Genomic DNA, 330,788 nt, shown 5'->3' with positions numbered 1-330,788 from the left:
CTCAAAAGCAAGAAGGTCAAGGTGTGAAGTATGTAAGTTAAGATACTAAGGGCATACGGTGGATGCCTTGGCGATATCTGCCGAAGAAGGACGCGACAAGCTGCGAAAAGCTACGGGTAGGCGCAAATAGCCGTTGAACCGTAGATATCCGAATGGAGAAATCCGGCGGTGGTAATGCACCGTCACCCATACCGACCGGTATGAGGAGGGAACTCGGTGAACTGAAACATCTAAGTAACCGGAGGAGAAGAAATCAAACGAGATACCCCAAGTAGCGGCGAGCGAACGGGGAAGAAGCCTAAACCGAATAAGGAAACTTAATCGGGGTTGAGGACCGACAAAATTGGAGGAAAAGTTAGCCAAATCTCTTGGGAAAGAGAGCCGAAGACAGTGAGAGCCTGGTAGGCGAAAACAAGAACTCTAAGGACGGAATCCAGAGTAGTGCGGGACACGAGAAATCCCGTATGAAGCAGGGGGGACCACCCTCCAAGGCAAAACACAGATATCGACCGATAGCGCATAGTACCATGAGGGAAAGGTGAAAAGCACCCCGGGAGGGGAATGAAATAGAACCTGAAACCGTATGTTTACAAACAGTCAGAGACCGTATATAAAACAGGTCGATGGCGTGCCTATTGAAGAATGAACCAGCGAGTTACGAGGGCCGGCAAGGTTAAGCAGGAAATGTGGAGCCGAAGCGAAAGCGAGTCTTAATAGGGCGAGAAGTCGGAAAGCGTAGACCCGAAACCACAGTGATCTACCCATGTCCAGGTTGAAGCACAGGTAAAAATGTGTGGAGGACCGAACCTATATCTGTTGAAAAAGGTTAGGATGAGGTGTGGGTAGGGGTGAAATTCCAATCGAACGTGGAGATAGCTGGTTCTCCCCGAAATAGCTTTAGGGCTAGCCTCAAGTGGTGATTACAGGCGGTAGAGCACTGATCAGGAGCGGGACCTACCCGGTTACCAAACCCAGTCAAACTCCGAATGGCTGTAATCAAACTTGGGAGTCAGACTACGACTTATAAGGGCCGTGGTCAAGAGGGAAACAGCCCAGATCATCAGCTAAGGTCCCAAATGCCGTGCTAAGTGGCGAAGGATGTGGCGTTTCATAAACAACCAGGATGTTGGCTTAGAAGCAGCCATCATTTAAAGAGTGCGTAATAGCCCACTGGTCGAGAGACGCTGCGCCGAAGATGTCCGGGGCTCAAGCACGGAACCGAAGCTATGGCAGACGCAAGCCGTCTGGGTAGGGGAGCGTTCTTATTGGGGAGAAGCGATACCGGAAGGAGTCGTGGACTGATAAGAAGTGAGAATGCTGGTATGAGTATCGAAAAGAAAGGTGAGAATCCTTTCCACCGAAAGCCCGAGGGTTCCTGAGCAACGATCGTCGTCTCAGGGTAAGTCGGGACCTAAGCCGAGGCAAGAAGCATAGGCGATGGACAACAGGTTGAAATTCCTGTACCGGAAGAGTCTGATTGAGTGAAGGAGTGACGCAGAAGGGCACACAAGCATGCGAGTGGAAGAGCATGTCTAAGTGCGTAGCCTGTATGATAGGAAAAACCGTCATACGAGAAGGGTGAGACATGAAGGGGAGTTAAAGGAGACTTTAATGAACTTGTGAATCCCATGCTGCCAAGAAAAGCTTCTAGCGAGGACTCGTCCGCCCGTACCGTAAACCGACACAGGTAGGCGGGGAGAGAATCCTAAGGTGCGCGGGAAAACCCTCGTTAAGGAACTCGGCAAATTGCATCCGTAACTTCGGAAGAAGGATGGCCCTTGGTAGGCGAAGAGTCAAGCACTTGGAACCGAGAAGGGTGGCAGAAAAGAGGCCCAAGCAACTGTTTACCAAAAACACAGGTGCCTGCGAAAGCGAAAGCTGAAGTATAGGTGCTGACGCCTGCCCGGTGCTGGAAGGTTAAGGAGAGAGGTCAGCTAAGGCGAAGCTTTGAACTGAAGCCCCAGTGAACGGCGGCCGTAACTATAACGGTCCTAAGGTAGCGAAATTCCTTGTCGGGTAAGTTCCGACCCGCATGAAAGGCGTAATGATTTGGGCACTGTCTCAACGAGGGGCCCGGTGAAATTGAAATACCTGTGAAGATGCAGGTTACCCGCGACTGGACAGAAAGACCCCATGGAGCTTTACTGCAGCTTGAGATGGAATCTCGGAAGTAGATGCACAGGATAGGTGGGAGACAAAGAAGTATGTACTTAGGTATGTATGGAGTCGATGTTGGGATACCACCCTTCTAGTTCTGGGATTCTAACGCCAGGAGTAACGACCCTGCGGACAATCTCAGGTAGGCAGTTTGACTGGGGCGGTCGCCTCCGAAAGAGTAACGGAGGCGCCCAAAGGTTCCCTCAGGTCGGACAGAAACCGACCGACGAGTGCAAAGGCAGAAGGGAGCTTGACTGCGAGACCAACAAGTCGAGCAGAGACGAAAGTCGGGCTTAGTGATCCGGTGGTACTGTGTGGAAAGGCCATCGCTCAACGGATAAAAGCTACCCTGGGGATAACAGGCTAATCTCTCCCAAGAGTTCATATCGACGGGGAGGTTTGGCACCTCGATGTCGGCTCATCACATCCTGGGGCTGGAGTAGGTCCCAAGGGTTGGGCTGTTCGCCCATTAAAGTGGTACGCGAGCTGGGTTCAAAACGTCGTGAGACAGTTTGGTTCATATCCATCGCGGGCGTAAGAAGTTTGAGGGGGGCTGCTCCTAGTACGAGAGGACCGGAGTGGACGAATCAATGGTGTACCAGTTGTCACGCCAGTGGCATGGCTGGAAAGCCACATTCGGAAGGGATAAACGCTGAAAGCATCTAAGCGTGAAGCCCACCCCAAGATGAGACTTCTCATCAGAAATGAGTAAGATCCCTTATAGACTATGAGGTAGATAGGCCGCAAGTGGAAGAGCAGTGATGTTTGGAGCGATGCGGTACTAATAGATCGAGGTCTTAACTTAGAGAGAATCACAAAGCGCAGACAGTCTTGGAAGAGACTTCAGTGGTACTTCTATATAGTTTTGAAGGAATATCTTCAAAGAGAAACAGTGGCGATAGCTGTGAGGATACACCTGTACCCATGCCGAACACAGAAGTTAAGCTCACAAACGCCGAAAGTACTTGGCTGGAAGCGGCCCGGGAGGATAGGAAGCTGCTGATTAAGAAAGAACACTCAATAGAGTGTTCTTTTTTATTGTCTATATACTTTTATATTGCACCTTTAAGAGCAGATTATTTTATTGTGGTAAATTATACGGATGATATATTACTATTTCATTTTGTCATGGATATATAGTTATACATAAAATTTCATAAAAATAAGTAATAATTATTTACTTTTATCTGAAAGTAAGATATTATTAAATTTAATATTAAAAATCATCATATGTGATATGATGTTGTTTCATGTTTAGGGAGGTGTGTAACTATGAGTGTTTTTAAAAATCTCATGGATAATAAAACAGTAGCACACCGATGGGCAAGTTATGGAATTACTGTAGCTCTCATTATAGCTGCTGCTTTGTTATCTCCAGGAAAAGAATTATTGGATAATAGTGTGGGAACTTTAGTGATTCTATTTATTCTATTTTATACATTACTGACCAGACGTATTTTGGAAACGCTTATTTTTTCCACTATTTTTGGCATTGCACTTTCTTCAGGAACTGATTTTGTAGAAGGTTTTAGAGTACAGTTATTTAAAACCATGGCAGGAGAAGACTTTATTTGGATTGTGTTGATGTGTTGTTTTTTAAATGTATTTAATAAGTTTTTAAATAAAACAGGTTCTTTACATGCTTTTTCAAGACTTATTAAGTCGCGGGTAAAGTCTAAGGGACAGCTTAATATAGCAACGTGGCTTTTACAGTTTCCTTTGTTCTTTGATGACTATATGACTATTGCTGTCGGGGGTAGCATTATGGCTCCTATGTATGATGAGTTGGATGTGCCTAGAGAAGAAGGTGCTTATTTAATTCATACATTAGCGGAACCCTTGCGTGCTATTTTTCCTATTACCTCTTGGGCCGCTTTCTTAGGAGGATGTTTTATTTCTACGGGTCTCGTTCCTGAGGGAGAAGGAATGATGGCATTCATAAAATCGATTCCATTTGCTTTTTATCCGATTATTGCTATTATAGGTACTTTCTTATTTGCTGTTGGAATATTGCCGAAATGGGGCTTTTCTAAAGCACCGGCAAAGGAGAATTACACGGAATTAGAAAATTTAGAGGAATCGAATGAGGGAAGAAAAGAAGGAAATTTATTTGATTTCTTTTTACCTATACTTCTTTTATTGGGGGCTGCGTATTATTTTGATTTTGATACGGTACCTGCGATGCTTATTGTATTACCGATTACAGCCGGTTATTACTTGATTCGTAATATTATGGAAGCACAGGATATTGAAGAATGTTTAGTATCCGGTTTTGCAGATTTTATGAGTATTATTATTCTGTTTTGTGCCTCATATATGTTAAATGATGTGTTAGTTGATTTAGGATATATTGATTATTTAGCAAATGTGGTTAAACAGTTTGTAAACCCGAATTTATTACCGTTTTTGGTATTTGTAATTTTCTGTATATCGGAATGTATTATGTCTTTGAATTGGGGGCTATTACTGATTACTTTCCCAATTTTACTGCCTGTAGCGGCTGCTATAGGTACGAATCCTTATTTAGTCGGTGCAGCGATTATTTCCGCAGGTTGTTTTGGTTGTAATATGTGTTACATTTGTGATTACACCATGCTTACTTCATCCGTGTTCGGCCTTAAACCGGGATATCATGCGTCCACTTGTGTAGCATATTCTGTTATTTTTGCAGTTATTTCTGCAGGAATGTATTTAATGGCAGGTTTTATTTTTTAAATAAAGGAGGATCTTCTATGTTAGAAATTAAAGAGTATATTTATGAATTTGCAAAAGATATGAAACCGGTAGCTAAAGCAAAGGATAATGAAGTCGTTAAATTTATTGTAGAAGATTGTTTTGCCGGTCAGATTAAAAGTGAAAAAGATATTGCGATGTCTGTAGATTGGAAACATACCAATCCGGCAGCCGGTCCTCTTTATGTAGAAGGGGCAGAACCGGGTGATGTATTATGCGTAGAAATTTTAGATATTAAAGTAGCAGATCAGGGAGCTGTTTGTTCTATTCCCGATTGTGGACCTTTTGCAGATAAGAGTGAATCACGTACCCATATTTTAAAGATTAAAGATGGAAAAGTCATTTGGAAAAAATACAATATGATTTGGCCGGTAGATACCATGATTGGTGTTATCGGTGTAGCGACAGATGAGAAAAATATTTCCACCGGCTTTGTAGGAAATCATGGTGGTAATATGGATAATCCCATGATTAAAAAAGGTGTTCGTATGTGGCTTCCTGTACGTGTAGAAGGAGGCTTGCTTGCTATGGGAGACTTGCATGCAACTATGGCAGATGGTGAAGTTTGCGGTACCGGTATTGAAATTGCAGGAGAAGTTATTGTACGAGTAAAAGTATTGAAAAACTTTGAACTTAATTGGGCATTGCTGGAAACCGAAGATGCTTATTATGTAAATACATGCGGACCGACTTGTGATGACGCTATTCGTGCAGGTTATCAAGAAATGCATCGTTTACTTTGTAATGCCTATGGCATGGATTATACTGATGCAGGAATGTATATGTCTATGCAAGGGTTTTTAGCAGCTAATCAAGCTTGTTTAGTCGCAGAAGCCGGCGGTGACTCTTTCCGTATCGGTACACCCAAAGTACTTAATAAGAAACCTTTGATTGGATTTTAATCATATGTAACAAGAAGACCTCATTCGAGTGTATCGTTTGGGGTCTTTTTGCTTGTTTTTCTATATATTCTGGGACAGACGGAATACATTTACATGTATTATAATTTTGCTATAATAGAGAAAATATTTACAATCAGTGGTTATTGCTAAGGAGTACCAAATGACTAATGAATATAATGAAGAGTTATTAGAACCTTTAGCCTATTATAGAAATACTTTAAAAGATTCTTTTAAAACGGTAACAGAAGAGTATTTTGAGGAGCTCGTAAAGCAATCACAATGTGATATAGCGAAGAATGCAGAATTAGTAAAAAAATATGAAGAAATATCTAAGGATGTACAAAAAACAAAGAGGAAATATAAAGGATATTCCTTTATAAAATGGTTACTTTGGATTGTCGGTATAGGTGCTGTTCTTTGGGGCGGTTTTCGTTTTTATAGGGAACAGCAGGATTTTTTTACTCTTACAATTTGTATTATTCTTGCTGTTTTATCTGCATGTTTATATTTTTTTATTGTTAAACCGGCAATAAAGAAAATCAAAGATTTATTAGCCAATTTAGATCAACATTTGGAATCATTACAAGCAGAAGGTTATGAAATGATGGCACCTTTAAATAAATTATTTCATAGTCAGATGACACCGGAATTGATAAAAAAAGCGATTCCTTTTATTCACTTAGATTTAAATTTTAATAAGAAACGCTATGAACAGCTTGTAAAAGAGTATGGTTTTTTAGAACAAATGGATGATAACTATTCTACGTTGGATATTGCTTCAGGGGATATTCTCGGAAATCCTTTTGTGTTTATAAAAAGATTGATTCATACTTTGGGGACTTATACTTATACGGGGAGTCGAACTGTATGCTATTCAGAAACCTATACAGATTCTGATGGGCATACTAAAACTCGTATGGTCACGGAAACTTTACACGCAGAATTGGAGAAACCGGGACCTTATTATTCCACAGTTGTTTCTTTAGTATATGGTAATGAAGCAGCTCCTAATTTAGTCTTTCATAGGAAACCGGTTGCGAAAGGTGTATTTGACGGGCTTTTAAAAAATTTAGGGTTACGAAATAAAATTGCAGCTATTAGAAATAAAACAGAGGATGCACTTAAGTCGGGCGGTAGTTTTCAAGGAATGGCAAATGAAGAGTTCGATGCAACTTTTCATGCGTTAGACCGAAATAATGAAACGGAGTTCCGTTTACTTTTCACACCCTTAGCACAGAAGAATTATAAAGACATCTTTGATAATTCTCCTTATGGTGATGATTTTAAGTTTAATAAAGAGAATAAAATCAATACGATAGAAACTATTAATTCACAAAAGTGGGATTTAGATACCGGTCCGGATAATTATTGGGATTTTTCTTTTGAAAAGATTAAAGAGAAATTTATAACATTTAATTGCTCTTATTTTGATCATATGTTTTTCTTTTTTTTACCGCTCTTGGCGATTCCTTTATATCAGCAGATGATGTCAACTGATTATATTTATAAAAAATCATATAAAAATAATTACAATTCCTATATTACGGAAATGATAGCTAATCATTTAGGACTTGAGTTATTTAGACCGCAAGATGCAGATACTAGAAGTAGTGTAAAAACAATTTTAAAAACGACTTATCATAGAAATGAAAATGATGCGGAAGTAGTACAAGTCGATGCACATTCTTATAGGACGGAAAAACATGTTTCTTATGTACCGGTTAGAGCAGGCGATGGACATGTTTATGATGTTCCTGTAGAATGGGAAGAGTATATTCCAGTACATCACAGAGAATATATGGAAGTGTCTGAAATTGATGCGATGGAAGATGATTTTAAGCAGATAAAAGAGTTAGATACTTATCAACGCTCAATAGCTAATGTAAATAAGGATTTTGCTTATGGTAGATACATGGTAGGTAAATTTTATAGAAAAAATGAAAGTTTAAAAGAATTGTTACAACAAGTATTTGAAAATGGATAGGAGTGAAATTATGGCTAATCAATTAGATGAAATGAATCCACAAATTATGGAAGAAGGTCGAGATGTACATGTTATTGCTAAAGTAGTTCCTGTAACTACCACTGCTACAGAACGTATGATACCGACAGTACTTATGCTGGTAGGTGCAGTATTAATGGCCGGTGGTGTATTTTATGAAAATTATATAGCAGCAGGGATAGGGGCGTTAATAGCGGTTTTTCCTTGGTGGCAAATGCAGAAAATCAGTTCTTCTTTCAATATGATGGAACAGAGAATACAAACCGCTGCTTCTGAAATTGATAATTATATGGAACAGCGTGTTGTAATTTTAGAAAATGTAGCCAAGTTGGTGGAAAAATCTATTTCTGTTGATAAGGATATTTTGGTGGATATTGCAAAGTACAGAAGTGGGAACTTTAGTGAAACATCAAGAAGTGAAGCGAATAGTGACTTAAACAAAGCAGCACGTGCTATTAATGTCGTATTGGAAAATTATCCGGATCTTAAGAGTCAGGACACCATTCGTGATGCTATGCAGCAAAATTCTTACTTACAGCGTGAAATTACAGCAGCACGTACTTTGTATAATGATGCTGTAAATACTTGGAATCGAGAAATTTTTGAATTTCCATTTAAGAAGATTGTGGCTGCTAAAGAAGGTAGAACCACTCGTATTCCATTTATTGCGGAAAAAGAAATTAAAGATAGATCAAAAGGTGTATTTTTCTAATAGATATTCATTATTGCATAATTAAATAAAAAAACTACATGAGTTAAAGAGAAGTCTTTAGCTCATGTAGTTTTTTATTGAGGAACTTTGTATATAAAGTATGATAACTGCATGTTTCGTATTTTGTCGAATTTACTTTTTCTTGCTATAATTAAAAATTATATAACATGTAGAAATGTATAGATTTCTAGGGGGCAGTGGAGTGGCACATTTTAATTTATTACAAGAAAAAATATTGAAGGATGGAGTTATTAAGTCAGGAAATGTTCTTAAAGTAGACAGCTTTTTGAATCATCAGATTGATGTTCCATTTATCAGTGAATTGGGGAAAGAATTTTATTCACTGTTTGCTGAAAAGAAAATTGACAAAGTATTGACGATTGAATCATCCGGCATTGGAATTGCGTGTTTAACGGCGATTCATTTTGGTGTACCTGTTGTATTTGCTAAAAAGTCGGCAGGAAGCAATATGGATAAAGAAATGTATATGACAGAAGTGATGTCTTATACTCATAATCGAATGAACCATGTAGTAGTTTCTAAGAAGTATATTAAACAGGGGGAACATATTCTTATTCTTGATGATTTTCTTGCAAATGGGTGTGCTATACGAGGGCTTATTGATTTAGTATTGCAAGCCGGCGGTATCGTAGAAGGTATTGGTATTTGTATAGAAAAGGGGTTTCAAGGCGGCGGAGATGCATTGCGGGAAGATGGATACCCGATAAAATCATTAGCTATTATTGAGAAAATGGATGCAGATACAGGAACTATTACATTTCGAGAAGGAGATAAATCGTGACAGTACAAAAAGATCCAATATATGAATTAAATGGAAAAATTTCTGTAAAGAAAGCAATTCCTTTCGGGTTGCAACATGTACTTGCAATGTTTGTTGCTAATATTGCCCCCATTTTAATTGTGACCGGTGTAGTAAAGATGCCTACCGAGCAGGTAGGTGCTTTAGTGCAAGTAGCTATGATTATGGCAGGAGTAGGTTCTCTTGTACAGATGTTTCCTATTAAACGTTTTGGAAGCGGTTTACCAATCATTATGGGTATAAGCTTTACTTTTGTGTCTATATTTTGCATGATTGGTGCTAAGTATGGATATGGAGCTATTTTAGGAGCTGCTCTAATCGGCGGTATTTTAGAGGGCTTTATCGGATTAGGTGCCGGTTCTTGGCGTAAGATAGTGCCTCCTATTGTATCGGCTACGGTAGTTACGGCTATTGGGTTTTCTTTACTTAGTATTGGCGCCAACTCTTTTGGCGGCGGATTTGGAAATCCTAACTTCGGTGATGCAAAATATTTAATTGTAGGAACCATTACCTTAGTATCCAGCTTGCTTTTTAATGTGGTGGCTAAGTCTTACTATAAACAATTATCCGTATTATTTGGACTGGTAGTAGGATACATAGCATCTTACTTTTTTGGAATGGTAGATTTATCACGTTTAGCGACAGTGTCACTTTTTTCGCTGCCGACTTTTATGCCCTATCCCTTAGAATTTCATGCGGATGCGATTTTTTCCGTATTTTTGATATTCCTTGTTTCTGCAACAGAAACATTGGGAGATACTTCCGCACTGACAACTATGGGTTTTAACCGAGATGCAACAAATAAAGAAATTTCCGGGTCTATTGCTGTCGATGGTTTTGTAAGCAGTTTTTCTTCTTTATTTGGCTGTATGCCGATTACTTCTTTCAGTCAAAATGTCGGGCTGATTGCGATGACGCATGTAGTGAATCGAAAAGCTATCGGATGTGGTGCTGTTATTATGATTTTAGCCGGATTATTTCCTGGATTGGGCGTAATTCTTGCTTCTCTTCCGGATGCCGTTCTTGGAGGATGTACCTTAATGATGTTCGGGTCTATCGTAGTAAGTGGTGTACGCATGATTAGTCAATGTGGTTATTCTCAAAGAAATATGAGCATTGCTGCACTGTCGTTAAGTATCGGTTTAGGATTTACACAAACACCGCAAATATTCCGTATTTTTCCTGATTTATTTAAGAGCGTATTTGCAGAAAACTGTGTGGCGGTTGTATTTATTGTGGCAATTATATTGAATCTCATATTTCCTAAAGAGGATGTAGAAAGATAAGGATACATTATGAATAAATACTATGCAGAAGAGAATGAAATCATGTATCATACCGGTTTATCGAAAGAACTTATACAGAATGCTTCTTACGCAGTAGTACCGGGAGATCCGGCTCGTGTAGAACCGTTAGCTAAATCGATTGGTCAAAATGCTGCATTTCTTACTTCGCATAGGGATTACACGACTTGGATTACTTATGTAAACAAACAGCCTGTTCTTGTGATGTCGACCGGTATGGGAGGACCTTGTGTTACTTTTGCTGTAGAAGAATTGGCTCGGTTAGGTATTACTCGTTTTATACGAGTAGGAACAACCGGTTCTATACAAGAAAATATAGAACTTGGTGATGTAGTGATTAATAACGCATCTGTTCGTATGGAAGGTGCTTCTAAATCCTATGCACCTGTAGAATATCCGGCGGTTGCAGATTTAATGTTGACTCATGGATTGATAGAGGCGGCTAAAGAGTTACAAATTCCATATCATGTAGGTATCTCCGTTACTACCGACAGTTTTTGGCCGGGACAGGAACGTTATGATAGTTTTGGTGGATATGTACGTAGAAAACTACAGGGTTCTTTACATGAGTTTCAGCAATTAGGTTGTACGAATTATGAAATGGAGAATGCGACTCTATTTACACTTACTTCGGTTTTGGGATTACAAGCAGCTTCGATTTGTGCTGTAGTCGCTAAACGTACAGAAAAGGAATCCATAGCGCCCTGTGAAGTCTATCAGCAGGCAGAACAGCGATTCCAACAGGTTGTAAAAACTTTCTTATGGAAAGAACTTTCTTGCGAAAAATAATAAAAAACTTCCTCGAATATAGGAAGTTTTTTATGTATGTTTAACGAATGAGAATATGGAAATACGGAACTTCACAAAAAACAAGATGGATTTTTTAGAGATACAATGATATATTAAAAATAAGGGAAATAAAAGCGAACATCCGCTCATCGGTCTTTCAAACTTCTTGTATTTATTTTGGAATACTATACATCCATTTTATATATGGAAGAAAAGTCAAAGCATTAATTTATCATATTTTCATCTCCTTTCTTAACTCTATAATTAAAATATGATAAGTTGAGATTCGGTGGGGAAACGTTCGCTCTTTTTGTTAATAGAATATGACTGAATAAAAGCCTATCTATACGCATCAAAGCAGTATAAACAGGCTTTTTCTTTGCTATGATTATTTAGTTAAAAGCAGTGCAAATTTAAAGTTATCTGTAGCATTTAATTTATGAGGGGCTCCTTTTTTCATAGCAAGGTTGTCACCTGCTTTTAATGTATAAGGTACTCCGTCTAATGTGAATACGGCCTCTCCTTCCAGTGCGAAAAGAAGAGCTTCGTTGGGAGCGGCATGCTCAGATAGTGCGGTACCTTTAGAAAGAGCAATAATAGCAAGTCTGGTATTATCTGTTACGATGAGGTCACGGTTTACAATTTTACCTTCTTGATAAGGGATGAGATTTTTCAGTTGAAATATACCTTTAATATCTATTGTAGTATTCATAAGATTCTCCTTTAATAATCCGATTTGTAAGAAAATACAATCTGAAGGGGCATGAATGGCATGTACTGTTCGGCTAGGTACGATGTACGCTTCTCCTCTTTGCAATGGATATATAGTAGACTCTTCCGTTTTATTAACAGTAAGAGATCCTTGCAGTACATAATATATATGTTGGAACGGATATTGTTCTTCGCTAATACTTGTATGCGTATCCATAGAAAACGCTAAGCAAAATAAATCATTGTTTTCACATAGTTTAGTGGAAACAGTGCAACCGGAAATAATAGTATTTTTGTCTATTATTGGGGAAATATTTTTTGTAACAGATGACATAAAACCTCCTTTATTAGGGTGTCATTATCATAGCATTTTTATTTTAAAAAGGATAGATAATAATCATTATCAATAAACTGAAAAGATGGTACAATATAAAAATCACTAATAAGGTGAATCTATAAGTAGAAACACAAGGAGGTGTTTTATGAGACATGAATTAGGACATACTTTATTAGCAAGATTAGGTAAAAAACGATTAAGACCGGGCGGTATTGAAGCAACTAATTGGTTGCTTTCACATATAAATTTTGAAACAAGTCCTAAGATATTAGAGGTAGCATGTAATATGGGGACGAATATGATAGAATTGGCTAAAAAATATGGTTGCCATATCATCGGACTCGATCAAAATGAACAAGCACTTGAAAAAGCAAAGGAAAATATACAGAAGAATCATTTAGAAGATGTATTATCTGTTATTTGTGGAAATGCATTGCATTTACCTTTTGCAGACAACTCTTTTGATATCATCATCAATGAAGCGATGCTTACTATGCTTCCTCCTCATGCTAAAGAACAGGCGTTATCGGAATATCAACGTGTATTAAAAAAAGGAGGCATGCTGTTAACACATGATGTGTGTTTATGTTTGGATGATAAGAATTTAAGAGCATCCTTGGTAGAAAAAATGAGACAGGTAATTCATACTCCGGTATATCCGTTGACTAAAGAAGAATGGAAATTGTGTATAGAGAAACCAGGATTTATAGTAGAACAAAAGTCCGGAGAGATGTCTTTATTAAATCCAACGGGGCTTATCCGTGATGAAGGTATACAAGGTGCTATGCAGATTATGGCAAATGGTCTCAAGAAAGAAAATCAAGAACATTTTTTAAAAATGTTTAATTTCTTTAGAGACTATCATGATAAATTAGGATATGTAGCACATTACAGCATAAAGGCATAATGAAACAGAACATACGAGTACAAAGGTAGGTTCTGTTTTGTTTAATTCATAGTATGATATGATTTTGACGTATTCTTTTGTTAAATGGTACAATGAGTCAGTATTTATACGGAAGATTACCATCTACCATTAGGATATTTAGAAGGGATTTCATATGACGTCAGGGAAAGAAGATTATTTAAAAGCCTTATATACATTAAGTGATTCTTATGAAATAATAACGAATAAACAACTCGCAGATACTCTGCAAGTATCACCTCCGTCAGTGAGCGAAATGATAGTTAAGCTGGAAAAACAAGGATATGTAGAATATACTGCCTACAAAGGAAGTCGGATGACTCTTAAGGGGAAATCAGCAGCAGCGAAGTTGATTCGGTTTCATTGTATATGGGAAGTGTTTTTAGTAGAAGTTCTTGGATTTTCTTGGCGTGAAGCCCATTTGGAAGCGGAGGGGTTAGAGCATGCTACTTCCGATGTATTGGCGGAACGTTTATATGAAAAATTAGGAAGACCTGCATTTGGTCCTGATGGTACAGCTATTCCTGATAAGCAAGGGAATAGACCGTTACAAGGGCATTTAGCTATATCAGAACTTGCAGAAGGCGATAGTGCCGTTATTTCTTGGTTTGAAGATGATATGGAATTAATGGATTATTTACAAGCTAAAGAAATAGCTGTTAATTTAGAAATATTGATTATGGAAAAAGAACCCTATGAAGGATCTATTTTATTACATACGAATAAGGGGGATATTACTATTTCACATAAAGCAGCTAAACAAGTCTATGTTCGTCGTTGTGAAGTAGAACCAGTATAATAAAAAAGACATGTACGTACATGTCTTTTTTATTTATTGATTTAAGTTTTCTAAATTTCCCATAATCGTTCTCATAATACGTTTTAAGAATTCCAAATCATTTTTATTCAAACTCTTATAACAAGCTTTTCCTGTTGCATGAGATTTTTCATGACTGGATTCAAACATTGTTTTTCCTTTAGGGGTGATATGAAGAATATGCTTTCTTCTGTCTAGCGGATCTTTTGTTTTGGAAACTAGACCTTTACTTAACATGGATTGTATAATTACAGTAACTGTAGGATTGGATAAATGCATACGATTTTCTAAAATTTTTTGAGTGACTTCTTCTTTAGGATGGTTATATAAATATGCCAACACTAGCAGCTGACGAGGTGTCAGATCGTATTCCTTTAGTATACGGGTTTGCACATCACAGATGCGCTGACAAATGAGTGCCATGTTAAAAGAAATAAGAAACGATTCATCCTCTAAAAAGTCAGATGGATTTAAGAAGGGTGTTGAATTCATACCTACCTCCCATAATAAAAAAGAAAAGTTACCCTTTAATTATATACCAAGATAAAGAAATATCCTAGAAAAAAATAAAAATATATAATAAAAAACTTGAATTTATTAAATATATAGTATAATATGAATCGAGAGTTTTAATTAACAGAGCCTGCCCGATGATGCAATTCAAAGGGCAGGCGGTGTAAATAGCTATATCAGGAATCCCCTAATTCCCCTTGATTATAGCTGTTTTCACCGGAAAGCGAGAGTCCCCTCTCTCGCACCCCTTACTCATATGTGAAAACATATGGATGAAAACCCCATAATGGGAAGTACTTTATGACTTCTTGTTATGGGGTTTTCATCTGTTAAAATAGAATAAAAGAAATTACTATAAGGGAGATGCTGTTTTGCAATCTATAATTATTAATGCTCATGCAAAAATTAATTTAACTTTATATGTAGGAAATGTACTTGAAAATGGATATCATAATATAGATACGGTGATGCATACCGTAGAGTTACATGATATAATTACTCTTTCTAAAGCTTCTCGTTTATCTTTGGCGGTAACCGAGGGGACGGCTCCATCAGGCGAGGATAACTTGATGTGGAGAGCTGCCGTTTTATTTGCCAAAGAGGCTCAAATAGATCCAAAATTTCATTTAGAGTTAAAGAAAAGAATTCCATCACAAGCCGGACTGGGGGGCGGTTCTTCGGATGCAGCTGCTGTATTAAAAGGTTTAAATCAAATGTTTGATTATCCGTTAGATATGGAAATATTACATCGTTTAGCCGCCTCTTTAGGGGCTGATGTTCCTTTTTTCTTATATGAGGGAGCGGCACGTTGTCGTGGTATAGGTACCGATGTAACGTTGATACAAGGTTGGAATGGAATTCCTGCAATTATTGTAAAACCGGATGAGCATATTTCTACAGCTATAGCTTATGCACAGATAGATATGTTAAAAGAAAAAAGAAATAATTTTTCTGACGAGATGGTATTGGCATTAAAGAGTAAAAATTTAAAACTACTCCAAAAATATCTTATGAATCATTTTGAAGAAGCATTATTTTCTAAACATAGCGTATTATTAGACACTTCTGTTTATTTACATCAATGGGGATATCCTTGTGGTATGTCCGGGTCCGGATCCGCTTTTTTTATTTTATTGAATAATAGTGCTAAGGCAGATGAAATAATCACTACTATTTCTATGGATAAACCTACGTGGTTTGTTGCTAAAACAGAAACTATTATATAGAGATTTGTAAAGTAAGTATCTTTATGGAGTTATTTTATAATATAAAGTGAATATATAAACTAAGAGAGGAATAAATCCTCTTTTTTTATTGTGGTAGATTATAATTAGTACCTTGTAATATTATATACCTTGTGATAATGTATATTGCAAGGACGGAATATATGAAAAACGATATATCAGGTTTTATGAAAGGAAAATGTATGAAAACACAGTTAAAGAAAGGAGTAATAGAGTTACTTGTATTAGCTCTATTAACACAAAAAGACCAATATGGTTATGAAATTGTGGAAACGATATCACGATATATAGAAATGTCAGAAGGATCTATATATCCATTGCTTAAACGATTACAAAAGGAAGAGTTTGTAGATACTTATTGGAAAGAATCAACGAGTGGTCCGCCACGCAAGTATTATAAGATTACAGAGGGTGGAAAAAGAACTTATGTAGAAATGTTAAGGCAATGGAAGGAGTTTTCTACAGCCGTTAACCGATTTTTGAAAGGGATTAATGAAAAGGACTAAAGAACAATATTTAGATTTATTGCGTTATTATTTTAGAAAAGCTAAAAGCGAAGATTTACAAGAAATACTTTCTGATTATGAAGAGCATTTCCTATCAGGATGTGAACAGGGGCTGTCTGATGAAGAAATTATCAAAGCATTAGGCGAACCGAAAGAGATTTATAATGAGTATCTTTCTGAAGGAATTGTAACCGAGAAGAAAGGGCTGTTAAAAGGTGATTTAAAAGAAATTATGGAACAGGCACAAGAAGAGTTTAATACGATAAAACCTCAAATTCCTACATTAATCCATCATGCATCTAAAGCCGTGTCCTTAACTAGCGGAGTTCTTGCTTATCTGTTAGCGGCAGTATGTTGGTTTATTACTCCTTTAGTTGGTTATTTACTATCCATTCAATGGCAACCTTTTGCTACGATAGCTCCCTTACCCGCTATTTCCATATTGACTCTTTTGGCTTTTATAGTAACGGGGCTCTTTGCCGGATTGATATTTTTCTTTATTGGTAAAGAATGGATGAATATATATCGAGTAAAAAAGGGGGAATAAGTATGAAACGCATTTTAATCACTGTTATATTAACTATCATTTGTTTTGGTATCGGTGTGACTTCCTTTGCTGTTAATGATTTATCCCATTTAACAACTTGGTATAGAGCGGAAGTAAAACCTGCTATTGAAAAGGTACATCATGATAAGAAACATGATAAAAAGGATAAAGAGCGAGAATCTGATAAAAAATCTCAGGAAAGTAAACTATCCGGTAAAAAAGAGGATGGGAAAGAAGAAAATATGAATCGTTCTCCGATGCCAATAGAAATGGGACCTAAGGAAGATATGACTTCAAAAGAATCAGTTTCACAAGTTTAATATAAATAAAAAGGATTATCACATTTGTGATAATCCTTTTTATTTATATTATTTATAGGGGCTATTACTTGAAGTAAGCTTGTGCTTCTAAATATAAAACATTATCCATCTTACGTCCGCCCATGTCTTTAGCACCAAATCCATATTCCGCTTTCAGTCTTACACCTCGCATTGGTATATATTCAAAACGTGCAATATTGAACTTTGCACCACCATATTTTCTTCCCGGATGATCCGTATTGGAAGCTACCGCATCCATCTTATCTGCGATGTAAGCCGGCATCTTGCCCATATTAACGCCATTGAATGTCCAATTTTTATATACATGTCCCATATACTGATCTGCTACATCACTGGAAGAACCACCGAAATAGGTGCCTGCTTCACTATATACATGGTCAAGGGTAAATGCATAAGAATGTGGTTCCATAATATTAGCCTTACCAATAGTGAAACCGAAGTTGAAGCTATGCGGTCTTTCGTTATTAAGAGGTAAGAGACGCATATTTTTTAAGTATTCGCCGTGAAGTTCTACATGGTTATTAACATTGAGAGAAACGGCACTGCCCCATGCTTTTACGATATTTCCAACAGGACCGTTGGCTTTAGCTCCATAAATATGGAATTCGTAATTCTTTGGATTTACATACTTATAGGAGATGAAGGTAAGAGGTACATCGACATCTTCACCGTCCGCCATATGTACACCTTGCTGCATCATCGGATAATAACGACCGTTAGACCAATCCAATCCTTTATCCAATGTTTTTAATCTTTCAGAGGTTTGAAATTGTGCAACTAAACTTTGTGCAACACCTTGTGCTCTTGTGTCGCCAATGTGAGGTTTCAATGCATTTGCAATGTTTTGCTGTAAATGAGCTTTATCAGTGGTATTGGCAATAGCTTTAGAAATTACTCCACCTAATGCTTTGGCTTGTGCCGGATTTTGTCCACTTTCTATGAACTTTTGTGCAGCTAAAGAACCTGCTAATGCGGCTGCTGATTGTTTCATGTGCTTAATACCGTGCATCATAGGTCCGGTATAGTCGTAGTTAATGTTGTTGGCACGACCGGTACCGATACGAAGTGCACCGCCGGTATAGTGGTCACCGAATATAACGCCGACACCGGTAAGTTCTCCGTTATAGGTATATCCTGTCATTCCGAGTTTCATCGGATAACGTCCGATAATAAGGTTATCATCGGTTGGGCCTGTATTCATGTAATACTTATCTTTCATATCTCCGAAATGATAAGAAACAAAGAAACGGCTGAGTTTAAATTTCGAGTCATCCGCATCTGTGGTATTGTCACCATTAAAAGCATTACCATTCATAGAGGCATGGGTTTCTAATTGCCCATACATCCAGAAGCGTTTTGTCATTTCTGTAAAGGAATTTACACGGAAACGAACACCTAAGGATGTTTCTTTATGTTCATCTTTGTTAAAAATATTATCATATATAGGCATGGTGCTTACACGCATATCGTAGAGGAAGAACGTATTATCAAATACTTTCTTTTCTAAAGCATTTACACGAACACCTAAATTTTTCAGTTCATCAGCATACTGCTCCTCTAACTTCTTTACAGTTACTTTCTGTTCTTCAGTTAAAGAGTCTTCATTTGCCATAAGACGACCAACGATTTGAGCCATTTCATAGCGAGTTATTTTCTTATCACCTTTGAAAGTGCCGTCCGGGTAGCCAACAACGACTCCGGCATCTGAGAGTTCACTGACTGCTTTATAAGACCAATGGTCTTGTGCTACGTCAGAAAATGCATTATCGGCCATAGCGGTATAAGTAGAGCCAAGCAATATGGCAGAGAGTGCTATACCGAGTGGAAAGCGTTTCATAATCAATTCCTTTCTTTGTGCAGAGGGCACAAATGAGATATAAACAATTTCAAAAAAATGATTAATTTTAGGTTAAATCAACGAGATAATTATATCTCTTGGTATGTGTAAAGTCAATTAAAAAGAAGAACATATAAGAGTTTATAAAAAGAATTTTTGTTAAATAAAAATAGCTTGTGTATTCTACTAATTGAGAATATACAGGCCTGTCTATCAATCAATGCAATAAAAAAAGCATATCTTTTAAAGGATATGCTTTATATTTATGTATTTATTATATTGCACAGACAGTGATAGGTTTATTTAAGGTTAACGACTAATTTTTTTAATTAGAATGCCTAGAATAAACCCGATAATGGAAAAGGAGATCCATGCTAAGTTGTATTGTGCTAATGGGAGTATGGACATAAGTGTATCAATGCATCCCATAGAAATTCCTGCTGTATTTAATCCTGTATACAAGGATGGGATAAAGGTAAATGCCATAGTACTTGCATATACTGCACGGCTTCCACCAAAGTAACGATCGGCAAACGCAAGAGTAATCAGTGCAATGGTCATTGGATAGAGTAACATAAGTACAGGTATAGCTGCCGAAATAATGGTAGTTAATCCGAATAATGCAACACCAAAAGAGATACAAGAAAATATAGTAGCCCAAAGTACATGATTAATTCGTGGAACTAACAAATGGAAATAGGCAGCACAAGAAGCAATTAAGCCTACACTGGTAGTTAAGCAAGCAAGGATTACAATAAATCCAAGAACAACAGAACCCGTAGAACCAAAGTAATGCATTGCCATTTTTACTAATACCGGGGCACCATTTTCTTGAATTCCGATAGTTGTAACGGAATTAGCTCCCAAATAGCTCAAAGAACCGTAAATGATTGCCATGATGACTGTAGAGAGTAAACCGGCACGAAAACAAGATAATGTTACTTCTTCATGGGATGTTTTTCCAAACATTTTAACAGATTGAACTACTACTACACCGAATACAAGAGAAGCTAATGCATCCATAGTATTGTATCCATCCAGAACGCCTTGAACTAAAGCGGTAACAGGAGTGGCATATAATGCAGTGGGAGCTTGCCATGAACCCATGGGATTGAAAATACCCGCACCAATTAAAATGGCAAGAAAAAACAATAACAAAGGGGTAATAATTTTTCCGATTCGATCTACCATTTTACCGGGCGTAATTGCAAGCCACCAAGATAAAGCAAAAAATGCAAATGCAAAAGCATAAAGTCCGATAGTCTGCGAAGCGGAAGATAATAAAGGTGCTACCGCAATTTCATAAGATACTGTCGCAGTACGAGGAATTGCGAAAAACGGTCCGATTGTCAAATTTAATGCAATAGCAAAAAGTAGTCCATACCAAGGGGATACACGAGATGCTAATGCTTCCAAATCCAATCCGGAATAACAAGTGGCCAATACACCTACAAAAGGAAGACCTACACCTGTAATGAGAAACCCAAGAGTTGCCCATACTACATTTACACCGGCATTTTGACCGATGGATACTGGGAAAATTAGGTTTCCTGCACCGAAGAACAGCGCGAATAACATGAGGCCGATTGCCACAAATTCATTTGATTTTTTCATAATAAGAATACTCCTTTCTTTTTATGCAACTGTCTTTGTGCAAATAATAATTATCTAAATCTAGCAGAAAAAATACGATAAGTCAATCAAATTCACTATATTTTTAGTATTTTGTAAATGATTTTATGTACATATAAAAAAAGAAAATTTTAAATGAGAAATATGGATATTATTTTGAAACATATATTGAATAATGTATTTTTTTATGAACTAAAAATGATAAAACCACCAAGATTATATTCTTGGTGGTTTTATATTACTTATAAAGAATTAATTTCTTCTTCAGTAATATGTAATTCGGGGAATGGAATAACATCGGGCATAACACCTTCTGAATGATCTCCTAATATTTTTTCTACCCATAAAGCATCGTACCAACGACCGAATTTATGGAAGACTTTATGAAACCTAGCCACTTGTTCAAATCCTATAGTGTGATGAAACCGTGCACTGTGGTTTACTAAATATTCATCTTCCGGATCCGCATAAGCGATACGAGCATAGAGATTTACAATATGCTGTTTTTTAGAGATATGAAACAAAGCTTTATATAACTTACTACCTGCTCCGGTACGACGACAATGTTGTCTGATATAAATGGAAGTTTCTGCCGCCCAATTATAAGCAGCACGTATATTAACGGGGCTTGTGTACATATATCCTATAAGTTCATTATCTTTTAACGCAATTAAATAGGGATATTTTTTGAGTGTATTATAGATACGATTTTGAAACTCTTCTATCGTAGGAATTTCGTATTCAGATGTGACAGCGGTATCTGTAACATAAGGGGCGTAAATAGAACGAATTTCTTCTGCATCATTTGGTGTGGCAAAACGAAGAGTAATGTTAGGTTTCATAATATCCTCCTTTCTTTTTGTGCATACAGCCGTTAAGAATAAGGTCATCGGGCTGTAGTTATAAGTATCTATGTAAGCATAAAATAGTATAAAATATGAAAAAATAAAATACAAGAAGAAAGATAAAATAACTCTCATGTTATAATTAAATTGTTCAGAATTTTTTAATAAAGAAATACTTTTCATGTAAGGTTGGGTGTGAATATGGCAGAATCAATTTATGGGCATTGGGAAACTACGCTTACTCGTATCATGGAAAAGATAGTAGGATATTTTGAGTCCTATAATAAACAGTGTAAAGAATCCTTGGGGGAGCCGGCATATGAACATCTTAATTTTCGCATAAAAAGTGAGAAAAGTATGCGTGATAAATGTAGGCGAAGAGGTTTGCCGGAAACCACGGAATCAGCACTTTGTGAGATTCAAGATGCGATTGGGATTCGCGTAGTGTGTTGTTTTTTAGATGATGTATATGATAATGTTCGTTTAATTAAAGAAGCGCCTAATTGCCGTATTGTAAGAGAAAAAGATTATATAAAAAATGCAAAAGAAAATGGATATAGAAGCTATCACTTAGTAGTAGAAGTGTTAGATGAGGAGCCGGATATCAGAGGAAATAGTCCCGGTCGTTATTATGTAGAGATTCAGCTTCGTACTATTGCAATGGACTCTTGGGCAAGTTTGGAACATCAGATGAAGTACAAGAGAGAAATTGCAAACGCAGGAATTATTAGTCGGGAATTAAAACGTTGTGCTGATGAATTGGCAGCTTGTGATATATCTATGCAAACCATTCGACAATTAATTCATGAATCCTAAATGTAAATAGGAAAGGTGTGTAGGAATGAAAATATTATTAGTCGAAGATGAAAGAGACATGTCTCGTGTAGTATCTGCGGTGCTTAGACATGAAGGTTATGATGTGGATGTAGCTCCGGATGGTGTAGTTGCAGTCGAACTGGTTAATAAAGAGTCTTATGATTGTATTGTTATGGATGTCATGATGCCGCGAAAAGATGGAATTACGGCACTTCGAGAAATTAGAGCATCCGGTGATATGACACCGATTATTATGCTTACTGCTAAAGCGGAAATTGAAGATAGAATTCAAGGGCTTGATTCGGGAGCGGATGACTATATAACAAAACCGTTCTCCATTAAAGAATTACTAGCACGTATTCGTAGCCAAACGAGGAGAAAGTCTTCTTTTATACCTACTAAACTTTCATTAGGGAATACTACTTTAGATGTGGAAGAACAAGAACTCTCTTCTCAGAATTCAATTAGACTGAATCATAAAGAAACAAAACTTCTCACATACTTTATTATGCATGCCGGTAAAGTACTCGATGAAGACACCATATTTAAACATGTTTGGGCAGACGAACCGGAAGTAGGATTGGAAGTTGTTTGGGTATATGTGAGCTATTTAAGGCAAAAACTGGCCTCTGTCAACTCGAATATATGTATTGAGGGAAACAAAGGGGAGTCCTTTGTTGTTTGTGTAAAATGAGATAATACTTATGGATATTATTAGAAAATTACGATATCGCTTTATTTTATTGGCAGCACTTTCTGTTTTTATCATAGTGACCGTAGCATTGTTTTTAATCAATGTGATGAGTGCACGTTCTATGCAGGAAACCTGTTTAAACACGATGGTATTTATTGCTGAAAATGGCGGTGTTATGCCTCGTACGGAACGCCCTCGTATTACGGAAGGATGGCTGTTTACTACCGATCGTGGAGAAGATACATTAGAATCGTATTACTATACACGTTATTTTAGTGTGGTTTTGGACAATCATAAACAAGCAACCAAAATTAATATTGATAGAATTGCAGCATTTTCTAAAGAGGATGCTGCGGATACTGCACAAAAAATTCAAGAACTTAACGAAACAAGCGGATTTTTTGATAAAGAGCGTTCTCATTACGGTTTTTTTGTTTCGCCTTTACCGGAAGGTGGAAATTTAGTTGTAGTGATGGATTGTTCACGTGAATTTAGTGCTATACAGTCCTTTATGGATTTCTCCGTTCGTTTTGGATTGGCTTGTGTAGCACTCTTCATTATTATTTTTGCCGCACTATCAAATCGGGCAGTGAAGCCTTTTATCCTTAATTTTGAAAATCAGAAACGATTTATTACGAATGCCAGTCATGAGCTTAAGACACCGATTGCGATTATTTCCGCAAATGCAGAAGCTTTGGAGATTATGAACGGTAAGAATGAGTGGACTAGTGGAATTTTAAAACAAGTCCATCGTGTTTCCAATTTAATAAATCACTTAATTTTGCTTTCAAAGATGAGTGAACACTCACAGTTTCAATTAAAGAAAGAACTTCTTAATGTAAGTGATATTGCGCAAAGTACGATCGACTCTTTTAGAATGTTGGCTGAAGAACAAAACAAAACATTAGATGTGGAAATTGAACCCAGTGTCATGATTACTACCGATGGGAAATGTTTTTTGGAACTTATTAATATTTTATTAGATAATGCGGTTAAATATTGTGATAATGGAGGAAATATACAAGCTTCTCTTCATCGAAAGAGGAATGAAAAGCAAGTGGTTCTTTCTGTAAGTAATGATTATGCAGAAGGCGAACATGTTGATTATACAAAGTTTTTTGAAAGATTTTATAGAAATGATCAGTCACATAATAGCGAAAAAGCAGGATATGGAATCGGACTCTCTATGGCAAAAGAAATCATTGAACTGCTTAAAGGAAAGTTACAAGTATCATGGAAAGAAGGCCGCATCATATTTACTGTCGATATAGAATCGTTGTAAAAGGGAATATAAAAATTCAGGATGATATTGATAAAAGATGATTTTTTAGAAAAAGAATTTTCTATATACATCGACACCTGTAGTCTGCTTTCAGATTATTCAGAGGCATTCTGGAACTACATACTTCCTTATCTGCGAAAATATGGACAAACAGTTATTGTTATTCCGGCTGTTCTTAATGAGTTAATAAAGCATAGTGAGAATGCAGAGAATAAGGAATTAGCAAGAAAATCACAACAGGTATTATGTTTATTGCAAAGTTTAGAAAAAGAGAGTTTGGCATGTATGGGAAATTGGTATGACCATACCTATGCCGATCAAGATTTTATAACGCTTTTCCGGTCTAAAAGTAAAAAGGAATTGGTTCTTCTTATTACACAAGATAAAGAGTTGGCAGCTAATGTATTAGCACTAAAGGAACCGAATCTGTCGGTTAGAAGAATTTTAGTGGATGGGAGTTTATCGGAAATAAAGTTAAAGGAAAAAGCTTCCTTTTGGTTTATGCTTTGTAACAAAATAGTGAATTTCCTTTTCCTTTCTGCAGAAGATCGATTATCAAAACAAGGTGTATGTAAACTTTGTAAAAAAAGGATGGATACAAGGTACATGAAAAAAGGGATATGTGCTACTTGTTTAAAGAAAGGAACTATACATCGTTGTAAGCGTTGTGGAAAAAAGATGCTATATACTCATTATCTTCGTTATGTAGAAAAAGCAAAGCCGTTTATTTATTGTGATTCTTGTTATTTATTTAGGAAACAGATTTATGAAACAAGAGTATGTGAATCCTGTGGTAATCGTTTCGCGATAACACAGGGGGGAAGTAGAATTTTATAAAAGTAAAAATTGGGTATTTCCTAAACGATGTAAAAATTGTAGAAAACAAAGAAAATAAGGTGATTAAAGAGAGGATATAATGAAAAATTTTATTAGTAGAATTTATGAACGTATCGGGGACAGTATCAAACGCTTTAATATGTCTTATATATGGAGTGTCATACTTTTTATTTTACTTTCTGTTGAAGTTTTTAATGATATGGCAATGGAAGGAGTGTTTTTAAAGAGTTTATACACTATTTTTAATACAATGATTATGGCAGCTGTTTGGCAGGTATGGCTGGAACAGATAGGTAAAACACAAAACTTGATGCTTCGATATAGTGCTTCCTTGGCATATGCTTTGCTTTTCATGGGACTTCTTTGTATGATGCAAGCACCTACTTATATCTTCATGGTATCTATCGGATTTTGTTTAAGTATAGTTTTGTGTGGAATGTATTTAGTAGCATCAAAAGGGGCGGGAAATACCTTATTTCTTCATTTATTGGTAGGTGGAGCACATGCTGTCGGAACAGCAGCTCTTGCCGCTTTAGCACTGAATACTTGTTTTTTTGCTATTCACGAATTACTTTATGAGTTTTCTTATGACTGGATGCTCGTCATCTTTTATTTTTCAAGTGTTATACTTGGGTGGAATTTATTTTTATCATGGATTCCTAAATCAGGAGATACAGGTGACCACTTTACTTCTTTATCTAAGATTATTAAAAGAGTATTAGTACCCATTTATCTATTTTTACTTTTAATTTTATATATGTATTTAGGTAAGTTGCTTGTAACTATGACAATGCCATCCGGGCAGATGAATTGGTTTGCGTCCTTATCTATGTTAGGCTATACATTTTTTTACTTTACTTTAGCTAAAGAGGAGGATTTTTATACAAAACGTTTTCTTCGTTGGGGCAGTATAGCACTTATTCCGATTGTAGCAGTGCAAATGTATGGAGTGTACATTCGGTTGGTCGCATACGGATTAACGGATCTTAGGTATCTATCATTATTCTGTAGCTTGTTTGGAATTATAACTATGGTTTATGGATACCAAAGATGGAAAGCTACCTCTTTATATGTAATAGGAATGGTGCTTGTTTTGATAGTCACCTTAACTCCTTTTAATGTGATAGATGTACCGGCACGAAATCAATTGAATAGAATCAAACAAGTTTTGCAAAATTCCAATATGTTGCAAGAAGGAAATGTTGTTTTAGGCGATTTATCGGAGGAAGAGAAAGAAGAAGTAATAGAATCTTTACGATATTTACAGGGAAGTGCTTATGCAGAAAAAGATGAAGAAACGGTAACACTTATTAATTCTCCTATTTTAAATAATATAGAACGTATGGAAGCGGAAGAATTATCTACTTATACCATCTTTACCTATACAGGAGGAATTCCTGTTTCCGGTTGGACAAGCATGTATTCGTTTGATGAATTCTTGGTAGATGGAAAGATTACGATTTCTATAGAAGGAGAAGAGCAAACTTTTGTAATTGGAAAGCAGTTAGAATCTTTACTTGAAGCAATGAACAAAAATGAACAACAGGAAGTAGATAAACCGATTATGTTCTCTTATGATGAGAATCATCAATTTTATTTCTATCGCTTAGCGATTCATAAAGAAACGGAAGAAAAGAGTTTTGATGTAAGGGGTGTTCTCTTAGTTAAATAAACAAAAAAGGAATCCGAGTGGATTCCTTTTTTTAGTTATTTATAAAAGATTCGAGTTATTCTTCTTTTTGCATAACTCCTGCTTTCATCGTGTAGTGGGTATCGGCATAAGGTAGCAGCTCTTTTTCATGGGTAACAATAAATACAGATTTCCCATTATTTGCTGCTTTTCTAAGCATTTGAATCACTATAGCTGTGTTTTCGTCATCTAAATCGGAAGTCGGTTCGTCAGCCAGAATGACTTCTGCTTCTTGAAATAGACCGCGAGCGATAGACATTCTACGTAATTCACCACCGGACATTTCAGACGGATAGGCATCCTTGAGATGATCAATTCCTAATTCCCGTAATAATTCCGGTAACGTATTTTGTGAAGAGGTTTCTTGTATTAAATGAGGCAGTTTTACATTTTCTTCTACTGTAAGACTATATATACCGGAGTCGCCTTGTGGGATTACCGATACATGTTTATTTCTGAATAAACTCAATTCTTTATCTTTCATATCATAGAGTGATATACCATTATAGGAAACAAGTCCTGATGTTGGTTTAAGAAGTCCTGCTAAGATATGAAGTAATGTTGATTTTCCGCTACCGGATTTACCGGTTAAAATAGCGAGTTCGCCCTCTTTTAAAGTAAGTGATGTCGGCGAAAGTGCATAATTGAATCGTGCTTTCTTCGGATTGGTTTGATATTGTTTTGTTACGTTCTCCGCTTCTAATATCATATTAGTTACCCTCCCTTAAAATAGTTGCCGGATCTACATGGCTTAATCGATAAGCTGCGTAACCGGAAGCAAGTGGTCCTGCAATACTAATCATAACTAAGGTTCCCAATACAATAAGTCCGATTTCTCCAATAGTAGGAATTAGGAAAGGGAGATGAAGACTCGTTTCAATAAGTTTTCCAAAGGGGATAATTAATAACAGCCCCATACCGGTACCGGTAATTCCTCCTGCAAGACTTAATAAGAAAGATTCTTGTAAGAGCAGCCCTGCTAAGCGTTTTCTGGATAATCCCATCATGCGAAGGAGTGCAAATTCTCTTTTTCTTTCACCGACAAGGATAGAGAATGAAATCGTTAAAATGATAAAAGCCATAATCCAAATAGCAATGATAAGCACACTGACAGTTTGAGAAATGCCTGATAAGCTGGAGCCTATTTCAGAGAACATTTCTTTCATTTGAATAGCTTTGACTTTGCGAACACGAAGATTGATATTATCAGTTACTTTTTTAATATCATACCCGTCTTTTACTTTAATATATACAGAAGAAATAATATCATTTACATCTCCTGTAAACATGGTGTTAAGTCCCATTTGTTGAGAAGAGTCAATCAAGGTACGAATAGTGTCTGCTTTAGTATAAACGGCAGTATCTAAGCTCGTACCTGTGTTTTCCAGTTTAGCAACAATACGACAATCTTTATTATAAAAACGGATGGTGTCACCCACATCTGCATTGACAGAAGAGCCGACGACTACATCTCCATGACCTAACTCCTGGTTATAGCTTTGACGAATCCATGGTTGAATAAGAAAATCCGTATCCGGATCAAATCCGATGATTTGTACGGGTACAGAACAACAGGAAGCGGAAAGAGATGCTAAGAAAATTTGTGGAGATACGGTATCCACACCCTCGATATGTTGAATGAGTGACATTTTTTCTTTGTCCATATAGAAATATCCCGGGGTACCGTTTAGCAACATCGTTTTAGGGTCTATTTTAGTCTTAGCAGAATTAGGAACCACTACAATATCAGCACCTAATCGGTCTTCTAACTTTCCAAGTCCATTTTGTAAGCTCATAATAACTAAGGAACCGGAAAAAATGACAAAAGATAAGAAGAAAGTAAGTAGCATCAGTGCTGTTGTGCGAAGTGGTTTATGTTTGAGCGTTTTTATAGGAAGATCTCGTAAAGTCATTATTCTCCTTCTTTCTTAAGGTTTTTTCTTTGCATAAAAAAATCAATACATGCTACAACAATCATAAGAATACCTGCTACTAACGTAAAAGGTTTCATGACAGTATGGCAGCACATGGTAGACATTTTGCAAAGCGGAATTAAATGTCCCGGTGTAGCAATCAGTAACATCGAATTGGCTATTATTCCGATATCTAATCCTTGCTTAAAGGCACGATTAGTACTGCAGATATGAAAAATAGACAATACAATAACTACAACTCCAACTCCTAAAATAGCTTGTCCTGCCCAATGGCATACCATATACATTCCGTTAGGTTTCATGGGACAAGGTCCGGCGAAAGATTGTTCACCGATTACTAAAAGTACGCTTAAAAGAAATAATAAAATACTACTGATTTTAGCACGCATATATGTAAACCTCCTTGAATTTCAAAAAGTGATAACCGTTTTCATTTAAACATAAGGGTATATAAAAGTCAATGAATGTAGGTTTCATGGAAATTAGTACATACAAAGCGTTTGCAGATTTCTAGTGAGATTGTTATTCTATGAATATACTTAAAACGTAGATAGGAGATTCGTATGATTCGTGTACTTTTTGTTTGTCATGGCAATATTTGTCGTTCGCCTATGGCGGAATTTATTATGAAAGATATAGTTAAAAAGGCGGGCTTGGATGAGAAGATAGAAATTTCTTCTGTAGCGGCTACTCGGGATGAAATAGGAAATGATATGTATCCTCCTGCCAAGAGAAAATTGGAAGAAATGGGAATTCCTTATACAAGACGTGTTGCTCGTTTATTTACCGGTGCAGATTATGAAAAATATGATGTAATTATCGGAATGGATGAAGAAAATAGAGAAGATTTATTGCATCTGACACAAGGAGATCCCAAGAAGAAATTAAAGCAGTTAATGGATTTTACCGATACGCCGAAGGAAGTGGCAGACCCTTGGTATACGGGTAATTTTAATGAAACTTATGAAGATATTCTAAGAGGGACTACCGGATTGTTACAGGCATTAAGAAAGCAAATGTAATAAATACGGGTTAAGAAAATGATAGGTAATAGAAAGAAGGATATACATGGCTAAGACATTGGTTATTTATTATTCTCGAAGAGGACAGAATTACGTAGAGGGAGAAATTAAAGAATTAGCCAAAGGGAATACAGAATTTGTAGTGGAGTATATAAGAGAAGCTGTGGATGCGGATGTGTTTGAAATACAAACGGTAAAAGCTTATGCAATAGATTATAAACAATGTGGAAAAGAAGCATATGCTGAATATAAAGAGAATGCCAGACCTCTATTAAAACAATATATAGATTCTGTAGCTGCTTATGACTGTATTGTAGTAGCCGGACCTTCTTGGTGTGGCACTTATCCGATGGCAGTCTTGACGCAATTAGAGCGATTAGATTTTACAGGAAAGAAAGTATTTCCGGTCATTACACATGAAGGATCCGGATTGTGCAATGCACCCAAAACATTAGAAAAGTGTTGTAAGGGAGCGACTTTGTGTGATGGATTGGCTATTCGTGGAATCTATGCAAAATCTTCTAAAGAAGAAATTATGAATTGGGCAATTAACCATTTATTAGAAGTATAAATAGGACAGCAATAAAAAAGGGAACACATTGTGTATTCCCTTTTTTATTGTTACGTTTCTTATAATAAAATCATCGTTCCCGATAAAAGAAGTAATCCGTAAGTGCTGCGTGTAAATAGTTTTTGATTAATAACATGGTGTATTTTATTACCTATATATACGGCTAAAAGCATGGGAACAATGGCGATAAGCATCAAGTGAAGTGCTTCTGCATTGAATAGTCCTCTTTCAAAATCCTTTACTATGAGTATCAAATTTAAGAAAGACCAGACTGCTGCCACATTGGCACGAAATGTATACTTGTTTTTAAAAGTAGCTGCCAAGTAAACGACGAGGAGTGCACCGCCGGATGCAAACATACCGTGAATAATACCTGCGCCAATAAGAATACAGGCGGAGATCCAGTTGGGCATAGGTTGGTCGGCAGGTTTTGTTAATATGTTTTTTAAGGCAGCCGCTACGATAATAGCACCATAAATCGGTGCAATAATATGAGCATCTACCATCGTGTAGAGCTTCACACCGATTGCCATTCCTAATAGCATGAAGCTGATAATAAACAAAATAATTTTTTTATCAAGATAATTTCTGTTTTTCCAAGCGAGTACAAGAGATACACCCCATACCAGTGCATTGACTACTGCAATCGCAGTATCCGGACCGAATAATAATATAGATGGGGGAATAGAGAGCATTACACCGGCAAATCCGGTGAGTGCTTGTACGATATTGGAAATGAAAATAGCTATGGCAAATAATAGGTATTTAATAGACATAGAAAGTGTCATAAGTCCTGACATAGTTCCTCCTATATATGTTTTAAGATACATAATTCTTTTATATTTAAATGCATTTTAATAAAATTTACATCTATAACCAAAATAGATTCATAAGCTGCATTATGCAATTAAATTATATCTAATAATATAGATATTTGCAACACTACTCATACTTTTTATAAATTATTTGAATAAGCATAAAAGAGGAGAACTCCTTTGAGTTCTCCTCTTTTTATTATTTATAGAATTTTTGCATATTCGCCCATTGTACCAGTTTACCCTTTGAAATATCAGCAGGAAGCCTGGCACCGGTTACAATTTTTCCTTTTGAGCAATGCTCGAGTAGTTTGGCACTGTCTCCAATATCACTGCTTCCCGAAGTGCAGAATGGAATGATAAATTTATTTTCCATATTGTAACTTTCTAAAAAGGTTTCGATAATGCGAGGGGCTGCATACCACCAGATAGGAAATCCGATAAAAATATTTTGATAGTTATCCATATTGGGTACTCGGGTTGCAATCTCCGGTCTTGCCGTTGTATCGTTACATTCTACAGAGCTGCGACTATTCAAATTATGCCAATCTAAATCTTCTTTTGTATATAATTTTTTAGGGACAATTTCAAATAAATCCGCTTGTGCAACTAAGGCTAATGTTTCAGCTATCTTCTTAGTAGTACCTGTAGCAGAGAAATAAGCAACCAGTGTATTGGATGTTGTCATGATAATCTCTCCTTATATGGTTTTATAGATGGGTGTTCTTATTTTTCGTATAAGTAACCGGATTTACATGCAAACTCTTCCACTTCAATTTTAGCGATACCGAGTCTTTCGACCATGGCATCTGTAAAGGTAAAAGATTTTCCTGCCTGTACCATCATAATGTTATTAATGATTCTCTTTTTTTCTTCTATGTCGGTAATAAGGGAAGCGGTTCCGCTACCGATAATACTTGCATAAGCATTACTGTAGTTGCAAGCTACTTCGCCACCGTCTACCAGTTCGAAGCCGGTATCAATTTCAAATCCGACGTTTGGATGCTTTTGCATAAGTTCCCATTTTAAACCTTGTGTAGCACCATGTGTATAAAAGGTAATATGGCCATTTTCATATGTATATCCATAGTTGGTGGGGACTACGTAGATTCGATTGGTATCTTGTAATCCGATATGAATAATTTTACATCTATCCAACACTTGTTTAATAATTGCAGGATCTTCAATAAAGCGACGAGTAGAAAATGGAGTAGCCATAATAAAATTCCTTCTTTCTTCTATAGATTATATTAGTCACTAATAATGACTTCCGGTCTTTCTTTATTTAAAATGAATCGTTGGTGTGTTCCTCCGACTTCTTGTGCAGCTAATGTTTCCAGTTTTTCTAATGCTTCTTCTAATGCGGGAATTCTTGTTTTGTCGATACATTCAATACACAGGACCGCATGGGTTGTATTTTCCGTTAGCATAGTACGGACGGATTCACGCCAGTTCCAACAGCGGCAAATAGCACCGCTATTGTCTTTGTAAATGACTTCTCCTTGTTTGGGCGGTTCGCTTTTATTGCTACCCAGTGTAATGAACGGTTCTGTACCATCGGCTATGGTAAGACGTATATCTCCGTCAAAGGTATCAATATCTTCACCTCCAACAGGAAGTGCATATGACAAAGAAATAGCGTTATAAATATCTACAAAGGGATTAATGGTCCCTATATGATTACCGTTGGCTACACGTTTCATGAGAGCATCAATGGAGGCACGAACGCCTTTTTTCTTTTTGAAACGAGTGAGAGCATCTCTCCAGATGGCAATAACCGGGTTGTCACCAAACTCTTCTTCAGTGAGGAATGTTTGTGATTTAATTTCAGCTTCTTGTAAGAGTGGAAGATATTTATTAGGAGCTTTTATACGATTATCGGCTCCTTTAAAGACGATAATTCCGATATGTACATCAGGAAATAAGCGGAATATCGGTTCTTCAATGATAAATTTTTTCATTATACGCGCTCCTATAGCATTACTTTATATAGTTTACTATTTAATTTAAGTGTAACACTAAGTCTTTTCTACTTCAATAAATAACCGTAATAAAAAGAAAAATCAATTATAACTTGACGAAAGCAAGTGTTAGGGGGTAATATAGTAGCAAATCAAAAGGCGTTGAAAGAGACGGTTTACATTGGATTTCATTACTAGAGAGCTCGGATAGGTGAAAGCGAGCATGAAAAGATGTAAATAGATCACTCTTGAGCTTTGGGGAAGAAAAGCCCCAACGGGACATCGTTAACTGTTCCAAGTGGCCATAAGGTCATGAGGGTGGTACCACGGGATATAATCTCGCCCCTTACGGGGGCGGGATTTTTATTTTTAGGAGGCATATTATGGATTACAGCAAGACTTTGCATTTGCCGGAAACAGAATTTCCCATGCGAGGCAATCTTCCACAGAAAGAACCCGGATTTGTGGAAATGTGGCAGCATATGAATTTACATCAAAAACGTTTAGATAAGAGAAGAAAAGAAGGAGCACCGTCTTTTGTACTTCATGACGGACCTCCTTATGCTAATGGTAAAATTCATATTGGGCATGCATTAAATAAAACCTTGAAAGATATTATCGTTCGTTATAAATATATGACCGGATATGCACCGCATTATGTGCCGGGATGGGATACACATGGGCTTCCTATTGAATATGCCGTTTTGAAAGAATCCGGTGAAGATAGAGCGAAAATGACTCCCTTAGAACTTAGACAAAAATGTCTTGCTTATGCGAAAAAATGGGTAGAGGTGCAGAAAAAAGATTTTATTCGTATGGGCGTTCTTGGTACTTGGGAACATCCTTATGTGACTTTTGATCCGCATTTAGAAGCCAAACAGATTGAAATTTTCGGAGAAATGGCAGAAAAAGGATATATTTATAAAGGTAAGAAGGCGGTATATTGGTGTCCTCATTGCGAAACGGCTTTAGCAGAAGCGGAAATTGAATATAAAGATAGAAAATCTCCTTCTATTTATGTAAAATTTCCTGCATTGGATATAGGCGATTTGGCACCACAAGGTGTATCCAAAGACAAATTATTTGCTGTGATTTGGACAACTACGCCTTGGACTATTCCTGCCAATCAACATATCAGTGTGAATCCGAAGTTTATCTATGTATGGGTACACAACATAGATGCAGATGAGTATTATTTGATGAACAAAGAATTGGCGCCTAAAGCTCTTGCCGATTGTAAGATTGAAAATTATGAATTTGTAGGGGCGGATATGCTTGGGCAAGATTGGGATATGAAGACCTTTACACATCCTTTATATCCGGAACGTGTCGTACATATTTTAGAAGGTAATCATGTTACTTTAGATGCCGGTACCGGTTGTGTTCATACCGCACCGGGACATGGTATCGAAGACTTTGAAGTACATAAGAAGTATGAAAATGAAGGGCGTATTCATCAAGATATTATTTGTCCTGTGGATAATAAAGGTCGCATGATGGAAGAAGTCGGATTGGGCTTAGTGGGGAAAACCGTTTGGGAAGCGGAAGGACCTATTATTTCTTTATTAGCTCATGCAGGTCGCTTACTTGGTAAGAAATCTATTCATCACTCTTATCCGCATTGTTGGCGTTGTAAGAATCCGGTTATTTATCGTGCAACGGAACAGTGGTTTGCATCCATTAATGATTTCCGGCAACAAGCATTAAAGGCGGTGGATGAAACGACATTCTATCCGTCTTGGGGACATGACCGTTTATATAATATGATTCGTGATCGTCAAGATTGGTGTATTTCTCGTCAGCGTTCTTGGGGTGTTCCGATTCCGGCATTCTTCTGTGAAGATACAGGAGAATATGTGATTACTAAGGAAACTACGGAATCTGTAAGAAAGATTATTGAAAAAGAAGGTAGTGGTGCATGGTGGAAGTATACAGCGGAAGAGCTTTTACCGGAAGGATTCGCTAAGGGACGTAAGTTTAGAAAAGAAATGGATATCATGGATGTATGGTTTGATTCCGGTTCTTCTTGGAATGGTGTTCTTAATCAACCGAAACCGGAATGGGAAGGGGCAAGCTACCCTTGCGATTTATACTTGGAAGGTTCCGATCAACATCGTGGATGGTTCCATAGTTCTCTTTTAACCTCTGTAGCGGTTAATGGTCATGCACCATATAAGGCGGTATTAACGCATGGATTTACTGTTGATGGCGAAGGCCGTAAGATGAGTAAGTCTGTAGGAAATGTCGTTGCACCACAAGATATTATCGATAAGTATGGTGCCGATGTTATGCGACTTTGGATTTCTTCCGTAGAATATCAGAATGATGTTCGTCTTTCTCCACAAATTATTAAGAGTATGAGCGATGTATATCGTAAGATTAGAAATACATTCCGCTATCTCTTGGGGAATTTAAATGATTTTGATCCTGTAAACGATGTAGTACCTTATGAAGAAATGGACGAACTCGATCGTTGGGCACTTCTTCGTTTGGAACAGATTAAGGAAGAAGTTACTCATGCTTGTGAACAATATCAGTTCCATGTAATGTATCATGCCGTTCATAATTTCTGTACGGTAGATTTATCAGCTATCTATTTAGATATTTTAAAAGACCGCCTTTACACAGAAAATGCTGACTCGGTACTTCGTCGTAGTGCACAAACTGCCATGTACGAAATTTTAAATACATTAGTTCGCATCATGGCTCCGTTTATTTGTTTTACGGCAGAAGAAGTATGGCAAGCTATGCCGCAAGTAGAAGGTAAAGAAGAGAGTGTTCATTTGGCAGATTGGCCGACCATGAAACCGGAACATGTAGATTCTTCTTTAGCGGCTAAATGGGAAAAGAGATTGCAGTTCCGTACCGATGTGATGAAAGCATTAGAAAATGCTCGTGCAACCAAGTTAATCGGGCATCCGTTGGATGCAGATTTGACTATCTATGCAGAGGGGGATGCTTATGAAACGTTGGCAGATATGGGAGATTTCTTAGCAGATTTCTTTATCGTATCTACTGCGACTTTGGTAGGAGATGTTTCTAAAGCACCGGATAATGCATTTATCAATGAAGACGGCGTACGTGTAGTGGTTACTCCAAGTACTCGAGAAAAATGTGAACGTTGTTGGAAACATGTTCCGTCCGTAGGTAGTGATGCGGAACATCCTCATGTATGTGCACGTTGTGCTCGTGTATTACATAAAAAATAAACTTACTTTTACAAAATAGGCATAAAAATAAACCGTGTTATCTATAGATAGCACGGTTTATTTTTATAATCAGTCGTTTTGGGGAATACCCTTTTTAATATATTGTTTTCCCTTAAACTCTATAATACCTGCCGGTTCTTCCTCCAGTAAAGTAAGCATCAGTTGTTGAGCGATAGTTAAATGTTTTTTATAAGAACGTCCTTCTTTAATGAGAGTTCGGATTTCTTTTTCTTTCTTTTCCGATACTTGTTTGCAAACTTTATTAATACAAAGTACTTGTATAGCGGCTTGGAACATATGGCGAAGCTCTTCTGTATATTCCAACTCATTTTTCTTTAAGATGGATACTGATAAGCGTAATACTTCCAGTGTAGCCAAATAATACCATAAAACATGATTGGCACTGTGTTTAACAGGTCTATTAGTTATAGGAAGTGTGGCAGAAGAAAAAAGAGCTGTGTAAGCAAAATCATTTTCATCAAACAATGTATGGGGAAGCATATCGTAGCAACGAAGCCAACTTCGAATTCCCTGCCAGTTATAATACTCTTTGTAGATAGCAAGTTGTTTATCTTGTTTAGCTAGCGTAAAAGCATGTAGCCATGCATCGAGTTCATGTACCATACGTTGCGGTTTATCCGTAAGTCCGATACGTTGTTCGTTATAATGATTGTTATTGTATAAAACTTGGTCAGTAGCAATTAACTTTTTAGCACGAAGAACCAGTTCGGTATTAATATGCAAGTCTTCATAATGTGATTCTTCAGAAAAACGAAGATTTTCCCATAACGATGCATGATATATTTTTCTCCAAACTTGAGGGTCCAATCCTAACAACAAACGATGACGAATCGTTTCTGATGATAAGTTTTTATCTTTAATATGCCATCCCAATAATCCGCCAAGTCCACTTGCTTTTTCGTCAAATACATTGCAAATGGCAAGATCCGCTTTTTCTTTTTCCATGGCACTGACCATAAGACGAATCATGTCTCCATACATATGATCATCGACATCAAAGAAACAAATATAGTCGCCTTTGGCATGGTCAAGTCCTACATTTCTGGCAGCGGCTACCCCCTGATGTGGAATATGGAACACTTGAATACGTGCATCAGAGGAAGCTATTTCGTCACAAAGTTCTCCACTCTTATCCGGGGAACCGTCATCAATCAGTAATAATTCAATATGCGGATAGGTTTGATTTAAAATACTTCGAACTGCTTCTTGTACATAATTTTCACCATGGTATATGGGGATAATAACTGATACCAACGGTAGAGAGCCTTGTGTCATCATAAGAAAATCCTTTACTTAAATAAGGGGTTGAGCCCTTGTTATTTATAAGCCTTTTCTGTATGTATTATATCGTAACTTACAGAATTGTATAAGGTTTTTTATTTTGTGATTCTCAACATTTATGATAAACTAATAATAGCAATAAGAAGAATACATTGCATTAAAATAGCTTTTTATTAATAGTTACATAGCATATAGGAGGGTATTATGAAAAAAATATTATTGATAGCAGCGGTAGCTGCTGCAGTATCCGGTACTACCTTTGCAGCAAATGTAGGAGTTGGTTTGGGAACTAAAGAATCTTTTGTAGAAGCTTCCGTTCTTCCAAAAACAACCGTTGGTTATGCACGTGTTTATAGAGATCAGTATGGACATCAGAATGATTTATATGCAAAATATGATGTAATGGGAGAAAATCTTCAAGTTCTCGGCGGTTGGCGTAATCATATGAAAGGACAGAATAATTCCTTCTATGGCGGTGCTCGTGTAGCAACAGACCACTTCTTAGGTTTTCAGCCCTATGTAAGTTACGTAGCAGGTTCTTCTTTCGGAGAAACGAATGTAGGTGTAAACTATGATATCGGATTTGGAATAGAACTCAATGTTAATTACCATAAATACAATCCAAAACATGGTAAAGATGAATCCGGAGTCGGTGTTGGAGCATCTTATCAGTTTTAATTACAAATAGAAAAGCATCCCTATGGATGCTTTTTTTATTTGCCAAAATTATTTTATAAAACTCATAATTAAAATAACAATAAGTTTATTTTTATTAACAAAAGAGATATAATTGAATAATAATAAGTAAATCACGCATAAATAATACAAATAAAAAAACTCCCGAAGGAGCTTTTCCCACACACTGTGGTGTCACTTGCGTGACGGTTTGAATAAATTTTTATTTGAACTCGTAATGTAATTCTCTAAATGATGGTTAAACATCTAGATGTTTATAGTGTACAGAAAATAAAGGAGTATGTCAAATGGATACGGCTAAGACGAACAAACAACCTTATTACATCGGTTTGGATATGGGAACCTCTTCTGTTGGTTGGGCGGTAACGGATGCCTCTTATAATGTTGTCAAAAAACATGGAAAGGCCTTATGGGGCGTTCGTCTTTTTGAGGAAGCACAGACGGCAGCAGATAGACGTCTTCATAGAACTGCACGTCGCAGAATACAGCGTCGTAAGCAGCGACTGGCTCTTTTACAAGAATTATTTGCAAAAGAAATTTGCAAAGTAGATCCCGGATTTTTTATAAGACTCCATGAAAGTCGATTATGGCAAGAAGATAAAAGTATAGACCAGCCGAATACTCTTTTTAATGATGAAGATTTTGATGATAAAGCATATCACAAGGCTTATCCTACAATTTATCATTTGCGTTATGCATTGATGACGGAAAATAAATCTTTTGACGTGCGTCTAGTGTATTTAGCTATTCATCATATTATTAAGCATCGTGGACACTTCCTGCTTGAAAATTATGATTTATCTAATCAAGAAACTTCCGGTTTTGATGAATCTTATATAGCTTTAACTAATGCGATTAAGGAATTATTACAAAAAGAAATTCCGGTCGGTCATGTAGAAAAAATTCAAATTATACTTAAAGATAAGAGTCTATCAAAGAGAGAAAAAACAGAGAAAATATTACAAGTTTGGGATGTAATAAAAGATAAACAACTTAAAGAAGTAGTTCAGTTAATATGTGGTGGAACCGCTAATTTAAGTACGTTATTTATGGATGAATCTTTGAAAGAAGCATTAAAAGTATTCGAAATTAAAGATAGTAAAATTAGTTTTAGTACTGCCGTTTATGAAGAAAAAGAATCGGACTTGCAAAGTGTACTGGAACAACGATTTGATTTAGTTTATGCAGCTAAAATGCTTTATGATTGGTCTTTGTTAGCCGAGCTCATGGGAGATAGAAAAACATTATCAGAAGCCAAGATTGCAATATATGAAACCCATAAAAAAGATTTAGAAGTATTAAAAAGGCTTACACGACAAGATAAATCTTTATATAGAAAGCTGTTTAGAGGAACTGATAAGGATAGTTACAGTGCTTATGTTGGTAGCTGTATGATTCATGGTGAAAAACTGGTTATTGAAAAACGTGGAAGTACGGAAGAATTTTATAAGTTTTTGAAAAAAGAAATAAGTAAACTTCCGGATTGTGAAGATAAAATATATGTATTATCAAAAATAGAAGCAGAAAATTTCTTACCGAAAGCAGTTTCCACTATTAACGGCATCATTCCGTATCAATTGCAGGAGCAGGAATTAGATATCATCTTAAAAAAAGCAGAACAGTATTTACCTTTCCTTATGGAAAAAGATGCTTATGGAACAATTAGTGAAAAAATCAAGCAATTACTTACTTTTAGAATTCCGTTCTATGTAGGACCTTTAAATAGACATTCCGATAAGAGTTGGGCAGTGCATACGGATAAGGAAGGTCGTATTTTACCGTGGAATTTTAACGAACGTATTAATGAAGAAAAAAGTGCAGAAAAATTTATTACTCGTATGACTAATAAATGTACCTATTTGCTTGGGAAAGATGTATTACCTAAGAACTCTTTGTTATATACGGAATATATGTTATTTAATGAATTAAATAATGTAAAAATTGGTAAAGCGGGTACGTATTTAACAGAAGAACAAAAAGAAAAATTATGGAAGGAACTGTTTCTTACAACGAAAAAAGTAACTCTTAGTAAATTCTCAAAGTTCTTAATTAAAGAGGGCATTGATAAAGAAGAAGCAGTAGAAATTAAAGGTTTAGATGGTGGGTTTAAGTCTTCGTTAGCACCTTGGATTGATTTAAAAAATATATTAGGAGAAGATTTTACCAGAGACAAAGCGGAAGAAATCATTAAAGCCATCACTCTTTTCAGCATGGATAAAAAGATACTTAAAAAGTATTTAATGCGTATAGTATCCGAACCTGTCGCCAAACAATTATCCAAACTTCGTTATACAGGATGGGGACGATTCTCTAAAGAATTTTTAACTGAAATTACACCTAGAGTAACCGATGATGTACAAGTGTTGGTAGATACATCTACCGGCGAAATTATGAACATTATTACTGCTTTAAAGAAGACTTCTTTAAATTTAATGGAAATTTTAAGTTCGACATATGGCTATAGCGCAGCGATTAGTGAAGCAAATAAAGAGTTAGTTGGAAATACTGTATTAAGTTATGAAACTGTAAAAGAATTGACCGTATCTCCTGCAGTAAAAAGGCCGATTTGGCAAACTTTAAAAATCATCAAAGAAATTACCCATATTATGGGAGCTGAGCCGGCTCGTATATTTATAGAAATGGCGAGAGATAAACAACCGGATAAAGGAAGGACGGACTCTAGAAAGAAGCAACTGATTGAACTATATAAGAAGTGTAAAGAGGATGTTCGTTCATGGAGCAATCGTGAGAGTAAAGACTGGGTTGAAGAAATTGAATCTAAGTCCGATTCACAACTTAGGAGCAATAAACTGTTTTTGTACTATACACAAATGGGTAAATGTATGTACACCGGAAAACCGATTGATTTAGGAGCGTTACTAAAAGGGCAGTTGTATGATAGAGACCATATTTATCCACAATCACAGACGAAAGATGACAGCTTGGATAATTTGGTTATTGTAGACAATAGGGAAAATAGAGATAAGAGTAATACCTATCCTTTAAGTAAAAATATTCGAGAAAGACAAATCGGCTTTTGGAAACTGTTACGTGATAAAGGATTTATCAGTAAAGAAAAGTACTTCCGATTAACTCGAAATACTCCTTTTAGTGATGCGGAAAAAGCAGAATTTATTGCACGTCAATTAGTGGAAACAAGACAAAGTACCAAAGCCGTAGCTGAAATATTAAAGAGAGTACTGCCGAAGAGTATTATCGTATACGTGAAAGCAGGGCTTACTTCCCGTTTCCGTCAGTATGGGGAATTTATTAAAGTAAGAGATTTGAACGATTATCATCATGCGAAAGATGCTTACTTGAATATAGTGACAGGGAATGTACACTACACCAAATTTACATCGAATCCGATACGTTTTGTAAAAGATTGTCAGATATATAGCTTAAATGAACATGCTCTTTATAAATATACGGTAGAAAGAAATGGAGTTGTAGCATGGGCACCCAATGAAGAAGGGATGATGCCAAGTGTTACGAGATGGATGAATAAAAATAATATCTTGGTAACGCGTATGTCCTATGTAGGACAAGGGGAATTGTTTGATCAATTGCCACTCAAAAAAGGGAAAGGACAAGTTTCCTTAAAGAAAGAAGGGGCTATATCAGACATCTCTAAATATGGAGGCTATAATAGTGCATCGACTGCTTACTTTATGTACGTAGAAGGAGAAGATAACAAAGGGAAGCCTGTGTATGTAATCGAAACGATGCCTCTTCACCTGGCAGCAAGACTGACTACGTTAGAAGAAAAACAAAAATATTGCGAAGAACTCTGGATGTCAACCGGTGGAAAACTCAAAAATCCTAAAGTACTTATTGAACAAATTCCAATACAATCTTTATTTAGTGTAGATGGATTTAGAGTGACTATAGCAGGAAAGACAGGAAAGCAATATGGTTGTAGATTAGCAGAAGAATTGGTTCTTAATAATGGGTATGCAATGACTTTAAAAGCGGTATTAAAATTTGTTAATCGCAGAAAGATGAATAAAGAGGCATTGATTACTTCTTATGACCATTTGGAAGAATCGCAATTACTTGCTTTATATGATGTATTCTTGGATAAATTAGAACATAGTTGTTTTAGCAAGCGGTTTTCTACACAAAGAGATGTATTAAAAAATGGTAGAGAATCTTATATAGCACTATCGTTAGAAGATAAATGTCAAATACTAAGTGAAATTTTACATTTATTCCAATGCAATGCTACATTATCTAATCTGAGTTTGCTTGGAAGTTCAAAACAATCTGGAAGATTATATATGAGTAAAAATTTATCGGACAAAGATTCTTGGTACATTATTCATCAGTCGGTAACAGGGTTCTATGAACAGCATATTCCGTTAGCCCCCTATAAGAAATCATGAGTTGGAGAACGGTGGTTGTAACACGGCGTGCCAAGGTGAGTTACAGTTTAGGATATATGGTGATTCGTGGAGAAGAAACTCATCGTATCTTTATGGATGAGATTCAAACGGTTTTGTTAGAGTCGACGGCTATATCCTTGACGACCTCTTGGTTGAATCAGTGTATGCAACGAAAAATTAAAATTATTTTTTGTGATGAAAAACGAAATCCTCGAGGAGAACTGATTTCTTATGCAGGAAGTTGTGATGCGAGTCGTTGTCTTCGAAAGCAAATTGCATGGAGTCCGGCACGGAAAGAACAGGTATGGCAGCGGATTGTAAGTGAGAAAATACGAAAGCAGGCAGAAGTACTTTTTCTTTATATAGAGAGATATAGAATCTGAAATTCTTAAAGGATATAGTCGGCAAGTAGAACTGGGAGATGCGACTAATCGAGAAGGACATGCCGCCAAAGTGTATTTTAGTGCTTTATGGGGGATGACTTTTTCACGTCGTGAAGAGTCGGTAGAAAATGGGGCTATGAATTATGGGTATGCCATCATTTTATCGGCTTGTAATCGAGAAATTGTAAGTTCCGGCTATTCTACACAGTTGGGGATTTTTCATGATAATACATACAATCCTTTTAATTTAGGCTGTGATTTGATGGAGCCTTTTCGTCCCTTGGTGGACTATAAAGTGTTGTCTATGAAACCTAAGCAAATAGGGAAAGAAGAAAAGTCTCAACTGGTTAATGTACTCAATGAAAAAGTAAGAATTGTAAATAGAAAAACGACGGTATCACAAGCCATCGGTATTTACTGTCGTAGTGTATTAACGGCATTAGAAGAAGGAAAACCGGAAAACATTCGGTGTTATGAGATGATGCATGAGGAATAGGTTTATGCGTGTGTTGGTATTATTTGATTTACCTGTAGAAACGTTGGCAGATAGGCGAGCGTATACGCAGTTTAGGAAATTTTTAATTCGAAACGGATTTATTATGATGCAAGAATCCGTATACAGTAAAATCGTACAAAATGTGCCTGCTGCACAAGCAGTCATGGGACATGTACGGATAGAAGCTCCTAAACACGGTCTTATTCAAATGATGATGATTACAGAAAAACAATATGCCAATATGGAATTAGTAACGGGTCATGTTCAAGAAGAAGTGGTAGATTCGGATGAACGGTTGGTGATTGTATGAAATTAGTACATCCGGAATGGGAGAAACAAATCGTATTTGATTTTAAGAGTGTTCCCATTGTATCGATAGAAAATCCTACTTACTACTATCAGGTAGTAGAGGAATTGTATCAACAAACGGAAGGCAAAGAAGGTTCTTTTGTATTATCTGATGATGGAGAAATTTTAGATTTTCGAAAACATGTACAACTTCTCTTAAGTCCTTGGACTATGGATTTTTCAACGGCAGTTGTGACTAAAAGACTGTGTAATCGTTTGAAAGAAGAAGCGAATAATGAACAACATTATATGAAAACAAAAGCGGTTATGCAGCATGTACTCAGTTATTTACAAGAGCTGGAACAAGAACTTCCCATACCACTTACCTATGACTGGAATCCGGATGTAGCTAATTTATTTAAAGCCGTACATGTACAAGTCGATACATCCGATTTAAATGTAATGGAAAAGATGATTGAATATATGAAACTTTGGACAGAGTTATTCGGGAAAACTTGTTTTATATTTAATCAATTCCGTATCTATTTACCCAAATCGATGCGAAAAGAGTTTTATACTTGTGCGATGGAAGAAGAAATTCCATTTTTGTTACTGGAGGGGGCATGTCATGATACAATAGAACAAGAAAGTTGTTTAATCATTGATGAAGATCTTTGTCAGATTTTCTAACAAGGAATTACGACATCCGGTGGGGTGTATCCACTTGTAGAGAATCTCGATTTGCGACTACTAGCGAATTGAGGTTTGAGAGTGATGTAATTCACGAATATGGTTAAACTTTGCCAGACAACCATATTGCTTTTTCATTAGTTTGAGAGTGATGTAATTCACGAATATGGTTAAACGATAGTCAACGCTCTTTATAAACGTGCTCTGTTTGAGAGTGATGTAATTCACGAATATGGTTAAACATTAAAAAAGGAAAAGAAATTTCGGACAAAGTTTGAGAGTGATGTAATTCACGAATATGGTTAAACTTTACTTTTGTTGCTCCACTCGTCTGGTCGGTTTGAGAGTGATGTAATTCACGAATATGGTTAAACATTAAAAAAGGAAAAGAAATTGCGGACAAAGTTTGAGAGTGATGTAATTCACGAATATGGTTAAACGCCAGTGGTAGCTCCTGTAATAGTTGCATTGTTTGAGAGTGATGTAATTCACGAATATGGTTAAACACGTACTCGCAAAAGCACGTCAGCGGCTAGGTTTGAGAGTGATGTAATTCACGAATATGGTTAAACTAATTTTTTGTGTTAGTTTAATATTTGATAGTTTGAGAGTGATGTAATTCACGAATATGGTTAAACTGATTTACTTTTAGGCGGTAGCCCTTGCCAGTTTGAGAGTGATGTAATTCACGAATATGGTTAAACTTTGGGAACTATAAAAGTATAAATTCCCTCGTTTGAGAGTGATGTAATTCACGAATATGGTTAAACGGGTTCCAATAACAGCAGTGTCTGATATTGGTTTGAGAGTGATGTAATTCACGAATATGGTTAAACGTGCTAAGGTATTGTTACGTGGTAAACGTCGTTTGAGAGTGATGTAATTCACGAATATGGTTAAACCTCTCAGACAGGTGCTACATGAAGATGCGAGTTTGAGAGTGATGTAATTCACGAATATGGTTAAACACACGGGACAGTAACAGGCATATCAATATAGTTTGAGAGTGATGTAATTCACGAATATGGTTAAACATGTGATTGTCGATGCTTGATGCCTCGTCAGTTTGAGAGTGATGTAATTCACGAATATGGTTAAACCTGAATCAACACCTATTGAGATGTATCCGGGTTTGAGAGTGATGTAATTCACGAATATGGTTAAACATTATAAGAAACGTTTAGCCTCTTAGCTATGTTTGAGAGTGATGTAATTCACGAATATGGTTAAACTAGAACCAACGAACAAGCCTTTAACTAATAGTTTGAGAGTGATGTAATTCACGAATATGGTTAAACGGAAGTTCTCGATAGCGTTCAGGCTGTAGCGTTTGAGAGTGATGTAATTCACGAATATGGTTAAACACACGCTATCGCAACTTTTTGGTTGTGGCAATAGCACAGGGGATTTAACGGACGGATTTATGATTGACGTTGATACCTTAAAAGATTCAGAGGAATTTGAAGTGTTGCTAGGATATATTAACACGCTTGAGAATAAACAATTGAAAGGGGATGAAGGAAGTGTCAAATAAGGTAACGTTTTATAAGAACAAGTCAACAGATTCCATTTATTGGGTGGATTTGCCAGAAAAGGTTGGAGTTAGAGAGTTTTCGTTCGATAAAATAAAAATTTTTAACCTGTTTGCTGACTATCCGCATAATTTAACGGCAGAGCAAAAAGAAATTTTTGATAAAGAGAATCCCTACTGGAAAAAGTTTTTTGCAGAACGAACGGCATAAAAGATTAAAGCGTTTTAAACAAGTAAACATGAATTTAAGCACTTAACAAGGTTTGCGAGTGATGTAATTGTCATGTGTAGAATGTTAAGGTAAAAAGTGGAAATAAATATTCAGTAAAGAATTTTATTTTATATACCCATAGAGGTAAACAAGTTTGAGAGTGATGTAATTTATAAAAATGGTTAAATATTTAATGGTTATTTATATTAAGAGCGGCTCTTTTGATAGGGAGCTGTTTTTTTATTGTACATTTATTATGCATATAAAAAATGGCTGCAGCGTATTTTTTGCAGTAAGGGAACAAAAGTTCAATTTACTTCGCATTTATTTGTTATTTTTAAATGAAAATAGCTGAAAAATGGAAGGAATTTCGACCATATCGAGCCTGTGAATAATTCGAATATTTGTTCATCGATTTTTTGTTTGGTGGCATTTTTTCTAATTAAAGTGGGAGTTATTCAACTTATTCACAGTGTTATTCACATTCATGGAGAGGCATGTGTATTTTCAATACGTATATATATTGAAAATACGATATTATCAGGATTATTCGAAGGTTGTACACTGGAGATGTACACAGGATGCTGTGAATAGTTGTGGATAACTTTATAAAAAACTTGAGGGAAAGAAGGACATATTGTGATTATCTTCGATAATTATTGAAAATTTTATGATAGTGAAAAAATGAATAACTTATGAACAGTTTGTGAAATACTTATATTTCATAAACCTATTGCGATTATTTTTTTACAGTCTTTTTAAAATAATCGGCTTTATATGGGGGATTTTACTTTTTGTGGGTATAAATATTATAAAAATGTCCATGTGGAATGCACATAAAAAATAAGAACCCTGCCCGGTTGATGAATGTGCTACAATACTAGTAGATTTATAATATTAAATATAAAATAAAATAGGGAATAGTAGTTGTTATAACTACGGTGAGGAGTAAGCATGGAATTTCATTCCTTTGATATAAAGGATAAAGACTACATTAATTCTTTTTTTGGGGAACATCATTATGAACAATGTGATTGTTCATTTAATACTTTGTTTTTATGGCAGCATGCATATAATACTGTTTGGGCTGTAGAGGATAATATTCTTTTCATCAGAGCCGGTCGAGGTGATATGGCATATTTTATGCCGCCGTTTGAGGGAGAAGGTGCTTCTTTTAAACATGGTCTTGAAGTGATAAAGCAGCATTTGGAATCGCAAGGTAAGCCATTCCGTCTGATGGGTGCATCTCCTTGGGTGGTAGAACAAATTAAGAATGTTTGTAAGCACACGTATACTTTTGAAGAGTTTAGAGATGATTTTGAATATATTTATAAGACGGAAGATTTAATTCGTCTTTCGGGTAAAAAATTTAGAATGAAAAAGAACCATTTAAATAGTTTTTTACGTGAATATCCGGATTATGTATATGAACCGATTACTCTTGAAAATATGGCAGAAGTGAAAGAAGCTTGTGCAGCTTGGTTTAAGCGACATGGTGATATTGAGGATGAAATGGTATCTATACAGCGTTGTTTTGACTATTGGGAAGAGTTAGGTGTCAAAGGTGCTGTTATTCGTATCTATGGACGAATAGAAGCCTTTTCCATTGGAGATAAGCTTAATGATAGAGTAGCTCATATTCATTTTGAAAAAGCAAATCCGGAAATTAGAGGATTATATCAAGTTATTAACAGAGATTTCATTATGCATGAATTTGCAGATACCTTATTTGTAAATCGAGAGGAAGATTTAGGTATTCCCGGACTTCGACAAGCAAAGATGGAATATCATCCGGATCATTTTGCAGAAAAATATAATGTAATGTTAGCAAGTAATGAATAAGCAGTTTGATGTTTGAGGGATTGTATATGCAATTTAGGAGAGCGAAAGAATCTGACAGTAAAGATATTAAGTCTTTATGGGCATATTGTTTTGAAAAGCCGGATGAAGCATTTTTTCAATGGTTTTTCTCAAAAATTTATGAACATGACAATGTCGTTGTTGCTGAAGAACAGGGAAATATTGCAGCTGCTGTGCATTTAAGACCTTATGAAATTTGTTTACGTGGAAATTCTCTATTGGTGGATTATGCAGTAGGGCTTGCTACACATCCAGCTGCACGTGGAAATGGTATTGGGAAAAAATTATTAAAAAATGCCTTTCGATTTTCTCGTTCTAATGGAAATTCCACTATGATTCTTATGCCTTCCGACGCATCTTTTTATCAACCGTTAGGATGTTCTTTCTATGTACACCAATGGAAGAGAGAAACGTCACCGGAGTGGTTGGGAAAGGTCGGATCAAAACCAAGTTGGGTGAAGACCCTTTCATCTCCTGACGAATGGGAGTTATTGGATGGCATATATCGTACTTTTATAAAGGGAAGAAATGGATTTTCAATTCGTGAGGAAAGTTCTTGGCGAAGATTAATTGAAGGACAATTAGAAGAAGGATATATTGCAGTGGTCGGAGATGAAACCGGAGCTGCCGGATATCTTTTCTATGGTGTAAATGATACACATCTTTTGGCAGGGGAAATGGCATATTCTTCGAATAAGGGACGAGAGGAACTTTACTTTTTCATGGCAGGTCATCGTGGATCTATTGCACGTTGCAGTTGGTTTGAACCTTTAGATGATCGTTCTTTTTATTATTGGCCTAATGGTGCAGAGCATATCTATATAGAAAACAAAACATTCCCATTTATGATGTGTCGTATTATAGACCCCGTTGCTGCTATGGACGGTATGCCTTGTGATAAAGACTTGGATGGTGAGTTTTCATTTCAATTGGTAGATTCCGTATTATCAGAAAATAATGGAATTTATATGCTCAATGCAGAAAATGGATATATTCATGCGTTACAAGATGATGTATTCTACAATTTACGAATTCATGTTGAAGATATGGCAGGTGTTGATTTAGATCATCATATACCGGAACCGGCTTTTTGTATGAATATTCCGGCATTAAATGAATTGGTTTTTGGTGCTTCGGATTTTAAAGAGCTTTTGCATCGAGATATGATTACTTGGCTTACGACCGATGAAAGTAAGAGAGAAAAAGTGACTCGGTTCATGATGAAAGTTTGGAATAAGCAAGCTAACTGGATTAATGAATGGTATTGAATAGTATAGTAACGTATTATAAAAGAGGAACACTATATAGTGTTCCTCTTTTTGTTATTGTTGTGTAACGATTAATTGTCCGTCAGGAGCATAGGAAGCCAGATAAGTTCTATGACCTAATTGCATAAGGAATGACATGACTTCTTTATCTCTTTTTCGTGTAATCGTATAATGCGGACTGGATTCTTTGAAAGACTCACTCCATATTTTTATACCGTTCTTTCGGATGATAATAGACATGGTCTGTCCATCAGTTTGTACTTCAAAAGAAAGCAGTGCTCCCGTTTCATCATTGAAGTACATGGTTGAAGAAGAGGTAGATGAAGTATGAGAGCCGTCTTTAAAGATTTCACTGGAACTATAACTGGTATAAGAAAGAATATGTGCCGTATTTTCCGGAACATTGGCTAATCCCCATATAGGGCTAAAAAACAATAAAGTGATTGAAAGGATAAAAGTTCGTAATGACATATGGCCTCCTTTACTTATTATCAATTTTCGGCGGAGACTGCATCTCTTCCATAGAAGGATTGGCTTCACAATTCATTTCATACTCCCAAATCTTTGTAGGGATTAAAGTTCCATCTTTGGCAATCGTGTAGCGTGAGGATTTTATAGGATGAGAGCCTGTATGTAATGGCTTGGTAAATCCTCGTCCAATAACATCCGTTGTGTTCATAATAAATAGGAATGCCGCCGGATCAATTTCATGAATAATGAGATGCAGTTTGGAAATTTGTAATAAATCAACAATTGCAAATATAATATGTTTTTTATCGCCACTGAATCCACCTTGTCCTTCAAGGAGTGTAGCACCATGACCTATTTCTCGTAAAATAGCATCTGTAATTTCTAGAGGTTTATCTGACACAATGAAAGCAGCTTTACGTTGTGCAAATCCGATAACTACACGGTTGGACATGGTAGCTGTTAAGTACATACCGATGAGTGTACATACCGCAGGCTCTAATGAGAATATGATAGCACTTACTCCCACGATGAGGAAATTTAGTGCAAACACAACATATCCGATGTCTAAATTATAATATTTTTTGAGGATAGCGCCAATCACATCCAAACCACCGCTATTGCTGTCGAAACGGTAAAGGATGCCATTACCTATACCGATAATAACGCCACCGGCAATAGCAGAAACGAGTGGGTTTTTAATTAAAATCGGAGCGGCAAGCCCGCTTGTTAAATCAATAAATACAGAGAGTGCAATAGTACTGATAATAGTAAGAATGGTATAAAATTTACCCATATAGCGAAGGGAAAGCCCCAATAAAGGGATATTTAATACTAAGTTGGTTATACCGATGGGAATTCCCGTTAAATAAAAGCTAATCATTGCAATTCCGGCCAGACCGCCGGCCAAAAATTGATGGGGAACGAAAAATAAATTTAACCCTACCGCATATAGGAAATTACCGATAAGAGTTATTAGCAATGTAATTAAACAATGGCGGATATATAATGGTTTAGATCCTGTTTGGTTTTTCATAAATACCTCATTTATATGTATTCGTTTATTAGTTTTAATTATTGTGTTTTTATTCGTAATATTCTACCATGAGTGGACGAAGTAAACAAGAAATGACTATGCATATTTTGCTATAAAAATGAGTTTCTGATACACTATATTCGCTAAGAAATTTGTATTATAAAGAGGGAGGATTTTATGATTACTGATGAACAGTTTATAAAAGAAGCTGAAAAAGTGATGGAAACCCACCCTGCTTATAGAAATGTAAGTTTTCCTTATTTTGGGAAAACTTATTGGATTAAAAGACGTTTATCAAACGGACGTAAACAGTTTGCTAAAAAATCGGTCAATCAACAGTTTTATGCTGAGATTGCAAGATCTTCCATTGCTTATGTACAAACAAAACTTTCACCTAAAATAGTTTATCTTTGTGCAGAATATATGATTACGGAAGGTGCCGGTTGTTCTGTCGGAGACTGGATAGAGTCTGATATTGAGGATGAAAAACGGTTACAAATTCTTTTTGATGCAGGAACGGCTTTGGGTAAATTGCATCATGCAGGTATTACGCATGGGAGACCTTCTTTACGTGATTTTTTATATGACGGGGAAAAGATTACTTTAATTGATTGGGAAAATACTCCTTTTTTTGAGAATTTGGATAATAGAAAAGCAGTGGATTATTTATTGATGTTACTTAGCTTATATCGAGAGCCTTATGATTATCCATCTTTTATTAAAGCTTTAGAAGATGGGTATTTATCCATAGTAGGGGTGGAAACTAAAGAACAGGCAAAACTTCTTTTAAAGAAATACAGTATGTTAGGAGTTATAGCTAAATCATTAGATTTTCTTCATATGAAGGATGTAGAAGCTTTCTCGAAATTATACCGATATTTAATAGAATAAAAAAACTGATGATTTTATTTCATCAGTTTTTATTTTTATGGAAGAGTGGTTTTAATCATTTCCAAGTAATTTTCATATTCTTCTAAAGATTCAAAATCTTTCATAGGGAAGCATTCACTGCTCCACCGAATAACTAGCCATACACATCCGGCAAATACAAGGATTTGCACAATGCGGTAAATAATTGAAATTTGAGAGCCTCGTTGGTTTTTCCATCGAGGATTTAAATGGTAAGCACTCGACCAAATCCAGCGGTGGTATATAATAAGGTATAATATAAAACTTAAAAATAAAAGGATACTTCCGACAAAACCGACTTTAGGGTATATAATAACAGAGAGCCAAGTAGTAGGCATATTAGTGGCGATATATAGTTCATGCGGTGTCATAACTAACCCGGTTAATAGCGTGTGTAGGAAGTAAATCATAGGAATGGCTGAAAAGTAAGCAACTAATCCTAATGTAATATAACTCATCATTTTCTTACCAAGAACGGCTTTGGAAATGATATTCATAACAAAGAAAAGTAATAAAAATATTCCCATACCGGTTAAAAAATAGGGACTTAGATGATTAAAGTCAGTAGGCGTTGTGTTGTTTATTGCATGTGTAAGGCAGTAAGGGAAGATTGTCATCCACAATGCAAATGGGAAATATCCAATACGCCAGAAGGGATGCAATATACTCTTGCCGGTCATTAATTGTGTTAAAAATAACAGAAAAAAGGATTCTACTATACAGCGTAAAAAACGATGCCATGAAGATAAGCCGGATATATGTATTTGCCTATAATACATAAAAATTAAAGTTAACAAAGTAATGGCGCTAAAAGTAAAGACGATAATTTCTTTTTTTGATATACCTTTCCACCAAAGACTGATTTTTTGTTTTTCTTTATACAAAAAATTCATATAGCACCTCCTTTGTAATTTGTTTTCAGTATAAAAGCCATAAAGGAGATTAGCAAGATAAAAATCATTATATAGAATCCGGTTTTGCCGATTTGTATGTATATATCAGGAGTTCATATGAGGAAGATCATTATTCATTCATTATTATATACGATAGCATTTGTTTTATTCCTTATGGGAATTCTTTCACAGGGCGTAGAATTTACCACATTAGATAGCTATTTAAAACCTCGACTTATTACGGCAGTTGCAGTTATTTTTATTACTGTATGGGGGATGCTTTCTATATTTAAAGAAGAATTTATAAGAAAGTTATTACCATATGCGGGAGTATTACCTGTATTATGGGCAGGGATTTTTACTTGGGCATATGGGTTTGTCGGATTGCCTGAAAAAAGACATTTAGGCGACTACTATATGTATGCTTCTTTACTATTTACGCTCCCTTATCTTTCTGTTACATGGGCCTCTCATTTACGCAAAGGACAATGGGTATGGAATTTTTTACAAGGATTGGCAGCATTTATTATCGCTGTTTGTCCCTTCGTTTATGTAGGATACTATATTGCCATGGGGGGCGAGATGGATATTTTTGCTTTAATAGCTATTATGGCAACTAATATCGAAGAAGTACAAGCATTTTTTGAAACGGTAGTTTCTCCAACCCGAACTATAGGTGTTATAGTTCTTACTTTATTCTTATTTTTCTTAACGATGAAAGGCTCTTTTTCTCTTATGAATACAGGGAAATATTGTGTAGATAAAACAAGGAGTCATTCACGTTCCGGAAAAATAGCTCTTATTTTTGTTACTATTTTATTTTTAGGTGGATTCATTCGCATGGCAATGCATGTGTTTCCTTTAAATATTTATCGCGCTATGCATAAACGTGATGGTGCGTACGCTCTTCTTGAACAAATGAATGGGAGTCTTGATAAAAACGCGGAGAATATTATTTTACAAAAGGGACAACAAGCACCTGACGGCACTTATATAGTGATTGTCGGCGAGAGTGCGAATCGAGATCACATGAAAGCTTTTACTCCTCATTATGCAGAAAATACTACTCCTTGGTTTTCTGAGATGGTGGGGACTGAGGATGTTGCACTTGGCTATAAAGCTTATTCTAATTTTCCCACAACTATTATGTCCTTAAGTTATGCGTTGACCAGTGCTAACCAATATGGGGATACTTCTCTAAAAAATGCAATAAGTCTTATGGATGCTTTAAGAGCAGCGGGATATGAGACTGATTGGATATCTTTTCAATCTAGAAGTTCGTTGGCAAGTGCAGCAGTCACTATGATTGCTGAACGTAGTGATAGAACATATTGGGAGCAAGATCCGGATGAAAAAATGTTGGATGTTATCCAAAAATTACCACCGGCAAAGAAAAGAGTTATATTTGTTCATATGAATGGTAGTCATTATAGTTATACATCTCGTGTACCTGAACATCGCTGGAATGATTTTGGTATTTCAACACAGGATCCGGATCATGACTATGATGTTACTTTAGCTTATAATGATTGGATTTTTAAAAATGTTTTTGAGTACGCTAGAGAACATATGCATTTACAAGCTATGATATATTTTTCGGACCATGGAGAAAATATGGTTCATTATCATGGTACATCTCCCTTCTTCTTTGATATGGTGCATATTCCATTTTTTGTTTATTTATCACCGGAGTATAGAGCTCTTTACCCTGAATTAATGGTACAGCTTAAAAAGCATGCACAAATCGTTTTTACGAATGATTTAATTTTTGATACCGTAGCAGGACTTTTTCAGGCAAAAACTAATTTTTATAATCCGGAGTATGATTTTTCATCACCACAATACTCTCTTACCAAAGAACAAGCATTAACTTTCCATGGTAAAGAGAAAATAAGTGATGATTTGGGTTTCCATATTAATGGCTAAATGAAATTATCTTAAAATTAAGATATAAAGTATATAGAAATCTTATTTTTGGGGAAAATAAAAACACGTACTATTTACACTCTGTGTGTAGCAGGTACGTGTTTTTGTCGGTTTAACTTTTTAGTCTTTTCTCTTTCCGAGGAAATGATCAAAGTGGTGAAGTGCTGCGGTATCTTCATGAGAAGCTGTAAATCCGGAGAGGACATCATGTGCATTAGCTTCTTCTTCTACCTGTTCAGTGATATACCACTGGAGGAATACTTCAGTTTCTAAATCTCCCTCAGCTCTTGCTTTTTTAAACAATGTACGGATGGAATCAGAAATATATTCTTCGTGTTTTAATGCAGCTTCCGCTACGACTACCGGACATTCAAAATGGGTAGTGATAGCATCAATAGCACCGAATTCAGTAGTTCCGTCACGATCTTCAATATAGTCAGAAAGTTTTAATGCATGTTCTCTTTCTTCGTTGTATTGTTTTGTGAGCCAAGCGGCATATCCCGGGAATCCTTCTCTTTTCATATCTTTTGCCATAGACAGATATAAATAAGCAGAATGGAACTCTTTTACTACCTGTTCATTGAGTGCTTTTTCCATAGAAGCAGTTAATTTCATAATACATTCCTCCTTACAACTCCTTGTGTTGTATAAATAGATGGCAATACGGTTTGCCTAGTTTTATTATAACTCTACTTATAAATTATTTATAGAGAGTTTGTATAAAACATGGAGAATTTCCTAGATTTCCTTATTATAGGTTAATAAGTTTTAAAATTTCTTCTTTTGGTTTGTAACCTAAAATTTCTTTTACTACTTTTCCGTCTTTAAATAAAATCATGGTAGGAATGCTCATAATATTAAATTGTGAAGCAAGTTCTTTTTGCTCATCTACATCCACTTTTCCTACTTTTAAAGATGTTATTTGTTCTTCTGCAATTTCAGCAATAACAGGTCCCAATAATCGACAGGGCGGGCACCAAGTTGCCCAAAAATCAACGAGAACCGGTTTTTCAGATTTAAGAACTTCTGTTTCAAAGTTATCTTTAGTAAGTATAATTTCCATGAGTTACCCCCTTATAATCAGTTTTTTCAAAAGAAGAAACTATATCTAAAAAAATCTATATATAGTATAACGCAAAGTAAAAAAATAGCAAGAGAAAATATAAATACACATAATAGGTTAATCCTGCTCTTTATTTGCTACTTGTTTACTTGTATAATAACTATCATGATTGAGTGTTTCCTCCCGACAGGAGGGGAAAGAAGGTTAAAAAATGTATTTGATTGATAGCTATGATGTCATTGTTGTTGGAGCAGGACATGCAGGCTGTGAAGCTGCTTTGGCAGCGGCTCGTATGGGATGCAAGACTTTACTTACGACAATTTCTTTAGATAATGTAGCTATGATGCCCTGCAATCCTGCTATTGGGGGACCGGGGAAAAGTCATTTGGTAAAAGAGCTGGATGCACTGGGCGGTGAAATGGGAATGGCTGCAGATGCAACCGCTATTCAAATGCGCATGTTAAATCGAAGCAAAGGTCCGGCTGTATATGCACTTCGTGCACAGTCTGATAAAGGTGCTTACCATCGTTATATGAAAAAGGTGGTAGAGAATACAGAACATCTGGATTTAAAACAGATGATGATTATAGATGTATTGGAAGAACACGGTCGCATTTGCGGTGTTATATCCGAGTTAGGGGAAGTATACCGTGCCAAAGCGGTTATTCTTTGTACGGGAACCTACTTGGAAAGTGCTATTATTACCGGTGACCATAAGTATAAAGGGGGACCGAGTGGTATGCGTCCCAGTACCGGATTTTCTGAAAATCTTCGTAAGCATGGAATTAAACTTCTGAGATTTAAAACGGGAACACCTTGTCGTGTAGATAAGCGTACTCTTACTTTAGAAAATATGTCATTGGAAGAAGGAGATCCGGATCATCATTCTTTTTCTTTTATGGATGAAGATGTCGATAGAAATCATGCTACTTGTTGGCTGACTTATACAAATGAGACTACGCATAGTATTATTCGTGCTAATTTATCCAGAGCGCCTATGTTTTCCGGGTTGATTGATGGTGTAGGTGCCAGATATTGTCCTTCTATTGAAGATAAAATTGTGCGTTTTGCTGATAAAAAGCAACATCAATTATTTGTTGAACCGGAAGGTATGGAAACAAATGAAATGTATGTACAAGGGATGTCGACCTCCCTTCCTATTGATGTGCAATATGCTTTTTTACGTACAATTCCCGGTCTTGAAAATGTACAAATTATGCGTGCTGCTTATGCGATTGAATATGATTTACTCGATCCGTTACAGTTATATCCGACTTTGGAATTAAAATCTCTTCCTGGGCTATATTCTGCAGGACAATCTAACGGTACTTCCGGTTATGAAGAGGCTGCAGCCCAAGGGCTTATGGCAGGTATTAATGCAGCATTAAAGATTCAAGGGAAAGAACCGTTTATTTTAGCTCGTCATGAAGCATATATCGGTTCTCTTATTGATGACTTGGTTACAAGAGGTACGAATGAACCTTATCGCATGATGACAAGTCGTAGTGAGTATCGATTGATTCTTCGTCAAGATAACGCAGATCTTAGGCTTACAGAAAAAGGATATCAAATTGGGTTGGTTACAGAAGAGAGATATCAACGTTTTTTGGAAAGACAGGCAAGACTGGAAGAAGCACTTACTTATATTCGTACAAAGCGATTTACCCCTACGCAAACAACTAATGACGCATTAAAGTCGGCTAATTCAGCACCTATTACGACAGGTATTGGCGCAGATCAAATATTAAAACGTCCGGAAATGACTTATGAAAAAATGGTTACATTTTTAGGTTGCACACCGTTTAGTTTAGATGCTACAGAAGAAATGGAAATTATTGTTAAGTATGAAGGGTATATTGCACGGCAAGAAAAAGCGATTACCAAAGCCGCACGTATGGAGAATGAAAAAATTCCGCGAGATATTGACTACTTACATATAGAAGGTATTACAATAGAAGCTAGACAAAAATTAGATAAAATACGTCCGTTATCTTTAGGGCAAGCAGCTCGTATATCCGGTGTATCACCGGCTGATATGACAGTACTTATGGTGTATTTAAAGCAACGTAAGGGAGTTTCTAAATGACAGCGCAAGATATAGTAAAGTCCTTTGCATTTATAAGTTTGGAAAGAGCAGAGTTACTTATAAAGTATAATGACTTAGTTATGGAAAAAAACAAGGTCATGAATCTTACCGGTATTAAAGATTTACAAGAAAGTATGATAAAAAATATATATGACTCTTTGACTGTATATGACAAAAAATATTTTCCCGAACAAGGGCGAATACTTGATTTAGGTACAGGAGCAGGATTTCCGGGTGTTGTTTTAGCGATTTTGCGACCGGATATGCAGGTCGTATTAATGGATGCGATTAGAAAAAAGCTTTCTTTTATACAAGAAGCGGTAGAGTTATTATGTCTTAGAAATGTAGAGGTTGTACATAGCCGTGCCGAAGATGCAGCTATACAGCCCGTTTATCGAGATGCATTTGATGTAGTTACTGCCAGAGCGGTAAAATCTTTACCCGTAATTTCTGAATGGGCATTGCCTTTTGTAAAAAAAGGCGGTTTTTTTGCAGCGATGAAAGGTCCGGGAGCAGAAACGGAATTGGGAGAGTCACAATCGATTTTACATTGTATGCATGCGTCTGTAGATGCTGTTAAAGAGTTAACATTACCATCCGGAGAGCAACGAGCTATTCTCTATATTAAGAAAAATGGGGTTACACCTACACGATTTCCTAGAAAAGCAGGGGAAGCGGAACGCCATCCTATCAAGTAAATAGTATAAAAGCTGTAATGAGAGAAATTTTTCATTGCAGCTTTTTATATCATGTATAATAAAAACAAATAATTTTATGGATGGAGAACATCATGAAAGTACAGCAGACTGTAGAAATACAACAACGATGCCAAGAATTATGGGAACATTTTTTGATTGCAAGTATATGCAATGATCTTTTGTTAGGAGCCGTTTCCGATCATCTTTATTTAGAGAATATGGAAACACTTGTAGAAAGTGTTGATAAGAAAGAAAAATTAGAATACTTAATTGATGCAATAACAGCTTGTGGGTTTGGCGAAGATATTCGTGAGGTAGCTTATCAGCTTTATGAGGGGGAAAATCCAATTGCACCTTATAATGAATTAACTTCTATATGGAACCCGGAAGATTTCATGGAGGAAGTTTTTGATAAAATTTCAAAACATATCCACTATTATTCTTATGAGTCTATTACCGATAATCCTTATTATAAAAATGTGAAATTAGATACAACAACTTGTGGGGCAATTACTCTTTCTACCAAAGATACCTTGCCGTATGAGTTTTTTCAGGCATACTACCAAACATATGATAAAAGCAATCCGTTCTTTTACGCAAAATTAGGTTTTTTTGATAGAAAGATATATTTTCCAGCTCTTTTAGAAAATGGGAATGTGTGGATGAGTGTAGTTGTGAGTGAAATTGAGTCCATGCAAAAGGATATAGACTTGGCACATGGTAAGGTGATTACATATGGATTGGGACTTGGCTATTATGCATTTATGGTAGCGGCAAAAGAAAATGTAGAAAGTGTCACCATTATCGAAAAAAATCCGGATGTAATTTCTTTATTTAAAGATAAAATATTAATTCAATTTCCACATAAAGATAAGATTCACATTATAGAAGCCGATGCATTGGAGTTCGTAAAGCAGCAGAAAGATGGCGAATATGATATTGCTTTTAGTGATTTTTGGGGCGGCTATTATGATGGGGTATCTTTATATATGCAATTTATGCCGTTAACAGCAAGATTTCATAAAACAATACATACTTATTGGATTGAGAGTTGTTTTATGGAATATTTCTTTAGACCGGTAGTTATGAAAGTATTAATGAAATTGATAGAAGGAAAAGAAGTAGAATTACCTGTTCGTCAATATGAGGTGGAACAAATACAAGTTGCTTTTGAAAAATATCTTTTAAAAGAGGAGATAATCATTCATTCTGCAGCAGATATAGATGCTCTTTTATCGCCGACAAACATGATTTTATTGATGCGTTCTTTTGCAATTTCTTATCAAAAACAATTCCAAAATTAAGTACTTAAAATAAGCTTATATTAAGGGACTATATGCTATAATTAGTGAAGTTAAGCATTTTAAACTTTCTTTTAAATAGAGGGTTTTTATAAGAATTTATGTTTTCTAGTCGATATGACTTAGGGGCTATTATGAAAAATTCAGAAATTCAATCTACACGAAATCGTTATCGGAGAGCGGTACGAGATAAAAAGCCTTTATGGAAAAAATTAATTACTGCACTTCTTATTATTTGTGTAATTTGTTTTACAGGTGCAGGTGCCGGATTTTTATTATCTGTAACAGGTACTTTACCGGATGTGAGTCAAAACTTCCGTCCGGAAATATCTTCACAAATTTTTGATTGTAATGGGAAATTAATTACTACAGTACATGCAGAACAGAATCGATTGCCGGTCAGTATTGATGAAATTCCTGAAAATCTGCAAAACGGATTTATTGCAGCAGAAGATGTGCGTTTTTATCAACATCATGGTATTGACCCGCGTGGGATTTTACGAGCGATATATAAGAATATCATATCCGGTAATTCAACAGGACAAGGCGGGTCAACTATTACACAGCAGTTAGCACGTAATGCATTCTTGTCACAAGATCAGACTATTAAGAGAAAACTTTTAGAAGCAGTTCTTGCTATAGAAATTGAAAATAAATATACGAAAAAAGAAATTCTTGAAATGTATATTAATCAAATTTATTTTGGACAAGGTGCTTATGGGGCACAAACTGCTTCACATATTTATTTTGGTAAAGATGTTAAAGATTTAAACTTAGCACAGTGTGCATTATTGGCGGGACTCCCTAATAGTCCTAATTACTATTCTCCGTTTAGAAGCTTGGAAGCGGCCAAATATAGACAAGGGTTAGTATTGGATCAAATGGCTAAATATGGATATATTACTCCTGAACAAGCTGAAGAAGCTAAGAATGCCGATTTAGGTTTGATGCAGCCAAACTCTAATGAAAGTAATAATTTTGCGTCTTATTTTGTTTCTTATGTTATTCAAACAATCAGTGATAAATATGATTCCGATGTTGTTTATAAAGAGGGGTTAAAGATTTATACGACATTGGACTTGGATATGCAAAAAGAAGCAGAAGCAGCGGTTAAACAGGGGCTTCCTGCAGGGGATAAAGACGCTAATGGATTAACACAACCTCAAGGGGCTTTAATTACTATTGAAGCTAAAACAGGTAATGTGAAAGCTATGGTTGGTGGACGTGGTGAAGATCAGTTTAATCGTGCGGTGCAAATGTATCGTCAACCGGGATCTGCATTTAAACCTTTTACTTATGTAACTGCATTGGAAGCGGGAATGAGTCCTTTATCTATGTTGGGGAATGAAAGAGTAACTTTTGGTGGTTGGTCCCCTAAGAACTATGCAGGGACTACAAGTGCTCCGGTAACAATGACAGAAGCATTGGTACACTCTTTAAATATTCCAACTGTCAATTTGGCAAATAAGGTGGGTATGTCAAATGTATTAGAAACCGCTAAAAAATGTGGAATTTCCAGTCTTGTAGAAAGTGGTCCTTATAATGATGGTAATTTAGCATCTGCACTTGGCGGTCTTACTAAAGGCGTTTCTTTATGGGATATGGCAAAAGCTTATAGTGTTTTTGCAAATAATGGAAAATTGGTACAACCACGAGTTATTCTTCGAGTAGAAGATCGCAATGGTAATGTATTGGAGGATCATAACGAAACACCCAAAGAGGAACGTGTATTAGAGGAGACAGCGGTACAACGTTTGAATGCTATGTTAGAGCAAGTAGTTCTTCGTGGAACCGGTGGCGGAGCTTATATTGGCACTGCTATGGCAGGTAAGACAGGAACTACCGATCAAGAGCATGATGCGTGGTTTGTCGGATATACACCGGAGTTGGTAACTGCAGTATGGATTGGTGATGATACGGGTACGGATGCCGGTTATACCGGAGGTACTATACCTGCTACTATTTGGAGAGATTTTATGGGGCAAGTTGTTTCCCGAATGGGGAGTGGTAATTTTGATATTCCACCATCTATCAGAAATGAAATAGGCAGGTCACAAGCTGAAACTGAGAAGGAAAATAAAGATAAAAAAGATAAGAGCAAAGAGAAGGATAATAAGAAAGACTCCTCTGAAGATAAGAATAAGAAAGAGTCTTTAGCAGATAAAGCGAATAACTCTGCTGAAAAAGTAGGGAAGACATTGTTGGATAAAGTGGCGGGACAGTCTGTTGAAGAATAGTAAAATGAGGCGTATCTGTTTATGATACGTCTCATTTTTATTTTGTGATAGTCAACTTATAAAAGATACCGATGGCATTCTATTTATCTTTTGGGAGTACACATAAAAAATATATAATAAGCATACTCTTTTTTAAAAATAAAACACGTAATATACAATAATTAATTGTATAAGTATTGTCATAATGAGTACAATCTTTTTAAAAGGTACTAAATAGATAAATAAATACCAGTTTCAATAATATAAATGCATAATATGATAACTAAAACAGATTTGACAGTCTAAATGCTGTGGTATACCATAATTAGTATAGAAAAGATAAACGTGTATACTTTATGCATGTACAATCGTCAGTAGTCATATGTTCTAGGAGGATTATGATGGACAAAAGAGAAAACGAATATGTATTGTGGTTTGATGAGTTGCGTAGAGCCGATGTAGGTTTAGTTGGAGGGAAATCTTCTTCTTTAGGTGAACTTACTAGTGAAACAAAAGTACCGGTTCCTTATGGATACGCTACCACCGCTAACGCATACCGTTATTTTATGGATGTGACAGGTCAAAATCATAAGATTCATGAGCTTCTTGAAGGACTTAATGACGTGGAAGACAGTGTGGAGTTGCATGATGTATGCACACGCATTCGTGAAAGTATCATGGGTGCAGAAATGCCAAAGGATTTAGCGGATGCTATTGCAGCTGCTTATGAAGAATTAGCAAAAAAAGTAGGAGAACACAATCCTTTTGTTGCAGTTCGTTCCAGTGCAACGGCTGAAGATCTTCCTGATGCATCTTTTGCAGGGCAGCAAGATACTTACTTAAATGTGCATGGAAAAGAAGAAGTAATTCGTAAGGTAAAAGAATGTTATGCATCTACCTTTACAGATCGTGCAGTTTATTATCGTGCAAAACAAGGTTATGACCATGAAAACGTAGCTTTATCAGCAGCTATTCAAATGATGGCGGACGCTAAAGCAGCAGGTGTTATGTTTACTGTAAACCTTGCAACCGGTGAGGATGATTGCATTATGGTAGAAGGTTCTTGGGGGTTAGGTGAATTTGTAGTACAGGGAACTGTTACACCGGATAATTTCGTTATCAACAAGAGTGACTTAAGCATTCGTTCCAAGCAAATTAATGATAAAGCAGTAGAATTAGTACGTCTTCCCAATGGTGGTGTAGAAGAGCGTAAAGTTTCTGACGAGCTAGCAAGAACGCAGGTTATTACTGATGAACAGTTGGCAGAATTAGCCGGATATGCTCGTGCTATTGAAAAGCACTATGGTTGCTATATGGATATGGAATGGGCTGTTGATCATAAAAACAGAATCTGGATTTTACAAGCACGTCCGGAAACTGTATGGTCCAGAAGAAATAAAGATACAAAGGAAGAAAAGAAAGTGAATATTACAACAGATCATAAGGTACTTGTTAAGGGACTTCCTGCCTCTCCCGGTTTAGTAGCAGGTAAAGTACATGTTATTACTAATCCGGAAGATATTGAAAAGTTTAAGAAGGGTGAAATTCTTGTAACTCCGATGACATCTCCGGACTGGGTTCCTGCAATGAAGAAAGCGGTAGCTATTATTACTGATGCAGGAGGAATGACTTGTCATGCATCTATTGTATCTCGTGAATTAGGAATTCCTTGCGTAGTAGGTACTAAGAGCCGCAGTGTGGAAGCTACATTAACTTTAAAAGATGGACAGGATGTAACCGTAGATGCACAAAACGGTATTATTTATGATGGTATCGTTGAAGATATGATTAAGAAAGAGGATACACAGGCTGCAGGACAGGCAGTAGTAGCAGAATATTTTGCACCAACCGGTACCGGAGTTATGATGAATTTAGGTGATCCGGATTTAGCTGCCAAGTATGCAAACCTTCCTTGCGACGGTATTGGATTAATGCGTGAAGAATTTATTTGGACTACTTTTATTCATGAACATCCACTGTATTTAATTGAAACAGGTCGTGCAGATAAAGTAATTGATATGTTGGCAGAAGGTATTTCTAAAGTTTGCCGTGCTATGAATCCAAGACCGGTAGTGCTTCGTTTCTCTGACTTCAAGTCCGGAGAATATAGAAATCTTAAAGGCGGGGATAAGTACGAACCTTTGGAAGAAGCGGATTTGCTTGGTTGGAGAGGTGCTTCTCGTTATTATGATCCAAAATATACCGAAGCTTTCCGTTTGGAATTAAAAGCAGTACGTAAAGTACGCGAAGAATTTGGGCTTAAGAATTTAAATTGTATGATTCCGTTCTGCCGTACTGTTAAGGAAGCGGAATTGGTTACAGATATTATGAGAGAAGAAGGATTGGAACGTGGTCCGGACTTCAAACTCTATTTGATGGCAGAACTTCCGGCAAATATTATTTTGGCAGATCAGTTTAATAAATTTGTCGATGGATACTCTATAGGTTCTAATGATTTGACCATGTTGATTCTTGGTTGTGATAGAAATAACGATACGGTTGCTAAGCTGTTTGATGAAAGAAATTTGGCAATTAAGAGAGCTGTTCGTCATTTAATTGAAACGGCACATAAAGATGGTAAGACTGTATCTATTTGTGGACAAGCTCCATCCGTATATCCGGAATTTACTGAATTTTTAATTAAGAGCGGCATTGATTATGTGTCTGTAAATCCGGATATGGTTAAGGTTACCAAGAGAAATGTGGCACGTTTTGAACAAAGACTTATGCTTGATGCTGCTACCGGTCGTGGAAAAGTGGAAGTAGAAGATTACAATTGGTAATAACATATATACTTACGAGGTAAGGATAAAGCGGAACTGTATCTACAGTTCCGGCTTTGTCGTAAATTAATAGCTCCTTATATGGGGCTACAGAAAGTGAGATGAGTAGTTTGAGGCTTACTGAGAGACAGAAGGAAATTACGGCTATTGTGCGTGAAAATGGCCCCATTACAGGAGAACAGATTGCAGAAAGACTTCATGTAACCAGAAGTGCACTTCGTGGAGACTTGGCAGTGTTATTATCCGGTGAAGTTATTGCGGCACGACGTCGTCTTGGGTATTATTATCTGGGCGGCGGAGAAGATCCGGCAGCTATGGAAATCAGAAAGTGTATTGTGGAAGACTGTATGTCAAGTCCTGCTATTGTTTCTGTAACAGCAAGTGCTTATGATGCAGCGGTACTTCTTTTTACACAAGATATAGGAACTGTCTTTGTTGGAACTAAAGAGGATGTATTAGGTGTAGTATCTCGTAAGGATCTTCTTAAGGCAGCTATGGGAAGAGAAAATTTACAGAGTATGCCTATTTCCATGGTGATGACATCCAAGTCGAAAATGATTTTTGCGGAACCTAAGGATAGCATGGTGGATGTTGCTAAGAAGTTAATTGATTATGAAATTGACTGTTTACCGGTTATTACCATAGAGGATGAAGGCGGTAGCAAGAAATATGTACTTCATGGACGCTTATCTAAGACAAATATTACCAGGTTGTTCTTGGAATTAGGTAAAGGTAAAGATAAATAATGAATGAGCCAAAAATGATCTATGTAGTATCCGATTCTTTAGGAGAAACAGCCGAAAGCGTAGCCAAAGCGACTATTAGTCAGTTTGATGAAAGTCATTTGGATATTATTAGAGTACCTTTTGTAAGGCATGTAGAGCAGATTCAGAATATTGTAAATGAAGCAGCAACTAATAACGGTGTAGTATGTCATACTTTGGTATCGGAAGAGCTTCGCGCGGAATTTGAAAGAGCAGCAACGGAAAAGCAAGTTAAATATGTAGATCTTTTAGGTCCTATGCTGGATATGTTATCTCAAGTAACACAAACTAAACCTAGGATGAAACCGGGCATTATTCATAAGTTGGATCAAGAATACTTTAAAAAGGTTGGAGCGATTGAGTTTGCCGTTAAATATGATGATGGAAAAAATCCGGTGGGATTTAAGCAGGCCGATATAGTTCTTATCGGGGTATCTCGCACTTCTAAGACTCCATTATCAATGTATTTAGCACATAAAGCTTACAAAGTGGCAAACTTACCTCTTGTTCCGGAACTACCTCTTCCTAAGGAAATTTTTGAAGTACCGCCTTACAAGTTAATAGGGCTTATTATCGATCCGTTTAAATTAAACTCTATTCGAACAGAAAGAATTAAGGCATTAGGGTTTAACGGGTCGGCTAATTATACGGATATTTCTCGTATTGAGGAAGAATTGTTATATGCTAAATCTGTAATGCGTCATTTACATTGTGCTGTGTTAGATGTATCTAATAAGGCGATTGAAGAAACGGCTTCTCGTATTATGGAAATTATGGAAAGAAATAAACAAATTTATGGGGAGCGTTATTAAAAAGAAAAGATAAGTTGATAGGAAATGCAATATATCATTAGGGGCAATAATGCAAGATATTATCGAAATATATTGACATTCTATTAATCTTTTTATATAATAAATTGAAAACTATCGATTTAAGAACGATTATCTAAAACAAAAGGGAGAATGGCGATGGCTGATACTTTATTTTATAAAGATTATGCGGTTATTTTTAAAGCATTATCTGATGAAACAAGATTATGTATTGTAGACATGTTATCTTGTAATGAAATGTCTGCAGGGGATATTCTTAGTAACTTTACTTTATCTCAATCTACTTTAAGTTATCATATGAAGATTTTAATTGAAGCTAAAGTTGTTAATGCACGTCGTGAAGGTTTATGGACAAAGTATTCTATTAATGAAGAAACATTTGAAGAGTTACTTGCCTTTATTCCTAAGCTTTATCGACTAAAAGATAAATGCATCTGTCGTTATGTAAAATATAGTAAAGATGAAAAAGCTAACGGCCAGGATGGAAAAGATATTTTTGGCAATTAAAAAACTGCGCCTGAGAGCGCAGTTTTTTTATCTATATAAATTTATGTAAAGATAACAATACTTTCGGGTATTGAGAAAGGAGAGTTATGAATATTCGTGAACGTTCAGAACAAGTAGAAAAACAATTATTAATAAAAGAAGCTGCACTTGCTTGCAATGCGAAAAGAGATTATCCGGAAGAGCCTTGTCCTATTCGTACTGCTTTCCAACGAGATAGAGATAGAATTTTACATAGTAATTCTTTTCGTAGAATGAAACATAAAACACAGGTATATATAGCGCCCAAGGGGGATCATTACCGAACAAGAATGACGCATACGTTAGAGGTTGCACAAATTGGAAGAACTATTGCAAGGGCTCTTTCTTTGAATGAAGATCTTACAGAAGCTATTGCATTTGGTCATGATATGGGGCACACACCTTTTGGTCATGTTGGCGAATCGGCACTTAATGATATTTGTGGGCATTTTAAACACAATGAACAAGGTGTACGTATTGTAGAACACTTAGAGAAAAATGGGCAAGGTCTTAATTTAACAAACGAAGTAAGAGATGGTATTTTGCATCATACAGGAAATATTCAGGCATATACTTGGGAAGGTCGCTTAATAAAATATGCAGATCGAATTGCTTATCTTTGTCATGATTTTGATGATGCAGAACGCTCTAATATATTAACAGCTAAAGATTTACCAGTAGAGGTTCGAGAGTTGTTCGGTATGACACATTCGGATATGATTACTGCCATGGTTATGGATTTAATTACGTATTCCTTAGATAAACACACCTTATCTATGTCGCCTACCGGAGAAAAAACTCTTTTACAGTTTAGAAAATTTATGTTTGAGAATGTGTATATTGCACCAATTATGGTTCCTGACAGAGAACGCGGATATCATGTAGTTACACAATTGTATTCTTATTTCATAAAACATTCAGAAAAACTTCCTGAGAAATTTCTTCGTTTAGCAAAGGATACAAGTCAAGCAGTTACCGATTATATTTCAGGATTAACGGATAATAGAGCTATTTCATTATATCAAGAGATTTATGTTCCTCGTTATTGGAATTTTTAGAAGAATGAATCATGATGAAAAAACAACGTTCTTGGATTATGCATGTTGATATGGATGCGTTTTATGCATCGGTAGAACAACGTGATAATCCTGATTATCGAGGAAAACCTGTAATCGTAGGGGGGAACACTAAACGGAGTGTGGTCGCAACGGCATCTTATGAAGCACGTAAGTTTGGTGTGCATTCAGCTATGTCTATCATGCTTGCCAGGCGTAAATGTCCAACAGGAATTTTTGTGACACCGAGATTTACAGTATATAAGAAAATATCCAAAGAAATTCATGAAATCATGTTACATTATGCAGAAACGATAGAACCTCTTTCTTTAGATGAAGCTTTTATGGATATTTCAGGAATGGGGAGTCAATATAAGACTTTAGATAATATAGGAACGGCTATTAAAAAAGAAATTAAAGAAAAAGTGGGATTGATAGCTTCTGTCGGTATTGCTCCTAATAAATTTTTGGCAAAGATGGCAAGCGATTTAGCTAAACCGGATGGACTGTATATTATTCCATATGGAAAAGAAGCTTCTACCTTAAAATTATTACCCGTAAGAAAATTATGGGGAGTAGGTCATATTACGGAGAAGAAATTATTGCAGTCCGGATTTAAAACGATTGGAGATATACAACAAGTCGATATTACAAAACTCGCTAAAATAGTTGGTAACCAGGCTAAGCGATTAAAAAACTTATCGCTGGGAATAGATCATCGTCCTATTGTACCCAAAAGAATTATTAAATCTATCAGTGACGAGTCTACTTATGAAACGGATTTAAATGATATTCATGAAATATCCAAACAAATTTCACTACATAGTGATATAGTGGCTAAACGATTAAGAGCGCATAACTTATCGGCAGCTACAATTACGTTGAAAATTAAATTTGCATCTTTTAAAAGCATTTCACGTTCCATGTCTTTGATAGATCCGACCTGTCTTGCATCTGAAATTGATATGGTAGCACAGAAATTATTACAACGAATGGCAATAAAAGAGGGCGTAAGGCTTATTGGTGTTACAGGAAGTCATTTAACGAAAACTATGGAAATGATGAACCTGTTTTCCGATCGTAAAGAACGCTATAATAAGGTGGCTTCTGTTGTGGATGAGATACAACACAAATATGGAGAGATGGCTATACGTAGAGGTATTTGGCTCGAGGATGAGAGCCACTCCAAGAAGAAAAAGAAAGAAGATTCATAAAGATATTCTTATAGGATTGTGTTATAGTGAATGATAAATGGTATGTGAGGAGGAATTTATCACTATGGAGAATAACGGACCCCTATGGCCCGAATTATTGATTTTATTTTTGCTTATTTTAGGGAATGCAGTATGTTCATTAGCTGAAATTTCTATTGTTGGTGCCAGAAAAACGAAGTTAACGGAAATGGCAGAAGAGGGCAATAAAAAAGCAGAATTGGCTCTTCATATGGCACAACATACAGAAGAGTTGTTTTCTACTATTCAAGTAGGAATTACTACGATCGGTATTTTAACAGGTATGTTTTCCGGTGCTTCCTTAGCAGGTCCCATGGCAAATGTACTTAGAAAGACTCCTTTGTTAGCTGACTATGCAGAGGGATTGTCTTTATTTATTGTTATGGCATTAGTTACCTATGTATCTTTGATTATAGGAGAATTGGTACCAAAGTGGATTGCTATTGCACAGCCGGAAAAAGTAGCTTGTTTAGTGGCAGGTCCTATGTTATGGACAGCTCGTATATTTAGACCGATTATATCTTTTTGTACTTGGTCTACTAAGCATGTAGTTTCTGCTATGGGAATTCATATGGAGCGTGAAAAGTCTGTATCGGAAGAAGAAATTATGGTTTTATTACAACAAGGTGCACGCCTTGGGACTTTTGATAAAGAAGAGCCGGAAATTATCGATCGTGTATTTCAGATGAATGATTTAACAGCAGCGGATTGTATGACTCCTCGCAGTGTGTTTTATTGGGTGGATATAGACGAATCTGATGAAGTGATTTGGAAAATGGTAGAGCAAAGTGAACATTACAGACTGCCTGTAGGCAAAGGCTCCTTAGATGAATTTTCCGGTCTTATCGGGACAACGGATGTATTACTTGATCAACATCAAACACAAGGTAGGCAAAGTATAAAGGAATCTATAAAAAAATGTTTATATACTCCGGTTTTAATTCCTGAGACACTTACTTTAGACAAAATCCTTTCTACTTTTAAAGAAAAAGGGACTCACGAAGCTATTGTCATTGATGAATATGGTATATTAACAGGAATGGTTACTCTTCATGACGTATTAGAACAACTTTTAGGAAATATGCCTGGGAATCAAGAAGATGTAGCAGAGGAGAAAAATAAAATCGTTCCCTATGCGGAAGATACTTGGCTAGTGGAAGGTCTTTGTACAATCGATGATTTTAGAAACTATTTTTCAATAGAAGAAGAGTTACCCGGAGAAGCAAAAGATTACTATAAAACTGTAGGAGGATTTGTAACATATCGTTTTGGATATATTCCTAAAGAAACAGAAAAAACAAGTTTTGGAGAGTTTATTTTTGAAGTAATAGATTGTGATAATCGTAGAATAGATAAGGTACTTGTTACAAGAAATAAAAGAGACGTTATATAACGTCTCTTTTTTGATATGGCAGTTTACAGTCGTAGTAAACTGAGGTTTGGTATAATAAAAAATAAATGAATTATCGATGAATATCTTTAATATATAAGTAATAACAGATGCTTATGCATAGGAGGCATTATGAAATTTATACATACCGCGGATTGGCATTTGGGAAAACTGTTTTATGGAGGATATCTTACTGAAGAACAAGAATGGATATTAAAAGAGCAATTTATCCCTCTTGTAGATGAAGAAAAACCGGATGTTATTTTATTAGCCGGGGATGTATATGATAGATCTGTTCCTCCTGCAGAAGCAGTAGATTTATTTAATGAAATAGTATATGAAATTTGTGATAAAAGAAAAATTCCAATGATTGTTATTTCCGGCAATCATGACAGTGCAGAACGCTTATCTTTTGCATCTCATCTTTTACGTAAACAGGGACTTTATATATGCGGAGAACTGGGAATAACTACGAGCCCTATTGTTTTAAAAGATACATGGGGAGATGTAATTTTTGTTCCACTTCCTTATGCGGAACCTAGTGTGATTCGTCATTATTTGCAATGTGATGCTATTCGAGATCATGATAGTGCGGAGCGGGCTTTATCAGAAAGTATATTAGCAACATTACCTCAGCATTCTCGTAAGATTGCTATTGCACATGAATACGTAGCAGGTGGATTGGCAAGTGATTCAGAAAGACCTTTAGATATCGGAGGTACGGAACAAATTCAAGCAGATATTTTTAAAGACTATAATTATACTGCATTGGGACATTTGCATGCTCCACAGAAAGCGGGGTCAGATGTTATTCGTTATAGTGGGAGTTTATTGAAATATTCTTTTAGTGAAGTAAAGCAGAAAAAAGGTATTATTGTTGGAGAAATTAATGGAGAAGGGCAGGTAACTACTCGTTTTATACCATTAAAACCAAGACATAATGTAAGAATTATTACCGGTACTTTTGCAGAATTAATGCAACAAGAAGATTTATATAATGATGATTTTATTCGTGCTGACTTGATGGATGAAAATCCTGTTATTGATGCGATGGCTCGATTGCGCACACGTTATCCACATATTATGGCATTAACCAGTAGAAGATTAACTAAAGAGGATAGTGGGGAGCGTCATCTTGATTTGCATAAAAAAGTTAGTGAACTGGATATGATAGAAATTTTTATGGAAGAGTTTAGAAATAGAAAATTAAATGATGAGGAAAAAAAGTATATTCAACATATATTAGAGGAAATTAAAGAAGAGGCGACCCCATGAGACCGATAAAATTAACTATGAGCGCTTTTGGTCCCTATGCTGATTTACAAGAGCTTGATTTTACTACGTTAGGAAATCATATGCTATTTTTGATTTGTGGACCTACAGGTGCAGGAAAATCCACTATTTTAGATGCTATGTGCTATGCCTTATATGGAAGAACGAGTGGTGAAATGCGAACTGGAGAAAGTATGCGTTCTTCCCATGCAACTCTTGAGCGAGAAACCTATGTAGAGTTTGATTTTTGTTTGGGGGATAAGTATTATCGTGTACATCGAAGCCCTACACAACAGGCAAAACGAAAACGTGGAGATACTGATAAACCGGTAGAAAAAGCTGGTAAAGCACTTTTTAATGAGATTGATAACAAAGGGAATGTTATTCGAAACATAACAACTAAGGGTGTAGAAAAAGCGGTGGAAGATTTATTGGGAATCGGATTTGACCAATTTCGACAAATTATTCTTTTACCGCAAGGAGATTTCAAAGATTTATTGTTGGCAGGTTCCAGTCAACGGCAAGAAATTATGCAGAAATTATTTGGAACTTACAGATATGGGTTAATTGAGCAAAAATTAAAAAGAATGGTCTTGGATTTAGAGCATGAAGTAACAGGAATGAGAGAACGAATTGCAACTCTTTTGACTACACAGGAATTTGCAAGTACAGAAGCGTTAAAACAATGTATTATCCAAGATGCGGCGTTAGAAAAAGAAAAAAGAAAAAAATGGAAAGAGTTGGAGCAAAAACAAAAGCTTTTCCAAGAGTCTTATAGTAAGGTGGTTGCACTTAATGATGCTTTTTCTCGATTATCTATAGCAAAAGAATCTTTGTCCGGATTGGAGTCAAAGCATAAAGAGATGCAGCAGAAAACCATTGAACTGGATAAAATTAAAGCTGCAGAACGGTTAGCACCTACTCGAAATGCTTTAGTAGAACTTTTTAAAAATCGATTGGATAAAAAGAAAGCTATAGAGAAGGGGATAAATCAATTTGAAATTATAGCAAAAAGAAAGGAAGAAGCAGAGCTTGCTTTTGATGCTATACAAAAAGATAAGGAAAAACAGGAAGAAATGGCAAAAAAACTTACCATTCTGACTACTTTAAAACCGGAAGTTGAAAAATTTGAGGAAATTACAGGAGCTTTAGCGAAGGCAAAACAAGAATGGGAACAAGCACAGTTAACTTATCAAAAATTAGATGATGTGTATAAAACGGCAGAAGAGAAAGTAAGGTTGACTCGAAATATTGCAGAAGCTTTAGCAGAAAAATTTACTCATAATCAAGCCTCTTTTTTGGCAAATACATTAGAAGATGGAAAACCTTGTCCGGTATGTGGTTCTTTAGTACATCCCAAACCGTCTGCTTATAGAGAAGAATCCATTACAAAAGAAGATGTAAAGCAAGCTAAAAAACAAGCGGTAGATGCGGAACAGATGGCAAAAGAAGCGAGAGGAAAGCATGAAGAGTACCGAAATAAAGAATTTCTTTTGAAAAAAGATACCTATGTGAGGACAGAAAGTCTCTGGGCTGAATTGCATAGAAAGATTCCGCAAGAATTTAAACAATTAAAAGTACTTAATAAAAAAATACAAGAGTTGGATTCTATCTGTAATTCTTATGAAAAACAACGACATCAAATAGAAACTTTGCTTAATGAATCTAAACAAGAGTTTGAGAAACAAAAAGCGTGTTTACAGATATTAAAAAATGATTTATCTGTACTTAATAATACCTATGAGAATTCTTATTCCGACTTTAAGAAAAAAATTAGGGAAGAAGGTTTTTCTGATGAAAAAGAACAGCAGAGATATAATCAGAGAATTCCTCAAATTAAAGAGTTAACAGAAGAGTTAACTGCTTATGAAGCGGATATAAAGTCTGCAAAACAAATTATTGAAAATGAGAGTAAAAGAATTGCCGGAGAGAAAAAGCCGGATATAGAGGCATGGAATAAACAAAGAGATACATTAGATGGTAAAACGAAAACGGTTTTATCAGAATTAACTAGATTGGAAGAACAATATAAGACACGTAAAAAGACTTTAGAAGAAATTGAAAAACTTGAAACATTAGGAGCGGAGAAAGAAAAGAAACATGCAGTTATAGGAGGTTTACATATGGTTATTCGAGGAACGGAGACTGGTGTAAATCTTGAAAGATTTGTTCTTGGTGCCTTGTTGGATGATGTAACTCGTAAAGCAGATGTAAGGCTTTCTGTCATGAGTGGAGGTCGTTACCAGCTGCAACGTGCTCGTGGTGAAAGAGTGGATGCCAGAAAAACGGGAGGATTGGATTTAGAAGTTATGGATAGTTATACCGGAAAGTCTAGAGTAGCTTCTACTCTTTCCGGAGGAGAAACTTTCTTAGCTTCTCTATCTTTGGCACTTGGATTGGCAGATGTAGTACAAGAGTACGCCGGTGGAGTCCATTTAGATTCTATGTTCATAGATGAAGGGTTTGGCAGTCTTGATCAAGAAACCTTAGATTTAGCCATGAAAACTTTAATTGCAATGCAAGGGCAAAACCGTATGATTGGGATTATTTCTCATGTATCAGAGTTAGAAGAAAGAATTACTACTCGTTTACGTATAGAAAAAACGCAGCGGGGAAGTATTGCAGCATTTGAAATAGATGGATAATAAAAAGGAAGCTATAGCTGTTTTTCTATAGCTTCCTTTTTAGATAAATAAATTATATTTCACTGGAGACTTTTAATAAGAAATAATTTTTCTTACCTTTTTTTACAATAATATGTTTTCCGTTTGTGTTAGGATGTGCGGTAATGGTTGCTTCAATATCTGTAATTTTTTCTCCATTGATGCGAATAGCTCCGTTAGAAACGTCTTCTCTTGCCTGACGTTTTGATTTAATAACTTTACCACTTACTAATGCTTCTACAATATTCATTGGAACACTGTGTAAAGTACCTCCCTTGGTATTGCGGAAAGCTCCTTCAATTTCTGCTGCACTTAATTCCTGTACATTGCCGCTAAAGAGTGCTTCTGTAACTCGAAGTGCTTCATTAAGTCCTTCTTGTCCATGAACGAAACGGGTTACTTCTTCAGCTAATTTCCTTTGTGCTTCACGTTTTTCCGGATGAGTATTTACTTCTTCTTCTAAGGCATTAATTTCTTCTTGAGAGAGGAAAGTAAAATATTTAAGATATTTTACTACATCACGGTCATCTTGGTTAAACCAGAATTGGTAGAATTCATAGGGGGATGTCTTTTGTGGATCCAGCCACACGGCACCGCCTGCTGTTTTACCGAACTTGGTTCCATCTGCCTTGAGCATTAATGGAATGGTAAGTCCATATACCGGAGCATCTGAACCGTCAATAGTATGAATCATATCAATACCGGCAGTAATATTTCCCCACTGATCTGCTCCTCCTATTTGGAGTTGCACCTTATAAGTGTTATATAAATGTTTAAAATCGATTGATTGAAGGATTTGATAGGAGAATTCTGTAAAAGAGATCCCTGTTTCTAAGCGGCTGGCTACGACTTCTTTTGCTAGCATTTTATTAATATTAAAATACTTGCCATAATCTCTAAGGAAGTCTAGTAAGTTAATTTCAGATAGCCAATCATAGTTATTAACAAAAGTAATATTTTCTTCTCCACCGAAAAGGTGTGTTAACTGTTTAGTTAAGTATTCTACATTATGTTGCACCTTATCCATCGTTTGAAGAACACGTTCTGTTTTGCGTCCGCTTGGATCACCAATACTTCCGGTACCTCCACCGATTAACATATAAGGGTGATGTCCTGCTAATTGAAAACGTTTTAAAATCATAAATGGAATCAAATGGCCGATATGCATACTGTCACCGGTAGGATCTACACCGCAATATAGAGCAATGGATTTATTTTTTACTAAATTATATAAACCGGTTTCATCTGTTTGTTGGTTAATCGCTCCACGCCATTTTAATTCATCAATGATATTCATATGAAGTAAGTCCCTTTCTGATAAATTTAGAATCTGCTTAATGAAGTATTTAAACAAAAAAGACGACCATAAACGATTGTAGGTCGCCACGCTATTCCGATAAGCAAGGCTATTTGATAAATATAGTGTATCATATTCAAAACTATATAGAAATATGAAAATTAAAAGCTATGTTATACTACAAACATATTTGAGATTTTTAAAAATAGAAATTATTTTAGGAGAACAATAATGGAGTTTTTATATGAAAGGACAGCACTTCTTATAGGGGAATCCGGTATAAAAAAATTACAAGAAGCAAAGGTGGCTGTGTTTGGTATTGGTGGGGTCGGCTCTTATGCAGCAGAAGCTTTAGCACGTGCCGGTGTGGGACATTTGGTTTTTATTGATGACGATATTGTTACAGAAACTAATATGAATAGACAGCTTGTTGCTGATTATACGACCATTGGTCAGTATAAAGTTGACGTAATGGAAGAACGTGTGAAAAGAGTAAACTCTTCTTGTGTTGTGCAAGCATTGGTCGCTAAATATACTCCATCAGCTATAGATTTTGTTTCTAATTTACAGGTTAATTATATTATTGATGCTATCGATGATATCTCGGCTAAAATAGCATTGGCAGTTTCTTGTCATGAACAAGGGATTGTTGAAATTGCTTCTATGGGTACAGGAAATCGATTGTATCCGGAGTTATTAAATATTACAGATATTTATAAAACAAGTTCTTGTGGATTGGCAAGAAAAATGAGAAAAGAGCTTAAGGAAACATGCGTAAAACGATTGCCTGTGGTTTGTTCAACAGAGACACCACTTAAATCGTTGGGGAATAATAAAATACCAGGATCCATTTCTTTTGTACCTCCTGTAGCGGGAATGATGATGGCAGGATATATTATTCGTACTATTTTAGGAGAAAGTATAGTCAGATAAAAGATGTGTTCTAATATGATAGAAAATAAGAATTACATATTTCTTATTTTTGTATTCATGCAATATGTAAAAGGTGAATCTTATGAAAATACATAAAATTTTAGTGCCGGTAGATGGTTCCGCAGCATCTTTTGCAGCTTTTCAATGGGCATGCGAATTAGCACAAACTTTTGGTGCACAATTACATATGGTATATATGGTACATGTGCGTTGGGAAAATTCAGGAATAGGTCGCATGCCTATCAGCGGAAGTACAGAAGAAAGTGATGCTCGCAAAGAGGGACTTCGTGTTATCAAGGAGTTTTCGGGGCATGCTCCTTCTGATATACAACCTATACAATTGATTGCTGTAGGGCCGCCGGCAGAAGGGATTGTTCATTTAGCTCATTCTATAGGTGTAGATTTAATTATTATGGGAAATCGAGGCTTGGGGATGGTAAAAGGATTAGCTTTTGGGTCGGTATCTTCTTATGTATTAAAGCATGCAAATTGTCCTGTATTAGTAACCAAAGAAAAAATACAAAAAGAGAATCCTGTTTGTTAGAAAATTAATGAGTGATTATATTGTTGACAGTATATGGGGTGCATGATACTATATTGTAAATTTATTTTTGTCGCCGGATAAGAATAAGAGCATTTTACGTGACCTGTAGGCTACATACGTTAATCGTTGAAAAGGCACGTAGAGTGCTTTTTTTGTTAATTAGCTGAAAGGAGAAGAAAACAAGATGTTTACTAAAAAGTCTTTATGCAAACAAAGGTATCGACGAAGATTTTATGTTTATAAATTATGTACTCTTGTTTTCTTTTAATGGGGGATATAAGAAATATGTTTATGTCAGTTTTTTCTTTACTATTAGTACTTTTTGCAGGTATCGGATATCATTTGGTAAGCCGTAAAATACCGGAAACGGGAAATCATTTTTTCGGTGTAGGAATGGCATATATTGTTGGTTTTTTTGTTTGTATGATATTGTTTTTATTTACTAAAGAAAGTTCTTTGAATACAGAACTTGGACAAATTTCTTGGCATTATTTTTTACTTGGAATTATGGTTCCCGGTATAGAAATCGGGTTCATTGCTATGTATCATAGTGGTTGGAAAGTCAGTAAAGCAGCATTAACTGCCGATGTATTAGTCACAAGCATTTTAGTTCTTGCCGGTGTACTCCTGTTTTCTGAACAGTTGAGTTGGATTAATATACTCGGTGTTCTGAGTTGTTTTTCCGGTGTTATTCTTTTAGAATCTTGAGGAGGGCATGATGAAAAATAAAGGTATATATTACGGCTCTCTATTATTAGTTGTAGTAGCTAATGTAGGATATCACTTGTCGAGTAGGAGTATTCCTGCTCAGGGAAATCAATTTTTAGGAGTAGGTCTTGCTTATATTATTGCTTTTCTTGTTTGTATGATTTGTGTCATTTTATTTAAGAAACCGACTTTAAAGGAAGATTTAAAACAGACTTCTAAAAGATATTTATTTTTTGGTCTATTTGTTCCCGGTTTGGAAGCAGGATTTATTCTCATGTATCATCATGGATGGCAAGTAAGTCAAGGAGCTTTAGTGGCAGATATATTGACTTCTGCCATACTGGCAACTATTGGTATTTTGTATTTTGGAGATAGGCTCGGAACTAGGAATATAGTTGGAATTATACTTTGCTTTATTGGGGTCATCTTAGCAGCTGTATAAATAGTAATTATAGAATGATTAAGATATGTATAGTTAAAAATGTATGCTATAATTGAAATACAGAAATGCTAGTAAGAATATATAATAAATAAAGCTTTATGTAAGAGATAATTTTTCAAAAGGAAGGATGGATGTATATGTTAAAATATAAAAAAATTATGGTACCATATGATGGCTCTGAACATGCAAAAAATGCATTGTTGCATGCTTGTGATTTAGCATCTGCCGCAGAGAATGCAACCATATACATCGCGTCTATTTGCAACATGGTGGCGGCTATGAGTAATTTTGATCAAGTATCTATTGCAGAGGGATGTCTTACTACGACATTGGCACAAGAGCTTGAAAATCAATGTAAGGCGGATTTAGAGGAAGCAACTGGACTTATTCCTAAAGGGATTGCATACGAAGAGTTATTTGAAATTGGATCTCCGGGACCGGCACTTTTAGAGTTGGCTGATGACAATCACATTGATCTCATTGTTATGGGAAGTCGTGGACTTGGACAAATTAAGGGGATTTTTATGGGCTCTGTTTCCAGTTATATGGTTAGTCGTGCAAAATGCCCTGTATTTATTATTAAATAAATTTTATAAGAAGAGCCGCCTATGGCGGTTCTTCTTTTTCATTATGGAGGAACTTTAATGAGTAATAAAAAATGGCTCAAGGGTGAAGTAAAAAAATGGGTCAAAGAGGATATTATTACCCAAGAAACAGGAAGTACCATATTATCTCGTTATCATGAAGAAGTACATTCTTATAAAGATGTATTTTTTATCATGGCAGCTATTGCTTTATTAGGCGGATTATTTGCAATAGGGGCCTCTGTATGGAGTCAATTATCCAGAGGCGAACAATTAATGGCAGCACTTACTCCCCTTGTTTTATCTGTGATTTTATTGATACTTGTAGTTTTATTTGATAAAAAAATCCCTTTATATCAACATTGGAATCAAATGGTTAAAGGGGAGAACCGTCTTGTTAAAGGTAATTTTACGGAAAAGGTACCGGGGCTTGAAGGAGAATCAGAGGAAGTTATAAGCTCTTATAAAATACCGTTTTATATACGTGAAATAATATGTGCATTTCATGGAGGTTCTTTGTTATTAGCTGTATATCTTATTCAAGATGCATTTTTTGTAGCAGGTACTTTACCTCTCTTATGTATACTTTGTGCTGTGGTATTACTCATTTTAATGTATCTTATGGAGTCAGTTTCTTTGGGGACTTTATGTGTAGTAGCAACGGTTGCTGCATCCCAATCTATAGATGCCGGCGGATGGATACATATGACGTCGTGGGTGCTTATGATAGCTTCCATTCCTTTTTTATTCAGTTTTATGAAAAGTGATAGGCAATATGGATTAATTATTCTTTCTTGGGTTTGGGCTATAGGTATATTATTTTTAATTTCCGGTATAACCAACATGGTTTGGAAAATGATGTTTTTTGTAGAGGCGGCTGCTTTTACTTGGCTTATTGGGTCCAGTATTCGTTCTCATATTATTGCAGGAAATGCTATTAGAGCATTAGGATCGGTTGGATTATTTTCCGTACTTCTTGTTAGTTCATGGGGAGAACTGTGGAATGATTCTGTTGAAGTAGCACAAGGGTGGATGTTATGGACATTTTTTATTGGACTTTTAATTTGTGAACTTTATTTTATTATTACTACATTAAAATTATCTGAATGGTTATCAGTGGTAGCGGGTGTTACACCTATTGCAATGTTGCTTGCAGCAGTTCTTTCTTTATGGGATGTATCCGGAGCTTCTTCTGCTATTGTGATTTCAAGTAGTGCAGGTATTTTAGCATGCAGTGTTATACTACGAGGGATACAGACAAGACGGAGTTGGCAGAGTATACTGGGGTTCATTGTTCTTTTTATGATAGGTGTTTTACGTATGGTGGATTCCACTTTATCGTTATCGCAGCGAGGAATTTATGCTATTATAATTGGTTTATTTATGATTCTAGTTTGTACTTTTCTCTATTGGCCTAAACGATTAATAAACCCGTTAAAACGAAAGAAAATATCTCCTAAAACAGTAGGAGGAAGCGAATCTAATGCACAATCTATATTGGAAAAGGAAGCGGAAGGAGGTCTGGGGCATGAGCAAAAAAAATAAAATTATTTGGATTGTTTTATTATTGATAATAGAAGTTGCTATCCTTTTTTGGATTCAAGGCAGATATCGCACTATTTTAGCAGAAGGTATAGCTTATCAAACACCTGCTTCTGTTGATATATATGAAGATTTTACCAATAAAAATTATCTGGATGTGAATATTCCTGTTACGAGTGCTGTATGGATGGGAAAACAATTACCGGAAATGGGTACTTTGATTTATTTGACACCGGATAAAGATGTTGAGGGAATGTTGTTTATAAAACAGGCAACAAAAGATAAACCGGACGGAGAATATATAGAAGCAAAAGTTTTAGGATATAAAGAAGGTCGGGTTCTTTTTGATTTTCCTACAGTTAGAGTATACTTAACTGAAAAACAATTTCAGAAGTTAGCTAAATTAGAGTTGACAGAACATATACAAGTTCGAGATGGAAAAGCAAAGAAAGTAACTACGGATGGAAAAGGAAAGATTCATGTCATAATAAGAATTCATGAGGGGAATGTAGCGATAGAAAGTCTTTTGTATAATGGAACTCCACTTGACTCAGCATATACTATGGTGGGAAATGATGACTATGTTATTCCTGCAGGTGAAAAATAATCTTATTTTAGGTGGTTGTAGTTGTATCTGATTTTTATGAGACATGGAGAAGTAGAAGAGTGCTCTAAGGCGGTAATAAATAAAGATTGTTCTTTGTCAACAGACGGTATATATTCTGTAGAACAAATCGCAAAATGGTCATCTCAAATTTTTAAAAATACGCCTGTTACTATTTGGGCGAGTCCTTATCTAAGAACCGTGAAAACCGCTATGATTATGAACTGATTCTTGTTGTATAAAGGGGTACAACTTACCGATACATTAATGCAAGATAGGTGGGGAGTTACTGCTTTAAGACTCATAAAGGAAGAAAGTCCTATCTTACCAGTTGGACATCAACCATATCTGCAATCGTATTTTATGACTATGGTATTTATTGCGATGAAAATTGTACCGGCAGGCATAGTTATACTAGAATATGATGTATCTTGGAAACAAGGAAAAGTGATAGGTTATATGACACAGAATTTTCTTGCTTGTCAATAATAGAGTATGAGTATTCGTAGGAGGAACTATGTTAAAAAAATGTTTAACCATTGCGGGATCTGACTGTTCCGGTGGTGCCGGTATACAGGCGGATTTAAAAACTTTTTCTGCATTAGGAACTTATGGGATGAGTTGTATTTGTGCACTTACTGCTCAAAATACAAAAGAAGTATCCATGGTAGAAAATATTTCACAGGTAATGATTACAGCACAACTTAGAGCTATCTATGATGATATTGTTCCTGATGCAGTAAAAACCGGAATGTTATCAACTGCAGAAACAGTCGATACCGTATCCACTTTTTTAGAAACTTTACATCCATCTAATTTAGTCGTAGATCCGGTTATGGTAGCTACCAGCGGTGCTAGGCTTCTTGATGAGGATGCTGTTCATCTTTATAGGACAAAATTGATTCCATTGGCTTCTGTAGTAACACCGAATGTTCCTGAAGCGGAAGTGCTTGCTGGAATGAAAGTTCAAACTAAAGAAGATATGAAACAGGCGGCGTTAAAAATAATGGAGATCGGACCTAAGGCTGTTCTCATTAAGGGCGGACATGCTGTACAAACAGCTACGGATGTTTTGTATAATGGTTATGAATTTATAGTATATGAAGAGAAAAAGATAGAAACTAAAAATACACATGGGACCGGATGTACATTGTCCAGTGCTATAGCAGCATTATTAGCGCAAAACTATTCTTTAGAAGAAGCTGTGCAACAGGCTAAATCTTATTTAACAGGTGCTATTAAAGCAGCAGCTCTACATAGTCCCGGACATGGTTATGGACCGGTATCTCATTTTTGGTTTTATAAAAATCCTTGGAGGAAATAAAAATGAATTCCTTTTTTGCATATTTTTCTCGATTAAAATTTATAAAACGTTGGGGATTGATGCGAAATGTATGGCCTGAAAATGATGCTGAGCATACATTACAAACAGTAGCTATTGCACATGGATTGGCTGTAATAAGAAAAGAAATTTTTCATGAACCATGTAATCCGGAGCACTGTGCTATGTTAGCGGTTTATCATGATGCCAGTGAAGTGTTTACCGGAGATTTACCTACGCCGGTTAAATATTTTAATGAGAGTCTTCATGAAGAATATGAAAAAATAGAAGATATGGCGAGAAAACGTTTATTGGAAACTTTACCTAAAGAAATGCAAAATTCTTATAAGCCATATGTAGTAGATATGGAAAAAGATGAGTTATGGCCTTTAGCTAAAGCAGCAGATATTATGTCTGCTTATCTAAAATGTGCAGAAGAACTGAATGCAGGAAATGTGGAATTTAAAAAGGCATATGATGAAACGAAAAAGAAGTTAAACGAATTAAATTTAAAAGAAGTAGACTGGTTTATAGAGCATTTCGCAGAAAGCTTTAAAGTAACATTGGATGAAATGGATTAAATAGATTTTTGTGTTAAAACTGTATGAAAATCCATAATCTAAAGAATATGAAGGAGTAGACGCGTGGCAGATATAAGGAGTTTATTAAATCGGTTCATGCATCGAGGAGATAAAAAAAGACGTGAAGACGATTATTTAAAGCAACAAGTAGAAACTATTTATAGAGTATATGTTAGTATTGTAGGACCGGAAAAGTTAATTTTAAATGCAAGTAAGTATGATGCATTAAAGTATATTCATGAAGAAGAAATAGGTAAGCGCCTTGTTGGATTACAGCGTTTAATTTTAGGAAGTAAAGATTTTTACAAAGAGCCTACATCAAAGGAATTTCCTTTGATTATGGATACACTTGAAAACAAGTTATCAGAGTTACTAGCACGTAAAACAGTAGAAGAACAACTCGAAAGGAAAATTGCTGAAAGATTAGAAGAAAAACATCAAGAGTATGTAGATGAAATCAAGAGAGAACTTTTAACTGAAGAAGACTCCTCTTGTGAAACTCCTCATAGTGCAAGGAAATTAAAAAAGTTATCGGCATTAGATAAAGTGAGTTTATCTAAGACAGCTTTTTCTTTAGTAAGACCTTCTAGGTTGATAGATATTATAGGACAAGAATCTGCAGTTAAAGCGGTTGCTTCACGTATAGCTTCTCCTTTTCCTCAACATATAATTCTTTATGGTCCTCCAGGTGTCGGAAAGACTACTACTGCCAGATTGGTATTGGAAGAAGCGAAAAAAATAGCTTATACTGCTTTTGGTGAAGAGGCTCCCTTTATAGAGTGTGATGGGACTACTTTACGGTGGGATAATCGAGATATGACGAATCCTTTGATAGGGTCTGTTCATGATCCTTTATATCAAGGAGCACAAAAGGATTTAGCCGAAGAAGGGATTCCGGAACCGAAACCGGGATTGGTAACACAAGCACATGGAGGAGTACTCTTTATTGATGAAATTGGGGAACTGGATCCTATTTTATTAAATAAATTGCTTAAAGTATTAGAAGATAAACGTGTGTTTTTTGAATCTGCTTATTATGATGAAGATAATGTAAGAATACCGGCTTATATTAAGAAACTTTTTTCTGAAGGGGCACCTGCTGATTTTATTCTCATAGGAGCTACTACACGTTTACCGGAAGAAATTAATCCGGCAATTCGTTCTCGTTGTGCTTCTGTTTTTTTTAATCCTTTGCAACCGGAAGGTGTAAAACATATTGTTAGAGATGCAGCTGAAAGACTGCATGTGGATTTAGAAGAGGGCGTAGAAGATGTAGTTAGTGAATATACTATGGAGGGGCGCAAAGCAGTTAATTTACTGGTAGATGCTTATAGTATGGCAGTATATGAACGAGGAGCAATCGATGATATACTGGTAACAAATGATATAATGAAACGTATTGCGCAATCCGGACATATGACTGCATGGAAACGTCGAATAGCATCAGATACGTTTAAGATAGGACATGTTTATGGACTGGGTGTATCCGGTTATTTAGGAAGTACTATTGAAATTGAGACGGTTGTTTATCCATCTGAAAAAGGTAAGGGGCGGATTCATTTTAATGATACGGCAGGGACTATGGCCAAGGATTCTGTTTCTAATGCAACAGCTGTAGTGAGAGCTCTTACAGGGAAAAGATTATCGGATTATGATTTATATATAAATATTGTCGGTGGTGGCAATATAGATGGGCCTTCTGCCGGTAGTGCTATTACTTGTGCTATTGTTTCCGCAATTGAAAAGAAACCTATTCATCAAAATATAGCTTTAACCGGTGAAATTTCTTTGTCAGGAGAGATTAAGCCGGTTGGCGGAGTGCAAGAAAAAGTATTGGGTGCTTATCAAGCAGGAATGAGTAAAATATTAATTCCAAAACTTAATGAATCGGATGTGGGAAGAACTTATATGGATATGCAGATTATTCCTGTAAGTACTATTCAAGAAGTGTTAACTCATATGTTGGCAGATAAGTAAAGGAGACGTTATGGCTCGTATAGAAGAGAAAAAGTGGGAAAAACGCGGAGGGAAATCTCTTACTGAAAATATGATAGTCAGTCGTATTCCTCCACAAAACTTAGAGGCGGAACAAGCTGTATTAGGGGCGATGCTTTTAGATAAGAGTGCTATTGTTACAGCGGAAGATATTTTACGTGCAGACGACTTTTACAGAGATGCGGATGGGATTATTTTTGAAGCTATTTTGAATTTAGCGAGAAATAATAAAGAAGCAGATATTGTAACTGTAACGGAAGAATTACGTCGCATGGGTAAGTTGGATGCTGTTGGCGGTGTTATTTATATTAATGGGTTAGCAGAAAAGGTTTTTTCAACTAAATCCGTTGGAGAACATGCTAAGATTGTGCAAGAAAAATCAAAATTACGCGGACTTATTGATGCGGCAGGGATTATTGCAAATAATGCATATAATGAACATGACGACGTACAAGAAATCGTTGATGATGCAGAAAGACGTATTTTAGAAGTTGCAAAAGACGATAGAAAGAGTGATTTTGTTCCTATTGGTGAAGCCGTACAGCATGCATTAGAAGATATTAATGAAAAGTTTCAAAATAAGGAAGGGGTTACAGGTCTTCCCTCCGGGTTTTCCAAGTTAGATGGGTTAACAAGCGGATTCCAAAAAGGTGATTTTATTATTACAGCAGCTCGTCCATCTATGGGAAAGACTGCGTTTATTTTAAATATCGCTAAAAATATGAGTTTGTCCAGTGACCATAAAACAGTAGCATTTTTCTCTTTAGAAATGTCAAGAGAACAGTTGGTACAACGTCTTCTTTGTTCTACAGCTTTAATTGACAGTCAGAAACTTAGAACAGGTCGTATTACCAGTCAAGAAGAATGGAGAAATTTAGCGGCGGCAGCGGGGCATCTTATTAATGCACCTTTATATATTGACGATACACCGGGGATTTCGGTATCAGAAGTACGATCTAAATCACGTAGACTGAAAGCGGAGCGTGGATTGGATATTATCATGATAGACTATTTACAGTTAATGAAAGGTTCTTCTAAGAATGCAAGTGATAACAGGCAACAAGAAATATCTGAAATATCTCGTTCTTTAAAGAGTTTAGCGCGTGAATTGAATGTACCGGTTATTGCTTTATCACAGTTATCACGAAGTGTAGAGTCCAGACAAGATCATCGTCCGATGTTATCAGATCTTCGTGAATCGGGATCATTAGAACAGGATGCGGATATGGTAGCATTTTTATATCGTGAAGCTTATTATAATAAGGAAATGCAGGATGACGATGAGAAGAATAATGTTACAGAAGTTATTTTAGCTAAAAATCGTAATGGACCTGTAGGTACCATTGAGATGTATTTTGCGGGACAATTTACTTTGTTCTATGAAATGACAAATCAAGAAGTTCCGGAAGATATGTAACTTGTTTATAGAAGGGATCTTTATGGATTTATGGGGAAATGAAGATGCATGGGATCGGCAGACTAAGCAAGAGGATACTCGAAAAAAGACATTAACATCATTGATGACATATGAAGAATTGGAAAACTGTTTCTATGAATGTAATGCATGTCATTTACGAACAGAAGGTGGACATGGTCCTGTATTATCTTCTGGGTCAGAGAAATCTCCGCTTATGATTGTTGGAGAAGGACCTGGCGGTGTGGAAGATGAAAAAGGACTTCCTTTGGTAGGTCCTTCAGGAAAACTTTTAGATAAAGCGTTATGGTCTATAGGTATTACGCGAGATCGAGTATATGTGACCAACATAGTAAAATGTCGTCCAAGAAATAATCGTACACCAACTATGCAAGAAGCCAATGTGTGTGCAGGACGTTGGTTAATACGTGAAATACAAATTATAAAACCAAAAGTAATTTTGGCACTGGGAAAACCTGCATTACGCTTTTTCTTGGGGAGAGATGTTGGGATTATTAGAAGTCGGGGGCAATGGATTTCTTGGAGAAATATTCCTATTATGCCGACCTTTCATCCTGCTTATCTACTTCGTTTAGAAGGGAAATCATTAGTAGACGCTAAGTGGCAAGTTTACTATGATATGAAAGCGGCAAAAGAATGTGCGATGAAAGCTGCTCCTGATTGGAATTGGAAAAGTATAGAACCAGTTGATTTGTTAGATACTTATGCAGATAGAATTGCAATGAGGAAAGAAAAAAATAAACTTATGTGTGACTAATATAAGCTTTATAAGTAGTTCAAAAAAATAATTTATTTATGGTATTATAAACAAGATAAATACATTTAAAGAATTTTGAAAGGGAACCGCTATGCAAGTAAAAATTATTGATCATCCACTGATTCAGCATAAAATTACAATTATGCGTAAAAAAGATACCAGCTCTGCAGATTTTAGAAAATTATTAGAAGAAATCACTATGCTTATGGGCTATGAAATTACTCGTGATCTTCCTTTAGAAGATGTGGAAATTGAAACTCCCATTCAAAAGACGATTAGTAAGAAACTAACCGGTAAAAAAATAGGTATAGTTCCTGTCTTACGTGCCGGTTTCGGTATGGTACAAGGTTTATTAGATTTAATTCCTTCTGCACGTATTGGTGTTATCGGATTATATCGTGATCCTAAAACATTAAAACCTGTCGAATATTATTGCAAACTTCCTAATACAGAAAACAGAAGTTTTGTGGTAGTAGATCCGATGTTAGCTACAGGTGGAAGCAGTGTGGCTGCCATTCAAATGTTAAAAGATAGAGGCGCAAAAGATATTCGATTAATGTGCCTTGTTGCAGCACCGGAAGGCGTAGCTTTAGTTAATAAAGAGCATCCGGATGTTAGAATTTATACGGCAGCGGTAGACGAATGTTTAAATGAACATGGGTATATTGTTCCTGGATTGGGTGATGCAGGAGATAGAATTTTTGGAACTAAATAAAAATATATAAAAAATAGGAGTAAACCATATTAGTTTACTCCTATTTTTTATATGGAAAAAAACCGTTTCGTATTTTCTCTTGCATGCATAAGCAAACTTTCTTCAGGAATATTCATATAAGCAGCCAATGATTTGGCTACATAGGTAATATTTTGAGGGATATTGGTTCGGGGAAGATTAAATCCTCTGGGGGTTAAGTAGGGAGCATCTGTTTCAATCATAATACGATTTAATGGAATGGCGGATACGGCTTTACGTAAATCATCACCTCTTCGTTCATCGCAAATCCATCCGGTAATACCGATATAAAATCCCATATCAATTAGTTTCAATGCCATTTCACGGTTACCCGTAAAACAATGCACAACAGCTTTTTTACATATGGCTTCATGGCCTTTAAAGCATGCGATAAAATCTTCCTCTGCATCTCGTTGATGAAGGAAAAGTGGTTTATTTAATTTCTCGGCTAGTTTAATAAGAGATTTGAACACAGAGATTTGAATCTCTTTTAGTGAAAACATACGATTATAATCTAAACCACATTCTCCAACAGCTACTATTTTAGGATTGTTTTTTACGATTTCTTCAATACGTAAAATATCAGCGGTGGTTGCCTGAGATGCAACATGAGGGTGAATTCCTGCTGTTCCGTATACATTTTGTGATTGGACGAATGTATTTACTCGTTCATTATCATCCGGTTGGGCTCCGGTTAGTATGCAACAAATATTAGCATTTTCGGCATCTTTTATAATTTGTTTAGGATTAGGGAAAGAAGGGGTAAATAAGTTCAATCCAATATCATAATACTTGTACATGAAAAATCCTCCTAAAAAATAAGAATATTTTTTATTGTAGTATGTTTTATGTATTTAGTATAGATAATATCGATATATGATAAATATTAAAAATGCTATGCTAAAAAGGCATAATACTTCATTTATTTTCTTGCAATGAGAATTATTCATTTAATATTTCGATGATATATATATTAAGGACTTTTTTGAGAATGATAAAAAGGAAAAATGACAAAAAGTAGATATTGAAAAAAGTAGAATAACATAGTATTATAATTCAGGCAGATACAATATATTGATGTTTAAGTATAATAACAAACAATATATTGTATCCAAGTTACACATAATATGCTAAATTAAATATATAATTATAAATGCATAAAGTTCTCATTGGAGGAATTGGTATGGAAGGGAATCATCGTACATCAGATGTTGTAAAAACTAGAGTTATTAAGAGGAATGGAACGGAAGTTTCTTTTGATATTGAAAAAATTATTAATGCAATTACTGCTGCTAATAATGAAGTGAAGCCAATTCATCGTATGAATGAATATCAAATTCGTGCGGTGGCGGATACTATTGCTAAGTCTGTTGGGCAGATGATTCATGCAGCACATGTAGAAGACATACAAGATATGGTAGAACGTGGCATTATGGAAATGCGTGCTTATGAAGTTGCACAGAAATATGTACGTTATAGATATAGACGTGAAATTTCTCGAAAGACAAATACTACCGATAACGGAATTCTTTCTTTAATTGATTTGTCTAATGAAGAAGTAAAACAAGAAAACTCTAATAAGAATCCGATTATTAATTCAACACAACGTGATTATATGGCTGGTGAGGTAAGTAAAGACTTAACAGAGAGACTACTTTTGCCGGAAGAAATTGTGAAAGCACATAAAGAAGGCATTATCCATTTCCATGATTCTGATTATTTTGCACAACGTGAACATAACTGTGATTTAATTAATTTGGAAGATATGTTGCAAAACGGAACTGTTATTAGTCAGACTATGATTGAAAAACCACATAGTTTTTTTACTGCTTGTAATGTAACTACACAGATTGTTGCCCAGGTAGCATCTAATCAATATGGTGGACAGTCATTTACTTTGTCACATTTAGCTCCTTTTGTAGATATCAGTCGCCAAAAGATTAGAAAACAGGTGATTGCAGAACGTACTGAATGCGGGGAAAGTTTAGATGAAATCGTTATAAATAAAATTGTTAAACGTCGTTTAGAAGAAGAAGTTAAAAGCGGAATTCAAACTATTCAATATCAGCTTATTACATTAATGACTTGTAATGGACAGGCACCTTTCGTAACCATATTCATGTATCTGGATGAGGTGCCGGAAGGACAAACTCGAGATGATTTAGCTCTTATTATTAAAGAAGTTCTTCGCCAGCGTATGCAAGGTGTTAAAAATGAAAAAGGGGTCTGGATTACTCCGGCATTCCCCAAGCTTATTTATGTATTAGATGAAGATAATATTCATGAAAACTCTCCTTATTATTATCTGACAGAGTTAGCTGCACAATGTACTGCTAAACGTCTTGTGCCGGATTATATTTCCGCTAAGATTATGAAAGAACTGAAGCGTGGAAATGTATACACTTGTATGGGATGCCGCTCTTTCTTGACAGTTGAAGATTCTCAGAGAAATTCGGATGGAAGTCATAAATTCTATGGACGCTTTAATCAAGGTGTAGTTACTATTAATTTGGTAGATGTGGCATGTGCTTCTGAAGGAGATATGGATTCCTTCTGGAAACTATTGGAAAAACGTTTAGAATTATGCCATCGAGCATTGCGTTGTCGTCATGAAAGATTATTGGGGACCGTATCTGATGTAGCACCTATTTTGTGGCAGTATGGTGCTTTAGCACGACTTAAAAAAGGAGAAACCATTGATAAATTACTATATAATGGATACTCGACAATTTCTTTGGGTTATGCAGGTCTTTATGAAATGTGCGTACGCATGCTTGGAAAATCGCATACTACTGATGAAGGTAGAGAATTTGCCATGAAAGTTATGCAGATGCTCAATGATAAATGTACAGAATGGAAAGAGGCAGAAAATATTAGCTATTCTGTATATGGAACACCTATGGAGTCTACTACTTATAAGTTTTCTAAATGCTTACAAAAACGCTATGGAATGATTCCCGGTGTAACAGACAAGAATTATATTACGAATAGCTATCATGTACATGTAGCAGAAGAAATTGATGCTTTCCATAAGTTGAAATTTGAATCTGATTTTCAAAGATTATCGCCCGGCGGTGCTATTAGTTATGTAGAAGTACCTAATATGCAGAATAATATTCCGGCAGTATTAACCGTTATGAAATATATTTACAATAATATTATGTATGCAGAACTTAACACCAAGAGTGATTATTGTATGAAATGCGGATATGAAGGGGAAATTTTGATTAAAGACGGTGATGATGGTAAGTTAGGTTGGGAATGTCCTCATTGTAAGAATACTGATCAGCACCAGATGTCTGTAGCACGACGCACTTGTGGATACATTGGTACGCAATTCTGGAATCAAGGTCGTACACAAGAAATTAAGGATCGTGTATTACATTTATAATGTATACAATAACGAAAATAAGCCGGTTGTTCCGGCTTATTTTATACATAAATAGGGAGGTTTATATTGAATTATTCAGGAATTAAAACATATGATATAGCTAATGGACCTGGAATTCGGTTATCCCTATTTGTATCCGGGTGTACGCATCATTGCAAAGGCTGTTTTAATGCTAAGACCTGGGATTTTGATTACGGAAATCCTTTTACTGAAGAAACAATAGATTATATTATTGAACAGTTGGGGCAAGACTGCTATCAAGGGATGACTTTATTAGGTGGAGAGCCTATGGAGCCTTCGAATCAGAAAGCTTTATTACCTTTAGTAAAAAGGTTTAAAGAAACATACCCGGAAAAAGATCTTTGGTGTTATAGCGGTTATTTATACGATAGAGATCTTGTAGGACGCTTTAGTAAAATGATTCCGGAAACAGAAGAGTTACTTAAACGAATTGATGTATTGGTAGATGGTCGATTTGTTTTAGAACTTAAAGATATTACTTTGCTTTTTAAAGGATCTTCCAATCAACGGACTATAGATGTACAACGAACTCGAAAAGAAGGAAAAATTGTTTTGTGGAAACCGGGAATGGTTTCTATATCAGCAATGACTCATTTATAAAATACAGTACTGCACAAAGTGATATATTATTGCTGCAGTGCTGTATTTTTAAGTATATACCAGGGGAAGGAATCACAAATTGCAAATTACAGTTACAGATGATTTTAATTTAGATAAAATTATTAAAAGCGGACAATGTTTTCGGGCTGAAAAGTTAGTGGATGGTAAATATCGGTTTATCACAGGAAAGCATATGGTACATATATTACCCATAGCTCCATTTTTATATGAGGTGGATTGCTCAAAAAATGAGTGGAATAGCATTTGGCATATGTATTTTGATTTAGATACAAATTATAAAAAAATTAGAGAATCTATTGATAATACAGATGTATATTTGCAAAAAGCCGGGGAATATAGCAAAGGGATTCGTATATTGCGTCAAGATTCTTTTGAGATGCTCATTACTTTTATTATTTCACAGAGAAAATCAATTCCGGCAATTCGTGATGCTATAAACAAATTGTGTATTTATGGCGGGGAGAAAATTTTTCATAAGAATGAAGAGTTTTTGGCTTTTCCTACAATAGAAACTTTACATCAAATGACAATAGAAGAACTTAAAAGTTGTTCATTGGGATATAGAGCTTCTTATATACAGAAAACCATTGATTTATTAATACAAAAACAAATACATATGAATCATTGGACGAATTTATCGGATGAAGATTTAGTTGAAAAACTGATGGAATTTCCGGGCGTTGGAATAAAAGTTGCCAACTGTGTAGCACTTTTTGGTTATTATAGAGTAAGTCGAGCACCCATTGACGTATGGATTGATCGAGTGATTCAGGAAGTATATGAAGGGAATAATCCTTTTACTTCTTACCCTGTTTATGCAGGGATTATGCAGCAATATATGTTCTATTATAGGAGAGAAATAGGAGTACAAAAGTAATAGTGAAATAAAAAAGAGTAATAGTAAGAACTATTACTCTTTTTTATTATTTTTTCCCGCCGGCAATACCCGGAGTAGTCATTTCAATTGGAGAAAGGATTTCGTCCATTCGTTCTTTTGTAAAAAGCTTTTCTCTCATTAAAATTTCTTTAATTGGAGTTCCTTCATTATAGGCTTCTTTAGCAATTGCAGAGCATTTATCATATCCAAGATGTGGAAGTAATGCAGTAATAATCCCTACACTGTTATCTACCCATTTTTGACATTGCTCTTTATTGGCTTCTAAATCTTTTAACAGTTTAGTAGTAAATGTATCAATAGCATTCGTGAGATAGCGGAAGGAGTTAAAGAGATTAAATGCAAGAACCGGTTCCATAACATTTAATTCTAATTGTCCATTTTCGACGGCTAATGTAATGGCCAAATCATTTCCAATAACATGATAGCAAGTTTGATCCATAACTTCTGCAATTACAGGATTAACTTTACCGGGCATGATAGAAGATCCCGGTTGACGTGCCGGTAATTTAATTTCATTAAATCCGCAACGTGGACCGGATGCCATTAAACGCATATCATTGGCAATCTTAATTAAAGAAAGTGCAGATACTTTTAATGCAGCAGAAACTTCAGCAAAACAATCGGTACTATTCGTGGTATCAATCAAATTCGGTGCTGACTCAAATTGGAATCCTACTAAGTCAGATAGAATACCGGGGAATTTTTTAATGTATTCTACTTCCGCATTTAATCCGGTTCCTACTGCGGTTCCTCCCATATTTATATTTTGGAGAGAACCTAAAGAACGTGTAATACGCCAAATACAACGACGAACGATAGAGCCATAGGAAATCATTTCCTGTCCTAATGTAATTGGAACTGCATCCTGTAAATGGGTACGTCCCATTTTGATTACATCTTTAAATTCTTCGCCTTTTCTTTCAAATTCTTCTGCCATACGAATAAGTGCTTCATTTAAAATGGCAGCCTTGCGCAAAATGCAAACCTTAATACTGGTTGGGAAAGCATCGTTGGTAGATTGTGCCATATTTGCATGGTTATTAGGGGAGATAATATCATAACGCCCTAATGGATAACCCAGTATTTCTAATGCACGGTTAGAAAGAACTTCATTCATGTTCATGTTAATAGAAGTACCGGCACCGCCTTGTATAGGATCCAAGGGAAACTGGTCTGCCATTTTTCCTTCAATAATTTCATCCGCTGCAGTAACCAGCGCATTGCCGATATCTTCCGGCATACGACCGGTTTCTATATTCGTTAAGCAAGCTGCTTTTTTTACAATCGCAATTGCTTTAATAAAATCAGGATCTAATTTTTCCCCGGTGATTTTAAAATTTTTGATAGCTCTTAATGTTTGAATACCATAATAAACATTATCTTCGACTTGCATTTCTCCTAAAAAATCGTGTTCAGTACGCATGGTAATCTCCTTTTCAGAATATTGATTTATTTAAATTCACTTCATTTGTAATGAGTTTTAGTTATAAGTGTACATTATAATTGTAAATCTTTACATATAATATCACACTATTGCATATTGAACAATATCAAAATAATAAAGAATACATCAAAGTGTGACAACTGAAGGGAATATAAATACAAGAAGTATGCTTATTTAAAATAGTCCTATACTAAGTTATATTAATGTTTTAAGAATTTATATTGACTTAAGTACCCCTCTGGGGTATAGTGCAGATAGAATGGAGTGAGAAATATGAAAAACCAAAATATGAAAACTATATGTCACACAACACAGCGGACGAAAGAAGAAAAGAAAAAGTTATTAATTCGTTTAAGAACTATCGAAGGACAAATTCGTGGGATTCAGAATATGGTAGAAGAGGAAAGTTATTGTCCGGACATTTTAATGCAAGTTTTAGCTGTTTCTAATGCACTAAATAGTTTTAATAAACTGCTATTGTCTTCTCATATTAGGAAATGTGTTACTGAGGATATTTTAACAGGAAATGATGGGAAAGTAGATGAACTTTGCAAAATGTTGCAACGACTTATGCAATAAAAAATATATTTGAATAAGGTGGTGAATCTTATGAAGAAATATATAGTTATAGGGATGACATGTGCTATGTGCCAAGCACATGTGGAGAAAGCGGTAGGTAAAGTAGAGGGTGTTTCTTCAGTGACAGTTTCCTTGCTTACTAATTCTATGGTAGTAGAAGGTATATATAGTGATGAAGCTATATTACATGCGGTGCAGCAAGCCGGGTATCAGGCAATACCTTTCACGGCAGAGGAAAGTAGTAGTAAAGAATCTTCTGTAGAAGTTTTGACAGATGCGTTATCCGATAAAGAAACTCCTCAGTTAAAAAAACGATTAAAAGTCTCTTTTATTTTTTTGTTTTTACTTATGTTTATTACCGTAGGGAATCATGTGTTTAAGTTACCGTTGCCTGATTTTTTTGTAGGAAATTATATTGGACTTGCGTTGATGCAGATGATTTTGACCATGATTATACTTGGTATTAATCATAAACTTTTTTATACAGGGGTGACTACTCTTTGGAAAGGAATGCCTACTATGGATACTTTGGTATCGCTAGGGTCAGGGGTTTCTTTTCTTTGGTCAATCAGCATTGTATTTAAAATGACATATATGATTACAACCGGAAACAGTGTAAGTGACTTAGAATCTATTTATTATGAACAACTTTATTTTGAATCGGCAGCAATGATTCCTACTTTTATTATTATAGGTAAAATATTGGAATCTATATCGAAAGGTCGTACAACTAATGCGTTAAAAAGTTTATTACAAATGAAACCTAAAACGGCTATGGTTGAGCGATCCGGTAAAGAGATAGTTTTACCTGTTGAAGAGATTGTGGTTGGAGATATCTTTATTGTAAAACCGGGAGAATCTGTTCCTGTAGACGGGGTTATTATAGAAGGTGCTACTTCTATTAATGAATCTGCTTTAACGGGAGAGTCTATTCCTGTTGATAAAGAGGTAGGCGATAAAATTAGTGCAGCTACTATTAACACGGTGGGGTTTATTCGTGCTAAAGCACTCTATGTAGGAGAAGATACTACTTTTTCACAAATTATAAAATTGATGTCGGAAGCTTCTGCTACTAAAGCTCCGATTGCAAGAGGTGCAGATAAAGTAGCAAGTATATTTGTTCCCTCCATTATGATGATATCTTTGTTTGTTTTTATCGGTTGGTTGCTATATGGTGCTTCTTTAGCACATGCATTGGAATATGCTATTAGTGTATTGGTTATTTCATGTCCTTGCACATTAGGGTTAGCAACACCGGTAGCTATTATGGTGGGAAGTACCATGGGGGCAAAAAACGGTATTTTATTTAAAACAGGAGAAGCTTTAGAAAATACAGGGAAAGTACGTATGGTTGCTCTTGATAAAACCGGAACTATTACAAAAGGGCAGCCTTATGTTACCGATGTAATTCCTGCTAGTGGTGTAACTTCTACAGAATTTCTTACCTTGGCATACTCTTTAGAAGTGAAATCAGAACATCCACTATCAAAAGCTATTGTTGATTTTGCAAAAGAGCAATCAATAGATGCAGTTAAAGTAGACTCTTTTAAAGTTTTTATTGGTAACGGAATTGAAGGATCTATCAATCATGCTTTGGTACATGCAGGTTCTTTACGTTTTATAAAACAATATATTTCATTGGATTTTACATTATTAACTTTATATGAAAAATTGACTTCTGAAGGGAAAACACCTATTCTTTTTGAAAAAAATAAAAAATATATGGGACTCATAGCTGTTTCCGACATAATAAAAGAAGACTCCGCTTTTGCAATTTCTAAATTACGTAAATTGGGTATCAAAACAATTATGATGACCGGTGATAATGAAAAAACTGCGCATGCGATAGGTATGAAAGCAGGGGTGGATCAAATCTTTGCAAATGTTTTGCCGGATGCAAAAGAAAAGAATATAACGCAATGGAAAGAACAAGGATTAGTGGCTATGGTAGGTGATGGCATTAATGATGCGCCTGCATTAGCAAGTGCAGATATAGGTATGGCAATTGGCGCCGGAACTGATGTGGCAATAGAATCTGCAGATGTTGTTTTAGTTAATTCCAGTTTGATGGATATTGTATCAGCTGTTCAGTTAAGTCGAGCAACTTTAAAAAATGTGTATCAAAATTTATTTTGGGGATTTGCTTACAACATGACTTTAATTCCTTTAGCAGCGGGGCTATATCCAAATATACATATTACACCTATGTGGGGGGCTGCTATTATGGCACTTTCCAGTGTAACTGTATGTTTAAATGCATTGAGATTAAATAATGTGAAGCTTACAAGGCCAACGGAAGGTTCTAGCATAATAGATCCGAAAGAAATAAATACATCTTTAAACGTAAAGGAGAATAAGGAAATGAAAGTAGCAATTACTATAGAAGGGATGATGTGTGGTCATTGTGAAATGATGGTAAAGAAAGCTTTTGAAGAAATGGATGCTGTAATAAGTGCAGAAGTTTCTCATGAAAAAGGGCAAGCTATACTCACTTTAAAGTCTGCGATTCAAGAAGCGGATATAAAAGCGATGCTGGAAAGTAAGGGGTATAAATTTAAACACTTTAAAAATTTAGATTAATATATTGATTATTCGTGGTATAATCAATTCATAAAACAATCATTAAGTTGTTAAATGTAGAAAGGATTTACTTACATGGATACAATGATTATTTTGGGTGTGATATTTATAGTGGCAGCAGTACGTTGCATCTGTATTGTTCCGCAAGCGAGTGAATGGATTGTAGAGTTTTTGGGTAAATATCAAGCTACTTGGACAGCCGGATTGCATTTTAAGATTCCTATTATTATGAATGTGGCTAAAAAAGTGTCTCTTAAAGAACAAGTAGCGGATTTTGAACCACAGCCGGTTATTACCAGTGATAATGTTACTATGATGGTTGACTCGGTAGTATATTTTAGAGTTAATAACACAAAATTATATACATATGGGGTAGAAAGACCTATTGCAGCTATTGAAAATTTAGCAGCTACTACATTAAGAAACTTAATTGGGGCTATGACTCTTGATGAAACATTAACTTCTAGAGAAACGGTTAATGCTAAAATGTTACAAACGATTGATGAAGCAACCGATCCCTGGGGGATTAAGATTACTCGTGTAGAATTAAAAAATATCAGTCCACCACCGGCTATTACGCAGTCTATGGAAAAGCAAATGAAAGCAGAACGTGATAAGAGAGCTGCTATTTTGACCGCAGAAGGTGAAAAGCAAGCCGCTATTACTAAAGCGGAAGGTGAAAAAGAATCTGCTATTCTTAAAGCGGAAGCGGTTAAAGAACGTTTAATTCGTGAAGCACAAGGGCAGGCAGAAGCTTTACTTGCAATACAAAATGCTAAAGCAGAAAGTATTCGTTTAATCAATTCTGCAAATCCAAGTACATCCTATCTACAACTTGAACAATATGAAACTGCTAAAAAGATGGCAAATGGACAAGCGACTAAAATTATAGTTCCGTCCAATATGACCAACTTGATTTCCGGTGCTACTTCTCTTGTGGAAGCTGTTAAAGGAAATAAAGAATAATATAATGAATGTAAAACACCTATTTCTATCTGAAATAGGTGTTTTTGATTAATTCGTATATAACTTACCGGTTAGATAATTATTATAATAACAAAGATTTCACATACAAGGTAAGGAATTGTGAGTAAGCGTATGCAGTATTTGTGATAAAGGGAGGCTGTAAATGATGGTATTATGCATATATAAGTTAAGAACATAACATGGTTTTAAAATTTCTTATAAAGAAACTGTATGGGGTGAGCCAGAACCACAATGGGTAGGGGAATCTAGGAGTCTCTTTTTAGAGAACATTCACATTCCTAATACCCTAAAAAGGGATACACTAGAAATAGTGAAATAGAAAAGCTCCGATAATATCAGGGCTTGAGGTGATATACATGAATAAAATTAAGGGACACAAAAAGGGACACAAGCTCTTTATTTTTACTAATTTATGTTAATGAATGAACAAATAAAAATAGCCATTTAGCTAGATGTTATCTAGCTAAATGGCTAAAAGGGTTGGAAACTTTGGAGCGGATGATGGGAATCGAACCCACCTCTCAAGCTTGGGAAGCTCGCATTCTACCAATGAACTACACCCGCATAAGATATATATTATTTTATCTAATTTTATTATATAAAGCAAGATAAAATAATATATGGTAGTAAGTGACATTATGATTGATAAAAGTTATAATGTTTTTATGTATTTATTGTGAATCAAATTAGTAAGGAGGATTCATATGAAAGAAACGTATAGCAGAACAAAAACAGTATGGCAACGTATGAATGAAGAAGAGCGTAAAGCCACTATGGCATATGGTGAAGATTATAAAGAGTTTTTAGATATAGCACGTACAGAACGTTTAGCAGTAACTGAAATTGTGAAACAGGCAGAAGCCGCCGGTTTTATACCGTTATATGATTGCAAGGAATTGAAAGCGGGAGATAAGGTATATTGGAATCAAAAAGGAAAGTCTGTAGTTATGGCTGTTATTGGGGAGAAACCTGTTCATGACGGCATTAAAATTGTAGGCTCTCATTTAGATACTCCACGTTTAGACTTAAAGGGGAATCCTGTAAGAGAAAGTGACGGAATTGTTTATTTCCGTACTCATTACTATGGAGGAATTAAAAAGTATCAATGGACTTGTGTGCCACTTGCTTTAATTGGTGTTATCTATACAAAGAGTGGCAAAAAAGTGGAAATTAATATAGGTATGAAGGATGAAGATCCTATATTCTATATTTCTGATTTGTTGATTCATATGGCTCAGGATCAAATGAAGAAAACTTTAGCACAAGGTATTACCGGTGAGCAGTTACAGGCTATTTGTGCAACGCATTCAGAAGAAAATATGCAAGCTAAAGAAGTGTTACTGAAGTTCTTTAAAGATACTTATGATATTGAAGATGAAGATTTTGCTACGGCAGAATTGGAATTAGTTCCGGCTATGAAAAGTCGTGATGTAGGATTTGATCGTTCTTTGATTGCTTCTTACGGGCAGGATGATCGTGTGTGTTCCTATGCTAATTTAAGGGCTATTTTAGAAGCTAAACCGGGTATGTATACACAGGCAGCACTTCTTACTGATAAGGAGGAAATCGGATCTTATGGGAACACAGGGATGGAATCTTCTTATTTTGTAAAAGTAATTATGAAGATGTTGGCTCTCCAGGGACATACCTCTTTGTTGGATTTTTATGAAGCTATGGAAAATAGTGAAATGCTTTCTGCTGATGTTAATAGTTGTTTAGATCCCATGTTTCCTGAAGTGACAGAAAAAGATAATTCTTCTCTACTCGGTCATGGAATTGCACTTACTAAATATACCGGTTCTCGTGGTAAATCAGGGAGTAATGATGCTAATGCAGAATTTATGAATAAAGTAAGAAATATTTTTAATAAAGCAGGCGTTGCATGGCAGATTGGTGAACTTGGAAAAGTTGATCAGGGCGGCGGTGGAACTATTGCATTTATGATGGCTAATTGGGGTTGTGAAGTTGTAGACTGCGGTACTTCGATGTTATCTATGCACTCTCCTTATGATCTTCTTTCAAAAGCAGATGCTTATCAAACTTTTTTAGCATATAAAGCTTTCTTTGAAAGTGAATAATTAAAACATATCCCGTAGCGGAATGTTGTGATTGTTCAAAGGAATAAAACTAATGGGAGGGCGTATGATTAGAAAATTTCAATCCAATCCTACCGGTTGGGATGGTGTTGAATCTCATGTTTATAAGGAAAATTCCGGTACATTTTCTAATGTAACAAAACAAATTCTTTTTGATAATCAGGGGGATTTACCTATACAATTTCGTTATTTCGAGGTGGAAAATGGCGGATATTCTTCTTTAGAGCATCATAAGCATATGCATATTGTTGTTATTTTTAAAGGGAAAGGACATGCTCTTTTAGGTGACTCGATACAAGAAGTGTCTGTAGGTGATTTTATTGTTATTGAGCCCTGGAAATTTCATCAATTTAGAGCAGATATGGGTGAAAAATTAGGTTTCTTTTGTATTGTGAATACAAAACGGGATACACCGGTATATCCTACACGTCAAGATATGGAGAATTTTTTAAAGAATTCCGGCATAGCTGCTTTTATGGGAAATAAATGAATTTGTAAGTAAAATAAAACGCTTATATGGATATTTTAAGAAAGAGAAATATTCCATATAAGCGTTTTATTTTATGAAAATATAGTACTGTTTAAGTCACATTTAACACATAAAATTCGTGCATTTATCGATAAGAATAAGTGTGCTATAATAAAGCGTAAGTATAGCTGTTGTTTTTATGGAAATGACTGCTTAAAAGATACTTATGTTAAATAATAAAATAATAGATAACGAGGCTTTACTTATGTCAGAAATAACTACAAGGTTAGAAGCGATTCAAAAGCGAATTGCATTAGCTAGAGAGCGTTCACCTTATCATCAAGATGTGACTTTAGTAGCAGTAACAAAATTTCATCCAATTTCTGAGATGAAAGAAGTCATTGCCCAAGGTATTACTCAAATTGGTGAAAATAGAGTTCAAGAAATGGAAGAAAAGTTTGAACTTTTAACAGAAAAAGTAACTTGGAATTTGCAAGGACATTTGCAGAGAAATAAGGTAAAAAAAGCAGTAGCAATGGCAGATCTTATTCAATCAGGAGACTCTATTGATATTCTTAAAGAAATAGATAAAAGAGCAGGACAGATTGATAAAGTGCAAGATATCCTGCTAGAATTTAACATATCGGGAGAGGAAACCAAAACAGGGATTTCTCCACATGATTTTGAAGAAGCAGTGGAGGTTGCCAAAACATTGCCTCATATTAAGGTAGTAGGACTTATGTGTATGGCACCTGAATTTGGAGATTTAGAACAGACTCGACCGGTATTTAAAGAAGGGCGTCAGTTGTTTGAAAAATTAAAACAACGATTCCCTGAAGGTCAGGTTTCCATTCTTTCAATGGGGATGAGTCATGATTTTGAAATCGCTATTGAAGAGGGGGCTACTATGGTTAGAGTAGGAACATCTATTTTTGGTGAAAGAGTTTATAGGTAAAGTATTGGGAGGATAAAAATATGGGTATGTTTAGCAAATTAAAGGAACAATTTATTGATCACGAAGAATATGAAGATGAAATGTATGAGGATGAAATGTTGGATGAAGATGAGGATTCATCGACAGTAAGAAGTGCAGCTTCTGTAGCACCTCGTTCTGTAGCAGCAAGAAATATTGGTCGTGGTGCAGTAACTACTCGTCAAGCTAAACCTTATACTATGGTTGTTGTAAACCCGAAAGTATTTAATGATTGTGAAAAGATTGCCGATCATCTTAAGCAGTCTCGTCCTGTTGTCATGAATATGGAACAGACTGATCAAGACATTGCACAAAGAGTTGTTGATTATGTGCAAGGTGTTATGTATGCATTGGATGGAAATATTGATCGTGTAAGTGAAAGTATATATCTTTGCGCGCCGAACAACATGAGCGTGTCACGTGAAAATTACGAAGAAGTTAAAGAAACGACAACTTCTACCGTAGATGAACCGCGTTGGCAAGCTCCGCCGCAGGCGTAAATGACTTTTCTTAAAGAAAAGTTAGAATGGTTTCGTAATCAATTCATTGATGAATCTGATGAATTTTATGATGAAACCATAGATGAGAAATTTCAAGAGAATAATCCTCGTTTACAGGTTGGCGCGCTTCCTGCCAGAACGATTCGACCTCATGAATTACTTATCGCTAAACCAAACTATTATTCAGATGCAAAAGCAATAGTTAATGCTTTGCATAATGGAATGGTAGTTATAGTTTTATTAAAAGATGTAGAAAAAGTTACTGCTGCTCGTATTGTTGATTTTATAGGTGGAGCAGTATATCTTTTAAATGCTTCTATGCAATTGCTAAATGAAGAAATTCTTTTAGTAACACCTCCGTCTGTAAGTCTTATTACTGATGATTTAAATCCGGATGATGGAATTTCTCGGTGGAGGAATACTTTATGAAACGAGTCCTTTTAGTTGGTGCAGGTTCTATGGGGAAAGCTATTTTATCCGGATGTATCAAAAATCAGATTTGGAATAAAGATGAAATAATAATTAAGGGGCGCAATGAAGAATCTTCTCGTATCATTGCGGAAGAGTTAGGAGTAGATTTTTCTCTTGATGGGCATGAAGCCGGTCAGGTGGATATGGTGCTTATTGCAGTTAAACCGAATGTGGTGGAGTCTGTGTTATCTATGATTGCACCTTATAAACCTAAGAGAGTTCTTTCGGTAGCGGCAGCTATTCCTATTTCATTCCTAGAAAGCTTACTTATGGAAGGGACAGAAGTTATTCGTGTTATGCCTAATACACCATGCTCTATAGGTGAAGGAATGACGGCTATTGCTCCGGGAAATACTAGTTCGGAAGCATTTATTCAACAAGCACAACTTATTTTTTCTTCTTTAGGGAAAGCCGTGGTTGTTACAGAAAAGCAATTGGATGCATTAGGTGCTTTGGCAGGTGCTGGACCCGGTTATGCATTTGTAATTATAGATGCTTTAGCAGATGCAGGGGTTATGGTAGGACTTCCCCGCGATTTAGCAATAATTGCTGCCGCTCAGACTTTATATGGTGCAGCTAAAATGGTACTCGATACAGGGGCACATCCTGCTATACTCCGTGACGGCGTTACTAGTCCGGGGGGAACTACTATTGCAGGAATTCATGCGATGGAACAAGGCGGTATTCGCGCATCTTTAATGGATGGTGTAAAAGCTTGCATGGCTAAGTCTGATGAAATGAGTAAGATTTATGAAAGATAGAGAAAAAATAATTAATTTCTTTAAGAGCTCCGGCGAAGAAGCGGAAGAAATTGCTGTTCGATTAGTGGATTTAGCAGAATCCATAGAAAAAGGTAAGCCTTTTTCTGTAGGAACGTTTATGTCACCTTATGCAGTGCAGATCGCAAGGACTATTTCTGCACATATGAAAACGGTTACTGCAAAAGCATGGGGCGGATATAATGAGGCGGAACGAGTAAAAATTACATTTATAGACGCAGCATTTCAAGGGAATGTAGATTTTAGTATTGCTTTACTTAAGGTTACTTGGGATGATCGATATCGACTTATAGGGCATCGGGATATTTTAGGTTCTCTCATGGGACTTGGTATCAAGCGAGAAGTTCTGGGCGATATACTTATGCAAGGTGCCTCTGCACAAGTTCTTGTTGAATCTAAAATGGTGGAATGGATAAAACAAAATTTTATAAAAGTAGCTATGGTACCGGTAACAGTAGAAGAAATTTCTTTTGAGGATCTTTCTTTACCGAAACAAACACCTAAAGAGATAAAAGCAACTGTAGCTTCTTTACGTTTAGATGCGGTAGGTGCGGCAGGTTTTGGCGTATCTCGTTCAAAAATGGTATCTGCTATTTCCGGAGATAAGGTACAAATTAATTGGGGACCGGTAAAAGGTCCGGCACAAACAGTGAATCCGGGAGACATAATTAGTTTCCGTGGAAGAGGTAGAATAGAGATTATAGAACTGACCGGTAAAAGTCGTAAAGGACGTACCGGAGTTTGTATTCATCGATATAGATAATAGATATACAGTTATATAAAGCTGATTTTAGTATTAAAGGAGAACATCATGATTACACCAATGGATATTCACAATAAAACATTTTCTAAAAAACTTCGCGGTTATGCAGATGATGAAGTAAATAGTTTTCTTGATGAAGTAGCAAGCGATTATGAAAGAATTTATCGTGAACATCGTGAAATGGAAGAACAGATGGACACTTTAAAGGCGAAATTAGCTAATTATGAAAAAATGGAAGCAACTATGTCTTCTACTTTAGTTATGGCACAGGAAACAGCTGAAAATGTGAAAACTACAGCTAAAAAAGAAGCGGAAGTAATTGTAAGAGAAGCACAGAATCGTGCAGCAAGAATTGTTTCAGATGCAGAAGTAGCGCGTCGCAAGATGAATGCTGATGTTGTGAAAACAGAAGGGGACATGAATCTTTACATTGAAAAACTTCTGGCAAACTTTAACTCTGCATTGAGTTTAATTCAAGCAGCAAAAGCAGCTAGAGCTCCACATGTTATTAATGATGAGGCAACATCGGTGCAAAGTATTTCTGAACCGGTACAAATCATTGCTGAAAATACTGTAGAAGATTCTGCTATAGATGTGGAAGAAGATTTGAATTCTATGGAAACTGAAGAAACAAATGACTGATAAAAAGATAATTACAGAATGGGGAAATCCGGATACAGGGCTTTCTCTTCGTGTAAATCATATTATTCATGAAGAACAAACGCCATTTCAGAATATTAAGATTGTAGATACATTACAGTATGGACGTATGATGATTTTAGATGATGTATTTCAAACTTCTGTTAAAGATGAATGGATGTATCATGAGATGATAGCACATATACCGTTAATGCTTCATCCTTGTCCGGAAAGAGTTCTCATTATTGGTGGCGGTGACGGCGGTTGTGCAAGGGAAGTATGTAAACATGATTGCGTGAAACAAGTAGACCTTTGTGATATCGATCAAAGAGTTTATGATTTATCAAAAGAATATTTTCCCTCTATTGCAGAAGTATTGTTACATCCACCACAAAAATTACATATTCATACGGGGGACGGCATTGCTTTTGCCGGCAAACATGCTGATTTTTATGATGTAATTATAATTGACTGCTCTGATCCTATTGGGCCTGGAGAAGGTTTATTTACAAAAGAATTTTACCAAAGTGCATTTAAAGCTCTTAGAAAAGATGGTGTATTAGTACAACAAAGTGAATCTCCTATTGTACAACAATCATTAGTGCATGAAATCTTTAATGCCATGAATACCGTATTTCCTATTGTGAGAATGTATTATTCTCATGTAGCTATTTATCCGGCATGTTTACATTCTTTCATGTTGGCATCTAAAAAATATGATCCTCTTACGGATGAAGCACGTGTAGAACTTCTACCGGATATGAAGTATTATAATAAAAAAATACAGAAGAGTGCTTTTGTATTACCAAACTTTATAAAAGCTTGTTTATATGAAGGAAAATATTCTTTTTGAAAAATGAAAAGAGCCTCTAAGGGCTCTTTTTCTTACTTTAAATTTCGAATAATTTGTAAAAGTTTATTAGTATCTTCTTCTGTTGTTGACCAAGAAGTACATAGGCGAATTAGAGATTCTGAATCACTCCATTTTTGCATAAAACCAAATTCTACTTGTTCTGCAAGATGAGCTAATAAATTATTTTCAATTACAAAAAAGATTTGATTAGTTGGAGAATCAAAAGGAACTGTAAATTGAGAATTAATTAAAGTTTCTTTTATCTGTTGTCCATATGAAACAGCATTTTGTCCAATAGTTTCATATAAATTATTGGTAAATAATGTATCAAATTGAATGCCTAATAAACGGCCTTTAGCAAGGAGTGCACCATGTTGTTTAATCATTGTGAAAAAATGAGGAATCATGTTTTTTTGAGTAAGAACTACCGCTTCTCCGAAAAGCGTGCCGCATTTAGTACCTCCAATATAAAATATATCAGCTAATTTAGACAAATCCGACAAGGTAATCTCATTATCCGGAGAGCCGAGCGCATAAGCTAATCTTGCACCATCTACATATAAAGGTAAGTGGTATTTATGGCAAACGGTACTTAATGATAGGAGTTCTTTTTTTGTATAGAGTGTACCGAACTCGGTCGGATGGGAAATATAAACCATTCCGGGCATGACTGTATGATTTTTATTTAAATCTGACTGATATTCTTGCATTATACTTTCAATATCAGTTGCGGAGATTTTTCCTTGTTGATGAGGAACGGATAATACTTTATGCCCACCGTACTCAATGGCTCCGGCTTCATGGGTTGCGATGTGACCGGTATTGGCGGCAATTACTCCTTGATAAGGTTTTAATATGCAATCTATAACGGTTGCATTGGTTTGTGTACCACCGACTAGAAATTTTACTTCTCCATTCGGACAGGTGCATGCTTTTAGAATTTTTTGTTCAGCAGAGGTTGTAAATTCGTCATCACCATAGCCTTGCGTTGCATACATATTGGTATCCATTAATTTTTGTATAATTCGAGGATGTGCTCCTGTCATATAATCGGATGTAAAGTGAAGTTTTTCTATCGGTGTAGTCATACATAATCCTTTCTGTAGATACTGTTTGTTATGATATTATAAAGGATAACATAAATAATTATATTTCTCTAATATTTTTATAATGTATATTCTGTACATTACAGAAACAAGTATATATTTCAAATGATGGAGGGGTGAGAAATGGAAACGGTAAAGTGTAAAGCTCTTCTTACAGCTATTGATTTGGGGAGTATGACAGCTGCAGCAGAATCTTTAGGATATACACAATCAGGAATTACACGAATGATATCTTCTTTGGAAGATGAGATTGGGTTCCAACTTCTTAGTAGAGGCAAAGCAGGTGTAAAATTAACTGCAAATGGACGTATTATGTTACCTGCTATTCGAAAATTGGTAAATGCAGCCGAATTAATCGAACAGTTAGGTGCTGAAGTTAGGCATGTATCGACCGGTGTTATTACTATAGGCAGCTACTTTAGTATTTCTGCTTTATGGATGCCTCGTATATTATCTGCATTTGAAAAACAATATCCGAAAGTTAGCATTCGAATTCAAGAAGGCGGAAATCAAGATATGGCTCGTTGGTTAAACGAGAAGTCAGTAGATTGCTGTTTTTGTGCTAAACCGGATAGAACGACTATTTGTGATTGGATTCCTATATTTAAGGATGAATTAGTTGTTTGGTTGCCATCCAACCATCCAAAAGCTGAAAACAAATCTTTTCCATTAACGGATTTAGAAAAAGAACCTTTTATCCAAACTTCACCTAACCAAGATACGGACTTAGATCGACTCATTAAAAGGAACCAGTTAAAGCCGAATACAAGATTTACTACTAGAGACGCTTTTTCTACTTATAATATGGTTTCAGCAGGATTGGGAATTAGTTTTAATCAACGGTTAATTTCTAAAGAATGGAATGGACATGTAAGTGAAATACCTTTCGATCCTCCACAGCATATTTCACTTGGAATAGCAGTTCCTTCTTTGTTGGAAGTATCTCCGGCAACGACACATTTCTTAGAATGTGTAAAAGAACTTATAGATAACAAAGAGATTATTGAAGTAGAATAAGTATTATATAACATATAAAAAGAATTTACATTGACAAGTAAAATAAAGTGTACCATAATGAGCACAGTTTATTTATGAGTTTATGAAGAATCGAATATAGGGAAAGTGAGCATAAGAATTATGTATTTCTTTATTGATACAGCAAAAATTGAAGATATAAAGAAAGCAAATGAGATGGGAATTATTTCAGGGGTAACAACGAATCCGTCTTTAATCGCAGCAGCAGGAGGAGATTTTCATGAAACGGTCAAAGAAATTGCTTCCGTTATAGAAGGACCTATTAGTGCAGAAGTGCTTGCTGATGATACAGAAGGTATGGTGCAACAAGGTATAGAATTGTCGAAAATAGCTCCTCAAGTAGTTATAAAAATACCTATTACTGCGGAAGGACTAAAAGCGGTTTCTATTCTTAAAGAAATGGGGATTCGTACTAATGTGACCTTAATTTTTTCTGCAACCCAAGCATTGATAGCAGCAAGGGCAGGAGCTTTTTTTGTGAGCCCTTTTGTGGGGAGAATTGAAGATGTTGGTGGGGATGGTATTGCACTGATTGACAATATTTCTACTATTTTCAAATTACATCATATTGAAACAAAAATTATTGCAGCATCCATTAGAAAAACGCAACATATTAGGCAATGTGCATTAGCAGGTGCTGATGTAGTGACAGTACCTTTTAAGGTGTTAATGGAATCTATTAATCATCCGCTCACTACGGCAGGGATTGCAAAATTTAAATCTGATTGGAAAAAAACACAGCATGAATAATTATAAAAGGCGCAGCTGCGCCTTTTTAGGTGGATAGAGGTTTAAAGAATGATGTTTTGTACGAAAAACAATGATTTTAATGAACTGCTTAAAACGATGATTCCTTTAGTACTATCTCAATTATCACTTATGGGAATGAATGTTATGGATGCTACGATGAGTGGACATGCCGGAGCTGTTGAATTAGCAGGGGTTTCTATGGGGACTAGTTTATTTATGCCTATAATTGCTTCGTTTACCGGAATATTAGCGGCAGCTACACCTATGATTGCACAATTGCTTGGAAGAAGACGTGAAGTATATATTCCTTATGTAGTCAGAACCGGATTAGTGTTAGGAATTATATTAACATTATTTTTTGCAATAGGTTATTTTTTAGGGATTAGTCCTATAATGATTTACTTGAATTTGGAACCTGGTGTAGAACATATTGCAAGAACGTATCTTTTGTTGATGATTATAAATTTACTTTTTCAAACATTATTATTCCCTCTTCGTGCTTTAATTGATACGGTGGGATCTACAGCAACATCGATGCGATTAGTTTTATTGGCATTACCAATTAACGGACTGTTAAATTATTTACTTATTTTTGGTAAGTGGGGAGTTCCTCGTTTGGGAGGAATTGGTGCAGGGGTTGCGACTGTATGTACCTCTTTATTTATGCTCTTGTTATTCTTATTTGTAGTTTTTAGGGATAAAAAATATAGAGCTTCTGAAATTTTTGAACGTTTTGAGATGCGAAAAACAGAATGGAGAGAATATATTTCCATTGGAGTTCCTAATGGTCTTTCCATACTGATGGAAGCAGGTGTATTTGGCTTTATAATTATTTTTATTGCTCCTTTTGGTACGGTTTCTATTGGCGCTCATCAATCAGCACTTAGTTTCTGTAATTTAATTTATGTATTGCCAATGAGTTGCTCTATGGCGATGACTATTTTAGTAGGCTATGAGGTAGGGGCGCAAAATTTTAATAGGGCAAAAATGTTAAGTCGTATGGGGATAAGATTAACGTTAACTTGTGCTATGATTACCGCTTTATCAACAGTGATGGGAAGATTTCTTATTGCAGGTCTTTATACAGAAAGTACAGAAGTATTATTATTAGCCGGACGATTTTTATTATATGGAGCAGGGTGGCAGTTGTTTGATGCGGTTGCTGCTCCTATTCAAGGAATTTTAAGAGGATATAAGGATACAACCATTCCTTTTATTATGATGTTAATTGCTTATTGGGGTGTGGCTTTGCCTGTAGGTTTATTTTTAGATCATGTCATGGGACAAGGAGCTATTTCTTATTGGCGAGGTTTGGATTGTGGAGTAGGAACATCTGCTATTTTATTATTAATACGCCTTTATATTATAGAAAAACGATATAAAATAATATGATTTTTTAAATAAAATTTATTATAGACAAATATTTTTTATATGATAAAATATATGTTTACTATAAGCGTATAAACTCAAAATATGCAAAAAAGACATTAAAATCATTAATTTCATAAAATCAATGATTATGAATTAAAAATTAAAAAATGTGTTTTTAATAACAAAAATGAATGATTTTTAATTCATAAAGGTAATTGACATATTTTGCGAATACGATTATACTAAAAACACAAACTATCAAAAGATAGTATCTTAAAAAGAAAGGAGCAGACACATGGCAGAACCACAGCGTACGTATGTAACACAAGAATTCTTAGAAAAGATGAAGAATGAACTTGCACAACTTAAGACTAAGAAGCGTGCAGAAGTAGCACAGAGACTTAAGGAAGCAATTGCAATGGGCGATCTTTCTGAAAACTCTGAATACGATGATGCTAAGAATGAACAATCATTTGTTGAAGGTAGAATTCTTGAATTAGAGACACAGATTCGTACTGCAGTAGTTATTCAAACTACTAAGAGTAATCATGTGGCTATGGCTTCTACTGTCCTTATTGCTAATAACAAGACGGGCGAAGAAGAAACCGTAACTATTGTAGGCAGTACAGAAGCAGATCCTTTTGAAGGAAAGATTTCCAATGATTCTCCCGTAGGGAGAGCATTACTCGGGACAAAGGCTGGAGATATAGTAGAAGTGGATACACCACAAGGCGTAATCAAGTATAAGGTACTTGAAATACGTGGTAGTGAAGATAAATGAGCCTTACGGCTCATAGATAAGTAATACCTCAGAAGAAAAATAAAAAGCTTCTTATAGAGGGGCTTTTGCTTATTATTATCCACACTATTATTGATTGAAAGCGAGAAGAATCATTATGACAACAGAACAAACAACTAGACAGCATACTAACGAACAAAGAGAAATTAGAATTAGCAAGTTGGATCAAATCCGTGCTCTTGGTTATGAACCCTTTGGAAATCGTTTTGAATGGGATCATACATCCGGACAGATTATTGAAAACGCAGATACACTGGAACAGTCGGAAGAGCACGTAAGATTAACAGGTCGTATCATGATTGTTCGTGATCACGGTAAGACTGCCTTTTTGACTATTCGTGATTCTGTAGGGGATATTCAGCTTTATATCCGTCAAGACACTGTAAGTGAAAAGGAATGGCAGTTGTTCCATTTGTTAGATAGAGGAGATATTCTCGGTGTTGAAGGCGTAGTATTCCGTACACACTCCGGAGAGGTAACTGTTCGTGTAGAAACATATACTATTCTTACAAAGGCATTGCGCCCCTTACCGGATAAGTGGCATGGACTTACTGATAAGGAACAGCGTTATCGAATGAGATACGTTGACCTTATTATGAATCCGGAAGTAAGAAAGGCATTCGTGACTCGTACTAAGATGCTTGCAGCTATCAGACAGTACTATACCGAACGAGGATTCCTTGAAGTAGAAACTCCGGTTCTTCAACCGTTGTATGGTGGTGCGAATGCACGTCCGTTTATCAGTCATTTAAATGCATTAGATATGACCATGTATTTACGTATTGCGCCAGAACTTTATTTAAAGAGATTGTTAGTTGGCGGTGTTGATCGTAACTTTGAAATTACCCGTAACTTTAGAAATGAAGGTATGGATGCTAAGCATAATCCGGAATTTACTGCAATGGAAAGTTATCAAGCATATGGTGATATTGAAGATGCTATCAAGCAGACTGAAGATGTAGTAGCTCTTTGTGCACAGATTGCACACGGCAGCACTCGTTTCATGTATGAAGGTATAGAATTAGATGTAACTCCTCCATGGCCACGTATGACTATGGCAGGTGCCGTACTCAAGTACACCGGAGAAGACTTTGGTGATTTGTCTGATATCACAAGAGCACGTGAAATTGCAGATCGACTTAATGTAGAATATGGTGAATTTGATGGGGCAGGTAAGATTCTTGCTAATGTATTTGATGAATATGTTGAAGATAAGCTTGTTCAACCATGTCATATTACTATGCATCCAATTGAAGTATCTCCATTGTCTAAGTTGAATGGAGAAAACCCACGTCTTACAGATAGATTTGAATCTTATATGTTTACTCGTGAATTAGCTAATGGGTTCTCTGAATTAAATGATCCTTTAGATCAGCGTAAGAGATTTGAATTACAGCAGGCTGAAAGAGATCATGGTGATGATGAAGCACATCCGGTAGATGAAGATTTCATGAAGGCATTGGAATATGGTATGCCACCAACAGCCGGATTAGGAATAGGTTTAGATAGATTGTTCATGTTTATGACAGGAGCACATTCTATTCGTGATATCATTCTATTCCCGATGATGAGACCGGCTCCGGAAGGTGAAGATGACTAATTCATAGTAAGTACATAATAAAAAGCATAATCCTAGTGATTATGCTTTTTTGTTTATAAAAAAAGCAAGCAGCATTATGCCGCTTGCTTTTTATGGATTTATATCATCAAAAAAATGAGGATTATTATTTAATTTTTCACAGACTTCACTTAAACAAACTAAACCGGATAATAATTGACGATGATCACATGCATAACTAATTCGAAAACTGTGAGGAACATTAAAGATATCTCCCGGTGTAATTAAAGTTCCCGTTGTATTATAGAGATAACTACATAACTTTTCAGATGGTACATCATAATCATAAAAAACTAATACAGTAGAGCCTGCTTTAGGATAGACATAGGAAAGGTGATTTTTATTTTGCCGTAACCATCCGTCAAGTGTAATAAGATTTACACGGAGAAGACTCATGTTTCTATCAATTAAAGCTTTTTTATATTTTAATGCTATAGCTGCAATATATTCTTTTATACCACCGACACTACTCATATCATAACCGATGTGATATTTGATATTTTGCATAGCTTGTTTATCTTTAGTAGCAATCCATCCCAATCTAATACCTGCCATGGAGCAAGCTTTTGACATAGAACCGACAGAAATGCCTTTTTCATAAAGGTCTGCAATAGAAGGGCATACTTGATCATCTTGCAACACATGACGATATACCTCATCACAAATGATATAAGTATTATATTTGCGAGCCACTTCAATAAGCTCTTTTAGTTCATGGAGGCTTAAGAGTGCTCCGGTCGGATTATTGGGGTTGGAAAGTGTAATTAATTTAGTATTGTTGTCACAAAGTGCATCTAATTCTTCTTTACAAATGGAATATCCTTTTTTAGGGTCTCTATGAAGAATACGTACTTCCGCACCGAAAGATTTTGGGAGAGAAATAAATTGTTGATAATCCGGATAAATCGCAATTACATTATCATTAGGTTCAATTAAGGACCAAATAAGATGGCTATTAGCAAAAGTAGCACCATGTGTTGCTAATATGTTTTCCGGCAATATTTCTGTATATAGCTCTGAAATTGCTTGTTTTAGTATGGGCGTTCCACCATCAATATTTCCATAATCCAATTTTACTTGACATAATTTTGACAGAAATTGTTTTTTATCGATTTTAGTGATTTGTATAAAGTCATCAAGTGTTACTGCATAAACGCAGTTTTCTGCTAAATTATATTTTGTATTAGATTCCCGTTTTTTTAACCATTCCTCAAGTTTAAAAGGTTCAATATGCATAACATTTCTCCTCTATTAAAACGCTTAGATATGTAGAAAGATAAAAGTCCATGTTATACAAAAATGTATAATTACAAGTTAATAAAATGGTAAATGAGTAACAAATTAAATTAACATATATACCTTTATTATATAGCAAAATGATAAAAAACAAAATATGTATATTAAATTATTTTAAATATGTATATATTCAAAATAAACAAAATATAAAATATTCGTAGTTAAATGTATGCAGCATAAACCGAGAGTTGCTTATTATAATAAATAAAATATTACAACTTTTGATAAAATAAATAAACTATAACTTAAATTATGATTTAATTACAGTACAAATATATAATACAAAAGTTATATAAAAAGATAAAATTTATTAAAATATAATCAATTTAGCTATATTTAACTAAATATACGGTTTTTATAATATATTATCATATAAATTGTTACATAAAATTTATTTTTGCGTTATAAAGTATTAGTCAAGGTTACTTGTGGGGTGGTAAAGTAGAGTTGTAAAGGCTAAAAGCTATTTTATGTGCGCACAGTTATATAAGCTTTGGCAATTTCATAATTGTTAATGGAGGTCATGTATGAAACAACTCAAGTTTGCTTATACCGAAAAAGCATTGGCTGCATTCGGTGCGATTGAAGGTCGTGAATTAGCTTGTCTTAAGAAAACAGATTACACTGACGTATCTGCAGTTATTATTACTGATGCAGAAGATGACATTAAATTCTTAGATGCTAATGAAGCTATTGCAGCTTTTGGTATTCCGGTATTTGCAGTTCTCGTTGAAAACGAAACTCTCCCGGATTGTCTCCAGGGCAAGATTAAAGGTGCAATTAACATTGGTGAATCTAAGCATGAAGTCTTCGTATATCAGATCGAAAAAGCTGCTAAGAATTATGAAGCTGGACTTATTCCGCCATTCTTCAAAGCATTATCTGATTATGCAGACAGCGGTCGTAACTCCTGGACAACACCAGGTCACCATGGCGGTGAATCTTTCTTACAGCACCCGGCAGGACGTCGGTTCTATGAATTCTTTGGAAAGAATATGTTCTTGTCTGACTGCTCTTGCTCTGATGCAGGTATGGGTGATTTACTTCTCCATGAAGGTGCTCCATTGGATGCAGAACGTCATGCAGCAGAAGTATTTGATGCAGACAAAGCTTATTTCGTATTGAACGGTACTTCTACAGCAAACAAGATGGTTCTCAATGCTGTTTTAGCTCCAGGTGATATTGTTCTTTATGATAGAAATAATCACAAGTCTATTTCTCAGGGGGCTTTGATTCAGGCAGGTGCTATTCCGGTATACATGGAAGATGCTCGTAACCCATTCGGATCCATCGGTGGTATTAAGAATCACTGTTTCACTGAAGAATATATTCGTAATGCAATTGCAGAACGTGATCCTGTAAGAGCTAAGGCTGAAAGACCGGTTCGTTTAGCAGTTATTCAGCTCGGTACTTATGACGGTTGTATCTACAGTGCACGTCAGGTAGTAGATAAGATTGGTCATCTTTGCGACTATATCTTGTTCGACTCTGCATGGGTTGGTTATGAACAGTTCATTCCAATGATGAAGGACTGCAGTCCATTGCTTCTCGACCTCAAGCCGGAAGATCCGGGTATCTTCGTAACTCAGTCTGTTCATAAACAGTTAGCTGGTTTCTCCCAGGCATCTCAGATTCTCAAGAAAGATAAACATGTTAAGGGACAGGCTCGTTATGTAAACCACAAGCGTTTGAACAACACATTCATGCTTCATGAATCTACATCTCCAATTTATTCCATCTTCGCATCTCTTGACGTAAACGCTAAGATGCAAGAAGGTAAAGCAGGTAGATATCTCTGGAAGCAGGTAGTTAAGGCTGGTATCGAATTACGTAAGGCAATTATCCGTAACTGCCATTACCTCCGTCCAATGCTTCCTGCAACTGTTCATGGCAAACCATGGGAAGATGGCGATACTGAAAAGATGGCTAATGACATGGCATACTGGACACTTACTCCAGGTGCTGAATGGCACGGGTTTGAAGGATACGGCGAAGGCCAGTTCTTATTGGATCCATGCAAACTTCAGTTAATGACACCAGGTATTGATTTGAAGACCGGTGAGTATACTGAATTCGGTATCCACGGTGCTATTTTGTCCAAGTATCTCCAGGCTAACAACCTCATTCCTGAAAAGAATGACTTGAATGCTATCTTGTTCTTGCTCACCCCGGGAACCGATATGACTAAGGTTGCTGACCTTGTTGCTAAGCTCTGCGAATTCGAAAGACTTGTAGATGAAAATGCTCCAATGTCTGAAGTACTTCCAGCTATTTATTATGCTAACGAAGATACTTATAAGGGCTTTACCATTAGAGATCTTGCTCAGAAGATGCAAGACTTCTACTCCGCTCGTAAGGTTAACCGTTTACAGCAGCGCTTGTTCATGAAGGACTTCTTGCCTGAATACTTCATGGCTCCACAGGATGCTAACTATGAACTCGTTCGTGGTCACTGTGAATTGGTAAAACTTTCTGAAGCTAGAGGTCGTGTAGGTCTTGAAGGTGCACTTCCATACCCACCAGGAATCTTGACCATGCAACCGGGTGAACGTTGGTCTGACACTTGCGTTGACTACTTCCTCGCATTAGAAGAAGGTATTAACCAGTTGCCAGGATTTACACCGGAAATTCAGGGTGTATACTTCCAGCCGGTTGAAGATGGATCTGTTCGTGCATTTGCATACTGTCTCGATAAAGAAACAGAAGAAAGATACATCAAGACTGCTGCAGAACGTAAAGCATTACGTGATGCTGATGCAAGATAATTTGCAAATACAAACAACAAGTTTGTGTTAATAAAAAGGCGAAGATTTTCTTCGCCTTTTTCATTTTATATAAACTTGAACTCCAAGAAAGAAGAATATGACTATCTAATTTATACATTGCGATTTATTATATGTATAATACTGTAGTTAATAAGTAGTAAAAATAATATAACATTAAGTTATTTATTTGTTTATAGACATAAATAAATAACTTAATAAACAAGAAGAATTTGGTATAAATAAACTATGGAGATTTTTGTAAAATTAGTGTATAATTTAGTTGCACGTGTGAGTACGTGTTTCATCTGATAGGGTCCATAGCGGAGCACTGAAAGGTTCATTTCAGTGTAGTTAAACAATCCATAATCTTTTTAAGGATTATTATTTGTTGGGTATATTGTTTTATACATATATCCAAAGGAGTGTTATAATGGAAAACTCTAAGAAGATGAGTGTGACACAGCTTATTATTATTACAGCTGTTAACATGATGGGTTCCGGCATCATCATGCTCCCTGCAAAGCTTGCTCAGGTAGGTGGACTTTCCATCGTATCTTGGTTAGTTACAGCAGTAGGCTCTATGCTCCTCGCTTATGCATTTGCTAAGTGTGGTATGTACAGCAAGAGACCGGGCGGCATGAGTGGTTATGCAGAATATCCATTCGGCAAGGGCGGAAACTTCCTTTGCGGCTATACCTATGGCGTATCTCTTGTTATTGCGAACGTTGCTATTGCTACCTCTGCTGTAGGTTATGGTGTGGTATTCTTTGATGCGGAACTTAGCCCAATTATGTCTTGTGCTGCAACTATTGCAGTATTGTGGATCACCACATTACCAAACTTCGGTGGCCCATCCATTACTGGTAAGATCGGTTCTGTAACAGTTTGGGGTGTAATTGCTCCAATTCTGATTATCTCTACCGCTGGTTGGTTCTTCTTCTCCGGTGATATGTACGCTGCAAACTGGAACGTACATGATATGCCATTCGGCGAAGCTGCAACCAATGCTATTACCATGACTTTGTGGTCCTTCCTCGGATTGGAATCTGCTTGTGCTAACGCTGACGCAGTTGAAAATCCGGAAGAAGCTGTTCCGAAGGCAGTATTGTTTGCTACCGCTCTTTGCGCAGTAGTATACATTGCTTCTACCAACGTAATGTTTGGTATGCTTTCTGCTGAAGAAATCGTACAGAGCTCTGCTCCATTCGGACTTGCATATGCTCATATGTTCGGACCGGCAGTAGGTAAGTTGGTAATGGGTCTCATGACCTTAGCTTGTCTCGGTTCCTTGTTGGGCTGGCAGTTTACTGTTCCGAATATCTTCAAGGCAATGGCTGATGAAGGATTTATTCCGGAAGTATTCGCTAAGGTTAATGGTAAGGGTGCTCCATACATGGGAATGCTTATTCTCGGCGGTATCCAGACATTACTTGGTCTTTCTGCAATTAGCCCAAGCTTGAACGAACAGTTCGAAGTATTGGTAAACCTTGCAACAATTACAAACCTCGTTCCATACATCCTCTGCATGGCTGCTGTTAAGATTATTATGATCTGCGGTGGCAAGGGTGATGAAACCGGTATGCCAATGATTGCAGCAACTCTTGGCACTGCATACAGCTTGTACGCATGCTACGCATGCGGAATGGATGCCTGCACCTACGGTGCATTGGTAACATTCGCTGGCTGGATGTTCTACGGCTATATTTCTCCACGTTACGACTACGAAAGAAATATGGAAGTTCACAAAGCTGCATAAGAAATTTAATTATATCCGCTAAGACCCAATCACTAAAAAAGACGAACAAAGCGTTCGTCTTTTTTTAGTCTCTATATTTTTTATAAAAGGAGTTTCTTAATAAATTAATTTATTTTGTGTTTTTTCTCTACATAAATTAATCGAAGAGTTACTAGAATTGCAGAGCAGGCAATTCCAAAATCTATACCTTGCCAGTAAGCAAAGGCGCCATTTCCTAATGTATGATCTAAGAATAAACAAGACGGGAAGCAAATACCCCAGTAAGCGATTAACATAAGGAAGAATGGTATTTGTGCATCTTTATATCCACGTAGGATTCCTTGTATTGGAGCAGCAATAGCATCAAACATTTGCCAAGCCGCTGCATAAATTAAAAAGTGTCCGGCTTCTTTTATAACAGTAAGGTCAGCAGAGTAAATGGAGGCAATTTCTTCTCTAAGTGTAATGGTTAAAATAAATGTAATAAAAGAACCTATAATAGATAAAAATAGTCCGGCAGAACGAAAAGTTCGTGCTTTGTCATAATTTTCTCCACCAACTGCTGTGCCTACCAGAATTGTTAATGCCATAGAACACGAGAGCGGAAACATATAAGCAAGTGTTGAAAAATTATTAGCAACTTGATAAGCAGCCAGTACTGTTGTTCCAAATTTTGCAATAAATATAATAATGAGTCCAAATAGAGAGGTTTCCATAAATATACCTAAGCCATTTGGCAAACCTAATGAAAGATACTCTTTCCAAATTTTTTTCGTAGTTGTAATCTGGGAAAATATTTTTTTCCCCATAAAACGAGAATCAGACCAGGTAATGTATAAAAACAATAAAAATAATATAATATAGGTAATCATGCTTGAGATTCCGGATCCGATTCCACCTAATTGGGGGAATCCAAAATTCCCATAAATTAAAAGATAATTAAACAAGGCATTGATTGGAAGAGCAATCAAGAATAGTTTCATAGATATGGAAGTATTTCCTATTGTATCAGTTAGAGCACGAAGTGGAATAACTAATGCTTCAAAGAATACAGAGCCCATCATAGCCAGTAAATATCCACGTGCAATTTTTTCTACCGGTGGAGTTAATTGCAAGGAATTCATGAGTGTATCAATAAACAGGAAATAAGAAGTTATAAAAATAACTCCTATAATTATAGCTAAAAATAGTCCTGTACGGACTACGATAGGAATATTTTTTTTATCTCGTCGTCCTTTTAATTGAGCTAGCATAGGTGTTCCTGCCATTAATAACCCTACAATGGATGCTAATGGAGGATAACAAAGACCCGCTCCAACAGATACACCGGCCAGATCATTTGGTCCTGCATGTCCACTCATCGCAGTGTTAATAAAGTTCATTCCTACAACAGAGATTTGTGCAATAAGTATAGGAATCATTACTGTCATGAGTTGTTTTATATGACGATGTATTTGAGTAAACATAATGTAATCACCTATAGAAATAAAAAAAGACGCCGGTAAGCGTCTATTCATTCTTATCTTATAAAAAGATATAGTAACCCTCTAAAAGCATATAGCTGTAGAGAAACTTTTTCAATATAAAAATAGAGACGCTTACAACAATGTAAATTAAAAATAGAACAGCAAATCCGCTGTTCACACTAATATATAAAAGCGCCTTGGATGGGAGGAATAACTCTTTTAGTTATAAGAGTGGATACACTGGATTCAATGTTATTAATCTTTGCTACAAAAGTAGTTCTGCTTATATACATTGCCATCCACCTCCTTATAATATTTATTTTACTTATTTGTGCTTGTAGTAAATTCATGTAATTGTTATGTATTAAAAGTACTTATATATATGATAACATAGTTTATTTTGTTTTGAAAGAAAAATACAATAACCGGTCTTTATTATGATAACGTGTACAGTTTTTATTACTTTTTTATTAATTGATAAAAAGGCAATAATATATATGAGAAATAATTAATTGTAATCAAATACTAATAAGTTTTGATTACATTGTTTTCTATGATATAATTGTTATATAATTAATGTCAGATGTATATATAAAGAGAGTTTGATACTAAACCACGCATCTTTTGTAAATGATTCAACTTCACGTGAGTTGAGGTGAGGAGATAAATATTATTAATAATATTTATCTTTTTTGTGGGAATTTTTGAAAGGGAGGCAGTATGAAGATTACATTTACTTCGTTATCATATTTTCAGAAGATTGCAGAATTGCAACATATGACTAGAGCAGCAGCGGCACTTCATGTTGCACAGCCGTCTTTAAGCCGAACTATCAAGTCCTTGGAAGAAGAATTAGATGTGCCGCTTTTTGATCATCGAGGAAGAAATATTGTATTAACTAAATATGGAGAAATATTACTTGCTCATGTTAATTTAATTATGAAAGAGATGGAAGCGGCAAAAAAAGAATTAAAAGAAGCAGAAGAAGCTGCACATAAAACTGTAAAATTATCTTTATATGCAGCATCTAAGTTAGTACCCTCTTTCCTTATGGAATTTAGAAAGAGACATCCCGATATTCGTTTAGAAATTTTATTGCAAGGATTGCAAACCGAGCATCATGTGGGCTATAAAGGATGTGACTTAGCACTTTGCTCAAATATTCATCCTTTAGATGATGGACATTCTGTTACTCTGTTTAAGGAAGAGATTATGTTGGCTGTTCCAGACACTGATCCACATGCTAATATGCCTTCTGTAAATTTAAGTGATTTTTCTGAATCCAGCTTTATTTGTCTTCATACAGGACAAAGTCTTCGTACTGTAACAGATTATTATTGCCGAGAGGCCGGGTTTATGCCTAAAGTGGCATTAGAAAGTGATAGTCCTGAAACGGTACAAGAATTTATAAGAACCGGGTTAGGAATTTCCTTTGTTCCTCAAATCACTTGGGGGGGTGTTGGTGGAGAAAATGTAGTTTTAGTGCCTATTGCATCTCCTCGGTGTTATCGTTACATTAGTTTAACTTGGGATAAAAATAGAGAATTGCCGGCTCCGGCCGCAGAATTAAAGAAATTTATTATTGATCATTTTGCTGATTTTGCTAAAAGTTATGCTGCAAAACGTTTTAGTCAATTTAATAAACATTAATTATAGAAGAGGGGATATATATCCCCTCTTCTATAATTAATGTTTATTACTGATATAAATAATTTATTATAATATGGAAAGGAGTTAATGTTGAAACTTACATTAATGGTTATGACTTACTTTCAGAAAGTAGCAGAACTTCAACATGTAACTAAAACTGCGGAAGCACTTCAGGTTGCACAACCGACTGTGAGTAGGGTGATTAATTCTATAGAAAAAGATTTTAATGTTCCTTTGTTCACAAGAAAAGGAAGAAATATTACGCTAACACCTTTTGGAGAAATATTACTTAAGCATACTAATCGTATTTTGGAAGAAGTAGAATTAACTAAACGAGAATTAGATACGGCTAAGCAACAAGAACAACAAACGGTACGTCTTTCTATATCAGCTGCTTCTAAGTTGTTACCTGTATTTCTTGCCGGATTTAAGAAAGAGTATCCGGAAGTAAATTTTGAATTATTATTACGAGGTGCTAATGAAAGACCTAGTAGTATTGGAGGATTGAATACTGATTTAGAGTTGACCAGTGATATTAAACCTATGACTAATGATCATTCGGTTACTTTATTTAGAGAAGAATTATTGATGGCATTACCGCAATCAGATCCTCGATCAAAAATGATTAGTGTAAATTTAAATGATTTTGCGGAAGACGGTTTTATTTGTTTACATAAAGGACAAAGTTTACGTAAAATTATTGAATACTATTGTAGAAAAGCAGGATTTACACCTCGTGTAGATTTAGAAAGTGATAGTTTACTTACGGTAAGAGAGTTTATCAGAGCGGGAATGGGGATATCTTTAGTACCGCAAATTACTTGGAGTGACATTTCCTGCGGGGAACAAGTCACTTTAATTCCTATTACATCTCCAAGGTGCTATAGGTATATTACTTTAACTTGGGATGGAAGCGTTCCTCTATCAAGACCTGCTGTTCTTTTAAAAGATTACATTATAAGATATTTTGCTGATTACGCAAAAACAAAAGCTGTTATTTATTAAATATACAAGTATAAAATGCTATATATTTTATATTGGAAAAGATGATAGTAAATAGTAAAGTTTTGCTGAGAAAAATAATAAAATAAATTTAATTATTATATAAACTGAATATAAACTAATGAATAAAATAAAAACACAAAAAAAGTATTAATAAAAAATATATAACTTACATGTAATCAAAAAATGTATATAAAATAGAAATAAAAAATATTTTACATACAGAAAAATGAAATTATAAACAAAAGATATAAATACAAATAACTTTTAAAATAATCAGTGTTTATCGCTGAAAAATCTCATATAAAAAAAAGAGTTTCTAAATTATTATAAAAAAAAAGAGCATAAAGAATATTTGTGATATATATATATTCTGATATAACAATAAGTAAAAGTAATTAATAATAATTATAGAGAATAATTAGTTTATTTAATTAAATGTGAGATATAAAATGAATTAGAATGCAAATGATATTGGTTTATGAGAGGTGATTGTACTAAAATAGGTATGTAAACGTGAAGTGATTTATGTAATCGCTGACACGAATAAAATGTTTTACAATCGGGTGCACACGGTTGTGAGATATGTCCACTAATTTAGTAGGAGGTCTTAATTAATGAAGCATTTTAAACTTGCTTATTCAGACAAAGCTTATTCCGTTCTTAATCCAATTACCGAACGTGAAATCGTTGGTCTTAATGACACCGATTTTACCGATGTAGCAGCTATTGTTATTACTGATGCTGATACTGCGATTTTGGACGAAGAAGCAAAGATCGCAGCATTTGGTATTCCGGTATTCTTAGTACTTGTAGAAGGAACCTCTGTTTGTGATGAAGTTCTCAAAAAAGTATTCCGCGTAATGGACTTGAGAGAAGTTAACCGTGGATTATATGAACGCCAGATTGAAAGTGCAGCAGCTAAATATGAAAGCGATATGTTGCCACCATTCTTCAAAGGATTAGCTACATATGTAGAACAGGGATATGCTCAGTTTGACTGCCCAGGTCATCAGGGTGGTGCGTACTTCGCTAAGCATCCGGCTGGTCGTGCATTCTATGATTTCTTCGGTGAAAATATTTTCAGAGCTGACCTTTGTAACGCTGACGTTGCATTGGGCGACTTGTTAATTCACCAGGGGCCTGCTTTAGCTGCTCAGCAACATGCTGCTAAGGTATACAATGCAGACAAGACTTACTTCGTATTGAATGGTACTTCTTCCTCTAATAAGGTTGTTCTTAATGCAGTTGTTGCTCCTGGAGATATTGTTCTCTATGACCGCAATAACCATAAGTCCAACGCACACGGTGCACTCGTTCAGCAGGGTGGTATTCCGGTTTACCTCGAAACATCCCGTAACTCTTACGGTTCCATCGGTGGTATCTTGGCACACTGTTTCGATGAAGACTACATTCGTAAATTGATTGCAGAACGTGATCCGGTTAAGGCTAAAGCTGAAAGACCAATTCGTTTGGCAGTTATTCAGCTCGGCACTTATGACGGCTGTATCTATAATGCACGTCAGGTAGTAGATAAGATTGGTCACCTTTGCGACTATATTTTCTTTGACTCTGCATGGGTTGGTTATGAACAGTTCATTCCAATGATGAAGGATTGCAGTCCATTACTCCTTGATCTTGGTCCAAATGATCCGGGAATTTTCGTAACCCAGTCTGTTCATAAGCAGCAAGCAGGCTTCTCTATGACATCTCAGGTTCATAAGAAGGATAAACATATTAAGGGACAGGATCGTTATGTACACCACAAGGTAGTTAATAACGCATTCATGATGCATGCATCTACATCTCCATTCTATCCACTCTTTGCAGCACTTGACGTAAACGCTAAGATGCAAGATGGTGAAGCTGGTCGTTATCTCTGGGCGCAGTGCGTTAAGGACTCTATTGAAGTACGTAAGAAAGTTATGCGTACTTGTCACTACCTCCGTCCACTCGTACCGCCGATGGTTCATGGCAAGAAGTGGGAAGATGGCGACACTGAAAAGATGGCTACAGATATGGCATACTGGGCATTTGAACCGGGTGCTAAGTGGCATGGATTCGAAGGCTATGCTGAAGGTCAGTACTTCGTTGACCCAATGAAGCTTCAGTTTGTAACCTGTGGAATTAAGGAAGACGGTACTTATGATGATTTCGGTATTCCGGGAACCATCTTGGCTAACTTCCTCCGTGGAAATGGTATTATTCCTGAAAAGTGCGACTTGAATGATATTCTCTTCCTCCCGACTCCGGCAGAAGATATGACCAAGTATGATGACTTGGTAGCTAAATTCATCAAGTTCGAAAAACTTGTTGATGAAGATGCTCCAATGTCTGAAGTTCTTCCAAATATTTACTATGCTAACGAAGATATTTATGCTGGTTGGACAATTCGTCAGTTGTGCCAATACATGCATGATTTCTACAAGGGACATGAAACTTCTACAATTATGAAGCGCTTGTTCTTAAGAGATTACTTGCCGGAATATGTAATGAATCCGCATGATGCTAATATGGAACTCATTGCTCGCCATTGTGAACTCGTTCCTCTCGATCAAATCGAAGGCAGAGTTGCTCTTGAAGGTGCACTTCCATATCCACCAGGACTTCTTTGTATCCAGCCAGGTGAACGTTGGGCTCCAACTGTAACCAAGTACTTCCAGATTTTGACCGATGGTATCAATAAGATGCCGGGATTCGAACCGGAAATTCAGGGTGTATACATTGAAGAAGGTGAAAACGGACTCAAACAGGCTTATGGCTATGTATTGAAGAAGGAATTTGATCCGGCATTTAAATAATAATTAACACTTGTGTTACTTATTACAGAATAAAGGATATCACCTTATAAAAAAGAGACTGTGGAAATCACAGTCTCTTTTTTGATGTTTTTAAAACCAATCATTGTAATATATTTTAGTCATCACTTATAATAAAGAAGATAATTTATATAGGTGGTGAAATAAAAATATGTTTGGGATTGATAGTAATTCGATTCAAATTGAAAGAGCAAAAAATTGGTGTAAAAACATTGAAGCAGCTAATGGAGTAGACATAGAAATAAAGAAAAAAATTTGTAATAAGATAGCTAAACAACTTATATGGATATTTATTTTTTCTATGATTTTTGAAATGGCTGCTTTGTTTCTTTTTATACCGGATACAACTTTTGAGGTTTTTAATAATATATCCAATTTGATTAATAATGTTGATAGGAGTAGACCCTCCGGAAATTATAAAGGGCTTGCTCTTTTGGGGATTATTTTATGGATGCCATTTGTTATAGTACCTATTGCCATAACATTTTTTTGGAGAAAGAAAATATTAAAAGAAGAATTTCAAAAATTAAAGAGTTCCATGGATTATATGCCTAATTATCTACTGGATTCTATTTTTTGGGATTTTAATCAAGAATTAGAATTAAATAGAGAAGTATTTAATAATCAAGTTTGGAATTATCAAGTCTATATAAAAAGATCATCCAAAGAGTGGAAACCACAAAAAATTGTATTGAATTCCACAGCTTTTTACTGTGTATATGAAGCTTTTATCTATGACTCAAAAAAATTATTTGCTAATGAAATGATAGTAGAAGTTATAGAAGATTATGGACAGGAAGGAATTCTTGTAGAAATTTGTGCATTTATAAAATCTGATAATGGAGAATGTTTTACAATGTCAGAAATATTAATGAAATTGCATCAGCAGGTACATGGTAAGGATTTGGGAGATTCTATATATTTTGAAGGGTTAGAAAAAGCAGACAGTATGAAAGATTTTCCTGTATATTATTTACGTTGTGGAAGTTAATTAAAAAATTGGAGAGGAACAGCAATTTCACATCCTAAATGAAATGACCAGATATATAAATCAGTTATTTTTTTCTGATATAATTTTTGAGCTGCATAAGCATATAAATTAAGTTGCGGTGTGTAGTGAGTTATTAACTGTTTTTTGTTCTTCACATGGTCCGTTTTGTAGTCAATAATAATAAGTTTAGAATTTTTTTCACATATGCAATCAATAACGCCTTGCATAAAAACCTTTTCTTCTTTTTCACATGCAGGATAAAAATAATAGGCAGGGAGTAAGATGGAAAATGCCAGTTCTTTTTCCACTTGAGCTGTTTTTATACTGTTACATAAAGGACTTTGTAAGAAAGTGAGAATATCATTTATAGGTGAATGCTGTTTAGCATTGTATAGAAGAGAATCATACTCTTCTTCTGTAAATACACCTTTGTCAGTTAGTATTTGTATGGCTTTTTGTACAGATTCTTTAGTAGTTGCTATTGTTTTAAAATCTAAAAATTGCATCACTTTATGCATCAGAGTTCCGTAAGAACTTCCTTCTTTTATAATATGCTTTTCTTGCAAAAAGAGCGGTTTTTCAGAAAAAATGGATGGAAGCGTATCTGGTTTTATTTCTTCTTTTAAAAGTACGGAAGGGTGTTCTTCTTCCTTTGTTTCTAATAGGAGTTTAGTGGCCATTGTTGCACTAATTTTTGATGGGGTACATACGGATCCCGGATAAGAATATGACCATAATAAGGTGTTTTCAATCCATGTAGGAGGCGTTTGGTAAGAATTAAGAAAAGAATCAATTGCAATAACAGGATTTTCTTCATGTACAGAAGAATCTTCTGTATTTATCGTACTAAAAAATGAGGATAGTAAATGGTTTCTTGCTATAACATGGAGTGAAAAAGAAGTGTCTTTCTCTATAGCATCTTCTTCATACATGGGAATGTCTGACGCTAAGTTCCAAAACTCTTGCATAGAACGACTGGTGGCAGCAGCAGGCATAATCCAATCAAGATAACATTTTGCATTTGTAACTGCGTGTACCGGTAATTGATGATATGCATTATTTTTTACAGGGATACGTCCAAATGATGTAATTGACCATGTTTTTATACTGGAAAGAGCATCATTTACAGTTCCTACAATAATTAACTTATCACGGGCTCTAGTCATTGCAACATACAAAAGTCGTGCTTCTTCTGCAAGCATTTCTTTTTGTAAAGTTTGCTGTACATTAAAACCATACAAAGTATTCCATCGCATTTTATTTTTGGTACTAAAGTAATCAAAACCTATGCCTTTAGTTTTATGAAATAATGCATTTTGACTCATCTCTTTAGTGTTAAACTGGCAAGCGGCATCAGCAATAAAAACAATTGGAAATTCTAATCCTTTACTCTTATGAATCGTCATAATACGTACTACATTATTTTCGGTAGATATAGTAGTTGTTGTTGTAAATTTTTGATTATTTTTTATTAGCTGATTAATAGTTGAAATAAATCCATATAAACCGGTAGTACGACCTTTATCCCATTCCAATGCTTTTTGATAAAAAGATTCTACATGTTGTTTTCTATAAGTGCCTTCCGGTAATGATGCTACATAAGATATAAATTGAGTATCATCTAATATAGTTCTAATTAATGCAGCAACTCCTTCTTTATATGCTAAAGACTTCCATTTTTTATAAAGGTTAAAGAAGAAATTTACCTTTTCTTTTTTCTTTGAATTAACAATAGAATGAGGTTGTAATAATGCATCATAAAGACAAGGAGATATACTATCGGTTAATTCTTTTTTTATCAAATATAGATGTGCTAACTCTTGCTCATCAAGACCTATCCAAGATGAGCGTAATATAGCCACTAAAGGAATATCTAATCGAGGATTATTAAGAATTTGCAGTAATGACCATAATTGACGTACTTCTATAGTTTCAAAAAAATCATCTTTTTGTTCACATATACAGGGGATACCTTCGGTTTGTAATGTATGTACGAGATAAGTTGCTTTAGTACTTATAGAACGCATAAGAATAGCAATATCATTATAGGTTACCGGTCTGGTACTTCCATCTTTAGTCAGTATGGTTTTTCCGGATGCTAAAATATCTTTAATACGATTAGCAATATGAATGCCTTCTACCTCTATACGTTTAATATCCTTTACTTCTTCCGGTAGTTCCTGTTCGGGTAAGATGTCTTTTTTATCAATAATATCTATATCAATTGCTCCTCCGATGTATTGCTTATCTGTACAAGTTGATTTACCGGGATATAAAGCTTCTGCTGCACCATAATCTAACTCCAGAGCTTTTTCACTCATAATTTGTTTAAAGATAAAATTGATTCCTGCGAGTATAGATGCATCACTTCTGAAATTTCGATTTAAGTCAATTCGCAGATTAAAAGGATTTTTTGGATTTGCATAGTGTTTATATTTTTCTTGAAAAATTGTTGGATCGGCCAATCGGAAACGATAGATACTCTGCTTAATATCTCCTACCATAAAACGATTATTATTTCTACTAAGTAATGCAGTTATCATTTCTTGTACATTATTAGTATCTTGATATTCATCAATCATTACTTCTTTATAAATTTTACGTAATTCAATAGCTGTATCAGAGGGATATTCCAGTGCGTTTTCTGTATTAAAATCAGGATTCTTTTTATCTAAAAGTAAATTTAATGCATAATGTTCCGTATCACTGAATTCCAGAATATTTTCTTTTTGTTTTCTTTCCATATAAGCGGAATGAAACTCATTTGTAATTTTTACTAATGTTTGAATTAATGGAACGGTTTCATTCATTTGCGTAATCCAATTAGTTTGAGGGATTTTAAAAAACTCGGAAAGTTTTTTAAAATCCTTCTTTACTTTGTCACGTAGTGTGGTTATTTGTTTTTTTACTTCATCTACATTTTCAGGATATAACGCTTTCTTTTTGCTGATAGCAGGTAATCTGGCAGCAAAAGGAAAGGTTACTGTATTTTGTTGCCACTCTTCCCATGTTTGTGAAGAAGCTATATTACAAAGCATGTCATATTCTGTAGATAAGCAATCATTATAAGAAGAAAAGTCTTCTTGATGTTTATTAAGAACATCTAAAATCACTTTGTAGGAATCAAGACATGATTTGATTTGCCGTTGTGAATTTTCAAGAATATCATTTACCCATGATAAAGAAGATAATGTTTTATCACTTTCTATTTTATAAGGTTCATGTAAAGCATTTAGCCACTTTTTTGGAAATGCCATGGACTGAGAAAATGCATGTAAAGACAAAATAGTATTTCTTAGATGACTATCTTGATATCGATTTGCCAACATATCTGACAATTTGATGAAATAAGAATCTTTTTTACTATACCAGTCAAGAAGTACCTCCGATAATACTTCTTGTTTTAACAGATATAATATGCTTTCGTCACTAACGATTTTATATTTAGGATCTAAAGGAATTCGATAAAAATACTGTTTGATTAAAGATTGACAAAAGGCATTAATTGTTGAGATATGTGCACTTTCTATTAGCGCTAATTGACGGTTGATATGTGCAGCTTGCAATGTGTTTTTTTCTTGTTCAGCATTTTCTAACAAACGTAGCAATTCAGAAGTAATGCGTGTACGCATTTCTGTTGCGGCTGCTTTTGTAAAGGTTAACACTAATAAATCGGTTATATCTATCGGTTGTGTAGTGTCTGTAATTAAAGTAAGTATACGTTGTACTAAGACGGCTGTTTTTCCACTTCCTGCAGCCGCAGATAACAATAAATTGGTATTACGATTCATAATGGCAGCAGTTTGTTCCTTGGTCCAGTTTGTATTACTCATTGCATTCACCTCCACTCTTATGATTGGTTAGTTCTTCTTTTATTTTTGCGTCTGTTTTATTAGGAATCCATTCCGGTTTATCTCCCAATTTTCTGTCAAATCGGCAAATACTACGATATATGCAATAATTACATGGATTTTTATGATTATAAATGGCAGGTTGGATGGGTATTTGTCCTTCGGAAATTTTATGATGAATTTTACCTAACACTTCTTTCACTTTAGTTATGAGAGCATTAAACTCTTCTTTAGACAATAATTTGTGTGATTTTTTTACACCGCCGGAGTTAAGTTTAGTTAATGGTAAATATGGAGTACTTATGTTGTCAGAGTTAAATGAATGATCTAGTTCTGCAAGCGTATTTACATCATGAAGAAAATAACCATTTATATATTGATTGTTGTTATTGGCAATATAGTCTTCATTAGGCGGAATGGATTTAGAAATAAGAGCATCACCGGATAAATAGATATATACTAATGCGGCTGGTAATAGATGTTCTTTATCTTTTTCAAGTGCTGCCATCAAATACACGATTAATTGCAAATGATAGCCTGTTAACATAGATTGTAAGTCTGCACTGACATTACCGGTTTTGTAATCTGCAATAACGATAGCATTTTCTGATTGGTCTATACGGTCGATTTTTCCTGTAAGTGCAAATAATTTACCGGACTCATCGACCAGATTCATGTAAAATTGTTGCTCTAATTGCACTGTATCAAAAGAACTATGCATACTCCAATTACGTAGTCGATATAGAGTTTGTTTAAAAGTCTCGTTTAATAAACGTTTTGTGTATTTTTGTGCAGCATCACTATGAAGAATTCCATATTTTATTCGAGGTGCAATTGTGTTAGAAATAGTAATAGATAAAGACTCAATATCTTCATCTGTTGCATCACGCCATTGTTTAATACTTTGAGAAAGTTCTTTTCCAAAATTATTAAGACCTGCATGTAAATAATTACCAAAATCTCTGGCATCTAATTCCGCTTGATCTACAGATTCTAAATGCAGCCCTCGTTGTAGAAAATATTGATAGGGACATTTTCTATAAGATTCGAATTGAGAAATAGAACCTATAAAATGACCTTTTGGCGCAAATAGTTTATTCGCAAGCTCAGAACCCAAAGGAACTGCTTGGTTGGAGTAAGAAAATGCACTCATATATGTATGTAGGCATTTTTTACGGTTATTATTGGACATAATCCAATCTCTAAAGGGAACCCAAATAGAATTTTCACTGGGTATTCCTTGTCTTAGTATAGAAGGGAATAATGAAAGTGCCTGGTTCGGATGTGCAAGATAGGATAAGTCAGTTGTATTAGGAGTGGGGGGAGTGGAGAACATTTCTTCTTGAATATAACCAAGTCTCTTAAGATTTCTTATTAAGAAAGACGGGGAAGACTCTTTTCCTTCTGTATTAAAAGAAGTATAAGAGAGAAATAAACATTCTTTAGCTCGTGTCATGGCTAAGTAAACATAGAATTGTTCTTGATAAATAAGATGCATTAAATCGGGTCCCAGTGAAGTTCCTGTTTTTTTACGAATTTGTTGCTTTTCTATATCGGTAATAAAACCGGAATCTTCTATTCGTGCAGGGAACTGCTCTTCATTAATACCTGGGATAAATACAACTTTTCCTTCCATAGAGTAACCACGTTCAATACTTGTAACCATAACATGATCCAATGTAGAAGGAATCATAGAATAAGACAAGGTAGAAAAAGCATCTTCTACTATTGTTAAAAAAGTTTCCGAAGGAATATTATCATTTTCACTGACATGAACTATCTCTTCGAGTACAGTAATTACTTTTTTCCAAACTTGTGCATGTGGACGTTGTTGTGTTTCTTGAAATTCTTTTTCATCCCAAGCGGCTAATTTTTTCGGGATTTGTTGTTTTATCAGCCAGTCATATAAAATAGAGCATTTCTGCTTAGAGGAAGTGCTTTTTTTCCAATGCATAGTAAGTGGAACGAGTGAAGTAAGTATTTTATTTCGAAATTCGTTCATTACGATTTGTTCTTTTAATTCTTCTTCAGTCAATTCATCAGTGTCTGTGTCTACAGAATGAGCTGTATGAAATTTCCATGGAGTATGCCATTGATTAGGACGAATACCATAACGTAATGTAAAAATCTCCAATATATTTATTTCCTGGGGGGGTAATAAAGAGAGCAAGTCATTTTTTAAAATACGAAAAATATTATTACGAGTCCAACCTTTATAAAGTCCATCGGTTTCAGCAGTAAGAAATCGTAGCAAACTGGATAATAAAATAATCAAAGGGTGATTATTCATAGGTTCTTTACGATCAAAAAATGCAGGTATATGGTAATGATTAAAACGTCGAGTTAATACATCTATATAATTTTCTGGGTGACGCAATAAAATTAAAATATCTCGATAACGATGAGATCCTTGTTTGACTAATGTTATAATTTGTCGTGCTATTTCATCTGTTTCTTGTTGAGAATCCGGTGCAGAAAATAGTTTTATACCATAAAAGGGGTGTTTTTTTGTTACACGAGATAAAGACGCGGATACAAAAGGGGTTGTAAAAAAATGATTTACCATTTCCGTGATATCCGGAGTTTTAAATCTATAATTATTGGACAGTATAGTTTGTGAAGAGTTTGGAAATTTCTTGTTTAATAGAGAAAATAAACGATAAGGACGGTTCCATACAGGTATATTTTGAGATGCATTTGGTGTATCCATTGTTAAAGAAATAGTTACTTCTTTGGCATGAGTAATTAAGGCATAAACAATTTCTACTTCCTGAGGTGTCATTCCGTTAAATCCGTCTATCCATATTTTTGAATCAGAAATAATTCCGGATTTGGGGATTTCCTGTAAAAGAAGATCATAAGTTGAACCATTGTATGCAAAATGGTCAGATAAATATTTCTGATATAATTTATATAATAGAAGCATATCCTGCAATTTTAATCCTAAAGGAGAGGACCTTTCTATATGAGTAATTTCTTCTAACTTTTCTTCTGTAATGAGATACGTATCCAATTCATGGAAAAAGGAGGTTATATTTTCAGAAAAATGTTTTTTTCCTGCAGCATGACCAATAACTTTAAACTCATCTTTATATTCGGATAAAAGGCGTGAGATTACTAATTGTTGTCCAATCGGAGGAAGAGCTTCGCTTGTTTTGGTATGAAGTTCTTGAAATATACGATAAGATAATCGAGAAAATCCAGATACTGTTGCATTTGTAAATCCTTTTTGAGGCATGATTGATGCAAGGGTTGATTCTGCTTTGTAGGTTCCTTGATCGGGGACTAAGAAGATAGCATGATTTTCTTTATTTTGTAAAAGATAATCGGCAATTTGTTGACAACAAGTAGTTGTTTTTCCACATCCTGCACGACCAAAAATAAAATGAAGTCCCATAGTATTCTCCTGCATTATAGATTCATAGGTAGTTATAAAATATAATTATATTCTTATTATACACGAGCATAATATATGGGAGGATAACTATCTATCAAAAAATGCTTTGCATAAATTTGGGCAGCAGAATAAAAAATGTTAATTTAGCTATTGTATAAGACTGTAATATGTATTAATATAATAATATAACCAGTAAAAAATAAGTTATTCATCATAATGATATAAATGAAGGGGGTAAAATAGTATGAGATATATATATCCTGCTATTTTTACTTATAAACGTAATCAAGGTGTGTATGTTGCTGATTTTCCGGATATAGCAGGATGTAGTGCTAATGGGAAATCCATGGAAGAGGCGATGAATAGTGCAAGATTGGCTTTATGTCGCATGCTTTTAGAGTTGGAAGAAAAAAGTGAATTTTTTCCACCACCTTCTGATTCTACGTTACTTCGATTAAAAAATCGCGGATGCACTATCTGTATGGTGGTGGCTGATACCGCAGTAACTCGTTTGGAAAGAGAACAAAGAATGAAAGAAGCTTCTTTATGGAATCAAACGAAAGAAAAAGCCGGATATAGCAAGAAATTATCAAGAGTTTTTGAATTTAAAATTTAATTTTTGATATAGGGATAACTTGCAGGTTTTATATAGGGATGCTATTATGACCATATAATAAGATTTACAGGACTGACGGATAAGGTGGAATAAACCACATGAACTGTAAATTAAGATGTCGACCGTCTGGGCAGAGAAAAGCTCAGGCGTTTTTTTACGCTCTTTTCTCTTTTTTATAGAGGAGGGATTGTTATGAAAAAATATCGAATATTAATTGCTATGGCTGCCGTAGGAATACATATTTGTATTGGCAGTGTATATGCTTGGAGTGTATTAGTTAAACCGGTTATGCAGTCTATGCACATTACTTTTAGCCAAACTACATTATCATTTTCTATTGCTATCTTTTTTTTGGGAATGTCTGCATGTATTCTTGGTCGTTTTGTAGAACAAATCGGTCCGGTAAAATCCGGAAGATTATCTGCTTATTGTTTTTCCTTGGGAATGATAGGAACGGCAGCAGCTATTTATTTTAAAAGCTTACTGTTACTCTATATTTTTTATGGATTTATTGGTGGAATTGGTCTAGGTGTTGGATACATTACTCCGGTATCCACTCTGATTAAATGGTTTCCTAATCATCGTGGTTTTGCTACGGGATTGGCGATTATGGGATTTGGATTTGCTTCTCTAATAGCAGGTCCCGTGATGCAATACTTAATTGAAATATATAGTTTAGAATCTATGTTTATGAGTATGGGAATTCTTTATTTCCTTATTATATATAGTTCATCATCCTGTTTACGAGCACCTCGTATTGCAGATGGTATTCCTACACTTACTACTGTAATTAAACAACCTAAAGAAGGGTTACCACTTTCGGCAGAAAGAAAGCAGATGACTAGAAAGGAAGCTATTCGGACTTGGCAATTTTATGCTTTATGGGGTATTTTTTTTATTAATATTACTTGTGGAATCGGTTTGTTAGCCGTAGTATCACCTATGGCACAAGAACTGGTAGGAATGTCACCTATGGAAGCGGCTTCCTTGGTAGGGGTTATTGGATTAGTTAATGGAGGAGGACGTATTGGTTGGTCTAGCATTTCAGACTGGATAGGAAGAAGTCGAACTTATATATGTTTCTTTTTACTTCAGATTATAGCTTTTATTCTTCTATCATTTACTCGTAACATATTCCTTTTTCAGAGTTTGGTTTTTATTATTATTAGCTGTTATGGTGGAGGATTTTCTTGTATGCCGGCTTTCATTTCTGATATTTTTGGAGTAAAGCAGTTATCTTCCATTCATGGAAGTATTTTAACTGCATGGGGAATAGCAGGGATTGTAGGTCCTGTAATATTAACTTTTATGAAAGAAATTACAGGAAGTTATATGTATACATTGCAATTATTTGCAGGAATGTTATTTATTGCTTTTTTAACTTCACTTATATTACATAGAGAAATAGTAGATGAATAACAAAAAAAGAGAACTTATCTTTATAAGCTCTCTTTTTTTTAGTTATTCATTAAGTTTTTTATTTGTTTTCTAAAGAATTTGGTACTTTGTGTAAGATTATTACTATGTGTAAGAAGTGCTCCTCCTACAAGGAAAATTACATCAGCTCCATATACTTGATACATGGAGGAAAATAATTCCGATTTCATTCCACCTGCGGGAACAGGAAACATGGGAGAAATATTATGTAGAGGTTCTGTGGCCGCTTTGGAAATAGATAAACAGGTTTCTTTAGTATAAGAGAAACGTCCATTAAAACTTGTAAAGATAGAAGCGTCACATCCTGCTAAACGAGTTAGTTGTCCAAAATAGCAATAGGGGCTTATCCCGGATTGCTCTGTTGTTGTCAATGGTCCCGCAAAACTTGGGTGTGCAAAGATTGGTAAATTAAAATTAGGATCTTGCGATAATTGGTGTATAGCACCGAATCCAACAAGTCCAGGGGAAATCATAATACCGTCTGCTCCCAGTTTTTTAGCTTCATAAGCTCTATTATATACTTCCGTTCCATCTCCATTGCAGTTTGCAATATAAAGAGCTTTGTATCCTGTTTCTTCATAGGCGGCTTGTATAGCATTTACACATGCTTGTACTCTGGACGTAAACGGTGCATAAGATTGATTCATAAGGTTATGATCGTCTTTGATGATAGAGCAACCGCCACTGGCCAGTTCATACACCATAGAAGCTAATTTTTCTACAGAGGTTCCTAGTGGTTTAATTGCAGACATTAGAATAGGCTCTTTATTTACTTGTACAAGATTTCTTAACTTATTTATGCCTAGACGGGGACCTTTAAATTGATTAGACATACGTTTAGGAATAGAAAAAGCAAGAAGACGAATTCCATAGGAAAGGCTGCTATTTCCGAATAAGGTATTTACAAAAGCGGTAAATTCGTTACCGATAGCCTGTGTATCATAAGAAATACATACCACGTAATGTGTAGGATCCATTTTTGTGACAGTTTCAATTTTACCTACAATAGTTTCAGCAATAAATGTATTTTCTACTAAAGAATAGGGGCACTCAATAGTTTGTTCAATAGCAATAGATTTTGCACGCTCAAGAGCTTCTTTATAATCTGAAGTGTAAATTTGATAAATAACTTGAAAACGATCAGATGTTTTATATTTTGAAAGTATACCAAGATATGGATTTATATCAGCTGTAGCAGTATTCATGAAAGGACCTTTCTTTAATAAAAAAGAGCCCTTAAGGCCCTTTTGGGGGGAGTGATTTTTTTCTACTATCTAGTGAATCAGATGATATAGCAGAGTCATGTGATAGCCAATATAAAGGACGATTTCGTGACTCCTCTAAGATTTTTCCTATATATTCACCGATAACACCTAGCCCCATGAGATTGACGCTGCCAAAAATAGAAATTAAAATAGTCATGGTTGCCCAACCGGGTGCTGCAGAACCTGTTAGATAACAGTAAAGTACATGGAATATTAATAAGACACCGGCTAGAGCGGCAATTAACCCGATATAGAGAGAAAGTCTAAGTGGAATTGTTGAATTAGTGATAATTCCGTCCAGTGCAAAATGAAGCATTTTTCTTAGAGAAAATTTTGAGCTTCCTGCATGACGTCTGGGTGCAGCAAATTTTATAGTAGTTTGTTTAAAGCCTAATCCGCCTACAATGCCTCGAATAAAGCGACTATGCTCTTTAAACTGCTTAAATACTTCCAATGCTTTTCTGTCCATTAAACGAAAATCAGATCCACCGGGTACAATATGAGTATTGGAAATAGAGTTAATAAAAGCATAGTACCCTGCCGATGTAGATTTTTTAAGGAAACCTGAATCTTCTGTGGATGTACGAATTGTTTGTACAATGTTATATCCGTCATACCATTTTTCTAAAAGAAGAGGAATCAGTTCCGGTGGATGTTGCATATCTCCGTCCATTGTAATAATAGCATCACCACGTGCAAAATCCATACCACAGGTAATAGCTATTTGATGCCCAAAATTACGAGCAAATGTTAATGCACGAACATGAGAATCCTTTTTTGCTAATTCATTAATTAGTATTTCTGTATTATCGGTAGAACCGTCATTTACATAAATGAGCTCATATTCGTCATCTATTTTTTCCATGACCTTAGTTACGGCGGCATGAAAGAATGTTATGTTTTCTTCTTCGTTATAAACGGGGGTAACAATTGATATCATAAAAATAACCTTCCTCTATTTATTATTCTTTAGTATAACACTAAACTAATAGAGAAAGAATATTATTTTAAATGTTAAATTATAATAAATGGTATTGACTCATATTCTGTGTATACATATACTGAGGATATCGTAAGCAATGGTAGATAATTTATTTAAATAGGAGGAATTGTATGAATAAGAAATTAATAGCTGTACTTCTTTCCGGACTCATAGCCGGTTCGTTTATGACGGTATCAGCAAACGCAGAAGAGCATACTATTTCGGTAACAGGAAATGCACGTATTTTAATCCCTGCAGATACAGCTACTTTTTATGCAACAGTAGAAACATACTCTCCGGACGCTAAAGTTGCTTCTCGTGAAAATGCTGTGATTATGAATAAAGTGAAGAAGGCTGTTATCTTGGCAGGTGCTATAGAATCTAAATTGGAAACAGACAGTTATTCTGTAAGTCCGGAATACACTTATGATAAAAACGGAAAGAGAGTTTTTAAAGAATACGAAGCTACTAATTCTTTAAAAATTGTAGTAGATAATGTAAAGATAGTAGGAAAAGTTATGGATGCAGCTGTAGAAGCAGGTGCAATGAATGTACATTCTGTTAACTTTGGCGTAAAGGATAGATCTCAATATAGTGATAGAGTACTTAGACTTGCCACGCAGAATGCTTTGCATAAAGCAGAAATTATGGCGGAAACAGTAGGTAGTAAAGTGATAGGAACTGTATCGCTTAGTCAATCCTCCCGAAGTGTATATGCACCTGTTTTTGAAGCAGAGATGGATTTGAAGGCAGTAGGTATGAGAGAAACTACACCGGTAGAAGCAACTAAAGAAGAAATGGAAACTACAGTGAATGCTGTGTTCCAAATTCAGTAAAACAAAACTGCATAATAATAAAAGCTCCTTTTAGGAGCTTTTATTATTTCCACAGCAAAATATCTGATTCTAGTCTTTTAGGGACATAATAGTTTTTATTTTCATCTATAGTATATGCAATATTTTGGTTTTTAGGGATATTTATTATATGACTCTGGTGTGCCGGATATCCTAATGCGAGGGCTAAAGTCGGTTTCCATGAAGTATAAATCTCACCTATAGTAGACATGACTTTATTAAACTCTACATTTCCCAATATACAGCTTCCTATCTGTTTTTCCCATGCACCTAATTGTAATGTTCGTACTGCAATTCCTATATCTATAGCACTATTGGATAAACTTTCATTTTCAATACAAATAAGGATAAATGCAGTGGGCTGCTCTCCTTGTTTGGGTTGCCCAAGTTCAGGTGGTAATGCTGCAGCAAAGTGAAAAAATGCTTGAACTTTTTCTACTATAATAGGATTATGTATAATAATATATCGGAGTGGTTGTTTGTTACGTGCAGAGGGAATACCTCGCATGTTTTTTACAATGTCATATAAAATTTCTTTAGAAATTGGTATTTGTTTAAATCTGCGGAAAGTACGGCATGTATTACATAAATCAGAGAAACTTATCATAACTTTTTCTGTAAGTAAAATAAATTATTTAGCAGCAATTACTTCAATTTCACATAAGCCGTTAGCAGGAAGTGATTTTACAGCAAAACAGCTTCTTGCCGGCTTGCTTACAAAATGTTTTGCATACACTTCGTTAAATGCTTTAAAATCATTAATATCAGCTAAAAAACAAGTGGTTTTTATTACATTCATCATAGAAAGTCCGGAAGCAGCTAAAATAGCTGCAATGTTTTTACAAGCCTGTTCTGTTTGTTCAGTTATGGTTTCCGGCATTTTTCCGGTAGAAGGGTTAATTCCTAATTGACCGGAAGTGAATATAAATCCATTAGCTTCATATGCTTGTGAATAAGGTCCAATGGCAGCGGGTGCTTGTTCAGAGTGAATAATTTTCATAGAATCCTCCTTGTAAATTATTTTTATATATCTTTTATTATATACTGTAAAATAGTGATAACTCAATAAAAAAGAGTCCAGAAATTCTGAACTCTTTTTTGTTTATTCTGAATCATCAGGTGTGTATTGTGTTTTAAAAATATGACGGATGAAGTAAAGAATGGTACCAATAAAGCATGCACTGCCAATTAAATCGGCTATGGTTTGGAAATCTGCATTTACAAGTGCTAGTGGATTTTCGCTTCCACCGGAAGTCACAGATATAACAATAAGCAATGCAATTAATACGCCCATAAGACTTTCACCGACAATAAGTCCGGACGCAAATAAAACTCCTCGTTGGTTGCATGATTCAAAATCTTGTTCTTCATGTCCGGGACTTCTAGTCGCAGCTCTTGCTTTTAATTTTTTATGAATAAAGTAACCCATTATAGAGCCGACTACTAAAGGAAGCTCTAGTGTGGGCGGTAAATAAATTCCCATTCCTACAGCAAGTGGAGGAAGGGACAGTTTACCTTTGGAGAAATGTTTAAGTAGTCTATCGGTGATAATAGCAATAATACCTACAACAATTCCAATAAGGATATAGTTCCAGTCCAAAGTAGAGCTAAAAATTCCTTGGGCAATTGTGGTCATTAAAGTAGCTTGTGGAGCACCAAGTGCTTGTGATGGGTCCATACCGGCACGAGGTAATGCACCTGTAAAACCGTATGCTTGATATAAAAGATTTAATACCGGAGCAATAGCAAATGCACCAACAATAGATCCAATAATTAATGCGACCTGTTGTTTCCATGGTGTGGCACCTACTAATTGTCCTGTTTTCAAGAAGTGATAAATCAAATCCACTTACAAAAGAATAAAATGCAATAAATAGTCCTACAATAATTGTAAGTAATACAAGAATAACAGACTTAGGACTCATATCAATATCTGTATGGTGAAGAATTTTATCTTTAGCAGAGTTGTTATTCTTTACCGCAGCAATAGACATTTTTATTCCGTCAATAACCGGTTTCGTAAGAGTAATAAGTGTCCAAACTGCTGCAGTACCAATACAACCTGCACCGATAAATCGAACTTTAGAAGCCCATACTGATTGTGCAAAAGCAGCAATAGTTTGTCCTTGCTCCGGTGGTAAAATACTTGTCAGATATGGAACTAGCACGCCCCAAGACAAAAGTGTTCCTATAAAGATAGACATACCACTGGCAATACCTATCAGATATCCGGCACCTAACAAAGCCATGGAGAAACCCATTGGAAGCTGTGTTGCAGCTGTGCGACCGAGGCTAATCCAATGACTTACTTCTGCAGAAGCCACATGAAATCCATTAGATAATAAAGAAAATATACCGGATATAAGAATACCGTTGATAATATCTTTCATCCCACTGGATTTTTTTTTTTTTCATTAGAAGGAGATTCTTTTTCTTTACGAAGCTGACTGCCTACTTTTAATATTTCGGCAGCTGCACGACCTTCCGGATAAGGAAGATCACTGTTAACCACCATGGCACGGCGAAGCGGAATGGTAAATAAAACACCCATTGATCCGCCACAAGCACAGAGTAACAGTGTTTCCCAGAAGGGGAATCCTTGCCAGTATCCAAGCATAAGCAATCCCGGCAAAATAAAGATAATAGCAGAAAGAGTTCCTGCAGCAGAAGCTTGTGTTTGAACCATATTATTTTCTAAAATATTAGAATTTTTGCAGAATCGCAGTATAGCCATGGAAATAATAGCAGCAGGGATAGATGAAGAAAAAGTTAACCCTACTTTTAATCCTAAATATACATTGGACGCTGTAAAAATAATGGTAATGAGCATACCCAAGAACATACCTCTAAATGTAAGTTCCGGTAGAGTTGGATAACTTACATTTTCTGCAGATAAGTCTTTTTTTTCAGTCATATAGGTTTCCTCCTACAAAAATATAATAGAATTAAAAATAAAAGAATATATACTCTTTTATTATATATCATTTAACGTAGTTATGCTGATTATGTTATATAAATATGAAGGAATATATAGATATTATAAAATAAGTTAATATGTTTATTGTGCTATAATGAAAATAAATATCATTGTAGCTCAAAATTTATTTTAACATGATGTATCGTGCATGGCCTTTATTAGGAATAATTTAATAATTAAGGAGGATTTATGGTACAAGATAAGGAACTTATTGAATTAGTCATGGAAGAATTTAAAGGATTTGCTAAACATCCTAGACCGTCTCATCATGAAAAAGCAATTAGTGATTATTTGGTTAATCGACTTCAGGCATTAGGTGTTACAGAAGTTGTACAAGATGAAGCTTATAACATTATTGCTGAAGTTCCTGCGACTACAGGTTATGAAAAGGCACCTCTTACTATATTACAAGGACATATGGATATGGTTTGTGTAGCAAAACCGGGATATCCTTTTGATCCTCTAACTAGTGAAATAAAATTAATTAGAGAAGGAAATATTTTACGTGCAGATAGAACTAGTTTAGGGGCGGATGACGGGGCCGGTTTAGCAAGTATATTAATCTTGTTGAAACTCGGTGTAGATCATGGGCCGCTTCGTATTATTTTTACCACAGATGAAGAAACAGGAATGACCGGAGCAGCACGTCTAAACCCAAAATATATTTGTGATGCTCAAAATATTATTAATTGTGACTCTGAAAATTTGGATGTTATTTGCACAGGTTCTGCCGGAAGTTGTCACACGCACTTTACAAGACATATACAGTGGGAAAATACGATTCATGATTATGCAGTTTGCATTAAAACGCATGAGTTTATTGGGGGACATTCCGGAGAAACAATTAGTCATGGAAAGAGTAATGCAATACAAGCGTTGGCTGAAACCTTATTGGCTATACGAAAAAAAGGAATAGATTATAGGTTAGCTGCTATTGATGGTGGTGACGCAGCTAATGCAATTCCTGCTAATAGCTCGGCTGTTGTTGTATGCAATAAAAAAGATATAGATGCCATTAATTCTACAATTACATCTGTTAAAGAAGCATTCTATCGAATCTATAAAGGCATTGAAGATAAAGCCAAATGGGATGTGGAAGAAGTTGCTGTTCCTGTTCATACATTTTCATTAAAAGACACTGAAATGTTAATTAATCTCTTATGTATATTGCATTGTGGTACTTTTGTTATGAATCAGTCTTTGCCAAGATTACCGGAACTATCTTCTAATATTGGTACTATTAAAACAACAGATGATATAGTTACTTTTGAATATTTCCCACGAGCCGGAGCAGATGATAGGTTATCCAATTTATTACAAAAGTTACCTTTATTTGCGGAACTTACCGGGTTTTCTTATGAGCAGGGAAAACAGGAACCGGCTTGGACTGTTAATGCTGTTAGTCGGTTAGCACCTTTATATGAAAAGGCTTTTGAAAAAGTTACGGGACGTAAAGTTCGTAAAGAGGCTGTTCATGGGGGGTTGGAGACGGGACATTTTTACCATTTAAACTCTTCAGCGGACATTATTTCAATAGGACCGAATACGCATAATATTCATAGTGCTGATGAATCTGTAGAATTAGATAGTATTGCAACTATGATTCGTGTGTTGGCAGAAACGTTAGCTAATATTAGATGACATCCTTAATATTTAAGATAATTATAAAAGACGTAACTTACAAATTACGTCTTTTATAATATGTGAATATATAGGTATTGTTTAATATACAAAAACATAGCAAAGAGATTAAGGTTAAATATGTATATACTATATGTAGTAAAAATGAATTAAAATGAGAATCTAATTGATAATAATTATTGACTTCAATAAAGAAAACAAGTATACTATTAGCAACTTAAAGATATAATAAAATCAGGAAAATTCTATATTATTGGTTAACAAGGTTTTGTTTTACTTATGAAAAATAATCAATTACAACCATATATGGTGGCATTATGGGGACTTTTTTAAAAGTTACACAATATGGTAAACCTCATAAAAAGGTAGCAGATAAAGTTTCTGATTATTTCCAAAAGATAGAACATGTATGTAGCCGATTTCTTGAGAATAGTGAGATTTCTTGCATAAACCGAAATGCAGGAGTTGGTCCTGTTTCTGTATCGCCTTTATGTGAGGAAATTTGTTTAGAAGCTTGGAAAGAAACAAAATTTACGGAAGGGGCATTTAATCCGACTATAGGGGTACTAAGTTCACTGTGGAATATAGGTCAAGATAATGCCGGTTTTCCTGGTGAAGAAGCAATTAAAGCAGCTACGAAGTTGGTGGATATAGAAGCATTAGAAATTAAGAATCATTCTGTTTTTTTAAAGAAAAAAGGAATGTCTATTGATTTAGGAGGAATAGCAAAAGAGTTTGCACTTTTTCAATCTGCTTGTTTGGCAGAGGAAAAGTACCACGAAGGAATGCTGATTGATGCGGGGGGAGATATAGCTACTGTTGGTAATAAATCAGATGGCAGCCCATGGTGTATAGGAATCCAACATCCGCGAAAAAGAAATACCTTGCTTGCAACTATTATGCTTGATAATTGGGATATGATTCAAACTTCAGGTGATTATCGAAGGTTTATTAAGCATAAAGATACTTTTTATAGTCATATTTTTCATACTGTAAAAGATGAAATACCGTTAATTAGTGCCACTTTGATTTTTAAACGTAATAAAATAATAGCGCCTTTTGGTGGAGCTGCTTGTCTCGCCAGTGGATTAAATAAAGTAAAGCAGTGGCTTGTAAAAGTTCCTGAAATAGAGGCAGTATTAATAACTTATGATGGGAGAGCTTTTATAACAAAAGGAGTACAAAATTACATACATTTTTTAGATGACACTATAGAATTACAAATGTTATAAAAATTATTAGATTAATCAAATATAAAGGAGTTTATGATGGGAATTATTGAGACATTTAAAGCCGGCGGTTCGGTTATGTATATCTTACTGATTTGTTCTATTTGTGTTGCTTCTATCATGATTGAACGTATTATGTTTTATAAACGTGCCGGTAAAAATATAGATGCATTTGTCTCTAAATTGCCTGAAATAATGCAAGGTAAAGATTTTAATGATCTTTTATTAGAAGTAAAAGAAGAAAACAATATAGCAGCTATGATTGTAGAAGAAGGGATACAGGCAGCTATAAAAGGGCAAAATACGACAGTAGCTATTGATACTGCTTATAGTGTGGGTGCAGAAAGCTTACGTGCCCGTTTGTCTTATTTGTCAATGATTGTTACTTTAGCTCCATTGCTTGGTTTATTAGGAACTATTGCAGGTATGATAAGTTCTTTTAATGTTTTTTCGTTACAAGCAGGACAACCGTTAGCGATTACCGGAGGTATCGGTGAAGCACTTATTGCAACGGCAACAGGTCTTTGCGTAGCTATTTTTGCGTTAGTTGTGCATACATGGTTTGCTGCACAAGTAGATCATTTGTTAACCGTAATGGAAAGGGCTTGTTCCCATGTGGAAGCTGAAATTAAACAGAGGGGGCTTTAATGAGAGGAAAACGTAATTTTCATATATTAAAGCAACCAAGTGTCATCATTATTCCCATGATTGATATTATGCTTTTTTTACTAGTATTCTTTATGATAAGCACAATTTATATGGTACAAGTCAATACTATGCAGATTACTCTTCCTTCTGTAGTGAATGCTAAGACGGAAACTAAATCTAATATTATTTCTGTAACTATAGATAAAGATGGTCATGTTTTTTATGATATGGAAAAACAACCCACTATAGAAATTATAGGCGCGGTAAAAAAGACTATTGCAGAAAATCCTGATTCCATTTTTATAATTCGGGCTGATCGAAATGTTAATTATTTTTATGTAACAGACACTATTGATTCTATTAAATCGGCAGGAGGAGCACATATTTCTTTAGCTGCAGAATCGAGGCGACAATGAAAAAGCTATATAAACCTAATTGGACATTTATTGTTATGATGGCGCTTGCTTTTCATGGTTTACTTTTTATCGGAGCTTCGGTTTTTAATGATTTAATTGATAAAACTGCTCCACAAACAGTTTCAGGTGGATTAATTGATTTAGAAGATGAATCGGGAATAGGCGAAATCGGATATAAAGAAGGGGCAGAAGATGGTTCTTTATTAGGTCTTGCAGAGATAGGACAAGGTGTAACCGCTATTAGTGATAAAGATATTAGTACAGATACTAATGCTTCAGCTCCCGAAACAGATATTACTGATGAAATAGATGAATTGCCGTTGACACAAGAAGAGGCTTTATTGACAGAGGAGGTTTTAGATGATGAATCTCCCATTGTGGCAACTAATATGGAAGAAGCTATTCAGCAGTATAAAGAGCGTGTGAAAGAAGCAAAACATAATAAAATTTCTAATAAAAATGTAGTAAAAAGAAAAGGTGGAGGCGGGCATCAGATGGGACAGCCGCCTAAAGTATTGGAAACTTTTTATCCGACAGAAGGTATTGGAAACTTCCATGGTGTTATTAAAGTTAATGTTCTCATTGGGACTGATGGTAAAGTTACTGCTGCCGCAGTAGTGGTTACTTCAGGTAAACGCTCTGTAGATGAACTGGCAATGTCTGCTTGCCGAAGATGGACTTTTAAACCGGCTTTGGACTCTCATGGAGAACCTATGGAATGTTATAAAATTATTGGGATTCCATTTAATGTTTCTCCAAGACTTTCACAAATTTATAGAGAAAAGAATTTGGGCATTTAATATATATTGAACCATTGATACTTAAAATAATTGGGAGATGTACTTATGAGAAAAAAGATGATGCATATGATTGTAACGATTATTTTATTGATAACAGGTGTTATGACTCCTGCGTATGCGGCACAAGAATGGAACCAAGTATATCTTCACATTGAAAAAATGGTTAATCAAGGTGTAGAACAATATAATAATGGCGACCAAATGGCAGCCAAGAAAACAATTAATGATTCTTATTATGGGGTATATGAGAAAGATGGGCTAGAAAAAGCAATACGAACGACCATTGCTTCTAAGGATGCTAATCTTACAGAATATCAATATAGCAAATTAAAAAAAGCTATCCGTGAAGATTATGGGAAAGAAGCTGTACGTAATGAAGCAGATGAGCTACTTGCTATGATTCGAGAGGATGTACAGAAGCTTGAAAATAAAGGAGGAACCGGTGGTAAATGGGCATCTTTTATTCCTGCGCTTTTAATTATGCTTCGAGAAGGTTTGGAAGCTATTTTAGTTGTAGTTGCTATTATGGCTTATTTAATTAAGTCTAATAATCAAAAATATCTTTCTTCTGTTTACAACTATGCAGTATCAGCTATTGCTGCCAGTTTTGTCACCGCTTACATTTTTAGTGAAGTATTAGATACTTTTGCAGCAGGTGCCAATCAAGAATTAATTGAAGGAATTACTGCTCTTATTGCAGTTGTAGTTCTTTTATCTATTAGTTTTTGGATGGGTGGAAAATCTAATGAAAAGAACTGGAAAAAGTATATTGAAGATATGGTACAGTCCAGTATGACCACCGGACGAGCTAAGGCCTTAGGGTTGGCAGTATTTTTGGCTGTATATAGAGAAGGGGCGGAAGTGATTCTGTTTTATCAAGCGCTCTTTAATAGTGCAACGGGTGATACCCATATGATTTGGGCAGGGTTTGGTGCTGCGTGCATAATACTTGCGATTCTTTTTGCTATTATTCAAAAGGGGCTTATTCGAATTCCTTTACGTCAATTTTTTGTAGTAACCAGTACTTTTATGTATTTATTGGCAGTCAGCTTTGCGGGGAGTGGAGTGAGTGAACTACAAGAAGCACAAGTCATTTCACAGACTGTAATTCCTTGGAGTTGGTTACCTAATATTGATTGGTTAGGCTTATATCCTACTTATGAAACTATAGGAATACAACTTCTTCTTCTTGCCTTTGCTGCTATTATTTGGATTTATAAAAGAAAGAATCACAAGGTTAGTTTGTAATATTGGCAGTTGCAGGATTTGCTGCTGCCAATATTGATATAGTCAATAAGAGTACTCTTATTGATTAAGATAAAAAGCATATAAGCTATTTTATCTCACTTTATATTATTTATTTATTTTTTATAGGAGAGTGCTGAGATGAATAAGTTCTCAAAGAAGTTGCTTTTGGGAGCAACAACACTTGCAGTTTTAGCAGGAGGTTTTACCGCATCTGCTGCCGGGTTCCAAGAATATCCAATTGGTGATGAACAAGAAGATCTTGAAAATCACTTTAAAGTTGCATTGGTGTATTTCCAACCTGTACAAATGGAACCGGAAGGATCTATGCTTGCTGCTGATAAGGCTGATATTCACATGGAAACCGATATTCATGCAACAGAAGGTAATGAATGCGGTTTTGGTGTCGGTGAATGGATTCCTTATTTGACAGTTCATTATAAAATGACAAAACAGCAGACCGGCGAAACTTTAGAAGGTGTATTTATGCCTATGAGTGCTGATGATGGTCCACATTATGGTGCTAACTTGAAGTTATTCGGTGCAGGTACCTATGACTGTGAATTCTCTATTGACAGCCCGGCTCGTCAGAACTACAGCCTTCATGTAGATAAAGAAACCGGTGTAACCGGACATTTCTGGGAAGAACCTGTAGTTATGAAATGGACCTTTGATTACGTTCCGCGTAATTGGTGATAAGGTGATATAAAATAATAAGAAGAATAGATTCTTCTTTGATGAGTGCTACATTATAGATTTTTGAATAATAAGATGAGCGGATTATATAAGTGTATAGTTCGGTCAATATAGAGTCGTGATTATTCTTTATAATACGCTCATCTTGTATATTTCTGTCTATAATGTAGTCTTTTCATTTTGAAAGGAATTCTCCATGCAGATGCAACTTTATTTACAACAGCTTATTCCTGCAATGGAATTTGGGATTGCATTAATGATGCCTTTATCGGTATTGTTTGCGATTTTAACTGAATATGATAATGGAAGATACCGTAGCCTTTTTAGAAAAACAGCTTATTGGGGATTCTGGCTTTCTTTATTTTTTATTGCAGTAAAGCAAGGTACAAAAAATGCAATAAGTCGTGAAGGCTTTGAAGGGATAATGGCATTTTTTGCTATTATTAGTGAAATTGTTTTAGCAAGTATGTTAATTGGTAATCAAAATAAAATAGAACAACGAAGTTCTTGGTTTAAACGTGGTGTTATCCTTAATATTATTTCACTTTCATTGTATTATGGAATGGAAATTTGGTTAGTTCCTGTTACAACCATGTTGAATGTTAACGAAATGTTTTCTATAACCATGATAGTAAGAATGCTGGGCTTTATTTCAGGTGGATTTCTTGCTTTTGTTGGCAGTTGGCTAATTTATCATGCAGCAAGATCTTTGAATGATAAAAGACTTACAGTTGTATATTTAATTCAATTAACCGCACTTTTTTTGCAACAACTGGTGTATATTATTCAAATTTTGATGGCAAGACATATTTTACCAACCAGACAATTACTTGTTATTATGGGGCCTATTATTGATCATCAGCGGTGGGTCGTGTTTGTTGTGTTTTTAGTATTATTTACAGTACCGTTAGCATTATTTTCACAAAAATGTCCTGTACGTCATGTAGAACAGAATCCGGCACAATATAGGAAAGTAGTTGCAAAAGATATGCATAAAAAACGTTGGGGGAAAGCATCGGTTGGGATTTTGGTGGTTATGATTCTTTTCTCAACTTTCGGATATACTTATGCAACTAAGGAAGAAGAATTGATTCCCGCCATTGCAGTTACTGCTGAAAATAATAAAGTATCTTTGGAGATAGAAAAAGTAGATGATGGACATTTGCATCGTTTTTCGTATAGGACTAAAAATGGAACTTCTATCCGCTTTATTATTGTAAGAAAAGGCGGATCGGCATATGGAGTAGGGCTTGATTGTTGTGAGATTTGTGGACCTACAGGATATATAGAAAGAGATGATCAAGTAGTTTGTAAATTATGTGATGTAGTTATGAATAAGCAAACCATAGGAATGCCTGGGGGATGTAATCCCATTCCTTTATCTTATGGAGTTGCTGATGGAAAACTTCATATTGAGCAAGAGGATTTAGAAGCAGCAGAAAAATATTTTAGATAACAAAAAGGAGGGATATACGTGTTTTGGCAAATGATAAAAGGTACAATATTTCGTCAGGGGCGTCAGCTTCTTTTTGTGGCACTTGTAGTAGCACTTGGAATATCATTAGCGGCAGCTATGCTTAATGTAATGTTTGATGTTGGTGATAAGGTCAATAAGGAACTTAAAGCTTTTGGTGCAAACATTACAGTTACTTCAAAAAATGCATCTATATTAAAAGATATTTATGGAGTTAGTGATGCAGATACGCCTAAAGAGTATTTAAATGAATCAGATTTAGGTAAAATTAAAACTATTTTTTGGACAAATAATATAGTAGCTTTATCTCCCCATCTTGAAGGGAAAATTACATTGGATAATGGTTATGTTATTCCTTTAGAGGGGACTTGGTTTGATCATGAAATTGAGTTACCTACCGGAGATATTTTTTCGACGGGAGAAACTTATATGAAGTCTTGGTGGCAAATTGATGGAGCATGGCCCAAAGATAATGAACAAAGTTATGCATTGGTTGGAACAGCACTAGCGAATAGATTACAGATTCATAAAGGCGATTCTTTAACTTTTAAAGATAAAGATAATCAAGAACAATCACTATATGTAGCAGGTATTTTATCCAGTGGTGGAGAAGAAGATAATAAAGTAATTACACAATTATCCACTGCACAAGATATTTTAGGATTACAGGGAAAAATAGATAATATTACAGTCAGTGCCATTACAACACCCGAAAATGAATTGGCACGTCGTGCATCAAAAAATCCGAAAAGTCTTTCAATGAAAGAGTACGAAGTTTGGTATTGTACTGCTTATGTAAGTTCTATTGCATATCAAATTGAAGAAGTTGTACAAGGATCTGTAGCAAGACCTGTTCGTCAAATTGCAGAATCAGAAGGAAAGATTTTAGATAAGACACAAATGCTTATGGTTTTAATTACAGCACTGTCTCTCTTATCCGCAACTATGGGAGTATCTAATCTTGTCAGTGCTAATGTTATGGAACGGAGCAAAGAGCTGGGATTATTAAAAGCTCTGGGCGCGACAGACTTATCGGTAGTTATGTTAGTACTTACTGAAATTTTTATAGCAGGCATTATCGGTGGCATTGTCGGATATATAGCTGGAATCGGATTTGCACAATTTATTGGGCAAGCCGTTTTCGGTTCAGCAATTGCTATTAACTGGATGGTTGTTCCACTTCTTGTGGTTTTACTTGTTTTTATGCTTCTTATAGGCAGTTTACCGGCAATTAAATCGTTATTAAAACTGAGACCCGGCATTGTACTTCATGGTAGGTGATGATTATGAATATGAAAAAAGTTCGCATGTACTTCACTATGGTTGTCAATGCATTGCTTAGAAGAAAATTTAGGATGTTTATAGCACTTCTAGCTGTAGCTATTGGTGCAACTATTATTTCAGGGATGATTACTGTTTATAAAGAAGTTCCTGAACAAATGGGACGAGAATTTCGTGCCTATGGTGCTAACTTATTGTTGATTCCGGCAGAGGGGAATACAATACTATCAGAGAATAGTATTACTCCTGTATATAGCTTACTTGATTCTCATGAAGTTGTAGGGAAAGCTCCTTTTTTATATGAAAGATTAAAAATTAATGAATCTCCTGTTTTAGTAGGAGGTACAGACTTTGATGAAGTAAAAAAAGTTGCACCATATTGGCAAATTGAAGGGCATATGCCTAAAAAGGGTTCTAAAGAAATTCTTATTGGGCATGAACTTGTTGATAAATATCAAGCAAGTATAGGCTCACAAGTCGTAGTGGTGTCTAGCGATGGGGCTAAAGAAGATTTCTACACCGTGTCGGGGATTGTACGTACTGGTGGAAAAGAAGAACAATTGGCGTATATAGATTTAGTGCAAATGCAAGAATTCATTGATAAACCCGGTCAGATTAGTATGGTACAAGTAAGTGTAGTAGCAGATTCAAAAGAGCTTACTGTTTTAGAAAAAGAAATGAAAAACAAGACACCTCATGTTAGACCACAAACTGTAAATCAGATTGTGAAATCAGAACAAGCAGTACTGGGGAAATTACAAGCTTTGGTTCTTTTAGTAACGATAGTAGTACTTTTGCTTACACTTATTTGTGTAGGAACTACTATGACAGAAGTTGTACAAGAGCGTAGGAAAGAAATAGGACTAAAGAAAGCTTTAGGGGCTACCAATATTAATATTGCAGGAGAGTTCTTTGGAGAAAGCTGTATGTTAGGCTTTATTGGAGGCTTAATAGGTATCGGAGGCGGATATGTTTTTGCTTATACTGTAGGTGTACATGTATTTGGTCGAATGATAGGGGTTCCATTCTTTGTTGGAGCAATTACAGTTATCTTATCTATTGTAGTAACGGCACTGGCTACAATGCTTCCTGTAAAAACAGCTGTAAAGATAGAACCGGCAGTTGTTTTACGTGGTGAATAAGGAGAATGTTATGAGTTTATTACAATTAAAAGATGTAGGTATGCTTTATGGTGGCCGTGTTCCTGCATTACAAGGGATTAATTTGACTGTAGATAAAGGTGATTGGTTGGCAATTATGGGACCATCCGGATCCGGAAAGACCACATTGATGAATATTATCGGTTGTATGGATAATCATACTTCCGGAGAAGTGATTTTAGACGGTATTAATTTAAATAATGTATCAAAAGAAGAATTAACACAAATCCGAAGAGATAAAGTGGGAATGGTTTTTCAACAATTCCATTTAATTCCTTATTTAACTGCAGTAGAAAATATTATGGTTGCACAATTTTACCATAGTATTCCTGATAGAAAAGAGGCAATGGAAGCCTTGGATCGTGTGGGACTTGCTGATAGAGCCGAACACCTTCCTAGAGAACTTTCAGGCGGAGAACAGCAACGTGTTTGTATTGCTCGTGCATTAATAAACTATCCGGTTCTTATTTTGGCAGACGAACCTACGGGAAATTTAGATGAAAAGAATGAACGCTTAGTTATGGATATTTTTAGACAGCTTAATAAAGAAGGACATACTATTATTACTGTTACGCATTCCGGTTTAGTTGGTGCTGCTGCCAAAAGAATTATTATTATTAACCATGGGCATATAGAAAAAACAAAGGAGCAGGAACATGGAGCAAAATAAAATGACAAAATACGGTGTATTAGTAGCAGCAGGAGTAGCTTCTGTACTTATAGGGGGATGTGGTACAGAGAGTTCTGTAACTACTCCGGCAGATAAAAAAGTATCTAATGAAATGGAATATATGCCGCCGCAAATTAATACGAAAGAATTGCTTGCTAAAGCTAAGGATGGTACTTTTTCAGGAATAAGCGACCCTGATGACAGAGGGGCTTATGGGAAAATTTCTATTACTATTAAAGACCATCAAATTATAGCAAGTACTTTTGAAGGATATAAGAAAGACGGAACACTTAAAGACGAAAGCTATGGGAAGACAAATGGAGAAATTGAAAATAAAATTTATTATAATAAAGCACAATTAGCAGTAAGTGCTATTAAATCCTATGGGGAAGCACTTTTACAGACACAAGAGTTAAATAAAGTAGATGGAATTTCCGGTGCGACAGTATCTTATAAACAGTTTTTCGAAGCGGCACAACGTGCATTAGAACAAGCGTCCTTATAATAATAAAAAATAAAGCAGTCATTTGACCGCTTTATTTTTTTGTAATCTCTACAACAATAGCATGAATAAACTGAATCAGTGCTTGTGGAGAAATAAGTACTTGCATCCCTCTTTGACCGGCACTGATACTGATTAATGTATGGTTTTTGCAATGGGAATCGATATAAGTTGGAAATTCTTTTTTCATACCGATAGGAGAGCATCCTCCTCTTACATAACCTGTTAATGTAAGGAGATTTTTTACAGGAATCATTTCCACCTTTTTATTACCACTTACTTTAGCAGCTGTTTTTAAATTCAATTCATAGCAAGATGGTAAGCAAAACACAATCGGACCGGTTTTATCTCCTTGTGTAACAATAGTTTTAAAAACCATATTGGGACTATATCCTAGTATATTGGCTGTATGTATACCTGAGAGATCTTCTTCTGTATATTCACAAGACTTTGTTTCATAAGGAATGTGCGCTTGGTCTAACATTCTCATTACATTTGTTTTTTTGTGTTTTTTCATTAAGTATGCCCTCCATCGTATGGCTGTTTTTATTATATTACTTTTTCTGAAAATTCGAAAAATTTAATGATTATATATGTGGTAAAATAAATAAGCAATCATATTAGAAAGGAGAGATGGATGTGCAATCACCGGAATCATTATTAAAAAAGTATTTTGGATATGATAATTTCCGCAAAGGACAACGAGAAGTTGTACAAGCTCTTTTAGAGAAGAAAGATATATTAGCTATTATGCCTACCGGAGCGGGAAAATCTATTTGTTTTCAAATACCTTCTTTACTAATGCCTTATGGAGTTGTTGTCATTTCTCCTTTAATTTCACTTATGAAAGATCAAGTGGAAGCATTAAAAGAACAAGGGATTGAGGCTGCATATGTGAATAGCACCATATCTTTTGATGAGTCTATTGAGTGCTTACGAGATGTGTATAGAGGTAAAATTAAAATATTATATATGGCTCCTGAAAAATTGGAACCTTCTTACTTTACTGATTGCTTAAGTCAAGTTCCTTTATCTATGGTTGTTATTGATGAAGCTCATTGTGTATCTCAATGGGGACATGATTTTCGTCCCAGCTATAGAAAAATTAGAGAGTTTATAGATTCTCTTACTGTTAAACCTATAGTGTCAGCCTTTACTGCTACGGCAACACCCTTAGTAGAAGCTGATATAAAAAAAAGTTTAGGTCTTGAGCAGGCTATGCTTTTACGTATTGGCTTAGATCGTCCGAATTTATCTTTTCGTGTTTTTCGTGGATTACCTAAAGAGAAGCAGAATCAATTGCTTTTGAAGTATGTGAAAATGCATAGTAGAGAGAGCGGTATTATTTATTGCGCTACACGAAAAGCTGTAGATTCTATATATGAATTATTAAAACAACAAGGTGTATCTGTCGGGAAATATCATGCAGGGCTTGCTGATGAAGAACGATATAATTCACAAGATGATTTCTCTTATGAGAGAAAAATGGTTATGGTTGCTACTAATGCTTTTGGTATGGGCATAGATAAAAGTAATGTTCGTTATGTAATTCATTATCAAATGCCTAAAAGTTTAGAAGCCTATTATCAAGAAGCAGGACGTGCAGGGCGAGACGGGGCTAAGGCAGAATGTATTTTATTTTATAATGCTAAAGATGTAGGCATACACAAGTATTTATTATCACAATCTGACTTGTCGGAAGAGCAGAAACAAATAGAGTATCGTCGGTTACATAAAATGATTGCTTATTGTGGTACAACTTCTTGTTTACGTAATACAATTTTAACTTATTTTGGAGAGAAACCTACTCAAGTATGTAATCATTGTTCTTCTTGTGAAACTATGCATAGCGAGCGAGATATTACTGATTTGGCAACATTAATATTTCGTACCATACGAAATGTTGGGGAAAGGTTTGGCAGTTCTGTGATTGCTGATATATTAAAAGGAAGTCGGTCTCAATATATTCTTTCTCACCAACTAAATAAACAATTGACTTATGGAAAACTTTCTTTTGAAAAAACAAATTCCATTCGAAGTATATTACATACGTTAATTGCAGATGGATATCTACAGCAAGTCGGTGAGCCTTACCCTATAGTACAACTGACAAATAAAGCTGAACATGTATTGTTGGGGAAAGCGAAAGTTAAGGGGTTAGCACCTGGAGTGGATGCTATGATTGCTAAGCAAACTGTTACCGATTTTTATAAACCATTATCACATGATAGATTGTATGAGAAATTATTACAATTGCGTAGTACTATAGCACAACGAGAGCATGTACCTCCTTTTGTTATATTTTCGGATGCGACTTTAGAAGAAATGGCAACAGAAGTGCCTACTAGTTTTCAGCAGTTAGGAAAAATTAATGGTGTAGGAGATTTTAAACTACAAAAATATGGACGTCCCTTTTTGAAGGTACTTAAAGAAGATTTTGCTTTAAAGAAATTAGAGAAACTAAATCAGAAGCAAGAAAATAAAAAGCAAGAAGTTCAAAAAGAGTGGATTTATAAATATTTGTCTTCTATTCGGCTTTCTTGTTCAAGACAACAAGGGATTGAACCATTTAGAGTGTTTTCGAATAGAACACTGGAAGAAATGGCAGAATATATACCTAAGAATAAAACCGAGATGATGAATATATATGGAGTGGGACCGGTCAAATGGGAAAAGTATGGAAATATATTTTTATCAGCTATTCAAGATGTTTTGCATAAGATAAAAATACCGAGAACATGAGTATGTAAAAAATTAATAATATTTTTGAAGAAGATTCAGATATAAAGGAGATTATAATGAGTTGTGCCGATATACAATATTTGAATATCGTTGAGAATATTCTAAAACAAGGAACTTTCGGTCAGAATCGCACCGGTATGCCTGCATATAAATTACCGCATCAAATTATGCAGTTTGATTTAGCGAGAGAATTTCCTATTTTGACAACCAAATTTGTGGCGTTTAAAACAGCTATTAAAGAAATTTTATGGATTTGGCAAAAACAATCTAATGATGTACGTTTATTACAAGAGTGGAATTGCCATATTTGGGATGAGTGGATGAAAGAGGATGGTACTATTGGTAAAGCGTATGGTTATCAATTAGGTAAATACCATCAAGTAGACACGTTGCTTGCTACATTAAGAGAAAACCCACAGAGTCGCAGAATGGTAGTATCTATGTGGAATGTAGAAGATTTACCGGAGATGGCATTGCAACCATGTGCTTTTTTGACTATGTGGGATGTATCATCGGATGGACGATTGAATTGTATGTTAGTACAACGAAGCGGTGATATGGGATTAGGTATTCCTTTTAATATGGCCCAATATGCTGCATTAACTTGTATGGTTGCAAAAGTTTCTGATCTTCGTCCCGGTTTATTTACACATGTGATAAACAATGCACATATTTATGAAAACCATGTAGAACCGTTAAAACTTCAACTGGATAGGAGAGAACAAGCATTAGCGGCGCCTCATTTACTTATTAATCCGGAAATTAAGAATTTCTATGAATTTAAGCCGGAAGATATAATTTTAGAAAACTATCAGCATTTAGGGAAAATTTCTATGAAGGTGTCAGTATGAGTTTATCAATTATAGTTGCAGTAGCTTCCAATGGAGTGATTGGTGGCGATAATAAATTGTTATGGCATTTACCTGATGATTTACAGTGGTTTAAAAAGTGCACAATGGGACGTCCTATTATAATGGGAAGAAAAACCTTTGAAAGTTTACCTAAAGTTTTACCGGGGAGAATACATTTTGTTTTATCAAAAAATACCGGTTATAAAGTTCCGGAAGGTGTTAAATTATTTTCAGATGTAGATATATTATTGCAAAGTTTACCTGAAGGGGAAAACTTTATTATTGGTGGAGCTAATATATACAAGTTACTCTTTGATTATGCAGATAAAATGTATATAACTAAATTGGGGATATCTTATGATGGAGATGCTTATTTTCCTACATTTGATGAAAAACAATGGACTTTAGTAGAGTCAACTAAAGGTATTGGAGATATTCCACATCAATTTATGGTTTATCATAAAAATAAAATAGAAGATATTTGAATTCAAATAAAAAACAGGTGCTTTATAAACACCTGTTTTTTATTATTTTTATCGTTCACGTGTACGACAAAGTCCACGATCAGAATTTCTTAAGAAAGCCAAAAGATGTTCGATTTCCGGAGTAGAAGATAATTCTTGTTCCATCTCATGAATAGCATCATCTAGTTTTAATCCTGAACGGAATATTAATTTAAAAGCACGTTTTAGCTCTTTCTTTACTTCAGCTGTGATATGGTTTCTAGCAAGTCCCACACTATTTAATCCGATAACACGAGCCGGATTTCCGTCTACAATTACAAAAGGACAAACATCTTGAACAATTTTAGATACACCGCCTACCATAGAACCGGCACCAATTTTAACAAATTGGTGAATTCCGGACATTCCACCAATGACAGCACGGTCTTCTATTGTGACATGACCCGCTAAACCTGAAAAACTGGAAATAACAATATGATCTCCTAGGTTACAGTTATGAGCTATATGTACATAGGCTTGAAACATATTATAAGAACCGATACGTGTTTCTTGATTTTCTCCGGTTGCACGATGAATAGTACAATATTCACGAATACTATTAAAGTCTCCAATTACTACTGTACTGAATTCTCCCTGAAATTTTAAATCCTGCGGTTCTTCTCCAATAACGGCATGAGGGAAAATATGGTTGTTTTTACCCATTCTAGTATGAGCAGCAATAACCGCATGTGCATCTATGATAGAACCTTCTCCTATTTCGCAGTTAGGTCCAATCACAGCATATGGTCCAACAATAACATTTTTGTGAAGAACGGCGGTAGGATCTACAATGGCAGAGGGGTGAATCTCCGGATTCACTCTTTTTATAACTTTAAGCTCCATAATCCTATTGCCTCCGTAATAAAATAGCAATCTTATTCTTATAATATAATCTGCATTTCTTTTTATTTATAAACAGTTAAAATCAGTTAAAAAAAGTTATTTTAACTGATTTTCTGTTAATATCTTTCTTTTTCTATGCTTTTTTACTTATTTAAGTGAATTTTTATTTTTTTGAACTGTCTGTAGTACTTTCCGCTAAATAGAAGAGGAAATCTGCTTCTGCAGCAATAGCACCGTTTACTGTGCCTTCGCAATGTACCTTACCCATGCGTCCCACTGTTTTTAATATAGTAGCTTTAGTAGTCAGCACATCTCCTGGACGTACGGGCGTACGGAAGCGGACCTTATCCATGCCGGTAAACATTGGAATTAAATTACGATTTTCTTCAGGGTACATTAAAGCGACTCCACCGACTTGTGCCATGGCTTCACAAATTAGAACTCCAGGCATAACCGGATGTTTAGGGAAATGCCCTTGAAAAAAAGGTTCATTCATGGATACACATTTAGTTCCTATAGCGTATTTCATGGGAACCAACTCAATAATTTTATCAACAAGAAGCATGGGATAACGATGTGGTAAAATTTCACAAATTTGATCGATATTTAATTGCATGAGAATCCTCCTCTATTTACACTCATATTCATTTCGAAGTTGAATGAGTTTTGCTGATAAATCGGCGTTTAATTTATGGCTTCCAAGTACTGCAATGATATGAGCGTTAAATGGTCCTACGAGAGATACATCACCTAAAATATCAAGAATTTTATGACGTACCAATTCATCACTCCATCGTGGTTTTGAAAGGCAATCCTTTTCCGAATACACTACTGCATTTTCTAGTGTTCCACCTAAACCAAGACCCATCTTGTGCATGGTTTCAATTTCTTTGGTAAAACCAATAGTACGAGCACTTGAAATTTCTTTTATATAGGAGTTAGAGGTTATTTCTAAATCCATTACTTGAGTTCCTAATAAAGGATGTGGGTTTACAGAAGTAAAAGTTACACGTAATCCTTTATAAGGGAGTGCAGCAATAAATTTATCCTCCTCATATACCGAAACACTGTGGGGAAGTTCAAATACTTCTATCTCTTCCTTTTGTGTTTCAATACCGGCTTCTAATATTAAATCTACAAATACCTTAGAACTTCCGTCTCCTACCGGAGGTTCCGGAGAGTCCATTTCGATAATACAATTATCAATCTGCAATGCATAAAGTCCGGATAGAATATGTTCTACCGTAAACACTTTAGCGAGGTTGCGTTCCAGGGTGGTTGCTCTAAGTGTATTCGTTACATAATTTATATGTGCAGGTACTTCCGGCTGATTAGGTAAATCGATTCGTCGAAATATAATTCCTGTGCCGGGAGCTGCAGGGTGCATAGTAAGTGTTACAGGAATTCCGGAATGAAGCCCATTTCCTTTATATACAACGGTTTTTTTTATTGAATGCTGTAAGCGTTTCACAAGAAACTCCCTTTCTTAATGGAATTTATAAAACATATCATATTATTTTACAATTTTTAAGTCATGGGTGCAAATTTAACTTTACCAAAAAGATATAAAGCTAAAAGAATAGCATATTTTGTTATATGCTATTTTTTAGTAAGTAAAAAGCTTTTTTTAGTAAGTAAAAAGCTTTTTTTGAATTTGTTTAATTACTATAGTTAACAAAAGTGTTCCTGTTGCTATAAGAGCTGTAATTCCGCCGGGAGCAGCTCCCGCATAATAAGAGATAATTAGTCCGGAAAGAATATCCAAAAAGCTATAAGCAATAGAAGTGAATAATGTAGCACGGAATCCTTTATTAAGTTGCAAAGCAGATGCTACCGGCAATGCCACCATAGAAGATATTACTAATATTCCTACAGAACGGATGGATACAGAAATGGCAGCAGCCACTAAAATTGCAAAGATATAATTAATTGTTTTCACCTTTACATTTACAACTTTAGCTGCTGTTTCATCATATGCTAAATATAGTAGTTGGTGATAAAAAGTAATTAAGGTAGCTACCGCTATTATACTTAGCAATGCAGTAACTATTAAATCAGTTTTACTTACGGTGAGCATGCTTCCAAACAAATACATATTAGCATTCGCATGCAAAACTCCTGATGTAATCAGTGTAATAGCAATTCCTACAGACATAGACAAAATAATAGCTAAAATAAGATCAGTATATTTTCGAAAATATTGTCTTAAAAATTCTATTGCGAGTCCGCCAAAAGAGGTAAATAAGAATGCGGAGATAATAGGACTTTTGTTAAAGAAAAGTCCTAAGGTAACACCCGCAAGAGATGCATGTGCCAATGTATCACCAATCATTGAATAACGTTTTAATACTAAAAAGATACCTATACATGGGCATAATATAGCAATGCATATGGAAATAAGCAATGCATTTTGCATAAAAGTATAACTAAGCATGAGGGAATCCCTCCTTTGCTATATACTCTTTCAAATAGTTTTGTGGGGTACAAAGATGTCCTTTGCCATCGGATAGATGATAAATCATGGATGAACTTTCTGTTGCTGCATATAAGTTATGCTCTACAGAAAGAATAGTAAGTTTTTTGTTTTTATTTAATTCACGTAATATTTTATAAATTTCTTTTTGGCTGGATATATCTACTCCGGTAGATGGTTCATCTAATACTAATAAATCCGGGGTGCCCATAAGTGCTCTTGCAATCAGCATACGTTGATATTGACCTCCGGATAAATCTCCTACTAATTGATTTTTAAAGTCTTGCATTTGAGTAATAGATAATATTTCGCATACATTAATATTTTTCATATGAAGCAATTTTCCATAAGAATAAATTACTTCTTGTACTGTAATAGGAAAAGCACTGTTAAACTCTTGTCTTTGGGGTACATATCCGATTTTATTAGTTTTTATTTGAATAGTACCTGTTGTGGGAGAAAGGAAGCCTAAAATAAGTTTTAAAAGTGTGGATTTTCCACAGCCGTTATTTCCCACTATTGAAATATAAGAATCTTTAGGGACTAGCAAATTAACACCTGAAAGAGTATAAGGTGTTTGCCCAGTATATTTAAAAAATAAATTTTCTATAATAATCATAAAATAACCTCATTTTTGTATCATCATAGCATAGAATATCTTGTTTTTAATAATAAAATAAAAATAACTTGACGTTTTTCATATTTTAAGAGATCATATAAATATAAGAATCATTCTTAAATTTATGTTTTTATTATACCTATGTATAAGGTAATTGTGAACTGATATTTATCAGTTGGAGGGAAAGTAAATGAAGAAAGTATTTACTAGAAGTGTAGCAGCTCTTGCTTTAGGCGCATCTATTGCATTAGCTTTTTCAGGTTGTGGGAGTCAAACCCCGGCAAAACAAGATACTACAGAAAAGATTAAAGTAGTAGCTTCTTTTGATGCTATGAAAGAAATTACACAAGCTATCGGTGGCAATAAGGTGGATGTGACCACCATTATTCCGGAAGGCATTGAACCACATGATTATGAATTAAAAACTAGCGATGTACAAAAATTACAGGAAGCTAAATTATTTGTATATAATGGTTTAGGAATGGAAGCATGGGCTGATAAAGCAATACAGACAGCTAGTGCAGATAATCTCATGTCTGTTGCATTAGCAGAACATGTACAGCCTATCGAATTAACCGATCCGGAAGAAATTGAAGAACATGGTGCGTATGATCCTCATGCTTGGTTAGGACTTACTTCTGCTAAGGAAGAAGCTTCTGCAGTAAAAGATGCATTGATTAAGATTTCTCCGGAAGACAAAGAATATTTTGAAAAAAATTATATGGCGTTTGCTGATGAAATCGATAAGATGCAAGAAGAATATATGAAGAAAGTTGCTAATGCAACTCGCAAGGAAATTGTAACCGGACATGCAGCATTTGGGTATCTTTGTCGTGATTTAGGAATTTCTCAAGAAAGTGTAGAAGATGTATTTGCATCAGGAGAACCTTCTGCACAGAAATTGGCGGAATTGACTGACTTCTGTAAGGCACATAATGTTAAAGTTATTTTTACAGAAGATTTAGTAAGTCCTGCTGTGTCTGAAACTTTAGCAAAGGAAGCTGGTGCTAAAGCAGAAGCTATTCATACTATAGAATCAGCTGAAGATGGAATGACTTATCTTGCACGTATGAAAGATAACCTTAATAAGATTGCAGAAGCATTAATGTAATCAACATGAGGAAAGAGTGATGTACTATGTTTTGTAGACAGCACTCTTTTTTTGAATAAATAGTCAACTTAAATAAAATAAAAAGTTGACTTATTTTTAGAGGATAAGTATTCTTGAAGTATAAGAAATTTAATTATACAGATGAATAGGGAGGAAACATATAAGATGGAGGTAGGTTATCATCAAATTATAGAATTGGCAGAAAAAGTGATTGATGGATATACCATTAGCCGGAAAGAAGCCATCGATTTAATAAATACTTCGGATAAAGATACTATGCTTTTGCTAGCTATGGCGGATAAAATCAGACAAAAATTTAGTGGAGAAGGGGTTGATTTTTGTGCCATTATTAATGCGAGAAGTGGACATTGTCCTGAAGATTGTAAATTTTGTGCACAGTCCGGGTGGTGGAAGACCGGTGCTAATGTATATAAACTTTTACCGGAAAATGAAATTATAGCTGCTGCATATAAATCCAAACAGGCAGGAGCTGTTAGATTTTCTATTGTTACAAGTGGGAGAAATCAAGATAATCAAAATGAATTTGAAGAAATTATACGAGTTGTCAAACGTATTAAAGAGGAAGTAAAAATAGAAGTATGCTGCTCTTTAGGGTTAATTACAAAAACACAAGCTATTCGATTAAAAGAGGTGGGGATTACACGTGTACATTGTAATATAGAAACAGCCCCCTCTTATTTTCCTTCTATTTGTACGACTCATACCATGGAAGATAAAGAACACATTATACGTACTGCACAAAGAGCCGGGATTCGGGTATGTTCCGGTGGCATATTGGGGTTAGGTGAATCTAAAGAACAGCGGGTAGAAATGGCTTTTAAATTAAAAGAACTGCACATTGATTCTATACCTCTTAATATATTAAATCCGATTAAGGGAACCCCTTTTAGTCAAAATAAATCATTATCACCATTAGAAATTTTACGTACTTTTGCTGTTTTTAGATTTATTCTTCCGAAAGCATTAATTCGTACAGCCGGAGGACGTGAAGTTAATTTAAGGAGTTTACAAGCCTTAGCAATAAATGGTGGACTTAATGGTATTATGGTTGGTGGGTATTTAACGACGGGGGGAAGAAATCCGGTATTAGATAAGCAGATGATTGCGGATTTAGGTAGAACATTTACTACTCCTAAAATAAATTTCTAAATATAAAAAGAATGGAACTTATAGGAACCATTCTTTTTATATTTAGAATGGTATTATAAATATAGAGTATTATTAAAACATATGGAGGAAATCTTGAGTATTTGTAATATTTGCCCTCGTGCATGTAACATTCATAGAAAAAACTCAATGCAATTAAAAGGGGACGTAGGGTATTGCCATGTGGGAATGCTGCCTATTGTAGCTCGTGCGACACTTCATCATTGGGAAGAACCTTGTATTAGTGGTGAAAGGGGAGCCGGTACGGTATTTTTTTGTGGTTGTAATTTATCTTGCGTATATTGTCAAAATTATGAAATTTCAGAATTATTAAATGGAAGAGAGATTAGCATAGAACGTTTAAAAGAAATTTATTGGGAATTAATAAAAAAAGGTGCACATAATATTGATTTGGTAACACCAACACATTTTACACATGCAATCTATCAAAGTTTAGAGGAAGAGATTCCTGTACCTGTTATTTATAACTGTGGTGGTTATGAAAGTGTACATACTGTAGCATTTCTTAAAAATAAAATTCAATGCTGGATGCCGGATTTAAAATATAGTTTAGAAAAGCCGGCAAAAAAATATAGTAACGCAATTAACTATTTTGAAAAAGCAACAGCAGCTATTGAGCAAATGTATCGACAGACAGGAAATTATAAAATAGGTGCTGACGGTATCTTACAGAGTGGCGTTTTAATACGACATCTTATTTTGCCGGGACAATTGGAAAATACAAAAGGTGTTTTGCGATATATTGCAGAAACATTTAAACCGGGTCAAGTATTATTTTCTTTAATGAGACAATATATTCCGTGGGGACGTGCCAAGGAATTTTCTGAAATAAATCGACGTATTACTGACGAGGAGTATGCGGAGGCAGTATCTGAAATGGAGTGTTTGGGAATTGTTGATGGGTATGTACAAGAAAAGGATTCTTCTGATGAAATATTTATTCCTTCCTTTAATGGGGATGGCGTATTAACTACAGCAACAGAAGACTTTTAGAATCTTTAACATTTCACTTGCATCTAGGAGCTATGATATAATAAATTGTCGTTTGTTTTAAATTTTTAGAATATTTATTTCTAAAATACACCTTGAGGTGCATGGTTTTACAAAGGAATAAAATTATGAACGAAAAAGATAATAAAAACTCATTATCTGACTTGATTGTTGGATCAGATACCAAAGATGATTTGTCCGTTAATAATCAAAATAAGAAACATAAGCGTTCTAGAAAAGAAGAAACTGAAGAAGAAAAGGCTTTACGTGAAGAAAGAAAAAGACGTAAGTTTGAAAGAAAGATGGAATTAAGACGTCAGGCAGAAAAAGCAAATAAGCAAGCAAAATATGAAGAGGCTAGACAAAAGTATATGGAGTCAAGGCGTCGTGGAAATAAAATTACTTTATGGATTGGTTATGTCATGATTGTTGTGACTATATTCATGTTGTTTATTTGGATAGGACAGTATTTTTATCAGATACAGAAACCGGATGTTGATGGAACTGTTGTTATTGAAATTCCGGCTAATGCTACCGGTGCAGAAATTGGTGAAATATTAGCTGAAAATAAAGTTATCACCAGTCCCTTTGTATTTCGTGCGGCTTTGGCGGTTAAGGGGGAAAGTAATAATCTTCAAACTGGGCATTATAGATTCAAGCAAGGAATTACCGTAAAAGAAGCTATTATAGAGCTTCATAAAGGAGCTAATGATTTTGTGACCGTTACTATTCCTGAAGGTTATACGGTGGCACAAATTTCGCAAGTATTAAAACAGGCCGGAATTCAAGGTGCCAAGAATTTTGAACAGGAAGCAGCTTCTTATGGACCGCTTCCTTACATGTACGGTGCAGAAACCGCAGAAATAAAAGGTGAAGGATTTTTATTTGCAGATACTTATGATATCCCGAAAGAGTATACGGCGAAACAATTATGTGATTTAATGTATGAGAGAACTGATGAAATGCTTTCTCCTGAAATAAGAAAAAAGGCAGCAGAAAAAAATATCAGTATTCATGATTTAATGACCATTGCATCGATGGTAGAACGTGAAGCAAAATTTAAGGAAGACCAAGTATTAATTTCTTCTGTAATTTTAAAGAGGTTAGCACTTGATATGCCTTTACAAATTGATGCAACTATTCAATATATATTAGGAAAAACTAAAGCAGAGTTATCTATTGCAGATACTAAGATTGAATCTTCTTATAATACTTATTTACGACATGGACTACCGCCAGGTCCTATTGGTGCACCGGGTATTAGTGCAATTAAGGCTGTATTGGACGCGTCTCCGGGAGATTATTTATATTATGTAGCAAAACCGGATGGGCATCATATTTTTACTAAAACTTTGCAAGAGCATGAGGCGGCTATAGCACAAGTTTCATAGGAGAAAAAGTGAAAGATATAAAAATTGTTCTGCAAGAATTAGAAAATGAAGCATTACGTGATAACATACCTATTATTCGTGCGGAGGAAAGGGAGCGGTTTATTTCTGCTATTAAAACTTTAAATCCGAGACGAATTTTAGAAATAGGAACGGCTATAGGATATTCTTCCCTTTTATTACTTTCAAAATTTCCTTCGGCAGTAATTGATACCGTTGAATTGAATAAAACTCGTTATGTAAGAGCACGTCGAGCTGCTTGTGAAGCAGGGGTAGCTTCTCGTTGGAATGGCTATTGTGGAGATGCATCGGACATATTACCGATACTTTCAAACTCTTATGATGTCGTGTTTCTTGATGGACCGAAAGGACAGTATTTAAGACAATTAAAAATGATTGAGCCGTTATTAGCTACACAGGCGATAGTTATAGCGGATAATGTGTTATTTAGAGGATTGGTTACAAGTGATAAACCTATTGCACATAAATATAGAACGATAGTTATGCGACTCCGTGAATATATTAATTATGTTAAAACATATTATGATACGGTTATCGAGGAATCCGGAGACGGTTTATGTATTTCTCGAAAAAAGTGAATTATAAATAATGGATGTATAGATTGCTGGTATATACAGCAGTCTGTTTTTATCTCATAAAGGAAGATTTATGAAAAAAGTTGAACTTTTGGCACCTGCCGGTAATATGGAAAAAATGAAAATGGCTATTTTATATGGTGCAGATGCTGTTTATTTAGCAGGAAAAGGCTTTGGGCTTCGTGCTTATGGTGGCAACTTCACGAATGAAGAATTACAAGAAGCGGTTATTTTTGCACATGACCGAAATCGAAAAGTATATGTAACTGTTAATATTATTCCTCGCAATGAAGATTTAAATGGGTTAGGAGAATACTTACAGTTTTTAGAATCAATTCATGTAGATGCAGCATTGATATCTGATTTAGGAGTGTTTCAATTAGCACGAGAGGTAGCACCTCAACTACCTATTCACATTAGTACACAAGCGAGTTCAGCTAATTGGCGTACGGTAAAAGCTTGGAAAGATATGGGAGCAGAACGTGTAGTTATGGCACGTGAAGTTTCAGTAAGAGAGTTATCTGATATTCATAAACATGTAGATGTGGAATTAGAAGTTTTTGCACATGGAGCAATGTGTATATCTTGGTCAGGACGTTGTCTTTTATCTAATTTTTTCACTAAAGGACGTCGTCAATCCAATAAAGGAGAATGTATTCAAGCTTGTCGTTTTAAATATTCCGTAGTTGAAGAATCGCGACCAGGACAGTATTGGCCTGTAGAAGAAGATGAACATGGCACTTATATATTCAATAGTAAAGATTTATGTATGATTGACCATGTAAAGGAATTAATTGAGGCAGGCGCTTCCAGTCTTAAATTAGAAGGTCGTATGAAAAGTGTATACTATGTAGCGGCTGTAGTAGCTGCTTATAGAAAAGCTATTGATGCTTATTATGAGAATCCTGCGGATTATCAAGTTCACCGGGAATGGCGTGCAGAATTGGAGAAAGTGTCTCATCGTCCATATACTACTGCATTTGCTTTCCAAAAAACGGATTATACTGCACAGGAATATGATGAATCACAACCTACACAGTCTTATGACTTTGTGGGGTTAATTTTAGGATATAATTCTGATAAAAAAGAAGCAATTGTTCAACAACGTAATCATTTTAGAGTAGGTGAAGTTGTGGAGTGTCTATCTCCTAAAGGCGATGTATTTACAATAACTATTGGTAAACTTCATAATAAAGAAGGATTAGAAATAGAGAAAGCACCTCATCCATTAGAAGAGTTAATTATGCACTCTGAAGTAGATTTAATTCCTTATACTATTTTAAGGAGACCGGCACATGTATGATGAGTTATACATAGAAGTACCACCACATATGGTGAATTATATTAATCGCATTATAGAAGGATATGAATATCTTGGGGTATTAACTACTATTAATGCTAAAAGAGCTACTTGTGTAGTTCATACGACTAAAGATACTAAAGAAATAGCCATTGCAGTTTTAAAAAGTTTAACAGAAATACCTATTGCTATTTTGAAAAATAAGGAAGACGCTAAATAATAAAACAGAGCTTTTTACAAGTTCTGTTTTATTATTTTAAGGTTAAAATGAATTTACAAACATAATGAGAGAAAGTTATTTCAATGATATACTAAAACTACACAGATATGTGAATTAGGAGAGGAGCTAGCAAATGTCATCAACCAGCTTAGTAACTGATTTTTATCAAATTTCTATGGCACATGCTTTATTTAGATTAGGGAAACATGAAAATCGTGTTGTGTTTGATCGGTTTTATAGAAAGAATCCATTTTGTGGAGGATATAGTGTTGTTGCAGGATTAGTTCATGTAGTAGAGTTTATAAAAAAGTTTAAGTTTACAGAAGAAGATATTCAATATTTACGTAGTTTAGGAATGTTTGAAGAATCTTTTCTTTCTTATCTAATGTCTTTCCGGTTTACCGGAGATATTTATGCTATGCCGGAAGGAACCATTGCTTTTCCCGGTGAAGTATTATTACGTTTTCATGGAACTACAATGGAAGCTATGCTTATAGAAACAGGGCTTTCTATGATAATGAATCATGAAAGTCTTATTGCAACTAAAGCCAGACGTATTAGAACAGTTGCACCATATGATACATTAATGGAATTCGGACTTCGTCGTGCACAAGGGTATTCTGCAGGTTTGTGGGGGGCACGATCTGCTATGATTGGCGGATTTAATGGTACTAGCAATGTAGAGGCGGGAAAGACATTTCACATACCTGTTTTAGGAACTATGGCACATAGTTGGGTAATGAGTTTTGATCATCAAATTGATGCTTTTCGTAAGTATGTAGAATGTTATCATGAGAACTTAATTCTTTTAGCAGATACTTATAATGTTCTCCAAATGGGAGTACCTGATGCAATTACCGTTTTTAAAGAACTTAAAAAAGCTGATAAACTGCCGAAAGTATATGGAATTCGTATTGATAGCGGAGATTTAGCATATTTATCTAAAGAGGCAAAGAGAATGTTTGTTGAAGCAGGATTCCCTGATGCAATTATCAGTGGCTCTAATGATTTGGATGAATATTTGATTCAGTCGCTTAAACAGCAAAAGGCGGAAATTACTTCTTGGGGGGTTGGAACAAAATGCATAACGGCAGATGGATCATCTGCTCTGGGAGGAGTATTTAAAATGTGTGCACGCTTTGATCAAGGAAAATTATGTCCTATGATGAAAATCTCAGAGGATGTGGAAAAAATTACTAATCCGGGAATTAAACAAGTCTTACGTTTTTATAGAAAAGACAATGGTAAAATGATTACAGATTTAATGTGCTTGGATGAAGAACAAATTAATCCTACGCAAGATATTACCTTAATTACCGAATCAGCTCCTTGGAGGAAAAAGACTCTTAAAGCAGGTACATTTATTGTACATAATATGTTGAAACCGCTTATTATTGATGGAGAGACTTGCGAGTTACCTAGTCTTAATGAAACTATTGTTTATGCCGAACAACAAATAGGGATTTTGTGGCCGGAATACACTCGGTTAGTAAATCCGGATATTATGGAAATTAATCTTTCTTGTTCTTTACAAAAACTGAAGAAAGAGATTATTGGAAAAGAATTAGCCAGTAAGAAACATTTAACTTGAGTTGGAAGTAGGTAGACTGAAATTAAAACTTCTTATTTTGTAGTAGGAACTTTGGTGCTTCTATCTCAGTTATGATAATATAAAATATGTTAGATTTAATTATGTAAGATATTCTGAGTTTCTAGTTCTATTTCTTTTTGCATTAGGTACTAAAGGAGTGTTCCCTTTGTCAACAATTAGACGTCTTTATGTAAGAAAAAAAGAAGGATTTCGTCAAGTAGAAAAAAGTTTATGTAATGATTTAAAAGAAATTCTCGGGGATAAAATTGATAGTGTAGCAATATACCATCGATATGATGTACAAGGAATAAATGATGCCGATTATGAACAGGCGAAGGTTACGGTCTTTTCGGAACCTCCGGTAGATACGATTACTGGTGATTTACCTACCGGTGATATTGTTATTGCTGTAGAGTTTTTACCGGGACAGTATGATCAACGTGCAGATTCTGCAGAACAATGTTTGGCTATTCTTACAGGGAATGATGGAATTCGAGTAAGATGTGCGTTACATTATGTATTTTTCGGGAACTTTGAAGTAGGAGATCGTAAGTGTATTTTAAAATTTTTGGTAAATCCGGTGGAATCTAGAGAAGCTTCTGTTGAAGAAGTACAAACTCTAGCACTTTCTATTGAACAACCTTCTGCTGTTCCTGTTGTAAAGGGAGTTATTTCTTCTGATGAAGAAGGTCTTTCCTCTATTATTTCTCATATGGGGCTGGCTATGAGTAATGAGGATATGACATTAATTAGAGATTACTTTAGAGATACAGAACACAGAGACCCAACAGAAACAGAAATTCGTGTATTAGATACTTATTGGTCTGATCATTGTCGTCATACCACGTTTTCAACGGATTTAGAAGAAGTAACCTGTGATGACGGACACTATATGAAACCTATTGAAGAAGCTCTTTCTTCTTATCTAAACACAAGAAATTTTATATATGGAGAAAATACAGCACGTCCAGTTACACTAATGGATATGGCAACAGCGGCCGTTAAAGAATTGCGTAAATCCGGTAAGCTTCAGGAAATGGATGAATCTGATGAAATTAATGCTTGTACTATAAAAATTAAAGTAGGAACAGAGCAAGGCGAAGAAGATTGGTTGCTTTTATTTAAGAATGAAACACATAACCATCCAACGGAAATTGAGCCTTTTGGTGGTGCAGCTACGTGTCTTGGCGGTTGTATAAGGGATCCATTGTCCGGTAGAGCTTATGTATATCAAGCTATGCGAGTAACCGGTGCAGGGAATCCTTGTACTCCGCTTTCGGAAACTTTGATAGGAAAACTTCCACAAAAGAAGATTGTATTGGAAGCGGCTAAAGGGTATAGTTCTTATGGGAACCAAATTGGACTTGCAACAGGAGAAGTTAAGGAGTACTATCATCCCGGATTTGTGGCAAAACGTATGGAAATAGGCGCAGTAGTTGCAGCTGCACCGGCAAAACATGTTATTCGTGAAAAGCCGATACCTGGTGATAAGATTATTTTGGTTGGTGGACGTACCGGCAGAGATGGTATGGGGGGAGCTACCGGATCCTCTAAACAATTAAATGTAGAGTCTATTGAAACTTGTGGAGCAGAAGTTCAAAAGGGAAATCCTATTACGGAGAGAAAAATTCAATGTCTTTTCCGTCGAGGAGAGGTTACTCGTTTAATTAAGCGTTCCAATGATTTTGGTGCAGGTGGAGTTTCTGTTGCTGTTGGTGAACTAACCGATGGAGTAGAAATTAATTTAGATTGTGTACCGAAAAAATATGAAGGTTTAGGAGGAACTGAACTTGCAATTGCAGAATCACAAGAGCGTATGGCCGTTGTTGTAGCCTCTGAAAATGTAGAAAAATTTATTGCTTATGCAGCAGAAGAAAATTTAGAAGCGACTGTAATTGCTAAAGTTACTGAAAATCCACGTTTAGTTATGAAGTGGAAGGGTGACACTATTGTTGATATTAGTAGAGAATTTTTAAATACTAATGGTGCAAGACAAACACGAAAAGTACATATTACAGCTCCTGCAGATGAAAGTTTTTTATCATCGACTGCTATTCTCACTGTAAAAGAAACTTGGTTGCAAAGATTGAGCGAATTAAATAACGCATCAGAACAAGGGCTGGCAGAACGTTTTGATAGTACTATTGGTGCCGGAACAGTACTTATGCCTTATGGTGGGATTTATCAAAAAACACCGACTGACGGCATGGTAGCTAAGATTCCGGTAAGAAAAGGTGAAACGGATACAGCTAGTTTTATGGCACATGGATTTGATCCCGAGCTTGCAGAATGGAGCCCGTTCCATGGTGCTGTATATGCAATTTTATTATCCATGACTCGTTTGGTAGCTATGGGAGCGGATTGGACTAAAACCTATCTTACTTTGCAAGAGTATTTTGAAAAGTTAACAGATGCTTCCAGTTGGGGAAAACCGGTTGCTGCTTTATTAGGGGCCTTTTATATGCAAAAAGAGCTGGGGATAGGTGCTATTGGGGGTAAAGACTCCATGAGCGGTACTTTTAATGATATGAATGTACCACCTACCTTAGTATCTTTTGCTATTGCACCGGGGAAAGCGTCAGAAGCTGTGAGTCAAGAATGGAAACAAGAAGGAAGTACTTTAGTTCTTTTTGGAATGCCCAAGAATGAATTTGGAATGCCTGATTTGGATGTTTTTAAAGAACATGCCACATTCCTTTATAATGAAGTCAAAAAAGGAAATATACGTTCTATGAAAGCAGTAGGTCATGGAGGTCTTGCTGTTACTGTAGCAGAGGCTGCTTTTGGTAATAAGATTGGGGCTATTTTTAATAGAAATATTCCAATACATAAATTTTTTGATAATTTCTATGGTGCTATTCTTGTTGAAACTGATGAATCTATAGCATTGGAATGGGCTAAGGAAGCTTGTGTAAAAATTATTGGAACAACGGGCGGAACGGAATTTGTTCTTTATGATGAGCATGTTTCTATTGAAGAGTTATTACAGGCATCGGAATCGACTTTAACATCTATTTTCCCAATTAGAGCAGATAGCTCTAGTGAAAGTATTCCAACCCTTCCTTACTATAGTCAATCTTCTGTCTCCTATAGCGGAAGAACTATTACTAAGCCAAAAGTATTTATTCCGGTAGTACCTGGAAATAATTGTGAAATTGATAGCGCACGTGCTTTTGAAAGAGCAGGAGCTGAAACGGATATTTATATTATTCGGAATAGGGATCAGGCAGAACTTACAGAATCTGTTGATGAAATGGTAAAGCGAATTAATGAAGCACAGATTGTTATGTTCCCGGGAGGATTTTCTGCCGGAGATGAACCGGATGGTTCTGGCAAGTTTATTGCTGCTTTATTTAGAAATCAAAAGCTGGAAAATGCTTTAGAAAAATTACTTTATACAAGAGATGGATTAGTTTTAGGGATATGTAACGGGTTCCAAGCTTTAATTAAGTTAGGGTTAGTTCCTTATGGTGAATTTAAGCCTCTTACTTCAGATGCACCAACGCTAACATTTAATACTATCGGAAGACATTTATCGCAATATGTAACAACTAAAGTGATTTCCGTTAAATCTCCTTGGTTTGCTACTATGAAACCGGGAGATCAACATAGTATTGCTATTAGCCATGGAGAAGGGCGATTTATTGCTTCTCCTGAACAAATTGAACAATGGGCAGCTAATGGTCAAATTGCTACACAATACACTAACTATGAGGGGTTGTCTTCTTATGACAGTCGATATAATCCGAATCAATCCGTATGGGCTATTGAAGGGATTACCAGTCCGGATGGTCGTGTATTAGGTAAGATGGGACATTCTGAACGTTATGGTAAGAATGTGGCAAAGAATATTTATGGGAATAAATACCAGCCTTTGTTTAAATCCGGAGTTACATATTTTACCGGTAAATAGCTTACAAGATAAAAACTCTTGGGATGATAGTCGTACCCAAGAGTTTTTATATGCTGGTTGATTATCTTGAAAATATTAGATATCTTATATTTAATACCGTGTATTCTAATATGGAGAATAAAATATGTTGAAATTAAAAGATTTTTTACTGGTTTTAGTAGTTGGTTACTCTGTATATCAAGTATATTGGGGTACGGGTTGGAATGAACAGAATTTATTCTTACTCATTTGTTCATTAATTGCGTTTGGTTATTCTGTTTTGCAAAAAATGGGAGTTTTTGCTAAATTAAAACAAAGACAAGAAGAGATTCTCGCACAGAAAAAGCAGGAGAACGAAGAGTAAATAAAAGCAGATTTCTATAAAGGAATCTGCTTTTATATTGTTGATAGGTCGTTTTGTCAAAGAATATTAACTATGCTAAAATTACAATAAATAAAAATACTGATAAATAGCATGTTTTAATAGTGTGGAGAATACTATGAAGTCCGAGTTAAGAATAGTGACAAAATGCAATAAAATAGCGGAAAGATATAGGGTCATACATTCTTTTCTTTCTATATTTACTCAAGTTGGACATATATTATTCATAATTTACGGTATTTGGTTATGGATTTACTCCGCAAATCAAGGTAACAAGTATCAGAAGAGAAAAAGTGCATTAGTGATACTTCTATCAGTTTTATTTTGTTCTTCTTTTTCGTTTATTATAGGAAAGATTTGGAAACGAAAAAGACCTTTTGCTAAGGATGACAAAATAAGTAACTTTACCGGACATAAATCCAATGCTTCCTTTCCAAGTAATCATACAATGAATAGTTTTGCTGTTATTTTCCAATTATATAAAGATAAAATACCGGGGCGTTTTTTTATGACGGTTTTAGCAATATTACTTGCATTTTCCCGTGTGTTTACAGGACTTCATTATCCTACCGATTTAATCGGAGGTATAGCTATAGCGGGGAGTATGCATATGTTTATAAATCGTAGTCCTATAATGAACTTTGTACAGCAATTGACAGTATGGAGTTCTTTACTTACTGATAGTGTATTGTATTTTATAAAAAAAGCATGGTGATTATATGAAGAGTCATATGCAAGAAGAAAAAGGAAAGAAAATTTCTATTTTATATATTCTTCAAATTTTAAAAGAATATTCTGATGAACATCATGCACTTTCACAACAACAAATTATTGATTTATTACAAAAACATTATGGGCAATCTATAAATAGAAAATCTGTAAAACGTGATTTAGAAAGATTAAAAGATGCAGGGTTTCCTATCGCATCTAAAGAAATATCTCGGGAAATACAGGGGAAAAATAATGCTTTAACTAGAGATTGGCAATGGTTACCACTCTTTAGTGAAGATGAAATTTTATTATTAATTGATACTCTTTATTTTTCACATATGAATTTGGGAATTATAAAAAAGTTATCGGATAAATTAAGAAAATTAAGAAATCATTTATCAGAAGATAGTCGGACCTATATACGTAATGTACCTTTTTCAGAGCCTATTGTAAAAAAAGCTGATATGCAACAGACCCTTATTATTTTATCAGAAGCACTGAAAGCAAAAAGTAAAATTAAATTTCAATATATGTATTATAAGGCTGATTTAAAACGATATCCTCATCTTGATAAAGATGGAAACATTAAAGAGTACAGTGTAAGTCCTTATATTATCTATGCATCTGACCAACGATATTTTTTGTTATGTAATGTAGATGGTGATAGAGGTATAAAAGTATTTAATCTTAGCCTTATAGAAAAAATTTCGATGATAGAGGGGGAAATTATACCGCTTAAGTCTTTGCCCGAAGCAGAACATTTTAGAAGTGTTAAATATATTAAACCCATGTTGCCTATATATACGGAAGGGGCGGTTACATGTAAGTTTAGAGCAGACAATAGTTTGATTACGAATATTTTGGAACAATTTGGTAAAGCGGCTACTATTATTTCCGCCTCTCAAAATGAAGTAGAAGTAGAGGTATTGGCACCTACTTCTTGTGTCGAAATTTGGGCATTTTCTTATGCACCGTTAGTTCGTGTTACAGGTCCGGAAGAATTAGTGAAAAAAATTCGAGACAAAGTAGCTTCTTTGCAAAGGATGTATGAGCGATGAGTATAGCAGTCGGAATAGTACTAGTCATAATTATCATATTATGTTGCCCTATTCGATACAAAGTGGATTTAGATAAAAGTGGAGCAACATTTTTAATACATGTATTTTTATTTTTGTCTTGGTCAAGAAAAATTGCATTTATAAGGGAAGAAGATGGTGTTTCATCTAAAGATTTAATAGATAACAAATCAGATTCTATAATGGAAGGTAAAAGGATAGAAGAAAACATTGAGGATGAGAATGACTTCTATGATAAAAATGAAATTCCTGCTACAATAAAAATAGAAAAGAAAGAAGCGAATAAACCGTCTATATGGGAGCAAATTCAGTTTGCATGGAAATGCAGATTTATACATAGATCTTTACAAGATATAAAAAACATACTCATACATAGTAAACCGGGCTATTTAAACATAAATGGTCAATTTGGAACAGGTGATCCTATGTTAACGGGTATAGTAGAAGGGGTAGTCAAGTCTGTGATTCCTAAGTCTACGGAAAATGTAGAATATTGCTATATAGAGAAAATTATTGCACTTAATATAGTTTTTAAAGGATGTATCTTACCTTGCGTAATAATATGGATATTATTCAAATGGTTTATTTCAAAAGAAACTCGAATGTTTTTTAAATTCCGGGAGGGGAAATTTTATGAATGATGCAGTAAGAAGTAAAATCTTTGAAGAGTTTAAAGATATGATTACTACGGAATCAGTAGTTGGAGAACCTATTTATCTTGGTGATGCAACTATTGTACCTTTTGTAGATATCAGTTTCGGATTTGGAACCGGACAGAGTAAAGACTGTCATGAAGGCGGTGCAGGCGGTGGCAAAATAACACCTACAGCGGTTCTTATTATGAAAGGAGAACGTATTGAATTATTCTCCATAAAGAATGCAACTGCTAATAATACGATTGATAAAATGCTTAATTTGATGCCGGAAATCATATCTCATTTTAGAAAAGGTAAAAAAGATAAAACTCTTTTAGAAGAGCAAGTTAAAACAGATGCTGATATTGATATAAAGGAATAAATAAAAAGAATCCCATTAAAGAAGTCTCGTATTTATAAAACTTTTTTAATGGGAGCTTGTTTACTGTTTTTTATACAGAATTTAATAATCTATATGTGCGTTATTAATAGGGGTGTGTTATAATATATAAACATCGAAATATGAATAATTAATAAATTTTGATGTTTATATGGGGAATGATTATGAGTACTAGATACTCCATTATTTTGTAGTATGTAGGAGGATTTTATTATGAAAATGAATAAAAAAATAACAGCGGCTGTTGCAGCTGCTATGATGGCATGTTCTGCGTTTAGTGTTTCTGCAGCGGGTATTGGTGTTGTTAATACTAATGCATTGTTTGCAGCACATCCAAAAATGGAAAAGGCACAGCTTAATTTAAAACAAGCTTACCAGAAAGCACAGGATCAATTCCAAAAAGAATCTAGCAATAAAACAGATGCACAAAAACAGCAATTAGCAAATAACTTACAGCGTGAATTTGCACAGAAAGAAAGAAGTGAAATGGCTCCCATTATGAATGACATTATGAAAGCTATTGAGCAGGTTCGCAAGGATCAAGGTCTTGATGTGGTTCTTGAATCCGGTAATGTAGTAAGCGGCGGAATGGATATTACTTCTGCGGTAGCGGCTAAGATTGTTAAGTAATCAATAATAAAAGGGATGCATTTAGGTGCATTCCTTTTTACTTTTGTGAGGGAATTATGAATGATACTTCGTTAATATATCCTATTAATGAGAATGGGGAGATTTTATTAGGAAAGAAAAAGCGTGGTATGGGCGTGCAAAAATGGAATGGCTTTGGTGGGAAAGTAAAAGAAGGGGAGACCATGCGTCAGTGTGCAGTACGGGAATTGTATGAAGAATGTGGACTTCTTGCCAATAAAGATGATTTGGAGATCGTAGCAGATTTATATTTTAGGAATATAGAAGGTATGGAGTGGTCACATGCAGGAATTGTTTATATTGTAAGAAAATGGAAAGGAACCCCTCTTTGTTCCGATGAAATGGAACCGCAATGGTTTTCTGCAGATACACTTCCATTTGAATCCATGTGGGAAGCGGATATTCATTGGTTGCCAATGATTTTAAATGGACAAAAAATACGTGGAATTATTACTTTTGATGGGGATGGGGAAACGGTTATTAATTATGACTTTTTGGAGATTAAATGAATATATCAAAAAGTATAAAAAGTAAAGAGAATTGGGTAGAATTATTATTAGCATGGTCTTCTTGTTTAGATAGAGAATTGCCTTGGCGTGAGAGATATCCTAGAAATCCCTATTATGTGTGGGTTTCAGAAATTATGTTACAACAAACACGAACAGAAGCAGTAAAACCCTATTTTAATACATGGATACATAAATTTCCTACAGTGCATGATTTAGCATATGCGGAAGAATCGGAAGTGCTTCATACATGGCAAGGTCTAGGCTATTATAATAGAGCCAGGAATCTTCAGCGGGCTGCACAAGAAGTAGAATCTAAATATGGTGGTAATTTACCGGAAACCCGGTCGGAATTAGAATCTTTACCCGGTATAGGCTCTTATACAGCAGGTGCTATTTTATCCATTGCTTATGGACAAAGGGAAGTGGCTGTTGATGGTAATATTCTTCGGATTTATTCTAGGCTCTATAATATAGAGGAGGATATTATGAAATCAAAAGGGAAAAGAAAAATTACTCAACTGGTAGAAGAAACATTGCCTATCCCTGCCGGCATATTTAATGAAGCATTAATGGACTTAGGACAAGAAATTTGTATTCCTAAGTATCCTAAATGTGGAGAATGCCCAATTTCTATGGCTTGTGATGCCTATGCGTTAGGTAAAGAAAAAACTTTACCGATAAAGACAAAAAAGAAAGCACCTAAAGAATACTATGTAGCATGTGCTCTCATTATGAAAGATAATAAGTTTTTAATGCATAAACGTGCAGATAAAGGGATGCTTGCTTCTATGTGGGAATTCCCTATGATTATAGATGAAAGTGCTGATAAAGCAGTACATGATTTATTTATTTTATGGGGAGAAGAATCAAATGTAGATTCGATATGGACTTATAGCCATACATTTTCTCATCAAATATGGCATATGTCAGCATATCTGATAAAGCAAAAGAATCAAATAGTATTAGATAAAAACTTAAAATGGTTTTCATCGGAAGAATATATGCATATACCTTTAGCAGGGCCGCATGCTAGGTTAGCTGCCTGGGCTAAAAAGATATTAAAATAAAAAGACAGTGAATTTATTTCACTGTCTTTTTATTTTGAGTAAAGTCCCTTTTGAATAAGAGAATCTTTTAAGCCTTCACGGAATAACGTAGCACCGCCATTTGCAGGATGGCGTAATCCTGTTACTTTAAATCCTGCATTTTGCAATGTGTGCTCACTTTTCTTACCTACCGCATAGATGGGTAAAGGACCTGTTAATTTTAACAATTTACGTGTATACTCTAATCCTATTTCAAGTTCTTTATCACTAGGTGTTCGGTTACTCAGCATTTTATTTTTTTTATAGGGATGAAAGGGGAAAATATTCCATAAAATAAAGTCAGTTGGTGAAAGGCCACAATTAAGTATAGAATTCCATACAATAGTATCGGTAGGTTCATTAAATCCTTTTTCTCTTTGTATCTCTTTGGGGATAAAAGGACTATTTTGGCGGCTGGTTCGTTTTCCCTTTTTTCCTAAAATCATTTTTGAAGTGATTGTTGGATGGAAATTTAAAATCATACGTTCACAAGTCATTGCGATGCCTGTAAAATGCCCTCCTTGATACCCACATGCTTCTGCAATAACTAAAATACGTGCACTTTCTAGCCTTTGTATCAGATATTGACTTAATTGATTGCGGCGTATTGTTCGTGAAGCAGATATATCATAGTCGGGGTCAAAGTCTCCCCATGGATTGAAAACATTTTTACTGTGATAGGAAGAAAGATCTTCAATAAATAATTTTATTTTATGCATCTCGCGAAAGTAATTCATTGGTATTCACCCACTTAAAAATAGAACCGGTAGGAAATGTATATATTTCTTCAAATTGGGATCGTAAAGACCAAGCATTAAATGAGTTTTTATTATTTTTAGACACATACAGGTATACAGGGGTGTCTTTTCTATACATAGTCAGTTCTGTATCTGTGATGGATGGCATTGTATATTTATTATCCCAAAGAGGGTTTCTTCCTTCCTTTGTTGTTTCTTTGGTTGTTGGGACGAGACGGATGGCAGTTTCACCGGTATAGTACGTAAAGGAAGTACTATAGGAGTTAAAAAACATATGATCACCGGGTAAATTATGAAAGGTAGATGCCATAAGAATTCCTGAACGTGTAGATAAATAAGGGGGAAGTCCTATCGTTATGATACATAAATATAAGCAGGCTATACCGGTTATAGCACTATAAAGTAACTCTTTTGTAAAATTCTTGGTAAAGCAGTAGGTCATAGATAAAATAGTACATGCAGCAATTATATAAAATGGAGTCCAATTTATATTTTTTAACCAGAATGTACCGGCGGTAAGTATAAAAATAAAAAATAGAGAGGTTGTTAAAAAATTGATTTTAAGTGATGGTTTATGTTCTAACAATGGAGGAATCGCTTCTGCTGCTAATAAAATAGCAGGGATGATTGCAATATATGTATAAGTTGGGTATTTAGTTGCTATTAATGTATAAAAAAGCAGTGTACCTCCGAACCAAACCAACAAGAATTTATAAAAGGGGGTATTGCTAGAGGAACGATGATGAGCGAATATTCTATCGAAAGTAAGCCCCGTCCAAGGAAGTAGTGAAAGGGGAAGAAGGACTAAATAATAATACCAGTGGTTATCTTGTGGATGCTCAGAAGACGTTGCACGAATTATATTATGTAAACCAAGGAATTGATTAACAAATTCAGTGCCGTGTATGTATATCATACTTCCATACCATGGCATTGCCACTAAAATAAAACAAAGAATTCCTTGCCAGGGAAAACAACGTTTAAAAAATTCTTTGGAGCGCATGAATAGACACCAAGTTAATAGCAATAATCCCGGAAGAACAATTCCAACAGGGCCTTTAGTCAAACATGCTAAACCGGCTGCAATATAAGCAATTATAAGATGTTTGATATTATTTTCAGTTAATCCTATGTAAGCTGATAACATGGTCGGAATAGTAAATAATAAGAGTAGTTGATCGGTAATAATTGCATGAGATACTATCCAGAATTGCAAAGATGTCATTAAGAACAATCCGGAAAATATTGCAATCTGATTATTTTTATATAGCCGTAATGCATAAAATACTAATAAGCTTATAGATAAAGATCCTGCTAAAATAGATGGTAAGCGTGAGGCTAAATCAGTAAAACCGAATATTTTATAAGATAATGCAGTTACCCAATATATCATAATCGGTTTATCAAACCAGTAATGCCCATAGATTGTAGGTGAAATCCAGTTGTTAGACAATACCATTTCTTTCGCAGGTAATGCGTAATTAGATTCTACCGGATCTGTGACTGGGATTCCTTGTACACCACAAAGGAGAAACAGAAAAGATATAAAAAATAAAAGTAATAGTATTTTTTTATTTTCTAAGAATGTTTTCACAATTAGACTCCTTTTTTAATGAGGAAATAAGCAGTATCCAGTTCCCAAAGAATAGAGAAGTTCTTTTTTTCTGATTCTGGATATTTATTATAAGTCTTTTTTTGAACTAGGAAATAAGAATTTTGGGGAATAGTAATTTCTTTTGAAGAACTTGGGAGATAAATATTTTGTGTATTATGGGGGCTTACTGTAATTGCAGCATTTGCATTAGGAAGAGGTTTTCCATATATGTTTTGGTAAAAAGCAATTCCAGGTCTGTAAAAAGAATCAATATAAAGTGTATTGGTAGAGATATAAGGTGTAGCGCTTAATTTATCTCCAATATTTTTTGATGCAAAGTTTTCTGAAATAGATGTAGCAAATAATATCCATACAGATAAAATTACGAATAGAGATATAATCCCTTGTGTAAGGAAAAAATACGAAAACAGTTTTTTCTTCATGGTATAGGCACTTATTCCGCCTAAAATAAATAAACTAATGAAAATCAAAAGTTTTGTTAGTATTCCCCCTATAGGCAGTATAGGGGATAAAGCTAATGCAATTGCTACAACTAGAATGAAAATAAAATGCATTGTTGGAATGTAAATAGAAACCTTTGATTTTTCTTCAAGCTTGGTTATAGCGTATCCACTTAACAAAGCTAATGGAGGATACATTGGTAAAATGTAGGAAAAAAGTTGTGTAGATGATAAAGAGAAAAAAACAAAAATAAAAGATGCCCAGACAATAAAATACATTAGTACCTTATTTTGCTTCCAATGTTTTACATAAGAGAAAATAAGAGGAATTGTTCCTGTCCATGGGAAAAATCCTGCCGTAAGTACTAGAAAGTACATCCAAATATGATTTTGCCCTTCGTGTTCAGGTGTAATAAAACGAGTGATATTGTGATAACCTAAAAATGTATCAGTAAATGTAGAACCATGATATATACTCATGTAAATAAACCATGGAAGACCTATAAGACATGCTAATGGAATGCCCCAAATCCATCGTAGTTTCATTATGTTAGTCAGATTTAGTTGCTTTGTAAGAAGTAACCATAAACCAACAATTAATGCGGGAAATCCAAATCCGATAGGTCCTTTGGCTAAAAGTGCTACTCCACAAGCAGTGTAAGCAGAAATATATTTTTTTCGAGCAAAGGACATCATGGCAACGGTAAGTGCTAATAGTAAGGTAGTATCCGTAACTGCACTACGTGCTAAGATAATGATTTCCAGTGAGGTTGCAAAAATAAAAGCACCTCTTCTTGCAGCTTTTTCACCGATTAATGGACATGCAGATAAGAAGAGATAGATAGAAGTAATTATAGCACCTATTACGGAAGGTAACCGTGCTGACCAGGTAGATATGCCAAAACAGGAAAAGCTGATAGCTTCTAACCAATAAAATAGAGGTGGTTTATCATACCAAAACTCTCCATATATACGAGGAGAAAGCCAATCACCTGTAATAAGCATTTCTTTTGCCGTTTGACCATAGACAGGTTCATCCGGATCAAGTAGTGGAATGAATCCTAGATAAAGTCCATATAGAACCATGCCTAAAAGCAATAATAGTAAACAAGTTCGTTTTTGCGATGTGGTCATAATTATTTTTTCTTAAATAGGTAAAATACTATAAATATAAATAAAACTAATAATATAGAAGCAATTAAAATTTCCAATTTCCAGTTTAAGAGAATATGCCAGTTTTCACCTAGCATTACACCCAAATATACGAGAAATAATGTCCAGGGAATAGTCCCAAATAAAGAAAGTATAATAAATTTTGAGAGATCATAACGTGCAATTCCTGCCGGTAATGATATAAATGTTCGAATTCCAGGAAGTAATCTGCCCGTAAATACTGCAATACCGCCATATTTTTGAAACCAAGAATTAGCAGCTACTAATTTTTTCGTAGTTAAATTTTGTGTTGTACTATATTTTAAAAGAATAGCTCTGCCTCCTTTATAACCTAGCCAATAAGATAAGAGAGAGCCGACTATACCTGCAATTGTTCCGATAATTATTGTTGGTATAAAAGAAAAAATTTGCTTATATACAAGGAATCCGGCAAAACCAAGAATAATTTCACTGGGAATAGGAATATTCATATTTTCCAGTGCCATTAATATAAAGAGTGCAAGATATCCCCATTCGGTTAAAAATAAAGTAATAAGTTCCATAACTGCCTTTCTGGTTAAGTATAGGAATACAGATAAATTTGTACTATACATTACTATACAATGATTTTTTATAAAATGCTATGTTACAAGTTACAACTTTTATAGAAAATATACTTATTAAGAATAAAAATATAATTATTAATAAATATAAGTATTTTTAAATAAATATTCAAAAAATGCTTGACATATGATAATGAGTTTGATAGTATTTCAATAACCTTAATACTTAGAGGGAGATATTCTAATAGTTAGTAATAAATGGAGATGATTTATTATGCAAATGGGTAAAAAATGTAAACTGGCTTTAGCAGTCGGTATGATTGCTGCCGTTGTAACCGGTGTAGTAGGTTGTGGGAGTTCGAATTCCAATAATGATAAAGTCATTCGTGTAGGGGCAGAAACGACATTCCCTCCATTTGAATTTGTTGAAAATGAAAAATATGTCGGATTTGATTTAGATTTAGCAGATGCTGTTATTAAACAAATGGGTGGAAAAATGGAGTTTAAGAGCATGGGTTTTGATGCTTTGATTCCTGCTATTCAAAGTAATCAAATTGACTTGATAGCTTCAGGTATGGATGCAACTCCGGAACGTGCAAAAAAAGTGTTATTCAGTGAACCTTATTTTGAACAAAATGGCTATGTTATCGTAGTGAAAAAAGATAATGACAATATTAAAAATTGGACAGATCTTTCCGGCAAGGTTGTCGGTGCACAAGTAGGGACTGAACAAGTTGGTCTTGCAAAAGAGCAAGGAGCTTCCGATGTAAAACAGTTGGATTCTATTTCACAAGCTTTTATGGAATTAAAAGCAGGGACTGTTGATGCAGTAGTTTTAGATCATCCGGTAAGTATGTATTATTTGAAACAAGGGGCAGATCAGGATGCTAAGATTGTAGGCGAAGCAAAGCAAGGGGCTCCATTAGTATTTGCAATGAATAAGAATAATGAACAGCTTCAACAAGATGTTAATAAGGCAATGAAAGAACTTAAGGAAAATGGTACTTATGATAAAATTTACCAGAAGTGGTTCGGGTCATCTGAGGTTAAATAATAAACAAAATAAAAATGCTACTAACAGTAGCATTTTTATTTTGTTTATTATTTAGGAATAAAAATCGAAAAATAGTTTAACCACAAAATTAGTAGATAGAAGTATATAAAAAAAGTATAGCTAGTTCGAAATATCTAAAAATACCAATATATACTGATTTTTTAGATTGGATAAGGAATAAAATCAATAGGGGAGCGGTTTTCTAAGGGGATAGATGTTTTACTTATCTTTCAAAATCATATAAAATAATACAGTAACATTCATTACTGATTTGATATTGAGGTGATTATATGAGTGAATTACTTCGTATAGAAAATTTACATATAAATATAGGAGAAAAAGAAATTCTCCGAGGAATAAATCTTACTGTTAATACTGGGGAAGTTCATGCAATTATGGGTGTGAATGGGGCAGGTAAGTCTACTTTGCTACATGCTATTATGGGTAATCCTAATTATGAGGTGACTGAAGGTCGTATTTTCTTTAAGGGAGAAGATATCACAGATGTTTCTGTTGATAAGCGTGCTAAAATGGGATTATTTTTATCTTTTCAAACTCCTATTGCAATTGCAGGAATTACAACAGAGAATTTTATTCGTGCAGCTAAGACAACTATTAGTGGTAAGCAACAGCGCTTATTTCCTTTTAAAAGATTAATAAAGCAATGTATGACGGATTTAGATATGGATGAATCTTATGCCGGTAGATATTTAAATGATGGATTTTCAGGAGGAGAACGAAAAAAAAATGAAATTCTTCAAATGAGAATTCTTAATCCGATACTTACTATGCTTGATGAAACAGACTCAGGTCTTGATGTTGATGCAGTACATACTGTTTCTGAAAATATTAAAGCATATCATACGGAAGAAAATGCATTAATTCTTATTACACATCTCAATCAATTATTGAAGTTTATTCCACCGGATGTGGTACATGTGCTTATTGACGGACGTATTGTAAAAGAAGGCGGTTCTGACTTAGTTGATGTAATCGAAATGAATGGTTTTGATGCATTTAGAACTGAGGTGTAAATATGGTAGGCAAAAGGAAGAAAAGTGAAATTGATGATATTAGCCGAAGTATTTATGATATTAAAGATGAAGTTTCGTTCTCCTTTAAGACAGAGGCAGGTCTTACATCTGAAATCATAAGAGAAATTTCCGCCAAGAAGAATGAACCCGTTTGGATGTTAAAAAAACGTTTAGATGCATTAGCGGTTTATCACAAGTTGGATATTCCGCCGTGGATGCCTGATATTTCTGATTTAGATATGAATCAGATTGATACTTATGTTCGACCTAAAACAGATATTAAAGCTCGGTGGGAGGATCTTCCTCAATATATTAGAGATACTTTTGATCGCTTAGGAATTCCGGAGGCGGAAAAAAAATCTTTAGCTGGTGTTGGCGCACAGTATGATTCGGAAGTTGTTTATCATAATGTACAAAAAGAATTAGAAGAACAAGGTGTTATTTATGTTGATTTTGAAACAGCAGTTACAAAATATGAAGATATTATCCAAGCTTATTTTGGTACCCTAATTACACCTTATTATCATAAATTTGCGGCACTTCATTATGCGGTATGGTCCGGAGGATCTTTTGTATATGTCCCTAAAGGGGTAGATGTAAAAATGCCGTTACAAAGTTATTTTAGGTTAAATGCTCCCGGTGCAGGTCAGTTTGAACATACTTTAATTATTGTAGAAGAGGGAGCTTCTTGTCACTTTATAGAAGGGTGTTCAGCTCCTCGATATAATATTGCCAATTTACATGCAGGTGCAGTAGAACTTTTTGTTAAAAAGGATGCTATTTTACGATACTCAACTATAGAGAACTGGTCTAAAAATATGTATAATTTGAATACTAAGAAATCTATAGTTGAAGAAAACGGACATATGATATGGGTGAGCGGGTCTTTTGGATCTCATGTATCATGCTTGTATCCGGATACAGTATTACGTGGGGATAACTCTACTTGTGAGTTTACCGGTATTACATTTGCAGGAAAAGGACAGTGTTTAGATACGGGAACTAAAGTAGAAGCTTATGGAAAAAACACAAGTATTAACATTAATTCTAAATCCATCTCTAAAGCCGGTGGAGAAGCTATTTATCGCAGCGTGGTTCACATTGGAGCAAATGCACAAGGAGCTAAAGGCACGATTAGCTGTGAGTCTTTAATGTTGGACAATGAGTCTAGATCAGATACAATTCCGGATATTATTATTGAAAATGATGATATTGATTTAGGGCATGAAGCTAAAATCGGTCGTATTGCAGATGAAAGTATTTATTATTTGATGAGTCGAGGATTTTCGGAAGAAGAAGCAAAAGCTATGGTTGTTCGAGGGTTTGCTGAGCCTATTTCAAAGGAATTACCGCTAGAGTATGCAGTAGAAATGAATAGACTTATTACTTTGGAGTTCGAAGGGGCGATTGGGTAAGGAGGGCCGCTATGGTAAAAATGAAAATCAATGAATTGCCACGGTTAACTTATCGATATGTAAAAACAAATGATACTTCTGTTGAAATAAAAGAAGCGCCTCGTTGTAGTAAAGCTATCTTTTCTGATATGACATATGTATCTACAGGTGGAGAATTACCCTCTACTTTTAAAGGAGCATCCGATTCTTTACTGGCGTTATCACAAAAAAATGGTATAACCACTATTTGTATTCCGGATGGTATATCAGCTTCTTTACAAATAATGGTACAAACTACAGAAGGTTATCCGGACTTCAGAAGTGCATTTTCTATATATGTAGGAGAAAAAGCATCTCTTTCTTTAGTCTGGGTATGGGATGGAAATGTAGATAATAGCGAAATTATATCTGCAACATACTATGAAGTAAAAAAACAAGGGACTTTGAAAGTATCTATTTTAGAAAGAAACTTATCTAATGCACTTTGGTTGGAACAACGTTATACACTTCTTTACGCAGAAGCTAATGCAGAGTTTGCTTCTGCTATGTTGGGTGGAGAAAAAATAATTGTTCATAGTATAGGTGATTTACATGGACAAAAATCTAATATGACAGAAACTGCTGTATATGCATTGAAAGGAACTCAACATCAAGATCTTTTTTATCATATAAATCATATGGGAAAAGAATCGACCAGTTGCATAGATGTTAAAGGTTCTTTATCTGGCAATGCAAAAAAAGTATTTAGAGGTACATTAGATTTTAAGCGTGGATGTAGCGGTTCTGTAGGTGAAGAATGTGATTATGTTATTCAATTAGATTCAACAACTAAAAATATTTCTCTTCCACTTTTATTGTGTACAGAAGATGATGTAATGGGAAATCATGCCTCCAGTGCAGGCCAGCTTGATGCAAATATTATTTACTATTTAATGACACGTGGATTTACATGGCAGGAAGCAAGACGCATCATGGTAGAATCTTTGATTTGTCCACTAATTGATAAAATGGATGAGGGATTAAGAGCTGAAGTGTTAGAGTCGATTCGATATAATTTAGAGGCAAGGGAGGATGCATGATTTGTAATAAAATCAGAAAGGAGTTTCCTATATTAAATAAAAAAATAGGAAATCATTCTCTTGTGTATTTTGATAATGCAGCAACTACACATAAACCAATATCTGTGTTGCAAGCTACTTTTGATTATGCAACTACACATAATGGAAATCCGCATCGAGGTGCACACATATTGTCGATAGCAGCATCAGAAGCTTATGAGAACTCAAAACAAGTTGTTAAGGAATTTATTAATGCTAAGGATACAGATGAGATTATCTATACTCGAAATGCAACGGAAAGCTTAAATTTAATAGCGACTTCTTATGCTGAACATACTTTAAAAAAAGGTGATCGTATTTTAATTACGATTGCAGAGCATCACTCTAATTTAGTTATTTGGCAGCGAGTAGCGGAAAAAACGGGTGCTATTTTAGATTATATTTATGTGGATAAAGAGACTGGAAAATTTTATGAGGCCGATTTAGCTAAATTGGATGATCCGCGTGTAAAGATATTTTCTTTTGCACAAGTAAGTAATGTGTTGGGGCTTCATTTTGATTCTCGAACTTTAATTCAACGTGCCCACGCACATGGAGCTGTTGTTATCGTTGATGGTGCACAAAGTATTCCTCATAAATTAACAGATGTACAAGATTTAAATTGTGATTTTTATGTTTTTTCCGGGCATAAAATGTGTGCTTCTACAGGGATAGGAGTTCTTTATGCTAAAAGAGAACTTTTGGAAAAAATGCCGCCATTTTTATTGGGCGGGGATATGATTGAACAAGTAGAAGAACAAAAAACAACTTTTGCATCTTTACCGGCAAAGTTTGAAGCAGGTACTCCTAATGTGGAGGGGGCTGTTTCGTTAGCAGCAGCTATTCACTTTTTAAACGGTATAGGATATGATTTTATTCAAAAACAAGAAAAACAATTAACTCATCGTTGTTTAAGCGGTATGAAAAAAATTCCTTTTGTTCATATCGTAGGTTCAACAGATATAGAATTAAAAGAAGGTTTAATTGCATTTACTGTAGAAGGGGTTCATCCGGAGGATGTAGCACAAATTCTTTCTTCTGATGGGATTTGTATTCGTACCGGTCATCATTGTGCAGAGCCGTTACACTTATATTTACAGATTCCTTCAACATGTAGAGTTAGTTTTTATTTGTATAATACGGAACTGGAAGTTGACTATTTCTTGGAAAAATTATCACAAGTTCGTAAAATTATGGGGTATAACGATTAATGGATATTAAACAGTTATATACAGATATTATTTTAGAATATAATCAAGATTTAACTAATAAAAGAGAACTTGTTTCTCCTACAATAAAGGAACATGGGCATAATCCTAATTGTGGAGATGATATTGATGTTGCTATTAAAGTTCGTGAAGGAATGGTGGAAGATATAGCTTATACCGGGAATGGATGTGCTATTAGTCAAGCATCTACTGCTATGATGGCAGAGCTGATTAAAGGAAAAAGCTTAATGGAAAGTAGACGGTTGGTTCAGCTATTTCTTGCTATGATTCGTGGGCAAGTTACCGATGTGAATATATTGGAAGAATTAGAAGCCGCCTATACCTTAAAAGATATTGCTAAAATGCCGGTTCGTGTGAAATGTGCAGTATTAGGGTGGCATACATTAGAGCTGATTCTTAATCAATTATCGGATGAAGATAAAAGAGATTTATAATAAATAAACCCCATCCTGATTAGGGTGGGGTTTATTTAAAGTATTCATTTGATAAAGAGGTATTTCATGAAAGAATATACAGTAGGAAAAAAAGATGCTAATTTAAGAGTGGATCGATTTTTAATGAATAAGATGCCGGAACACTCAAAACTTTTTATATTAAAATCTATTAAAAATAAAAAAATCAGAGTTAATCAAAAACATCCGAAAAAGGATGACAGATTGGTAGTTGGAGATCGTGTAGTATCCTATATTCTTGAAAAAGCAGATAAGAGTGTTTCTATAACAAATATAAAAAAGAAATTTTCTGTCGTGTATGAAGATAAAAATATTCTTATAGTAAATAAAGAAGCGGGAATTCTTTCAGGAGATGCAACCGGTAAAAATAACACTACATTAGAAGAACAAGTAAACGAGTATCTTAAAGTTAAAGCGGAACGAGCAACATTATGCCATCGAATTGATTTTAATACGAGCGGATTAGTTATTCTTGCGAAGAATAGGAAAAGTTTAGAAATATTAAATGAACTGTTTAAAGAAAGAGAAGTAAATAAATATTATTTGTGTATTGCTGTGGGGAATTTTAATCAAAGACAAGGAATACTTAAGCATTATTTGATTAAAGATGCAGTACAAAGTAAGGTTTGGGTTTCCGTATCTCCTAAAATAGGAGCTAAAAAGGCTATTATGGAGTATAGAGTGCTTTTAGAGGCAAAAAAATTATCTTTGGTAGAGTGCAGATTGGAAACCGGAAGAACACATCAAATAAGGTGTCAAATGGCATATATAGGGCATCCTTTGTTGGGCGATAACAAATATGGGAAAAAAGCAATTAATAAAGAATATGGAGAATCTCAACAATTATTATGTGCTTATAAAATTTCTTTTAATAGAACCGATAAGCTAAAAGAGCTGGGCTATTTGGCCGGGAAAACTTTTAAACTTCCCGATGTTGCTTTTGTAAAGCAATACTTTAATCAATAGTTTAATGAAGTTATCAGTAATTTAAGGGGGATTTATGATATGGATTGCAGTAATTGATAATGAAAGAGGTATTTTATTTAATAGAAGGAGACAGAGTCAGGATAAATTACTTAGAGAAAGAATTTTAAAAGTAACTGCAGATTCTATTTTATGGATTAGTCCTTATACTGCAATACAATTTGGAGAAAAACTTCCGAAGCATGTACGTATAGCTGAAAATATACCTATAAAAAATTCTAAAGAAGAATATGTTTTTTTTGAAGAGGAAACCCCATTCGCTTATATGGAATATATAGACAAAATAGTATTGTATCATTGGAATAGAAATTACCCGGCTGATACTTACTTTAATATCGATTTATCTTTGTGGAAATGTTCTAATGTATATGAATTCGCAGGAACATCTCACGAGAACATAACAGAGGAGATATATGTTAAATGAGAAAAATATACACGTTAGTACTTTTTACAGTATTACTTGTATTTACTATATTTAATAATGCCGGATTTATAAATAAAAAGCTATCTAATAGAAGGAATGTAGAATCCTATTCTAATCAAATAGTAACGACTCTTTCGGAAGTTCCTGCATTTAATGGAAAGCCTTACATTGTTATTAATGGAAATATTCCTTTCTTTAAAGAGTCTGATCTTACATTAACACCGTTAGAATTTTATGGAGAACTGGATTATTTGGGGCGTTGTACAAGTGCTAAAGCTCTTGTTGGGAAGGAAACGATGCCTACTGAAAAAAGAGGGAGTATTGGTTCTGTTAAACCTACTGGATGGCAAGTAAGTAAATATAACTTTATAGAAGGTAAATATTTATATAATCGTTGTCATCTTTTGGGGTATCAATTGACTGCAGAAAATGCAAATCCTAAAAACTTAATTACAGGAACTCGGTATTTAAATACTGTTGGAATGCTTCCATTTGAAAATATGATAGCTGATTATATTAAAGAAACAGGAAATCATGTTTTATATCGGGTAATCCCTATTTTTCATGGGGAAGAATTAGTGGCTCGAGGAGTATTGATGGAAGCAAGATCTATCGAAGATTATGGAGATGGAATCTTATTTAATGTGTACTGTTATAATAACCAACCCAAGGTGGATATTAATTATATGACAGGGGAAAATTTTTTAACTAAAATTTGATGTTTAAAATATGTAATCGTACATATGTTTTATATGTAACTTATAGGATATGCTATAAGTTCATGTAAGCTATAGGAGGTATTGTGAAGAAAAACACAAAATTATTCATGATTGTATTTTTAGGAATAATGACAGCTATTGCTCCCATTGCTACTGATATGTATGTACCTGCACTTCCTTTGTTAGGCCCTTATTTTGATGTAAACACTTCTATGATTCAACTGACGTTAACCATGACTATGTTAGGGATGGCGTTAGGGCAAGTTATAGGAGGACCTATAAGTGATAAAATGGGAAGAAAAGTACCCTTATTAATAGGGTTAATTTTCTTTAGCGCAGCTTCATTGGCTTGCGTAGTTTCAAAGACTATTTATTCTTTTTTGTTTTTCCGATTTTTGCAGGGGCTGTCCGGTGCTTTTGGATTGGTAATTAGTCGTGCAATTGCAAGAGATTATTGTAAAGGGGAAACCTTGGTACAATTTTATGGATTACTTATGATGGTTAACGGATTGGCACCGGTATTATCTCCTATTGTAGGAGCTCAAATTCTTAGATTTATGGATTGGAAAGGTGTATTTATTGCTTTATCAATGGTTGGGATTTTAATGATTATAGCAACGATACAATATAGAGAAACGTTACCGATTCACCAGAGAGTATCTGATTTTAGTGTTGCCATTAAAAATTTTAAGGTGTTAGTAAAGGATTCTTATTTTTTAGGACATTGCCTTATTCAAAGTTTTATTTATGGTGGATTTTTTACCTATATTGGAGGAACTTCTTTTTTGTTTCAAGAGCTATATCAAGTATCTTCTCAAGCATTTAGTTTCATTTTTGGAAGCATTGGTATAGGATTACTACTATCAGGAATGATTCCTGCCAAGTTGGCTAGAACTGTAAAAGGCGTAAATATGTTGGCCTATGCGCTAGGTGTGCATTTGATGGGTGCTCTTTTGTTTTTGGTAGGAGTTTTATTGCATGCATCTATGTGGTGGAGTGTGCTGTCGTTATCAATTGCTGTAATTCCTTTATCTGTTATGGGGGCGACTTCTACATCGATGGCATTGACAAAACGTAATAATAATATTGGAGGTGCATCTGCCTTATTGGGATTTTCTGCCATGGCACTTGGTGGGATTTTAATGCCATTTGCAGGGATTGCCGGTAGCAAGAATGCATTGCCTATGGCAATACTTATGTGTTTAGCTTTCTTATTAGGGAACTTGGTTTTTTATAAATATGTGAAACCTTGTCATATTTCAGAATAAATATAGAGATTTTTATTAAATACAGAAGGATTACATGTGAATTATGAAATACTTTGCAATAGATTTTGAAACAGCATCTAGAGAGCCTGCAAGTGCTTGCTCTTTAGGAATAGTATCCGGTGGGGTGGAAGCCGGTAGTAAGCAAGAATGGTATGAGTTAATTCGTCCACCACAAATGAAATTTGATGATAATTGCATTCGTGTTAATCAAATACGTCCTGAAGATGTCCAAAATAAACCGGAATTTCCGGATTTTTGGAAGGAAATTTATCAATTATTGGAAGGGCAAATTGTATTTGCACATAATGCACCTTTTGATATGGGAGTTTTAGCAGCCACTTTAGATTATTATGACTTACCGGATATCCATTTTTATTGGGGAGATACAGTCACTTTATCTCGTTTATTATGGAAGGATATGCCGAATCATAAGTTGAATACAGTAGCGGGGGTTTTAGGTTTTCAGTTTCAACATCATCAAGCATTATCTGATGCAAGGGCATGTAGTTTTATTGTAAAAAAAGCACTGGAAAAAACAGCTACTTTTCATGTAAAGGATATGATGAAAGCCGTAGGACTTACTTTTCATCCTTTTGAAATTAAACGTACACATAAGCCAATGTCCCTTTTTTAGAGAGGTGGGTATGAAAAAATCTTGTGTTATACAAGTTCCTTGTGGGAAACTTAAAATTACCGCAACTGGTACGCATATTATACGTTGTGACTGGGTGGATGATATAGTCGTATCACCTTCCACTTTACTTCTTAAAAAAGCAGTTTATCAAATAAATGAATACTTCAATAGAGAAAGAAAAATTTTTGAATTACCATTAGAAATGAAAGGGTCGGCTTTTGAAGAAAGTGTGTGGAATATTATTGCTTCTATTCCATACGGAAAAACTGTTTCATATTCTGAAATTGCAAGAAAAATAGGTAATCCTAATGCGGTGAGAGCGGTTGGTAATGCATGTGGACATAACCCCATCAGTATTATAGTTCCTTGCCATCGTGTAACAGCAAAAAATAACAATGGAGGTTATACCGGTGGAATTCATTTAAAATATGCATTATGGAATATAGAACAGATAAAAGGCAAAGGGAGATAGGAGATTATTGATAGGAAGGGAAACGGTATGATAGATTTTCATGAAGTGTTGTCAAAGATGAATCCTCATCAACGAATCAATTATGATAAAGTTTTTAAGGAGATGGCAACACATTGGATAGTAGAAGGGATTAAACCACAAATACTTCTACACTCTTGCTGTGGACCATGTAGTTCAGCAGTATTGGAACGATTAGCACAGGTTGCGGATGTGACTGTTTACTATATGAATCCCAATGTACATCCGGAGTCTGAATACAAAAGAAGGGAGTATATTCAGCGTAAATTAATTTATAAATTTAATCAACAAACAGGAAATCATATTCATTTTCTTGCAGCACCTTATGATTCTCATTCTTATTTTGAAGCAATTAAAGGACAAGAGAATGAACCTGAGGGAGGGGCACGTTGTAAAACCTGTTTTGAATTACGCATGTTAGCTACCGCACAGAAAATGAAAGAATTAGGGTTTGATTATTTTGCTACTACTTTAACGGTAAGTTCTTATAAAAACTCGCAAACGGTTAATTCTGTGGGGATAAATATAGCAGAATCAATGAATATTCCATATCTTCCAAGTGACTTTAAGAAGAATAACGGATATTTACGTTCTACTGAACTATCGGAAGAATATGAATTGTATCGCCAACACTACTGTGGATGTATTTTTGGGGCAAGAGACCAAGAGATAGATTTAGCAGAAGTAGAGAAAGAAGCTAAAGAATTTATGAAGAATCGTAACGGAGAAAAAGATTTTCCCGGGATTGATTTATAAAGTACAACAAAAAAGACCAGTGGAACTGGTCTTTTTAATCTTTTTTACAAGGCATATCAAGAAGAAGTTCAATATAACGTTTTAGAATGTTGGGATCAGCATATTGAGTTACAAAAGAATCTGTTTTATTTGCTTCTAAAATAATTGGAAATTCAATAGCAGAGAAAAGCTGCATACTTTTGAGTTCTAAATCGAGACTATCTTTTATATTTGTCAACTCAGAAATATTTCGTTTAATTTTATTCCAACATTGATTATGAAGAAGGGTAAGATAAATAAAATAGGTGTCTTTGCTTTCTTCTGTAGATGGGTGAGAAATGGAATGAAATAGAGCCGGATGTTTCCTTGCCAGTTCAAAGTATGCAAGAATATATTTAGTTAATCTTTCTTTGGGAGAAAGCCTTGGATCATCTAAATAGGCTACAATGTTTTCAAAATTTCCCATCATATAATCCAGTGATTGACCTATTAAGTCTTCTTTGGAACCGAAATAATATTTTATAGAAGCAATATTTACATTAGACGCTTTAGCAATAGCTCTAACTGTAGCTGATTTAAAACCTTGCTCACGAAGAATTTTAGCAGTGGTTTCAATCATTTTTTGTCGAATTTTTTCCCCTTTTCCTGTTAGTTTTTTACTCATAGTGAAATCCTTTCCGTGCATGGATGTTACAATAGAAACTTTAGATAACTACTATTATATAATTTTTACTTGATATATCAATGTATTAAACAGAGTATTATTCATAAAATAGGGCCATTTTTAAATATTTATGCATTGTTCATCATGTGTATCATATAATAGTTGTCTAAAATTGAAAAAATATTTGTCATAGAAGAACAAAAATGGATATTATCCCAATCTTTTTTTGTTATAAAACCTGATTGAGCTAGAGAATCTAATAGCGTTTTTAATGGGTCAAATAGTCCGGATACATTGGCTATAATTATAGGCTTTTGTATAGATTCGTAAATATGAACCCAATCTGCTGTGTCGACAAATTCTTCAAGTGTCCCTATTCCCCCCGGGAGAATGACAAAAGCATCTCCTATCTCGATTAATTTTTTCTTTCGACTAAACATATCTTCTACGATTTCCAATCTATTTACCCCATAATGTGCTTGTTCAGTTTCTACGAATACTTTTGGGATAATGCCTGTTACATGAGCTCCGGCATCTAAGGCTGCATTAGCTATTATCCCCATAAGTCCCAGCTGACCACCACCATAAGCAACACGATATCCGGATTTTCCTAATTGAGTTCCGAAATTTTGGGCAAAAGAGGTATAAGTAGGAGATAATCCTTTATGAGAACCACAGTATACAGTAACTGTCATATTTTTTTTGTTCATAAAACCTCCATACAAATGGTAATTTATACACTCAACTATTTTTACTATACCATACTAAAATATTTAATGTATGAATGTAGTAAGAGTTGTCTGGAAAATAATTAAATTAATGCTATGATAAGAATATCTTTAGGTGGTCGTACAGATTAGGGAGTTATATATGAAAAAAGTTGTTTTTGATGTAGATGGAGTGTTGCTTAGCGAAGAACAATACTTTAATGCATCAGCATTAACTGTATGGGAAATTTTATACAGCAGAGATTATATGGGATTGCCTTCAGAACAAAATGATTTTGACAGTTCTATGATTTCGGAAGGTCAAATAGCATATATTAGAGAACGTGTGTGGGGTAAGGATATTATTTTAAGATGGCTGTATAAGCATAATATTGAGTCAACTTGGGATATGTCACATATTTGTTTATTAGGTATATTTTGGTATATGGCTCGTGTTTATAAAGAAAAAACCAAAGGAATGGATACTTTATCATTTGTAATAGAAAGTGTATGTGATTTAAAAAAAGTTGGGCAATTATTGATGGGGCTTCCTATTCCTACTGCTGAAAAAGTATTAGAGTTGCTTGATGCAGAAGTATCACAAGCTATGAGCGGAAAGGAATTGCTGACACGTATTAAGCAATTAATGAAATACGATATACAAGGAGATTTAAGTTTTGTAGAAAAATTTTCAGTTTTCTATAATTTACAAATCGATGCTTTTGAAAATTGGTACTTCGGAGATACCTATTATGTAAAGCAAAAACGAAAACTACCTTATAGTGAAGGAAAAACAGGACTGTTAATTAAAGAAAACTCTTTGGTGCCTGCTAATGAAATTCTCACATTGTTTCGAGTTTTAAAAGAGTCGGGTTATCAACTGGGGATAGCGACCGGGCGTAATTATTTAGAAGTCGAAGTGCCTTTTAAACAATTAGGATGGAAGAATGAAATCGACTGGGCTTATGTAGCTACTTCTACAGATTCAAAAAATGCAGAGGAATATTTTGATAAAAGCTCTTTAGGGAAACCGCATCCATTCTTATTTTCTTGTGCTATTTGGGGAAAATCCATACAATTACAACAACAATATATAGAGGAATCAGTAATATTGTCTGAAGAAGATGAGGTTTGGATTGTTGGGGATTCGGATGTTGATTTTTATGGATCACAGGCACTTGGTACAAAGTTTATTGGCGTGAGAAATATAGTGGATGAACATGATGGATCTGCCAGAGTATTTGAAAAAAATCAAATACCTTGTGTCGAAAAAGTTACAGATATTCTATCTATTATAAAAATGCCACCCAATTATAAGTAGTAAAAATATTTTATAGATTTCTCGGATATTTTCTAATTTTTGTTGCACTTTATATATTCTCTTGATAAACTATACATAGTATTTTATTCATGCGAGGAAGAAAACAAGTACATGTAAAAAGCGATTCAGGGAGAGTGGGAGCCTGGAAGGCATGGAAGGCATTTTGGAGTAATGAATAAAGAGCAAAAATAAGGTGGGTCAACGACCAATAAGGGTGGAACCGCGGGTTAAACTCGTCCCTGTAACTATTATAGTTACAGGGTTTTTTGTTTTTGATAAAAGAAAATTATAAATCTAAATATTAATAATTCATAGGAGGGTAAGAATTTATGACATTACAACAAATTATTTTGACGCTCCAAAATTTCTGGTCGTCACGTGGTTGCGTTTTGGAACAACCTTATGATGTGGAGAAAGGTGCAGGGACAATGAACCCTGCTACGTTCTTGCGGACTATTGGACCGGAACCTTGGAATGTGGCTTATGTAGAACCGTCTCGTCGCCCTGATGATGGAAGGTATGGAGATAATCCTAATCGTTTATATCAACACCATCAGTTTCAAGTTATTATGAAACCGTCACCTAATGATATTCAAGAAACTTATTTAGAAAGTCTTAAAGAATTAGGGATTAATCCGGAAGAACATGACATTCGTTTTGTTGAAGATAATTGGGAATCTCCTACATTAGGTGCTTGGGGGATTGGTTGGGAAGTTTGGCTTGATGGAATGGAAATAACACAATTTACGTATTTCCAACAAATTGGTGGTATTGATGCGAACCCTATTTCTGTAGAAATTACTTATGGATTGGAACGTCTGGCCATGTATATTCAAGGAAAAGATAATGTATATGATTTATCTTGGACGGAAGGTGTATCTTATGGAGATATCTGGCATCAAAATGAATATGAACAATCTAAATATAGCTATGAGTTATCCGATCATGATATGTTATTCCGTTTATTTGATATGTATGAAGCGGAAGCTACACGTATCATTAACTTAGGATATGTTCTTCCTGCGTACGATTATGTCTTAAAGGCTTCTCATGTTTTTAATTTATTAGATGCTGCAGGTGCTATTTCACTTTCTGAGCGTACAGAGTATATTGCACGTGTAAGAGCTTTGTCCAGATTATGTGCTAAAGCTTATTTAAATATGAGAAAAGAATTAGGTTTTCCTATGTTAAAAGGAAAGGAGAGTAAATAATGAAGGATTTATTATTGGAGATAGGAACAGAGGAGATGCCGGCCAATATTATGCCTTCTTTGGTGAATCAGTTTAAAGATTTGGCTGAAGAAAAATTAAAAGAAGCTCGCCTTTCTTTTACCGACGTAAAAATTTATGCAACACCACGTCGTTTGACAGCATATGTCCAGGGGACGGCAGATCGGCAGTTAGATGAAGAAATAGATAAAAGAGGACCTTCTGTACAGGCGGCTTACGATAAAGAAGGAAATCCTTCAAAAGCATTAATGGGATTTATTCGTGGACAGAAAATTAATTTAGAGGATATTGAAATACGAGATGATTATGTGTATGCACACATAACTAATAAAGGAAAACCTGCTATTGATGTATTGCCGGAAGTATTTGCGGCGATGATAAATGGATTAGCTTATCCAAGAGCTATGCGTTGGGGATGTGAGGAATTTAAGTTTCTGAGACCTATTCGATGGCTAGTAGCTCTTTTAGAGAATGAAATTGTTCCTTTAGAAATAGCACATGTGAAGAGTAGCAATATCTCCAGGGGACATCGCTTTTTATGTCAGGGGGATGTATGTATTAAGAGTGCCGGAGCATATGTGCAAACTATGCGAGAAGCGTTTGTCATCGTTGATATTGATGAACGTCGTAACATGATTAAAGAACAATTATATGCATTAGCAGGAAAAATGAATGGTAAAATTTTAGATAATCCGGGACTATTGGAAGAAATTAATTTTATTGTTGAATATCCAACTGCACTTTGTGGAGAGCTTGATAAAGAGTTTTTGAAACTTCCTGTTCCTGCGGTGGTAACACCTATGCGTGATCATCAACGCTACTATCCATTACATAAGAAGGATGGGCGTTTAGAACCTTATTTTTTGACCGTTAGAAACGGGGGAACTAAGGGAATAGAAAATGTAAAACTTGGGAATGAACGTGTTTTACGTGCACGATTGGAAGATGCTAAATTTTTCTTTACTAATGATAGAAAAAAGACATTGGAAGAGCATAGAAAAGATTTAACTCGCATTAATTATCAAGAAGGATTAGGTACTATGCTTGATAAATCGGAACGTTTAGTTATATTGACTTCTTTTTTAGCTAAGGAATGGGGATTTAGTCACGAAGAAGTCGATAATGTAACTCGCGCTGCATACTTATCTAAATCCGATCTTTCTACAGAGTTGGTTAAAGAATTTACAGAACTTCAAGGAGAAATGGGCCGTGAATATGCAATGCTTGATGGAGAAAAACAAGCAGTTGCAGATGCCATATTTGAGCAATATATGCCACGTTTTTCCGGTGATATTTTGCCTAAGACTCACGCAGGACGTGCTTTATCCATTGCGGATAAACTAGATAATCTGGTAGCCGCTTTTTTACGTGGGCTGATTCCAACCGGATCACAAGATCCCTTTGCGTTACGTAGGCAGACTATTGGGATTATTCATATCTTGGTGGAAGGAAAACTTCATTGGAATATACAGACAGGTATTGCAAAAGCGTTGGAATTGTTGCCCGGAAAGCAAGAAGAAAAAAATCAGGTTTCAATAGCTATTCTGGAATTCTTCCAAGATCGAATTCGGCAGATTTTACTTTCAGAAAATATTGATTATGATGTCATTGATGCGGTATTGGAAGCAGAACTTGTCGATATTTATGATGTATTCTTAAAAGCACATAGTATGGTTACCGGTCACATCAAAGAACAGGTAGAACTTCGACAAGCAGTAACAAGACTTCATAATATTACTAAAAATGCTGATATGGGAGTTATCAGTGAAGATTTATTTAAAGTTTCTGAAGAACAAATTTTATGGGAGGCTTATAATAAAATTGTTTCTTCTGTAGAAAGTCTTTTTGCAGATTCCCGTTATGCCGACTCTATCATATTGTTAAATACGCTGACGAAACCTATCAATGATTATCTGGATAATGTAATGGTTATGGATAAGGAGGAAGCAGTTAAACAAAATCGTTTAGCCTTATTGCTTAAAGTTCTTTCTTTATTTAAAAAGTGGGGAGATTTTAGCAAATTGGTTTAATGTAAAATATAACTTGCGTATTTTATTTTTACATGATAGAATCTATTCGTATGTCTGGACAGTCCTCTGCCATATACGGTCGGCATGAATGTCTTGTGAGAAGGAGGAAAAGATCGTGAATATTATTGAAACATTAGAAAGAGAACAACTTCGTAACGATATTCCTGAGTTCCGTAGTGGTGACACTGTACGTGTACATGTTAAGGTTATCGAAGGAAAGACTGAAAGAATTCAGGTTTTTGAAGGCGTTGTTATTGCTAGAAGAAATCATGGACTGAGAGAAACTTTCACTGTTCGCCGTATTTCTTATGGTGTTGGCGTTGAAAGAACTTTCTTGTTGCATTCTCCACGTCTTGCTAAGATTGAAGTCAAGAGTCACGGTATTGTTCGTCGTGCTAAACTTTTCTACTTACGCAATCTTCAAGGTAAGGCTGCAAGAATTAGAGAAAAGAGATAAGTATAAAAAAGAAACCTGTTGTCAGGTTTCTTTTTTTATGCTGAATAAGTTTTCTTGAGAAATGATGGGGTAGTCGTTTATAATAACAGATAAAGTTCTTATTCTTTTGTTAGGAAGGAGCTTATTATGAAAAAAATATGGATATTGTTGTGCATGTTTTTGCTATGTTCGACAAAAATGATTACCGCAAACTATATCAAAAGTGTAATTCCGGTTGATTTTCTTCATGTAGAAGTAGTTATGGCTGAACCGCTTTCTAAGGAAGAGCTGGATACAAGTATAGATTTGAATAAAGAGCCACTATTTTTGTTTAATAACGGAATTATTATGATTGGGAAACCAATTTTACAAAATATACGAGGATATGAGAATACGTATCGCATTCCTGTTAACGGGTTGGATGAAAATACGATATACTCGATTTCTTATGGTAAAAATAAACCTAAAACATTTAAAACTTATACTACTGAAAAAGAGATTACAGATAAATATCGTAATCGATATGGAGACTATTTTTAGATAGAACGGACTATGCATATTTTATTATTAGAGCCGGAAATTCCGGGAAATACAGGGAATATCGCTCGATTTTGTGCGGCAGAAAATGTGAAACTGCATTTGGTAAAACCTTTAGGTTTTTCTTTAGAAGATAGGTATTTAAAAAGAGCCGGCCTTGATTACTGGAATTTATTAGATGTACAGATTCATGAAGATTATCAAGAAGCTTGTAAACATTTAGCAGGACATCATTTTTATTTTAATACTACGAAAGCAAATAAAGTTTATACGGAGGTATCTTTTACTAATGATGATGTGCTTGTATTTGGCAAAGAGTCTGTCGGATTACCGGAAGAATTATTAATGGCACATGAGGCGGATTGTATTCGAATTCCTATGATTATGGAAGCAAGATCATTAAATCTATCCAATGCAGTGGCTATTGTTACTATGGAAGCATTACGTCAGATAGGCTTTCCTAAGTTAGCAGAAAAAGATTACCGTTTATTTAAAGGAGGAAATAAAACTATATGAATATTTATGATGAAGCACATACTTTAGCAAAATCTTTAAAAGAAAGTGATGAACTTAATAGACTTAAACAGGCAGAAGAAGTTCTAAAAAAAGATGAAGAAGCAAAAAAGATAGCTGTTGATTATTTGTTGGAACAAGAAAAAATTCAGTATATGACCGCTATGGGAGAAAAAACGGAAGATTCTTATAAAAAATTACAGGAAATGGCAGTGCTGGTAAGTAATAACTCTATCGCACAAGAGTATGTACAAGCTTTTATTCGTTGGAATCAACTTATTTCTGATGTCCATAAAATAGTCATGGAAGCTATGACCGGTGAAGGGATGGAGCTTTTAAAAGAAGCGGTTGGGAGAAAATAAATGAAAGATTGGAAGAGTGTATTTGAGGGAGTTTTAACAGACAGACAAATTAAAGTAAATGAATCCATGAAACTTCATACTACTTATGGTATTGGTGGTTTAGCAGATGTATTTGTTTTACCTCAAAGTATCGAAGAGTTAAAACAAGTATTACAAAAAGCGGCAGCTATGAATATACCCGTAACAGTTATAGGTGGAGGTACTAATACTTTAGTAAGTGATAAAGGTATTCGAGGAATTACTATTTGTACTACTAGAATTAAGAATTCGGTGGTACGTAAGGGTAATACTATTATTGTTACCGGTGGAGCCGGTACCGGAATGGTTTCACGTTTTGCACAAAAACAAGGACTATCCGGACTTGAATTTGCTGCCGGAATACCCGGGACTCTATTAGGCGCTGTCTTTATGAATGCTAATGGATATGGAGGTTGTTTTGCAGATGTAGTTACCTCTGTTAGGACGATTACTCGTAATGGGCTGGAAGAACATATTTGGAATCTCACTGATATTGCTTATGGGAATAGTGATTCTATATTTATGAAAAATGGAGAAATTCTTATTGAAGTCACTATGTCTCTTAAAGAAGGCGATGTGGAAGCAATTAAAAAAACTATGGATGAATATCAATTATCCAGAAGAACTAAACAACCATTAGAAAAGAGAAGTGCAGGAACCATGTTTTTGCGACCACCCGGAAAATATGTAGGACCTATGGTTAAGGCTTGTAACCTTATGGGATTTTCTGTTGGCGATGCACAAGTATCTACTAAGCATCCGGGATTTGTTGTAAATAATGGTAGTGCAAGTGCAAAAGAAATTATGGATGTTTTACATGAAGTACAACGTCGCGTAAAAGAAAAATATCAAGTACATCTTCCTTTAGATGTAAGAATGCTTGGGGAAGATTTTCCCCAAGAGTAAAAAAAAGACTCGTTTATAAACGAGTCTTTTTTACTCTTTCTCTGAGATTTATTAAGTTTTACTCTTGCAATTGTTGTAAAAAATGATATCATAGAAATATAAGTTAGCACTCAAAGTAAAAGAGTGCTAATAATTATGTAAATAGTATAGAGGAGGCATAGAAATGTTAAAACCATTAGCAGATCGTGTTCTGGTTAAAGTAGAAGAAGAAGAAACCAAAACTAAAGGGGGAATTTTACTTCCTGATACAGCACAAAAGAAGTCTCAAAAAGGGATTGTTGCAGCTGTTGGTAACGGTAAGATTATCGATGCAGGACAGCGTATTCCTATGGAAGTAAAAGTTGGGGATGAAGTATTATTTGCTAAATATTCCGGTACAGATGTAGAAGATAATGGTGAAAAATATTTACTTTTATCTGAAAGAGATATTTTAGCAGTTCTTTAATATAATGATAGTAAAATAATTAAGAGAGGGTATGTAATTATGGCAAAAAAAGTTCTTTATAATGAAGAAGCTCGCTCCGCTCTTTTAAGAGGAGTCGATCAGCTTGCAAATGCAGTTAAAATTACTCTTGGACCTAAAGGTCGTAATGTAGTATTAGACAAGAAATACGGTGCTCCAAATATCGTTAACGATGGGGTATCTATCGCTCGTGAAATCGAATTAAAAGATCCTTTTGAAAACATGGGGGCTCAGTTAGTTAAAGAAGTAGCAACTAAAACTAATGACGTTGCCGGTGATGGTACGACTACAGCTACTTTGTTGGCGCAGTCTATGATTCATGAAGGAATGAGAAATGTAGCAGCAGGTGCAAATCCGATGGTATTAAAGAAAGGGATTGAACAGGCTGTTACTGCTTTAGTAGAAGAAATTAAAAAGAAATCTGTTCCGGTACAGACTAAGGAAGCAATTGCACAAGTTGCAGCTATTTCTGCTGCGGATAAGACCGTAGGAGATCTTATTGCAGATGCTATGGAAAAAGTTGGAACTGATGGAGTTATTACTGTAGAAGATTCCAAGGGAATGGGAACCAGTCTTCGTGTAGTAGAAGGCATGCAGTTCGATCGCGGATACATTAGTCCATATATGATTTCTGATGCAGATAAGATGGAATGCATTATGGATGATCCAATGATTCTTATTACTGATAAGAAAATTAATGTGCTTCAAGATATTTTGCAGCTATTAGAAAAAGTTGTTCAGTCCGGAAAAGAATTATTGATTATTGCTGAAGATGTTGAAGGAGAAGCACTGGCAACCTTGGTAGTTAATAGACTTCGTGGTGCTTTGAAGTGTGCAGCTGTTAAAGCTCCCGGTTTTGGAGATCGTCGTAAAGCAATGCTTCAGGATATTGCTTGTCTTACCGGTGCAACGGTTATTAGTGAAGACATGGGACGTAAGCTTAGCAGTGCAACCCCTGCTGACCTCGGAAGTGCACATCAAGTTCGCATTACCAAAGATAATACCGTTATTGTAGGTGGTGCAGGAGATAAGGAAGCTATTAAACAAAGAACTGCGCAAATTCGTGAACAGATTGCGGTTTCTACTTCACAATTTGATAAAGATAAGCTCCAAGAACGTTTAGCTAAGCTTTCCGGCGGTGTAGCTGTTATTGAAGTGGGTGCTGCTACAGAAGTAGAAATGAAGGATAAGAAGCTTCGTTTAGAAGATGCACTTAATGCAACAAGAGCAGCTGTTGAAGAAGGTATTGTTGCAGGTGGCGGTACTACATTTATCAATATTCAGAAGAAATTAGATAGTATTGTTGCTGAAGGCGATGTAAAGACCGGTATCAATTTGGTGCGTAATGCTATTGAAGCTCCTGTTCGTCAAATTGCAAATAATGCAGGTGTTGAAGGAGCTATTGTAGTAGAAAGAATTAAGGAAGCTGAAGAAGGTATTGGATACAATGCGGCAGAAGATAAGTATGAAAATATGCTTGAAGCCGGTATTGTAGATCCGGCTAAGGTAGCACGTAGTGCCCTTCAGAATGCAGCCAGCATTGCAGCTCTTGTTTTAACAACCGAAGCTGTAGTTGGAGATATTCCGGAAGAAAAACCGGCAGCTCCGGCTATGCCGGCAGGTATGGGCGGCATGGGTGGCATGGGCGGTATGATGTAATAAATACTGTCATTCCTGTATAAATTAGAAAAAAGAACAGTTGTAGCAATACAATTGTTCTTTTTTCTTTTTGAAATAATAGAATTCAAATTATTTTATATCCTGTATAATAAGTGATAGGCTTAATATTTTATATAATGGAGATAATTATGGGAGTAATAAAAGTTATTACAATTAGCAAGCGAGCAGAGTTGGCAGTAAAAGGTGGACATCCTTGGGGTTATGGAACAGAAGTGGAAGCATGTCCTGCTGATATCAAGCAGGGAGATATTGTACGAGTTCTTTCTAAAAAAGGAAAATTTATAGGAAGTGGATTTTATAATCCACAATCAAAAATAACGGTTCGTATTATTTCAACAAATGCGAATGATGTATTTGATGATAGTTTCTGGAAACGTCGTGTCGCTTATGCTATTGATTATCGCTTACAGGTGATGAGACCTTGCGATTTCAATAATATGAGATTGATTTTTGGAGAAGCAGACCAACTTCCCGGGCTTACGGTTGATCGATTTGAAGATATTTTGTCGGTACAAATACTTTCTTTAGGAATGGAACTAAGAAAGAAAAGCATTATAAATAGTCTTATTGAGGTATTAAGAGAACGAAAATTGTCTGTTTCCTGCGTATACGAAAGAAATGATGTGAAAATTCGTGAATTGGAAGGAATTTCACTATACAAGGGATTTTTTAAATCTCCTTTGTTAAAGGAAAAAGAACAGAAAACAATAGCTCATATTGTTGAAAATGGTATAACTTATAATGTGGATGTGGAAAATGGTCAAAAGACAGGTTTTTTTCTGGATCAAAAATTTAACCGATTGGCAGTAGGACAAATTGCAAAAGGAAAGCATGTATTAGATTGTTTTACGCATACAGGTGCTTTTGCTTTAAATGCAGCCAAAGGTGGGGCAGCTTCTGTTACAGCGGTGGATATATCTGAGGAAGCGGTTACAATGACTCAACATAATGCAGTGCAAAATACTTATAAGATTGATGTTGTTAAAGCAGATGTTTTCGATTATTTGGTAACATTGGACAAAACACATAATCATTTTTTTGATTATATTATTTTGGATCCTCCTGCTTTTAGTAAATCCCGTCAAACTATACATGAAGCTTTTCGGGGGTATAAAGAAATTAATTATAGAGCAATGAAAGTATTACCTAGGGGTGGATATTTGGCTACTTGTTCTTGTTCGCATTTTATGAGCGAAGAATTATTTATAAAGATGCTTAAAGAAGCTGCACGAGATGCAGGTGTTACATTAAAACAAATAGCAGCAAGGCAACAGGCACCGGATCATCCTATTATAATGACTATACCGGAAACTTATTATCTTAAATTCTTTTTATTTCAAATTGTATAAAAACTTCGTGCTTATAGCACGAAGTTTTTCATTTATCATTTATTAGAAATATTATTCTGTATACTCTTTTATGAGTAGAGTTTTTCTTTCGATAATATATTCTTTTAAGTTTAAAATTCTTACTACACACCAAGTACCATTGACATCTTTTTCCATTTTTACTTTCCAATTAAAATCATGATTTAAATTTTTATCATGCAGTTTAATTGTAAGTATAGCATATTCATCTTGCTCTTCAACGGAAATGAAATTTGTTATTGATAAAGTGGTCAGACCAATATAAGATGTCAGCGTGTTAATTGGTTGTTCAAATAAAGCATTCGTTTTTTTATTATGGTAAAAATAAGATTCTGTTTGTTTTGTTAACTCTTTTACTAAAGGTTTTTTTAGTTGTTTTATAATATTGATAATTGCTTTGTTATCAGGGGTATCCTCTGATAATAAAACTTCTATAGAATCATCAAGAGCTGCTGTATACACTTTTTCTAAATCTACATGTTTAAGGAGCAGTTCATAATCATTAGTTTGTATTGCACGTTGAATTTCACCGGCAGCATACATTGGTGTGTTTATCCAATAGAAATAGTAGCCGGATGAAATAAATATAAATATACTTATAATGGCAATGCTCCATCTTTTTTTTATAGACATATAATTTCCTTATTGTTAAATACTATTTAGGGAAGGAATATTTACTATATTGTACAAGTGAATTCTAACTCATTCAAATAGATAGCGATGCTTATGTTATAATAAACATGCTAAATTTATAAGAAATAAAGGTAGGATATTATGCGATTACTTGATGTAACATTACAGCGTATTACAGAATCATATCAAATTATAGAAGATGATGTACATAGTCGATGGAAAAATTTGTATTTAGGTATGAGCGAATTAGGAAGCCTAGAATCCTTAGTTGTTAAATATGCTAGAGCAATAGGTGAGCCATACCCGCTTCTCCCGAAAAAAGTGTTATTTATTTTGTCCACAGCGCATGGTGTAGTTAATAAGTTGGATAATGATGAAACTTACGAAATAAAAAATAGGAGGGAGTTTTACTCTTATGTGAAAAGACTGGGATTATCATCACAAACTACGATAGAGTTGATAAAAAATTCTGACGTAAAGATATGCCCGGAAGAATTTCAATTAGGAGTGACAGCGGACTTTACAGAGGGGGCAGCTATGAATGAAGAAACTGCTGTTAGTGCAATCGAATTTGGAATAAAAATAGCAGAGTCTTGGATAGATAAAGGCTATCAATTGCTTCTTTTGGGAAATATAAGTAAGGGGGCAACTTTTGTTGCCACTACATTTTTAGCAGGATTATATCAAATACCGGCTACTGCTATATATGATATAAAAAGGAATCATCATTGTATGGGGATATACCAAAATATAGATCTTATACAACAAGCTTTAGATGTTAATCAAGTAACTATGCATAATGGAATAGATGCACTTTGTAAAGTAGGAGGTAAAGATATTGGTATTCTTGCAGGTATTATTTTAGGGGCGGCTTCTCGTCATGCAGCTGTTATTGTTGATGGCATTAGTGGCATCGCAGCGACTGCATTGGCAAAATCCCTTTCCTCCAATTCTATTCAATCTGTGTTTGCGTCTGCACCATTGGATATAAAACAGGAAGATTCTATTTTAGGAGAATTATGTCTTCATACACCTATTGTGCTTAATACAAGATTAGAGATAGGAGAATCTGCTTTGATGCAAGCAAAAATACTTGAAATAGGACTTCAAATTTATCAGGAATGTGCTACGAAAGAAGAGATGGGGAGGAAAGGTTGATGCAAGGGATGAAGTTATCTCGTTTCTTTTTGGGAAATAACAGCTCGGAAGGGCTTATTTCAGTATCCGAACAATTGTCAAAACTTTTCAAAGGGAAAAATGCTAATGAATTAAGAAAGGCAGTCGTTATATTTTGTGGTGACACCGCAGTAGATGGGGTTAATCAAACACAGGGGAAACTAAGTTATAAAGAAGCGGTGGTAGTATCTCAAGGATATGCGCCGATTAATGCAGTAGCAAGGCATATAAATGCACCTGTATATATTATTGATGTAGGGTTGCAACAGGATGTACAAACTGTTTCTGGGATATTAAGTCAGAAAGTTATTCATGGAACACATCAAGGATATCCGGCTATGGATAAAGAAGTTACCGGTCATGCGATTGCGGTAGGGGTATCTGTTGGTCGTTCTTTAGTAAAGGATGGGGTACAAGCTGTTGGATTAGGACATATAGGAGAGAGAGCTATGTTATCGGCACTTTCAGTAACGATGACGATTCTTCATGAGGAATTAGAACAAGCATCCAAACAAAATGGATATCAGCTACAGCTTAAGGATGTTGGTGATTTCCGTGTAGATCCTATAGGGGTATTAGCGGCTGTCGGGTCATCAGAAATTGCGGCCCTTTTTGGGTTAATTACTGAATTAGCAAGAAATAAGGTTGCCATAGTTTTTGATGATGCAGTTACCGGTAGTGCTGTTTTATCAGCAGTGAATGTATACCCGAACGTGCGAGAATGTGTTTTTCCATCTCTTAATTACGAGGAACCGATTCATAAGATGCAAATGAAAGCATTACATATGGAGCCTTGTTTACATTATCCTATCACCGGTGGAGCAGGTATTGGAGCAGCGATTGGGCTTATTTTATTAGAACAGGCGATGCTTCTTATCGATAAAGAGGAAGTTGAAAAATGAAATCATTAATTGTTAAATGTAATAATCATCTTACTTTAAATATGATACTTGGAGGCTTAGTAAACATAGGAGTACCGAAAGTATATTTAGAATCAGAAATTGCTAAGACTCCATGGCCGGTCAAACTTCTGGTAAAATCAAACTCTAAAGTGCAAATAGGGACGCATTATTTTGATATAGAACCTATTGGATGGAATGAAATTATTACTTTTTCTTCTATGCGAGAATTTTGGAATAGATTATGTAAATCTACACATCCTGAGTTTTTGAAAATGGGTCTGGAAGTTATCAAAACTCTCGAGAATGGATATGTATCTGTAGTAAAAAATAATGAAACATTGGAGTCTTTACACATAACTATAGAAAGTTTAATTTCTTTGTATTTATTGTTTTTGAGTATGCAATACTTAGAAATTGAAGTTGTATTTACCAGTCCTGTAGATATAGATAAGGGGAAGAGTTTAATAGGAAAACTTACTTCTTACATTTTAAAAAGACAGGGGTCTACTGTTGGAATTCCTATTTCTCCGGAGGAGATACATCCTTTTGCAGCTGCTGTTCTGGAAAGTTTATCTAAAGATTTTGTCCCAGTAGATGGACGATTTATTATTGATGCAACTGCATATGGTAGTGATAGTATTGAAAATCCGACAGGTGAAAATACAGTCACATTATATATGGGATATTATACAGATAAAACTTCTTCTGTTTTCCAAAAATATGTACAAATTTTTAGATTATAATAGCAGACAGTCTTTATGAATAAAATTTTATAGAGACTGTCTATTTAATAAGTTGTATTATTGTTTATCTATATTGACAGAAGATATAAGCTATGATAAAGTATTGAACATGACGCTGTAAGCAAGCAATAAAAAAAGCGCTTGACAAACAGTGATGTAATGGTATAATAATATCGTTGCTAACATGCGGAAGTAGCTCAGTGGTAGAGCACGACCTTGCCAAGGTCGGGGTCGCGGGTTCAACCCCCGTCTTCCGCTCCAATAGTAATCAATTTTAAAAATTGATTACGTTCCTGAATAGCTCAGTGGTAGAGCAATCGGCTGTTAACCGATCGGTCGTAGGTTCGAGCCCTACTTCAGGAGCCATAGGGGTATCGCCAAGCGGTAAGGCAACGGACTCTGACTCCGTCATGCGTAGGTTCGATTCCTACTACCCCTGCCAGATGATCCAATAGCTCAGTCGGTAGAGCACCTGACTTTTAATCAGGGTGTCCCTAGTTCGAGTCTAGGTTGGATCACCACAATGGCCCGTTCGTCAAGTGGTTAAGACACCGCCCTTTCACGGCGGGTTCACGAGTTCGAATCTCGTACGGGTCACCATGTGGGCGATTAGCTCAGCTGGGAGAGCGCTTGCCTTACAAGCAAGATGTCAGCAGTTCGAACCTGTTATCGCCCACCAAGTAAGGCCCGGTGGTGTAGTGGTCTAACATGTCGCCCTGTCACGGCGAAGATCGTCAGTTCAAATCTGATCCGGGTCGCCACTTTTGCCTCGGTAGCTCAGTTGGTAGAGCAAAGGACTGAAAATCCTTGTGTCAGCGGTTCGATTCCGCTCTGAGGCACCACTTTTTTGCGGCTGTGGCGGAATGGCAGACGCGCTACTTTGAGGGGGTAGTGATCGTAGATCGTGTGAGTTCAAGTCTCACCAGCCGCACCATTCATTTACATGTACAAAAATCGCGTAATTTAATAAGCGGTTGTGGCGGAATTGGCAGACGCGCTATCTTCAGGCGGTAGTGGATTTATCCGTGAGAGTTCAAGTCTCTCCAACCGCACCAATCCTAAATAAATTAAACTATAAAAGCTCTATCTTTTGATAGGGCTTTTTTGATGTGAAATCATGGTATAATGTATGAGTATTTAGAATTTATTTTTAGGAGGAAATATGTCCTTTTTTAAATGGGATGCCTCCCCTGCAAGAATTATTGCATTGGGGTTTGCATTAGTGATTTTTCTAGGCTCCTTATTGTTTTCATCACCTTTTTGTTTAAGAGAAGGTGTGCATCTATCATATATTGACTCTTTGTATATGGCAACAAGTGCTGTTTGCGTAACCGGTTTAGTTACTGTGGATCCCGGTAGTACTTTTTCTCCTTTTGGAGAATTAATATTAGCATTACTTATTCAAATTGGAGGATTAGGTGTAGCAGCAGTCGGTACCGGTGTTATTGTTGTATTAGGAGAAAAATTAAATTTTAAAGGGCGTTCATTAATAAAAAACAGTTTCAACTTAAACTCTTTAGGGGGGATGATTCGTTTTTTACGTTCTTTATTTGTAGCTACTTTTATTATTGAATCTATTGGTGCAGCCTTAAGTTTTCCTGTTTTTATACAACAGTATACTTGGTGGGATGCTTTGGGGATTAGTTGTTTCCATTCTATTGCGGCTTTTAATAATTCCGGATTTGATATTTTAGGTACAGGGGAAAGTCTTGCGGCTTACACACATCATATATGGCTTAATGTTGTGACGATCAGTTTAATTTTCTTGGGAGGAATTGGATTCTTAGTTATTTATGAAGTATGGAATGAAAAGTGGTTTTGGAGAACATGGTCACTCAATACTTGTACTTCTATTTTTATGGGCACGACTATTTTGATTATCGGTGCGATATTATTAAAATTTACAGAATCTTTTTCATGGTTAAATGCATTCTTTTATAGTATGTCTGCACGCACAGCCGGTTTTGCAACTATACCGCTTAGTAGTTTTGCGCCGGTAACTATGATGACAATGTTGATACTTATGTTTATTGGCGCTGCACCGGGTTCAACCGGTGGAGGGATTAAGACGACTACTCTTTTTGTTTTACTTATGAGAATTAGAAAAGCGGTAACGAATAAACCGGAAGAAATGTTTCATTACTCCATTCCTAATAGTGCATTTAGAAAAGCATCCATTGTGTTCTTTATGGGACTCTTTGTAGTATATGTGAGTACATATCTTGTTTTAATGACAAATCCGCATATTTCTTTTTTAGATGCCTTAACTGAGATGACAAGTGCTTATGCAACAGTTGGTTTGTCTACAGGTATTACAAGTTCTCTTAACAGTATAGGCAAATTGATTTCTATTGCAGTTATGTATATCGGGCGTTTAGGTCCTATTACCATAGCTACACTTTGGTATTATGAAGATGATTCGCAAGCTAGATACCCATCTGATTATATTTCTATTGGTTAATTCAGTATGATAGAGGAGTATAGATATGTTTGAATTAAAACATAAGAAGCAAGCTATTGCATATGGAATTATTGGTACAGATCGTTTTGGTTATATTTTGGCTAAAGAATTGGCAGCGGGAGGTATTGATTTATTAGTTGCAGGGAAAAATGGTACCGACATCCGTGAATTAAGAGAAATCACCATTAATGCTATGGTTATTAGAGATTATGGCAAAAAAGCTCTTGCAGATGCAGGGTTTAATAATTGTGATGTAGTTATTGTATGTTTAGCAGATATGACAGATTCTATTTTAACTACTTTAAATTTAGGTAATATGGGAATAAAAAAAATCATATCAATTGCAACTTCAGCGGAACATGGGGAAATTTTACAAAAATTAGGCGCAGAAGTTATTTATCCGGAAGAAGATATGGCAATACGTTTAGCGAGTCGATTTAAATCTGCTATTATTTTAGATTTTGTACAACTTAATGAAGTAATTAATATATTTAAGAGTAAAGTACCGCATGGATTGGACGGAAAAACCGTTGTTGAAGCAAATTTAAGACAAAATTTTGATTTAAATATTATAGCGATGAGTCGCCATGGACAAGTTATGGAAGTTATTAGACCTGATTTGGTATTTGCAGAGGGGGATATTCTTTTCTTAGCGGGAAGGAAAGAAGATTTTTCTCGATTTAATGAATGGTCTGAACAAAATAACGATAAATAGGATTTATTTAGTAATCAATAAGAATTTATATTATGAAATGGGGTAACGTATGGATAAGAAATTAATTATTATTGATGGAAGTAGTTTACTTTATCGTGCATTTTATGCGTTACCTCTTTTATCTTATAATGGAATATATACAAATGCTGTATATGGATTTTTAAGGATGCTTCTCAAAATTTATAATTCCATGAATCCTACTTATATAGCAGTATCTTTTGATAAGAGCAGAGAATCCTTTAGAAATACTATATATAAAGACTATAAGGCAACAAGAAAACCGGCTCCGGATGAATTAGTACCTCAATTTACCCTTATTAAAGAAGTGTTACGCGTTATGGGTGTAGCTATTTATGAACCGGAAGGGTATGAAGGAGATGATGTTCTTGGTACTTTAGCTGAAAAGTATAAAGATATATTGTCTGTTTGTATTCTTACAGGAGATAGAGACGCACTGCAATTAGTAGATGATAAAGTTACTGTATTTTTAACACAAAAAGGCATATCAAATATGTCTGAAATGACTCCGAAACTGGTAAAAGAAAAATATGGAATAACTCCTAAACAGGTTATTGATATGAAATCACTGATGGGAGATTCTTCGGATAATATTCCCGGAGTACATGGTATTGGAGAAAAGACTGCCTTAAAGTTGGTGGCTGCATATGGAGATTTAGAAGGAATTTATAAACATATAGGAGATATAAAAGGTGCAGTTCGTAAAAAATTAGATGCTGATAAGGAATCTGCTTATTTGTCACATCAGTTAGCAACTATTCGTAGAGATATTCCATTAAAATCGACTTTGGAAGAAATGAGACAACCTATTCATGTAGAGGAAATGCAGTCCTTGTTTTTACGATTGGGATTGCAGTCTTTATTGTTGGATTTTAGTAATTTGTCTCATTTTCAAGAATTGTCCAAATTAAAAAAAGAAGAAGTGAAAAGAAATACTTTATCTATAAAAACGTTTTCTGAGGAAGCTGACTTTCAAGGTAAAACGGTAGCATTAACAGCTTCTTTTCTTGGTAAAACTCCTTTTTATAAAGTAGAATCTTTAGTGATTTGCTCTGAAAATGAGGTATGGAATGTTCCGAAATCTTGTTTTAATGCAGCGATACATGCGCTTTCTTTTGCAACACATATTGTAGTAGAAGATAGCAAAAAGTTTTGGGAATCTGATTTCCCTGTGGAAGGTTTATCATTAGATGATGTTACAATTTTAGCTTACTTGTTAGAACCTGGACGTATAGATTATTCGTTGAGCTATTTAGCGAGTGTATGTAATATTAAACCCATATATCCGGAGCAATTAGAAAATTCTGTAGAAGCATGTGCAGTAAAAGGGCGATTTATTTTATCTGCATTTGATCATTTGTATGACCAGTTAAAGAAACATAAAGCAGATAATTTATATAAACAAATTGAAATACCGCTTGTGGAAGTGCTTGCATCTATGGAAAAAATAGGGATTGCAACGGATCAAAAGAAATGGAAATTGGTGTTAAGAGATATGCAATCTCGTGAAGAAATCCTATTACAATCCATTTATAAAGAGGCGGGGGAAACTTTTAATGTAAACTCACCGAAACAATTGGGACATATTCTATTTGAAAAAATGCAACTTCCTGCTGAGAAAAAAACAAAAACAGGATATTCTACAGCAGCGCCTGTATTAGAGGCGTTAGCAGACTCTTATACTTTTGTGAAAAATATTTTACAATATCGTACTTTATCCAAACTGATTTCGACATATCTCACTGCATTGCCACAGCTTATCGTTAATGACACAGGAAGAATTCATACCTCTTTTAATCAAACCGTAACAGCAACCGGACGCTTATCAAGCTCAGATCCTAATTTGCAAAATATACCTGTTAGAACAGAAGAGGGGAGAAAAATAAGATCACTTTTTGTGCCTGGAGAAGGGTATGATTGTTTTATATCCTCAGACTATTCACAAGTAGAGTTACGAATTTTAGCACATATGTCCGGTGATCCCGGATTAATTGCTGCTTTTGCCAATAAAGAAGATATTCATCGTAGAACTGCAGCAGAAATTATGGGGGTACCGTTTGAGTCTGTAACAGCAGAACAACGTTCACATGCTAAGGCGATTAATTTTGGTATTATTTATGGAATTAGTGATTATGGCTTGGCTCGTCAACTAGGTATAAGCAGAGCCGCTGCTTCTTCCTATATGAAGAATTATTTTGAGCGTTATCCATATATCCATAAATACATGGAATCTATGATTGAAGAAGCAAGACATACAGGGGGAGCAGTGACTATGTTTGGTAGATTTAGAAAACTACCGGATATTAATAACAAAAACTTTAATCGTCGGTCTTTTGCTGAACGTACAGCTATGAATACCCCTATCCAAGGTACTGCTGCTGATATCATGAAAATTGCAATGTGTAAAGTTTACAAGAAAATAAAAGAAAAAAATTATAAAAGTCGATTAATTTTGCAGGTTCATGATGAATTAATTGTAGAAGCTGTAAATTCAGAAGTAGAAGAACTTAAACAATTATTAAAACGAACTATGGAAGAGGTAGTTGCATTGCAGGTACCTTTAATTGCTGATGTACATGTAGGGATTAATTGGGCAGATACTAAATAAGAAACAGAGGTCATTATGTTTATCATTGGACTCACCGGTGGCATCGGTACAGGGAAAAGTATAGTATCCAATTATATGCAAACACTTCAAATACCGGTTATTGATGCAGATAAAATTACACGAGAGATTCAAGAGCAGGACCGTTCTTTGTTATGCCAGCTGAGCCAGATATTTGGAAAATGTATTTTAAACGAGAAAGGAACTCTTAATCGGGCTATTTTATCAGAAATAGTGTTTTCTGATGAGAATAAGTTAGCACAATTGAATCGGGTGATGCATCCGGCTATTTGGCGACAAATAGAAAAATTATTAAAAAAATATATGGAACAGGAAGTACCACTTGTCGTGTTAGATATACCACTTCTTATTGAAGTTGGATGGCATCATTATGTGGATTCCGTATGGGTTGTTTCTATTCCTTTACAATTACAAATTGCCCGAGTTGTAGAACGAGATCGTATTGATAAAGAACAAGCACTTCTTCGCATTAAACAACAAATGTCTACAAGAGAAAAACAATTATATGCAGATGTAGTAATAGACAACTCACAAACTATGGAAAAGACACAACAACAAGTTGATGAAGAATTAGAGAAAATACCGGGGTTTACATGGGGAAAGTAGTTAAAAATACAGATAACAATGTAAAAAATATATATAAGATAAATAATAGATATATATCACCTTATGGGAAAAAGAGTATTAAGGTTTTTACTTTTTTTCTTGCTTTACTGTGTTTGCTGTTTTTAATTATTTTTAAAACAAACCATTATCAACCAAGTAAAGAAGTAAAACAATTAATCATGATTAATTCAGAGAAATACAAATTACAACCGGAGTTTTTACAAGCAGTAATTGCGGTTGAAAGTAAGTATAATGAACGGGCAGTTTCTCATATAGGAGCTATTGGGGTTATGCAGCTTGTGCCGGAAACAGCTAAATGGATTTCAGAAGAAAGTGGAATTCCTTATGGAGATTTAAAGAAACCGGAGATTAATATTCCATTGGGAGCATGGTATTTACGATATTTATTAGATAAATATGACGGAAACTTAGAACTGGCATTGGCTGCATATAATGCCGGTAGAGGCAATGTGGATGAGTGGATAGAAACGAAACAGTGGCCACGAGACTTTAATGATATTCAACAAATTCCGTTTCCTGAAACACGTGAGTTTGTGAAGTTAGTGATACAAACGAAAGAAGAATTAAAAGAAGAAATAAGAGAAAATTTAAACAATAGTGATTAGAGTGGAGAATATATTTTTATGGCTGTGTTGACAGATAAACAACAAGATCGACGCCAATTATTTTTGAGTTGGGATATAGAAACAGAATTACCATTAGAAATAGAAACATTTCATCTTGAACGAATGGATTTACAAGAGGAACGAATTTATTATGCATTTGCTTATAAAGATAGTGTAACCGGATGGGAAGTTCGAATTCTGTTTGATGAAGAAACACAAGATTATATGGTAAAACTTTATTTTCGATTGTTTACTATTACAGAAATAGAACTTATTAATAGTAACTATGAGAGATTTAAAGAAGATGTTGTACAATTGTTACCTTCTATTATAAAAAATAGATTTTTTGACAGAAGTAAAGTTTCTGTATTGATTGGACAGAATTCTTTTATTTCTTGGGATTATTGTAAAGTTATGCCTTTAGAGATTGATGAATATAAACTGAAAATATCTCCGGATAAGCCTATTTTAGGATTAAATGGTTCTTATGTAATTGCTGCTTATGAATGTATAGAAAAAAACACAGGAATTCTTTTCTTTTATAATATGTATAGAAACGAATACTATGCAGAGTTAATTAGTCATGGAATTCCGGGCATTGTACATCAGTATGATTCTCGTACAATTAATGAATTAGAAAAAAATATACAAATATATATATATGATGATTTAGAAAAATTAAAGACGACAATGATAGAAGTTTAATGAGAAATTAGGATTGTAGTTGTCGATTATGCATGTTTTATGTTATACTAACAGCGACATGGTTTGTCTATTTATATATTTTCCGGTAGAGTGAGCTTTCAGCTCACTTTTTCTTATATTAAAAGAGATATATGGATGATATCTCGGGAACAGGAGTAACTATGGCGCGAAAAGAAATTGAGAAGGCTGTGGAAACTTTATTGGAAAACAGTCTTGCGGAGCAAAATGTGGAGCTTGTAGATGTTGAATATGTGAGAGAAAGAGATTGGATTTTACGTATTTTTATTGATAAAGATGGTGGTGTAGATCTTAATGATTGCCAACGGATTAGTGAATTGGCAGGGACTATTTTAGATAAAAAAGATTTTATATCCGGAAATTATTTGTTAGAAGTATCTTCACCGGGGATTGATCGTGTACTTAAAAAAGATAAAGACTTTATCAAGTATGCCGGTAGTGAAGTGGATGTAAAGTGCTATTCACCATTAGACGATCGTAAAGAGTTAAAAGCTTTTACTGCCGAATTAAGAGGGCTTACTGAAGATGGTAAAATAAAGCTTATTTATAACGAAGAAGAACTTATAGTAGACAAAGATAAGATATCTCAAATGAGATTACACTTTTCTTTTTAATCAGGAGGAATAAACGTGGTACAGGAAAAACACAATGATGAACTTTTGCAAGCGGTTAATGCATTGGTTAAGTTAAAAAAAGTTCCGGAAAATATAGTATTTGATGCATTAGAAATGGTGTTATTGACTGCTTATAAAAAAGAACAGGGAAATGGTGTAAAAGCTTCTATTTCTTTAGATAGAGAAACGGGGAAATATAAAATTTATGCGGATAAGTTTGTAGTAGCAGACATTAATCCGGAAGATGAAGATGCAATTAACAAAATTACGGTAGAAGAGGCAAAGAAGATTAATCCTGAGTATGAAGAAGGAGCATATATTCGTATAGATGTAACTCCTAAAGACTTTGGACGTACAGCGGCACAGACTGCAAAGCAAGTTTTAATTCAAAAGCTTCGTGAAGCGGAACGAGGTTCCATTTTTGATGAATTTTCCAGAAGAGAGGGAGATATCATTACCGGAACCGTAAAATGGAGTGAGTCAAAAACTATCTTTGTTGATTTAGGTAGAATTGAAGGAATTCTTCCTTCTACAGAACAAATTGAAGGGGAGTTTTTTGAAGCCAATCAAAAGATTAAGTGCTATATTTTAGAAGTCAGAAAAACAACTAAAGGTCCTGAAATTATACTCTCTCGTACACATCCCGGTTTGTTAAAGAGACTATTTGAACTGGAAGTTCCTGAAATTTATAGTGGTACTGTGGAAATTAAATCAGTAGTACGTGAAGCAGGATCGCGCTCTAAAATTGCTGTTTGTGCTATGGATCCAACTATAGACTCTGTGGGGGCATGTGTAGGACCTAAAGGACAGCGTGTTCAGAATATTGTTAATGAATTGCATGATGAAAAAATTGATATTGTACGTTGGGATGAAGATCCTGCCATTTATATTGCAAATGCATTGTCACCATCAAAAGTGGTTTCTGTATCGGTCTGGGAAGAAGATAAATCTTCTTATGTGATTGTGCCGGATTACCAGTTATCTTTAGCTATTGGTAAAGCAGGACAAAATGCTCGATTAGCAGCAAAACTGACTAATTGGAAGATTGATATTAAGAGTGAAACGCAGGCTTTGGAGGAAGGGCGTATTAGTGAGTCTATATCTGATGAGAATACGGGAATTCTTTCTGATATTGAAACTATAGAGTCTTTTGAGGGGAATGTATAATGAAGGTAAAGAAAATTCCAATGAGAAAGTGCGTTGGTAGTGGTGTTTTAAAACCGAAGAATGAACTTCTTCGAATTGTTGCACTTCCTTCCGGCGAAATAGAGTTGGATATAACAGGGAAAAAACCTGGACGCGGTGTATATATTTGTAATGATATTGAATGCTTTAAGAAGGCTTATGAATCCCATGCTCTTGAAAAAGCATTAAAAAGACCGGTGCCTAGAGAAGTATATGAGGACATACGAGTAGCAATAGAAAATGGATAATAAAATATATGGATTGATTGGAATTTGTATGAAAGCCGGCAAAGTATTATCTGGTAGTGAGCAGGTAGAATCAGGAATAAAAAAACAAAAGGCATTTTTGTTAATTCTGGCTACGGATAGTTCAGAAAAGACTCTAAAAAGATATATCGAAGCGGCAGAAAAATATCATCTTCCATATCGAATCTGGGGAACAAAAATAGAATTGGGGCAATCCTTAGGAAAAAGTATAAGGACAGCTGTTCTTATTACTGACAAAGGATTAGCAAGTGCTCTTTTGAAGAAATTAGAACCGGTCTTATAGGACGGAGGAAATCTATGCAGAAATATAGAGTGTATGAGTTAGCCAAAATGTTGGGTAAAACTAATGAAGAAATTATTACCACATTACAAAAAAATAATATTAATGTAAAAACAAATTTTAACAGTGTAGGAGAAAAAGAAAAAGAACTTCTTGAGAATGTGTTTAAACCACAGGATTCAAAGAAACCTGCGCAAAAAACAGTTCGTACAGTTCGCTTTGATCAACAAGGTAAACCTACAGGGAAAAAACGTGATACAACACGTCACAGCTCCTATTCTTCTTACAAAGTAGAAGAACCCAAAGAACAAAAGAAAGAGAGCCGTAAGGACATTGTGAGAAATGAAGATAAACGCATGGTTTCGACAAGAGAAGCAAGAAATATAGATAGATCATCGATGCGTAGGGATAACCAACACCGCCATATGGAACGTAAAACAGGTGAAGGGAAAAATGTAAGATATAATAATTCTCGTGATAATGATTCTCGTCGGGATTTTAGAGATAAAAACCGTACAGAAAAAGATAATCGAGATAGTTTTAAGAGTAAAGCGAAGGGCGGATTCTCTGATAGAAAACGTAGTTCAGCTCCTATAGAAATGCGAGCTCCTGAGCCGGTAGATGTACCAAGAAGAGCAAGGGGCGGAAAAAAGAAAACCAAGAAAGATTATGAAAAGAGTCGTAGAGAGAGAGAGGGCGGTTCTTTGATGGCACGCTCTTTAAATCAGGCACATCAAAAGAAACGTATCCAGGAAAAGAAGACTGTAGTTTATCCTACAGAAGTTAGTGTTCCTCTTATTGTGACTGTTAAAGAGTTAGCAGATCTTTTTAAACGAGAAGTAGGAGAAGTTATAAAAAAACTGATGGCTGGCGGTGTTATGGCTACCATTAATCAGAATTTGGATAGAGATACAGTTGAGATTCTAGCAGAAGAATTTGGGGTTACTTTATTAGAGCCTCAACAGGAAGCGGATTTAACTGCATATACGCCGGAAGCAGATGATCCCCATTTCTTAAAACCACGACCACCGGTAGTAACCATTATGGGACACGTTGATCATGGTAAGACTACTTTGTTGGATGCTCTTCGCTCTACCGATGTAGCTTTACATGAAGCCGGCGGGATTACACAAGGTATTGGCGCTTATCAAATACGTTATCAAAATCATAAGATTACGTTCCTTGACACACCGGGGCATGAGGCTTTTACCGCTATGCGTACTCGTGGTGCTCAAGTTACAGATATTGCCGTAATTATTGTAGCCGCAGATGATGGTGTTATGCCACAAACTGTAGAAGCTATTCATCATGCTAAAGCCGCTAAAGTACCGATTATGGTAGCTATTAACAAAATTGATAAACCGGGGGCAAATCCGGACCATATTAAGGAAGAACTTTCTAGAGAAGGTTTAATTTCTGAAGAATGGGGCGGAGATGTAATTATGGTTCCGATTTCTGCTAAGAAAAAGATAGGATTGGAAGAACTTCTCGAAAATATTCTTTTAGTAGCAGAAATGGAAGAGTTAAAAGCAAACCCGAATCGTGAAGCTTATGGTGTAGTAGTGGAAGCACAGTTGGATAAAGGTAGAGGTCCTGTAATGAATGTATTAGTTAATAACGGTACACTCCGAGTAGGAGATAGCATTCTTGCAGGTAAGTGTTGGGGACGTGTTCGTGCGATGACTAATGAAAAAGGTCGACGTATGAAAAATGCAGAACCTTCTATGCCTGTAGAAATTTTGGGGATGAATAGCGTACCACAAGCAGGCGATCATTTTTATGTTATGGACGAAAAGCAAGCAAGATCTATTGCTGAACTTCGTACAACTCGTGCTAAGGAAGAAGAACAAGCACAATTCCAAAAGGTCACCTTGGATAATATTTTTGAAAAGATTAAAGAAGGCGAAATGAAAGAATTAGCTGTTATTATAAAAGCAGATGTACAGGGGTCTGTAGAAGCACTGTCTCAATCCTTATTAGGAATTAAGAGTGAAGAAGTTAGAATTTCGATTGTTCATGCGGCAGCGGGGGCCATCAGTGAGTCTGATATTATGTTGGCAGAAGCTTCTAATGCATTGATTATAGGATTTAATGTTCGCCCCGATGCAAATGCACGTAAGTTGGCAGAACAAGATAATGTTGATATTCGTTTATATCGTGTTATTTATGATGCGATTGATGATGTTAAAGATGCAATGACCGGTATGCTCACACCTAAAGTGAGAGAAGTGGTACTTGGACATGGTGAAATTAGACAAGTTATTCATACACCGAAAATTATTGTTGCAGGTGTATATGTAACGGAAGGTAAGATAACCAATAATTGCCAGATTCGTTTGGTAAGAGATGGAATTGTTATTCATGAAGGAAAGATAGGGTCTCTTCGTAGATTCAAAGATGATGTAAAAGAAGTTACCGAAGGATTTGAATGCGGACTTTCATTAGCGGATTATCGTGATGTAAAAGAGGGCGATCATGTAGAATCTTTCATCATGGAGGAAACTGCAGCAGAGTTGAAATAAGGTGGCAATATGTCAGAACTTAGAATACGTAAAATGCAAGAATTTATAAAACAAGAAGTGAGTTCTATGCTTCTTCGAGAAGTTAAAGATCCACGACTTGGTTTTGTAACAGTTACGGGTGTTCATTTAACAGGTGATCTTAGAGAGGCTACCGTATATGTAAGTTTATTCGGTAGCGAAAAAGAAAAGAAAGAGTCAATGACAGCTCTCGAAATGGCTACCGGATTTATTCGTAGAGAATTAGGTAAGAGACTTAAGATTTATTACACGCCTCAAATATCTTTTGAACAAGATACTTCTCTCGATTATGGTATGCATATTGAAGGGTTGATTAAGCAAATTCATAAAGATGATGAGGCAAAAAAGTATGATACACACAGAGAACAAGGCGAAGAGGATTGATAAGAAAGAAACTTTTGCATTTTTAAAAAAACATCAAAAATTTCTTCTTATTGGGCATATTCATCCAGATGGAGATGATGTAGGATCTATGTGTGCGTTGCATAATGTACTTATCTCCATGGGAAAAGAAGCGGATATGGTATTAGATGACCCTATACCGGAAAGATTTCAGTTTATTGAAACTTCAAAACGTATCTTACATGCAGTGCCCGAAGAACAATCTTATGATGCAGTAATTTTTACTGATTTGGCTAATTTTGAAAGAGCAGGGAATTTAGCTATACCTTTAGATATTCCCAGTTTATGTATTGATCATCACATTTCTAATGAAGGATATACAGACTATTTGTATCTTCGTGCAGATTATGCAGCAACAGCAGAGCTTCTAGCAGAAATATTTTTTGATGAAAATATTTTGCTCGATAAAGATACCTGTAATGCATTATATTTAGCATTAGGTACAGATAGCGGATTCTTTAAATTTAGTTGTACTACTTCTCATACTTTGCTTATGGCCAGTCGTTTAGTGGAATGTGGGGCAGATCCTGCTTATATTTCTAACCATTTAGATATTACAACTGAAAATGGGATGAAAACTTATAAGCGGGTACTTGATACCTTGCATTTTGCCGTGGCAGGAAAAATCGGAATTGCTTATATGGATAAAGAATCTATGGCACTTGATGGGATTAATTCAGACTTTTATGTAAGTATCCCGAGAAAAGTAGAGGGAGTTGAAGTGGCGCTACTATTAAAATATCAAGAAGAAAATGTAACTCGTATTTCTTTGCGTTCCAGAGAATATGTTAATGTATCTCAGGTGGCACAACATTTTGGTGGTGGTGGACACATAAGAGCTTCCGGATGTACGATAAATTTATCGATTAAAGAAGCAGAATCTGAATTGTTGAAAGAAGTGGTGAAATATTTATAATGGACGGTATTCTTAATGTTCTAAAGCCCGCAGGCATGACATCTTTTGATGTAATTTCTTTTTTAAGACGGACTTATAAACAGAAGAAAATCGGTCATGGTGGCACTCTTGACCCGATGGCGGCAGGAGTGCTTCCTGTCTTTATGGGGAAAGCCACTCGATTGATTGAATATGCACCCATACATACGAAAACCTATATAGCAGAATTTATTATGGGTTTTTCTACAGATACTGAGGATGTTATGGGAAACATTATTTCCTCCGGAAAACCGATTGAAAATATAAAGGTTTGGGAAAATGCCTGTGAATCATTTAAGGGAGATATTTTACAAGTTCCATCCCTATATTCAGCTATAAAAGTAAGAGGTCAAAGAGCTTATGATTTAGCTCGAAGTGGTGAGTTTATAGAATTAAAACCTAGACCTATACATATTTATGATATTAGTTTATTAGAAGTAAAGGTACCATTTATTCGATTACAAGTTACTTGTTCTTCGGGGACTTATATCCGTGCATTAGGACGAGATATTGGTCGATATACCGGATGTCCTTTATCTATGTCATTCTTACTTAGAACAAATATGGGAACTTTTTCTATTAATGAAGCAAAAACATTAGAAGAGATTGAACAAAGTCCTGAAAAATCTTTAAATAAAAATTTAAAAGAGATATTTTCTGATATGAAAACAATATCTTTATCTGCAACGATGGGAAAAGGTTTTTTAACAGGGAAGAGACTTGTAATAAGAAAACCTGATGAATCGGTCATTGCTGTATATAATAACAGTACGTTTTTAGGGATTGGAGAGATAAAGAAAGGTATTCTGCATCCTAGGAAAGTATTTGGTGAGTTATGATGAAATTGTATCCCTCTTTAGAAGTAGCACCTAAGCGGGAACCCGTTGTAGTTGCACTGGGTTTTTTTGATGGGTTACATATAGGGCATCAACGTGTTATTGAAGAAGCAAAAAATATAGCTAGAGAAGTATCTGCTAAAGTTTGCGTTATTACGTTCTATCCACATCCCCGAACGGTATTGATGCCATCAGAACATATATATTTATTGGGGAATAGAGAAGAAAAAATTGAATTATTACAAAATTTAAAAGTGGATTTTGGAGTATTATTGACACCTACTGTGAGTTTTTTACAGATGTCTCCTGATTCTTTTTTGCGACTCTTAGATAAGAATTTAGAGCTTGTCGGAATCGTATCCGGGGAGAACTTTACTTTCGGGAGAGAAGCTTCAGGAACTGTTAAGAATATTAAAGAGTATTTTAAAAATAGAAAAATTAAAATTTCAACTATTCCTTTAACCTCTAGTGCAGCTATTAATGGAGATATCATATCAAGTACTATTATTAGAAAACTACTTTTGCAAGGCCAAGTTAAGAATGCAAATAAGTTATTAGGACATGCATATAGTCTGAGAGGTAAGGTGGTGCACGGGATTCGACGTGGACATGATATCACCGGTTATCCTACGGTAAATCTACAAACGGATTCTGTTCAATTAATACCGAAAGATGGGGTATATGTTACTTATGTAGATTTACAAAATAAGAGATATCTTTCTGTAACAAATATTGGAAAGAATCCTACTTTTGAGAATAAAGAATGTACCATAGAAACTTTTATTATGGACTTTCAAGGGGATTTATACGAACAGGATATACGATTAACTTTTATAGAAAGATTACGTGGAGAAATTAAGTTTTTATCAGTAGGTGAATTAATAAGACAAATTCAATTGGATATAGAACAAGCAAATAAATATAAATAAAAAAGCAGAATATTTCTGCTTTTTTATTTTACAAGTAAAGCCAAAAACTCTGTTATAATGGAATTAAATAGAACAGTAGGAGATACTATATGTCATATCGAAAAAAACGAAGAATTTCTTTAAGAAAAAAGAGGAAAGGGAATTTTCTAAAGCTATTTATTTTTTTAACAGCTATTCTGTTATCTGTCTATTATTTTTGGGGAACAGATTCCGGTGTTATACCTCAGGTAAAAGATGTGGTTCAAAGTATGGATAAAAACATGGAAGGATCTCCGATGGACTCTTTAGTTGAACCACAGCTCGTTAATCAACAAGAAGTAGTAGAGAAGGCTCGTGTGCCGATAGAAGAAAATGATAATAATAAAAAAAGGATAAACAAGACTCCTGTTAAATTATCAGGAGTTAAAATGGCTATTTGTATTGATGATGCAGGACGAGATTTGGAAACACAATCTGCTTATGAAGAGTTAGGAGTTCCTATTACATTAGCTGTTATGCCTAATGAATCCTATACAAGAGAAGCAGCAGCTTCTTGGCATGCAAAAGGTCTTCCTGTTATTATTCATCAACCTATGGAAAGTATAAGTGGAGTAGGAATGGAACCCATTGTGCTTTTAACGCAAATGGATGAAAATTCTATTCGAAAAATGATACGAGAATCTATTCGACAAATACCGGAAGCAAGGGGTATGAATAATCATCAAGGATCTAAAGCCACTGCTGATTTTAGAGTGATGGATATTGTTATGAGTGAAATGGCTTCACAAAATATGTTTTTCTTTGACAGTGCAACTAATTCTGTTACAGAGGTTGCACATGCAGCAGATATGCACGGAGTTCTTCATGCAAGAAATAATTTATTTGTAGATAACTCTTCTGATGTGGATGATATTTGTCAAATGATTCGGGAGGCTGCCGATAGGGCTAAAAAGAACGGACAAATTATTATTATTGGGCATTGCCGTCCGAATACTGTAACAGCATTTCAAAAAATGATACCACAGTTGCAAGAAGAAGGTATTGAATTCGTTTCTTTGTCAGACCTAGTGCAATAGAGAAAGTATTTGTTATGTTAACTACTTATAAGCGAACCGATAAATTTATTAAAGGAAAATTTATATACAAAAAACAATTTGAATCCAAATATAGAAATAGAACCTGATGATATTGAAACGAGTGATACGGCAATTTTTGTTTGGGAGATTAAAAATTCCGGCATATAATTTATAAACTTGGCAAATTGATATATAAAAGTGATTTAGAAAAGGATATGATGACTACCACCAAAAGAGCGCGTTGTTTAGTTGGTAGAAACATATTAGGTAATAGAAAATTTATGGTAAAAGAACAGATCGAAAAAAGAGGCTATGTTATCATTACCGGAGGAACATCCGGGATTGGACTCGCAGCAGCACAATGTTTACAGGCAATAGGTTATCAATCTATTTTATTGGGACGAGATAAAATACGTGGTCTGGAAGCCGTAAAAAAAGTAATAGGGAGTACCTATCTTTTTTGTGACGTAACGGATACATTATCAATAAAAAAAGCAATTAATGAAGCTTCTCAATTGGGGAATATTACCGGTGTAGTTGTAGCAGCAGGGCAATATAAAGAAGGACTAATTGAAAATATTACGGATGAAGATATGGAAGCTTTATTTAAAGTCAATACTTTTGGTGTAATAGCTACTATTAGAGAGAGTATTCCCTATCTTCGTCACTTAGGCGGAAGTATTGTTGTTGTATCTTCTGATGCGGCAGTGCAGGGGAATATTCAGGGCAGTTTATATGGTGCAACAAAAGGTGCGATTAATGCTTTTGTAAAATCAGCAGCTTTAGAATTAGCTGTGGATAATATCAGGGTAAATAGCGTTTGTTTAGGGGATATTAAGACACCTTTACTTGAGAAACAATTTAAGGTATATGGTGGCAATGAAGAAGAAACTGCATCTATTTATCCTATGATGCGAATAGGTAAACCGGAAGAAGCCGGAGAAGTTATTGCTTTTCTCATATCGGGTAAAGCTTCTTTCATGACCGGGAGCATAGTAATGGTAGATGGAGGACTTACTTCTTGGTAAAAAATTGATAATCATCATATGAATGGAACTTATAATATATTTCATATATAATGTAATCAATATAAAAATAGAGTACTAAGGAGGTATTACTATGGAAGATCAAAAAATGGAAATCTCGGTAGAAACAACTCCAATAGTTAAATCAACAGAAGATGCGGCATTGACGGATGTTTTGGCTAATGAAGATAAAAGATCGGAATCTTTAGCAGTCGATTCTTTAGATGTCTCTCTTCCGGAAGTCGAAGTAGAAGTTATTGATAACAGAGATAAGGACGCAGAAGCTCTAATAAAATGGGGAGCTGCTCGTGCAGGCGTTATTGTAATAACTCCCTTTTTAGGGACGGTAGCATTAATTGCTAATGAAGTATATATGATATCTAAGATTGCAGATATTTATGGGGAGAAAATTGCACGTAAATCAGTGTTGGCATTTTTAGGTGCTCTAGGAGGAACCGTTTTTGGTAATTTAGTCGCAACTTTATTACCACTGCCTTTTGTACAGATGCCAATTGCTATTTCTGTAACTTATGGAGTGGGAAAAGCTGCACAGCGTTGGATTAAAGATGGTCAACCTGATAATTTGAAACCTTATATTGCCGTATTTGAAGTGCAGAAAGAAGAAGGGCAAGAGGTTATTAATGAAATACAAGATAATCCTAATAAAGATATTCCGTTAGGTGATGAAAAAAAGGATTTTATTGAGGAATTTAAGCAGTCAATTGAAAGTTTTTATCCTGTAAAAGCGCATCAACTCTTTAATGAATTCACTGAGAATTTAGTACAAGCAATCACTCACGTAAGGGAAGAAACTGTAGAAACAGCAAAAAAAGTAGGTGTAACCGAAGAGCAAATTAATACGGCTAGGTTTCGTGCTATAGCTGCTAGAGAGGTGGCAGAAGAAACTGCACAAAAAGCGACAGAAGAGTTTAAAATAGCAGCTAAAAAGAATGTAAAAAAACTTTCTGAAGAAGCTATTATGCAGGCTAAGTTCATAAAAGAACAAGCTTCACTTAATTTAGAGTTAATGAAGGCAAAAGCAGCAGCATTAAAAGCGGAAGCTAAAGTAAAAGAAACAGAGGCTCGATTACGCTCTGAGAAAGCTAAACATATAGCATTAGAGCAAATACAGTTAGCAAAACAGCAGGCAGAATCTGTTCGTCAAGATGTATGTAAAAAATCGGAAGAAGTAGCTGCTAAAGCTGCGGAAGTTTCTGATAAGATTAAGAACAAAGCGACTATGGCAGGAGAGACTTTAAAGCAAACCGTAGAAGACTTTTGTGATAAGGTGGAAGAAAGAGCTGATTTATATCAAGAAATAGACAGTAAAAAAACTAAGAGTCAATTAAAAAGTAGCGCTTCTAAAACAGATAAATAAAGTTTTTATAATACTAAAAGGAACTCTATCTATAGTTCCTTTTAGTATTATTTTTTTGAACATTTAAATTGCCTGTAGTAAAATAAATAGGACATGGAGGGAAAAGTATGTATACATTAAAAAGACGTGTTCCTTTTTATGAAACAGATGGAATGAAAGTGGTGCACCATGCCAATTATCTTCGTTGGATGGAAGAAGCACGTATTGAATATTTAAGAGCCGGTGGGATTTTATTAAATGATTTAATGGATAATGGAATCGTATTTCCGATTCTTGATTTGCAAATTAAGTATATAAAGTCGGCTTATAATGACGATTTGATTCGTATAGATATTTACTTACGTAAAATTGATAGAGTAAAAATGATTTTTGAATATAAAATTTATAATGATATTACAGATGAATTATTGAGTGAAGCACGTACCGTTGGAGCAAATTCTAGCATTGAAACAGGAAAACTTATTAGACTTTCTGAGGCGAAAATACAAAAATTGAAGGAGATTTCCAAAGGGGATCGAGAATAATGGACAATCGATTCATTGGAATTATGGACTCAGGTGTTGGAGGGCTTACTGTAGCTAAATATATTAAGGAAAACTATCCCTTGGAAGGAATTATATTTATTGGAGATACTTTACATAATCCTTATGGAAGCCTTTCACCGGAAAATATTGCTTTATATGCAGAACGTTTAAAGCAATTTTTATTACAACAAAATATAAAAATGCTTATTATAGGATGTAATACGATTTCATTTAATACACCATCCTCTTTTTATGAGGAAGATATACCTGTTATACCGATGAGTTTAAAAATCCCTTGTTTAGAGGAGATGGAAGAAGTAACAGTTTTAGCAACACCTGCAACTATTAACACACATAAACATAAATATATAATTGAAAAACAATATCCGAATATAATAATTCATGAAATCGGTTTACCTACATTGGCACATGCAATAGAAATGGGAGCATCCGAAAGAGAAGTAGATGCCATAATAAAAAAAGAAGTGTCAAAGCATCAGGCACAAAATACAGAAATGGCTTTTTTAGCATGTACTCATTATCCACTGGTTTTATCATCATTAAAGAAATATTTGCCAAAGGCAAAGTTTTGGGATCCTGCACAAGCGACGGTAGAATATGGAATGCAAGCTTTATTAAAAAAAGAAGCCCATGCTTCTTCTACCGGACAGAAAAAATTTTATTTTACATCGGATGTCAGCATAGCTGAGCCGTTAGTTAAAAATTTATTTGGAACAGATGCGAATATAGAAGAAATTAATCTGTAAGAAGAGGAGATATAAGAATGGGAATTGTTTTAGAACTGGCAGCAGCTTTAATTTTTATAATTTGCATGTGTTTTTTGTTGTATTGGGGGTTGTGTTGGAAGCAAGGGGATTGTGCTTTTCGTATATATACAGGAAAAATGACTCCTCTAACTGTAGAACAGATGGAACTTGGAACGGTCGTGTTTTCAACAACTGTTCCTATTCGAAATATAGGGAAACAGAATGGTACTTTGATGGATGTTTTTTCACGTGTTTATCTTCCTTGTGAGCAATATAATAAAGTAGATACACATATATTGACTATGGATATTAATTCTCCTCGTGAAGATAATTATTGGGAAGCGGTAATAGTTCCTAAAAAAGAAACTATTACCTTACAAATTAAATTATTTATTACAGGAAAATCCGGCAATATTTTACGAGATCTTGATGGGATACCCGATATACCTGTAGATGTTATTTATCAAGCGGTAGGTCGAAGTGACTGGTATTATGCTAAAGAACGCATTTATTTAACAAGTGATGAAATGAGAATGGCACTGTATAACTTCACCGCAGGAGGAAGACCATAATGGCAGACTTAGAATTAGTACCGGTACGTACACGTATACTTACTCATAATGATGATATTGTTGATGTAATAAAGGAATATTCCGGTCAAATTACAGATAGAGATATTATATGTACTGCGGAATCTGTAGTGGCTATTACACAAAATCGATATGTTCGGCCTGAAGAATTAAAACCTTCTTGGCAAGCACGTTTAATGAATCGTTTTGTGCCGGGGGCAGGGTCTATGGCGAGTATATATGGGATGCAAGCCGCCATGGAAGAAGAAGGTGAATGGCGCATGCTTTTTTGGTTTATTGCGGGTTTCTTTTGTAAACTTGCAGGTAAGAATGGAGTGTTTTATGCACATTGCAGGCAAGCATCGCTTTGTGATGATGTAACCGGAACTATGCCTCCTTATGATAAGGCTATTGTTTATGGACCGGCAGATACAAATGAACTTTGTGAAGAAATTACTAGAGAGACAGGTGCATATGGAGCAGTTATTGCTGATGTTAATGATTTAAAAAGAGCGGCTATTTTAGGCCATAGTAAAGGGATTAATCCAAAAAAGATTTCAAAGATTTTAATTCATAATCCTTTTGGCAATGCCAGTGAGAAAACTCCTATCGTTATTATCAAAAATTTTGCAGATAAATTATAAAAAGACTTTCTTCAAGAAAGTCTTTTTTTTCAATAAAAAAACCGACAATTGTCGGTTTTTATTATAAAGTTCTGTCAACTTTTCCGGAACGGATGCAACGGGTGCAAACATTCAGTCTCTTGATTTCACCATCAACTTTAGCACGAATCTTGTGGATATTTGGGTGCCAAGTTCTCTTGGTTTTTACGTGAGAGTGAGAAATATTCATTCCTGTAGAAGTACCTTTCCCACAGACTTCACAATAACTAGACATATCGAATACCTCCTTGTAGATCTTGTATATCCTCTGTTGTTTCTCGATTGCAATAACCATAATATAGCATAAAATATGAGTAGTAGCAAGCATTTGTCTTTAGATAATTAGTCGAATTATAATAATAGAAAGCATAAATAAAAAAATAATGGGGATAAATTTGATATATATAAGTAAAATCGTGTAGATTCGATAGGAGTTTATATGAAAATCTCAGATAAGGTTACAGTCGTGAAAGGTATTGGAAAAAGAATGGAAGAAAAACTTCAGCGACTAGGTATTAATACTGTTGAAGATTTAATTTCATTTTATCCCAGAAAATATCAGGATTGGACACGTATTACGCCTATGGATGCATTGGAAGTCGATAAAGAAGTAGTTGTATATGGAAAAATTATTGATATCAGAGAAACAAAACTTAGATCTAGATTGTCTTTAATAACGATTGTTATAAGTGACGGTCAGGGGGCTATTAATTTAAATTATTTTAATCAGCCGTGGAAAAAACAATCTTTTGAAAAATCACAGTGGGTATTAGCATACGGTAAAGTAGAATATCAATATACCAAATATCAGATTAGCAATGCAGAAGTGGAAATGGTATCGCCAAGAGAAATAAAATCTTTTCAAAAACTAGTACCCGTATATCCACTTACAGAAGGAATTCGATTAGTTCAGATGCAAAAATTTATTGTGAATGCATTAGAAAATGTTTCGGGACTTGTTGAAAACTTACCGGAGCAAGTCCTTATTAAATATCATTTAATGGGAAGAAAACAAGCAATAAAATCTATGCATTTTCCTAAGGATTGGGGGCTGTATAGACAGGCGAGATATAGACTTGCTTTTGAAGAGTTATTTTTTATGCAAGTAGGTATATGGTTGCTTAGAAAAAAAAGAGAAAGTTATGGCATAGGAATTAAATGTGAGCCGAGTAAAGAGCTCGTAAGAAAAATTATTCGCTCTTTGCCGTTTACGCTTACTCAAGATCAGAAAAAAGCTTTTATGGACATAGAGAATGATATGGAAGCATTAGTGCCTATGCACAGATTAATTCAAGGGGATGTAGGAAGTGGAAAAACTATAGTTGCAGCTTTAGCGTTAGCTAAGATTATAGAGAATGGATATCAAGGAGCACTTATGGCACCTACTGAAATATTGGCACAGCAACATTTTCAAACTTTTTCTTTCTTATTTAAAAATTCGGGCATACAAATAGAACTTTTAACAGGGCAAACAAAGGCGGCAGAGAAGAAAAAAATTTTAGAAAATGTTGTAAATGGTGATACTGATATTTTATTGGGGACACATGCATTACTTCAAGAACAGGTTGTTTTTTCAAACTTAGGTCTTGTAGTAACGGATGAACAACATCGTTTTGGGGTTAAGCAACGACAACGTTTAGAAACTAAAGGAGTATCACCGCATATTTTAGTAATGACTGCAACTCCTATTCCTAGAACTATGGCACTTTCCGTTTATGGTGATTTAGATGTATCTTCTATTCGTGAATTACCGAAAGGAAGAGAATCTGTATCTACTTATGCGATTGCAAATGATATGTTGCAGCGAGTATATAACTTCATGAAGAAAGAAATGCAGGTGGGGCATCAAGTGTATATTGTATGTCCTTTGGTCGAAGAAAGTGAGAAAGCAGATCTTGCGGCTGCAGTATCCGTTTATGAGGAATTAAAAAGTCATCAATTTTCCTCCTTTCGATTAGGTCTTGTGCATGGGCGAATGAAGAGTCAAGATAAAGAGTGCATTATGCAGGATTTTGTGAATGGAAAAATTCAACTGTTAGTTGCAACTAGTGTTATTGAGGTGGGAATTAATGTACCCAATGCTACGATTATGTTTGTTTATGGGGCAGAAAGATTTGGGCTGTCTCAGTTACATCAGCTGAGAGGACGTGTTGGTCGTGGTCATAGCAAATCTTATTGCATTCTTTATACAAATAATAATAACGATATAGTACAATTTAGGATGAAGTTAATGACAAGTATACAAGATGGCTTTACTCTTGCAGAAAAAGATTTATTACTTCGTGGGAGTGGGGAATTTTTTGGAACTCGTCAGCATGGGATACCTGATTTTAAAGTAGCAAATGTCGTTAAAGATTTGCCTATTTTAGAAAAAGCACGAGAAGCAGCCCGTTATTCGGTAGAAGCAGGAGAAGATTTTAGACAAGAGTTAAAAAATAGATATAAAACTTTATTTACTGAAATTTATCATTAGTTCTGTCAATAGAATATACTTGTTGATTGCTTTGTTAAATTGTTGATATGCTTTCAATTTTGATTTAGAATGAATGGTAAAGCTATTTTTATCATATTTAGATTTATAATATAGATAAAACTCTTATGTTTATACCAATTTACATTTAGAAAAATATATAACTCTGATTAGAATTCCCTGAAAATTTATTTGTAGGTGAGGGAGTAGGCATGTTTTTTATAAAGTAATCATGTCTATAATCACACCTTATCATTATTAATGAATATGTTATCTTATAAAACACATGAAATTATGAATATACCGGTAGCTGCTATATCTATGACTCAAGCAGTAGCTATTTGTAAAAGTTATATAGAGAAATCTGGGAGCTATATAATTGCAACAGCTAATGCTGAAATGATTATGCGAGCACAGGAAGATAAAGACTTAAAAAAGGTCTTATGTAATGCTGATTTAGTAGTTGCTGATGGTGCAGGAGTTCTTTGGGCAGGAGAAGTATTCGGTACTCCTTTTCCGGAACGTGTTACCGGAGCAGATTTGATGCAGGAATTAATGGTACAGGCGGTTGAGTATGATTGGCCTATATATTTTTTAGGCGGTGCACCTGGTGTTGCTGCAAAAGCGGCTGCTTGTTTTGAAGCGAAGTATAAGAAAAATCCGGTTGTTGGTATCCATGATGGCTTTTTTGATGAGGAAGAAGAAAGTGCTATCATTCAAGAAATAAGAAATAGTCAGGCAAAATTATTATTTGTAGGAATGGGTGTTCCTAAGCAAGAAAAATGGATATATGAGCATAAACAAGAATTAGGGAATTTGATTGCTATTGGAGTCGGTGGTGTTTTTGATGTAATGGCAGGTCATTTAAAGCGTGCACCGTTATGGATGCAAAAACATCGTTTAGAATGGGCATATCGATTGTTTTTGCAACCGAGCCGTATTACTCGAATGGTTGCATTACCTAAATTTATGTTAGCTGTAAAAAAATGGAAAAAGGATTCAAAGAGGTCATAATGTTAAAGAAACCATTAATAGTACAAGAAGGATACCCTTTTATTTTAGGTGCATTTTTAATTGCATTGTTTGTTGCTTGGATGGGATATTATTATATAGCAGTATTCCCTTTTGTATTTAGCATTTATTTTGCATTTTTCTTTAGATGCCCAAATCGTAACTCTAAAATTCCTGTAGGAGAAGAATTATTGGTATCTCCGGCAGATGGGACTGTTATGGAGATTGAAGAAAATGTGCAGGAAGATACTTTTTTAGGGCAAAAATGTCATAAAATTACAATTTTTTTATCAGTATTTAACGTACATGTAAATAGAGCACCTATGGAAGGAACTATACAATACCAGTCTTATACACAAGGTAAATTTCTGCCGGCCTATAAAGATTCAGTTGGATTTGAAAATGAAAGAGGCGCTATAGGAATTGTTGGTAAGCATCGATCTATTTTAGTTATATTAATTGCAGGAATATTGGCACGTCGAGTTGTCTCGTGGAAAAATTTAGGAGATCAAGTAAAAAAAGGCGAGCTATATGGTATGATTAAATTTGGTTCTTGCACAGAAATATATATCCCTGGTGATGTTGAACTTTGTATCAAAAAGGGAGATTCTATTAAAGGTGGTTTGACAGTAATAGGGAGGCTGAAGTAAGTGAAGAAATCTTGGATAGCCAATGGAGTGACTGCACTTAATGGACTTCTAGGTGGATTAAGTATTATGTTCTCTTTTAATGGAGAATTTAATTTGGCAGCTATTTGTATTTTATTAGCAGTAGTAGCAGATGCAGCCGATGGGAGAACCGCAAGGGCACTTGGCACGTCCAGTCCCTTAGGAGTAGAGTTAGATTCTCTTTGTGATGATATTTCTTTTGGTATTGGTGCCGGTGTGCTTATGTATTCCTATCAATTACATGATTTAGGAATTATCGGTATGATTATTTGTGCTTTGTTAGGAACTTTATGTGCATTTCGCTTAGCTCGTTTTAATGTAAAAAGTGATGTTGTACATGGTTACTTTGAAGGGCTTCCTTGTCCAACAACAGGGATGATTGTTGCTACTTATGTATTGTCCGGAGTTAGAATTTGGGACTGGCTTGCATTAGTATTCGTATTTTTGTTGGGAATATTAATGGTGAGTGAAGTTCATTATCCGGATAATAAAGGTGCAAGTGCAGATAGATTGCATTTAAAAGCATTATTGATTAGTTTAGCTGTTATGGTTGTTTGTATAATATTAGCTTGGACTACTTGGGCAGCAGCTATTTGTGCCGGATATATATTATTTGGAATGATTAACACTTATATGAATCGTAAAAGAAAATCACGTCGAATTATTAGACGTAGAAAACGTAGTATAGAGGTTCATGAAGAGGAGTAAAAATGACTCACTATTTAGACTTAGTCATGATTCCGGCTCAACTAATAATTGCGTTTTTTACCGTGTATTATTTTATTGTTGCTCTTTTTGGGATGTGGCATAAGAAGGAAAAGAATTTAGCAGAACCTCAAAATAAGTTTGCTTTAGTGATTCCGGCACATAATGAAAGTATGGTCATCGGTGATTTACTTGAAAACCTTAAGATGTTGAAGTATCCTAAAGAATTATATGATATATATGTTATAGCAGATAATTGTACAGACGACACAGCTGCTATAGCAAGAAAACATGATGCTACCGCATTGGTTCGCTTCAATAAAAAAGACATTGGTAAAGGATATGCAATGGATTGGGCATTTCCTCAAATTGAATCTTTCAATAAAGGGTATGACGCTTTCTGTGTTTTTGATGCAGATAATTTAGTTCACTTAGATTTTTTATCTGTAATGAATAATAGATTATTGCAAGGGCAAAAGATTATGCAAGGATATCTTTCGGCGAAAAATCCAACAGATACTTGGGTGTCCGGAACTTTTGCGATAGCTTTCTGGACGATTAATCATTTATGGCATCTAGGAAAATATAATTTAGGTTTATCTACTGCTTTGGGTGGCACTGGTATGTGTATATCCGCTGATGTTATCAAAAAATATGGTTGGGGTTGTGATTGCTTAACGGAAGATATGGAGTTTTCAGTTAAATGTTTGACTTATGGTATACGCACTTGTTGGGCACATGATGCTATTGTTTATGATGAAAAACCTTTAAGCTTTATTGCATCTTGGAAACAACGTAAACGTTGGGCACAAGGACAGTTTGATTGTGCAGAACGCTATATTCCAAAGTTGTTTCACTCCGCAATAAAACATAAAAGTTTTATGATTCTTGATGGTATTATGCAGTTGTTGCAAAATCATTTCTTATTGTTTTCTACAGCTGTGGCGATTATGACGTACATCAATATGTTTTATCCTTGTTTTACAGTTATTTTGTATAATGATGTGTTAGTTCCTCGTCAATTTTGGGCTATTCTTGGAACCATTCAATATATATTACCTCTTATTGTTTTAATGCAAATTGTAGTACCTCTAAAGATTTGGGCATATTGGATTGTCTATCCTGTTTTTATGTACTCTTGGATTCCTGTTACTTTTTTAGGATATCTTGATCGCCATAAAAAAGGATGGGTACATACAATCCATACCCGTAGTATGCAGTTTGATCAAGCTTCACTTACACGAAAGAAGGAGTTAGACCGGTAATGAGAAAAATGCATGTTTTGATGACAAATGATGATGGTTATGAAGCACCGGGAATCAAAGCATTGGCATCTGCAATTTCTGAATTTGCTAGAATAACTGTAGTAGCACCCGATAGAGAACGTAGTTCTTGCTCGGGTGCTTTGACACTTAGAGAGTATATTTCATTAAAAAAGCAACCAAGTTATGGAACGAACATACAAGTATTTTCTTGTGGAGGAATGACAGCAGATTGTTGCAAAATAGCTCTTGAAGGATTGTTAGTAAATGATAAGCCTGACTTAATTCTTTCCGGCGCTAACAGAGGGTATAATATAGGAACCGATTGTCTATATAGTGGTACCGTAGCCGGTGCTATGGAAGGCTGTGTATTTGGTATTCCATCTATGGCCGTTTCTTTGGAGAGAATAAATCCTGAACATTTTTTATTACGTGCTTGTAAATTCACTGTTGAACTTGTTAAAGAAATTTTTGTAAAAAACCAATATAAAGGAACTTTGAATTTAAATATACCGTATATGGAGCAATTAACATTAAATAAACTGAAACTAGTAGATTTAGGTCTTCATCGGTATAAAAATGCCATAAAAGTGATTACGGATACAGATGGTAATCAGGGATATTGGATAGGGGGAGAACCTGAAATAGAAATAGAGCCTAAAAATACAGACATATATTGGATTCATAGAAATAAAGTTACACTTACTCCTTTAGGGTGGGATATGACTGCTTATAATGAGCAAAAAATAATACATAATATTGTTAAAAATCATGTTGACGAGTTTTAACGGCGTGTGATAGAATATGTTTTGTCAACACATGCCGGGGTGGCGGAATTGGCAGACGCAGCAGACTCAAAATCTGCCGGTAGTAATATCGTGTGGGTTCAAGTCCCACCCCCGGCACCAATGGAAAAAAGCCAGATGTAAAATTTCATCTGGCTTTTTATTTATGAATATAATTATATGTTAAATATATTCGGAATCGAGTATACTTTGGGTATGAGTTATTTATTTTGAACATGAATATAATATGATAGAAACGGAGGTTTTAGAGATGGGTTCATTTGCAACATTAGGAATTACCGATAATTTGATAGATATATTAAAAAAACAAGGAGTTATAGTACCAACACCTATTCAAACACAAGCAATTCCGGAGATTTTTAAAGGACGGGATATAATTGGTAAATCACAAACCGGTACAGGGAAAACATTGGCATATTTATTACCGGTTCTACAAAGGATTCATATAGCAAAAACAAACGTAGAGGTGTTAATATTAACACCTACCAGGGAGCTTTCAAAGCAAGTTTTTGATGTATTAAAGCCTTTCGCTGAAATGCAAGGTATAGATGCTGCTGACGTTATTGGTGGGAGAACTATAGAAAATCAAATACAAAAATTAAAGAGAAATCCTCATGTTATTATTGGTACACCGGGACGTTTACTTGATCATGTTCGCCGTCGTACTTTAGATTTGTCACATGTGAAATTTGTAATTCTTGATGAAGCCGATCAAATGTTAGCAGCAGGATTTAGAGAAGATATTGAAACTTTAATCGATGAAACGCCAAAACGCAGGCAATTACTTTTGTTTTCTGCAACCATGTCAGAGGAGGCAATACGCTTAGGACGTAAGTATATGACAAATCCTTACAAAATAGATGTAGCAGAAAAAGAAACTGCATCTACCGTTGAACAAAGAATTTATGAAACAACACGGGAACATAAATTACCTCTTTTAATTCGACACATAAAAGAAATGCAGCCTTTTATGAGTATTGTTTTTTGTAATACAAAAGAAGAAACGCAAAAACTTGCTACACGTTTGGCAGAAGAAGGAGATTTTATTGTAGCAGAGTTGCATGGTGATTTAAGTCAGGGACAAAGAAATCAAATTATAAAAAGATTTGAAAAAATGGAAATACAAGTATTAGTAGCCTCCGATATCGCTGCTCGCGGGTTGGACGTTGACGGAGTTACTCATGTATTTAACTTTGGGATTCCTAATAATATTGAATATTATGTGCATCGAATTGGCAGAACGGGAAGAGCCGGAACTACTGGAATTTCTATTACTTACGCTACACCGGAAGATGGCAATCTTTTACGTAAATTAGAAAAGTCTATACATGAAACAATTACACGTTATGATGAAAAAGGACGTATTCGTAGAGTTCGTGCAGGTAGAACTAAGAAGAAGGTAGTTACACCGGGTATGTATAAACCTACTAAGAAGAAAGAACATAAAGCATTAGGGCATAAAGGAAGTGATATGCGTAAGAAAAAGAAAAAAGAAACAAACTCGAACATCGGACGACATAAAAAAAGATAGAAGGTTGAAATTATGAATAATAGGATGCAATTGCTAAAATTAATAATGCTTTTTTTAGGGGGAATAATGCCTATTCCTGTAGTGGGATATATTTTACATACCCCAAAGACTTTGATAATAGCATTCTTCAGTTTTTTATTTATTGGACTGTTAATGCCTTTCTTTTGGTATTTAGTACAAAAAGAAGAGTATGATGGTTTATCTAAGAAGTTAAAAGCTATAGTGCATATTGTCCTTTGGCTGGGGTTCATGCCTGTTATCAGTGCATATATTTGGTATTATTTGCCATGGATTAGTTTGGGTGGAACATTTTTAACAATTGGTATTGTTTTAGGAATGGCACTACATATTATATTTATTACATGGTTGGTTCATTTAATATCCAGATGGTATCAATGGATTCGTGATACACAATCTCCTTTTATAAAATTATGGAGTAGTTGTTGCTTTCTGATTGGATTTATTCCCGGAATGGCAATTATTAGCTTATTTAGTTTATATATTATGGGAGGAACTCATTTAGATCCGTTGACCGGTGCTTATATTTTAATGGTAAATATGTGGTATGTGTTGTATATAAAAATTTTTATTGCAATGATTACTATAGCAGTATATGTATTTTTTGCTTTAACTGGAACCAAAGGATATAGAGCAATCCGAGTTATTTTTACAGCTTTATTTTGGTTAACTTTCATGTTTATTCCTATGGTTGTTTCTATAAGGATTCCATGGGAGGGGGGCTGGAGAACTTATTTTGATCCATCTTATTTAGCTATGTTCCCTTTTCTTTCTGATTTATGGGTAAATGCTTTATCTTTATGGGGAAGTAAAAAGGTAACTAATTGGATTTTTTCAATAACATAAATTATTGCAGTTTTATTAAGGAATACAGACATGTTATAATACATAAGTCATTATTAGTAGATAACTCTGTGTTTTTTAATCTGCCGGTATCTCACAGAGCCGGACTATAAAAATAAAGTGTTATCTAGGTTTCGACCTGCATCCTTTTAGGAGCGGGAGCGGAGGATATTATGGAAAAAAATGTTGTTTTAAAACCACAAGGATTAATGGATGCCAGACAATTGGTTATTGCGGGGCTCTTAGTGGGAATTACAGTTTTTTTAGGATTATCCGGATATGGATTTATTCCTTTATTTACAATTAATGCCACGATTTTACATGTTCCTACTATTATTGGCGCTATTGTAGCAGGACCTAAAGTTGGATGTATGATTGGGTTCTTTTTTGGGTTATTTTCTTTTATACAGAGCTTTAGATCTCCTGCGATTATGTTACAGTTTGCACAGCAGTATAATGTATTGTATGGGTTTTTAATTTGTATTGTTCCAAGAGTAACTATTGGATTTATTGCTTGGTGGATATATAAGCATATACCGGGACGCATTTTAATTAGAGCAACTGTTACTTCTGTATTAACAACTCTTTTGCATACCGGGTTATTCTTATCCTTTTTTTATATGTTAGTCGGGGCACCGTTTGCTACACATCAAGGAATGTCTTTAGATGCTTTTCGTATGATGTTGGAAGGTGTTGCTGTTACTAATGGTTTACCGGAGGCAGCATTAGCAGGTGTTATCGTAGCCCCTATTGTAATAGCTTTAACACATGCTCATATTATTCAGTAATGCAAAAAGGTCTTTGAATATCTATTCAAAGACCTTTTATGTTTGGGAATCACAGACTATAATTATATCTCAGATACTCCACGAAGCTTATCATCACAAGCATTAATTACATCGTTTACATTTACATTGGCTTTATTACATATGGCACCTAAGGGGGTTTGCATATCTGCAGGCATTTCTAAATGAAAAGATTGAAGAATTCCTAATAATTGGGGATATAAAGTTATAATATCTTCCATAGGGGTTTCCTTAGATATTACTTTTTTATTGTATTTATCGGCGATATATTCATTCATTTCTCCTAGAATTTCAAAGACATCGAGACCATGACTTTGTGCTCCTTGCCAAAGATTTTCTTCATAGGATATGAAACAACCTACACAGGACATTCCGTATTCCATTAAAAATGGGGCCATATCCGGATATACATCGATAATCTGCATAATATTATGCTCAGGACGAACAAAGTCACCTTCTTTTAAATTAAATGCAGGATTATCTATATGCATGGATTGTGCATTGGTAGATGGATTTATATTTCCTAATATGGTATCTCTAAATGAATCAAATCCGATTTGGGCAACAAATTCTTGAAAAGATTGATTCTCCGTATTGTTTATATAATATAAGCAAGCTTCCTCCATAATCTGTAAAGCATCGGCAGGAAATTGAGCGAAAGCAAAGAAGTTTTTGTTCCCTATGTAAATATCCCATCCATCAGACATTCCTATACTATAAACGGTGTGATTAGATTGTATTGTGCAAGTTAAAATACAAGATGGCCATGTACCGAAAGCAGATAGGTCTAAAGTGGGAAGTATTTTTAATAAATTGGCTGAAGTTATTTTTTCAATGGTTGGACGGTCTTTAGCATCAAAAGAAAAAGGACTTTGATAAAGAGTTGCTGTTTCTTTCATTTTTTCTATAAATGATTGGCGCCCATCTTGCATGTCAGGTATAAAATCTACAGATAAAGAAAAGAATAATGTGGGGTTCATTGAGACCTCCTTATAAGTTGATAATTAGTTATCGTGTATATTTTGTTCATTTATTATAACAAATTGAAATAAATCAAAAAAGATGAATATAGAATTTATAAAATGGTTGTAAATACATTTGTTGACCAATTGTTAGAGGGTTTGTATGATAAGTAAAAGATTGATTAAGTAGAAAATGGGACTATAAAAAAGGACTTTATAATGAAGAAAGTTATTGTGTATATCAGTGGTGTTGTTTTCTTTTTATCTATATGCTTAGGGATTGCTGTTTATGTAACACCACCGCCTCCGACTCCACCGGATATTATAAAACCACCACCGATACAGGGCGCTTCAGCGGCCTTATTGTGGACAAATAAAAATAAAATTATTGCAGAAAAAAACGGAGATAGTGCTATTTATCCGGCAAGCACAACAAAGATACTAACTTGTATTATTGCGTTAGAAGAGGGGCATACTTTATTAAAAAAAGAAGCTAATATTAGCTCTTTTTCTATAAAACAAGATGGTACATTATTGGGGATTTCACCTGACAATCCAATAATATTAGAACAATTGTTGTATGGAATGATGCTTGTTTCAGGTAATGATGCGGCTTCTGCCGTAGCAGAAACAGTCGGGGGAGAGTATCATCGATTTATACAAATGATGAATGAAAAAGCGAATATTATAGGTTGTACGAATTCTCACTTTAGCAATGCTAGCGGATTAACAGATCCCACGCACTATTCAACGGCTGTTGATATGACAAAAATTGCTGCTTATGCAATGAATAATCAAATGTTTAGAGACATTGTTTCTAAAAAAATATATAATATGACATATGTAGATGGCACTGTGCAGCTTATAAAGAATAGAAATGAATTTTTAGATAGCAAATATTATGGTGCTAATGGAATAAAAACAGGTATGACAGAAGCGGCAGGAGAATGTTTAGTTGCCTCTGCGGAGCGAAATGGACAGTTGCTTATTATGAGTGTATATAATGATGAGGCACGTTGGCAAGATGTACAAAAATGGCTTAATTATGGTTTTTCTATAATAGAGCAAGAAGAAAAGTATCAAAAAGAATTAGCAGAAGAACCTCGCATTTATAAATGGATTAATCAATTATTAGGTAAGGAATTATATGAAGAAAAAACATCAACGTTATAAAAAGAGAAAGTACTCTGCTTATAAAGTGGCCATTGCTATTGTTTTAACTCTGTTTTTATTGTTGATAGGGAATAAAGCTTATGAGCTTTATGTATTACATCAAGAAATTGTTAATGCAGAACAAATTAAACAACAATTAATAGAAGAAAAAAATATGTTAGAACAGAAAAAAATGGATTTAAATGACCCTAAAGTTATAGAGGATAAAGCACGACATGAATTGGGATTGGTGAAGCCCGGAGAAGTACCTTATGTACCATAAAATATAAATGATTATTTGGAAAATTTAAATGTGTTGTTTGCGAATACCTTTGAATTTGCGTATAATTGATGTAAATATTTTATATTCCTAAAAGGGAGGATTTTCTTTTTTCATGGCGGTAGAAGTTGGAAGTACTTTAGAAGGGCAAATTACAGGTATTGTTAAATTTGGGGCATTTGTAAAATTATCTGAAAATATGGCAGGATTGGTTCATATATCTGAGATTGCAAATGAATATGTAAGTGATATCAATGATTTTCTGAAAGTAGGCGACAAAGTACAGGTTAAAGTTATTTCTATAGATGAGCATGGAAAAGTAGCACTTTCTATTAAGCAGGCAATATCGACAACCGCGCATCATGAAAAAAAGAAATCGATTGGTTTGGTAAGAGAAAGTTTATCAATGGACAAATCTCATTTTTCTAATAAAGAGAGAAATGGATCAAACTTTAGAAGGAATCAACATAGGAATGATAGTGGATCTTTTGAGGATAAACTTAATCGATTTTTAAAAGATAGTGGAGAACGATTGTTAGATTTGAAACGTAATGTGGAGTCTAAACGCGGGGGTCGTGGATCTCGTTGGTCGGATTGATATAGAAGGGGCATCTTGTATGCCCCTTCTTTCTATAGAGTATGTTAATTTTTTATAGTAAGGTGATTTCATGAGAAGAGCAATTATTGATATTGGAACAAATTCAGTTCGATTATTAATCGCTGAAAAACTTGAAAATGGAGAATGGAATATATTAAGTAAGAAACTAAACTCGACTCGATTAGGAGAAGGAATGTCCCAACAGAAAAATTTATCAGCTGCGGCAAAGGAACGTACCTTGCGAGCCGTAGCAGATTTTGTAAATGATGCAAAAGAGGTCGGTATAGATGACTTGTATGCATATGGAACAGCTATTTTTAGAGATTCACCGGATGGGGCTTCTTTTGCAAAAGAAGTTGAAGAAAAAACACAGATACCATTACATATTCTTAGCGGGACAGAAGAAGCTTTTTACAGTTATGTAGGAGCAGCTGGAAGTCCCGGAGCATTAACGGCAGTTGTTGATATTGGCGGCGGATCTACGGAAATTTGTATGGGTTTTGGAAATGATATTGGATTTAGAACCAGCTTACCATTGGGATGTGTACGTTGTACCGGACAGTTTGATATGGTTGGAGCAAGAGGTATAGGGGAGTTAAAAAAACATTGTTTTGAATTATTTTCCCGGGCAGATGAAGTAGCTGCTGTAAAGAGATGGGTATTTGTAGGCGGTACGGCAACTTCTGTAGCATCTATGTTACAAGAAATGGAAGAGTATGATGCGAAGAAGATTCAAGGATTTGAGGTTAATCCGGAAGATGTTACTGATTTGCTGAAAAAATTATTTAATATTTCTTATGAAGAACGTTGTCATTTAAAAGGGCTTCGTCCTGAACGCGCAGATATTATTGTGGCAGGTGTTACAATTTTAGATGCTCTTATGGAGTATTTTGCGGTAGAAAAGGCGATAGTAAGTGATAGAGATTTGCAGGAAGGACTTCTGGAGGCAGATGTAATCTCGCCGGTATGAATACTATGAAAAGAGAAGATTTTATACAAGCTACACTTGATTGTGCACATGTACATAATTTATGGAAAGAAGGAGACCGTATCTTAACAGCTGTTTCAGGCGGACCGGATTCTTTAGGATTACTTCTTTTTTTTATTGAAGTGGCAAAATTGGAAAAATTAACAATCGGTTGTTGTTGTGTCAACCATCATATGCGGGAAGAGGCAGAATCGGAAACAGTATTTGTAAGTGATGTATGTAAAGAACATGGAATCGAATGTTATATTCGACAGGCAGAAGTACCGAAAATTGCGGCACAAACCGGAGAATCGCTTGAAACGGTTGGACGCAATTTGCGTTATAAAGCACTATACGAAATTGTTGACACGAGAGAATATCAATGGATTGCGACCGCACATCATGCAGATGATCAAGCAGAGACGATTCTTTATCATCTGCTTCGGGGGAGCGGAATGTTGGGGCTTACCGGTATACATCCTAAAAGAGAACAGATTATCCGCCCCTTTTTATGGGCTACTAAGTCACAAATTCAAGAATTCGTAGATACTTTCCCTTATAAACCCTGTCATGATATAACTAATGATATGGCAATTACAACAAGAAATCATATTCGATTGGAACTTCTGCCGGAATTAAAAAAATATAATGTCGGTATTGTGAAAACATTGAATCAAACAGCAGAAATTATAAGAGAAGAAGAGCGAATATTGACATTGGAAACGGATAAGTTAGTACAACAATGTGTAAATAAACAGCCCCGAAAAATATTGATGGATATTAAGGCTTTCAACAGAATTCCTCTTGCTTTTAAAAGACGTATTCTTCGACGAGTGATGCAGAGTGTGATTGTTGAAAATCAGCTGAAAGGTAAAACTATCAGTTTTGATGGTATTGAAGTTGTACGTGATTTAATAGAGCATGGAAGTATGGGACAAATAACTTCACATGCAGGAGTTATGGTTTATCTTGCTTGTGGAAAAGCTGAATTTTTTTGTGGGAATACACATGATGGGATAAAGGAAATGGTTTTTGATGATAGTTATGAATTACATATAGAGGAATTTTCAAAACATCCTACAATAATTGGTAAAAATCAATTTATTCTTGATGCAGATAAAGTAGGACATATTGAATTGCGTCAAGGGAGAAATGATGATATATTTTTTCCTAAAGGGATGTCAGGTAGAAAACAACTTTTTAAATGTATGAAAGATTTAAAAATTCCGGCAGAAAAAAGAAAAAATTGGCCTATTATAGCTGATGAAAATTATGTGTATTGGATTGGGTTCTTGCGAGGAAGTAGGTATGGATTGCCCGATCAACAGACCAAAAGGTATCTCGTATTAACTTTGAGGAGCAAGTAAATGGCAACATTGATGAACGACATAAAAAATATTCTTATAACAAAAGATGCATTAGCAGAACGTATTGCTGCATTAGGAAAACAAATAACAAGAGATTATCAAGGTAAGGAAGTTGTACTTGTGGGAATTCTCAAGGGGGCTATGCCTTTTTTATGTGATTTAATGCGTCATATTGATTTACCGCTTGTTATAGATACTATGGTTCTTTCCAGTTATGGAGATTGTACTACATCATCAGGAAAGGTGTGTATTAAGAAAGATTTAGATAAGGATATCAAAGATAAACATGTTATTGTTGTAGAAGATATTATTGATACAGGGATTACCATGGATTTCTTATGCCCGCTTTTAAAAAGTAGAGGAGCACTTTCTGTAGAATTGGCAATTTGCCTCAATAAAAAAGAACGTAGAGAAAAAGATGTTTTTGTAAAATATATAGGATTCGATATTCCGGATGAATTTATTGTTGGATATGGTTGTGATTATGCGGAACATTATAGGAATTTTCCTGCAGTAGCTGTGCTGAAATCAGAAGTATATAATAAAGAATAAATAGTTCAAAATAAAAAGGCATAGTCTGATATGACATGGCCTTTTTAAATTTTTCGATAAAGTTTGATTGAGATATTTCTATATGATAAAATAATGATTAACTTCTATAAGAAAGACCTTGTAAGTATAGAGTAACTTGTTAAAATATTAGAATAGAATAATTTCTTAAATAAGCTTTCTGCTTATACGGCAGAGAAGGAGGAAATGACTTGAGAAAATTTATTAAGAACGTAGCACTCTATGTTCTGGTGATTACTATTGTTATAACGGTGTTTAATACTTTTGTGAATCCGCAAAGCAAACGTTCAGAAATCACTTACAGCAGTTTCGTTACACAGGTTAACAATAAAAATGTAGAATCTGTAATTATGACAGAGGAATCTGTTGTTGGTAAATTAAAAGACGGAACTGAATTTGCGACTTATTTGCCGAATGATACCGGTACATTGCTTAATAAATTGACGGATAATGGTGTATCAGTTACTGTGCGTCCACCGGAACAGCCATCTTGGTGGATGGGATTATTATCATCCGTTCTACCCATACTCATTCTTGTGGGGGTATGGTTCTGGATTATGAATCAAACGCAAGGTGGTGGAGGACGTGTTATGAATTTTGGCAAGTCCAAAGCTAAAATGACGGATGAAGGTCGTGTTAAAGTCACTTTTAAAGATGTGGCAGGTGAGGATGAAGCAAAAGCTGAACTTTCAGAAGTAGTTGATTTCCTTAAAAATCCAAGCCGTTATACTGCACTTGGGGCTAAGATTCCTAAAGGTACATTGTTAGTCGGACCACCCGGGACGGGTAAAACTTTATTAGCTAAAGCGGTAGCAGGAGAAGCTAAGGTTCCGTTTTTCTCCATTTCAGGCTCTGATTTCGTAGAAATGTTTGTCGGAGTAGGTGCTTCTCGTGTGCGTGATTTATTTGTACAGGCAAAGAAAAATGCACCTTGTATCGTATTTATTGACGAAATTGATGCAGTAGGGCGTCAACGTGGTTCCGGACTTGGCGGCGGACATGATGAACGTGAGCAAACTTTGAATCAATTGTTGGTTGAGATGGATGGATTTAGTGCTAATGAAGGAATTATTACTTTAGCAGCAACAAATCGTCCGGATATTCTTGATCCTGCTTTATTACGTCCGGGACGTTTTGATCGTCGGGTAGTGGTAGGACGTCCGGATCTGGCAGGACGTATTGCAATTCTTAAAGTGCATGCTAAAAACAAACCTATAGATCCTGAAGTGGATTTTAATACCATTGCCAAAAAAGTTCCCGGTTTTACCGGTGCAGATCTTGCAAATCTTCTAAATGAAGCTGCTTTATTGGCGGCTCGTGCTAATAGAAAAGTAATTACTATGGTGGATTTAGAAGAAGCAAGTGAAAAAGTGGCATATGGACCGGAACGAAAGAGTCATAAAGTAAGTGAACAAGAAAAGAAACTTACTGCATATCATGAGTCCGGACATGCAATTATGGCAACTGTACTTGAACATGCGGATAATGTACATAAGGTTACTATTATTCCTCGCGGGCAAGCAGGTGGGTATACGATGATGTTGCCTCATGAGGAAGTAAACTTTATTACAAAGTCTCATTTATTGGCACAAATTCGTGTAGCACTTGGTGGTCGCTGTGCAGAAGAAATTATTTTCAATGAAATATCCAGTGGGGCATCAAATGATCTTCAACAGGTAACTAATATTCTGAGAAAAATGATTATGGAATGGGGTATGAGTAACAGATTAGGGCCTATGGTATTTGGGGAACATCAGGAACAGATTTTCTTGGGTAAGCAATTAGGTTCTGAAAGAAATTATGGTGAAGCAGTTGCTACCATGATTGATGAAGAATTCCATAAGTATTTGGATGAAGCATATCAAGATACTATTAGAATTTTGAATGAAAATATCGAAGTTCTTCATGCTATGGCTAAGGCATTAATGGAAGTAGAAACTATAAATAGTGAACAGGTTATGAATTTGTTCAAATATCACTCTATTCATGCACCGGAAAAGGTCGTTGTTGAAAATATGTCGGAAGAAGAATTATTAGAGCAAGAATAAATATAAAAAGCGGATGTATATCCGCTTTTTATAAATAGTAAAGAATAATAAACCCACTGTTTTCTTGACAAGAATTAGAATAAATTATATAATACCCCTTGTGAGATTTATCCGGAAACCACTAGCCCCGGAGGAAGGATAAACTTGCGGTCAGTATTAAAGGAGGATTCATAGAATGAGAACCACATTTATGGCCAATTCAGGTAACATTACCCGAAAATGGTATATCGTTGATGCTGAAGGTAAGACGCTTGGCCGTCTGGCTGCAGGAGTTGCAGAAATCCTTCGGGGAAAGAATAAAGTAACATTTACACCACATGTTGATACCGGTGATTATGTAGTGATTATCAATGCAGATAAGATTGTTCTTACAGGAAATAAAGAGCAGACTAAAGTATATTTCCACTATACCGGTTATCCAGGTGGAGATAGATATATGAAGGCTGGTGATGCACTTAAGCAGAAGCCGGTTTGGATGGTAGAACGTGCCATTCGTGGAATGCTTCCGAAAAATAAGCTTGGTGAACAAATGTATCGTAAGCTTAAAGTGTATGCAGGTGCAGAACATCCGCATGCTGCACAGCAACCGGAAGAAATTAAGTTTGATATTCGCTAATAGCTGATACCAGAAGGGAAGGAATAATAAGATGGCAGAAGCAACATACTACGGCACAGGCCGCAGAAAAACATCCGTAGCCAGAGTCCGTCTGGTACCGGGACAAGGCAAGGTTATAGTTAATGGTCGTGAACTTAAGGATTACTTTGCACTTAAGACCATGGAATTAATCATCAAACAGCCATTGGAATTGACTGGAACAACCAATGCATATGATGTTCTTGCTAATGTTCAAGGTGGTGGTAGCACAGGACAAGCCGGTGCTATTCGTCATGGCATTAGTCGCGCACTTCTTGAAGTGGATGGAGACTATAGAAAAGTTCTTAAGAGTGCAGGGCTTCTTACTCGTGACCCACGTATGGTTGAACGTAAGAAAGCTGGTCTTAAGAAAGCTAGAAAAGCAAGCCAGTTCTCCAAGCGTTAATATTATATTTAGAAGTAAAAGCATACATGAATATTCATGTATGCTTTTTATATCGTTTAAGTATATACAATAAATTGCACAAAAACATAAAGAGTGAAGTTTTTAAAAGTTTGATGTATAATTAAAGAGACTCTTATAAAGGAGGTGTGTTATGAAAGTCGTGTTGGCAACACATAACCAAGGCAAAATACGCGAATTCCAAAAAATTCTTTCAGAAATCGGATGGGATATAATTTCGGTATCAGAGTTAGGTGATATACAAGAGCCCGAAGAAACCGGAAGAACTTTTGAAGAAAATGCATTACAAAAAGCTCGTTATTATGCAAATATCACACAGTTTCCCGTATTAGCAGATGATTCGGGAATTATCGCCGATATATTGCAAAATAAACCCGGTATTTATTCAGCACGATATGCAGGAAAACATGGTGATGATAAAGCAAATAATGAAAAGCTGATAAAAGACTTATCCACCTTTCATGGAGAAGATAGGCGTGGTCATTATGTGTGTGTAATTGCATTGGTTTGGCCTAATGGAAAAGAGTTAACTGTAAGAGGAACTTGTGAAGGTATTATACGTGATTTTTATCAAGGAACTAATGGTTTCGGCTATGATCCCTTGTTTTACATTCCTTCTTTAGAAAAAACAATGGCAGAATTATCTATAGAAGAAAAGAATAAAATTAGTCACCGGGGACATGCATTACAATTATTGTTAAATAAATTAAAAACAATGGTATTTGATTAGAGTTTACTCATCGTCTATAATTAAAATTTAGGAAAGTTATAGCGTGAGGAAGAATAAGAATGAAAATACGTAAACTGAAACTACATGGTTTTAATAACCTGACTAAAACTTTAAGCTTCAATATATATGATATTTGTTATGCAAGGGAAGAAGAGGAACGTAAAAAGTATTTACAATATATTGATGAGAAGTATAGTGCAGAAGGTTTAACTCAAATATTACAAAAAGTGGCGGATATGATTGGAGCCAAAATTCTTAATGTGGCACAGCAAGATTATGAGCCTCAAGGTGCGAGTGTAACTATACTTATTGCAGAAGAACAAATACAAAATGAACGGCAGGATGTCGTAGCTCATATGGATAAGAGCCATATTACGGTGCATACCTATCCTGAAATGCATCCACAAGATGGGATTTGTACTTTTAGAGCAGATATTGATGTGTCTACATGTGGAGAAATTTCTCCTTTAAAAGCATTGAATTTTTTATTACAGTGCTTTGAAGCGGAGATTGTTATTTTAGACTATAGGGTACGTGGATTTACTCGAGATGTAAATGGTAAAAAAATATTTATTGATCATCGTATAAACTCTATTCAGAATTATATTGATCCGGTTATTCGGAATAAATATAATATGATAGATGTAAACGTATATCAAGAAAATATTTTTCACACCAAGATGGTTATAAAAGAAGAAGTATCTGATTTAGCCAAATATTTATTTGGAGGAATCAATAAACAAATTATGACTCGTGAACAAAAGAAAATAAGACATCTTCTTAGACAAGAAATTTATGAGATATTTAATGGTAGAAATTTACCGGCTATTAAAGATTAGTTTATGGTACTGCAGGAGGAGACATAATGAATACCGAACAACTTAAAAAGGAAGCAATGAAACTTAGAGAAAGTAAACATCAGATAATTAAAACGGTTTTAAATGCAGATATGAAAGATAGTCATGATCTTGCGACTGTGTATACACCGGGGGTTTCTGCACCTTGTTTAGCCATTAAAGAAGATGAAGATTTATCTTTGACATTAACTTGGCGTGGTAATGTTGTTGCAGTTATTTCAGATGGGACACGTGTTCTTGGATTAGGAGACATAGGTCCTGCAGCATCTATTCCTGTTATGGAAGGAAAGTCTGCTTTATACAAGAGATTCGGCAATATTGATGCGATTCCGATTGTTATCGATACTAAAGATAAAGATGAATTTATTCGGACTGTACAACTTTTAGAAAAGTCTTTTGCAGGTATTAATTTAGAAGATATTTCATCTCCCAAGTGTTATGATATTGAAGATGAATTGAAGAAAACAATGAATATTCCGGTATTCCATGATGATCAGCATGGAACTGCTATTGCTGCATTAGCTGCACTTTTAGGAGCACTTAAAGTGGCAGAAAAGAAATTGGAAGATGTAAAAATTGTTGTAAATGGAGCCGGTGCGGCAGGTACAGCTATTGCACGTCTTATTCTTGAAGCAGGAGCTAATCCGAAAAATATGACTGTACTTAACTCAAAGGGGATTTTATATGATAATGGAAAACGAGATCGTGTACAGTGTGAACTTTTAACTAAGGTGAATCCGGATAATAAACAAGGGACTTTAGAAGATGCTATTTGTGGAGCTGATGTTTTAATCGGATGTTCTGCGCCGGGTGTTTTCAATTGCGAGGCACTAAGAACTATGGCAGATAAGAGTATTGTATTTGCGATGGCAAACCCCGTTCCTGAAATTATGTATGATGAAGCTAAGGACAAAGGCGTATTTATTTATGGATCAGGAAGAAGTGATATGCCAAATCAGGTAAATAACTCTTCTGTATTCCCCGGACTTTTCCGTGGAGCTTTGGATGTACGTGCTAGACAAATTAATGAAGAAATGAAGTTGGCAGCAGCTTATGCATTGGCTGATTTTGCAACATCTGAAAATAGTGACCCAAATCACATTGTGGTTGATGTATTTGACCCACGAGTACCGATGGCGGTAGCAAAGGCAGTTGCGAAAGCTGCTATTGAAAGTGGAGTAGCTAGGACTACAGAGTTGCCTGAACAATATAAATAAACGGGAAAAACTGCATTTATCGATAAGAGATAAATGCAGTTTTTTACTATTTGCCCCCTTTTCATAAATGATTTATTATAGAAAATAAATATTAAAAATAGATGATGAAGTCGAAAAATTTGGGGATGTATGAATGGTAGACAGAAATGTGAATATATCAAATACAGTTAAAATAGATACAATTGATACGGGTGCAAGGCAAATTATGTATACATTGGAATATCACGGTTATCCAACGTATATTGTAGGAGGGTGCGTACGTGATTTGCTTCTGGGGAAAACACCTCATGACTGGGATATTACTACGAAAGCAAAACCACAGGAAGTAGCAGATATTGCTATTAAGTCTGGATGGAAAGTGATTCAGAACGTAGGAAATAGTTTTGGTGTAATGATTGTTAGTCTTGCGGGGCAATCTTATGAAGTGGCTACATTTAGAAGTGAGTGTTATGGTGAAGATAGTCATAGACCATCTCAAGTTGCATATTCAGAAAAGTTAGAAGATGATGTAAGTCGAAGAGACTTTACAGTTAATGCAATGGCAATAGACAAAGATGGTACTTTATATGATTTTTTTAATGGAAAAGAAGATTTAAAAAATAAAACACTTCGTACAGTAGGTTCTGCTATATCACGGTTTAATGAAGATGCTTTACGATTATTTCGTGCTTGCCGATTCTTGGCACAACTGGGTTTTACCGCAGATCAATCTTTAATAGCTGGGATTTCAAGTGCTTTATGCCGTGTATCAGGATTATCTTTAGAACGAGTTCGAATAGAAGTCAATAAGATACTAGTTGCTCCTTATGCATCGCGTGGACTTGATTTATTAGTGAGAAGTGGTTTAGGAAATAACTCTTGTAGAGTGAAAGAGAATGGAAAATACATAAAGATACCTATTTTGCCTGAATTGTCGCATTTAGTAGAACTTCCGCAAATGAAGCAATTTCATAAGTATGATGTTTGGAATCATACGTTAGTTGCCGTAGATGCGGCACCACGAAATTTAATTACACGGTGGGCAACTTTGCTTCATGATGTGGGGAAAGGTTTGCCTGGTATACGTGAAATTAATGGAAATCGTATTACAGATCATGGTCATGATTTAAAAGGTTCTTGTATAGCAAAAGAAATACTTACCAGATGGCGTATGCCTAAACAGTTGATTCATCATGTAACTTGGATTGTAAAAGAACATATGAGATTTCATTATTTTGCACATCACAAAGAGGCTAATGTAAAGAAATGGATACGTCAGATGGCACAAAATAAACTCTTTTTTTCATCGAAAGAAATGATAGAAGCTATTAGAGAGCTAACTGATGTATGTAAGGCAGATATTGTTGGATGTGGATATGATACGATAGATCTTATTGGACATGAACAGTTTGGGCAATATATGATAAGTTTAGCTAAAAGAATGCCAATTACAACCAGAGAACTTCATTATGGAGCGGATGTGCCTCAAATATTATCTCCTTACGTAGCAGAAGGGATGCAACGCATTCTTCAGAGGGTACAAAACGGACAATTGAAAAATGAAGAAGTATTTATAAAAGAAGCTGCAATAAGATTTAGGAGGAGAAAAGAGCATGCGTAAACCTATATCGAATCAATTGTTAATGAAATATAGGCAACGTGCTGGTAGGATAATTCGTTCTCGTGTATTTTCACTTATGGGAATATTTTTTATTTTAGGAATAGGATTAGCCTTTCGTTTAATTTATGTACAAGCTTTTCAACATAATAGGTATTTGAACATGGGGAAAGCACAAACGGAAGATACCCAAAAATTATATTCACCAAGAGGAACTATTTACGATAGGAATGGAAAGAAATTAGCATTTTCTGTACAAGTAAAGTCATTTTATGCAGATCCAAAAATGATGGAAATTTCTGCCAAGGAAGCAGCTAGTTTATTTGCTCCTATACTACATGTACCTGAATTGGAGTTAGAAAATAAATTGACAAGTGATACTCATTTTGTGTGGCTTGCGCGTCTTATGGATCCCGAAGTTTCTGATGCAGTACAACAAGTGATAAAAGAAAAGCAATTAAAAGGTTTTGCATTTGTAGATGAAAACAAACGATACTATCCGAATGATTCTTTGCTTGCTAATGTTTTAGGTTTTGTCGGAATTGATGATAAGGGTTTGGATGGATTGGAAATGTCTCTTGATGAGCTGATTCGTGGTGGGGTAAACTTACAGGTTCTTACTACAGATAGCAGAGGTATTCCTATTTTGCACTCTGCATCAGCACCTTATTTGGCTGAAAGAGAAAAATCGGTATATTTAACTATTGATGAAAATATACAATTTTTTGCAGAACGTGCACTAGATAGAGCTATGGCAAAAACACATGCTAACGGAGGGATTATTATTGTTATGGATCCACAAACCGGAGCCATATTCGCAATGGCTAATCGACCCACCTACGATTTGAATCATTTCTCTAATGCAACAGAAGCTCAATTTAGAAATAAAGCAGTGGTTGATATTTATGAGCCGGGATCTACTTTTAAACCAATTATTGCGGCAGCTGCTTTGGCTGCAGGTACTTATGATACGGAACGCATATGGCATGACCCCGGTGAAGTATGGGCATCCGGACATGCTATTCGTAATTGGGATGATGAAGCGTATGGCGATATTAAATTAGTTGATATATTAAAGTTTTCTATTAATACCGGATTTGCACATATTGGATTGCTTACCGGTGGAGAAACATTGACTGATTATGCGAAAAAGTTTGGATTTGGGAAACCGACCGGTATTGAATTGCCCGGTGAAGGGGCAGGAATTTTATTTAATCCTAAAGATATGGTACCTATTGATGTGGCTACTATGTCAATTGGACAAGGAATTGCAGTTACTCCTTTACAAATGGTACAAGCATATAGTGCATTGGCTAATGGTGGAAAAATGGTACAACCGCATTTGATTGCTTCTATAAAAAATCCGGATGGATCAGACTATTCCGTAACAAAAACCAAAGTGGTCGCAAATCCGATTGATAAAAAAGTAGCGGATGCAGTTAAGGACATGATGGAAAAAGAAGTATCTGAAGGCGGTGGAATTAATGCTCGTGTACCTGGGTATCATATGGGAGGAAAGACAGGAACGGCACAAAAGTTAGATACTGTTAATGGCGGATATCTTGAGAATCAATATATTGCTTCCTTTTGTGGGTTTGGACCGACAGAAGATCCTAAAGCGATTTGTCTTGTTGTTTTAGATAATCCACGTGGAGTTTATTATGGTGGACAAGTAGCAGCTCCCGTATTTGCAGAAGCTATGAGTCAAATTATGAGATACTTAGGAATACCGACTTATGATGAGAAAAATGTTCATGCAAGTCCTATACAAATAACCAAACCGTCATCGATGGAATTGCCGTCTGCTAATGATAAGATGGTTATATTACCTGATTTTACAGGTTGGTCCATTCGTGATACGGCAGATTGGCTAAATAAAGCAGGATTAGGGTTTAAACCGTCAGGTTCGGGCTTTGCATCTTCACAGTATCCAATGGGAGGTAGTACACTAGAACGAGGCGATATTGTTGAAGTTTTATTTACACAGTAGTTTTTAATACTATGTAAAATAACTATGAATATTAAAAAATTATTAAAATCAGATGAACAATGTAAATGGGAGGATTCTAATGTTAACAGATATTGAAATTGCACGCCGTACGAAATTGGAACCTATTAAAAATATTGCAGAACAACTGGGGATTGGATCAGAAGATTTAGAATCATATGGGCATTATAAAGCTAAGGTATCTTTAAAACTTACACAGAAAGTAAAAGAAAAAACTAAAGGGAAGCTAATCCTTGTTACCGCTATTTCTCCAACTCCTGCCGGTGAGGGGAAAACGACTACCACGGTAGGCTTAGGACAGGCTTTATCTCAATTAAACAAGAAAGTTATGATTTGTTTGCGTGAACCCTCTTTAGGTCCTTGTATGGGGATTAAAGGCGGTGCTGCAGGTGGCGGCTACTCACAGGTTGTCCCTATGGAGGATATAAATCTACACTTTACAGGTGATTTTCATGCAATTACCAGTGCACATAATTTATTGGCTGCTATGGTAGATAATCATATTCAGCAGGGGAATCGTTTACATATCGATCCACGTAAAGTAGTGTGGAATCATGTTATGGATATGAATGATCGTACTTTACGTCATATCGTAGTAGGGTTAGGTGGGAAAGCTAATGGAATTCCACGTGAAAGTAGTTTTGATATAACGGTTGCTTCAGAAATTATGGCTATTTTTTGTTTGGCAACAAGTATTTCCGACTTAAAAGAACGGTTAGGACGTATTATTGTAGCATATACTTTTGATGGGAAAGCGGTAACCGCAGCCGATATTCATGCACAAGGAGCAATGACTGCTTTGTTGAAAGATGCTATTAAACCTAATTTAGTCCAAACATTAGAACATGTACCTGCTTTTATACATGGGGGACCATTTGCTAATATTGCACATGGATGTAATAGTGTACTTGCAACTACTACAGCACTTCACTTATCTGATTATGTAGTAACAGAAGCCGGATTTGGCGCTGACTTAGGGGCAGAAAAGTTTTTGGACTTAAAGTGTAGATTTGCTGATTTACATCCTTCTGCTGTAGTATTAGTTGCTACTATTCGTGCACTTAAGATGAATGGCGGAAAAGGAAAACAGGAACTTACTGATTCTGATCCGGAAGCGGTAAGAAAAGGATTGCCGAATCTAGAACGTCATATTTCAAATTTGAAAAAGTTCGGATTACCGATTGTTGTTGCATTAAATTTATTTCCAACGGATACTTTGGAAGAGAAACAAGTAGTTTATGATGCATGTGCTCGTGCAGGGGTAGATGTTGCGGATTCTGATGTATTTATGCAAGGTGGCAAAGGCGGATTAACACTTGCTTCTAAGGTTATACACGCTACAGAACAAGCGAACACATATGCACCTTTATATGATTTAGAGTTACCCATTAAAGAAAAAATTGAAATTATAGCTAAAAAAATATATAGAGCTGCAGGGGTTCAGTATGACATGGCTGCTGAAAAAGCCTTGGCGGAAATTAAGGCACTTGGATTTGAAAAGTTCCCGGTTTGCATAGCTAAAACCCCGGTTTCTTTTAGTGATGATCCTACACAATTAGGTGCACCTAGTGGATTTACACTTCATGTAAGAGATATGAGAATATCAGCAGGGGCAGGATTTATTGTGGTATTAACCGGTAAAGTTATGACTATGCCTGGACTTCCTAAATTACCGGCAGCAGAACGTATCGATGTTGATGAAGAGGGAAATATTACGGGGTTATTTTAAAATGAAGATTTTAGACGGAAAAGTAGTTGCGCATCATTGGAAAAAAAAGTTGCAGCAACAATTATTACAATGGAAAGATAAAGGGATAACTCCTACTTTGGCAATTATTTTAGCCGGAGAGGATAAGCCCTCTGTAATGTATACACACTTTATGAAGAAAGTGGCTATAGAGTATGGGTTTAATCTTAATGTGTATAAAGAAGAAAATATTACAGAAAAGCAACTCATTACTCTTATTCATACGTTGAATGAAACAAAAGAAATTACAGGAATTTTGATGATGATGCCATTACCGAAGTCTATTGATGCACAAAAGGTTATACAACATATTAATCCTGATAAGGATATTGACGGATTAACTACTGTTAATTTAGGAAGGTTACTTAATAAAGAAGTGGGGCATATTCCTTGCACTCCTCGAGCTGTAATGGCCATATTATCTTTCTATGATATAGAACTAACAGGTAAAAATGTGGTTGTTTTAGGGCGTAGTACAGTAGTGGGTAAACCTATTTCTATCCTTTTAGAAGAAAAAAATGCAACGGTAACAGTTTGTCATTCTCATACGAAAAATCTTCCGGAAATTACATGTCAAGCAGATATTTTAGTATCAGCTATCGGGAAACCTCATTTAGTAAATCGAGATATGGTAAAGCCCGGTGCTATAGTTATTGATGTAGGAATTAACCAATTAAGAGGGAAAACGGTAGGCGATGTTGATTTTGAGGATGTCTCTTCCGTTGTAAGTGCGATTACACCGGTGCCGGGAGGTGTTGGCTCTGTTACTACTACTATGGTTGTGGATGGCATTGTAAAAGCAATAGCTATGCAAACTACTTAGTAGAGAGTGAAGGGGCAATCAATACAGGAGGATGTAGATATGGTTATTGAAGCAGCCAATGCAGTAGGACAAACAGTAACGGATCAAGTATCGTTAACTGAAAAGTTTTTAAATAATTTTAGAACTTTTGCAGAAACGCGTGGAATTGATATTGCTGAAGCCATTATTGTTTTTATTATTGGTTATATAATTTGTAGAGAAATTAAGAAATGGGTTAAACATCTTTTAGGAAAAAGCAATATAGATCCAACGGCTATAGGATTTATTACAGAAATGATTTATTTTATTTCTTTAGTAATAGTGCTTGTTATTTCACTAGGGGTTGCAGGCTTATCTACGTCTTCTTTAGTGGCAGCATTGGGAGGTATGGGAATTGCTATTGGGTTGGCACTACAAGACAATTTTAGCAATGTAGCATCAGGTATATTTATTTTGTTATTTAGGCCTTTTAATGTCGGAGATTATATATCTGCCGTAAATATTGAAGGTACAGTTGTAGAAATCTCTATTATGTATACAAGGTTACAAACATTAGGAAATCAGATGATAGTAATTCCTAATAAGACAATAACCGGTAACATTATAAAAAATTACTCTCATTTTAATTTAAGAAATTTAGAACTGACAGTTGATGTAAGTTATGATACGCCTTTACCACAATGTTTAGAACTATTAAAGAAAGTATTAGCTGAAAATCCATATGTACAAAATAAAGAGAACGTTACGTTGCATATATCTGAAATGGCAGATTATTCAATTCGCATTTATACTCGGTGCGAAGTAAATACCTCAGAGTATTTTGCGGCACGTACCGATATATTTATTAAAATTAAAGAGGCATTTGATAGAGTTGGTATTGAAATGCCTTATCCACAAGTTGTGGTTCATCATACAAAAGAATAATATAATGAGAAAGGAACTCGTACAAAAATAGGTACGAGTTCCTTTTTTATAAAATTAATGATTAAAAATATATCAAATATTACATAAATGATATAATAACTGTATAATCTTAGATATAAGTGAGGGCTATGTATGACGAATCGAATTAAGAAAGAAGGGAAATGGGCACTTTTACCTTTCCTTATTTTCATCCTAATTTATTTGGGAGCAGGTATTTATTTCCAATTACAGGGCGTAGAGATGGCATTTTATCAATTTCCGTCTGTAACGGCTATGTTTGTTGCTGTTTTGGCAACGTTTTGTTTGGGGAAAGAATCCATAACTGAAAAGTTTAAAATTTTTGCACGAGGAGCCGGTAATGAAAATGTACTTACTATGCTTATAATTTATATTTTGGCAGGGGCATTTTCTATGGTTGTTGCTGCTATGGGCGGTCGCGACTCTGTTGTAAATCTAGGGATAAGTCTTGTTCCGGTAGAATATTTAGTGGTAGGAATTTTTATTATTTCTGCTTTTATGGGGACGGCAACAGGTACATCCATGGGAACCATTGCGTCTATTGTACCTATTGCAGCAGGGATTGCTGTTAAAAGTGGGGTCTCGGAAGCTTTTATGGTAGCAGCTTGTGTAGGTGGGGCGATGTTTGGAGATAACTTATCTATGATTTCAGACACGACTATAGCGGCAACTAAAACACAAGGGTGTGAACTGAGAGATAAGTTTAAAGTGAATTTTAAAATTGCATTACCGGCAGCTATTATTACTATATTATTGCTATTCTTTTTCGGTCAGCCGGAAGCTACTGTAACTATAGGAAATTTAGATTATAATTTAATAACAATTATTCCATATATTGCCGTTTTTGGACTAGCACTTTTAGGAGTCAATGTATTTCTGGTACTTGTTTCAGGAATTGCTTTGGCAGGGGCTATCGGAATTATAGGATTTGATATGACTATCATTTCTTTTGCACAGAATATTTGGGATGGATTTACAGCAATGAATGAAGCTTTCTTTTTAGCACTTTTCTGTGGCGGAATTTCTGAAATGATTGCTTATTATGGCGGTATTCAATGGTTGATTACGAAATTAAATCATATGATAAAAGGAACTAAATCTGCTCAGTTATGTATTGCCTTTTTAGTTTCCTTAGTAGACTGTGCAACAGCTAATAATACCGTAGCAATTATTATTAGCGGGGGAGTTGTGAAAGATATCAGCAATGCTTATGATATAGATTCTAGAGTAACAGCATCTTTACTTGATGTATTTTCTTGTGTTTTACAAGGGATTATTCCTTATGGTGCACAACTTTTGACCGCATCGGCATTAGCAACAAAAAATGGAATATTATTGAGCTCTATCGAAATTATCCCTTATATGTGGTATTGTTGGTTATTAGGAATATTTGGTATACTTTCTATTTTTATACCTTTTGCTAAATTACCGATTAAAAAGAATTAAGATAGAAAAGAAGAGTGAGGAAGTCTTAATTTTATTCTTGACAGTTAGTTGATTTCATAGTATTCTTTTATAAGTCAGCTAACATATGGAGCGGTACTCAAGAGGCTGAAGAGGACGGTTTGCTAAATCGTTAGACGGGCTTATACCCGTGCAAGGGTTCGAATCCCTTTCGCTCCGCCAAATAAAAAAACACCGATTATCGGTGTTTTTTTATTTGCATTAATTCGTAGATTTGTTAGTAAATCCATATAGAGTCCAACCGAACATGGTAAGCAAAGAGCCATATGTCATTGCTTCTAACCCTGAACTGTAACAAGCATAGAAACAATAAATAGAAGCAATGAAGCCAATCATGTTAGCTGTTCGAGTTTCTGCGTAATTACGGTTAGCCTGTTCCATGATGGTAGGAATGGTAGGAAGAGAAGCTAAGGCTAAAAAGAAAGGAACCAGGTTTGTTACTACAGTAAGATTTAAAAGTAACATAAACTGTTCACTTAATTTAGGAGACATAGTCATAAGTCCAAGCAATGTTTGAATTATAGTAACGGCAATAATACCTTTTACCGGAACATCTTTTGTGTTGGTTTCACCTAATAGTTTAGGGAAGTACCCGTTTATAGCAGAATCTTTATTTACATTTCCCATAGTAAATTGCCATCCGATAAGGGATCCTAAACAAGCAATAATAAACATGGCATTTACAATTTGACCAATCATAGGGTTAAGCATTTTGGTAAAAACCAGTCCGAAAGGGGCTGTACTTGCTGCTAATTCTGCGTTGGGGACAATACCAAAAATTAAATTAGTAGAAAGAATATATATAATGGCAGCAAGTGTAGTTCCACCTAATACCGCTAAAGGAACATTTTTCTCGGGATTTTCTACAGCATCTACATTAGCACAAGCGGACTCCATACCTAATAAACCCCAAATGGTAACTGCAATAGATTGTGTAATGGCAGAACCGGTAGATAGATCATTTACATTCCAGTTTTCTACATATAATGGGAATGAAAAATAGAATCTACCAATAAGAAGTAAGGATGCAATAGGAATTAAAATACCCCATACGGCATTTCCTGCGATAATTCCGGTAAGTTTAGCTCCTCCTAAGCTTCCTAAATCTGCAAGCCATAAAATGGCGATGGTTGCACAAGCCATCATAAGTGGTGTTAATTGAATGTGTAGAAATTCTGCTGCATATCCAACAACGGAAAGAGAAATAGCTACATCAGATATTAAAATAGAAAAGCTATAAGTAAAGTTAGTAAGAAAACCTCCTGCTTTTCCAAAGGTATACTCTGCATATCCTCCGAGTCCTCCTGATTTCTTACTGTACATACTGCATTTTGCAAATGCATAAGCTAAGGCAACGGCACCTATGGTTGAAATAATCCATGCAAAAATAGAAATAGAGCCTACTTTAGCTAGTTCTGCAGGAAGCATAATAATGCCTGCTCCTATCATATTTACTGCAGTAATCATCGTAAGTTGAAGTACGCTCATTTTGGTTTCATTCATGATAACCTCCATGTAATATATGTTATAAAATAACATAGAAATAAATGATACCGATATTGATGTCACGGCGACATACCGATCTTAACTACCACGGCGGCAGAAGCATCATTTAGTCCTTGTACATGAGGCATTAAATGATCTTATTAAGTTGTGGAAATGTAGAATTTCCGATTTTTGTTAGGAACAAAAACTAAATATAGTATAAATTTTGAGTGTTTACCTGTCAATAAGTAGTATTATATGATAATTATGAAAATAAAAACAGGAATCTATAATTGTTATAGTTCCTGTTTACTGTTACATTATAATAAATCTTTTATCAACTCTTCCTTGGAGACCGGACTTAAATAAGAAGGCGCGATATCAAATATAGTTTTACAACCTGTAACCCCTTCTTTGTTGAGTTTCATAAGTGCTCGTGCATAAGCGATAGCTACATGAGCGGTGAATTCCGGATTGGAATCAAGAGTTAATTGTAACTCCATAATTTGATGATGTTGCTTGTTGATTCCAGTTGTGCCGGTACGGAAAACAAATCCTCCATGAGCTAAGCCTTGATGGTTTTTATTAAATTCTTCTTGAGAAATAAAATGTACAGTTGTTTCGTATTCATCAAAGTAATTGGGCATATTCTTTATTTGTTTTTCAATTTGTGCTGCATCTGCATTTTCTTTCAGGACAACAAAACATTCTCTGGTATGTTTTTCGCGAGTGGTAAGTACTGGAGATTCGCCATTTCTTACTGATTCTAAAGCCTTTTGTATTGGACAGGTATATTGTTTTGCATCTTTTACGCCCGGAATCCGTCTAATAGCATCTGAGTGTCCCTGCGATACACCTTTCCCCCAAAATGTATAATCATTCCCTTTAGGAAGGAATACATTTCCTAGAAGTCTAAAGAGAGAAAATACACCCGGATCCCAGCCGATAGAAATGATAGCGAGATGATGATTCTCTTTTGCAATTTTATCAACTGTAGTTAAGTGCATAGGGATATTTTTATGTGTATCAAAAGTATCAATTACATTAAAATGTTCGGCATATGTTGGTGTTTGAAACGGAAGATCAGTAGCAGAACCGCCTGCCAGAACCAGGACATCTATTTTATCTTTCCATTCCAGAACAGTCGATGCACTAACTACAGGAATGGTAGGGGTTAGTAATTGGATTGAATTAGGATTTCTTCTCGTAAAAACAGCAACAAGTTTCATATCTTTATTATTAGCAATTGCAGTTTCTATACCACGTCCTAAATTTCCGTATCCCATGATTCCTATTCGGATGGTCATAAATTCCTCCTAAAACTAAATTATATTTCTTATTGTTTAATGAGAGTATACAACTAATATAAAAAGACGTCTACCATAGGGTTATACTATAATTATGATAATCATAAAATTTGTTTTAGGAGGAAGTACATATGGAGGACTTACGTTTAGAAAAAAGAATAGAAGAAAAGGTAAAACAAATGCTTAAAGATCCATTAACAATAAAAGAACTGACACAATTGAGGAATCAGGGGTGTTCTGAAATGTATATTCAGCATTGGTTAAGAGAAATGGCAAAAATTACTCTTAAATAAGGAGTTATAAAAATATTTAGTAGCTCTTATTATTGGTTCTTTAATAAATGAATGTTAAAATAGAGTAGAAATCAAAACGACTTATTTGGGTGCCGGTTCGATACGTTATACAGGTTATCGGTAGAAGGGATGTTCTTATGGCAGTAGAAGTAAGATTGATGCGTGAATCAGATATTGACCAGACTTGGCCACTTATGCGTGATTTAGCTATTTTTGAGGATTATATTGATAGTTTTGCAATTACGCCGGAAATAGTTAGAGAGCGAGGAATAAAAAAAGATCCGCCGGATTTCTACTGTTTAGTAGCAGATGTGGATGGAAAGATTGCCGGTATGCTGGTTTATTATTTTATGAAATACACTGCACAAAATAAGCCATCTATATTTATGAAAGAGTTATATGTAGAGGAAGAGTATCGTAATCAAAAGATAGGAGAACAACTAATGAAGAAGTTGTATTCTATTGCAAAAGAAAATGGTTGTGGTCTCATCAAATGGACTGTAGCAGATTGGAATCATGACGGACAACGTTTTTATAAACGTTTAGGGGCAGAAGAAGATAGAGTCTGGTTAAATTACTCTTGGAGCATTAAGTAAAAGAAAAGGAGTGTTTGCTAAGCAAGCACTCTTTTTTGTATGAAATAAATTATGGAAAAATATATACAACCATATATAAGGATAAAAAGAAGTATTAAAAGATATAAGATATATGGTGGAAAATAAAGAAAGAAGAAAAAACGGGAATAAAAAAGAGAGAAGTGAGATAAAGGAGAAGGGAGAAAGAGAGAAAAATAAAAGAGAAAGAGGATAAAAATAGAGTTGACGTAAGAAATAGGGATATGATAGGATAGGATACGTCGCCAAAAGGGCGAATAAGTAGAGAAAAAACTTCTGTTTTACTTAAAAAGTTACTTGACAAAAGAAAATTTGTAAGGTAACATAATGAAGTCGCTTACGGGCGATTGGTTCTTTGAAAACTGAACAGTATGACAAACAAAAGCCGATGTGCGGATTGGAAACAATCCCGCAATAATTTGAGAAAAAAAGGCAAGAAAATAATCGAGCCAAACAAACAATCTATCATGGAGAGTTTGATCCTGGCTCAGGACGAACGCTGGCGGCGTGCTTAACACATGCAAGTCGAACGGAAAGAGATGAAAGAGCTTGCTCTTTTATTAATTTCAGTGGCAAACGGGTGAGTAACACGTAAACAACCTGCCTTAAGGATGGGGATAACAGACGGAAACGACTGCTAATACCGAATACGTTCTAAGCATCGCATGATGCATAGAAGAAAGGGTGGCCTCTACAAGAAAGCTATCGCCTTAAGAGGGGTTTGCGACTGATTAGGTAGTTGGTGAGGTAACGGCTCACCAAGCCGACGATCAGTAGCCGGTCTGAGAGGATGAACGGCCACACTGGAACTGAGACACGGTCCAGACTCCTACGGGAGGCAGCAGTGGGGAATCTTCCGCAATGGACGAAAGTCTGACGGAGCAACGCCGCGTGAACGAAGAAGGTCTTCGGATTGTAAAGTTCTGTGATTCGGGACGAAAGGGTTTGTGGTGAATAATCATAGACATTGACGGTACCGAAAAAGCAAGCCACGGCTAACTACGTGCCAGCAGCCGCGGTAATACGTAGGTGGCAAGCGTTGTCCGGAATTATTGGGCGTAAAGCGCGCGCAGGCGGTTTCTTAAGTCCATCTTAAAAGCGTGGGGCTCAACCCCATGAGGGGATGGAAACTGGGAAGCTGGAGTATCGGAGAGGAAAGTGGAATTCCTAGTGTAGCGGTGAAATGCGTAGAGATTAGGAAGAACACCGGTGGCGAAGGCGACTTTCTAGACGAAAACTGACGCTGAGGCGCGAAAGCGTGGGGAGCAAACAGGATTAGATACCCTGGTAGTCCACGCCGTAAACGATGGATACTAGGTGTAGGAGGTATCGACCCCTCCTGTGCCGGAGTTAACGCAATAAGTATCCCGCCTGGGAAGTACGATCGCAAGATTAAAACTCAAAGGAATTGACGGGGGCCCGCACAAGCGGTGGAGTATGTGGTTTAATTCGACGCAACGCGAAGAACCTTACCAAGCCTTGACATTGATCGCAATCCATAGAAATATGGAGTTCTTCTTCGGAAGACGAGAAAACAGGTGGTGCACGGCTGTCGTCAGCTCGTGTCGTGAGATGTTGGGTTAAGTCCCGCAACGAGCGCAACCCCTATTTCCTGTTACCAGCACGTAAAGGTGGGGACTCAGGAGAGACCGCCGCGGACAACGCGGAGGAAGGCGGGGATGACGTCAAGTCATCATGCCCCTTATGGCTTGGGCTACACACGTACTACAATGGGTGCCAACAAAGAGAAGCGAAATCGCGAGATGGAGCGGACCTCATAAACGCACCCCCAGTTCAGATTGCAGGCTGCAACTCGCCTGCATGAAGTAGGAATCGCTAGTAATCGCGGGTCAGCATACCGCGGTGAATACGTTCCCGGGCCTTGTACACACCGCCCGTCACACTATGAGAGTTAGAGACACCCGAAGCCGGTGAGGTAACCGCAAGGGACCAGCCGTCTAAGGTGGAGCTGATGATTGGAGTGAAGTCGTAACAAGGTAGCCGTATCGGAAGGTGCGGCTGGATCACCTCCTTTCTAAGGAGACAGCTTTATAGAAATATAAAGACTGTAGGTCGGACATCGGAAGAGAGTTATACTGTTCAGTTTTGAGAGAACCAAAAGTTCTCTTAAAAAAGGAAAAGAAGATGTTCTTTGAAAACTATATAGAAGTAAAAGACGTAAGAAAGATTTCATAGAAAATCAATCTTGCGCACTGAAGGAAACTCAAAAGCAAGAAGGTCAAGGTGTGAAGTATGTAAGTTAAGATACTAAGGGCATACGGTGGATGCCTTGGCGATATCTGCCGAAGAAGGACGCGACAAGCTGCGAAAAGCTACGGGTAGGCGCAAATAGCCGTTGAACCGTAGATATCCGAATGGAGAAATCCGGCGGTGGTAATGCACCGTCACCCATACCGACCGGTATGAGGAGGGAACTCGGTGAACTGAAACATCTAAGTAACCGGAGGAGAAGAAATCAAACGAGATACCCCAAGTAGCGGCGAGCGAACGGGGAAGAAGCCTAAACCGAATAAGGAAACTTAATCGGGGTTGAGGACCGACAAAATTGGAGGAAAAGTTAGCCAAATCTCTTGGGAAAGAGAGCCGAAGACAGTGAGAGCCTGGTAGGCGAAAACAAGAACTCTAAGGACGGAATCCAGAGTAGTGCGGGACACGAGAAATCCCGTATGAAGCAGGGGGGACCACCCTCCAAGGCAAAACACAGATATCGACCGATAGCGCATAGTACCATGAGGGAAAGGTGAAAAGCACCCCGGGAGGGGAATGAAATAGAACCTGAAACCGTATGTTTACAAACAGTCAGAGACCGTATATAAAACAGGTCGATGGCGTGCCTATTGAAGAATGAACCAGCGAGTTACGAGGGCCGGCAAGGTTAAGCAGGAAATGTGGAGCCGAAGCGAAAGCGAGTCTTAATAGGGCGAGAAGTCGGAAAGCGTAGACCCGAAACCACAGTGATCTACCCATGTCCAGGTTGAAGCACAGGTAAAAATGTGTGGAGGACCGAACCTATATCTGTTGAAAAAGGTTAGGATGAGGTGTGGGTAGGGGTGAAATTCCAATCGAACGTGGAGATAGCTGGTTCTCCCCGAAATAGCTTTAGGGCTAGCCTCAAGTGGTGATTACAGGCGGTAGAGCACTGATCAGGAGCGGGACCTACCCGGTTACCAAACCCAGTCAAACTCCGAATGGCTGTAATCAAACTTGGGAGTCAGACTACGACTTATAAGGGCCGTGGTCAAGAGGGAAACAGCCCAGATCATCAGCTAAGGTCCCAAATGCCGTGCTAAGTGGCGAAGGATGTGGCGTTTCATAAACAACCAGGATGTTGGCTTAGAAGCAGCCATCATTTAAAGAGTGCGTAATAGCCCACTGGTCGAGAGACGCTGCGCCGAAGATGTCCGGGGCTCAAGCACGGAACCGAAGCTATGGCAGACGCAAGCCGTCTGGGTAGGGGAGCGTTCTTATTGGGGAGAAGCGATACCGGAAGGAGTCGTGGACTGATAAGAAGTGAGAATGCTGGTATGAGTATCGAAAAGAAAGGTGAGAATCCTTTCCACCGAAAGCCCGAGGGTTCCTGAGCAACGATCGTCGTCTCAGGGTAAGTCGGGACCTAAGCCGAGGCAAGAAGCATAGGCGATGGACAACAGGTTGAAATTCCTGTACCGGAAGAGTCTGATTGAGTGAAGGAGTGACGCAGAAGGGCACACAAGCATGCGAGTGGAAGAGCATGTCTAAGTGCGTAGCCTGTATGATAGGAAAAACCGTCATACGAGAAGGGTGAGACATGAAGGGGAGTTAAAGGAGACTTTAATGAACTTGTGAATCCCATGCTGCCAAGAAAAGCTTCTAGCGAGGACTCGTCCGCCCGTACCGTAAACCGACACAGGTAGGCGGGGAGAGAATCCTAAGGTGCGCGGGAAAACCCTCGTTAAGGAACTCGGCAAATTGCATCCGTAACTTCGGAAGAAGGATGGCCCTTGGTAGGCGAAGAGTCAAGCACTTGGAACCGAGAAGGGTGGCAGAAAAGAGGCCCAAGCAACTGTTTACCAAAAACACAGGTGCCTGCGAAAGCGAAAGCTGAAGTATAGGTGCTGACGCCTGCCCGGTGCTGGAAGGTTAAGGAGAGAGGTCAGCTAAGGCGAAGCTTTGAACTGAAGCCCCAGTGAACGGCGGCCGTAACTATAACGGTCCTAAGGTAGCGAAATTCCTTGTCGGGTAAGTTCCGACCCGCATGAAAGGCGTAATGATTTGGGCACTGTCTCAACGAGGGGCCCGGTGAAATTGAAATACCTGTGAAGATGCAGGTTACCCGCGACTGGACAGAAAGACCCCATGGAGCTTTACTGCAGCTTGAGATGGAATCTCGGAAGTAGATGCACAGGATAGGTGGGAGACAAAGAAGTATGTACTTAGGTATGTATGGAGTCGATGTTGGGATACCACCCTTCTAGTTCTGGGATTCTAACGCCAGGAGTAACGACCCTGCGGACAATCTCAGGTAGGCAGTTTGACTGGGGCGGTCGCCTCCGAAAGAGTAACGGAGGCGCCCAAAGGTTCCCTCAGGTCGGACAGAAACCGACCGACGAGTGCAAAGGCAGAAGGGAGCTTGACTGCGAGACCAACAAGTCGAGCAGAGACGAAAGTCGGGCTTAGTGATCCGGTGGTACTGTGTGGAAAGGCCATCGCTCAACGGATAAAAGCTACCCTGGGGATAACAGGCTAATCTCTCCCAAGAGTTCATATCGACGGGGAGGTTTGGCACCTCGATGTCGGCTCATCACATCCTGGGGCTGGAGTAGGTCCCAAGGGTTGGGCTGTTCGCCCATTAAAGTGGTACGCGAGCTGGGTTCAAAACGTCGTGAGACAGTTTGGTTCATATCCATCGCGGGCGTAAGAAGTTTGAGGGGGGCTGCTCCTAGTACGAGAGGACCGGAGTGGACGAATCAATGGTGTACCAGTTGTCACGCCAGTGGCATGGCTGGAAAGCCACATTCGGAAGGGATAAACGCTGAAAGCATCTAAGCGTGAAGCCCACCCCAAGATGAGACTTCTCATCAGAAATGAGTAAGATCCCTTATAGACTATGAGGTAGATAGGCCGCAAGTGGAAGAGCAGTGATGTTTGGAGCGATGCGGTACTAATAGATCGAGGTCTTAACTTAGAGAGAATCACAAAGCGCAGACAGTCTTGGAAGAGACTTCAGTGGTACTTCTATATAGTTTTGAAGGAATATCTTCAAAGAGAAACAGTGGCGATAGCTGTGAGGATACACCTGTACCCATGCCGAACACAGAAGTTAAGCTCACAAACGCCGAAAGTACTTGGCTGGAAGCGGCCCGGGAGGATAGGAAGCTGCTGATTAAGAAAGAACACTCATAGGAGTGTTCTTTTTTATTATATACATGTGGTTATTACTTTAAACTTGCATTTAAAGGATAAATATGATAACATAATCACGTTGTGATATGGTCCAATAGCTCAGCTGGATAGAGCACTTGACTACGAATCAAGGTGTCGGGAGTTCGAATCTCTCTTGGGTCACCAAAAAAGAACATCCATATGGGTGTTCTTTTTTATTTATGGACAAGTATAAATTTTATATAAAATCATACTTATATTGACATTCTTTGTTATGAGTGCTATTCTTGTTATGTAAGTTAGCACTCAAATGTTGAGAGTGCTAATAAACAGGTGATGATTATGGATAAAAATAGAAATAATGCAGAACAAAAATATGTACTCGATGAAAGAAAGCAAAAAATTCTGTTGGCTATTATCCAAGATTATGCATTAACAGCAGAACCGGTCGGTTCTCGTACGATTGCACGTAAGTATAATTTAGGTGTAAGCAGTGCTACTATCCGAAATGAAATGCAAGATTTAGAAGATGAAGGATACTTAGCGCAGCCTCATACATCGGCAGGTCGTATCCCTTCTATAAAAGGATATAGGTTTTATGTAGATCAATTAATGAAGCCAATGCCTGTTAGCAATAAGGAAAAAAGTCTTATTGTTGATACTATACAAACACATTCTACGAGAATAGATGAAGTTTTTAGACAAATTACAAAAGTGGTAGCTTCATTAACGCATTCACTCTTGGTAACAACTGCAGATTCACATCGACGAGTTAAACTTAATTATATTCGCTTTTTACCATTGGATGAAAAGCGAGTTATTTTACTTGCAGTTACTGATGAGGGAGCTGTAACGAATGCAGTTGTTCCTATTCCTGAAAACATTACTATAGAGGAACTACAATTTTTAGCAGATAAATTAAACTATTTTTTGCATAGTAAAGAAATTGATAAGTTAGATAAAAATTTATTATTGACATTCCAAAAAGCAGTACAATATGATATTTCTTCATTTTCAAATATTTTTACCGAACTGAACAAAGTGTTAGTTCCCAAACAAAATGTTTATTCCGGCGGTATTGCAGAATTAATAGAACAACCGGAATTTCAGAATGTAGAAAGAATGCAAGATATATTAAGTTTGTTGGAAGAACGAGATACTTTGCGTAAAATTTTATCTCAAAATATGGAAGAACCTATAGCTATCCATATTGGTGCTGGAAACCTATCTAAATCTTTATCAGATATATCTATCGTTAGAGCACAATTTTTTGCAGATAATGATGTTATTGGTTCTATTGCAGTTATGGGACCTACCAGAATGCAATATGGAAAGATTATTGGAGTTATCTACTTCTTACAGCATCAATTGAATGAATTATTAAAGAATAGGAGTGGCAATAATGAGTGATAAAGAACGTATTTCTGAAGAAGAGTTAAAAAGAGAAGTGAAACAAGAAACAAAACAAGATTCAAAGAATCACGTTGGAGAAATCAATCCGGAAGATTTAATAAAAAAATTGGCAGAGACGGCAGAAGTGATAGAAACTATGAATGCCAAATTAGAGTCTGCATCGAATCAATACGCACGATTGCAGGCAGACTTTGATAATTATAGACGTAGAACTAAAGAAGAGCAGGCTCGATTATCTAAAACGGTTACGGCAAGTATTATCAAAAAATTTTTGCCGGTTTTAGATAATCTGGATCGAGCACTTGCTCATATGTCTAAAGATGAGAATGCAGGACCATATTTAGAAGGGTTTCAACTTATGGAAAAAGTATTTAATAAGGTAATGCAAGAGTTTGGTTTAGTGGAAATAGATGCACAAGGCAAACCTTTTGATCCTTATTATCACGAAGCTCTTATGGAAATACAGTCTGATGATGTAGAAGAAGATACTGTCGCAGCTGTATTACAAAAAGGTTATATGATTGGAGAAGAAGTTCTTCGTCCGTCAAAAGTGCAAGTAGCACATAAATAATAGTTATTCAGCTTTTTAGGAAAATCCTTAAGCCGATATAAAAAATTCAAGGAGGCAACTTATTATGTCTAAAGTTATTGGTATTGATTTGGGTACAACAAACTCTGTAGTAGCCGTTATGGAAGGCGGAGAACCTGTAGTTATTTCTAATGCAGAAGGTTCAAGATTAACACCATCCGTAGTAGGCTTTTCTAAAACAGGAGAAATTTTAGTAGGACAGTTAGCAAAGCGTCAGGCTGTATCCAATCCCAAACGTACGATTGTTTCTATTAAGCGTCATATGGGTACCGACTACAAGGTATCTATTGATGATAAAGAATATACTCCACAGGAAATTTCTGCGATGATTTTGCAAAAATTAAAAGCAGATGCAGAAGCATATCTTGGTGAGAAAGTAACAGAAGCGGTTATTACTTGTCCTGCATATTTTACTGATAGCCAGCGTCAAGCAACTAAGGATGCAGGTCGCATTGCCGGATTAAATGTACTTCGTATTATTAATGAACCGACAGCTTCTGCACTTTCTTATGGTCTTGATAAGATGGGGGCAGGAGAACATCGCGTATTGGTATATGACCTCGGTGGGGGTACATTTGATGTTTCTATTCTTAACCTGGCAGACGGCGTATTTGAAGTAGAAGCATCTAATGGTAATGGACACTTGGGTGGTGATGATTTCGATGCTCGTATCATGGATTGGATTGCAGATACTTTCAAGAAACAGAATGGTTTTGCGTTAAATAGAGATTCTAGAACTGACCAGCGTTTGAAGGAAGCAGCTGAAAAAGCTAAGATTGAATTGTCCGGCGTTCTTTCTACTGATATTAATTTACCATTTATTACAGCAGATGCAGATGGTGCCCCGGTACATTTTGATGCAAGTCTTTCTCGTGCAGAATTTGACCGCATTACAGCAGATCTTGTGCAGGCGACAGTAGATCCTATTGATATAGCTATGCGTGATGCCGGTGTAACGAATGCAGATATTGAAAAGATTTTATTAGTTGGTGGCTCTTCTCGTATTCCTGCCGTACAAACATTAATCAAAAACAAGTTTGGTAAAGAACCGAACAAGGGAATCAATCCTGATGAATCTGTTGCTGTAGGTGCAGCAGTTCAAGCCGGTGTATTAAAAGGAGAAGTAAAAGATGTTCTTCTGCTTGATGTAACACCATTGTCTTTGGGAATTGAAACTTTAGGTGGAGTATTTACTACTATGATTAAGAGAAATACTACCATACCAACTTCTAAATCTCAGATTTTCTCTACTGCCAGTGATAATCAACCGTCTGTAGATATTCATGTTCTTCAAGGGGAACGTTCTATGGCAGCGGATAATAAAACATTAGGAAGATTTGAATTATCAGATATTCCTCCGGCACCAAGAGGTGTTCCACAGATTCAAGTTACTTTTGATATAGATGCTAATGGTATTGTTCATGTTTCTGCTAAAGACTTAGGAACCGGTAAAGAGCAGAAGATTGACATTAAATCTTCTTCCGGACTTACTGATGAAGAAATTAAACGTATGCAGGATGATGCTAAGGCACATGAAGAAGAAGATAAGAAGCGTAAAGAAGCTATTACTGCACGTAATAATGCAGAAGCATTAATTTATCAAGCAGAAAAAACAATCAAAGACTTAGGTGATAAGGCAGATGCGGCTAAAGTTAAAGAAGTTAATGATGCTATCACTACATTGAAAGAAACTATGAAGTCGGATGATACAGAAAAGATTAAAGCAGATGCAGAAGCTTTAACAAAACCTCTTCATGAATTGACTGAACAGTTATATAAACAAGCACAGCAGGCTCAACAAGGACAATCGGCACAAGGTGATGCACAATCTGCACAGGCAGAAAAGAAAGAAGATGTTGTAGACGCTGACTACAAAGTTGTTAATGAAGATGAAAACAAGTAATCATAAGTAAAATTAGGATAAATTCTTTATGAGTAATCAGGATTATTATCAAATATTAGGCGTAGATAGAAGCGCCTCTGAAGCAGAAATAAAGAGGGCTTATCGTAAAAAAGCTCGTCAATATCATCCGGATCTTAACAAGGATGATCCTAAAGCTGCCGAAGAAAAGTTTAAAGATGTAAATGAAGCATATCAAACCTTATCGGATGCTGATAAAAGAGCTCAGTATGATCAGTTAGGACATGATGCTTATCAGCAGGCCTCCAAAGGTGGTGCCGGTTCTGGAGCCGGTGGATTTAGTGGTTTTGGTGGATTTGGTCAAGGTGGATTTGGCGGCTTTAGTGGTGGATTTGAAGACATATTTGATATGTTTACTGGTGGAGGACGTCAGCGTCGTAATGGATCTCAACAAGGTGCTGACCTTCGCTATGACATGGAAATCACTTTGAGGGAAGCTGCTAAAGGTATTACTAAGAAATTTAGTGTAACTAAGAAAGATACTTGTGACCATTGTCATGGTAATGGAGCAGAACCCGGCTCTCAAGTAGATACATGTCCTGATTGTCATGGTACTGGTCAGCAACGTGTAGTTAGAAATAGTCCTTTTGGGCAGATGGTTAATGTTATTCCTTGTCAACGCTGTAGCGGTAAAGGAAAGATTATTAACAATCATTGTCATGCGTGTCATGGTAGCGGTATCATCAGACGTAATAAAACTATTGAAATCAATATTCCTGCAGGAGCAGATACCGGTGTTAGAATGCGTGTGGCCGGTGAAGGTGAACCTGGAATTAATGGGGGGCCTAAAGGAGATCTTTACGTATATATTTTTGTTAAGAATGATTCCGAGTTTGAACGTGATGGAGACGATTTATACCGACGTGTAGATATATCTTTTGCTACCGCAGCACTTGGCAGCGTAATTAAAGTAAATACATTAGAAGGACAAGTAGAACTTAAGATTCCGGCAGGAACACAAAATGGTACTAAATTCCGTATTCGTGGAGAAGGTATACCACATATTCAAAGTAGCCGAAAAGGTGATTTATATGTAGTAACACATGTAGTGGTTCCTAAAAAGTTAAATAAAGAAGAGAAAGAAGCTTTAGTAAAATTCGCGGATGTATCAGGTGAGAATATTCAACAATATAAAGGGAAAGAATCCTTTTTAGATAAATTAATTGATAAGTTAAAAGGATAATTAAGTAGTATAAAATAAAAAGACAGGAGTTTCCTGTCTTTTTATTTTATGTTTTTACAATAAAAAAGCCTTGATCAAGGCTTTTTTAGAATAAAGAATGTGCGATGGCAAGAATAATTGTGCCCGGGATTCCGGCTAGTGCAACTATAATACCATCCATGGCTGACCAATTCATTTTACAAATATGAAACCAGTCAAGGAATAAATATAATACACCACCTAATACAATATTAGTGATAATTCCTTTTACAAATCGACCGAATAACCAAAAGCCGATAATAGCAACAAGAATTCCTGTAATACCAAATCCCATAACTGAATTAAAAATAGAGTGTATCATCATTTTCTCCATAAACTATATTTCTCTACGATTTTCTACAGCGCCTGCTAATGTTATTCCATCAGCATAACCAATATCACCACCGGCAGGAAGCCCTCGAGCAATACGAGTAACTTTTATTCCGGTAGGTTTTATTAGTTGGGATAAATAATAAGCTGTTGCTTCGCCCTCAGTATCAGGATCCGTGGCAACAATAATTTCTTTAACTGTAGAATTTTCTAATCGATGAAGTAATTCTTTGATTTTTAATTGTTCAGGACCAATACCGTCAAGAGGTGAAAGAGCACCGTGAAGAATATGATAAAGCCCATGATACTCTTGACTTCGCTCCAATGCTTGTACATCTTGTGGTTGTTCTACCACACAAATAGTAGTGAGATCACGAGAGACATCATTGCAAATTGGACAAGGATCAGACATGGATAAGTTACCGCAAATAGAACAGTAGCAACTATTGGTACGAGCATATTGAATGGTGGTAATAAATGAATCCACTTCTTCTTGCGGAAGTTCCAATAGGAAATAAGCAAGACGTCGAGCACTTTTTACCCCAATACCCGGAAATCGACGAAATTGTTCCGCAATAATTTCTATAGCGTCTTTCATTAAAATAAGCCGCCTGGAAGTCCAAGACCACCGGTAACTTTGCTCATATTTTCAGAGACCATATCATCTACTTTACGGGAAGCTTCATTAACAGCTGTAGCGATAAGATCTTCTAACATTTCAGCATCATTGGGGTCAATAGCATCTTTTGAGATTGTGAGAGATGTAATCTGTTTATCACCATTCATAATAACAGATACTGCACCGCCACCAACTGTTACATCTACTGTTTTTTGCTTTATTTCATCTTGTAATTTTTTCATCTCTTCTTGCATTTTTCGTGCTTTTTTCATCATGCTTTGCATTTGGGCTCTATTACCAAACATAATATCCTCCTTATTGATGATAAGTTATTAATTTATTTATTATTCAATCTTTTCATATATATCACAGTCAGGCATTAATTTCAAGGCTTCTGCCAGGACATCGGCATTCCTATCTTTTTCAGGGATATCACTTATTTCAATTTTTTTATAAGAATCTTGTGAGGATTCTTTTATTTCTTCTGTCATAGAATCCGAGTCAGCTTTATTTAATAGAGATAAAACCTCGTCTTCTTCAGTAGTACCTGCTAAAACTGTTTTAGGAGTGTAAGCAGTTCCTGTTACCTTTTGGAAAGCATCAGAAATAACTTTTTGGTAAGATTTATTATTGCCTGCTAACACAAGAAATTTTTGAGGGACAGAAATAACAGCACGAGCTCCTCCGACATAAATTAATTTACCTTTTTGAAAACATGTAAATACATCAATTCTTGGTATGCTCATAATACAAGATAAAATATCTTTCCACATTTTATCGTAAGAGGTAGGCGGAAGAATGGTTTTGTCTTGTGATGGGGTCGTTGATATGGATGCAGGTGTAGATTCTTTTTCTTTTGTTTTAATACTTGCTGTATGTAGAGCTTTATTTGATGGAAGTTTTTTTTCTATACGTTTTTTCTTTGTTGTATTTAAAGAAATATCTATGGATACTTTAGGGGGGATACTACTTACAGGTGCCTTTTTATTAGAAATAAAAGAGTCGTTTCCGGAAATAAGTTTATTTTCCAGATCGCTAATTCTTTTTTCCAGTTGTTGTATTGTTAAATTCGCATCATATCTACTTAAGCGAAGTAGTCCAATTTCTAACGTAATTCTAGTAGATGCAGAATTTTTTACTTCTACGTAAATATGTTCAAGTTCATTAAAAAGCCAGTCTAAATAGGCATCATCTAAGTCAGTAGCCGTTTTTATGATGGTAGGAAGTGATTTCCCATAAGCAATGAGTGTTTCTGACTCAGGATTTATTTTACAAATCATAAGATCTCTGAAATAAGAAAGTAGTCCTGATAAAATAGATAACGAATCTTTCCCTTCATCAAGTAATTTATAAAAAGTTGTCAATACTTTTCCTTTTTCGTGAGAAAAAATATGATTAGCCATAGTAATTAAGGCATCTTTTTGTGTAAGTCCTAAGATGTTGTAAATAAAATCAGATGAGATGCTTTTTTTATTTGTGGAGCTTATACATTTGTCTAAAATGGAAAGCGCATCACGCAATCCACCTTCTGCTTTTACCGCAATTAAATTAGCGGCTTCCTTATCCAGATTAAATCCTGTCTCTTTAGCAACATATAAAAGATGATTGCTGATGTCTTTTATGGAAATACGATGGAATTCATAACTTTGGCAACGAGAAAGAATGGTCGTAGGAATTTTTTGAGGATCTGTTGTTGCCAGTATAAACACTACATGAGCAGGTGGTTCTTCCAATGTTTTTAATAAAGCGTTAAATGCTTCTTTAGATAACATATGTACTTCGTCAATAATATATACCTTATATTTAGAAGTGGAAGGTAGAGCCATTACTGATTCACGAAGTGATCGTATATCATCAATGCCTCGATTAGATGCAGCATCAATTTCATATACATCTAGACTTGAGCCGTGATTAATACTTTCACAGTTTTGACAGTGATTGCAAGGATTTACTCTATCCGGTTCTAAACAATTTACTGCTTTGGCGAGGATTCGTGCCATACTTGTTTTACCTGTACCACGAGGACCTGAAAATAAATATGCATGAGCCAAGCGATTTTCGGAAAGAGCACGTTCTAAAGGAATAGCAATATGTTTTTGTCCAATAACTTCCGTAAATGTAGATGGACGCCATTTACGATATAGAGCTAAATAAGCCATGTTGCCTCCAATAAAAATTGCAATTCTGATTTATGACAGCCTTCAGGATATACTATGGCACATAAAACGTACCACTTACTGATGCTTCCTCTCGGACCTGACAGGATTCATGGGGCCTTATTGCATAGGTCCCGAAGACTGCCATAAATCAAAATTGCAAAATGATGTAAAAGTATTATAACATACTTAAAATAAAATAGGTAGAATAGATAGAGGAATGCAAAGTTTTTATTTACATATATCATAGCATGAATAGTGAACTTATCGGAAGTAGTCTATTCACGCAAACATCATAACGTGTTAGAATAAAAATATATTTTATCGATTTAACTTGTTGTTAAAGGAGTGGCATTCATGGAATTTAGAAAAGAATTTGATGCTTTGGGTGAAGTTTTAGTTCCTGCAGAACATAAATGGGGAGCTCAAACAGAAAGATCTTATCAGAACTTTAAGATTGGGGAAAGAATGCCCAAAGAAATTATTTATGCAATGGCAGTACTTAAAAAATGTGCCGCAAAAGTTAATTTTGATATGGGGAAAATAGATCGCTTTAAAAAAGATGCGATTATGGAAACTTGTGATGAAATTATCAAAGGACAATGGGATGATGAATTTCCGTTAGTGATTTATCAAACTGGATCCGGAACACAAACAAACATGAATGTTAATGAAGTTGTTGCTCATATTGCTACTGAAAAATTACAAGCAGCAGGCAGTGATAAAGTAGTGCATCCTAATGATGATGTAAACTGCTCGCAATCTTCCAATGATACCTTTCCAACAGCTATGCATATAGCGGCCGTTAGAGCTTTGCATGATTATTTATATAATCCGTTAGATGAGTTAATTACTACATTCCAGCTTAGAAGTGAAAAATACATGCATGTTGTAAAGATTGGTCGTACTCATTTGCAAGATGCAGTTCCCTTGACTCTTGGTCAGGAAATGTCCGGATGGATGAGTATGCTTAGACATTGTAAGCATATGATTAAAGCTGCTGAACAGCATTTATTAGGACTTGCTATTGGCGGGACTGCTGTAGGTACAGGATTGAATGCACCTAAAGGATTTGGAGAAGCTGTTTCTTCAGAAATTTCTATACAAATGGGATTACCGTTTTATTCAGAGGAAAATAAATTTTATGCACTTACCGGTCGTGATGCGATGGTATTTGCACATGGTGCTTTAGAAGCTTTAGCAATGAATGCTATGAAGATTGCTAATGATGTTAGAATGTTAGCTAGTGGACCTAAGGCAGGTTTGGGAGAAATTTCTATACCGGCTAATGAACCGGGATCTTCCATTATGCCGGGGAAAGTAAATCCGACACAATGTGAAGCGGTAACTATGGTTACCTGTCGTGTTCATGGTAACCAATCGGTTATTTCTATGGGGGCATCACAAGGAAATTTTGAGCTTAATGTTTTTGCTCCTGTTATGGCGGACGCATTTATTGAGTCTGTAAAACTTTTGGGACAGTCCTTATATTCTTTCAATAAACATTGTGCTCGTGGAATTAAACCTATTGAAGAGAAAATGAACGAGTTGGTACAGCGTTCATTGATGTTGGTTACTGCATTATCTCCTGTTATTGGACATGACAGGGCGGCGGATATTGCTAATAAAGCTTTTGATGAGAATTTAACTCTTAAAGAAGCAGCTATAGCTTTGGGATATTTGACTGCTGAAGAATATGATGAACATGTAAATCCTAGAGCGATGACAATGGTAGAAGAATAATATTATTATGTATGAAGGTCTTATAATGAAAATGTCACTTATGGAGGTGGCATTTTTATTATGTTTTATACTTTATACGTTAAGCTATATTTTATATGTATGCATAAATGTAGACAAATTAACTGAAAATGATTTATCATTAGAAGTTGGATAGAGTACATTTTTATGGAGGGTACTATGCATATTGCAGTTATTGGTAGTTGTAATGTAGATATTACTGTAGAAGCTTCACGTAGACCTCATGCAGGAGAAACTATCATTGGAAATAAGCTGTTAGTATCTCCCGGTGGCAAAGGTGCTAATCAAGCAGTTGCTGCAGCTCGGTTAGGCGCTAAAGTGTATATGGTGGGATGTGTTGGTGATGATGCTTATGGTCAGATGATGATAGAGAGTTTGCATGAAAATCGTGTTGACACTACCTATGTAATTACCAAGAAAGGTGTATCTACAGGAACTGCACATATTACACTGGCAGAAGGAGATAATAGTATTATTGTTCTTAAAGGTGCTAATGATTTGGTAGGCATTGAAGAAATTGATAGAGCATGGTCAATAATTTCAACTGCTGAAATAGTACTACTTCAATATGAAATACCGATGGATACTATTGCATATGTTATTAAAAAATGTAAAGAACAAGGGATTAAAGTGCTTTTAAATCCGGCTCCTTTTACAGAAACTCCTCGTGAATGGATGCAGTCTGTTGCATATATTACACCTAATGAGCATGAAGCAAAACTTTTGTTTGAAGGACAGACTAGAGATGAAATTTTGGCTATGTATCCGGATAAAATGATTATGACAATAGGGGCAGAAGGTGTAGCTTATAATCAGCAAGGAAATCATACAGTAATTATTCCAGGAATAAAAGTGCCGGTAGTAGATACTACGGGCGCAGGGGATACTTTTAATGGTGCTTTTGCTGTTAGTATAACAGAGGGGTTACCTATTAAAGAGGCGATTGCATTTGCCAATGCAGCAGCGGCCTATTCGGTTCAAAAAATTGGAGCACAAGGTGGTATGCCTTTGCGAGAGGAATTGGAGGACATGTTATTATGCAAAAAATAGGGATTCTAAATAGCCATATAGCTAAAGTGTTATCTGATTTAGGGCATACCGATCAAATTACTATTGGGGATTGTGGATTACCGGTACCTGATAATGTGCTGAAAATAGATTTAGCTCTCACTTTAGGAAAACCTGAGTTTATTGAAGTCGTTAAAGAAGTAGCCAAGTATATGCAAGTGGAAAGAATTTATGTAGCAAAGGAAATGGAAATACAGAATCCTACACAGTGGAAAGCATTACACTCTGTATTTCCGGTAACTGAAGTAGAGTGGGTAGTTCTCTCCGAGCATGAAGAATTTAAAAAAATGACAAAGCAGTCAAAAGCTATAATTCGTACTGGAGAAATTACTCCGTTTTCTAATGTTATTTTTGAATCCGGAGTAATCTTCTAATAAGAAGGAAGAGGTAGTAGATAATGGATATTATTCTGAAAGAAATAACCAAGTCTTTCGGACAGAATAAAGTTTTATGTGGAGTAAATTTTCATCTTCGAACCGGAGAAATTCATGCTTTAATGGGTGAGAACGGTGCCGGAAAATCTACGATGATGAACATCTTAACCGGCTTGCTTAAGGCAGATACAGGTTCTATTCTTGTAGACGGGAAAGAGATGGTTTTTAAAAATAATTTAGAAGCAGAAAAGCATGGTATTGCTTTTATACATCAAGAACTCAATATATGGCAAAATTTATCAGTTTTAGAGAATCTTTTTATGATGAATCAACCCAAAACTGCATTAGGATTTGTTGATTTTAAGAAGATGAAAGAGATAGCTCTTAATAAATGTAATGAAGTGGGGATTAGTCTGCCTCTTGATGAAATTGCCGGGAATTGTTCGGTAGGACAGCAACAGATGGTGGAGATTATTCGTGCTCTCTTATCGGATGCAAAAGTGGTTATTATGGATGAACCTACCGCGGCCTTAACAGAAAGAGAAACTGATTGCTTATTTGAGGTGATGGGAAAACTTAAAAAGCAAGGTGTTTCTATTATTTATATCTCACATCGTATGGAAGAAGTATTTGCTAATTGTGATATGATAACCGTTATGCGTGATGGGCAAACAATTAGCACTCGACCGACACAGGAAACTACCATGGAACAAATTGTAATGGATATGGTGGGGCGTACGATGTCTGAATTTTACCCTAAGAGAACAGCTGTACCCGGAGAAGAAATTTTTAGAGTGGAGAATTTTACTCGAGAAGGGGTATTTAACGATATATCATTTTCTTTGAGAAAAGGTGAAATTCTCGGTGTGGCAGGATTAATGGGTGCCGGACGTACAGAAATTATGCGTTCTATTTTCGGTGTAGATGAACATCAATCCGGTAAAATTTTCTGGATGGATAAAGAAATTCAAATAAAAAAACCAAAGGATGCTATTGCTTATGGATTTGGCTTTGTAACAGAAAACAGAAAAACAGAAGGGTTGATTCTTGATTTTTCTATTGCAAAAAATATTGCATTGTCAAGTGATAGTAGGTTGGCATCCAGAGGGTGGATTGATGATAAAAAAGAATTCGAATTCTCCAGCAGACTTTCTAAAGCTCTTGGTGTAAAAGCACAAGATATTCGTCTTCCTGCCGGAACACTTTCCGGCGGTAATCAGCAGAAAGTGGTTATTGCGAAATGGCTTGGAATGAAACCGAGATTAGTCATTTTAGATGAGCCGACTCGAGGAATTGATGTCGGAGCAAAGAAAGATATTTATGATTTAATGAACCGACTGACAGAGCAAGGTGTGAGTATCATTATGGTATCTTCTGAATTGCCTGAAATTATAGGTATGAGTGATAGAATTATGGTTATTCATGAAGGTTCAGTTGCAGGCATTATAGATGGTCAGGATGCTACACAAGAACGTGTTATTACACTGGCTACAGGAGGAATGTAAAATGAGTTCTGAAAAATTTAAAAATTTAGCCAGAGAAATGGGGCCGTTCATAGGTTTAGTTATTCTTTTTATTGTGTTGGCAGTACTCAATAATGATTTTATTAATCCGGCAAATATCAAAAATTTACTTCGGCAAGTATCTATTAATGCTTTGATTGCATTTGGGATGACTTTTGTTATTCTTACCGGTGGAATTGACTTATCCGTAGGAAGTATTTTGGCTTTATCCAGTGTATTTATGGCCAGTGCCATTACAAACGGAATGAATCCGGAAGTAGCGGTTTTATTATCGGTTGTTGCTGGTGTTGGTTTAGGGCTGGTTAATGGTATTATTATTGCATATGGGAAGGTAGTTCCTTTTATTGCAACATTAGCGACTATGACGGTCTACCGAGGTGCTACTCTTGTATTTACTAATGGGAATCCGATTAGCGGTTTAACTACAGATGCTGTTTTTAAAGCCATTGGTCAAGGGTATCTTTTAGATATACCGGTACCGGCAATTATAATGCTCTTTACTTTCGGTATCTTATATTTAGTTCTTGGAAAAACACCTTTAGGACGCCAAACCTATGCTGTGGGAGGAAATGAAAAAGTTTCTTTTATTTCCGGCATAAAAATAAATCGTGTAAAAATTTTTGCATATGCTTTATCCGGTTGCTTATGTGCATTGGCAGGAGTTATTTTAACTTCTCGTTTAAATTCTGCACAGCCGACAGCAGGTGTTGGTTATGAATTAGATGCTATTGCAGCTGTAGTTTTAGGTGGAACTAGTATGTCCGGTGGTAAAGGGAGTGTTTCCGGTACATTGATAGGTGCATTAATTATAGCAACACTTAATAATGGGCTTAATATATTAAATGTTTCCAGTTTTTATCAACAAGTTGTCAAAGGGATTGTTATTCTTCTTGCAGTACTTATGGATCGCAAGAAATCGTAAGGAGGTACATTTTGGTGTTAAAAAAAGTAGTATTGTCTTGCATGATTGGTGCAGCACTTCTTTCTGTTGCTGGCTGTGGCTCTTCTGATGATAAAGCCGCTTCTTCTGATAAAAAAGTAATTATTGGTTTCTCCGTATCTACACAAAATAATCCATTCTTTGTTAAGATGGCGGATAGTGTAAAAGCAGAAGCTGCAAAACAGGGAGTGGAAGTCAAAATTGTTGATGCACAAAATGATCCCGCAAAACAGGCTAATGATATTTCTGATTTAATTCAGCAACATGTCGATGTTCTTATAGTAAATCCTGTAGACTCTGCAGCAGTAGGTAATTCCGTTATTTCTGCTAATGAAGCAAAAATACCTGTAATTACAGTAGATCGTTCTTCTGATTCCGGTGACGTAGCAACTCATATTGCCTCCAATAATATCAAGGGTGGTGAAATGGCTGCAGACTTCTTGGTTCAAAAATTAGGAGAAGGTGCTGAAGTAGCAGAGTTAGAAGGTATTCCGGGAGCTTCTGCTACACGTGAACGTGGAGAAGGTTTCCATAACATTGCTGACAATAAATTAAAAGTATTGGCAAAACAGAGTGCTGATTTTGATAGAAGCAAAGGTTTAACAGTAGCTGAAAATATGATTCAAGCTAATGCCGGAATTAAAGCTATTTTTGCTCACAATGATGAAATGGCTTTAGGAGCAATCAGTGCAGCAAAGAGTGCTAACAAGAATATTATGATTGTTGGTTTTGATGGCACAGAAGATGGAATGAAGGCTGTTGAAGATGGCGATTTAGTGGCTACTATTGCACAACAACCTGATAAGATGGGTGAAATGGGTGTAGATGCTGCTGTTAAATTAGCTAAAGGCGAAAGCGTTGAAAAGAATATTGCTATCGATCTTAAGCTCGTACAGAAACAGTAAAATAGAATTCAAAATCTATACAATCCTACAGACAACTTGATATAAATTGTAATACCCAAAGAACCGGTAATACCGGTTCTTTTTTATAATCATAAAGCAACGAATATAGGAAAATAGACATTATTTAGATGAGTAGATATAATATAAATTATATAAATTACTAATATAAGCAAATATAATGAAAAGAGAAATATATGAATTTTAATCTTTTTAAGAATATTTTAAATACAAATCAAATTAAATTATCAGAACCCATGAGTCGACACACTACTTTGGGGATTGGTGGGCCTGCTGATTGTTTAGTGTTACCAAATACACGTGAAGAGCTTTCACAAGTTGTACATATATTATCAAAAGAAAAAATTCCTTTTATAGTTATTGGTGGCGGTGCTAATTTACTGGTGAGGGATAAAGGTATTCGTGGAGTTGTATTGGTTACTTCACGAATGCAACAAGTGAATAAGGTGGATAATACTCTTATTGTAGAAGCCGGTGTCAGTACTATTCGTACAGCTGCTATTGCGTTGCAATATGGACTTTCAGGCTTGGAGTTTGCAAGTGGAATTCCGGGAACTATTGGTGGAGCTGCTTATATGAATGCAGGTGCTTATGGAGGCGAAATGTCACAGGTCGTTACCGGTATAACTTCTTGTGATAGAGAAGGGATATTTCATCGATATGAAGGAGATGAAATACGTTATGCTTATAGGCATAGTGCATTCATGGATAATCATGAAATTATTATAGAGGTATCGATTTCTTTACAGCCCGCAACCACTACTTCTATTAAAATGAAAATGGATGATTTTAATACTCGTCGCAGAAATAAGCAACCTTTAGATGCTAAAAGTGCCGGTTCAACATTTAAAAGACCGGAAGGGCATTATGTAGGACATATGATTGAAAGTTTGGGTTTAAAAGGATTTTCTGTAGGAGATGCTTCTGTTAGCACTAAACATGCAGGATTTTTAATTAATAAAGGGAAAGCGTCTTGCAAGGATATGTTGCATCTTATTGAAGAAATTCAGTATCGAGTGAAAGAACGATATAATGTAGATATTGAAACAGAAGTTCGTATTATTGGTGAGCAATAATTTAAGATTTATTATATTTTTGTATAGAGTATCCATAAAGCTGGAGGATAAAAAATGGAAGTAGTTGCACTGATTGGTCCACCAGGAACAGGGAAAAGTGATCGAGCACTTGTAGTTGCTTATGAAAATCATGCATCCTGTATTATTGATGATGGAATTCTCATTTATCGTAATCGTTTGGTAGCAGGGGCTTCTGCTAAAAAGGAAGCAAGCAAAGTGGCAGCGGTTCGACGTGCTATTTTTCAAGATCCCAAACAAGTACAAGATGTAAAAACTGCATTAGCGAGAATTCGACCTGAAAGAATATTAGTTCTTGGGACATCAGATCGTATGGTTATACGTATTACTGCAGCTTTAGATCTTCCGGAACCTACAAAGTATGTACATATTGAAGATATTGCAAGACCGGATGAAATAAAAAAAGCAAATGAGGCCAGATTTAAAGAAGGAAAACATGTTATTCCGGTTCCTACTATGGAGCTGAAACCTCATTTTAAGGGGTATTTGATAGATTCCTTAAAGTTGCTTCGATATCGTAAAAAAGGAAAATTATCTAAACGTATAACTAATGCAGAAAAATCTGTGGTACGGCCTGTATTTAGTTATTATGGAAAACTTGTTTTTGCAGATAAAGTGTTTGAAGAATTAGTAAAATATGCTCTTCGAAACTTAAAAGATACAGTTCATGTTACCGCTGTATCCGGAGATAAAAGCAACACACAAAATAATGGGTTGGTTTTAAACTTAGAATTAGAAGTTCATGGAGAAAAAAAGCCGGAAGAAATAAAAAAAATTGTAAATCAAATGAGGAGACTTATACAAAAGGAAGTAGAATATACAACCGGGATGTTTGTAGAAACGATTCGAATATCTTTAGTGACAAGTATATCTGAGTAAGAATTGGAAAATTAAAACTCCGGATTTTATTAATAAATCCGGAGTTTTAATTTTCCAATTCTTATAAGATTAGTTTTAAATTTTTAATATAGATTCTAGACTTGATACACGCTTATTGGTTTGAACTAAAGGTGCATACATTTGGGAATACTTTATTTTAAAATCATAAAAATCATAACAATTGACCAGCCAATAAATATTATCCAGTTAATGGTCTTTTTTCATGAAATAACCAAAATAAACTAAACAACCAACATACAATATTCAGACCCATATCCAATGTCATTTTTTATTGCCTCTTTTCTTGATTTTTTATGTTTTCTCTGAAGAATAGCGTATCAAAGTGGCGTATTATAATCAAGAGTAGAAATATTATCAAATAAAACTCAGGGATAAATAAAAAATCTTACATTAGGTTATGAATTGTAAAAAGGTGATACATCGAGGGGATATTATTTTGTTTTATAATTGGATTCCAACTTTAGACCATGTTACGTTAAAGAATGTAGTGTTCATAGTGTTTTTTGAGTAAATTTATGGTGAAGTTTATTTATATAAAAATTATAAAAAATAACGGAAATTTCTTTGAGAAGATTTCTTATCATGCTATTATAAAAGTAGTCTTTATTTTTATAATAAATTTTATGAATAATTAGTATTTATAGAAAATAAATACAATAGATGGGGATAGAAAATGGATCAGCAAGGCAATAAAAAATATTTTACAATTACTTATGGATGTCAAATGAATGAATCCGATTCTGAAAAAATTAATGGACAATTAGAGGAATTGGGGTATCTTCCTGCAGAACAGATGGAAGAGGCGGATATTGTAATTTTAAATACATGCAGCATAAGACAGAATGCAGAAGAAAAAGTATATGGGAAAATAGGGGAAGTTAAACAGTTAAAAGATAAAAATCCGCATGTGCTTTTGGGGATTGCAGGATGCATGGCACAAGAAAATCGGAGAAAATTAGTACAAAGAATGCCTATTATTGACTTTGTAATTGGTCCATATAATATACATAATTTACATGAAATTGTAACAGATAAAGAGGCTGTGGGTTCTCATGTGGTTTTAACGCAAATGAAACCGCAACGAGTAAGAGATTATTCCTTATTAAAAGCCTCTCGCAAAAGTAAAATTTTTGCTTGGGTACCCATTATGCAAGGTTGCAATAAATTTTGCACTTATTGCATTGTACCTTATGTACGTGGTAGAGAAACCAGTAGAACAATAGAAGATATTAAAGCTGAAGTTATATCACTTGCGCAAGACGGTTATAAAGAAATTACCTTATTAGGGCAAAATGTAAACTCCTATGGGTTGGATTTTAAAAATAACACCGATTTTTCTGATTTAATTCGGGCATTGGATACCGTAGAGGGGATTAAGCGTATTCGTTATATGACTTCACATCCAAGAGATATGACTAAAGAAATGGTGGATGTGATGGCAGCTTCTTCAAAAGTGGTACGTCATATGCATTTACCTGTGCAACATGGATCCAATGAAATGCTTAAACGTATGAATCGTGGGTATACGGTAGAACATTTCTATGAAATGGTGGATTATATTCGAGAAAGAATGCCTGACGTAGGTTTTACCACGGATTTAATTACAGGATTTCCCGGAGAAACAGAAGAAATGCATCAGGCAACTATAGCGTTACTTAAAAAAGTACGCTTTGATTCTGCTTATACATTTATTTATTCTCCTCGTAGAGGAACACCGGCTGCCAGTATGACAAATCAGATTTCTGATGAGATTAAACATAGACGATTAAATGAAATTATGGAAGTACAGAACCAAATCAGTTTAGAAATTAATAAAGAGTTAGAAGGACAAGATATAGAAATTTTAGTAGAAGGACCTACTAAACAAGATGAAAATCATTGGTTTGGTCGTACCTCTACAAATAAGATGATTGTCTTTCCTAAAGTAGAGGGAATTAAAATTGGAGATATTGTATTGGCACATGTCAATATAGCGCAAACTTGGATTTTAAAGGGCATAGTAAAGGATTAATATATGGCAAAGAAAACACCTTTGATGGAACAGTATAAAGTTATAAAAGCACAATATCAAGATGCAATTCTGTTTTTCCGACTTGGTGATTTTTATGAAATGTTTTATGAAGATGCTATTACCACATCTCGGGAATTGGAATTAACCTTAACCGGTAAGAATGCAGGTGATGGAGAAAAAGCTCCTATGTGTGGAGTTCCTTTTCATGCTGCAGAAATCTATGTATATCGTTTAATTCAAAAAGGATATAAAGTTGCTATTTGTGAACAACTTGAAGATCCGAAAGTATCAAAAGGTTTAGTTAAGCGTGGTGTAGTTCGTATCATTACACCGGGAACTATACTTTATGAAAATTCTATTGCAGATAAGTCCAATAATTACTTAATTTATGTATATGAATCTTCCAGAAATTTAGCAGTTACTATGGCAGATGTGTCAACAGGAGAATGTTGGTGGGGGCTTTGGGATAAGAAAAAGGAAAGAAGTGATTTCTTTGACATGATATCCGTATACTCTCCTTCGGAAGCCATTTTAGAAGTATCTGATGACTTTTATAATGTATTGGAAAACTTTACCGGAACTTCCTTAGGTGGATGTTTATTATCTCGTTATGCAGATATTGATAATACGATTTCAATTCCGAATGAAATTATGGAGTTAGACTGTGTAGAAGTTGTACATGCTTATCAAGGTTTATCCGGATACTTAAAAGAGGTTATGAAAACGGCGGTTAGCTCTTTTTATACAATTATGCCCTTACGACAAGATTGCACACTCACTTTAAGTGAAGAGTGCCTTCGTAATTTAGAAATTACGAGAAATATGCGTGATGGAGGAAGAAAAGGAACTTTACTGGATGTGTTGGATTATACACATACGGCCATGGGTGCACGCTTATTAAAACGTTGGTTGGAACGTCCTTTAACGGATGTTAATCAAATTATACTTCGTCAGGACGGTATACAAGAACTGGTTTCTCATACTACAGAAATGACAGTATTAGAAGAATTACTTTCTCAAATTTTTGATTTTGAACGTATTTTGACGCGTATTGAAACGAATACGACCTCACCTAAAGATTTACTGGCATTAAAAGCTTCTTTAAAAATTTTACCGACTATAAAAGAACGATTACAAGGAGCAAGTTCTATTATTTTAAAAAATGTAAATAAAAATATTCATGTACATGGAACTATTTATGAGTTATTAGATCGTTCAATGAACGAAAATGGTACAGGGAATATTAAAGATGGAAGATATATTAAAGAAGGCTATAATGCAGAACTTGATGAATTACGTTCTGTAAAGAAAAATAGTCAACAATGGATTGCCAATATGGAGCTTTCCGAGAAAGAAAAAACAGGAATTACAAAACTTAAGATTGGTTTCAATAATGTGTTTGGTTATTACTTTGAAATTCCGCATTCCAATAAAATTCCGATTCCAGACTACTATATTAGAAGACAAACTTTAGTTAATGCAGAACGTTATGTAACACCGGAACTTAAGGAATTCGAAATAAAAGCATTAAGTGCCAAAGAAAAAACAGAGGCATTAGAACTAAAAATTTATCAAGAAATTAAAGCACAAATCCGACCGGATATTCCGGCTATGCAAAGAACGGCCAGAGCATTAGCTTCCTTAGACTGTTTAGTAAGTCTTGCTCGTGCAGCTGCTACAGATAGATATGTTCGTCCTTCGATTATAGGAGGGCAATATGGAACAATTTCTATTAAGGATGGAAGACATCCCATGGTGGAAAAGGCAAATAAAAGCAGAATATTTGTACCGAATGATACAGAACTTAATCATATATCACAGGAATTGTTAATTATTACAGGTCCTAATATGGCAGGGAAATCGACTTATATGAGACAAGTTGCCGTGTTGGTGATTATGGCACAAATCGGTTCATTTATTCCTGCTGGAGAAGCCGTATTTTCTCCCGTAGACAAAATTTTTACTCGTGTGGGAGCCACAGATGATATTGCGACCGGTCAAAGCACTTTTATGGTAGAAATGAATGAAGTATCCAGAATTCTTCGTGGAGCCACAAAAAACAGTCTTATTCTTTTGGATGAAATTGGAAGAGGTACCAGCACTTATGACGGTATGAGCATTGCAAGAGCTGTTGTTGAATATATTGATAAACACATTCATGCATATACTTTATTTGCAACTCATTACCATGAGTTATCTACAATGGCTTTACATAGTGAATCTATTAAAAACTATACGGTGAGCGTTAAGGAAAAAGGAAAAGATATCATTTTCTTGAGAAGAATTGTACCGGGAAGTGCAGACAGGAGTTATGGTATACATGTAGCCCGATTAGCCGGATTACCTGCCGATTTGCTTGTGCGAGCAGAGCAAATATTAGAAGGCCTTGAAGCAAATGACGGGAAAAATGCTAAAGACGGAGCTATACCGATACAAGAGGATACGCCTATGAATTTGTTCAACTCTTCTATCATTACAGAATTAGCGAATGTTGATGTCATGAGCATGACACCTATAGAAGCTATGGATATGTTATTCAGATTGAGCAAAGAAGCAAAGGAGGGACGATAATGGCTTTAATTCATATATTAGATGAATTGACATCCAACCAAATTGCAGCAGGAGAAGTAGTAGAGCGGCCTGTAAATGCGGTAAAAGAATTGATAGAAAATGCTATTGATGCGTCCGCTTCCGAAATTGAAGTAGAAATTGCAGAGGGCGGAATTTCATATATTCGAGTAACTGATAATGGCTGCGGTATGACCGATGAAGATGCTAAATTATCTATTATTCGTCATGCTACCAGTAAAATCCGAACATTAGAAAATATTTATCATATAGCCTCTTTGGGGTTTAGGGGAGAAGCTTTGCCAAGTATTATGTCCGTATCCAAAGGACGTATTACTACTCGACGTAAAGAGGATGAAATTGGAATTACATTAGAATTGGAAGCCGGAAAAATTACTTTAGAGGAGGCTTGCGGTGCTCCTATAGGAACTACGGCAGAAGTAAGAGATTTATTTTTTAATGTGCCTGCACGTAAAAAGTTTATGAAGTCGGAAAGAACGGAAAGTAGCCGTATTAATGCAATGGTTGGAAAAATGGCACTTGCTAATCCGGGAATTGCTTTTCGTTTAATAAATAATGGAAGAACTGTATTGGAAACAACCGGAAATGGTCGTTTATTGGATGTAATCTCTTCTCTTTATGGTTTACAAACTGCAGGAGAAATGCTTCCTGTATCCGGAGAAAGTGAACATATTATTTTGGAGGGGATGATTTCTAAACCTTCATTACTAAAGAGTAACCGTCAATATCAGACTATTATTGTTAATGGTCGTATTGTGGATAATGCTGCTATTACTAAGGCGGTAGATAATGCGTACCATTCCCTTTTACCTAAAAACGGACATCCTATTATTACTTTGTCATTGACAGTTCCTTCTGAAAGTATTGATGTGAATGTTCATCCACAGAAACGAGAAATTAAGTTTTCTCAAGAGCAGGATATATTCCGCTTAACTTATCATGCAGTATTAAATGCACTTACTTCCGTTACGGAAGCGGAAGATATTTCTACTGAAATGATAAAAAATCCGGGACGAGATATCATGGTCGATGGAACTGTAGAACGAATTAAGGCGGATTCTGTAATCAAAGAAATACCGACTACATATTCATGGAGAACGGATAGCCGGAATTTTAATGAGGGGATGTATTCGGAAAAACAAAGCAGTAGTATTCCGTTAACTTCTTATGAAAATAATACAAAAAAATCGTATGTACCTAGCAATAATAAGCCTGTATTTACTAATCCGAAAGAAATTATGAATACTCATTTTATTGTAGATAATGAGGAAGTAAAAGATACAACACTTTTTGATGTATCGCAAATATCTCCAAAAGATGATTTAGTCATTCCTTTAGGGCAAGTAGCCAAATGTTTTATTGTTTGTTGCAGAGGGCAAGATTTATATATTATTGATCAACATGCAGCACATGAACGTATTCGTTATGATATGTTGGCAGAACGGGCAGAAGGCATTCCTATGCAAGAATTATTAGTTCCTGTATTAATGCATGTAGATGAACATGACATGGCTGTATTAGAAGAACATAAAGAAGATATGACCGTATTAGGGATTTGTTTTGAACAAGCAGGTCCGGATGTTATTCGTGTTACGAGCGCTCCCAGTGATTTGCCGGGGGAAGACGTGGAACAAGTTATTAAAGATATACTGATTGCTTATCATGATAAAAGTAAGCCTTCTGCAGAAACTCTCCGTCATCGTGTAATGGCATTTGCTGCTTGCCGAGGTGCAATTAAATGTGGTGATGTGCTAAATATTCGGCAAATGAAAGAATTAATAGCAGAATTATTTGAAACGTCAAGACCTTTTGTTTGTCCGCATGGTAGACCTACTATTGTGAGATTTACACCGGATGAATTAGGTCGATTATTTCATAGACCATGAATCATCATATCGGAGTAACCATATCGCTCGATGCATCTGAGGAAGTCCGTCAGAAAGCAATGATGGCAGCAAACATACTTCATTTGCCATGGAAAGAACGAAAAGCCACATTAGGAGAGACTTGCGCGTCCGATTGTGACTGTTTGTTAATTTATACAAAACAACTTCCTGAAATTTGGACAAAAGATAGCATCTATCGATTTCATTTAGGAACGGCGGAATTACGTATTAAGCAGATGAAACGTGGTGTGCAAGATCGATTACTTGCGCTTTTACCACCTCGAAAAGATATAGTTATTGTAGATGCTACTTTTGGTGCCGGAAGAGATGCTACCGTATTTTCTTGGTACGTAGGAAATGCAGGAAAGGTTATATCTCTGGAAAAAAGTGCTGCACTTTGGGCAATAGGGAAGGAAGGTCTTGCTCAGTTTTCTGATTCTGACAAGGATGTCATAGAAGCATTACGTAGAATTGAGCTATATCATTATGATTTTATATCATGGCTATTGAAAGCACAGAGTAAGAGTGTAGATGTGATATATTTTGATACAATGTTTAAACATCCTGTGAAACGTAATGCTAATCATATAGAAGCTTTCAGAAAATCGGCTTGTTATGATACGCTACAAGAATCTATATTATTAGAAGCTTGTCGTGTAGCAAGAGAATGTATTATTGTCAAAGAGCGGTCGTTTTCGCCCCTATTTAAAAATGAACTGTTTACAAAAATAGATTCCAAACGTGGGCAATCAACGGCATATGGAGTTATTACATGCAAAAACAGAAAGTAATTACTATTCTTGGTCCTACCGCTTCCGGAAAGTCGGCTCTTGGAGTTTATTTAGCAAAAAAAATGGGTAGTTCTATTATTTCAGGGGATGCTTTTCAGGTGTATCAAGGTATGGATATAGGCACTGCAAAAGTGAGTCGGTCTGAAATGGAAGGCGTTCCTCATTATCTTGTAGATTGTTTTCATCCTACAGAATCATACTCTGCAGCTATATTTGCAGAAAAAGCTTCTCATTATATAGAAATCGAAAATAATAGTGGAAGAATTCCTTTTATTGTAGGGGGAACCGGATTATATATTGAAGGATTACTTGCCGGGTTTGAATTTAGAGATAAAGGAAGTACACGACAACATTGGATGGACTTGTATGAAAAAGAAGGGATAGCAGGACTTATTGCTGCTGCTAAGAATATTCCTACTATTAAAGAAATTCCACAAGACAAACAACGACTTATTCGTAGCTTGGAACTGGCAACTGATAACAAATCACAGCAAGCGGGACGTGCTGCTGATTTAGTATATAAGGGGCCGGTTATAGGAATATCCATGGATAGGGAAAAATTATATGAGCGCATTAATCTTCGTGTAGAGCATATGTTTGAGCAAGGATTGGAACAAGAAGTTAGAGCGTTATTAGCAAGTGGTATTCCTGCAGATGCACAAGCCTTTAAAGGGATTGGGTATAAAGAGATGCTTGCTTACATTCGAGGTGAGTTATCGTTGCATGGTGCTAAGGAGCTTATCAAGAAAAATACGCGTCATTTTGCTAAAAGACAGTTAACTTGGTTTCGACATATGCCGTATATTCAGTGGATAGAACGTTCTGATACGGAAGACAACTCTTGGTATGAGCAAGCAGAACAACTTATTTACACTTATTATTCAATGTGAGATAGATAAAGATTATAAAAAGGATTTCTATAATATTTATAGAAATCCTTTTTGCAAATAATTAATGAGAAGTCTATTATATAGGTATTGTAATTTATCTATTGTTTTATTAAAGGATGAGAATATAATGAATCCAGACATTTTGAATATTGATAAAAGAGCATTGGAAATTTGCGAACCTATATTTGAAAAAATGAAAGAAATTTCTTTATATAATACGAAAAAAATATTGGAGTCATTTAGAAGAAATCAACTTTCTTTTTTTCATTTTGCAGCAAGTAATGGATATGGATATGATGATGCCGGTAGAGAAAAACTGGAAACTATTTGGGCAGATGTATTTCAAGCAGAAGCTGCTTTAGTAAGACCGCAATTTGTATCCGGAACACATGCATTAGCAACCGTATTATTAGCATTACTTTCTGCCGGGGATACTTTAGTATCTGCTGTTGGAACTCCTTATGATACGATGCAGAGCGTTATTGGTATATCCGGGAATGCTCCTCATAATTTAAAACAAAGAGGTATTCATTATAAAGAAGTACCTTTAACGGATGGGCATTATGATTTAAATGCTATAAAGAATACTGTGACTGCAGATACAAAAGTAGTGCTTATACAACGTTCTCGTGGGTATATGGATAGAGAATCTCTTTTTCCTGAAGATATAGCAGCTATTATAAGAGCTGTAAAAGAAATTAACTCGAACATTATTTGTTTTGTAGATAATTGTTATGGTGAATTTACCTCAAAAGAAGAGCCCATTGAATTAGGGGCCGATATTACTGCCGGTTCATTAATTAAAAATGCAGGTGGCGGGTTAGCCCCTACCGGTGGGTATATTGTTGGACGAGCTGACTTAGTGGAACTTTGCGGACAAGAACTTACTGCACCGGGCTTAGGGGCGGAAATGGGATCCTATGCAGCCGGGTATAGATTTTTCTTTGAAGGTCTGTTTATGGCTCCTCACATTACTTGTCAAGCTGTTATGGCTGCTGAATATGCAGGCGCCGTATTTCAATCATTAGGATTTCATGTTTCGCCCGAAGCAGGAAATCTTCGCACAGACTTAATTACAGCTATTGAATTAGGATCAGAAGAAAATATGAGACTTTTTGGAGAAGCTATTCAAAGTTGGTCTCCTGTAGATTCTTATGTACAACCGGTTCCCGGAGATATGCCCGGATATACAGATCGTATATTAATGGCGGCAGGAACTTTTGTACAGGGATCTACTATTGAATTATCTGCTGATGGACCGGTGCGTCCGCCCTATACTATGTACCTACAAGGGGCATTAACATTTGAACATGGTAGGTTGGCTGTTCTTGGTGCAGCAGAAAATATTTTAAATGCAAAAAAGAGTAAATAATATAAAAAGACATAGTGTATTGCTATGTCTTTTTATATTATTTATGGCAAGTTCTCTCTAATAGAGAAGGTGCTTATGTTATAATAAAAATAAAATAATTATAAAAAAAGTATATACAATATTTAGAATAGATGATAAGATATAAAAAATATTTATCGTATAGAAAGGAGGCGCTATGCTACCGGCAAGATTCAAGGTAAGGAATTATTGTTCCATTGCTTGGAACGAGCCCCTTCCCGGCGGTAAGATTGCTTCGGGTGCATCTGTAGTTAGAGTACGTAGTTCACAAATCGTAGAAAAAGCCACATTTTCTTTTACTAAAAATGTGGAAGACGAATTAATGAAATTGCGAAAATTTTTAGATGTTGATATGCTCCTTGTATATGATGGAGAAAAAGAAGTAGAAGATCTTAATAATTTTTGTTTTAGACAAGGAATCGGTCTTTTAGCAAATACCGTTTTAAATTTAAGTGAATTGATAGAAGAAGTAAAAGAGTGTGATTTTGGAACCGGAGATAGAAATCTTATTTTATGTAAGGAAACGGAATTACAATCTTTAGATAATATTAATAATAAAGCAGAGCTTATGAGTGAGTTGTATCAGCTATCTGCCAGTTATTTATTTGATTATGAAGAACCTTATCCACTTTGGGTAAAATACCTGAATAAAGAAGAAGAACGGTATATGGCGCAAAAATCAGTCGGTAATGAAAAAAACATTATCATGGCATATGTGTTATTACTTTTTGGCTTTCATTATGCCTATTTAAAACGCCCTTGGCTTACTGTTCTTTATATTGGAACCATAGGTGGATGCTTCCTCTGGTTTTTGTTAGACATATTTAGAATGCCTTATTTGATAGATATGTATTATAGCAGGATTGCTAATAGTGCCTACCGGAATGTATCGAAATAATATTATGGAGTTCTATTTAGCGGTTATTATAAAATAAAAACTTCTTTCTCTTTGTGAGAAGAAGTTTTTTACTATTTGCATTAAAATTTTATTTACGTGATATACTGTAATGAAATGTAGTGCTCGTAACGTAGAATATAAGAAAGGAATCCTATGAATATTCGTTTTATAGTTCAGTATGATGGAACTCGATATAAAGGTTGGCAAAAACAAGTTCGAACAACGGAAACTATCCAAGGGAAATTAGAGCAAGCGATTACAAAAGTGGTTGGCGAAACCGTACAAGTTCTGGGGGCAGGAAGAACCGATGCAGGGGTGCATTCCATGGGGCAAATAGCTAATGTTCGATTGACCAGTAATGTTATAGTTTCCGATTGGGAAAAGCAAGTGAATGATGCACTTCCATCCGATATAGTCATTATATCCAGTCAAGAAGTTTCTAATAATTTTCATAGTCGTTTTAATGCTAAAGCTAAAACTTATGTATATCGAATGCGTATAGGAAGTCAAAAAGATGTGTTTCATAGACGCTTTATTTGGCAATATGGACAAGTATTAGATATAGAAAAGATGAAAGAGGCTGCTACTTTATTGATAGGTACTCACGACTTCAAAGGATTTACTTCCAATAAAAAAAGCAAAATGAGTACTGTACGTACTATTTCTGCAATCCAAATTGAAAAAGCTAAAGATATCCTTACTTTTTCAGTTACCGGTGATGGATTTTTAACAAATATGGTGAGAATCATAGTAGGAACACTAGTTGAAGTTGGAGAGGGAAAGAAACAGACTGATTCTATTATGCAAGTACTAAAGTCTAAGGAACGTTTTTATGCCGGATTTACTGCACCACCCGAAGGACTTACCTTGAAAAAAGTATATTATTAAGCAGAGTAAGTTATCAATACACTTATCTTTCAGATGTTACTTAAGCATCTCGGACATTTCTATCAACGATATTTTGAAGTGGATTAAAAGTGGAGATATAAAACAAACAGCTAAAGGAGAGTTCACGGAAGCCATTGCTTCTAAATCATGTTAAATTATGTTATAATCAAACCTGATTTATGGGGCTATAGCTCAGTTGGTTAGAGCGTTACGTTGACATCGTAAAGGTCTCTGGTTCGAATCCGGATAGCCCCACCACTCTATTTTAGTTATAAGGTTCTGTTGGAGCATGTTTCAACAGAACCTTATTTACATATTTTTAGTATAAATAATAGTGTAGAATACATGATAAAATATAATCAAAAATATATAAGAGAGTAGGAGGAACTATGTTTAAAGCAACTACTATATTGGCTGTACAAAAAAATGGACATGTCGCTATAGCCGGAGATGGGCAAGTTACTATGGGAAATAGTGTCGTTATGAAAAATACAGCAAAAAAAGTACGTCGTTTGTATCAAGGAAAAATTCTGGTTGGATTTGCGGGTTCTGTGGCAGATGCCTTTGCACTCTTTGATAAGATTGAGTTAAAGTTAGCAGACTATAAAGGCAATTTAGTTCGTGCAGTAGTAGAATTTGCAAAGGAATGGAGAAGTGATAAAATTCTCCAAAAATTGGAAGCATTGCTCATTGTTACGGATGGAGAGCATTTATATTTAGTATCAGGGAATGGAGAAGTTATAGAGCCGGATGACGGTATTTTAGCTATTGGTAGTGGAGGCAATTATGCATTGGCGGCAGCACGAGCACTAATTGCGAATACAGATTTATCTGCACGGGAAATTGCAGAGAATTCATTGCATATTGCAGCAGATATATGTGTTTTTACTAATCATAATGTCATTGTGGAGGAATTATGAGAGCAGATCTTACACCTCATAAAATTGTTGACTATTTAAATCAATATGTCATTGGGCAGCAAGATGCTAAAAAATCGGTAGCAGTAGCACTTCGTAATCGGTGGAGAAGTAGACAATTGGCTCTTGATATTGCGAAAGAAATCAGCCCTAAAAATATATTGCTTATTGGACCGACCGGAGTAGGGAAAACAGAAATTGCCAGACGTATAGCCGCATTAACAGATGCTCCTTTTGTAAAAGTAGAAGCTACTAAGTATACGGAAATAGGTTATGTAGGTAGAGATGTGGAGTCCATGGTTCGAGATCTGGTAGAAGAATCGGTACGCATGATAAAGAAACAAGAGTCATTGGCACATGGTGAAAAAGCGGATGAACAGGCGGTATTAAAGATAGCAGATATTTTATGGCCGACAAAAAAAGAAGAAACAAGAAGCCCTATGGACATTATTTTCGGAGAGAAGAAAGAAGAAAAACCTAAAAGTCCGGAAGAAGAAACACAAAGAGCAGCTTTTATTGAAAAGATTCGTGCAGGAGAAATGGATGACCGTATTATAGAAATTGATGTGGCAGTAAAAAATAATATGGGCGAAAATGGAGATAATGAAAATATTATACAAATTCGACAAGTATTTGCGTCCATGATGCCGAAGAAAACAAAAAAGAAGACAGTTACAGTTCGTATGGCACGAGAACTGCTTAGAGAAGAAGTAACTGATGAACTTTTAGATATGGATACCATTGCAGATAAGGCTATTCATATTGCTGAAGAAAACGGTATTATATTTATTGATGAAATTGATAAGATTGCAAGTAAAGAGGGGAGCGGTGGTCGAGGAGAAGTATCACGAGAAGGTGTGCAGAGAGATATTCTTCCGATCGTTGAAGGCGCAACTGTAAAAACAAAGTATGGATCTATCAAGACCGACCATATTTTATTTATTGCAGCAGGGGCTTTTCATGTTTCTAAGCCAAGTAATTTAATTCCTGAATTGCAAGGTCGTTTTCCCATTCGAGTGGAATTACATAGTTTATCAGTAGATGATTTAAGAAAAATCCTTACGGAACCGAGGCAAGCATTAATTCGGCAATATACGGCTTTATTGGAAGCGGATGGTGTACAAGTAACTTTTTCTGAAGATGCATTAGTTGCTATTGCTGAAATTGCAAATGAAGTAAATAGTGAAACGGAAGATATTGGTGCACGAAGATTATATACTATATTGGAACGTGTTCTTGAACAACTATCTTATGATGTACCTGAGTTACCTATTTCATCGGTAGTTATTGATGAAGCTTATGTAAGAAAAAAATTAGGGCGTATTACTGAAAATATGGATATATCCAACTACATTTTATAAATTAATAGGAAACACCATAATAAAAGCATTCGATACAGAATGCTTTTTATTATGTATAAAGTTTATTTTAAACATAGAAAATACTTAGATATTGACTGATTGTAAACCTTATTACTATAATAAAGAAAAATTAATTGGGAGGGATGCACATGAGAAATACCATATTAGATTATTTTCGAAAGGCTAATGGGCAATTTATTTCCGGAGAGCAAATTTCAGATGATTTGCATGTGTCTCGTACCGCTGTTTGGAAACATATCAAAATATTAAAAGAGCGTGGGTATATTTTTGAATCCAGTACACGTAAAGGATATCGTCTTATTTATGCACCTGATTTATTAACGCCGCTTGAAATAGCAAGTGTTCTTCGTACTCATTCATTGGGGCAAAATGTAGTATATTTAGAAACGACAAATTCTACCAATGAGATCGCGAAAGAATATGCAAGAAATGGTGCGGAAGAAGGAACCATTATTGTTGCGGAAGAACAAAAAATGGGGCGTGGACGTTTTTCCCGTTCTTTTTATTCTCCTTTCGCTAAAGGAATTTGGTTCTCTTTAATATTAAGACCGACATTTTTTCCTCTAGAAGCATCTAAGTCAACTCTACTTGCTGCTGTTGCAGTTTGTAGAGCTCTTCGTAGTGTGGGACTCCCACAAGCAGCGATTAAATGGCCTAATGATATATTGGTTGATGGACGTAAACTCGTTGGAATTTTAACGGAATTGTCGGCTTCTATGGAAAGAATTGACTACATTGTTATGGGTATTGGGATTAATACCGGTATAGAACGTATTGAGTTTCCTGAAGATTTTAGAGATAAAACGACTTCATTTTTGGCGGAAGGAATAGCTGTATCGAGAAAACAGCTATTAGCTGCTGTATTAGCTGAATTGGAAAAATTGTACATGGTAGCGGAAACAGAAGGTTTTGATAAAATATTGGAAGATTGGAAGACTCTTTCTTGTACTATTGGGAATGAAGTACAAGTTATTTCTGAAGATAAAACATTTATAGGAAAAGCCGTAGATCTTGATAACAATGGTTGCTTATTGGTAGATACCGGTACAAAGATAGAACGTGTTATTGCCGGAGATGTGTCTATTCGTCCGGTCAAGCAATAAAAGATAAAAAGCTAAAAATGTAAGAACAACAGTTAGGAGAAGAGAATGCTTCTGGTATTTGATGTAGGAAATACGAATATTGTATTAGGTTTTTATGATAAAGATAAACTGATTTATCATTGGAGAGCCGCTACTAATGCACTTAAAACTGCAGATGAATATGCTGCTTCCTTAGGAATGATGTTTCAATTGGATGGATTTAGTTTTGAGGATGTAGATGCTATTATTATTTCTACTGTTGTACCGCCTATTAATCCTATTTTAGAAACACTATGTAGAAGATACTTTAAAGTAGAACCCTTGATGGTTGGTCCCGGAATTAAGACCGGACTCAATGTGTTATATGATAATCCGAAAGAACTTGGGGCAGATCGTATTGTAAATGCAGTTGCAGGAGCGACCATTTATGGTGGACCGATTATTATTATTGATTTAGGAACAGCCACCACTTTTTGTGCTATTGATGATAAAAAAAGGTATCTTGGAGGGGCTGTTGCACCGGGAATTGGAATATCTATGGAGGCATTATTTCAACGCGCATCTAAATTACCTCGTATAGAAATGGTTAAAACTTCTTCACTAATTTGTAAAACAACGGTAGCTGCTATGCAATCAGGCATTTATTATGGAGCAGTAGGTCAGATTGATGGTATTGTCAATCGAATGAAAGAAGAAATGGGATATGAAAATATTAAAGTAATTGCAACAGGTGGTATGGCAAAACTTATTGCAGAAGAATCTATAACTATTGATGTGTTAGATCCTTTATTAACTTTAAAAGGACTGCATATTCTGTATAAGAAAAATACAGGAAAGTAACAATCTATAATAAAAATGAAGAAATAAAAAGCACTCAATAAAGAGTGATTTTTATTTCAGGGATACTATTCATTTTCTGAAAGAAGCTGGGATAAATCGGTAATTAAAGAATTAAAATTCGCTTTTACATTATTTATATCTGTTTTTAGACCGGATAATTCATCAGCGGATGTGGAAACATTATTTTCAACTTTATTTACTCTCTCATTTAAAGAGGTTAGTTTACTTTCAAGCTCATTTATTTTTTTGGACACATCTTTGGTAGAGTTTTCATTTGGTGTAGTAGACATTGAAGTTAATTGAGTTTCAATCATTTGGATTTTTTTGCTCTGTATAAAAGTTATACCGGTTAAAATAGTAATTGTCATTATACAGATTATAATAAGAATGTATAATATTTTTTCTTTTTTCATAAGTTTTCCTCTAATAAATCTAATAAAAACCAATTATTAAATAATATATACTGTAACATATAATGTTTTTATAAGCGAATTATTGATTTTTATATTCATTGTTATGTGAGTGTTACTATATATTTTTATAATAAAGAGTTGGATATTACTTGTTATTTAAAAAATGGGAGAGTATAATAAGCTCATCATGGCCGGTTAGTCAAGCGGTTAAGACGCTGCGTTCTCAGCGCAGAGAGCATGGGTTCGAATCCCATACCGGTCACCAATGGTTGTAAGAGTTTTAGTTCTTGCAACCTTTTTTAGTTAATTCAGGTGTAGAAACATAATGATATAATAAATGTATAATCTGTATAGTTATCTATGATATAGGAGGGAATTGTGATTCACTCGAAAAGAAAATGGGTAGTTGCAGCAGCAATTATTTTATTAATAGTAGCAGTAATAGTTGGTACGGAAGCTATGGGAAGTGGTAAGTCACTACCCAAAGTAAGGAATGGTTATGTAGCAGTTATACGTATTGATGGAGAGATTTATGGAGGACCGCCGACAGGAAATGTATTCTCTTCTAATGGAACTTCTAGTGAGCAGGTCATGTCAGAACTTGAGTCTGCAAGAAAAGATGTCAATGCAAAAGCGATTTTATTGCGAATTAATAGCCCGGGTGGGTCTACAGGGGCTACACAAGAAATTTCTGAAGAATTGGATAAAATTAAGAACTCGGGAAAACCAATTGTAGTGTCTATGGGAGATGCTTGTGCTTCTGCCGGATATTGGATTGCAAGTAAAGGCGATTACATCTTTGCTAATCCGGCTACTTTAACAGGCAGTATCGGTGTATATATTGATTATACAAATGTAGAAGGATTGGCAGAAAAATTAGGTGTGAAAGAAGAAAAAATAAAGAGTGGACTTTATAAAGATATGTTGTCCATGTTTCGCCCTATGACGCCTGAAGAACGCACGATGATACAGGGGATGGTAGATGATATTTACGGTCAATTTGTAACCACTGTTGCTGAAGGTCGCCATATGGACATTAATAAAGTGAAAGCTATAGCAGATGGACGAGTTATTACTGGCCGGCAAGCACAAGCTTTAGGCTTGGTAGATGCTATGGGAAATTATTACGATGCACTTGGTTATGCAGGTGGATTGGTAGGTATGAATGAAGATGTTCCTACACATTCTTACGAGGAAAAACTGTATTTACGAAATTTACTTTCAGCAAATGCGGAAAGCTTTGCAAAAATTATTGGAAAGAACATGGCGACTGAAATGAAATCTATTACTTCATTGGATCAGCAGCCGGTTGTTAAATAAGGAGGTACTATGAATTATTTTCTGGATTTAGTGTACAGCCTTATGGTGCACCCCCGTGTTGCATTGCGTGCTATCACAAGAGGTGAACAGTGGATTGTTGCAGGATTGATATACCTTTTTACGATTCTTATTATGTCTTTATCATCCTTAGTGGAAGGTCCCGGTGTAGTTTTGAGTTTTTTGCTTTGTCTTTTTATAGAGATGACTTTACTTTTGCTGCATAGTGCAAGTATTCATTATGTTGCCGGCTGGTTAGGTGGACGTGGTAGTGCTAAAGGAATCACTTCAGGTTTTATGGCAACCGTTTGTCCTTTGTCTATCCTCGTGTTTTCGGCCCTTGCGGATTCTTTCAGTTTAGATGTGATAGCCGGTATCATTAGTTGTGTTGCTATCGTATGGCACTTTATTCTTAACATAATTGCTGTTAGTGAGAATTATGGGTTCACTTGGGGGAAATCGGCTCTGGTTTTGCTTACTCCTATAGCAGTAGCGGCTTTTATCAGTATCAGTATTATGGGAATAGGTACGATTATAGGTGTTTCTGCTTTAATGAATATGGGTATATAAATAGAATAAAAAACGGAATAGGATTTAAAAGAAATACAGATTTATTGTTGATTATGGTATAATCAATGAGTATGTATTTCTTTTTATAGCATGAAATTTTAAATTAGAACAAAATAGATTATGCAAATAATACGAATAGGAAACTATTCTATTTATTTGAAGGAGGATATGATATGTGCGGTATTGTTGGCTATGTGGGAGACAAAGAAGCATCAGAATTTTTAGTTGATGGACTTCGTCGCCTTGAATACAGAGGCTATGATTCTGCAGGTATTGCTGTTTTTGATAACAATAAAATAAATATTGTTAAGAAGAAAGGCGGCTTAGCAAATTTAGAAGCTGCATTAAAAGCAACGCCATTGATAGGGACTATGGGTATTGGACATACTCGTTGGGCGACACATGGGCAACCATCTGATGTGAATTCACATCCACATGGTGATTCTCGTAATCATTTTGTGATTGTTCATAATGGAATTATTGAAAACTACTTGACTTTAAAAAAGCAATTAATAGAAAAAGGGCATGTATTTAAATCGGAAACAGATTCTGAAGTAGTTGCTCATTTAGCAGAAGAACTCGATGATGGAGACTTTTTTTCTACTGTTCGTAAAGTAGTAAAAGAAATTACCGGTACTTATACCTTATTGTTTATGAATAGTGATTATCCGGATACTATTATTTGCACAAAGAGTGAGAATCCGTTAATCATTGGACTTGGTAAAGGTGAGAACTTTATTGCATCGGATATTCCTGCCGTTATTAATAAAACAAGACGTATTTTTGTCATCAATGATAAAGAACTTGTCATTGTCAAGAAAGATAAAGTTTCCGTATTTGATGGTGATGGGTTACCTATTTCCAAGAAAGTACAAGAAGTAAACTGGTCGGCGGAAGCGGCAGAGAAAAATGGATATCCACATTTTATGCTCAAGGAAATTTATGAACAGCCGAAAGCTATTCATGATACGGTAGCTATGCATGTAGCTAAAGATGGAAGCGTTTGTTTTGATAATTTAAACTGGATTAAAGCAGATTTAGAAAATATTGATAATATTTTAATTACCGCTTGTGGAACCGCTTATCATGCAGGGTTGGTAGCTAAACATTATATCGAACGTTTTGTTAAGATTCCTGTAGAAGTGGATATTGCATCCGAATACCGTTATCGTCAACCTTTGACTACAGCAAGAACTCTGTGCATTGTAGTGAGCCAATCCGGGGAAACGCTGGATACCCAAGCTGCACTTAAAGAAGCAAAAAGATTAGGTGCACGCAGCATTGCTATTACCAACTCTATCGGTTCTTCTATTGCAAGGGAAGCGGATTATACTATATATACATTGGCAGGTCCGGAAATTGCAGTAGCATCTACCAAAGCATATACAACACAGTTAGTGGCTTTATTGTTATTAGCTTTGTATATGGGGCAAGTAAAGGAAACGGTAGCACCGTCTGTAGTTAAAACGATTACGGATTCTTTATTAATCTTGCCGGAAAAAATTACAGAAGTTCTAAAAGAAAAAGATCATATGGAAAAATTAGCGGATTCTTTTATTCATGCTAAAGATATATTCTATCTTGGTCGTTCTATTGACTATGCAATTGCTATGGAAGGCGCCTTAAAACTTAAGGAAATTTCTTACATCCATGCAGAAGCTTATGCTGCAGGTGAATTAAAGCATGGGACGTTGGCATTAATTACTAAAGATACTCCCGTTATTGCTGTAGTATCACAGTCGCATGTGGATTCTAAGATGTACAGTAATATCCAAGAAGTACGTGCAAGAGAAGCAGAAGTAATCAGCATCGGATATGAGGATGATGATAATTTAGAAAAATATGCTACAGATGTAGTTCGCATTCCAAGAGTAGATGAATTTATCGCACCGATTCTTTCGGTAGTGCCTATGCAGCTGTTAGCATACTTTACAGGAATTAAACGTGGCAATGATGTAGATAAGCCAAGAAACTTGGCTAAGTCTGTTACAGTAGAATAGATAATAAAAGGATGTTCTTGATGAACATCCTTTTTTCATGCAAAAAGAGTTAATAAAAAAGACACTGTTAAAACAGTGTCTTTTTTATTAGAATAGTGATTTTATAGAATCAAGGCTAAACATAAAAGTACTATTCATTAAATTATCAAAAGCATTATCAAAGCCTGTTAGTTTAGGATCAACTAAGAGTACACAGATAACAGCAAGAATTGTAAAAGCTAATGCTATTATACTCATCTTTCCACGTCCCGAAACCATATAGAACCCAAATAAACGAATGCATAAGGTACCGAATAATACTAAAACCATTCCTGATAACGGGAATATATTAAACAGTAAGTTAGAAGCTAACATAGCAATAAAGAATGCAGGAATCATAATGAGCGGAAGGTTTTCTGTTAAGCGATTCTTTGTTGGTTCTGCTCGATGCAAATCCAGGACCCAATCAGAAAATTCAAATCCGAATAATCCACTGAAGAAGAAGCTGGAAATTACTAAATAATCCCAAATATTTTGGAATCGTTTACGATCATTGCCTACCCACCAAAAGAATCCACATGAGAGCAGTGCTGCACTGATACCCAGATACTTATATGTTTCAGCAGGTATGTATTGCGTTAGAGTAACGCCCAGAACCATCAGTGCAGATGCAATAGCAATATAAAGGATTCGGGTATTAAGTGGAATGCGGAGTTGTTCCGGTACGTAGTAACCTAGCCGGATAGTGAGTTCTAAAAGGAACATAAGCAAAAATAAAGTGAGTGCACCAAACGGATATATGAAGAGTGCTGCGAAGGTTACTGCTAAAGATGCCCAAAGAATCCAACCACGGAATATTTGAAAGTTCTTAAATGTAAGTTGGCGACCTTGTGTGAATAATGCTAACTTTATTAATACAAGGTAAGAAACCATAATACCGGCTATTTGAAAGGGTGTTGCACCTACAATTAATAATCCGCAAAAAATAAGTATAGAAGCATTAGCTCCTGTTAATCTTGCTACCAGATGAGATAAAAATCCGATATTAAATAAAGTAAAAAGTGAAGTTAAAAAGTCCAATAGTATGCATCTCCTTTATAATGATTATATTTGTTATATTAACATAAATAATAATAAAACTTAATAAAAAGGGGTGGAATTTGTTTTCTCGCAATCGCTTTGGTTTTAATTGATTAGTTTTACTCATAAATAACAGTTTTCTAAAAAATCTTTAAAATACAAGTATTATGGCTAAATTTGACTATAATATAGTTGTGCAGATTTAGTAAAAACTGTTACAATAAAAATAATTTACTATAAGAAAAATTATTGGTTTTATACGGTAAGGAGACGACTATGGATCATCTTATCATTGTAGATTGTCAGTATGATTTTATTGATGGCTCTTTGGCTTGTGCACATAGTCATGAAGCGGTTTCCAATCTTGTAAATTATATAAATACACATGAGGTAGATGTAATTTACACTTCCGATTGGCATGGTGAGACAAATCAATCTTTTTTAGTAAATGGAGGCATATGGCCTGTGCATTGTGTAGCCGGTACAAAAGGGGCTGCTTTAAGTGCTGTTTTTGAACAGATACACAGAGAATCGGAAAGACCTAATAAAAAGAATATTTTTTTAAAAGGAAAGAGTGATGAAATAGAAGAATATTCTGCTTATTTAGCTATGAATGAAGATGGAACTGTACTGAAAGACATCGTATCATCACATGTAATTGTTGGTGGTATTGCATCTGAATACTGTGTCCGTGAAACGATTCTATCTTTGTTGAAAGCAGGACATACAGTATCTTTGTTGTCCGATTGTGTAGGATATGTATCACTTGAAGAACACAAAAAGAATATAGAAGACTTAAAGAAACGAGGAGTTGAGATTCTTTGACAAAGAAACAAACGATAAAAGACCTCGGAGAATTTAAATCTATAGAAAAAATTACCCGGGATTTTATTTATCGTCCCGAGTTGGTAAAAGTCGGAATTGGCGATGATGGTGCTGTAGTTTATACAAGACCTGAGATGGATGAAATTATTTCTACAGATACGATGGTAGAAGGAGTACACTTTACTCATCAAACGATGTCTGCTTTTGATGTCGGGTTTAAATTGTGTGCATCCAATGTGAGTGATATCGCAGCTATGGGTGGACAACCTACAGGCTTAGTTGTGTCTGTAACCGTACCTTCTGATTTACCCGCCGAATGGTTAGAAAATTGTTATGAAGGCATTCGTGCTGCTTGTAAATATTATCGAATGAATTTATTGGGTGGAGATATGACTGGTTCGCCACATGGGATTGTTCTTACCGGCACGGTTATCGGAGAAGTACCTTTGAATACCGCCGTTACTCGTCGACAGGCACAAGTGGGGGATGTGGTATGTGTGACAGGTACGGTAGGTGATGCAGGGGCAGGTTTAGAGGCTATTTATCGTAAATGGGAATCTTTGTTTCCTCATATCGTACAAAAGCATCAAAGACCGCTTCCTTCACCGAATTTGGCAATGAAAATCAGAGAGTGTGGAGCATCTTCTATGAATGATATCTCAGATGGGCTTTCTAGTGAGCTGTATGAAATTGCACAAGCAAGCCAAGTAAATATGAGCATTGTAGGAGAACAAATTCCTTTATCACAAGAAACTATAAAATTATCTGAAAAAGTGGGGGTAAGTCCTATTCATTATGCTTTAGTTGGTGGAGAGGACTATGAGTTGGTATTTACTATTAAGGAAGCTAAATTATCATTATTGACACAAGAACCTATATATGTGATCGGGCGGGTGGAGTCTGCCGGAGAAGGTGTAGTATCACTGACATATCAAGGTGAGAAAAAAGTGTTAGAGGTTAAAGGGTTTTGTCATTTTAAATCGTAGTGGAGGTATTCGATGTATACATTGGTGGTTATTCGTCATGGACAAAGTCAATGGAATAAGAAAAATTTGTTTTGTGGTTGGACAGATGTTGACCTGACCGAACAGGGATATGAAGAAGCGAAACAAGCCGGGCAACTTTTAAAGCAAGAAGGATATACTTTTGATGTTTGTTATACTTCCGTTTTAAAGCGTGCTATCCATACCGCCTATACGGTTTTAGATCAAATGGATTTGCATTGGATTCCCGTAATTAAAGACTATCGGCTAAATGAACGTCACTATGGTGCTTTGCAGGGGAAAAATAAGACAGAAACTGCAGATGCCTACGGAGAAGAACAAGTTCTTTTGTGGAGACGTTCTTATGATGTAAGACCACCTGCTTTAGAGGTGGGAGATGCACGTTGTCCGGAAAATCAATCGGTATATGATGAAATTAAGAAAGAAATTGTACTTCCACATGCAGAATGTTTAAAGGATACCGTGGCTCGAGTAGCACCGTATTTTGAGAATGTGATTAAGCCGCAGATTGTTAATGGGAAAAACATATTGATTGCTGCTCACGGAAATTCTATTCGTGCATTAATGAAATATATAGAAGGTATTTCCGATGAAGAAATTGTGGGAATTAATGTTCCTACCGGTATCCCCTTGGTATATCATTTAAACGAAGATTTTTCTGTTATCGACAGAAAATTTTTAGGAGATCAAGAAGCTATTCGTGCCAAAATGGAAGCCGTAAAGAATCAATCTGCAAAATCTATTAAGTAATATTAGAAAGAAGGCATTATTGTGGTAGAGAGTAAAGAAATCAATAAGCCAAGTGGCACTCTTATTTTAGAAGGCGGTGCTATGCGAGGTATCTTTACAGCTGGAGTATTAGATGCTTTTATGGATAGAGGATATTATTTTCCTCAGATAGTAGCTATTTCAGCCGGTACTTTACAAGCTCTCTGCTATTTATCTCGTCAAAAGGAGAGAAATAAACGCGTTAATCTAAGATATGCAAATGATCGCCGATATATGGGGATAAGACATTTGATTCGAGGAGGAGATTATTTTAACTTTTCATTTATATTTGGAGAGTTGGCAGAAAATTTAATGCCTTTTGACAAAGATACATTTATGACAGCATCGGAACGTATGCTGGCATTAGTGACTAGTTGTGATACGGGGAAAATTACGTATATTTCCAATAAAGGATGTACCTGGGATGAATATAAACAGGCTTGTGAGGCCAGTTGCTCTATTCCATTATTCTCAAAACCTGTGCAATTAGGGAACAAATTATATGTAGATGGTGGCGTAGGGATGCCTTTAGCACCGCTGCCGGAAGAACTTCCTTTTGTTACAAAAAAGCCGGTATATATTCTTACTCGAGATAAGAATTATAGGAAAAAGCATATTCATAAAATAGAAAGAGCATTACTTTCTATGATGTTGGGAGGAAGTTATCCTAAGATCAATGAATTAATGGCAACCATTCCTGAACGATATAATGAAAAAGTAGAAGAACTGCTGCAACGGGAAAAGGAAGGACGTGCCTTTATTATTCGTCCTGAGCATAGTGTTCATGTAAGCAGGACAGAAAGAAATATTCATAAACTACGTAATTTATATGAAGAAGGTCGACGTATCGGTGAATCTCGTTTTGATGAAATGTTGAGGTGGTTATGTAATGCATGAACTCATTTTCTATACACACATGACCGAAGAAACACAAAACTTTGGACAACGGATTGGGAAACATGCGGAAGAAGATTTATTTATTGCTTTAACAGGTGATTTGGGCGCAGGCAAGACGCATTTAGTGCAAGGCATTGCCAAAGGTATCGGTATTCTTGATAACATAACCAGTCCTACATTTAACATTATGAATATATATGAAGGAAAATTACCTTTTAAACACTTTGATTTCTATCGACTGGATAGAGAAGAAGAACTATATAACATCGGATGGGGTGAATATAGTGTGGGAGGGGTAACCGTTGTTGAATGGGCTAATCTTTTTCCCGATTTAATACCGGAAGAGGCTTTATGCATTACCATTCAAGTTCTTTCTGAAACAGAAAGAAAGTTTATCATTACATGGACAGATAAAACTCCATCGACCTTGATAAAGGAGCTTAAGCAGTATGTTACTAGCCATTGATACTTCTTCCTTGATTTTGAGCTGTGCATTAGCAAAGGAAGATACTCTTATATCGGAATGGACCGTACAAAGAAAGTTGACACATTCTGAACAGTTAATCCCTCATATAGATGAAATGATGAAAGATGCAGGTGTATTAAGAGAAGACATTACTGCCGTGGCATGTTCTATCGGACCGGGATCTTTTACCGGTTTGCGTATTGGGTTAACCAGTGCCAAAATGATGTCATATCTTTGGAAAGTACCTCTTATTGGAGTAGATACCTTAGAAGCTTTAGCGTGGAATCTATGTGGCGGATATGTGTATGCTCTTCCTCTTATGGATGCACAGCGTGGTCATGTATATGCAGCCTTATACAATACTTCTCATATGCGTGTAATACAAGAAGAAGCGGAAGGTGTATTTCTGATAGAAGAAGTGATTGAAAAAGTAAAAGGAAGTTTACTTCCCGTGGTGGCTATGGGGGAAGCGGCGGAAAAGTATGCAGACAAATTAAAAGAAGCCGGTATTTTATTGGCACCGCAAACTATGCGTTGTTGTCGTGCAGGCAGTGTTGCGATGGCAGCTTGGCAGAAATTAAAGAAAAATGAAAGTTCTAATCCATTGACTATGGTTCCGAACTATATTCGTAGAAGTGAGGCGGAAGTGCAGTGGGAGAAACGACACGGGAAAGTGTAATTATTCGTCCTGCTACAAGAGCAGATGTAAATTTCATTTACCATATTGGAACTCATTGTTTTACAGATGCATGGAAGAAAGAAACTGTGATACATGATTTAGAACAACCTTTGAGTCACTATTGGGTAGCGGAATCTGATCAACAAGTGATTGCTTTTGCGTGTTTTTGGTTTGTTGTTGATGAATTACAACTTGTTAATATTGCAGTGGAAGAGCCTTTTAGACGACAAGGTATTGCAAAGAAACTCTTGGATGCAGGTATAAAAGAAGCAAAAGAATATGAAATAAAAACCATGTTTTTAGAAGTGCGTGTAAGTAATGAACCGGCACAAATTTTTTACAAAAAACAAGGACTTTCTATTGTAGCCTTACGTAAAGATGTGTATCAGCTTCCTAAAGAAGACGGTTATATTATGACAAAAGTATTATAGGAGTAGTTATGAAAATTTTGGCCTTTGAAACAAGTTGTGATGAAACATCTTGTGCAGTTATTGAAAATGGTCGTAAAATTTTATCAAACATTATTTCTACACAAGTAGATATTCATAGGAAATTTGGTGGAGTAGTACCTGAAATTGCTTCAAGACATCATATTGAAGATATATTGCCGGTGGCTATCGAAGCATTAGAACAAGCACAAGTGGATTGGAAAGATATCGATGCTATAGCTGTTACAGAAGGTCCGGGATTGGTAGGTGCTTTATTGGTGGGAGTGGCAGCAGCAAAAGCTTGTGCTTGGGCATTAAATAAACCTCTTATTGCTGTGAATCATATGGAAGGTCATATTTTTGCCAATTTACTTCAATATCCCGACTTAGAACCCCCTTTCTTATCATTGGTTGTTTCCGGGGGCCACACTATGCTTGTTGTGGTGGAAGACTATAATACCTTTAAGTTATTGGGAGAAACAAGAGACGATGCAGCCGGTGAAGCTTTTGATAAAATTGCACGTGTAATGGGATATCCTTATCCGGGGGGACCTCATATTGATACATTAGCGGCACAAGGAAATCCGGATGCTATCCCATTTCCGATACCGCTACAAAGAGAACATGATACTTTTGATTTTTCTTTTAGCGGACTTAAATCGGCGGTTATCAATTATCTACATACGGCAGAAATGAAAAAACAGGAAATTTCTAAAGAAGATGTAGCAGCTTCTTTCCAAAAAACGGTAGTAAATACAGTCGTAGATAAAACGATGGCGGCTTTAAAGAAAACAGGATTTAAAACATTAACTTTAGCAGGTGGTGTGGCGGCTAATCATGGACTTCGACAAGCATTATCTTTAGCTTGTGAAAAGCAAGGTATCCGTCTATGCTGTCCGGATCCTGTTTTATGTACAGATAACGGTGCGATGATTGGCTGTCGAGCTTACTACATGGCACAGGCAGGTATGTATGCTCCACTTACGATGAATGCTAATCCCCGATTGCCTTTTTTGGCAGAAAAGATAAACAATGACTGAGCAATTATATTCCTTGATAAGAGAATATACGAATTTAACAGAAGTGCAGGCTCGCATATTGACCTATTTACCGGCTGCACTTAATTTTGCTGCCGATATATCACGAAACCAAGTGTATATATGTGCCAAAGGAAAGAATAAAGATATGATGGTTATTCTTTCAGCATCCAAACCTTCTTTTGATACCGGAAAAACACATCTCATGGAAGGGGATACTTTTTTATCAGAAGAAGTCGCTATTGCAACATCTGTACTTCGCAGTGGAGAAAAAGTTGTAGGGCGAAAAGAATTGGAAATAGGACGTATCGTTGGAGTGACCGCTTATCCTATTTTAGACAATGCAGGAGTTCCCTTTGCTGTTGTCGGATTTATGGCTAATCATTTAGAGCAACAGCAAATATTGACAGATACCGCTTATCAGATTTTACAACTTCCTCTTTCACAGGAAGAATACCGGCAAGTGCGTCCTCAAGACGGCATCCTTATTTTAGATGCAGTAGGACGTATTTTGTATGCCAATGATACTGCTTCCGGACTTTATTTGGTTATGGATAGAGACGGGAGTAACAAAGAATCGGTTGCAGGTAAGATTTTATCTCGCTTACCTTTAATTCAAAAAGTAAGAGAAACAGGAAGACCGGACTGTCAAGAAGAACGGATTGGAGATGTAACCTTGTTTATTTGGGCATTTCCCTTGCTCAAAGATGGACGAGTAATACGTACGATTCTCATTGTTTCCGATGTAACCGTTGTAAGAGAAAAAGAACGGCAAATTTTGGTAAAAGAGTCCGTGATTAAAGAAATTCATCATCGAGTAAAAAATAGCTTAAATACAGTAGCCGGATTGCTTCGTATGCAAATGCGTCGCTCGGGAGATGAAGACACAAAACAAGCACTAAAAAAAGCAGTAGATCGAATTTTAAGTATTTCACAAGTACATGATGTATTAGCACATCAAAGTGGAGAAGATATTGATTGGAATATGCTGTTAAATAAACTCTGTGATTTATCTGTTAAGAGTTTAGGAAATCGCAGTTGGGAACTGTTACGAGAAGAATTACAAACTTCGATTATTCTGAATTCAGAAAAAGCGGTACATTTATCGATTGCCGTTAACGAACTCATTCAGAATGCCATTCGACATGGTGTATCAAACCAAGTCGGCGGAATACTGGTTGTAAAAGATTGGATGGATACGGATGGGTTACATATTGTTATAAAAAATAATGGAAAACAATTACCGGATAATTTTAATAGCCATTCATATGGGCTGGGGTTGCAGATTGTCAAAACATTAGTTGAACTGGAACTTCGGGGAGAATTTTTATTTAGAAACGAAGAAGATATGGTCGTTGCTGAAATTATTTGTCCGATAGGAGAGATGGGATAATGGAACAGTATCGGATTGTTATTGCTGATGATGAAGTGCTAAGCTCTATGGATTTAAGAGAAATGTTGGAAGAAGCAGGGCATGAGGTCGTCGGGGTAGGCGTAGATGGCGTGGAAGCTTTAGAACTGGTTGAAAAATGGAAACCGGATGTGGCTGTTCTCGATGTTAAAATGCCTCGATTGGATGGATTGCAAGCAGCTAAAATCATAGCACATAACCAATGGGCACCGGTTGTACTTCTTACCGCCTTTGGAGATGAAAACATTATAAAAAAAGCAGGAGAGTCTATGGTGTTCGGTTATGTCATGAAACCCGTAGAAGAAAAAAACTTATTTCCTGCACTTACCATTGCAGTAAGCCAATTTAAAAAACGAGTAGAAATGGTAGAACGTGTGCGACAGATGGAAGCCGATATTGCAGAGAAAAAAATAATGAGTCGTGCGAAAGGACTTCTTATGGATTGCTATGGCATCACGGAAAATGAAGCACATCGGCGAATACAAGTCATTAGCATGAAGCGAAGTATGACACTTTCTGAAGTTTCACAACAAATCATCAAAGAAATTATGGCAAGAAAAAATAAATCACAATAGAAGCTATATAAGGAGAACGCAATAATGAAATATAAATTTAAATATATTTATCATGGGCATTCTTGTTTTGAATTAAAAACACAAAAAATAACGATGTTATTTGATCCTTTTTTTACAGGAAATACCAAAGCGGATATTACAGAAAAAGAAGTTTTTTGTAATATGATTTTGTTAACACATGCACATGATGACCACTTTGGAGATGCTATTTCTATTGCACAACGAACAGAATCTGTTGTTATAGCTATTCCGGAAGTATTGGCTTTGTTTCCTGAAAAAGGGATTCATAGTCACGGAATGAACTTAGGCGGTACAGTAGAAACTCCTTATGGACATATTACGATGGTGCCTGCTATGCATAGCTCCGGTGTAGCCGGCGGTATAGCTTGTGGATATGTGATTTCATTTACGGATGGACCGACTGTTTATTATGCAGGGGATACCGCTCTTTTTGGTGATATGAAACTCATTGGAGAATCGTTCCATATTGATTATGCAATACTCCCCATTGGAGACAACTATACTATGGGACCGTCAGATGCCATTCGTGCGGCACAAATGCTTCAAGCTAAAACCGTGATACCGATTCACTATGACACTTGGCCGATTATTGAACAAGATGTTAAACAGTTTAAAAAGGAAGCGGAAGAACAAGGACTTGATGTAGCTATTGTTATTCCGGGGCAAGCATTTGTGCTTGATTTAGATATTAGAAAAGCAAAGAAAGAAGGTAAGTTATAATCCTTTTCAGTTTAGTGATTATGCTATAATACATACGGCATATAATTTTAAAATAAGAAAGAGAGGCATCCGCTATGAAAATAAAACATCTTTTTTGCACCTCTTGCCTGGTTATATCCTTGGCAATAGGTGGATATATGCATACAGATGCGATTTCTTATTTTAATAATGATATCAATTATCCAATGCTTAGTACGGGAAATCGTAAATCCGGAACCCATTTGTTTATGGATGTGCATTCTACAGTTGTTACCAATGTAACAAAAAATGACATTCAAGTAGCAGCCAATCTTCTTCATATTAGAAATGATTTGATTGTTGATACCAATACCACTTATTTTAAATTAGCTGTTGATGGGAAAAATTATGTGTTGGATGCTACGGATAAGTGGCACCTTCTTCCTAAAAACACCGCAAATCCGTTAACGCTAGCTGCTGTTTTAATTCGAGAAGACATGGCAAATAGTGTACATCGTGAAAAATATGAAAAAGAAATTAGTGAACTTATCTATAATAAGCAACAACAGAAAGCAAAACAGAGTAAGAAAAATGTAATTACTACATCTGAGAAGAAAGAATATACGGATAAAAAAGTAATGGTAGATAAAAAACAAGTGGCAGAAAAGAAAAACGAATCTAAGAAAAAAGAAGTAAAAAAGACATTACCAAAAGACAAGATCGCAAATACAAAGCTGCAGAAACCGGAAGAGGACACGATTCAAATCAAGATAGAGTCCGTACCTGTTGTGCATATTACGACTAGAGAATGAAATATACACAACTTTTGTGTTTATTTATAAAAATACTTATTAGGAGAGAAATAAAAAGTGGCAAACCGATTTTATGAAATGCAAGTGGCAGGTTGTAAAAGAAAACTTCCTATTATTAATTTGAATGAAGAAATAGCAATTGCAGGATTTATTATTCTTGGGGATATAGAGCTTACAGAAAAAGCGGCAGAAGCTTTGGTTGCTAAAGTACCTCAAGATGTAGAAGTGATTTTGACGGCAGAAACTAAAGGAATTCCTTTAGCCGAAGCAATGGCTCGTAAAATGGGATTGCAACATTATGTAGTAGCTAGAAAATCTGTTAAAGCCTATATGGAAAATCCGCTTATTGTAGAAGATGAATCTATTACTACACAAGGAAAACAAATTCTCTGTCTTATGGACGATGATATTGCACGTATTCGTGGGCATAAAGTTCTTTTAGTCGATGATGTAATTAGTACAGGCGGTTCATTGAAAGCTCTTGAAAACTTGGCGGAGCAAGCAGGTGGGCAGATTGTAGGGAAATGTGCCGTATTGGCAGAAGGCGATGCTATCAATCGTGGAGATATTATCTACTTGGAAGAACTTCCATTTTTTGATGCAGAATAGCAAGAAAATAGAATTCTTATGATATAATAACTTCCATAATATATTTGAATTAACAGGAGGAATCCATGGAGCATCAGGAAATCGTTATTATTGTCGATTTTGGTGGTCAGTATGCACAACTTATTGCTCGTCGTGTACGTGAATGCGGTGTATATTGCGAAATTTTACCTTATGTCAAATCTGCTGATGAAATATTAGCTAAAAATCCTAAAGCAATTATTTTATCCGGTGGACCATCCAGTGTGAATGCACCGGACGCACCGAAAATTGATAATAAAATTTTTGAAGCAGGTATCCCTGTATTAGGAATTTGCTACGGTATGCAGCTCATTTGTAATGAATTAGGCGGTAAAGTAGCTCGTCCGGCTAAGAGAGAATATGGACATGCTATGTTCTATTTAGACGGAGAAAACTCTCTATTTGATGGACTTTCTAAAGAATCGGCTGTATGGATGAGTCATGGAGATTCCGTTGTGGAAATGCCTAAAGGATTCAGCTTGGCAGGACATACCGATTTGACTCCGACCGCAGCTGTTGCTAATGAAGAACGCAAAATGTATGCGGTGCAATTCCATCCGGAAGTAGTACATACAGAAGAAGGTACAGCTCTTTTAAAGAATTTCCTTTTCAAGATTGCTCGTTGTGACGGCGGTTGGTCTATGGAAAATTACGTAGATATTGCCGGACAGAATATTCGTGAACAAGTAGGTAGCGATAATGTCATTTGTGCATTATCCGGTGGGGTAGACTCTTCTGTGGCAGCGGTGCTCGTACACAAAGCTATTGGGGATCAGCTGACCTGTGTATTTGTTGATCATGGATTCTTGCGTCTTGGAGAAGCAGAACAAGTCGTAGATACTTTTACCAATAAATTTAATATGAAACTGGTTCATGTAGATGCATCTAAACACTTTATGGATTTGTTATCCGGTGTTACTGAACCTGAAAAGAAACGTAAAACCATTGGTGCAGAATTTATTAATACATTCCAACGTGAAGCAAATAAGCTTTCCAATGTAAAATTCCTCGTACAAGGCACTCTATATCCCGACGTTGTAGAAAGCGGTACAGCTACCGCTGCTACCATTAAGTCTCATCATAATGTAGGTGGACTTCCTAAGGATATGAAGTTTAAGTTAATTGAACCGCTTCGTGAATTGTTTAAAGATGAAGTAAGACAATTAGGCCGTGAATTGGGACTTCCGGAAGAAGTTATTAATCGCCAACCCTTCCCTGGACCGGGTCTTGCCATTCGTATCATTGGTGATATCACTCCTGAAAGATTGGATATTTTACGTAAAGCAGACTTCATTGTTCGTGATGTTATTAAACAGCATGGACTTTATAATGACATCTGGCAATCCTTTGCCGTATTGCCGGCAGCTATTCGTAGCGTTGGCGTACAAGGCGATGAAAGAACCTATGACTATACCGTAGGCATTCGTGCCGTAACCAGCTCTGACGGAATGACCGCCGATTACTTCCGTTTCCCATGGGAAGTTCTCGATGAAATGAGCCGTCGTATCTGTAACGAAGTAAAAGGTGTTAATAGAGTAGTGTACGATATCACCTCTAAACCACCGTCCACCATTGAGTGGGAATAGTTAAAAATAGACTGTAAAGCCTTATAAATAGCGGTTTTGCAAGTGTTGTGCTTGCAAAATGCTTGCAGATTTTAGAAATGGGTCACCTAAAGAGTAATTCTTTGGGTGATTTTTTTGTATTTAAAAATGCTACAGGGAGTTCCCATAGCATTTCTTTTTATAGCAAATTATTTTCTTTCAAATACTCAATTCTCTTCTTTAAAATCTCATCACGGCTCAGTTCTTCAAATTCTTTCTGTGTTAGTGGTAGAGAATAATACTCTGCGGATTTATTTTTCATAGAATCAAACTGTTCCTTTGTAATAGAGTAGGATTCCAAGTCAAACAGATTATCAGACAACTCTTTTAGGATATTGCATACGTCAGCATTAAAAGCGTGTTCTTTATCATTACCATAGAACACAAGCTTAACATTCCATTTATTTTCATCGGTTTCAATGTCATTATTTGGGAATTTATCTTCCACAATTATTTCAAATCCAATTTCTTTTTTCATTGCCAGTTCATACATAAATAATACAAAATCTCTCATGCTTGAAAGACCGAAAGTATAGTCACTTCTTCCGGCAATCCAGTCTAAAGATACATTGCATTTATCGGCAATATCTATCAGAACATCTATTGTAGGATTATTTTTTCCATTTTCGTATGCAGACATGGACGGTTGAGGGATTCCTAAAAATTCTGCAAACTCCTTTTGTGTTTTTTATTTATAGAATGAAGAAGATATGAAAGAGCTTAACCGAAGATTTGCATTGACCAATTTTAAGAGCAAAAGAGAGTTTTATAGAGACAGTATTTTCAAGAATAGAATTATTAGCATTGATTTATCCGGTGAGTTTAGAAAAGAACTGCGAGAACTTTCTTCCCTTGGCAGTCGTAACTCAGTGAACCTGAATCAGATTGCAAAGGAAGTAAACAGTACAGGAGCTATTTATAAAGATGATATTGAAAGTATCAAGAAAGCCTTGCAGGGAGAACTACTTTTTTTATCAGGATTTAGAGAAAAAGTTTCAGACTATATTATCAATGAGGTAATCGGGTGATGGCTGTTACAAAGATACATCCGATCAAAACAACACTTAAAAAGGCGATAGACTATATCTGTAATGGCTATAAAACCGATGATGAAATCTATGTTACGACGCACCTGTGTAGTAGAGAAAATGCCCACAAGGAATTTGAACTTACAAAGAAACAGTTTAACTCAAAAACAAAGACTTTGGCTCATTATCTAATTCAATCTTTTGTTCCAGAAGAAGTGAGTTTTGAAGAAGCACATCAAGTTGGAATTGAACTTTGCGAAAAGATTTTAGAGGGAAAATATGAATATGTCTTAGCAACGCATATCGACAAAGACCATATCCATAATCACATAATTTTTAATTCCATTGATGTCGAAGAAGGTAAGATATATCATTCCTATTACGGTTCCTATATGAATATCCGAAATCAAAGCGATAAGCTTTGTAAGGAGCATAATTTATCTGTACTTGACCAAGAAACAGAAAAAGAAATCAACGAGATTAAGCGAAGAAAATTTGTGAATTGGTATGACTGGAATGAAGATAAAAAAGGTAAAAGTTATAAGTCAAGACTTCAATTTGATATGGATAGAGTAATTCAAAAAGCAATAAACTGGGAACATTTTCTTAAAATAATGGAACAATATGGATATGAAATTAAGTTTGGAAAGTATATTGCTTTCAAACAGAAAAATCAGCAGAGATTTACAAGAGCGAAAACCATAGGGGATAACTACACAGAAGAAAAAATCAAAGAAAGAATCCGAAATAAAGACAAAGATCTGGGCAATATCATAGACATTAAGAACAACGATAAAGCAAATTCCAGCAAAGGATATGAGCATTGGGCGACAAAGCACAATCTTCAAACAGCAGCTTCAACGCTTGTTGAAATCAGAAACAAAGGCTTTAACTCAATGGAAGAATTGGAGCGTGGCATCAGCCGGATCTCTATTGAAATGAATGACTTGAAACGAGAATTTGATAAGATGTCATTGGAACAAAATAGGATAAAGGAAGTAGTAAAGCATATTCAAGTCTGTATCAACAAGCGAGAACATTACGAGGGTTATCGTAAAAATCCGAATGATAAAATCTACATGATGATGAACAGAAAAGATGTGGAAGCCTATCAGAAATCCTATGAGGAAATAGATATTTTCCTTAAGCAATTTCCTCATTTGAGACATGTAGTGTTGGGAGAGTTAAAAGCAAAATCTGGTAAAAATCTTTTCAAGAAATTAAATGAGCGTTCCAAAGAATTACAAGTTAAGCAAGAGGAGATTGCTAAGAAACATAATTCATTAGCAGCACAATATGAGGAGTTGGAACATCTGAAAGTTAATATGAATGATTATCTTGGCAGAAATAAAACGGAGGATAAAAAGGAATCAGTTATTGGCGCAATTAAGAGGCATCAGGCTGACGATAAGGAAAAGCCTAAAGAAAAGCCTAAAGAAAAGAAAGAAGCTTCCAAAGAAGCTGAGAGATAAACTTATGGTTGGTGTGGTCTTATGACGGCGCCGACTTCATATATTTTATGAGTTCACATATTTATGTTGATAAAATATAGAAATTTATAAAATCTAAAATAAAAATGGAGAGAACGCTATATTTTTTGTGTTGGGAAATGATATAATATTATAAATTAGGTTTAGGGACTCATAGAAAGTGAGGAAATTTAATGAAAGCTAATTATAAAAGATTGTGGCATATTTTATTAGATAGAGATATGAAAAAGAAAGAGTTAGCTCAAATAGCCGGAGTTAGTACATATACTATCAACAAGCTCAACAAGAATGACAATGTAACAGTTGAAGTTTTAGGTAAGATTTGCAAAGCTTTGGATTGTACATTAGACGATATTATGGAATTTGAAGAGGATGGTGAATAAAGAATGGCTGGAAAAAATAATGCAAATATAGGTTTTGAAAAACAAATTTGGGACGCAGCTTGTGTTCTTTGGGGACATATTCCTGCTGCTGAATATAGAAAAGTAATTGTTGGACTTATTTTTCTTCGTTATATATCCAGTGCCTTTGAAAAACGCTATGAGGAACTTCTAAAAGAAGGTGATGGTTTTGAAAACGATAGGGATGCATATGCAGAAGAAAATATTTTCTTTGTACCGGAAGAAGCTCGTTGGAGCAAGATTTCTTCTGTTGCACACACACCTGAAATTGGTACAGTAATTGATGAAGCAATGAGGGCAATCGAAAAAGAAAATGCGAGTTTAAAAAATGTTTTGCCTAAGAACTATGCCAGCCCTGATTTGGATAAAAGAGTATTGGGGGAAGTCGTTGACTTATTTACTAACGAAGTAAAAATGGATGGAACTGAGGCAAGTAAAGATTTACTTGGAAGAACTTATGAATATTGTATCGCTCAGTTTGCAGCCTATGAGGGAACTAAAGGTGGTGAATTTTATACACCATCAAGTATTGTTAAGACTATTGTTGCTATTTTAAAGCCGTTTAATAATTGCCGTGTATATGATCCTTGCTGCGGCAGTGGTGGCATGTTTGTGCAGAGTGAAAAGTTTGTACAGGCTCATAGTGACAATAGAGGTAATATTTCTGTTTATGGACAGGAATCTAATGCAGATACATGGAAGATGGCGAAAATGAATATGGCTATAAGAGGAATTGATGCCAATTTCGGCTCTTACCATGCCGATACATTTTTTAATGACATCCATAAAACATTAAAATCGGATTTCATTATGGCAAATCCACCATTTAACCTTTCAAATTGGGGAGCGGATAAATTAAAAGATGATGTAAGGTGGAAATATGGAACTCCGCCATCGGGAAATGCAAACTATGCGTGGATACAACATATGATTCACCACTTAGCACCTAATGGGAAAATAGGTTTAGTACTTGCTAATGGAGCATTATCATCCCAATCTTCCGGAGAAGGAGAAATAAGGAAAAAGATTATAGAAGATGATCTCGTTGAAGGAATTGTAGCTTTGCCGACACAGCTGTTTTATAGTGTAACTATTCCTGTTACCTTGTGGTTCATCACTAAAAATAAAAAACAAAAAGGGAAGACTCTATTTATTGACGCCAGAAAAATGGGATATATGGTTGATAGAAAACATAGAGATTTTACGGAAGGAATACAAGAAGATGGAAGTCTTGGAGATATTGATTTATTAGCGAAAGCCTTTGAAGATTTTCAAAATGGAGAATTAGAGGAGAAAAAGGGATTTTCTGCCATAGTGTCAATAGAAGATATAGCAAAACAGGACTATATCTTAACTCCCGGTCGATATGTAGGTATTGAGGAGCAAGAAGATGACGGAGAGCCTTTTGAGGAAAAGATGAAAAGGCTGACCTCAGAGCTTTCGGGTATGTTTGAGAAATCTCATGAACTGGAAGAGGAAATCAGAAAGAAACTGGGGGCGATTGGGTATGAAGTTTAAGCTTTCTGAGGTAATGGAGTTGATTGGTGGCGGTACTCCCAAAACTGGCAAACCTGAATATTGGAATGGAAATATTCCATGGCTATCTGTTAAAGATTTTAACAATGGTCTTCGATATGTTTATGAGACGGAAAAATCAATAACGCAATTAGGGTTGGAAAAATCATCAACTAAGCTCTTACAAAGGGGTGATGTGATTATCTCCGCAAGAGGAACGGTTGGCGAGATAGCAACAGTCCCGTTACCTATGGCATTTAATCAGTCCTGTTACGGACTTAGAGCAAGAACAGAAATAGTAACAAGTGATTATCTGTATTATCTAATAAAGCACAATATTTCAGTAATAAAAAAGAATACTCATGGTTCAGTGTTTGATACCATAACACGAAACACTTTTGATAATATCGAAGTTGAAATTCCAAGTATTGAAATACAAGAAAAGATAGCTTCAATATTAGGCGATTATGATGAAAAAATCGAGTTGAACAATGCGATAAACAATAATTTAGCGGCTTAGAGTTCGATGTTGGAAACATCTAGTTCGCCAGACATAAGTTTAGGTAACAGAGCATCTCGGAGTACAGCAAGATGTTCATTTTGCTTGCCATTGGCAAAAATCTGATTGAAAATCGATTTGCAATAATCATCAAATGCCATAACTTTATCTACTGGTGGAATTAAAATAGTTTCCGTTTCGATAAAGCCTGAGAAGTCAAGGTTCTTAATACCTGTTGTGCCGTTTTCATAAGAGAAAAAAATGCCTTTACCATACAGGTATTGCCAATAATAGTAGATGAACAAACTGTATCCTTCTTTGGGTTTCATTGCTTTACAGAAATTTGTGCAAACCATACCGCTATCATAACGGTCGAGTAATGATTGAGTTATAGCTGTACATCTACCGGTTGATTGAGTAGGACTACCTCCTGAAATTTCAACAACAATGTCACCGGCTGTAAGTTGTTTTGTGGAAAAGTTTTTAGGAAGAATATATCTTGTGGGCATTTTGCCTTTGTTGCCTGCTTTGACTTCGGGAATATCTGCACCTCTAATGCAGTAAACCTTTTCGGTATTATTGCCTGTTGGTGCTTCTTTTCCCCAATCACCATTTAAGGTTGATTTAATAAGCTCAGAGAATGTTCCCGTTGACCATTCATTGTTTTCAGGATTGTCTATAAACCATTCTTTGAATATAGCCTGAGCTTGCTGCTCTAAATTATTGTTTAGCATATAACATACCCATAACTTCTGTGGGTGGCAGAAGTTAATATCGGGGGACTTCCGCCCCATAGTCGTTCTCTAAGAATAAAGGAGGATTGACTGTGAAACAAGATTTAATCAAAGATGTTGTTCAAGGAATGTTACCGTACTTGAACAATGCACAAAGCGAAAGGTTGCAAGAGGTGTTACAATACACCCTCGTAAGGTACGAGGTAACAGAAAACAAGCAACAAGAAAAAATTTCGGAGCAGAACTTTGTAGAACTGTTCTTATCGGCAAAGCGAATAGAGGGCTGTTCTGAAAAATCTCTTAAGTACTACAAAGCTACTATTGAAGCTATGCTTAATGAACTCCAAAAAGATGTCAAACATATAGTTACAGATGATATAAGAGGATACCTGACAGAGTATCAGGAAAAGAAAAAGTCAAGTAAAGTTACAATAGACAATATACGCCGTATTCTTTCAAGTTTCTTCTCGTGGTTGGAAGATGAGGACTATATACTGAAAAGTCCTGTCAGGCGAATACATAAGGTCAAAACAGGCACGAACATTAAAGAAACATACTCTGACGAAGCATTGGAACTTATGAGAGATAACTGTACCGAGCCGAGGGACTTGGCAATGATAGATATGCTTGCTTCTACTGGTATGCGTGTAGGAGAAATGGTGCTACTTAACCGCAATGATATTGATTTCAATGAGAGAGAATGTATTGTTTTCGGTAAGGGCAGTAAAGAAAGGGTTGTTTACTTTGATGCAAGAACAAAGATACATTTGCAGAATTACTTAGGAAGCAGAACGGACGATAATCCGGCTCTGTTTGTGTCGTTGAAATCGCCACACGAAAGGCTGAAAATTGGTGGAGTTGAGGTTCGTTTGCGTGAATTTGGAAAGCAATTAGGGTTACAAAAAGTGCATCCGCATAAGTTCAGGCGTACGCTTGCAACAATAGCAATAGATAAAGGAATGCCTATTGAGCAATTGCAACAGCTCTTGGGGCATAGGAAAATAGATACGACCTTGCAGTACGCAATGGTCAAACAGAGCAATGTTAAGATTGCTCATCGAAAATATATTGGATAGAGAGGGAAAACTATGACTGAATGGCAGACATTTAGACTTGGTAAAATGGTTTTAACAAATCAAAGCACTTATTCTCAAAAAGAGGATTGGCAATTTGTAAACTATTTGGATACCGGAAATATTACAATGAACCGAATTGATGAAATACAGTATATCAACACTTCAACGGATAAGTTGCCGAGTAGAGCAAGAAGAAAGGTAAAATTGAATAGTATTATTTACTCAACCGTAAGACCGAATCAGTTGCACTATGGAATTATTAAAGAACAGCCTGAGAATTTTTTAGTATCAACAGGATTTGCGGTAATTGATGTTGATTTTGAGAAAGCAGTTCCTGATTACATTTATTATGTTTTGACGCAACAGGAAATTACAGAACATTTACAAGCCATCGCGGAACAGAGTGTGTCAGCGTATCCTTCGATAAAACCTTCAGATATAGAGAATTTGGAACTTATGATTCCGGATATAAAAACTCAAGAAAGAATTGTATCTATATTGAGTTCGATAGATGAAAAAATAAAGAAAAATAATGCGATAAACAATAATTTAGAGCAGCAAGCTCAGGCTATCTTTGATAATATGTTTCCCAATACTTCATCAGGCGATAAATTTATTGGTGATTTCATAACACCCAAACGAGGAAAGAATTTATTGTCCAAAAATGCTATATTGGGCGATGTTCCTGTTGTTGCAGGTGGATTAGAACCATCAACTTATCATAATGTATCAAATACACAAGCTCCTGTTCTCGCAATTTCTGCATCGGGAGCAAATGCTGGATATGTTAGCTTATGGAACACCCCAATTTGGTCATCAGATTCATCTTATATAGATAGTTCTATGACTAATGATGTTTATTTTTGGTATGTCTTATTAAAGAAAAGACAAACAGAAATATTTGATACTCAAACTGGTTCGGCACAACCCCACATTTATCCTCAACATATTGCTACTATGCCAATAACAAATATAAGTAACGATGATATTTCTACATTCACAAATACGGTTACACCTATATTTGAAAGAATAGGTCATAATAAGGCTGAAAATATTCGGTTATCTGCTTTGCGAGACACTCTTTTACCAAAACTTATGTCCGGCGAACTTGATGTGTCTGACATAGACCTCTAAGCCACTAAATTATTGTTTATATTACAGAAGGAGTCGTAAATATGGAAGAAATAATATTTAATAAAGATGAAATGGAAAACTATGGAATAGAGATAACTTCTGTAAGTTCTTTTATTGATGAAGTAAATAAGATAAAAGATGATTTGTATGGGAGCAATGAGGAATTATTTTTCAGAGGACAAAAAACTGATTTCTGGGATGTTATTCCAAGCATTTTTAGAGGTAATTTTTTAAGTGTAGAACATACATTAATGCAAGTTCCTCTATTAAAAGCACCTTATGAATTTATTTCTATAAATCATGATTTTGAAATCATGACGAAATACCAGCATTATGGAATGTGCACAAGATTGTTGGATTTAACTACGAATCCGTTAGTTGCCTTATACTTTGCTTGTGAAGAATATGGTGATGTATGTTATAAAGAAATTGAAAATGAAGAAGACACTAAAATACAAGAAGCGAATGGTGTAATATTTTTTAATAAAAAATACTCTGTATCTACAAATGAGATAAATATAAAAGTCATATCCTCTTTATCTCAGATAGATTTATCAAATGATAATACCCTTGAATCCATATTGAGAAAACTTACAGAACGGCAAGCTATATCAAAAGAGTTAGAAGAAAGATGGAAATCTAAAGAACATTACGAAGAATTTATAAATATTATTCAGAATAATTATATTGTTATTCCACCATACAACAATGAAAGATTATCAAGACAATGCGGAATGTTTTTATT

The 330,788-nt window shown here is 35.5% G+C and carries 301 protein-coding genes, 16 tRNA genes, 5 rRNA genes, 1 other RNA gene, 3 pseudogenes, 1 CRISPR repeat array and 1 riboswitch (1 of these 328 cut by a window edge); of the genes and pseudogenes, 268 read left to right on the top strand and 58 right to left on the bottom strand.

The annotated features are described in order from the left end of the window. Positions 1-35 precede the first annotated feature (35 nt). The 9 genes from BCB69_RS05560 (at position 36) to udp (ending at position 11,419) form a co-directional block, all read left to right on the top strand. Positions 36-2,962 (top strand): 23S ribosomal RNA (locus BCB69_RS05560). A gap of 83 nt (positions 2,963-3,045) precedes the next feature. Further along, positions 3,046-3,162 (top strand): 5S ribosomal RNA (gene rrf / locus BCB69_RS05555). A 267-nt stretch (positions 3,163-3,429) separates the two neighbouring features. Beyond that, complete coding sequence (locus BCB69_RS05550) at positions 3,430-4,872, top strand: Na+/H+ antiporter NhaC family protein (protein WP_069177255.1); 1,443 nt, start codon at positions 3,430-3,432, stop codon at positions 4,870-4,872. Between the two features lie 17 nt (positions 4,873-4,889). Then, a complete protein-coding gene (locus tag BCB69_RS05545; protein WP_069177254.1) occupies positions 4,890-5,792 on the top strand; it encodes an acetamidase/formamidase family protein in 903 nt (300 codons plus the stop codon). A 160-nt stretch (positions 5,793-5,952) separates the two neighbouring features. Further along, positions 5,953-7,776, top strand: a complete 1,824-nt coding sequence (locus BCB69_RS05540) for an MAG1210 family protein (protein WP_069177253.1) — start codon at positions 5,953-5,955, stop codon at positions 7,774-7,776. Between the two features lie 10 nt (positions 7,777-7,786). After that, positions 7,787-8,506 carry a LemA family protein gene (locus BCB69_RS05535; RefSeq protein WP_069177252.1) on the top strand — a complete coding sequence of 240 codons (720 nt, stop codon included), beginning with the start codon at positions 7,787-7,789 and terminating at the stop codon, positions 8,504-8,506. 175 nt (positions 8,507-8,681) lie between these two features. Next, positions 8,682-9,308: a xanthine phosphoribosyltransferase gene (locus tag BCB69_RS05530; protein WP_069177251.1), complete on the top strand. Its 627-nt coding sequence runs from the start codon at positions 8,682-8,684 to the stop codon at positions 9,306-9,308. Further along, positions 9,305-10,612 carry a uracil-xanthine permease family protein gene (locus BCB69_RS05525; RefSeq protein ID WP_069177250.1) on the top strand — a complete coding sequence of 436 codons (1,308 nt, stop codon included), beginning with the start codon at positions 9,305-9,307 and terminating at the stop codon, positions 10,610-10,612. Before BCB69_RS05530 ends, BCB69_RS05525 begins: the two co-directional genes overlap by 4 nt. A gap of 9 nt (positions 10,613-10,621) precedes the next feature. After that, a complete protein-coding gene (udp, locus tag BCB69_RS05520; protein ID WP_069177249.1) occupies positions 10,622-11,419 on the top strand; it encodes a uridine phosphorylase in 798 nt (265 codons plus the stop codon). 388 nt (positions 11,420-11,807) lie between these two features. Here udp and BCB69_RS05515 read toward each other — a convergent pair whose 3' ends face one another. After that, entirely contained in the window at positions 11,808-12,464 is a 657-nt protein-coding gene (locus BCB69_RS05515; RefSeq protein ID WP_069177248.1) for a cupin domain-containing protein, read from the bottom strand. A gap of 148 nt (positions 12,465-12,612) precedes the next feature. Between BCB69_RS05515 and BCB69_RS05510 the strand changes: the two genes are divergently transcribed. Both BCB69_RS05510 and BCB69_RS05505 read left to right on the top strand, forming a co-directional pair. After that, entirely contained in the window at positions 12,613-13,374 is a 762-nt protein-coding gene (locus BCB69_RS05510) for a class I SAM-dependent methyltransferase (protein ID WP_022513116.1), read from the top strand. Between the two features lie 154 nt (positions 13,375-13,528). Then, on the top strand, positions 13,529-14,191 hold the full coding sequence (locus BCB69_RS05505; protein ID WP_022513117.1) for a metal-dependent transcriptional regulator: 663 nt from the start codon (positions 13,529-13,531) through the stop codon (positions 14,189-14,191). 33 nt (positions 14,192-14,224) lie between these two features. On the opposite strand, the gene BCB69_RS05500 is transcribed toward BCB69_RS05505, so the two are convergent. Beyond that, entirely contained in the window at positions 14,225-14,701 is a 477-nt protein-coding gene (locus BCB69_RS05500; RefSeq protein ID WP_069177247.1) for a MarR family winged helix-turn-helix transcriptional regulator, read from the bottom strand. A 392-nt stretch (positions 14,702-15,093) separates the two neighbouring features. On the opposite strand from BCB69_RS05500, the gene ispE reads away from it, so the two are divergent. The 4 genes from ispE to BCB69_RS05480 all read left to right on the top strand — a co-directional run bounded on the left by ispE (position 15,094) and on the right by BCB69_RS05480 (position 17,339). Next, complete coding sequence (gene ispE / locus BCB69_RS05495; RefSeq protein WP_069177246.1) at positions 15,094-15,948, top strand: 4-(cytidine 5'-diphospho)-2-C-methyl-D-erythritol kinase; 855 nt, start codon at positions 15,094-15,096, stop codon at positions 15,946-15,948. 200 nt (positions 15,949-16,148) lie between these two features. Next, positions 16,149-16,472, top strand: coding sequence for a PadR family transcriptional regulator (locus tag BCB69_RS05490; RefSeq protein WP_069177434.1), 324 nt, complete (start codon positions 16,149-16,151; stop codon positions 16,470-16,472). Next, a complete protein-coding gene (locus tag BCB69_RS05485; protein WP_069177245.1) occupies positions 16,459-17,019 on the top strand; it encodes a DUF1700 domain-containing protein in 561 nt (186 codons plus the stop codon). Before BCB69_RS05490 ends, BCB69_RS05485 begins: the two co-directional genes overlap by 14 nt. Positions 17,020-17,021: 2 nt before the next feature. Continuing rightward, complete coding sequence (locus BCB69_RS05480; protein WP_069177244.1) at positions 17,022-17,339, top strand: hypothetical protein; 318 nt, start codon at positions 17,022-17,024, stop codon at positions 17,337-17,339. Between the two features lie 64 nt (positions 17,340-17,403). On the opposite strand, the gene BCB69_RS05475 is transcribed toward BCB69_RS05480, so the two are convergent. The 3 genes from BCB69_RS05475 to BCB69_RS05465 form a co-directional block, all read right to left on the bottom strand. Further along, positions 17,404-19,197 (bottom strand): S-layer homology domain-containing protein, encoded by a 1,794-nt coding sequence (locus tag BCB69_RS05475; protein ID WP_069177243.1) that lies wholly within the window; start codon positions 19,195-19,197, stop codon positions 17,404-17,406. A 309-nt stretch (positions 19,198-19,506) separates the two neighbouring features. Next, a complete protein-coding gene (gene brnQ / locus BCB69_RS05470; protein WP_022513124.1) occupies positions 19,507-20,811 on the bottom strand; it encodes a branched-chain amino acid transport system II carrier protein in 1,305 nt (434 codons plus the stop codon). A 260-nt stretch (positions 20,812-21,071) separates the two neighbouring features. Further along, positions 21,072-21,671: a GNAT family N-acetyltransferase gene (locus tag BCB69_RS05465; protein ID WP_069177242.1), complete on the bottom strand. Its 600-nt coding sequence runs from the start codon at positions 21,669-21,671 to the stop codon at positions 21,072-21,074. Between the two features lie 204 nt (positions 21,672-21,875). Between BCB69_RS05465 and BCB69_RS05460 the strand changes: the two genes are divergently transcribed. From BCB69_RS05460 to BCB69_RS05440, 5 genes are all read left to right on the top strand, one after another. Continuing rightward, a complete protein-coding gene (locus BCB69_RS05460; protein ID WP_022513126.1) occupies positions 21,876-22,490 on the top strand; it encodes a GTP pyrophosphokinase in 615 nt (204 codons plus the stop codon). 25 nt (positions 22,491-22,515) lie between these two features. Further along, entirely contained in the window at positions 22,516-23,184 is a 669-nt protein-coding gene (locus BCB69_RS05455; protein ID WP_022513127.1) for a response regulator transcription factor, read from the top strand. Positions 23,185-23,194: 10 nt separating this feature from the next. Then, entirely contained in the window at positions 23,195-24,466 is a 1,272-nt protein-coding gene (locus tag BCB69_RS05450; protein ID WP_022513128.1) for a sensor histidine kinase, read from the top strand. A 21-nt stretch (positions 24,467-24,487) separates the two neighbouring features. Then, complete coding sequence (locus BCB69_RS05445) at positions 24,488-25,303, top strand: PIN domain-containing protein (protein ID WP_159049976.1); 816 nt, start codon at positions 24,488-24,490, stop codon at positions 25,301-25,303. A 79-nt stretch (positions 25,304-25,382) separates the two neighbouring features. Continuing rightward, the gene (locus tag BCB69_RS05440; RefSeq protein ID WP_069177240.1) at positions 25,383-26,975 is read left to right on the top strand and encodes a DUF4153 domain-containing protein; all 1,593 of its coding nucleotides are present in this window, start codon (positions 25,383-25,385) and stop codon (positions 26,973-26,975) included. Between the two features lie 55 nt (positions 26,976-27,030). Here the strand turns inward: BCB69_RS05440 and BCB69_RS05435 are convergent, their stop codons facing one another. Genes BCB69_RS05435 through BCB69_RS05425 form a run of 3 tightly spaced genes read right to left on the bottom strand, consistent with a single transcriptional unit; the run spans position 27,031 to position 29,316 of the window. Beyond that, the gene (locus BCB69_RS05435) at positions 27,031-27,702 is read right to left on the bottom strand and encodes an ABC transporter ATP-binding protein (RefSeq protein WP_069177239.1); all 672 of its coding nucleotides are present in this window, start codon (positions 27,700-27,702) and stop codon (positions 27,031-27,033) included. A 1-nt stretch (position 27,703) separates the two neighbouring features. Then, positions 27,704-28,906 (bottom strand): ABC transporter permease, encoded by a 1,203-nt coding sequence (locus tag BCB69_RS05430; RefSeq protein ID WP_069177238.1) that lies wholly within the window; start codon positions 28,904-28,906, stop codon positions 27,704-27,706. Continuing rightward, positions 28,906-29,316: a DUF4418 family protein gene (locus BCB69_RS05425; protein WP_069177237.1), complete on the bottom strand. Its 411-nt coding sequence runs from the start codon at positions 29,314-29,316 to the stop codon at positions 28,906-28,908. Before BCB69_RS05425 ends, BCB69_RS05430 begins: the two co-directional genes overlap by 1 nt. Before the next feature lie 174 nt (positions 29,317-29,490). Here BCB69_RS05425 and BCB69_RS05420 point away from each other — a divergent pair, with 174 nt between their 5' ends. Next, positions 29,491-29,949 (top strand): low molecular weight protein-tyrosine-phosphatase, encoded by a 459-nt coding sequence (locus tag BCB69_RS05420; RefSeq protein ID WP_069177236.1) that lies wholly within the window; start codon positions 29,491-29,493, stop codon positions 29,947-29,949. Between the two features lie 46 nt (positions 29,950-29,995). Then, positions 29,996-30,520 carry a flavodoxin gene (locus BCB69_RS05415; protein WP_069177235.1) on the top strand — a complete coding sequence of 175 codons (525 nt, stop codon included), beginning with the start codon at positions 29,996-29,998 and terminating at the stop codon, positions 30,518-30,520. Positions 30,521-30,579: 59 nt separating this feature from the next. Here BCB69_RS05415 and BCB69_RS05410 read toward each other — a convergent pair whose 3' ends face one another. From BCB69_RS05410 to BCB69_RS05395, 4 genes are all read right to left on the bottom strand, one after another. Then, on the bottom strand, positions 30,580-31,320 hold the full coding sequence (locus BCB69_RS05410; protein WP_236887183.1) for a sulfite exporter TauE/SafE family protein: 741 nt from the start codon (positions 31,318-31,320) through the stop codon (positions 30,580-30,582). Between the two features lie 214 nt (positions 31,321-31,534). After that, on the bottom strand, positions 31,535-32,023 hold the full coding sequence (locus BCB69_RS05405) for a flavodoxin (RefSeq protein WP_022513137.1): 489 nt from the start codon (positions 32,021-32,023) through the stop codon (positions 31,535-31,537). Positions 32,024-32,061: 38 nt separating this feature from the next. Beyond that, the gene (locus tag BCB69_RS05400) at positions 32,062-32,553 is read right to left on the bottom strand and encodes a pyridoxamine 5'-phosphate oxidase family protein (protein ID WP_022513138.1); all 492 of its coding nucleotides are present in this window, start codon (positions 32,551-32,553) and stop codon (positions 32,062-32,064) included. A gap of 32 nt (positions 32,554-32,585) precedes the next feature. Then, on the bottom strand, positions 32,586-33,296 hold the full coding sequence (locus tag BCB69_RS05395; RefSeq protein WP_069177234.1) for a B3/B4 domain-containing protein: 711 nt from the start codon (positions 33,294-33,296) through the stop codon (positions 32,586-32,588). A gap of 383 nt (positions 33,297-33,679) precedes the next feature. Between BCB69_RS05395 and ileS the strand changes: the two genes are divergently transcribed. Continuing rightward, complete coding sequence (ileS, locus tag BCB69_RS05390) at positions 33,680-36,505, top strand: isoleucine--tRNA ligase (RefSeq protein WP_069177233.1); 2,826 nt, start codon at positions 33,680-33,682, stop codon at positions 36,503-36,505. A 69-nt stretch (positions 36,506-36,574) separates the two neighbouring features. On the opposite strand, the gene BCB69_RS05385 is transcribed toward ileS, so the two are convergent. Then, on the bottom strand, positions 36,575-37,804 hold the full coding sequence (locus tag BCB69_RS05385; protein ID WP_083990025.1) for a glycosyltransferase family 2 protein: 1,230 nt from the start codon (positions 37,802-37,804) through the stop codon (positions 36,575-36,577). Positions 37,805-38,011: 207 nt separating this feature from the next. Between BCB69_RS05385 and BCB69_RS05380 the strand changes: the two genes are divergently transcribed. From BCB69_RS05380 to BCB69_RS05340, 9 genes are all read left to right on the top strand, one after another. Further along, positions 38,012-38,485, top strand: coding sequence for a hypothetical protein (locus BCB69_RS05380; protein WP_022513281.1), 474 nt, complete (start codon positions 38,012-38,014; stop codon positions 38,483-38,485). Positions 38,486-38,790: 305 nt separating this feature from the next. Then, on the top strand, positions 38,791-42,888 hold the full coding sequence (gene cas9, locus BCB69_RS05375; protein ID WP_069177230.1) for a type II CRISPR RNA-guided endonuclease Cas9: 4,098 nt from the start codon (positions 38,791-38,793) through the stop codon (positions 42,886-42,888). After that, positions 42,885-43,271, top strand: a complete 387-nt coding sequence (locus BCB69_RS06540) for a CRISPR-associated endonuclease Cas1 (protein WP_069177229.1) — start codon at positions 42,885-42,887, stop codon at positions 43,269-43,271. Before cas9 ends, BCB69_RS06540 begins: the two co-directional genes overlap by 4 nt. Next, complete coding sequence (gene cas1, locus BCB69_RS06535; protein WP_216821569.1) at positions 43,261-43,767, top strand: type II CRISPR-associated endonuclease Cas1; 507 nt, start codon at positions 43,261-43,263, stop codon at positions 43,765-43,767. Before BCB69_RS06540 ends, cas1 begins: the two co-directional genes overlap by 11 nt. A gap of 4 nt (positions 43,768-43,771) precedes the next feature. Continuing rightward, complete coding sequence (gene cas2 / locus BCB69_RS05360; RefSeq protein ID WP_069177227.1) at positions 43,772-44,077, top strand: CRISPR-associated endonuclease Cas2; 306 nt, start codon at positions 43,772-43,774, stop codon at positions 44,075-44,077. Further along, positions 44,074-44,745: a type II-A CRISPR-associated protein Csn2 gene (gene csn2, locus BCB69_RS05355; RefSeq protein WP_069177226.1), complete on the top strand. Its 672-nt coding sequence runs from the start codon at positions 44,074-44,076 to the stop codon at positions 44,743-44,745. The genes cas2 and csn2 overlap by 4 nt, the downstream gene beginning before the upstream one ends. Before the next feature lie 73 nt (positions 44,746-44,818). After that, positions 44,819-46,109: a CRISPR direct-repeat array (repeat unit 36 nt; unit sequence GTTTGAGAGTGATGTAATTCACGAATATGGTTAAAC). 159 nt (positions 46,110-46,268) lie between these two features. Further along, positions 46,269-46,487 (top strand): DUF7675 family protein, encoded by a 219-nt coding sequence (locus BCB69_RS05350; protein ID WP_022514055.1) that lies wholly within the window; start codon positions 46,269-46,271, stop codon positions 46,485-46,487. A gap of 954 nt (positions 46,488-47,441) precedes the next feature. Then, positions 47,442-48,329: a DUF2156 domain-containing protein gene (locus BCB69_RS05345; RefSeq protein WP_022514056.1), complete on the top strand. Its 888-nt coding sequence runs from the start codon at positions 47,442-47,444 to the stop codon at positions 48,327-48,329. A 26-nt stretch (positions 48,330-48,355) separates the two neighbouring features. After that, entirely contained in the window at positions 48,356-49,615 is a 1,260-nt protein-coding gene (locus BCB69_RS05340; protein ID WP_069177224.1) for a GNAT family N-acetyltransferase, read from the top strand. A gap of 54 nt (positions 49,616-49,669) precedes the next feature. On the opposite strand, the gene BCB69_RS05335 is transcribed toward BCB69_RS05340, so the two are convergent. Both BCB69_RS05335 and BCB69_RS05330 read right to left on the bottom strand, forming a co-directional pair. Continuing rightward, complete coding sequence (locus BCB69_RS05335) at positions 49,670-50,086, bottom strand: hypothetical protein (RefSeq protein WP_069177223.1); 417 nt, start codon at positions 50,084-50,086, stop codon at positions 49,670-49,672. 10 nt (positions 50,087-50,096) lie between these two features. Beyond that, positions 50,097-51,119, bottom strand: a complete 1,023-nt coding sequence (locus tag BCB69_RS05330; protein ID WP_083990024.1) for a YitT family protein — start codon at positions 51,117-51,119, stop codon at positions 50,097-50,099. Between the two features lie 177 nt (positions 51,120-51,296). On the opposite strand from BCB69_RS05330, the gene BCB69_RS05325 reads away from it, so the two are divergent. Next, complete coding sequence (locus tag BCB69_RS05325) at positions 51,297-52,010, top strand: BUD32 family EKC/KEOPS complex subunit (protein WP_069177222.1); 714 nt, start codon at positions 51,297-51,299, stop codon at positions 52,008-52,010. A gap of 35 nt (positions 52,011-52,045) precedes the next feature. Here the strand turns inward: BCB69_RS05325 and BCB69_RS05320 are convergent, their stop codons facing one another. After that, the gene (locus tag BCB69_RS05320; RefSeq protein WP_069177221.1) at positions 52,046-52,921 is read right to left on the bottom strand and encodes a hypothetical protein; all 876 of its coding nucleotides are present in this window, start codon (positions 52,919-52,921) and stop codon (positions 52,046-52,048) included. Positions 52,922-53,038: 117 nt separating this feature from the next. Here BCB69_RS05320 and BCB69_RS05315 point away from each other — a divergent pair, with 117 nt between their 5' ends. Further along, the gene (locus BCB69_RS05315; protein WP_069177220.1) at positions 53,039-54,847 is read left to right on the top strand and encodes a phosphoethanolamine transferase; all 1,809 of its coding nucleotides are present in this window, start codon (positions 53,039-53,041) and stop codon (positions 54,845-54,847) included. Positions 54,848-54,967: 120 nt separating this feature from the next. On the opposite strand, the gene BCB69_RS05310 is transcribed toward BCB69_RS05315, so the two are convergent. Both BCB69_RS05310 and trxA read right to left on the bottom strand, forming a co-directional pair. Beyond that, positions 54,968-55,462 carry a ferritin gene (locus tag BCB69_RS05310; protein ID WP_022513265.1) on the bottom strand — a complete coding sequence of 165 codons (495 nt, stop codon included), beginning with the start codon at positions 55,460-55,462 and terminating at the stop codon, positions 54,968-54,970. Positions 55,463-55,598: 136 nt separating this feature from the next. Next, positions 55,599-55,910 (bottom strand): thioredoxin, encoded by a 312-nt coding sequence (gene trxA / locus BCB69_RS05305; protein ID WP_069177219.1) that lies wholly within the window; start codon positions 55,908-55,910, stop codon positions 55,599-55,601. Between the two features lie 211 nt (positions 55,911-56,121). Here trxA and mnmG point away from each other — a divergent pair, with 211 nt between their 5' ends. From mnmG to BCB69_RS05240, 13 genes are all read left to right on the top strand, one after another. Beyond that, the gene (gene mnmG, locus BCB69_RS05300; RefSeq protein ID WP_069177218.1) at positions 56,122-57,996 is read left to right on the top strand and encodes a tRNA uridine-5-carboxymethylaminomethyl(34) synthesis enzyme MnmG; all 1,875 of its coding nucleotides are present in this window, start codon (positions 56,122-56,124) and stop codon (positions 57,994-57,996) included. Continuing rightward, a complete protein-coding gene (rsmG, locus tag BCB69_RS05295; protein ID WP_022513262.1) occupies positions 57,993-58,694 on the top strand; it encodes a 16S rRNA (guanine(527)-N(7))-methyltransferase RsmG in 702 nt (233 codons plus the stop codon). Before mnmG ends, rsmG begins: the two co-directional genes overlap by 4 nt. Before the next feature lie 92 nt (positions 58,695-58,786). Next, positions 58,787-59,998, top strand: coding sequence for a class I SAM-dependent methyltransferase (locus BCB69_RS05290; RefSeq protein ID WP_069177217.1), 1,212 nt, complete (start codon positions 58,787-58,789; stop codon positions 59,996-59,998). Between the two features lie 131 nt (positions 59,999-60,129). Then, the gene (locus BCB69_RS05285; protein ID WP_069177431.1) at positions 60,130-62,232 is read left to right on the top strand and encodes a transglycosylase domain-containing protein; all 2,103 of its coding nucleotides are present in this window, start codon (positions 60,130-60,132) and stop codon (positions 62,230-62,232) included. Positions 62,233-62,609: 377 nt separating this feature from the next. Further along, positions 62,610-64,994: a phosphoenolpyruvate synthase gene (gene ppsA / locus BCB69_RS05280; protein WP_418235865.1), complete on the top strand. Its 2,385-nt coding sequence runs from the start codon at positions 62,610-62,612 to the stop codon at positions 64,992-64,994. 110 nt (positions 64,995-65,104) lie between these two features. Further along, positions 65,105-65,740 (top strand): helix-turn-helix transcriptional regulator, encoded by a 636-nt coding sequence (locus BCB69_RS05275; RefSeq protein ID WP_173644823.1) that lies wholly within the window; start codon positions 65,105-65,107, stop codon positions 65,738-65,740. Next, on the top strand, positions 65,740-66,570 hold the full coding sequence (locus tag BCB69_RS05270) for a pyruvate, water dikinase regulatory protein (protein ID WP_069177216.1): 831 nt from the start codon (positions 65,740-65,742) through the stop codon (positions 66,568-66,570). The genes BCB69_RS05275 and BCB69_RS05270 overlap by 1 nt, the downstream gene beginning before the upstream one ends. A gap of 156 nt (positions 66,571-66,726) precedes the next feature. After that, positions 66,727-67,095, top strand: a complete 369-nt coding sequence (locus BCB69_RS05265; protein ID WP_022513256.1) for an ArsR/SmtB family transcription factor — start codon at positions 66,727-66,729, stop codon at positions 67,093-67,095. A gap of 86 nt (positions 67,096-67,181) precedes the next feature. Next, positions 67,182-68,171 carry a deoxyguanosinetriphosphate triphosphohydrolase gene (locus tag BCB69_RS05260; RefSeq protein WP_069177215.1) on the top strand — a complete coding sequence of 330 codons (990 nt, stop codon included), beginning with the start codon at positions 67,182-67,184 and terminating at the stop codon, positions 68,169-68,171. 11 nt (positions 68,172-68,182) lie between these two features. Beyond that, positions 68,183-69,382, top strand: coding sequence for a DNA polymerase IV (locus tag BCB69_RS05255; RefSeq protein WP_236887182.1), 1,200 nt, complete (start codon positions 68,183-68,185; stop codon positions 69,380-69,382). A gap of 64 nt (positions 69,383-69,446) precedes the next feature. Continuing rightward, the gene (locus BCB69_RS05250) at positions 69,447-70,793 is read left to right on the top strand and encodes a hemolysin family protein (protein WP_069177214.1); all 1,347 of its coding nucleotides are present in this window, start codon (positions 69,447-69,449) and stop codon (positions 70,791-70,793) included. A 129-nt stretch (positions 70,794-70,922) separates the two neighbouring features. Then, positions 70,923-72,065 (top strand): exonuclease SbcCD subunit D, encoded by a 1,143-nt coding sequence (locus BCB69_RS05245; RefSeq protein ID WP_069177213.1) that lies wholly within the window; start codon positions 70,923-70,925, stop codon positions 72,063-72,065. Next, entirely contained in the window at positions 72,062-74,707 is a 2,646-nt protein-coding gene (locus tag BCB69_RS05240) for an AAA family ATPase (RefSeq protein WP_069177212.1), read from the top strand. The genes BCB69_RS05245 and BCB69_RS05240 overlap by 4 nt, the downstream gene beginning before the upstream one ends. A 52-nt stretch (positions 74,708-74,759) precedes the next feature. On the opposite strand, the gene tyrS is transcribed toward BCB69_RS05240, so the two are convergent. Further along, positions 74,760-76,022, bottom strand: a complete 1,263-nt coding sequence (tyrS, locus tag BCB69_RS05235) for a tyrosine--tRNA ligase (protein ID WP_069177211.1) — start codon at positions 76,020-76,022, stop codon at positions 74,760-74,762. Positions 76,023-76,253: 231 nt separating this feature from the next. On the opposite strand from tyrS, the gene BCB69_RS05230 reads away from it, so the two are divergent. The 15 genes from BCB69_RS05230 (at position 76,254) to upp (ending at position 88,183) form a co-directional block, all read left to right on the top strand. Further along, the gene (locus tag BCB69_RS05230; protein WP_107528616.1) at positions 76,254-76,955 is read left to right on the top strand and encodes a tRNA threonylcarbamoyladenosine dehydratase; all 702 of its coding nucleotides are present in this window, start codon (positions 76,254-76,256) and stop codon (positions 76,953-76,955) included. 82 nt (positions 76,956-77,037) lie between these two features. After that, positions 77,038-77,499: a universal stress protein gene (locus tag BCB69_RS05225; RefSeq protein ID WP_069177209.1), complete on the top strand. Its 462-nt coding sequence runs from the start codon at positions 77,038-77,040 to the stop codon at positions 77,497-77,499. 285 nt (positions 77,500-77,784) lie between these two features. Then, the gene (locus BCB69_RS05220; RefSeq protein WP_069177208.1) at positions 77,785-78,207 is read left to right on the top strand and encodes an EamA family transporter; all 423 of its coding nucleotides are present in this window, start codon (positions 77,785-77,787) and stop codon (positions 78,205-78,207) included. 7 nt (positions 78,208-78,214) lie between these two features. Beyond that, on the top strand, positions 78,215-78,649 hold the full coding sequence (locus BCB69_RS05215) for an EamA family transporter (protein ID WP_107528614.1): 435 nt from the start codon (positions 78,215-78,217) through the stop codon (positions 78,647-78,649). Between the two features lie 137 nt (positions 78,650-78,786). After that, positions 78,787-79,236 carry a universal stress protein gene (locus BCB69_RS05210; RefSeq protein WP_069177429.1) on the top strand — a complete coding sequence of 150 codons (450 nt, stop codon included), beginning with the start codon at positions 78,787-78,789 and terminating at the stop codon, positions 79,234-79,236. 57 nt (positions 79,237-79,293) lie between these two features. Then, positions 79,294-80,778, top strand: a complete 1,485-nt coding sequence (locus BCB69_RS05205; protein ID WP_159049975.1) for a DUF2157 domain-containing protein — start codon at positions 79,294-79,296, stop codon at positions 80,776-80,778. Next, positions 80,762-81,382, top strand: a complete 621-nt coding sequence (locus tag BCB69_RS05200; RefSeq protein WP_069177206.1) for a hypothetical protein — start codon at positions 80,762-80,764, stop codon at positions 81,380-81,382. The genes BCB69_RS05205 and BCB69_RS05200 overlap by 17 nt, the downstream gene beginning before the upstream one ends. Positions 81,383-81,403: 21 nt before the next feature. Continuing rightward, the gene (locus tag BCB69_RS05195; RefSeq protein ID WP_069177205.1) at positions 81,404-81,607 is read left to right on the top strand and encodes a phosphoglycerate mutase family protein; all 204 of its coding nucleotides are present in this window, start codon (positions 81,404-81,406) and stop codon (positions 81,605-81,607) included. Between the two features lie 6 nt (positions 81,608-81,613). Beyond that, a complete protein-coding gene (locus BCB69_RS05190) occupies positions 81,614-81,868 on the top strand; it encodes a hypothetical protein (RefSeq protein WP_159049974.1) in 255 nt (84 codons plus the stop codon). A gap of 28 nt (positions 81,869-81,896) precedes the next feature. Beyond that, positions 81,897-82,703 carry a bifunctional hydroxymethylpyrimidine kinase/phosphomethylpyrimidine kinase gene (gene thiD, locus BCB69_RS05185; RefSeq protein WP_022513239.1) on the top strand — a complete coding sequence of 269 codons (807 nt, stop codon included), beginning with the start codon at positions 81,897-81,899 and terminating at the stop codon, positions 82,701-82,703. Between the two features lie 2 nt (positions 82,704-82,705). Continuing rightward, positions 82,706-83,281: a 5'-deoxynucleotidase gene (gene yfbR / locus BCB69_RS05180; protein ID WP_022513238.1), complete on the top strand. Its 576-nt coding sequence runs from the start codon at positions 82,706-82,708 to the stop codon at positions 83,279-83,281. Between the two features lie 63 nt (positions 83,282-83,344). Beyond that, entirely contained in the window at positions 83,345-85,258 is a 1,914-nt protein-coding gene (lonC, locus tag BCB69_RS05175; RefSeq protein WP_335582818.1) for a Lon family ATP-dependent protease, read from the top strand. Between the two features lie 10 nt (positions 85,259-85,268). Then, entirely contained in the window at positions 85,269-86,693 is a 1,425-nt protein-coding gene (dnaB, locus tag BCB69_RS05170; protein ID WP_083990021.1) for a replicative DNA helicase, read from the top strand. 22 nt (positions 86,694-86,715) lie between these two features. Then, complete coding sequence (locus tag BCB69_RS05165) at positions 86,716-87,468, top strand: uracil-DNA glycosylase (RefSeq protein WP_022513235.1); 753 nt, start codon at positions 86,716-86,718, stop codon at positions 87,466-87,468. A 91-nt stretch (positions 87,469-87,559) separates the two neighbouring features. After that, complete coding sequence (gene upp, locus BCB69_RS05160) at positions 87,560-88,183, top strand: uracil phosphoribosyltransferase (protein WP_022513234.1); 624 nt, start codon at positions 87,560-87,562, stop codon at positions 88,181-88,183. A 47-nt stretch (positions 88,184-88,230) separates the two neighbouring features. Here the strand turns inward: upp and BCB69_RS05155 are convergent, their stop codons facing one another. After that, on the bottom strand, positions 88,231-89,001 hold the full coding sequence (locus BCB69_RS05155; protein ID WP_022513233.1) for a TatD family hydrolase: 771 nt from the start codon (positions 88,999-89,001) through the stop codon (positions 88,231-88,233). A gap of 383 nt (positions 89,002-89,384) precedes the next feature. Between BCB69_RS05155 and nrdD the strand changes: the two genes are divergently transcribed. The 3 genes from nrdD (at position 89,385) to BCB69_RS05140 (ending at position 93,111) form a co-directional block, all read left to right on the top strand. Next, positions 89,385-91,592: an anaerobic ribonucleoside-triphosphate reductase gene (gene nrdD / locus BCB69_RS05150; RefSeq protein ID WP_022513232.1), complete on the top strand. Its 2,208-nt coding sequence runs from the start codon at positions 89,385-89,387 to the stop codon at positions 91,590-91,592. Positions 91,593-91,658: 66 nt separating this feature from the next. Further along, complete coding sequence (nrdG, locus tag BCB69_RS05145; protein ID WP_069177203.1) at positions 91,659-92,213, top strand: anaerobic ribonucleoside-triphosphate reductase activating protein; 555 nt, start codon at positions 91,659-91,661, stop codon at positions 92,211-92,213. A 79-nt stretch (positions 92,214-92,292) separates the two neighbouring features. Beyond that, positions 92,293-93,111 (top strand): DNA-3-methyladenine glycosylase family protein, encoded by an 819-nt coding sequence (locus tag BCB69_RS05140; protein ID WP_069177202.1) that lies wholly within the window; start codon positions 92,293-92,295, stop codon positions 93,109-93,111. A 46-nt stretch (positions 93,112-93,157) separates the two neighbouring features. Here BCB69_RS05140 and BCB69_RS05135 read toward each other — a convergent pair whose 3' ends face one another. Beyond that, complete coding sequence (locus BCB69_RS05135; RefSeq protein WP_069177201.1) at positions 93,158-94,555, bottom strand: aspartate ammonia-lyase; 1,398 nt, start codon at positions 94,553-94,555, stop codon at positions 93,158-93,160. 294 nt (positions 94,556-94,849) lie between these two features. Between BCB69_RS05135 and BCB69_RS05130 the strand changes: the two genes are divergently transcribed. From BCB69_RS05130 to BCB69_RS05120, 3 genes are all read left to right on the top strand, one after another. Further along, positions 94,850-95,155: a metal-sensing transcriptional repressor gene (locus BCB69_RS05130; protein ID WP_069177200.1), complete on the top strand. Its 306-nt coding sequence runs from the start codon at positions 94,850-94,852 to the stop codon at positions 95,153-95,155. 30 nt (positions 95,156-95,185) lie between these two features. Then, positions 95,186-97,735, top strand: coding sequence for a heavy metal translocating P-type ATPase (locus tag BCB69_RS05125; RefSeq protein WP_069177199.1), 2,550 nt, complete (start codon positions 95,186-95,188; stop codon positions 97,733-97,735). A gap of 75 nt (positions 97,736-97,810) precedes the next feature. Beyond that, entirely contained in the window at positions 97,811-98,701 is an 891-nt protein-coding gene (locus tag BCB69_RS05120; protein ID WP_022513226.1) for an SPFH domain-containing protein, read from the top strand. A 511-nt stretch (positions 98,702-99,212) separates the two neighbouring features. Here BCB69_RS05120 and BCB69_RS05115 read toward each other — a convergent pair. Beyond that, a tRNA-Gly gene (locus tag BCB69_RS05115) sits at positions 99,213-99,286 on the bottom strand. A 140-nt stretch (positions 99,287-99,426) separates the two neighbouring features. On the opposite strand from BCB69_RS05115, the gene BCB69_RS05110 reads away from it, so the two are divergent. The 9 genes from BCB69_RS05110 to speE all read left to right on the top strand — a co-directional run bounded on the left by BCB69_RS05110 (position 99,427) and on the right by speE (position 106,265). Beyond that, entirely contained in the window at positions 99,427-100,800 is a 1,374-nt protein-coding gene (locus BCB69_RS05110; RefSeq protein ID WP_069177198.1) for an aminopeptidase, read from the top strand. 64 nt (positions 100,801-100,864) lie between these two features. Next, positions 100,865-101,308: a cupin domain-containing protein gene (locus tag BCB69_RS05105; RefSeq protein WP_069177197.1), complete on the top strand. Its 444-nt coding sequence runs from the start codon at positions 100,865-100,867 to the stop codon at positions 101,306-101,308. Between the two features lie 244 nt (positions 101,309-101,552). After that, on the top strand, positions 101,553-102,242 hold the full coding sequence (locus tag BCB69_RS05100; protein WP_022513223.1) for a YggS family pyridoxal phosphate-dependent enzyme: 690 nt from the start codon (positions 101,553-101,555) through the stop codon (positions 102,240-102,242). Positions 102,243-102,262: 20 nt separating this feature from the next. After that, positions 102,263-102,760 (top strand): cell division protein SepF, encoded by a 498-nt coding sequence (locus BCB69_RS05095; RefSeq protein ID WP_022513222.1) that lies wholly within the window; start codon positions 102,263-102,265, stop codon positions 102,758-102,760. Continuing rightward, complete coding sequence (sepF, locus tag BCB69_RS05090) at positions 102,761-103,189, top strand: cell division protein SepF (RefSeq protein WP_022513221.1); 429 nt, start codon at positions 102,761-102,763, stop codon at positions 103,187-103,189. It abuts the gene before it with no gap. Next, positions 103,186-103,992 (top strand): pyrroline-5-carboxylate reductase, encoded by an 807-nt coding sequence (gene proC / locus BCB69_RS05085; protein ID WP_022513220.1) that lies wholly within the window; start codon positions 103,186-103,188, stop codon positions 103,990-103,992. Before sepF ends, proC begins: the two co-directional genes overlap by 4 nt. Then, positions 103,982-104,773 carry a YlmH family RNA-binding protein gene (locus tag BCB69_RS05080; protein ID WP_069177196.1) on the top strand — a complete coding sequence of 264 codons (792 nt, stop codon included), beginning with the start codon at positions 103,982-103,984 and terminating at the stop codon, positions 104,771-104,773. Before proC ends, BCB69_RS05080 begins: the two co-directional genes overlap by 11 nt. 48 nt (positions 104,774-104,821) lie before the next feature. Further along, entirely contained in the window at positions 104,822-105,415 is a 594-nt protein-coding gene (locus BCB69_RS05075; RefSeq protein WP_022513218.1) for a DivIVA domain-containing protein, read from the top strand. Beyond that, positions 105,408-106,265: a polyamine aminopropyltransferase gene (gene speE, locus BCB69_RS05070; protein WP_022513217.1), complete on the top strand. Its 858-nt coding sequence runs from the start codon at positions 105,408-105,410 to the stop codon at positions 106,263-106,265. The genes BCB69_RS05075 and speE overlap by 8 nt, the downstream gene beginning before the upstream one ends. Positions 106,266-106,297: 32 nt before the next feature. Here the strand turns inward: speE and BCB69_RS05065 are convergent, their stop codons facing one another. Continuing rightward, on the bottom strand, positions 106,298-107,353 hold the full coding sequence (locus tag BCB69_RS05065) for a threonine aldolase family protein (protein ID WP_069177195.1): 1,056 nt from the start codon (positions 107,351-107,353) through the stop codon (positions 106,298-106,300). A 141-nt stretch (positions 107,354-107,494) separates the two neighbouring features. Here BCB69_RS05065 and BCB69_RS05060 point away from each other — a divergent pair, with 141 nt between their 5' ends. The 5 genes from BCB69_RS05060 (at position 107,495) to lysS (ending at position 112,926) form a co-directional block, all read left to right on the top strand. After that, positions 107,495-108,388: a LysR family transcriptional regulator gene (locus BCB69_RS05060; protein WP_069177194.1), complete on the top strand. Its 894-nt coding sequence runs from the start codon at positions 107,495-107,497 to the stop codon at positions 108,386-108,388. A 120-nt stretch (positions 108,389-108,508) separates the two neighbouring features. Next, complete coding sequence (gene fsa, locus BCB69_RS05055; RefSeq protein ID WP_022513215.1) at positions 108,509-109,156, top strand: fructose-6-phosphate aldolase; 648 nt, start codon at positions 108,509-108,511, stop codon at positions 109,154-109,156. Positions 109,157-109,204: 48 nt separating this feature from the next. Next, positions 109,205-110,548: an MATE family efflux transporter gene (locus BCB69_RS05050; RefSeq protein WP_022513214.1), complete on the top strand. Its 1,344-nt coding sequence runs from the start codon at positions 109,205-109,207 to the stop codon at positions 110,546-110,548. A gap of 274 nt (positions 110,549-110,822) precedes the next feature. Continuing rightward, on the top strand, positions 110,823-111,308 hold the full coding sequence (gene greA / locus BCB69_RS05045) for a transcription elongation factor GreA (RefSeq protein ID WP_069177193.1): 486 nt from the start codon (positions 110,823-110,825) through the stop codon (positions 111,306-111,308). Positions 111,309-111,423: 115 nt separating this feature from the next. After that, positions 111,424-112,926: a lysine--tRNA ligase gene (gene lysS / locus BCB69_RS05040; RefSeq protein ID WP_069177192.1), complete on the top strand. Its 1,503-nt coding sequence runs from the start codon at positions 111,424-111,426 to the stop codon at positions 112,924-112,926. Positions 112,927-113,016: 90 nt separating this feature from the next. Here lysS and BCB69_RS05035 read toward each other — a convergent pair whose 3' ends face one another. Beyond that, positions 113,017-114,180 (bottom strand): aminotransferase class I/II-fold pyridoxal phosphate-dependent enzyme, encoded by a 1,164-nt coding sequence (locus tag BCB69_RS05035; RefSeq protein WP_069177191.1) that lies wholly within the window; start codon positions 114,178-114,180, stop codon positions 113,017-113,019. Positions 114,181-114,767: 587 nt separating this feature from the next. Between BCB69_RS05035 and speC (BCB69_RS05030) the strand changes: the two genes are divergently transcribed. Together speC (BCB69_RS05030) and potE (BCB69_RS05025) are read left to right on the top strand one after the other, a co-directional pair. Next, positions 114,768-117,005, top strand: coding sequence for an ornithine decarboxylase (speC, locus tag BCB69_RS05030; protein ID WP_022513531.1), 2,238 nt, complete (start codon positions 114,768-114,770; stop codon positions 117,003-117,005). Between the two features lie 430 nt (positions 117,006-117,435). Then, positions 117,436-118,761, top strand: a complete 1,326-nt coding sequence (gene potE / locus BCB69_RS05025) for a putrescine-ornithine antiporter (protein WP_022513532.1) — start codon at positions 117,436-117,438, stop codon at positions 118,759-118,761. A gap of 104 nt (positions 118,762-118,865) precedes the next feature. On the opposite strand, the gene BCB69_RS05020 is transcribed toward potE (BCB69_RS05025), so the two are convergent. Further along, positions 118,866-120,206, bottom strand: a complete 1,341-nt coding sequence (locus BCB69_RS05020; RefSeq protein ID WP_069177424.1) for an MATE family efflux transporter — start codon at positions 120,204-120,206, stop codon at positions 118,866-118,868. Between the two features lie 720 nt (positions 120,207-120,926). Between BCB69_RS05020 and BCB69_RS05015 the strand changes: the two genes are divergently transcribed. The 4 genes from BCB69_RS05015 to BCB69_RS05000 all read left to right on the top strand — a co-directional run bounded on the left by BCB69_RS05015 (position 120,927) and on the right by BCB69_RS05000 (position 126,668). Continuing rightward, on the top strand, positions 120,927-121,856 hold the full coding sequence (locus BCB69_RS05015) for a LysR family transcriptional regulator (RefSeq protein ID WP_022513535.1): 930 nt from the start codon (positions 120,927-120,929) through the stop codon (positions 121,854-121,856). Between the two features lie 87 nt (positions 121,857-121,943). Further along, positions 121,944-122,861 (top strand): LysR family transcriptional regulator, encoded by a 918-nt coding sequence (locus BCB69_RS05010; protein WP_236887181.1) that lies wholly within the window; start codon positions 121,944-121,946, stop codon positions 122,859-122,861. Between the two features lie 614 nt (positions 122,862-123,475). After that, entirely contained in the window at positions 123,476-125,659 is a 2,184-nt protein-coding gene (gene speC / locus BCB69_RS05005; RefSeq protein ID WP_069177190.1) for an ornithine decarboxylase, read from the top strand. 169 nt (positions 125,660-125,828) lie between these two features. Next, positions 125,829-126,668, top strand: a complete 840-nt coding sequence (locus tag BCB69_RS05000) for a hypothetical protein (RefSeq protein ID WP_069177189.1) — start codon at positions 125,829-125,831, stop codon at positions 126,666-126,668. Here the strand turns inward: BCB69_RS05000 and addA are convergent. Together addA and BCB69_RS04990 are read right to left on the bottom strand one after the other, a co-directional pair. Next, positions 126,665-130,501, bottom strand: coding sequence for a helicase-exonuclease AddAB subunit AddA (gene addA, locus BCB69_RS04995; RefSeq protein WP_069177188.1), 3,837 nt, complete (start codon positions 130,499-130,501; stop codon positions 126,665-126,667). The two genes, BCB69_RS05000 and addA, sit on opposite strands and share 4 nt — an antisense overlap. After that, a complete protein-coding gene (locus BCB69_RS04990) occupies positions 130,494-133,916 on the bottom strand; it encodes a PD-(D/E)XK nuclease family protein (protein ID WP_069177187.1) in 3,423 nt (1,140 codons plus the stop codon). The genes addA and BCB69_RS04990 overlap by 8 nt, the downstream gene beginning before the upstream one ends. A gap of 244 nt (positions 133,917-134,160) precedes the next feature. On the opposite strand from BCB69_RS04990, the gene BCB69_RS04985 reads away from it, so the two are divergent. Further along, a complete protein-coding gene (locus tag BCB69_RS04985) occupies positions 134,161-134,532 on the top strand; it encodes a type II toxin-antitoxin system HicB family antitoxin (RefSeq protein ID WP_022513269.1) in 372 nt (123 codons plus the stop codon). Positions 134,533-134,590: 58 nt separating this feature from the next. Then, a riboswitch (ZMP/ZTP riboswitch) is annotated at positions 134,591-134,671 on the top strand. 53 nt (positions 134,672-134,724) lie between these two features. Further along, the gene (locus tag BCB69_RS04980) at positions 134,725-135,951 is read left to right on the top strand and encodes an L-lactate MFS transporter (protein ID WP_069177186.1); all 1,227 of its coding nucleotides are present in this window, start codon (positions 134,725-134,727) and stop codon (positions 135,949-135,951) included. A 38-nt stretch (positions 135,952-135,989) separates the two neighbouring features. Here BCB69_RS04980 and BCB69_RS04975 read toward each other — a convergent pair whose 3' ends face one another. Continuing rightward, positions 135,990-137,174: a RuBisCO large subunit C-terminal-like domain-containing protein gene (locus BCB69_RS04975; RefSeq protein WP_069177185.1), complete on the bottom strand. Its 1,185-nt coding sequence runs from the start codon at positions 137,172-137,174 to the stop codon at positions 135,990-135,992. A 31-nt stretch (positions 137,175-137,205) separates the two neighbouring features. Continuing rightward, positions 137,206-138,174, bottom strand: coding sequence for a glycosyltransferase family 2 protein (locus tag BCB69_RS04970; RefSeq protein ID WP_069177184.1), 969 nt, complete (start codon positions 138,172-138,174; stop codon positions 137,206-137,208). A 173-nt stretch (positions 138,175-138,347) separates the two neighbouring features. Here BCB69_RS04970 and BCB69_RS04965 point away from each other — a divergent pair, with 173 nt between their 5' ends. Further along, the gene (locus BCB69_RS04965; RefSeq protein ID WP_069177183.1) at positions 138,348-139,052 is read left to right on the top strand and encodes an SIMPL domain-containing protein; all 705 of its coding nucleotides are present in this window, start codon (positions 138,348-138,350) and stop codon (positions 139,050-139,052) included. A gap of 43 nt (positions 139,053-139,095) precedes the next feature. Here the strand turns inward: BCB69_RS04965 and BCB69_RS04960 are convergent, their stop codons facing one another. The 3 genes and pseudogenes from BCB69_RS04960 to BCB69_RS04950 all read right to left on the bottom strand — a co-directional run bounded on the left by BCB69_RS04960 (position 139,096) and on the right by BCB69_RS04950 (position 141,984). Beyond that, entirely contained in the window at positions 139,096-139,677 is a 582-nt protein-coding gene (locus BCB69_RS04960) for a nitroreductase family protein (protein WP_236887180.1), read from the bottom strand. 24 nt (positions 139,678-139,701) lie between these two features. Then, positions 139,702-140,070, bottom strand: a complete 369-nt coding sequence (locus tag BCB69_RS04955; RefSeq protein ID WP_022513153.1) for a RidA family protein — start codon at positions 140,068-140,070, stop codon at positions 139,702-139,704. A 102-nt stretch (positions 140,071-140,172) separates the two neighbouring features. Beyond that, positions 140,173-141,984: pseudogene (locus BCB69_RS04950) on the bottom strand (OPT family oligopeptide transporter). A 252-nt stretch (positions 141,985-142,236) separates the two neighbouring features. Here BCB69_RS04950 and pepD point away from each other — a divergent pair. The 12 genes from pepD (at position 142,237) to BCB69_RS04890 (ending at position 153,812) form a co-directional block, all read left to right on the top strand. Beyond that, a complete protein-coding gene (gene pepD, locus BCB69_RS04945) occupies positions 142,237-143,688 on the top strand; it encodes a beta-Ala-His dipeptidase (protein ID WP_069177182.1) in 1,452 nt (483 codons plus the stop codon). Between the two features lie 317 nt (positions 143,689-144,005). Then, on the top strand, positions 144,006-144,920 hold the full coding sequence (locus BCB69_RS04940) for an FAD:protein FMN transferase (protein ID WP_069177181.1): 915 nt from the start codon (positions 144,006-144,008) through the stop codon (positions 144,918-144,920). Between the two features lie 33 nt (positions 144,921-144,953). Continuing rightward, positions 144,954-145,565 (top strand): MotA/TolQ/ExbB proton channel family protein, encoded by a 612-nt coding sequence (locus tag BCB69_RS04935; protein WP_069177180.1) that lies wholly within the window; start codon positions 144,954-144,956, stop codon positions 145,563-145,565. Next, positions 145,565-145,981, top strand: coding sequence for an ExbD/TolR family protein (locus tag BCB69_RS04930; RefSeq protein ID WP_022513591.1), 417 nt, complete (start codon positions 145,565-145,567; stop codon positions 145,979-145,981). The genes BCB69_RS04935 and BCB69_RS04930 overlap by 1 nt, the downstream gene beginning before the upstream one ends. Then, the gene (locus tag BCB69_RS04925; RefSeq protein ID WP_069177179.1) at positions 145,978-146,781 is read left to right on the top strand and encodes an energy transducer TonB; all 804 of its coding nucleotides are present in this window, start codon (positions 145,978-145,980) and stop codon (positions 146,779-146,781) included. The genes BCB69_RS04930 and BCB69_RS04925 overlap by 4 nt, the downstream gene beginning before the upstream one ends. 45 nt (positions 146,782-146,826) lie before the next feature. Further along, positions 146,827-148,029, top strand: a complete 1,203-nt coding sequence (locus BCB69_RS04920; RefSeq protein WP_069177178.1) for an FTR1 family iron permease — start codon at positions 146,827-146,829, stop codon at positions 148,027-148,029. Positions 148,030-148,167: 138 nt separating this feature from the next. Then, positions 148,168-148,722 carry an iron transporter gene (locus tag BCB69_RS04915; RefSeq protein ID WP_022513594.1) on the top strand — a complete coding sequence of 185 codons (555 nt, stop codon included), beginning with the start codon at positions 148,168-148,170 and terminating at the stop codon, positions 148,720-148,722. A 196-nt stretch (positions 148,723-148,918) separates the two neighbouring features. Then, on the top strand, positions 148,919-150,178 hold the full coding sequence (locus BCB69_RS04910; protein ID WP_022513595.1) for a DUF2318 domain-containing protein: 1,260 nt from the start codon (positions 148,919-148,921) through the stop codon (positions 150,176-150,178). Between the two features lie 18 nt (positions 150,179-150,196). Further along, positions 150,197-151,477 (top strand): ABC transporter permease, encoded by a 1,281-nt coding sequence (locus BCB69_RS04905; RefSeq protein ID WP_022513596.1) that lies wholly within the window; start codon positions 150,197-150,199, stop codon positions 151,475-151,477. Between the two features lie 5 nt (positions 151,478-151,482). After that, positions 151,483-152,619, top strand: coding sequence for an ABC transporter permease (locus tag BCB69_RS04900; protein ID WP_216821531.1), 1,137 nt, complete (start codon positions 151,483-151,485; stop codon positions 152,617-152,619). Between the two features lie 10 nt (positions 152,620-152,629). Continuing rightward, a complete protein-coding gene (locus BCB69_RS04895; RefSeq protein ID WP_022513598.1) occupies positions 152,630-153,307 on the top strand; it encodes an ABC transporter ATP-binding protein in 678 nt (225 codons plus the stop codon). Then, a complete protein-coding gene (locus BCB69_RS04890) occupies positions 153,294-153,812 on the top strand; it encodes an FMN-binding protein (RefSeq protein ID WP_236887179.1) in 519 nt (172 codons plus the stop codon). The genes BCB69_RS04895 and BCB69_RS04890 overlap by 14 nt, the downstream gene beginning before the upstream one ends. 31 nt (positions 153,813-153,843) lie before the next feature. On the opposite strand, the gene ybaK is transcribed toward BCB69_RS04890, so the two are convergent. After that, entirely contained in the window at positions 153,844-154,326 is a 483-nt protein-coding gene (gene ybaK, locus BCB69_RS04885) for a Cys-tRNA(Pro) deacylase (RefSeq protein ID WP_022513600.1), read from the bottom strand. Between the two features lie 116 nt (positions 154,327-154,442). On the opposite strand from ybaK, the gene recQ reads away from it, so the two are divergent. Genes recQ through BCB69_RS04870 form a run of 3 tightly spaced genes read left to right on the top strand, consistent with a single transcriptional unit; the run spans position 154,443 to position 157,887 of the window. Continuing rightward, entirely contained in the window at positions 154,443-156,551 is a 2,109-nt protein-coding gene (recQ, locus tag BCB69_RS04880) for a DNA helicase RecQ (protein ID WP_069177177.1), read from the top strand. 56 nt (positions 156,552-156,607) lie between these two features. Further along, a complete protein-coding gene (locus BCB69_RS04875) occupies positions 156,608-157,402 on the top strand; it encodes a thymidylate synthase (RefSeq protein ID WP_069177176.1) in 795 nt (264 codons plus the stop codon). After that, positions 157,399-157,887 carry a dihydrofolate reductase gene (locus BCB69_RS04870; RefSeq protein WP_022513603.1) on the top strand — a complete coding sequence of 163 codons (489 nt, stop codon included), beginning with the start codon at positions 157,399-157,401 and terminating at the stop codon, positions 157,885-157,887. The genes BCB69_RS04875 and BCB69_RS04870 overlap by 4 nt, the downstream gene beginning before the upstream one ends. Positions 157,888-157,935: 48 nt before the next feature. Here BCB69_RS04870 and lpxA read toward each other — a convergent pair whose 3' ends face one another. From lpxA to BCB69_RS04845, 5 genes are all read right to left on the bottom strand, one after another. Continuing rightward, positions 157,936-158,748 carry an acyl-ACP--UDP-N-acetylglucosamine O-acyltransferase gene (gene lpxA / locus BCB69_RS04865; RefSeq protein WP_022513604.1) on the bottom strand — a complete coding sequence of 271 codons (813 nt, stop codon included), beginning with the start codon at positions 158,746-158,748 and terminating at the stop codon, positions 157,936-157,938. Between the two features lie 163 nt (positions 158,749-158,911). Next, positions 158,912-159,364 carry a 3-hydroxyacyl-ACP dehydratase FabZ gene (fabZ, locus tag BCB69_RS04860; RefSeq protein WP_022513605.1) on the bottom strand — a complete coding sequence of 151 codons (453 nt, stop codon included), beginning with the start codon at positions 159,362-159,364 and terminating at the stop codon, positions 158,912-158,914. A 12-nt stretch (positions 159,365-159,376) separates the two neighbouring features. Continuing rightward, positions 159,377-160,219: a UDP-3-O-acyl-N-acetylglucosamine deacetylase gene (gene lpxC / locus BCB69_RS04855; RefSeq protein ID WP_069177175.1), complete on the bottom strand. Its 843-nt coding sequence runs from the start codon at positions 160,217-160,219 to the stop codon at positions 159,377-159,379. 156 nt (positions 160,220-160,375) lie between these two features. Continuing rightward, positions 160,376-161,182 carry a metal ABC transporter permease gene (locus BCB69_RS04850; protein WP_069177174.1) on the bottom strand — a complete coding sequence of 269 codons (807 nt, stop codon included), beginning with the start codon at positions 161,180-161,182 and terminating at the stop codon, positions 160,376-160,378. After that, positions 161,175-161,840: a metal ABC transporter ATP-binding protein gene (locus BCB69_RS04845; protein ID WP_022513608.1), complete on the bottom strand. Its 666-nt coding sequence runs from the start codon at positions 161,838-161,840 to the stop codon at positions 161,175-161,177. The genes BCB69_RS04850 and BCB69_RS04845 overlap by 8 nt, the downstream gene beginning before the upstream one ends. Before the next feature lie 190 nt (positions 161,841-162,030). Here BCB69_RS04845 and BCB69_RS04840 point away from each other — a divergent pair, with 190 nt between their 5' ends. The 17 genes from BCB69_RS04840 (at position 162,031) to mutY (ending at position 179,544) form a co-directional block, all read left to right on the top strand. Next, positions 162,031-162,951, top strand: a complete 921-nt coding sequence (locus tag BCB69_RS04840) for a metal ABC transporter solute-binding protein, Zn/Mn family (protein WP_069177173.1) — start codon at positions 162,031-162,033, stop codon at positions 162,949-162,951. Positions 162,952-163,116: 165 nt separating this feature from the next. Continuing rightward, positions 163,117-164,121 (top strand): biotin synthase BioB, encoded by a 1,005-nt coding sequence (bioB, locus tag BCB69_RS04835; RefSeq protein ID WP_083990019.1) that lies wholly within the window; start codon positions 163,117-163,119, stop codon positions 164,119-164,121. 93 nt (positions 164,122-164,214) lie between these two features. After that, the gene (locus tag BCB69_RS04830; RefSeq protein WP_083990018.1) at positions 164,215-165,132 is read left to right on the top strand and encodes a radical SAM protein; all 918 of its coding nucleotides are present in this window, start codon (positions 164,215-164,217) and stop codon (positions 165,130-165,132) included. A gap of 125 nt (positions 165,133-165,257) precedes the next feature. Then, positions 165,258-166,520, top strand: coding sequence for an endolytic transglycosylase MltG (mltG, locus tag BCB69_RS04825; protein WP_236887178.1), 1,263 nt, complete (start codon positions 165,258-165,260; stop codon positions 166,518-166,520). 8 nt (positions 166,521-166,528) lie between these two features. Beyond that, positions 166,529-167,116 (top strand): O-methyltransferase, encoded by a 588-nt coding sequence (locus BCB69_RS04820; protein ID WP_069177170.1) that lies wholly within the window; start codon positions 166,529-166,531, stop codon positions 167,114-167,116. 70 nt (positions 167,117-167,186) lie between these two features. Then, positions 167,187-168,416, top strand: a complete 1,230-nt coding sequence (locus BCB69_RS04815) for a peptidase U32 family protein (protein WP_069177169.1) — start codon at positions 167,187-167,189, stop codon at positions 168,414-168,416. Continuing rightward, positions 168,409-168,633 (top strand): DUF4911 domain-containing protein, encoded by a 225-nt coding sequence (locus BCB69_RS04810; RefSeq protein WP_022513616.1) that lies wholly within the window; start codon positions 168,409-168,411, stop codon positions 168,631-168,633. Before BCB69_RS04815 ends, BCB69_RS04810 begins: the two co-directional genes overlap by 8 nt. Positions 168,634-168,766: 133 nt before the next feature. Then, positions 168,767-170,224 (top strand): nicotinate phosphoribosyltransferase, encoded by a 1,458-nt coding sequence (locus BCB69_RS04805; RefSeq protein WP_069177168.1) that lies wholly within the window; start codon positions 168,767-168,769, stop codon positions 170,222-170,224. A gap of 166 nt (positions 170,225-170,390) precedes the next feature. Further along, positions 170,391-174,137, top strand: a complete 3,747-nt coding sequence (locus BCB69_RS04800) for a phosphoribosylformylglycinamidine synthase (RefSeq protein WP_069177167.1) — start codon at positions 170,391-170,393, stop codon at positions 174,135-174,137. Between the two features lie 124 nt (positions 174,138-174,261). Further along, entirely contained in the window at positions 174,262-174,480 is a 219-nt protein-coding gene (locus tag BCB69_RS04795; RefSeq protein ID WP_022513619.1) for a hypothetical protein, read from the top strand. A 136-nt stretch (positions 174,481-174,616) separates the two neighbouring features. Further along, on the top strand, positions 174,617-175,213 hold the full coding sequence (locus tag BCB69_RS04790) for a phosphatase PAP2 family protein (RefSeq protein WP_022513620.1): 597 nt from the start codon (positions 174,617-174,619) through the stop codon (positions 175,211-175,213). 4 nt (positions 175,214-175,217) lie between these two features. Then, positions 175,218-176,267 (top strand): helix-turn-helix transcriptional regulator, encoded by a 1,050-nt coding sequence (locus BCB69_RS04785; RefSeq protein WP_022513621.1) that lies wholly within the window; start codon positions 175,218-175,220, stop codon positions 176,265-176,267. Beyond that, positions 176,264-176,926 (top strand): hypothetical protein, encoded by a 663-nt coding sequence (locus BCB69_RS04780; RefSeq protein WP_069177165.1) that lies wholly within the window; start codon positions 176,264-176,266, stop codon positions 176,924-176,926. Before BCB69_RS04785 ends, BCB69_RS04780 begins: the two co-directional genes overlap by 4 nt. Beyond that, entirely contained in the window at positions 176,919-177,302 is a 384-nt protein-coding gene (locus BCB69_RS04775; protein ID WP_069177164.1) for a GerW family sporulation protein, read from the top strand. Before BCB69_RS04780 ends, BCB69_RS04775 begins: the two co-directional genes overlap by 8 nt. 231 nt (positions 177,303-177,533) lie before the next feature. Continuing rightward, positions 177,534-177,950, top strand: coding sequence for an OmpH/Skp family outer membrane protein (locus BCB69_RS04770; RefSeq protein ID WP_022513624.1), 417 nt, complete (start codon positions 177,534-177,536; stop codon positions 177,948-177,950). 56 nt (positions 177,951-178,006) lie between these two features. Continuing rightward, a complete protein-coding gene (locus BCB69_RS04765) occupies positions 178,007-178,477 on the top strand; it encodes an 8-oxo-dGTP diphosphatase (RefSeq protein WP_069177163.1) in 471 nt (156 codons plus the stop codon). Then, positions 178,474-179,544, top strand: a complete 1,071-nt coding sequence (mutY, locus tag BCB69_RS04760) for an A/G-specific adenine glycosylase (protein ID WP_022513626.1) — start codon at positions 178,474-178,476, stop codon at positions 179,542-179,544. The genes BCB69_RS04765 and mutY overlap by 4 nt, the downstream gene beginning before the upstream one ends. A gap of 29 nt (positions 179,545-179,573) precedes the next feature. Here the strand turns inward: mutY and BCB69_RS04755 are convergent, their stop codons facing one another. From BCB69_RS04755 to BCB69_RS04740, 4 genes are read right to left on the bottom strand one after another with little or no spacing between them, the layout of a single operon-like run. After that, positions 179,574-180,281, bottom strand: a complete 708-nt coding sequence (locus tag BCB69_RS04755) for a uracil-DNA glycosylase (protein ID WP_236887177.1) — start codon at positions 180,279-180,281, stop codon at positions 179,574-179,576. Beyond that, entirely contained in the window at positions 180,274-181,914 is a 1,641-nt protein-coding gene (locus BCB69_RS04750) for an ArnT family glycosyltransferase (protein WP_022513628.1), read from the bottom strand. Before BCB69_RS04750 ends, BCB69_RS04755 begins: the two co-directional genes overlap by 8 nt. A 2-nt stretch (positions 181,915-181,916) precedes the next feature. After that, complete coding sequence (locus BCB69_RS04745) at positions 181,917-183,509, bottom strand: ArnT family glycosyltransferase (protein ID WP_069177160.1); 1,593 nt, start codon at positions 183,507-183,509, stop codon at positions 181,917-181,919. Between the two features lie 2 nt (positions 183,510-183,511). Beyond that, positions 183,512-184,141 carry a DedA family protein gene (locus tag BCB69_RS04740; protein WP_418235863.1) on the bottom strand — a complete coding sequence of 210 codons (630 nt, stop codon included), beginning with the start codon at positions 184,139-184,141 and terminating at the stop codon, positions 183,512-183,514. A gap of 223 nt (positions 184,142-184,364) precedes the next feature. On the opposite strand from BCB69_RS04740, the gene BCB69_RS04735 reads away from it, so the two are divergent. The 13 genes from BCB69_RS04735 (at position 184,365) to BCB69_RS04675 (ending at position 195,625) form a co-directional block, all read left to right on the top strand. Next, on the top strand, positions 184,365-185,144 hold the full coding sequence (locus BCB69_RS04735; RefSeq protein WP_418235861.1) for a basic amino acid ABC transporter substrate-binding protein: 780 nt from the start codon (positions 184,365-184,367) through the stop codon (positions 185,142-185,144). Between the two features lie 290 nt (positions 185,145-185,434). Continuing rightward, positions 185,435-186,178, top strand: coding sequence for a Fe-S cluster assembly ATPase SufC (gene sufC / locus BCB69_RS04730; protein WP_069177158.1), 744 nt, complete (start codon positions 185,435-185,437; stop codon positions 186,176-186,178). Between the two features lie 2 nt (positions 186,179-186,180). After that, positions 186,181-187,593, top strand: a complete 1,413-nt coding sequence (sufB, locus tag BCB69_RS04725) for a Fe-S cluster assembly protein SufB (RefSeq protein WP_069177157.1) — start codon at positions 186,181-186,183, stop codon at positions 187,591-187,593. Between the two features lie 11 nt (positions 187,594-187,604). Next, positions 187,605-188,651 carry a SufB/SufD family protein gene (locus tag BCB69_RS04720; protein ID WP_069177156.1) on the top strand — a complete coding sequence of 349 codons (1,047 nt, stop codon included), beginning with the start codon at positions 187,605-187,607 and terminating at the stop codon, positions 188,649-188,651. After that, complete coding sequence (locus BCB69_RS04715; RefSeq protein WP_069177155.1) at positions 188,648-189,880, top strand: aminotransferase class V-fold PLP-dependent enzyme; 1,233 nt, start codon at positions 188,648-188,650, stop codon at positions 189,878-189,880. The genes BCB69_RS04720 and BCB69_RS04715 overlap by 4 nt, the downstream gene beginning before the upstream one ends. Continuing rightward, positions 189,880-190,332, top strand: a complete 453-nt coding sequence (sufU, locus tag BCB69_RS04710) for a Fe-S cluster assembly sulfur transfer protein SufU (RefSeq protein ID WP_069177154.1) — start codon at positions 189,880-189,882, stop codon at positions 190,330-190,332. The genes BCB69_RS04715 and sufU overlap by 1 nt, the downstream gene beginning before the upstream one ends. A gap of 66 nt (positions 190,333-190,398) precedes the next feature. Continuing rightward, positions 190,399-191,316 carry an RluA family pseudouridine synthase gene (locus BCB69_RS04705; protein WP_022513288.1) on the top strand — a complete coding sequence of 306 codons (918 nt, stop codon included), beginning with the start codon at positions 190,399-190,401 and terminating at the stop codon, positions 191,314-191,316. 34 nt (positions 191,317-191,350) lie between these two features. Then, the gene (locus BCB69_RS04700) at positions 191,351-191,758 is read left to right on the top strand and encodes a hypothetical protein (protein WP_069177153.1); all 408 of its coding nucleotides are present in this window, start codon (positions 191,351-191,353) and stop codon (positions 191,756-191,758) included. Further along, positions 191,755-192,477: a DNA/RNA non-specific endonuclease gene (locus tag BCB69_RS04695; protein WP_069177152.1), complete on the top strand. Its 723-nt coding sequence runs from the start codon at positions 191,755-191,757 to the stop codon at positions 192,475-192,477. Before BCB69_RS04700 ends, BCB69_RS04695 begins: the two co-directional genes overlap by 4 nt. Positions 192,478-192,560: 83 nt before the next feature. Further along, positions 192,561-193,745, top strand: a complete 1,185-nt coding sequence (locus BCB69_RS04690) for a multidrug effflux MFS transporter (RefSeq protein ID WP_022513291.1) — start codon at positions 192,561-192,563, stop codon at positions 193,743-193,745. A 43-nt stretch (positions 193,746-193,788) separates the two neighbouring features. Beyond that, positions 193,789-194,379 carry a 3'-5' exonuclease gene (locus BCB69_RS04685; RefSeq protein WP_083990017.1) on the top strand — a complete coding sequence of 197 codons (591 nt, stop codon included), beginning with the start codon at positions 193,789-193,791 and terminating at the stop codon, positions 194,377-194,379. Positions 194,380-194,389: 10 nt separating this feature from the next. After that, positions 194,390-194,851: a methylated-DNA--[protein]-cysteine S-methyltransferase gene (locus BCB69_RS04680; protein WP_069177149.1), complete on the top strand. Its 462-nt coding sequence runs from the start codon at positions 194,390-194,392 to the stop codon at positions 194,849-194,851. A gap of 27 nt (positions 194,852-194,878) precedes the next feature. Further along, on the top strand, positions 194,879-195,625 hold the full coding sequence (locus BCB69_RS04675; protein WP_069177148.1) for an epoxyqueuosine reductase QueH: 747 nt from the start codon (positions 194,879-194,881) through the stop codon (positions 195,623-195,625). A 34-nt stretch (positions 195,626-195,659) separates the two neighbouring features. On the opposite strand, the gene BCB69_RS04670 is transcribed toward BCB69_RS04675, so the two are convergent. Together BCB69_RS04670 and BCB69_RS04665 are read right to left on the bottom strand one after the other, a co-directional pair. Further along, a complete protein-coding gene (locus BCB69_RS04670) occupies positions 195,660-196,268 on the bottom strand; it encodes a TetR/AcrR family transcriptional regulator (RefSeq protein ID WP_022513295.1) in 609 nt (202 codons plus the stop codon). 128 nt (positions 196,269-196,396) lie between these two features. Next, the gene (locus BCB69_RS04665; protein ID WP_069177146.1) at positions 196,397-196,978 is read right to left on the bottom strand and encodes an LOG family protein; all 582 of its coding nucleotides are present in this window, start codon (positions 196,976-196,978) and stop codon (positions 196,397-196,399) included. A gap of 160 nt (positions 196,979-197,138) precedes the next feature. Between BCB69_RS04665 and BCB69_RS04660 the strand changes: the two genes are divergently transcribed. From BCB69_RS04660 to BCB69_RS04610, 11 genes are all read left to right on the top strand, one after another. After that, positions 197,139-198,296 carry an HAD family hydrolase gene (locus tag BCB69_RS04660; protein WP_069177145.1) on the top strand — a complete coding sequence of 386 codons (1,158 nt, stop codon included), beginning with the start codon at positions 197,139-197,141 and terminating at the stop codon, positions 198,294-198,296. A 329-nt stretch (positions 198,297-198,625) separates the two neighbouring features. Continuing rightward, positions 198,626-199,507 carry a glycine--tRNA ligase subunit alpha gene (gene glyQ, locus BCB69_RS04655; RefSeq protein ID WP_022513298.1) on the top strand — a complete coding sequence of 294 codons (882 nt, stop codon included), beginning with the start codon at positions 198,626-198,628 and terminating at the stop codon, positions 199,505-199,507. Further along, positions 199,507-201,555, top strand: a complete 2,049-nt coding sequence (glyS, locus tag BCB69_RS04650) for a glycine--tRNA ligase subunit beta (protein WP_236887176.1) — start codon at positions 199,507-199,509, stop codon at positions 201,553-201,555. Before glyQ ends, glyS begins: the two co-directional genes overlap by 1 nt. A gap of 115 nt (positions 201,556-201,670) precedes the next feature. Further along, positions 201,671-202,012 carry a 50S ribosomal protein L19 gene (rplS, locus tag BCB69_RS04645; RefSeq protein WP_022513300.1) on the top strand — a complete coding sequence of 114 codons (342 nt, stop codon included), beginning with the start codon at positions 201,671-201,673 and terminating at the stop codon, positions 202,010-202,012. 126 nt (positions 202,013-202,138) lie between these two features. After that, the gene (locus BCB69_RS04640; RefSeq protein WP_069177143.1) at positions 202,139-202,531 is read left to right on the top strand and encodes a hypothetical protein; all 393 of its coding nucleotides are present in this window, start codon (positions 202,139-202,141) and stop codon (positions 202,529-202,531) included. A 12-nt stretch (positions 202,532-202,543) separates the two neighbouring features. Then, positions 202,544-203,044 (top strand): tRNA (cytidine(34)-2'-O)-methyltransferase, encoded by a 501-nt coding sequence (locus BCB69_RS04635; RefSeq protein WP_022513302.1) that lies wholly within the window; start codon positions 202,544-202,546, stop codon positions 203,042-203,044. Further along, positions 203,041-203,403, top strand: coding sequence for a YlbF/YmcA family competence regulator (locus BCB69_RS04630; protein ID WP_069177142.1), 363 nt, complete (start codon positions 203,041-203,043; stop codon positions 203,401-203,403). Before BCB69_RS04635 ends, BCB69_RS04630 begins: the two co-directional genes overlap by 4 nt. Continuing rightward, entirely contained in the window at positions 203,404-204,327 is a 924-nt protein-coding gene (gene murB / locus BCB69_RS04625) for a UDP-N-acetylmuramate dehydrogenase (protein WP_022513304.1), read from the top strand. A 163-nt stretch (positions 204,328-204,490) separates the two neighbouring features. Continuing rightward, entirely contained in the window at positions 204,491-204,772 is a 282-nt protein-coding gene (gene groES / locus BCB69_RS04620) for a co-chaperone GroES (protein ID WP_069177141.1), read from the top strand. 39 nt (positions 204,773-204,811) lie between these two features. Further along, the gene (gene groL, locus BCB69_RS04615; protein ID WP_069177140.1) at positions 204,812-206,449 is read left to right on the top strand and encodes a chaperonin GroEL; all 1,638 of its coding nucleotides are present in this window, start codon (positions 204,812-204,814) and stop codon (positions 206,447-206,449) included. Positions 206,450-206,598: 149 nt separating this feature from the next. Further along, on the top strand, positions 206,599-207,819 hold the full coding sequence (locus BCB69_RS04610; RefSeq protein WP_069177139.1) for a class I SAM-dependent rRNA methyltransferase: 1,221 nt from the start codon (positions 206,599-206,601) through the stop codon (positions 207,817-207,819). Positions 207,820-207,870: 51 nt separating this feature from the next. On the opposite strand, the gene BCB69_RS04605 is transcribed toward BCB69_RS04610, so the two are convergent. Then, on the bottom strand, positions 207,871-208,470 hold the full coding sequence (locus BCB69_RS04605) for a DUF2939 domain-containing protein (RefSeq protein ID WP_083990016.1): 600 nt from the start codon (positions 208,468-208,470) through the stop codon (positions 207,871-207,873). A gap of 141 nt (positions 208,471-208,611) precedes the next feature. Between BCB69_RS04605 and BCB69_RS04600 the strand changes: the two genes are divergently transcribed. The 35 genes from BCB69_RS04600 (at position 208,612) to BCB69_RS04430 (ending at position 233,014) form a co-directional block, all read left to right on the top strand. Next, entirely contained in the window at positions 208,612-209,628 is a 1,017-nt protein-coding gene (locus BCB69_RS04600; protein ID WP_022513309.1) for a nicotinate-nucleotide--dimethylbenzimidazole phosphoribosyltransferase, read from the top strand. Further along, positions 209,628-210,548 (top strand): nicotinate-nucleotide--dimethylbenzimidazole phosphoribosyltransferase, encoded by a 921-nt coding sequence (locus tag BCB69_RS04595; RefSeq protein ID WP_069177138.1) that lies wholly within the window; start codon positions 209,628-209,630, stop codon positions 210,546-210,548. Before BCB69_RS04600 ends, BCB69_RS04595 begins: the two co-directional genes overlap by 1 nt. Then, positions 210,545-211,291, top strand: a complete 747-nt coding sequence (larC, locus tag BCB69_RS04590; protein ID WP_069177137.1) for a nickel insertion protein — start codon at positions 210,545-210,547, stop codon at positions 211,289-211,291. Before BCB69_RS04595 ends, larC begins: the two co-directional genes overlap by 4 nt. A gap of 186 nt (positions 211,292-211,477) precedes the next feature. After that, positions 211,478-211,552: transfer RNA gene (locus tag BCB69_RS04585), tRNA-Gly, on the top strand. A gap of 30 nt (positions 211,553-211,582) precedes the next feature. After that, positions 211,583-211,657: transfer RNA gene (locus BCB69_RS04580), tRNA-Asn, on the top strand. Position 211,658: 1 nt separating this feature from the next. After that, a tRNA-Gln gene (locus BCB69_RS04575) sits at positions 211,659-211,733 on the top strand. 3 nt (positions 211,734-211,736) lie between these two features. Continuing rightward, positions 211,737-211,812: transfer RNA gene (locus BCB69_RS04570), tRNA-Lys, on the top strand. A 4-nt stretch (positions 211,813-211,816) separates the two neighbouring features. Continuing rightward, positions 211,817-211,891, top strand: a tRNA-Glu gene (locus BCB69_RS04565). 3 nt (positions 211,892-211,894) lie between these two features. Further along, a tRNA-Val gene (locus BCB69_RS04560) sits at positions 211,895-211,970 on the top strand. Positions 211,971-211,975: 5 nt separating this feature from the next. After that, positions 211,976-212,052, top strand: a tRNA-Asp gene (locus tag BCB69_RS04555). Positions 212,053-212,057: 5 nt separating this feature from the next. Beyond that, a tRNA-Phe gene (locus tag BCB69_RS04550) sits at positions 212,058-212,133 on the top strand. A gap of 7 nt (positions 212,134-212,140) precedes the next feature. Then, a tRNA-Leu gene (locus BCB69_RS04545) sits at positions 212,141-212,225 on the top strand. A 36-nt stretch (positions 212,226-212,261) separates the two neighbouring features. Next, a tRNA-Leu gene (locus BCB69_RS04540) sits at positions 212,262-212,346 on the top strand. A 107-nt stretch (positions 212,347-212,453) separates the two neighbouring features. Then, positions 212,454-213,752, top strand: a complete 1,299-nt coding sequence (locus BCB69_RS04535) for a TrkH family potassium uptake protein (protein WP_069177136.1) — start codon at positions 212,454-212,456, stop codon at positions 213,750-213,752. A gap of 25 nt (positions 213,753-213,777) precedes the next feature. Continuing rightward, the gene (locus tag BCB69_RS04530; RefSeq protein ID WP_022513345.1) at positions 213,778-214,467 is read left to right on the top strand and encodes a potassium channel family protein; all 690 of its coding nucleotides are present in this window, start codon (positions 213,778-213,780) and stop codon (positions 214,465-214,467) included. A gap of 49 nt (positions 214,468-214,516) precedes the next feature. Beyond that, positions 214,517-217,093, top strand: a complete 2,577-nt coding sequence (gene polA, locus BCB69_RS04525) for a DNA polymerase I (protein ID WP_069177135.1) — start codon at positions 214,517-214,519, stop codon at positions 217,091-217,093. A gap of 15 nt (positions 217,094-217,108) precedes the next feature. Continuing rightward, a complete protein-coding gene (coaE, locus tag BCB69_RS04520) occupies positions 217,109-217,717 on the top strand; it encodes a dephospho-CoA kinase (protein WP_069177134.1) in 609 nt (202 codons plus the stop codon). After that, entirely contained in the window at positions 217,705-218,343 is a 639-nt protein-coding gene (locus BCB69_RS04515; protein WP_107528613.1) for a lytic transglycosylase domain-containing protein, read from the top strand. Before coaE ends, BCB69_RS04515 begins: the two co-directional genes overlap by 13 nt. An 18-nt stretch (positions 218,344-218,361) precedes the next feature. Continuing rightward, complete coding sequence (locus tag BCB69_RS04510) at positions 218,362-219,048, top strand: hypothetical protein (protein WP_069177133.1); 687 nt, start codon at positions 218,362-218,364, stop codon at positions 219,046-219,048. Between the two features lie 161 nt (positions 219,049-219,209). Then, entirely contained in the window at positions 219,210-219,680 is a 471-nt protein-coding gene (locus BCB69_RS04505) for a ribosome maturation factor RimP (protein ID WP_069177413.1), read from the top strand. 15 nt (positions 219,681-219,695) lie between these two features. Beyond that, complete coding sequence (gene nusA / locus BCB69_RS04500; RefSeq protein ID WP_069177132.1) at positions 219,696-220,847, top strand: transcription termination factor NusA; 1,152 nt, start codon at positions 219,696-219,698, stop codon at positions 220,845-220,847. Beyond that, entirely contained in the window at positions 220,847-221,113 is a 267-nt protein-coding gene (gene rnpM / locus BCB69_RS04495) for an RNase P modulator RnpM (protein ID WP_022513682.1), read from the top strand. The genes nusA and rnpM overlap by 1 nt, the downstream gene beginning before the upstream one ends. Further along, the gene (locus tag BCB69_RS04490; protein ID WP_069177131.1) at positions 221,106-221,414 is read left to right on the top strand and encodes a L7Ae/L30e/S12e/Gadd45 family ribosomal protein; all 309 of its coding nucleotides are present in this window, start codon (positions 221,106-221,108) and stop codon (positions 221,412-221,414) included. Before rnpM ends, BCB69_RS04490 begins: the two co-directional genes overlap by 8 nt. Positions 221,415-221,428: 14 nt before the next feature. After that, positions 221,429-223,933, top strand: coding sequence for a translation initiation factor IF-2 (gene infB, locus BCB69_RS04485; protein ID WP_022513684.1), 2,505 nt, complete (start codon positions 221,429-221,431; stop codon positions 223,931-223,933). Between the two features lie 9 nt (positions 223,934-223,942). After that, positions 223,943-224,335 (top strand): 30S ribosome-binding factor RbfA, encoded by a 393-nt coding sequence (gene rbfA / locus BCB69_RS04480; RefSeq protein WP_069177130.1) that lies wholly within the window; start codon positions 223,943-223,945, stop codon positions 224,333-224,335. Further along, positions 224,301-225,269, top strand: a complete 969-nt coding sequence (locus BCB69_RS04475) for a DHH family phosphoesterase (protein WP_069177129.1) — start codon at positions 224,301-224,303, stop codon at positions 225,267-225,269. Before rbfA ends, BCB69_RS04475 begins: the two co-directional genes overlap by 35 nt. Next, positions 225,269-226,126: a tRNA pseudouridine(55) synthase TruB gene (gene truB, locus BCB69_RS04470; protein WP_022513687.1), complete on the top strand. Its 858-nt coding sequence runs from the start codon at positions 225,269-225,271 to the stop codon at positions 226,124-226,126. The genes BCB69_RS04475 and truB overlap by 1 nt, the downstream gene beginning before the upstream one ends. After that, entirely contained in the window at positions 226,123-227,052 is a 930-nt protein-coding gene (locus BCB69_RS04465) for a bifunctional riboflavin kinase/FAD synthetase (RefSeq protein WP_022513688.1), read from the top strand. The genes truB and BCB69_RS04465 overlap by 4 nt, the downstream gene beginning before the upstream one ends. An 89-nt stretch (positions 227,053-227,141) precedes the next feature. Next, positions 227,142-228,107: a divergent polysaccharide deacetylase family protein gene (locus tag BCB69_RS04460; RefSeq protein WP_022513689.1), complete on the top strand. Its 966-nt coding sequence runs from the start codon at positions 227,142-227,144 to the stop codon at positions 228,105-228,107. 185 nt (positions 228,108-228,292) lie between these two features. Then, positions 228,293-229,135 (top strand): SDR family NAD(P)-dependent oxidoreductase, encoded by an 843-nt coding sequence (locus BCB69_RS04455; protein ID WP_236887174.1) that lies wholly within the window; start codon positions 228,293-228,295, stop codon positions 229,133-229,135. Between the two features lie 91 nt (positions 229,136-229,226). Then, on the top strand, positions 229,227-230,510 hold the full coding sequence (locus BCB69_RS04450; RefSeq protein WP_022513691.1) for a hypothetical protein: 1,284 nt from the start codon (positions 229,227-229,229) through the stop codon (positions 230,508-230,510). 107 nt (positions 230,511-230,617) lie between these two features. Beyond that, the gene (locus BCB69_RS04445) at positions 230,618-231,034 is read left to right on the top strand and encodes an acyl-CoA thioesterase (protein WP_022513692.1); all 417 of its coding nucleotides are present in this window, start codon (positions 230,618-230,620) and stop codon (positions 231,032-231,034) included. Continuing rightward, positions 231,034-231,801 (top strand): glutamate racemase, encoded by a 768-nt coding sequence (locus tag BCB69_RS04440; protein WP_069177127.1) that lies wholly within the window; start codon positions 231,034-231,036, stop codon positions 231,799-231,801. The genes BCB69_RS04445 and BCB69_RS04440 overlap by 1 nt, the downstream gene beginning before the upstream one ends. Before the next feature lie 17 nt (positions 231,802-231,818). Then, entirely contained in the window at positions 231,819-232,373 is a 555-nt protein-coding gene (locus tag BCB69_RS04435) for a hypothetical protein (protein WP_022513693.1), read from the top strand. After that, on the top strand, positions 232,373-233,014 hold the full coding sequence (locus BCB69_RS04430) for a coenzyme F420-0:L-glutamate ligase (protein WP_022513694.1): 642 nt from the start codon (positions 232,373-232,375) through the stop codon (positions 233,012-233,014). Before BCB69_RS04435 ends, BCB69_RS04430 begins: the two co-directional genes overlap by 1 nt. Before the next feature lie 61 nt (positions 233,015-233,075). Here the strand turns inward: BCB69_RS04430 and rpmB are convergent, their stop codons facing one another. Beyond that, positions 233,076-233,267, bottom strand: coding sequence for a 50S ribosomal protein L28 (rpmB, locus tag BCB69_RS06300; RefSeq protein ID WP_083990014.1), 192 nt, complete (start codon positions 233,265-233,267; stop codon positions 233,076-233,078). Between the two features lie 204 nt (positions 233,268-233,471). On the opposite strand from rpmB, the gene recG reads away from it, so the two are divergent. The 10 genes from recG to BCB69_RS04380 all read left to right on the top strand — a co-directional run bounded on the left by recG (position 233,472) and on the right by BCB69_RS04380 (position 243,134). Continuing rightward, positions 233,472-235,505 carry an ATP-dependent DNA helicase RecG gene (gene recG, locus BCB69_RS04425; protein ID WP_022513696.1) on the top strand — a complete coding sequence of 678 codons (2,034 nt, stop codon included), beginning with the start codon at positions 233,472-233,474 and terminating at the stop codon, positions 235,503-235,505. 258 nt (positions 235,506-235,763) lie between these two features. Next, positions 235,764-236,516 (top strand): WecB/TagA/CpsF family glycosyltransferase, encoded by a 753-nt coding sequence (locus BCB69_RS04420; RefSeq protein WP_069177126.1) that lies wholly within the window; start codon positions 235,764-235,766, stop codon positions 236,514-236,516. Next, positions 236,516-237,163, top strand: a complete 648-nt coding sequence (locus BCB69_RS04415) for a phosphatidylserine decarboxylase family protein (protein ID WP_022513697.1) — start codon at positions 236,516-236,518, stop codon at positions 237,161-237,163. Before BCB69_RS04420 ends, BCB69_RS04415 begins: the two co-directional genes overlap by 1 nt. Beyond that, positions 237,164-237,889 carry a CDP-diacylglycerol--serine O-phosphatidyltransferase gene (gene pssA / locus BCB69_RS04410; protein WP_022513698.1) on the top strand — a complete coding sequence of 242 codons (726 nt, stop codon included), beginning with the start codon at positions 237,164-237,166 and terminating at the stop codon, positions 237,887-237,889. Between the two features lie 2 nt (positions 237,890-237,891). Continuing rightward, positions 237,892-239,151: a glycosyltransferase family 2 protein gene (locus BCB69_RS04405; RefSeq protein WP_022513699.1), complete on the top strand. Its 1,260-nt coding sequence runs from the start codon at positions 237,892-237,894 to the stop codon at positions 239,149-239,151. Beyond that, the gene (surE, locus tag BCB69_RS04400; RefSeq protein ID WP_236887173.1) at positions 239,151-239,936 is read left to right on the top strand and encodes a 5'/3'-nucleotidase SurE; all 786 of its coding nucleotides are present in this window, start codon (positions 239,151-239,153) and stop codon (positions 239,934-239,936) included. The genes BCB69_RS04405 and surE overlap by 1 nt, the downstream gene beginning before the upstream one ends. A gap of 33 nt (positions 239,937-239,969) precedes the next feature. Then, positions 239,970-240,056: transfer RNA gene (locus BCB69_RS04395), tRNA-Leu, on the top strand. Between the two features lie 148 nt (positions 240,057-240,204). Further along, positions 240,205-241,485, top strand: coding sequence for a DEAD/DEAH box helicase (locus tag BCB69_RS04390; RefSeq protein WP_069177125.1), 1,281 nt, complete (start codon positions 240,205-240,207; stop codon positions 241,483-241,485). A gap of 12 nt (positions 241,486-241,497) precedes the next feature. After that, positions 241,498-242,349, top strand: a complete 852-nt coding sequence (locus BCB69_RS04385) for a hypothetical protein (protein WP_022513702.1) — start codon at positions 241,498-241,500, stop codon at positions 242,347-242,349. 170 nt (positions 242,350-242,519) lie between these two features. Then, positions 242,520-243,134, top strand: a complete 615-nt coding sequence (locus BCB69_RS04380; RefSeq protein WP_069177123.1) for an ECF transporter S component — start codon at positions 242,520-242,522, stop codon at positions 243,132-243,134. Positions 243,135-243,196: 62 nt separating this feature from the next. Here BCB69_RS04380 and BCB69_RS04375 read toward each other — a convergent pair whose 3' ends face one another. Next, positions 243,197-244,132 carry a DUF1858 domain-containing protein gene (locus BCB69_RS04375; protein ID WP_022513704.1) on the bottom strand — a complete coding sequence of 312 codons (936 nt, stop codon included), beginning with the start codon at positions 244,130-244,132 and terminating at the stop codon, positions 243,197-243,199. Between the two features lie 201 nt (positions 244,133-244,333). On the opposite strand from BCB69_RS04375, the gene BCB69_RS04370 reads away from it, so the two are divergent. From BCB69_RS04370 to BCB69_RS04280, 19 genes are all read left to right on the top strand, one after another. Then, complete coding sequence (locus BCB69_RS04370) at positions 244,334-245,287, top strand: D-alanyl-D-alanine carboxypeptidase family protein (protein ID WP_069177122.1); 954 nt, start codon at positions 244,334-244,336, stop codon at positions 245,285-245,287. Then, the gene (locus BCB69_RS04365; RefSeq protein ID WP_069177121.1) at positions 245,262-245,549 is read left to right on the top strand and encodes an FtsB family cell division protein; all 288 of its coding nucleotides are present in this window, start codon (positions 245,262-245,264) and stop codon (positions 245,547-245,549) included. Before BCB69_RS04370 ends, BCB69_RS04365 begins: the two co-directional genes overlap by 26 nt. A 112-nt stretch (positions 245,550-245,661) precedes the next feature. Then, the gene (locus BCB69_RS04360; protein WP_069177120.1) at positions 245,662-246,144 is read left to right on the top strand and encodes a S1 RNA-binding domain-containing protein; all 483 of its coding nucleotides are present in this window, start codon (positions 245,662-245,664) and stop codon (positions 246,142-246,144) included. 70 nt (positions 246,145-246,214) lie between these two features. Next, positions 246,215-247,114 carry a Ppx/GppA phosphatase family protein gene (locus BCB69_RS04355; RefSeq protein ID WP_069177119.1) on the top strand — a complete coding sequence of 300 codons (900 nt, stop codon included), beginning with the start codon at positions 246,215-246,217 and terminating at the stop codon, positions 247,112-247,114. Further along, positions 247,111-248,478 (top strand): tRNA lysidine(34) synthetase TilS, encoded by a 1,368-nt coding sequence (tilS, locus tag BCB69_RS04350; RefSeq protein ID WP_069177118.1) that lies wholly within the window; start codon positions 247,111-247,113, stop codon positions 248,476-248,478. Before BCB69_RS04355 ends, tilS begins: the two co-directional genes overlap by 4 nt. Further along, positions 248,479-249,030: a hypoxanthine phosphoribosyltransferase gene (gene hpt, locus BCB69_RS04345; protein WP_069177117.1), complete on the top strand. Its 552-nt coding sequence runs from the start codon at positions 248,479-248,481 to the stop codon at positions 249,028-249,030. A 209-nt stretch (positions 249,031-249,239) separates the two neighbouring features. Next, complete coding sequence (gene ftsH / locus BCB69_RS04340; protein ID WP_069177116.1) at positions 249,240-251,096, top strand: ATP-dependent zinc metalloprotease FtsH; 1,857 nt, start codon at positions 249,240-249,242, stop codon at positions 251,094-251,096. A 175-nt stretch (positions 251,097-251,271) separates the two neighbouring features. Next, positions 251,272-251,712 (top strand): 50S ribosomal protein L13, encoded by a 441-nt coding sequence (gene rplM / locus BCB69_RS04335; RefSeq protein ID WP_022513083.1) that lies wholly within the window; start codon positions 251,272-251,274, stop codon positions 251,710-251,712. 31 nt (positions 251,713-251,743) lie between these two features. Continuing rightward, positions 251,744-252,136 (top strand): 30S ribosomal protein S9, encoded by a 393-nt coding sequence (rpsI, locus tag BCB69_RS04330; RefSeq protein ID WP_069177115.1) that lies wholly within the window; start codon positions 251,744-251,746, stop codon positions 252,134-252,136. Between the two features lie 151 nt (positions 252,137-252,287). Continuing rightward, positions 252,288-252,884, top strand: a complete 597-nt coding sequence (locus BCB69_RS04325) for an XTP/dITP diphosphatase (protein ID WP_022513085.1) — start codon at positions 252,288-252,290, stop codon at positions 252,882-252,884. Between the two features lie 59 nt (positions 252,885-252,943). Continuing rightward, a complete protein-coding gene (gene speD, locus BCB69_RS04320; protein WP_022513086.1) occupies positions 252,944-253,723 on the top strand; it encodes an adenosylmethionine decarboxylase in 780 nt (259 codons plus the stop codon). 26 nt (positions 253,724-253,749) lie between these two features. After that, positions 253,750-254,958 (top strand): NAD(P)-dependent malic enzyme, encoded by a 1,209-nt coding sequence (locus tag BCB69_RS04315; RefSeq protein ID WP_069177114.1) that lies wholly within the window; start codon positions 253,750-253,752, stop codon positions 254,956-254,958. Positions 254,959-255,091: 133 nt separating this feature from the next. Further along, positions 255,092-256,558, top strand: a complete 1,467-nt coding sequence (locus BCB69_RS04310) for a CCA tRNA nucleotidyltransferase (protein ID WP_083990013.1) — start codon at positions 255,092-255,094, stop codon at positions 256,556-256,558. A 22-nt stretch (positions 256,559-256,580) separates the two neighbouring features. Next, positions 256,581-258,545 (top strand): penicillin-binding protein, encoded by a 1,965-nt coding sequence (locus BCB69_RS04305; RefSeq protein ID WP_069177409.1) that lies wholly within the window; start codon positions 256,581-256,583, stop codon positions 258,543-258,545. A gap of 79 nt (positions 258,546-258,624) precedes the next feature. Beyond that, positions 258,625-260,292 carry a formate--tetrahydrofolate ligase gene (locus BCB69_RS04300; RefSeq protein ID WP_069177113.1) on the top strand — a complete coding sequence of 556 codons (1,668 nt, stop codon included), beginning with the start codon at positions 258,625-258,627 and terminating at the stop codon, positions 260,290-260,292. Position 260,293: 1 nt separating this feature from the next. Then, positions 260,294-261,133, top strand: a complete 840-nt coding sequence (locus BCB69_RS04295; protein ID WP_069177112.1) for a bifunctional 5,10-methylenetetrahydrofolate dehydrogenase/5,10-methenyltetrahydrofolate cyclohydrolase — start codon at positions 260,294-260,296, stop codon at positions 261,131-261,133. Between the two features lie 39 nt (positions 261,134-261,172). Next, positions 261,173-262,036, top strand: a complete 864-nt coding sequence (locus BCB69_RS04290) for a mechanosensitive ion channel family protein (RefSeq protein ID WP_069177111.1) — start codon at positions 261,173-261,175, stop codon at positions 262,034-262,036. A gap of 132 nt (positions 262,037-262,168) precedes the next feature. Next, positions 262,169-263,500: a Na+/H+ antiporter NhaC family protein gene (locus BCB69_RS04285; RefSeq protein ID WP_069177110.1), complete on the top strand. Its 1,332-nt coding sequence runs from the start codon at positions 262,169-262,171 to the stop codon at positions 263,498-263,500. An 87-nt stretch (positions 263,501-263,587) separates the two neighbouring features. Continuing rightward, positions 263,588-263,680: transfer RNA gene (locus tag BCB69_RS04280), tRNA-Ser, on the top strand. A 39-nt stretch (positions 263,681-263,719) separates the two neighbouring features. Here the strand turns inward: BCB69_RS04280 and potE (BCB69_RS04275) are convergent. Both potE (BCB69_RS04275) and BCB69_RS04270 read right to left on the bottom strand, forming a co-directional pair. Continuing rightward, on the bottom strand, positions 263,720-265,021 hold the full coding sequence (gene potE / locus BCB69_RS04275) for a putrescine-ornithine antiporter (protein WP_069177109.1): 1,302 nt from the start codon (positions 265,019-265,021) through the stop codon (positions 263,720-263,722). A gap of 302 nt (positions 265,022-265,323) precedes the next feature. Continuing rightward, positions 265,324-266,310 (bottom strand): diaminopimelate dehydrogenase, encoded by a 987-nt coding sequence (locus BCB69_RS04270; protein ID WP_022513095.1) that lies wholly within the window; start codon positions 266,308-266,310, stop codon positions 265,324-265,326. A gap of 131 nt (positions 266,311-266,441) precedes the next feature. Here BCB69_RS04270 and BCB69_RS06405 point away from each other — a divergent pair, with 131 nt between their 5' ends. The 10 genes from BCB69_RS06405 (at position 266,442) to dnaJ (ending at position 277,705) form a co-directional block, all read left to right on the top strand. Then, the gene (locus tag BCB69_RS06405; RefSeq protein WP_159049973.1) at positions 266,442-266,603 is read left to right on the top strand and encodes a hypothetical protein; all 162 of its coding nucleotides are present in this window, start codon (positions 266,442-266,444) and stop codon (positions 266,601-266,603) included. A gap of 137 nt (positions 266,604-266,740) precedes the next feature. After that, the gene (locus tag BCB69_RS04265) at positions 266,741-267,199 is read left to right on the top strand and encodes a GNAT family N-acetyltransferase (RefSeq protein WP_022513097.1); all 459 of its coding nucleotides are present in this window, start codon (positions 266,741-266,743) and stop codon (positions 267,197-267,199) included. Positions 267,200-267,681: 482 nt separating this feature from the next. Next, a 16S ribosomal RNA gene (locus tag BCB69_RS04260) occupies positions 267,682-269,252 on the top strand. A gap of 223 nt (positions 269,253-269,475) precedes the next feature. Then, positions 269,476-272,402, top strand: a 23S ribosomal RNA gene (locus BCB69_RS04255). Positions 272,403-272,485: 83 nt separating this feature from the next. After that, positions 272,486-272,602: ribosomal RNA gene (rrf, locus tag BCB69_RS04250) — 5S ribosomal RNA — on the top strand. Together the 16S, 23S and 5S rRNA genes with 1 tRNA gene alongside form the textbook arrangement of a ribosomal RNA operon. 106 nt (positions 272,603-272,708) lie before the next feature. Beyond that, positions 272,709-272,785, top strand: a tRNA-Arg gene (locus tag BCB69_RS04245). A gap of 156 nt (positions 272,786-272,941) precedes the next feature. Next, a complete protein-coding gene (gene hrcA / locus BCB69_RS04240; protein WP_069177108.1) occupies positions 272,942-274,009 on the top strand; it encodes a heat-inducible transcriptional repressor HrcA in 1,068 nt (355 codons plus the stop codon). Next, positions 274,002-274,583, top strand: coding sequence for a nucleotide exchange factor GrpE (gene grpE / locus BCB69_RS04235; RefSeq protein ID WP_022513864.1), 582 nt, complete (start codon positions 274,002-274,004; stop codon positions 274,581-274,583). Before hrcA ends, grpE begins: the two co-directional genes overlap by 8 nt. Before the next feature lie 64 nt (positions 274,584-274,647). Continuing rightward, positions 274,648-276,504, top strand: a complete 1,857-nt coding sequence (gene dnaK / locus BCB69_RS04230; RefSeq protein WP_022513863.1) for a molecular chaperone DnaK — start codon at positions 274,648-274,650, stop codon at positions 276,502-276,504. Between the two features lie 28 nt (positions 276,505-276,532). After that, positions 276,533-277,705, top strand: coding sequence for a molecular chaperone DnaJ (gene dnaJ / locus BCB69_RS04225; protein ID WP_069177107.1), 1,173 nt, complete (start codon positions 276,533-276,535; stop codon positions 277,703-277,705). Positions 277,706-277,790: 85 nt separating this feature from the next. Here the strand turns inward: dnaJ and BCB69_RS04220 are convergent, their stop codons facing one another. From BCB69_RS04220 to ffs, 5 genes are all read right to left on the bottom strand, one after another. Beyond that, positions 277,791-278,057: an ABC transporter permease gene (locus tag BCB69_RS04220; RefSeq protein ID WP_159049972.1), complete on the bottom strand. Its 267-nt coding sequence runs from the start codon at positions 278,055-278,057 to the stop codon at positions 277,791-277,793. Between the two features lie 3 nt (positions 278,058-278,060). Next, complete coding sequence (gene recR / locus BCB69_RS04215) at positions 278,061-278,651, bottom strand: recombination mediator RecR (protein WP_069177105.1); 591 nt, start codon at positions 278,649-278,651, stop codon at positions 278,061-278,063. Then, on the bottom strand, positions 278,651-278,977 hold the full coding sequence (locus BCB69_RS04210; protein ID WP_022513859.1) for a YbaB/EbfC family nucleoid-associated protein: 327 nt from the start codon (positions 278,975-278,977) through the stop codon (positions 278,651-278,653). Before BCB69_RS04210 ends, recR begins: the two co-directional genes overlap by 1 nt. A gap of 39 nt (positions 278,978-279,016) precedes the next feature. After that, a complete protein-coding gene (gene dnaX / locus BCB69_RS04205) occupies positions 279,017-280,831 on the bottom strand; it encodes a DNA polymerase III subunit gamma/tau (RefSeq protein WP_069177104.1) in 1,815 nt (604 codons plus the stop codon). 10 nt (positions 280,832-280,841) lie between these two features. Beyond that, positions 280,842-281,022: signal recognition particle sRNA large type (gene ffs / locus BCB69_RS04200), an RNA gene on the bottom strand. Between the two features lie 163 nt (positions 281,023-281,185). Here ffs and fumC point away from each other — a divergent pair. The 21 genes from fumC to BCB69_RS04095 all read left to right on the top strand — a co-directional run bounded on the left by fumC (position 281,186) and on the right by BCB69_RS04095 (position 304,975). Further along, positions 281,186-282,571, top strand: a complete 1,386-nt coding sequence (gene fumC / locus BCB69_RS04195) for a class II fumarate hydratase (RefSeq protein ID WP_022513857.1) — start codon at positions 281,186-281,188, stop codon at positions 282,569-282,571. Positions 282,572-282,748: 177 nt separating this feature from the next. Further along, positions 282,749-283,639 (top strand): ribokinase, encoded by an 891-nt coding sequence (gene rbsK, locus BCB69_RS04190; protein ID WP_022513855.1) that lies wholly within the window; start codon positions 282,749-282,751, stop codon positions 283,637-283,639. Further along, a complete protein-coding gene (rbsD, locus tag BCB69_RS04185) occupies positions 283,627-284,031 on the top strand; it encodes a D-ribose pyranase (protein WP_022513854.1) in 405 nt (134 codons plus the stop codon). The genes rbsK and rbsD overlap by 13 nt, the downstream gene beginning before the upstream one ends. Positions 284,032-284,054: 23 nt before the next feature. Next, complete coding sequence (locus BCB69_RS04180) at positions 284,055-285,536, top strand: sugar ABC transporter ATP-binding protein (protein ID WP_069177103.1); 1,482 nt, start codon at positions 284,055-284,057, stop codon at positions 285,534-285,536. 1 nt (position 285,537) lies between these two features. Further along, positions 285,538-286,476, top strand: a complete 939-nt coding sequence (locus BCB69_RS04175; RefSeq protein ID WP_069177102.1) for an ABC transporter permease — start codon at positions 285,538-285,540, stop codon at positions 286,474-286,476. 41 nt (positions 286,477-286,517) lie between these two features. Continuing rightward, positions 286,518-287,399, top strand: coding sequence for a ribose ABC transporter substrate-binding protein RbsB (rbsB, locus tag BCB69_RS04170; RefSeq protein ID WP_069177408.1), 882 nt, complete (start codon positions 286,518-286,520; stop codon positions 287,397-287,399). 194 nt (positions 287,400-287,593) lie between these two features. Beyond that, the gene (gene murB / locus BCB69_RS04165; RefSeq protein ID WP_069177101.1) at positions 287,594-288,493 is read left to right on the top strand and encodes a UDP-N-acetylmuramate dehydrogenase; all 900 of its coding nucleotides are present in this window, start codon (positions 287,594-287,596) and stop codon (positions 288,491-288,493) included. Positions 288,494-288,547: 54 nt separating this feature from the next. Further along, a complete protein-coding gene (locus tag BCB69_RS04160; RefSeq protein WP_022513849.1) occupies positions 288,548-289,390 on the top strand; it encodes a P-loop NTPase family protein in 843 nt (280 codons plus the stop codon). Positions 289,391-290,084: 694 nt separating this feature from the next. Next, positions 290,085-291,422 (top strand): tRNA (N6-isopentenyl adenosine(37)-C2)-methylthiotransferase MiaB, encoded by a 1,338-nt coding sequence (miaB, locus tag BCB69_RS04155; RefSeq protein WP_022513847.1) that lies wholly within the window; start codon positions 290,085-290,087, stop codon positions 291,420-291,422. A gap of 3 nt (positions 291,423-291,425) precedes the next feature. Next, positions 291,426-293,993, top strand: a complete 2,568-nt coding sequence (gene mutS / locus BCB69_RS04150) for a DNA mismatch repair protein MutS (RefSeq protein ID WP_069177100.1) — start codon at positions 291,426-291,428, stop codon at positions 293,991-293,993. Continuing rightward, complete coding sequence (gene mutL / locus BCB69_RS04145) at positions 293,993-295,897, top strand: DNA mismatch repair endonuclease MutL (protein ID WP_069177099.1); 1,905 nt, start codon at positions 293,993-293,995, stop codon at positions 295,895-295,897. The genes mutS and mutL overlap by 1 nt, the downstream gene beginning before the upstream one ends. Then, complete coding sequence (locus tag BCB69_RS04140) at positions 295,894-296,688, top strand: class I SAM-dependent methyltransferase (protein WP_069177098.1); 795 nt, start codon at positions 295,894-295,896, stop codon at positions 296,686-296,688. The genes mutL and BCB69_RS04140 overlap by 4 nt, the downstream gene beginning before the upstream one ends. Next, complete coding sequence (miaA, locus tag BCB69_RS04135) at positions 296,670-297,578, top strand: tRNA (adenosine(37)-N6)-dimethylallyltransferase MiaA (protein WP_069177097.1); 909 nt, start codon at positions 296,670-296,672, stop codon at positions 297,576-297,578. The genes BCB69_RS04140 and miaA overlap by 19 nt, the downstream gene beginning before the upstream one ends. Positions 297,579-297,705: 127 nt before the next feature. Beyond that, on the top strand, positions 297,706-298,950 hold the full coding sequence (locus tag BCB69_RS04130) for a methionine gamma-lyase family protein (protein ID WP_069177096.1): 1,245 nt from the start codon (positions 297,706-297,708) through the stop codon (positions 298,948-298,950). A 175-nt stretch (positions 298,951-299,125) separates the two neighbouring features. Continuing rightward, on the top strand, positions 299,126-299,866 hold the full coding sequence (locus BCB69_RS04125; protein ID WP_069177095.1) for a TM2 domain-containing protein: 741 nt from the start codon (positions 299,126-299,128) through the stop codon (positions 299,864-299,866). 153 nt (positions 299,867-300,019) lie between these two features. Next, the gene (gene truA / locus BCB69_RS04120) at positions 300,020-300,754 is read left to right on the top strand and encodes a tRNA pseudouridine(38-40) synthase TruA (protein ID WP_069177094.1); all 735 of its coding nucleotides are present in this window, start codon (positions 300,020-300,022) and stop codon (positions 300,752-300,754) included. Between the two features lie 181 nt (positions 300,755-300,935). Further along, a tRNA-Val gene (locus BCB69_RS04115) sits at positions 300,936-301,012 on the top strand. Between the two features lie 131 nt (positions 301,013-301,143). Then, positions 301,144-301,674: an ATP-dependent protease subunit HslV gene (hslV, locus tag BCB69_RS04110; protein WP_022513839.1), complete on the top strand. Its 531-nt coding sequence runs from the start codon at positions 301,144-301,146 to the stop codon at positions 301,672-301,674. After that, positions 301,671-303,032 (top strand): ATP-dependent protease ATPase subunit HslU, encoded by a 1,362-nt coding sequence (gene hslU, locus BCB69_RS04105; RefSeq protein ID WP_069177093.1) that lies wholly within the window; start codon positions 301,671-301,673, stop codon positions 303,030-303,032. Before hslV ends, hslU begins: the two co-directional genes overlap by 4 nt. Before the next feature lie 149 nt (positions 303,033-303,181). After that, positions 303,182-304,156 (top strand): biotin--[acetyl-CoA-carboxylase] ligase, encoded by a 975-nt coding sequence (locus BCB69_RS04100; protein ID WP_069177092.1) that lies wholly within the window; start codon positions 303,182-303,184, stop codon positions 304,154-304,156. Between the two features lie 45 nt (positions 304,157-304,201). Then, positions 304,202-304,975, top strand: coding sequence for a type III pantothenate kinase (locus BCB69_RS04095; RefSeq protein WP_022513836.1), 774 nt, complete (start codon positions 304,202-304,204; stop codon positions 304,973-304,975). A gap of 65 nt (positions 304,976-305,040) precedes the next feature. Here BCB69_RS04095 and BCB69_RS04090 read toward each other — a convergent pair whose 3' ends face one another. Further along, a complete protein-coding gene (locus BCB69_RS04090; protein WP_069177091.1) occupies positions 305,041-305,388 on the bottom strand; it encodes a hypothetical protein in 348 nt (115 codons plus the stop codon). 189 nt (positions 305,389-305,577) lie between these two features. On the opposite strand from BCB69_RS04090, the gene BCB69_RS04085 reads away from it, so the two are divergent. The 4 genes from BCB69_RS04085 to glmS all read left to right on the top strand — a co-directional run bounded on the left by BCB69_RS04085 (position 305,578) and on the right by glmS (position 309,275). Continuing rightward, a tRNA-Glu gene (locus BCB69_RS04085) sits at positions 305,578-305,653 on the top strand. Between the two features lie 113 nt (positions 305,654-305,766). Then, the gene (sppA, locus tag BCB69_RS04080) at positions 305,767-306,708 is read left to right on the top strand and encodes a signal peptide peptidase SppA (RefSeq protein WP_236887171.1); all 942 of its coding nucleotides are present in this window, start codon (positions 305,767-305,769) and stop codon (positions 306,706-306,708) included. Between the two features lie 9 nt (positions 306,709-306,717). Then, complete coding sequence (locus BCB69_RS04075) at positions 306,718-307,275, top strand: YIP1 family protein (protein WP_022513833.1); 558 nt, start codon at positions 306,718-306,720, stop codon at positions 307,273-307,275. 173 nt (positions 307,276-307,448) lie between these two features. After that, positions 307,449-309,275 (top strand): glutamine--fructose-6-phosphate transaminase (isomerizing), encoded by a 1,827-nt coding sequence (glmS, locus tag BCB69_RS04070; protein WP_022513832.1) that lies wholly within the window; start codon positions 307,449-307,451, stop codon positions 309,273-309,275. 87 nt (positions 309,276-309,362) lie between these two features. Here the strand turns inward: glmS and BCB69_RS04065 are convergent, their stop codons facing one another. Then, the gene (locus BCB69_RS04065) at positions 309,363-310,334 is read right to left on the bottom strand and encodes a hypothetical protein (protein WP_022513831.1); all 972 of its coding nucleotides are present in this window, start codon (positions 310,332-310,334) and stop codon (positions 309,363-309,365) included. 276 nt (positions 310,335-310,610) lie between these two features. Here BCB69_RS04065 and BCB69_RS04060 point away from each other — a divergent pair, with 276 nt between their 5' ends. The 14 genes from BCB69_RS04060 to guaA all read left to right on the top strand — a co-directional run bounded on the left by BCB69_RS04060 (position 310,611) and on the right by guaA (position 322,148). Next, positions 310,611-311,159: an isochorismatase family protein gene (locus BCB69_RS04060; RefSeq protein WP_069177089.1), complete on the top strand. Its 549-nt coding sequence runs from the start codon at positions 310,611-310,613 to the stop codon at positions 311,157-311,159. After that, positions 311,156-312,145 (top strand): thiamine-phosphate kinase, encoded by a 990-nt coding sequence (gene thiL, locus BCB69_RS04055; RefSeq protein WP_083990012.1) that lies wholly within the window; start codon positions 311,156-311,158, stop codon positions 312,143-312,145. The genes BCB69_RS04060 and thiL overlap by 4 nt, the downstream gene beginning before the upstream one ends. Positions 312,146-312,157: 12 nt before the next feature. Next, on the top strand, positions 312,158-312,913 hold the full coding sequence (gene gpmA / locus BCB69_RS04050; protein WP_069177088.1) for a 2,3-diphosphoglycerate-dependent phosphoglycerate mutase: 756 nt from the start codon (positions 312,158-312,160) through the stop codon (positions 312,911-312,913). A 21-nt stretch (positions 312,914-312,934) separates the two neighbouring features. Further along, positions 312,935-313,828 carry a patatin-like phospholipase family protein gene (locus BCB69_RS04045; protein WP_022513453.1) on the top strand — a complete coding sequence of 298 codons (894 nt, stop codon included), beginning with the start codon at positions 312,935-312,937 and terminating at the stop codon, positions 313,826-313,828. Next, entirely contained in the window at positions 313,821-314,294 is a 474-nt protein-coding gene (gene tsaE / locus BCB69_RS04040; protein ID WP_069177086.1) for a tRNA (adenosine(37)-N6)-threonylcarbamoyltransferase complex ATPase subunit type 1 TsaE, read from the top strand. The genes BCB69_RS04045 and tsaE overlap by 8 nt, the downstream gene beginning before the upstream one ends. Then, the gene (tsaB, locus tag BCB69_RS04035) at positions 314,278-314,973 is read left to right on the top strand and encodes a tRNA (adenosine(37)-N6)-threonylcarbamoyltransferase complex dimerization subunit type 1 TsaB (protein WP_069177085.1); all 696 of its coding nucleotides are present in this window, start codon (positions 314,278-314,280) and stop codon (positions 314,971-314,973) included. The genes tsaE and tsaB overlap by 17 nt, the downstream gene beginning before the upstream one ends. Continuing rightward, positions 314,946-315,404 carry a ribosomal protein S18-alanine N-acetyltransferase gene (gene rimI, locus BCB69_RS04030; protein WP_069177084.1) on the top strand — a complete coding sequence of 153 codons (459 nt, stop codon included), beginning with the start codon at positions 314,946-314,948 and terminating at the stop codon, positions 315,402-315,404. The genes tsaB and rimI overlap by 28 nt, the downstream gene beginning before the upstream one ends. 8 nt (positions 315,405-315,412) lie before the next feature. Beyond that, positions 315,413-316,441 carry a tRNA (adenosine(37)-N6)-threonylcarbamoyltransferase complex transferase subunit TsaD gene (tsaD, locus tag BCB69_RS04025; protein WP_069177083.1) on the top strand — a complete coding sequence of 343 codons (1,029 nt, stop codon included), beginning with the start codon at positions 315,413-315,415 and terminating at the stop codon, positions 316,439-316,441. Beyond that, the gene (locus BCB69_RS04020; RefSeq protein ID WP_069177082.1) at positions 316,434-317,831 is read left to right on the top strand and encodes a sensor histidine kinase; all 1,398 of its coding nucleotides are present in this window, start codon (positions 316,434-316,436) and stop codon (positions 317,829-317,831) included. Before tsaD ends, BCB69_RS04020 begins: the two co-directional genes overlap by 8 nt. Next, a complete protein-coding gene (locus BCB69_RS04015; protein WP_069177081.1) occupies positions 317,831-318,424 on the top strand; it encodes an ANTAR domain-containing response regulator in 594 nt (197 codons plus the stop codon). Before BCB69_RS04020 ends, BCB69_RS04015 begins: the two co-directional genes overlap by 1 nt. Before the next feature lie 24 nt (positions 318,425-318,448). Beyond that, positions 318,449-319,165 carry a metal-dependent hydrolase gene (locus tag BCB69_RS04010; RefSeq protein WP_069177080.1) on the top strand — a complete coding sequence of 239 codons (717 nt, stop codon included), beginning with the start codon at positions 318,449-318,451 and terminating at the stop codon, positions 319,163-319,165. 74 nt (positions 319,166-319,239) lie between these two features. Then, positions 319,240-319,935, top strand: a complete 696-nt coding sequence (locus BCB69_RS04005; RefSeq protein ID WP_159049971.1) for a hypothetical protein — start codon at positions 319,240-319,242, stop codon at positions 319,933-319,935. Between the two features lie 57 nt (positions 319,936-319,992). Beyond that, positions 319,993-320,544: a phosphoribosyltransferase family protein gene (locus tag BCB69_RS04000; RefSeq protein ID WP_069177078.1), complete on the top strand. Its 552-nt coding sequence runs from the start codon at positions 319,993-319,995 to the stop codon at positions 320,542-320,544. Positions 320,545-320,609: 65 nt separating this feature from the next. Beyond that, positions 320,610-322,148, top strand: coding sequence for a glutamine-hydrolyzing GMP synthase (gene guaA, locus BCB69_RS03995; protein WP_069177077.1), 1,539 nt, complete (start codon positions 320,610-320,612; stop codon positions 322,146-322,148). 157 nt (positions 322,149-322,305) lie between these two features. Here the strand turns inward: guaA and BCB69_RS03990 are convergent. Then, a pseudogene (locus tag BCB69_RS03990) lies at positions 322,306-322,842 on the bottom strand (helix-turn-helix domain-containing protein); the annotation flags it as partial. A gap of 34 nt (positions 322,843-322,876) precedes the next feature. Here BCB69_RS03990 and BCB69_RS06560 point away from each other — a divergent pair. From BCB69_RS06560 to BCB69_RS03965, 5 genes and pseudogenes are all read left to right on the top strand, one after another. After that, the gene (locus BCB69_RS06560) at positions 322,877-323,194 is read left to right on the top strand and encodes a plasmid mobilization relaxosome protein MobC (RefSeq protein ID WP_069177076.1); all 318 of its coding nucleotides are present in this window, start codon (positions 322,877-322,879) and stop codon (positions 323,192-323,194) included. Continuing rightward, positions 323,194-323,574 (top strand): annotated as a pseudogene (locus tag BCB69_RS06585) (relaxase/mobilization nuclease domain-containing protein); the annotation flags it as partial. The gene BCB69_RS06560 and the pseudogene BCB69_RS06585, both read left to right, overlap by 1 nt. Before the next feature lie 1,283 nt (positions 323,575-324,857). Continuing rightward, positions 324,858-325,067, top strand: a complete 210-nt coding sequence (locus tag BCB69_RS03975) for a helix-turn-helix domain-containing protein (RefSeq protein ID WP_069177074.1) — start codon at positions 324,858-324,860, stop codon at positions 325,065-325,067. Between the two features lie 3 nt (positions 325,068-325,070). Continuing rightward, positions 325,071-326,603 (top strand): type I restriction-modification system subunit M, encoded by a 1,533-nt coding sequence (locus BCB69_RS03970; RefSeq protein WP_069177073.1) that lies wholly within the window; start codon positions 325,071-325,073, stop codon positions 326,601-326,603. Then, positions 326,593-327,120 (top strand): restriction endonuclease subunit S, encoded by a 528-nt coding sequence (locus tag BCB69_RS03965; protein WP_216821528.1) that lies wholly within the window; start codon positions 326,593-326,595, stop codon positions 327,118-327,120. Before BCB69_RS03970 ends, BCB69_RS03965 begins: the two co-directional genes overlap by 11 nt. Here BCB69_RS03965 and BCB69_RS03960 read toward each other — a convergent pair. Next, positions 327,117-327,833 (bottom strand): restriction endonuclease subunit S, encoded by a 717-nt coding sequence (locus tag BCB69_RS03960; RefSeq protein ID WP_159049970.1) that lies wholly within the window; start codon positions 327,831-327,833, stop codon positions 327,117-327,119. The two genes, BCB69_RS03965 and BCB69_RS03960, sit on opposite strands and share 4 nt — an antisense overlap. A gap of 92 nt (positions 327,834-327,925) precedes the next feature. Here BCB69_RS03960 and xerA point away from each other — a divergent pair, with 92 nt between their 5' ends. The 3 genes in view from xerA to BCB69_RS06475 are tightly spaced (at most 41 nt apart) and all read left to right on the top strand, a layout consistent with a single transcriptional unit that may run on beyond the window. Then, the gene (gene xerA / locus BCB69_RS03955) at positions 327,926-328,909 is read left to right on the top strand and encodes a site-specific tyrosine recombinase/integron integrase (RefSeq protein ID WP_069177072.1); all 984 of its coding nucleotides are present in this window, start codon (positions 327,926-327,928) and stop codon (positions 328,907-328,909) included. A gap of 12 nt (positions 328,910-328,921) precedes the next feature. Beyond that, a complete protein-coding gene (locus BCB69_RS06295; RefSeq protein ID WP_083990010.1) occupies positions 328,922-330,043 on the top strand; it encodes a restriction endonuclease subunit S in 1,122 nt (373 codons plus the stop codon). 41 nt (positions 330,044-330,084) lie between these two features. Further along, positions 330,085-330,788, top strand: the 5' portion of a protein-coding gene (locus tag BCB69_RS06475; RefSeq protein ID WP_216821527.1) for an FRG domain-containing protein. 67 nt of this gene lie beyond the right edge of the window; the window shows 704 of its 771 coding nt (coding positions 1-704); its start codon is at positions 330,085-330,087; its stop codon lies off the right edge, out of view.

This window comes from Dialister pneumosintes (genome assembly GCF_001717505.1).
In the GTDB taxonomy this organism is placed as follows: Bacteria; Bacillota; Negativicutes; order Veillonellales; family Dialisteraceae; genus Allisonella; species Allisonella pneumosinta.
The sequence above is the reverse complement of the archived record's forward strand: the minus strand, read 5'-3'. Positions and strand labels throughout refer to the sequence as shown.

What these genes read in the sequence shown, in the direction of transcription:
- BCB69_RS04370 (WP_069177122.1), top strand. Translation starts at nt 244,334, where the DNA reads ATGAAGAAAGTTATTGTGTATATCAGTGGTGTTGTTTTCTTTTTATCT.
- BCB69_RS05325 (WP_069177222.1), top strand. Translation starts at nt 51,297, where the DNA reads ATGATTACTGATGAACAGTTTATAAAAGAAGCTGAAAAAGTGATGGAA.
- murB (WP_069177101.1), top strand. Translation starts at nt 287,594, where the DNA reads ATGAATTTTAATCTTTTTAAGAATATTTTAAATACAAATCAAATTAAA.
- dnaK (WP_022513863.1), top strand. Translation starts at nt 274,648, where the DNA reads ATGTCTAAAGTTATTGGTATTGATTTGGGTACAACAAACTCTGTAGTA.
- miaA (WP_069177097.1), top strand. Translation starts at nt 296,670, where the DNA reads ATGCAAAAACAGAAAGTAATTACTATTCTTGGTCCTACCGCTTCCGGA.
- BCB69_RS04740 (WP_418235863.1), bottom strand. Translation starts at nt 184,141, where the DNA reads ATGTATAGTACAAATTTATCTGTATTCCTATACTTAACCAGAAAGGCA.
- rnpM (WP_022513682.1), top strand. Translation starts at nt 220,847, where the DNA reads ATGAAGGTAAAGAAAATTCCAATGAGAAAGTGCGTTGGTAGTGGTGTT.
- BCB69_RS05530 (WP_069177251.1), top strand. Translation starts at nt 8,682, where the DNA reads ATGTATAGATTTCTAGGGGGCAGTGGAGTGGCACATTTTAATTTATTA.
- BCB69_RS05465 (WP_069177242.1), bottom strand. Translation starts at nt 21,671, where the DNA reads ATGAAACCTAACATTACTCTTCGTTTTGCCACACCAAATGATGCAGAA.
- BCB69_RS04180 (WP_069177103.1), top strand. Translation starts at nt 284,055, where the DNA reads ATGGATATTATTCTGAAAGAAATAACCAAGTCTTTCGGACAGAATAAA.
- BCB69_RS04510 (WP_069177133.1), top strand. Translation starts at nt 218,362, where the DNA reads ATGGCTGTGTTGACAGATAAACAACAAGATCGACGCCAATTATTTTTG.
- BCB69_RS04795 (WP_022513619.1), top strand. Translation starts at nt 174,262, where the DNA reads ATGTTGAAATTAAAAGATTTTTTACTGGTTTTAGTAGTTGGTTACTCT.
- infB (WP_022513684.1), top strand. Translation starts at nt 221,429, where the DNA reads ATGCAGAAATATAGAGTGTATGAGTTAGCCAAAATGTTGGGTAAAACT.
- BCB69_RS04020 (WP_069177082.1), top strand. Translation starts at nt 316,434, where the DNA reads ATGACTGAGCAATTATATTCCTTGATAAGAGAATATACGAATTTAACA.
- upp (WP_022513234.1), top strand. Translation starts at nt 87,560, where the DNA reads ATGCAAGTAAAAATTATTGATCATCCACTGATTCAGCATAAAATTACA.
- BCB69_RS05440 (WP_069177240.1), top strand. Translation starts at nt 25,383, where the DNA reads ATGAAAAATTTTATTAGTAGAATTTATGAACGTATCGGGGACAGTATC.
- BCB69_RS05505 (WP_022513117.1), top strand. Translation starts at nt 13,529, where the DNA reads ATGACGTCAGGGAAAGAAGATTATTTAAAAGCCTTATATACATTAAGT.
- BCB69_RS04630 (WP_069177142.1), top strand. Translation starts at nt 203,041, where the DNA reads ATGAATATTTATGATGAAGCACATACTTTAGCAAAATCTTTAAAAGAA.
- BCB69_RS04680 (WP_069177149.1), top strand. Translation starts at nt 194,390, where the DNA reads ATGAAAAAATCTTGTGTTATACAAGTTCCTTGTGGGAAACTTAAAATT.
- truB (WP_022513687.1), top strand. Translation starts at nt 225,269, where the DNA reads ATGGACGGTATTCTTAATGTTCTAAAGCCCGCAGGCATGACATCTTTT.
- BCB69_RS04430 (WP_022513694.1), top strand. Translation starts at nt 232,373, where the DNA reads ATGGCAGACTTAGAATTAGTACCGGTACGTACACGTATACTTACTCAT.
- tilS (WP_069177118.1), top strand. Translation starts at nt 247,111, where the DNA reads ATGAATACTATGAAAAGAGAAGATTTTATACAAGCTACACTTGATTGT.
- BCB69_RS04305 (WP_069177409.1), top strand. Translation starts at nt 256,581, where the DNA reads ATGAAATATAGGCAACGTGCTGGTAGGATAATTCGTTCTCGTGTATTT.
- BCB69_RS04380 (WP_069177123.1), top strand. Translation starts at nt 242,520, where the DNA reads ATGGAAAAAAATGTTGTTTTAAAACCACAAGGATTAATGGATGCCAGA.
- BCB69_RS05220 (WP_069177208.1), top strand. Translation starts at nt 77,785, where the DNA reads ATGTTTATGTCAGTTTTTTCTTTACTATTAGTACTTTTTGCAGGTATC.
- BCB69_RS04935 (WP_069177180.1), top strand. Translation starts at nt 144,954, where the DNA reads ATGATGGGAATTATTGAGACATTTAAAGCCGGCGGTTCGGTTATGTAT.
- BCB69_RS05240 (WP_069177212.1), top strand. Translation starts at nt 72,062, where the DNA reads ATGAGACCGATAAAATTAACTATGAGCGCTTTTGGTCCCTATGCTGAT.
- thiD (WP_022513239.1), top strand. Translation starts at nt 81,897, where the DNA reads ATGTTAAAAAAATGTTTAACCATTGCGGGATCTGACTGTTCCGGTGGT.
- BCB69_RS04290 (WP_069177111.1), top strand. Translation starts at nt 261,173, where the DNA reads ATGGTTATTGAAGCAGCCAATGCAGTAGGACAAACAGTAACGGATCAA.
- BCB69_RS05400 (WP_022513138.1), bottom strand. Translation starts at nt 32,553, where the DNA reads ATGGCTACTCCATTTTCTACTCGTCGCTTTATTGAAGATCCTGCAATT.
- BCB69_RS05210 (WP_069177429.1), top strand. Translation starts at nt 78,787, where the DNA reads ATGTTAAAATATAAAAAAATTATGGTACCATATGATGGCTCTGAACAT.
- BCB69_RS04770 (WP_022513624.1), top strand. Translation starts at nt 177,534, where the DNA reads ATGAAAATGAATAAAAAAATAACAGCGGCTGTTGCAGCTGCTATGATG.
- BCB69_RS04310 (WP_083990013.1), top strand. Translation starts at nt 255,092, where the DNA reads ATGGTAGACAGAAATGTGAATATATCAAATACAGTTAAAATAGATACA.
- proC (WP_022513220.1), top strand. Translation starts at nt 103,186, where the DNA reads ATGAAACGAGTCCTTTTAGTTGGTGCAGGTTCTATGGGGAAAGCTATT.
- cas2 (WP_069177227.1), top strand. Translation starts at nt 43,772, where the DNA reads ATGCGTGTGTTGGTATTATTTGATTTACCTGTAGAAACGTTGGCAGAT.
- BCB69_RS04720 (WP_069177156.1), top strand. Translation starts at nt 187,605, where the DNA reads ATGGTAAAAATGAAAATCAATGAATTGCCACGGTTAACTTATCGATAT.
- speC (WP_022513531.1), top strand. Translation starts at nt 114,768, where the DNA reads ATGAAACAACTCAAGTTTGCTTATACCGAAAAAGCATTGGCTGCATTC.
- BCB69_RS04660 (WP_069177145.1), top strand. Translation starts at nt 197,139, where the DNA reads ATGAAAAAAGTTGTTTTTGATGTAGATGGAGTGTTGCTTAGCGAAGAA.
- BCB69_RS04450 (WP_022513691.1), top strand. Translation starts at nt 229,227, where the DNA reads ATGGAAGATCAAAAAATGGAAATCTCGGTAGAAACAACTCCAATAGTT.
- BCB69_RS04295 (WP_069177112.1), top strand. Translation starts at nt 260,294, where the DNA reads ATGAAGATTTTAGACGGAAAAGTAGTTGCGCATCATTGGAAAAAAAAG.
- fabZ (WP_022513605.1), bottom strand. Translation starts at nt 159,364, where the DNA reads ATGCAATTAAATATCGATCAAATTTGTGAAATTTTACCACATCGTTAT.
- recG (WP_022513696.1), top strand. Translation starts at nt 233,472, where the DNA reads ATGAAAATCTCAGATAAGGTTACAGTCGTGAAAGGTATTGGAAAAAGA.
- surE (WP_236887173.1), top strand. Translation starts at nt 239,151, where the DNA reads ATGAGAAAAATGCATGTTTTGATGACAAATGATGATGGTTATGAAGCA.
- BCB69_RS05165 (WP_022513235.1), top strand. Translation starts at nt 86,716, where the DNA reads ATGGATTTATGGGGAAATGAAGATGCATGGGATCGGCAGACTAAGCAA.
- BCB69_RS04160 (WP_022513849.1), top strand. Translation starts at nt 288,548, where the DNA reads ATGGAAGTAGTTGCACTGATTGGTCCACCAGGAACAGGGAAAAGTGAT.
- BCB69_RS04490 (WP_069177131.1), top strand. Translation starts at nt 221,106, where the DNA reads ATGGATAATAAAATATATGGATTGATTGGAATTTGTATGAAAGCCGGC.
- tsaB (WP_069177085.1), top strand. Translation starts at nt 314,278, where the DNA reads ATGTTACTAGCCATTGATACTTCTTCCTTGATTTTGAGCTGTGCATTA.
- BCB69_RS04015 (WP_069177081.1), top strand. Translation starts at nt 317,831, where the DNA reads ATGGAACAGTATCGGATTGTTATTGCTGATGATGAAGTGCTAAGCTCT.
- BCB69_RS04440 (WP_069177127.1), top strand. Translation starts at nt 231,034, where the DNA reads ATGGACAATCGATTCATTGGAATTATGGACTCAGGTGTTGGAGGGCTT.
- BCB69_RS03975 (WP_069177074.1), top strand. Translation starts at nt 324,858, where the DNA reads ATGAAAGCTAATTATAAAAGATTGTGGCATATTTTATTAGATAGAGAT.
- BCB69_RS04515 (WP_107528613.1), top strand. Translation starts at nt 217,705, where the DNA reads ATGGGGAAAGTAGTTAAAAATACAGATAACAATGTAAAAAATATATAT.
- grpE (WP_022513864.1), top strand. Translation starts at nt 274,002, where the DNA reads ATGAGTGATAAAGAACGTATTTCTGAAGAAGAGTTAAAAAGAGAAGTG.
- BCB69_RS04405 (WP_022513699.1), top strand. Translation starts at nt 237,892, where the DNA reads ATGACTCACTATTTAGACTTAGTCATGATTCCGGCTCAACTAATAATT.
- BCB69_RS04840 (WP_069177173.1), top strand. Translation starts at nt 162,031, where the DNA reads ATGAAGAAAGTATTTACTAGAAGTGTAGCAGCTCTTGCTTTAGGCGCA.
- BCB69_RS05385 (WP_083990025.1), bottom strand. Translation starts at nt 37,804, where the DNA reads ATGATGACACAAGGCTCTCTACCGTTGGTATCAGTTATTATCCCCATA.
- udp (WP_069177249.1), top strand. Translation starts at nt 10,622, where the DNA reads ATGAATAAATACTATGCAGAAGAGAATGAAATCATGTATCATACCGGT.
- BCB69_RS04900 (WP_216821531.1), top strand. Translation starts at nt 151,483, where the DNA reads ATGAATATGAAAAAAGTTCGCATGTACTTCACTATGGTTGTCAATGCA.
- BCB69_RS04640 (WP_069177143.1), top strand. Translation starts at nt 202,139, where the DNA reads ATGAAAAAAATATGGATATTGTTGTGCATGTTTTTGCTATGTTCGACA.
- BCB69_RS04910 (WP_022513595.1), top strand. Translation starts at nt 148,919, where the DNA reads ATGCAGATGCAACTTTATTTACAACAGCTTATTCCTGCAATGGAATTT.
- addA (WP_069177188.1), bottom strand. Translation starts at nt 130,501, where the DNA reads ATGAGTAATACAAACTGGACCAAGGAACAAACTGCTGCCATTATGAAT.
- BCB69_RS05450 (WP_022513128.1), top strand. Translation starts at nt 23,195, where the DNA reads ATGGATATTATTAGAAAATTACGATATCGCTTTATTTTATTGGCAGCA.
- BCB69_RS04940 (WP_069177181.1), top strand. Translation starts at nt 144,006, where the DNA reads ATGGGGACTTTTTTAAAAGTTACACAATATGGTAAACCTCATAAAAAG.
- rpmB (WP_083990014.1), bottom strand. Translation starts at nt 233,267, where the DNA reads ATGTCTAGTTATTGTGAAGTCTGTGGGAAAGGTACTTCTACAGGAATG.
- BCB69_RS05445 (WP_159049976.1), top strand. Translation starts at nt 24,488, where the DNA reads ATGATATTGATAAAAGATGATTTTTTAGAAAAAGAATTTTCTATATAC.
- BCB69_RS05345 (WP_022514056.1), top strand. Translation starts at nt 47,442, where the DNA reads ATGGAATTTCATTCCTTTGATATAAAGGATAAAGACTACATTAATTCT.
- BCB69_RS05075 (WP_022513218.1), top strand. Translation starts at nt 104,822, where the DNA reads ATGATTACACCAATGGATATTCACAATAAAACATTTTCTAAAAAACTT.
- tsaD (WP_069177083.1), top strand. Translation starts at nt 315,413, where the DNA reads ATGAAAATTTTGGCCTTTGAAACAAGTTGTGATGAAACATCTTGTGCA.
- speD (WP_022513086.1), top strand. Translation starts at nt 252,944, where the DNA reads ATGAAAATACGTAAACTGAAACTACATGGTTTTAATAACCTGACTAAA.
- recR (WP_069177105.1), bottom strand. Translation starts at nt 278,651, where the DNA reads ATGAAAGACGCTATAGAAATTATTGCGGAACAATTTCGTCGATTTCCG.
- BCB69_RS04960 (WP_236887180.1), bottom strand. Translation starts at nt 139,677, where the DNA reads ATGATAAGTTTCTCTGATTTATGTAATACATGCCGTACTTTCCGCAGA.
- rsmG (WP_022513262.1), top strand. Translation starts at nt 57,993, where the DNA reads ATGACAGCGCAAGATATAGTAAAGTCCTTTGCATTTATAAGTTTGGAA.
- BCB69_RS06540 (WP_069177229.1), top strand. Translation starts at nt 42,885, where the DNA reads ATGAGTTGGAGAACGGTGGTTGTAACACGGCGTGCCAAGGTGAGTTAC.
- rbsD (WP_022513854.1), top strand. Translation starts at nt 283,627, where the DNA reads ATGCAAAAAATAGGGATTCTAAATAGCCATATAGCTAAAGTGTTATCT.
- hrcA (WP_069177108.1), top strand. Translation starts at nt 272,942, where the DNA reads ATGGATAAAAATAGAAATAATGCAGAACAAAAATATGTACTCGATGAA.
- BCB69_RS05105 (WP_069177197.1), top strand. Translation starts at nt 100,865, where the DNA reads ATGATTAGAAAATTTCAATCCAATCCTACCGGTTGGGATGGTGTTGAA.
- hslU (WP_069177093.1), top strand. Translation starts at nt 301,671, where the DNA reads ATGAGAGCAGATCTTACACCTCATAAAATTGTTGACTATTTAAATCAA.
- BCB69_RS04705 (WP_022513288.1), top strand. Translation starts at nt 190,399, where the DNA reads ATGAAAGAATATACAGTAGGAAAAAAAGATGCTAATTTAAGAGTGGAT.
- BCB69_RS05125 (WP_069177199.1), top strand. Translation starts at nt 95,186, where the DNA reads ATGAAGAAATATATAGTTATAGGGATGACATGTGCTATGTGCCAAGCA.
- BCB69_RS04780 (WP_069177165.1), top strand. Translation starts at nt 176,264, where the DNA reads ATGAGTATAGCAGTCGGAATAGTACTAGTCATAATTATCATATTATGT.
- BCB69_RS04220 (WP_159049972.1), bottom strand. Translation starts at nt 278,057, where the DNA reads ATGGAGAAAATGATGATACACTCTATTTTTAATTCAGTTATGGGATTT.
- BCB69_RS05330 (WP_083990024.1), bottom strand. Translation starts at nt 51,119, where the DNA reads ATGAAAAACCAAACAGGATCTAAACCATTATATATCCGCCATTGTTTA.
- hslV (WP_022513839.1), top strand. Translation starts at nt 301,144, where the DNA reads ATGTTTAAAGCAACTACTATATTGGCTGTACAAAAAAATGGACATGTC.
- BCB69_RS05225 (WP_069177209.1), top strand. Translation starts at nt 77,038, where the DNA reads ATGAAAATACATAAAATTTTAGTGCCGGTAGATGGTTCCGCAGCATCT.
- csn2 (WP_069177226.1), top strand. Translation starts at nt 44,074, where the DNA reads ATGAAATTAGTACATCCGGAATGGGAGAAACAAATCGTATTTGATTTT.
- BCB69_RS05020 (WP_069177424.1), bottom strand. Translation starts at nt 120,206, where the DNA reads ATGTTTACTCAAATACATCGTCATATAAAACAACTCATGACAGTAATG.
- potE (WP_022513532.1), top strand. Translation starts at nt 117,436, where the DNA reads ATGGAAAACTCTAAGAAGATGAGTGTGACACAGCTTATTATTATTACA.
- BCB69_RS05255 (WP_236887182.1), top strand. Translation starts at nt 68,183, where the DNA reads ATGATGAAAAAACAACGTTCTTGGATTATGCATGTTGATATGGATGCG.
- BCB69_RS04870 (WP_022513603.1), top strand. Translation starts at nt 157,399, where the DNA reads ATGAGTTTATCAATTATAGTTGCAGTAGCTTCCAATGGAGTGATTGGT.
- gpmA (WP_069177088.1), top strand. Translation starts at nt 312,158, where the DNA reads ATGTATACATTGGTGGTTATTCGTCATGGACAAAGTCAATGGAATAAG.
- BCB69_RS05515 (WP_069177248.1), bottom strand. Translation starts at nt 12,464, where the DNA reads ATGTCATCTGTTACAAAAAATATTTCCCCAATAATAGACAAAAATACT.
- BCB69_RS04465 (WP_022513688.1), top strand. Translation starts at nt 226,123, where the DNA reads ATGATGAAATTGTATCCCTCTTTAGAAGTAGCACCTAAGCGGGAACCC.
- speE (WP_022513217.1), top strand. Translation starts at nt 105,408, where the DNA reads ATGACTGATAAAAAGATAATTACAGAATGGGGAAATCCGGATACAGGG.
- BCB69_RS05100 (WP_022513223.1), top strand. Translation starts at nt 101,553, where the DNA reads ATGTCAGAAATAACTACAAGGTTAGAAGCGATTCAAAAGCGAATTGCA.
- BCB69_RS04745 (WP_069177160.1), bottom strand. Translation starts at nt 183,509, where the DNA reads ATGACCACATCGCAAAAACGAACTTGTTTACTATTATTGCTTTTAGGC.
- rbsK (WP_022513855.1), top strand. Translation starts at nt 282,749, where the DNA reads ATGCATATTGCAGTTATTGGTAGTTGTAATGTAGATATTACTGTAGAA.
- BCB69_RS04125 (WP_069177095.1), top strand. Translation starts at nt 299,126, where the DNA reads ATGCTACCGGCAAGATTCAAGGTAAGGAATTATTGTTCCATTGCTTGG.
- BCB69_RS04810 (WP_022513616.1), top strand. Translation starts at nt 168,409, where the DNA reads ATGTATGATGAGTTATACATAGAAGTACCACCACATATGGTGAATTAT.
- BCB69_RS03965 (WP_216821528.1), top strand. Translation starts at nt 326,593, where the DNA reads ATGAAGTTTAAGCTTTCTGAGGTAATGGAGTTGATTGGTGGCGGTACT.
- fumC (WP_022513857.1), top strand. Translation starts at nt 281,186, where the DNA reads ATGGAATTTAGAAAAGAATTTGATGCTTTGGGTGAAGTTTTAGTTCCT.
- larC (WP_069177137.1), top strand. Translation starts at nt 210,545, where the DNA reads ATGAAATCATTAATTGTTAAATGTAATAATCATCTTACTTTAAATATG.
- BCB69_RS04130 (WP_069177096.1), top strand. Translation starts at nt 297,706, where the DNA reads ATGAATCCAGACATTTTGAATATTGATAAAAGAGCATTGGAAATTTGC.
- hpt (WP_069177117.1), top strand. Translation starts at nt 248,479, where the DNA reads ATGGCAACATTGATGAACGACATAAAAAATATTCTTATAACAAAAGAT.
- BCB69_RS04530 (WP_022513345.1), top strand. Translation starts at nt 213,778, where the DNA reads ATGTTTGAATTAAAACATAAGAAGCAAGCTATTGCATATGGAATTATT.
- BCB69_RS04925 (WP_069177179.1), top strand. Translation starts at nt 145,978, where the DNA reads ATGAAAAAGCTATATAAACCTAATTGGACATTTATTGTTATGATGGCG.
- BCB69_RS04675 (WP_069177148.1), top strand. Translation starts at nt 194,879, where the DNA reads ATGATAGATTTTCATGAAGTGTTGTCAAAGATGAATCCTCATCAACGA.
- BCB69_RS05340 (WP_069177224.1), top strand. Translation starts at nt 48,356, where the DNA reads ATGCAATTTAGGAGAGCGAAAGAATCTGACAGTAAAGATATTAAGTCT.
- BCB69_RS04375 (WP_022513704.1), bottom strand. Translation starts at nt 244,132, where the DNA reads ATGAACCCCACATTATTCTTTTCTTTATCTGTAGATTTTATACCTGAC.
- BCB69_RS05080 (WP_069177196.1), top strand. Translation starts at nt 103,982, where the DNA reads ATGAAAGATAGAGAAAAAATAATTAATTTCTTTAAGAGCTCCGGCGAA.
- truA (WP_069177094.1), top strand. Translation starts at nt 300,020, where the DNA reads ATGAATATTCGTTTTATAGTTCAGTATGATGGAACTCGATATAAAGGT.
- BCB69_RS03970 (WP_069177073.1), top strand. Translation starts at nt 325,071, where the DNA reads ATGGCTGGAAAAAATAATGCAAATATAGGTTTTGAAAAACAAATTTGG.
- BCB69_RS05110 (WP_069177198.1), top strand. Translation starts at nt 99,427, where the DNA reads ATGAAAGAAACGTATAGCAGAACAAAAACAGTATGGCAACGTATGAAT.
- BCB69_RS05405 (WP_022513137.1), bottom strand. Translation starts at nt 32,023, where the DNA reads ATGACAACATCCAATACACTGGTTGCTTATTTCTCTGCTACAGGTACT.
- ppsA (WP_418235865.1), top strand. Translation starts at nt 62,610, where the DNA reads ATGATGGACAAAAGAGAAAACGAATATGTATTGTGGTTTGATGAGTTG.
- BCB69_RS05455 (WP_022513127.1), top strand. Translation starts at nt 22,516, where the DNA reads ATGAAAATATTATTAGTCGAAGATGAAAGAGACATGTCTCGTGTAGTA.
- BCB69_RS05265 (WP_022513256.1), top strand. Translation starts at nt 66,727, where the DNA reads ATGGCTGATACTTTATTTTATAAAGATTATGCGGTTATTTTTAAAGCA.
- BCB69_RS04850 (WP_069177174.1), bottom strand. Translation starts at nt 161,182, where the DNA reads ATGCTTAGTTATACTTTTATGCAAAATGCATTGCTTATTTCCATATGC.
- BCB69_RS04300 (WP_069177113.1), top strand. Translation starts at nt 258,625, where the DNA reads ATGTTAACAGATATTGAAATTGCACGCCGTACGAAATTGGAACCTATT.
- BCB69_RS05315 (WP_069177220.1), top strand. Translation starts at nt 53,039, where the DNA reads ATGAGGAAGATCATTATTCATTCATTATTATATACGATAGCATTTGTT.
- yfbR (WP_022513238.1), top strand. Translation starts at nt 82,706, where the DNA reads ATGAATTCCTTTTTTGCATATTTTTCTCGATTAAAATTTATAAAACGT.
- glyQ (WP_022513298.1), top strand. Translation starts at nt 198,626, where the DNA reads ATGACATTACAACAAATTATTTTGACGCTCCAAAATTTCTGGTCGTCA.
- BCB69_RS05415 (WP_069177235.1), top strand. Translation starts at nt 29,996, where the DNA reads ATGGCTAAGACATTGGTTATTTATTATTCTCGAAGAGGACAGAATTAC.
- BCB69_RS04845 (WP_022513608.1), bottom strand. Translation starts at nt 161,840, where the DNA reads ATGATTATTATAGAAAATTTATTTTTTAAATATACTGGGCAAACACCT.
- BCB69_RS04505 (WP_069177413.1), top strand. Translation starts at nt 219,210, where the DNA reads ATGGCGCGAAAAGAAATTGAGAAGGCTGTGGAAACTTTATTGGAAAAC.
- glyS (WP_236887176.1), top strand. Translation starts at nt 199,507, where the DNA reads ATGAAGGATTTATTATTGGAGATAGGAACAGAGGAGATGCCGGCCAAT.
- BCB69_RS04385 (WP_022513702.1), top strand. Translation starts at nt 241,498, where the DNA reads ATGAATAATAGGATGCAATTGCTAAAATTAATAATGCTTTTTTTAGGG.
- BCB69_RS05490 (WP_069177434.1), top strand. Translation starts at nt 16,149, where the DNA reads ATGAAAACACAGTTAAAGAAAGGAGTAATAGAGTTACTTGTATTAGCT.
- BCB69_RS04970 (WP_069177184.1), bottom strand. Translation starts at nt 138,174, where the DNA reads ATGATATCAATTGTTACCCCCGTTTATAACGAAGAAGAAAACATAACA.
- BCB69_RS04920 (WP_069177178.1), top strand. Translation starts at nt 146,827, where the DNA reads ATGAGAAAAAAGATGATGCATATGATTGTAACGATTATTTTATTGATA.
- BCB69_RS04460 (WP_022513689.1), top strand. Translation starts at nt 227,142, where the DNA reads ATGTCATATCGAAAAAAACGAAGAATTTCTTTAAGAAAAAAGAGGAAA.
- BCB69_RS04595 (WP_069177138.1), top strand. Translation starts at nt 209,628, where the DNA reads ATGCAAGGGATGAAGTTATCTCGTTTCTTTTTGGGAAATAACAGCTCG.
- BCB69_RS05540 (WP_069177253.1), top strand. Translation starts at nt 5,953, where the DNA reads ATGACTAATGAATATAATGAAGAGTTATTAGAACCTTTAGCCTATTAT.
- BCB69_RS04420 (WP_069177126.1), top strand. Translation starts at nt 235,764, where the DNA reads ATGAATATGTTATCTTATAAAACACATGAAATTATGAATATACCGGTA.
- mutY (WP_022513626.1), top strand. Translation starts at nt 178,474, where the DNA reads ATGAATATATCAAAAAGTATAAAAAGTAAAGAGAATTGGGTAGAATTA.
- rplM (WP_022513083.1), top strand. Translation starts at nt 251,272, where the DNA reads ATGAGAACCACATTTATGGCCAATTCAGGTAACATTACCCGAAAATGG.
- BCB69_RS05230 (WP_107528616.1), top strand. Translation starts at nt 76,254, where the DNA reads ATGGAGTTTTTATATGAAAGGACAGCACTTCTTATAGGGGAATCCGGT.
- mutS (WP_069177100.1), top strand. Translation starts at nt 291,426, where the DNA reads ATGGCAAAGAAAACACCTTTGATGGAACAGTATAAAGTTATAAAAGCA.
- BCB69_RS04005 (WP_159049971.1), top strand. Translation starts at nt 319,240, where the DNA reads ATGAAAATAAAACATCTTTTTTGCACCTCTTGCCTGGTTATATCCTTG.
- lysS (WP_069177192.1), top strand. Translation starts at nt 111,424, where the DNA reads ATGACAACAGAACAAACAACTAGACAGCATACTAACGAACAAAGAGAA.
- potE (WP_069177109.1), bottom strand. Translation starts at nt 265,021, where the DNA reads ATGAATGAAACCAAAATGAGCGTACTTCAACTTACGATGATTACTGCA.
- recQ (WP_069177177.1), top strand. Translation starts at nt 154,443, where the DNA reads ATGGATGTGCAATCACCGGAATCATTATTAAAAAAGTATTTTGGATAT.
- dnaJ (WP_069177107.1), top strand. Translation starts at nt 276,533, where the DNA reads ATGAGTAATCAGGATTATTATCAAATATTAGGCGTAGATAGAAGCGCC.
- mltG (WP_236887178.1), top strand. Translation starts at nt 165,258, where the DNA reads ATGAACGAAAAAGATAATAAAAACTCATTATCTGACTTGATTGTTGGA.
- BCB69_RS05200 (WP_069177206.1), top strand. Translation starts at nt 80,762, where the DNA reads ATGAGCAAAAAAAATAAAATTATTTGGATTGTTTTATTATTGATAATA.
- BCB69_RS04060 (WP_069177089.1), top strand. Translation starts at nt 310,611, where the DNA reads ATGGATCATCTTATCATTGTAGATTGTCAGTATGATTTTATTGATGGC.
- murB (WP_022513304.1), top strand. Translation starts at nt 203,404, where the DNA reads ATGAAAGATTGGAAGAGTGTATTTGAGGGAGTTTTAACAGACAGACAA.
- BCB69_RS04765 (WP_069177163.1), top strand. Translation starts at nt 178,007, where the DNA reads ATGAATGATACTTCGTTAATATATCCTATTAATGAGAATGGGGAGATT.
- BCB69_RS05250 (WP_069177214.1), top strand. Translation starts at nt 69,447, where the DNA reads ATGGAGAATAACGGACCCCTATGGCCCGAATTATTGATTTTATTTTTG.
- BCB69_RS04965 (WP_069177183.1), top strand. Translation starts at nt 138,348, where the DNA reads ATGAATAAGAAATTAATAGCTGTACTTCTTTCCGGACTCATAGCCGGT.
- BCB69_RS04265 (WP_022513097.1), top strand. Translation starts at nt 266,741, where the DNA reads ATGGCAGTAGAAGTAAGATTGATGCGTGAATCAGATATTGACCAGACT.
- BCB69_RS04930 (WP_022513591.1), top strand. Translation starts at nt 145,565, where the DNA reads ATGAGAGGAAAACGTAATTTTCATATATTAAAGCAACCAAGTGTCATC.
- BCB69_RS04685 (WP_083990017.1), top strand. Translation starts at nt 193,789, where the DNA reads ATGAAATACTTTGCAATAGATTTTGAAACAGCATCTAGAGAGCCTGCA.
- cas9 (WP_069177230.1), top strand. Translation starts at nt 38,791, where the DNA reads ATGGATACGGCTAAGACGAACAAACAACCTTATTACATCGGTTTGGAT.
- bioB (WP_083990019.1), top strand. Translation starts at nt 163,117, where the DNA reads ATGGAGGTAGGTTATCATCAAATTATAGAATTGGCAGAAAAAGTGATT.
- BCB69_RS04140 (WP_069177098.1), top strand. Translation starts at nt 295,894, where the DNA reads ATGAATCATCATATCGGAGTAACCATATCGCTCGATGCATCTGAGGAA.
- ileS (WP_069177233.1), top strand. Translation starts at nt 33,680, where the DNA reads ATGGATTACAGCAAGACTTTGCATTTGCCGGAAACAGAATTTCCCATG.
- BCB69_RS05245 (WP_069177213.1), top strand. Translation starts at nt 70,923, where the DNA reads ATGAAATTTATACATACCGCGGATTGGCATTTGGGAAAACTGTTTTAT.
- BCB69_RS04600 (WP_022513309.1), top strand. Translation starts at nt 208,612, where the DNA reads ATGCGATTACTTGATGTAACATTACAGCGTATTACAGAATCATATCAA.
- BCB69_RS04890 (WP_236887179.1), top strand. Translation starts at nt 153,294, where the DNA reads ATGGAGCAAAATAAAATGACAAAATACGGTGTATTAGTAGCAGCAGGA.
- BCB69_RS05420 (WP_069177236.1), top strand. Translation starts at nt 29,491, where the DNA reads ATGATTCGTGTACTTTTTGTTTGTCATGGCAATATTTGTCGTTCGCCT.
- groL (WP_069177140.1), top strand. Translation starts at nt 204,812, where the DNA reads ATGGCAAAAAAAGTTCTTTATAATGAAGAAGCTCGCTCCGCTCTTTTA.
- BCB69_RS05015 (WP_022513535.1), top strand. Translation starts at nt 120,927, where the DNA reads ATGAAGATTACATTTACTTCGTTATCATATTTTCAGAAGATTGCAGAA.
- BCB69_RS04355 (WP_069177119.1), top strand. Translation starts at nt 246,215, where the DNA reads ATGAGAAGAGCAATTATTGATATTGGAACAAATTCAGTTCGATTATTA.
- rpsI (WP_069177115.1), top strand. Translation starts at nt 251,744, where the DNA reads ATGGCAGAAGCAACATACTACGGCACAGGCCGCAGAAAAACATCCGTA.
- polA (WP_069177135.1), top strand. Translation starts at nt 214,517, where the DNA reads ATGGATAAGAAATTAATTATTATTGATGGAAGTAGTTTACTTTATCGT.
- BCB69_RS05215 (WP_107528614.1), top strand. Translation starts at nt 78,215, where the DNA reads ATGATGAAAAATAAAGGTATATATTACGGCTCTCTATTATTAGTTGTA.
- BCB69_RS04775 (WP_069177164.1), top strand. Translation starts at nt 176,919, where the DNA reads ATGAATGATGCAGTAAGAAGTAAAATCTTTGAAGAGTTTAAAGATATG.
- BCB69_RS04805 (WP_069177168.1), top strand. Translation starts at nt 168,767, where the DNA reads ATGTCATCAACCAGCTTAGTAACTGATTTTTATCAAATTTCTATGGCA.
- BCB69_RS05270 (WP_069177216.1), top strand. Translation starts at nt 65,740, where the DNA reads ATGAATGAGCCAAAAATGATCTATGTAGTATCCGATTCTTTAGGAGAA.
- BCB69_RS05380 (WP_022513281.1), top strand. Translation starts at nt 38,012, where the DNA reads ATGAAAAAAATATTATTGATAGCAGCGGTAGCTGCTGCAGTATCCGGT.
- BCB69_RS05135 (WP_069177201.1), bottom strand. Translation starts at nt 94,555, where the DNA reads ATGCGTACTGAACACGATTTTTTAGGAGAAATGCAAGTCGAAGATAAT.
- speC (WP_069177190.1), top strand. Translation starts at nt 123,476, where the DNA reads ATGAAGCATTTTAAACTTGCTTATTCAGACAAAGCTTATTCCGTTCTT.
- BCB69_RS04670 (WP_022513295.1), bottom strand. Translation starts at nt 196,268, where the DNA reads ATGAGTAAAAAACTAACAGGAAAAGGGGAAAAAATTCGACAAAAAATG.
- BCB69_RS04985 (WP_022513269.1), top strand. Translation starts at nt 134,161, where the DNA reads ATGAGATATATATATCCTGCTATTTTTACTTATAAACGTAATCAAGGT.
- BCB69_RS05130 (WP_069177200.1), top strand. Translation starts at nt 94,850, where the DNA reads ATGAAAAACCAAAATATGAAAACTATATGTCACACAACACAGCGGACG.
- BCB69_RS04610 (WP_069177139.1), top strand. Translation starts at nt 206,599, where the DNA reads ATGGGAGTAATAAAAGTTATTACAATTAGCAAGCGAGCAGAGTTGGCA.
- BCB69_RS06560 (WP_069177076.1), top strand. Translation starts at nt 322,877, where the DNA reads ATGAAAGAGCTTAACCGAAGATTTGCATTGACCAATTTTAAGAGCAAA.
- BCB69_RS04975 (WP_069177185.1), bottom strand. Translation starts at nt 137,174, where the DNA reads ATGAATACTGCTACAGCTGATATAAATCCATATCTTGGTATACTTTCA.
- rbfA (WP_069177130.1), top strand. Translation starts at nt 223,943, where the DNA reads ATGTCAGAACTTAGAATACGTAAAATGCAAGAATTTATAAAACAAGAA.
- sepF (WP_022513221.1), top strand. Translation starts at nt 102,761, where the DNA reads ATGACTTTTCTTAAAGAAAAGTTAGAATGGTTTCGTAATCAATTCATT.
- BCB69_RS05010 (WP_236887181.1), top strand. Translation starts at nt 121,944, where the DNA reads ATGTTGAAACTTACATTAATGGTTATGACTTACTTTCAGAAAGTAGCA.
- BCB69_RS04075 (WP_022513833.1), top strand. Translation starts at nt 306,718, where the DNA reads ATGAATTATTTTCTGGATTTAGTGTACAGCCTTATGGTGCACCCCCGT.
- BCB69_RS04980 (WP_069177186.1), top strand. Translation starts at nt 134,725, where the DNA reads ATGAAAAAATATCGAATATTAATTGCTATGGCTGCCGTAGGAATACAT.
- BCB69_RS05285 (WP_069177431.1), top strand. Translation starts at nt 60,130, where the DNA reads ATGAAAAATTCAGAAATTCAATCTACACGAAATCGTTATCGGAGAGCG.
- BCB69_RS05155 (WP_022513233.1), bottom strand. Translation starts at nt 89,001, where the DNA reads ATGTACAAGTATTATGATATTGGATTGAACTTATTTACCCCTTCTTTC.
- BCB69_RS05545 (WP_069177254.1), top strand. Translation starts at nt 4,890, where the DNA reads ATGTTAGAAATTAAAGAGTATATTTATGAATTTGCAAAAGATATGAAA.
- BCB69_RS04915 (WP_022513594.1), top strand. Translation starts at nt 148,168, where the DNA reads ATGAATAAGTTCTCAAAGAAGTTGCTTTTGGGAGCAACAACACTTGCA.
- BCB69_RS04415 (WP_022513697.1), top strand. Translation starts at nt 236,516, where the DNA reads ATGTTAAAGAAACCATTAATAGTACAAGAAGGATACCCTTTTATTTTA.
- BCB69_RS03960 (WP_159049970.1), bottom strand. Translation starts at nt 327,833, where the DNA reads ATGCTAAACAATAATTTAGAGCAGCAAGCTCAGGCTATATTCAAAGAA.
- BCB69_RS05260 (WP_069177215.1), top strand. Translation starts at nt 67,182, where the DNA reads ATGAATATTCGTGAACGTTCAGAACAAGTAGAAAAACAATTATTAATA.
- BCB69_RS04090 (WP_069177091.1), bottom strand. Translation starts at nt 305,388, where the DNA reads ATGAAAAAAGAAAAAATATTATACATTCTTATTATAATCTGTATAATG.
- BCB69_RS04315 (WP_069177114.1), top strand. Translation starts at nt 253,750, where the DNA reads ATGAATACCGAACAACTTAAAAAGGAAGCAATGAAACTTAGAGAAAGT.
- mnmG (WP_069177218.1), top strand. Translation starts at nt 56,122, where the DNA reads ATGTATTTGATTGATAGCTATGATGTCATTGTTGTTGGAGCAGGACAT.
- BCB69_RS04095 (WP_022513836.1), top strand. Translation starts at nt 304,202, where the DNA reads ATGCTTCTGGTATTTGATGTAGGAAATACGAATATTGTATTAGGTTTT.
- BCB69_RS05500 (WP_069177247.1), bottom strand. Translation starts at nt 14,701, where the DNA reads ATGAATTCAACACCCTTCTTAAATCCATCTGACTTTTTAGAGGATGAA.
- BCB69_RS05290 (WP_069177217.1), top strand. Translation starts at nt 58,787, where the DNA reads ATGAAAGTACAGCAGACTGTAGAAATACAACAACGATGCCAAGAATTA.
- brnQ (WP_022513124.1), bottom strand. Translation starts at nt 20,811, where the DNA reads ATGAAAAAATCAAATGAATTTGTGGCAATCGGCCTCATGTTATTCGCG.
- tyrS (WP_069177211.1), bottom strand. Translation starts at nt 76,022, where the DNA reads ATGAATATCATTGATGAATTAAAATGGCGTGGAGCGATTAACCAACAA.
- BCB69_RS04475 (WP_069177129.1), top strand. Translation starts at nt 224,301, where the DNA reads ATGATACACACAGAGAACAAGGCGAAGAGGATTGATAAGAAAGAAACT.
- BCB69_RS05095 (WP_022513222.1), top strand. Translation starts at nt 102,263, where the DNA reads ATGGGTATGTTTAGCAAATTAAAGGAACAATTTATTGATCACGAAGAA.
- BCB69_RS04535 (WP_069177136.1), top strand. Translation starts at nt 212,454, where the DNA reads ATGTCCTTTTTTAAATGGGATGCCTCCCCTGCAAGAATTATTGCATTG.
- BCB69_RS04175 (WP_069177102.1), top strand. Translation starts at nt 285,538, where the DNA reads ATGAGTTCTGAAAAATTTAAAAATTTAGCCAGAGAAATGGGGCCGTTC.
- BCB69_RS05435 (WP_069177239.1), bottom strand. Translation starts at nt 27,702, where the DNA reads ATGATATTAGAAGCGGAGAACGTAACAAAACAATATCAAACCAATCCG.
- fsa (WP_022513215.1), top strand. Translation starts at nt 108,509, where the DNA reads ATGTATTTCTTTATTGATACAGCAAAAATTGAAGATATAAAGAAAGCA.
- BCB69_RS05410 (WP_236887183.1), bottom strand. Translation starts at nt 31,320, where the DNA reads ATGTCAGGACTTATGACACTTTCTATGTCTATTAAATACCTATTATTT.
- BCB69_RS04700 (WP_069177153.1), top strand. Translation starts at nt 191,351, where the DNA reads ATGATATGGATTGCAGTAATTGATAATGAAAGAGGTATTTTATTTAAT.
- BCB69_RS04895 (WP_022513598.1), top strand. Translation starts at nt 152,630, where the DNA reads ATGAGTTTATTACAATTAAAAGATGTAGGTATGCTTTATGGTGGCCGT.
- BCB69_RS04445 (WP_022513692.1), top strand. Translation starts at nt 230,618, where the DNA reads ATGTATACATTAAAAAGACGTGTTCCTTTTTATGAAACAGATGGAATG.
- BCB69_RS06405 (WP_159049973.1), top strand. Translation starts at nt 266,442, where the DNA reads ATGGAGGACTTACGTTTAGAAAAAAGAATAGAAGAAAAGGTAAAACAA.
- coaE (WP_069177134.1), top strand. Translation starts at nt 217,109, where the DNA reads ATGTTTATCATTGGACTCACCGGTGGCATCGGTACAGGGAAAAGTATA.
- BCB69_RS06295 (WP_083990010.1), top strand. Translation starts at nt 328,922, where the DNA reads ATGACTGAATGGCAGACATTTAGACTTGGTAAAATGGTTTTAACAAAT.
- BCB69_RS04715 (WP_069177155.1), top strand. Translation starts at nt 188,648, where the DNA reads ATGATTTGTAATAAAATCAGAAAGGAGTTTCCTATATTAAATAAAAAA.
- BCB69_RS04955 (WP_022513153.1), bottom strand. Translation starts at nt 140,070, where the DNA reads ATGAAAATTATTCACTCTGAACAAGCACCCGCTGCCATTGGACCTTAT.
- BCB69_RS04270 (WP_022513095.1), bottom strand. Translation starts at nt 266,310, where the DNA reads ATGACCATCCGAATAGGAATCATGGGATACGGAAATTTAGGACGTGGT.
- ybaK (WP_022513600.1), bottom strand. Translation starts at nt 154,326, where the DNA reads ATGAAAAAACACAAAAAAACAAATGTAATGAGAATGTTAGACCAAGCG.
- rbsB (WP_069177408.1), top strand. Translation starts at nt 286,518, where the DNA reads ATGATTGGTGCAGCACTTCTTTCTGTTGCTGGCTGTGGCTCTTCTGAT.
- BCB69_RS05425 (WP_069177237.1), bottom strand. Translation starts at nt 29,316, where the DNA reads ATGCGTGCTAAAATCAGTAGTATTTTATTATTTCTTTTAAGCGTACTT.
- BCB69_RS04695 (WP_069177152.1), top strand. Translation starts at nt 191,755, where the DNA reads ATGAGAAAAATATACACGTTAGTACTTTTTACAGTATTACTTGTATTT.
- pepD (WP_069177182.1), top strand. Translation starts at nt 142,237, where the DNA reads ATGGTACAAGATAAGGAACTTATTGAATTAGTCATGGAAGAATTTAAA.
- BCB69_RS05205 (WP_159049975.1), top strand. Translation starts at nt 79,294, where the DNA reads ATGAGTAATAAAAAATGGCTCAAGGGTGAAGTAAAAAAATGGGTCAAA.
- BCB69_RS05310 (WP_022513265.1), bottom strand. Translation starts at nt 55,462, where the DNA reads ATGAAATTAACTGCTTCTATGGAAAAAGCACTCAATGAACAGGTAGTA.
- BCB69_RS04990 (WP_069177187.1), bottom strand. Translation starts at nt 133,916, where the DNA reads ATGGGACTTCATTTTATTTTTGGTCGTGCAGGATGTGGAAAAACAACT.
- BCB69_RS05120 (WP_022513226.1), top strand. Translation starts at nt 97,811, where the DNA reads ATGGATACAATGATTATTTTGGGTGTGATATTTATAGTGGCAGCAGTA.
- BCB69_RS04635 (WP_022513302.1), top strand. Translation starts at nt 202,544, where the DNA reads ATGCATATTTTATTATTAGAGCCGGAAATTCCGGGAAATACAGGGAAT.
- lpxA (WP_022513604.1), bottom strand. Translation starts at nt 158,748, where the DNA reads ATGGAGCTTAAAGTTATAAAAAGAGTGAATCCGGAGATTCACCCCTCT.
- BCB69_RS05550 (WP_069177255.1), top strand. Translation starts at nt 3,430, where the DNA reads ATGAGTGTTTTTAAAAATCTCATGGATAATAAAACAGTAGCACACCGA.
- BCB69_RS04010 (WP_069177080.1), top strand. Translation starts at nt 318,449, where the DNA reads ATGAAATATAAATTTAAATATATTTATCATGGGCATTCTTGTTTTGAA.
- BCB69_RS04785 (WP_022513621.1), top strand. Translation starts at nt 175,218, where the DNA reads ATGAAGAGTCATATGCAAGAAGAAAAAGGAAAGAAAATTTCTATTTTA.
- BCB69_RS04735 (WP_418235861.1), top strand. Translation starts at nt 184,365, where the DNA reads ATGCAAATGGGTAAAAAATGTAAACTGGCTTTAGCAGTCGGTATGATT.
- BCB69_RS05035 (WP_069177191.1), bottom strand. Translation starts at nt 114,180, where the DNA reads ATGCATATTGAACCTTTTAAACTTGAGGAATGGTTAAAAAAACGGGAA.
- BCB69_RS04210 (WP_022513859.1), bottom strand. Translation starts at nt 278,977, where the DNA reads ATGTTTGGTAATAGAGCCCAAATGCAAAGCATGATGAAAAAAGCACGA.
- BCB69_RS04435 (WP_022513693.1), top strand. Translation starts at nt 231,819, where the DNA reads ATGGGAATTGTTTTAGAACTGGCAGCAGCTTTAATTTTTATAATTTGC.
- BCB69_RS05395 (WP_069177234.1), bottom strand. Translation starts at nt 33,296, where the DNA reads ATGAAAAAATTTATCATTGAAGAACCGATATTCCGCTTATTTCCTGAT.
- guaA (WP_069177077.1), top strand. Translation starts at nt 320,610, where the DNA reads ATGGAGCATCAGGAAATCGTTATTATTGTCGATTTTGGTGGTCAGTAT.
- BCB69_RS05475 (WP_069177243.1), bottom strand. Translation starts at nt 19,197, where the DNA reads ATGAAACGCTTTCCACTCGGTATAGCACTCTCTGCCATATTGCTTGGC.
- BCB69_RS04360 (WP_069177120.1), top strand. Translation starts at nt 245,662, where the DNA reads ATGGCGGTAGAAGTTGGAAGTACTTTAGAAGGGCAAATTACAGGTATT.
- miaB (WP_022513847.1), top strand. Translation starts at nt 290,085, where the DNA reads ATGGATCAGCAAGGCAATAAAAAATATTTTACAATTACTTATGGATGT.
- BCB69_RS04365 (WP_069177121.1), top strand. Translation starts at nt 245,262, where the DNA reads ATGAAGAAAAAACATCAACGTTATAAAAAGAGAAAGTACTCTGCTTAT.
- BCB69_RS04790 (WP_022513620.1), top strand. Translation starts at nt 174,617, where the DNA reads ATGAAGTCCGAGTTAAGAATAGTGACAAAATGCAATAAAATAGCGGAA.
- BCB69_RS05485 (WP_069177245.1), top strand. Translation starts at nt 16,459, where the DNA reads ATGAAAAGGACTAAAGAACAATATTTAGATTTATTGCGTTATTATTTT.
- BCB69_RS04100 (WP_069177092.1), top strand. Translation starts at nt 303,182, where the DNA reads ATGAGAAATACCATATTAGATTATTTTCGAAAGGCTAATGGGCAATTT.
- BCB69_RS04665 (WP_069177146.1), bottom strand. Translation starts at nt 196,978, where the DNA reads ATGAACAAAAAAAATATGACAGTTACTGTATACTGTGGTTCTCATAAA.
- trxA (WP_069177219.1), bottom strand. Translation starts at nt 55,910, where the DNA reads ATGGAAATTATACTTACTAAAGATAACTTTGAAACAGAAGTTCTTAAA.
- greA (WP_069177193.1), top strand. Translation starts at nt 110,823, where the DNA reads ATGGCAGAACCACAGCGTACGTATGTAACACAAGAATTCTTAGAAAAG.
- tsaE (WP_069177086.1), top strand. Translation starts at nt 313,821, where the DNA reads ATGCATGAACTCATTTTCTATACACACATGACCGAAGAAACACAAAAC.
- glmS (WP_022513832.1), top strand. Translation starts at nt 307,449, where the DNA reads ATGTGCGGTATTGTTGGCTATGTGGGAGACAAAGAAGCATCAGAATTT.
- dnaX (WP_069177104.1), bottom strand. Translation starts at nt 280,831, where the DNA reads ATGGCTTATTTAGCTCTATATCGTAAATGGCGTCCATCTACATTTACG.
- BCB69_RS05535 (WP_069177252.1), top strand. Translation starts at nt 7,787, where the DNA reads ATGGCTAATCAATTAGATGAAATGAATCCACAAATTATGGAAGAAGGT.
- BCB69_RS05335 (WP_069177223.1), bottom strand. Translation starts at nt 50,086, where the DNA reads ATGTCATTACGAACTTTTATCCTTTCAATCACTTTATTGTTTTTTAGC.
- BCB69_RS04390 (WP_069177125.1), top strand. Translation starts at nt 240,205, where the DNA reads ATGGGTTCATTTGCAACATTAGGAATTACCGATAATTTGATAGATATA.
- dnaB (WP_083990021.1), top strand. Translation starts at nt 85,269, where the DNA reads ATGGCTCGTATAGAAGAGAAAAAGTGGGAAAAACGCGGAGGGAAATCT.
- mutL (WP_069177099.1), top strand. Translation starts at nt 293,993, where the DNA reads ATGGCTTTAATTCATATATTAGATGAATTGACATCCAACCAAATTGCA.
- groES (WP_069177141.1), top strand. Translation starts at nt 204,491, where the DNA reads ATGTTAAAACCATTAGCAGATCGTGTTCTGGTTAAAGTAGAAGAAGAA.
- BCB69_RS05430 (WP_069177238.1), bottom strand. Translation starts at nt 28,906, where the DNA reads ATGACTTTACGAGATCTTCCTATAAAAACGCTCAAACATAAACCACTT.
- BCB69_RS04605 (WP_083990016.1), bottom strand. Translation starts at nt 208,470, where the DNA reads ATGTCTATAAAAAAAAGATGGAGCATTGCCATTATAAGTATATTTATA.
- BCB69_RS04325 (WP_022513085.1), top strand. Translation starts at nt 252,288, where the DNA reads ATGAAAGTCGTGTTGGCAACACATAACCAAGGCAAAATACGCGAATTC.
- sufU (WP_069177154.1), top strand. Translation starts at nt 189,880, where the DNA reads ATGGATATTAAACAGTTATATACAGATATTATTTTAGAATATAATCAA.
- sufC (WP_069177158.1), top strand. Translation starts at nt 185,435, where the DNA reads ATGAGTGAATTACTTCGTATAGAAAATTTACATATAAATATAGGAGAA.
- BCB69_RS05065 (WP_069177195.1), bottom strand. Translation starts at nt 107,353, where the DNA reads ATGACTACACCGATAGAAAAACTTCACTTTACATCCGATTATATGACA.
- BCB69_RS04875 (WP_069177176.1), top strand. Translation starts at nt 156,608, where the DNA reads ATGAGTTGTGCCGATATACAATATTTGAATATCGTTGAGAATATTCTA.
- BCB69_RS05320 (WP_069177221.1), bottom strand. Translation starts at nt 52,921, where the DNA reads ATGAATTTTTTGTATAAAGAAAAACAAAAAATCAGTCTTTGGTGGAAA.
- BCB69_RS05460 (WP_022513126.1), top strand. Translation starts at nt 21,876, where the DNA reads ATGGCAGAATCAATTTATGGGCATTGGGAAACTACGCTTACTCGTATC.
- BCB69_RS04285 (WP_069177110.1), top strand. Translation starts at nt 262,169, where the DNA reads ATGACGAATCGAATTAAGAAAGAAGGGAAATGGGCACTTTTACCTTTC.
- nrdD (WP_022513232.1), top strand. Translation starts at nt 89,385, where the DNA reads ATGGAAGGGAATCATCGTACATCAGATGTTGTAAAAACTAGAGTTATT.
- BCB69_RS05510 (WP_022513116.1), top strand. Translation starts at nt 12,613, where the DNA reads ATGAGACATGAATTAGGACATACTTTATTAGCAAGATTAGGTAAAAAA.
- BCB69_RS05060 (WP_069177194.1), top strand. Translation starts at nt 107,495, where the DNA reads ATGGAAACGGTAAAGTGTAAAGCTCTTCTTACAGCTATTGATTTGGGG.
- sufB (WP_069177157.1), top strand. Translation starts at nt 186,181, where the DNA reads ATGGTAGGCAAAAGGAAGAAAAGTGAAATTGATGATATTAGCCGAAGT.
- BCB69_RS04755 (WP_236887177.1), bottom strand. Translation starts at nt 180,281, where the DNA reads ATGCATAAAATAAAATTATTTATTGAAGATCTTTCTTCCTATCACAGT.
- BCB69_RS04815 (WP_069177169.1), top strand. Translation starts at nt 167,187, where the DNA reads ATGAAAAAAGTTGAACTTTTGGCACCTGCCGGTAATATGGAAAAAATG.
- BCB69_RS05480 (WP_069177244.1), top strand. Translation starts at nt 17,022, where the DNA reads ATGAAACGCATTTTAATCACTGTTATATTAACTATCATTTGTTTTGGT.
- BCB69_RS05050 (WP_022513214.1), top strand. Translation starts at nt 109,205, where the DNA reads ATGATGTTTTGTACGAAAAACAATGATTTTAATGAACTGCTTAAAACG.
- BCB69_RS05000 (WP_069177189.1), top strand. Translation starts at nt 125,829, where the DNA reads ATGTTTGGGATTGATAGTAATTCGATTCAAATTGAAAGAGCAAAAAAT.